Origin of the sequence: Pseudomonas putida, from assembly GCF_050989985.1 — a bacterium.
GTDB classification, from domain to species: Bacteria; Pseudomonadota; Gammaproteobacteria; order Pseudomonadales; family Pseudomonadaceae; genus Aquipseudomonas; species Aquipseudomonas putida_AI.
On the sequence record NZ_CP158815.1, the window covers coordinates 2,729,822 to 3,186,141 of the forward strand.

413 protein-coding genes, 4 tRNA genes, 6 pseudogenes and 2 riboswitches (2 of these 425 running past the window's edge) are annotated in these 456,320 nt (G+C 59.9%); of the genes and pseudogenes, 211 read left to right on the forward strand and 212 right to left on the reverse strand.

Features of this window, described 5'->3' with window-relative positions:
- A protein-coding gene (locus ABTV29_RS12675; RefSeq protein WP_433770682.1) for an NADP-dependent glyceraldehyde-3-phosphate dehydrogenase crosses the window boundary here: on the reverse strand, positions 1-364 show its beginning. Its footprint begins 1,262 nt before the window's first position; 364 of the gene's 1,626 nt are visible here — the first part of the coding sequence; the start codon lies at positions 362-364; its stop codon lies beyond the left edge, outside the window.
- Positions 365-660: 296 nt separating this feature from the next.
- Between ABTV29_RS12675 and ABTV29_RS12680 the strand changes: the two genes are divergently transcribed.
- The 10 genes from ABTV29_RS12680 (at position 661) to ABTV29_RS12725 (ending at position 10,149) form a co-directional block, all read left to right on the forward strand.
- Entirely contained in the window at positions 661-1,557 is an 897-nt protein-coding gene (locus tag ABTV29_RS12680; RefSeq protein ID WP_433770684.1) for a Dyp-type peroxidase, read from the forward strand.
- Positions 1,554-2,522, forward strand: coding sequence for a Gfo/Idh/MocA family protein (locus ABTV29_RS12685; RefSeq protein WP_433770686.1), 969 nt, complete (start codon positions 1,554-1,556; stop codon positions 2,520-2,522). Before ABTV29_RS12680 ends, ABTV29_RS12685 begins: the two co-directional genes overlap by 4 nt.
- A gap of 211 nt (positions 2,523-2,733) precedes the next feature.
- On the forward strand, positions 2,734-3,486 hold the full coding sequence (locus ABTV29_RS12690) for a GntR family transcriptional regulator (RefSeq protein WP_433770688.1): 753 nt from the start codon (positions 2,734-2,736) through the stop codon (positions 3,484-3,486).
- An 11-nt stretch (positions 3,487-3,497) separates the two neighbouring features.
- On the forward strand, positions 3,498-5,228 hold the full coding sequence (locus ABTV29_RS12695; protein WP_433771858.1) for a fumarate reductase/succinate dehydrogenase flavoprotein subunit: 1,731 nt from the start codon (positions 3,498-3,500) through the stop codon (positions 5,226-5,228).
- 25 nt (positions 5,229-5,253) lie between these two features.
- Positions 5,254-5,499: a 4Fe-4S dicluster domain-containing protein gene (locus tag ABTV29_RS12700; RefSeq protein ID WP_008060065.1), complete on the forward strand. Its 246-nt coding sequence runs from the start codon at positions 5,254-5,256 to the stop codon at positions 5,497-5,499.
- A 232-nt stretch (positions 5,500-5,731) separates the two neighbouring features.
- Positions 5,732-7,138, forward strand: coding sequence for an ABC transporter substrate-binding protein (locus tag ABTV29_RS12705; RefSeq protein ID WP_433770689.1), 1,407 nt, complete (start codon positions 5,732-5,734; stop codon positions 7,136-7,138).
- A gap of 149 nt (positions 7,139-7,287) precedes the next feature.
- Positions 7,288-8,070, forward strand: coding sequence for an ABC transporter permease (locus ABTV29_RS12710; RefSeq protein WP_433770691.1), 783 nt, complete (start codon positions 7,288-7,290; stop codon positions 8,068-8,070).
- Positions 8,070-8,918 carry an ABC transporter ATP-binding protein gene (locus tag ABTV29_RS12715; RefSeq protein ID WP_433770693.1) on the forward strand — a complete coding sequence of 283 codons (849 nt, stop codon included), beginning with the start codon at positions 8,070-8,072 and terminating at the stop codon, positions 8,916-8,918. The genes ABTV29_RS12710 and ABTV29_RS12715 overlap by 1 nt, the downstream gene beginning before the upstream one ends.
- Entirely contained in the window at positions 8,915-9,877 is a 963-nt protein-coding gene (locus ABTV29_RS12720) for a HEAT repeat domain-containing protein (protein WP_433770695.1), read from the forward strand. The genes ABTV29_RS12715 and ABTV29_RS12720 overlap by 4 nt, the downstream gene beginning before the upstream one ends.
- Positions 9,874-10,149 carry a DUF971 domain-containing protein gene (locus ABTV29_RS12725; RefSeq protein ID WP_433770697.1) on the forward strand — a complete coding sequence of 92 codons (276 nt, stop codon included), beginning with the start codon at positions 9,874-9,876 and terminating at the stop codon, positions 10,147-10,149. Before ABTV29_RS12720 ends, ABTV29_RS12725 begins: the two co-directional genes overlap by 4 nt.
- Positions 10,150-10,268: 119 nt before the next feature.
- Here the strand turns inward: ABTV29_RS12725 and ABTV29_RS12730 are convergent, their stop codons facing one another.
- Complete coding sequence (locus ABTV29_RS12730; protein WP_433770699.1) at positions 10,269-11,006, reverse strand: TorF family putative porin; 738 nt, start codon at positions 11,004-11,006, stop codon at positions 10,269-10,271.
- A gap of 82 nt (positions 11,007-11,088) precedes the next feature.
- Complete coding sequence (locus ABTV29_RS12735) at positions 11,089-12,831, reverse strand: amidohydrolase (RefSeq protein ID WP_433770701.1); 1,743 nt, start codon at positions 12,829-12,831, stop codon at positions 11,089-11,091.
- Positions 12,832-12,934: 103 nt separating this feature from the next.
- Here ABTV29_RS12735 and ABTV29_RS12740 point away from each other — a divergent pair, with 103 nt between their 5' ends.
- The 8 genes from ABTV29_RS12740 to ABTV29_RS12775 all read left to right on the forward strand — a co-directional run bounded on the left by ABTV29_RS12740 (position 12,935) and on the right by ABTV29_RS12775 (position 22,126).
- Positions 12,935-13,870, forward strand: coding sequence for a LysR substrate-binding domain-containing protein (locus tag ABTV29_RS12740; protein WP_433770704.1), 936 nt, complete (start codon positions 12,935-12,937; stop codon positions 13,868-13,870).
- A gap of 138 nt (positions 13,871-14,008) precedes the next feature.
- Positions 14,009-14,626: a transcriptional repressor LexA gene (lexA, locus tag ABTV29_RS12745; RefSeq protein ID WP_433770706.1), complete on the forward strand. Its 618-nt coding sequence runs from the start codon at positions 14,009-14,011 to the stop codon at positions 14,624-14,626.
- Positions 14,626-15,243, forward strand: a complete 618-nt coding sequence (imuA, locus tag ABTV29_RS12750) for a translesion DNA synthesis-associated protein ImuA (protein WP_433770707.1) — start codon at positions 14,626-14,628, stop codon at positions 15,241-15,243. Before lexA ends, imuA begins: the two co-directional genes overlap by 1 nt.
- Before the next feature lie 7 nt (positions 15,244-15,250).
- A complete protein-coding gene (locus tag ABTV29_RS12755; RefSeq protein WP_433770709.1) occupies positions 15,251-16,666 on the forward strand; it encodes a Y-family DNA polymerase in 1,416 nt (471 codons plus the stop codon).
- Complete coding sequence (locus tag ABTV29_RS12760) at positions 16,642-19,740, forward strand: error-prone DNA polymerase (RefSeq protein ID WP_433770711.1); 3,099 nt, start codon at positions 16,642-16,644, stop codon at positions 19,738-19,740. Before ABTV29_RS12755 ends, ABTV29_RS12760 begins: the two co-directional genes overlap by 25 nt.
- A 645-nt stretch (positions 19,741-20,385) precedes the next feature.
- A complete protein-coding gene (locus ABTV29_RS12765) occupies positions 20,386-21,060 on the forward strand; it encodes a CsgG/HfaB family protein (RefSeq protein ID WP_433771859.1) in 675 nt (224 codons plus the stop codon).
- A gap of 29 nt (positions 21,061-21,089) precedes the next feature.
- On the forward strand, positions 21,090-21,470 hold the full coding sequence (locus ABTV29_RS12770; protein WP_433770713.1) for a DUF4810 domain-containing protein: 381 nt from the start codon (positions 21,090-21,092) through the stop codon (positions 21,468-21,470).
- Positions 21,467-22,126 (forward strand): DUF799 domain-containing protein, encoded by a 660-nt coding sequence (locus ABTV29_RS12775; RefSeq protein WP_433770715.1) that lies wholly within the window; start codon positions 21,467-21,469, stop codon positions 22,124-22,126. The genes ABTV29_RS12770 and ABTV29_RS12775 overlap by 4 nt, the downstream gene beginning before the upstream one ends.
- A gap of 82 nt (positions 22,127-22,208) precedes the next feature.
- Here the strand turns inward: ABTV29_RS12775 and ABTV29_RS12780 are convergent, their stop codons facing one another.
- From ABTV29_RS12780 to ABTV29_RS12810, 7 genes are all read right to left on the reverse strand, one after another.
- Positions 22,209-22,898 (reverse strand): flavin reductase family protein, encoded by a 690-nt coding sequence (locus ABTV29_RS12780; RefSeq protein ID WP_433770717.1) that lies wholly within the window; start codon positions 22,896-22,898, stop codon positions 22,209-22,211.
- Positions 22,899-22,909: 11 nt separating this feature from the next.
- Complete coding sequence (locus ABTV29_RS12785) at positions 22,910-24,406, reverse strand: amidohydrolase family protein (protein ID WP_433770719.1); 1,497 nt, start codon at positions 24,404-24,406, stop codon at positions 22,910-22,912.
- On the reverse strand, positions 24,403-25,599 hold the full coding sequence (locus ABTV29_RS12790; protein ID WP_433770721.1) for an amidohydrolase family protein: 1,197 nt from the start codon (positions 25,597-25,599) through the stop codon (positions 24,403-24,405). The genes ABTV29_RS12785 and ABTV29_RS12790 overlap by 4 nt, the downstream gene beginning before the upstream one ends.
- A gap of 157 nt (positions 25,600-25,756) precedes the next feature.
- A complete protein-coding gene (locus ABTV29_RS12795; protein ID WP_433770723.1) occupies positions 25,757-26,815 on the reverse strand; it encodes an extracellular solute-binding protein in 1,059 nt (352 codons plus the stop codon).
- Between the two features lie 17 nt (positions 26,816-26,832).
- Positions 26,833-27,621, reverse strand: a complete 789-nt coding sequence (locus ABTV29_RS12800) for an ABC transporter permease (RefSeq protein WP_175378464.1) — start codon at positions 27,619-27,621, stop codon at positions 26,833-26,835.
- Positions 27,618-28,535 (reverse strand): ABC transporter permease, encoded by a 918-nt coding sequence (locus ABTV29_RS12805; protein ID WP_128605026.1) that lies wholly within the window; start codon positions 28,533-28,535, stop codon positions 27,618-27,620. The genes ABTV29_RS12800 and ABTV29_RS12805 overlap by 4 nt, the downstream gene beginning before the upstream one ends.
- 1 nt (position 28,536) lies before the next feature.
- Entirely contained in the window at positions 28,537-29,619 is a 1,083-nt protein-coding gene (locus ABTV29_RS12810; protein ID WP_433770725.1) for an ABC transporter ATP-binding protein, read from the reverse strand.
- Positions 29,620-29,759: 140 nt separating this feature from the next.
- On the opposite strand from ABTV29_RS12810, the gene ABTV29_RS12815 reads away from it, so the two are divergent.
- The 3 genes from ABTV29_RS12815 to ABTV29_RS12825 all read left to right on the forward strand — a co-directional run bounded on the left by ABTV29_RS12815 (position 29,760) and on the right by ABTV29_RS12825 (position 35,513).
- Positions 29,760-30,449 carry a GntR family transcriptional regulator gene (locus ABTV29_RS12815; protein WP_110963291.1) on the forward strand — a complete coding sequence of 230 codons (690 nt, stop codon included), beginning with the start codon at positions 29,760-29,762 and terminating at the stop codon, positions 30,447-30,449.
- A gap of 175 nt (positions 30,450-30,624) precedes the next feature.
- The gene (locus tag ABTV29_RS12820) at positions 30,625-32,736 is read left to right on the forward strand and encodes an ATP-binding protein (protein ID WP_433770727.1); all 2,112 of its coding nucleotides are present in this window, start codon (positions 30,625-30,627) and stop codon (positions 32,734-32,736) included.
- Positions 32,737-32,876: 140 nt separating this feature from the next.
- Positions 32,877-35,513 (forward strand): excinuclease ABC subunit A, encoded by a 2,637-nt coding sequence (locus tag ABTV29_RS12825; protein ID WP_433770729.1) that lies wholly within the window; start codon positions 32,877-32,879, stop codon positions 35,511-35,513.
- Between the two features lie 182 nt (positions 35,514-35,695).
- On the opposite strand, the gene ABTV29_RS12830 is transcribed toward ABTV29_RS12825, so the two are convergent.
- The 7 genes from ABTV29_RS12830 to ABTV29_RS12860 all read right to left on the reverse strand — a co-directional run bounded on the left by ABTV29_RS12830 (position 35,696) and on the right by ABTV29_RS12860 (position 41,857).
- On the reverse strand, positions 35,696-37,639 hold the full coding sequence (locus tag ABTV29_RS12830) for a response regulator (RefSeq protein WP_433770731.1): 1,944 nt from the start codon (positions 37,637-37,639) through the stop codon (positions 35,696-35,698).
- Positions 37,629-38,504: a sensor histidine kinase gene (locus tag ABTV29_RS12835; protein WP_433770733.1), complete on the reverse strand. Its 876-nt coding sequence runs from the start codon at positions 38,502-38,504 to the stop codon at positions 37,629-37,631. Before ABTV29_RS12835 ends, ABTV29_RS12830 begins: the two co-directional genes overlap by 11 nt.
- Positions 38,497-39,507 (reverse strand): ATP-binding protein, encoded by a 1,011-nt coding sequence (locus tag ABTV29_RS12840; protein ID WP_433771861.1) that lies wholly within the window; start codon positions 39,505-39,507, stop codon positions 38,497-38,499. Before ABTV29_RS12840 ends, ABTV29_RS12835 begins: the two co-directional genes overlap by 8 nt.
- Positions 39,504-39,908 carry an anti-sigma regulatory factor gene (locus tag ABTV29_RS12845; RefSeq protein WP_433770735.1) on the reverse strand — a complete coding sequence of 135 codons (405 nt, stop codon included), beginning with the start codon at positions 39,906-39,908 and terminating at the stop codon, positions 39,504-39,506. Before ABTV29_RS12845 ends, ABTV29_RS12840 begins: the two co-directional genes overlap by 4 nt.
- Positions 39,905-40,267, reverse strand: coding sequence for an STAS domain-containing protein (locus tag ABTV29_RS12850; RefSeq protein WP_433770737.1), 363 nt, complete (start codon positions 40,265-40,267; stop codon positions 39,905-39,907). The genes ABTV29_RS12845 and ABTV29_RS12850 overlap by 4 nt, the downstream gene beginning before the upstream one ends.
- 4 nt (positions 40,268-40,271) lie before the next feature.
- Positions 40,272-41,123 (reverse strand): STAS domain-containing protein, encoded by an 852-nt coding sequence (locus tag ABTV29_RS12855; protein ID WP_433770739.1) that lies wholly within the window; start codon positions 41,121-41,123, stop codon positions 40,272-40,274.
- Between the two features lie 212 nt (positions 41,124-41,335).
- Complete coding sequence (locus tag ABTV29_RS12860; RefSeq protein ID WP_433770741.1) at positions 41,336-41,857, reverse strand: DUF4142 domain-containing protein; 522 nt, start codon at positions 41,855-41,857, stop codon at positions 41,336-41,338.
- 208 nt (positions 41,858-42,065) lie between these two features.
- Here ABTV29_RS12860 and ABTV29_RS12865 point away from each other — a divergent pair, with 208 nt between their 5' ends.
- Positions 42,066-42,299 (forward strand): DUF465 domain-containing protein, encoded by a 234-nt coding sequence (locus tag ABTV29_RS12865; RefSeq protein ID WP_433770743.1) that lies wholly within the window; start codon positions 42,066-42,068, stop codon positions 42,297-42,299.
- Positions 42,300-42,492: 193 nt separating this feature from the next.
- On the opposite strand, the gene ABTV29_RS12870 is transcribed toward ABTV29_RS12865, so the two are convergent.
- From ABTV29_RS12870 to ABTV29_RS12890, 5 genes are all read right to left on the reverse strand, one after another.
- Positions 42,493-43,584, reverse strand: coding sequence for an SMP-30/gluconolactonase/LRE family protein (locus ABTV29_RS12870; protein WP_433770745.1), 1,092 nt, complete (start codon positions 43,582-43,584; stop codon positions 42,493-42,495).
- Positions 43,581-44,726, reverse strand: coding sequence for a sterol desaturase/SRPBCC family protein (locus ABTV29_RS12875; RefSeq protein WP_433770747.1), 1,146 nt, complete (start codon positions 44,724-44,726; stop codon positions 43,581-43,583). The genes ABTV29_RS12870 and ABTV29_RS12875 overlap by 4 nt, the downstream gene beginning before the upstream one ends.
- 106 nt (positions 44,727-44,832) lie before the next feature.
- Positions 44,833-45,696 carry a LysR family transcriptional regulator gene (locus tag ABTV29_RS12880; RefSeq protein ID WP_433770749.1) on the reverse strand — a complete coding sequence of 288 codons (864 nt, stop codon included), beginning with the start codon at positions 45,694-45,696 and terminating at the stop codon, positions 44,833-44,835.
- A gap of 294 nt (positions 45,697-45,990) precedes the next feature.
- Entirely contained in the window at positions 45,991-46,305 is a 315-nt protein-coding gene (locus tag ABTV29_RS12885) for an SCP2 sterol-binding domain-containing protein (protein ID WP_433770750.1), read from the reverse strand.
- A gap of 77 nt (positions 46,306-46,382) precedes the next feature.
- Complete coding sequence (locus tag ABTV29_RS12890; RefSeq protein WP_433770752.1) at positions 46,383-47,093, reverse strand: histidine phosphatase family protein; 711 nt, start codon at positions 47,091-47,093, stop codon at positions 46,383-46,385.
- Between the two features lie 200 nt (positions 47,094-47,293).
- Between ABTV29_RS12890 and sohB the strand changes: the two genes are divergently transcribed.
- Together sohB and ABTV29_RS12900 are read left to right on the forward strand one after the other, a co-directional pair.
- The gene (sohB, locus tag ABTV29_RS12895) at positions 47,294-48,316 is read left to right on the forward strand and encodes a protease SohB (protein WP_110963276.1); all 1,023 of its coding nucleotides are present in this window, start codon (positions 47,294-47,296) and stop codon (positions 48,314-48,316) included.
- A gap of 194 nt (positions 48,317-48,510) precedes the next feature.
- Positions 48,511-52,464, forward strand: coding sequence for a leucine-rich repeat domain-containing protein (locus ABTV29_RS12900; protein ID WP_433770754.1), 3,954 nt, complete (start codon positions 48,511-48,513; stop codon positions 52,462-52,464).
- 47 nt (positions 52,465-52,511) lie between these two features.
- Here ABTV29_RS12900 and ABTV29_RS12905 read toward each other — a convergent pair whose 3' ends face one another.
- Together ABTV29_RS12905 and ABTV29_RS12910 are read right to left on the reverse strand one after the other, a co-directional pair.
- Entirely contained in the window at positions 52,512-53,006 is a 495-nt protein-coding gene (locus ABTV29_RS12905) for a DUF934 domain-containing protein (RefSeq protein ID WP_433770756.1), read from the reverse strand.
- Positions 52,990-54,648 carry a nitrite/sulfite reductase gene (locus tag ABTV29_RS12910; RefSeq protein ID WP_433770759.1) on the reverse strand — a complete coding sequence of 553 codons (1,659 nt, stop codon included), beginning with the start codon at positions 54,646-54,648 and terminating at the stop codon, positions 52,990-52,992. Before ABTV29_RS12910 ends, ABTV29_RS12905 begins: the two co-directional genes overlap by 17 nt.
- 519 nt (positions 54,649-55,167) lie before the next feature.
- Here ABTV29_RS12910 and ABTV29_RS12915 point away from each other — a divergent pair.
- A complete protein-coding gene (locus ABTV29_RS12915; RefSeq protein ID WP_433770761.1) occupies positions 55,168-56,253 on the forward strand; it encodes an ABC transporter substrate-binding protein in 1,086 nt (361 codons plus the stop codon).
- On the opposite strand, the gene ABTV29_RS12920 is transcribed toward ABTV29_RS12915, so the two are convergent.
- Both ABTV29_RS12920 and metH read right to left on the reverse strand, forming a co-directional pair.
- On the reverse strand, positions 56,250-56,468 hold the full coding sequence (locus tag ABTV29_RS12920) for a DUF2970 domain-containing protein (RefSeq protein WP_110963271.1): 219 nt from the start codon (positions 56,466-56,468) through the stop codon (positions 56,250-56,252). The two genes, ABTV29_RS12915 and ABTV29_RS12920, sit on opposite strands and share 4 nt — an antisense overlap.
- 172 nt (positions 56,469-56,640) lie before the next feature.
- The gene (gene metH / locus ABTV29_RS12925) at positions 56,641-60,351 is read right to left on the reverse strand and encodes a methionine synthase (protein WP_433770763.1); all 3,711 of its coding nucleotides are present in this window, start codon (positions 60,349-60,351) and stop codon (positions 56,641-56,643) included.
- 153 nt (positions 60,352-60,504) lie between these two features.
- On the opposite strand from metH, the gene ABTV29_RS12930 reads away from it, so the two are divergent.
- Positions 60,505-62,826, forward strand: a complete 2,322-nt coding sequence (locus tag ABTV29_RS12930) for a fatty acid cis/trans isomerase (RefSeq protein ID WP_433770765.1) — start codon at positions 60,505-60,507, stop codon at positions 62,824-62,826.
- Between the two features lie 202 nt (positions 62,827-63,028).
- Positions 63,029-63,613, forward strand: coding sequence for a Fe-S biogenesis protein NfuA (gene nfuA / locus ABTV29_RS12935; RefSeq protein WP_110963268.1), 585 nt, complete (start codon positions 63,029-63,031; stop codon positions 63,611-63,613).
- A gap of 142 nt (positions 63,614-63,755) precedes the next feature.
- On the opposite strand, the gene cobM is transcribed toward nfuA, so the two are convergent.
- From cobM to ABTV29_RS12955, 4 genes are all read right to left on the reverse strand, one after another.
- Positions 63,756-64,502: a precorrin-4 C(11)-methyltransferase gene (gene cobM, locus ABTV29_RS12940; protein WP_433770768.1), complete on the reverse strand. Its 747-nt coding sequence runs from the start codon at positions 64,500-64,502 to the stop codon at positions 63,756-63,758.
- Positions 64,503-64,573: 71 nt separating this feature from the next.
- Positions 64,574-64,999 carry a cobalamin biosynthesis protein gene (locus tag ABTV29_RS12945; protein ID WP_433770771.1) on the reverse strand — a complete coding sequence of 142 codons (426 nt, stop codon included), beginning with the start codon at positions 64,997-64,999 and terminating at the stop codon, positions 64,574-64,576.
- Positions 64,996-65,700 (reverse strand): CbtA family protein, encoded by a 705-nt coding sequence (locus ABTV29_RS12950; protein WP_433770773.1) that lies wholly within the window; start codon positions 65,698-65,700, stop codon positions 64,996-64,998. The genes ABTV29_RS12945 and ABTV29_RS12950 overlap by 4 nt, the downstream gene beginning before the upstream one ends.
- 11 nt (positions 65,701-65,711) lie before the next feature.
- Positions 65,712-65,906, reverse strand: coding sequence for a CbtB domain-containing protein (locus ABTV29_RS12955; RefSeq protein ID WP_121105316.1), 195 nt, complete (start codon positions 65,904-65,906; stop codon positions 65,712-65,714).
- 119 nt (positions 65,907-66,025) lie between these two features.
- A riboswitch (cobalamin riboswitch) is annotated at positions 66,026-66,249 on the reverse strand.
- A gap of 188 nt (positions 66,250-66,437) precedes the next feature.
- Positions 66,438-66,649: riboswitch (cobalamin riboswitch) on the forward strand.
- Between the two features lie 99 nt (positions 66,650-66,748).
- Here ABTV29_RS12955 and cobW point away from each other — a divergent pair.
- The 4 genes from cobW (at position 66,749) to ABTV29_RS12975 (ending at position 73,472) form a co-directional block, all read left to right on the forward strand.
- Entirely contained in the window at positions 66,749-67,816 is a 1,068-nt protein-coding gene (cobW, locus tag ABTV29_RS12960; protein WP_433770775.1) for a cobalamin biosynthesis protein CobW, read from the forward strand.
- A 3-nt stretch (positions 67,817-67,819) separates the two neighbouring features.
- Entirely contained in the window at positions 67,820-71,662 is a 3,843-nt protein-coding gene (cobN, locus tag ABTV29_RS12965) for a cobaltochelatase subunit CobN (protein ID WP_433770777.1), read from the forward strand.
- A 146-nt stretch (positions 71,663-71,808) separates the two neighbouring features.
- Positions 71,809-72,807 carry an ATP-binding protein gene (locus tag ABTV29_RS12970; protein ID WP_433770779.1) on the forward strand — a complete coding sequence of 333 codons (999 nt, stop codon included), beginning with the start codon at positions 71,809-71,811 and terminating at the stop codon, positions 72,805-72,807.
- 119 nt (positions 72,808-72,926) lie between these two features.
- Positions 72,927-73,472 (forward strand): vWA domain-containing protein, encoded by a 546-nt coding sequence (locus ABTV29_RS12975; RefSeq protein WP_433770781.1) that lies wholly within the window; start codon positions 72,927-72,929, stop codon positions 73,470-73,472.
- A gap of 120 nt (positions 73,473-73,592) precedes the next feature.
- Here ABTV29_RS12975 and ABTV29_RS12980 read toward each other — a convergent pair whose 3' ends face one another.
- Complete coding sequence (locus ABTV29_RS12980; protein ID WP_433770782.1) at positions 73,593-74,816, reverse strand: NADH:flavin oxidoreductase/NADH oxidase family protein; 1,224 nt, start codon at positions 74,814-74,816, stop codon at positions 73,593-73,595.
- Positions 74,817-74,942: 126 nt separating this feature from the next.
- Positions 74,943-76,508: an MFS transporter gene (locus ABTV29_RS12985; protein WP_433770784.1), complete on the reverse strand. Its 1,566-nt coding sequence runs from the start codon at positions 76,506-76,508 to the stop codon at positions 74,943-74,945.
- A 104-nt stretch (positions 76,509-76,612) separates the two neighbouring features.
- Here ABTV29_RS12985 and ABTV29_RS12990 point away from each other — a divergent pair, with 104 nt between their 5' ends.
- Together ABTV29_RS12990 and ABTV29_RS12995 are read left to right on the forward strand one after the other, a co-directional pair.
- Positions 76,613-77,479, forward strand: coding sequence for a LysR family transcriptional regulator (locus ABTV29_RS12990; RefSeq protein WP_433770786.1), 867 nt, complete (start codon positions 76,613-76,615; stop codon positions 77,477-77,479).
- A 378-nt stretch (positions 77,480-77,857) separates the two neighbouring features.
- Entirely contained in the window at positions 77,858-79,417 is a 1,560-nt protein-coding gene (locus tag ABTV29_RS12995; protein WP_433770788.1) for a TerC family protein, read from the forward strand.
- Positions 79,418-79,585: 168 nt separating this feature from the next.
- Here the strand turns inward: ABTV29_RS12995 and ABTV29_RS13000 are convergent, their stop codons facing one another.
- Positions 79,586-80,677 carry a diguanylate cyclase domain-containing protein gene (locus ABTV29_RS13000; protein ID WP_433770790.1) on the reverse strand — a complete coding sequence of 364 codons (1,092 nt, stop codon included), beginning with the start codon at positions 80,675-80,677 and terminating at the stop codon, positions 79,586-79,588.
- Positions 80,678-81,135: 458 nt separating this feature from the next.
- Between ABTV29_RS13000 and ABTV29_RS13005 the strand changes: the two genes are divergently transcribed.
- The 8 genes from ABTV29_RS13005 to ABTV29_RS13040 all read left to right on the forward strand — a co-directional run bounded on the left by ABTV29_RS13005 (position 81,136) and on the right by ABTV29_RS13040 (position 87,794).
- Complete coding sequence (locus ABTV29_RS13005) at positions 81,136-81,984, forward strand: transporter substrate-binding domain-containing protein (protein ID WP_433770792.1); 849 nt, start codon at positions 81,136-81,138, stop codon at positions 81,982-81,984.
- A gap of 49 nt (positions 81,985-82,033) precedes the next feature.
- Entirely contained in the window at positions 82,034-82,696 is a 663-nt protein-coding gene (locus ABTV29_RS13010; RefSeq protein ID WP_008011044.1) for an amino acid ABC transporter permease, read from the forward strand.
- A gap of 9 nt (positions 82,697-82,705) precedes the next feature.
- Complete coding sequence (locus ABTV29_RS13015; RefSeq protein WP_110963248.1) at positions 82,706-83,368, forward strand: amino acid ABC transporter permease; 663 nt, start codon at positions 82,706-82,708, stop codon at positions 83,366-83,368.
- Positions 83,365-84,159 carry an amino acid ABC transporter ATP-binding protein gene (locus tag ABTV29_RS13020; RefSeq protein ID WP_433770795.1) on the forward strand — a complete coding sequence of 265 codons (795 nt, stop codon included), beginning with the start codon at positions 83,365-83,367 and terminating at the stop codon, positions 84,157-84,159. Before ABTV29_RS13015 ends, ABTV29_RS13020 begins: the two co-directional genes overlap by 4 nt.
- A gap of 30 nt (positions 84,160-84,189) precedes the next feature.
- Positions 84,190-84,579, forward strand: a complete 390-nt coding sequence (locus tag ABTV29_RS13025) for a RidA family protein (protein ID WP_207265681.1) — start codon at positions 84,190-84,192, stop codon at positions 84,577-84,579.
- A 130-nt stretch (positions 84,580-84,709) separates the two neighbouring features.
- The gene (locus ABTV29_RS13030; protein ID WP_110963245.1) at positions 84,710-85,474 is read left to right on the forward strand and encodes an IclR family transcriptional regulator; all 765 of its coding nucleotides are present in this window, start codon (positions 84,710-84,712) and stop codon (positions 85,472-85,474) included.
- Positions 85,475-85,513: 39 nt separating this feature from the next.
- Positions 85,514-86,731, forward strand: coding sequence for an amino acid deaminase (locus ABTV29_RS13035; protein WP_433770798.1), 1,218 nt, complete (start codon positions 85,514-85,516; stop codon positions 86,729-86,731).
- A 130-nt stretch (positions 86,732-86,861) separates the two neighbouring features.
- Complete coding sequence (locus tag ABTV29_RS13040) at positions 86,862-87,794, forward strand: sugar kinase (RefSeq protein ID WP_433770800.1); 933 nt, start codon at positions 86,862-86,864, stop codon at positions 87,792-87,794.
- Positions 87,795-87,908: 114 nt separating this feature from the next.
- Here the strand turns inward: ABTV29_RS13040 and ABTV29_RS13045 are convergent, their stop codons facing one another.
- The gene (locus tag ABTV29_RS13045) at positions 87,909-88,184 is read right to left on the reverse strand and encodes a peptidylprolyl isomerase (protein WP_433770801.1); all 276 of its coding nucleotides are present in this window, start codon (positions 88,182-88,184) and stop codon (positions 87,909-87,911) included.
- 56 nt (positions 88,185-88,240) lie between these two features.
- Positions 88,241-90,778: a PAS domain-containing protein gene (locus ABTV29_RS13050; RefSeq protein ID WP_433770803.1), complete on the reverse strand. Its 2,538-nt coding sequence runs from the start codon at positions 90,776-90,778 to the stop codon at positions 88,241-88,243.
- A 114-nt stretch (positions 90,779-90,892) separates the two neighbouring features.
- On the opposite strand from ABTV29_RS13050, the gene ABTV29_RS13055 reads away from it, so the two are divergent.
- The gene (locus ABTV29_RS13055; RefSeq protein ID WP_433771863.1) at positions 90,893-92,002 is read left to right on the forward strand and encodes a PilT/PilU family type 4a pilus ATPase; all 1,110 of its coding nucleotides are present in this window, start codon (positions 90,893-90,895) and stop codon (positions 92,000-92,002) included.
- Between the two features lie 99 nt (positions 92,003-92,101).
- On the opposite strand, the gene ABTV29_RS13060 is transcribed toward ABTV29_RS13055, so the two are convergent.
- The 11 genes from ABTV29_RS13060 to ABTV29_RS13110 all read right to left on the reverse strand — a co-directional run bounded on the left by ABTV29_RS13060 (position 92,102) and on the right by ABTV29_RS13110 (position 106,517).
- The gene (locus tag ABTV29_RS13060) at positions 92,102-94,063 is read right to left on the reverse strand and encodes an acetoacetate--CoA ligase (RefSeq protein ID WP_433770805.1); all 1,962 of its coding nucleotides are present in this window, start codon (positions 94,061-94,063) and stop codon (positions 92,102-92,104) included.
- A gap of 139 nt (positions 94,064-94,202) precedes the next feature.
- Complete coding sequence (hbdH, locus tag ABTV29_RS13065; protein WP_433770807.1) at positions 94,203-94,976, reverse strand: 3-hydroxybutyrate dehydrogenase; 774 nt, start codon at positions 94,974-94,976, stop codon at positions 94,203-94,205.
- A 7-nt stretch (positions 94,977-94,983) separates the two neighbouring features.
- On the reverse strand, positions 94,984-96,375 hold the full coding sequence (locus tag ABTV29_RS13070; protein WP_433770809.1) for a GntP family permease: 1,392 nt from the start codon (positions 96,373-96,375) through the stop codon (positions 94,984-94,986).
- Positions 96,376-96,662: 287 nt separating this feature from the next.
- Complete coding sequence (locus tag ABTV29_RS13075) at positions 96,663-98,078, reverse strand: sigma-54 interaction domain-containing protein (protein ID WP_433770811.1); 1,416 nt, start codon at positions 98,076-98,078, stop codon at positions 96,663-96,665.
- A gap of 133 nt (positions 98,079-98,211) precedes the next feature.
- Positions 98,212-99,792, reverse strand: a complete 1,581-nt coding sequence (locus ABTV29_RS13080) for an ABC transporter ATP-binding protein (RefSeq protein WP_433770813.1) — start codon at positions 99,790-99,792, stop codon at positions 98,212-98,214.
- 27 nt (positions 99,793-99,819) lie between these two features.
- Positions 99,820-100,842, reverse strand: a complete 1,023-nt coding sequence (locus ABTV29_RS13085) for an ABC transporter permease (RefSeq protein WP_433770815.1) — start codon at positions 100,840-100,842, stop codon at positions 99,820-99,822.
- Positions 100,842-101,903 (reverse strand): microcin C ABC transporter permease YejB, encoded by a 1,062-nt coding sequence (locus ABTV29_RS13090; protein ID WP_433770817.1) that lies wholly within the window; start codon positions 101,901-101,903, stop codon positions 100,842-100,844. The genes ABTV29_RS13085 and ABTV29_RS13090 overlap by 1 nt, the downstream gene beginning before the upstream one ends.
- Positions 101,903-103,771, reverse strand: coding sequence for an extracellular solute-binding protein (locus ABTV29_RS13095; protein ID WP_433770818.1), 1,869 nt, complete (start codon positions 103,769-103,771; stop codon positions 101,903-101,905). The genes ABTV29_RS13090 and ABTV29_RS13095 overlap by 1 nt, the downstream gene beginning before the upstream one ends.
- Before the next feature lie 134 nt (positions 103,772-103,905).
- Entirely contained in the window at positions 103,906-104,187 is a 282-nt protein-coding gene (locus ABTV29_RS13100; protein WP_007984657.1) for a peptidylprolyl isomerase, read from the reverse strand.
- 184 nt (positions 104,188-104,371) lie between these two features.
- Positions 104,372-105,253, reverse strand: a complete 882-nt coding sequence (locus ABTV29_RS13105; protein WP_433770820.1) for an esterase/lipase family protein — start codon at positions 105,251-105,253, stop codon at positions 104,372-104,374.
- Positions 105,254-105,443: 190 nt separating this feature from the next.
- Positions 105,444-106,517 (reverse strand): 3-deoxy-7-phosphoheptulonate synthase, encoded by a 1,074-nt coding sequence (locus ABTV29_RS13110; protein WP_433770822.1) that lies wholly within the window; start codon positions 106,515-106,517, stop codon positions 105,444-105,446.
- A gap of 618 nt (positions 106,518-107,135) precedes the next feature.
- Between ABTV29_RS13110 and ABTV29_RS13115 the strand changes: the two genes are divergently transcribed.
- The 8 genes from ABTV29_RS13115 to ABTV29_RS13150 all read left to right on the forward strand — a co-directional run bounded on the left by ABTV29_RS13115 (position 107,136) and on the right by ABTV29_RS13150 (position 111,968).
- Positions 107,136-107,579 (forward strand): GNAT family N-acetyltransferase, encoded by a 444-nt coding sequence (locus ABTV29_RS13115; protein ID WP_433770824.1) that lies wholly within the window; start codon positions 107,136-107,138, stop codon positions 107,577-107,579.
- Between the two features lie 127 nt (positions 107,580-107,706).
- A complete protein-coding gene (gene gacA, locus ABTV29_RS13120) occupies positions 107,707-108,348 on the forward strand; it encodes a response regulator transcription factor GacA (RefSeq protein WP_008015884.1) in 642 nt (213 codons plus the stop codon).
- A gap of 2 nt (positions 108,349-108,350) precedes the next feature.
- Positions 108,351-110,174 (forward strand): excinuclease ABC subunit UvrC, encoded by a 1,824-nt coding sequence (uvrC, locus tag ABTV29_RS13125; protein WP_433770827.1) that lies wholly within the window; start codon positions 108,351-108,353, stop codon positions 110,172-110,174.
- A 32-nt stretch (positions 110,175-110,206) separates the two neighbouring features.
- On the forward strand, positions 110,207-110,767 hold the full coding sequence (gene pgsA, locus ABTV29_RS13130) for a CDP-diacylglycerol--glycerol-3-phosphate 3-phosphatidyltransferase (RefSeq protein WP_433770829.1): 561 nt from the start codon (positions 110,207-110,209) through the stop codon (positions 110,765-110,767).
- Between the two features lie 63 nt (positions 110,768-110,830).
- Positions 110,831-110,906 (forward strand) — tRNA-Gly (locus ABTV29_RS13135).
- A gap of 46 nt (positions 110,907-110,952) precedes the next feature.
- Positions 110,953-111,026 (forward strand) — tRNA-Cys (locus ABTV29_RS13140).
- A gap of 329 nt (positions 111,027-111,355) precedes the next feature.
- Positions 111,356-111,628, forward strand: coding sequence for a hypothetical protein (locus ABTV29_RS13145; RefSeq protein WP_433770831.1), 273 nt, complete (start codon positions 111,356-111,358; stop codon positions 111,626-111,628).
- A 253-nt stretch (positions 111,629-111,881) separates the two neighbouring features.
- A tRNA-Leu gene (locus ABTV29_RS13150) sits at positions 111,882-111,968 on the forward strand.
- Positions 111,969-112,061: 93 nt separating this feature from the next.
- Here ABTV29_RS13150 and ABTV29_RS13155 read toward each other — a convergent pair.
- From ABTV29_RS13155 to ABTV29_RS13210, 12 genes are all read right to left on the reverse strand, one after another.
- Positions 112,062-113,093 (reverse strand): site-specific integrase, encoded by a 1,032-nt coding sequence (locus ABTV29_RS13155; RefSeq protein WP_433770833.1) that lies wholly within the window; start codon positions 113,091-113,093, stop codon positions 112,062-112,064.
- Positions 113,094-113,300: a DUF4224 domain-containing protein gene (locus ABTV29_RS13160; protein WP_433770835.1), complete on the reverse strand. Its 207-nt coding sequence runs from the start codon at positions 113,298-113,300 to the stop codon at positions 113,094-113,096. It lies immediately after the preceding gene.
- Positions 113,301-113,312: 12 nt separating this feature from the next.
- Positions 113,313-114,065, reverse strand: coding sequence for a DNA cytosine methyltransferase (locus tag ABTV29_RS13165; RefSeq protein WP_433770836.1), 753 nt, complete (start codon positions 114,063-114,065; stop codon positions 113,313-113,315).
- Positions 114,062-114,478: a hypothetical protein gene (locus ABTV29_RS13170; protein WP_433770838.1), complete on the reverse strand. Its 417-nt coding sequence runs from the start codon at positions 114,476-114,478 to the stop codon at positions 114,062-114,064. The genes ABTV29_RS13165 and ABTV29_RS13170 overlap by 4 nt, the downstream gene beginning before the upstream one ends.
- 79 nt (positions 114,479-114,557) lie before the next feature.
- The gene (locus ABTV29_RS13175) at positions 114,558-115,367 is read right to left on the reverse strand and encodes a DUF2303 family protein (protein WP_433770839.1); all 810 of its coding nucleotides are present in this window, start codon (positions 115,365-115,367) and stop codon (positions 114,558-114,560) included.
- Positions 115,368-115,418: 51 nt separating this feature from the next.
- Positions 115,419-115,760 (reverse strand): hypothetical protein, encoded by a 342-nt coding sequence (locus ABTV29_RS13180; RefSeq protein WP_433770841.1) that lies wholly within the window; start codon positions 115,758-115,760, stop codon positions 115,419-115,421.
- Between the two features lie 59 nt (positions 115,761-115,819).
- The gene (locus ABTV29_RS13185) at positions 115,820-116,062 is read right to left on the reverse strand and encodes a pyocin activator PrtN family protein (RefSeq protein WP_433770843.1); all 243 of its coding nucleotides are present in this window, start codon (positions 116,060-116,062) and stop codon (positions 115,820-115,822) included.
- Positions 116,059-116,442, reverse strand: a complete 384-nt coding sequence (locus ABTV29_RS13190) for a hypothetical protein (RefSeq protein ID WP_433770846.1) — start codon at positions 116,440-116,442, stop codon at positions 116,059-116,061. Before ABTV29_RS13190 ends, ABTV29_RS13185 begins: the two co-directional genes overlap by 4 nt.
- On the reverse strand, positions 116,439-116,714 hold the full coding sequence (locus ABTV29_RS13195) for a hypothetical protein (RefSeq protein ID WP_433770848.1): 276 nt from the start codon (positions 116,712-116,714) through the stop codon (positions 116,439-116,441). Before ABTV29_RS13195 ends, ABTV29_RS13190 begins: the two co-directional genes overlap by 4 nt.
- Positions 116,715-116,724: 10 nt before the next feature.
- Positions 116,725-117,099, reverse strand: coding sequence for a hypothetical protein (locus ABTV29_RS13200; RefSeq protein WP_433770849.1), 375 nt, complete (start codon positions 117,097-117,099; stop codon positions 116,725-116,727).
- On the reverse strand, positions 117,096-117,299 hold the full coding sequence (locus tag ABTV29_RS13205; RefSeq protein WP_433770851.1) for a hypothetical protein: 204 nt from the start codon (positions 117,297-117,299) through the stop codon (positions 117,096-117,098). Before ABTV29_RS13205 ends, ABTV29_RS13200 begins: the two co-directional genes overlap by 4 nt.
- A 134-nt stretch (positions 117,300-117,433) precedes the next feature.
- On the reverse strand, positions 117,434-118,195 hold the full coding sequence (locus tag ABTV29_RS13210; RefSeq protein WP_433770853.1) for a S24 family peptidase: 762 nt from the start codon (positions 118,193-118,195) through the stop codon (positions 117,434-117,436).
- Positions 118,196-118,300: 105 nt separating this feature from the next.
- Here ABTV29_RS13210 and ABTV29_RS13215 point away from each other — a divergent pair, with 105 nt between their 5' ends.
- The 11 genes from ABTV29_RS13215 (at position 118,301) to ABTV29_RS13265 (ending at position 127,814) form a co-directional block, all read left to right on the forward strand.
- Entirely contained in the window at positions 118,301-118,555 is a 255-nt protein-coding gene (locus tag ABTV29_RS13215; RefSeq protein ID WP_433770855.1) for a transcriptional regulator, read from the forward strand.
- 137 nt (positions 118,556-118,692) lie between these two features.
- Positions 118,693-119,181: a phage regulatory CII family protein gene (locus tag ABTV29_RS13220; protein WP_433770857.1), complete on the forward strand. Its 489-nt coding sequence runs from the start codon at positions 118,693-118,695 to the stop codon at positions 119,179-119,181.
- Positions 119,174-119,374, forward strand: coding sequence for a TraR/DksA C4-type zinc finger protein (locus ABTV29_RS13225; RefSeq protein WP_433770859.1), 201 nt, complete (start codon positions 119,174-119,176; stop codon positions 119,372-119,374). The genes ABTV29_RS13220 and ABTV29_RS13225 overlap by 8 nt, the downstream gene beginning before the upstream one ends.
- Positions 119,371-120,408 carry a PriCT-2 domain-containing protein gene (locus tag ABTV29_RS13230; RefSeq protein ID WP_433770861.1) on the forward strand — a complete coding sequence of 346 codons (1,038 nt, stop codon included), beginning with the start codon at positions 119,371-119,373 and terminating at the stop codon, positions 120,406-120,408. Before ABTV29_RS13225 ends, ABTV29_RS13230 begins: the two co-directional genes overlap by 4 nt.
- Entirely contained in the window at positions 120,409-121,902 is a 1,494-nt protein-coding gene (locus ABTV29_RS13235; RefSeq protein ID WP_433770862.1) for a primase-helicase family protein, read from the forward strand. It begins immediately after the preceding gene.
- A 248-nt stretch (positions 121,903-122,150) separates the two neighbouring features.
- Positions 122,151-122,531, forward strand: a complete 381-nt coding sequence (locus tag ABTV29_RS13240; RefSeq protein ID WP_433770864.1) for a hypothetical protein — start codon at positions 122,151-122,153, stop codon at positions 122,529-122,531.
- Positions 122,528-122,995, forward strand: a complete 468-nt coding sequence (locus ABTV29_RS13245; RefSeq protein WP_433770866.1) for a hypothetical protein — start codon at positions 122,528-122,530, stop codon at positions 122,993-122,995. Before ABTV29_RS13240 ends, ABTV29_RS13245 begins: the two co-directional genes overlap by 4 nt.
- A gap of 214 nt (positions 122,996-123,209) precedes the next feature.
- Positions 123,210-124,259, forward strand: coding sequence for a hypothetical protein (locus ABTV29_RS13250; RefSeq protein ID WP_433770867.1), 1,050 nt, complete (start codon positions 123,210-123,212; stop codon positions 124,257-124,259).
- 315 nt (positions 124,260-124,574) lie between these two features.
- A complete protein-coding gene (locus ABTV29_RS13255; protein WP_433770869.1) occupies positions 124,575-124,913 on the forward strand; it encodes a phage holin family protein in 339 nt (112 codons plus the stop codon).
- 278 nt (positions 124,914-125,191) lie between these two features.
- Positions 125,192-125,773 carry a terminase small subunit gene (locus ABTV29_RS13260; RefSeq protein ID WP_433770871.1) on the forward strand — a complete coding sequence of 194 codons (582 nt, stop codon included), beginning with the start codon at positions 125,192-125,194 and terminating at the stop codon, positions 125,771-125,773.
- A gap of 4 nt (positions 125,774-125,777) precedes the next feature.
- Positions 125,778-127,814, forward strand: a complete 2,037-nt coding sequence (locus ABTV29_RS13265; protein ID WP_433770873.1) for a phage terminase large subunit family protein — start codon at positions 125,778-125,780, stop codon at positions 127,812-127,814.
- Between the two features lies 1 nt (position 127,815).
- Here the strand turns inward: ABTV29_RS13265 and ABTV29_RS13270 are convergent, their stop codons facing one another.
- Positions 127,816-128,259 carry a hypothetical protein gene (locus tag ABTV29_RS13270; RefSeq protein WP_433770875.1) on the reverse strand — a complete coding sequence of 148 codons (444 nt, stop codon included), beginning with the start codon at positions 128,257-128,259 and terminating at the stop codon, positions 127,816-127,818.
- Here ABTV29_RS13270 and ABTV29_RS13275 point away from each other — a divergent pair.
- The 28 genes from ABTV29_RS13275 to ABTV29_RS13410 all read left to right on the forward strand — a co-directional run bounded on the left by ABTV29_RS13275 (position 128,258) and on the right by ABTV29_RS13410 (position 149,700).
- Entirely contained in the window at positions 128,258-128,500 is a 243-nt protein-coding gene (locus tag ABTV29_RS13275; RefSeq protein ID WP_433770877.1) for a hypothetical protein, read from the forward strand. The genes ABTV29_RS13270 and ABTV29_RS13275 overlap by 2 nt on opposite strands.
- Positions 128,501-128,540: 40 nt before the next feature.
- Positions 128,541-128,747 carry a phage head-tail joining protein gene (locus ABTV29_RS13280; RefSeq protein WP_433770879.1) on the forward strand — a complete coding sequence of 69 codons (207 nt, stop codon included), beginning with the start codon at positions 128,541-128,543 and terminating at the stop codon, positions 128,745-128,747.
- On the forward strand, positions 128,744-130,225 hold the full coding sequence (locus tag ABTV29_RS13285) for a phage portal protein (protein ID WP_433770881.1): 1,482 nt from the start codon (positions 128,744-128,746) through the stop codon (positions 130,223-130,225). The genes ABTV29_RS13280 and ABTV29_RS13285 overlap by 4 nt, the downstream gene beginning before the upstream one ends.
- On the forward strand, positions 130,222-131,370 hold the full coding sequence (locus tag ABTV29_RS13290) for a head maturation protease, ClpP-related (protein WP_433770883.1): 1,149 nt from the start codon (positions 130,222-130,224) through the stop codon (positions 131,368-131,370). Before ABTV29_RS13285 ends, ABTV29_RS13290 begins: the two co-directional genes overlap by 4 nt.
- A 2-nt stretch (positions 131,371-131,372) precedes the next feature.
- Positions 131,373-131,720 carry a head decoration protein gene (locus tag ABTV29_RS13295; protein WP_433770884.1) on the forward strand — a complete coding sequence of 116 codons (348 nt, stop codon included), beginning with the start codon at positions 131,373-131,375 and terminating at the stop codon, positions 131,718-131,720.
- A gap of 61 nt (positions 131,721-131,781) precedes the next feature.
- Positions 131,782-132,777 carry a major capsid protein gene (locus ABTV29_RS13300; protein ID WP_433770886.1) on the forward strand — a complete coding sequence of 332 codons (996 nt, stop codon included), beginning with the start codon at positions 131,782-131,784 and terminating at the stop codon, positions 132,775-132,777.
- Between the two features lie 2 nt (positions 132,778-132,779).
- Positions 132,780-133,094: a head-tail joining protein gene (locus ABTV29_RS13305; protein WP_433770888.1), complete on the forward strand. Its 315-nt coding sequence runs from the start codon at positions 132,780-132,782 to the stop codon at positions 133,092-133,094.
- Entirely contained in the window at positions 133,091-133,756 is a 666-nt protein-coding gene (locus ABTV29_RS13310; RefSeq protein ID WP_433770889.1) for a hypothetical protein, read from the forward strand. Before ABTV29_RS13305 ends, ABTV29_RS13310 begins: the two co-directional genes overlap by 4 nt.
- Positions 133,746-134,276, forward strand: a complete 531-nt coding sequence (locus ABTV29_RS13315; protein WP_433770891.1) for a hypothetical protein — start codon at positions 133,746-133,748, stop codon at positions 134,274-134,276. Before ABTV29_RS13310 ends, ABTV29_RS13315 begins: the two co-directional genes overlap by 11 nt.
- On the forward strand, positions 134,273-134,833 hold the full coding sequence (locus ABTV29_RS13320; protein ID WP_433770893.1) for a phage baseplate assembly protein V: 561 nt from the start codon (positions 134,273-134,275) through the stop codon (positions 134,831-134,833). The genes ABTV29_RS13315 and ABTV29_RS13320 overlap by 4 nt, the downstream gene beginning before the upstream one ends.
- 53 nt (positions 134,834-134,886) lie before the next feature.
- Positions 134,887-135,093 carry a hypothetical protein gene (locus ABTV29_RS13325; RefSeq protein WP_433770895.1) on the forward strand — a complete coding sequence of 69 codons (207 nt, stop codon included), beginning with the start codon at positions 134,887-134,889 and terminating at the stop codon, positions 135,091-135,093.
- A 6-nt stretch (positions 135,094-135,099) separates the two neighbouring features.
- Entirely contained in the window at positions 135,100-135,426 is a 327-nt protein-coding gene (locus tag ABTV29_RS13330) for a GPW/gp25 family protein (protein ID WP_433770898.1), read from the forward strand.
- Positions 135,423-136,304 carry a baseplate assembly protein gene (locus tag ABTV29_RS13335; protein WP_433770900.1) on the forward strand — a complete coding sequence of 294 codons (882 nt, stop codon included), beginning with the start codon at positions 135,423-135,425 and terminating at the stop codon, positions 136,302-136,304. Before ABTV29_RS13330 ends, ABTV29_RS13335 begins: the two co-directional genes overlap by 4 nt.
- 1 nt (position 136,305) lies before the next feature.
- On the forward strand, positions 136,306-136,911 hold the full coding sequence (locus ABTV29_RS13340) for a phage tail protein I (RefSeq protein WP_433770902.1): 606 nt from the start codon (positions 136,306-136,308) through the stop codon (positions 136,909-136,911).
- Positions 136,908-139,271 (forward strand): phage tail protein, encoded by a 2,364-nt coding sequence (locus tag ABTV29_RS13345; RefSeq protein WP_433770904.1) that lies wholly within the window; start codon positions 136,908-136,910, stop codon positions 139,269-139,271. Before ABTV29_RS13340 ends, ABTV29_RS13345 begins: the two co-directional genes overlap by 4 nt.
- Before the next feature lie 2 nt (positions 139,272-139,273).
- The gene (locus tag ABTV29_RS13350; RefSeq protein ID WP_433770906.1) at positions 139,274-139,702 is read left to right on the forward strand and encodes a phage tail assembly chaperone; all 429 of its coding nucleotides are present in this window, start codon (positions 139,274-139,276) and stop codon (positions 139,700-139,702) included.
- Between the two features lie 102 nt (positions 139,703-139,804).
- Positions 139,805-140,968, forward strand: a complete 1,164-nt coding sequence (locus ABTV29_RS13355) for a phage tail sheath subtilisin-like domain-containing protein (protein ID WP_433770908.1) — start codon at positions 139,805-139,807, stop codon at positions 140,966-140,968.
- A 12-nt stretch (positions 140,969-140,980) separates the two neighbouring features.
- Positions 140,981-141,490 (forward strand): phage major tail tube protein, encoded by a 510-nt coding sequence (locus tag ABTV29_RS13360; RefSeq protein ID WP_433770910.1) that lies wholly within the window; start codon positions 140,981-140,983, stop codon positions 141,488-141,490.
- Positions 141,491-141,502: 12 nt separating this feature from the next.
- On the forward strand, positions 141,503-141,805 hold the full coding sequence (locus ABTV29_RS13365; protein ID WP_433770912.1) for a phage tail assembly protein: 303 nt from the start codon (positions 141,503-141,505) through the stop codon (positions 141,803-141,805).
- Positions 141,792-141,917 carry a hypothetical protein gene (locus ABTV29_RS13370; protein ID WP_433770914.1) on the forward strand — a complete coding sequence of 42 codons (126 nt, stop codon included), beginning with the start codon at positions 141,792-141,794 and terminating at the stop codon, positions 141,915-141,917. The genes ABTV29_RS13365 and ABTV29_RS13370 overlap by 14 nt, the downstream gene beginning before the upstream one ends.
- Before the next feature lie 17 nt (positions 141,918-141,934).
- Positions 141,935-144,670, forward strand: a complete 2,736-nt coding sequence (locus ABTV29_RS13375) for a phage tail tape measure protein (protein ID WP_433770916.1) — start codon at positions 141,935-141,937, stop codon at positions 144,668-144,670.
- Positions 144,671-144,679: 9 nt separating this feature from the next.
- A complete protein-coding gene (locus tag ABTV29_RS13380; RefSeq protein ID WP_433770918.1) occupies positions 144,680-145,525 on the forward strand; it encodes a phage tail protein in 846 nt (281 codons plus the stop codon).
- On the forward strand, positions 145,500-145,706 hold the full coding sequence (locus ABTV29_RS13385; RefSeq protein WP_433770920.1) for a tail protein X: 207 nt from the start codon (positions 145,500-145,502) through the stop codon (positions 145,704-145,706). The genes ABTV29_RS13380 and ABTV29_RS13385 overlap by 26 nt, the downstream gene beginning before the upstream one ends.
- An 81-nt stretch (positions 145,707-145,787) precedes the next feature.
- The gene (locus ABTV29_RS13390; RefSeq protein ID WP_433770922.1) at positions 145,788-146,837 is read left to right on the forward strand and encodes a phage late control D family protein; all 1,050 of its coding nucleotides are present in this window, start codon (positions 145,788-145,790) and stop codon (positions 146,835-146,837) included.
- A gap of 32 nt (positions 146,838-146,869) precedes the next feature.
- A complete protein-coding gene (locus tag ABTV29_RS13395; RefSeq protein ID WP_433770924.1) occupies positions 146,870-147,403 on the forward strand; it encodes a glycoside hydrolase family 19 protein in 534 nt (177 codons plus the stop codon).
- A gap of 32 nt (positions 147,404-147,435) precedes the next feature.
- Positions 147,436-147,912 (forward strand): lysis protein, encoded by a 477-nt coding sequence (locus ABTV29_RS13400; RefSeq protein WP_433770926.1) that lies wholly within the window; start codon positions 147,436-147,438, stop codon positions 147,910-147,912.
- 151 nt (positions 147,913-148,063) lie between these two features.
- Entirely contained in the window at positions 148,064-148,858 is a 795-nt protein-coding gene (locus ABTV29_RS13405) for a DNA adenine methylase (RefSeq protein WP_433770928.1), read from the forward strand.
- Between the two features lie 242 nt (positions 148,859-149,100).
- Positions 149,101-149,700, forward strand: a complete 600-nt coding sequence (locus ABTV29_RS13410) for a recombinase family protein (RefSeq protein WP_433770930.1) — start codon at positions 149,101-149,103, stop codon at positions 149,698-149,700.
- A gap of 204 nt (positions 149,701-149,904) precedes the next feature.
- Here ABTV29_RS13410 and ABTV29_RS13415 read toward each other — a convergent pair whose 3' ends face one another.
- The 5 genes from ABTV29_RS13415 to ABTV29_RS13435 form a co-directional block, all read right to left on the reverse strand.
- A complete protein-coding gene (locus ABTV29_RS13415) occupies positions 149,905-150,153 on the reverse strand; it encodes a hypothetical protein (protein WP_433770933.1) in 249 nt (82 codons plus the stop codon).
- Positions 150,150-150,407 carry a hypothetical protein gene (locus ABTV29_RS13420; RefSeq protein WP_433770935.1) on the reverse strand — a complete coding sequence of 86 codons (258 nt, stop codon included), beginning with the start codon at positions 150,405-150,407 and terminating at the stop codon, positions 150,150-150,152. Before ABTV29_RS13420 ends, ABTV29_RS13415 begins: the two co-directional genes overlap by 4 nt.
- Entirely contained in the window at positions 150,407-150,685 is a 279-nt protein-coding gene (locus ABTV29_RS13425; protein ID WP_433770937.1) for a hypothetical protein, read from the reverse strand. Before ABTV29_RS13425 ends, ABTV29_RS13420 begins: the two co-directional genes overlap by 1 nt.
- A 167-nt stretch (positions 150,686-150,852) precedes the next feature.
- Positions 150,853-151,086 (reverse strand): hypothetical protein, encoded by a 234-nt coding sequence (locus ABTV29_RS13430; protein WP_433770940.1) that lies wholly within the window; start codon positions 151,084-151,086, stop codon positions 150,853-150,855.
- A 144-nt stretch (positions 151,087-151,230) separates the two neighbouring features.
- Positions 151,231-151,458 (reverse strand): hypothetical protein, encoded by a 228-nt coding sequence (locus ABTV29_RS13435; RefSeq protein ID WP_433770943.1) that lies wholly within the window; start codon positions 151,456-151,458, stop codon positions 151,231-151,233.
- 614 nt (positions 151,459-152,072) lie between these two features.
- On the opposite strand from ABTV29_RS13435, the gene ABTV29_RS13440 reads away from it, so the two are divergent.
- Together ABTV29_RS13440 and ABTV29_RS13445 are read left to right on the forward strand one after the other, a co-directional pair.
- Positions 152,073-154,583, forward strand: coding sequence for a hypothetical protein (locus ABTV29_RS13440; protein WP_433770945.1), 2,511 nt, complete (start codon positions 152,073-152,075; stop codon positions 154,581-154,583).
- Between the two features lies 1 nt (position 154,584).
- The gene (locus ABTV29_RS13445) at positions 154,585-155,511 is read left to right on the forward strand and encodes a hypothetical protein (protein ID WP_433770948.1); all 927 of its coding nucleotides are present in this window, start codon (positions 154,585-154,587) and stop codon (positions 155,509-155,511) included.
- 269 nt (positions 155,512-155,780) lie between these two features.
- Here the strand turns inward: ABTV29_RS13445 and ABTV29_RS13450 are convergent, their stop codons facing one another.
- From ABTV29_RS13450 to ABTV29_RS13465, 4 genes are all read right to left on the reverse strand, one after another.
- A complete protein-coding gene (locus ABTV29_RS13450) occupies positions 155,781-156,839 on the reverse strand; it encodes a DUF3800 domain-containing protein (RefSeq protein WP_433770950.1) in 1,059 nt (352 codons plus the stop codon).
- Between the two features lie 796 nt (positions 156,840-157,635).
- The gene (locus ABTV29_RS13455) at positions 157,636-158,079 is read right to left on the reverse strand and encodes a hypothetical protein (RefSeq protein WP_433770953.1); all 444 of its coding nucleotides are present in this window, start codon (positions 158,077-158,079) and stop codon (positions 157,636-157,638) included.
- Positions 158,080-158,238: 159 nt separating this feature from the next.
- Positions 158,239-158,439: a hypothetical protein gene (locus tag ABTV29_RS13460; RefSeq protein WP_433770956.1), complete on the reverse strand. Its 201-nt coding sequence runs from the start codon at positions 158,437-158,439 to the stop codon at positions 158,239-158,241.
- Positions 158,440-158,542: 103 nt separating this feature from the next.
- Complete coding sequence (locus tag ABTV29_RS13465; protein WP_433770959.1) at positions 158,543-159,379, reverse strand: NAD(P)H-binding protein; 837 nt, start codon at positions 159,377-159,379, stop codon at positions 158,543-158,545.
- A 180-nt stretch (positions 159,380-159,559) separates the two neighbouring features.
- Between ABTV29_RS13465 and ABTV29_RS13470 the strand changes: the two genes are divergently transcribed.
- Positions 159,560-160,204, forward strand: coding sequence for a TetR/AcrR family transcriptional regulator (locus tag ABTV29_RS13470; protein WP_433770961.1), 645 nt, complete (start codon positions 159,560-159,562; stop codon positions 160,202-160,204).
- A 68-nt stretch (positions 160,205-160,272) separates the two neighbouring features.
- Here ABTV29_RS13470 and ABTV29_RS13475 read toward each other — a convergent pair whose 3' ends face one another.
- The 9 genes from ABTV29_RS13475 to ABTV29_RS13515 form a co-directional block, all read right to left on the reverse strand.
- Positions 160,273-160,557 carry a hypothetical protein gene (locus ABTV29_RS13475; RefSeq protein ID WP_433770963.1) on the reverse strand — a complete coding sequence of 95 codons (285 nt, stop codon included), beginning with the start codon at positions 160,555-160,557 and terminating at the stop codon, positions 160,273-160,275.
- Positions 160,558-160,777: 220 nt separating this feature from the next.
- Complete coding sequence (locus ABTV29_RS13480; protein WP_034147138.1) at positions 160,778-161,008, reverse strand: hypothetical protein; 231 nt, start codon at positions 161,006-161,008, stop codon at positions 160,778-160,780.
- Between the two features lie 128 nt (positions 161,009-161,136).
- Entirely contained in the window at positions 161,137-161,358 is a 222-nt protein-coding gene (locus tag ABTV29_RS13485; RefSeq protein ID WP_433770966.1) for a hypothetical protein, read from the reverse strand.
- 72 nt (positions 161,359-161,430) lie between these two features.
- Positions 161,431-162,450 (reverse strand): DNA topoisomerase IB, encoded by a 1,020-nt coding sequence (locus ABTV29_RS13490; protein WP_433770969.1) that lies wholly within the window; start codon positions 162,448-162,450, stop codon positions 161,431-161,433.
- Between the two features lie 75 nt (positions 162,451-162,525).
- Positions 162,526-163,605, reverse strand: a complete 1,080-nt coding sequence (gene modC, locus ABTV29_RS13495) for a molybdenum ABC transporter ATP-binding protein (protein ID WP_433770972.1) — start codon at positions 163,603-163,605, stop codon at positions 162,526-162,528.
- 3 nt (positions 163,606-163,608) lie between these two features.
- The gene (gene modB, locus ABTV29_RS13500; RefSeq protein WP_433770975.1) at positions 163,609-164,289 is read right to left on the reverse strand and encodes a molybdate ABC transporter permease subunit; all 681 of its coding nucleotides are present in this window, start codon (positions 164,287-164,289) and stop codon (positions 163,609-163,611) included.
- Positions 164,290-165,057 carry a molybdate ABC transporter substrate-binding protein gene (gene modA, locus ABTV29_RS13505; RefSeq protein ID WP_433770978.1) on the reverse strand — a complete coding sequence of 256 codons (768 nt, stop codon included), beginning with the start codon at positions 165,055-165,057 and terminating at the stop codon, positions 164,290-164,292.
- 120 nt (positions 165,058-165,177) lie between these two features.
- Positions 165,178-166,242: an NAD(P)H-dependent flavin oxidoreductase gene (locus ABTV29_RS13510; protein ID WP_433770981.1), complete on the reverse strand. Its 1,065-nt coding sequence runs from the start codon at positions 166,240-166,242 to the stop codon at positions 165,178-165,180.
- 104 nt (positions 166,243-166,346) lie between these two features.
- On the reverse strand, positions 166,347-168,782 hold the full coding sequence (locus tag ABTV29_RS13515; RefSeq protein ID WP_433770983.1) for an autotransporter: 2,436 nt from the start codon (positions 168,780-168,782) through the stop codon (positions 166,347-166,349).
- 176 nt (positions 168,783-168,958) lie between these two features.
- On the opposite strand from ABTV29_RS13515, the gene acuI reads away from it, so the two are divergent.
- Positions 168,959-169,942 carry an acrylyl-CoA reductase (NADPH) gene (gene acuI, locus ABTV29_RS13520; protein ID WP_433770986.1) on the forward strand — a complete coding sequence of 328 codons (984 nt, stop codon included), beginning with the start codon at positions 168,959-168,961 and terminating at the stop codon, positions 169,940-169,942.
- A 114-nt stretch (positions 169,943-170,056) separates the two neighbouring features.
- Here the strand turns inward: acuI and ada are convergent, their stop codons facing one another.
- The 5 genes from ada to ABTV29_RS13545 all read right to left on the reverse strand — a co-directional run bounded on the left by ada (position 170,057) and on the right by ABTV29_RS13545 (position 173,178).
- Positions 170,057-171,124, reverse strand: coding sequence for a bifunctional DNA-binding transcriptional regulator/O6-methylguanine-DNA methyltransferase Ada (gene ada, locus ABTV29_RS13525; protein ID WP_433770988.1), 1,068 nt, complete (start codon positions 171,122-171,124; stop codon positions 170,057-170,059).
- A 72-nt stretch (positions 171,125-171,196) separates the two neighbouring features.
- Positions 171,197-171,865, reverse strand: a complete 669-nt coding sequence (gene alkB / locus ABTV29_RS13530) for a DNA oxidative demethylase AlkB (RefSeq protein WP_433771865.1) — start codon at positions 171,863-171,865, stop codon at positions 171,197-171,199.
- Positions 171,866-171,867: 2 nt separating this feature from the next.
- Positions 171,868-172,572, reverse strand: a complete 705-nt coding sequence (locus tag ABTV29_RS13535; RefSeq protein WP_433770990.1) for a 2OG-Fe(II) oxygenase — start codon at positions 172,570-172,572, stop codon at positions 171,868-171,870.
- Between the two features lie 84 nt (positions 172,573-172,656).
- Positions 172,657-172,827, reverse strand: a complete 171-nt coding sequence (locus tag ABTV29_RS13540) for a hypothetical protein (RefSeq protein ID WP_204354383.1) — start codon at positions 172,825-172,827, stop codon at positions 172,657-172,659.
- Positions 172,828-172,875: 48 nt separating this feature from the next.
- Positions 172,876-173,178 carry a DUF1883 domain-containing protein gene (locus ABTV29_RS13545; RefSeq protein WP_039768744.1) on the reverse strand — a complete coding sequence of 101 codons (303 nt, stop codon included), beginning with the start codon at positions 173,176-173,178 and terminating at the stop codon, positions 172,876-172,878.
- Between the two features lie 201 nt (positions 173,179-173,379).
- On the opposite strand from ABTV29_RS13545, the gene ABTV29_RS13550 reads away from it, so the two are divergent.
- Positions 173,380-173,736 carry a hypothetical protein gene (locus ABTV29_RS13550; RefSeq protein ID WP_433770992.1) on the forward strand — a complete coding sequence of 119 codons (357 nt, stop codon included), beginning with the start codon at positions 173,380-173,382 and terminating at the stop codon, positions 173,734-173,736.
- A gap of 74 nt (positions 173,737-173,810) precedes the next feature.
- On the forward strand, positions 173,811-174,041 hold the full coding sequence (locus ABTV29_RS13555) for a hypothetical protein (protein ID WP_433770993.1): 231 nt from the start codon (positions 173,811-173,813) through the stop codon (positions 174,039-174,041).
- Between the two features lie 10 nt (positions 174,042-174,051).
- Here ABTV29_RS13555 and ABTV29_RS13560 read toward each other — a convergent pair whose 3' ends face one another.
- Both ABTV29_RS13560 and ABTV29_RS13565 read right to left on the reverse strand, forming a co-directional pair.
- Positions 174,052-174,333, reverse strand: coding sequence for a hypothetical protein (locus tag ABTV29_RS13560; RefSeq protein ID WP_433770995.1), 282 nt, complete (start codon positions 174,331-174,333; stop codon positions 174,052-174,054).
- 134 nt (positions 174,334-174,467) lie between these two features.
- A complete protein-coding gene (locus ABTV29_RS13565; protein ID WP_433770996.1) occupies positions 174,468-174,656 on the reverse strand; it encodes a hypothetical protein in 189 nt (62 codons plus the stop codon).
- Between the two features lie 281 nt (positions 174,657-174,937).
- Between ABTV29_RS13565 and galU the strand changes: the two genes are divergently transcribed.
- Both galU and gorA (ABTV29_RS13575) read left to right on the forward strand, forming a co-directional pair.
- Positions 174,938-175,777, forward strand: coding sequence for a UTP--glucose-1-phosphate uridylyltransferase GalU (gene galU / locus ABTV29_RS13570; protein WP_011061681.1), 840 nt, complete (start codon positions 174,938-174,940; stop codon positions 175,775-175,777).
- Between the two features lie 132 nt (positions 175,778-175,909).
- Positions 175,910-177,268: a glutathione-disulfide reductase gene (gene gorA, locus ABTV29_RS13575; RefSeq protein WP_433770998.1), complete on the forward strand. Its 1,359-nt coding sequence runs from the start codon at positions 175,910-175,912 to the stop codon at positions 177,266-177,268.
- Here the strand turns inward: gorA (ABTV29_RS13575) and ABTV29_RS13580 are convergent.
- Complete coding sequence (locus ABTV29_RS13580; protein WP_433771000.1) at positions 177,265-178,281, reverse strand: DNA-binding protein; 1,017 nt, start codon at positions 178,279-178,281, stop codon at positions 177,265-177,267. The genes gorA (ABTV29_RS13575) and ABTV29_RS13580 overlap by 4 nt on opposite strands.
- Before the next feature lie 178 nt (positions 178,282-178,459).
- Here ABTV29_RS13580 and ABTV29_RS13585 point away from each other — a divergent pair, with 178 nt between their 5' ends.
- The 3 genes from ABTV29_RS13585 to ahpF all read left to right on the forward strand — a co-directional run bounded on the left by ABTV29_RS13585 (position 178,460) and on the right by ahpF (position 181,896).
- Positions 178,460-179,392, forward strand: coding sequence for a site-specific integrase (locus ABTV29_RS13585; RefSeq protein ID WP_433771002.1), 933 nt, complete (start codon positions 178,460-178,462; stop codon positions 179,390-179,392).
- A 243-nt stretch (positions 179,393-179,635) separates the two neighbouring features.
- Entirely contained in the window at positions 179,636-180,199 is a 564-nt protein-coding gene (ahpC, locus tag ABTV29_RS13590; protein ID WP_008155117.1) for an alkyl hydroperoxide reductase subunit C, read from the forward strand.
- A gap of 131 nt (positions 180,200-180,330) precedes the next feature.
- Complete coding sequence (ahpF, locus tag ABTV29_RS13595; RefSeq protein ID WP_433771005.1) at positions 180,331-181,896, forward strand: alkyl hydroperoxide reductase subunit F; 1,566 nt, start codon at positions 180,331-180,333, stop codon at positions 181,894-181,896.
- Positions 181,897-182,096: 200 nt separating this feature from the next.
- On the opposite strand, the gene gloA is transcribed toward ahpF, so the two are convergent.
- Positions 182,097-182,618: a lactoylglutathione lyase gene (gene gloA / locus ABTV29_RS13600; RefSeq protein WP_433771007.1), complete on the reverse strand. Its 522-nt coding sequence runs from the start codon at positions 182,616-182,618 to the stop codon at positions 182,097-182,099.
- A 145-nt stretch (positions 182,619-182,763) separates the two neighbouring features.
- Between gloA and ABTV29_RS13605 the strand changes: the two genes are divergently transcribed.
- Entirely contained in the window at positions 182,764-183,288 is a 525-nt protein-coding gene (locus ABTV29_RS13605) for a DUF4946 domain-containing protein (RefSeq protein ID WP_433771867.1), read from the forward strand.
- Between the two features lie 175 nt (positions 183,289-183,463).
- Here ABTV29_RS13605 and ABTV29_RS13610 read toward each other — a convergent pair whose 3' ends face one another.
- The 3 genes from ABTV29_RS13610 to ABTV29_RS13620 form a co-directional block, all read right to left on the reverse strand.
- Complete coding sequence (locus ABTV29_RS13610) at positions 183,464-183,829, reverse strand: histone-like nucleoid-structuring protein, MvaT/MvaU family (protein WP_008031084.1); 366 nt, start codon at positions 183,827-183,829, stop codon at positions 183,464-183,466.
- A gap of 236 nt (positions 183,830-184,065) precedes the next feature.
- Entirely contained in the window at positions 184,066-185,598 is a 1,533-nt protein-coding gene (locus ABTV29_RS13615) for an EAL domain-containing protein (RefSeq protein ID WP_433771009.1), read from the reverse strand.
- A gap of 112 nt (positions 185,599-185,710) precedes the next feature.
- Positions 185,711-186,583 carry a LysR family transcriptional regulator gene (locus ABTV29_RS13620; protein ID WP_433771011.1) on the reverse strand — a complete coding sequence of 291 codons (873 nt, stop codon included), beginning with the start codon at positions 186,581-186,583 and terminating at the stop codon, positions 185,711-185,713.
- 78 nt (positions 186,584-186,661) lie between these two features.
- On the opposite strand from ABTV29_RS13620, the gene ABTV29_RS13625 reads away from it, so the two are divergent.
- Together ABTV29_RS13625 and hppD are read left to right on the forward strand one after the other, a co-directional pair.
- Positions 186,662-187,627, forward strand: coding sequence for a DMT family transporter (locus ABTV29_RS13625; RefSeq protein ID WP_433771013.1), 966 nt, complete (start codon positions 186,662-186,664; stop codon positions 187,625-187,627).
- A 226-nt stretch (positions 187,628-187,853) separates the two neighbouring features.
- Entirely contained in the window at positions 187,854-188,930 is a 1,077-nt protein-coding gene (hppD, locus tag ABTV29_RS13630) for a 4-hydroxyphenylpyruvate dioxygenase (protein ID WP_433771015.1), read from the forward strand.
- 128 nt (positions 188,931-189,058) lie between these two features.
- Here hppD and rarD read toward each other — a convergent pair whose 3' ends face one another.
- The 8 genes from rarD to ABTV29_RS13670 form a co-directional block, all read right to left on the reverse strand.
- Complete coding sequence (gene rarD / locus ABTV29_RS13635) at positions 189,059-189,940, reverse strand: EamA family transporter RarD (RefSeq protein WP_433771017.1); 882 nt, start codon at positions 189,938-189,940, stop codon at positions 189,059-189,061.
- 246 nt (positions 189,941-190,186) lie between these two features.
- A complete protein-coding gene (locus tag ABTV29_RS13640) occupies positions 190,187-191,200 on the reverse strand; it encodes an aldo/keto reductase (protein ID WP_433771019.1) in 1,014 nt (337 codons plus the stop codon).
- 387 nt (positions 191,201-191,587) lie between these two features.
- Entirely contained in the window at positions 191,588-192,880 is a 1,293-nt protein-coding gene (locus ABTV29_RS13645) for an efflux RND transporter periplasmic adaptor subunit (RefSeq protein ID WP_433771021.1), read from the reverse strand.
- Positions 192,870-194,333: a TolC family protein gene (locus tag ABTV29_RS13650; RefSeq protein WP_433771023.1), complete on the reverse strand. Its 1,464-nt coding sequence runs from the start codon at positions 194,331-194,333 to the stop codon at positions 192,870-192,872. Before ABTV29_RS13650 ends, ABTV29_RS13645 begins: the two co-directional genes overlap by 11 nt.
- Positions 194,326-195,510: an ABC transporter permease gene (locus ABTV29_RS13655; RefSeq protein ID WP_433771869.1), complete on the reverse strand. Its 1,185-nt coding sequence runs from the start codon at positions 195,508-195,510 to the stop codon at positions 194,326-194,328. The genes ABTV29_RS13650 and ABTV29_RS13655 overlap by 8 nt, the downstream gene beginning before the upstream one ends.
- Positions 195,510-196,220, reverse strand: a complete 711-nt coding sequence (locus ABTV29_RS13660; protein ID WP_433771025.1) for an ABC transporter ATP-binding protein — start codon at positions 196,218-196,220, stop codon at positions 195,510-195,512. Before ABTV29_RS13660 ends, ABTV29_RS13655 begins: the two co-directional genes overlap by 1 nt.
- A 156-nt stretch (positions 196,221-196,376) precedes the next feature.
- Positions 196,377-196,832: a hypothetical protein gene (locus ABTV29_RS13665; RefSeq protein WP_433771026.1), complete on the reverse strand. Its 456-nt coding sequence runs from the start codon at positions 196,830-196,832 to the stop codon at positions 196,377-196,379.
- 176 nt (positions 196,833-197,008) lie between these two features.
- Positions 197,009-198,319, reverse strand: coding sequence for an MFS transporter (locus ABTV29_RS13670; protein WP_433771028.1), 1,311 nt, complete (start codon positions 198,317-198,319; stop codon positions 197,009-197,011).
- 167 nt (positions 198,320-198,486) lie between these two features.
- Between ABTV29_RS13670 and ABTV29_RS13675 the strand changes: the two genes are divergently transcribed.
- Together ABTV29_RS13675 and ABTV29_RS13680 are read left to right on the forward strand one after the other, a co-directional pair.
- Positions 198,487-199,608 (forward strand): sugar diacid recognition domain-containing protein, encoded by a 1,122-nt coding sequence (locus tag ABTV29_RS13675; protein ID WP_433771030.1) that lies wholly within the window; start codon positions 198,487-198,489, stop codon positions 199,606-199,608.
- Positions 199,609-199,853: 245 nt separating this feature from the next.
- Entirely contained in the window at positions 199,854-200,996 is a 1,143-nt protein-coding gene (locus ABTV29_RS13680) for a glycerate kinase (RefSeq protein WP_433771032.1), read from the forward strand.
- Between the two features lie 157 nt (positions 200,997-201,153).
- Here ABTV29_RS13680 and ABTV29_RS13685 read toward each other — a convergent pair whose 3' ends face one another.
- Positions 201,154-201,513, reverse strand: a complete 360-nt coding sequence (locus tag ABTV29_RS13685; protein WP_433771034.1) for a DUF6124 family protein — start codon at positions 201,511-201,513, stop codon at positions 201,154-201,156.
- 454 nt (positions 201,514-201,967) lie between these two features.
- Here ABTV29_RS13685 and ABTV29_RS13690 point away from each other — a divergent pair, with 454 nt between their 5' ends.
- From ABTV29_RS13690 to ABTV29_RS13700, 3 genes are all read left to right on the forward strand, one after another.
- A complete protein-coding gene (locus ABTV29_RS13690) occupies positions 201,968-203,122 on the forward strand; it encodes a hypothetical protein (RefSeq protein ID WP_433771035.1) in 1,155 nt (384 codons plus the stop codon).
- Positions 203,119-204,108 carry a hypothetical protein gene (locus tag ABTV29_RS13695; protein ID WP_433771037.1) on the forward strand — a complete coding sequence of 330 codons (990 nt, stop codon included), beginning with the start codon at positions 203,119-203,121 and terminating at the stop codon, positions 204,106-204,108. The genes ABTV29_RS13690 and ABTV29_RS13695 overlap by 4 nt, the downstream gene beginning before the upstream one ends.
- Before the next feature lie 220 nt (positions 204,109-204,328).
- A complete protein-coding gene (locus ABTV29_RS13700; RefSeq protein WP_433771039.1) occupies positions 204,329-206,533 on the forward strand; it encodes an autotransporter outer membrane beta-barrel domain-containing protein in 2,205 nt (734 codons plus the stop codon).
- A gap of 161 nt (positions 206,534-206,694) precedes the next feature.
- Here the strand turns inward: ABTV29_RS13700 and ABTV29_RS13705 are convergent, their stop codons facing one another.
- The gene (locus tag ABTV29_RS13705; RefSeq protein WP_433771041.1) at positions 206,695-206,979 is read right to left on the reverse strand and encodes a helix-turn-helix transcriptional regulator; all 285 of its coding nucleotides are present in this window, start codon (positions 206,977-206,979) and stop codon (positions 206,695-206,697) included.
- A gap of 472 nt (positions 206,980-207,451) precedes the next feature.
- Between ABTV29_RS13705 and ABTV29_RS13710 the strand changes: the two genes are divergently transcribed.
- Together ABTV29_RS13710 and ABTV29_RS13715 are read left to right on the forward strand one after the other, a co-directional pair.
- A complete protein-coding gene (locus ABTV29_RS13710; RefSeq protein WP_433771043.1) occupies positions 207,452-208,645 on the forward strand; it encodes a pyridoxal phosphate-dependent aminotransferase in 1,194 nt (397 codons plus the stop codon).
- 153 nt (positions 208,646-208,798) lie between these two features.
- Positions 208,799-210,727: a fibronectin type III domain-containing protein gene (locus tag ABTV29_RS13715; protein ID WP_433771045.1), complete on the forward strand. Its 1,929-nt coding sequence runs from the start codon at positions 208,799-208,801 to the stop codon at positions 210,725-210,727.
- Positions 210,728-210,753: 26 nt separating this feature from the next.
- Here the strand turns inward: ABTV29_RS13715 and ABTV29_RS13720 are convergent, their stop codons facing one another.
- The 10 genes from ABTV29_RS13720 to ABTV29_RS13765 form a co-directional block, all read right to left on the reverse strand.
- On the reverse strand, positions 210,754-211,731 hold the full coding sequence (locus ABTV29_RS13720) for an NAD(P)-dependent oxidoreductase (protein WP_433771046.1): 978 nt from the start codon (positions 211,729-211,731) through the stop codon (positions 210,754-210,756).
- Positions 211,732-211,751: 20 nt separating this feature from the next.
- Entirely contained in the window at positions 211,752-213,044 is a 1,293-nt protein-coding gene (locus ABTV29_RS13725) for an MFS transporter (protein WP_433771047.1), read from the reverse strand.
- Positions 213,045-213,152: 108 nt separating this feature from the next.
- On the reverse strand, positions 213,153-214,127 hold the full coding sequence (locus ABTV29_RS13730; protein ID WP_433771048.1) for a sugar kinase: 975 nt from the start codon (positions 214,125-214,127) through the stop codon (positions 213,153-213,155).
- Complete coding sequence (locus tag ABTV29_RS13735) at positions 214,120-214,902, reverse strand: sugar phosphate isomerase/epimerase family protein (RefSeq protein ID WP_433771050.1); 783 nt, start codon at positions 214,900-214,902, stop codon at positions 214,120-214,122. Before ABTV29_RS13735 ends, ABTV29_RS13730 begins: the two co-directional genes overlap by 8 nt.
- Before the next feature lie 162 nt (positions 214,903-215,064).
- A complete protein-coding gene (locus ABTV29_RS13740) occupies positions 215,065-216,090 on the reverse strand; it encodes a LacI family DNA-binding transcriptional regulator (protein WP_433771052.1) in 1,026 nt (341 codons plus the stop codon).
- Between the two features lie 131 nt (positions 216,091-216,221).
- Positions 216,222-216,830 carry a LysE family translocator gene (locus ABTV29_RS13745; RefSeq protein ID WP_433771053.1) on the reverse strand — a complete coding sequence of 203 codons (609 nt, stop codon included), beginning with the start codon at positions 216,828-216,830 and terminating at the stop codon, positions 216,222-216,224.
- Between the two features lie 52 nt (positions 216,831-216,882).
- Positions 216,883-217,722, reverse strand: a complete 840-nt coding sequence (locus tag ABTV29_RS13750) for an AraC family ligand binding domain-containing protein (protein WP_433771055.1) — start codon at positions 217,720-217,722, stop codon at positions 216,883-216,885.
- A 76-nt stretch (positions 217,723-217,798) separates the two neighbouring features.
- Positions 217,799-218,440: a DUF1345 domain-containing protein gene (locus ABTV29_RS13755; RefSeq protein WP_433771057.1), complete on the reverse strand. Its 642-nt coding sequence runs from the start codon at positions 218,438-218,440 to the stop codon at positions 217,799-217,801.
- 173 nt (positions 218,441-218,613) lie between these two features.
- On the reverse strand, positions 218,614-221,712 hold the full coding sequence (locus tag ABTV29_RS13760; protein ID WP_433771059.1) for a multidrug efflux RND transporter permease subunit: 3,099 nt from the start codon (positions 221,710-221,712) through the stop codon (positions 218,614-218,616).
- A gap of 15 nt (positions 221,713-221,727) precedes the next feature.
- Positions 221,728-222,885, reverse strand: coding sequence for an efflux RND transporter periplasmic adaptor subunit (locus ABTV29_RS13765; RefSeq protein WP_433771061.1), 1,158 nt, complete (start codon positions 222,883-222,885; stop codon positions 221,728-221,730).
- 295 nt (positions 222,886-223,180) lie between these two features.
- On the opposite strand from ABTV29_RS13765, the gene ABTV29_RS13770 reads away from it, so the two are divergent.
- The 3 genes from ABTV29_RS13770 to ABTV29_RS13780 all read left to right on the forward strand — a co-directional run bounded on the left by ABTV29_RS13770 (position 223,181) and on the right by ABTV29_RS13780 (position 225,616).
- Entirely contained in the window at positions 223,181-223,882 is a 702-nt protein-coding gene (locus tag ABTV29_RS13770; RefSeq protein WP_433771063.1) for a response regulator, read from the forward strand.
- Between the two features lie 4 nt (positions 223,883-223,886).
- Positions 223,887-225,185 carry an ATP-binding protein gene (locus ABTV29_RS13775; RefSeq protein ID WP_433771065.1) on the forward strand — a complete coding sequence of 433 codons (1,299 nt, stop codon included), beginning with the start codon at positions 223,887-223,889 and terminating at the stop codon, positions 225,183-225,185.
- 161 nt (positions 225,186-225,346) lie between these two features.
- On the forward strand, positions 225,347-225,616 hold the full coding sequence (locus ABTV29_RS13780; RefSeq protein ID WP_433771067.1) for a hypothetical protein: 270 nt from the start codon (positions 225,347-225,349) through the stop codon (positions 225,614-225,616).
- Positions 225,617-225,713: 97 nt separating this feature from the next.
- On the opposite strand, the gene ABTV29_RS13785 is transcribed toward ABTV29_RS13780, so the two are convergent.
- Entirely contained in the window at positions 225,714-226,247 is a 534-nt protein-coding gene (locus ABTV29_RS13785) for a tetratricopeptide repeat protein (RefSeq protein ID WP_433771069.1), read from the reverse strand.
- Between the two features lie 202 nt (positions 226,248-226,449).
- On the opposite strand from ABTV29_RS13785, the gene ABTV29_RS13790 reads away from it, so the two are divergent.
- From ABTV29_RS13790 to nudC, 3 genes are all read left to right on the forward strand, one after another.
- On the forward strand, positions 226,450-227,223 hold the full coding sequence (locus ABTV29_RS13790; protein WP_433771871.1) for a methyltransferase domain-containing protein: 774 nt from the start codon (positions 226,450-226,452) through the stop codon (positions 227,221-227,223).
- A gap of 187 nt (positions 227,224-227,410) precedes the next feature.
- Positions 227,411-228,223, forward strand: coding sequence for a crotonase/enoyl-CoA hydratase family protein (locus tag ABTV29_RS13795; protein ID WP_433771071.1), 813 nt, complete (start codon positions 227,411-227,413; stop codon positions 228,221-228,223).
- A gap of 7 nt (positions 228,224-228,230) precedes the next feature.
- Entirely contained in the window at positions 228,231-229,061 is an 831-nt protein-coding gene (nudC, locus tag ABTV29_RS13800) for an NAD(+) diphosphatase (protein ID WP_433771073.1), read from the forward strand.
- Here the strand turns inward: nudC and ABTV29_RS13805 are convergent.
- The 3 genes from ABTV29_RS13805 to ABTV29_RS13815 all read right to left on the reverse strand — a co-directional run bounded on the left by ABTV29_RS13805 (position 229,029) and on the right by ABTV29_RS13815 (position 231,153).
- Complete coding sequence (locus tag ABTV29_RS13805; RefSeq protein ID WP_433771075.1) at positions 229,029-229,808, reverse strand: TSUP family transporter; 780 nt, start codon at positions 229,806-229,808, stop codon at positions 229,029-229,031. The two genes, nudC and ABTV29_RS13805, sit on opposite strands and share 33 nt — an antisense overlap.
- Positions 229,809-230,059: 251 nt before the next feature.
- Positions 230,060-230,536 carry a DUF1348 family protein gene (locus ABTV29_RS13810; protein WP_008152708.1) on the reverse strand — a complete coding sequence of 159 codons (477 nt, stop codon included), beginning with the start codon at positions 230,534-230,536 and terminating at the stop codon, positions 230,060-230,062.
- Positions 230,537-230,586: 50 nt separating this feature from the next.
- Complete coding sequence (locus ABTV29_RS13815; RefSeq protein ID WP_433771078.1) at positions 230,587-231,153, reverse strand: TetR/AcrR family transcriptional regulator; 567 nt, start codon at positions 231,151-231,153, stop codon at positions 230,587-230,589.
- Between the two features lie 217 nt (positions 231,154-231,370).
- On the opposite strand from ABTV29_RS13815, the gene pssA reads away from it, so the two are divergent.
- From pssA to ABTV29_RS13830, 3 genes are all read left to right on the forward strand, one after another.
- A complete protein-coding gene (gene pssA / locus ABTV29_RS13820; RefSeq protein ID WP_433771080.1) occupies positions 231,371-232,714 on the forward strand; it encodes a CDP-diacylglycerol--serine O-phosphatidyltransferase in 1,344 nt (447 codons plus the stop codon).
- A 121-nt stretch (positions 232,715-232,835) separates the two neighbouring features.
- Entirely contained in the window at positions 232,836-237,962 is a 5,127-nt protein-coding gene (locus tag ABTV29_RS13825) for a hypothetical protein (RefSeq protein WP_433771082.1), read from the forward strand.
- A gap of 164 nt (positions 237,963-238,126) precedes the next feature.
- Positions 238,127-238,654, forward strand: coding sequence for a hypothetical protein (locus tag ABTV29_RS13830; protein WP_433771083.1), 528 nt, complete (start codon positions 238,127-238,129; stop codon positions 238,652-238,654).
- 113 nt (positions 238,655-238,767) lie between these two features.
- Here the strand turns inward: ABTV29_RS13830 and efeO (ABTV29_RS13835) are convergent, their stop codons facing one another.
- The 4 genes from efeO (ABTV29_RS13835) to efeU form a co-directional block, all read right to left on the reverse strand.
- On the reverse strand, positions 238,768-239,592 hold the full coding sequence (efeO, locus tag ABTV29_RS13835) for an iron uptake system protein EfeO (RefSeq protein ID WP_433771085.1): 825 nt from the start codon (positions 239,590-239,592) through the stop codon (positions 238,768-238,770).
- Between the two features lie 18 nt (positions 239,593-239,610).
- Positions 239,611-240,909 (reverse strand): iron uptake transporter deferrochelatase/peroxidase subunit, encoded by a 1,299-nt coding sequence (gene efeB / locus ABTV29_RS13840; protein ID WP_433771087.1) that lies wholly within the window; start codon positions 240,907-240,909, stop codon positions 239,611-239,613.
- Between the two features lie 18 nt (positions 240,910-240,927).
- A complete protein-coding gene (gene efeO / locus ABTV29_RS13845) occupies positions 240,928-242,127 on the reverse strand; it encodes an iron uptake system protein EfeO (RefSeq protein WP_433771089.1) in 1,200 nt (399 codons plus the stop codon).
- Positions 242,128-242,228: 101 nt separating this feature from the next.
- Complete coding sequence (gene efeU, locus ABTV29_RS13850; RefSeq protein ID WP_433771091.1) at positions 242,229-243,089, reverse strand: iron uptake transporter permease EfeU; 861 nt, start codon at positions 243,087-243,089, stop codon at positions 242,229-242,231.
- 300 nt (positions 243,090-243,389) lie between these two features.
- Between efeU and ABTV29_RS13855 the strand changes: the two genes are divergently transcribed.
- The 6 genes from ABTV29_RS13855 (at position 243,390) to ABTV29_RS13880 (ending at position 250,411) form a co-directional block, all read left to right on the forward strand.
- Positions 243,390-244,406: an AraC family transcriptional regulator gene (locus ABTV29_RS13855; RefSeq protein WP_433771093.1), complete on the forward strand. Its 1,017-nt coding sequence runs from the start codon at positions 243,390-243,392 to the stop codon at positions 244,404-244,406.
- A gap of 275 nt (positions 244,407-244,681) precedes the next feature.
- Positions 244,682-246,346, forward strand: coding sequence for an AMP-binding protein (locus ABTV29_RS13860; RefSeq protein WP_433771095.1), 1,665 nt, complete (start codon positions 244,682-244,684; stop codon positions 246,344-246,346).
- Between the two features lie 16 nt (positions 246,347-246,362).
- Positions 246,363-247,124 (forward strand): SDR family NAD(P)-dependent oxidoreductase, encoded by a 762-nt coding sequence (locus tag ABTV29_RS13865; protein WP_433771097.1) that lies wholly within the window; start codon positions 246,363-246,365, stop codon positions 247,122-247,124.
- 12 nt (positions 247,125-247,136) lie between these two features.
- A complete protein-coding gene (locus tag ABTV29_RS13870; protein WP_433771099.1) occupies positions 247,137-248,327 on the forward strand; it encodes an acetyl-CoA C-acyltransferase in 1,191 nt (396 codons plus the stop codon).
- A gap of 167 nt (positions 248,328-248,494) precedes the next feature.
- Complete coding sequence (locus tag ABTV29_RS13875; RefSeq protein WP_433771101.1) at positions 248,495-249,622, forward strand: acyl-CoA dehydrogenase; 1,128 nt, start codon at positions 248,495-248,497, stop codon at positions 249,620-249,622.
- Positions 249,623-249,637: 15 nt separating this feature from the next.
- Entirely contained in the window at positions 249,638-250,411 is a 774-nt protein-coding gene (locus ABTV29_RS13880; RefSeq protein ID WP_433771103.1) for an enoyl-CoA hydratase, read from the forward strand.
- A 150-nt stretch (positions 250,412-250,561) separates the two neighbouring features.
- On the opposite strand, the gene ABTV29_RS13885 is transcribed toward ABTV29_RS13880, so the two are convergent.
- The 15 genes from ABTV29_RS13885 to ABTV29_RS13955 form a co-directional block, all read right to left on the reverse strand.
- Positions 250,562-251,644: an autotransporter domain-containing protein gene (locus ABTV29_RS13885; protein ID WP_433771104.1), complete on the reverse strand. Its 1,083-nt coding sequence runs from the start codon at positions 251,642-251,644 to the stop codon at positions 250,562-250,564.
- A 313-nt stretch (positions 251,645-251,957) separates the two neighbouring features.
- Complete coding sequence (locus ABTV29_RS13890) at positions 251,958-254,522, reverse strand: autotransporter outer membrane beta-barrel domain-containing protein (protein WP_433771106.1); 2,565 nt, start codon at positions 254,520-254,522, stop codon at positions 251,958-251,960.
- A gap of 274 nt (positions 254,523-254,796) precedes the next feature.
- Positions 254,797-255,591 (reverse strand): endonuclease/exonuclease/phosphatase family protein, encoded by a 795-nt coding sequence (locus ABTV29_RS13895; protein WP_433771108.1) that lies wholly within the window; start codon positions 255,589-255,591, stop codon positions 254,797-254,799.
- Positions 255,592-255,809: 218 nt separating this feature from the next.
- Positions 255,810-256,568, reverse strand: a complete 759-nt coding sequence (locus ABTV29_RS13900) for a PIG-L deacetylase family protein (protein WP_433771110.1) — start codon at positions 256,566-256,568, stop codon at positions 255,810-255,812.
- A 291-nt stretch (positions 256,569-256,859) separates the two neighbouring features.
- Positions 256,860-259,016: a glycogen debranching protein GlgX gene (gene glgX / locus ABTV29_RS13905; RefSeq protein ID WP_433771112.1), complete on the reverse strand. Its 2,157-nt coding sequence runs from the start codon at positions 259,014-259,016 to the stop codon at positions 256,860-256,862.
- A gap of 199 nt (positions 259,017-259,215) precedes the next feature.
- Complete coding sequence (locus tag ABTV29_RS13910) at positions 259,216-259,545, reverse strand: DUF2934 domain-containing protein (RefSeq protein WP_433771114.1); 330 nt, start codon at positions 259,543-259,545, stop codon at positions 259,216-259,218.
- A 19-nt stretch (positions 259,546-259,564) separates the two neighbouring features.
- Complete coding sequence (locus ABTV29_RS13915) at positions 259,565-262,342, reverse strand: malto-oligosyltrehalose synthase (protein ID WP_433771116.1); 2,778 nt, start codon at positions 262,340-262,342, stop codon at positions 259,565-259,567.
- On the reverse strand, positions 262,339-264,417 hold the full coding sequence (gene malQ, locus ABTV29_RS13920) for a 4-alpha-glucanotransferase (protein WP_433771117.1): 2,079 nt from the start codon (positions 264,415-264,417) through the stop codon (positions 262,339-262,341). The genes ABTV29_RS13915 and malQ overlap by 4 nt, the downstream gene beginning before the upstream one ends.
- Entirely contained in the window at positions 264,414-266,210 is a 1,797-nt protein-coding gene (treZ, locus tag ABTV29_RS13925) for a malto-oligosyltrehalose trehalohydrolase (protein WP_433771119.1), read from the reverse strand. Before treZ ends, malQ begins: the two co-directional genes overlap by 4 nt.
- Positions 266,211-266,223: 13 nt before the next feature.
- Positions 266,224-267,810: a glycogen synthase GlgA gene (glgA, locus tag ABTV29_RS13930; protein ID WP_433771121.1), complete on the reverse strand. Its 1,587-nt coding sequence runs from the start codon at positions 267,808-267,810 to the stop codon at positions 266,224-266,226.
- 598 nt (positions 267,811-268,408) lie between these two features.
- Complete coding sequence (locus ABTV29_RS13935; protein ID WP_433771123.1) at positions 268,409-269,362, reverse strand: D-2-hydroxyacid dehydrogenase family protein; 954 nt, start codon at positions 269,360-269,362, stop codon at positions 268,409-268,411.
- A 13-nt stretch (positions 269,363-269,375) separates the two neighbouring features.
- Positions 269,376-270,401, reverse strand: coding sequence for an alpha/beta fold hydrolase (locus ABTV29_RS13940; protein WP_433771125.1), 1,026 nt, complete (start codon positions 270,399-270,401; stop codon positions 269,376-269,378).
- 83 nt (positions 270,402-270,484) lie between these two features.
- Complete coding sequence (locus ABTV29_RS13945; protein ID WP_433771873.1) at positions 270,485-270,919, reverse strand: YqaA family protein; 435 nt, start codon at positions 270,917-270,919, stop codon at positions 270,485-270,487.
- The gene (locus ABTV29_RS13950; RefSeq protein ID WP_433771127.1) at positions 270,919-271,365 is read right to left on the reverse strand and encodes a DUF411 domain-containing protein; all 447 of its coding nucleotides are present in this window, start codon (positions 271,363-271,365) and stop codon (positions 270,919-270,921) included. Before ABTV29_RS13950 ends, ABTV29_RS13945 begins: the two co-directional genes overlap by 1 nt.
- Positions 271,366-271,597: 232 nt before the next feature.
- Positions 271,598-271,738: a hypothetical protein gene (locus ABTV29_RS13955; protein ID WP_204354296.1), complete on the reverse strand. Its 141-nt coding sequence runs from the start codon at positions 271,736-271,738 to the stop codon at positions 271,598-271,600.
- Positions 271,739-271,895: 157 nt separating this feature from the next.
- Here ABTV29_RS13955 and ABTV29_RS13960 point away from each other — a divergent pair, with 157 nt between their 5' ends.
- Positions 271,896-272,084, forward strand: a complete 189-nt coding sequence (locus tag ABTV29_RS13960) for a hypothetical protein (RefSeq protein ID WP_433771129.1) — start codon at positions 271,896-271,898, stop codon at positions 272,082-272,084.
- A 132-nt stretch (positions 272,085-272,216) separates the two neighbouring features.
- On the opposite strand, the gene ABTV29_RS13965 is transcribed toward ABTV29_RS13960, so the two are convergent.
- Entirely contained in the window at positions 272,217-272,588 is a 372-nt protein-coding gene (locus ABTV29_RS13965) for a fe2+ zn2+ uptake regulation protein (protein ID WP_433771131.1), read from the reverse strand.
- Positions 272,589-272,835: 247 nt separating this feature from the next.
- Between ABTV29_RS13965 and pvdQ the strand changes: the two genes are divergently transcribed.
- Complete coding sequence (gene pvdQ / locus ABTV29_RS13970) at positions 272,836-275,181, forward strand: bifunctional acylase PvdQ (protein ID WP_433771133.1); 2,346 nt, start codon at positions 272,836-272,838, stop codon at positions 275,179-275,181.
- Between the two features lie 54 nt (positions 275,182-275,235).
- Here the strand turns inward: pvdQ and ABTV29_RS13975 are convergent, their stop codons facing one another.
- Positions 275,236-276,240 (reverse strand): FecR family protein, encoded by a 1,005-nt coding sequence (locus ABTV29_RS13975; protein ID WP_433771135.1) that lies wholly within the window; start codon positions 276,238-276,240, stop codon positions 275,236-275,238.
- 190 nt (positions 276,241-276,430) lie between these two features.
- Complete coding sequence (locus tag ABTV29_RS13980) at positions 276,431-281,251, reverse strand: dermonecrotic toxin domain-containing protein (RefSeq protein ID WP_433771137.1); 4,821 nt, start codon at positions 281,249-281,251, stop codon at positions 276,431-276,433.
- Between the two features lie 219 nt (positions 281,252-281,470).
- Here ABTV29_RS13980 and ABTV29_RS13985 point away from each other — a divergent pair, with 219 nt between their 5' ends.
- The gene (locus tag ABTV29_RS13985) at positions 281,471-282,514 is read left to right on the forward strand and encodes an Ldh family oxidoreductase (protein ID WP_433771139.1); all 1,044 of its coding nucleotides are present in this window, start codon (positions 281,471-281,473) and stop codon (positions 282,512-282,514) included.
- 128 nt (positions 282,515-282,642) lie between these two features.
- Here ABTV29_RS13985 and ABTV29_RS13990 read toward each other — a convergent pair whose 3' ends face one another.
- Positions 282,643-282,960 (reverse strand): DUF883 family protein, encoded by a 318-nt coding sequence (locus tag ABTV29_RS13990; protein ID WP_433771141.1) that lies wholly within the window; start codon positions 282,958-282,960, stop codon positions 282,643-282,645.
- Positions 282,961-283,123: 163 nt separating this feature from the next.
- Between ABTV29_RS13990 and ABTV29_RS13995 the strand changes: the two genes are divergently transcribed.
- Positions 283,124-283,378, forward strand: a complete 255-nt coding sequence (locus ABTV29_RS13995; RefSeq protein ID WP_433771143.1) for a hypothetical protein — start codon at positions 283,124-283,126, stop codon at positions 283,376-283,378.
- Positions 283,379-283,413: 35 nt separating this feature from the next.
- On the opposite strand, the gene ABTV29_RS14000 is transcribed toward ABTV29_RS13995, so the two are convergent.
- On the reverse strand, positions 283,414-284,331 hold the full coding sequence (locus tag ABTV29_RS14000) for a LysR family transcriptional regulator (protein WP_433771145.1): 918 nt from the start codon (positions 284,329-284,331) through the stop codon (positions 283,414-283,416).
- An 84-nt stretch (positions 284,332-284,415) separates the two neighbouring features.
- Between ABTV29_RS14000 and ABTV29_RS14005 the strand changes: the two genes are divergently transcribed.
- Positions 284,416-285,339: a carbon-nitrogen hydrolase family protein gene (locus tag ABTV29_RS14005; RefSeq protein ID WP_433771147.1), complete on the forward strand. Its 924-nt coding sequence runs from the start codon at positions 284,416-284,418 to the stop codon at positions 285,337-285,339.
- Positions 285,340-285,438: 99 nt separating this feature from the next.
- On the opposite strand, the gene ABTV29_RS14010 is transcribed toward ABTV29_RS14005, so the two are convergent.
- From ABTV29_RS14010 to ABTV29_RS14025, 4 genes are all read right to left on the reverse strand, one after another.
- Positions 285,439-285,993 carry a GNAT family N-acetyltransferase gene (locus tag ABTV29_RS14010; protein ID WP_433771149.1) on the reverse strand — a complete coding sequence of 185 codons (555 nt, stop codon included), beginning with the start codon at positions 285,991-285,993 and terminating at the stop codon, positions 285,439-285,441.
- A 25-nt stretch (positions 285,994-286,018) separates the two neighbouring features.
- Positions 286,019-286,492, reverse strand: a complete 474-nt coding sequence (locus tag ABTV29_RS14015) for an LEA type 2 family protein (protein WP_433771151.1) — start codon at positions 286,490-286,492, stop codon at positions 286,019-286,021.
- Positions 286,493-286,551: 59 nt separating this feature from the next.
- A complete protein-coding gene (locus ABTV29_RS14020) occupies positions 286,552-288,024 on the reverse strand; it encodes a nucleobase:cation symporter-2 family protein (RefSeq protein ID WP_433771153.1) in 1,473 nt (490 codons plus the stop codon).
- A 199-nt stretch (positions 288,025-288,223) separates the two neighbouring features.
- Positions 288,224-289,117, reverse strand: coding sequence for a LysR family transcriptional regulator (locus tag ABTV29_RS14025; protein ID WP_433771155.1), 894 nt, complete (start codon positions 289,115-289,117; stop codon positions 288,224-288,226).
- A gap of 100 nt (positions 289,118-289,217) precedes the next feature.
- On the opposite strand from ABTV29_RS14025, the gene ABTV29_RS14030 reads away from it, so the two are divergent.
- Both ABTV29_RS14030 and speB read left to right on the forward strand, forming a co-directional pair.
- The gene (locus ABTV29_RS14030) at positions 289,218-290,324 is read left to right on the forward strand and encodes a polyamine ABC transporter substrate-binding protein (protein ID WP_433771157.1); all 1,107 of its coding nucleotides are present in this window, start codon (positions 289,218-289,220) and stop codon (positions 290,322-290,324) included.
- Between the two features lie 52 nt (positions 290,325-290,376).
- Positions 290,377-291,336, forward strand: coding sequence for an agmatinase (gene speB / locus ABTV29_RS14035; protein WP_110963078.1), 960 nt, complete (start codon positions 290,377-290,379; stop codon positions 291,334-291,336).
- A gap of 113 nt (positions 291,337-291,449) precedes the next feature.
- Here speB and ABTV29_RS14040 read toward each other — a convergent pair whose 3' ends face one another.
- The gene (locus tag ABTV29_RS14040; protein ID WP_433771160.1) at positions 291,450-292,502 is read right to left on the reverse strand and encodes an aldo/keto reductase; all 1,053 of its coding nucleotides are present in this window, start codon (positions 292,500-292,502) and stop codon (positions 291,450-291,452) included.
- Between the two features lie 158 nt (positions 292,503-292,660).
- Here ABTV29_RS14040 and zapE point away from each other — a divergent pair, with 158 nt between their 5' ends.
- The 3 genes from zapE (at position 292,661) to ABTV29_RS14055 (ending at position 294,962) form a co-directional block, all read left to right on the forward strand.
- Positions 292,661-293,779: a cell division protein ZapE gene (zapE, locus tag ABTV29_RS14045; protein WP_433771162.1), complete on the forward strand. Its 1,119-nt coding sequence runs from the start codon at positions 292,661-292,663 to the stop codon at positions 293,777-293,779.
- A 33-nt stretch (positions 293,780-293,812) separates the two neighbouring features.
- On the forward strand, positions 293,813-294,394 hold the full coding sequence (locus tag ABTV29_RS14050; RefSeq protein ID WP_433771164.1) for a DinB family protein: 582 nt from the start codon (positions 293,813-293,815) through the stop codon (positions 294,392-294,394).
- A 76-nt stretch (positions 294,395-294,470) separates the two neighbouring features.
- Positions 294,471-294,962, forward strand: a complete 492-nt coding sequence (locus ABTV29_RS14055) for a GNAT family N-acetyltransferase (RefSeq protein WP_433771166.1) — start codon at positions 294,471-294,473, stop codon at positions 294,960-294,962.
- 103 nt (positions 294,963-295,065) lie between these two features.
- On the opposite strand, the gene ABTV29_RS14060 is transcribed toward ABTV29_RS14055, so the two are convergent.
- From ABTV29_RS14060 to ABTV29_RS14075, 4 genes and pseudogenes are all read right to left on the reverse strand, one after another.
- The gene (locus tag ABTV29_RS14060; protein WP_433771168.1) at positions 295,066-295,281 is read right to left on the reverse strand and encodes a hypothetical protein; all 216 of its coding nucleotides are present in this window, start codon (positions 295,279-295,281) and stop codon (positions 295,066-295,068) included.
- Positions 295,282-295,393: 112 nt separating this feature from the next.
- Positions 295,394-295,483: pseudogene (locus ABTV29_RS14065) on the reverse strand (metal ABC transporter ATP-binding protein); the annotation flags it as partial.
- Positions 295,484-295,504: 21 nt separating this feature from the next.
- Positions 295,505-297,250 carry a phosphoethanolamine transferase CptA gene (locus tag ABTV29_RS14070; protein ID WP_433771170.1) on the reverse strand — a complete coding sequence of 582 codons (1,746 nt, stop codon included), beginning with the start codon at positions 297,248-297,250 and terminating at the stop codon, positions 295,505-295,507.
- A gap of 198 nt (positions 297,251-297,448) precedes the next feature.
- Complete coding sequence (locus ABTV29_RS14075) at positions 297,449-297,625, reverse strand: DUF6026 family protein (RefSeq protein ID WP_433771172.1); 177 nt, start codon at positions 297,623-297,625, stop codon at positions 297,449-297,451.
- A 272-nt stretch (positions 297,626-297,897) separates the two neighbouring features.
- Here ABTV29_RS14075 and gnd point away from each other — a divergent pair, with 272 nt between their 5' ends.
- The gene (gene gnd / locus ABTV29_RS14080; RefSeq protein ID WP_433771174.1) at positions 297,898-298,878 is read left to right on the forward strand and encodes a phosphogluconate dehydrogenase (NAD(+)-dependent, decarboxylating); all 981 of its coding nucleotides are present in this window, start codon (positions 297,898-297,900) and stop codon (positions 298,876-298,878) included.
- On the forward strand, positions 298,875-300,398 hold the full coding sequence (gene zwf, locus ABTV29_RS14085; protein ID WP_433771176.1) for a glucose-6-phosphate dehydrogenase: 1,524 nt from the start codon (positions 298,875-298,877) through the stop codon (positions 300,396-300,398). The genes gnd and zwf overlap by 4 nt, the downstream gene beginning before the upstream one ends.
- A gap of 143 nt (positions 300,399-300,541) precedes the next feature.
- Here the strand turns inward: zwf and nhaB are convergent, their stop codons facing one another.
- From nhaB to ABTV29_RS14100, 3 genes are all read right to left on the reverse strand, one after another.
- On the reverse strand, positions 300,542-302,044 hold the full coding sequence (nhaB, locus tag ABTV29_RS14090) for a sodium/proton antiporter NhaB (protein ID WP_433771178.1): 1,503 nt from the start codon (positions 302,042-302,044) through the stop codon (positions 300,542-300,544).
- Between the two features lie 66 nt (positions 302,045-302,110).
- Positions 302,111-303,400, reverse strand: coding sequence for a hypothetical protein (locus ABTV29_RS14095; RefSeq protein ID WP_433771180.1), 1,290 nt, complete (start codon positions 303,398-303,400; stop codon positions 302,111-302,113).
- A gap of 287 nt (positions 303,401-303,687) precedes the next feature.
- A complete protein-coding gene (locus ABTV29_RS14100; protein WP_433771181.1) occupies positions 303,688-303,954 on the reverse strand; it encodes a hypothetical protein in 267 nt (88 codons plus the stop codon).
- Between the two features lie 345 nt (positions 303,955-304,299).
- On the opposite strand from ABTV29_RS14100, the gene ABTV29_RS14105 reads away from it, so the two are divergent.
- Positions 304,300-305,625: a sigma 54-interacting transcriptional regulator gene (locus ABTV29_RS14105; RefSeq protein WP_433771183.1), complete on the forward strand. Its 1,326-nt coding sequence runs from the start codon at positions 304,300-304,302 to the stop codon at positions 305,623-305,625.
- A 165-nt stretch (positions 305,626-305,790) separates the two neighbouring features.
- On the opposite strand, the gene ABTV29_RS14110 is transcribed toward ABTV29_RS14105, so the two are convergent.
- From ABTV29_RS14110 to ABTV29_RS14150, 9 genes are all read right to left on the reverse strand, one after another.
- Complete coding sequence (locus tag ABTV29_RS14110) at positions 305,791-307,098, reverse strand: hypothetical protein (protein ID WP_433771185.1); 1,308 nt, start codon at positions 307,096-307,098, stop codon at positions 305,791-305,793.
- Positions 307,099-307,144: 46 nt separating this feature from the next.
- Positions 307,145-307,930 carry a hypothetical protein gene (locus ABTV29_RS14115; protein WP_433771187.1) on the reverse strand — a complete coding sequence of 262 codons (786 nt, stop codon included), beginning with the start codon at positions 307,928-307,930 and terminating at the stop codon, positions 307,145-307,147.
- 26 nt (positions 307,931-307,956) lie between these two features.
- Positions 307,957-308,637: a C39 family peptidase gene (locus ABTV29_RS14120; protein ID WP_433771188.1), complete on the reverse strand. Its 681-nt coding sequence runs from the start codon at positions 308,635-308,637 to the stop codon at positions 307,957-307,959.
- Between the two features lie 63 nt (positions 308,638-308,700).
- Positions 308,701-309,729: a heme utilization protein gene (locus tag ABTV29_RS14125; protein WP_433771190.1), complete on the reverse strand. Its 1,029-nt coding sequence runs from the start codon at positions 309,727-309,729 to the stop codon at positions 308,701-308,703.
- 64 nt (positions 309,730-309,793) lie between these two features.
- On the reverse strand, positions 309,794-310,372 hold the full coding sequence (locus tag ABTV29_RS14130; RefSeq protein ID WP_433771192.1) for an adhesin: 579 nt from the start codon (positions 310,370-310,372) through the stop codon (positions 309,794-309,796).
- A gap of 1 nt (position 310,373) precedes the next feature.
- The gene (locus ABTV29_RS14135) at positions 310,374-310,808 is read right to left on the reverse strand and encodes a hypothetical protein (protein WP_433771194.1); all 435 of its coding nucleotides are present in this window, start codon (positions 310,806-310,808) and stop codon (positions 310,374-310,376) included.
- Positions 310,809-311,159: 351 nt separating this feature from the next.
- Positions 311,160-311,690, reverse strand: a complete 531-nt coding sequence (locus ABTV29_RS14140; protein ID WP_433771196.1) for an AAA family ATPase — start codon at positions 311,688-311,690, stop codon at positions 311,160-311,162.
- Positions 311,687-312,250, reverse strand: coding sequence for a nicotinamide riboside transporter PnuC (gene pnuC, locus ABTV29_RS14145; RefSeq protein ID WP_433771198.1), 564 nt, complete (start codon positions 312,248-312,250; stop codon positions 311,687-311,689). The genes ABTV29_RS14140 and pnuC overlap by 4 nt, the downstream gene beginning before the upstream one ends.
- Before the next feature lie 75 nt (positions 312,251-312,325).
- Positions 312,326-313,960 (reverse strand): methyl-accepting chemotaxis protein, encoded by a 1,635-nt coding sequence (locus ABTV29_RS14150; RefSeq protein WP_433771200.1) that lies wholly within the window; start codon positions 313,958-313,960, stop codon positions 312,326-312,328.
- 252 nt (positions 313,961-314,212) lie between these two features.
- Between ABTV29_RS14150 and ABTV29_RS14155 the strand changes: the two genes are divergently transcribed.
- Both ABTV29_RS14155 and ABTV29_RS14160 read left to right on the forward strand, forming a co-directional pair.
- On the forward strand, positions 314,213-315,043 hold the full coding sequence (locus ABTV29_RS14155; protein WP_433771202.1) for an undecaprenyl-diphosphate phosphatase: 831 nt from the start codon (positions 314,213-314,215) through the stop codon (positions 315,041-315,043).
- Positions 315,040-315,471, forward strand: a complete 432-nt coding sequence (locus ABTV29_RS14160) for a DUF1294 domain-containing protein (protein WP_433771204.1) — start codon at positions 315,040-315,042, stop codon at positions 315,469-315,471. The genes ABTV29_RS14155 and ABTV29_RS14160 overlap by 4 nt, the downstream gene beginning before the upstream one ends.
- 109 nt (positions 315,472-315,580) lie before the next feature.
- On the opposite strand, the gene ABTV29_RS14165 is transcribed toward ABTV29_RS14160, so the two are convergent.
- Positions 315,581-315,940, reverse strand: a complete 360-nt coding sequence (locus tag ABTV29_RS14165) for an MmcQ/YjbR family DNA-binding protein (RefSeq protein ID WP_433771206.1) — start codon at positions 315,938-315,940, stop codon at positions 315,581-315,583.
- Positions 315,937-316,845 (reverse strand): LysR substrate-binding domain-containing protein, encoded by a 909-nt coding sequence (locus ABTV29_RS14170; protein WP_433771208.1) that lies wholly within the window; start codon positions 316,843-316,845, stop codon positions 315,937-315,939. The genes ABTV29_RS14165 and ABTV29_RS14170 overlap by 4 nt, the downstream gene beginning before the upstream one ends.
- A gap of 130 nt (positions 316,846-316,975) precedes the next feature.
- On the opposite strand from ABTV29_RS14170, the gene ABTV29_RS14175 reads away from it, so the two are divergent.
- The gene (locus ABTV29_RS14175) at positions 316,976-317,587 is read left to right on the forward strand and encodes an FMN-dependent NADH-azoreductase (RefSeq protein ID WP_433771210.1); all 612 of its coding nucleotides are present in this window, start codon (positions 316,976-316,978) and stop codon (positions 317,585-317,587) included.
- A 178-nt stretch (positions 317,588-317,765) separates the two neighbouring features.
- A complete protein-coding gene (locus tag ABTV29_RS14180) occupies positions 317,766-318,803 on the forward strand; it encodes an alpha/beta hydrolase family protein (RefSeq protein WP_433771212.1) in 1,038 nt (345 codons plus the stop codon).
- A 27-nt stretch (positions 318,804-318,830) separates the two neighbouring features.
- Here the strand turns inward: ABTV29_RS14180 and ABTV29_RS14185 are convergent, their stop codons facing one another.
- Together ABTV29_RS14185 and ABTV29_RS14190 are read right to left on the reverse strand one after the other, a co-directional pair.
- Entirely contained in the window at positions 318,831-320,018 is a 1,188-nt protein-coding gene (locus ABTV29_RS14185) for an MFS transporter (protein ID WP_433771213.1), read from the reverse strand.
- Positions 320,019-320,232: 214 nt separating this feature from the next.
- Entirely contained in the window at positions 320,233-321,819 is a 1,587-nt protein-coding gene (locus tag ABTV29_RS14190) for an ABC-F family ATPase (RefSeq protein WP_433771215.1), read from the reverse strand.
- A 384-nt stretch (positions 321,820-322,203) separates the two neighbouring features.
- Here ABTV29_RS14190 and lpxO point away from each other — a divergent pair, with 384 nt between their 5' ends.
- The gene (lpxO, locus tag ABTV29_RS14195) at positions 322,204-323,103 is read left to right on the forward strand and encodes a lipid A hydroxylase LpxO (RefSeq protein ID WP_433771217.1); all 900 of its coding nucleotides are present in this window, start codon (positions 322,204-322,206) and stop codon (positions 323,101-323,103) included.
- 123 nt (positions 323,104-323,226) lie between these two features.
- Here the strand turns inward: lpxO and ABTV29_RS14200 are convergent, their stop codons facing one another.
- Positions 323,227-324,051, reverse strand: coding sequence for a Ku protein (locus ABTV29_RS14200; RefSeq protein WP_433771219.1), 825 nt, complete (start codon positions 324,049-324,051; stop codon positions 323,227-323,229).
- Positions 324,052-324,258: 207 nt separating this feature from the next.
- Between ABTV29_RS14200 and ABTV29_RS14205 the strand changes: the two genes are divergently transcribed.
- Complete coding sequence (locus ABTV29_RS14205) at positions 324,259-324,600, forward strand: hypothetical protein (protein WP_433771220.1); 342 nt, start codon at positions 324,259-324,261, stop codon at positions 324,598-324,600.
- A 50-nt stretch (positions 324,601-324,650) separates the two neighbouring features.
- Positions 324,651-325,805, forward strand: a complete 1,155-nt coding sequence (locus tag ABTV29_RS14210; RefSeq protein WP_433771222.1) for a PQQ-dependent sugar dehydrogenase — start codon at positions 324,651-324,653, stop codon at positions 325,803-325,805.
- A gap of 112 nt (positions 325,806-325,917) precedes the next feature.
- On the opposite strand, the pseudogene ABTV29_RS14215 reads toward ABTV29_RS14210, so the two are convergent.
- Positions 325,918-326,355, reverse strand: a pseudogene (locus ABTV29_RS14215) (GNAT family N-acetyltransferase); the annotation flags it as partial.
- 92 nt (positions 326,356-326,447) lie between these two features.
- On the opposite strand from ABTV29_RS14215, the gene ABTV29_RS14220 reads away from it, so the two are divergent.
- The gene (locus ABTV29_RS14220; protein ID WP_433771224.1) at positions 326,448-328,022 is read left to right on the forward strand and encodes a RimK family protein; all 1,575 of its coding nucleotides are present in this window, start codon (positions 326,448-326,450) and stop codon (positions 328,020-328,022) included.
- Between the two features lie 7 nt (positions 328,023-328,029).
- Positions 328,030-328,953, forward strand: coding sequence for a magnesium transporter CorA family protein (locus tag ABTV29_RS14225; RefSeq protein ID WP_433771226.1), 924 nt, complete (start codon positions 328,030-328,032; stop codon positions 328,951-328,953).
- A 111-nt stretch (positions 328,954-329,064) separates the two neighbouring features.
- Here the strand turns inward: ABTV29_RS14225 and eco are convergent, their stop codons facing one another.
- Positions 329,065-329,547 (reverse strand): serine protease inhibitor ecotin, encoded by a 483-nt coding sequence (eco, locus tag ABTV29_RS14230; RefSeq protein WP_433771228.1) that lies wholly within the window; start codon positions 329,545-329,547, stop codon positions 329,065-329,067.
- A 293-nt stretch (positions 329,548-329,840) separates the two neighbouring features.
- Here eco and ABTV29_RS14235 point away from each other — a divergent pair, with 293 nt between their 5' ends.
- Positions 329,841-330,113 (forward strand): DUF1652 domain-containing protein, encoded by a 273-nt coding sequence (locus ABTV29_RS14235; RefSeq protein WP_433771230.1) that lies wholly within the window; start codon positions 329,841-329,843, stop codon positions 330,111-330,113.
- Here the strand turns inward: ABTV29_RS14235 and ABTV29_RS14240 are convergent.
- Both ABTV29_RS14240 and ABTV29_RS14245 read right to left on the reverse strand, forming a co-directional pair.
- Positions 330,110-330,505, reverse strand: a complete 396-nt coding sequence (locus ABTV29_RS14240) for a hypothetical protein (RefSeq protein ID WP_433771232.1) — start codon at positions 330,503-330,505, stop codon at positions 330,110-330,112. The two genes, ABTV29_RS14235 and ABTV29_RS14240, sit on opposite strands and share 4 nt — an antisense overlap.
- Before the next feature lie 90 nt (positions 330,506-330,595).
- Entirely contained in the window at positions 330,596-330,868 is a 273-nt protein-coding gene (locus ABTV29_RS14245; protein ID WP_433771234.1) for a DUF2790 domain-containing protein, read from the reverse strand.
- Between the two features lie 341 nt (positions 330,869-331,209).
- Between ABTV29_RS14245 and ABTV29_RS14250 the strand changes: the two genes are divergently transcribed.
- Positions 331,210-332,511, forward strand: coding sequence for an OprD family porin (locus tag ABTV29_RS14250; RefSeq protein WP_433771235.1), 1,302 nt, complete (start codon positions 331,210-331,212; stop codon positions 332,509-332,511).
- A gap of 120 nt (positions 332,512-332,631) precedes the next feature.
- Here the strand turns inward: ABTV29_RS14250 and ABTV29_RS14255 are convergent, their stop codons facing one another.
- The 10 genes from ABTV29_RS14255 to ABTV29_RS14300 all read right to left on the reverse strand — a co-directional run bounded on the left by ABTV29_RS14255 (position 332,632) and on the right by ABTV29_RS14300 (position 344,325).
- Entirely contained in the window at positions 332,632-333,576 is a 945-nt protein-coding gene (locus ABTV29_RS14255) for a carbohydrate kinase family protein (RefSeq protein ID WP_433771237.1), read from the reverse strand.
- Positions 333,577-333,589: 13 nt separating this feature from the next.
- Positions 333,590-335,086 carry a xylulokinase gene (gene xylB, locus ABTV29_RS14260; RefSeq protein WP_433771238.1) on the reverse strand — a complete coding sequence of 499 codons (1,497 nt, stop codon included), beginning with the start codon at positions 335,084-335,086 and terminating at the stop codon, positions 333,590-333,592.
- Between the two features lie 141 nt (positions 335,087-335,227).
- Positions 335,228-336,700: a mannitol dehydrogenase family protein gene (locus ABTV29_RS14265; RefSeq protein ID WP_433771240.1), complete on the reverse strand. Its 1,473-nt coding sequence runs from the start codon at positions 336,698-336,700 to the stop codon at positions 335,228-335,230.
- A gap of 15 nt (positions 336,701-336,715) precedes the next feature.
- A complete protein-coding gene (locus ABTV29_RS14270; protein WP_433771242.1) occupies positions 336,716-337,819 on the reverse strand; it encodes an ABC transporter ATP-binding protein in 1,104 nt (367 codons plus the stop codon).
- A gap of 159 nt (positions 337,820-337,978) precedes the next feature.
- Positions 337,979-338,809, reverse strand: a complete 831-nt coding sequence (locus ABTV29_RS14275) for a carbohydrate ABC transporter permease (RefSeq protein WP_433771244.1) — start codon at positions 338,807-338,809, stop codon at positions 337,979-337,981.
- A 10-nt stretch (positions 338,810-338,819) separates the two neighbouring features.
- Entirely contained in the window at positions 338,820-339,719 is a 900-nt protein-coding gene (locus ABTV29_RS14280) for a carbohydrate ABC transporter permease (RefSeq protein ID WP_433771875.1), read from the reverse strand.
- 171 nt (positions 339,720-339,890) lie between these two features.
- Complete coding sequence (locus ABTV29_RS14285; protein ID WP_433771246.1) at positions 339,891-341,201, reverse strand: ABC transporter substrate-binding protein; 1,311 nt, start codon at positions 341,199-341,201, stop codon at positions 339,891-339,893.
- 353 nt (positions 341,202-341,554) lie between these two features.
- Complete coding sequence (locus ABTV29_RS14290; protein ID WP_433771248.1) at positions 341,555-342,460, reverse strand: AraC family transcriptional regulator; 906 nt, start codon at positions 342,458-342,460, stop codon at positions 341,555-341,557.
- A gap of 147 nt (positions 342,461-342,607) precedes the next feature.
- Positions 342,608-343,897, reverse strand: a complete 1,290-nt coding sequence (locus ABTV29_RS14295; RefSeq protein WP_433771250.1) for a glycosyltransferase — start codon at positions 343,895-343,897, stop codon at positions 342,608-342,610.
- 65 nt (positions 343,898-343,962) lie between these two features.
- A complete protein-coding gene (locus tag ABTV29_RS14300) occupies positions 343,963-344,325 on the reverse strand; it encodes a response regulator (RefSeq protein ID WP_433771252.1) in 363 nt (120 codons plus the stop codon).
- A 249-nt stretch (positions 344,326-344,574) separates the two neighbouring features.
- On the opposite strand from ABTV29_RS14300, the gene ABTV29_RS14305 reads away from it, so the two are divergent.
- The 5 genes from ABTV29_RS14305 to ABTV29_RS14325 all read left to right on the forward strand — a co-directional run bounded on the left by ABTV29_RS14305 (position 344,575) and on the right by ABTV29_RS14325 (position 351,120).
- On the forward strand, positions 344,575-348,066 hold the full coding sequence (locus ABTV29_RS14305; protein ID WP_433771254.1) for a response regulator: 3,492 nt from the start codon (positions 344,575-344,577) through the stop codon (positions 348,064-348,066).
- Positions 348,067-348,900 (forward strand): CheR family methyltransferase, encoded by an 834-nt coding sequence (locus ABTV29_RS14310; protein ID WP_433771256.1) that lies wholly within the window; start codon positions 348,067-348,069, stop codon positions 348,898-348,900.
- On the forward strand, positions 348,897-349,490 hold the full coding sequence (locus tag ABTV29_RS14315) for a chemotaxis protein CheB (RefSeq protein WP_433771258.1): 594 nt from the start codon (positions 348,897-348,899) through the stop codon (positions 349,488-349,490). The genes ABTV29_RS14310 and ABTV29_RS14315 overlap by 4 nt, the downstream gene beginning before the upstream one ends.
- Positions 349,484-350,665 carry a hybrid sensor histidine kinase/response regulator gene (locus tag ABTV29_RS14320; RefSeq protein WP_433771259.1) on the forward strand — a complete coding sequence of 394 codons (1,182 nt, stop codon included), beginning with the start codon at positions 349,484-349,486 and terminating at the stop codon, positions 350,663-350,665. Before ABTV29_RS14315 ends, ABTV29_RS14320 begins: the two co-directional genes overlap by 7 nt.
- A gap of 77 nt (positions 350,666-350,742) precedes the next feature.
- Positions 350,743-351,120: a response regulator gene (locus ABTV29_RS14325; RefSeq protein WP_433771261.1), complete on the forward strand. Its 378-nt coding sequence runs from the start codon at positions 350,743-350,745 to the stop codon at positions 351,118-351,120.
- A gap of 151 nt (positions 351,121-351,271) precedes the next feature.
- Here ABTV29_RS14325 and ABTV29_RS14330 read toward each other — a convergent pair whose 3' ends face one another.
- The 3 genes from ABTV29_RS14330 to ABTV29_RS14340 all read right to left on the reverse strand — a co-directional run bounded on the left by ABTV29_RS14330 (position 351,272) and on the right by ABTV29_RS14340 (position 355,734).
- Positions 351,272-352,939, reverse strand: coding sequence for a response regulator (locus ABTV29_RS14330; protein WP_433771877.1), 1,668 nt, complete (start codon positions 352,937-352,939; stop codon positions 351,272-351,274).
- Positions 352,939-354,441, reverse strand: coding sequence for an ATPase domain-containing protein (locus ABTV29_RS14335; RefSeq protein WP_433771263.1), 1,503 nt, complete (start codon positions 354,439-354,441; stop codon positions 352,939-352,941). Before ABTV29_RS14335 ends, ABTV29_RS14330 begins: the two co-directional genes overlap by 1 nt.
- 237 nt (positions 354,442-354,678) lie before the next feature.
- Positions 354,679-355,734 carry a tetratricopeptide repeat protein gene (locus tag ABTV29_RS14340; RefSeq protein ID WP_433771265.1) on the reverse strand — a complete coding sequence of 352 codons (1,056 nt, stop codon included), beginning with the start codon at positions 355,732-355,734 and terminating at the stop codon, positions 354,679-354,681.
- Between the two features lie 231 nt (positions 355,735-355,965).
- Between ABTV29_RS14340 and ABTV29_RS14345 the strand changes: the two genes are divergently transcribed.
- The 3 genes from ABTV29_RS14345 to ABTV29_RS14355 are packed head-to-tail and all read left to right on the forward strand — an operon-like array spanning position 355,966 to position 359,258.
- Positions 355,966-358,104 (forward strand): FUSC family protein, encoded by a 2,139-nt coding sequence (locus tag ABTV29_RS14345; protein WP_433771267.1) that lies wholly within the window; start codon positions 355,966-355,968, stop codon positions 358,102-358,104.
- The gene (locus ABTV29_RS14350) at positions 358,094-358,294 is read left to right on the forward strand and encodes a DUF1656 domain-containing protein (RefSeq protein WP_433771269.1); all 201 of its coding nucleotides are present in this window, start codon (positions 358,094-358,096) and stop codon (positions 358,292-358,294) included. Before ABTV29_RS14345 ends, ABTV29_RS14350 begins: the two co-directional genes overlap by 11 nt.
- Before the next feature lie 4 nt (positions 358,295-358,298).
- Complete coding sequence (locus ABTV29_RS14355) at positions 358,299-359,258, forward strand: efflux RND transporter periplasmic adaptor subunit (protein WP_433771271.1); 960 nt, start codon at positions 358,299-358,301, stop codon at positions 359,256-359,258.
- Positions 359,259-359,461: 203 nt separating this feature from the next.
- On the opposite strand, the gene ABTV29_RS14360 is transcribed toward ABTV29_RS14355, so the two are convergent.
- From ABTV29_RS14360 to ABTV29_RS14375, 4 genes are all read right to left on the reverse strand, one after another.
- Entirely contained in the window at positions 359,462-360,883 is a 1,422-nt protein-coding gene (locus tag ABTV29_RS14360) for an efflux transporter outer membrane subunit (protein WP_433771273.1), read from the reverse strand.
- Positions 360,883-364,071: an efflux RND transporter permease subunit gene (locus ABTV29_RS14365; protein ID WP_433771275.1), complete on the reverse strand. Its 3,189-nt coding sequence runs from the start codon at positions 364,069-364,071 to the stop codon at positions 360,883-360,885. Before ABTV29_RS14365 ends, ABTV29_RS14360 begins: the two co-directional genes overlap by 1 nt.
- 15 nt (positions 364,072-364,086) lie before the next feature.
- On the reverse strand, positions 364,087-365,340 hold the full coding sequence (mexE, locus tag ABTV29_RS14370; protein WP_433771277.1) for a multidrug efflux RND transporter periplasmic adaptor subunit MexE: 1,254 nt from the start codon (positions 365,338-365,340) through the stop codon (positions 364,087-364,089).
- Between the two features lie 302 nt (positions 365,341-365,642).
- On the reverse strand, positions 365,643-366,560 hold the full coding sequence (locus ABTV29_RS14375) for a LysR family transcriptional regulator (protein WP_433771279.1): 918 nt from the start codon (positions 366,558-366,560) through the stop codon (positions 365,643-365,645).
- A 281-nt stretch (positions 366,561-366,841) separates the two neighbouring features.
- Here ABTV29_RS14375 and ABTV29_RS14380 point away from each other — a divergent pair, with 281 nt between their 5' ends.
- From ABTV29_RS14380 to pgm, 4 genes are all read left to right on the forward strand, one after another.
- The gene (locus ABTV29_RS14380) at positions 366,842-367,864 is read left to right on the forward strand and encodes a zinc-dependent alcohol dehydrogenase family protein (RefSeq protein WP_433771281.1); all 1,023 of its coding nucleotides are present in this window, start codon (positions 366,842-366,844) and stop codon (positions 367,862-367,864) included.
- A gap of 562 nt (positions 367,865-368,426) precedes the next feature.
- The gene (locus ABTV29_RS14385; RefSeq protein ID WP_433771282.1) at positions 368,427-369,902 is read left to right on the forward strand and encodes a hypothetical protein; all 1,476 of its coding nucleotides are present in this window, start codon (positions 368,427-368,429) and stop codon (positions 369,900-369,902) included.
- A 67-nt stretch (positions 369,903-369,969) separates the two neighbouring features.
- Entirely contained in the window at positions 369,970-371,370 is a 1,401-nt protein-coding gene (locus tag ABTV29_RS14390; RefSeq protein WP_433771284.1) for a PLP-dependent aminotransferase family protein, read from the forward strand.
- Between the two features lie 125 nt (positions 371,371-371,495).
- On the forward strand, positions 371,496-373,142 hold the full coding sequence (gene pgm, locus ABTV29_RS14395; protein ID WP_433771286.1) for a phosphoglucomutase (alpha-D-glucose-1,6-bisphosphate-dependent): 1,647 nt from the start codon (positions 371,496-371,498) through the stop codon (positions 373,140-373,142).
- A gap of 163 nt (positions 373,143-373,305) precedes the next feature.
- On the opposite strand, the gene ABTV29_RS14400 is transcribed toward pgm, so the two are convergent.
- Positions 373,306-374,001, reverse strand: coding sequence for a pirin family protein (locus ABTV29_RS14400; protein WP_433771288.1), 696 nt, complete (start codon positions 373,999-374,001; stop codon positions 373,306-373,308).
- A gap of 340 nt (positions 374,002-374,341) precedes the next feature.
- Here ABTV29_RS14400 and ABTV29_RS14405 point away from each other — a divergent pair, with 340 nt between their 5' ends.
- On the forward strand, positions 374,342-376,762 hold the full coding sequence (locus ABTV29_RS14405; RefSeq protein ID WP_433771879.1) for a UvrD-helicase domain-containing protein: 2,421 nt from the start codon (positions 374,342-374,344) through the stop codon (positions 376,760-376,762).
- A 166-nt stretch (positions 376,763-376,928) separates the two neighbouring features.
- On the opposite strand, the gene ABTV29_RS14410 is transcribed toward ABTV29_RS14405, so the two are convergent.
- Positions 376,929-377,201, reverse strand: a complete 273-nt coding sequence (locus tag ABTV29_RS14410; RefSeq protein ID WP_110967842.1) for a DUF1652 domain-containing protein — start codon at positions 377,199-377,201, stop codon at positions 376,929-376,931.
- A 263-nt stretch (positions 377,202-377,464) separates the two neighbouring features.
- Here ABTV29_RS14410 and ABTV29_RS14415 point away from each other — a divergent pair, with 263 nt between their 5' ends.
- Genes ABTV29_RS14415 through ABTV29_RS14430 form a run of 4 tightly spaced genes read left to right on the forward strand, consistent with a single transcriptional unit; the run spans position 377,465 to position 381,257 of the window.
- Positions 377,465-378,280, forward strand: a complete 816-nt coding sequence (locus ABTV29_RS14415; protein WP_433771290.1) for a helix-turn-helix domain-containing protein — start codon at positions 377,465-377,467, stop codon at positions 378,278-378,280.
- A gap of 50 nt (positions 378,281-378,330) precedes the next feature.
- Complete coding sequence (locus ABTV29_RS14420; protein WP_433771291.1) at positions 378,331-379,737, forward strand: NAD(P)/FAD-dependent oxidoreductase; 1,407 nt, start codon at positions 378,331-378,333, stop codon at positions 379,735-379,737.
- Positions 379,738-379,763: 26 nt separating this feature from the next.
- A complete protein-coding gene (locus ABTV29_RS14425; RefSeq protein WP_433771293.1) occupies positions 379,764-380,105 on the forward strand; it encodes a cupin domain-containing protein in 342 nt (113 codons plus the stop codon).
- Between the two features lie 54 nt (positions 380,106-380,159).
- Entirely contained in the window at positions 380,160-381,257 is a 1,098-nt protein-coding gene (locus ABTV29_RS14430; RefSeq protein ID WP_433771295.1) for a polyamine ABC transporter substrate-binding protein, read from the forward strand.
- Between the two features lie 108 nt (positions 381,258-381,365).
- Here ABTV29_RS14430 and ABTV29_RS14435 read toward each other — a convergent pair whose 3' ends face one another.
- Positions 381,366-381,590 (reverse strand): YgdI/YgdR family lipoprotein, encoded by a 225-nt coding sequence (locus tag ABTV29_RS14435; protein WP_433771297.1) that lies wholly within the window; start codon positions 381,588-381,590, stop codon positions 381,366-381,368.
- Positions 381,591-381,781: 191 nt separating this feature from the next.
- Between ABTV29_RS14435 and ABTV29_RS14440 the strand changes: the two genes are divergently transcribed.
- The 3 genes from ABTV29_RS14440 (at position 381,782) to ABTV29_RS14450 (ending at position 387,710) form a co-directional block, all read left to right on the forward strand.
- Positions 381,782-383,449 (forward strand): VRR-NUC domain-containing protein, encoded by a 1,668-nt coding sequence (locus ABTV29_RS14440; protein ID WP_433771299.1) that lies wholly within the window; start codon positions 381,782-381,784, stop codon positions 383,447-383,449.
- Entirely contained in the window at positions 383,446-385,722 is a 2,277-nt protein-coding gene (locus tag ABTV29_RS14445) for an ATP-dependent DNA helicase (RefSeq protein ID WP_433771301.1), read from the forward strand. Before ABTV29_RS14440 ends, ABTV29_RS14445 begins: the two co-directional genes overlap by 4 nt.
- A 65-nt stretch (positions 385,723-385,787) precedes the next feature.
- A complete protein-coding gene (locus tag ABTV29_RS14450; protein ID WP_433771303.1) occupies positions 385,788-387,710 on the forward strand; it encodes a PAS domain S-box protein in 1,923 nt (640 codons plus the stop codon).
- On the opposite strand, the gene ABTV29_RS14455 is transcribed toward ABTV29_RS14450, so the two are convergent.
- Together ABTV29_RS14455 and ABTV29_RS14460 are read right to left on the reverse strand one after the other, a co-directional pair.
- Positions 387,688-389,052: a cation:proton antiporter gene (locus ABTV29_RS14455; RefSeq protein ID WP_433771305.1), complete on the reverse strand. Its 1,365-nt coding sequence runs from the start codon at positions 389,050-389,052 to the stop codon at positions 387,688-387,690. The two genes, ABTV29_RS14450 and ABTV29_RS14455, sit on opposite strands and share 23 nt — an antisense overlap.
- Before the next feature lie 230 nt (positions 389,053-389,282).
- A complete protein-coding gene (locus ABTV29_RS14460) occupies positions 389,283-390,437 on the reverse strand; it encodes a MalY/PatB family protein (protein WP_433771307.1) in 1,155 nt (384 codons plus the stop codon).
- A gap of 313 nt (positions 390,438-390,750) precedes the next feature.
- Here ABTV29_RS14460 and fdnG point away from each other — a divergent pair, with 313 nt between their 5' ends.
- From fdnG to ABTV29_RS14500, 8 genes are all read left to right on the forward strand, one after another.
- Complete coding sequence (fdnG, locus tag ABTV29_RS14465; protein WP_433771309.1) at positions 390,751-393,816, forward strand: formate dehydrogenase-N subunit alpha; 3,066 nt, start codon at positions 390,751-390,753, stop codon at positions 393,814-393,816.
- On the forward strand, positions 393,817-394,752 hold the full coding sequence (gene fdxH, locus ABTV29_RS14470; protein WP_433771311.1) for a formate dehydrogenase subunit beta: 936 nt from the start codon (positions 393,817-393,819) through the stop codon (positions 394,750-394,752).
- On the forward strand, positions 394,749-395,414 hold the full coding sequence (locus ABTV29_RS14475) for a formate dehydrogenase subunit gamma (protein WP_433771313.1): 666 nt from the start codon (positions 394,749-394,751) through the stop codon (positions 395,412-395,414). Before fdxH ends, ABTV29_RS14475 begins: the two co-directional genes overlap by 4 nt.
- A gap of 3 nt (positions 395,415-395,417) precedes the next feature.
- The gene (fdhE, locus tag ABTV29_RS14480) at positions 395,418-396,344 is read left to right on the forward strand and encodes a formate dehydrogenase accessory protein FdhE (protein ID WP_433771315.1); all 927 of its coding nucleotides are present in this window, start codon (positions 395,418-395,420) and stop codon (positions 396,342-396,344) included.
- Positions 396,345-396,480: 136 nt separating this feature from the next.
- Positions 396,481-397,911 carry an L-seryl-tRNA(Sec) selenium transferase gene (selA, locus tag ABTV29_RS14485; RefSeq protein ID WP_433771317.1) on the forward strand — a complete coding sequence of 477 codons (1,431 nt, stop codon included), beginning with the start codon at positions 396,481-396,483 and terminating at the stop codon, positions 397,909-397,911.
- Positions 397,908-399,824: a selenocysteine-specific translation elongation factor gene (gene selB / locus ABTV29_RS14490; RefSeq protein WP_433771319.1), complete on the forward strand. Its 1,917-nt coding sequence runs from the start codon at positions 397,908-397,910 to the stop codon at positions 399,822-399,824. Before selA ends, selB begins: the two co-directional genes overlap by 4 nt.
- Positions 399,825-399,830: 6 nt before the next feature.
- Positions 399,831-399,926: transfer RNA gene (locus tag ABTV29_RS14495), tRNA-Sec, on the forward strand.
- A 206-nt stretch (positions 399,927-400,132) separates the two neighbouring features.
- Positions 400,133-401,209: an AI-2E family transporter gene (locus ABTV29_RS14500; RefSeq protein WP_433771321.1), complete on the forward strand. Its 1,077-nt coding sequence runs from the start codon at positions 400,133-400,135 to the stop codon at positions 401,207-401,209.
- A gap of 59 nt (positions 401,210-401,268) precedes the next feature.
- Here the strand turns inward: ABTV29_RS14500 and ABTV29_RS14505 are convergent, their stop codons facing one another.
- Entirely contained in the window at positions 401,269-401,916 is a 648-nt protein-coding gene (locus ABTV29_RS14505) for an MliC family protein (RefSeq protein WP_433771323.1), read from the reverse strand.
- Positions 401,917-402,101: 185 nt separating this feature from the next.
- On the opposite strand from ABTV29_RS14505, the gene ABTV29_RS14510 reads away from it, so the two are divergent.
- A complete protein-coding gene (locus ABTV29_RS14510) occupies positions 402,102-402,563 on the forward strand; it encodes a GNAT family N-acetyltransferase (protein ID WP_433771325.1) in 462 nt (153 codons plus the stop codon).
- A 51-nt stretch (positions 402,564-402,614) separates the two neighbouring features.
- Here ABTV29_RS14510 and ABTV29_RS14515 read toward each other — a convergent pair whose 3' ends face one another.
- Positions 402,615-403,697, reverse strand: a complete 1,083-nt coding sequence (locus ABTV29_RS14515; protein WP_433771327.1) for an alkene reductase — start codon at positions 403,695-403,697, stop codon at positions 402,615-402,617.
- 264 nt (positions 403,698-403,961) lie between these two features.
- Between ABTV29_RS14515 and ABTV29_RS14520 the strand changes: the two genes are divergently transcribed.
- The 6 genes from ABTV29_RS14520 (at position 403,962) to ABTV29_RS14545 (ending at position 410,525) form a co-directional block, all read left to right on the forward strand.
- The gene (locus tag ABTV29_RS14520; protein WP_433771329.1) at positions 403,962-404,873 is read left to right on the forward strand and encodes a LysR substrate-binding domain-containing protein; all 912 of its coding nucleotides are present in this window, start codon (positions 403,962-403,964) and stop codon (positions 404,871-404,873) included.
- 104 nt (positions 404,874-404,977) lie between these two features.
- Positions 404,978-405,997 carry an LLM class oxidoreductase gene (locus ABTV29_RS14525; RefSeq protein ID WP_433771331.1) on the forward strand — a complete coding sequence of 340 codons (1,020 nt, stop codon included), beginning with the start codon at positions 404,978-404,980 and terminating at the stop codon, positions 405,995-405,997.
- A 31-nt stretch (positions 405,998-406,028) separates the two neighbouring features.
- Positions 406,029-407,120 (forward strand): alkene reductase, encoded by a 1,092-nt coding sequence (locus tag ABTV29_RS14530; protein WP_433771333.1) that lies wholly within the window; start codon positions 406,029-406,031, stop codon positions 407,118-407,120.
- Between the two features lie 141 nt (positions 407,121-407,261).
- Entirely contained in the window at positions 407,262-408,785 is a 1,524-nt protein-coding gene (locus tag ABTV29_RS14535; protein WP_433771335.1) for a CoA-acylating methylmalonate-semialdehyde dehydrogenase, read from the forward strand.
- A gap of 79 nt (positions 408,786-408,864) precedes the next feature.
- A complete protein-coding gene (gene acuR, locus ABTV29_RS14540; protein ID WP_433771337.1) occupies positions 408,865-409,500 on the forward strand; it encodes an acrylate utilization transcriptional regulator AcuR in 636 nt (211 codons plus the stop codon).
- 86 nt (positions 409,501-409,586) lie between these two features.
- Positions 409,587-410,525 carry a LysR substrate-binding domain-containing protein gene (locus ABTV29_RS14545; protein WP_433771339.1) on the forward strand — a complete coding sequence of 313 codons (939 nt, stop codon included), beginning with the start codon at positions 409,587-409,589 and terminating at the stop codon, positions 410,523-410,525.
- 14 nt (positions 410,526-410,539) lie between these two features.
- Here the strand turns inward: ABTV29_RS14545 and ABTV29_RS14550 are convergent, their stop codons facing one another.
- Positions 410,540-411,106, reverse strand: a complete 567-nt coding sequence (locus tag ABTV29_RS14550; protein ID WP_433771341.1) for a TetR/AcrR family transcriptional regulator — start codon at positions 411,104-411,106, stop codon at positions 410,540-410,542.
- 83 nt (positions 411,107-411,189) lie between these two features.
- Between ABTV29_RS14550 and ABTV29_RS14555 the strand changes: the two genes are divergently transcribed.
- Together ABTV29_RS14555 and ABTV29_RS14560 are read left to right on the forward strand one after the other, a co-directional pair.
- Entirely contained in the window at positions 411,190-411,780 is a 591-nt protein-coding gene (locus ABTV29_RS14555; RefSeq protein ID WP_433771343.1) for a 2-hydroxychromene-2-carboxylate isomerase, read from the forward strand.
- A gap of 63 nt (positions 411,781-411,843) precedes the next feature.
- On the forward strand, positions 411,844-412,584 hold the full coding sequence (locus tag ABTV29_RS14560) for an SDR family oxidoreductase (RefSeq protein WP_433771345.1): 741 nt from the start codon (positions 411,844-411,846) through the stop codon (positions 412,582-412,584).
- Here ABTV29_RS14560 and ABTV29_RS14565 read toward each other — a convergent pair.
- The gene (locus ABTV29_RS14565) at positions 412,524-413,018 is read right to left on the reverse strand and encodes a GFA family protein (RefSeq protein WP_433771347.1); all 495 of its coding nucleotides are present in this window, start codon (positions 413,016-413,018) and stop codon (positions 412,524-412,526) included. The two genes, ABTV29_RS14560 and ABTV29_RS14565, sit on opposite strands and share 61 nt — an antisense overlap.
- Before the next feature lie 104 nt (positions 413,019-413,122).
- Between ABTV29_RS14565 and ABTV29_RS14570 the strand changes: the two genes are divergently transcribed.
- On the forward strand, positions 413,123-414,007 hold the full coding sequence (locus tag ABTV29_RS14570) for a LysR family transcriptional regulator (RefSeq protein WP_433771349.1): 885 nt from the start codon (positions 413,123-413,125) through the stop codon (positions 414,005-414,007).
- 32 nt (positions 414,008-414,039) lie between these two features.
- On the opposite strand, the gene ABTV29_RS14575 is transcribed toward ABTV29_RS14570, so the two are convergent.
- A complete protein-coding gene (locus ABTV29_RS14575; protein ID WP_433771351.1) occupies positions 414,040-414,948 on the reverse strand; it encodes a LysR substrate-binding domain-containing protein in 909 nt (302 codons plus the stop codon).
- Positions 414,949-415,131: 183 nt separating this feature from the next.
- Between ABTV29_RS14575 and ABTV29_RS14580 the strand changes: the two genes are divergently transcribed.
- The 3 genes from ABTV29_RS14580 to ABTV29_RS14590 all read left to right on the forward strand — a co-directional run bounded on the left by ABTV29_RS14580 (position 415,132) and on the right by ABTV29_RS14590 (position 417,299).
- Positions 415,132-415,836, forward strand: coding sequence for an SDR family oxidoreductase (locus ABTV29_RS14580; RefSeq protein WP_433771353.1), 705 nt, complete (start codon positions 415,132-415,134; stop codon positions 415,834-415,836).
- A 13-nt stretch (positions 415,837-415,849) separates the two neighbouring features.
- Positions 415,850-416,233 (forward strand): Rid family detoxifying hydrolase, encoded by a 384-nt coding sequence (locus ABTV29_RS14585; RefSeq protein ID WP_433771355.1) that lies wholly within the window; start codon positions 415,850-415,852, stop codon positions 416,231-416,233.
- A gap of 259 nt (positions 416,234-416,492) precedes the next feature.
- Positions 416,493-417,299: an MBL fold metallo-hydrolase gene (locus ABTV29_RS14590; protein ID WP_433771357.1), complete on the forward strand. Its 807-nt coding sequence runs from the start codon at positions 416,493-416,495 to the stop codon at positions 417,297-417,299.
- 258 nt (positions 417,300-417,557) lie between these two features.
- Here ABTV29_RS14590 and ABTV29_RS14595 read toward each other — a convergent pair whose 3' ends face one another.
- The 4 genes from ABTV29_RS14595 to ABTV29_RS14610 all read right to left on the reverse strand — a co-directional run bounded on the left by ABTV29_RS14595 (position 417,558) and on the right by ABTV29_RS14610 (position 423,822).
- The gene (locus ABTV29_RS14595) at positions 417,558-418,334 is read right to left on the reverse strand and encodes an SDR family NAD(P)-dependent oxidoreductase (protein WP_433771359.1); all 777 of its coding nucleotides are present in this window, start codon (positions 418,332-418,334) and stop codon (positions 417,558-417,560) included.
- Positions 418,335-418,398: 64 nt separating this feature from the next.
- A complete protein-coding gene (locus ABTV29_RS14600; RefSeq protein ID WP_433771360.1) occupies positions 418,399-420,510 on the reverse strand; it encodes a 3-hydroxyacyl-CoA dehydrogenase NAD-binding domain-containing protein in 2,112 nt (703 codons plus the stop codon).
- A gap of 142 nt (positions 420,511-420,652) precedes the next feature.
- Positions 420,653-422,455, reverse strand: a complete 1,803-nt coding sequence (locus ABTV29_RS14605; RefSeq protein ID WP_433771362.1) for an acyl-CoA dehydrogenase — start codon at positions 422,453-422,455, stop codon at positions 420,653-420,655.
- A 452-nt stretch (positions 422,456-422,907) separates the two neighbouring features.
- Entirely contained in the window at positions 422,908-423,822 is a 915-nt protein-coding gene (locus ABTV29_RS14610) for an SDR family oxidoreductase (RefSeq protein WP_433771364.1), read from the reverse strand.
- 70 nt (positions 423,823-423,892) lie between these two features.
- On the opposite strand from ABTV29_RS14610, the gene ABTV29_RS14615 reads away from it, so the two are divergent.
- The 14 genes from ABTV29_RS14615 (at position 423,893) to ABTV29_RS14680 (ending at position 439,619) form a co-directional block, all read left to right on the forward strand.
- Positions 423,893-424,813: a LysR family transcriptional regulator gene (locus tag ABTV29_RS14615; RefSeq protein WP_433771881.1), complete on the forward strand. Its 921-nt coding sequence runs from the start codon at positions 423,893-423,895 to the stop codon at positions 424,811-424,813.
- A 146-nt stretch (positions 424,814-424,959) separates the two neighbouring features.
- Complete coding sequence (locus ABTV29_RS14620; RefSeq protein WP_433771366.1) at positions 424,960-425,193, forward strand: hypothetical protein; 234 nt, start codon at positions 424,960-424,962, stop codon at positions 425,191-425,193.
- A 41-nt stretch (positions 425,194-425,234) separates the two neighbouring features.
- The gene (gene gorA / locus ABTV29_RS14625) at positions 425,235-426,596 is read left to right on the forward strand and encodes a glutathione-disulfide reductase (protein WP_433771368.1); all 1,362 of its coding nucleotides are present in this window, start codon (positions 425,235-425,237) and stop codon (positions 426,594-426,596) included.
- A 278-nt stretch (positions 426,597-426,874) separates the two neighbouring features.
- The gene (locus ABTV29_RS14630) at positions 426,875-427,498 is read left to right on the forward strand and encodes a glutathione S-transferase family protein (RefSeq protein ID WP_433771370.1); all 624 of its coding nucleotides are present in this window, start codon (positions 426,875-426,877) and stop codon (positions 427,496-427,498) included.
- A 179-nt stretch (positions 427,499-427,677) separates the two neighbouring features.
- Entirely contained in the window at positions 427,678-428,307 is a 630-nt protein-coding gene (locus ABTV29_RS14635; RefSeq protein WP_433771372.1) for a glutathione S-transferase family protein, read from the forward strand.
- Between the two features lie 207 nt (positions 428,308-428,514).
- Entirely contained in the window at positions 428,515-429,435 is a 921-nt protein-coding gene (locus tag ABTV29_RS14640; RefSeq protein WP_433771374.1) for a LysR family transcriptional regulator, read from the forward strand.
- Entirely contained in the window at positions 429,435-430,346 is a 912-nt protein-coding gene (locus ABTV29_RS14645; protein WP_433771376.1) for a LysR family transcriptional regulator, read from the forward strand. Before ABTV29_RS14640 ends, ABTV29_RS14645 begins: the two co-directional genes overlap by 1 nt.
- Before the next feature lie 126 nt (positions 430,347-430,472).
- Entirely contained in the window at positions 430,473-431,096 is a 624-nt protein-coding gene (locus tag ABTV29_RS14650; RefSeq protein ID WP_433771378.1) for a DJ-1/PfpI family protein, read from the forward strand.
- 43 nt (positions 431,097-431,139) lie between these two features.
- Positions 431,140-431,685 (forward strand): cysteine hydrolase family protein, encoded by a 546-nt coding sequence (locus ABTV29_RS14655; RefSeq protein ID WP_433771380.1) that lies wholly within the window; start codon positions 431,140-431,142, stop codon positions 431,683-431,685.
- A 112-nt stretch (positions 431,686-431,797) separates the two neighbouring features.
- Positions 431,798-433,870 carry a pyridoxamine 5'-phosphate oxidase family protein gene (locus tag ABTV29_RS14660; protein WP_433771382.1) on the forward strand — a complete coding sequence of 691 codons (2,073 nt, stop codon included), beginning with the start codon at positions 431,798-431,800 and terminating at the stop codon, positions 433,868-433,870.
- A gap of 1,082 nt (positions 433,871-434,952) precedes the next feature.
- Positions 434,953-436,803 carry a Mu transposase C-terminal domain-containing protein gene (locus tag ABTV29_RS14665; protein WP_433771384.1) on the forward strand — a complete coding sequence of 617 codons (1,851 nt, stop codon included), beginning with the start codon at positions 434,953-434,955 and terminating at the stop codon, positions 436,801-436,803.
- On the forward strand, positions 436,796-437,668 hold the full coding sequence (locus ABTV29_RS14670) for a TniB family NTP-binding protein (RefSeq protein WP_433771386.1): 873 nt from the start codon (positions 436,796-436,798) through the stop codon (positions 437,666-437,668). The genes ABTV29_RS14665 and ABTV29_RS14670 overlap by 8 nt, the downstream gene beginning before the upstream one ends.
- Positions 437,640-438,719, forward strand: coding sequence for a TniQ family protein (locus ABTV29_RS14675; RefSeq protein WP_433771388.1), 1,080 nt, complete (start codon positions 437,640-437,642; stop codon positions 438,717-438,719). Before ABTV29_RS14670 ends, ABTV29_RS14675 begins: the two co-directional genes overlap by 29 nt.
- 15 nt (positions 438,720-438,734) lie before the next feature.
- Positions 438,735-439,619 carry a hypothetical protein gene (locus ABTV29_RS14680; RefSeq protein WP_433771389.1) on the forward strand — a complete coding sequence of 295 codons (885 nt, stop codon included), beginning with the start codon at positions 438,735-438,737 and terminating at the stop codon, positions 439,617-439,619.
- Between the two features lie 353 nt (positions 439,620-439,972).
- Here the strand turns inward: ABTV29_RS14680 and ABTV29_RS14685 are convergent, their stop codons facing one another.
- The gene (locus tag ABTV29_RS14685) at positions 439,973-441,076 is read right to left on the reverse strand and encodes a site-specific integrase (RefSeq protein ID WP_433771391.1); all 1,104 of its coding nucleotides are present in this window, start codon (positions 441,074-441,076) and stop codon (positions 439,973-439,975) included.
- 78 nt (positions 441,077-441,154) lie between these two features.
- Here ABTV29_RS14685 and ABTV29_RS14690 point away from each other — a divergent pair, with 78 nt between their 5' ends.
- Positions 441,155-442,027, forward strand: coding sequence for a DNA-binding protein (locus ABTV29_RS14690; RefSeq protein ID WP_433771393.1), 873 nt, complete (start codon positions 441,155-441,157; stop codon positions 442,025-442,027).
- A 262-nt stretch (positions 442,028-442,289) separates the two neighbouring features.
- Here the strand turns inward: ABTV29_RS14690 and ABTV29_RS14695 are convergent.
- Positions 442,290-442,430 (reverse strand): annotated as a pseudogene (locus ABTV29_RS14695) (IS5/IS1182 family transposase); the annotation flags it as partial.
- On the opposite strand from ABTV29_RS14695, the pseudogene ABTV29_RS14700 reads away from it, so the two are divergent.
- The 3 genes and pseudogenes from ABTV29_RS14700 to ABTV29_RS14710 form a co-directional block, all read left to right on the forward strand.
- A pseudogene (locus ABTV29_RS14700) lies at positions 442,409-442,528 on the forward strand (hypothetical protein); the annotation flags it as partial. The pseudogenes ABTV29_RS14695 and ABTV29_RS14700 sit on opposite strands and share 22 nt — an antisense overlap.
- Positions 442,529-442,572: 44 nt before the next feature.
- On the forward strand, positions 442,573-442,803 hold the full coding sequence (locus tag ABTV29_RS14705; protein WP_433771395.1) for a chalcone isomerase family protein: 231 nt from the start codon (positions 442,573-442,575) through the stop codon (positions 442,801-442,803).
- A 24-nt stretch (positions 442,804-442,827) separates the two neighbouring features.
- Positions 442,828-443,028: pseudogene (locus tag ABTV29_RS14710) on the forward strand (DUF3833 family protein); the annotation flags it as partial.
- A gap of 1 nt (position 443,029) precedes the next feature.
- Here ABTV29_RS14710 and ABTV29_RS14715 read toward each other — a convergent pair.
- From ABTV29_RS14715 to ABTV29_RS14740, 6 genes are read right to left on the reverse strand one after another with little or no spacing between them, the layout of a single operon-like run.
- Positions 443,030-443,533 (reverse strand): DUF2878 domain-containing protein, encoded by a 504-nt coding sequence (locus ABTV29_RS14715; RefSeq protein WP_433771397.1) that lies wholly within the window; start codon positions 443,531-443,533, stop codon positions 443,030-443,032.
- Entirely contained in the window at positions 443,530-444,798 is a 1,269-nt protein-coding gene (locus tag ABTV29_RS14720; RefSeq protein WP_433771398.1) for a class I SAM-dependent methyltransferase, read from the reverse strand. Before ABTV29_RS14720 ends, ABTV29_RS14715 begins: the two co-directional genes overlap by 4 nt.
- Positions 444,785-445,576: a DUF1365 domain-containing protein gene (locus tag ABTV29_RS14725; RefSeq protein ID WP_433771400.1), complete on the reverse strand. Its 792-nt coding sequence runs from the start codon at positions 445,574-445,576 to the stop codon at positions 444,785-444,787. Before ABTV29_RS14725 ends, ABTV29_RS14720 begins: the two co-directional genes overlap by 14 nt.
- Positions 445,573-446,820 (reverse strand): NAD(P)/FAD-dependent oxidoreductase, encoded by a 1,248-nt coding sequence (locus tag ABTV29_RS14730; RefSeq protein WP_433771402.1) that lies wholly within the window; start codon positions 446,818-446,820, stop codon positions 445,573-445,575. The genes ABTV29_RS14725 and ABTV29_RS14730 overlap by 4 nt, the downstream gene beginning before the upstream one ends.
- Positions 446,817-447,578, reverse strand: coding sequence for an SDR family NAD(P)-dependent oxidoreductase (locus ABTV29_RS14735; RefSeq protein ID WP_433771403.1), 762 nt, complete (start codon positions 447,576-447,578; stop codon positions 446,817-446,819). The genes ABTV29_RS14730 and ABTV29_RS14735 overlap by 4 nt, the downstream gene beginning before the upstream one ends.
- Entirely contained in the window at positions 447,575-447,997 is a 423-nt protein-coding gene (locus ABTV29_RS14740; protein ID WP_433771405.1) for a nuclear transport factor 2 family protein, read from the reverse strand. Before ABTV29_RS14740 ends, ABTV29_RS14735 begins: the two co-directional genes overlap by 4 nt.
- A 496-nt stretch (positions 447,998-448,493) precedes the next feature.
- Between ABTV29_RS14740 and ABTV29_RS14745 the strand changes: the two are divergent.
- Positions 448,494-448,666: pseudogene (locus ABTV29_RS14745) on the forward strand (cupin domain-containing protein); the annotation flags it as partial.
- Between the two features lie 208 nt (positions 448,667-448,874).
- Here ABTV29_RS14745 and ABTV29_RS14750 read toward each other — a convergent pair.
- From ABTV29_RS14750 to ABTV29_RS14760, 3 genes are all read right to left on the reverse strand, one after another.
- Positions 448,875-449,162: a hypothetical protein gene (locus ABTV29_RS14750; protein ID WP_433771406.1), complete on the reverse strand. Its 288-nt coding sequence runs from the start codon at positions 449,160-449,162 to the stop codon at positions 448,875-448,877.
- Positions 449,163-449,233: 71 nt separating this feature from the next.
- The gene (locus tag ABTV29_RS14755; protein WP_433771408.1) at positions 449,234-449,551 is read right to left on the reverse strand and encodes a DUF6966 domain-containing protein; all 318 of its coding nucleotides are present in this window, start codon (positions 449,549-449,551) and stop codon (positions 449,234-449,236) included.
- Between the two features lie 370 nt (positions 449,552-449,921).
- Positions 449,922-450,842 carry a LysR substrate-binding domain-containing protein gene (locus ABTV29_RS14760; RefSeq protein WP_433771410.1) on the reverse strand — a complete coding sequence of 307 codons (921 nt, stop codon included), beginning with the start codon at positions 450,840-450,842 and terminating at the stop codon, positions 449,922-449,924.
- Positions 450,843-451,101: 259 nt separating this feature from the next.
- Here ABTV29_RS14760 and ABTV29_RS14765 point away from each other — a divergent pair, with 259 nt between their 5' ends.
- Together ABTV29_RS14765 and ABTV29_RS14770 are read left to right on the forward strand one after the other, a co-directional pair.
- The gene (locus tag ABTV29_RS14765) at positions 451,102-452,013 is read left to right on the forward strand and encodes an SDR family NAD(P)-dependent oxidoreductase (protein ID WP_433771412.1); all 912 of its coding nucleotides are present in this window, start codon (positions 451,102-451,104) and stop codon (positions 452,011-452,013) included.
- A gap of 64 nt (positions 452,014-452,077) precedes the next feature.
- Entirely contained in the window at positions 452,078-452,857 is a 780-nt protein-coding gene (locus tag ABTV29_RS14770; RefSeq protein WP_433771414.1) for an NAD(P)-dependent oxidoreductase, read from the forward strand.
- 207 nt (positions 452,858-453,064) lie between these two features.
- Here ABTV29_RS14770 and ABTV29_RS14775 read toward each other — a convergent pair whose 3' ends face one another.
- The 3 genes from ABTV29_RS14775 to ABTV29_RS14785 all read right to left on the reverse strand — a co-directional run.
- Entirely contained in the window at positions 453,065-454,456 is a 1,392-nt protein-coding gene (locus ABTV29_RS14775; protein ID WP_433771416.1) for an MFS transporter, read from the reverse strand.
- A 440-nt stretch (positions 454,457-454,896) separates the two neighbouring features.
- Positions 454,897-455,436 (reverse strand): cytochrome P460 family protein, encoded by a 540-nt coding sequence (locus tag ABTV29_RS14780; protein ID WP_433771418.1) that lies wholly within the window; start codon positions 455,434-455,436, stop codon positions 454,897-454,899.
- Between the two features lie 134 nt (positions 455,437-455,570).
- Positions 455,571-456,320 carry the 3' portion of an alpha/beta fold hydrolase gene (locus ABTV29_RS14785; protein WP_433771420.1) on the reverse strand. Its footprint extends 27 nt past the window's final position, so the window shows 750 of its 777 coding nt (coding positions 28-777); its start codon lies beyond the right edge, outside the window; it ends in the stop codon at positions 455,571-455,573.

Genomic DNA, 456,320 nt, shown 5'->3' on the forward strand with positions numbered 1-456,320 from the left:
TCACCACCGCCTCGCGCTGTTCGCGCATGTGCTTGAGGAAGGTTTCGACATGCTGGATGCGCTCGGCCACGCGTAAGGTCGGCCACAGACCCTGGCCGCGATCATAGGCGCGCACGGCCGCGTCGAGCGCGGTGAGGGCGGTTTCGGCGTCCAGCAGCGGCGTGCTGCCGAGGATGACTTGCTCGTCACCGGCAGCACTGCTCAGGTACACCGGGCTGCGGACGGTGGCGAGGGCGCCGGGCCAGGTTTTCAACTCGCCGTCGACCAGGTATTCGCGCTGCTCGACCTGGCCGTCGAAGCGGTATTTTTCCGGGATGCTGCCGGCCTCGGGAAACAGGTTGCCAAGGAAGTCTGCTGTGCTCATGTCGCTACCCCGTATGAAATGTCACCCGCGAACCATGCCACCCCCAGCACCCTGTAGGAGCGACCCTGCTCGCGATGGTCGTGAACGATGACGCGGGCTATCAGGCACCCCGCGGCGCTTGAACGTTTTTCGCGAGCATGCTCGCTCCTTCAGTAGGATTTGCGGCGCTAACAGGCAGAGTAGAGGGGTTGAGGGTCTGGATATTGTGTCTCAAGCGTAGACCGCAATCTTTGACCTCGCCGCACACAAGCGTCGATGCCGGAGTTAAACTTCGCGCTCTTTCTGAAGGAGTTCACATGAGTCACTACCAGCCGGGCATTCTCGCCACCCCAGTTCCGCCTCAAGCCCGTCATATGTTCTTCGCCCTCGAATCCGTTGCCGAACTGCCGGCCACGCTCGACAGACTGACGCAGCTGGTGGACGGCACGTCGGCGGTGGCGGGTTTCGGTGAATCGCTGGTCAAGGCCCTGGGTGGCAATATCGAAGGACTGCGCACCTTCCCGGCGCTGACCGGCGTGGGCGTGAACAACCCCTCGACGCAACAGGCGCTGTGGTGCTGGTTGCACGGTACCGACCGTGGCGAGTTGCTCAATCGCAGCAACGCTTTTGCCGCCGCGCTGGCCCCGGCTTTTCGCCTGGTGCAAGTGACCGAAGGCTTCCGCCATCGCGACGGCCATGACCTGACCGGCTACGAAGACGGCACCGAGAACCCTCGCGATGAAGCCGCTGCCGCTGCGGCGCTGGTGGCCGAGGGCGGCGAAGGCAGGGTCGGCGGCAGCTTCGCCGCGATCCAGCAGTGGCAGCATGACCTCAAGCGCTTCCACGCCATGGCGTCCCACGAAACCGACGACATCATGGGCCGTCGCCTGAGCGACAACGAAGAACTCGATGACGCGCCGATCTCCGCTCACGTCAAGCGCACCGCCCAGGAAAGTTTCGCGCCTGAAGCCTTTATCGTCCGTCGTTCGATGCCGTGGATCGAAGACGACCGCGCCGGCCTGATGTTCCTCGCTTTCGGTTTCTCCCTCGATGCCTTCGAAGTCCAACTGCGGCGCATGAGCGGCCTGGAAGACGGCGTCACCGATGGCCTGTACCGCATCAGCCGGCCGATCACCGGCGGCTACTACTGGTGCCCGCCGCTGAAAGACGGCCGCCTGGACCTGCGCGCCCTGAGCATCGGGACCGCTGCATGAATGCAGTGCGCTGGGGGATGATCGGTTGCGGCAGCGTCGCCGAGCGCAAGAGCGGGCCGGCCTTCTACAAGGCGCCCGGCTCGGCGCTGGTGGCGGTGATGGGGCGGCGACCGGAGGCAGTCAGCGATTACGCCGCGCGTCACGGTATCGCCCGGATTTACACCGACGTCGATGGGTTGATCAATGATCCCGAAGTCGACGCGGTGTACATCGCCACTCCTCCAGACAGCCATCACGCGTACGCCCTGAAGGTGGCCGCCGCGGGCAAGCATTGCTGCGTGGAAAAACCCATGTCGCTGAATGCCGGGCAAAGCCGTGAGATGCACAAGGCCTTTGCCGATGCCGGGCTGCATCTGTTCGTTTCCTACTACCGACGTTCGTTGCCGCGCTTCCAGCAAGTGCGGCAGTGGCTGGCCGAAGGCCGGATCGGCGAGGTCCGGCACCTGAGCTGGACACTCACCAAGGCCCCGTCGCCGGGGGACCTCGACGGTAGCGACAACTGGCGAACCGACCCGGCGATTGCCGGGGGCGGCTACTTTGCGGACCTGGCCAGCCATGGCTTCGACCTGTTCCAGTACCTGCTGGGCGATATCGTCGAAGTCGCCGGGTTTACCGCGCGACAGGCCGGCCTGTACACCGCCGAAGATGCCGTCAGCGCCAGTTGGCGATTTGCTGGCGGGGCGCTGGGCATGGGCTGCTGGAACTTCGTCTCCGACCGCCGCGAAGATCGGGTAGAGGTGATTGGCAGCAAGGGGCGGATCAGCTTTTCGGTGTTCGACGAGCATCCGGTCGAGCTGCATGCAGATGAACACCAAAGCCTGACCATCGCCCATCATGAGCACATCCAGTGGCATCACGTATTGGGTATGAACGCGCATATTCGTGGTGAGGCGCGGCATCCGGCGGTGGCCGAAGAGGCGCTGAAGACTGATTGGGTGATGGACCAAATCCTCAAACGACACTGAACCTGTAGGAGCGAGCCTGCTCGCGATGGCGGCCTGACAGCTGACAGCTGACAGCTGACATTGATGTTGGATGTGCCGGCCTCATCGCGAGCAGGCTCGCTCCTACAGGGAACAGCACCACGCATCTAACCTTATTCTCAAACAGTATTTCTCAAGCCCATCCTTAGAACTCTAAGATCACGTCATAACTCGTTATAACAAGTGATCTCAGATGACCGATAACGTTCTCTCCCTCAGTAGCGTTCCGCTGCACACCCAGCTTCGCGACGTACTGCGCGCCCGCATCCTCGATGGTGAATACCCGCAAGACAGCCAGATGCCCTCCGAAAGCGAGCTTGGCACGCTGTTCAAGGTCAGTCGCATCACGGTGCGCCAGGCCCTGGGCGATCTGCAAAAGGAAGGGCTGATCTTCAAGATCCACGGCAAGGGCACCTTTGTCGCCAAGCCAAAGACCTTCCAGAACGTCAGCACCCTGCAAGGCCTGGCCGAGTCTATGACCGGTCGCGGCTACGAGGTGATTAACCGCCTGCGCAGTTTCAAGTTCATCGCCGCCGACAAGCTCGTCGCCGAGCGTTTGCAGGTGGCTGAAGGGGAAACCGTGGCGCAGATCAAACGGGTGCGCCTGATCAATCGCCAGCCGATCTCGCTGGAAATCACCTACCTGCCCAAGGCCGTTGGCGAGCGCCTGGAGAAGGCTGACCTGGTCACCCGCGACATTTTCCTGATCCTGGAAAACGACTGCGGCCTCGCGCTCGGGCACGCCGACCTGGCCATCGATGCGGTGCTGGCCGACAGCGACCTGACCCAGGCGCTGAATGTCGAGCCCGGCTCGCCGATCATGCGCATCGAGCGTCTGACCCACGACGCCGCTGGCCAGCCGCTGGACTTCGAACACCTCTACTACCGTGGCGATGCGTTCCAGTACCGCCTGCGGATCGACCGGCAAAAAGGGGATCAGGCATGACCCATAGCGCTATGAGCAGAAGCACCATCGAACAGGAATACGACATCGTCGTCATCGGCGGCGGCACCGCCGGACCCATGGCAGCGATCAAGGCCAAGGAACGCAACCGCGATCTGCGGGTGTTGTTGATCGACAAAGCCAACGTCAAGCGCAGCGGCGCGATCAGCATGGGCATGGACGGCCTGAACAACGCGATCATTCCGGGGCATTCCACGCCCGAGCAGTACACCAAGGAAATCACCATCGCCAACGACGGCATCGTCAATCAGGCCGCGGTGTACGCCTACGCCACCCACAGCTTCGAGACTATCGAGCAACTGGACCGCTGGGGGGTGAAGTTCGAGAAGGATGAAACCGGCGACTACGCGGTGAAAAAGGTCCACCACATGGGCGCCTATGTGCTGCCGATGCCCGAAGGCCACGACATCAAGAAGGTCCTGTACCGCCAACTGAAGCGGGCGCGAGTGAGCATCACCAATCGCCTGGTCTGCACTCGTTTGCTCAAGGACGAGGAGGGCGCGGTCAACGGCGTGATGGGCTTCGATTGCCGCACCGCCGATTTCCATGTGATCAAGGCCAAGGCGGTGATCCTCGCCTGCGGTGCTGCCGGGCGTCTGGGCCTGCCGTCCTCGGGTTACCTGATGGGCACCTACGAAAACCCGACCAACGCCGGCGACGGTTATGCCATGGCCTATCACGCAGGCGCCGAACTGGCGAACCTGGAGTGCTTCCAGATCAACCCGCTGATCAAGGACTACAACGGCCCGGCCTGCGCCTACGTCACCGGTCCCCTGGGCGGCTACACCGCCAACAACAAGGGTGAGCGCTTCATCGAGTGCGACTACTGGAGCGGCCAGATGATGTGGGAGTTCCACCAGGAACTGGAAAGTGGCAACGGCCCGGTGTTCCTCAAGCTCGATCACCTGGCCGAGGAAACCATCCAGAACATCGAGGAGATCCTGCACAGCAACGAACGCCCGAGTCGTGGCCAGTTCCACGCCAATCGCGGCACCGACTACCGCACGCAGATGGTCGAGATGCACATCTCCGAAATCGGTTTTTGCAGCGGGCATTCGGCGTCCGGGGTGTGGGTCAACGAGAAGGCCGAGACGTCGGTCAAGGGGTTGTACTCGGCTGGCGACATGGCTGCCGTGCCGCATAACTACATGCTCGGCGCGTTCACCTACGGCTGGTTTGCGGGCACCAACGCGGCGGACTTTGTCGCCGACCGCGAGTTTTCCAAGCTGGATGCCGAGCAGATCGAAATCGAAAAACAACGGGTCTACGCACCGCTGGATCGTGAGCACGGCCTGCCGCCGGCCCAGGTCGAGTACAAGCTGCGGCGTTTTGTGAACGACTACCTGCAACCGCCGAAAGTGACCAAGAAGATGCAGATCGGCCTGCAACGCTTCAGCGACATCCAGCGCGACCTCGATCAGATCAAGGCGCACAACGCCCACGAACTGATGCGTGCCATGGAAGTGAGCATGATCCGCGACTGCGCGGAAATGGCCGCCCGCGCCTCGTTGTTCCGCGCGGAAAGCCGTTGGGGGCTGTACCACTATCGCGTCGATCACCCGCAGCGCAACGACAGCGACTGGTTCTGCCATTGCCACCTGAAGAAGGACGAAAACGGTGCGATGACCAGCTTCAAGAAAGCCGTCGAGCCTTACATCATCCCGCTGGATGCCGAAGAAATGCAGGCCTACGACCGGCTGCGTGTCGGCGCCTTTGCGGCCTGAGCCTTACCCACGGAGAGACCGCGAAATGGCCTATCAACCCCAGGAAATCTTTTTCCGCTCCAACGCGCCGGTCACGGTCGACGAGGACCTTTGCATTGCCCACAAAGGCTGCACCGTGTGCGTCGACGTCTGCCCGATGGACCTGCTGGCGATCAACCCGGCCACACAAAAGGCCTACATGGCGTTTGATGAATGCTGGTACTGCATGCCCTGTGAAAAGGACTGCCCGACGGGGGCGGTGAAAGTCGACATCCCGTACCTGCTGCGCTGAAACGCGATCTCTGTAGGAGTGAGCCTGCTCGCGATTGCAGTGGGTCAGGCAATGAGATGTTGGATGTGCCATCGCCATCGCGAGCAGGCTCACTCCTACATTGCTTTTGTGACAGACCCAAAAAGCCATCCGGCCACCCCCGGACGCACGCTTCAAAACACCCCTCGTTTCCCACCACGCCCTGATCGTGGCGGAGACGAACATCCTATAAACGATTCGAGGGGAAACACCCATGTTCTTGCGTACAGCTGTCGCCGGTCTGGTACTGGCCTCATTCACCCTGTCGGCCTCGGCCGAAACCATCCGCATCGCCATCGGCACCCAGGACACCACCATCAACTGCGCCGCCGGCGGACTGTTGATCCGCGAGCTGGGCCTGCTGGACAAATACCTGCCCCACGACGGCCAGTACAAGGACGCCAAGTACGAGGTGGAGTGGAAGAACTTCACCAGCGGCGCGCCGCTGACCAACGAGATGGTCGCCGGCAAGCTCGACTTCGGCGCCATGGCCGACTTCCCCGGCTCGTTCAACGGCGTGGCGTTCGAAGCTTCGGGCAAGCACAGCCTGTTCATCAGCGTGTTGTCGGGCAGCACCAAGGGCAGCGGCAACGGCATCGTGGTGCCGAGCGCCTCGGGCGTGCAGTCGCTGGCGGAGTTGAAGGGCAAGACCATCTCCGTACCATTCGCGTCCACCGCCCATGGCATGTTGCTGCGGGCCGTGGCGGCCCAGGGTTGGGATCCGCAGAAGGACGTGAACATCATCGCCCAGCCGCCGGAAGTCGCCGGGTCGGCGCTGCAGGCCGGCAAGATCGACGCCCACGCCGACTTCGTGCCGTTCGCCGAGCTGTTCCCGAGCCGCGGTTTCGCCCGCAAGATCTACGACGGCTCCCAGGCCGGGGCACCGACCTTCCACGGGGCGCTGGTGGACCAGAGCTACGCGAAGAAATACCCGGAAATCGTCGTCGCCTACCTGCGCGCCAGCATCGAAGCCAACCAGTTGCTCGCCGCCGAGCCTGAGAAGTACAGCGAGCTGATCGCCAAGGTCACCGGGGTCGATGCCGAGGTCAACTACCTGTTCCACGGCCCGCTGGGCGTGCAGACCCGCGACCTGAGCTGGAAACCGGAATACCGCCAGGCCGTCGGCACCGCCATCGACACCCTGAAGTTGCTGAAGAAAGCCGATCGCGGTCTCGACCTGAACACCTTCATCGACGACCAGTACATCCGCGCCGCCTTCAAGGCCTCGAACCTGGACTACACGGCGCAGTTGGCCAACTACGCGCAAACCCCGCTGAAGGCGGTGGATGCCTCGACGGGCAAGGCCATCACCGACTTCAGCCACGTGGCGGAAATCTGGGTGCGCGGCGAGCCGAAGGTCCGTCAATACGCTTCGGCGGAAGCGGCATTCACGGCATTGGCCAGCCTCAAGCAGGAAGGCAAGAACATCCGTGCGGTGTATGCCCAGGCGAGCGACAGCGGGATCAAGTTGCTTGCCGATCAGGCGTGGTTTGCCAGTGATGCGAAAGGCCGGCTCAGCGCGTTCCTGCTCAAAGGCCAGGCCCAGCAGTTCGCCACGGCCCAGGGCGGCAAGGTGTTCGACTTTACCGATGCCACCACGCAGGCGGTGGCGGTTCGCTAACCCGCACAACACCACGGCCCACCCTGTAGGAGCGAGCATGCTCGCGAAGAACCTGAGGGCGACTCGGGGCATCAGGTAGCCAGCGTTATCGTTGACGACCATCGCGAACATGCTCGCTCCTACAGGGATTGCGGTTGAGAGGAAGAATTGTGTATCGATCATTTAATCGCTGGCTCCCCCGAGCCACTTCACTGCTGCTCTGCCTGCTGTTCTGGCAACTCGCCGCCAGCCAGCACTGGAACCTGGGCCTGGTGACCTTCGCCAACGTGCCAACCCCACTGGCCGTCATCGAAGCGGCGCTGGGCCTGGGGGATTCCGGCAAGCTTGTCCAGCACCTCGGCAGCAGCCTCGGCCGTGTCTTCGCCGGTTACTTCGCGGCACTGGTCATCGGTATCGCATTGGGGCTGGCCATCGGTCGCTCGAAATGGGCCGAAGACCTGTTGCTGCCACCTCTGGAAGTGCTGCGTCCGATTCCGGCCGTGGCGTGGATTCCGCTGGCGATCCTGATGTTTCCCTCCTCGGAATTGTCGATGGTGTTCATCACCTTCACCGGCGCCTTGTTTCCGATCCTGCTCAATACCGTGCACGGCGTCGAAGGTGTCGATCCACGGCTGATCGCCTCGGCGAAAAGCCTTGGGGCAGGGCGCCGGGCGATGTTGCTGGAAGTGATTCTGCCCGGTGCCGCGCCGAGCATCATCACCGGCCTGGCCATCGGTATGGGCACCTCCTGGTTCTGCCTGGTCACGGCGGAAATGATCTCCGGCCAGTTCGGCATCGGCTACTACACCTGGGAGTCCTACACCATCCAGAACTATCCCGACATCGTGGTCGGCATGCTGCTGATCGGCGTTCTGGGGATGGGCAGCAGCCTGCTGATCAAACGCCTGGGCGGGCTATTCACGCCCTGGCACCGACCGCGAGGAAAAGCCTGATGAGCGTATTTCAACAGCCTGAAGGGCGTATCGATATTCGCGACTTGTCGATTAGCCTGGGCGAGGGCAGCGCAGCGTTCGAAGCCGTGCAGGGCCTCGATTGCCAGATCGAACCGGGCCAGTTCGTGTGCATTCTCGGGCCGTCCGGATGCGGAAAATCCACCTTGCTCGGCGCGCTGGCCGGCCACCTGCAACCGCGCACCGGCAGCCTCAAGGTCGATGGCGCAGCGGTCGCAGGGCCGTCACCGCAACGGGGCATGGTGTTCCAGCAACACACGCTGTTTCCCTGGCGTACGGTGCGCGACAACGTCGCCTTCGGCCTGAAAATGCGCGGCATCGGCAAGGCCGAGCGGCATCGGGCCGCCGATGAAATCCTCGCCTTGGTCGGTCTTGCGGGCTTTGCCGATCGCTGGCCGAATCAACTGTCCGGCGGCATGCAGCAGCGGGTGGAAATCGCCCGGGTGCTGGTCAATCGACCGCGTCTGTTGCTGATGGACGAGCCGTTCGGCGCCCTCGATGCCTTGACCCGCCTGAACATGCAGGAACTGCTGCTCGACATCTGGACGCGGATTCGCACCACTGTGGTGTTCGTCACCCATGACATCGACGAAGCCTTGTTCCTCGCCGATCGCCTGCTGGTCATGAGCCCGCGCCCCGGGCGGATCATCGAAGACTTGCGCCTGGATTTCCCCCGGCCCCGCACCACCGAACTGGTGACGAGCCACGAATTTTCCCGCTTGAAGCGTCACTGCCTCGAGTTACTGCGTCACGAAGACGGTCGGCAGCTGCCACGCCTGAACCCTCTCGGACTTCCCACAGAAAACCAACTGCCGCGATTTGCCCTATGACCTCACTATTCGATGTAACCGATAACGACGACATTCTCGCCCTGCAACCGCGCCTGACCGATGACGATGCCGGGGTGCGCCGCATTGCCCTGATCGAACTGGCCGACCTGGAAGAGCCCGACGGCCTGCTGTGGCTGGTCAATCGACTGGCCGAAGACCCCAGTGAAGACGTCCGCGCGGAAGCGGCGCGGTTGCTGGAAGCCTGGGAAGACACGCCGGTGGTCAAGGCGTTGTGCCAGGCCCTGACTGATCCTGAAGAAACGGTGCGGGCCGCCGCTGCGCAAAGTCTCAGCCTGCTCAAGAGTGCAGCGGCGGGGAGGGTGATTTTGCCGTGGACCGGGCATGCCGATACCGGTGTGCGCATCGCCGCGTTCCGGGCCTTGCGCGAGCTGCGTTTTGCCGAGGCGGCGCCGGCGGCTTTGCAGGCATTGGGCGACAAGGATGCCAGCGTGCGGCGGGAAGCGGTCGGGGTGCTGGGCTGGCTCAAGCAACTCGATGCCTTGCCGGCCCTGGCCCGGTTGGCCAGCGCTGACCCGGACACCGAGGTCCGCCGCGCCGCTACCGGTGCCCTGGGTCTTGCCTCTGATGCCCAGGTGCTGCCGGCGTTGCGCCAGGCCTTGCAGGACCAGGCCTGGCAAGTGCGCGAGGAAGCCGCCACGACCCTGGGCAAGGTCGGCCACGCCGACGCCGGCCCTGCCTTGATCGACGCCCTGGGCGACGACTACTGGCAAGTGCGCCTGCGCGCCACCCGTAGCCTGGGTCGCCTGCGCTTCACGCCAGCCCTCGACCCGCTGATCGAAACCCTCGGCCACCGCATCAGCAACCTGCGCAAGGAAGCCGCGCTGGCCCTGGGCGAATTGAACGACAAGGGCGCCATCGCACCGTTGCTGGCTGCGCAGGACGACGGCGACCCGGAGGTGCGCAAGGCCGTGCGCATTGCCTTGAGCCAACTGCAATGAACCCGCTGGCGGTGGGCAATTCGCGCAGCCAGCAGCAACTGCGCCTGCAATGGCCGGATGGCCGCGAGCAGGTGCTGGGGCATGCCGAGTTGCGGCGGCAGTGCCCGTGTTCGCAGTGCCGGGCGTTTCGGCTGCGGGGGATGACGCCGTTGGTGGATGAGCGGGTTTGCGTGATCGAATTGAACGCCCAGGGCTATGGCGTGCAACTGGTGTTCAGTGACGGGCATGAGCGAGGGATCTACCCGTGGGCTTACCTCTCTGGCCTGACCTGATCCCTTGTAGGAGCGAGCATGCTCGCGATGGACGACAACGATAACGCGTGCTGCCTGAATGAACGCGTCTGCTGGACATCCATCGCGAGCATGCTCGCTCCTACAGGGGATTCGGGGTGTCAGAAGGATTTGCTGACACTGGCCACCACGGTGGCGCTGCACACATCATCAAACCCCCAGTTGCTGGCGCACTGGCTCTGCGACAGATCGGTGTCGATGTAGCTCAACCCCAGCATCACGCCGGCCAGTTCGTGGGTCAGCTTGACCTCCCATTCGCGGTACGAATCCTCGGCCTGGCCCGAACTCGAATACAGGTGCGGGTCCTTGAAGTCCATGTCGCCGTAGCGCAGTTTCAGGCCGACGCCATAGGGCAGTTCCGTCTCGTAACCGACGTAGCTGTAGAGGGAATTCTGTTTGCTGTCGATGCCCGGTGCATCGTCGGAGTAATAGGCCCCGAGCTTGACCCCATAGACGCTGAGAATGCCGTAGACCTCGCTCTGGTTGAACTGACTCTCTTTCGGGTAGGCGTATCTGAGGTAGCCGACATCCAGGCTGACCTCCTCTGTGGCCTGCCACAGCCAACCGGCGTAGTAATCGATTTCCTGACGGGTTTTCAAGCCACCGCCGAAGTCGACGTTGGAACTCCACGCGCCCAGGTACAGGCCGCTGCTGTGGGCCAGGGTTGCGCCGGCCTGCACGGCCGGATCGTTCTGGGTCTGCGAGATGCCGCGGGTGCGGTAGTCGCTGGCCAGGGTCACGTCCAGCAGCAGGGCGAAATCATCGTTCAAGGGCACGGCCTGGCTGCTCAAGGGCAGCAGGCTCAAGGAACCGAGGGCGAGCAGGGTCAAGGCTTTCATGTGAAGTCCCGTTATTGTGATTGTTTTGGGGCGCGAGGAAACCTGTGGGAGCTGGCTGGCTCCCACAGGGAAAACAGTGCGGCTAGAGGGTGGGTGCGTAGACTTCGCGACCGGCGAACCAGGTTTGCAGCACTTGGGTGTCGTGCAGGGCTTTGTCGTCGACGCTGAACACATCCCGATCGAGCACGATGAAATCCGCTTGCTTGCCGGCGCTCAACGAGCCGATCTGCTTGTCCAGGCCGATGGTCCGGGCCGCATTGAGGGTATAGGCGTAGAACATGGTTTCGCGGTCCAGGCGTTCATCGGCGTTGAGCACCCCCAGCGGGCCCTGGCGGGTGATGGCCTGGGCCATGGCGTTCCACGGGTTGGGCGAAGACACCGGCCAATCGCTGGCCCCGGCGATGGTCGCGCCCTGTTTGAGCAGCGAATGCGCCGGGTACTGGTAACGAAACGCCAGGGCGCTCACGTAGGGCTTGATCATGTCCGTGGTGTAGTCGTCGGCGCTGGCCCAGAGCAGTTGCATCGAGGCGATGACATCGAGCGGCTTGAAGCGGGCGAACTCCTTCGGGTTGACCATTTGCAGGTGAGTGATGGAGTGGGTCACGCCGCTCTGGCGATCCTTGCGTGCCCGTTCGATACCGTTCAGGGATTCGCGCACCGCCCGGTCACCGATGGCATGGATGTGCACCAGCCAGCCCCGCTGATCGATGGCGCTGACCAACTCACCGAAATGCTTGGGATCGATCAGCAGTTCGCCCTGTTTGTGCGAGTTGCTGTAAGGGTCGATCATCGCAGCGCTCTGCGCCGGGTATTCGATCACCCCGTCAGCGAAGATCTTCACCCCCGGCAGGGTCAGGTTGGGGACGTCCTGGAACTGCTGTCGGACTTTGTCGAGGGTATCGAGATCGGCCGGCACGCTTTTCGGATTGGCCACCAGCAGCGCGGCGACGTGGGCGCTCATGCCGCCGCTTTGCGACAGGGCCTTGTACGCCGGCAGCACGCCGACGGTTTTTTCCGTGGGCTTGAGGGCGAACACCGGCTCGCCGGGGGCCGCGTTGGCGGCGGGGTCCATCCACGCCGTGATGCCCAGGCTGTTGTTGTAACGAACCGCGGTTTGCGCGGCCTTGAGCATATCGGCGGCACTTGGCACCGGCATTTTCGAGGCGACCCGATCCCAACCGGCGTCCACCAGGAACCCGTTGGGGCTGCCATCGGCACGCTTGCCAATGGTGTCTTTCTCGGCGTCGGGCAGACGGCCGAGCAGTGCAGCATCGACACCGGCGCGCTTGAGCATGACGTCGTTGGCCCAGGCCGTGTGGTGGTCGCTGCCGGTAAAGACCACGGGCACGCTGGCCCACTCGCCGTTGTTGAATTTCTTGCCCAATGCCTCGGCCTGCGCCCAGTAGGCCGAGCTCATGCCGGCCACACTCAGCACATCGCCGTGTCGGGCCTTGCCATCGTCACGCCAGGCACGCAGGCGTTTTTCCAGTTCGTCGAGATCGACCACCTGGTCTTCCATGTTGGCTGAGACCATTTCCAGGCCACCGAAAATGGCGTGGGAGTGGCTGTCGATCAGGCCGGGCATGAGCGTCTTGCCGCCCAGGTCGATGACGCGGGTGTCCGCCTCGATCAAGGCCTTGATCTGCGCATCGCTACCGACTTGCAACACTTTGCCGTCCTTGACCGCCAATGCCTGGACCTTGGGCTGAGTACGGTCGGCGGTGAAAATCTTGCCGTTGAACAACACCAGGTCCGTGGCCGCCATGGCTTCCAATGAGGCAAAACTCACGGCGACCATCAATAGATTCGGGATGAATCTTTTCATTGAATGTTTCCTTGTTATTGCGTCTGATGGCCAGAGTAGTGGCTTGTCGCGACCCGCAGAACGCCTCGCTCGCGAAAAACGTTTTTGCCTGAATGGAAAAAATATGGACAAGTTGGGTGCACTGAAAATGTTCGTGGTCACGGCGCAGTTGGGCAGCTTCAGTCGCGCCGCCGAGCAATTGGGCAAGACCCCGTCGGCCCTGACCAAAGCGGTCAATCACCTGGAGGCAGAGCTTGGCGCGCGCCTGTTCGAGCGCAGCACCCGGCGGATTTTGCTGACGGAATCAGGAAGGCTCTATCTGGAAACCGCACGTCAGGTGTTGCAGCGGCTGGACGAGGCCGGCGAGGAAATCGAGCAATTGCAGCACGGCCTGCGCGGCGACCTGAAAATCACCGCGCCGCTGGCCTACGGGCAGGCTTTTCTCGATCAGGTGTGTGGCGGTTTTCTTGAGCAGTTCCCGCAGATCAACCTGCAAGTGGACCTGTGCGACGACTTCGTCAATCTGCTGGAAAGCGGCTACGACCTAGCCTTGCGTGAAGGCCATGACGATCTGCCGGGGCTGATCGCCCGTGTGGTCGGCAGCAATCGCCTGGCGCTGTGCGCAAGCCCTGGGTATCTGGCGCGCAAGGGGCTGCCGGTCACCCCACAGACCCTCGTCGAGCACGAATGGTTGCTGTATCGCCATCCGTTGCTCAGCCGTGAATTCTGGTGGGCCGAGCGCGAGGGTGAGCGCTTGAGCCTGCCGCAACCCCGGTCGCCACGCTTGCGCAGCGACAATTACGATCTGTTGCTGGCCAACGCCCTGGCCGGGCGCGGGCTGCTGCACACACCCTTGTGGAGTGCCGCGCCTTATCTGGCCGACGGACGACTGGTACGGGTGATGGCCGACTACGACATCGACCCGGACACCTTCGGCCCGCACATTCTGGCGGTGTACCCCAGCCATCGGCGGGCCACGGCGAAGGTGTTGGCGTTTATCGATTACATCGCAGGGTTCCTGGCTTCACGCGGATTAATTGATGATCGCTTATCCCTGTAGGAGCGAGCCTGCTCGCGATGGACGTCAACGATAACGCGGGCTGCCTGAAAAACGCGTCGTCTGGTAGCCCATCGCGAGCAGGCTCGCTCCTACAGGTCGTCCACAAGTTCTTGTAAGAAAAATCGCAAAAGAGTACAAATGTACTCCATGACGACTCTCACTCCCCGCCGTACCGCCATCCTGACCTTCATCCGCGAGCGAATCGCGGAGCACGGTCAGTCCCCGAGCCTCGCTGAAATCAGCGAGGCCTTCGGTTTTGCCTCCCGCAGCGTGGCGCGCAAGCATGTGCTGGCGCTGACCGAGGCCGGTTTCATCGAGGTCAACCCGCATCAGGCCCGGGGCATTCGGTTGCTTGGCCAGCCGGCGCGCCCCGAACTGCTGGATATTCCCGTCCTCGGCCGGGTAGCGGCGGGTGCGCCGATCGGGGCCGATGCCGAGGTCCACAGCCGCCTGCTGCTCGATCCGTCGATGTTCTCCAGAACGCCGGACTACATGCTGCGGGTTCGCGGCGACTCGATGATCGAGGACGGCATTCTCGATGGCGATCTGGTGGGCGTGCACCGCAGCCCCGAGGCCATCAATGGCCAGATCGTCGTGGCGCGTCTCGACGGTGAAGTGACCATCAAGCGTTTCGAACGCTCAGGCGACACCGTGCGCCTGCTGCCGCGCAACCCGGCGTACCAGCCAATCATCGTCGAAGCCGACCGGGACCTGGCCATCGAAGGGGTGTTCTGCGGTTTGGTGAGGCAAGGCTGATGGGTGCCGTCGTCGCGCTGGATACGCTGTTCAATGGCGGCCAGGTCTGGAAAGGCCGGCCTGCGTCGCCGTCCGCCAGCCCGCAACCTACCGGGCATGCCGCGCTGGACGCGGCGCTGCCGAGCGGGGGCTGGCCGGAAGCGGCGCTGAGCGAAATCCTCCTGGCCGGGCAGGGCGTGGGCGAGTTGCAACTGGTGTGGCCGACGCTGGCGCGGCTCTCGGCGGCGGGCGAGCGCATTGTGCTGGTGGCGCCGCCGTTCTTGCCGTACCCCCAGGCCTGGCAGAACGCCGGGGTCGATCTGCGCCAGTTGTCGATCATCCAGGCCAGCGAGCGCGATGCCCTGTGGGCGGCCGAGCAATGCCTGCGTTCGGGCAGTTGCGGCGCAGTGCTGTGCTGGCCGCACAAGGCCGATGACCGGGCGTTGCGGCGTTTGCAGGTGGCGGCGGAAACCGGCTCGACCCTGGCCTTCGCCTACCGCTCGATCCATGAAGCGCTCAATCCGTCACCCGCGGCCCTGCGCATCGCCATCGATGCCAGGCCTGCGCAATTGCGCGTGCTCAAGTGCCGCGGCGGGCTGGCCCGTTCGGCGCCGATTGCCTTCCCTGTGGGGCATTGAGGTTGCCATGCGCTGGGTGTGCATTGTGTTCCCGCAATTGGCGCTGGACGCGGTACTGCGTCAGCGCACCGACCCCGATGAGCCGCTGGCGCTGCTGACCGGCCCGGCGCAGCGCCGGGTCTTGCAGGCGGTCAACGCGGGGGCGCGGGCGCTGGGGCTGCGCCCGGGCCAGTCGATGACAGCCGCCCAGGCGTTGAGCAAAGGCTTCACCACGGCGGAGTATGACGCGGCCGAAATCGAACACTGGCAACAGTTCCTGGCGGCCTGGGCCTACCGCTTCAGCTCCCAGGTCAGCGTGCATTACCCCCGTGCGGTGGTGTTTGAAATCGAGTCCAGCCTGGGCCTGTTCGGCGACTGGGCGCAATTGGAAGCACGGCTGCGCAGCGAACTGGGCGAGCTGGGCTTTCGTCACCGCATTGTCGCCGCGCCCAACCCGGTGGCGGCACGGATCCTGGCCAACGCCTATGACGGCCTGGTGGTGCCCGACGATCAAGCCTTGCAGCACCACCTGGGGCAATTGCCCATCGACCGGATCGGGCTTGAGGCCAACGTCGCCACGGCCTTGTCGCGCATGGGGCTGCGCACCCTGAGCCAGGTGCAGGCGTTGCCGCGGCAGAGCCTGGCCCGGCGTTTCGAGGCCCAGGTGCTCAAGCATCTGGACACCTTGCTCGGCACTCGGCGGCTGGCGTTGGCGTTCTATCTGCCGCCGGATCGCTTCGATGTGCGCATCGAGCTCAATTTCGACGTGCAATCCCATCAGGCCCTGCTGTTTCCATTGCGCCGGTTGACCGGCGATCTGTCGGCGTTCCTGTGCGGCCGGGACAGCGGGGTGCAGCGCTTCGATCTGCATCTGGAACATGCGGGGCTGCCGGACACCCTGATCAAGGTCGGGTTGCTCAGCGCCGAGCGCGATCCGGCGATGCTCTTCGAGCTGGCCCGCGGGCGGCTGGAACACGTCCAGGTCGAGGCCCCGGTGCGCGGCTTTCGCCTGCGCGCCGAAGATCTGCCGGCCTTTGTGCCCCAGCGTCAGGAGCTGTTCGACGACCGTCCGCAGCAAACCTTGCCCTGGGAGCAACTGCGCGAACGCCTGCGCGCGCGGCTGGGGGATGATGCCGTGCATGGCTTGCGCTTTCAGGCCGATCACCGCCCCGAATGCGCATGGCAGGCCCGTGCCGACAACCAGTCCTGCGGGCCATTACCAAGCGTGAAGCGACCGGGCTGGCTGCTGACTGAACCGCTGGCGGTGCACGAGCACTCGACGCGCATCCTGATGGGGCCGGAGCGCATCGAGTCCGGCTGGTGGGACGGTGACGACGTGCGCCGCGATTACTACCTGATCGAAACCCGAACCGGCCAGCAGGGCTGGGCCTGGCGCGCGGTCGGCGAGGACGGCCCCTTGTGGTTGCAGGGCTGGTTCGCATGAGTGCGGGCTATGCCGAACTGCACTGCCTGTCGAATTTCAGTTTCCAGCGCGGTGCCTCCAGTGCCCTTGAGCTGTTCCAGCGGGCAAAAAAGCAGGGCTATCAGGCCCTGGCGATCACCGACGAATGCACCCTGGCCGGGATCGTGCGCGCCTGGCAGGCGGCGAAGTCCGTGGAGTTGCCGCTGATCATCGGCAGCGAGATCCGCATCGAAAACGGCCCGAAACTGGTGCTGCTGGTGGAGAACCTCGAGGGCTACCAGACCCTGTGCCGGCTGATCACCCGAGCCCGTCGCCGTACGCAGAAAGGCCAGTATCAGGTCCTGCGGGATGACTTGTGCGAGCCATTGCCGGGGTTGCTGGCGCTGTGGGTGCCGGACGCGGTCGATGAGGTCGAACAGGGCCGCTGGCTGAAGCCGATTTTCGCCGAGCGCCTGTGGCTGGCGGTGCAACTGCATTGCGGCCAGGACGACACCCGGCGCCTGCACGATCTGCTGGCCCTGGCCCGGGAAGTGGGCATCCCGGCCGTGGCCAGCGGCGATGTGCACATGCACGCCCGCGGTCGCCGCGCCCTGCAGGACACCATGACTGCGATCCGTCATCACCTGCCGGTGGCCGACGCCGGGTTGCGCCTGCACCCCAATGGCGAGCGGCACTTGCGCAGCCTCGACCTCTTGGGCGAGCGCTATCCGCCGGCGTTGCTCGACGAGACCCTGGTCATTGCCCGGCGCTGCACCTTCGACCTCGGCCAGTTGCGTTATCAGTATCCGCGGGAGCTGGTACCCGAGGGGCACACGGCGACCTCCTGGCTGCGCGAGTTGACTGAGCGTGGCATGCGCCAGCGATGGCCCGCCGGTGCCAGCGACAAGGTGCGTGGTCTGATCGACAAGGAACTGGGGCTGATTGCCGAGCTGGGGTATGAGAGCTATTTCCTGACCGTTCAAGACGTCGTCGCTTTCGCCCGGCGCGAGAAAATTCTCTGTCAGGGCCGAGGCTCGGCGGCCAACTCGGCGGTGTGTTTTGCCTTGGGCATCACCGAGATCGATCCGGACCGGATGAACATGCTGTTCGAGCGCTTTCTTTCCAGGGAGCGCGACGAGCCGCCGGATATTGATGTGGACTTCGAGCACGAGCGCCGCGAAGAAGTCTTGCAGTACGTGTTCCGGCGCTATGGCCGCACACGCGCGGCGCTGACCGCCGTGGTCAGCACTTATCACGCGGCCGGCGCCGTGCGCGATGTGGCCAAGGCACTGGGCCTGCCACCGGATCAGATCAACGCCCTGGCCGATTGCTGCGGTCACTGGAGCGATGAAGCTCCACCCGTGGAACGCTTGCTTGAGGGCGGTTTCGACCCCGAAAGCCCGGTGCTGCGCCGGGTATTGAGCCTCACCGCGCAACTGATCGGTTTCCCCCGGCACCTCTCCCAGCACCCCGGCGGCTTCGTGATTTCCGAGCACCCGCTGGACACCCTGGTGCCGGTGGAGAATGCGGCGATGGCCGACCGTACGATCATTCAGTGGGACAAGGACGATCTGGACGCAGTGGGCCTGCTCAAGGTCGATATCCTCGCGCTGGGCATGCTCAGCGCAATCCGCCGCTGTTTCGATCTGCTGCGCCGTCATCGCAATCGTGACTTGAGCCTGGCGACGATCCCCTCCGAGGATTCGCAGACCTACGACATGATCAGCCGCGCCGACACCATCGGCGTGTTCCAGATCGAATCACGGGCGCAGATGTCGATGCTGCCCCGGCTCAAGCCACGCAAGTTCTATGACCTGGTGATCGAGGTGGCCATCGTTCGTCCGGGGCCGATTCAGGGCGGGATGGTGCATCCGTACCTGCGGCGGCGAAACAAGGAAGAACTGGAAAGCTATCCCTCCGAAGAGTTGCGCGAGGTGTTGAAGCGCACGCTCGGTGTGCCGCTGTTCCAGGAACAGGTGATGCAGATCGCCATCGTCGCCGCCGACTACAGCCCCGGCGAAGCCGATCAGTTGCGTCGCTCCATGGCGGCCTGGAAACGTCACGGCGGCCTCGAACCGCACAAGGAACGCTTGGCCGCCGGCATGAAGAAGAACGGCTACAGCGCCGAGTTTGCCGCGCAGATCTTCGAACAGATCAAGGGCTTTGGCAGCTACGGTTTTCCCGAATCCCACGCCGCCAGTTTCGCCTTGCTGACCTACGCCAGTTGCTGGCTCAAGTGCCACGAGCCGGCGGCGTTCGCCTGTGCGCTGATCAACAGTTGGCCCATGGGTTTCTACAGCCCGGACCAGATTCTGCAGGACGCGCGCCGGCATCAATTGCAGATTCGTCCGGTGGACGTGCGCGCCAGTGACTGGGATTGCAGCCTGGAGCCGGTGGCCGGCGCGCAACCGGCGATTCGCATGGGGCTGCGCATGATCAAGGGCTTTCGCGAAGAGGATGCCCGGCGTATCGAGGCGGCGCGAGGCAAGGGCGCGTTCGCCGATATCGCGGACCTTGGTGAACGGGCGCAACTGGATGCCCGTGCCCAGGAACAACTGGCCGATGCCGGTGCGTTGCGCGGGCTGGCCGGTGACCGCCATCGGGCGCGCTGGGAAGTGGCGGGGGTGGAGAAACAACTCGGCCTGTTCGCCGGTTTGCCCCGGCAGGAGGAAGTCGCAATCGAGTTGCCAAGGCCCACGGTCGGCGAAGACCTGCGCGCCGATTACGCCAGTGTCGGCACCACCCTCGGCCCCCATCCGCTGACCCTGCTGCGCGCTGAATTGAAAGCCCGGCGTTGCCGCAGTTCAAAAGAATTGCTGGACGTCGAACACGGACGCCCTGTGAGCGTCGCCGGGCTGGTCACCGGGCGACAGCGGCCGGGCACCGCCAGTGGCGTGACCTTCGTCACCCTCGAAGACGAATTCGGCAACGTCAACGTGGTGGTCTGGCGCGACCTGGCCGAGCGCCAGCGCCGGGTACTGGTGGGCTCGCAATTGCTCAAGGTCGACGGGCGCTGGGAAAAGGAGGGCGAAGTGCGCCACCTGATCGCCGGGCGCCTGAGCGACCTCAGCCCACTGCTCGACGGCATCACCGTGCGCAGCCGGGATTTCCATTGAAAAGCACATGACCTGTAGGAGCGAGCCTGCTCGCGATGAGGCCGGCACATTCAACGTCGATGTCGCCTGATGCGCCGCCATCGCGAGCAAGCTCGCTCCTACAGGTTTTTATGTCGTTCTCAAATCATGCAATCAACACAAAACCCTGTGGGAGCGAGCCTGCTCGCGATGAGGCCGGCACATTCAACATCGATGTCGCCCGATGCGCCGCCATCGCGAGCAAACTCGCTCCCACAGGTTTTTGGTCGTTCTCAAATCATGCAATCGACACAGAACCCTGTGGGAGCGTGGCTTGCCCGCGAAGAGGCCGGCACAGCCAACCAAGATGTCGACTGACAAACCGCCATCGCGAGCAAGCTCGCTCCTACAGGTTTTTATGTCGTTCTCAAATCATGTAATCGACACAGAACCCTGTGGGAGCGAGCCTGCTCGCGATGAGGCCGGCACATTCAACATCGATGTCGCCCGATGCGCCGCCATCGCGAGCAAGCCCGCTCCCACAGAAGGCCAGATCATTGACGTCAAGAAACAAATTAGTCCTGTCATCAATGATGGCACTTTGGCATAATGCCGCCCGTTTCCGATCCCCACTGCGTTGCCGCGCCGGGATACATCGTTTTTTTCAAGAAGGAATGTTTAGTGAGAATGATCTCTCGGATGTTGGTCTCAGGCGTTGCGATTGCCGTGCTGGGCACGATCGCCGGTTGTGCGACGGAAAGCTCCCGTGCGCTGCCGGTGGCCAAGGTCGAAAGTGCCACCCAGGCCTGGGCCGGTACCCGCATCCCCATGGCCGTGGGCAAGTTCGATAACCGCTCCAGCTACATGCGCGGGATTTTCTCCGATGGCGTCGACCGTCTCGGCGGGCAGGCCAAGACCATCCTGATCACTCACCTGCAACAGACCAACCGCTTCTCCGTGCTCGATCGCGACAACATGGGCGAGATCCAGCAGGAAGCGGTAATCAAGGGCCAGGCCCAGCGCCTGAAAGGCGCCGACTACGTGGTCACCGGTGATGTCACCGAGTTCGGCCGCAAAGAGACCGGCGACCATCAGTTGTTCGGCATCCTTGGCCGTGGCAAGACCCAGGTCGCCTACGCCAAGGTCAACCTGAACATCGTCAACATCAGCACTTCCGAAGTGGTGTATTCGACACAGGGCGCAGGCGAGTACGCCTTGTCCAACCGCGAAATCATCGGCTTCGGTGGCACTGCCGCCTACGACTCGACCCTCAACGGCAAAGTCCTGGACCTGGCCATGCGCGAGGCGATCAATCGCCTGGTCGATGGCATGAACACCGGTGTATGGAAACCGGGTAACTGATCGATACCCATCGCAAGGAGCAACAACCCATGAATCTGTCCCTGTCGCGGTCGTTACTGACCCTGACCCAGATCCTGACCCTGACCGCCAGCGCCTTGCTGGCCGGTTGCAGCAGCCCGAAAACCCTGTACCAGTGGGAAGACTATCAACCCCAGGTCTACGAATACTTCAAGAGCGAAACGCCGAAAGAGGCCCAGGCCGAGGTGCTGGAACGTGATCTGCAAAAGATCCGCTCCACGGGCAAGAGCGTGCCGCCGGGGTATCACGCGCATCTGGGCCTGTTGTACCTGAGCATGGGCAAGGATGATCAGATGGTGCAGGAACTGCGCACCGAGAAAACCCTGTTTCCCGAGTCCGGCCCGTACATGGATTTCCTGCTTAAAAACGCCAGGACAGGAGACGTCAAATGATCCCGCGCACCCTCAAGCTGCTGGCCAGCGCCCTGGCATTGACCCTGCTGGGTGGCTGTGTCGCGCCCAAGACCGTGGATTATTCGGCGTACAAGCAAGCGCGTCCGAAATCCATCCTGGTATTGCCGCCGCTGAACACTTCGCCGGACGTCAAGGCCTCCTACAGCCTGTTGTCGCAAGTGACGATGCCGCTGGCCGAGGCTGGCTACTACGTGTTGCCGATCACGCTGGTCGATGAAACCTTCCGCCAGAACGGCCTGACCACGCCCAATGACATCCATCAGGCACCGACCAACAAGCTGCAGGAAATCTTCGGTGCCGACGCCGCGCTGTACATCACGGTGAGCGAGTACGGTACGCGCTACATGTTGATCAGCAGCGAAACCGCGGTGACGGCCAGCGCCAAGCTGGTCGACCTGAAAACCGGCACCACCCTGTGGACCGGCTCGGCGCGGGCTTCGAGCGAAGAGGGCGGCAACAACAGCGGGGGCGGTCTGGTCGGCATGCTGATCAGTGCCGCGGTGAAGCAGATCATCAACAGCGCCACCGATGCCGGTTACCCGATTGCCGGCGTGGCGAGCAATCGTCTGCTGTCGGCCGGACAACCGGCAGGCCTGCTGTACGGGCCACGGTCGCCGAAGTACGGTACCGATTGAAGTTGAATGCTCGCTCCCCTCTGTAGGAGCGAGCATGCTCGCGATGGAGGGCAGGGCGCCGCGGGGCGTCAGGCAGCCAGCGTCATCGTTGACGGCCATCGCGAGCAGAGCTCGCTCCTACAGGCCAAAACCGCTCCCCACCCCCCGGCGCTTCCGTCCACGCTTGCAATGAGCGGGTCGGCAGGTCGAAGTAATCCCGCGTGCGGGCATAGCCATGCCCGCCCATGCGCCCGATCGCATCCAGCCCCAGTTGATCGATGTACAGGGTTTTCGGGTCGATCAGTTCGTCCCGCACATGGGCCATCAGCACTTCACCGAAAATGATCTCCCGCGACTGGCCGATGTTCAGCGCCATCATCCTCCGGCACTCCAGCGCCACCGGGGCTTCGCCGATGCGCGGGCATTTGACCGTGGTGCCGGCGATGGCGGTGAGGCCGGCGGCGGTCAGTTCATCGAAGCCGGGGGCGAAGGGTACGGCGCAGACGTTCATGGCTTCCACCAGGGCATCGCTGACGATGTTGACGGTGAATTCCTGGTTGAGCTGGATATTGCGCGTGGTGTCCTTGGGGCTCTGGTCGCCGTAGTTCTCCACGCCCAGCGCGAGGATCGGCGGGTCGGCGGACAGCGCGTTGAAAAAGCTGAACGGCGCGGCGTTGACCCGGCCTTCGCCGTCGACGGTGGTCACCAGGGCAATAGGCCGTGGCACCACGCTGCCGATCAGGATCTTGTATTTTTCCCGTGGATTCAGTTGGCTGAAATCGAAGCTTTGCATGGCAGAAATCTCTAAAGAAGGGGATCGATGGCGCACAGCGGCGCCTGTGCGCTGTAGTCGTCGGCGAACGGGATGGCCGGCTGGAACAGGGTTTTCCAGTCCGGTTGGCCGAAGGCCCGGTCGCTGTGGCTGCGCATCAATTTTTCGAATTGCCGTTGGGCCTGGCGTTGCAGGGCGGGGTAGTCGACACCCCGGACCTGACCGTCCTGCATCACGCAGCGGCCGTCGATGTAGCTGGCGATGCAGTCGTCGCCGCGTCCGGCCAGCACCAGGTTTTTCAGAGGATCGAACAGCGGCCCCAGATGCAGGCCGCGCAGGTTGAACACAGTAATGTCGGCCTTGCACCCCGGCGCCAGGCGGCCAAGGTCGTCGCGCCCCAGCGCCTTGGCGCCGCCGAGGGTGGCGGCGTTGTACAGATCGAGGGCGCTGGTCAATCCGTTGCCGCCCTCCATCAGGCGGGCGATGTTCAAGCCCTGGCGCATGTTGTCCAGCAAATCCGCAGGCCAGGTGTCGGTGCCCAGGGCGAAGTTGACGCCTTTGGCCCGATAGCGGCCGAAGGAGTTCAGCGCCTCGCCGTCGCGGGCGAACACCACCGGGCAATGCACCAGGCTGGCGCCACCGTCCACGATGCGCTGCAAATCGTCATCGCCACGGGTGTAGATGCCGTGGGGCAATAGGCTGCGCGGGTTCAACAACCCGAGCTGTTGCAACCAGCCTAGCGGTGAAGCACCGCGCAGCTGCTCGACCATCGCCACTTCACCGAGGCCCTGGCAGCAATGCAGTCGCATCGGTGCATTGAGTTCCTGGCTCAGCGCGGCGGTGCGCTGCAACAGCGCCGGGGTGCAGGTCTGGATACGATCCGGCAGCAGCGCGCCCCGAATCAGGTCGCCGTTTGCGCCGTCGAAATCCTTGAAGAACCGTTGCGCGGCATCGAGCCCGGCCAGGCCCCGGGCTTCGTCCCAGTGATGGGCCAGCGTGCCGTCGGCTTGCCAGTAACTCATGCCGCTCATGTAGCAGGGGCCGAGGTAAGTACGCAGCCCCAGCTCGGTAGCGATGCCTGCCACCGCGGCAAATTCGTCGTACGTTTCCGCCCACTCGCGGTAATACATCGAGGTGATCGGCATGGCGGTGGTGATGCCGTTGCGGATCAACTGAGTGAAGGCGTAGCGGTATTTGAAATCCTCATCTTCAAAGCTGTAGCTTTCCCGAGGCCCGCGCGCCAGATACTCGGCCGACCACATCCGGCCCATGTCGCGCTCGTCGCCGTTGTCCAGGGTCAGCACCGTGGAGTCGAGATCGCCCAGCGCATCCAGATCAATGAAGCCGGGGCCGATCAGCGCATTGCCATAGTCGATCCACTGGTCCACCGGCCCCGGATAATCGCGTCCGACGAAGACAATGCGCGAGCCTTCGAAGACCACTTCGCCGTCGCGCCACAGCACATGACGCGTGCCGTCGTAGCCGACCACGCAGCTACTTTTAAGGCCGACTACAGGCGTGCGATTCACAAACGGCTTTCCAGCAGACGACCACCGGAGGCGATCAACTGCCCGCGGCGATAGACCTGGCGCGGCGGCCGCGAGACCACGGCTTCACCCAGGGTCTGTACGGGCATCAGCAAAAAGTCCGCAGGCTGTCCGATCTCCAGCGGGCGGCTTTCAATCCCGAGCGCCCGGGCGCCATTGACGGTGGCCGCCTCGAACGCCGCCGCCAGCTCTTCGTCCTTGTTCAAGTCGAAACGGAACGCCAGCAACATCGCCCGTTCCAGCATGTCGCCGTTGCCCATGGGCGACCAGGCATCGCGAATGCCGTCCGAACCCAGGCAGACGTTCACCCCGGCTTCGCGCAAGGCGAGGAACGGCGGCACGGCGGTATCGGCCGGCGCCGAACTCATCAGGGAAATCCTCAGGGCCGCCAGACGCTCGGCCACCGGTTTGACCTGGCTCCACGGCAGCATGCCGAGGCAGTAGGCGTGGCTGATCATTACGCGGTTGGCAAGCCCGAAGCGTTCGGTGTAGTCGGCGATCAACCTGATCTGCCACAGGCCCAGTTCACCCTTGTCGTGCAGGTGGATGTCCACGCCACGGTCGAATTCGCTGGCCAGTGCGAACACGAAATCGAGTTGCGCGACGGGATCGTTATCGATGCCGCAGGGGTCGAGGCCGCCGACGTTCTCCACGCCCAGGGCCATGGCTTCGCGCATCAGTTCGGCGGTGCCGGGGCGGCTGATCAGGCCGGTTTGCGGGAACACCACCAGTTGCAGGTCGATCAGGTCACGGTATTTATCACGCAGTTGTTGCATGGCCTGGACGTGGCGCAGGCCGAATTCCGGGTCGATGTCGACGTGGCAGCGCATGGTCAGCGAGCCACGGGCGATGCAGTTTTCCAGCAGGGCGCCGGCGCGCTGCGCAATCGGCGTGGTGACTTCACGCAGCACGCGGCGCTCGTTGGCGATGTAGTCCTTGAGGGTCGGGCCGGCACTGTTCGGCCGCCAGGGCTGGCCCCACAGGGTTTTGTCCAGGTGCACGTGGCTTTCCACCAGGGCGCCGGTGAGCAGCTGGTTCTGGCCGTCGATGTCGGTGGCCAGCAGCTCGGTGGTCGAGGCCGGGCGGCGCTGTGTGAAGCGGCCGTTTTCGATCAGCAGGTCTTCGGCGGGGGCGCCGTAGGGGCGCACGTTGCGTAGCCAGCGGGGGTGGGTCATTGCATACCTCAAATTCGGTGTTGTAAGGGAGGGCCTCATCGCGAGCAGGCTCGCTCCCACAGGTTTATGAGTTGTTCCCAATATTTGTGATCAATACAAAACCACTGTGGGAGCGAGCCTGCTCGCGATGGCCGCGCCTCGGTTTCAAGCCAGGCAATCAGCCCTTGAGCTTCGCCCAGATCCGGTCCTGCAGTTCCCGCGCCTTGTTGCTGCATTCCTTTTCAGGGCGCAGGCGCGAGGCGAATTCGTCGGGCATGTTGATGGCGTCCATGACCTGCCATTTGGCGTCGATCAGCTTGTCGCTCTGGATGCCGTTGGCGTAGGCGATGGCGTTGGACACGGCGGCGGCGTTTTCCGGTTTCATCATCCAGTCGATGAAGATCTTCGCGTTGCCGGGGTGCGGCGCGCTTTTCGGTACGGCGAAGTTGTCCTGGAACATCGCCAGGCCTTCCTTCGGATACACGTACTTGATGGTGTTCTTCTGCAAGGTGGCCCGCGCGGTGGAACCGTTCCAGTTCTGCATCATGATCACTTCGCCGGAGGCCATGCGGTCGACGGTGTTGTCCGAGCTGTACATCTTCAGGAAAGGTTTCTGTTTTTGCAGCAGTTCGAGAATGCGCTTGGCGTCCTGCGGGTTTTCCGTGCATTCGTCGACGTTCAGGTAATGGCTGGCGGCATTGATCACGCTGCTCGAGGTATCGAGCGCGGCCAATTGGCCTTGCAGTTCCTTGCGCGGTTCGAAGAACTCTTTCCACGAGTCATCCAGCTTGCCGCCCGGCACCCGGGCACTGTCATAGGAGAACCCGGTGGTGCCCCACAGGTACGGCGCCGAGAACTTGCGGCCAGGGTCGAAGGCCGGATCGCGGAACGCCGGTTTGACGTACTGGAAGTTGGGCAGGGTGGGGGTGTCGATTTCCAGTAGCAAGTTCTGGTTGATCAGGGTGCGCATGATCGACTGCGACGGCACGATCACGTCATAGGCCGCGCCACCGGCCTGCAACTTGGCCAGCAGGGTTTCATTGCTGTCGTAGCCGTCCATGGTGACCTTGATCCCGGTCTCCTTTTCGAACTTGGCCAACAGGTCGACCGGGTAGTAGTCGGTCCAGTTGTAGAAGAACAGTTCCTTGGGCTCGGCGGCCTGGGCGCTAAAGGCGGTGAAGCAACTCAAGGCCAGACTGGCAACGGCAAAACGCATGCTTTTCACTTTCTTGCTCATTCAGGAAGTCTCCGGGCTTATTGTTGTTTGCCGCGCTGTCCCAGCCAGAAGGCCAGCACCACCAGCACGATGGAAATCACCAGCATCAGGGTCGAGATCGCATTGATCTCCGGCGTCACGCCGGCCTTGATCGCCGAGAAGATGTACACCGGCAGGGTCGTGGAACCGGGGCCGGCAACGAAGAAGGTCATGATGAAATCGTCGAGGCTGACCACGAACGCCAGCACCGACCCGGACAGCACCGCCGGCCACAACAGCGGCAGCGTCACCCGGCGGAACACCTGCCAGGGGTTGGCGTACAGATCGTTCGCCGCTTCCAGCAGGCTCTTGTCGAGGTCGTTGAGCCGCGCGCGGATCGGCAGGTAGGCGAAGGGAATGCAAAAGCCGATGTGCGCGACGATCACTGTCAACAGGCCGAGCTTGATCCCCAGCGACATGAACAGCAGCAGGGTGGCCACGGCCGTGACGATTTCCGGCAGGATCAGCGGCAGGTTGATCCCGCCCTCGACCATCTTCTGCCCATAGAACGGCCGGTAGGTGGCCAGCGCCGCCAGCAGCGCAATGGCCGTGGCGCAGACCGTGGCGATGCCGGCGACGATGATCGAGTTCAGCGCCGCCGTCTGGATCGACGGGTTGGCCAGGATCCGTCCGTACCAGTCCAGGGAGAACTCGGTCCATACCGTCGCCGAGCGGTTGGCGTTGAAGCTATAGGCGATCAGCACAAAGATCGGCAGGTACAGGTAGGCCAGGATCAGCAGGCTGACTTCCCGGGTCATCGGCAGTTTTTTCAGGTGCAGGGCGATCATGCGGTGGCTCCCCGGCGAAGAGTTTTGGCGGCGCTGCGGCTATACAGGGCGTAGAGCACCAGGGACAGCAGCAGAATCCCCAGCAGCAGGAACGACAGCGAACTGCCCAGCGGCCAGTTGCGCGCGGTGCCGAACTGTTGCTGGATCAGGTTGCCGATCATCAGGGTCTTGCCACCGCCGAGAATCGCCGGGGTGATGAAGGCGCCGAGGCTCGGCACGAACACCAGCAGGGAACCGGCAATCACCCCCGGCATCGACAGCGGCAAAATGATCCGCCGCAAGGCATGCCAGCGATTGGCGCCCAGGTCGTAGGCCGCCTCCACCAGGCGCCAGTCGAGTTTTTCCAGGGTCGAGTAGATCGGCAGGATCATGAACGGCAGGAAGCTGTAGACCAGCCCGACGCTGACGGCGAAGTCGTTGTAGAGCAGGGTGATGCCACCGGCGGAAGGGAACAGCGCGTTGAGGCTCTGGGCGACCCAGCCCTGTTCGCGCAGGATGATCAGCCAGGCGTAGTTGCGGATCAGCAGGTTGGTCCAGAACGGAATGGTGATCAGCAACACCATCAGGTTGCGCCGGCGCGGTGTCAGGCTCGACATCCACAGCGCCACCGGAAAGCCGAACAAAAAGCACAGCACCGTGGTGCCGCCGGCCTGGAACACCGAGCGCAGCAGCGCCTGGGCATAGACCCAGTTGAGCTCCAGTTCACCGTCGAAACCTTCCTGGAAAAACAGCTGCACGTAACTTTGCAATTGCCAGTTGGCCTGCCAGTCGACGCCGCCATAGACGTTGCGCGGCAACAGGCTGATGTAGCCCATGATGCCCAGCGGAATGGCGATCAGGGCCAGCAGGGTCAGGACCACCGGGCTGAGCAACAGCGCCCGGTTGAGGGCGGGGGAAGTGCTGCTGACGCTCATCTCAGGCCTCCATCAGCAGGCAGGCGTGGGGCGGCAGGTTGACCGCCACGCGATCGCCGACCCCGCGGTTGCGGTTCAGGCCTTCGTTGTTTTCCCGCAGCATGACCTTGATGTCGTTGTTCAGGCGGCACTGGTAAAGCGTCGCGGTGCCGACGTACAGCACGGCTTCGATCACCCCGCGCAAATGGTGCGGTTGCGTTGGATCCACCAGTTGCGAACGCTCCGGGCGGAACGCCAGTTGCACCTTGCCGTCGATGCCCTGGGGCGGGCAGGGAATTTCCACCGGCATGCCGCTGGGCACGAACAGGTTCTCGTTGTGCTGACCACGCTTGAGGTGGCCCGGCAGGAAGTTGATATCGCCGATGAACTGCGCGACGAACTGATGCTGCGGCCGTTCGTAGATGTCGTTGGGTGTGCCGATCTGCAGGATCTTGCCGGCGGACATCACGGCAATGCGATCGGACAGGGTCAGGGCTTCTTCCTGATCGTGGGTGACGAAAATAAAGGTGATCCCGGCTTCCTTCTGCACGCGCTTGAGTTCGACCTGCATTTCCTTGCGCAGCTTGAGGTCCAGCGCCGACAGCGGTTCGTCGAGCAACAGCACTTTCGGTTTCGGCGCCAGGGCCCGGGCCAGGGCCACCCGTTGCTGCTGCCCGCCGGACAGCTCCGCCGGTTTGCGCCGTGCCAGATGTTGCATTTGCACCAGCGCCAGCATTTCGTCGACGCGCTGCGGGATCAGCTTGCGTTCAAGACCCTGCATCTCGAGGCCGAAGGCGATATTCTGCGCAACACTCATATGTGGAAACAGTGCGTAACTCTGAAACACCGTATTGACCCGGCGCTTGAACGGCGGCAGGTCGTTGACCGGCTCGCCGGCGAGGCGGATTTCACCGTCGCTGACGTGCTCGAAACCGGCAATGGTGCGCAGCAGGGTGGTCTTGCCGCAGCCGGAGGGGCCGAGCAGGGTGAAGAACTCGTTGTCGGCGATGGTGACCGAGACATTGTCCAGAGCGGGCGCCAGGCCTGGATCGTCTGAATACCGCTTTGAGACGTTACGCACTTCAATTGCAACTGGATGACCCATAATGGTGCATTCCTCTAATTATTGTATGCAAAATCTGGATGCAATTTAGAAATACCCGGATTAACCTGCTGGTGCAACCCCCTTTTTCAAGGCTGTGCATTCGCCTGGGGTAGGTTGACTGGCGCTGAAGGAGTCATCGAATGAGCGAAAAGAAACTGGAGACCACGGTCGACCGCGTCTACCAAGGGGTTTACGAGGCGATCAGCAAGCGCTCGTTGCGACCCGGGATGAAGCTCGGCGAGGCTTCGCTGGCCGAACTGTTCAATGTCAGCCGCACGTCGGTTCGTGCCGCGCTCAAGCAATTGGAAGCCGATGGCCTGGTCACCACCGAGCCCAATAAAGGTGCATCGGTGTCATTGCCCAGCGACGAAGAGATCCGTTCGCTGTTCGAAACCCGGCGCCTGGTGGAGATCGGCATCGTCAGCGAACTGTGCCGCCGGCGTGACACTGCGGTGACCCAGGACCTGCGCGATCATTTGTTGCTGGAGGACGAGGCGCACCAGAGCGGCGACCACGAGCGGCTGATCCATCTGCTCGGCGAGTTCCACATCAAACTCGCCCGCAGCCTGAACAACCCGGTGTTGCTGGACTGGTTCCAGAAACTGATCTCCCGCGCCTCGCTGTATGCCGCCGCGCTGGACGATGACAGCCACGAAGCCTGCCGCGACGACGAGCACCTGCGGCTGATCGAGTACATCGAAGCCGGCAACCAGAGCGCGGCGATCGAGTTGACGTGCATGCACCTCAATGGCATCGAAAAGGCGATCCTCGACGTGGCGGCCACCTTGAAAAGCGGCTACAACCCGCTCGCGCATCTGATTGAGGTGTAAGGGGCTACACTCCCCTGTAGGAGCGAGCATGCTCGCGATGGAGGACAGGGCACCGCGGGGTGTCAGGCTGCCAGCGTTATCGTTGACGACCATCGCGAGCATGCTCGCTCCTACATCGATGAACCATTGGCATCCGCGATGCTCGAAAAAGACGGGTGCACATCAGAGCCAGCCAATGCAGTTTCTAGACGATAGCCACGGGTGTGCCGGCTGGTGCGGCGAAATGGCCGAGCGTATTCGTGCGTTCGACTGGAGCCGCACCGAGCTGGGTGCCATCGACACCTGGCCAAGGAGCCTGGGCAGTACGGTGCAGCTGATGCTCGCCTCGCCATTGCCCATGGTGATGCTCTGGGGCCATGCCGGCTACATGATCTATAACGACGCCTATTCGCACTTTGCCGGCGGGCGCCATCCCTACCTGCTGGGTTCGCCTGTGGAACTGGGCTGGCCCGAAGTCGCCGATTTCAACCGAAACGTGGTCGATACCTGCCTGGCCGGCGGCACCTTGTCCTATCGCAATAAACTGTTGGTGCTGCTGCGCGACGGGGTGCCGGAGGATGTCTGGCTGGACCTCTACTACAGCCCGGTCGCCAACGACGAAGGCCGCCCGGTGGGGGTCATGGCGATGGTCGTGGAAACCACCGAGTTCGTCATCTCCGAGCGCCTGCGCCAGGCCGCCGAAAATGCCTACCGCGCCGATAACGAACGGGTTCGCCTGGCGCTCAACGCCGGGGCGCTGATTGGCTCGTTCGTCTGGGACATCAAGGCCAATGTGCTGAGCGGCGACGAACGCTTTGCCCGCACCTTTTCCTATCCCGCCGGGCAACCGCTGGACAGCCTGGCCCTGGACGCTGCCGAAGCACGCATTCATCCCGATGACCGCGCCTGGGTGCGCGAGCAAGTCAGCCGGTCCGTGCAGACCGGTGCGCCCTATAACGCCGAATACCGGATCCTGCGTGCCGATGGCAGCTATTTGTGGGTGCTCGCCAGCGGTTGTTGCGAGTTCAACGAGCAGGGTGAAGCGTTTCGTTTCCCCGGGGTGCTGATCGACATTCACGAACGCAAGAGCGCTGAAGAATCGTTGCTCAAGTTCACCCGCAATCTGGAGCAGCGCGTCGCCGATGAAGTGGAGGCTCGGCTGGCGGCGGAAGAGCAGTTGCGCCAGTCACAGAAGCTCGAAGCCATCGGCGGCCTGACGGGCGGCGTGGCCCACGACTTCAACAACCTGCTGCAGGTGATCGCCGGCAACCTGCACTTGCTGGCCCGTCATGAAGCGCAGAACGCCAATGTGCAACGCCGGGTCGCCGCCTCAATTGCCGCCGTCGAGCGCGGCGCCAAGCTGTCATCGCAATTGCTCGCCTTTGCCCGCCGCCAGCCGCTGTCCCCGGCCATATACACGCCCCAGCAGATTTTCGACGGCCTGGGCGAACTGTTGCAGCGCGCACTGGGGGAAACCATCCAGGTCCACATGACTGCTGCCCCTGATCCCTGGCCGGTGTTTGTCGATCGCAATCAACTGGAAAACACCGTCTTGAACCTGGCGATCAATGCCCGTGACGCGATGAAAGGCGAGGGGACTATCGAGCTGCGCGCGGACAACACCAGCCTCGATCAGTCGTTCTGCGCGGGCAAGGGCATTGCCGCCGGCGACTATGTGCGCGTCACGGTGGCCGACACCGGTTCGGGCATGTCGCCGCAAGTCCTGGCACAGGCGTTCGAACCGTTCTTCACCACCAAGCCCGACGGTCAGGGGACGGGGCTGGGCCTGAGCATGGTGTTCGGCTTCGTCAAGCAGAGTGGCGGGCATGTCGAGATGTCCAGCGTGGTCGGGGAGGGCACGCGGGTGCAGCTGTACTTCCCGCGCAGCCTGCGGCCGGTGAACACGGAAACCACGGTGCCCGATCTGCCGCAACGGGGCGGGCATGAACGGATACTGGTGGTCGAGGACAATGAAGCGGTGCGCACTTCGACCGTGGAGCTGTTGCGCGAAGAGGGCTACCAGGTGCTGACGGCGGCCAATGCCGACGTGGCCATGCAGATGCTGCTCGAAGGGGAGGTGGTGGACCTGATCTTCACCGACGTGGTGATGCCCGGCCTGATCAAGAGCTCGGACCTGGGTGCATGGGCGAAAGTGCAAAACCCGCCCGTGGCGGTGCTGTTCACCTCGGGTCACACCCGTGACATTATCTCGCGCAATCACCAACTCAGCCCCGATACGCATTTGCTGAGCAAACCCTATAGCCCGCAAGCGCTGACGCAGATGATCCGCACCGTTCTCAATGCTTGAGAAAAAACACTGTAGGAGCGAGCCTGCTCGCGAAAGCGATTTGTCATTCAACATGGATGTTGCCTGACACTCCGCTTCGCGAGCAGGCTCGCTCCTACAGTGGATTCGTGTATAGACAACTATCCAATCAAGGCGACCCGATGACTTCAATGCGCACCACCAACCCTCCCTCAGGCATGGTCAGGGTGCGCGGCGCCCGGGAACACAACCTCAAGAACATCGACGTCGACATTCCCCGCGATGCGCTGGTGGTGTTCACCGGGGTGTCCGGTTCGGGCAAGTCGTCGCTGGCGTTTTCCACGCTGTACGCCGAAGCCCAGCGTCGCTATTTCGAGTCCGTGGCGCCTTATGCGCGGCGCCTGATCGATCAGGTCGGGGTGCCGGACGTGGATTCCATCGAGGGCTTGCCGCCGGCGGTGGCCTTGCAGCAACAGCGGGGTACGCCCAGCACGCGTTCATCGGTGGGCAGTGTCACCACCCTGTCGAGCCTGATTCGCATGCTCTACTCCCGCGCCGGTAGTTACCCGGCGGGGCAGCCGATGCTGTATGCCGAAGACTTCTCCCCGAACACCCCCCAGGGCGCCTGCCCGGAGTGCCACGGCCTGGGCCGGGTGTATGAAGTCACCGAGGCGCTGATGGTGCCGGACCCGAGCCTGACCATCCGCCAGCGCGCCGTGGCCTCCTGGCCCCTGGCCTGGCAGGGGCAGAACCTGCGGGACATCCTCGTGACCATGGGCTACGACGTCGACATTCCCTGGCGTGACCTGCCAAAAAAACAGCGCGACTGGATTCTCTTCACCGAAGAGACTCCGACAGTGCCGGTGTATGCCGGACTCACCCCGGAAGAAACCCGCGTCGCCCTCAAGCGCAAGTTGGAACCCAGCTACCAGGGGACTTTCACCGGCGCGCGGCGCTATATCCTGCACACCTTCACCCATTCGCAAAGTGCGCTGATGAAGAAGCGGGTTTCGCAATTCATGCTCGGCAGCCCTTGTCCGTTGTGCGATGGCAAACGCCTCAAGCGCGAGGCGCTGTCGGTGACCTTCGCCGGCTACGACATCGGCGAGCTGGCGCAGATGCCGTTGCTGCAAGTGGCCGAAGTCCTCAGGCCCGTGGCAGCCGAGCAGTATCTGCAGGAGGGCGAAGAAGCCGGTGAAGTGTTGAGCCATACCCAGACCCGCGAGGCCCGTGAGCAGCGCGTCGCCCACGGCGCCAGCGGGCATGCCAATGCCCCGGATGTGCGGCACACACCGAACCTGTCCGTGGAAAAACGCCTGGCGGCGCAGCGCATTGCCCAGGACTTGCTGGAGCGGGTCAGCACCCTGACCGATCTGGGGCTGGGCTATTTGGCGCTGGAGCGCAGCACGCCGACCCTGTCTTCCGGTGAATTGCAGCGCCTGCGCCTGGCGACGCAGCTGGGTTCGCAATTGTTCGGGGTGATCTACGTGCTGGACGAACCTTCGGCGGGCCTGCATCCGGCGGATGGCGAGGCGCTGTTCGAAGCCTTGCAGCGCTTGAAGTCCGCCGGCAATACCTTGTTTGTGGTCGAGCACGACCTGGAGACCATGCGCCGTGCCGACTGGCTGATCGACGTCGGCCCGGCGGCGGGCGAGCATGGCGGACGGGTGCTGTACAGCGGCGCACCGGCCGGGCTGGCGGACGTCAGCGAATCGCAGACCCGCGCCTATTTGTTCGCCGAGCATGACAGGCCGGGTCGTGCCCCGCGCACGCCGGGTGACTGGCTGCGCCTGGAAGGCATCACCCGCAATAACCTGAACAGCCTCGATGTCGAGTTCCCGCTGGGCTGCTTTACCGCAGTGACCGGCGTCTCAGGCTCGGGCAAATCAAGCCTGGTCAGCCAGGCTTTGCTGGAGCTGGTCGGCGCCCACCTTGGGCGAGCGCCGGCCGACAATGAAGCCGAAGAACCCAGCCTGGAAGACGATGCGCCGCAAACCAGCGGCGGTCAGGTCACGGCGGGGCTGGCGTCGATCAAGCGTCTGGTGCAGGTCGACCAGAAACCCATCGGCCGCACCCCGCGTTCGAACCTGGCGACCTATACCGGGCTGTTCGACAACGTACGCAAGCTTTACGCCGCCACGCCAGAGGCCCAGGCCGCGGGTTACGACGCCGGGCAGTTTTCCTTCAACGTCGCCAAGGGCCGCTGCGCCACCTGCGAGGGCGAGGGCTTCGTCAGCGTCGAGTTGCTGTTCATGCCCAGCGTCTATGCGCCGTGCCCGACCTGCCATGGCGCGCGCTACAACCCCGAAACCCTGGCCATCACCTGGCAGGGCCGCAACATCGCCCAGGTGCTGCAATTGACCGTGGATCAGGCGGTGGAAGTGTTCGCCGAGCAGGCGAGCGTGCGCCGCTCGCTGGAGGTGTTGCGCGATATCGGCCTGGGTTATCTGCGTCTCGGCCAGCCGGCGACCGAGCTGTCGGGTGGCGAGGCCCAGCGCATCAAGCTGGCGACGGAGCTGCAGCGCAATCAGCGCGGGGCGACCTTGTATGTGCTGGACGAGCCGACCACCGGCCTGCATCCGCGGGATGTCGATCGGCTGCTGGAGCAGTTGAACAATCTGGTGACGGCGGGGCATACGGTGATCGTGGTCGAGCATGAGATGCGCGTGGTGGCGCAGAGTGACTGGGTGATCGATATCGGTCCGGGGGCGGGGAATCAGGGGGGCAAGATAGTGGTGGCCGGGACGCCGCAGAAAGTGGCTAAAAGCAAGAAGAGCCGGACGGGGCCGTTTTTGGCCAGGGTCTTGGACAGGGCTTGAGTCGGCGGTGAACCGGCTGGCCTCATCGCGAGCAGGCTCGCTCCCACAGGTTTTGTGATCGGCACAGATCCCCTGTAGGAGCGAGCTTGCTCGCGATGGTCGTCAACGATGACGCGGGAAGTCTGACTTAACGCAGTGTCCTCGGGTTTTTCGCGAGCGAGCTCGCTCCTACAGGTTTTGTTTCAGGCGCCATCGAGGGTGCGCCTTACCTTGTCCAGCAATTCGTTGATCTGAAACGGCTTGATCAGCATCTCCATGCCATCGCCAAGAAACACCTGCCGATTGATCGCGGTTTCGGCGTAGCCGGTCATGAACAGGATCGGCAGTTGCTTGCGCCAGCCCCGCGCCACGTCGGCCAGTTCGCGGCCGCTCATGCGCGGCAGGCCGACATCGGTCAGCAGCAGGTCAATGGTGGCGTCGTGCTGCAGGCGTTCGAGTGCGGTTTCAATGTCGGCGGCCTGAGTGCAGCGGTAGCCGGCGTCCACCAGTACCTCGGCGACGAACATCCGCACCGACGGCGTGTCCTCGACGATCAACACATGCTCGCCCGCACCTTGGGGATCGACAGTGGCGGGGATGGCTTCGATGGCCGTGGGATCGGTGGTGGCCGGCAGCATGATGGTCACTTCGGTGCCGCGCCGGGCCACGCTGCGGATGTGTGCGTCGCCCCCGGATTGCCGGGCGAAACCGTAGATGGTCGATAAGCCGAGCCCGGTGCCCTGGCCCAGGGGTTTGGTGGTGAAGAACGGATCGAACACCTTGTCGATCACGTTATGGTCGATGCCCGTGCCGTCATCGCGCACCGACAGCGCAACGTAGGCACCGTCAGCCAGGTTGGGGTCGCCATGGGAGTAGGCGGCGTAGGTGTTGACCCAGATGTTGCCGCCCTGGGGCAGGGCATCGCGGGCATTGATCACCAGGTTGAGCACGGCGCTTTCCAGCTGGATTGGGTCGACCAGGGCGATGGCAGCCTTGCTCGTCAGCTCAAGCTTCAGTGCAATGCGTTCGCCGATGGTGCGCACCAGCAATTCTTCGAGGGAACGGATGTGCTCGTTGATGTCCACCGGCCGGGTATCGAGGGGCTGTTGCCGGGCGAAGGCCAGCAGGCGATGGGTGAGGGAGGCGGCACTCATGGCCGAGTTCAGGGCCGCCTCGGCGTAGAACTGAACTTTGTCGGTGCGGGCATCGGCGGCGCGTTTCTGGATCAGTTCCAGACTGGTGATGATGCCGGTCAGCAGGTTGTTGAAGTCGTGGGCGATGCCGCCGGTCAGCTTGCCCAGGGCATCCATTTTCTGCACCTGCAACAGTTGGGCTTCGGTGCGCACGCGTTCGGCGACTTCCTTGGCCAATTGGCTGGTGGCGTCATCGAGCCGGGCCAGGTGCGAGCGCTCACGGTGACGGTGCTCGGTGACATCCTCGACAAACACCAGGCTCGATTGCGGGGTGCGATAGGGTGAAATCTGCCACGTGGTTTCGCGAATTTCCCCCTGCACGCGCATGCTCAAGGTGCCTTTCCAGCGTTCGCCATAGGCCAGGCGCAGGCGCAGTTCTTCGATGACTGAAAGTTGATCGTCGGCAAAGCACTCGCGCAAGGTCTCGGGGTCGAGGTTGTCCTGGATCAGTCGGGCGAAGGCGTGGTTGCACTCGTGAACCTTGAGGTTGGCATCGAGCACAGCGATAGGGGCAGACACGTTGACGAAAATCTCGCGAAAGCGGGCCTCGCTTTCACGCAGGGCATTTTCGGTTTCCCGCACCCGCAGCAAGGTGCGCAGGGTCGCCAGCAGCACATCGGGGTCGACCGGGTGGATCAGGTAGGCATCGGCCCCGGCGTCGAGGCCGGTAATGATGTCGCCGGTCTGGATCGAGGCCGCCGAGACGTGCACCACCGGCAAAAGCGCGGTGGCCGGGTCGGAGCGCAGTTTGCGCACGATGTCGAAGCCGCTCATGTCCGGCAAATTGACGTCGAGTATCAGCGCATCGAGCGCGACACTGTCGATCAGCTCCAGGCCTTCGCTGCCGGTGCCGGCTTCGAGCACTTCATAACCGTGGCCTTCCAGGCGCCGGCGCAGGGCATAGCGCGTGGCGATGTTGTCGTCGACGATCAGCAGGCGCAGGTCACGTTTCATCAGCGGGCTCCATGGCGATGGCCAGCGGGATGATCACGAAAAAGGTCGAGCCGCTGCCGGGCGCGCTCTGGACGCCGACGTCGCCACCCAACAGCTGCGCGAAGCGCTTGCACAGGGACAACCCCAGCCCGGTACCACGCAGGCGCTTTTGCAACGGTGAGTCGACCTGGGAAAAGTCTTCGAACAATGCGCCATGCAGCTCGGGAGCGATACCGATGCCGGTGTCGCTGACGGCAAAACGCACTTTGTCGCCGTCTTCCAGCCGTGCCGACACCCGGACTTCGCCACGGGTGGTGAACTTCAGCGAGTTGGAAATGAAGTTGCGCAGGATCTGCGCCAGCTTCTTGTCGTCGGTGTAGAGCTGCGGCAGGCCCATCGGTTCCTCGAATATCAGGTCCACCGCGCTGCCATCGACAATCGGGCGAAACATGCCGCGCAGGGCCGAGAACAGGTCGAGCATGTCGAACCAGGCCGGGGAGATGGTGATGCGCCCGGCCTCGATCTTCGCCAGGTCCAGCAAGTCGTCGACCATGTCGGAGAGCTCCCGGGCCGAACTGCTGACGAACGCCACCTGTTTGTGTTGCTCGGCACTCAATGGCCCGTCGAGTTCGTCCCTCAGCAGGCTGGCGATACTCAGGATCGAGCCCAGAGGCGTGCGGAATTCATGGCTCATGTACGACAGAAAGCGGCTTTTCAGGTCCGAGGCCTGACGCAGTTGTTCAGCCTGGGTGTCGAGTTCGGCATACAGCGCCAGAACCCCCTGATTGGTCTCATCCAGCTCGGCGCGCAGGGCGTCGGCTTCGCCTTTCAACTGCGCGATCAGCGCCGCTTGCTCGTCTATCCGGCTGATGGGTGTTTCAGACATGAGCGGCCTCCAGAGCAATGACCAGCACCGTGACATCGTCCCGTCCACGACAGAAATCACGGTGCAAAACGGCGGCGATCACGGCGGGATGGCAATGCACCAGACCGGGGTAGTCCGCAAGGTTCCAGCGCGATTGCAGGCCATCGCTGTACATAATCAAAAGCTGTCCATTGATTTGAGCATAGTCAAAGGCTTGCGCCTTCCGATACTGGCCGCCGACGATGCCCGGATGGGAGGCAATGCCCCGGGACTTGTCCGCCGCGACAAGGCTGGCGCCGACGTTGCCGATACCGATGAACTTCAAGGTGTCGAAGGCGGTGTCGATCTGCGCGATGGCCACCGCACCGCCACGGGTTCCGATCATCGCCTGATGAATGTCTTCCAGCGCCAGCACCGGCGCGGCGAAGGGGGCAAGGGCGAAGGCCTTCTCGCCGGCACGGGCAGCCCGTTCGGCTTCTTCGCCATGGCCCAGCCCGTCGATCACCAGAACGCTGGTGCGTGGTCCGTCGACGGCCAGGTGCCAGATATCGCCGCAGGCCGGATCGTTGTGCAGCGAATGCTGGCTGATGCCGATGCGCAGGTCCGCCGCCTTGTCCTGGCGCGGATACAGACGCGTGAGCAGTACGGCGCCCCGTGAGTCGGCGTAGGCATCAAACACCTCGGCCTGACGCGACACCGCGCCCAAGCCGATGCCCTGGGTACCGCCCGTGGAAAAACCATCGGTCAGGCAGGCCTGCAGATCAAAACCGTTGGCGCGGTCTACCGCGAGCATTTCGATGCCGGCACCATTTGCTCGGGGCAGCACTCGCAGGTGCAACTCGCCACGGTTGGCATGCTTGAGGATGTTGCTGGCCAGTTCGGTCGCCACCAGCGCCACACGCCCGGCATCGCCCGGGTCGAAGCCGTGCTTCTCTGCCAGTTGCTGCGCGGTGCGCCGTGCGTGACCGATCTGGCTGCTGTCTTCGATGGCCAGCACCAGGGTCATTGAGCTGCCGATGTTCATGTCCATCGGGTGATCGTGACGCGAGTGCCTTTGCCCGGAGTGGTTTCGAGTTCGAAATCATCCACCAGCCGCTTGGCTCCGGTCAGGCCCAAGCCCAGCCCGGAACCGGAGGTCCAGCCGTCGGTCATCGCCAGTTTGACGTCAGGAATGCCGGGGCCTTCGTCACGGAACGACAGGCGCAGGCCGGTGCGCGGATTTTCGTCGATGATCTGCCAGTCCATGTCGCCGCCACCGCCATACACCATGGTGTTGCGCGCCAGCTCACTCACGGCGGTCACCAGCTTGGTCAGGTCAATCAGGCGCATGCCGCATTCGGTCGCCAGCTTGCGCGCCAGCTGCCGCGCCAGGACCACGTCCTGTTCGATATGAATCGGATGAGTACCGCTGCTGCGCACGGTCATTGCCGCAGTACTCGTTCCTGCAGCAGTTTCATGCCGCGCTCGACGTTCAGCGCAGTACTGACGCCAGGCAGGGTCAGGCCAAGCTCGACCAGGGTTATAGCCACCGCCGGCTGCATGCCGACCAGCACGGTCTGGGCATCCATGATTTTCGACAGGCCGGAAATGGTTCCGATCATCCGGCCAATGAAGGAATCGACCATGTCCAGTGCGGAAATATCGATCAGCACGCCACGGGCGGAGGTTTTGCTGATGCGCTCGGACAGGTCGTCCTGCAACGTCAGCGCAAGCTGGTCATGCATGTCGACTTGGATGGTCACCAGCAAAAAAGGCCCCATTTGCAGTATCGGAATACGCTCCATGGGCTCAGTCCGCCTTGCTGACGGTCATTCCCAGCCGGGTCAGGGCCAGTTTCAGGGCATCGGCCAGGTTGGCCTTGGTCACTACGCCTTGCAGGTCCAGCCCCAGATGCACGATGGTCTGGGCAATCTGCGGACGCACGCCGCTGATGATGCAATCGGCGCCCATCAGGCGGATTGCGGTGACGGTCTTGAGCAGGTGCTGGGCCACCAGGGTGTCGACGGTCGGCACGCCGGTGATGTCGATGATGGCGATCTCGGAGCCAGTGTCGACGATCCGCTGCAACAGCGATTCCATCACTACTTGCGTGCGTTGTGAGTCGAGGGTGCCGATCATCGGCAGGGCCAGCACGCCGTCCCAGAGCTTGACCACCGGGGTCGACAGTTCCAGCAGCTCTTCCTGTTGCCGCTTGATCACTTCTTCACGGGATTTCTGGAAGGTGCGGATGGTGTGCATGCCCAGGGTGTCGAGCAGTTCGGAAATCTCCCAGACCTGCTCGGCCAACAGCGCCGGGCTGTCCTGGTAATGATTCTGCAGCAGGACGAACAGCGGGCCCTTGAGCGAGAAGATGAAGTTCGCGGTCTGGGAGGAGTCATGGCCCAGCAGCGCACGGCTGCGCGAGAGTTTTTCCAGGAACAGGCGGATATCGTCCCAGCCGGCTGCCGCGAGATTCAGGCCGTTGCCGTCGTTCAGGCCGCCGACCAGCAGCTGGAGAAACTCCGAGGTTTGTTGCTTGAGGTCCTGGTCTTTCAGATTGCGCGTGGCGCCGCTGGCCTCGAGGCTGCCGGTCCACTGGGTGAGCAGTTGCGCCTGATTTTTCTTTATCGCATCGATGGTGCCCGATTGCAGTGCCGCCATGTGACTTGACTCCTTGAATGCAGGGCGCCGATTCCCCGAAAAACCACCGGCGTAAAAGCAGTGACATTTGGCAAATGGAATAGTTGTTCCCTTTTGCCAGCATTTTTCATTCGCAGCACATTGACTGTAGGCGGCGCAGGCATTGAGGGTGGTTTTTTATCGAACACAAAAAAACCGCATTGTGGATGCGGTTTCCCTGTCGTGCAGCCCGGTTATTTGTCTGGATGGGCCGCTTGCAGTTTTTTCGCCATATCCAGGTGTTTTTGCAGCCCCGGCAACATTTGCTGGGCGAAACCCTTGAGCTCCGTGGCGCCTTTGGTTTTGTCGTCGGTGACGGTGTTGGCCTCTTTCTTGAACAGTTCGATGGCTTCTTCGTGGGCCTTGACCTGATTATTGGCATAGGCCGCGTCGAAGGACTCGTCGCGCATGTCGAGGATCTTTTCCTTGGCCTGTTTTACCAGGGTCGTGCTGTCGGGCACTTCGATGTCATTCTTTTTCGCGATGCTCGCCAGCTCATCATTGGCCTTGCCGTGATCGGTGATCATCATGTTGGCGAATGCCTTGATGTCGGCCGACTGGCTTTTTTCCAGCGCCAACCGGCTGGCTTCGATTTCGGCGATGCCGCCGGCGGCGGCCTTGTCGACGAAATCATTGGAAGTCGCCGCGAAGGCCGCGCCCATGCTGGTACTCAGGGCTACAGTCAGAGCGAGGTGGCGCAGGTTGAATCCGTCCATTGGTGCTTCTCCACGCAGTTTATCGAGGTGATCGTTACTCTGTGGAGGCTGCCGCGCCGGCAAAGGTTTGATCCCATTTGCGACAGGACGACGAACGGACACCGCCGGTCAGATGGATGGTCGACAGAACCGGCCAACCGAGGCCATTCTGATAGTTGGCGAACGCAATTAGTCGCGTTTGCTACCGATTAACAAACGGAGGTGTTCCATGCCGGTGCCACACGACCTTTTTCAGGACCTGAGTGTCACAAAGGAAGAAATCCAGCAGAAACGCACCAAGGATCCGTTATTGGATTCACTGATCAACAAGTATTCCCTGGCGGATGCCGAGGTGGTGAAGGCGGAAGAGGCCAAATCCAGTGATGATGCGGTGACAAAGCTCAAGGCCAAGCGCCTGGAGGTCAAGGACAAGATCGTCAGACAACTCCAGTCGTCGTCCTGACTCAAGATGAGGCGTCACCGACCACCGGTGACGACAGTTGGAACGGCGACAAGAACCGGCACCTCGAATGTTCAGAGTCCGACGATACGGCTCCATGCGAGGTGCCCCATGAGCAAACCGAAATTTCCTTTCTGAAGAGCAGGGAGGCTTCAGAGCAGGGTAGCTTCGATCCGGTTCCCACTCATCCAGAACCCTACGGCGCCAGTGCGGCACTCAGGGGCAAACGCACCATGTTCTTCGCCTTCAGCGACCCGAAATACAGCCACTCCCCATACTCGCGCACGGTGGTGATCGGCGAGTAGTTTCCGTCGCTGCCATCCTGCAGGTTGGCGATGACCTTGCCGTCGAGGCCCAGGCCGAGGGCAAAGGCGCGTTTTTCCACCGGTTTGGGCAGCACGGTCATGGCCCGCACGAGCATTTTGCGAATGAACGGATGCGGCGCCGTGGCGTCCAGCAAGGCGCTGCGCGGTGCGTATAGCGCTACCCAGAAGCGGTCGCGGCCATTGAACGACAGGTTGTCCGGCAAACCGGGCAAGTTGTCGATGAACACATCATGAGTGCCGGCCTGTGGCCCGCTCAGCCAGTAACGGCTGATGCGATAGGCGCCGGTTTCGTTGACCAGCACAAAAGCATCGTCCGGCCCCAGGGCGACGCCGTTGGCGAACTCCAGCTTGTCCAGCAACACCTCGGTCTTTCCGGTCTGGAAGTCATAGCGCAGCAGGCGCCCGTCGCCGCCATGCTCGATGATCGCCTCGCCATCCTTGCCGTAGCCGAAGCGGCTTGAGGCATCGGTGAAGTAGGCGAAGTGCCCGGGTTTGTCGATGACCACATCGTCGGTAAAACCGAAGGGCAGGCCACCGGCGGCCGTGCTCATCGCCACCAGGCGCCCCTGGGCGTCCAGCGACAGCAGGCCTTTGACCGCATCGGCGATGACCAGCAAACCGTTGGGATGACGGGCCAGCCCCAGGGGACGGCCGCCGGTATCGGCCAGCACTTTGCGGGTCTTGCCGTCCAGGCTGGTGCGCAGCACTCGACCGTCATGCAGCCCGGTGATCAGCGTATCGTCTTCCAGCAGCAGCGCCTCAGGGCCATCGATGTCCAAGGCGCCGACAGGTTCGACGCCTTTCAGGCGCTGGTTATTGGCATACACGCCGCTGGTAAGGGAGGGGGCGGGCGGCGGTGTCCAGGCCACCGGCCGCACTTTGGTCGGCATCAGCAGCAGGAACCCGCCGACTGCCACGATCAACAGCAACACCCAATGGTGAAACCTGATCGATCGCCTCACGCGTTGACTCCCGATTGGGCCAGGTGTTTTTGCGCCATTTCGCGCAAGGCTTGCATCGACGCGGCCGACTCGCGATCAATCCGGCGCCTGAGCAGCAACACGTTGGCCATGCGCATCCCCGGGCTGCTGAACCTGTACTCGAGGGTGCGGATAAACCGCGTTGCATCGCCTTGAGCCTCGCACTCGTAAGTGAGCACCAGCGACAGGCCATGATCGCCCTGGGCCTGGGCCACCCAGCGCCGTCCCGGCAGATATTCGTCGACTATCCAGCTCAAGTGTCCGTCACGTCCGCCTGCGCGAATGTCCTCATCGAAGCGGGCGCCGGCGTGCAATGGGCCTTTTTGCCCGTTGATCTTCAGCGACGATGGATGCCATTCGGGCCAACGGGTCACGGTGCTGGCGTAGGCGAGTACATCGATGGGGTTTCCGGTGATCTCGATCTGATGCTGCATGCGGGTCATGGGCGTTCTCGTGAGGTACGGGGTGGCCTGCTCCGGTTCCCAGTAGAAGGTGCCGAACAGGTAATCCATCAACGGAAAAACGATATTGAAATTGCGCTCCTGCATCATCTCGCGGCGGTGATGCAGCTCATGCAGGCGACGCATCTGGCGGATCCACGGCAGGCGCGTCAACGGGTTATGCGGGGGCAGATGCTCGCAGGCGTGAAACACCTCGTAGGTCAGGTAACCCAGGACCAGGCAACCGCCCGCCAGCCCGGCGATGTTGGCATCGAACTGCTTGAGCAGCCACCAGATCGGCATGGTGAACACCAGCGTGTGCAACACGATCAGCCACGCCGGGAACAGAATCACTCGCCAGTCGCGGGCGTTCTCGTAGGTCATGTTGCCGGGGGCGAAAAAACTGTGGTGATCGCCCGCATGCCGGGCATAGAACATCCGCGCGAAGGCCTTTTTGTGATGACCCAGGTGGCGGTGCACCATGTACACGCCGAGATTGAACAGCAACAAACTCAGCGGCACCGCCAGCCATTGCAGCGGTTGTACCTGGTGGACGGTGCTCCAGAACGCGGCGATGGCCAGAAGGCCGAACAGCAGCACGAAAGTGCCATGGAGCCACGGGTTGTAGAGGGGATGGATGCCTGCGCGGTAACGGCTGCGGAATGCTTCGGTGGTCTGCCTCACTGCAATCACCTGTCGTTATTGTTATTCCCAGCAGATTAGTCGATCCCGGCATGTTGGCTGGCCGAACCAGCAGGACACAACTGCCATCATCCGGTGTAAACCGGACTCAGGAGAGAGGATCCCAGCGTTGCGACCAGTCGTCATCGGTGCGGATGGCTTCGCGCAGCAGGTCGAAGGCCTGCTGCAGGATGGGCGAGTCACGGTCGCGGGAGTAGACCAGGTAGGTCGGATAGCTGAATTCCGGGGCCTTGGGCACTGTTTCCAGCGCGCCGCTTTCCAGGTAGCTCTTCACGACACGAGTGCGGAAGTAACCGCTACCGCCATTCTCCAGAATGTATTGCAAGCCCAATGGGCCGAGATTGAAGCTCAGTGGCGCCTTCGCTTTCTCTGGCAGAGCAGCGTCGTGTTGCCGGCGGAAGTCCTGGCCCCAGTCGATGTAAACGTAAGGGTCGGCACGCCCGGGCAGGCGCACGAGTACCAGCTTCTCTTCCAGCACCTGCTCGACCTGCAGGCGCGGCCAGTATTCGGGCTGGTAGACCAATGCCGCATCCAGCACCCCCAGTTCCAGTTGCCGCAGCAGGTTTTCGCCGTCGCGAATCTCCATGCGCAGGGCATGGCTGGGAATTTTTTCCCGCAGTTCGGCGGCCCAACTGAGCATCAAGGGGTTGCACAGGCTGACTTCGCCACCGATGTGCAGCACGTCGTGATATCCCTCGGGCAGCGGCAAGTCCCGGCGTGCGGCTTCCCAGGTTTCCACCAGTTGATTGGCATACACCACGAAGGCTTCACCGTTGGGCGTCAGGCGGGCACCGGCGCGATTGCGCACAAACAGCGTACTGCCCAGTTGGCTTTCGAGTTTCTGCACCCGCGCGGTGATCGCGGTCTGGGTGACATGGAGCTTCTCGGCAGCCGCGGCAAGGCTGCCGTGGCGCACGATTTCCAGGAAGGTGCGGGCGAGGTCGATGTCCATGGGATGGCCGGTTCGGGAAGTGTTGGCATTGTAAGAGCACCCTCGACCTGTGACGAGCGGGACAGAGGGCCTGCCCTGCATCCGTGGGAGATTCTACGGTTGAGGCCAAGCATCTGAACGACAGAGATTTAATGTGGGAGCGAGCCTGCTCGCGAAAGCGGTGGAACAGTCAACGTTGATGTTGACTGGCACTGCGCCTTCGCGAGCAGGCTCGCTCCCACAATGGATTAACTGGCCTGAAACGACGAAACCCGCCACAAGGGCGGGTTTCGCGTGTAGCCAAAGAGGTTTCTCTTAGGACGGGAACAGCTCGGACAGTTTCATCGCCAGCATCATGTCGCCTTCAGCGCGCAGTTTGCCGCCCATGAAGGCTTGCATGCCGTCGGTTTCGCCGCTAACGATGCCTTGCAGGGTTTCGCCGTCCATCACCAGGGTCACCTGGGCATCCGGGTTCTCGCCTTCTTTCAGCTCGCAGGTGCTGTCCTTGACGATCAGGGAGAAGTTCTTGGTGTCGTCGATGCGGAAACCGAAGACCAGGTCCAGACCGGCAGCAGCGGCTGGGTTGAACTTGGCTTTCATTGCTTGTACGGCATCTGCTACTGAGGTCATGGTTCGATCCTTTCTTGAGTAATAGGAGCTGGGTAATAAGAGCTGGGTGATTCCAGCCAGGGTCACAAAGTCCGGACTCAGCGGAAGGTGATGAGTTCCGGGGCTTTCAACAGTTGCAGGTGCGCATGACCGTTGAAAGAAGCCAGGGCCACCTCGCGGCCACGAAATTTCAGGTGGTTGAGCGAGGTGTTGACGATTTGCCAGTTCAGTTCAAAAGCCTGTTTTGCGGGCATCTGAGTAATGAGGTGGAGCAGGGCGGTGATGGTACCGCCGGAGGTGAACACCGCGATTTTCTGGGTGTTGTCGGCCTGTTCGAGAATCCTGTGCAGCCCACCGCGGACCCGTTCGACAAAGCCCAGCCAGCTTTCCAGCCCGGGCGTGTCGAAGGTGCCGGCCAGCCAGCGTTCGATGATCAGGGCAAAGATGCGCTGGAACTCGCCGCGGTTTTGCGCGGCGTTGCGCAGGATGTCCAGGGCTTGCGGTTCATCGGGCAGCATCGCCGGCAACAGCGCGCGAATCACTGCGTCGGCGTCGAATTCATTGAAGGCGGAGTCGGTTTCCAGGATCGGCACCGGCAGGCCCACGGCAGCGAATTGCTCCAGGGCACTGTTGGCGGTGTGTTGCTGGCGGCGCAAATCGCCCGCCAGGCAGCGATCGAAGCTGATGCCGAGTTCGGCCAAGTGCTGGCCAAGGATTTCTGCCTGGCGAATACCGATCGGCGAAAGGACGTCGTAGTCGTCTGCACCGAAGGAGGCCTGGCCATGTCGAATCAAATAGATGCTGCCCACGTCCGCGTCGTCCCGGTACGTTGAAGGTTTGGCGAGGTTATGAGGATGACAGTGAGCTGTCAATGAAAAAACATACGCTTGTTTGAAATGCCCGTTACAGGCCCATCGCCAGTGGTTTCACGACTGGTCGCAACGACGACGCATGGGTATGCTGGAGGTATCCCGCGCGCTTCACGCCGCGCATCGCTTGAGGAGTCCCTGTGGATTTTTTGTCCGAATACGCTGTTTTTCTGGCCAAGACCGTGACCCTGGTGATCGCCATTCTGGTGGTCCTGGCCAGCTTTGCGGCCTTGCGCAGCAAAGGTCGACGCAAGACCGCCGGCCAGTTGCAGGTCAGCAAGCTCAATGATTTCTACAAAGGGCTGCGTGAGCGCCTGGAGCAGACCTTGCTCGACAAGGACCAGCTCAAGGCCTTGCGCAAGTCTCAGGTCAAGACCGAGAAGAAGCAGAAGAAAAAGCCCGAGGCCAAGCCACGGGTGTTCGTGCTGGACTTCAACGGCGACATCAAGGCCTCGGCCACCGAAAGCCTGCGTCACGAAATCACCGCATTGCTGACGCTGGCCACGCCCAAGGACGAAGTGGTCCTGCGCCTGGAAAGCGGCGGCGGCATGGTGCACAGCTACGGTCTGGCCTCTTCGCAACTGGCGCGCATCCGTGAAGCCGGCGTGCCGCTGACCGTGTGTATCGACAAGGTCGCGGCCAGTGGCGGCTACATGATGGCGTGCATTGGCCAGAAGATCATCAGCGCGCCGTTCGCCATCCTCGGTTCGATTGGCGTGGTCGCGCAACTGCCCAACGTCAATCGCCTGCTGAAGAAGCACGACATCGACTTCGAAGTGCTGACCGCCGGCGAGTACAAGCGCACCCTGACGGTGTTTGGCGAAAACACCGAGAAGGGCCGCGAGAAGTTCCAGGAAGACCTGGACATCACTCACCAACTGTTCAAGAACTTCGTTTCTCGCTACCGCCCGCAACTGGCCATCGATGAAGTGGCCACCGGCGAAATCTGGCTGGGTGTTGCCGCGTTGGACAAGCAATTGGTGGACGAACTCAAGACCAGCGATGAGTACCTGGCCGAGCGCGCCAAACAATCGGAGCTGTATCACCTGCACTACGCCGAACGCAAAAGCCTGCCGGAGCGCATAGGCATGGCGGCCAGCGGCTCGGTTGATCGTGTGTTGCTGAGCTGGTGGAGCCGGTTGACGCAGCAACGGTTCTGGTGACGTTCGAAGCCACACCCTCATGACCCATTAAAAACCGTGGAGAGTTTCCACGGTTTTTTTTTGGTCTTCAGTACGGTTCCAATTCTGTCGGGCAGCGATGCACTTTCAATAGGTTGCTGTGGATCACTCCGACATCGAAAAGAGGGCAGATTGGGTAGGGTTGTGTTTTTGACGTGACTGCAAAGGAATGCACCATGAACAGGTTTCTTCACGAACAGGATTCTTCCCCGCACGCGGCACCCTCTCTACGAATGCGCGACGAATTGAGAGCGGCGATAGACACCGCGCTTCCAAAGACCCCTGCCCAGTATGGCGAGCAACTTATACGCGAGAAGTGGGGGCCGGGCATCGATCCGCAGACGGCGCAACTGGTGACGCTGCATTACGATTACTGGCTACGTCCCGAGTTGGATGGCAGTCATCAGGGGCGAGTGGCGACGTCGCAGTCCCTGGTTCAGGCACTGCTGTCCAATTATCAGACCATTGGCGACGGTCACTTTTATGAGACCGGTTTCGGCTTCTACGTCCCGCCCGATATCGGACCGTCCATACGCATCATGGAGCAGCCCGAGCCGACTGACGATCATCGGACCTATGAAGGTATTTATCGCCGCACGGAGCCGCAAGCCTACGGGCCGCAGACGCAGATCAGCGTAACCCCCGCCAGCTTCAAGAAATGGGTTTGGGAGCTGCAATTCAAAGAGTTGTATCAGGCCTATGTCGATAAGGCCTGGCCGTCCGACAAGATGATCGCGGCGCGCGAGCCATACGCCCTGAGAACATCGACCAAAGCCGCTTTTGTCATGACGGCGTGGCTGCAGCACCAGGAAAATTGCCTGTCTGGAAAAGGTCTGGAACTGGCCATGCAGGCGGCAGGACTGCCAGCCGGGCAAACATGGGAAGCGCTGAAGATCGAACAACTGCGTGCACACACGCGCATTCCCGCAAGCGTCCAGGCAAGCCGCTTGAAACTGTACCGATACACGGCAAGGGATATCTGGTGCTACAGCGATCGTTCCAGTGGCCGAGTGCTGATGTATATCCCCGGCAACTCTTCACCACTGCATGAGTTCGCCGACAGGGGCCAGTTGCGCCAATGGATAGTCCAGCAGGGCAAGGCCGGTGAAACGAAGCAGGCGCTGGCTTGTCACTTCGCCGAAGAGGACCGTGACGACGGTACGTTCCATGCCGGAGTGCTCACGGCGCTCGATGGCATGGCGATGTTCCCGCGAAAGCACATGCTGTCCAAAGACTCGGGCTTCTTCAACGACGAGGGGTACTGGGATCCTGCCGATTACATCGATTTCGAACTGCCTTCCCCGCACGCTGATCCTTTTGCGCAGCTGGTATTGACCATGAAACAGGCTGCCCAGGCCAGCGTCGCAACGATTCGCGATGATGCCCAGGTCAACCGCGACAACTTGAGTGCGGTCGTCGAACCGATAGCCCAATGGATCACCCGGTTCGGTCCGCTGGCTTTATTTGTGCCTGGAGGAGAGGGATTGATGGTCCTCGCCGGACTGATCGACGCCGGTTACGGGTTGGATCAGGCCGTTAACGGCCAGGACGCCAGCCAGCGCTCGCAGGGTGTGACGCGGACTGTGTTCGGTTTGCTCAACGCGTTGCCTTTGGCAGTGGGTGTTGCTTCGCTGGGCAAGGATGGGGCGGAGTTGGCTGTGGTGAGTAATCTGGAGCGCGAAAGTGGAGGGGCAGGCGAGTCGATCGAGGAGCAAGCCGTTGCACCGACGCCCCGGCAACCGCAATTGCCTTTGCCTTTGCCGACCCGTACGGAGCTTTTGCGAGGAGTAGGGGCACCGGCCGGCACCTTCACTGATGAAGTGCTGGCGCAGATCGGCAAGGTCAGCGCAGTCGATGATGACATGCTGCGGCTGATGCAGTCAGGGCGCGCGCCGACGCCTCTGCTGGCTGATACTGTCGATCGCTTCAGGATCGATCAGGAGGTGACGGCGCTGGGCGATCCGGGGAGCGCGCAGGCTGAGTTCAATCGTCGATATCAGGCGCTCCAGCAGTCGGAGCACCCATGGGTCCAGCTGTTCCAACGAACATACCCCGACCTGCCCAAGGTAGCCGTGGAGCAAATGCTGGGTCGCTATGGTGTCGATTTCACGGCGTCGCCTGAACCGGCCCTGGCCAGGGAGCTGTTCAAGCAACTGGACGGCAAGGCGCGCCAATACCAGCAGCATGTGCGCCTCAATCGAGCTTTTGAAGGTCTCTATCTTCGATCTGTAACCAATGTCGAATCGGACACCCTGATGTTGCACTCCCTCAGGAGTCTGCCTGGTTGGCCCAAGGGGCTGCGAATCGAAGTGCGCGACAGTTCGATCGGAGGCCGGATCCTGGATCGCATTGGCCCGCTTGATACGCCTGAACGCCGGATCTTGATCAAGTCGGGCAGGCACTATCTGCTCCATCACTCGTCAACCCGCGCCGCTGGCGAGACGAATTTTTCCGAGGCTGTCGTCGCTGTTCTGTCCAATGACGAGCGTTCGGCGCTGGGGTTGGTATCGAGTGACCCCGGCACCGAGCTGGAGCTGAAAATCAGCGACCGAACATTATCCCGCTCAGAGCTGATGCTTGGCCTGGGCAGGATGGACTCAAGGTTACCGTTCGAGGCCGAGGGATTGAGAGGGGGTGTTTATCCGAATACACCTCAAGAGGCGGCACTGACCCATCAAGCGATGAGGTTGCAACTCAAGGAGATCTATCCCGAATTATCCAATGCCGAAGCTGATGCGATCTTGCAGCCTTTGGGGAGCGGGGCTCAGGCTTTCATCGACGGTTCAATGCAGCAGTTGCAGCAACTGTGTTCGGATCTGGAGGCCTGGATTGATCAAGTCGCGGTCGACATCGACGACATGGACGTCGATCTGCTGCAAATGGGGGATCCCGGGACAGAGGGGCTGACGGCCGAGCAAGTCGACGAGCAAAACGCCGGGCGGATACAGGAAGTGATTGAGTATGAGGGCGAAACTCGCGGTGAGCTGGCAGATGAGCTCATTGCGATCTGGCAAAAAAGACCTCCGCAGAGCAATAGCCACTACACGGGAAATCACGTTGATGGCTTCAGAGTGGACATGAGTAACGAGGACTATCATCGGCTGCCGGTCCTGAGTGTCCGGTTCAATGACGTGGTGGAGCTGAATATGAGTAACTTCCACTTGTTCGAGCGGGAGACTCTGAATGGCTTTCTCGAGCGCTTCCCACATTTGCAAACCTTGAACCTGGAAGGCACAGACTTGCGGTTGCCCAACGCTGCCGGGGAACTGGAAAGTGTGTTGCCGCCGACAATCCCCCAGTTGCAGCACCTCACGTCGTTGAATCTACGTTCCACCTGGCTGACCTTCCAGAAGAACACGGTGGCGCAGCCAGTTTTGCTGGACGACGAGCAAGTATTGGCTATCCCGGAAAACACGGCGGGACAGTTAAGTCCATTGGTAAATTTGCAATCATTGGATCTGAGCGATAACCCGTTGGTGTTTCCCCCTGTAGTCATGGGGATGAGTCAATTGCGGTCATTGAAACTGAGTAATACGGACATCAAGACTTGTCCCGTCGGGATTATGGATCAGCCCTATCTCACCACCCTGGACTTACAGGATAACCAGATCCAACGAGTGCCACAGTCGGTGCTGAATCAGGCCATCGCCAGGGATCGAGTCCTGCTGTGGCACAACCCGATCAACGACGAAGAGACCCTGCAGCGATTGGTCACGCATCGGGAGCAAACGGGTATCAATTTGTGGCTGAGCACGGCAGGCGATGACTATGGGGACCCGGCAGCCTGGCTGCACGGCATTGAACCCGCGCAAGGGAATGCCCGATTACTGATATGGCAACGGCTGGCGCTCAGGCATCGCGGAGGACGGTTTTTAGGGACCATCAACTCACTGACGCTCACCGCGGATTTCCGGGTGAACTATCTGGATCTTCAGGCTCGGGTATGGCGGCTGTTGACTGAAGCGGATGCTTCGCAGGAAATGTGGGAGCGATTGTCCCAGGATATGCGGGTGCCAGGAGGGGCATTCGACAACCCGATTGCGGCGTTCACAACGTTGGAGGACCGGGCGCGACTTTACACCCATTGGGTGGCGCTGGGACGGCCATTTCCGCCCGTAGGGGAGGCTTAGCGAGAACCCATGAGCCTTGAGCCCGCAAGGGGCTCAAGGCATCACGATCAACGACGACGGAACAGCGGAAGCGGTTCGTCGGTGGCGGCCTGATAGGTCACCGAGAAGTCCTTGAGACCTTCCAGGGCTTCGTACGGGTCTTTATCGGCACGAATGGCAAAGGCATCGAAACCACAGCGGTGCATGTAGAACAACTGGTCGCGCAGCACATCGCCAATCGCTCGCAGCTCGCCTTTGAAACCGTAGCGGTCACGCAGCAGGCGAGCGTTGGAGTAGTTGCGACCGTCTGTGAACGCCGGGAAGTTCAAGGCGATGACCTGGAACTGATTGGCGTCTTCACCGATTTCTTCGGCTTCTTCATCAGCGTCCAGCCAAACGCCCAGGCCGCCGTCGCGGGCCTGGAGCATGCGGCTGTGTTCGCGCCACAGTTGCAGCGGGACGATCAGGTCGTCGCAGTTGCTGATCTCGTCGATGTTGAAGTCCTTGGGCAGCAGGTGCCAGGTTTCGTCGACGACTTCGTTGTTCTTAATGATTCGCTGCATAGACGCGTTCCTTGAAGAGGTCGATGCCGATACGCTGGTAAGTGTCGATGAAACGTTCGTCTTCGGTACGTTGTTCGATGTACACGTCGATCAGTTTCGAGATCACGTCAGGCATGTCGTCCTGGGCAAAGGACGGGCCGAGGATCTTGCCCAGGCTGGCGTCGCGACTGGCGCTGCCACCCAGGGACACCTGGTAGAACTCTTCGCCTTTCTTGTCCACCCCGAGGATGCCGATGTGGCCGACGTGGTGGTGGCCGCAAGCGTTCATGCAGCCGGAGATGTTCAGGTCCAGTTCACCGATGTCGAACAGATAGTCCAGGTCGTCGAAGCGACGCTGGATCGATTCGGCAATCGGGATCGACTTGGCGTTGGCCAGGGAGCAGAAATCGCCGCCAGGGCAGCAGATGATGTCGGTCAGCAGGCCGATGTTCGGCGTGGCGAAACCGTTCTCGCGCAATTCGCCCCACAGGGTGAACAGCTTTTCCTGCTCGACGTCGGCCAGGATGATGTTCTGCTCGTGGGAGGTGCGCAATTCACCAAAGCTGTAGCGCTCGGCCAGATCGGCCACGGCGTCGAGCTGCTTGTCGGTGATGTCGCCTGGCGCAACGCCGGTCGGCTTCAGGGACAGGGTCACGGCCACATAGCCGGGCTTCTTGTGCGCCACGGTGTTGCGGGTGCGCCAGCGGGCGAAACCTGGGTATTCCTTGTCGAGTTCGGCCAGGGCAGCGCTCTGGTTGTCCAGGGCCTTGTAGTCCGGGTCGACGAAATGTTTGGCGACGCGATGCACTTCGGCTTCGGTCAGAGTGGTCTGGCCGCCGCGCAGGTGTTCCATTTCCGCTTCGACTTTCTGTGCGAAGACTTCTGGCGTCAGCGCCTTGACCAGAATCTTGATCCGGGCCTTGTACTTGTTGTCGCGACGGCCGTAGCGGTTGTAGACCCGCAGGATGGCGTCGAGATAGCTCAACAAGTCTTGCCACGGCAGGAATTCATTGATGAACGCGCCCACCACCGGAGTACGGCCCAGGCCGCCACCCACCAGCACACGGAAGCCCAGTTCGCCAGCGGCGTTGTGCACCGGCTCAAGGCCGATGTCGTGGACTTCAATGGCAGCGCGGTCGGAGGTCGAACCGTTGACGGCGATCTTGAATTTACGCGGCAGGTAGGCGAATTCCGGGTGGAAAGTCGTCCATTGACGAACGATTTCGCACCATGGGCGCGGGTCGATCAGCTCGTCCGCGGCGACACCGGCGAACTGGTCGGTGGTGACGTTGCGCAGGCAGTTGCCGCTGGTCTGGATCGCGTGCATCTGCACGGTAGCCAGTTCAGCCAGGATGTCCGGGATGTCTTCCACCGCCGGCCAGTTGAACTGCACGTTCTGCCGGGTACTGATGTGGGCATAGCCCTTGTCGTAGTCACGGGCAATCCTGGCCATCATTCGCATCTGGCGCGAAGTCAGCTGGCCGTAAGGCACCGCCACCCGCAGCATCGGGGCGAAACGCTGGATATAAAGCCCGTTCTGCAGGCGCAGGGGGCGGAATTCTTCTTCGCTCAGCTCGCCTGCCAGATAGCGTCGGGTCTGATCACGGAACTGCTTGACGCGGTCCTCGATGATCCGCTGATCGTACTCGTCGTATACGTACATATAAGTCCTGTTCTCAGGCTGGGTCGCTCGGATACAGCTGCGTTAGTGTGCTTGCCGCAGTCCAAGAGCCTCTGCAATTCTGCGCGCACGGCCGCGCACTCCCCACGGAGCCGGGGCAAGATACCAGTTTGCAGTTATGCGCAAAAGTGATGTTTGAATATATGTAAAGAACCAAATCGCCTAACGAGAATAGTTGTCGCCTAACCCTCATTTGTCGTGCGGGCAATCATCGTCTTAACTCTGGTCGAGTCTTTATGCAATCACCGATAAAACCGACAAGAGGCGATGCAATGAGCAACCCAACCAAAGCAAGGAAAAGCGATAGCACGGTCGATGCCTGGGCGATTCTGTTCCTGATCATTCTGGTGGTCGGCACAGCGATTTTCTGGGTGAGTCATCAGTAAACGACCCGCCCGGGCCCCGTTCCGACGATTGTCGGACAAAAACTGTAATAAACGCCGTTTTGCGGGTGTTCGCTGGCTATAATGCGCGGCGAATTTCCGGGGGCTCGGGCGATAAATGTTGAAGTTTCTGTGTGGCGTATTGCTGGCGCTGGCTACGGTCGTGGGACCTTGCGCTCACGCAGCGTCGGTGCTGTTTCTCAATCCGGGAACCACCAAGGAAGCTTTTTGGGTCAGTTACTCGCAATTCATGCAGGCGGCCGCCAAGGACCTGGGCATGGACTTGCGTATCGAGTATTCGGACCGTAAATCCGACATCACCCTCAAGCAGGCGCGCGACGCCCTGCAAGGGGCAAAGCGCCCGGACTATCTGGTGTTCGTCAACGAGCAAAACATCGCCCCCGAAATCCTGCGCCTGGCCCTGGGTAGCGGGGTGAAGCTGTTTATTGTCAACAATGCCCTGAGCGCCGACCAAATGCGGATGCTGGGGGCTCGCTCGGACAAATACCCGGACTGGGTGGGCAGCCTGGTACCCAACGACGAGGAAGGCGGCTACCTGATGCTCAAGGAGCTGATCCGCCTGCACCCACCGGTTGCTCCCGGCCAGTACATTGACCTGCTGGCCTTTTCCGGGTTGAAACTCACGCCGTCCGCCCAGTTGCGGGAAAAGGGCATGCGACGCGCACTGGCCGAGCACCCCGAAGTGCGCCTGCGCCAGTTGGTGTCCGGCGGCTGGACACGGGAGCGTGCCTACGAGCAGGCCAAGATGTTATTCAAGCGCTATCCGCAGACGTCGTTGGTGTGGTCGGCCAATGACGAAATGATGTTTGGCGTGATGCAGGCCTTCGAAGAGACAGGCGGCAAACCTGGCAAGGATGCGTTGTTTGGCACCATCAATAACTCGCCCGCAGCGTTGCGCGCGTTGCTGGACAATCGTTTGAGCGTGCTGTTGGGCGGGCATTTCAGCCTGGGTGGCTGGGCCCTGGTGCAGTTGCACGACTACGACGACGGGGTCGACGTCAGCCAGTACGGCGGTCGCGACCGACAGATACCGCTGTTACAGCTGATCGACCGGGCGCAAGCCAAACGCTTGCTGGCCATGGGCGCCGCGGCAGATTTCGGTGTGGATTTTCACAAGCTTTCGGCCAAGGGGCGGCCGACGTCATACCGCTACCCGTTCAGCCTGCAAACCCTGATGCACTAGACCTTTGCCAGGTGCACCACCAGTTGCACGATGCCGTAGAGCGTCAACGCGAACACGGCCGTGAACAGGATCCCCAAAATCACGAAATGACTGGGCTTGCCGTGGGTGAAGTCCCGCGCGCGATTCTTCCCGCTCTGCACCCCGAATGCCGCGGCCATGACGCTGTGCAGCATTTGCCAGAAGGTTGGCGGCTTGTTGTCGACCGGATCGTCCATAAACCCCTCGTCACGCATGTGTGAAAAGTAAGCATAGACAATTGTAGGAGCGAGCCTGCTCGCGATAGCGGTCTTACAGTCAAAGTTGATTCGACTGAAAGGGCCGCATCGCGAGCAGGCTCGCTCCTACAGGGATTGCTGTCGGCCACAATAATTGTGGCCGGCAGCGGGATTACTCGTCGTAACCCAGGTTCGGTGCCAGCCAGCGCTCAGTGACGCTCAGCTCCTGGCCTTTGCGCGATGTGTAGCTCTGCACCTGGTCCTTGTCGATCTTGCCCACGGCAAAGTACTGCGCCTGCGGGTGAGCGAAGTACCAGCCGCTGACCGCTGCCGCCGGGAACATGGCGTAGTGTTCGGTGAGGAACACGCCGCTGCGGCCGGCGCGCATTTCGGCCGCCTCGGGGTCGAGCAGGGCGAACAGGGTGGCTTTCTCGGTGTGATCCGGGCAGGCCGGGTAGCCCGGGGCAGGGCGGATGCCGGTGTATTGCTCTTTGATCAGCGCCTCGTTGTCCAGCACTTCGTCCTTGGCGTAACCCCAGTGCTCTTTACGCACTTGCTGGTGCAGCCACTCGGCGCAAGCCTCGGCCAGGCGGTCGGCCAGGGCCTTGACCATGATCGAGTTGTAATCGTCGCCGGCGTCCTGGTAGGCCTTGGCCACTTCCTCGGCACCGATGCCGGCGGTGGTGATGAAGCCGCCCACGTAGTCGGTCAGCTCACTGTCCTTCGGCGCGACGAAGTCGGCCAGGGAGAAGTTCGGCTTGCCGTCGGTCTTGATGATCTGCTGGCGCAGGTGATGCAACTTGGCCAAAGGCTTGCCGTCATCGCCATAGAGCTCGATGTCATCGTCGCGTACCTGATTGGCTGGCCAGAAGCCGAACACGGCGCGGGCGCTGATCAGCTTCTCGTCGATCAGTTTGGCGAGCATGGCCTGGGCATCGGCGTACAGCGCGGTGGCGGCTTCGCCGACCACTTCATCCTGGAGGATGCGCGGGAACTTGCCGGCCAGGTCCCAGGAAATGAAGAACGGCGTCCAGTCGATGTATTCGGCCAGTACCTTCAAATCGATGTTATCCAGCACTTTGGTACCGGTGAACTTCGGCTTGACCGGGGTGTAGCTGGCCCAGTCGAACTGTGGCTTTTTCGCGATCGAGGCCGCGTAGCTCAGGCGTTCGGTACGGGCGCTGCGGTTGGCGGTGCGCTCGCGTACGTCGATGTATTCCTCGCGGGTCCTCTCGACGAAGCCGGCTTTCAGTTCCTTGGACAGCAGTTGCGTGGCTACACCCACCGCACGGGAGGCGTCGGTCACATACACCACTGCGTCGTTGCTGTACTTGGGCTCGATCTTCACCGCCGTGTGCGCCTTGGAGGTGGTCGCGCCACCGATCATCAGCGGCAGATGGAAATCCTGGCGCTGCATCTCGCGCGCCACGTGAACCATCTCGTCCAGCGACGGGGTGATCAGGCCGGACAGGCCGATGATGTCGCACTTCTCGTCTTTGGCGACCTGGAGGATCTTCTCCGCCGGCACCATCACGCCGAGGTCGACGATGTCGTAGCCGTTACAGCCCAGGACCACGCCGACGATGTTCTTGCCGATGTCGTGCACGTCGCCCTTGACCGTGGCCATCAGGATCTTGCCCTTGGCCTCCGGCTTGTCGCCTTTTTCCAGCTCGATGAACGGGATCAGGTGGGCCACGGCCTGCTTCATAACGCGGGCGGATTTCACCACTTGTGGCAGGAACATTTTGCCGGCGCCGAACAGGTCGCCGACGATGTTCATGCCGGCCATCAGCGGCCCTTCGATCACTTCGATCGGGCGGGCGAACGACAGGCGCGACTCTTCGGTGTCTTCGACGATGTGGGTGGTGATGCCCTTGACCAGCGCATGCTCCAGACGCTTGTTGACGTCCCAGCTGCGCCACTCTTCGGTCTCGGCTTCCTTGGTGCTGCCGTCGCCCTTGTACTTGTCGGCGATGGCGAGCAGGGCGTCGGTGCCTTCCGGGGTGCGGTTGAGGATCACGTCCTCCACGGCGTCGCGCAGTTCCACCGGGATCTGGTCGTAGATCTCCAGTTGGCCGGCGTTGACGATACCCATGGTCAAGCCATTGCGGATCGCATACAGCAGGAACACCGAGTGAATCGCCTCGCGCACCGGGTTGTTGCCACGGAACGAGAACGACACGTTGGACACGCCGCCGGAGCTGAGGGCGTAGGGCAGCTCGTCACGGATGTAGGCACAGGCGTTGATGAAGTCCACAGCGTAGTTGTTGTGTTCTTCGATACCGGTGGCCACGGCGAAGATGTTCGGGTCGAAGATGATGTCTTCCGGCGGGAAGCCGACTTCGTTGACCAGAATGTCGTAGGAGCGTTTGCAGATTTCCTTCTTGCGCGCTTCGGTGTCGGCCTGGCCGACTTCGTCGAACGCCATCACCACCACCGCGGCGCCATAGCGCTTGCACAGTTTGGCGTGATGAATGAACTGCTCGACGCCTTCCTTCATGCTGATCGAGTTGACGATGCCCTTGCCCTGGATGCACTTGAGGCCGGCTTCGATCACTTCCCATTTCGAGGAGTCGATCATGATCGGTACGCGGGAGATGTCCGGTTCGCCGGCAATCAGATTGAGGAAGGTCACCATGGCCTTCTTCGAATCGAGCATCCCTTCGTCCATGTTGATGTCGATCACCTGGGCGCCGGCTTCGACCTGCTGCAGGGCGACTTCCAGGGCTTCGGTGTAGTTGTCTTCACGAATCAGGCGGGCGAACTTGGCGGAACCGGTGATGTTGGTGCGCTCGCCAACGTTGACGAACAGCGAGTTGCGATCGATGGTGAACGGTTCCAGGCCCGAAAGACGGCAGGCCTTGGGGATGTCAGGGATTTGCCGCGGGGCATAACCGGCCACGGCCTTGGCGATGGCTTCGATGTGGCCCGGCGTGGTGCCGCAGCAACCGCCGACGATATTGAGGAAGCCGCTCTGGGCGAATTCTTCGATGACCTTGGCGGTTTCCGACGGCAGTTCGTCGTACTCGCCGAATTCGTTGGGCAAGCCAGCGTTCGGGTGAGCCGAGACGTGGGTGCTGGCCTTGTCCGACAGCTCTTCCAGGTACGGGCGCAGTTCGCGGGCGCCCAGGGCGCAGTTCAGACCGACCGAGATCGGCTTGGCGTGGGCCACGGAGTTCCAGAAGGCTTCGGTGGTCTGGCCGGACAGGGTACGGCCGGAGGCGTCGGTGATGGTGCCGGAGATCATGATCGGCAACTCGACGCCCAGCTCTTCGAACACGCCCTGTACGGCGAAGATCGCCGCCTTGGCGTTCAGGGTGTCGAAGATGGTTTCGATCAGGATCAGGTCGGCACCGCCTTCGATCAGGCCTTTGGTGGCCTCGGTGTAGTTCTCCACCAGTTCATCGAAGGTCACGTTGCGGTAGCCGGGGTTGTTCACGTCCGGGGACAGCGAGCAGGTGCGGCTGGTCGGGCCAAGCACGCCGGCGACGAAGCGTGGCTTGTCCGGGGTCTCGAGGGTTTTCGCATCGGCGACCTTGCGCGCCAGGCGGGCGCCTTCTACGTTCAGTTCGTAGACCAGCGCTTCCATGCCGTAATCGGCCATGGAGATCTGGGTGGCGTTGAAGGTGTTGGTTTCCAGAATGTCGGCGCCGGCATCCAGATAAGCTTTCTCGATGCCTGCGATGACGTCCGGACGGGTCAGGACCAGCAGGTCGTTGTTGCCTTTGACATCGCTTGGCCAGTCGGCGAAGCGTTTGCCACGGTAATCCTGTTCTTCGAGCTTGTAGCTCTGGATCATCGTGCCCATGCCGCCATCGAGGATCAGAATGCGCTCTTTGAGGGCGTGCTTGAGAGCTTGAAGGCGAACACTGCGATCGGACATTTGGACTACTCGGTAAGGCCATGACGAAGGGTCCGGATAATAGCAAACCTGTGCGCTTTTGGAGCATGTCCGGGTTTTGCATGAATATCGCTCATGTTGGCGCGGTCTTCGGGCCGGTAGAATCGCGGCGTTTTCAAGGATCGGGATCAGGGCATGTCGTATCGCGTGGTTATCAGCAGTTTATTGCTGTGTTTGAGCTGGGGTGCCGTGGCGCAGGGGGCGGCGATTCCGGCTGCCACTTCTCCCGCTGTTTCTCCTTCTATTTCCTACACCCGCGACATTCAACCGATCTTCACGGAAAAGTGCGTGGCCTGCCACGCTTGCTACGATTCCGCCTGTCAGCTCAACCTGGGCAGTGGCGAAGGCGCGGCGCGGGGGGCGAGCAAAACCCCAGTCTACGACGGTGATCGCGGCCAGGCCGCCGCACCAACCCGGCTGTTTTATGACGCTTTCGGCAAGCGGGCCTGGCAGCAGAAGGGCTTTTATTCGGTGCTCGACGCCCAGGGCAGCCAGGCCGCGTTGATGGCGCGGATGCTGGAGTTGGGCCACCGCACGCCGCTGCAACCCAATGCCAAATTGCCTGAAGATATTGTGCTGGGCCTCAACCGTGACAATGTCTGCGCCATGCCCGCGGAGTTCGACGGCTACGCCAGTTCCCATCCGCAACAGGGCATGCCCCTGGCCGTCACCGGTTTGACCGACCAGCAATACCAGACCTTGCAGCGCTGGCTGGCGTCCGGTGCGCCGATCGATGAGCAGGGCCTGGTGCCAAGCGCGAAGGAAGCCATGCAGGTGGTGCAGTGGGAGAACCTGCTCAATGCACCGGGCGCCCGGCAAAGCCTGGTGGCACGCTGGCTGTTCGAACACTGGTTCCTCGCGCACCTGTATTTCAAGGACGGCGAACCGGGGCATTTCTTTCAGTGGGTGCGTTCGCGTACGCCCACTGGCCAACCGATCGACCTGATCAACACCCGTCGTCCGAACGACGACCCTGGCACGCAGTTCTATTACCGCCTGTGGCCGGTGCAGGGGGTGATCGTGCACAAGACGCACATCACCTATCCGCTGAGCGCGGCGAAAATGGCCCGGGTCAAAAGCCTGTTCTACAACGGCAACTGGCAGGTGACCGCATTGCCGGGTTACGGACCGGAGCGCCGGGCCAACCCCTTTGCCACGTTCGAGGCCATTCCCGCCCAGGCGCGTTATCAGTTCATGCTGGATAACGCCGAATATTTCGTGCGGACCTTCATTCGCGGCCCGGTGTGCCGAGGGCAGATTGCCACCGACGTGATCCGCGACAACTTCTGGGCCTTGTTCCAGGCGCCGGAACACGACCTCTATATCACCGACCCGAATTACCGTGGCCAGGCCACGCCGTTGCTGGCGATGCCGGGGCAGAACGACGATGTCGGCAGCGTTCTGAGCCTGTGGCACAACTACCGCGACAAACGTAACGAGTACGAGGCGCTGCGCCGCGACAGCTATGCCGATCTGCCGGCGCCGAGCTGGTCGACCCTGTGGGCGGGCAATGACAATGCGTTGCTGAGCATCTTCCGGCATTTCGACAGCGCCGCCGTGACCAAGGGCCTGATCGGCGAGGTGCCGCAAACCATGTGGCTGTTCGATTTCCCGCTGCTGGAGCGCACCTATTACCAGCTGGCGGTGAATTTCGACGTGTTCGGCAATGTGTCCCATCAGGCGCAGACACGGCTGTATTTCGATCTGATCCGCAACGGTGCCGAGCAGAATTTCCTGCGCCTGATGCCGGCCGATTCGCGGCTCGGCTACCTCGACGACTGGTACCAGAGCAGCGGCAAAATCAAGATGTGGATGGACTATGAGTCCATCGATGACGACAAGCCGACCGCGTTGATACTCGATGCGAAGGACCCCAAGCGGGATTTCTCCATGCAGTTGCTGGCGCGCTACGGCGAACTCAACGCCAAGCCGGACCCGATCAACCGCTGCGACGGCGCCTACTGTTCGCGGCCGAACATTGACCCGGTCTTGCAAAGCGCCGAGCAGGCCTTGAGCCGCCTGACCTCGCGCCCGGCCGCCGGGCTCAAGGTCATCGATCAGTTGCCGGAGGCGACCATGCTGCGGGTCGAAACCGCCAGCGGCCAGCGGGTGGTCTACAGCCTGCTGCGCAACCGAGCCCACAGCAACGTCGCGTTCCTGCTGGGTGAGTCGCTGCGCTATCAGCCGGAGCTGGATACCATCACTATTTTCCCTGGCGTTCTCAGCAGTTACCCGAATTTCATGTTCAACATCCCGGCCGCAGAGGTTCCGGACTTTGTGGATGCCATGGAAAACGCCAGGGATGCCGAGCGCTTCGAGAAAATCGTCGAGCGCTGGGGCATTCGTCGCAGCCATCCGCAGTTCTGGCAATACTTCCATGACTTGAGCCGCTATATACACGAGACAGATCCGGTGGAAGAGGGCGTATTGGACATGAACCGCTACGAAAACCTCTGATCTCCCCCGATCCGTGTAGGAGCGAGCTTGCTCGCGATAGCTGCGTGACAGACGGCATCAATTTTGAATGTGCCACTGTCATCACGAGCAAGCTCGCTCCCACAAGAGGTGCAAACAACGGAATCTTTCCTGACAAAAATACTGGGACTTTGTCCGGCGCGATGATTGGCGTAAACTGCGCCCAAGCCTGCGAGGAGTTTCCATGACCGCTATTACCATCACCGACGCCGCCCACGATTATCTGGCTGATCTGCTTTCCAAGCAGAACACCCCGGGCATTGGCATCCGCATCTTCATCACCCAGCCTGGCACCCAATACGCCGAAACCTGCATTGCCTACTGCAAGCCGGGCGAAGAAAAGCCTGAAGACACGGCGCTGGGGCTCAAAAGCTTCACCGCTTACATCGACCACTTCAGCGAAGCCTTCCTGGACGACGCCGTTGTCGACTACGCCACCGACCGCATGGGCGGCCAGCTGACCATCAAGGCGCCCAACGCCAAGGTCCCGATGGTCAACGCCGACAGCCCGATCAACGAGCGTATCAACTATTACCTGCAGACCGAGATCAACCCCGGGCTGGCCAGCCATGGCGGCCAGGTGAGCCTGATCGATGTGGTCGAAGACGGCATCGCCGTTCTGCAGTTCGGTGGCGGTTGCCAGGGCTGCGGCCAGGCCGACGTAACCTTGAAGGAAGGCATCGAGCGCACCTTGCTCGAGCGAATTCCCGAGCTCAAGGGCGTTCGTGACGTCACTGACCACACGCAGAAAGAAAACGCCTACTACTAAGGCGTTCGCTGCAAACAAAAAAACGGCGCACCGTGAGCGCCGTTTTTTTATGGGTGAAATTCAATGGCCCCATCGCGAGCAGGCTCGCTCCTACAGTTGATCGCATTCCAATGTGGGAGCGAGCTCGCTCGCGATAGGGTCCTTATGGGCGATAGAGGTGCGCATGCCCTGCGCGATACAGCGATGACTCGCTGAAGTGATCACTCCCTAACACCCGACCCACCAAAATCAACGCCGTACGCCGAAACCCCTTCGCCGCAACCTTCCCGGCAATATCCTCAAGCGTCCCCACCACCCAATCCTGATCCGGCCACGTCGCCCGGTGAATCACCGCGATCGGGCAATCCGCGCCGTAGTGCGGCAGCAGTTCGGCAAGGATTTTCTCCAGATGATTGACCCCCAAATGGATCGCCATGGTCGCCCCGTGCTGCGCCAGGCTGCCCAATTCCTCTCCGGCCGGCATGGGGGTTTTGTCGGCGTAGCGGGTCAGGATCACGCTCTGTGACACGTCCGGCAGGGTCAGTTCCGCCCCCAGAAGCGCAGCGCAGGCTGCGGTGGCGGTCACGCCGGGAATGATCTCGAACGCAATGCCGAGTTCGCGCAGATGACGAATCTGCTCGCCGATGGCGCCATACAGGCTCGGGTCGCCGGAATGCACGCGGGCCACATCCTGGCCCTTGGCGTGGGCGGTCTTGATCAGTTCGATGATCTGTTCCAGGTGCAGCTCGGCGCTGTTGACCACCTGTTCGGCACTATGGCCCTCCAGCACGGCGGTGGGCACCAGCGAGCCGGCATAGATGATTACCGGGCAGCTGCGAATCAATCGCTGACCCTTGACGGTGATCAGTTCCGGATCGCCGGGACCGGCACCAATGAAGTAGACGGTCATCGTCGGCTCCTGTCAGAAAAAAGGGTCAGGCAAGGCTTCAGATGAAGATTGCTCATGATCGCGGGCGGGGATTATCGGGTATTTCGGTCTGCGCAGGCCAACGCCAAGGTGGCCTGGGCATATTTTTGTCGTGGGACCAGCAGTTTCGCCGGTGCATTGGCCAATTGCTCGGCCAGGGCCAGGGCCGCACTTTCCGCCACGCCATAGCAGCCGGTGCGTTCGAAGGCGATCTGCGAGTGGTGGCTGAGCAGCGCCTGATAGGGCGTCATTTGTTCGCTGCTGAAAAACGATATCGGCAGGTCAAGCTGCCCGGCCAGTTCAGTCAGCGCCGGTTCATCGCGTTTCAAGTCGATGCTGGCCAGGGCCTTGATCTGATGGAGCTCGATCCGGTGAGCCTGCAGGGCCTGATCGAGCAGCGCCCGCAGCGTGCTGACGGGGCAGCCCCGCTGGCAGCCCAGGCCGACCACCAGGGTCGGCGCTGTGCCAGCATCCATCATGCGTGGTATTGACCTTCGCTTTTGCGGCGAAACAGCCATGCGCTGATCAGGCCCAGGGCCAGCCAGAACGCGACGTTGGTGAGCTGCGAAGCGATTTTGAACTGGGCTTCCAGCGCTTCGGGCGCAAGCATCGAATGCACTTCCGGTTGCGGGGCGCCAATTACATGGGGCACGGCAAGGATCGCCACGCCCAGCACCTTCATCAGCCAGTGCCGGCCGAACACGATCAGCGCGATGCCGACAGCGGTGGAAGCGGCGGTGCCCACCCACCAGAGCTGGCGTTGCGCCAGGTCGGCAGCGGCAGTGCCCGGCAACTCAGGTGGCAGGCCGAGGGTCGGCGCCAGAACGAAGGTCGCATAACCGGCCAGACCCCAGAGCAGGCCCTGGGAGGTCCTGGTCGGAGCGCGCAGGGTGTAGAGGCCGGCGAGCATCAGGGCGAAACCGACGGCCACCACCAGGTTGCCACCGGTGGTCGACAGCACGCGCTGCCAGCCGTCTTCCGGTTCCCAGGCTTCGGCATCGTGGGTGTGGGCAGCGGTGCCAGCGGCGTGTTCATGGACTTCAACGGCTGCAGGCTCGGATTTTTCGTAGGTTTCGGCCTGCAGAATCAGCGGGGCGACCCAGAAGCTCTGCAGCAAGGTCAGCAGCAGGGCAGCCAGCAGCCCCGTGAAACCTGCGGTTTGCGCAATACGCTTGATCATGTCGGCAGGTCTCAATGGCACGGGAATGCTGAGCTGTGACGGGTATCGTGGGCGGCGTTGTGCACCGCTTCGATGTGCGAGAAACCGGCGAAATACACAAGGCACGCACCCAGGATCGACGCGCAGACAGCGGCGGTGATGCGTTGGGCAAGGGTGGAGGTGGTGCTGGAGGAGGCTGTGTGGCCGGTGCTGCTGATGATCGACATGGCGTTTCCCTCTGTTCTGTCAGCGGGGAATTAGAGCGCATGAAGAAACCCTGCACACCAACGCGCGCAGAGATTCGAACAGCGCCCGCCCACCGCGGGTTTGTCATTCAGTGAAGTTGGATCACTTCGTGTTGCGGGCCGGTCTCCGGGCTCACGAGGGGCGTTGGCTTAGCCATTACCTGCAAGCATCACCTTCCCATGCCCCATCGGCACAGTGGATCTGACGCTTCGCTCGCTTACCGTTGCGGGGGCAGCACCGGACTGACGTGGCTTTGAGTAAAGCACACGATTCACCGGTTTCCCGTTTCACCCTGTGAAGGGCACCCGTAACAAGTTGTGTAGGAGAGCATGGGTGAGGGTGGGGCGTCAATTGGCAGGGGTTCTCATCTTGAGATCGAGTCGCCCCGATCGCGAGCAAGCTTTGCTCCCACAAGGACACCGGCAACCTGTGGGAGCAATGCTTGCTCGCGATGGCGTCATCCGGGCCGCCACTGAACTCAGCGTGATCATTGACCCGCCCCAATACGATGCGTAGCCTTGCGCTTTCGAGGTTCTTCGGCATGTGTCGAAGCTAAGAAGGGAACGCGGTCGATGCCGCGGCTGCCCCCGCAACTGTGAGCGGTGATGTTCGCTGCCACGCCACTGCACGCTCAGGTCCTGAGCCCGCGGGAAGGCGCAACGAACGCCAGTCTGATGATCGGCACACCGTCAGCCAGGAGACCTGCCTCGCAACAGATTCTCACTATAACCGGGCGGGGTGATCCGGTGGCGAACACTTCCGACGCGCGCCTGCGCTGTCGGTCCTCGTCCCGTATGCCCGCCACCTTGCCAAAGGGCATCCGATGAAAACACTGGCCAAACTCCCCGTCACCATCGTTACCGGCTTCCTCGGCTCGGGCAAAACCACCCTGCTGCGGCACATGCTCGACAACGCCCAGGGCCGTCGCATCGCGGTGATCGTCAACGAGTTCGGCGAGCTGGGCATCGACGGCGAAATTCTCAAGCAATGTTCCATCGGTTGCACCGAAGAAGAAGCCAACGGCCGCGTCTACGAACTGGCCAATGGCTGCCTGTGCTGCACCGTCCAGGAAGAGTTCTTCCCGGTGATGCGCGAACTGGTCGCCCGTCGCGGTGATCTTGACCACATCCTTATCGAAACCTCGGGCCTGGCCCTGCCAAAGCCGCTGGTCCAGGCCTTCCAGTGGCCGGAGATCCGCAGCGCCTGCACCGTTGACGCGGTGATCACCGTGGTCGACAGCCCGGCCGTTGCCGCCGGCACCTTCGCCGCGTTCCCGGATCAAGTCGATGCCCAGCGCAAACTTGACCCGAACCTGGACCACGAGTCGCCGCTGCACGAGCTGTTCGCCGACCAACTGTCGAGCGCCGACCTGGTGATCCTCAACAAGGCCGACCTGATCAAGCCTGAAGACCTGGCCCGTGTGCGCCTGGAAGTCGCTGAAGAACTGCCGCCGGCGGTGAAAGTCATCGAAGCCAGCAACGGCCGCCTGCCGCTGGACGTGCTGATTGGCCTCGGTGCCGGTTCCGAAGAACACATCGACGGCCGTCACAGCCATCACGATCACCACCACGAAGGTGACGATCACGATGATCACGACCACGATGCTTTCGACTCCATTTCCATCGAGCTGCCGCAAGCCGACGAAAGCCTGCTGCTGGACGCCCTGACCCAACTGGTGGTCAAGCACGGCATCCTGCGCGTCAAGGGCTTCGCCGCCATCCCGAACAAACCGATGCGCCTGCTGATCCAGGGCGTGGGCACCCGTTTCGACAAGCACTTCGACCGCCAGTGGGGCGCCGAAGAAGCACGCACCACGCGTCTGGTGTTGATCGGCCAGGAGCTGGATGCCGCCGCCCTCGAAGCGCAATTGCGCGCCGCGCTCAGCGTGTAAGCCATGCACCTGCTCAGGACCCAGCCCGGCGGTTTCGTGTCGGATGACAACATTGCCGACCTTGGACAAACCCCCGCCGAGCTGGTGATCCTGTGCAGCGGTGACTCCAGCCTGGCGCTGCTCGCCGAGGCGGCGCAGCAGTTGCCCGAGGACTACCCGAGCGTGCGCCTGGCCAATCCGATGCAGGTGCAGAATCACGCCTCGGTCGACCTGTACGTCGATGAAGTGCTGCGTCACGCCAAGGTCATTCTGATTTCGCTGCACGGCGGCATTGCCTATTGGCGCTATGGCGTCGAGCGCCTGGTGGAATTGTCGCAGCGCGGGGTGCAATTGATTCTGGTGCCGGGTGATGATCGCCCGGACCCGGAACTCAGCGACCTGAGCACCGTGGTTGCCGAAGATCGCGACCGGCTCTGGCACTTCCTGCGTCAGGGCGGCATGGCCAACGCGTTGAACCTGTTTCGCTGCCTGGCCGATCGCTGGCTGGGGCGCGACTACCTGTGGGCAGAGCCGCAAACCCTGCCGCGCACTGCGATATACCACCCGCATAAAAGCTCCGCCGCGCTCGAGGATTGGCAAGCCCAGTGGCTGACCGGTCAACCGGTGGCGGCTGTGCTGTTTTACCGCTCGCATTTGCAGGCGGCGAACACCGCTTTCATCGATGTTTTCTGCCAGCGCTTGCAGGCCGCGGGGTTGAACCCGCTGCCGATAGCGCTGGCCAGTTTGAAAGAGCCCGGCTGCCTTTCGGTGGTCGAGGACTGGCTGGATGAAACCTGCGCCTCGGTGATTCTGAACACCACCGGCTTCGCCCAATCCAGCCCCGAAGCCCCACACTTGCGGCCGTTTCGCCGCAATATCCCGGTGATCCAGGCGATCTGTGCCCAGGACAACGAACCCGGCTGGCGGGCCAGCGAACAGGGCCTGGGGCCTCGGGACCTGGCGATGCACATCGCGTTGCCGGAACTGGACGGGCGCATCATCAGCCGGCCGATCAGCTTCAAGGACCTGGCCTGGCGCAGCGAGCGCAGTCAGTCCGACGTGGTCTGCTACCGGCCGCAACCGGAACGCATGGACTTCGTCGCCGAACTGGCGCGGCGCTGGGTCGATCTGGCGCGCCTGCCCAACGCAGAAAAACGCATTGCCCTGATCCTCGCCAATTACCCGACCCGTGATGGTCGAATCGGCAATGGCGTGGGCCTCGATACGCCGGCCGCAGCGCTGAACATCCTGCGTGCGCTGCATGCCGAGGGCTATCCGCTGCCGGCTGAATTGCCCGATAGCGGCACAGCGCTGATCCGGCAATTGCTCGGCGGTGTCAGCAACGATTTGGACAGTCTCGACCAGCGCCCCTGCCAGCAAAGCCTCGCCATGGACGACTACCTGACGATGTTCAACGCACTGCCTGAAGCCAATCGCGCGGCAGTGCTGGAGCGTTGGGGTGCGCCGGAAAACGACCCGATGTGCCGGGGCGGGCGGATGATGATCGCCGGGCTGCGCTTCGGCCTGACCTTCGTCGGCATCCAGCCGGCCCGGGGTTATCAGGTCGACCCGAGCGCGGTGTATCACGACCCGGACCTGGTGCCTCCCCACGGTTACCTGGCGTTTTACTTCTGGCTGCGCAACACCTACGGCGCTCACGGTGTGATCCACGTCGGCAAGCACGGCAACCTGGAGTGGTTGCCGGGCAAGGGTGTCGGCCTGTCCGAGAGCTGCTGGCCGGACGCGCTGCTCGGGCCGCTGCCGAACATCTATCCGTTCATCGTCAACGATCCGGGGGAGGGCGCCCAGGCAAAACGGCGCACCCAGGCGGTGATCATCGACCACTTGATGCCGCCACTGACCCGCGCTGAAACCTACGGCCCGCTGCGCAACCTGGAGCTGTTGGCCGACGAGTATTACGAAGCACAACTGCTGGATCCGCGCCGCGCCCGGGAATTGCAGCGCGACATCCTGCAACTGGTGCGCGACACCCACATCGACCGCGAACTGCAACTGGACGAGAAGCTGGACAGCGACGCCGATGCGGCAATCTGGCTGCCACGGCTGGACACGTATCTGTGCGACTTGAAAGAGTCGCAGATCCGCGACGGCCTGCATGTGTTCGGCGAGTCACCGGCAGGGAGGTTGCGCATCGATACCTTGCTCGCGTTGCTGCGCATTCCCCGAGGCGATGGACGCGGGGCGCAGTCGAGCCTGCTGCGGGCGTTGGCCAGGGCCTTTGAGTTGGGCTTCGATCCGCTCGATTGCGGGCTGGCCGAGCCTTGGAGCGGGCCGCGTCCCGAAGCGTTGTTGACGATCAGTGAAGAACCCTGGCGCACCACGGGCGATACCCGTGAACGTCTTGAGCTGTTCGCTGCACAGCTGATCGCCCAGACGATCGATACCCCCTGTAGGAGCGAGCCTGCTCGCGATGGAGTGTCAGTCGACATCGATGTGGCTGATACACCATCGCGAGCAGGCTCGCTCCCACAAGGGGCGAACTGGACTGAGGTGCAAGTCATCCTCGACAACCTGCGCGAAGTGGTCGCCCCCAGGCTGGACGCCTGTGGCCCGGCGGAAATGCGCGGCCTGCTCGATGCCCTGGACGGGCGTTTCGTCCCCGCCGGCCCCAGCGGCGCGCCTAGCCGTGGGCGGCTGGACGTGCTGCCCACCGGGCGCAATTTCTATTCGGTGGATGTGCGCAACCTGCCCACCACCACTGCATGGCGCATCGGCTTCCAGTCGGCCAACCTGATCCTTGAGCGCCACCTGCAGGATCACGGCGATCATTTGCGCCAGCTCGGTCTGTCGGTGTGGGGCACGGCGACCATGCGCACCGGCGGCGATGACATTGCCCAGGCCATGGCGTTGATGGGCGTGCGTCCGGTCTGGGCCACGGGCAGCCAGCGGGTCGATGATTTCGAGATTTTGCCGCTGAGCCTGCTCGACCGTCCCCGCGTGGACGTCACTTTGCGGGTGTCAGGCTTCTTCCGGGATGCCTTTGCCAACTTGATCCGCCTGTTCGATGCCGCCGTGCAGGCGGTCGCCGCGCTGGATGAGCCGGATGATCTCAACCCGCTGGCCGCCAAGGTGCGGGCCGAGTACGAAGCGCTGTTGCAATCGGGACTCGATGAAGAGGCGGCGCGGCGTCAGGCCGGCTGGCGCATTTTCGGCGCCAAGCCCGGCGCCTATGGCGCGGGCGTGCAGGGCGCCATCGACGGGCGCCTGTGGCAGAGCCGCGAGGATCTGGCCGAGGTTTACCTGAACTGGGGCGGTTACGCCTATGGCGGCTCCGACGAAGGCACCGCAGCCCGCGAGCAATTCACCCGGCGCCTGAGCCAGGTGCAGGCGGTGCTGCAAAACCAGGACAACCGCGAGCACGATCTGCTCGACTCCAATGATTACTACCAATTCCAGGGCGGCATGCTCGCTGCCGTGGAGAGCCTGAGCGGCGAGGCGGCGGCCAGTTATCACGGCGATCACAGCCAGCCGGACCTGCCGAAGATTCGCACGCTCAAGGAAGAACTCAACCGGGTGATCCGCTCCCGTGCGGCCAATCCGAAGTGGCTGGAGGGCGTCAAGCGCCACGGTTATAAAGGCGCGTTCGAAATGGCCGCCACCGTCGACAACTTGTTCGCCTTCGACGCCACCACGCAGTTGATCGACGATCACCAGTACGCGTTGCTGGCCGATGCCTATCTGCTGGACCCTGGCACCCGGGAGTTCGTCCGCGAACACAACCCCCACGCCTTGCGCGACATGACCGAGCGCATGCTCGAAGCGCAACAGCGGGGGATGTGGAAGGAGCCGGGTGAGTACCGCGAGGCGTTGGAAAATTTGCTGCTGGATATAGAAGAAGACACCTGATTCACCGCAATTCCCCTGTAGGAGCGAGCCTGCTCGCGATGGAGTGTCAGTCGCATTGATTTCAACTGATACACCATCGCGAGCAGGCTCGCTCCTACAGGTACTAAGGTGTTTGTGAGCCTACCGACCATGACCGAGATCCAACAATGACCGACACCCCCCATTTCCCTCTCTCCGCCGTGGTCGGCGCCGACGACTTGAAACTGGCGCTGTACCTCACCGCCATCGACCCGAAGATCGGCGGGGTGCTGATCGAAGGCCCGCGAGGCATGGCCAAGTCGACCCTGGCCCGGGGCCTGGCCGACCTGCTCGCCAGCGGCCAGTTTGTCACCTTGCCGCTGGGGGCCACCGAAGAGCGTCTGGTCGGCACCCTCGACCTGGACGCCGCCCTGAGCGAGGGTCGCGCACAGTTTTCCCCCGGCGTGCTGGCCAAGGCCGACGGTGGCGTGCTCTACGTCGATGAAGTCAACCTGCTACCGGATCACCTGGTCGACCTGCTGCTCGACGTGGCCGCCAGCGGCACCAATCTGGTGGAGCGCGACGGCATTTCCCATCGGCACTCGGCGAAGTTCGTCCTCATCGGCACCATGAACCCGGAAGAGGGCGAGCTGCGCCCGCAACTGCTCGATCGTTTTGGCTTGAACGTCGCGCTCGGCGGTCACACCGCCCCGGCCGAGCGTGGGCAGATCATCCGTCGACGCCTGGATTTCGACAGTGATCCCCAAGGCTTTTGCGGTGAATGGGAAAGCCAGCAGCAAGCCTTGCGCGAGCGCTGCCAGAAGGCGCGCAGTGCGTTGGCGAGCATCCCTCTGGATGATGCGGCGCTGGCGCAGATTACCGAGCGTTGCTTTGCCGCCGGCGTCGATGGTCTGCGCGCCGATCTGGTCTGGCTGCGCGCGGCACGGGCCCATGCCGCGTGGCGTGGGGCAATGTCTATCGCCGAGGAAGATATCGACGCAGTCGCCGAATTCGCCCTGCGTCATCGCCGTCGCGAGCACGCGTCACCGGCAGCCCAACCCCACCAGCCTCCATCCGGCCAGAACGCCAACCCGAGCGGAGGTCAGGGCCAATGGGGGGAAATGCCTGCGCAGGCACTGCCAACCGGCGCCCGTCGTGAAGTACCCATCTGGCCAAAAAAGCCCTAGGCATTCGCCCCCGATCCGACGCGGGGGCGAATGCCAGACCCCGTGCAGGACGCCTGGACCACGGCAAGCAAGGCAGGCGACATGACGCACGCGACGGCTCGGTCAACTGGCCCGGCACCTTGCTCAACGGCCGCCCACGCCGACGTGCAGAATTGTTGTTCCAGCTGCGGACCCGCTCGCCCCATGAGCTGTGGCTGGTGATCGTCGACGCCTCGGCATCGACCCGTCGCCATCAGGCGTTGAGCGATGCCAAGGGCCTACTGGCGCAATTGTTCGACGACGCTTACCGCCAACGCGCGCGCCTGGCGTTGCTGACTGCCAGCGGCACGTCGCCGAAGTGGCAGGTGCAAGGCTTGAAGGCTTCCAGCGGTTTGCGCCACTGGCTCGATGGGCTAGGGGCGGGTGGTGGTACGCCGTTGCTGGCTGCGCTGGGCGAGGCGGGGCATTGGCTGGCTTCGCGGCAGAAACGCTTTGCGGCGGAGCAGCAACGGTTGCTGGTGGTGACCGATGGTCGATTGAAGGAGTGGTCGGCGCTGCCTGCACTTGAGTGTCCGGGATTGGTCATCGACATTGAGCGTGGACCGATTCGCCTTGGGCGTAGCAAGGTTTTGGCTGCGCAGTTGCAGGCTGAGTATCGGCATATCGATGAGCTGTTGCCCGGCTAGGTGCTGTGTTGTCTGTGCAGGCCTCATCGCGAGCAGGCTCGCTCCCACACTTGGAATGCATTCCCCCTGTAGGAGCGAGCCTGCTCGCGATAGCGGACTACCAGTCACCGTCCATTTTGATCACTTGCCCATCGCCTGCCGGTACTGCCGGGTCCTCCTGGCGATATACAACTGGTCCAGCACCAGCGCCAGCAACGCCGACACCTGCGGCCGGGTCTTGCGCCCGCGACTCAAGCGATGCAGCTGGAACTTCACCACCGCCATGTTCGCCAGCGCCGCCAGGGGTTTGCGTTTCCAGCGAATCGGCGGCAGTTGCGGGTGGCTGTCCTGGCCTTCGCGCCAGCGTTTGACCAGCTGCGGTTCAACGGCCAGCGCCGTGCCAATGCCGGCCATGGCGATGCCGCTGTCGAGTACCTGTTCGACAATGGCCAGGCGGCGAATCCCGCCCGTCACCATCACCGGCATGCGCGCCACGCTGGCCAACTCCTTGGCCATTTCCAGAAAATACGCCTCACGGGCCAGGGTTCGGCCATCTCGGGCTTCGCCCTGCATCGCCGGCGCTTCGTAGCTGCCGCCGGACAGTTCCAGCAGATCGAGCGGTTTTTCGTTGAGCCACTGGATCACTTGCCGGGCGTCGTCGGCATCGAACCCGCCGCGCTGGAAGTCCGCCGAGTTGAGCTTGACCGCCACACAAAAGCCTGGCGACACGGCCTTGCGTACCGCGTCGACCACCGCCAACAGCAAGCGCGCTCGGTTTTCCAGCGAGCCGCCCCATTGGTCGGTGCGGTGATTGGTCAGCGGCGAGAGGAACTGGCTGAGCAGGTAGCCATGGGCGGCGTGAATCTGCACGCCGCTGAACCCGGCCTTTTCCGCCAGTGCGGCGCTGGTTGCGAAACGCTGGATCACCTCTTCGATGTCGGCCTCGCTCATGGGTTTTGGCTCGGCAAACAGCTTGGAAAACGATCCCATGTCCATTGCCACGGCAGAGGGGGCCAATGCCTGCTGGCCTAGGTTGGCCATGGTCTGGCGACCGGGATGATTGAGCTGCATCCAGAAGTGCGCGCCGCCGGCACGACCGATGCCGGCCCACTGGCGAAACCGTTCCAGGTGACGTTCGTCTTCCAGCACCACACCGCCGGGGCCGGTCATGGCGCGGCGGTCGATCATCACGTTGCCGGTCAACAGCAGTCCGGCTTCGCCTTCGGCCCAGGCTTGATACAGACGAAACAGCGCCCGGTCCGGCGCCTGTTCGCCATCGGCGAGGTTCTCTTCCATTGCGGCTTTGGCGATGCGATTGCCGAGGGTCTGGCCGTTGGGCAGATGCAAGGATTGAAAGGGCGACATGCTTGACTCCTCATCAGTGATGAACAGAGGCTAAGCTTGAAGTTAACTTTAATGTCAAGCAGGCAATTTCAAACCCGCCCCGAGGGCATGGCTTGCGAGGCCGATGCCGAGCGTGGCTGGCGTCTCTCAAGCACCAGGGCTTGTGACGGCTGCTGCGGGTCGATTCACGGACAGGGTAGGAATCGGATTGCGCATCAACGTGCCGACCACCAGCGCAGCCAGTAAACCTGCCAACCCCGCCACCCACAGCAACAGGCTGAAGCCGCCAACGAATGCCTGACGCGCCAAGGGCTCGACCACAGGTTGCGCCGCCTGTGGCAACAGGTTCATCGCTGCCGCCATGTCACCGGCCACCACCCGCGAGGCAATCCCGTGGGTCTGTTGCAGCCATTGCCCGCCCTGGGCCGCCAGGCTGTCATGCAGCAGCTGTTCGCTATGACCGGCCAGCAGCGCGCCATAGACCCCGATCCCCAGCATGATTGCGCTGAAGCGCATGGTGGTACTCATGCCCGAAGCCATGCCGGTCCGTTCGCGGGGTACGCAGGCCATGATGTTTTTCTGGGTGTCGCCGTTGAGCAGGCCCGCACCGGCACCCGTGACGGCAATCGCCAGGGCGAACGGCAGATACCCGCCTGCGCTTACCGCCCAGGCGCTGAGCAGGTTTCCGCTACCCACCAGCGCCAGGCCGGCCGCCATCATGTTCGCCGGGCTCACGCGACCGGCCAGGCGCGCACCGATACGCGGGAAGATCAACATGGTCACGGCAAATGGCAGCATGCCAAGCCCTGCGGATATGGCGCTCAAGTCCAGGCCGTTTTGCAGGTAGAACGGCAGCATCGTCATCATCACCTGGGCGCAGGCGGCGTAGAAGAACATGCCGAGCAGGGCGCCGATGAAGCGTGGGTGGCGGAACAGTTGCAGGTCGATCATCGGCCGCTGTTGCAGGCGTTCGATCACCACGAACAACCCCAGCAGCAGGGCGCCACCCAGCAGGCGCATCCAGGTCACGGAGTTGTTCCAGCCAATGCGGTTGGCTTCGATCAGTCCCCAGATCAGGCACAGCAGGCTGGCACTGAACGCCAGGCTGCCCCATGGGTCGAGACGCGCAGCCTGGGTGTCGCGCGATGGCGGCACCGCGCGCCAGACCATGTACATCAGGAACAGGCCCACCGGCAGGTTGAGGTAGAAAATCCAGCGCCAGCCCACGTATTCGGTGATCAAGCCGCCCAGGGTCGGCGACGCGGTGGTCGCCACGCCCATGCATCCGCCCCAGAACGCCCAGGCCTTGGCCCGTTCCACTTCATCGTGAAAGGTGTGGCCGATGGAGGCCAGCGCCGAGGTCAGCAACAGTGCGGCGCCCACTCCCTTGACGGCCCGAGCGATATCCAAAAACACGGCATTCGGCGCAGCACCGCAACCGACTGAGGCAAGGATGAAAATCCCCAGCCCCCACATCAGGGTGTTCTTGCGACCAAAACGATCGGCCAGGCTTCCGGCGGGCAGCAGCAACGCGGCGAAGGCGAGCATGTAGGCGCTGACCACCCACTCGATGTCCGCGAAATTCGCTCCCAGATCCCGGGCGATGCTCGGCAAGGTAACGGCGACAATGTTGGTGTCGAGCACGATCAGCGCACACACCGCGGAGGCGGTGAGCAAGGTCAGGCGCGGGCTCACACTGGGTTTGACGGACATGGCAGGTGTTCTCTACTGTGAGGTTGCGTGCAGCTTATCGCCGGTTGCCGATGCCTTCGTTAGGCACGCACCATCACTTCATTACCTTTGAGCTAATGCACCGAATGGACATCCGCCATTTCCGCTATTTCCTTGCCGTCGCCCGGCATCGCAATTTCACCCGTGCCGCCGAGCAATTGGGGATCGCGCCGCCGACCTTGACCCGGCAGATCCAGGACATGGAAGCGGAGCTGGGGGCGCGGCTGTTTGTGCGTCAGGCGCGGGATGTCAGCCTGACCGAAGCCGGGGCGGCGCTGATGATCGAAGCCGATGCCACGGTGCGCCAGTTCGAGTCGGCGCAGCGCAATGCACAACGCGCCGGTCGCGGCGAGATCGGGCATATCGAACTGGGTTATGTGGCCTCGGCGGTGTATTCCGGGCTGCTGCAAAAGCAGGTGCAAAGTTTTGCCGGCCAGTTCCCGGACGTCAGCCTCAATGTGCGAGAAAGCCCGATGGCGAGCCTGGCGAACATGATCCTCGAGGGGCGTTTCGATCTGGGCTACATCCGCTGCCCACTGGCCATGCCCGAAGGCATCGAGTCGGTGCGGCTGATGGGCGAGGGCTTTGTGCTGGCGCTGCCGGTGGACTCCTGGCTCAACCGCTTGCCGACGATCAACTCGATGCACCTGCAGAACGAAAACTTCATTCTTCCCGAACAGGTCATCGGCACCTTGCAGGTCGCCGCCAAGGGCAATTTCTCGCCGAAACTGGGGGCGCAGCCCGGTGGGTTGGTGGCGGTAATTGCCCTGGTATCACTGGGGCAGGGGGTGGCGGTGGTGCCGGAGTCGGTGGTGGGGCATGTCAGTTTGCCCAATGTGGTGTATCGGCAAATCCAGGATTGCGAGGCGTCTTCGTGGTTGGCGTTGGTTCATCGGCGGTTTGAGAAGTCACCGGCGGTAAACAGGTACATCGAGCTGGTGAAAAAAGGATAAGAGCATCGCGAGCAGGCTCGCTCCCACAAGGGATTTGTGGGCGATGCAGATCAACTGTGGGAGCGAGCCTGCTCGCGAAAGGGCCCTTGGGAACGCCGGGATTTCCAACTTGCTACAGATCTTGAAATGATTTCCAGCTGTAGGAATTGTCACCATCACCTGTACGATTCAAGTCCTTTTCTGTTTCAGGACTTGCATGAACACCCTCACGGAGCCCCCCAGTTACCCTTTCTCCTCGCGCCACCGCGCGGTCTTGACGCACGCCAGACACCCGGTCTTTCGGCCTTCGAACATTCCTGACACCGCAACCCCACGGCCTCTGCGCCGCGCCTTGCCGTGCCCGGCATTTTGATTCACTGACGAGATCGAGACCTTTATATGGAATGGTTAGCCGACCCCACCGCCTGGTTGGGCTTGTTGACGCTGATTGTGCTGGAGCTGGTACTGGGTATCGACAACCTGGTGTTTATCGCCATCCTCGCCGACAAGCTGCCGCCGGAGCAGCGCGACCGTGCACGGATCATCGGTTTGTCCCTGGCGTTGTTGATGCGCCTGGGCCTGCTGGCGAGTATTTCCTGGCTGGTGACCCTGACCCAGCCGCTGTTCGAGGTGTTCGACAAGAGCTTCTCCGGACGTGACCTGATCATGCTGTTCGGTGGTGTGTTCCTGTTGTTCAAGGCCACCATGGAATTGCACGAGCGACTGGAGGGGCATGTTGGCCAGCGCGCATCCAATACGGCTTACGCGCTGTTCTGGCCGATCGTGGCGCAGATCGTGGTGCTCGACGCGGTGTTCTCCCTCGACGCGGTGATTACCGCCGTGGGCATGGTCGATGAGCTGGCGGTGATGATGATCGCGGTGATCATTTCCATCGGCCTGATGATTGTGGCCAGCAAGCCGCTGACCCGCTTCGTCAACGCGCATCCGACGGTGATCATGCTGTGTCTGGGCTTCTTGATGATGATCGGCTTTGCACTGACCGCCGAAGGCCTGGGCTTCCACATACCGAAAGGCTATCTGTATGCGGCCATCGGGTTCTCGATCCTGATCGAAGTGTTCAACCAGATCGCCCGGGCACGTCGCAAGCGTTCGATGCAGGGCCTGCGACCGATGCGCGAACGGACGGCTCATGCGGTGATGCGTTTGCTGGGTGGGCGCAAACTGGCGGAACAGGAGGTCGATGAAGAGATTGCCGACCTGCTCGACAACGGCGAGGCGCCGAGTGGAGAACTGTTCGATCGTCGCGAGCGGGTCATGATCAGTGGTGTGCTGCAACTGGCCGAGCGGTCGATCCGCACCTTGATGACGGTGCGCGCCGATGTCGATCACATCGACCTGGCCGATGACGCCGAGACGATTCGTACGCGCCTGATGCACTCGTCCTACTCGCGCCTGCCGCTGATTCGCAACGGCGCGGTGGATGAGCCCCTGGGCTTCGTGCACAAGAAGGAGCTGCTCAAGGAGTTCCTGGCCGGCAACCAGCCTGATCTTGCGCATCTGGCGCGCCAGGCCATCAACCTGCTGGACAGCTATTCGATCCTCAATGCCCTTGAGCAGATGCGCAAGGCGTCCACCCACATTGCATTTGTGGTCAACGAATTCGGCGATTTCGTCGGGGTGTTGACCATGACCGACATCCTCGAGTCGATTGCCGGTGAGTTGCCGGACGCAAGCGAGATCGAAGGGCCGGATGTGGTCGAGGACAAGGGCGGGTTTGTGGTCAGCGGTGCCTTGAACCTGGCGCGGGTGCGCCAGCGTACCGGGTTTACTGCGCAGCCGACCGACGACTATCAGACCCTCGCCGGGCTGGTGGTGAGCCTGCTGGATCGGTTGCCGATGATTGGCGATAGCCATGAATGGGAAGGCTGGCGCCTGACCGTCATGTCGGTTGAAGAAAGGCGGGTGAAACGGGTTTATCTGGCGCGCATTGGCGGGTGATGTTGCGTTGCCGCTGATGGCCCCATCGCGGGCAAGCCCGCTCCCACAATGAAATGCGCTCCCCTGTAGGAGCTGCCGCAGGCTGCGATCTTTTGATGTTGCTTTTAAAAGCCAAAAGATCGCAGCCTCGTTTCACTCGACAGCTCCTACATGGCTCTTGTGCAGCCTTTAGGCCACCGACAGTTCCTGATGAAACGTATACCGATCCTTCCCCGTATGCTTTGACTCATACAAGGCCGCATCCGCCTTGATCAATGCCTGATTCAAGGTGTCATCATCCAGCACACGCGTCAGGCCGATGCTGACCGTTACGGGGTGTTGCCCGGTATATTCGCGCACCACCTGGCACAGCTCAGCGGCCAGTGCTTCGGCATCTTCCCGGCGCACGCCAGCCAGGTAAATCGCAAACTCCTCACCCCCCAGTCGCGCATATTCGTAGGGGCTCATCACGGCCTTGATGTTACTGGCGATGCGCTTGAGCACTTCATCGCCGATGTCGTGGCCGTAGACGTCGTTGACCTTCTTGAAATTGTCGATATCGATCATCGCCAGGTAGTGATCATGCTCGCGGGGGCGGGCGTGCAATTGCTTGTCGGCGCGGGTCATGAACGAGCGGCGATTGGAGATTTCGGTGAGGGTGTCGATGTAGGCCTGATCCAGCAGCAGCCTGGACATGATGAAGTTGTAGAGCTTGGCCTTGCGCAGGGTGAGGAAGCTGTAGATCGTCAGCGCACAGAGAAATCCTGTGTAACTGAGGGTCATCACGCCCTTGAGATCGAGCAGATCCAACACCGGGCTATAGAAAGGATTGAGCACCAGCCAGGTGATGATTTGCGCGGCAAAGAATGACCATCGGCTCAGCGGCAGCATCGAGGCGCTGTACAGCGTGGTGGATGCCGCCAGCAGCGACCACGCCGCCTGATGCTCGACGGCTACCCCCTCGATGAGCAAGCGCGTGCCAATGGTCACGGTCAGCACGAACAGCACATTCAGCCAGTGGAAATGCCGCGCCTTTCGAGTGAACAGCAAGATGATGACAATGATCGCGAACAGGCCGAGCCAGACTACAGAGCGCCAGGTGAAGGCCTGGCCGCCGATGAAACTGATGATCAGGTCATAGAGAAACCAGACGGCGATGCTCGCCAGATAGATCAGCAGGCAAAACCTGTGCAGGCGTTCGAACTCATGCTGGATGAACTCGGCCTTGAGTTCCCGGGGCGCCGATATTTTCAGTACTTCATCTTCAATGGTTTTGTACATCGCCGACCTTGTTGTGTGGGTTGTCGATGGGCCGCGGCGAAGGCGGCGATACAGCGGGTGGTCGTGGCGCCCCGGTCCAAATGAAGCGACAGATCGCAGCCTTCAAGGGGCTTTATCACTTGGAGATTGAATAAAGCAGTCACAGGCGAGGTTGCCCAACGCGGGTATTTGCGTCTGTTTTTCGCACCTTGCCCGGAAGGGGCGAGCATGCTCGTTTGAGAAACAACTCCGCACCATTTGTGAACCAGATACCCGCCTGCGTGGCCAACGGTAGCGCTACGCCATAGTCCCCTTCGGTAACACCCTTTCTTCGTTTCAACGCATCTATCTGATTCAAAACATTTTTCAATCTTCCCTACATTCGCCGTCCGAGCTGTGGCACACTTTCTGCTGTCTGTTCCGTTGTTACATACCAAGTTCCGGTATAGCGGAATAAACATCATCCTGGAGTGCTTGCCATGCATCACCGTCCTTCCTTGTTCAAAGCGTGTGTTCTTCTGTTCGCAGCGTCTGCCGCTGCCGTGGGCGTGGCCCAGGCGGCTGACAGCAAGCTCGATAGCGTTCTGGCCCGTGGCAAAGTGATTGTGGGCACCGGCAGCACCAATGCGCCGTGGCACTTCCAGGGCGCGGATGGCAAGTTGCAGGGTTTCGATATCGATATCGGCCACATCATTGCCAAGGGTCTGTTCAACGACCCGGACAAGGTCGAATACGTGGTGCAGTCCTCTGATGCGCGGATTCCCAACCTGCTGACCGACAAGGTCGATATCAGCTGCCAGTTCATCACCGTGACCGCCAGCCGTGCGCAGCAGGTGGCGTTTACCCTGCCGTACTACCGCGAAGGCGTCGGCCTGCTGTTGCCGGCCAACAGCAAGTACAAGGAAATCGATGACATGCAGGCTGCCGGCGACAAGGTAACGGTGGCCGTGCTGCAAAACGTGTATGCCGAAGAGCTGGTGCACCAGGCGCTGCCCAAGGCCAAGGTCGACCAGTACGACAGCGTGGACCTGATGTACCAGGCCGTGAACTCCGGTCGCGCCGACGCGGCAGCCACCGACCAGTCTTCGGTCAAATACCTGATGGTGCAGAACGCTGGTCGCTATCGCAGCCCGGCCTACGCCTGGAGCCCGCAAACCTACGCCTGCGCGGTCAAGCGCGGCGATCAGGACTGGCTGAACTTCGTCAACACCACGCTGCATGAAGCCATGACCGGCGTTGAGTTCCCGACTTACGCCGCGTCGTTCAAGAAGTGGTTCGGTGTCGAGTTGCCATCCCCAGCCATCGGTTTCCCAGTCGAATTCAAATGATCCCGTGAGAGCGGGGCGCTAAAACGCCCCGCTCAAGGTACTGCCGACCATGAACTATCAGTTGAACTTTGCCGCCGTGTGGCGCGATTTCGACACTCTGCTGGCGGGGCTCGGTCTGGGCCTGGAGCTGGCGCTGGTGTCGATCGCCATCGGCTGCGTGATCGGCCTGCTGATGGCGTTTGCCTTGCTGTCGAAGCATCGCCCGTTGCGGGTGCTGGCATCGGTGTATGTCACGGTGATCCGTAACACGCCGATCCTGGTGTTGATTCTGTTGATCTACTTTGCATTGCCGAGCCTGGGGATTCGCCTGGACAAGATTCCCTCGTTCATCATCACCCTGTCGTTGTATGCCGGGGCCTATCTGACCGAAGTGTTCCGCGGCGGACTGCTGAGCATCCCCAAGGGCCAGCGCGAAGCCGGCCTGGCGATTGGTCTGGGCGAGTGGCAGGTCAAGGCCTACGTCACTGTGCCGGTGATGTTGCGCAATGTGCTGCCGGCCTTGTCGAACAACTTCATTTCGCTGTTCAAGGACACCTCCCTGGCGGCCGCGATCGCGGTGCCGGAGCTGACCTATTACGCACGCAAGATCAATGTCGAGAGCTACCGGGTGATTGAAACCTGGCTGGTGACCACCGCGCTGTACGTGGCGGCCTGTTATCTCATTGCCATGATGCTGCGATACCTCGAACAGCGTCTGGCGATCCGCCGATAGGAGGCCCCGATGTACGAATCTCCCAGTTGGTTGCATGAGTTGTGGGTGGCCCGCGACGTGTTGTGGCAAGGGTTTTTGACCAGTGTGCAGTGTTCGGCCCTGGCGATTTTGCTGGGCACGCTGCTCGGGGTTTTCTCCGGCCTGGTGCTGACCTACGGCAAGTTCTGGATGCGCGCGCCGTTTCGTTTTTACGTGGACGTGATTCGTGGCACGCCGGTGTTCGTGCTGGTGCTGGCGTGCTTTTACATGGCCCCGGCGCTGGGCTGGCAGATCAGTGCGTTCCAGGCCGGCGCCCTGGGGCTGACGCTGTTTTGCGGCTCCCACGTCTCGGAAATTGTGCGCGGCGCCTTGCAGGCATTGCCGCGCGGGCAAATGGAAGCGAGCAAGGCGATTGGCCTGACCTTCTATCAGGCACTGGGCTACGTGCTGTTGCCCCAGGCGCTGCGGCAGATCCTGCCGACCTGGGTCAACTCGTCCACCGAGATCGTCAAGGCCTCGACCCTGCTGTCGGTGATCGGGGTGGCCGAGTTGCTGCTCAGCACACAGCAGATCATCGCCCGGACCTTCATGACCCTTGAGTTTTACCTGTTCGCCGGATTTCTGTTTTTCGTCATCAACTACGGCATCGAGTTACTCGGCCGGCACATTGAAAAGCGGGTGGCCTTGCCATGAACCAGACACAAACCAATGCACAAAACGGCCAACCCTTGCTGGACATTCGCGGCCTGCACAAACGTTACGACCAGCTCGAAGTGCTCAAGGGCGTCGACCTGACCATGCAGCGCGGCAACGTCGTGACGCTGATCGGTTCCAGTGGCTCGGGCAAGACCACGCTACTGCGTTGCGTCAACATGCTCGAAGAGTTCCAGGGCGGGCAGATCCTGCTCGACGGCGAGTCCATCGGTTATGACGAGGTCAACGGCAAGCGCATACGCCACGCGGAAAAAGTCATCGCCCGCCATCGCGCCATGACCGGCATGGCCTTCCAGCAGTTCAACCTGTTCCCGCACCTCACCGCGTTGCAGAACGTCACCCTGGGTTTGCTCAAGGTGAAAAAGCTGCACAAGGACGAGGCGGTGGCGCTGGCGGAAAAATGGCTGGAGCGCGTCGGCCTGCTGGAGCGCCGCGATCACTATCCGGGACAGTTGTCCGGCGGCCAGCAGCAGCGCGTGGCGATCGCCCGGGCCATTGCGATGAACCCGAGCCTGATGCTGTTCGACGAAGTGACTTCGGCGCTGGACCCGGAGCTGGTCAGCGAGGTGCTCAACGTGATCAAGGGCCTGGCGGACGACGGCATGACCATGCTGCTGGTGACCCACGAAATGCGCTTCGCCTTCGAGGTGTCGGACAAGATCGTTTTCATGAACAAGGGGCGCATCGAAGAGCAGGGGCCACCCAAGGAACTGTTCGAGCGCCCGCAGTCGCCGCGTCTGGCTGAATTTCTCAAAAGCACGCGGTTTTAAACACTCAATTTTCAATCAGGAGAAACACTCATGAGCATCACTCGTTACGGCACCGGCAGTTCCGCCGCTGGTGGTACGCCGCGCCCTTTCGCCCGTGCCGTTGAAGCCGATGGCTGGCTTCACGTCTCAGGCCAGGTGCCGGCGCTGGATGGCGAGATCATTGTGGGTGGCATCGTCGAGCAGACCCACCAGACCATGAAGAACCTGATCGCGATTCTCGAAGAGGCCGGCTATGGCCTGGAAGACGTGGTCCGTGCCGGCGTGTGGCTGGACGATCCGCGGGACTTCACCAGTTTCAACAAGGTCTTCGCCGAGTACTTCAAGCCCGAACACGCCCCGGCCCGGGCCTGTGTGCAGGCGAGCATGATGGTCGACTGCAAGGTTGAGATCGACTGCATCGCGTACAAGAAAAAGGCCTGATTCTCGCCGGCTCTTGTAGGAGCTGCCGAAGGCTGCGATCTTTTGCCGTTTTTTGGATGGGCCGCAAAGGCAAGATCAAAAGATCGCAGCCTGCGGCAGCTCCTACAGGTAACCAAGTGAGCACACTGACATGACCGAAGACACCATCAAGCGCCGGGCACGCGGTCTGGACCGGGCGTTCGATATCCTCGATTTCCTCAAGGAAGTCGGCCAGCCCCTGCGTCCGAACGACATCGCCAACGGTATCGGCAGCCCGAAATCCACCGTTTATGAACTGGTGGCCTCGCTGCTCGAACGTCGGATTCTGGAACCGGTGGGCAAGGACGGTCACGTTTACCTCGGCCGTCAGCTGTACTTCCTTGGCCAGGCGCATCTGCGCCATTTCGACCTGACCCGCGAGGCCGATCATGCCTTGCAGGAAATCGTCAGCCAGACCCGGGAAACGGCGCAGATGTGCCTGCTCAACGGGCGCAAATACACCGTTGCGCTGATGAAAGAGGGGGAGCGGCATTTCCGCATTTCCTCGGACATCGGCGAAAACGCACCGATCCCCTGGACCGCGTCCGGGCGCCTGCTGCTGGCGCACCTGAGCGATCAGGCAATCGTCGATCTGATCGACCACGACGACTTCATCCTGCCCAACGGCGAACGCTTGCCGCTCGAGCAGTTTTTGCAGGAAATCCGTCAGGCCGGCATCGACGGCTTTTTCTCGTTCGATAGCGTGGCCGACACCTTTACCCATTGCTTCGCCGCTCCGGTCAAAGACCCGAATGGCGTGGCGATTTGCACCTTGTGCATCGTCGCCCCGCGCGCCGATGCCAAGGCTCATTACAACGACTACCGCCGGGTGCTGATCGAGAGCGCGAACAGCCTGGCCCGTCGCATCAACGAATAACAGCGGCTGCCCGCAGCCGCGAATGTGAGGAGTTCGACCATGTCTTCTGCCCCCAATACTGCCGCCGTGGAAAAGGGCTTTGCCCAGACTGGCGCCAACCTGGTCCGCGACGTCAGCCTGCCGGCCCTGGTGCTGCACCGCGAAGCGCTGGAGCACAACATTCGCTGGATGCAGGCATTTGTCAGCAACAGCGGTGCGGAGCTTGCGCCCCACGGCAAGACCAGCATGACCCCGGCGCTGTTCCGCCGCCAACTGGATGCCGGCGCCTGGGGCATTACCCTGGCCAGCGCCACGCAAACCCGCGCGGCCTACGCCCATGGTGTACGTCGGGTGTTGATGGCCAACCAGCTGGTGGGCACGCCGAACATGGCGTTGATCGCCGATCTGCTGGCTGACCCGACGTTCGACTTCTATTGCATGGTCGATCACCCGGACAACGTGGCGGACCTGGGCGCGTACTTCGCCAGTCGCGGTGTGCGCCTGAACGTGATGATCGAATACGGCGTGGTCGGCGGTCGTTGCGGTTGCCGCAGCGAACAGGAAGTCCTCGACCTGGCCAAAGCCATCGCCGCACAACCGGCACTGGCCCTGACCGGCATCGAAGGTTACGAAGGGGTGATCCACGGCGATCACGCCATCAGCGGCATTCGCGCCTTCGCGCAGTCGCTGGTGCGCCTGGCGGTGCAGTTGCAGGACAGCGGCGCGTTCGCCATCGTCAAGCCGATCATCACGGCATCCGGTTCGGCCTGGTATGACCTGATCGCCGAAGAGTTCGAGGCACAGAACGCTGGCGGGCGTTTCCTCAGTGTGCTGCGTCCGGGCAGCTATGTGGCGCACGACCACGGTATCTACAAGGAAGCGCAATGCTGCGTGCTGGACCGTCGCAGCGATTTGCAGGAAGGCCTGCGTCCGGCGCTGGAAGTCTGGGCCCACGTGCAGTCGCTGCCGGAACCGGGCTTTGCGGTGATCGCCCTGGGCAAGCGCGATGTGGCCTACGACGCCGGTCTGCCGGTGCCGCTGCTGCGTTACAAGGCGGGCGTAGTGCCTGCCAAGGGCGACGATGTCGCCGGTTGCAAGGTGACGGCGGTGATGGACCAGCACGCGTTCATGACCGTGGCGCCGGGGGTGGATTTGCGGGTGGGCGACATCATTTCGTTCGGCACCTCGCACCCGTGCCTGACGTTCGACAAATGGCGCACGGGGTGTCTGGTGGATGAGCAGTTGAACGTCATCGAGAACATGGAAACCTGTTTCTAAGGCTCAAGACCGCGGCGCGGCCATCGCGAGCAGACTCGCTCCTACAATGGAATGCGTTTTCCTGTGGGAGCGAGCCTGCTCGCGATGGCGGTAGCCCAGACACCAAAGCTCCATCAGAGACTCCACACCCATGAACACCATCAACACCCTGGGTCCCAACACCCCACGCATCGCCCTGATCGGCGAATGCATGATCGAGTTGCAGCACCGCGCCGACGGCAGCCTGCAGCAGAGCTTCGGTGGCGATACCCTGAACACCGCCGTCTACCTGTCCCGTGAACTCGGCGCGGCCGGCAGCGTGGATTACGTCACCGCGCTGGGCGATGACAGTTTCAGCGATGCCATGTGCCAGAGCTGGGCCGAAGAGAACATCGGCCTGGAAATGGTCCAGCGCCTGCCCGGCCGATTGCCGGGCCTGTACTGCATCCAGACCGACGCCGCGGGCGAGCGGCGCTTTCTCTACTGGCGCAATGAAGCGGCGGTACGCGACTGCTTCACCACCCCGGCCGCAGAGCCGATCCTCGCAGCGCTGCCGGATTACGACGTGCTGTATTTCAGCGGCATCACCCTGGCGGTGCTGGGTGTGCAGGGTCGGAAAAAACTGCTGGAAACCTTGATCGAAGCCCGGCAGCGCGATGCGCGAATCGTTTTCGACAACAACTATCGACCACGGCTGTGGGCCTCGGTCGAAGAGGCGCGGGCGGCGTATCGCAGCGTGCTGCCCTATGTCGACCTGGCGCTGTTGACCGTCGATGACGAACAGGCACTGTTCCATTTTGCCGATTGCGCGGCGGTGTTCGAGGCCTACGAGCAGATTGGCACCCCGGAAGTGGTGCTCAAGCGCGGCGCCGAGGCGTGCCTGATTCGTTGTGAGGGTGAGTCGTTCGAAGTGCCGGCGCAGAAAGTCGAGCGGGTGGTGGACACCACGGCGGCGGGGGATTCGTTCAGCGCGGCGTATCTGGCCAGCCGGCTCAAGGGCGGTAGCCCGGTAGAGGCGGCTGAAGCGGGGCATCGGTTGGCGAGTCGGGTGATTCAGGTGCCGGGGGCACTGATTCCCAGGTAAGCGCTGGATGGCCGCTGGCTGCGCCATCGGATCGCGAGCAGGCTCGCTCCCACAATGGAATGAGGTCAACTGTGGGAGCGAGCCTGCTCGCGATAGCGTTCTACAGCCAACAAATCAATCCCGGAAAAACACCTGCACCAGGTGATACCCGAACTTGCTCTTGATCGGCCCATGCACCACCCGCAGCGGTTTCTTGAAGATCACTGCATCGATCGCCCCGACCATCTGCCCCGGCCGCACTTCACCCAGGTCGCCGCCGCGTTTGCCGGACGGGCAGGTGGAATACTTCTTGGCCAGCACGTCGAACGCTTCGCCCCTGGCGATGCGTTGTTTGAGTTGCTCGGCTTCTTCCGAGGTTTTCACCAGAATATGGCGGGCTTGAGCTTTCATGGGGCAGGTACCTGGTAACGGGGTCACAAAAAGTGCGGGCGCGATTATGCCCTAACTCACTCCGGTTGGCCGATCATCGTGCGAATCTTGTTCGCCAACAGATCAATGGAAAACGGCTTGGCCACCATGTCCATGCCTTCTTCGAGAAAACCCTGGCGTTCTGCGGCCATCTGCGCGTAACCGGTCATGAACAGCACTTTGATCCGTGGCCGGTGCTGACGGGCGATTTCCGCCAGTTGCCGGCCATTCATTCCGGGCAGGCCGACGTCGGTGACCAGCAGGTCGACCCGCATATCCGATTCGAGCAGGGGCAGGGCTGTCTTCGCGTCTTCGGCTTCGAAGGCGCGATAACCCAACTCCGTGAGCAGGCTCAGCACCAGCATGCGGACCGCCGGATCGTCTTCCACCAAAACCACGGTTTCCCCGGCAAGCGCCGACGGTGCCTCGCTGATGATCGGCGACAGCACATCTTCAGATTCCACCTCATCCAGGCGCGGCAGATACAGGCGCACGCTGGTGCCCTGGCCGGGCATGCTGAACAGGCTGACGTGCCCGCCCGACTGCTGGGCAAACCCGTAGATCATCGACAACCCCAGCCCGGTGCCCTGGCCGATGGGCTTGGTGGTGAAGAACGGATCGAAGGCCTTGGCCAGTACCTTGGGGGTCATGCCGGTACCGTTGTCACTCACGGCGATCATCAGATAGTCGCCGGCCTTGACCGGTTCCAGAATGTTCACGTCACTGCCGTCGAGGTACACGTTGGCGGTTTCGATGCACAGTTGGCCGCCATCGGGCATCGCGTCCCGGGCGTTGATCACCAGGTTGAGCAGGGCGTTTTCCAGTTGGCTGACATCGGTGCTGACTGACCAGAGGTTTTGCGCCAGTTGCAGTTTGAGCTCGATGTGGTCGCCCTTGGTGCGGCTGAACAGGTCTTCGAGTGAGTGGATCAGGTCGTTGGCATTGAGCGGTTTGCGGTCCAGCGACTGGCGCCGGGAGAACGCCAGCAAGCGATGGGTGAGGGCGGCGGCACGGTTGGCCGAGGACACCGCCGCTTCGGTGAAGCGGGCGATTTCCGTCGTGCGCCCGTCGGCAATGTAGCGTTGCATCAGGTCGAGGCTGCCGATGATCCCGGTGAGCATGTTGTTGAAGTCATGGGCAATGCCGCCGGTGAGCTGGCCCACGGCTTCCATTTTCTGCGCATGGCGCAAGGCCTCTTCGGCGCGTTCGCGCTCGAACATCTCGTTTTGCAGGCGCTGATTGGTTTCGGCCAATTGCCGGGTGCGCGCGGCGACCCGTTCTTCAAGGGTCTCGTTGAGATTGCGCAGGGCTTCCTCGGTCTGTTTGCGCTCGGTTTCGTCGATCACGAAGATATAAAAACCGTTCACCGCGCCATCCGCACCATGGCGCGGCAAGTAGTTCATCAGCGCGTGGCGGATGCTGCCGTCCCGGTGCGGCGTGCTGATGCTGAAACAGCAGGGCCTGCCGGACAGCGCCTGGGCAATGTACTCGGCGCGCAATGCGTAGGCTTCGTCGCCAAGTACCTCACGCACGGTTCGGCCATAGAGCTCCTGGGGCGTCAGGCCGTACCAGTCCAGGTACGCGGAATTGTTCAGGCGAAAGCGTTCCTCGCGGTCGACGTAACTGATCAGGATCGGCATGGCGTTGATGATCAGCTGCAGCTCGGTCTGGCTCTGGCGCAGCGCCTGCTCGGTGTTCTTGCGCTCGGTCAGGTCCAGGGCGGCGCCGAGGAAACGGATCGGCCGGCCATGGTGATCCTTGTAGCAACGACCGCGGGCAAATACCCAGCGCAATTGGCCATCGGCCTGCAAAAGGCGGTATTCCTCGGCGTATTCGGTGCCTTCATTGATGCAGTGCTTGATGCTGCGGGCGATCAGGGCACGGTCTTGCGGATGGACAGCATGCAGATATGCGCTGATCGGCAATTGCCCGGCCATGGCCGGATCGATGCCGTGCAATTGCGCGAAGCGGGCGTCGGCGATGAACTGGTCTTCGCTGATATCCCAGTCCCAGGTGCCCACCGCGTCGGTGGCGGCGAGGGCCAGTTGCAGGCGTTCCTCGGTGTCCTGTTGCGCCTTGAGGCTGGCGGCCGAGCGCTGTTCCAGCTCCAGGGCGATGCGTCGGCGCTCGTTGGTTTCGATGGCGGTGACCAGGATGCCGGCCACTTCGGCCTTCTCGTCGCGGATGGGGCTGTAGGTCAGGTCCAGCCAGAAGTCGGAATCCTTGCCGTCACGCTGCAGGGTGAAGCGTTGTTCGCTGTAGCTGCGTACCTGGCCCTGTAGGACGGCACTGTAAATCGGGTCGGTAAAGTCCTGAAGCTCAGGCCAGATCAGGTGTGTCGGCTGTCCGAAAGCGTGCGGGTGCTTGCTGCCGGCCAGCAGGGCGAAGCCGTCGTTGTAGATCTGTGTCAGTTGCGGTCCCCAGAGCAACAGCATCGGCATCGGCGAATGAATCACGATGTCCACGGCGGTGCGCAGGCTCTGCGGCCAGGTACTGGCGTCTCCCAGGGGGCTGTTTGCCCAGTCCAGCCGGGCGATCAGGGCCTGGGCATCGCTGCCGGTAGGTGATGCACTCATCGAGGTTTCCTGAACATGAGTCTTTATGACGACGTCTACTATGTTGTTGAGCGGTTTGCCGGGGCCCGGTTCGGGTCGTTCTTTCAATTGAATGCTTCGCAGGTGCTTTTTGCCATGGAAATCGATGCGTTGTTAAAACGACTGGCCAGCCAGGCTGGATCCGACCTCTACCTGTCGACCGGCGCGCCGCCCAGTGCGCGGTTCGAGGGTGTGCTCACGCCATTGGCAGAGCAAGCGTTCAAACCGGGGGAAGTCGCGGTCATGGCCGCCTCCATCATGGACGCCGAACAACGTCTTGAGTTCGATCGTGAACTGGAAATGAACCTGGCGATTTCCCGGCCAGGGGTCGGCCGCTTCCGGGTCAATATCTTCAAGCAGCGTAACGATGTATCGATGGTAGTGCGTAACGTCAAACTCGACATTCCGCGCTACGAAGACCTCAAGTTGCCGCCGGTGCTGCTCGAGACCATCATGCTCAAGCAAGGCCTGATGCTGTTCGTCGGTGCCACCGACTCGGGCAAGTCCACGTCGCTGGCGGCCTTGATCGATTACCGAAACCGGCACAGCCGCGGGCATATCGTCACCATCGAAGACCCCATCGAATTCATCCATCGGCATAAAAACTCGATCATCAACCAGCGCGAAGTGGGCGTGGACACTCGAAGCTTTCACATGGCCCTGAAAAACACCCTGCGCCAGGCGCCGGACGTGGTGCTGATCGGCGAAATCCGCGACCGCGAGACCATGGAACACGCGCTGGCCTTCGCTGACACCGGGCATCTGGTGATCTCCACCTTGCATGCCCACAACGCCAACCAGGCGCTGGATCGCGTGATCAATCTCTTCCCCGAGGAGCGCCGGGGGCAATTGCTCCACGATCTGGGCAACAACCTCAAGGCCTTCGTGTCCCAACGGCTGGTGCGCGCCCTCGACGGTGGGCGACGAGTGGCGGTGGAGGTGCTGCTCGGAACGCCGACCGTTGGCGATCTGATCCGCCTCAATCGTTTTGGCGAGCTCAAGGAGATCATGGAGAAATCCACGGCCCAGGGCATGCAAACCTTCGATGCGGCGCTGTATGAACTGGTCGTGGAGGGCGCGATCAGCGAGGAAGAAGCGTTGAAAAATGCCGATTCGGTGAACAACCTGCGCTTGCGGCTGAAACTGCATGCCGAAAGCACGCCGGGCGCGCATTCCCCGCCGGGCGACTGGGGCCTCATGGACTGACGCAATCCCTGTAGGAGCTGCCGCAGGCTGCGATCTTTTGATCTTGATCTTTAAAATCAAAAGATCGCAGCCTGCGGCAGCTCCTACACAGGTCGCATTTCAATTCTGGAGTTCAGGGCGGTCGCGAAATTGCTCCAGCGCTTCGGGATTGGCCAGGGCATCGGTGTTCTTCACCTTCTGCCCATGCACCACATTGCGCACCGCCAGTTCGACGATCTTGCCGCTGATGGTCCGGGGGATGTCGGTGACCACGACAATCTTCGCCGGCACATGGCGCGGCGTGGTGTTGGTGCGAATGACCTGACGGATCTGTTGTTGCAGCGCCTCATCCAGTTTCACGCCGTCTTGCAGGCGCACGAACAACACCACCCGCACGTCGTCCTGCCACTGCTGACCAATCGCCACGCTGTCGATCACCTGGGGGACTTTTTCCACCTGGCGGTAGATTTCCGCCGTGCCAATGCGCACGCCGCCGGGATTGAGTACCGCATCGGAGCGCCCGTGGATCATCATCCCGCCATCGGGCAGTTGCTCGGCGTAGTCACCCTGGGCCCAGACACCGGGGAACTGGCTGAAATACGAGGCGCGCAGCTTTTCGCCATCCGGGTCATGCCACAGGCCGATGGGCATGGCCGGGAAGTGCCGGGTGCACACCAGTTCTCCTTTTTCGCCGATTACCGGCCGACCGTCGTCGTTCCAGACTTCGACGGCCATGCCCAGGCTCTTGCCCTGCATTTCACCACGGCGCACCGGTTGCAGGGGATTGCCGTTGGCGAAACAGGAAATGATATCGGTGCCTCCCGACATCGATGCCAGGCACAGGTCGAGCTTGAGGTCGCGGTACACGTAGTCATAGCTCTGCGGCGATAGCGCGGAGCCGGTGCAGAGCAGGGTTTTCAGGCTGCCCAGATCGTGACTTTGCACGGGTTTGACGCCGCTGCTTTCCAGGGTGGCAAGGAACTTGGGGCTGGTGCCGAAGACGCTGATGCGTTCGTCGTCGATCAGGTCGATCAAGCGTTCCGGGACAGGCTCGAACGGCGAGCCGTCGTACAGCACCACGGAACTGCCGACTGCCAGGGCCGAGACCAGCCAGTTCCACATCATCCAGCCGCAGGTGGTGTAGTAAAACAGGCGTTCGCCGGGGCCGAGGTCGCAATGCAGGCCGTGTTCCTTGACGTGTTGCAGCAGCACGCCGCCGGTGCCATGGATGATGCATTTGGGCACACCGGTGGTGCCGCTGGAGTAGAGGATGTACAGCGGATGGTCGAAGGGCACGGCGACGAAGTCCGGTTCGCCGCCCGGAAAATAGAAGTCGTCCCAGAGCGTGATATTGGCACGGGTATGGAAATGGAAATCCTCGATGTGCGTGTCGGGCTGCGCGTAAGGCACGACGACCAGCTGCCGCAACGACGGCAGGCGCCCGAGAATTTCGTTGAGCTTGACCCGTTGGTCGATCTCCTTGCCGGCATAGCGGTAGCCGGCGCAGGTCACCAGTACCTTCGGCTCGATCTGGCCGAAACGGTCAATCACCCCTTGGGTGCCGAAGTCGGGCGAAGAACAGGACCAGATCGCCCCGAGGCTGGTGGTGGCGAGCATCGCCACCAGGGTTTGCCAGGTGTTGGGCATGCACGCGGCCACCCGGTCGCCGAGGCCGACGCCGGCGGCGATCAAGCCATTCTGGAAACCGGCGACATGCTCGGCCAGTTCAGCCCAGGTCAGGTGTTCGCGCTGCCCGTTCTCCGCCACGGCGATTACCGCGATGGCATCGTCGCGGCGGCGTAGCAGGTGTTCGGCGAAGTTCAGGGTAGCGCCAGGGAACCACTGGGCGTCGGGCATTTGCGGGCCTTCCACCAGCACCGCGTCGGGTTGCTGATGAAAGCGGATATCGAAGAAATCGACGATCGCCTGCCAGAAGTCCGGGCGCTGGTCGATGGACCATTGATGCAGGGCGGGGTAGTCATCGAGGTGCAGGTGATGGCGCTTGATGACAAAGCGCCGAAAGGCCTCCATGCGAGTCCTGGCGATACGCTCGGCGCTGGGTTGCCACAGTATTTCGGACATGATTTGCCTCTTCTTGTAATCGGATCGTTCCCACGCTCTGCGTGGGAATGCCTCAACGGACGCTCCGCGTTCGGCTCTTGGGACGCAGAGCGTCCCGGGCTGCATTCCCACGCAGAGCGTGGGAACGATCATTTGCAGGTTATTGTGCCAGCCACCCACCATCCATATTCCACGCCGCGCCCCGCACCTGGCTGCCAGCCTCGCTGCACAGGAACAGCACCAGCTCGCCCAGTTGCGGCGGGGTGACGAATTCCAGTGACGGCTGCTTCTCGGCCAGCAGGTCATGTTGCGCCTGTTGCGGGTCGATTCCGCTGGCGGCGCGATCGTCGATCTGTTTCTGCACCAGCGGCGTCAAAACCCAGCCCGGGCAAATCGCGTTGCAGGTGACGTTGCTGGTGGCGGTTTCCAGGGCGACGACTTTGGTCAGGCCGATCACACCATGCTTGGCCGCCACGTAAGCCGCCTTGCCCGTCGATCCCACCAGACCATGTACCGAAGCAATGTTGATCACCCGGCCCCAGCCCTTGGCGCGCATGCCCGGCAGGCTCAGGCGGGTGCTGTGGAATACCGATGACAGATTGATGGCGATGATCGAATCCCAGCGCTCCACCGGGAACTCGTCCACCGGCGCCACATGCTGGATGCCGGCGTTGTTCACCAGAATGTCGACGCCACCGAATTCACGCTCTGCGTAGGCGATCATGTCGGCGATCTGCGCCGGATCACTGACATCGGCGGGGTGATGGCCGACCTTGCCACCGTATTGCGCGACCTCGGCGATCACGGTCGACGCATCGCCGAAACCGTTGAGGATCAGATTGGCGCCAGCCTTGGCCAGGCTCAGGGCTATGCCCAAGCCGATGCCGCTGGTGGAGCCGGTGACCAGTGCGGTCTTGCCCGTAAGAGTCGTCATGAATACCTCACACAATGCCAGTGGCGTAGAAAGTGCCGATCACCACGAAAACCGCCAGGGTCTTGATCAGCGTAATACAGAAAATGTCTTTGTAGGCCTCGCGGTGGGTCAGGCCGGTGACCGCCAGCAGGGTAATCACTGCGCCGTTGTGCGGCAGGGTGTCCATGCCGCCACTGGCCATCGCGGCCACGCGGTGCAGTACTTCCAGCGGGATGTTGGCGGCGTGGGCGGCGCTGATGAATTGCTCGGACATTGCTGCCAGGGCGATGCTCATGCCACCCGAGGCGGAACCAGTGATACCGGCCAGCAAGGTCACGGTAATCGCTTCGTTGACCAGCGGATTGGGGATGCTCTTGAGCCAGTCGGCCAGCACCAGGAAGCCCGGCAGCGAGGCGATCACCGCACCGAAGCCGTATTCCGACGCAGTGTTCATCGCCGCCAGCAGCGCACCGCTGACCGCACTTTTGCTGCCTTCGGCCAGTTTGCTGCGGATCGCCTGGAAGCCGAACGCCAGCACCATGAGGATGCCCACCAGCAGCGCCGCCTGTACCGCCCAGATCGCGGTGAGCTTGGCGACATCGGTGGTGACCGGCGTTGCCATGCCGGCCAGCGCCAGGCTATGAGTCTTGCCATACCACTGCGGAATCCACTGGGTGAACAACAGGTTCATGATGCCCACCGCCAGCAATGGCGACAGGGCGATCCAGGGGTTCGGCAGCTTGAGGTCGGCGGCGGTTTCCGGCTCGTTGCGCAGGTCGGTGCCATAGCCTTCGCCGCTGCGCTGGGCCTTGTTGCGCTGGCGCTGGAGAAACAGCATGCCGGCGCAGAACACGAAGATCGTGCCGATCACGCCCAGCCACGGCGCTGCCCAGGCGGTGGTGTTGAAGAAGGTGCTGGGGATGATGTTCTGGATCTGCGGGGTGCCGGGCAGGGCGTCCATGGTGAACGAGAACGCGCCGAGAGCGATGGTCGCCGGGATCAAGCGCTTGGGAATATTGCTCTGGCGGAACATTTCGGCGGCAAACGGATAGACCGCGAACACCACCACGAACAGCGAAACACCGCCATAGGTGAGCAGGGCGCAGACCAGCACGATCACCAGCATCGCCTGGCGCGTACCCAGCAAGCGGATGGCCGCAGCGACAATGGAACGCGAGAAACCCGACAACTCGATCAGCTTGCCGAACACGGCACCGAGCAGGAACACCGGGAAATACAGCTTGATGAACCCGACCATTTTCTCCATGAACACACCGGTGAAGGCGGGCGCGACGGCGGAAGGGTCAGTCAAAAGGACAGCGCCGAGGGCGGCAATGGGGGCAAAGAGGATAACGCTATAGCCGCGGTAGGCAGCCAGCATCAGCAGCGCGAGGGCTGCCAAGGCAATGATCACACTCATGGTGTGTCTCCTGGGATTGTTATTTTTGTAGGGTGAAACTTTGTAGGAAAAGTCTTTAGCGACTTTCGTGCCAGAAGGTTAAGTTGTTGAAATATAAGGAAATATTTAAAATTTCAATATTGGCTTCAGGATTTCTGTCTCTGTTCAGAGACATTCAGAGGTTGCAATGGCCTCATCGCGAGCAGGCTCGCTCCCACTGGTTGTAAGTGTTCTGAGGAAAAATGCAGTCAAATATGGGAGCGAGCCTGCTCGCGACGATCTGTCTAACTATAGAGATTCATGTCTCTTTATTGAGACTCAGCAATCCCCAGCGCCACCATCTTCTTGTACAACGTCGACCGCCCAAGCCCCAACCGCGCCGCCGCTTCAATCACCTTGCCCCCGCATTGCGCCAGGGTGGTTTCGATCAATTGCCGGTCGAAGCGCTCCCGTGCGGCACTGAAGGTCTCGTGCCCCAGTGGTTCGATGGCCAACGGTGCCGTCCGTTGAACAGGGGTAAAGGTACCGATCGCCGCGCGAATGTCCGCCGCCGAAAGCCGCAAGTCATCACTGAGCAACGCTGCCCGCTCCAGCACATTGCGCAATTCGCGAATGTTCCCCGGCCAGGCATGCCGGCCCAGCAATTCCAGCGCTTCACTGTGCAACTCATGCTGGCTGCGCAGCTCTTCAAGGATCGCCTCACTGAGGGCAGGCAGATCGTCGAGACGGTCGCGCAACGGCGGCACGTGGATCGGCAGGACGTTGAGGCGGTAATACAGATCGGCGCGAAACTCGCCGCGCTTGATCGCGGCTTCCAGGTCGGTAGAGGTCGCGGCAATGACCCGGACATCGCTCTGGATCACCTCATTGGAACCGACCGGTTCGAATTCCTTTTCCTGCAATACCCGCAACAGTTTGCTTTGCAGCGGCAGCGGCATGTCGCCGATTTCATCGAGAAACAGCGTGCCGCCCTGGGCGATCTGCAACTTGCCGGCACGGCCCTTGCGGTCGGCACCGGTGAAGGCGCCCGGGGCGGTACCGAAGAATTCGGCTTCCAGCAGTGACTCGGGAATCGCCGCGCTGTTGATACTGACAAATGCCTTGTGCGCCCGGGGCGAGGCGTTGTGGATCGCCTGGGCCAGCAACTCCTTGCCGGTGCCGGTTTCGCCGAGCAGCAGCACCGGTGATTCGGTGCTGGCACTGCGCCGGGCGCGGCGTTTGACTTCGAGGCTGGCGGCGCTGGTGCCGATGAAGTGGGCGAAGTTGTACTTGGTCTGCCGCGCCCGCAGCAGCGAACGCGTGGACGCAAGCTCTTCCTGCATGCTCATGTAGCGCTTGAGCATCGGCGACAGGCTGCGCAACTCGTCGAACAGGGCAAAGCCGATGGCGCCGATCACCTCGCCGGCATCGTCGTGAATCGGCAGGCGCATGACCACCAGCGGTTCCTTGGGGGTGTCCTGCATGTCCAGCAGAATCGGCCGGCCGGTGCGCACCACTTCGCGCAGCAGGCTGCCGGGGATCACGCTTTCACAGGCCTTGCCGATGGCACCTTCGGCCGAGGACAGGCCGAAGCGGCGGGCGTAGCGTTCGTTCATCCAGACGATGTTGGCATCGCGGTCGACGATCACCGTGCCTTCACTCGATTGCTCGATGATTTCGAACAGCGAGCGGATCGCCAGCAGGCGGACGCGCTGGTAGTCCTTGAGGCTTTCGGTGGTGTTCATAGATTGATCCTGAAGTTGTGTTGCCTGTGCCGGCCTCATCGCGAGCCGGCTCGCTCCTACAGTTGGTAAGTGTTCCCTGTGGGAGCGAGCCGGCTCGCGATGGCCGCGACGCGGCCCAAGGCCAAGTGCCGAATTATGCCTGCCCCAAATGCGCCGCCGCCAACAGCTCCTTGGTGTACGGGTGCTGGGGTGAATCGAACACCTCATGGCTGGCGCCACTTTCCACTACCTTGCCGTCCTTGATCACGATCATGTCGTGGGCCAGGGCGCGTACCACCGACAGGTCATGGCTGATGAACAGATAGGTCAGGCCATGTTTTTCCTGGAGCTGGCGGAGCAGGGCGACCACTTGTTTTTGAACGGTGCGATCCAGCGCCGAGGTCGGTTCGTCCAGCAGGATCAGTGCCGGCTTGAGGACCAACGCCCGGGCGATGGCGATGCGTTGGCGCTGACCGCCGGAGAATTCGTGGGGATAGCGATGGCGGCTTTGCGGATCGAGACCGACTTCCTGCAGCGCCCGAATCACCTCGGCGTTGCATTCCTCGGTGCTCAACTCGCTGTGGACTTCCAGGCCTTCGCAGATGATCTGCTCCACGGACATCCGGGGGCTGAGGCTGCCAAAGGGATCCTGGAACACCACCTGCATCTGCTTGCGCCAGGGTCGCAGCTGATTCTGCGTCAGGCCGTCCAGCGCCTGGCCCTGAAAACGAATGCTGCCCTCGGAGTCGAGCAGGCGCAGGATCGCCTGGCCCAGGGTGGACTTGCCGGAACCGGACTCGCCGACGATGCCCAGGGTCTTGCCGCGTTGCACATTCAGGCTGATGCCATCCACGGCCTTGAGGTAGGTCTTGCGCTGGAACACCCCACCACTGACAGGGAACTGCACCCGCAGATTGTCCACTTCCAGCACGTTTTCACGCTCGTCACGGGGCAGCGCTTCACCCTCCGGTTCGGCGTTGAGCAGCACGCAGCTGTAGGGATGTTTCGGTTCGGTGAACAGGGTTTCGCAGGGCGCTTGCTCGACGATTTCACCGGCTTTCATTACACAGACGCGCTGGGCAATGCTGCGCACCAGGTTGAGGTCATGGCTGATCAGCAGCAGCGACATGTTGAGCCGCTGTTGCAGGGATTTGAGCAGCAGCAGGATCTTGCGCTGCACGGTGACGTCCAGCGCGGTGGTAGGCTCGTCGGCGATCAGCAGTTCCGGCTCGCAGGCCAGGGCCATGGCGATCATCACCCGCTGGCGCTGGCCGCCGGATAATTGATGGGGGTAAGCCTTGAGCCGCTCCTTGGGGTTCTTGATGCCCACCAGATGCAGCAATTCGAGGATGCGCGCCTGCGCCGCCTTGCCGGCCATGCCTTTGTGCACCAGCAGCGTTTCGCCAATCTGCTTTTCGATGCTGTGCAAGGGATTGAGGGAGGTCATCGGCTCCTGGAAGATCATGGCGATGCGGTTACCGCGCAACTGCCGCAGCCGCTTGGCATCGGCGCCCACCAGTTCCTGGCTGCGATAACGGATGCTGCCGGTGGTTTCGGTGCCGCATTCGGGCAGCAATTGCAGGATCGAGTGGGCGGTCACCGACTTGCCCGACCCCGACTCGCCGACCAGCGCCAGGCATTCGCCGGGACGGATGTCCAGGCACAGGTTGCGCACCACGGTCTGGCCACTGAAGGCCACGCTGAGGTCACGGATTTCGATCAGGTTAATGCTCATGTCTACAGCCCGAGTCAGGATCGCGGATCAAGATCGCGGATCAAAAGCGTCACGCAACGCTTCGCCGATGAATACCAGTAAGGAAAGAATCAACGCCAGGGTAAAAAACGCGGTTAGCCCAAGCCATGGCGCTTGCAGGTTCTGCTTGCCCTGGCCGATCAGTTCGCCCAGTGAAGCGCTACCGGCGGGCATGCCGAAGCCGAGGAAATCCAGAGCAGTGAGGGTCGAAATGGCACCGGTCAGGATGAACGGCAGATAACTCAAGGTCGCGTTCATGGCGTTGGGCAGGATGTGCCGCACGATGACTTTGCGATCGGTCAGACCCAGCGCCCTGGCGGCCTTGACGTATTCCAGGTTGCGCCCGCGCAGGAACTCGGCACGCACCACGTCCACCAGCGCCAGCCAGGAAAACAGCGCCATGATCCCCAGCAACCACCAGAAGTTGGGTTCGACGAAACCCGACAGGATGATCAGCAGGTACAGCACCGGCAACCCCGACCAGACCTCCTGCAGGCGCTGTCCGAGCAAGTCGACCCAGCCGCCGTAATAGCCTTGCAACGCGCCTGCGGCAATGCCGATCAGTGCGCTGACGAAGGTCAGCATCAAGGCAAACAGGATGGAGACGCGGGCACCGAAAATCACCCGGGCCAGCACGTCCCGCGCCTGATCATCGGTACCCAGCCAGTTCACGTTCGACGGCGGGCTGGGGGCCGGTTTGTTCAGGTCGTAATTGGGTGTGTCGTCGCTGAACGGAATCGGCGGAAACAACAGCCAGCCGCCATCCTTCTTGATCAGCTGCTGCACGTAGTCGCTGCGGTAATCGGCCTGGAACGGCAGTTGTCCGCCGAATTCCTGCTCGGTGTAACGCTTGAAGGTCGGGAAGTACCACTGGCCCTGATAGCTGACCACCAGTGGCTTGTCGTTGGCGATCAGTTCGCCACCCAGGGTCAGCAGGAACAGGCCGACAAACAGCCACAGCGACCACCAGCCGCGACGGTTTTTCTTGAAGCGCTCGAAACGACGACGGCCGAGCGGCGAAAGCTTGAACATCAGGCATTCCTCGCGGCGAAGTCGATACGCGGGTCGACCAGGGTGTAGCACAGGTCGCCCACCAGTTTTATCAGCAGGCCGAACAAGGTGAAGATGAACAGCGAACCGAACACCACCGGGTAGTCGCGCGATACCGCGGCCTCATAGCTCATGCGGCCCAGGCCATCGAGGGAGAAGATCACTTCGATCAGCAGGGAACCGGCAAAAAATACGCTGATGAACGCCTGGGGAATCCCCGACACCACCAGCAACATCGCATTGCGGAACACGTGGCCGTACAGCACTCGCCGTTCACTCAGGCCCTTGGCACGGGCGGTGACCACGTACTGGCGGGTGATTTCATTGAGGAACGAGTTTTTGGTCAGGATGGTCAGGGTCGCGAAACCGCCGATCACCAACGCCGTGACCGGCAGCACCAGATGCCAGAAATAGTCGGTGACTTTGCCCAGCGTCGACAGTGAGTCAAAGTTGTCCGACACCAGCCCGCGTACCGGAAACCAGTTCAGCGAAGTGCCGCCAGCAAAGACCACAATCAGGAACATCGCGAACAGGAACGCCGGCATTGCATAGCCGATGATGATGGCGGTGCTGCTCCAGATATCGAAATGACTGCCGTGATGCACGGCCTTGCGGATGCCCAGCGGAATCGATACCAGGTAGGTGATCAGCGTGGCCCAGAGCCCGAGGGAAATGGTCACCGGCATTTTCTGCAGGATCAGGTCGGTGACGGTGGCGCCCCTGAAGAAGCTTTTACCGAAGTCCAGTCGCGCATAGCTGGTGAGCATCAGCCACAGCCGCTCATGGGCGGGCTTGTCGAAACCGTATTGTTTTTCGATGTCCTTGATCAGTTGCGGGTCGAGGCCGCGACTGGCTCGGGACGTACCGCTGGAGGTTTCGCCGGAACCACCGCCGGCGTTGACGCCACCAATGCCCTGCAGGTGGGCGATGGCCTGTTCCACCGGGCCACCCGGAGCGGCCTGGACGATGACGAAGTTGACCAGAAGAATGATGAACAGCGTCGGGATGATCAGCAGCAGACGCCGTAGTATGTAAGCCCACATTAATGCGGTCCTCCAGGGCTGCCACGGCGAATGCGTTCGGCGGTCATTTGCTGATTGGTCAGCGGCGTGGTGCTCACTTCCCACCAGCTCTCGATGGCTTCGTCATTGCTGGCCTGTACATTCGGGATGCCGAATCGATTCCACCACACGGTGGAGGTTCCCGGCGGGTAATAGTTGGGAATCCAGTAGTAATTCCATTGCAGCACGCGGTCCAGCGCATGGGCGTAGCGCAGCATGTTGGCCTTTGTGTCGGCGCGCACCAGGCCGTTGATCAGGGTGTCCACCGCCGGGTTCTTCAGCACCATGTAGTTGTTGGAGCCAGGATCATTGGCCGCGGCGGAACCGAAATAGTTGAACAGCTCGCCACCCGGAGACGTGGTGACCGGATAGCCGGTGACGATCATGTCGTAGTCGCGGCTCATCAGGCGGTTGACGTATTGCGAGGCGTCGATGCGGCGGATGTTCAGGTCGATGCCGATCTGCTTCAGGGTACGCTTGTACGGCAGCAGCAAGCGATCCATGCCGTTCTGGCTGACCAGGAAAGTGAAGCTCAGCGGTTCACCGTCGGCGTTGACCAGTTGATCGCCGTCGGGTTTCCAGCCGGCCTGTTCGAGCAATGCCAGTGCTTGCAGCTGTTTGTCACGGATCACGCCGCTGCCATCGGTTTTCGGCGCTTGGAACACCTTAGTGAAGACTTCGTCGGGAATCTGCCCGCGCAAGGGTTCGAGAATCGCCAGCTCGCCGGCATCCGGCAATTGCCGGGCGGCGAGTTCGGTGTTGGAAAAGAAGCTCTGCTGGCGGATGTACAGATTGCGCATCATCTGCCGGTTGCTCCATTCGAAATCCCAGAGCATGACCAGCGCCTGGCGCACCCGGCGATCCTGGAACATCGGCTTTTGCAGGTTGAACACAAAACCCTGGCTCGGTTGCGGAGCTTCAACGGCCAGATGGGCCTTTTGCAGGCGACCGTCGCTCAACGCGGGGCTGTCATAACCGATTGAGTAGCCGGTGGCGGAAAACTCGCGGTTGTAGTCGTAGGCGCCACCACGCAGGACCTGGCGGGCAACGTCGGTATCGCCGAAGTATTCGATGCTGAAGTGATCGAAGTTGTAGAGGCCGCGGCTGACCGGCAAGTCCTTGCCCCACCAGTCGGGGTTGCGTTCGAAGGTAATGCTGCGCCCGGAATCGACTTTGCCTACCTTGTACGGTCCGCTGCCCAGCGGCGCTTCATAGCCACCGCCACCGGCGAAATCGCGGGTTTTCCACCAGTGCTCGGGAAACACCGGAAGGGTGGCGATGTCCAGGGGCAGCGTGCGATTTTCGTTGTTTTTGAAGTCGAAGCGCACGGTCGATGGCGATTCCACCTCGACGCCTTTGACGTCGGCGAACTGCGTGCGATAACGCAGGCTGCCCTGGGTCATCAGCAAGTCGAAGGTGTAGCGAACGTCTTCGGCGGTAATGGGTTTGCCATCGGCAAAACGTGCCTTGGGGTTGAGATAGAAACGCAGAGAGAGACCGTCATCGGAGCGCTCCATCTGCTGGGCCACCAGGCCATACACGGTATAGGGTTCGTCCAGCGAGCGCTGGGCCAGGGGCGAGTAGAGCAGGCCATCGATCTGGGTAACGCCGATGCCCTTGTCGATGTAAGGCAAGACGTGGTCGAAAAGACCAATTTCGATCGCCGAGCGCCGCATCGTGCCGCCCTTGGGCGCCTGGGGATTGGCGTAGGCGAAGTGACTGAAGCCGGCAGGGTACTTGGCCGGTTCGCCGTATACGGTCAGCGCATGTTGCGGTGCAGCGTTCACACCGACGGCGCCCAACAACAGGGCCACGGCAGTGAAAAATACAGTTGGGAAAGCCAGTCGCATTGTCAGCCTTAGAGCCGGGTGGTCGATAACGACAATTTGTACGCTAGCGGCGCGTCCCTCGCCAGCCGAATTCGTAGCCGAAACACGACGGCCCACCAAAAGGCGGGCCGTTGTGAGCAAAAACCGGGCGTCGATCAGTCCTGACGGCTGGTGACTTCCAGCAGGTGGTAGCCAAACTGGGTCTTGACGGGGCCTTGCACGACGTTGATCGGTGCGCTGAAGACCACGGTGTCGAATTCCTTGACCATCTGGCCTGGACCGAACGAGCCCAGGTCACCGCCCTGGCGGCTGGAAGGGCAGGTGGAGTTGGCTTTGGCGACTTCGGCGAAGTCTGCGCCAGCCTCGATCTGAGCCTTGAGTTCGTTGCACTTGGCTTCGCTGGCAACGAGGATGTGGCGGGCAGTGGCTTTGGCCATGGGGAAATACTCCTTTCAATGTTCGGTAAAGTTGGGAGCCTACCGGATTCAGTGAGCTATTTCTCCTGTAGGAGCGAGCTTGCTCGCGAAATATGTCTGATCAACGCGGGCTTTCATGCAAGAAGCATTATCGTTGCTGTCCATCGCGAGCGAGCCCGGCGCCTGTAAATGACGGGTATCACGATCAAAGACCGGCTTTTTTCAAGCGTTCAGCGTGTTGCACATAGAGGTCAACCGGGTCGAAGGAGTGTTTTGCCGCAAGGCCAGTCTGGCGCAGGGTTTCCAGATGATCGAGGGGGTAGTCCGAACGGATGACTGTACCCAGGTGGGAGCTGTAGCGGCCGACCATGCCATCGTTTTGCTCGGCCTCATTAACGAAATACCGGGAAAATGCGCGCAAGCAGTTGTGCAGCGGATGGATCGTTTTAAGTCCTCCTTCGAGGAGGCTGCCCTGCAAGGTGCCGCTCCAGGAGTAGTAGCGGACACCATTCTCCAGCTCACTACCCTGGCCGCCCCTGGTTTTCGGGAGCCCCTGGGGGTATTTGCCATTGAATGCGTCCACACTCTCGCTGGTCAGGGCATTTAGCGCGGCAAGGGCATCCTGCGGCAACTGACGGTGGCCGCCGAGTAATGCCAGAAAATCGGCGAACAACGTCGCGACCGTCTCGGCGATGTGTTCTGGCAGATGTCCGGGGATGAGCGCCTTGCGCAGGAAATCTGCCAGTTCCGAGCCATGATTCGGGCCGCTGACGGACGTCACCGAGGCCACCGACTCCGGTGCCACCGCCCCCGCGTAACGAGCGGCCAGCGCGCCTTGACTGTGACCGATCAGATTGACCTTGGTCGCGCCCGTCCCTTGCAAGACACGCTTGATCTGCGCCAGCAATTGTTCGCCACGTGTCTCGTTGCTGTGGGCGGCCGAGAGGTAAGGTACGAAGACCCGTGCGCCTGCATTTCTAAGGGCCTGTTTGATGTCATGGAAGAGTTCGAAGTTGCTGATTCGGTCAAAGCCGAAAAGCCCGTGGACCAGCAGAATCGGGTGGTATGTGGCTGCATTCCGTTGCATGTTCAATGTCCTTTTTCTGGCATTCAGGGTGGTGCCTTGCGGCTCACTCTAAAACACGCGGACCTGCTCGCGATGTATGAATAGGACTCGGTAGGCGGTCGAAAACGGATTAGGTAGACGACGAAAAGGCGGGTGCAATGACGATCCCGATCGGGGCGGTCCGCTGCCTTTTCGTCAGGTTTCTGCGCGATCAATCACGCTGCGCGCGCAGCCGCTCCGCTGCCTGGCGCAATAGCTGTTCCGTCCCGTTCCAACCCAGGCAACCGTCGGTGACCGACACTCCATATTTCAGCGATGGGCTCAACGGCTGGCAGCCCTCGAACAAATGACTTTCGATCATCATGCCGATCAGCGAGCGATCGCCTTGCAGGCGTTGCTCCAGTACGTCGTTGAACACAGCTGGTTGGCGGAGCGGGTCCTTGCCGCTGTTGGCGTGGCTGCAGTCCACCATGATCCGGGCCGGGATCTTCAATTTCGTCAGGTCGCTGTTCACCTTGGCCACGCTGGCGCGGTCGTAGTTCGGGCCGTTGTGGCCGCCGCGCAGTACCAGGTGGGTGTCTGCATTGCCCGGGGTCTGAATGATCGCGGGGTGTCCCTGGCTATCCACGCCGAAATGGCGATGGGGATGGGCGGCCGATCGCATGGCGTCGCTGGCCACCGTGACACCGCCGTCGGTGCCGTTTTTGAAACCCACCGGCATGTTCAGGCCGCTGGCCATCTCGCGATGGATTTGCGATTCGGTGGTGCGGGCGCCAATGGCGACCCAACTGAGCAGGTCGTCAAAGTACCCGGCAGCCATGGGTTGCAGCAGTTCGGTGGCCACCGGCAAGCCCAGCATGAGCATTTCGCGCATCAGCTCGCGGGAGAGGGTCAGGCCGCCAGCCATGTCGTCGCTGCCGTCCAGGTGTGGATCATAGGCCAGGCCTTTCCAGCCAACGGTCGTGCGGGGCTTTTCGACATAGGCGCGCATGACCAGCAACATCTCATCGCTGACTTCGGCGGACAGGCGTGCCAGGTGGGTGGCGTATTCGAGCGCGGACTTCGGGTCGTGAATGGAGCAGGGGCCGACGATAACCAGCAGACGGGAATCTTCACCGTTGAGGATCGCGCGGACGGCCTGGCGGTGGGCGGCGACTTGTTGGCTCAGGGCGTTGGTGAGCGGCAGTTGCTGTTTGAGTTGCAATGAGCTGGGCAGACGCTGGGTCAGCGCTTCATTGGCAGGGTTCAGGATGGACAGCGGCAAAGCAGAGACGGACGAGTTCATGTTCAGGCTTCCTGGCAGGCGGCGGGTTCGTTCCCGCGCGCTCGGCCCTATTGGGGTGTTCGACAATTGGCCAAATTGGCTGCGTGTGTTTGCTTGCCACCTGTGGGTGACCGATCGGAGGCGGCAGGCTGTCCCGAGCGGAGGGTGGTAAATCGCCAGGCGGTAAAACTGTCGTAACGGTAATAAGTGGCGTAGTTCATGGTGTCGATCCTCTAAATGTCTGGTGTGTCAAAACAAAATGTCAGGGGCTGAAAAAACAAAACCCCCGGTCGGGAGGCCGACCGGGGGTTGAGAATTCTCTGGTGGCGACCCGTTTAAAGTGGGCGCCGTGTGGGTATCAGGCGCGCCAGTGGCTAAACCAATACCCAAAATAAAAGCTGACCGGGGCACAAACGTGATTCACCCGGGCAGCCGCAACCGAGCGCAGGGCGCTTGCGGTACGTAGCTGTAAGCGGGTGTTTAACATGATGCGTCTCCGATGGATGCACCGAGCTTACTAGAGCCCGGCACGAGGATTCAATCAGAAAATGCTATCGATTACAGGCAGCGCTTTCTATTGCTTGAGCGCCTTGTCGGTTGTGACACACTTTGACTTCTGCAAACCGGAAACGAGGCGTAATGGAATTTGAATGGCGTGAGGCCACTGATCGCGATCTCGATTTTGCTCGCGAACTGACCTGCAGCAATATGCTGCGTTATTACATTCAGCACGATTTGCTGTGGCAGGACGAAGCATTCGACGTCGCCTGGGCCGGACGTGAAAGTCGCGTCATCGTGCATGGCGAGGATCGACTGGGGTATGTGAGTCTGAGTCGGGATGCCAGGGCCCTGTACATTCGTGAGCTACAGATCGCCGAGGCGTTTCGCGGGAAGGGCGCAGGTTCCTGGGCGATCGATCAGGTATTTGCCATCGCCTGCCAGGAGCGACGCCCGGCATTGCGCTTGACGGTCTTTGAAAACAATCCGGCGCGGGCGTTGTATGAAAGAAAGGGATTACAGGTGGTCGGAACTGATGCGTGTTTCCTGAAAATGCAGCGCGACACCACCCGCCCGATTGTCTGAAACACGCTTGGCACAGGGCTTTGCAAGATAACTGGAAACTTTTTATGTGACGCTTTCCGCTAGGTCTGCCAGTTCCTTTTTGCTAAGGTGTCGACAACCCACTAAGACCATATCGCGAGGTGTCTGCTTGATTAGGGTGCTAGTAGTCGATGACCATGATCTCGTTCGTACGGGTATTACACGAATGCTGGCTGACATCGATGGCCTGCAAGTAGTCGGCCAGGCTGAATCGGGTGAGGAATCCTTGCTCAAGGCTCGTGAGCTCAAGCCCGATGTGGTGTTGATGGACGTCAAGATGCCCGGCATCGGTGGTCTCGAAGCCACTCGCAAGCTGTTGCGCAGCCATCCGGACATCAAGGTTGTCGCGGTAACGGTATGTGAGGAAGACCCGTTTCCTACACGTTTGTTGCAGGCCGGCGCTGCGGGATACCTGACCAAGGGCGCGGGTTTGCCGGAAATGGTCCAGGCCATTCGCCTGGTATTTGCCGGTCAGCGCTACATCAGTCCGCAGATTGCCCAGCAGTTGGCAATCAAATCCTTCCAGCCCACCAATGATTCTCCCTTCGATGCCCTGTCCGAACGCGAGATCCAGATCGCGTTGATGATCGTCGGTTGTCAGAAGGTCCAGATCATTTCCGACAAGCTGTGCCTGTCCCCAAAAACCGTGAATACATACCGTTACCGCATTTTCGAAAAGCTTTCGATCAGCAGTGATGTCGAGTTGACGCTGTTGGCGGTTCGTCACGGCATGGTAGATGCCAGCCTCTGAAAATGACTGAAAACTTTGATCCAAGCGCCTTTCTGTCAACCGTCAGTGGGCGTCCAGGTGTGTATCGCATGTTCGACAGCGATGCGCGCCTGCTGTATGTCGGCAAGGCCAAGAATCTCAAGAATCGCCTGTCGAGCTATTTCCGCAAAACCGGCCTGGCACCCAAGACCGCCGCGTTGGTTGCGCGTATCGCCCAGGTCGAGACGACCATTACCGCCAACGAAACCGAGGCGCTACTGCTTGAGCAGACGCTGATCAAGGAGTGGCGGCCGCCGTACAACATCCTTCTGCGCGACGACAAATCCTACCCCTACGTCTTTCTGTCCGATGGCCAGTTCCCTCGATTGAGCATTCATCGGGGTGCAAAAAAGGCCAAGGGCAAGTATTTCGGTCCTTACCCCAGTGCCGGCGCGATTCGTGAAAGCCTGAGCCTGCTGCAAAAGACATTTTTCGTTCGCCAGTGCGAAGACAGCTATTACAAGAACCGCACGCGTCCTTGCCTGCAGTATCAGATCAAGCGCTGCAAAGCGCCTTGTGTCGGCTTGGTCGAACCTGAAGTCTACGCCGAGGACGTACGTCACTCGGTGATGTTCCTTGAAGGTCGCAGTAATGCGCTCAGCGATGAGCTGTCGGCCGCCATGGAGGAGGCCGCGATCAATCTCGAGTTCGAGCGTGCCGCCGAGTTGCGCGACCAGATCGCGCTGCTGCGACGGGTTCAGGACCAGCAGAGCATGGAAGGCGGGAGCGGCGATGTCGATGTGATCGCGGCGTTCGTCAACCCGGGTGGCGCCTGCGTCCATTTGATCAGTGTGCGCGGCGGACGGGTGCTCGGCAGCAAGAACTTTTTCCCGCAAGTCGGTATTGAAGAAGACGTTTCCGAGGTCATGGCTGCATTTCTTGGTCAATACTTCGTCAGTAGTCCAGAGCGCGACTTGCCGAGTGAACTGATTGTCAACGTGGTTCACGATGATTTTCCGACGCTGATCGCGGCTATTGAAGAGTTGCGGGGGCGTGAGTTGACCATCAGTCATCGGGTGCGTGGTACGCGCGCACGGTGGCAGCAACTGGCGGTCACCAATGCCGAGCAGGCCCTGAGCGCACGCCTGGCAAATCGTCAGCACATCACGGCGCGTTTCGATGCGCTCGCGCAAGTGCTGAATCTCGACGAGCAACCACAGCGTCTCGAGTGTTACGACATCAGTCACTCCAGTGGTGAAGCGACCGTGGCGTCGTGTGTGGTGTTCGGCCCTGAAGGGCCGATCAAGTCCGACTATCGTCGCTACAACATCGAAGGCGTGACGGCCGGCGATGACTACGCCGCGATGCATCAGGCGCTGACCCGACGCTTCAGCAAGCTGAAGGACGGGGAGGGCAAGCTGCCGGACATTCTGCTGGTGGACGGCGGCAAGGGTCAGCTATCCATGGCCCGCGATGTGCTCAATGAGCTGGCGGTGCCGGATCTGATCCTGCTCGGCGTGGCCAAGGGGGCGACGCGCAAGGCCGGTTTCGAAACCCTCTATCTCAATGATGCCGCTCATGAGTTCACGCTTCGGGGTGATTCTCCCGCGCTGCATTTGATCCAGCAGATTCGCGACGAAGCTCACCGCTTTGCCATCACCGGGCACCGCGCTCGCCGCGGAAAAACCCGCCGAACGTCTACACTCGAGGGCGTTGCCGGAGTAGGGCCGACACGTCGCCGCGATTTGTTGAAACATTTTGGTGGATTGCAGGAGCTGTCTCGTGCCAGCATCGAAGAGATCGCCAAAGCACCCGGGATCAGTAAAAAGCTCGCAGAGTTGATTTATGCAAATCTGCACAGCGAGTAGAATGCCACCTCACCTCGTAGCCAGTTGTGCCGATGAATATCCCTAATCTGATTACCGTTCTACGCGTTCTGCTCATACCGATCTTCATTTTGCTGTTCTACCTGCCTTATCAGTGGAGTTACCTGGCATCAGCCTCGGTCTTCGCGTTTGCCGCTGCCACCGATTGGCTTGACGGGTACCTGGCCCGCCGTCTGGAGCAAAGTACGCCATTCGGGGCGTTTCTCGATCCCGTAGCCGACAAGTTGATGGTTGCCGTTGCACTGGTGCTGCTGGTGCAGGAACACGGCAATTTTTGGCTTACGTTGCCGGCTGCAGTGATCATCGGTCGTGAGATCGTGGTCTCCGCCCTGCGCGAATGGATGGCCGAACTGGGCGCCCGTGCTCATGTCGCCGTGTCCAACCTGGGCAAATGGAAAACCGCCGCGCAGATGCTGGCGTTGGTGATCCTGCTGGCTAATCCGTCGGACTTCAGCTTCTGGGTGTTGTTGGGTTACGCCTTGTTGATGGTGTCTGCCGGCCTGACGTTGTGGTCCATGGTCCAATACTTGCGGGCTGCCTGGCCGCATCTGAAGACCGACGTTGAAAAGAAATAAAACTTTTTTGAATCAAAGGGTTGACGGGGCTTCTGGATTCTATAGAATGCGCCACACCAAGACGCGGGAATAGCTCAGTTGGTAGAGCACGACCTTGCCAAGGTCGGGGTCGCGAGTTCGAGTCTCGTTTCCCGCTCCAAGTTTTACACATTTGATGTTGTTGCTACTGACAGCAAATGTTCTGAGGCCGAGTAGCAAAATGGTTATGCAGCGGATTGCAAATCCGCCTACGCCGGTTCGATTCCGACCTCGGCCTCCACTATAAACAACCCCGTAGATCGATGATCTACGGGGTTTTTTGTTGCCCTCAAGAAAGTCTCTTCCTGTAGCGACTCGCCGGGCCTTCCGACGCGAAATCGAAGCCTCCCATTCCGAGTTATCGAGCATCCGGTACAACCCGCCAATCAACGACAAGCAAGGCAGGAGTCCTGTTCCTGCAATTTTCCCGGTATTTTCAGGGATACCTGATTTCTGTGAGGTGACCTTGTCGATAGTGTTACTTACCAGTGGTGTCCTCCGGAGCAAATATGAATCAGGGAACACTGACGTCAAGTTTGAAGTAAGTCGCCTTCTACCCAAGGATTCACTATGAACGATGACAATCCACTAATAAAAACTATTGCTCTTGAGCGGCCAGCTCCGAAAGTTGTACAGGGAATAATCGATGGCCTCCACAAGCTGGAACGCAGTGCGCTGTCTACGCGATTCAATTATCTCGTCAACGGTCAGTCCGGAAACTCTTGCGAATTCGATCTTGGCGTCTGTACCGGCTACGCCGATATGCTGTTCTTTGCCGGTCGAATCGACGCCAGGCAACAACATGCTTTGACATCCTATGCACTGGATCTGAGTCTGGGTTGAGAGGAAAACGCACTCAATGTTGTGCCCTGGTTTCGGCGCGCAGGGAGAGTGTTCGACCAATTTGATATCCGCGCAGAAGTGGCGTGTGATTGCCGAGTTCTGGAAGAATCCTGAAAAAAGCTTCGTAGGTTGATGATTTAAGAAGTTTTTTATTTTTGGTATCAGCAAGAATTAGTCTTGAAAATCACACATGCAACCTTGCTTCACCGGAGCGGGATGTATATATTTCCCCCCTCTGATTCACCGCGCTACCGCCCGAATGGCGAAACTGGTAGACGCATGGGACTTAAAATCCCCCGCTCGTAAGGGCGTGCCGGTTCGATTCCGGCTTCGGGCACCATAGATATCAAGGGCTTGCATGAGATTCTTCATGCAGGCCCTTATCTTTTTTTCCGCAATAAAAAAAATCCTTTCCGCAATTCTGTGCCAGCTGTCACTTCGTCGGGGTTACTTTCTTACCCTTGCGCATACGGATGTACTGCTCCGTCATGCCGACTGTAGTGTGTCCCAATTGATCACGAGCCTCCCTGATGTTGCCTGTCGATTCCTCCTTGTCCGTTGCGGCTTTGGCCCGCAAATCCCTCATTTGAAATTCAGATTTCGGGATGCCCGCTGCTTCTCGCGCATCATCAAATCTCTTTCTGAGCATGCTTGGTGTCATTGGCTGTCCTGACTCCATGACTACCAGGCGAGTCGATCTGATCTTATGCCCCGACTTGCGGGCCATGATGCGATCGACCACCATCTTTAATTCGCCAATTATTTCGATACGACGTTTCGCGCCGGTCTTTCCCTGACGAACGGCAAGCTTTCCATCCCGGATATCCCGCTCGTCCATTTTCAGCGTGTCGGCGATCCGTTGTCCGGTCAGGTAAAACAGATCCAATGCGTCTCGCAACGGCTGGTCGGCTTGTTCGTAAGCCTTAGCAAATACGTCATCCTCGACATAGACATCTCGTCCGGTCTCCTTATTGCCTTTCACTCCGGAGCAGGGGTTGGCTAAAGAGGTGTAGCCACTTTCCCTGGCAAAGTTCCAGATGGCGCTGAGCAAGGCCTTTTCTCGGTTTGCTCGAACTGGGGCGGTTTTGCCTCGATGCCGAAGATACTGGGCGACGTGTTGAGGTTCTATTGCTTCCAGCGGTGCAGGTGGGTCGTTGAAGAAAAGCAGTAAGTTTTTGAGTTCCCGGGCGTTGTCTCGCTGGGTGGCTATTCCTTTGGTCGGAACTACCTCGTCCATGTAAATCTGGGCGACATAGGCGAAGGTCAGCACTTTCTGAGTCAGAGCCTGGGACACGCGAGTTTGTTCGAGCTTGGCGTATTCGATGATGGCTTTGCCATAGTCTGTTCCCAGCGAAATCTCCTTGCGAGGTTTGCCGCCGGTGTCATACAGATAATAAATGGTGCTGCCGCGTTTTCTCTCGCGCAGCCGGGGGATGCTCCCCGGTTTTGTTGGACGCCTTCCCATTTAACCGATCACCCGCGGTTTCCAAACCAGCTTTTCCGGTGGGGTAACAGGGTCACCGCTGAGCGACGAGGCGATTACACACGGCCAGCCATTTCGCTTGATGGTGTGACGAATTCCATTGCGCTTTAGCACGGTGATCTGGCCAGCCTTGGTTTTGGCTCCGGTCAATTCGCAAACCTGCTCGTGGTTGAGAAACAGGATGTTCATGCTGCCTCCTTGCTAATCAATAGTGAGCGCTTTGAATGCGCTCGCAGCCACGACTGGAACCTGTCCGTTGCCAATGGCCTTAAGTCGGTCCATCCGATGGGCCACCCCATCAGCCACTCGACCCATTCCGGGTTCAGATGACCACCATCCAGCGCCATCACAGCGTGATCCAATCGGTCGTTCGAGCGATCGGCTCCGGATCGGCGAGTCAATGCTGCAGGAGAGGACCCCTTTGCCATGCTGGCCACCGGCGTCGGCCATCGTCGGAGTGGTGTCTTCTGCGATGAGCCAGATTCGATCCCGCTGATGCGGGGCACCAAGGTCAGCCGCGCCGATAACACCCCATCGCGCGTCGTACCCCATTTCGGCAAGGTCACCGAGCACGACGGCAAGACCTCTTCCCACAAGCAATGGTGAGTTCTCCAGCTCGACGTAGCGCGGTCGTACCTCATCGGTAATTCGTGCCATCTGTCGCCATAGTCCGGAGCGGGCACCTTCGATGCCCAGCCCATTTCCTGCGGCCGAGATGTCTTGGCAAGGAAATCCCCCTGAAACCACGTCAACAAAGCCTCGCCATGGCCGTCCGTCAAAACTGCACACGTCAGACCAAATCGGGAAAGGCGGGAGCAGTCCATCGGTTTGTCGTTGCGCCAGAACCTGTGCGGCGTAGGCATCACGCTCAACGGCGCAGACCGTGCGCCATCCGAGCAGGTGGCCGCCGAGTATTCCGCCACCAGCGCCTGCGAAAAGAGCCAGCTCATTCACGCGGCCTCCTGCTCTATGGGCTCCAGCACCGCGGCCATAGCAAGTGCTTGTGTGCGGAGTGCAACGGATTCACGTTCGAGTTTTTTTCCTGTGCGAAATGCGGCGAATGTTTCGGCCGCGATTCTTAGTTGTTCTGCAATGGCCAACAGGGTCTGGTGCTCTGCCTCTCCAAACTTTGAAGCGGCGAGTGCCTGCTCGTAATGGGAGTACAGTTGCGTGTGATGAGTTTGAGCCTGGTCAAGCGATAGCTGCAGGTTGCGGATCGATTCCGAATCATCCGATTGCTGAATGACTTTGCCTTCGTCAATGCCTTTATTGCGGCCATCGATTAAGCCGCCGCGATATCCGACCCAATAGAGGAGGGCGAATAACAGGAATAGAGCGATCAGGGCGCTAATTTGAATTGCTGTCATGTGCTGTGCCTCGGTAGGCCCGACGCCGGGATTTTTGATGAGAGGCCGGCGACGGGATGTTGTTACTTGGATTGAGTGATTACGCGCTGAACGTGCCCAGGATCAGGGTTGCGGCGCCGCCGACTTCTTTGGCGAGGGTCGTTTTGAACTCTTGGGCGATTTCTTCGACTTGCTGCTCTTCACCGGCCCAGCGCAGTTTTAGAGTTGGCTTGTCGTCGCCGGTCAGGATGCTGAGCTTCAGGGTGAAAACGCGGGTGCCCAGGCCGTCGTAGGGGATCAGTGAGAAGTGCAGGGCTTCCACGCGAGATTCGGCGTTCGCCGCCTCGATGCTGTCCATGGCGCTGCGAGCGGCGCCGAAGTTGTGTTCGCTGGTTGTGGCAGTGCTGCGGGCTTCGATGGTGATGTTGCGCACGCTGGCGACCGCTGCACTGATTGTCATGGACCCGCCGCCTTCTTTCGTTGCAGTTAGGTTCAAGTGCCAGTCCTCGATCCATTCCGCCAGTTCACGCTGGCTGAGTTTCTTGCTGGCGATTTGTTGAAGCGCCTTGTAGGCAGCGGTTGGCTTGAGTTTGAGAGTTGCAATGTCATCCGCATGGCCCGGCGCGTCGTCCGTGCCGAGGTTGAAGTACACCTGGCAGCTCATGCTGTCCTGATCAATGAAGCCTTTCGCGGCAGGTCCGCTGCGAGAGATCGCGTATTGGGCGAAGTCGCGTAGGCTGTTGGTGTGCAGCGCGCCGCGAAAGCGGGAGCGAAGAGCTTGGAACTGTTCCAGGTTGTGAATCTTCACGCCGGCGGGTAGGGCGGTCACCGGGACCAGTGTGGCGGGCAACTCGCTGGCTGAGTGGGCTTGGTCGATGATCAGTTCGAGCGTGTCTTTGCTGAGTGGCATTGGTATTTCCCTTTTGGTGAGAGGACTTGGGGTTGCCTACAGGTGTCTGCCTTATCGGGCGGGCACCGGGGTGTCTGCTTTGTCGAAGAGCTGCGACGTCGGGTCGTTCTGGAACAGGGTCAGCCCTTGCGGGGTGAGGTAGAGCGGCGTGTCGAGGGTCGAGTCTTCACGCAACTTTCCGCGTTTGGTGGGTTGGGAGAAGTCCAAGGTGTGGCTGACCGCAACCTGGTTGCTCTGGCCGATCTGCTTCATCTTCAGCTTGATGGTCACTTCGCCGGCCTTGCCGTGATCAATGACGCCGGCGGCGACGTTCGACAGGGCTTGGCCGACCTGTTGGGCGAAGACGCCGGCATTGAGTGAGTTGAAGAAATCGTTCGTGTCTGTGGCTTTCATGTGCTGTGCCTCATTGGGTTTGTGTTGTTTTCCCCTGAACGGCAGGGGCCACCGGTGAATCAGGCCGCTTGCTTCGCTGCTTGGGCGTCGAGGAAGTCGGCCAGGTCGTGCAGGTAAACCACGCGCTTTGCTCGCGCCGAGTCGTGCAGGCGCTTCACGACCAACTGGATGCGGCCTGCTTTGATTTCTTCCAGCAGGTAGCGATCGGTGCGGATGTGGGTGAAGTACTGTTCACGTACTGCGGTCAGGGACGGGCAGGGCGTGGCGAACTGTTTGCGTAGCTGATCGAGGGTGTTGCTCATGCGGTAACCTCCCCGAACCCCTCCGAAGGGGGTGACAACTTCATGCGGATCAGTTCGGCCAGGCCTTCTTTGCTTTTGCCCATGGCGGCGGCGCAGATCTGGCCTTTTCCGTCCGTGACCACGGCGCCGAATGGGTATTTCGGTGAGTTGGTTGGGGTGACATAGGCCACCTGGCCGTCTTGGATCACGTTGTTGACGCTGCGGAATACTTCGGCCAGTTCGGTGCTCAAGGCCGGCATGCTTTCCAGCAACTGGACGGCTTCGGTCGAGTCGCCGATGAGCGTGGCTCGGCTGATGACGCCCGGGCAAGTGAGGAAGATCGGAATCAACTTCAATGCGCCGAGGGCGAGTGTGTACGCGTTGGCGTGGTTGGTCTTCATGCGGCGGCGTCCTTGTTCGTGATGGTGATTCCCAGTTTTTTTGCCAGCCAGTCCACTCCGCTCTCTTTCACCATCACCACGGAGTAGTGACGGCATGTGTTGAGCGATTCGATCCGGGTGCTGCGCGGGTCCGAATACAGATGGCCTTGGTCGCGGTATTTGCTGGCCAGATCGCCGCTGCTGTTCAATATGCCCAGTTCCCGCAACCTAGTGCGGAAGGCGCGGGGCTTGAGTCCGAGTACGGCGGCCGTTTCGTCCAGGGTGCGGTTCATGGCGCTGTCCTCAGGCAGCAAGGAGTTTGCGAGCGGCGTCCAGCAGTGCTTGCGACTCTTCCAGCATTTGCTGAATTTGCCTCGGGCGACTGGGTTGCTCTTGCACGGGAGCCGGTGCTGCCGATTCGATGCGGCCGTTGGCAATGTCTTGAATGAAGTCCCGCAGCTTCAGGTGGTTGGCCGGGTCCGAGCGCTTGAGGGTCAACTGGCCGGTATGGTCGCCGAAATCAACGCCAATGACGGCGCTGCGCTCGGTGAGCTCGACCTTGAATTTGGCCTGGATGGTTTGCTCTGGTCGGTGAAGAGGGCACACGGCGTCGCCGCCAACCTGCAGCATGCGGTGCAGCAGGTCTTGTTTTGCGAGTGGAATGAGATAGCTGTTCATGCTGCATCGCCTCCGAATGGCCAGGTGCTTTCGGTGGCGGAGGTGTCGCTGGGCGCGATAGCCGCGGTGCGACCTTTTGGGGTGGTGATGACCAGCAGGCCGGTACGGCGCTGGATGGCTTCGATGGCTGCCCGGTTACTGCACACTGATGGGTGCAGGTAAACCGGGCAGCGGGTGTTGCTGTGCTGTGTGGTTTGCATGGCTCGTACTCTTTGGTGAGAGGGGTACGAGATTTAGATTACAAGAAAACACGTTATTAACAACATGATTTTTTGTATTGTTTTTTTGTAGGCACAAAAAAGCCCGCTTCTGCGGGCTCTTTTGTTAGCTGATATCAGCGGAGAACGGAGTACCAAAAGACTCTTCCGATAATGGAGAGGTTCTGCTCTGCCAACTGCTCTGGTCCGTACTCTTCGTCTTCGTGTTCGTCGCGGTTGAAACTGCGCAATCGCATTCCACCAGATGGCAACCGGTAAAGAATCTTTACTCGCAACTGCCCATTGTGGTCAAGCGCATAGATGTCGCCATCTTTAACTGTGGTCTTTCCGCGATCAACGCCTACCGTACTTCCATGTGGCAACACAGGTTCCATGCTGTTGCCGTAGACGGAAACGCAAACCGCATTCTCTGGTTGCACGCCTTGTTTCCTCAGCGTGATTTTTCCGAATCTGAGTTTTGCCTTTGAGTGGGCTTGAATTGCGACGCGGCCAGATCCTGCTGACAGCTCTACTTCCTTGAGCAATGGAACCTCAACTTCGTCGTCATCTAGGGGCGTGTCATCGTCCCACGCTTCAATTGGTCCAAGCATGGCCGCGTTAGGTTCCACGGCTTGCTTCGGAGCTTCGTAACTCAAGCCTAGATCCAGTTCTAGTAGTTTATCGAGGATTCCCAGTGCCTTGGCGATGTGGCCTCGGTGCTTTGATGATTGGGATTTACCGCTTTCAAAAGCAGCATAGGTTTGCTGAGAGAGCTGTTCACCAGGCGGAAGAATCTTAGAAACCATCTCAGCTAGCTGGGCTTGAGTAAGGTTCAGCTGCTGACGACGGGCTTTAAAAAGCCTGGCGGTTTCGCTAGGGGAAGTCTTGGTCGTATTCATTGCGTGAGGCTACAAAAAGATTTGTTGCCTTTCAAACGTAAAAAGACGTTGAGGGTTGACAAAAAAAGCCGTAAATTGGGTCTGTAGATGACGCGTGAGGTTGACATGACTACTTCAGATTCCATGCGGAGGGCCTTTACCGAAGCAATAGATAAGGCGGGAGGCCAATCCGATTTCGCTCGATTGATCTCGACCTCTGCCAAGCCGGTTTCACAGCAACTTGTTTCTTACTGGCTCAAGAAGGGCAAGTTGCCTGCTGAGCTTGTACTGAGGGTTGAGCGATTGACCGGAGCATCCCGTTACGAATTGAGGCCTGACGTTTTTAGTGATCCTGAAGATCTCAAACTCAACGTGGCTTGAAGGTGCCGAGCTGGGGCCTCTCACCAAAGATCCCCCAGCCCAGCTACGACGACACACAGCACATGTACATCGGTCGTAGTTGTAGGATAGGGACTACCTCATCTTATGGCTACACCGTAAACAGGGGATTTACGGTTATGAGTCGAACAGATCTGTTGCCGGACGCTGGTCCGGTCCTTCCACTGCGCCAGGCGATCTATCGCGCTGGTCGTGACTACAAGGGCGGAATCACCGCCCTTGCCTTTGACATGGTGTTGGACAACGACACCCTCCAGAAGAAACTCAAGCTCGATGAAGAGCGGCGCTGGCTGAATCCTGATGAGCTGGAAGAGCTGATCAGGCTGACCGGCGATTCGCGTTTGCTCGATGCGTTGATGCGGCCGGCGGGTGCGGTCTGGTACCGCCCGGTACCGGTGCCCGCTACGCGTGATGCGCTCATCGCTGTGGGCAAGTTGCTCGGCGAAACCGGTGAGTTTGTGGCGTCGATGCACGATGGGGCTGCCGATAACGTTTGGGAGCTTCACGAAGTCCTGGATCTTGAAAAGAAAGGCATGGACGTGATTCGCGAAGTCCTCGGCATCATGGCGGGTGCCCGCAAGTCGATGGAGGACCGTGTCAATGGATGACATCGATCGCGCCAATGATCAGGCGCAGTACTTGCTCGACGTTGCGCTACAGCGCCGTCGTGCGCCATCAAGCCGCGTCAGCGCAGAGTTTTGCGAGGATTGCGACGATCCTATCCCGTTGCTTCGACAGCAGACGATTGCAGGGTGTCAGACCTGCGTTGACTGTCAGGGGTTGCGGGAGGCTCGGCGATGAGTGAGGACAAAATCCCGCTCCAGCTTTCCGACCTGCCATACCTTCTTCAGTACATCTCACCGGATCAACGTGACACCTGGGTCGAGGTTGGCATGGGGCTGAAGGCTGAGTTTGGTCAGGATGGTTACGGGCCTTGGAATATCTGGAGTCAGAGCAGCAAGAGCTACGACGGTAAGGCAGCATTGTCCGTGTGGAAGTCGTTCAAAAAAGGCGGTACCGGCATGGGGACGGTGATCAAGCTTGCCCTTGATGCTGGCTGGCGACCGGACAAAACGGAGATGACCGCCGAGGAGAAGAAGCGGTTCGCGGCTGAGGCGGAGGTCCGGCGTAAACAGCGACAGGCTGAGGTCGAGGCTGATGAAGCATTACTCGAGGAGATGCGAGCGTTGGTCGCGGACAGCTGCCTGCGGATCTGGACCGATCACTGCCAGCCTGCCGGACGAAGCGCGTACCTGGAACGCAAACAGGTCGGTGCTTTTGGTATCGGTTTTTTCAGTACGACGGTGATTTTGTCCATTGATGACCACAACAAGCGCTGCCAGGTGTGGTCGGGCAGCGAGGCGATGCAGTTCTTCAGTAATCTGCCCAAGCCACGTCCGGCGTCCCTCAGCTTTTTGATGTTCAAGCCCGGCACCATTGCCATTCCGCTGCGAGATGTGACGGGCAAGCTCTGGAGTCTTCAGTCGATCAACGGGCAGGGCACCAAGCTGTTTCCGAAGTACGGGCGCAAGTCGGGTTGTTTTCATGTTCTTGGAGATGCGAATGACGCGCCCGATATGGCCGTGGCGGAGGGGTATGCCACAGCCGCCAGCGTACACATGGCGTTGGGTTGGCCCGTAGCCATGTCCGTTGACTCTGGGAATCTACCCACTGTTGCGCGTGCGTTGAAAAAGCGACATCCCCTCATTCGATTCATGGTCGCAGGCGATGATGACCCGGAAGCGCAGGGCAACCCTGGTAGAACCAAAGCTGAAGCCGCCGCACGAGCGGTGGACGGCTACACCGTATTTCCGAACTCCATGGAGCAGGTATAGATGGCAATCGATTGGAATGATCTTCACTGCCGTTCGGGACTGGACGTTGTACGCGAGCAGTTGTTGAGCGGCATGCAAGCTTTGGATGAGGGCATGCACGTTGACGACGCGGACGATATGTATGCCACACCGCTGGACCTTCTTCCCCGCGCCCCTTCATCGGAGTGCGAGTTGCCAGAGGGAGAATATCTCGCTCACACACCCGGGGCCGACGGGGGCTTCAGGATCACCGAGCAGGAGCTGCTAAAAGACTTCGTGGTGATTTACGGCATGGATGTGGCTTGGGATTGCGCCCGGGCTCGGATGATCAAGCTGTCAGCGATTCGTGAGGCGGTTGGGCGTACACGCTACAAGTGGTGGCAGGAAAGCGAACATCGGCGGATGGCTCAGGATGTGGTGTTTGATCCGACAGAGCGTTGCGGTCCGCTGATGTTGAATCTCTACGACGGCTTTCATATGGAGAAGGATGCTCGCGGCGCAGCTGGCTGTTTGCGCATCCGGAAGCACCTGGGGCTGCTGTGCAATGAGCGCGAAGACGAGTACCTGTTTGCCCTGAGGTGGATTGCTTACCCGCTGCAGAACCCCGGTGCCAAGATGGCAACGGCGGTGGTGATGTTCGGTGCTGAGGGCCCTGGCAAAAGCTTGCTCTGGGAAAAGGTCGTCCGGCGAATCTACGGCGAGTACGGTACGACAATTGGTCAAGCCCAGTTGGAAAGCCAGTTCACGGGTTGGCAGAGTCGCAAGCTGTTCGCACTGGCCGAGGAGGTTGTCAGCCGCGAGGAAATGCGTCACTACAAGGGCGTGCTCAAGCACCTGGTCACCGGTGAGACGTTGCAGATCAATGAAAAGAACATGCCGGTGCGGGAGGAAAACAATCACCTGAATTTTGTATTTCTGTCCAACTCGACGGTGCCGTTGGCACTGGATGATGGGGATCGGCGCTACCTGGTGCTCTACGTCGATCGTGTGCCGCCCCCAAAGTACTTTGAAGATTTGATGGAGGAGATTGATAACGGCGGCATTGAGGCGTTCTACCACTACTTGATGAGCCTCGATCTGCGGGGGTTTGGGCCGCATACCAAACCGCCATTGAACGAAGAGAAACAGGGTTTGATCGACGGTAGCTTGCCTGCTCCTCGGTATTTCGTGCGGCGGTGGCTGGCCGGTGAGACTGAATTCCCTGTTACAGGCGCTGTGACGCAGGAGGATCTGTGGCGAGCCTTCTGTAGGTGGTGTGAAGGGGCCAACGAGTTCAAGCGACGACAACGAGACTTCACCCAGGAAGTAGTTCGCGACCTCAAGCAGGTTCGGCCAGATATTCGCTACCCGACTCAAAGTGATGACTTCAAGACCACGCGAATCTACGTGACACCGGCGTTCCTGGCTGAGAAACAGACGCTGGGGCGTGACTGGGCGAGTAAGGCTGGGCTTGAGTGTCGCAAGTTCACTACGGCTTTTGATAAGCGTTCATTGCCTATGCCGGGGGACTTTTGATTCCGACAATCCGACAGACTTCCGACAGCAGTAAAACGGCTGTTTCGACCAATGAACATGGGCTTTCCGACATTCCGACGGACTTTTGAAGATTGCTCATGTGCGCGTGTATACGGGCGAGAATTTCTATAAATACCTGTCGGATTGTCGGAATTGACACTTAAGTAACTGTTTTTAATGAACAAAAGTCTTCCGACAGTATTCCGACAACAAATCCGACAGAAAAAATAACGAAGGAATCGAAAAAAATGGCGATTTACACATTCAAGCAGGGTGTTTTTTCAAAGCTGGCTGAGAGCATCGATGAGCTGCTGAAGTCGCGGATTGTGAAGTGGAACTCCTTCGGTGAGCTGTTGAGTCAGTTCCGTTTTTTTCTGCACGACGAAGTAGCTGCTTACGATGTTTATCGTCGCCCGCCATTGAAGACGCCACAGCAAAAGCTTGAGGCTTGGTTGCCGGCGATCAGTTGGGTGTTCGTGGTATCCGTGTCCGATGACAGTGCTGATTTGATCCTGGTGGAAGACAGCCTTCCCGATTATCTGGGCGTGCTTCATCAGCTCTACCCGCTTGTTGAGCGGCATCAGCAACGGTCGGCTGAAGTCCAGGCGGAGTTGGGGGAGCGGCGATGATCGAAGAGATTGAAGAATTGATGCAGCACTGGGGCAACCAGTTCAACCTGGTAGGTGAGGGCGGTGGGCTGGCTAGTCCGATGGCAACGATCATTGAGTGGGGTGGTTCTGCTCCACGTAGCACACCGGGGTCTCGTGATTTGATGATGGCGGCAGGTGGTGGGATGGATCATGTTGCGATGGAGGTTGCAGCGGCTCTGGCGGAACTTGAGCGTCAATCTGAGAAGGGCGCGCAACTGGTGATCTTGGCCCGTAACCGGTACTTGCCTCGGCCTGCGTTGTCGGTCAGATCACAGCTGCCATATCTGGGCCTTGGAGATGATGCCGATCGCACGTACAGGAATTGGGTTCATCGTCTACATAAGCAGGTGCTTTTGATTTTGACCGTCCGGACGGCGAAATCCCGAGGACATAATTGTCGCAGTGGTTCGCTGAAAAAAACACATACGATCGACAATGAGTAAATGTGTGCCTCATTGCTAAGTCGTCCATCTAGTTATCATGAACACCTTTGAGGAAAGTGAGGTTTATAGTGGGGCGCCTTGACGGGCAAGTAAAAAATAGAGTGATGTAAACTGATTTTACTGCATGGGCTAATTTTTTTTCAGAAAATCCTGTATCTTTGATCCGGGCGGGACGTTTTTATGCAGGTAGCCGTGAGTAAAATAAGGGTGATTGATGAGTCAGTATAAAATAATGCAGGCCACTATTAGTTTTAAGCGGTTTTTGATTGTTGTGGGGGCCTTCTCAGGAGTTATCTCGCTTATATCGTTTTTCTCTGATCCGTTTAATATGTATATGGAGAAAATGTATAATATTGACTTGACGGCCACAGCGATACCGATTGCTTCTTTGTTAGTAACGGTGCTTTCTTTTTCTTTTGTATACTTGCAGTCAGGTCGAGGCGGAGGTGAGTCGGGTAAAAATGATGAGCTTTTGAGCACGCTACTCTCGGAGCTCGAGAGTCAAAAATATCGATCTAAAATGCAGATCGATGAGTTATATCAGACTATCGAGTCACTTAAGGTAGGGGCTAACTTAACCCCCGATGAAAGAAGTTTTGTATTAAATAGCGTGATTGAGGGCGCTAGCCAAGACACGATAGAAGAAATTTTTGAAGGCAAGACAAAAAATCTAAAGGACGAGATAGCGGCAAGCATAAGCATTGATCGTTTGAAATCTTCTTCGAATGATATTGTTCATAGGTTGCGGAGGGAAATTTCAGACTTAAGACTTCGCTCTAATATTAATTTGTTAATTGGCATGGCCATCACAGGTGGCGGCCTTTATTTGCTATGGTCTACTGTTGCAATGGTAGATGCCTCTGAATTATTAAAGCAATTGGCATCCGAGGGGCAAGATTCTAATGTGAAGTTTTTTAAGAATCTTGTGCTGCCAATTATTCCACGCATATCCCTTGTGGTCTTCGTTGAGATATTTGCGTACTTTTTTTTGCGCTTATATAAAGCTGGTCTTTCTGAGATAAAGTACTTTCAGAATGAGTTGACAAATATTGAGTCGAAGCTGACGGCTGTGGAATTTTCCTATATGACAAAAAACCAGGACGGTTTAAAGTCTGCTATTGAAGCGCTGTCAAAAACCGAAAGGAATTTTGTACTCGAAAAGGGGCAGACAACTGTAGAGCTTGAAAGGGCTAAGTCAGATTCTGAGTTGACTAAGAATATTATTGATTCTATTCCGAAGTTGTTTGCGAGGAGTAATAAATAATAATGTTAGATTTATCGGTTTTCTATGGGGATGTTTGGGTTCGATGATTCTATAAACGGAGCAGGGTCGACCGTTGGTCGGCACGGTTTGCCTCAAACCTGCGTCAAAGTCGCTTCAAAGTTGCGTTGAGTTGAACAACCTAAAATGCCCTCTTTTCGATCTTTCCGAAGAGAGGTAAAAAGGCGTCACGATATGAAATTTGCGCCTTGGCGCTCACCTCGCACGTGCTGTGCAGCTTCACCCGGCCTCCCCTGAGCCGGTTACCTAACCCCGCTTCGGCGGGGTTTTCTATTTCCGGCTTGGTAAGGACAGAACATGACAAATGAGCAGCAAGCGCTGGCGGAGATGCCGATCTGGTTAGTGATAGTCCTCTCTCTGGTGGGCGGCGTGTCGGGTGAAATGTGGCGAGCCGATAAGGATGGGGCGCGAGGCTGGACATTGCTTCGGCGACTTGCGCTTCGGTCCGGTGCCTGCATCGTCTGCGGTGTGTCGGCAATGATGCTGATGATTGGCGCGGGCATGACGATCTGGACGGCGGGCGCATTGGGTTGCCTGACGGCGATGGCGGGCGCCGATGTTGCGATTGGCTTGTACGAGCGCTGGGTTGCCAAGCGCCTGGGGGTTTCGGAGTCGGCATCGCCCGACAACACGTAGCTGGCGGTTCGATGGCGGGGCCAATTTTTCTGGGTCCTCCCCGAAGGCCGCCCCCTATACCGGTCACCGAACTCGCAATATCTCTGCAGCTGCAAATCGCGCAGCCATGTCCGTCTTTTTAAGTCGGGGCCGCCAATAAACGACGGGGACCCTGGGGTTATTCGGAGGGTACGGGACCGGGAACCCGCGGGACTTTGTTAGCGGCAGGTTCACCAGCTTAGTGAACTGCGGTGAACTGGTTAACTCCTTGAGTTCACTGGGTAAACTGGATATTCCATATGACCTACCTAAGCAAATCGGAGTTCGCCGCCCGACGCGGCTGGTCGAAGTCCTACATATCCAAGTTGGTCCGGCAGGATCGCCTGGTGCTCACTGTCGACGGCAGGGTCGACGTCGAGGCCACCGAGGCGCTGCTGGCTGAATCGGCGGATCCCAGCAAGGCCGCGGTTGCCGCCCGACATGAAGAATATCGAGTCGAGCGCGATGTGCGCAGCCAACTCCAGTCAGCCAGCGATACAGCTGCAGTTCCTTCTACGGTGATTGTCCCCGGCAAGCCCCGCGACTTCCAAGCAGCGCGGGCGCATCGGGAGTATTACCTGGCCCAGTTGGCTGAAGCCGAATTCCACAAGGTCCAGGGCAGTCTGGTTGAACGCGAAGCCGTGGAAAACGCCGCCTTCACCGCCGGCCGGATGCTCCGCGACCAGGTGTTTGGCCTCGCCCCACAACTCGCTGCAGAGGTTGCTGGCATGAGCGATACCTGGGAGATCGAGAAATACCTTTCTGGTGCTTTCCGCCGCGTATTCACTGATGTCGAACGAATGAACGGCGCCGACCTTGAACAAGCCATAACCCAGAGCTAAGCCTATGCCCACCGGATACACAGACGGTGCGAAGGTGTACCGCGAAGCGTATTACCGTGGGCTGCAGCCCGACCCAGAGTTGTGGGTCGATGAATGGGCTGACGAGTACATGCGGATTCCGCGTGATACCGGTGCAGCTGAACCCGGCAAGTACCGCACCGAGCGTACGCCGTATGCCCGTGAACCCATGCGCTGCCTGTCACCGGCCCACCCGTGCAAGCGGGTTGTGACCATGGTGGCTTCGCAGCTGATGAAAACGCAGATTGCCCTGAATTGGATCGGGGCGCTGATCCACATGTCACCGTCCAACATCTTGACCCTGTTGCCCAGCCTGGGCCTGGCCAAGCGTGTGTCATCCCGGATCGGCAAAACCATCGCGGCGACCCCTGAGCTGAAAGCGCGTGTCGCGACTTCACGCTCCAGGGACTCACGCAACACCATGGACACCAAGGAATTCGAGGGTGGCACGCTCTACGCCACCACGGCTGGCTCGGCCTCCAACTTGGCGGAGTTGTCCGCCCGGTTTGTCTATGGCGACGAAGTCGACCGTTGGGTCGTCGATGTCGACGAGGAAGGGGATCCGATTGAGCTGGCAGAGACGCGGGGGAGTACCTTCGGGCGCAACGCGAAGTTCTATTTCTCCAGCTCGCCGACCATCAAGGGCGCCTCGCGAATCGACGATCTGTTCCAGCAGAGTGATCAGCGGCATTTCTATGTGCCGTGTCCGACCTGTGGCCACATGCAGGTTCTGGAATGGGAACGCCTGCTGTACTCCGCCGACTTCAGCACCACGCACTATCAGTGCGCGGGTCCTGAATGCGATGTGCTAATCGAAGAGCACCACAAGGGCACGATGTTGGCCCACGGCGAATGGCGTGCACACGCCGTGGGTGACGGCGAGACCGTGGGTTTTCACCTCAACGGTCTGTACGCACCGCTCGGTTGGGTGTCTTGGGCCGCTCTGGCCAAACAGTTCGAGAAGGCCAAGCGCGCGCAGGACCGAGGTGACCTTGAGCCCATGCAGGTGTTCTACAACACTCGCTTGGCCAAGGTCTGGGACAGTGCCGTCGAACAGACGAAACACGAAGTGCTGCAGGCCCGTGCGCTGCAAGAGGACTACGTTCTCGGGACGCTGACCGTGAGCGTTCTCGCTCTGACCGCGTCCGTCGACGTCCAGGCCAACCGCCTGGAGTTGATGGTCATCGGTTGGGGGGCGGGCATGGAACGCTGGGTGATCGACCACCAGGTTATCCCGGGTGATCCGGCGGACGAGCGTACCTGGGCGGTGTTGGACGAGCGACTCAAGGCCCGGTATCGGCACCCCTGTGGTGTGAGCCTGGCGATTCTCGCCACCGGCATCGACTCGGGCGGACACCACACCCACGAGGTCTACCAATTCACCCGCGTTCGGCGTTGGCGCAACATCTTTGCGCTAAAGGGCGCGAGCAAGCCGGGTCGACCGGTGATCGCGCAGCGACCGTCGCAGGTGGACGTCACCTGGAAGGGCCAGACCGAGCGTAACGGTGCCGAGCTGTGGATGGTCGGTACCGACACGGCCAAGGACTGGATCTACAACCGCTACAGTTTCGAAACTGGCCCCGGTGCGCTGCACTTCGCCAAGGATCTGCCGGAAGAGTTCTTTCAGCAGTGCGTGGCCGAGCGCAAGGTCGCCCGGTATGTGAAGGGCTACAAGCGGATCGAGTGGGTCAAGGGCAAGGCTGACCGCAACGAGGCTCTCGACCTCATGGTGTACAACCTGGCCATGGCGTACTTCCTTGGCTTGCACCGCTACGGCGAGCAGGACTGGGACAGGTTGAGGCAGGCGCTCGCGCAGGCCAGCCTGTTCGATCAGAGCGAGCCAGAGCCAGCTCGGTCTGCTGCTAACGAACCCGACGACGATGTCGAAGATGAGCAACGCGCACCGATATCGATGCCCGCGCTCATCAGTCCGCGACCTCCTGCACCGACACCGGCTCCGCGCGCCGCACCCCAACCAATGCAACGCCGCAGCTCCAGCAGCGGCTACTTGAAGAGACGTTGAATCAGGAACTCAGACCGCGGAGCGCGGGAGTTATGAAACTTACGCCAATACTAAGGGCTTGACCGACTAGACCCCTGAACGCTTCACGGCCTTCCTCCTTTGCTGTGTTCGCGAGTTGCTCGCCGATGGAAGCCTTGGAGCTGACACTGTCAGGGATCGCCTTGAGCACTTCGAGACCCTTGGCGGTTAGGACAGCTTTTTCAACGTACAAATCCGGGTATGTGGTCCCGGTCAGGTATCCCGCATCAATCAGCCATTCCGCAGTGGCAATGAAGAACGCCGCTTCTGGAGTCGAAATTTCCATTCCATGCTTTTCGCTGAACTTCGTTGCCGAATCCACGAAATCATCTACGGACAAGTAAGAGGGCATTGGAAAGCTTTGATACAGAGCGGCAAAAATTTTGCCAGTGATGTCGTCGAACATCTCAATATTGGAGACAGTCATGTCACAAAACTCCGAGTCGAAAATTGAAAAAGTCAAAGCATCGGCCGAGCTCCAGGGTGAGCTGCGGCGGGTGATAGCGGACCAGCTTACCGGAAGGATGGACTGGGTAAGAGCACGGACTTACTGGACGTTGCGGCTGCCGAGCATCCCTCCTGACGAACTGGCCGACGCTTTGGCCCATGTTTTAGCTGGGGGACAATTCCGTCAGGAGATCAACTCCCGGCTTCAGAACTTCCTCTGAACTCGAATCGTACGCAGTCCAGTACTGCAAGAGACTTCGTATGGCATACACACAAGCACACCTCGACGCGGTCGAGCGGGCGATTGCGCGCGGTGAGAAAGTCGTGCGCTACTCGGACCGCACTGTCGAATATCGCTCCGTCGATGAGCTCATCCAGGCCCGCGACCTGATCCGCACTGAGCTGACCAGGGCGGCCGGTCCACGTTCTCGCGTGACTCGCATTTTCCACCGGGGTAAAGGACTGTGAGTGGGCGCTATCTGTCCCTCACTCGTTCTGGCGTGTTGGTCCCCGAGCGAATCAAGGCCAGTTACGAAGGCGCCGCCGAGGGCCGGCGCTCATCGGGCTGGGACGCACCGGACACCGGCGTCAATAGCCTGATCATGCCGGCCTTGCGCAACTTGCGCTCACGCTCGCGTAGTGCCGTGCGAAACGATCCCTACGCGGCAAACATTATCGATAAGCGGGTCAGCAACCTGATCGGCACCGGCATCTCGCCGCACCCGAGGTTGCTCGACAAGGCGATACGCAAGGCGATGCAGGAACTGTGGGAAGACTGGGTGGATGAGGCGGATGCTGATCAGCTCACCGACTTCTACGGCTTACAGGCGCTGGTGGCGCGCACCGTCGAGCAGTCAGGCGAGTGCTTTGTCCGCTTGCGTCCCCGACGGCAGGAGGATGGCTACGCGGTGCCGCTGCAACTTCAGTGTCTGGCACCGGAGTTCGTGCCGCACGACAAGTTCGAAGTCACCCGCTTCGGTAACGTGATCCGCGCTGGGATCGAGTTCAATGGTATGGGCAAGCGCGTGGCCTACTGGTGCTACCGCAGCCATCCTAGCGACAAGGCCTCGCTCAATGCGGGTTATAACCCGCTGGTGAGGATCCCCGCCGAGCAAATGCTGCACATCTTCGAGCCCTTGGAGCCCGGGCAGTTGCGCGGGGTTCCACGCTTGGCCCCGGTACTCAAGCGCTTGCGCAGCCTGGACAACTACGACGACGCCGTATTGTTCCGCCAGGAAGTGGCAAACCTGTTCGCCGGTTTCATCCGCAAGCCTGCGCCGGATGGTCCTCCACGGATCGACCCGATTACGGGTCAGGTGGTTACCACCGACAGCGATGGGTTTACCCCCATGGTCGGGCTTGAGCCCGGAACGATGCAGGAGCTGTTGCCGGGTGAGCAGGTCGAGTTTTCCGACCCGCCGGACGGCGGCAACAACTACCCCGACTTCATGCGGCAGCAACTGATGGCCGCTGCCGCGGGTGCGGGGCTGCCCTACGAGTTGATGACCGGCGACATGCGCGACGTGAACGACCGTGCGATCCGCGTGGTGCTCACCGAGTTTCGCCGTCGGCTGGAGCAACTGCAGTTTCAAGTTTACGTCCATCAGCTTTGCCGGCCAGTGCGCACTGCCTGGATGGACATGGCGGTGCTGGCCGGAACGTTGGACTTGCAGGACTACGCCCAACGGCGCCGCGAATACCTGCGCACGCGCTGGGTGCCACAGGGATGGGCCTACATCCATCCGGTTCAAGACGTTCAGTCGCGCACGATGGAGATCGCCGCGGGCTTTGCTTCGCGCAGCGAGGTGTGTCTGCGCTCTGGTACCGACGCGGAGGTCGTGGACGAAGAGAACGCCGCCGATCTCGCCCGAGCGAGGGAACTCGGCCTCAACTACAGCACCTTGTCGGCACTCGATGAGGATCCCGACGAGAAGGAGAAATCATGAAGCCTCTGATGCCATTTCGCATCTTCAACAAGGCGTCGACCGTGCAGAAGGTCGAGGATCAGCACTGGTACAAAATCAACGCGGCGGCGCAGGCCGAGAACGCGCCCATAGAAATTTACGTCTACGGCGAAATCGGTGCCTGGGGAATCACCGCCAACGATTTCATTCAGGATCTGAAAGCGATTGACGATGGTGTCTCCCCGGTGGTGGTGGGGTTCAACACCATCGGCGGCGACCTGTTCGAGGGGTTGGCCATCCACAATGCTCTGAATCGTTTGGGCGAGCGTTGCACGGCGCGAATCGATGCCCTCGCGGCCAGTGCCGGGAGCGTCGCGGCTTGTGGGGCTCATCGCTTGGTGATGGCCTCGAATGCCATGCTGATGATCCACAACCCCTGGACGTGGACCAGCGGTGATGCCGAGGACTTGCGCCGTGTGGCGGATGCCCTCGATCAGGCGCTTGAGGCAATCATCGCGGCCTACAAGGCCAAAGCGCCCGACATCGATGACGCCGAACTGCGGCGCATGGTCAACGACGAAACCTGGTTGACGGCACAAGAAGCCCTCACTCTGGGGCTGGCCGATGAAGTCGGCAACGGCGTCGAGGTCAAGGCGTGCCTGGCGCAGGGCGCAGCGATGAAACGTTACCGGCAGACCCCCAAGGCGCTGCTGGATCAGCTGCAGGCCAGCCAAGCCGAGCTGCCGGAAAACGATCCCACCAATCCGCCCGAATCGACAGTGCCGCCGGCCGGCGACTCGGCGGCGCTGGCCCTCATGATTACTCAGGCCTGCGCTAAAGCGGGCATCAGCAACCTGATCGAGCCACTGATCGCGTCCACCAAGCTAGCCGACGAAGCCACGGTGCAGGCCGCGCTGACGCGGGCAAAGGGCGTACGGGATCTGTGTGTGGCAGCCCGGTTGCCTGAGTTGACCACCGAGTTCGTGAACGCCGGCCTGGAGCCTGATGCCGTGCGGGCCAGGTTATTCGAGAAGCTCGTCAGTTCCGGTAAGGGCTTCGAGATTGATAACAGCCTGCCGCCTGCCGAGGACGAACCTGAGAAGGTCCAGGCCAAGATCCCCACCCCCACCAGTACCTACGCCGCTCGGCGACAGGCGACTCAACAACACTCTGGCAAAGGAGCCTGAGCATGAGCAAAACCTACGTTGAACCGGTGCACGCCGGTGAATTCCTCCTGTCCGAGGGTGCCGGCAAGATCTCCCGCGAAGCCATTGATCTGGTCGCGGGTGAGGCACTTCCTGCGGGGCAGGTCCTGGGACAGATCACGGCCAGTGGGCTGTTCGCGCCGTACAAGCCTGATGCCGAGGACGGCAGCGAGTCTGCCAAGTGCATCCTGTTTGCCGGGGTGCCGGCGTCTGAAGAAGAGCGGCGCGGGCGTGCAGTTGTCCGTCTGGCCGAGGTGACCGAATCGCTGCTCACCGGCCTGGACCTGGATGCCGAAAAGGCCCTCGCAACCCACTTCATCATTATTCGCTGACGCGAGCAGAACCTGATCACACCCCGCCTTGAGCGGGGTTTTGCATTTCTGGAGGGCCTTCATGGCTGACATCGAGATTTTTGAAGACAACGCTTTCACCGTGCCCGCACTGACTGCCGCGATCAACGAACAGCCGTTCGTGCCAGGCCGATTGGCCGAGCTCGGCCTGTTCGAAGAAGAGGGTGTAAACACGGTGACCGTCCAGGTGGAAAAGGACGGTGAGACCCTGGCGCTGGTACCAGCGGGCGAGCGTGGTACCACCGGCCATATCGTCACCGGCAGCAAGCGGATCCTGCTGCCGTTCAATACCGTGCATCTGCCGGAAACATTCACCATCCGTGCTGACGAGATTCAGGGCATTCGCGCCTTTGGTACGCAGACGGAGCTGCAGGCCGTGCAGGACGTGGTCAACAAGCGTCTGGCCAAGGCCCGTCGCCAGCTCGACGCGACCCACGAATTCCACCGCATGGGAGCACTGAGTGGTTATGTGCTCGACGCGGACGGTACGACCGTGTTGCTGAACATCTTTGATCGCTTTGGCTTGGAGCCAGTGGTGGTGCAGATGGAGCTGGCCAATGCTGCAACCCAGGTTCGAGTGAAGTGTGTCGATGCGCTGGATGCGCAGGAGGACGCGCTGGGTGCGACGACCAGTAGTGGCGCACGAGCCTTCTGTGGCAAGAACTTCTGGCGCGCCCTGATCGGTCACAAAAGTGTGACTGAGACCTATGAAGCCAGTCAGTACGCTTCGGCATTGCGAGCTGATGGTCGCGAGGCGTTCGAGTTCGGCGGTATCACGTGGGAGCGTTACCGCGGTAAGGTCAATGGCATCTCGTTTGTTCCGGACGACGAGGCGCGTTTGGTGCCGGAAGGTGTGCCCGGCCTGTGCATCTCTCGGTTCGCCCCAGCGGATTACATGGACACGGTCAATACCGAAGGACTTCCTTACTACAGCCAGGTCGAGGTGATGCCGTTCAAGAAAGGCGTTGCCGGCGAGGCCCAGTCCAATCCACTGCACCTGGTCACCCGGCCGCGCGCAATCATCCATCTGAAGCGCTGATCATGAGCTTTCGGGATCTGATCAGCGACGTGGATGACACGGTGTTCGATGTCCTGGGGGATCCTGCCTTGATCGAAGGTCGTGAGGTGCTGGGAATGTTCTCAGCGCCTTGGCTGCAGCCCAAGCTCGGGCGCATCACCACCGCTTTACGTGAGCCGCATCTGGTCATCCGGGTGGCCGATAACGCGGGGGTGGAGACTCGCCAGAAGGTGGTTATCGATCTGCCGGAAGAGGACGGCGGAGGCAATTACACCATTGCGAGCATCGAGCCGGGCGGTGATGGGTTGGTTGCCCTGGTATTGAGGAAAGCGCCATGAGTGTCGGCAGTTATCACAAACAGTCGTCGAATACGGGTCTGATCACACTCCAGGCCAACCCGCAGCAAGTTGCCCAGTTCGAAGAGTTTGCGGCATTGACCCCCAAGGCCATTGCCGCCGCGCAACGCCGTGCAATCAACAAGACGTTGCGCTGGCTTCGCACTCACGTTGCCCGGTCAGTGGCCCAGCAGGAGCGTATTGCTGTCGCCGCGGTGCGACAGCGTCTGCGGGCCTATCCGGTAGGGAGTAACGGGCAGGGCAGGCTGTGGTTCGGTCTTGACCCAATCTCGGCCAGCCGCGCCGGTCGTCCGAGGCAGACTCGCGCAGGCGTCTCGGTTGCGGGTCGTCGATATGCGGGCGCGTTCTACAAGGCTGTCTATGGCAGCCAGCCCGACATCTGGATTCGGACGGCCAGCAAGCACTTCAAGGAGAGCGATTACCCGACCAGTGATGTGTCTGGAGGCGGCGGGGCCAGTTCGGGCTGGATCGCCGAAAACGGCAGTCGCTTCCCGCTGGCCAAGGCCATGATCTCGTTGGAGGACGTCAAACCGCACTTTGAGTCCTGGACCAATCGAGCCCACCAGCGCTTGCTGGAGATCATGCGGCAAGAGCTCAATTTTGAGTTACAGAAACTACTGGGGAAAATTGGCAATGGACGATGAACCAATTCCTCTCGATCAGGTGTATGCCGCCATTGAGCAGTCTATCGCGCGGACGATACCGGCACTTGCGTTCGTCGGCACGATGCCGGACCGGCTCGACCGTGTGGCGTTACCTGCCGTGGTGATCGAGTTGGTTGAATGGGAGCCAGGTCCCGACCCGGGTACCGGGGAGACGGGCGTCGAGGCTCGTTTCGAGGCTCGGGTGATTGTTGCCGGGGAAGAAGAAAACAGCCTGCGCATCGCTGCGTTCACCGCAGCCCAACTGACGGTATTGCTGCGCATGCAGACCTGGGGGCTGGCTGTCGAACAGGCTCAGTTCGTCCGTGCTGCTCAGGACTGGACTCGGCCTGAACTGGATGGGTACGCGGTCTGGGTGGTGGAGTGGACTCAGGTGATCTACCTCGGAGAGCAAGAGTGGCCGTGGCCCAACCAACCTCCCGGCACCTTGGTGTTCGGTTTTGCTCCCGACACAGGCCCAGGCAGCGAAGACCAATACCTGCCGCCGGAGTCCATGGAATGAGTCAGGCAACTGCACAGCATGACCGCATGCTGGCCGGGTTGATCATTCCCTGTCGGGTGGTCGGGGTTGATTTGGCGGCCGCCATGGTGCGGGTATCCGACGGCAGCGATTGGACCAGCACCTGGGTCCGTTGGCACAGCCAAGCCGCGGGTAAAGCGCGGCATTGGCGGGCGCCGAGTCTGGGCGAGCAAGGGGCCTTGATCAGTCCGAGCGGGGAGCCAGCGCAGGGCACCTTTGTATCTGGGCTGTACGGCAATGCCGGCGCCCAACCGGATAACCGTGATCACGTCGAGGTCTGGCGTTTCGACGATGGCGGCTCGCTGGTCTACGACTGGCAGGCCAACACCTACATGATCACGCTGCCGACGGGGCAGGTGCTGGTGAAGGTAGGCAGCTCGACGTTCTCGGTGACGGATAACGCGATCTCGGGTGAGTCGGCGACCATCAACTTCAAAGGTGCGGTGAGCATCGACGGTCCATTGCATGTCACGCAGAACATCACCGGTGACGGCTCGATCATCGATTCCGGCGGTAACAGCAACCATCACACGCATTAACTTCAACCCTGACAGCCCGCCCTGTGCGGGCTTTTTTACGCCTGGAGCACGCCATGGCCAATCCTAAGAAACCCCTCGATGTACCTGATTCAGCGGGGCAGGTGACCTACCGCGACCAGCTGTACACCTCCCGCGTGTTGATCCTGCCACGGGACCGCCAATTGCCGGTCACCGGCGGCCGGGTCTCAGTATCTGCCGATGACGCCGAAGCCCTTCAGTACCTGGATGCCCATCCGGACTTTAAGCCCTTGCTGGAGTAACCCGCCATGATCGGACTGGATCGCCGCACTGGTCAGCCATTGGCCGGCCAGGCGCACCTGCGTCAGTCCATCGAGGACATCCTGAGCACGCCCTTGGGCAGCCGTCGCATGCGCCCGGAGTACGGCAGCCAGTTGCGCCGCTTTGTCGACCTGCCGGTGAACGAAGGCTGGAAAAGTGCGGTACAGGCCGAGGTGGCCAGGGCGCTGCAGCGCTGGGAGCCGCGCCTGAAGCTGGAGCGGGTGCGGGTGACCGCTGTGGTCGGAGGCCAGGTCACCCTGCAGCTGAGCGGCCAGTACCTAGGCGACAGTGCAACATTTGAGGTAACTGCATGAGCACCATCGAGCTGACGGCGCTGCCCGCGCCGCAAGTGCTGGAAGACCTCGACTTTGAGGAAACCTATCAGGGTGAGCTGGCGACCTTTCGCCAGTTCATGGGCGACAACTGGACTGCCTTTCTGGAAAGCGATCCAGTGACCAAGCTGCTGCAGGTCGGGGCCTATCGGCGCCTGCAGAATCGGGCGCGGGTCAACGACGCCGCCAAGGCGTTGTTGCTGGCCTACGCCAAGGGCAGCGATCTCGATCAACTGGGCGGCAATGTGCGGCTCAAGCGCCTTGTGATTCAGGCCGAGGATCTCTCCGTGGTACCGCCCGTCCCGGCAGTGCTCGAAGAAGACGATGCCCTGCGTGAACGTATTCAGCTGGTCTACGAGGGGCTGACCACCGCGGGACCGCGCAACAGCTACATCCTGCATGCGCGTAATGCCTCGGGCCTGGTCGCCGACGCCACAGCCGAAAGCCCGGCGCCCGCAGTGGCGGTGGTGACAGTGCTGGGGCTGGAAGGCAACGGCACGGCTTCCCCGGAATTACTGGAAACGGTACGGCTTTGGCTCAGCGACGACGATGTTCGGCCAGTGGGTGATCGCCTGACCGTGCAAGGGGCGGAGATATTGCCTTTCACCATCGATGCGGTGGTGCATATGGCGAGCAATGGCCCGGAAACCGAAGCCACTTTGGCTGAGTGCACACGCCGCCTGCAAGCCTGGGTGAATCCCCGGCGCCGTTTGGGCGTTGAGGTGGCGCGGTCCGCAGTCGATGCTCAGTTGCATATCGGGGGCGTCAGTCGCGTTGATCTGAATGGCTGGGTCGACATTCGGCCAAGCAAGTCTCAAGCGGCTTGGTGTGAAGGCATCACCGTGAGACGAGGGAGCTGACATGAAGAGTCTACTCCCGCTTAACAGCACTCAGCTCGAACGGGCGATAGAAGCAGCTGACGCCGAGATTCTCGATGTGCCGTTGCGCTCTCTGTACAACCCGGACACCTGTCCGGCACATCTGTTGTATCACCTGGCGTGGGCCTGGTCGGTGGATCGCTGGGATGACACCTGGTCGGAATCGGTCAAGCGTTCGGTGATTCGTTCGGCGTTCTTTGTACATGCCCACAAGGGCACCATCGGTGCGCTGCGTCGTGTGGTCGAGCCGTTGGGATATCTCATCGAGGTGCTTGAGTGGTGGCAGATGGTGCCGGAGGGCACGCCCGGCACCTTTGCCCTGAAAGTCGGTGTGCTCGACACCGGTATCACCGAGGAAATGTATCAGGAGCTGGAGCGCCTGATCGATGACGCCAAGCCCGTGTCCCGGCACCTGATCGGTTTGGCGGTGAGCCTCGAAAGTCGAGGCCCGCTAATGCTTCATGCCGCGCTCTACGAGGGCGACGTGATCGACGTGTATCCGCCTACCCAACGTGACATCGAAGTCAGCGGCGTTATCGGCCGTGGCGGTCGCGACCATACCATCGACACCCTGGAAGTATTTTCATGATCGACCAGAATTCTCAATTTTTAGCCATCCTGACCAACATCGGTATCGCCAAGCAGGCGAAAGCCGACGCGCTGGGCACGCCGTGGAAAATCACCCACATGGGCGTCGGTGATGCCAATGGCACCGAGCCACAGCCCTCTGCAGCACAGACAGCGTTGATCAATGAGCGCCGCCGTGCGCCGCTGAATCAACTCAAGGTCGATCCGGTGAACGCGGGGATCATCGTCGCTGAGCAGGTTATTCCTGAAGATGTCGGCGGCTGGTGGATTCGCGAAATCGGCCTGTACGACAGCGACAACGATCTGGTCGCTGTGGCCAATTGCGCGCCATCGTTCAAGCCTTTGCTGACCCAGGGTTCCGGTCGCACGCAAGTGGTACGGATGAACCTGATTGTCAGCAACGCCAGTAACGTCGAATTGAAAATTGACCCCAGCGTGGTGCTGGCCACTCGGGCCTACGTCGACTCCAAGGTGCTGGAGGAAATCTACAAGCTCGACAGCAAACAATCGGTGCGGGTGGCCACCACGGCCAACATCGTGCTGGCCGGCCTTCAGACCCTCGACGGCATTCCCCTGGTTGTCGGTGATCGCGTGTTGGTAAAGAACCAAACGGTGGCCAAGGATAACGGCGTGTATGTCGCGGCAGTTGGGACCTGGGCCCGTGCAGCCGATGCCGATAGCAGTCCTGAAGTTACGTCGGCGCTGTTGGTGTCGGTCGAGCAGGGCGCCACCCTGGCCGACACCCGTTGGCAGTTGGTCACGGATGGGGTGATTGTCCTCGGCACCACGGCGCTGACGTTTCAGAATGTGACCCAGGGCTTTGCCCCAATCAATTCACCGGTACTGATCAACCCGACGTCGAACACAGTCGCCCAATTCGACAACACTAAAGCGCTGGCCACCACCGAGTTTGTGCAGCGTGCGCTGGGTAGCCTATCGGGCGGCCGTTCGATCAACGTCAGCGGCGCAATCACTTTGGCGCCTGCAGACGTTGGGCAGTTTATTTCGGTGGCCTATGGGGCAGCTCAGGCCGTGACGTTGCCGGCACTGGCGGACGTTCCGGTGGGGGCAACCATTGCTCTACATAACCCTTCCGGAGTGGACAAGACGGTTTTTGGTGCCGGCAACGATAAGATCAGCCCAGATGGTGCGCAATATGGCTTTGTCACGCTGCGTTATGGTGAAACGGCTTTTTTCACCAAAGAGACTGGTGTGTGGCGGCTGCATGGCAGCTCAGCGCTGAGGTATTCCAAGGCGCTGGCCGGGGCTGACTGGACCACACAGCCGCTGTTCGATAACACGAAATCGCTGGCGACGACTGAATACGTCATGCGTGCGGCCGGTAACTATCGTGGGTTCACCAGTTTGACGTCGGCCACCACGCTCACGGCAGCGGCGGTCGGCACGGTGGTGACGGTGATCGGAGCCTTTAACGTGAACCTGCCAGCGACCAGCGCGGTGCCGTCGGGTAGCGCGATCAGCTTTCGCAACATCGGCACCGGTGTGGTTAACGTGGTATGTGCCGGGACTGACACGATCAATGGCGGTACCACCAACCAGCTCGCGAGCATCGCTTTGCAACCGGGTGCCACGTTGGAGCTGGTCGGTAACGGCGCGACGGCCTGGTGGGCTGATGGCTCTGCGCAACTGCAATACGGCAAGGTGTTTGGCTTCACCCCGGATCAGTTCGACAACAGCAAGTTGCTGACGACGGCTGAGTTTGTGCAGCGGGCGTTGGGTAGCTACTCGGCGTTTGTGCCATTGGGCATTAGCACGGCCCTGACAGCCGCGCATGTGGGCAACTTTATTGCGCCGACTGTTGCCGGTCTAACGTTCACCCTGCCGGCCACGGCCGGGCTTCGCGCGGGGTCCAAGATCAAGCTTTATGGCAACAGTGTTGGTGCGACGATCCTGCCGCCCAGTGGCGTGATCACGCAAAACGGCGTGGCCCGCGCCTCGCTGACGTTGGGGGTGACGGATACGGCGGAGTTCACCTTGACCCTCGGGTCGGGCTGGTATTGTACCGGCGGTTCGCTGTCGCTGGTAGGGGCGTCGGTGTTTGAGGCGGTGTTAGCCCCTAACGGTTATCAGCGGAACCCTTCGGGCCTAATCGAGCAATGGGGAACGGTATCTGTTCTTGATAACTCCGAGCAGACTCTTACCTTGCCCATCGCTTTTCCTAACGCGATTTTAGGAGCTAATGCATCTGTGGCCATCGCCGGAGCGGCAGGCCCCGGCGAGTTCGCCACCGCTGGTGCGCGGAAGAACGGTAGTAGCCTCAGCACCATCCTAGTAAACGCGAACACGGGCCCGACCACGGCGGTAACTCAAACCGTAACCTGGCGTGCTTGGGGGAATTGATCATGATCTTTTTTAGTGCCACTGAGCTTGGCTTCTACGACAACGCCATTCATGAGTCTATGCCAGAAGATTGCGTTGAAATCTCTGCAGATTATCGCGTTGAGCTGTTACTAGGGCAATCGGCGGGTAAAGTCATTACTTATGGTGATGATGGCTACCCGGTACTGATTGATCCGCCGCCTTTGACGCCTGAAGAGGCCGCCAAGATCGAGCGCGCCTGGCGTGACGCTTTGCTGGCTGCAACGGATGGCGTTGTAAGCCGGCACCGTGATGAGTTCGAGGAGGGTGGCGAAACAACGCTGGCTGCTGAGCAATATGCAGCGCTTCAGGCTTTCCGGCGAGCCCTTCGCAACTGGCCGGAGTCTGGTGAGTTTCCTCTCGCGGAGCATCGCCCGCCGGCGCCGGATTGGCTGGTTGATCAGCTCACATAACGCCCCGTACTGATGGGGCGTTTTCTTTTCCGATACACGCAACACGAACACCCTCATAGCCTCGCACCTGCGAGGCTTTTTCGTTTCTGGAGATCGAGCCTTATGAGTTTCTTTCACGGCGTGACCGTCACCAACGTCGACACCGGAGCCCGGCCCATTGCCTTGCCGGCGTCCTCGATCATCGGTCTGGTCGATACCTTTACCCCCGGTCCCACGGCCAGTGCCAAAGTCAATGACTTGTTGCTGATCACCAATGAGCGCGAGGCGATTGCCGCGTGGGGGCCGGAGGCGGCCATCACCAAAGCCTGCCAGGCCATTTACACCCGAGCCAAGGCGGTGATCGTCGCTTGCGGTGTAGCCAAGCTGACGGATCCCGCGGAACAGACCTCGGCGATCATCGGCGGTGTTCTGGCGGACGGTAAGCGTACCGGCCTGCAAGCGCTGCGCGATGGTAAAAGCCGGTTCAACGCGCAGCCGCGGTTGCTGATCACTCCCAAACACAGCGCGACCCAGGCAGTGGGCACCGCCCTGGTGGCCCTGGCTGACAAGCTGCGCGGCCTGGCCATCCTCGATGGTCCGAACACCACCGACGAGGCGGTTATCGAATACGCCGAAAACTTCGGGGCGAAGCGCGCCTTTCTGGTCGATCCCGGCGTGCAGTATTGGGACACCACCGTCGATGCAACCGTCGACGCACCGGGCTCGGCCTGGGTGGCCGGTTTGTTCGCCTGGACTGACAGTGAGTACGGCTTCTGGGCCTCGCCATCGAACAAGGAGTTTGTTGGCATCACCGGTACCGGCCGCCCGATTGAATACCTCGACGGCGACGAAACCTGCCGGGCCAACCTGCTCAACAATGCCAATATCGCGACGATCATCCGTGACGACGGTTATCGCCTGTGGGGCAACCGCACCCTGGCCAGCGACCCGAAATGGGCGTTCGTCACCCGTGTGCGGACCATGGACATCGTCATGGACGCGATCCTGTACGGCCACAAATGGGCGGTCGACCGCTCGATCACCGCGACTTACGTCAAGGACGTGACCGAAGGCTTGCAGGCGTTCATGCGCGACCTGAAAGCCCAAGGCGCGATCATCAACTTTGAAGTGTTCGCGGATCCGGACCTGAACACCGCCAGCCAGCTGGAGCAAGGCAAGGTGTTCTGGAACATCCGCTTTACCGATGTGCCGCCGGCCGAAAACCCCAACTTCCGCGTCGAAGTCACCAACCAGTGGCTGACCGAAGTCCTCGACACTGCCGCTTAAGGAGCCGCACCCATGGCAATGATTCCCGAAACTCTGGCGAACATGAACCTGTTCGCCGATGGCGTCAGCTTTCAGGGCGATGTGCCCAGCCTGACCCTGCCGAAACTCACGCTGAAGACCGAAGAGCACCGCGGCGGCGGGATGGATGCACCGGTCGAGCTGGACATGGGCATGGAAAAACAGGAGGCCGGTTTTACCACCACTGGCGTGCGCCGCGAGTCGCTGAAGTTCTTCGGCCTGGCCGATGGGACTGCGTTTAACGGCACGTTCCGTGGTGCCTTCAAGGGCTTGAAAGGCAGGATCACGCCGGTGATCGTCACCCTGCGCGGCACGCTCAAAGAGGTCGACATGGGCGACTGGAAGGCGGGTGACAAGGCCGAGATCAAGCACAACGTGGCCGTCACCTACTACAAGCTGGAAGTCGACGGTCGCCTGATCTACGAGATTGACCCGCTCGGCATGAAACGCGTGATCAATGGTGTCGACCAGCTCGCCGCGCAACGTTCGGCCCTGGGCCTGTAAGGAGTTTTTCCGATGAGCAATACAAACAAAATCCCGGCCTGGCTGGACCTGCGTGCCGATGCTGTGACCGTGACCCTGAGCAAGGTGATCGAGGCCAATAGCGTGCAGGTCGACAAGCTCACCCTGCGCGCACCGACCGTGCGCGACATTCGGGCGGCCACCCAGGCCAGCAATGGTGATGACGAGCAGCGCGAGCTGATCCTGTTCGCCTCGCTGGCCGAGGTCAGCCCCAACGATCTGGAAACCCTCGCGCTCAAGGATTACACCCGCCTGCAGGCCGGCTATTTTCGCCTGGTGCAGGATGACGAGCTTTGACCCGACGGTGCAGAAGCGGCTGGCCAAGCGATTGGCCGCCGAACTGAATTTTTCCGCCACCGAAATCGAGACCATGCGTTTTGATCGCGTGGTTTGGTGGTTGTCGGATTGAAGCTAGGGGGGTAGCGCATGGCAGGCAAATTAGCGCTCGCGCTGGAAATTGGCGGCGCCGTCAACTCTTCGCTGGGCGCCGCCTTCAGCTCGGTCGAAGGCCGGATCAAGAAGCTGGAGGACAAGGGCAACCGGGCCAAGGTGTTGAAGAACACCATTGGCGAAACCATGCGCCTACGCGATGAGTGGAAAAAGGCGCATGACAGTGGGGCGGCTTCGGCGGCCGGTCTGCTGCGCAAGCTCGAAGGCAACCTCGACAGTTTGCGCAAGCAGGGCGTGCAGGTCGGAAACCTGCGCAAGGAATACCAGCAGCTGCAGCGGGTGGCCAAGGGCACCGATCTGCAGCTCAAGGGGCAGCAGCAAATCGAGCAGGGCAAGGCCGGGCTCAAGTCGAACGTTGGTCAGGCCGTGGTCGGTGTCGGCGCCTTGGGCGTGGCGGGCAAGGTCAGTGCGGATTATCAGGCGATCATCCGTGACATCGCGATCAAGTCCAACGTGGCCAATCAGCCAGAAGAAGCCGCAATGTCGCGCACGGTGATTCAGACCGCGCAGGACACCGGTATGGCCCGCAACGACGTGGCGGACCTGGTCAATCAATTGGTCGGTGCCGGCATGGAACTGGACAAGGCACTGGCCTATGCCCCGGTGGCAGCCAAGTTCGCCATCGGTCAGGGTTCCAGCGGCGTCGACACGGCGAGCATGATCCAGGCGCTGCAACAGAACGCCAAGATCACCGATCCCAAGGAGATGCAAAAGGCCCTGGAAGCCATTGCGCTGCAAGGCCAGGCGGGCAGTTTTGAAGCCGCCGACATGGCCAAGTGGTTTCCGCAACTGTTGGCCGGCATGGAGAAGAACGGCAGCACCGGCTTGGATGCCGTAGCCTCGCTGGGGGCCATGCTGCAGGTGCAGATGAAAACCGCCGGTGGTTCGGACGAGGCGGCCAACAACCTGAAAAACTGGATGGAGAAAATCGGCTCCGGGGACGTGGTCAAAGCCTACAAGGATGCCGGTATCGACTATCAGGCTTCGCTCAACACCGGCATCCAGAACGGCATGTCGACCCTGGAATCCAGTTTCGCCCTGGCAATGAAATACGTGCAGGCCACCGACCCGGCCAAGGCCGCGAAAATGGCCGAGGCACAAGCGAAGATCAGCAAGGAAACCGATCCCGAGAAAGCCAAGGCGATGCTCGAGGCGCTGGAGAAATCCCTGCGCACCGGTGACATTTTTGCCGACATGCAGGTTAAGGCGGCATTGACTGCCTATTCGGCAAACCGCGGGCTGTATGAGGAACTGAAAACCAAGGTCAAGGGCAAGGACGCCGAGGGCATCCTCGACAAGAACCTGGCCGAGCGCCGGGAGACATCGGCGCAGACCTGGGCCGAGACCGCCCAGGCGGTGAACGATGCCATGCGCAGTGTTGGTGATGCGATCCGTCCGGCGACCGACCGGGTGGCCAAGGGCATTACCCTGGTGGCGCACAAGCTGACCAGCCTGTCGGATGGCTCGCAATCCGTGGTGTTCGGCATCACTGCCATTGTGGCGGGGTTCGTCGCGCTGAAAACCGCGCTGAACGGCCTCAAGGTGATCCGGGGGCTGGCCAATATGGGGCGCGGTGCCGTGCTCAGCCGCGGCGGCAACAGCGGTACCGGCGAGGTCAACACCGGCAACAAGGCGGTCGATGCCGGTCTTGGCGTGCTGGGCAAACTGATGGGGGCCAGCAATGATCCCTCCCGCGGGACGGGGAGCGAGCCGCAGCGTGTATTTGTGGTCAACGCCAGTGCCTTCGGTGGCGTAGGCGCGAGTGCTTCACCGGCGGGACCTGGGCAAGCTTCACGGCGCAGTCGACGCTCGAGACGGCGGCCGGCCAGCGCCGAACCGACTCCGCGTCGAGCCGCGCCGTCGGTACCGAGCGCGCCGGGCAAGGGGGTTGTGGCTTCGCTGGCAGGTGGTGGACAGCCGAGCACATCGGCGGCGGGACCGGAGCGAGCCTCGCGGCCGAGTTGGTTCTCAAGGCAACGACCGACCGTCTTCGAGCCGACGTCGCGACCTGTCGTACCGTCGGCACCGAGCGGGCCGGGCAATGGCTTCGCGTCTTCGCTGACGTCGCTGGCCACCGCCGAGGCCGGTAGTTTGGGCAAAGCGGTCGGCACGTTAAGCAAGGTCACTCAGTACACCAAGCGGTTGCCCGGGGGAGCCGCACTGGATGCCGGCGCCATGGCGCTCGACACGGCGATGAACGCCACCACGACGGACGAAAAGGCCGAGGGTTACGGCGCTGCAGCCGGCAGCTTCGGTGGAACCCTGGCCGGTGGTGCGGCCGGTGCGGCGCTCGGAACTTTGATTCTGCCGGTCATTGGCACGGCGATTGGTGGGGCCATCGGTGCGGCTCTCGGCGGCATGGGCGGCGAATCCCTCGGTGGCTTTCTCGGCAAAAGCCTGTTTGGCAGTGACGATTCCGACAAGGGCAGCAAGGCTGCAGCACCGGGTGATGTCACTCGTTCGCTGGCCGACGCCACACCGGTGCCTGCGAGTGCGCCGGTCCTGGCCAAGGCCGTGGAGGCGCCCAAGGCCACAGCACCGCAGATCGACCAGAAATTCACCTTTTCGCCAACCATCGGCGTCACGGTGCAGGGTGATGTGAAAGACCCGGCACAATTGGCCCGCGAGCTCGCCCCGTACCTGCAGCGGCAATTTGACGACTTTGCGCGTCAGGCCGCAGCCCGACAGCTGTCCGACGAGCCACACGTTTAAGGAGGGAAGATGCCCTACATGGAGCAATTGCAATCCGGATTAAAGAACCTGGTGGACGCCGGTGAGGCGGGGCGAACCAGCCTCGATGGCATGCTGGGGCCACTCACCGGCGCGATCAGCGACATGACTGGCGCCGCGAGTGAACTGGAGGGGCTGCCGATTATCGGTCCCGCCATCGGCGCCAAGTTGCAGCGGACGATGAGCGTGATCAACGCGGCGCAGTCCCGGGTCGGGGAGGTCGCTGCTAAATACGGTCAGGTGGTGAGCGCCGCCGGGCAAGTGCAGGAGCGCCTCGGCACCCTCAAGGAGCAGGCGGCCAAGGCCAATGCGGCGGCCAATCGCATTGCCGGTCAGATCAGCCCGTCCCTGGGCAACATCTTGCCGACGGGGACATTGGTGCAGCCGACCACTCCCGGGGCGGAGGCAGTGAAGCCATTTCCGCATCTGCTGATCCTGCAGCCGCTGCAACCGAATGCCCAGCCGTACTACTTCAATCTGGATACCGCGGCCTTCGATGAGCTGCGCCGGCAGACGTCGTTTCGCTGGGCCGGTCAGGAGCGCCTGACGCGCAGCATCGCCCAGCAGGCGGTTGGGCAGGGCGAGGACAAGTTGAGCCTCAAGGGTGCGATTTTTCCCGGGCACAAAGGCGGGCTCAAACAACTGGACACCCTGCGCAGCATCGGTCGCACCCTGCAGCCGCTGACCCTGACCACCGGTTACGGCGAAGTGTTGGGCACCTGGTGCTTGCTCAGTGTCGATGAGGAACAGTCGCACCTGCTCGCCGGTGGCATTCCCCGGAAACAGACCTTCAGCCTGGAGTTTGTCAGCTATGGCAATGACCTGCAGAACGTCTGACGGGGATCTGCTCGATGTCCTCTGTCAGCATTACTACGGCCATCTCAATGGCAGCGTTGAGGCGGTGTTGGGCGCCAATCAAGGCCTGGCCGATGAGCCGCAACCTTACCGGGCCGGGGTACTGATTGTCTTGCCGGATCTGCCGGTGACGACCGAGGCACTGATTCAATTGTGGGATTAAGGGTCTACACTCGCTTGGCTTGATTTATCAAGCTCCTTACTTTCTAACCCGCCTTATGCGGGTTTTTTTTTGGAAAAATCCATGACTCCCATGTTTCGCATCGTAGCCGATGGCGCGGATATAACAGCGCTGATCAACGACCGGCTGTTGATGTTGCGCACCTCGGACAAACCCGGCATGGAGTCGGACGAGTTCGAGTTGCGCATCGATGATCGCGATCAGGCCGTCGCCTTACCCAGCCGCGGCGCGCACATTGAGGTGTACCTGGGTTATACCGGCCAGGCCCTGACTCGAATGGGGCGGTACACGGTCGATGAAGTCGAGTTGTCGGGTCCACCGGATACCTTGGTGATTCGCGGCAAAGCCAGCGATATGCGCGGCAGTGGCAAGACCACGCGCAGTGGTAGCTGGGAGAACGTACCGCTGCAGCAGATTGTCAGCAACATAGCGGCGCGCAATGGCTGGGAGCCGGTGTGCCCGGTGACCACCAAGGTACCGCGTGTCGATCAGTTCAATGAATCGGACTTCCATTTCATCACCCGGCTGGCCAAGCAATACGACTGCACGGCCAAGGTCGGCGAGGGCAAGTTACTGGTGCTGCCGCGCCAGGCCGGGCAGAGCGCGAGCGGTAAAAACCTGCCTACGGTCGCAATCGGCCGAGCGGATGTCAGCCGTTACCAGTTCCGTCTCGGTGACAAGTCCACGCACAAGGCCGTGCGGACTAAATCCCAGGACAAGAAAACCGGCGCGCTGCAGGTGGTGGAGTTGGACAACGACGACGCACCGACTGGCCTGCCACCGGTGCACACCGATCGGCACATCTACCCGAACAAATCTGCCGCCGAGCAGGCGGCCAAGGCCCGTCTGGCCGCCTTCAATCGCAGCACTGCCGGTGTGCGCTTGGAAATGCGCGGGCGTACCGATCTGTTCGCGGAAATCAGCATCAGTGCGCAGGGCTTCAAGGTCGGCCTCGATGGCGAGTACCTGGTGGATTCCGTCGAGCAGTCATTCACCCCGTCGGGCTGGACCACCGCGGTCGAGTGCAACGGCGGCAAGAAAGGCAAGGCCACGGCCAAAGGCAAGAAGAAAAAGGGCCAGCAACAGCTCAAGGTTGTGAATCTCAAATCCTGACGGCCGACGTGGCCACACCTGGAGAATCCTCTATGTCGATCACTGTGCAGCAACTGCTGCAGATCCTCCCTAACGCCGGCGCCAAAGCCGGCGTTTTTGTTCCTGTCCTCAACACCGCGCTGCAGCGCTATCAGATTGTCGGCCGCCAGCGGGTCGCCGCGTTCGTCGCGCAGATCGGTCATGAGTCTGGCCAGCTGTGTTACGTACGTGAAGTCTGGGGACCGACTCCGACCCAAGCCAAGTACGAAGGTCGGGCGGACCTCGGTAATACCGTGCCCGGCGATGGCTTCAAATACCGCGGCCGTGGCTTGATTCAGATCACCGGCCGAGCCAACTACCGAGGCTGCGGCGAAGCCTTGAATGTGGATCTGATCAGTCAGCCGGAACTGCTCGAGCAACCGCAGTACGCCTGCCTGTCGGCGGCGTGGTTTTGGGCGAGCCGGGGGCTAAACACCCTGGCCGACGCCGGTGACTTCGACAAAATCACCCGCAGGATCAACGGTGGGCAGAATGGTGCGGCTGAGCGCCAGGCGCTGTATGCGCAGGCGTTGAAGGTGTTGGTGTGAACAGTCCAGCGTGGAGGTCGGCGGGTCTATTGATGTTGGTGCTGGTGTCCGCCGCCGGTGCCTGGCAGGTACAGGATTGGCGCTACGGCCAGCAACTGGCTGAACTGGTCCGCCTGCACCAAGCCGATCTGAACGCCATCAGCAATGCCGCCAGCACTCAGGCCCGAGCCGATCAGGAAAAACGACTAGCCCTGGAACAGCGTCTCTCGGTCAGCGACCAAAACCACTACAAGGAGTTGAGCGATGTTCAAACCAACCAGGCGCGTCTGCGTGATCGCCTTGCCACTGTTGATCTGCGGCTGTCAGTCCTCCTCGCCGAGGATTCAACCGCTGGCTGCTCAGTGCCAGCCGGTACCGGCGCCGGCGGCGTGGTTCATGGAGGAACGCGCGCCCAACTTGACTCAGCGCATGCTCAACGAATTATCGGCATCACCGATGCCGGCGACCAAGGATTGATTGCCCTGGCGGCCTGTCAGGCCTACGCCAAAGCCGTCTCAATACCGAAGTGAAAAAGAGCGGCCGGAAGTGGATGCGTCAACATCCAAACCGGCCGCCGTCCCTGCAGACTGTCCCTGCAAGTCCAGCCAAGGCTCTTACTCCGTGCACGAAGCGCGGCGAGCCTAGCACCTGTTTATATATACAGTAAAGGTCTTGCTCCCTATGTCTACTCCCATCATTCCTTGGATGGGTGGCAAACGCCGCCTGGCCGACCGTCTCATCCCGCTTTTTCCGCCTCACGAATGCTACGTCGAAGTCTTTGCCGGCGGCGCCGCGCTCTACTTCATGCGTCCCCAGCCGTCGCCGGTCGAAGTCCTCAACGACATCAACGGCGACCTGGTGACGCTCTATCGCGTCGTGCAGAACCACCTCGAAGAGTTCGTGCGCCAATTCAAATGGGCGCTCAGCTCACGCCAGGTGTTCGAGTGGCAGAAAATGACCCGCCCCGAAACCCTCACCGACATCCAACGTGCTGCCCGCTTTTTCTATCTGCAACACCATGCTTTCGCCGGCAAGGTCACCGGGCAGACGTTTGGCACCGCTACCACCGGCCCGGCCATCAACCTGTTGCGGATCGAGGAAAACCTCTCGGCCACCTGGCAGCGCTTGTCCGGCACCTACGTCGAAAACCTCCCTTGGTTGGAATGCGCGGAACGCTACGACCGCGCGCATACCTTTCACTATATGGACCCGCCTTACTGGCAGACCGCCGGCTATGGCGTGGACTTCCCGTTTGAAAACTACGAGCGGATGGCCGACTTCATGCGCCGCTGCAAAGGCAAGGTTATGGTCAGCATCAACGACCACCCGGATATCCGTCGGGTGTTCGAAGGCTTTCATTTCGAAACACTCGACATACGTTACTGCAACACCAACCAGCGGCAGGGAAAGTCTGATTTGAGCGGTGAGCTAATAATCATGAACTGGGAACCAATGGCGCTGGGTGGTTTGTTTTAAACCACGACCTTTCGTGGGCTGCATTCGACCCAAAGCAGCCCTTCTTGACGGGCGGAGGTCAACCCAACGCATGACATCATGGAGCGCAACTCAGCTTTTTTCTGCCTTGAGCGATAGGACCTCACGCCCTGGTTGATCAAAAAGCGAAAACGGCCGCAATGAGAGTTAAGATGACGCTCGCCGTGAGGATGGCAACGGAGTGCCGGCTAGTAGCCAAAACGCGTCGTTCAACGGGGAATTTAATGTCTCGCACTTTCATGTATGTACGCGTCAGTACCCCGGATCAATCCCCCGCGAATCAGGTTCGGGAAGTCGAAACTGCTGGATTTACCGTGAGCGAACGCCGACTTGTTGTCGAGTGCATCAGTGGCAGCGTAGCAGTGCATGAACGATCGGGGTTCTCAAAACTCATGGATCGTCTGGAGTCGGGCAGCTCTTTGATCGTTACTCAACTGGACGATCTGGGCCGGAACCTCACGGATTTTCTATCCACGATTGAACGGTTAGCCAGCAAAGATATTCGTGTGCATTGCCTAGCGTTAGGCGTAATGGACTTAACCAGTCCAGTAGGAAAAATGGCGATGGGGATTTTGGCGGCAGTCGCCAAGTTCGAAAAAGACATGCTGGCCGAGCGTACCCTAGCGGCGCAATCCCGAGCCCGGGAAAAAGGTTTGAGGATAGGACGACCAGAAGCGTTGTCAGCGAAAAAACAGGAGGCGGTGTTGGCTCAACTCTCTGCTGGCACATCTGTTCCAACGCTTGCAAAGACGTTCAACACCTCTCGACAGACCATAATGCGGATACGCGATAGGGCGAGGGCCGCGGGTACACTAAAAACGTAGACTGCCGTTTACTGAAATGAAAAAGCCCGCATGGGCGGGCTCGGGATCACAACAAACGGCGCTGGTCCATCAGCTGCTTACGAGTCTAGATGAATTCCGCTAAGCCACAAGTCGACCCATTAAAGACCTTCGCGAAAGGCTGCTACTGGCCGAAAGCAGGCGCTCGCCAACGGCTAACTTGGCCGATAGCGGAAGTAGAAGCTGTCACAGTTCTACACTGAATCCGCTTAGGCCCACGTTGTCGGCAAAGCGGCCGACGGCGGTCAGGCTGGCCCAGGTGCGCACCTTCTCCCGGCGTGAGCGCACCGGCACCCAGCGCGCGCCGCTGCCACCGAGACGGATCGACAGTCCCCAGTCCGGCCCGCCGGCGACCTTGGCCACCAGGCACTCGCGCACCGCGTGTTGTTCGACCAGAGCGCGCAATACCTCTTCCTGAATGCCTTCGCCGATCACAGGGGTTCCTCCTGCCGACGCGCCGTGGCGGCAGCGTCGAAGACGCCATACAACGCCTGAATGCTTCCCGCGTCCAGTGTCTCGATCGTCTCCAGACGCAGGACAAACCCGAAGGCGCGATCACTGGCACACCACAATTCATCAGCGCTGGCCGCCTGACGGATACGTGCGAGGAGCTTCAGCGTTTGTACCTTCACCGCCGGCGGCAGGTTCAGCCGGTGCAGCGGGTCGCTGATAACGTTACTGCTGCTCATCAGAGCCACCCGGCGTGACGGCCCGCGTCCAGGCGCTGGCTTAAATCCCGACCTTGGCCCCGCGACAGCACACCGGCCACCACCAACCCCCAGAGGAAGCCACGTAACCGATTTAGCGTGCTAAGCAGGCCAGGGTGGTTCAGGGCCTCATAACGAAAGGCTTCAACTTGCGGACGCAACAAGGGCAGCACCGCTTCCGGGTCCGCCAGCGCGATGAGGTCATCAAAGTACTGATTAACGGTCTCGATGGCGACTGAGTCAGTGACGGATGCAGGCATGGTCAGCGTCTCTTCGAGTGAGTGGCGAGTTGTATGTAAAACCACACTGCCGGGTAATGGTAGACCAGCCAGGGCAGGGCTGGTTTCCATGGCCAAAGAAAAAGGCCCCCATGCCTGGCGCAGGCGTGGGGGCCTTTTTCACATAAACGGTGTTACTCGTAGTGCCGCTAGCCCTTCGCCCAGTCATACACGCGCTGGTTGATTTCACCCAGGCCACCGTCGCGGGTGATCCATTCTTCCCCGCTGCGTCTGCACTGCGCTTTTAATTCCTCGACACTGATGCCGTGAAAGGTCGCGACGGTCGGGGCCAGTTGCTCCGGGGCATCGCCGCCGTCACGCAGGGCCACAAACATCAGGTGATGCACCGGCCAATTGGCGTACAGGTTACTCGGCTCGGTCATGGTGATAGCGCCTTCTGGGGGATATCCCATTGTAGGCTTTACCAGGTCCAGCATCGGATTATGGATAGATCGAGCTGTTTACAGATGAGTCGGTCGGTGCGGAAAAATTTTTCTGATTGGGGGTAAAGATTTTCCGGCTCTACATCAACTATGACCCAGCGGATCCTCAGGCGTCATCAGCACCGCCAAAGTCATCTTGCTGAACTCCTCGTTTCGATCGATGGCGGTCAATGCACCGCGCACGTTGGCGCCGACTTCGCCTGCCCCGCACCGCTCTACCCAGAGGGTGAGTTCCAGGATGGCCGCCTCGAGGGCTAGTTGGTTTTCACTGAGCTTGAACAGCAGGGAAGGGAGCAGGTCTAATGTTGGCATCGCGAATCCTCCGTGGACAGTTCAGCCTAGCAGTCAATAATTGACGTGGGAAAGCTGAGTGATAAGTCTTTACTGGACTAAAAGTCTGCAATCGTTAAAAGCGGACGTTCGAGATTGTTTTCGGTCAGAATGGCATCTCCAAATTAGGTGAAAAAAGGGCTGAATCCCCAAGGCTTGCACTTCTAGTACTAACATTTTGCACTTGCAAAGGCGCGCTGACGTGAGAAGGTGCAGCAAGGTAATTGAAAGAAAGGATTTCAATGCTTGGTCTCACTTATCCCCCTGAGCCTCCCGGTGACTGATAACTGTTGAAAGAGCAAGGCTTTTTCAAAGAATGAGCCGCGAACACTGACTTCCAATTTCGTCAACCAAAGAGACGATGCCCCCAACGCGACCGGAGACGGCACAGAAAATGCCCTGAGAGTGAATGACTGAATTTCGCTTTTCGACTTTTTAGCCCTCAATGACCAGCTTTCAAGACCATCGAAATACTTTAATATGACCAAATTCGCCAACAGGTGGTTGATAGTTTTTTTCTATTGCTTGAATGTGTGCCGATAAATTGGAACGCACGCAGCCAATAGCCAAAGAAGTGGTTACGGAAAGGAATCGACATGGGAAAACTTTTTGGCCAGCGCACTATTGATTCAAAGAAATACTGGAAAATTAGAAAAGTACTCTATCAATATCTTTTTAAATATCGTAGTGCCAAGCATGTTCTGAAAGATGGCGTGAAAGCCGATTTTGTCAATGCGATTTCTCTTTTTCGGACTTTCAAGACAACGCTGAGATCATTAGTCGTCGCGATTGTAATTTCAGGAGCGCTGTTTTTTGTTAATCGATGGATCTCTCCGATACTGGTAACTTCTGGTTGGCGGGTACCCGATGATGGCGATTACGTAACTTTCCTTTCTGCTGTAGCTGGAATTGGTGGTGTATTTATCGGTCTGTATTACGCAGCTCTGACATCCGTCGGAAGTGCCATTTATGCAAAGGTACCAAATAGTATTAGGGATCTATTGGCTAAAGAAAGATCCGGAAGTGTTTATATGACGTATCTTTCGACGTTAACTCTATTATGCGTTACGTTGATTGCATGTCGAGTGGTAGGTCTTCCAAGAATGATCGTGGCAGTTCCTTTTGTGGCAATACTGGCGGGAGTCGGTATAGTTGCATTTGTAAAGTTAGGAAAAACAGCGTTTAACCTTTTCGACCCAACTGCGTTGTCTCATCATATATTTGAGGATTTCAACAAGGCAATTTCAATTACCATGGCAAACGGTCCCCATTGGACCGACCCGTCCTTCCAGCATCATGCCCACAAAGTTGCCAGTAGGTGCATCGAAACATTAAGGCTGCTTCTAGAGATAACTATCAAGGAAACACATCAGAATGGACGGCCTCTAACTCAGTTGTCTTGCCAAGTATTGATTTTTTTATCAGCTTATGAAAAATTCAAACTGAAAATCCCATCTGATAGCCACTGGTATCCGCAGCAACATAAACATCGAGACTGGTACTCCACAGCTGCCCATAGTGTCATGGTCGCACATCGGACTGGCACAACCCTACAGCCCGAAATGACTAGGTCGCAGTCCTGGATTGAACGGCCGCTTCAAACAGATATTCTACGGATACTCTCAATAACTATTGCGCAGGGCAGGCACCTTGATGTATTGAACCTAATCAATCATCTTGATCATTACATTCACACTCTAGCCATTAATGGTGGTTTAGAAAAAGCATTTGACTTTAGTTTTGAAGTTTCTGATGTCGTCATCCAATCGATAAAATTGCAAGCATCAACTGAGTCTGCTTTAAAAGATCTTGAAAAATTATCAATCATTGAAGGGATTGCAACTCTTCCTATCACTATCGCCTTGGCAGTGAGTCAGCATGTTGAGCATACTAATATCGAAACTATCACGGACTCGCTAACCAAAGTTAACTGGAGAGCAAAAGAAACACTCTACTCAATAGGTTTGCCACCATATCTCTTGCCACAGGGGGAGTGGCTGCTGACTCGACTGACGATGGAGTTATTTTCTGAGGGTCAAGTGATATCTCCTAAGTGGTACCAGAAGGACATCTTAAATCTTGCGCTTGCCAAAACGTTAGCTGATCAGATTTCATTATTTTCGCGTAAATCTATTGATTTTTATGCAAATATATCGGGAAGATTTGTCGAATATGAAGAGAGATGGCTAAGAGCTTGTATTCAAAGTCGCGAGTATGAGTTTTGGCATAAGGCTGAGTACACTCAAAGAGCTTTGGGCGAGAGCTGGGATACTTCTACGAATTCACGAGCTTTAGCTGGGTTGCCGTGGCCTATCGTGAAAAAAAACGATATTGAAAATGCCATTGTGGATAGAAAAAACGAACTTATTCTTTTGATGGCGCACCAGGCAAAATTGTTAATCATCGATCCGGTGGAAAGTCTTCCGGACTATTCAGGGCAGTTTTTCTTTATTATTGGAGAGTCATTTCTTGAGGCTCTATGCAATAACGACGAAACGCTTTCAAGCTCTATATTTCAAACGTATATGATTGGGTGTATTGCTCGCTTCGAAAAACTTAAACCTGCAGCTGGGGTTACGGCAGGATTGGAAGAGTCATTTCGGACTGCTGCTGCATGTTTGTTGGATCTGATGGAATTAAGCGGCTATGCAATGTTGCTGTCAGAGCTTCATGAAAATAAAGCACTATGGGAGCAGGTGCAATCTTCTTGGTCGAATTTAGTAGCAGGGAAAGCTGGCGAAACTATAAAGGCATATTTGGCATTAGTAGTGCAATTAAATGGCAGCGGCTTTGGTTTGCCATTGAGAGCAGAGCTAAGATTTGAATGGGAGCGTCGGATTTGGAAGCAATTCAAAAAGCTCGCAGTTGAAGAGTCAGGTGAGCGCTATGGTATGGGCACGAGATATCGTTTTGTACATGAAAGTCCATTAATACGTTCTATAAATATCAAGCAGCTCGACAGGCTGCCCAGTGGCTACGATTTGTTTATTGTTGCTTGGTATATAAACCTTATAAGCCCGCAAGAGCTTCAGCTGGATTGGAAGCAAGAAGCACTTCTAAAAGCAATCAAAAATGGTAGGGGTAATGGAGAGGGGCTTGGAGATTAATATGAGTACTAGCCTTCGTGTAGCGCCCAAGCTAGCCCCTTTTTTTCGATCCCTTAATTCGGAACCCCGAGAACATCATCCGTATGCACAAATGTTTAGAGAAGACATTGTCACCGGAATTATTCCAATAGGTGGGCGAAGCCGAAATCGCCCTGATTTCGCTATCGAAATCGAAGGGGCGGAGGACAACATCAAGATAGCTAAAATGCTTATTGGTTCTTTTTCAGATAGAGGTTCTCACAATTTAAAGGAAAGTTTTTGTTGTGCGATTGAAGAAATAGCCAGATCAATTTCGTGGGAAGTAACCTCGAAATTTGAGGTTGTGATAGATGGGCACGCTGCAGTATCTCACCATGTATCATCTCGACGCACATATCGACTGCCATTCTACACAGTGCAATTTGTACCGATTGAAGAGCGCGAAGTCTGGAAGCGTCGAATACTTTACTGCAATAACAAATATATATGGTCCATAACAATTCCCAAGTCTCTGGGCGGAGCAGGGGGGTTCAAGAAAACCATCAAGCGTTTGGAAAAAATTCCGCCTGGATCAATGCCGGATTTTGTCGTTCAAGACCTAAATCGAAGTATTAACTCATCTGGTTTTGACTTTGGTGTCTATTCTGCTCAACAGATTATATATATAAATAAGGCTACTTTGAAATGGGGCTGGCATCGCCGTGACTGGTCGGATGATAAGCAATGCGAATATTACCGGGCGTACAAGAGGGCGATGTTTAAGTATTCTCAAAGCCTATTGCGGGAGCACATTACAGCTGAACTCAACAAGCTTCTTTCACGACTCCGTATAAACTGCTCTATTACGGTAAAGGGCTTAACATCATCGTCTGATATTATATCCGCCGTTGGAAAGCTCACCACTGGAGAAATTAAGTTTACTGAGATTTATGATCTGATTTTCGACTAAAAAGGTGGGTGCCATAGGCCTTCAATGGCATCAACTACTGTGCCAGTTTTAGTCAATATATTTGAATTGGATTAGTGAATAGCGGGGCGCGAATAGATTATGCTCTCCTGACTCGGATTGCCACGCTAAGGTACGAGATACCGTTAGCCCCTAGCCCCTAGCCCCTAGCCCCTAGCCCCTAGCCCCTAGCGCAGATGCTCATCTGTTCAATTGATTAGAGTGACGGTAAGGCAGCGTCACCTATGCTAACCGCCTCTAGGTTGAGGTAGTTACGTGGCAGGGGTAGCGGGTGTGGACGACGAGGCGTTCGCTACTTGGGCTGCTTTGGCTGCTTTGGCTGCCAAGGCAGTTTGCATCGCTTGAGCCATGGCCCCCGAGGGCGCTATGTGCCTTTTCGCTCGAATACGAGATTTAGGGGCGGGCACGCCAGAAACCGGAGCCTGGGGAGTGGCGATAGCTGCGGTTGAGGCTGTAGCTACGGGTGCATATGCTGTAGGGAATATGCTCGTAATTGAATTATGCGGATCACGAACTGTAATGCCCCACAGCCGTCGTCCGTCGTTCGAACAGTGATACTGCAACTTTCTGATGCGCTTGGTATAACGCTGGACGATTAGGTCGAAATTTTTGTGAGTGTGAACGTTATTGAATGGGCCATTGCAAACAGTACGGCCTGCAATTGGGTATAGGATAGTTGAGCAAATTAGATCCGCAATTTGCAAACAGGCATGATTGTTACTGACGCCGAACACTGCCGTTTCCTCGATAGACGGGTAAGCATCTCCACCATTACCGAGCTTGTGTTTTTGCGTGAAAATTGAATGCGATACATATTGATTTCTTGCTGGATCGCGAAAATCAGCAATCATCATTCCTCGCGATTCTTTGTCAATGAGGTAGTGTTGGAATCTTTTTGCAATATGCTGCGCCGTCATTGAGTATATCGTGCGATCATCCAATGGTGTTTGATATGCTTTCACCCAAACACGTGATACGACCTTTACATCATGGCTATTGCATAGCGCCAGAACCCCATCTAAAAAGCGTAGATGGTGTTGAACCTTCGGGGTGGAGGCGTCTAATTTGCGAATATCCGCTCTGATGTCAGATCCTTTGATCTCTGTTAGAAGCACATCCAGCGAGTGAGCAACAGTTTTAAAGCGATTAGGATAGAAGTTGCGCTTTAATCGAATAAAGTCATCAGTAAGTCTGCTGATTCGTGCGGCGTCAACAAACAGTCCCGCAACGATAAGCATTGGCTGCTCTTCGTGAGTTGGGTGGTTTACTGCTTGCGAATCGCCGGACTCATCTATATAGCAGATGTACATATATGTCCCTATAAAATAAACAGCCACCTATTGGTGGCTGTGGTCTGCTTTCGCAGTAGGTTGCGTCGGACTTAACCGGCGCTGGGATACAACCCCGAGGGGCTGCGCCGCAAATATTGTGATCTAGCCTTTTTTTTGTCAAGAGCAATTTATGGCGTGCTGCCATCTTTTTTGCCGGCTCGTTCGTGCGTCCTCCCTTGATCTGTAGAGGTGGAACGCTCAGAAAGTCCAATCTCTTGTGGTCTGTGTGAAATTTGCTACACGGCGAAGAAAAAAATGAGAATAGGCCAAGTGGAACGTGGCTTTGGGGGATTGTTAGATCCAATCCATCATTGGGGATAGAGCAAGTGCCTAGCCAGGCAGGCAAGCTCTTTCGGTTAGGGCTGGGGCTGTGGGTATAAAAAATTAGCAGAAGTATTCAAGCCGTAGCGCAAAACAGCAATGCCCAGCTGAACTGTGGCGAGACTTTTGTTCAGTCGAGGGACGCTGATGAACAGCAAAATTTTGTTCCGCAACGCTGAGTAAGGTAGTCGAATTACGCGACCTCCAGCGCTATGGAAATCAGTGATTTGAGGAAATAAACTCAAGCTAAGATATTGAAATATAGAGGTTTATTCGTGGACTTAAAATCCCCCGCTCGTAAGGGCGTGCCGGTTCGATTCCGGCTTCGGGCACCATCTAAAATCAAGGGTTTGCGAGCGAAAGCTGATGCAAACCCTTGTTTGTTTCTGGTCCGCAATTTTTATGTTGCTCCGCAAAAAACCAGGGCATCGCAATGCCGGGCGCCCGGCATACATCACTCGCACGCCGTGCTGACAGCCTTCTCGGCGCGCTGGATTTCCTGTTTGACGTCGGTGGTGATGCGCTGCTCTTTGAGTTGTTGACCGAGGAAGGGTTGTTCGCCCCGAGATCTCACTTCTGCATCCGTTGCCGCAACCTTGGCTTCGACGGTTGCAGAGTGTTCCGAAATGACGGCCTCCACCTCTTCTTTGGTGTTGGCGGTATCCAGGGCGTGGATGAGTTTGCCCACTTCGGCCTTTTCTGCCTCGGCGTATCCTTCGACAGACAATCCAGCGGCCATGGCCCGTGCCTGGATCTCTACACCCTTGAGATGCTCCTGGGCTACATGACACAGCTCATCCTGTCGCCGATTCTTGATGTCCTGCCACGTGCTCAAACCGTAAGCCAGGGCACCCGCACAAGCCACCACCACAGCAGCGCCAATCAATCTGCCTTTCACGTTCACGTACTCTTGAAAGAGGAAAGAGGAGATCGTTCGATTCTGTTTTAGAGTTGAAATACTAGCTCAGGACGAGGGGGGAGGGTTACCGGATATGTTTCAGGCAAGCGGAAAAAAAATGCAGGAGCGAGCAAGCCCGCTCCTGCACGCAGAGTTGGTTCAGTTGTGTTTGTCCAGCCCAGCCTTGCGCCGGTCATTGCCGTCAGGATTGCCGCTATTGATCAGACGTCTTTCCAGCAGAATGTTTTGCAATGCTTGGCGATCCAGCGGGTCGAGTTGATGCTCTCGCTCCTTGAGTTCCAGCAGGATCGGGCTGGACCATTGGCGATAGGTTTGTTCGGCACTACGAATGGATGACATCGCTTCCTCCTTATCAGGCTCCTGCCAATAAAGGCGCCGCAGTTCAATACGAAAGAGACCCTAGTTGAGGAAGCCGGTAGTTGCCAATGCAGCCCGTCGGCACTCAGTCCTGCTTGTTCCAGACCCCTGTCTTGGCGGTACGTTGGACATAATCTGTAAAGGTTCGCGCTGGGCGACCCAGCGCCCGTTGCACGCCATCGGCAATCGGTGTGTTGCGACCATCGAGCACCGTAGTGAACAGGTACAACACCAGATCAATCACCTCGGGTGGCATTTGCTCCTGTTCCAGTGCATGCCGATAGGCGTCTGCCGGCACGGTGGTGAAAGCAATATCGCGCTGCGTCGCGCGGGCAATTTCGGTGACGGCCTCTGCAAAGGTCAGCGCCTGAGGGCCGGTCAATTCGTAGAGTTGGCCGTTGTGGCGGGATTGGGTCAGCGCGGCGACGGCGATTTCGGCAATGTCTTCCACATCAACGAAAGGCTCGGCGATATCGCCAACAGGCAACACCAGCTCCCCTTGCAGGATCGGTTCAAGGAAGTGCGCTTCACTGAAATTCTGACAAAACCAACTGGCCCGCAGGATGGTCCAGTCGACTCCGCTGTTTTGCACGACGCGTTCGGCCTGCTCCGCCTCCGCTTCCCCGCGACCCGATAGCAGCACCAGCTTGCCGACTCCGCTTTCGACTGCCTGCCGGGTGAAGGCCTGGATTGTCTCAAGGGCGCCGGGTACGGCGATGTCCGGTTGAAAGGAGATGTACGCGGCATGGACGCCATCAAGGGCTGCGGCCCATGTTGAGCGATCCTCCCAGTCAAAGGGTGGGGTAGCCCCGCGGGAGCCCAGTCGCACGGATTGGCCGCCTGCTTCGAGTTGCTGAGCGATACGCCGTCCGGTTTTACCCGTGGCGCCAAGAACCAGGATCGTTTGTTGATTGCTGTTCATCGCGTCCATCTCCCTCGTTAATGTGAGTAGTACTCACGTTTAAAAAAGATGATAGATCCTCATGTTTAGTCGTCAATCGACGACGAGAGAAACCCGACGGATGGACATGGGCTATTGGGCGCAGCGAAGCTGGGTGCTAAGGTGAGCCAATGTCATGTTTTCAGATCGGGGAGCACAGCCGTGCCCAGGAAAACCAGCGAAGTGCTCGACCAACCAGTTGAGCCGACTCGACGCAATCCCACACAGCAACGCAGCCGCGAACGTCAGGAGCGCATCCTCGGCGTGGCGACCGAGTTAATCGCGACCAAGGGCAGCGATCAGCTGAAAATGAGTGAAATCGCCGAACGTTCGGGGATTTCCATCGGCTCGCTGTACCAGTACTTCCCCGATAAAAGCTCGGTGATTCAAACCCTTGCCGAGCGCTACAACGCCGAATGCCGTTGCTGTATCGAACAGGCTCTGGGAGCGGTGGTAGATGTGGCGGGGCTGCAGGCGGCCTTTTCCGACTTGCTCGATCAGTATTACGAGATTGTGCTGGCGACGCCTGCGATGCGGGACATCTGGTGCGGTATGCAGGCCGACAAGCAGCTGTTGGCGCTGGAGCTGGAGGAGAGTCGCGATGCTGGCGGTTTATTGGCCGATGCAATGTTGAGGGTGTACCCACATTGCGATGCGCAGAAGGTCCGCGAATCGGCGTTCCTGATCTGGCATCTGGGTGAGGCGACCGTGCGCCTGGCGATCTCCTGTGCGCCGCAGGAGGGGCGGGGATTGGTCGAGACGTTCAAGCGCATGTCATTGCGCGAGATCATGCATCCACCCGTTTGAAACCGTCCATGGCGCCTGCATCCGGCGACCAGGCCAATCGAGGGCACTGAGCCGCCGGACACTATCGGTTAAACGAACGGTTGACCGGCAAAACCACGGGGAAGTCTTTGCAAGCCGGGCATGGCCACCATTCGCTCGATCCAGGCCTGGCGCCAGTCGGTCGCCGTCCGGGTAGCTTTGGCTTTGCGCGCGGCACGTCGTGCGGCGTTGCGCTGGGTCTTGCGCGCCTCTTTGTAGGCATCGGTGTTTCGACAGCTCCTGCATTTGACCCGGTTCAGTTCATGGGTTGAAACGAGGTTGTTGCCTTTGTGACCGCAGGCCAGATGCCCGCTGACTTTGAAGTGGGTAACCATTGGGACGTCTCCTTGTGACGTGTGATCGTTGGACCCCACGGGTTTGGCGACGTTCGTTGTCGGTTTTGAGGCAAAAAAATCCCAGCACGGGGCTGGGCTGGTTTACGTCGGGCTGGAGATAACGGTGAAATGATCAGGCGGACACGGACCCGCTGACGAAAATGTCGTCAGTCATGCCTGCGGTGTCGGAGCCTTTCTTCGCATCGAATGCCTGAGCGGCTCATCTGAACCGTGGCAGCGGCCGGTCGACGGGTTTCAGTGCCGACAGCGTATTGCGGATCAGGGGCGTATCTTTTTCGATGTCGTTCAGGCGATCGCGAATTCGCAGCGCGGTAGGATGCCCGCCTTGATGATCGACCCAATCGGCAATTTCCTTGCACGCTGCGGCCAGGCGAACCTGACGGGAATCGAGCAAGGTAAGCAGGGTGGTGATGGACTCTTTTTCGGACATGGGAAATACCTCCGTTGAAGACACCTGACAGGGCAGTAAAAAGCCCGCCTTGGGCGAGCTTGCTACCGGTAAGTGCTGAACCTCCAGCTCCCCTCAGTATAGACCCGTAGCAGGCCCGTCAAGGCTCCTCAGCCTTGGCGGGCCGTGACTTGTGACCTGGCATTCAGCTGGTGGCAGACGCGCTGCGCGTCGACTTCAAGTTCAAAGCCGTCCCCGAAAAAGCCGTTGGTGCGGGTATCGTAGATGCGGTACCAGACAGCGGCATCAGGAGGTGGGTGGCCGGTTTCGCCAGCCCGGCGGCCATGAATGATGATCTTGTTGCAGCGCTTGACGACGAATATGTCTTCCATGGCTTCACCGCAGCTGATTCATGTACAGATCAACTATAGAAGTCATTTGTAATCGTGCAAAAAATAGACAAGTCAATTCGTCGGTTCAGACGCCAGTTTCTCCAGCAACATGGCCAGTGCGACTTCCTCGGCGCGCAGGCCCTTGCGCACCCTTGGCCTCGGTAATTCGGCCAATCTCCCCAGCGGAAAACCCTCGAGCACGGCCGGATGGATATAGCATTTTCGGCAAACCGCCGGAGTATTGCCCAGTTGCCTGGCGACGCTCTTGACCATCTCCACGACGTGCCGTTTCGCTTCCGATTCCGGTTGCCACTCCAGTTCGCGCAGGACCGAAAGGGCCAGGGCGCTGCCGGCCCAGGTGCGATAGTCCTTGGCGGTGAAATCGGCGCCGGTCAGGGTTTTCAGGTAGGCGTTGACGTCGGCGGAGGTCACGGTGTGCCGCAGACCGTCTTCATCAAGGTATTGAAAGAGGTCTTGCCCGGGGATCTCCTGGCAGCGCTTGACGATCCGCGCCAGTCGCCGGTCCCGCACGGTGATTTGATGTTCGATGCCACTTTTGCCGCGAAACTGGAACAGGATCGCACTGCCGTTGATCTCGACATGACGGTCGCGCAAGGTGGTCAGGCCGTAGGAGCGGTTGTCCCGCGCGTATTGAGTGTTGCCGACGCGAATCAGCGTGGCATCCAGCAGGGTGATGACGGTGGCCATGACTTTGTCACGACTGAAACCCGGCGCCGCCAACAAGGCCTCCAGTTGCTTGCGCAGTTTGGGCAGGGCCAGGCCGAAATCCCGCAAGCGCGAGTATTTGTCGCCGTCGCGCACTTCGCGCCAGCGCGGGTGATAGCGATATTGCTTGCGACCTCGAGCGTCTCGACCTGTGGCTTGCAGGTGGCCCCGCGGGTCGGCGCAAATCCATACATCGGTGTAGGCCGGCGGCACCGCCAGTGCATTGATGCGCTGGACCTCCTCTTGATTGGTGATGCGCTCGCCGGACGGATCGAAGTAATGGAACTTGTCTCGCCGTTTCTTGCGAGTGATTCCGGGAAGTGTGTCATCGACGTAGCGCAAATCGCGTGGCAGTTCATCGGGCATGGCGATTGTCCTTGGCCAGGAGTCAGGGGCCGTTAAAGCCATTGACCGCAGCCCCTGGAAGTCGTGCCGACGTATTTACGCCAAAACCGCCACGGCCTTGATCTGTGCCCAGAGAGGCTGGCCGGGATGCACGTTCAATTGGTCACGGGAGAACCGGGTGATACGCGCCAGCAACGGTGTGCCCGCGGCGTCCAGGCGCAACAGCACATGGGCGGCGTTATCGGCGGCCATTTCGCTGACTACGGTGACTGGCAGGCGATTGAGGATGCTGCTGTGTTCGGCGTTGTGCAGGCTCAGGCTCACATCCCGCGCCTGTACCTTGCAGCGCAACGTCTGGCCCGGCGCCATCGGTGTATGTGCCACACGGATGTGCAGGGTGGTGTCGGGCAGTTGCACCGTGAGCAACTGGTAGTCGGCGTCGTAGTGGCTGACGCGGGCTTCGATCACCACGCCGGCTTCGTCGCCCATGGCCAGCGGCAGGTCGAGACGGGCCAGGGTCTGGCCGATGGGCCCGCTGGCCAGCGCCTTGCCTTCGTTGAGCAGCACGATATGGTCGGCCAGTCGCGCCACTTCATCCTGGGAGTGGCTGACATACAGCACCGGAATGTCCAGCTCGTCATGCAGCCGTTGCAGGTAAGGCAGGATTTCGCTTTTGCGCCGGGAATCCAGTGCCGCCAACGGCTCATCCATCAGCAGCAATTTCGGACTTGTGAGCAGGGCACGGGCGATGCCGATGCGCTGCCGTTCGCCGCCTGACAGGTGCTGCGGATGGCGGTCGAGCAGATGGCCGATGCCGAGCAACTCGGTGGCGTGGGCCATGTCGACGTGGCGCTCGTGTTTGGGAATCCGCCTGAGGCCGAATTCCAGGTTGGCCAGCACCGAAAGATGCGGGAACAGACTGGCCTCCTGAAATACGTAACCCAGGGCGCGCTTGTGCGGCGCGACGAAAATCTGCCGCTCGCTGTCCTGCCAGACTTCGTCATTGACCTGGATGAATCCCTGCTCGGCCCGCTCCAGCCCGGCGATGCAGCGCAGAATCGTGGTCTTGCCGGAGCCTGAGTGACCGAACAGCGCGGTGACGCCACGACCGGGCAACTGCAGGTCGACATCCAGGGCGAAACCCGAATAGCTCAATTTCAAACGTGTGTGAATCATCGATCAGCTCCAGCCCGCTTTGGTTTTGCGGCTGGAGTACAGCGCCAGCAACACTGCGAAGGAGAACACCAGCATCGCCCCGGCCAGCCAATGGGCCTGGGCGTATTCCATGGCCTCGACGTGATCGTAGATCTGCACCGAGACCACGCGGGTCTTGTCGGGAATGTTGCCACCGATCATCAGCACCACGCCGAATTCGCCAACGGTGTGGGCAAAGCCCAGGATGGCGGCGGTGATGAATCCCGGACGGGCCAGCGGCAGGGTGACGCTGAAAAAAGTGTCCCAGGGATTGGCACGCAAGGTCGCGGCCACTTCCAGCGGGCGGGTGCCGATAGCGGAAAAGGCGTTTTGCAATGGCTGGACCACGAAAGGCATCGAGTACAGCACCGATCCGATCACCAGACCTGCAAAACTGAATGTCAGGGTGCCGAGCCCCAATGATTGGGTGAACTGGCCGACGAACCCGTGGGGGCCGAGGGCCAGCAGCAGATAAAACCCGATCACTGTGGGAGGCAGGACAAGGGGTAGGGCAACGATTGCCCCGACCGGGCCGCGCAGCCAGGATCGGGTGCGCGAAAGCCACAGCGCCAGCGGAGTGCCGATGACCAAAAGGATGACGGTCGTCAGGGACGCCAGTTTCAGGGTCAGCCAGATGGCGGAAAAATCGGCACTCGTCAGCGTCATTTAGAGTTGGTAACCGTAGGATTTGATGACAGCTGCGGCTTTCGGGCCCTTGAGGTAGTCAACCAGCGCCTTGGCCGCCGGGTTGTCCTTGCCCTTGTTGAGGATCACCGCATCCTGTTTGATCGGGTCGTGCATATCGGCTGGAACGATCCACGCCGAACCGCCAGTGACTTTGCCGTCTTTATAGATCTGCGACAAGGCGACGAAGCCTAGTTCGGCATTGCCGGTGGACACGAATTGATAGGCCTGGGTGATGTTCTGGCCTTCGACGATCTTGTCCTTGACCTTGTCGGTCAGGCCCAGTTTCGCCAGCACCTGGGTCGCCGCAAGGCCATAAGGCGCGGCTTTCGGGTTGGCGATGGACAGATGCTGATACTGATTGTCGCTCAGGACTTTGCCCTTGGCGTCGACGTAACCGTCCTTGGCCGACCACAGCGCCAGGGTGCCGATGGCGTAGGTGAAGCGCGAGCCCTTGACGGTGTCGCCTTCTTTTTCCAGTTTTTCCGGCGTGGTGTCGTCTGCCGAGAGGAACACTTCAAATGGCGCGCCGTTCTTGATCTGGGTGTAGAACTGACCGGTCGCACCGAACGAAGTCACCAACTTGTGGCCAGTGTCTTTTTCGAAATCGGCGGCTATCGCCTGGATGGGGGCGGTGAAGTTGGCGGCGACAGCCACCTGGACTTCATCGGCCTGGGCAGAGCCGTAGGCCAATACAGAGAGAAGGGTCGCCAGGCAAGTAGGGGCAAAACGTGAGGCACGAATGGTCATGAAACGGCTCCGTTATAAGCAGGTGTTACGAGGGGGTGATTCGCTATATACCAGAATATATAGCCAAATGCCTGCAAACGGAAATGCCTGAAAGAGCGAGCACGCTCGCTCTTTCATGTTTCAGCGTCGAGCCAGCCTTGCCAAGCCTTCCTCAGCCAGCCGCCGGGTCAATTGCGCACTGGTCATGTCGGTTCCCAATGTAAACGCCTGCCCGGCCCACAGATTGCTGAAATCCGCTTCACCCTTGGCACGCAACGGCATCAGTGCACCGCCCGCCAAGGGAAAGGCCGGCGCCTTGTTGTTGATCGGCCCGAGCTCGCGCATGACTCGATTGAGAATCCCCCGCGCCGGGCGACCGGTGAAGAGGTTGGTCACGGCGGTCTCGCTGGCCTGAGCGGTTCGCAGTGCCTTGTGGTGCGAGGCGCTGACCTTGGCTTCCTGGGTGAACAGATAAGCCGTTCCCACCTGCACCGCCGAAGCCCCCAGCATGAACGCCGCCGCAACGCCACGCCCGTCGGCAATGCCGCCAGCGGCAATCACCGGCACTTTCACCGCATCGACGACCTGCGGCACCAGCGCGAACGTCCCGATCTGGCTGCTCAGGTCATCGCTGAGAAACATCCCGCGGTGTCCGCCCGCTTCGTACCCCATGGCGATGATCGCATCGCAGCCATGTTGTTCGAGCCAGACGGCTTCTTCGACGGTGGTAGCCGAGGACAGAATCTTCGCTCCGGTGGCTTTCACCCGGTCCAGCAGCGATTTTTCCGGCAGGCCAAAGTGAAAGCTCACGACTTCGGGGCGAAATGCCTCGATCACCTCGCAGCCCGCGGCATCGAACGGCGCGCGATTGGACACTGGTGTCGGCGCCTCGAAATCGACGCCCAGTTCCCGGTAATAGGGCTCCAATAGATTCTTCCACTCTTGCGCGCGCTGCTCGTCGACCGGCGGTGGCTGGTGGCAGAAAAAATTGACGTTGATAGGGCGCTGGCTGTGTTGGCGGATGGTCGTCAGTTCTTCGCGCAGTTGCTCAATGCTCAGCATGGCTGCCGGCATCGAGCCCAGGCCGCCGGCGTTGCTCGCGGCGATGACCATCGATGATTGGGTGGCGCCGGCCATGGGGCCCTGGATGATGGGCAATTCGATGCCGAGCAGGTCAAGAATGCGGGTATCTGGCCATTGGCTCATGTTGAGTGTTCTCCGACTGGGAAACCGGGCAGGGGCGGTAGGCCCGGATTTGTAACAGCATGGCCGGGCCGGAGCCAGATTTATTCAAGCGCCGGGCCTGCCTGTCAGCGTCGATGAAATCCACCACCACCACCTCCGCCGAACGAGTGATTCATGAACTGGGAAGAGTTCTGGAAGTTGTTCATCCGGTCGTTGCCGAACGAGCGCGCCTCGAAGTCGCGGTTGAGATTCTGCACTTGAGTAGTATTCGTCGAATTGATTCGGTTAGAGCCACCGACCATCGATTGCCAGCCGTCATCCGTCTTCTTGTAGACATTGCCATCGTGGCCTGCGTAAACGTTGTTGCCAATTTGCGCGGCGCCACTGTTGGGACCACGAACGCTCCTGTAGTCGGTGGTGTTGCCAGTGTTGGGGTTGTAGACGGCACCCCGGTTGGCATTGACCTGGTTGCCGGTGTAGACGTTGCCGGCGGTCACGTGCTGGCCGGCAATGGCACCGCCATTGGGGCCTGTGGCAACACCTTCGCGCCCGGCCGCGTAGTTGCCGGTGTACACGTTTTGCACGGCGCCCCGTTGACCGGCCGCAGCGACGCCGGTTCGCGAGTTGTAGGACGCGCCGACCTGGCCGGCCCAGCGATTGCCGGTCCAGGCGTTGTATCCGCCACTGTAGCGACTGACCGAGGCGCTATCCCCCCACTGGCGGTAGATATTGCCCGTTGTGCCGGCCCAGCCACCGGGGCCCCAGGCCACCGCACCGCCGTGATAGCCGTAGGCGACGCCGCCCCAGGGTATGGGCGCCGGATACAGATGCGGACCCCAGGCGTAGCCCCAGCCGTAGTTGCCCCACCAGGGGTAAGCGCCCCAGCCCCAACCCACGGCAACCGTGCTGCCGCCCCAACTCCAGCCGAAACCGTAGCCGAACGCCCAGCCGGTCCATGGCGTGTAGCGAATCGCCACGCCGAAACCGTAGGTCACCGGCGGGCCGTACCAGACGCTGCCGACCCACGGGGTATAGGGGTAGCCGGTGCCATACACCACGACGCCGGTGTCGGGATCCAGGGTGGAACCCTGATAGCCCGGTGTGTAACCCACCACCACGGTGTCGCCGCTGGATGAATAGACTTTGACGTAGGTGAGGTAGTGCAGGGGAGAGCTGGGGGGAATCGAGTAGATCACTGCCGGCACCGAGCTGGCGACCGACCATGGGCCTTGCACCGAGGTGGCCACGAACCAGACGCCGTTTTCTACCGCGTACCAGCTCTGGGCGTCGACCATGATGATGGGCGTCGGGCTGTTCACCACGTACTGCAACGGCGTGCCCTTGATGCCATTGAGCTGTGGCTGGCCGTCGAATTGCGGCGCCGTCATTTTCAACTGGCTTTTCTTGACGGCCGAGGTTTGCGGAATGCTGGCAGCAATCGCCGCCTCTTTCGCTTGAGGCGTACCCGCCACCGAGGCCTTGACGTTTTCCTTGGCGCTGTCATCGGGAATGTTGGCAAAGTCCGCCGGCAATTTGTCCGCCGGCACGAAGGTCCACGGGCCCTGCATGTCACTGGCGCGGAACCAGCGACCGGAGATCAGCAGGTAACTGTTCTGGTCGCCGATCTCCTTGAAAATGTGTCCGGTGGTGTTTGTCACATAAAGCAGTTGCGTGCCCTGGATCGGCAGCCATTGCGCGGCGCCGTCGGTGACGATCAATTCCGTCGGTGTTGTGGCGATATGAATCTGTGGCACCGGCGGTTTGGCCAGGCTTGGAATCTTGTCTTTCGGATCGCTCTGGCCCGTCAACAGGTCAACCTGCCGGCCCTGGATCGCTGCGCGCTTGGCTTTTTCCAGGTCAGCCGAAGGTGAGGACAACGGGGTATACGGGCCGCTCACAGTATCGGCCGCCATCCAGCCGTCAAACACGTGCAGGTAATGCCGACCCTGAGCATCCTCGAGTAACAGCGGCCGAGTGTTGATCACCCGTTGCAGCACCGTGCCTTCGACGGGGCGATACGCCGGCTCGCCGTCGATGTACACAAGAATGGCCGGGACCTCGGAGCTGACGATGGTCGGTGGGGTGTTGTCCAGGGGCTCGCTGCTGGCTTTCTGCTGGGCGGCGACCGTGCCCAGCGCGGCTTCGAGCTGATCGAGGGAAATGGTTTTCTTGCGGTTCAGCGCATCATTTTTCAGTAACTCTTTCCAGCTGTCGAGGTTGTCCGCGCCGGAGGGGAAATCGACTTTGGTGATGGTGTACTGGTCCAGTTCGACCCAACGGGTGGCCTTGTCCACCAGGGTATGGGCACTGAATTGCACGATGCCAAAGGTGGATTTGCCATCCTTGTCCGTGATTTCGACAGCGGCCCGTGCCTGCAAGGTGTAGCCATCCCAGCTGTCGAGTTGCGGCTGGTAGATCGTCAGTCTGGCGTCGCCATTGGTCTGCACCTGCGGCCAGCTCGGGCCATCCGGTGGCGGGGTTTGCGCGGGCGCGGCCTGGATGTTGGCAAGGCTCATCAAGCAAAACATCAGTACCGCGGTAAACGAGCGTAGGCAAGACATGGTCAACTCCATCGACAGGGCCGTTCTCGCGGTTTTCTGCCACCGCGAAAAAAGCATAGCCGTCGGTAATGGAAACACCCGGCGCCTGGAGCAAATGGCATACAGTCATGCAGGACGAAATGTTGTGTCGTGATATTCCATTGGCCGCACACCGGCGAACCCATCAGGAGGACGTCATGTTCCAGGGCATTTTGATCGACAAAGACGACAGCGGTTATCGAGCCACACTGCAACAGATCAATGAGGATCAACTGCCCGAAGGCGATGTGACGGTGCGGGTGGCGTACAGCACGTTGAATTTCAAGGATGGCCTGGCAATCACTGGCAGCAGCCCGGTGGTGCGAAAATTCCCGATGGTGCCGGGCATCGATCTGGCGGGTACCGTCGAAGCCAGCGAGCATCCGGATTACAGGGTCGGTGACCATGTCCTGCTCAATGGCTGGGGGGTAGGTGAAGGACATTGGGGTGGGTTGGCACAGAAAGCGCGTCTGAATGGCGATTGGCTGATTCCGCTGCCGCCAGCCTTTACCGCTGCTCAGTCGATGGCCATCGGCACCGCCGGTTACACCGCGATGCTGTGCATCCTGGCGCTGGAGCATAACGGCGTGTCACCCGAGCAAGGTGAAGTGCTGGTCACGGGCGCCAACGGCGGTGTAGGCAGTTGCGCCATCGCATTGCTGAGCCGGTTGGGTTACCGCGTGGTCGCGTCCACCGGGCGCACTTCGGAGCACGACTACCTCAAGCAATTGGGCGCCAGTGACATTATCGACCGCGCCACCTTGTCCGAACCGGGCAAACCCCTGGCCAAGGAGCGCTGGGCGGCGGTGGTCGATTCGGTCGGCAGCCACACCCTGGCCAACGCGTGTGCGAGCACCAGGGCCAATGGCACGGTTGCCGCGTGCGGCCTGGCTCAGGGCATGGACTTTCCGGCCTCGGTCGCGCCGTTCATTTTGCGCGGCGTAACCCTGGCCGGCATCAACAGCGTCACGCAACCCAAAGCCAAGCGTGTCGAGGCGTGGCGTCGACTGGCGCAGGATCTGGATTTCAAGCTGCTGTCGCTGATCAGCCACGAAATCGGCCTGAGCGAAGTCCTCGACGTGGCACCGCGGTTGCTCGCCGGGCAATTGCGCGGGCGGGTGGTGGTGGATGTGAATCGCTGATCAGCTCACCTGCAGGAGCGAGCCTGCTCGCGATGGACGACAACGATAACGCTGGGTGGCTGACACCCCGCAGTGTTCTTGAGTCCATCGCGAGCAGGCTCGCTCCTACAGGTGTCAGGTGGTGCTTTCCCGGTCGAGCAACTGTCGTTTGCGCTCCACCCCCCAACGATACCCCGACAGATTGCCATCGCTGCGCACCACGCGATGGCAGGGGATCGCTACCGCCAGGCTGTTCGCGCCGCAGGCCTGTGCCACAGCACGAACGGCTTTCGGGGCGCCGATTCGCTGGGCGATATCGGCGTAGCTTGCGGTGCTGCCCACGGGGATCTCGCGCAAGGCCTGCCATACCCGCTCCTGAAACGCCGTGCCGCGCACATCCAATGGTAGATCCAGGCCCAGGGCCGGCGCTTCGATAAAACCCACGACCCTGGCAATCAGCTGTTCGAAGGCCTGGTCGGCACCGATCAGATTGGCCCGACGGAACTTGTCCTGCAGGTCACAGACCAGTTGCTGCGGATCATCGCCCAGCAGGATCGCGCAAACTCCGCGCTCGCTCTGCGCCACAAGAATCGCCCCGAGGGAGCATTGGCCCACGGCAAATCGAATGTCATTGTTCTGCCCGGCAGCGCGGTAATCGGTGGGTTTCATGCCCAGCACCTGATCCGCCGCCTCATAAAAGCGGCTGTTGGAGTTGAAGCCGGCGTCGTACAGGGCGTCGGTGATCGAAGTGCCATCCGTCAGCCGTTCCCGTACCCGGCGCGAACGATGGGCGGCGGCATAGCCCCGGGGCGTCAGGCCGGTCACGGCCTTGAACACGCGATGGAAATGAAAGCTGCTCAATCCTGCGACCCGGGCCAGTTCGTCCAGCGGCGGGAGCTCCTCGGCCGTCTCGATCTGGCGGCACGCGGCAGCCACCGTCGCGGCATGTCGGGCCGCCAGGCCACTCTGATCCTTCGCCGCACGCTTGCTCGGGCGATAACCCGCCGCCTGAGCCTGCTCCGCGGTTTCGAAGAACTCGACATTCTGCGGCTTCGGCAAACGCGCCAGGCTACTGGGATTGCAGTAGATCCCGGTGGTTTTCACCGCATAAACAAACTGCCCGTCCGCCTGTGGATCGCGGGCGACTACGGCGGCCCAGCGTGGATCGTTTTCAGTGCTGACTTTTGTTGTTTGGCTTGTCATGGCTTTGTATCCGTTGACCCGTTTCCCGCAGATTAATCACCTGCCAGTACCCTGGCACTCCGGTGCTTGCGGTCAAATTCCAGCGCGTCGAAACGTGAAGTTAATCCGCTGCTCGCCCAGGATCGAGTGCTGGCCGTCCTTGATCGGCAGGACGCCGTGATAGCGCAGGCGATCCACGCCGCCCCAAACCACGATGTCGCCATGCAACAGGGGCACCCGTTGGGATTTGTCACTGCGCACGAACCCTCCGAACAGGAACATGGCCGGCAATCCCAGCGATACCGAAACGATCGGTGCGTCGTAGGATTTTTCGTCCTTGTCCTGGTGCAATGACATTTTTGCCCCAGGGACATAGCGGTTGATCAGGCAGGAATCCGGCACGAATCCGTCAAATCCGGCGTCCCGTGCGGCCGCCTGCGCCAACTCGAAAAAGACCTCGGGCATTGAAGGCCAGGGCTGACCCGTTTGCGGATCTTCGCGGGTGTAACGATAGCCACTGCGATCGGTGGTCCAGCCCCAGGTCCCGCAGCTGCTCAAGGCAACTGACATGGTGAATCCTCCCGGGGTGATCATTTGCCGAAAGGGCGCAGCTGCCAGCACCGCTTCCAGTGCGGGCAGTAAGCGGTCCAGCCAGGGCAGGGCAAAGCCTCTCAAGACGAAGGATTGTTCGCCAATCTGCTCGCGCCGCGGCTGTTGCTCCAGCTCGGTATCGGCAAACAGGTCAAGGGTCGTCGGGTTCATGGTCATGACGCATCGTGAAAGATAATGCCCAGGGTATGCCGTTTTCCGCTGTGCAGGCGACTGACGCCATGGCGCAGGGTAACCCGGTAATAGCCGCGCGAGCCTTTGACCGGGCGCTGGTTGACCGCAAAGATCAGTCCGTCACCTTTCTTCAGGCCGATGACCTGCGGGCGTGACTGCATGCGCGGTCGCTGTTCAATCAGGACGAACTCGCCGCCGGTAAAATCTTCGCCCGGTTCTGACAGCAGGATCGCCACTTGCAGTGGGAAAACGTGCTCGCCGTACAGGTCCTGATGCAGGCAGTTGTAGTCCTGCGGCCCATATTGCAGCAATAACGGTGTAGGACGTTGCTGACCGGCGGCATGGCAGCGTTCGAGGAAGGCGTCGTGGCTTTCGGGAAAGCGCTGCGGCAAGCCCATCTGTTCATGCCAGCGGTTGGCAATCGGCATCAGTCGCGGATAGAGCGCGCTACGCAGGTGAGCCACCAGATCGGGCAAGGGGTAGCGAAAGTACTTGTACTCGCCACGGCCGAAACCGTGGCGGGCCATGATCACTTGCGTGCGAAAGGGCTCGGATTGGCCATACAAGGCACTGATGTCATCACAGGCCTTGTGGCTCAACAGCGACGTTATGACCGCACAGCCGTCCTGATCGAGCTGCTGTTCCAGCAAGGGCCAATTCAGCCTGTTCAGGTATTGCTCACTCATTACCGGGCCTCACATGATTTGAGGTGGCCAGTCTGGGATGCGTCGACGGTGCGGACACTCCGGCGCTTGCGGTCGAATCCCGAATTACAGCGCCTTGCTGACGCTGATGTCGCTGATAACGTCCTCGCCCTGGCCGTGCAAGGCATCCAGCGCAGCCCTGGCTTCTTCTTCAGTGCCGTTCTCCAGCTGGGCGAATTCGAAGCGGCGCTCGCCGTTGAGCTTGTATTTGATTACGTACTTGGTTGTCTGGGCCACGGTCATACCTGTCTGTCTGGCGCTCTGTTCAGGAGCGGAAAGCGTTACTCAGCTGAGCTTGGAGCTGGAGCGGCGGATGATCTTGATGGAGTGGGTCAGGGTCGGTTTGCGGGTCACGCTGATCGCCCGGCGGCTGACAGTATCGATGGTGATGTTCCAGAAGCCGGTGCTCGGTGCTGTGATGCGGGCAGGGAAAGTGTCGAATGCGCCACCGTGATAGGTGTGGCGGCCACCATTCTTGAAGCTGCGGAAGTTGGCGTCGTTCATCAAGCGGATGTTGCAGGTTTGCGAGCATTGGATGACGACGATGTCGTCTTCGTTGAGGTGCTCGCGCTGGTGAATAAATTTCATGTGGGCGCCTCCGGAAGGGCTTTTTCTACAAAATCAAAACGATGGGCGCAGTTTATCAGCCTGCAGAGCTAAATATCCTGCTGTCTTGGGGCGCTTTGACAATTTAAGGACGTTCTCGGGCGTAGGCTGAGTAATAAATGCGGTTGGCCTCGGAGAAAAACCGTGTCTGTGCGGTCCGAGGGTCTTTAACGGAGGTTTGGTATGAAGTGCTGTGTGTGGGTCTTGCCATTGGCGTTGGCATTGGGTGGTTGCGCAAGTGTTTCGGAGATCAACCAGACGCTGCCCACCATGAACGTGATTTCCGGCAAGAAACCCCATGAGTACGCGCAATGCCTGAGCGAAAAACTCGCCAGCAGCCGCGGAGCCTTGCAAATCGAGCCACATAAAGACGGCGTGCGGGTGATCGTGCCGCAAAAACTGTCATCGGGACCGACGGCGGTATTCGATATCGAAGAGCGCTCCGGTGGCAGCAGCATCAAGCTCCACGAGAGCATGTCCAATGTGCCGGTACGTCCCAAGGATGTGCAAAATGCCGCGAACGCGTGCATTTCTGGCTGATAGACTACGTAAAATTCAATACCGATGCCGTCAAAGCCAGGCTTTGACGGCATTGTCATTTTATGGAGTCAGGCATGAAGCGCGAGCAGGTACGGGAGCGGCATGCAGAGGGTCTTATCTGCGCCACTCACGTCATTCAAAATCCGGCGAACCTTGGAGAGTGGATCGTATTCTTCAAAAAAAGCGCCGGACGCAGTTTTTTCCTGGTAGATGACAGCGATGAAGTCGAATCCTTCACTCGTCTCGATGACCTGATCGAGACGCTGCGCGGTCTGGGGATCAAATTCGCCGAGATCCATCTATAGGGCAGTTGGCTTACTTGCAGACCACCACCACGCTGCGGTTCTTGTAGTTGCCGACATCAACGCCCAAAGTCTTGTCGCTTTCAGCGGGTGCCGGGCTGCCGTCGGTGCCGACGATGCGATAGCCGGTGCCGGCACAGGAGGCGTCCGCCTTTTCATAGCAGCTGGCCCACGAGTTGGCTTCCCCGGAACAGTCGATGGCCAGGCCCTGTTCTCCATTGTTCAGATAAGTGGTTTCGGACGTTGCGCAGCCACTCAGGGCCAGTACCGCGATCAGTGGCAAGAATTTGGTCATGTCGTTGTCGTCGTCAAAGTGGTGGGCATAGCCTGTGACAGCGCCGGACGCAAAAGGTTATAGCCAAAGGCCACTTCCTTTGAGCGTTCACAAAAAAGCCCTGCAATGGCAGGGCTTGACGCGGTAGCTGTCGATCAGTTCTTTTCCTTACCGCGTCGCTTGGGTTCGGGGTGCTCAAGCTCCAGCACTGTCGCCACTTCAATGGCCATGGCTTCGGTTGGAAAGGGGCCGGCGATCTTCTCGCCAGCGGCACTATCGATCGACCACTGGCCGTCGTTCGTCTTGTTGATCAGGTACCCGTTGACGATCTTTGCTACCGACATCTACTTGCCTCGTTGGCTGGTTCAATCGCGCCATGATAGCGCCAAATGCTGACGACGGGAGCAGGGTGGTTTCAGTTGACAAGCGTGCAATTACGCCGGTCTCTGCTATCACTAACAGGTTGCCTGCGGTCGAATAGTCCCTTGCGGAGCTACTTGCGGAACTATCGGCAAGAAAATTTCTCCTATGATGGCATCGGTTAGCCAGCGCGGGGCATTGTAAGGTGCACGCCGCCTGATTAGACTGCGCCGAACTCGTACACACAGCCCTTTCAAGGACTTATATGATCAAGAAATGCTTGTTCCCAGCAGCCGGTTACGGTACTCGCTTCCTGCCAGCGACTAAGGCCATGCCCAAGGAAATGCTGCCGGTGGTAAACAAGCCACTGATCCAGTACGGCGTCGAAGAAGCACTGGATGCCGGGTTGAATGAAATCTCCATCGTCACCGGTCGTGGTAAACGCGCCCTGGAAGACCACTTCGACATCAGCTACGAGCTGGAAAACCAGATCAAGGGCACCGACAAGGAAAAATACCTGGTCGGCATCCGCAAACTGCTGGATGAGTGCTCGTTCTCCTACACTCGCCAGACCGAAATGAAAGGCTTGGGTCACGCCATCCTGACCGGCCGTCCACTGATCGGCGACGAGCCGTTCGCCGTGGTGCTGGCGGACGACCTGTGCGTCAACCTCGAAGGCGACGGCGTACTGACCCAGATGGTCAAGCTGTACAAGCAGTTCCGCTGCTCGATCGTGGCCATCCAGGAAGTCGATCCACAAGAGACCAACAAGTACGGCGTGATCGCCGGCGAGATGATCCGCGACGACATCTACCGTGTTCACAGCATGGTCGAAAAGCCAAAACCTGAAGATGCGCCGTCGAACCTGGCCATCATCGGTCGCTACATCCTGACCCCGGACATCTTCGACCTGATCGAACAGACCGAGCCAGGCAAGGGCGGTGAAATCCAGATCACCGACGCCCTGATGAAACAGGCCCAGAACGGCTGCGTAATGGCCTACAAGTTCAAGGGCAAGCGTTTCGACTGCGGCGGCGCCGAAGGCTACATCGACGCGACCAACTTCTGCTTCGAGAACTTCTACAAGACTGGCAAGGCGTACTGATAGCGCGCCCACCTGCTTGTACTGAGAAAGCCACCTTCGGGTGGCTTTTTCTTTTTCCGCGCCCATATTGTTGGCAGCCCTTGCCCTGCCGATGGCTGCGGGTATGCTGATCACCTGCCGAGGAGATAGAAAATGGCCCACGATTTTGACCTATATGTGATTGGCGCCGGTTCCGGCGGTGTGCGGGCGGCTCGATTTGCCGCAGGGTTCGGCGCGAAAGTCGCCGTGGCCGAGAGTCGCTATTTGGGCGGCACCTGCGTGAACGTCGGCTGTGTGCCGAAGAAACTGTTGGTGTATGGCGCGCACTTCGCCGAGGACTTCGAGCAGGCATCGGGTTTCGGCTGGAGCCTGGATGAAGCGCAGTTCGATTGGGCGACGCTGATCGCCAACAAGGACCGCGAGATCAATCGCCTGAATGGCATTTATCGCAACCTGCTGGTCAACAGCGGTGTGACCCTGCATGAAGGCCACGCCAAGATCGTCGACCCACATACCGTCGAGATCAACGGCGAGCGCTTTACCGCAAAAAACATTCTTATCGCCACCGGGGGCTGGCCGCAGATTCCGGAAATTCCGGGTCATGAGCACGCGATCAGCTCCAACCAGGCGTTCTTCCTCAAAGAGCTGCCCAAGCGGGTGTTGGTAGTGGGCGGTGGCTACATCGCCGTCGAGTTCGCCGGGATTTTCCACGGCCTCGGTGCGCAGACTACGTTGCTCTATCGCGGTGAGTTGTTCCTGAGGGGCTTCGACGGTTCGGTGCGCAAGCATTTGCAGGAGGAGCTGACCAAGCGCGGCATGGACCTGCAATTCAATGCCGATATCGAGCGGATCGACAAGCAGGCCGATGGCAGCCTGAAAGTGACCCTCAAGGACGGTCGCCAGCTGGAGGCCGATTGCGTGTTCTACGCCACGGGGCGGCGTCCGATGCTGGACAATCTCGGGTTGGAAAACACCGGGGTGACGCTCGACAAGAAAGGGTTCATCGAGGTCGACGAGCAGTATCAAACCGCTGAGCCGTCGATCCTGGCCCTGGGTGATGTGATCGGGCGCGTTCAACTGACGCCGGTGGCGCTGGCCGAAGGCATGGCGGTGGCGCGGCGTCTGTTCAAGCCTGAGCAGTACCGTCCGGTGGATTACAAGATGATTCCGACGGCAGTGTTCAGTTTGCCGAACATCGGCACCGTCGGCCTGACCGAAGAAGAGGCGCGCGATGCCGGGCATGAGGTGGTGATCTACGAAAGCCGCTTCCGGCCGATGAAGCTGACCCTGACCGAATGCCAAGAGCGCACGCTGATGAAGCTGGTGGTGGACGCCAAGACTGACAAGGTGCTGGGTTGCCATATGGTCGGACCGGATGCCGGTGAAATCGTCCAGGGCCTGGCCATCGCCTTGAAGGCCGGCGCCACCAAGCGCCACTTCGACGAGACCATCGGTGTGCACCCGACGGCCGCCGAAGAGTTTGTCACCATGCGTACGCCGGTCGCCGGTTAAGCGTCCTTCGTTGCGTCTGGCGCTGTCGCAAGGGCAGCCGCCAGGCGCACGCTCTCTTCTTCAAGGTCCGACCGGGCCTTGGCCAGCTTGCTTTCCAATGACTTGTTGATCTGCGACTGCTCATCGACGTTCTGTTTCAGTGACTGACTTTCCAGCAGGGCGACGCGCAGGCGTTCCTGGAGGAGGGTGCGTTCGCCATCGACTCGCGTGACCTGTTCAAGCAGCTGGTCCTGACGGGTGTTGTTCTGCTTGAGCTGTTCCTGCATCAGGCCCAATTCGCGAAGCGTGCCACGGTTTTCAGTCAGCAGGCGTTCGTTGTCGCGGTGTAGCTGGGTGATTTCGTCTTGCCGTACCAGCGCGCTTTGCTGTGTCTGGCGCAACTCCATCTGCAGCTGCTGCACCTGGCTTTCATGACGACTGTGTTCCTGTTCGCGCTGCTCTTTGACAGCGTTGCGGTAATGCTCCAGGGCGTCGCGGGCGTGCAGGTGTTTCTCCTCCAGCGAGCGGATTTGCTCGTCCTTGTCCTGCAGGCGCAAATCGAAATCGGCCAGCGCCTGAGTCAGTCCGGCGTTGCGCGTTTGCTCGGCCTGGAGGAGGGCGCGGGTTTCGTGCAGCGCCTCGGACTCCTGGGTCAGCGCCAGGCTCTGGATCTCATACTGCTGGTGCAGTTCGGTGTTGGCTTCCCGCGCTTCTTCAAGCTGCGTTTCCAGGGCCTTGCGCTGCAGCTCGAATTGTTCGCGGGCCTGATCGATAGGCTCTTGCGCTTGCTCTTTCAAGCGTTGCGCCAGGCGTGAAACCAGTGCCAGCAACTCGGCATCGATGGGTTCGGCCGGCTCTGTCTCCGCCGGTTTGAAGTCTTCGCCCAGTTCCTTCAGATATCGATGAATCGTGGTTTTCGATCCGGTATTGCCCATTTCGATGCGTACGGCATCGATGCTGGGATTTTCACCGCGGGCGAGGATCGCCAAACGCGCAGCCTGAACGACTGCCTTATTTACACCGCCACGGGCCATGATTTCTCCTACTGCTTTTGCGTGTGGTACGTACTACGTAAATACACATTGTACCATTCAACGTTGAAAGATAAATACAGCCATTAATTGACACGGGATATACTGGTATTACCCCGTGTGAGACAGCGGAAACCGGTTTTGTCTCCGTTTAAGCGGTACATATTCAAGAGTTGACCCCATGACCGAGCTGGATCGTTATCTGCAAGCCGCAACGCGCGACAACACCCGTCGCAGCTACCGGGCGGCCATCGAACATTTCGAAGTGACCTGGGGTGGTTTCCTGCCGGCCACTGGCGACAGCGTGGCGCGCTATCTGGTTGCCCATGCCGGCGTGCTGTCGATCAATACCTTGAAGTTGCGATTGTCGGCGCTGGCGCAGTGGCACAACAGCCAGGGCTTCGCCGACCCGACGAAAGCACCGGTGGTGCGCAAGGTATTCAAGGGCATTCGTGCACTGCATCCGGCCCAGGAGAAACAGGCCGAGCCGCTACAGCTTCAGCATCTGGAGCAAGTGATAGGTTCGCTGGAACAAGAGGTACAGACCGCCATTGAGCAAGGTGATCGCCCGGGGCTGCTGCGAGCGAAGCGAGATACGGCGCTGATCCTGCTGGGCTTCTGGCGTGGTTTCCGAAGCGACGAACTGTGCCGTTTGCAGGTCGAGCATGTGCAGGCTACTGCCGGTTCTGGCATCACCTTGTACCTGCCACGCAGCAAGAGTGATCGTGAAAACCTCGGCAAGACGTACCAGACACCTGCCTTGCAGCGGCTATGCCCGGTGCAGGCCTACATCGCCTGGATCAGCGAAGCGGCCTTGGTGCGAGGGTCGGTTTTTCGCGGCATCGATCGATGGGGTCATGTGGGCGAGGAGGGCTTGCACGCCAACAGTGTGATCCCGTTGTTGCGCCAGGCGCTCGAGCGCGCAGGGATTGCCGCCGAGCACTACACCAGCCATTCCCTGCGCCGTGGTTTCGCCTCGTGGGCGCACCAGAGTGGCTGGGACTTGAAATCGTTGATGAGCTACGTGGGCTGGAAGGATATGAAGTCGGCCATGCGCTACATCGAGGCCAGTCCGTTCCTGGGCATGACCCAAATCCCGGAAAAACCTCTGTAGGAGCGAGCCTGCTCGCGATGGTCGTCAATGATGACGCGTGCGTCCTGAAAGTACGCGGCACCCTCAAGACCATCGCGAGCAGGCTCGCTCCTGCAAAGTACGTAGAGATCGTTTTCTTCTATTAATACTGTTGGCTAATAGCGAAACCCAATCAGCAGCATCAGGTTTGCCAATGAGCCATCCGTCCGTCGAGTGGGTAGAGTTCACTCCATCAACTTCACAACCCCTGACGGAGAGTCAACGATGCCTATCATCAACAGCCAAGTTAAACCGTTCAAAGCTACCGCCTACAAAAACGGCGACTTCGTACAAGTGTCGGACGCTGACCTGAAAGGCAAGTGGTCTGTGGTTTTCTTCTACCCAGCTGACTTCACCTTCGTCTGCCCGACCGAACTGGAAGACCTGGCTGACAACTACGACGCATTCCAGAAGCTGGGCGTCGAGATTTACAGCGTTTCCACCGACACCCATTTTGCCCACGCTGCCTGGCACAACACTTCGCCAGCCATCGGCAAAATCCAGTACACCATGATCGGCGACCCGACCCACGCCATTTCCCGCAACTTCGACGTGCTGATCGAAGAAGCTGGCCTGGCTGACCGTGGCACCTTCGTGATCAACCCTGAAGGCCAGATCAAAATCGTTGAGCTGAACGACGGCGGTGTAGGCCGTGACGCTTCCGAGCTGCTGCGCAAAATCAAGGCTGCCCAGTACGTCGCTGCCCACCCAGGCCAGGTTTGCCCAGCCAAGTGGAAAGAAGGCGAGGCCACTCTGGCTCCGTCCCTGGACCTGGTCGGCAAGATCTAAGTCCGTGACACGCTCCACTGGGCGCAAGTCCGCACCTACTTAAGTAAGCTGCACCGCCCAATAAAAACGCCCGGGCGAGATTCGCTCGGGCGTTTTTTTATGCAAGAAATTCAATAAAGGAAATCGCCCGTATGTTGGACGCCAATCTTAAAGCCCAGTTGAAATCGTACCTGGAACGGGTCACCCAACCGATCGAGATCGTTGCTTCTCTCGACGACGGTGCGAAATCCCGGGAAATGCTCGAACTGTTGAAAGACGTTGCCAGTCTTTCCAACCAGATTACTTTGCTCGACAACGGTGAAGACGCACGCAAGCCATCGTTCTCGATCAACCGACCCGGTCAGGACATCAGCCTGCGTTTCGCCGGCATTCCGATGGGTCACGAATTCACCTCGTTGGTGTTGGCCCTGCTGCAAGTCGGCGGCCACCCTTCGAAAGCCAGTGCGGAAGTGATCGAACAGATCCGCTCGCTCAAAGGCCAGTTCAGCTTCGAGACCTACTTCTCGCTGTCCTGCCAGAACTGCCCGGACGTGGTCCAGGCGCTGAACCTGATGGCGGTGCTCAACCCGAACATTCGCCACGTCGCCATCGACGGTGCGGTGTTCCAGGCCGAAGTCGATGAACGCAAGATCATGGCCGTGCCCAGCATCTACCTCAACGGCGAAGTGTTCGGCCAGGGCCGCATGGGCCTGGAAGAAATCCTCGCCAAGATCGACACCAGTGGCGCTGAGCGCCAGGCCGAGAAAATCAGCGCCAAGGAAGCTTTCGACGTGCTGGTGGTCGGCGGTGGCCCGGCCGGTGCTTCGGCGGCGATTTACGCTGCACGCAAAGGCATTCGCACCGGTGTGGCGGCTGAACGTTTTGGTGGGCAGGTGCTCGACACCATGGCCATCGAAAACTTCATCTCCGTGCAGGAAACCGAAGGACCGAAACTGGCCAGCGCTTTGGAAGAACACGTCAAGCAGTACGACGTCGACATCATGAATCTGCAGCGGGCCACCTCGCTGATCCCGGCGAAGAATCCCGGCGAGTTGCACGAAGTTCGTTTCGAAAGCGGCGCCAGCCTGAAAACCAAGGCGCTGATCCTCGCCACCGGCGCCCGCTGGCGTGAAATGGGCGTGCCGGGCGAGCAGGAATACAAGGCCAAGGGCGTATGTTTCTGCCCGCACTGCGACGGCCCACTGTTCAAGGGCAAGCGCGTAGCGGTCATCGGCGGCGGCAACTCCGGTGTTGAAGCGGCGATCGACCTGGCGGGCATTGTCAGCCATGTCACGTTGCTGGAGTTCGACAGCAAGCTGCGCGCCGATGCGGTGCTGCAACGCAAACTGTTCAGCCTGCCCAACGTCGATGTCATCACCAGCGCGCTGACCAGCGAAGTGAAGGGTGATGGCGAGAAGGTGAATGGTCTGGTCTACAAGGATCGCGATTCAGGCGAGTTCAAAACGATCAACCTCGAAGGTATCTTCGTGCAGATCGGTTTGCTGCCCAACACTGATTGGCTCAAAGGCACTGTCGAGTTGTCGCCCCGTGGCGAGATCATTGTCGATGCCCGTGGCGAGACTTCGCTGCCGGGCGTATTCGCTGCCGGTGACGTGACCACCGTGCCTTACAAGCAGATCGTGATCGCGGTGGGTGAGGGCGCCAAGGCTTCCCTGAGCGCGTTCGATCACCTGATCCGGACCTCGGCCCCGGCATAAATACCAGGCCTGAAAACACAAAACCCCATGAGCGATCATGGGGTTTTTTGTGTCTTGCACAATCCAGATCATGGATTGCCCCTTGTAGGAGCGAGCCTGCTCGCGATGGTCGTCAACGATAACGCTGGGCACCTGGCACTCAGTGGCGCTCTCCGGTCCATCGCGAGCAGGCTCGCTCCTACAGGGATTTGCAGTGAGGCTTATAGCGGCGCTGGCTGAATGATCTCGACCCAGTAGGCATCCGGGTCCTTGATGAAGGCCAGGCTCTTCATGCGGCCGTCGCTCAGGCGTTTCTGGAAGTCGCAGCCCAGCGCTTCAAAGCGTTCGCAGGCAGCCACGACATCCGGCACCGAGATGCAGATATGACCGAAGCCGCGCGGGTCGGTGTTGCCGTTGTGGTAGGCGAAGTCCGGGTCGTTCTCGGTGCCGTGGTTGTGGGTCAGCTCGAGAATGCCCGGGATCGATTTCATCCACTCGGTACGGGCGGCAGCGTCGGCCGGGATCTGGGCCTTGTCGACCAGTGCCAGGAAGTACAGGCTGAATTCGGCTTCCGGGAAGTCGCGTTTTTCCACCAGGGTAAAACCGAGGATGCGCGTGTAGAAATCCAGGGATTTGGTGATGTCCTTGACCCGCAGCATGGTGTGGTTGAAGACAAATTTCTGGGTTGCGGTATCAGGTTGTGCGGTGACGCCGGGGAAGGTGTTCAGTTCGTGCAGGCTCATGGGCCCTCCGGAAAACAAGCGGGACGATTGAATGGCGACAATGATACGCAAGGGTTCGGACATCACCAAACCCAAACCGTCGGCTATTGCCTGACAGTCGGTCGGGGCTCAGACTTCAGGGTTCAATAGTTGAGTGTTCATTGCAATGATTCGATTCGCTCCATCGGTGCTCATCCTCATGGGCGCGCTGTTCGCAGCGGCCAGCGCTTGCGCCGAGACTCCGGTCATGACCTGGCCTGCCGGCTGGCAGGTGGAAGAGATTGCGCAAGACAATGCCACCTCCGGCGTTTCTCGCCAGCGCGCGGTGAAGAACGATCAAAGTGGCACGCCGGTGATGGTCATGGAGTTGACCATGACCCAGGTGCAAAGCGGTCACCAGGTGAATCTTGAAGGCGTGCTGCTGGAAATGCGCAAGTCAGTGCAAAAGGACTTTTTCCAGGGTGGCTATCAAAGCGTGTGCAATCGTATCCACTCAGCAACCTTGAGCCGTTTATCGGCACTGGAAACCACTTGCACCATCACGCAAAACGGTCGTCATGTGCTTTCGCAAACTTTGGTGGCTGCGGTGGATGCCGATAAAGCCTACGTTCTTTCCTACGCGGGGCAGGCTGAGGCTTATAAGGCGAGTCAGGATGAAATTGAAACAGCTCGTAACGCTTTGAAACTTTAATTGAAGACTTAAGTAGCTGCAGGCTTTGCCCGGAGCTGGAAGTGTTTAGATAGCCCAAATGGATTAAGCACAAAGTTAATCGGCAAGTAGCGAGTTGATCGACCAATATCGTTGCATTTGTATGGTATTCATGAAAAAGCCCTGCATTCGCAGGGCTTTTTTATAACGCGAGGGTTTAGCCGCGCAGCCAGGAATCGACGGTGCTGGCACCGTATTGTTCCTTCCATGCTTTCAGGCCGCGATGGTTGCCACCCTTGGTTTCAATCAGCTCCCCAGTGTGCGGGTTCTGATAAACCTTGACCACGCGAGCGCGACGGGTTTTAGGCGCTGCGGCCTGTTGCAGACCGGATTTTGCCGGGTTCGGATCGAGAATGGCGATGATGTCGCGCAGGCTCTTGCCGTAGGTTTTCATCAGCCCCTGGAGCTTTTCTTCGAATTCGATTTCTTTCTTGAGCCCGGCATCATTCTTCAAGGATTCAAGCTGCTTGAGCTGCTCTTGAAGGGCCTTTTCAGCTGCACGAAATTCAGCGAGTCTGGACAATATCTTTACTCCAATAGTGTGTTTGGCTGAAACCAACCGCAAACAAAGCTATAAGCCAAGAGCCTTGAAGCGACTCGGTGATAAGTGGCTCACCTGCCAAATTTCCGCAGGCATGGAAAAATTGTAGTAGTTAATTGCCCAAGAGTAAATCATGTCTTTTTTTTCATGTAACAAGGGGCAGTATTTCGATTCAGTTTGGTGCGCTTTATGGTGGTCTCGTCGGTTCAAACCATCGCTTAATGGACACTTAATGCACTAATGAACTCAGCACCAGACATCGGTCGACCGAACAGATAGCCTTGCAGGAAGTTAACGTTATGCGCGGTCAGGTAATCACTTTGTTCCTGGGTCTCAACACCCTCGGCAACCATGTCCAGATCCAGCTTCACCGCGAGTTCGATGATGGTGTCCAGAATATGGCTGGACAAGGTGTCGACGCCGATCATCGCAACGAAACTCTGGTCGATTTTCAGAAAGTCCACATTGAACTGGCGCAAGTAGCCAAGGCTGGAATGGCCGGTGCCAAAGTCGTCGATGGCGATTTTTACCCCAAGCTCGTGCAACTGCTCGAACAGTTGATGGGTGAGGGCAGTGGGTTCGATCAATTCGCGTTCGGTCAACTCAAGCACCAGATGTATGGAGCCGGGTGCGAAAGCCGCAAGGAATTCCCGGCAATCCTCGACCAATTCCAGATCCCGGCAATGGCTTGCCGTGATGTTGATACCGATATGGAAGGGTTCTTCGAAAGACGCAGAAAGCGGCGCGAGCAAGACGGCGGTCTGCTGCATCAACGAACGGGTCATTGGCACGATCAGCCCGGAGTGTTCAGCAAAGGGTATGAACAGGTCGGGGCGTACCAGGCCTTCTTTCGGATGATTCCAGCGCATCAGCACTTCGACGCCCGAGATTTTTTTACTGTCGCCATGCACTACTGCCTGGAAATAGGGAACGAACTCCATGGCCTCCATCGCGCGTTTCATTTCATGGGTCGGGGAAGTTGAGCGCATTTGCAGAAGGTGCCCGATCAGGGCCGATACAGCACCGAAGAAAATCAACAGGCTGAACAGCGCCGGATACTCGCTGCTCATGTAGCGCCAGGTTTCCCCTTGGGGAAAACCGGCCTTTACGCCAAAGGCATATCGTGAAGAGTCGAGTTTGCTTTGCGCCACCGGATAGTCAGGCAGGGCGCCTTGGTGAAACTGGTTGTCGGCGGATAACCAATTGGGACCGACTTGCAGCACCAGCAATGTATGGCTGCCAATCATGCGCAGCACGTTACTCAGGTGAAAACCGTCCAGAGTACTCATTGCGCCGCGTTTGCCTTCGCTCAACCGATAGACCAGCAATGCAGTATCCGGCGTAACCGGGTTGCCCTTCATGAGTACCAGTCGACCACCGTCGTAGTCCCCGGAGACGGTCTTTTCGTGAACATCGCCAAACAGCGAACTGCAATAAATGGTGTCGTCCCAGATCAAATTGGTAGATCGAACGAAAGGCCGCCGTGTGACTTGTTCACGCAAGGCCAGATTAACGTCAATACAAGGCTGCCCCGCCAGAGGGAGTAACTCGCGAGCGGCCTGGGCGGTGTTATCCAGCATCAGTTCAAACTGTTGAATCGCTTCTTCGGCCGTTTGTTCAGCGCTTTGTTTGAGTGCCCGTTCAGCCTGCACATACAGAATGACGACACCGAGCACTATCGGGAGCAATCCACTTGCGAGGGTCACCGCCATCCTGATGCTGCGTTTGCGGGTTTTTACTTTCAGTGGCATCGGTGAAACCTGTTGCGTTGGAGTAGGGCTCTCAAATGCTGGCGGCGGAAAACGCCCTCCATAAAGAGATCAGATGCGAGCCATGATAGTTGGCTGCGGGTATTTATGCCGTTCATCGGTAGTCAAGTCGTTGCGCGAGTTTGATGAAGGCCAATGCCGCTGGCGATGCCTGGCGCTGGTCGAGCATCGCCAGGCCGACTTGTCGGGTGACTACGGGCGATAGAGGTTTTTTCACATAGCGGTTGTCGTCGTGCTCCGGCAACGAGCTTTCGGCAACCACGGTCAAGGCGTCGCCGCGGCTCACGGTATCCAGGGTGCTCAGCAGCTGTGAGCATCGAAAGCGGATGTTGGGAGTCAGCCGGGCGTTATAGAACATCCGTGACACCAGCTCCGATGAACCCGCCTCGGTCAGTACAAACGGGTCGTGGCACAAGTCGCCCAGACTCAGGCTGTCGCGGGTCGTCAGGGGATGGTTGACGGGCAGCAGCGCGACCATCTGATCTTCGAGCAACGCAACCGTGTCGAAGCGCTCGTCAGGCAGTACGACAAAACCGATATCGATGCGTCGCTCCTGCAGCCACTGGACCACCTGACGGTCCGGACCTTCATCAATATGCACCTCGATGTACGGATGAGCGGCGCGGTAATGCTTGAGGATCAATGGCAACAATTTGATCGATGAAGTCGGGCCGAACGAGCCGATGCGCAAGGTCCCGCGCTTCATGCCCCGGGCATCCGCCGCTTCCTGGCGCAAGGTGTTGGCCAGGCCGAGCATGGCCCGGGCGCGCAGTAAAAGTTGCTGGCCAATGTCGCTCAGTTCAACCTGCGTCTGATGGCGCCGCAGCAGTTCGACGCCCAATTCCCGCTCCAGTGATTTCAACGCATGGGACACCGCAGACTGGCTGACACCCAGGCGATGGGCTGCGGCCGTAAAACCATTCAGTTCGGCGACAGTGGAGAAAATCTCCAGTTGCGTAAGGGTCATGAGCGTTTACTCATTTTACGATGATTAGGTATTAGTCAAATCATACGTCATCCAACGCAATTTCTAAGTCGGGGACATATGACTACATGTGAACGGGGCTTGGCCCAAACCTCTGATGTGCCGGTTTATCTGAAGCTGGCGGCGGTCACCATGATCTGGGGCGGCACTTTCGTGGCAGGGCGGCTGCTGGCGGACAGCCTCAGCCCCCTGTTTGCCGCCAGCCTGAGATTCTTGCTGGCCAGTGTCGCGTTGCTGGTGTTTTTGTTGCTGACCCGCGTGCCGCTGACCCGACCCAGCCCGAGGCAATGGCTGCAACTGGCGCTCCTGGGATTTTTCGGGATCTTCTTCTACAACCTCTGTTTCTTTTATGGACTGCACTACATCAACGCTTCGCGGGCATCGTTGATTGTGGCGCTGAACCCGGCCGTCATCGGGCTCGCCTCGTGGCTGCTGTTCAAGGAGCGTTTGAGCCGGGCGAAAGTGGTTGGCATCGCGGTCTGCATTGCCGGCGCCAGCCTGGTGATCGTCAGTCGCAACCCGCAGCTACTGGCCGACAATGCTGATGCCTGGATCGGTGATCTGCTGATTTTTGGCTGCGTGCTCGGCTGGGGCGTTTATTCACTGTTTTCCAAAGAGCTGAACCAGAGCCTGGGACCGGTGCAAACGGTGACCTGGTCGATTTTGTTGGGCACCTTGATGCTCTGGGTCGCCAGTGCAGTTCGCGGTGAGCCGAGTCTTTCCGCACTCGCCAGTCTCGGTCTGCAACAGTGGCTGAGCCTGTTGTACCTGGGGGTGCTGGGATCTGCGCTGGCCTATATCGCCTGGTACGACGGCATCCGCAAAATCGGCGCGACCCGCTCCGGGGTGTTTATCGCCCTGAACCCGCTGACCGCGGTGATCCTTGGCGCGTTGCTGCTGGACGAACAGCTGACACTGGCGATGTATCTGGGGGGAGGGCTGGTTCTGGTGGGGATTTTCCTGTGCAACAAACCCCTTGCGTCCGTGGGGAAAAAGGGGATTTTATACAGAAGGCGGACAAACTGATTTACGCTGTGTAGAATCAGGTTACGCATACAAGAATACGTCTTCTGGCAACAGAAGCTTCGCCCGCAAGAGCCTTGGGTCGACCATGAAGTTATTAGGGTTTCAATTGATCTACGGTGATTTCCTCGCCCGCAGCGTGCGGGGCATTTCCTGCGCGCCACCCACCGGCCTCAGCATTTCCAGCAACTAACCTTTGTTAATTGAGCAGAATGATGAGGCGCCAACCATGGCAGATTTATACGAAAACCCAATGGGCCTGATGGGCTTCGAGTTCATCGAATTCGCATCGCCAACCCCCAACACACTGGAGCCGATCTTCCAGATTATGGGCTTCACCAAGGTCGCGACCCACCGCTCCAAGGACGTGCACCTGTATCGCCAGGGCGCGATCAACCTGATCCTCAACAACGAACCTCACAGCGTCGCTTCGTACTTCGCCGCCGAGCACGGCCCGTCGGTTTGCGGCATGGCGTTCCGGGTCAAGGATTCGCAAAAGGCCTACAAGCGCGCGCTGGAACTCGGCGCCCAGCCGATTCACATCGAAACCGGCCCGATGGAACTGCACCTGCCAGCCATCAAGGGCATCGGCGGAGCGCCGCTGTACCTGATCGACCGTTTCGGTGAAGGCAGCTCGATCTATGACATCGACTTCGTTTACCTCGAAGGCGTGGACCGCCATCCGGTCGGCGCCGGTCTGAAAATCATCGATCACCTGACCCACAACGTGTATCGCGGCCGCATGGCCTACTGGGCGAATTTCTACGAGAAACTGTTCAACTTCCGCGAGATCCGCTACTTCGACATCAAGGGCGAATACACCGGCCTGACCTCCAAGGCCATGACCGCACCGGACGGCATGATCCGCATCCCGCTGAACGAAGAGTCGTCCAAGGGCGCGGGGCAGATCGAAGAGTTCCTGATGCAGTTCAACGGCGAAGGCATCCAGCACGTTGCGTTCCTGTCTGATGACCTGGTCAAGACCTGGGATCACCTGAAAAGCATCGGCATGCGCTTCATGACCGCGCCGCCGGACACCTACTACGAAATGCTCGAAGGCCGTTTGCCGAACCACGGCGAGCCGGTAGGCGAACTGCAGGCGCGCGGCATTCTGCTGGACGGTTCGTCCGAGGCGGGCGACAAGCGTTTGCTGCTGCAGATCTTCTCGGAAACCCTGATGGGGCCGGTGTTCTTCGAGTTCATTCAGCGCAAGGGTGATGACGGCTTCGGCGAAGGCAACTTCAAGGCGCTGTTCGAATCGATCGAGCGTGATCAGGTTCGTCGGGGTGTGTTGTCTACCGAGTAAGCTGATTCACCGCTAAAAAACTGTGGGAGCGGGCTTGCTCGCGATAGCGCCAGATCAGTCAACCGAGATGTTGAATGTCAGGCCCTCATCGCGAGCAGGCTCGCTCCCACATTTGTTTTGGGGGGATCTTAAGGCCTGCGCTGCCGCATCAGATGCTTGAACCCTTCAAACACCAGCACCACTACAGCCAGCCAGATCGGGATGTAGGTCAGCCATTCACCGGGCTTGATGCTTTCCCCCAGCAGCAGCGCCACGCCGAGCAGCAGCACCGGCTCTACATAGCTCAACAAGCCAAACAGGCTGAACGGCAGCAAGCGGCTGGCGATGATGTAGACCACCAGCGCCGAGGCGCTGATCAGGCCCAGCAAGGGGATCAGCCACGCCAGGGCAGGGTGCTGATCGAACACACCGAAGCCTTGTTCACCACCGTGCACGAACCAGTAGGCGACCGGCAGCATCAGGGTCATGTCCACCCAGAGCCCGCCGAGGTTGTCGGTCTTCAGCCATTTGCGCAGCACGAAGTACAGCGGATAGCCGATGACCACCAGCAGCGTGGCCCAGGAAAAACCGCCGACCTGATACAGCTCATTGATCACGCCCAGGCAGGCGAAGAACACCGCAATCTTTTGCAGGTACGACAGGCTTTCGCCATAGGCGATGCGCCCGGTCAGCACCATGGCCAGCGGCAACAGGAAATAGCCCAGCGACACATCGAGGCTGTAGCCGTTGAGCGGCGCCCACATGAACAGCCAGAGTTGAACGCCGAGCAACGCCGCAGAAAGGATCAGGCCACCGATCAATTTCAACTGACCGGCCACCCGGCGCAGCAGGTCAACCACGCGCCGCCATTCACCGGACACCACCATGAACACGGTCATGCAGGGCACGGTCAGCAGCATGCGCCAGCCAAAAATCTCCACACCGCTCAAGGGGGCGAGCAGTGAGGTGTAGTAGTACATGACGGCAAACAGCGTCGAGGCTGAAACCGATAGAGCGATACCTTTAGACAAGCTTTCCTCGCGAGGTTGAACGTAAAACGGGGTGCGGAGGATACGCGGTTTTTGTGCTGAATATTGGCCGGATGATCAGAATTTTCAACATTCCGGGGCATCCGAAACCTTGTATCTGATCGTTCCCACGCTCCGCGTGGGAATGCCTCGAGGGACGCTCCGCGTTCCGGCTCTCGAAAGGGACGCAGAGCGTCCCGGGCTGCGTTCCCACGCAGAGCGTGGGAACGATCAGTGCAGGGGGCTCCTTCAGTTATTACGAGGCTTACGGCCCGACACGAAATGGCTCACATCATTGAACCCGGGCGTCGATGCATGCCCCGGCGTCACCAGCGAATCAATGAACGCCTCATCCTCAGCCGTTATCTGCACCGCTTGCGCCTTAGTGTAGGCATCCCACTGCGCTTCGGTACGCGGGCCTACGATGGCCGAGCTGACGGCGCTGTTGTTCAGCACCCAGGCGATGGCGAACTCGACGATGCCAACACCACGTTCCTGCGTGTATTGCTGGATTTGCTGGGCAATGCGCAGGGACTCGACGCGCCATTCGGTTTCCAGGATGCGTTTGTCCGCACGCCCGGCGCGGCTGTTGGCGTCCGGTTTCACGTCCGGTGCGTATTTGCCGCTGAGCACGCCGCGCGCCAGCGGGCTGTAAGGCACCACACCCAGGCCATAGTTTTGCGCGGCGGTGATCTGTTCGGACTCGGCCTGGCGATTGACGATGTTGTACAGCGGCTGGCTGATGACGGGGCGATCGACACCCAATGCATCGGCTACACGGATGACCTCGGCGATGCGCCAGCCACGGTAATTGGACAGGCCCCAATAGCGAATTTTGCCTTGGCGAATCAGATCGCCAATCGCCGACACCGTGACCTCCAGCGGCGTGTTGTGGTCTTCGCGGTGAAGGTAGTAGATGTCGAGATAGTCGGTGCCCAGGCGCGCCAGGCTGGCTTCGATGCCGTTGAAAATGTGCTTGCGGCTCAGGCCGCTGCGGTTTGGCACGCCATCCACCGGGCCGAACCCGACCTTGGTCGCCAGTACCCATTCATGACGGCGGCTGGCAATCGCTTCGCCGACGATTTCTTCGGAACGACCGCTGGTGTAGACGTCGGCGGTGTCGATGAAATTGATGCCCTGGTCCCAGGCCTTGTCGATGATCCGCAGGGAATCTTCGGTGCTGGTCTGTTCGCCGAACATCATGGTGCCCAGGGTCAGAGTGGAAACCTGCAAACCTGAATGACCCAGCGTGCGATAGCTCATGTTGAAGTCCTTTTGCCGGAGGGGAGGGCTCAATCAAATACCAGAAACGTCGGTCGTATCAAAATGAAATATCGGCGTGGTGGCCCGCCAGTCTGGCGGCACCGGGTGCGCAGCGTAAAACTCGCGCATTTTGCTCATGTCTCGGGCAGACCAGTTGTTTAACCACGCTCGATACTGATGTTGAAACGCGGTTTGGTGGATTGGATGAGCCCGGCCTTTAACGACGACGTGAGCCGCCATCATCCCCGACATGATGGCTTTCAGGACGCCATTTCTCCGGCTGTCGGCAATAGCTTGAACGCCTTGCCGTCGGGGGCCGTCAGCACATTGGGTGAGGCGAGGGCACGGAACAAAAGACTGCGAGCCGGTTTGCCGGCTTCGATACGGCTACAACAGTTCGTCGTGGTTGGACATGCGAACAAATCCAGGCGAAAGACCAAACACCTCAACGCCATTGAGGGTTGATCGACCGGTGATGACGGTAGTTTGCTGGATTGGCCGGTCCATGGTTTCCCGATAATCCACCACCTTTGCCGCCCCTTCCTGACGGATGGCTTGGGGCGAGATCACGATCGCCTGTTCATTGCGGTAAGTGATGATGGACAGACGTGAACTCATGCCAAGCCGGACCCGGCGCAACTGTTCAGGTGTCAATTTGGGTATGGACAGGGTGACCGAGAATATCGCCCTGGCGTTCTCCTCATCACTGGCCTGCGCCAGGTTGCTGACAACCTGCACCGTGCCGGTCAGGCGCTCGCCTTCGAAACCATCACCCTCGATCTCGACATCTTGCCCCGGATGCAACTGGTTGATGTCGAGTTCCGAGACCAGGGCAACGATTTTCAGTTGTTCAATGTCGGCGATTGCGAACAGCGCTTGCCCTTGATTGAGCCGGGTCCCTGCTTGTAAAGGACCGGCAGTGGCCGCACCCGGAGGAAGCGAATCACTGGCAGGTACGATCACTCCGGTAAACGGTGCAACGATGGTCTGGCGGTCAAGCAAGGCTTTGAGTGCGTCGTACTTGACCGTGGCGTTTTTCAGTTCCATTTCGGCAATGTGCCGGTGCTCTGCGGCACCTTGATCCAGGGCTTGCTGCAACTCGTTTTGAGCGGCGACCCGCTCAAGCGACTGCATCTGCAACTGCCGTTGCAGGTCGTCCAATTCGTTGCGGGCAATAATGCCGCGTTCCAACAGGTGCTGGCTGTCACGAATCTGACGCTGCAAATTGTTGATGAGCAGGTCAGCTGCCCGCACCGCACGGCGCGCTCGGGTCACTTGAACACCGCTTTCCCAGTCTCTTAATTCCTGCAAAAGTCGCTGGGCCTTGAGTTGTACGGCCAGCGCGTCACGCAGTTGCATCTCGATGGCCGCCGGGTCCAGGGTCAACAGCGTCTGTCCTTGTTGAACCCGCTGCCCAGGTTCGACGAGTAAGGTTTGAATGTTGCCGTCGAAGGGCGCGGTGACGATGACGGTCTTGTGGGGCGCAATCTTTCCCGCCAAGCCGATTTTGTGGACGAGCATTTCATTATTCACCCTCACCCAGTGTTCGGTTACGGGCTGGCTGGGAATCAGTGCCTGCACCGTGAGTGTCAAGCCAGTCAGAACCAACGTCGTCAACAGGGCGAAGGTACGCAATCGTCGCGATCGCCAGAGGGGAAGGGTCAAGTTATCAATAGTCATTGAGTACGATCTCCCAGGTGTCCAGTGTCATGCCGAGGATCAAATCCAGATGGGTCTGGGCGTTCAGATACGCGATCAAGGCACTGAGCCGGGCATTTTCCGCCCCGCGCATATCACCCTCAAAACTGATGATCTGAAAGTTGCTGGAGCGCCCGGCATTGAGTTTTTCCCGCTCGATATCCAGTTTGCGTCTGGACAGTTCGGTGGCTCGCTGTGCAATTTCATATTGGCGCCAGCGCGTGTCGAGTTCTCGCACCGCGTTGTTGACGCTACGCTCCAATTCCTGGCGAGCGTCGGCCAGATAGATTTCCTGAGTCTCTACATTGATCCGCGCGTGTGTCTCGGCCTGACGACCACTCAGGTCGCCGATGGGGATTTGCAGTTGCACACCGGCGTAGCTATCCCATGCTCGTGCCGAGCCAATGGCATTGTCATAACGGCCGTACAGCTGATTGGCGCCGGCGACCAGCGAGACGTCCCAGCGCTTCTGATCCTTGGCCAGAAGCAGGTTCAGATCCGCCTGCTGGCTGCCGAGCAGCGTCGATAAATACTGCGGTTGTTGGGCCTGTGCCAGGCGCAGTGCTTGCTGCATGTCGATGGTGACGCGAAATGCCTCGGGAATTTCACTGGCGTGGACGGGGGTAGAAAGGTCCAGGGCGAGCAGATGCAACAGCGCCAGACGATTGAGATGGACCTGATTGTGGGCGTCCTCGACACTCAGTTCCTGGGCAGCGATTTCGGCTTGCGCCTGGATGATTTCAAACTCGGCCATACGCCCGGCGCTGATCAGCGCCTTGTTCACCTCCAGCAGTGACTGGGTTCGTTTGAGTGCTTCCTGCGCAATGGCAAGTTGCTCTTGTGATCTGAGCAACTCCCGGTAGGCGGTAATAATGTCGAAGATCGCTTGGGATACGCTGGCCTTGAGGTTCAGGCGATTGGCCTGTTCCGACACCTGCGCCAGTCGCAAAGGAGCCGTGGTGACGTCCCGTCCGGCGCCGCGCAGCAGTGGCTGGATCACCGATAAATTCAAACCGTCGTTGCGAATCCGACCGGCACGCTCGGCGTCATCCAGTTGTCGGGTCCAGCCAACGCTCAGGCGGGTACCGTATTGGCCGAGCAAGTCCACGGTGGGCGACAGCGTTATGTTCCGACTGCGGTCTTCGTTGCTCCAGGCATCCTGTAATTTCGCGCTGAGCAGCAGTTTTGGATTGAACGCATCTTGGGACACGCGCAGGTCAAACTTTTGCGCTATACGCTGCAGGTAAGCGCTTCGAATCCCGCGATGATTGCGCAAGCCAAGATACACCGCGTCTTCAAGTGTCAGGCGGGTCGACTGCTGGCTCAACAGCACGCTGCGAAAACTGCCACTTTGCAAGCTGGGCGCCGCCGACGCGTGGCCAACGTGTGCCACCAGGCAGAGCAGGGTGAACCCCCAGGTGCTTGGGCTACTCATCGCGCAAGGCCTCTACCGGCTGCAGTCGGGAAGCCAGAACCGCGGGGTACAGGCCAAAAAACACGCCCACCAACAGTGTGCTGAGCAGCCCAAGCGGTAATGAAAGGGGGGCCAGGAAGAACGTCCAGCCAGATAAGCGGGCGTACGTCAGTGCGCAAACAACGCCTAGAACGCCACCACACATGGCTCCCACGGAGGACAGTGTGATGGCTTCCAGCATGAACAGATTGCGGATGTCGCGCCTGCGTGCACCCAGTGCCATACGAACGCCAATTTCTCTTCGTCGTTGCGAAACGTTCATCAGCATCACATTCATCACGCCTGTACCTCCTCCGATCAGCGAAATTGCTCCCAATGCCATGAGCAAGTAAGCGAAGGTGCGGGATTGGCGAGTCATGCCATCCATGAGTTGTTGCGGCACGAGCATGGCGACATCCTTGACGCCCGACAGTCGTTTCAGAGGTTCGATCAGTGCGCTCGCCACCAGGTCCATGTCTCGTGCGCAAGCCACGCGAATGATCACGTCACGTATGCGCGCCGAACCGTTGATTCGTTGCATGCCGGCCAGGGGAAGGAACAGGGAGTCGTTGACCCTGACCGGGATCAACAGGCTTTCGGGCTGGCTTTGCAGAATGCCAATCACCTGAAACAGATAATGCCCGATTCGTATCCGGTCACCGATGCGCAATGGCTGGGTTGGCGTCCCTAACGCTTGCGCGAGCGTGTTGCCCACGACAGCGTAGGTTTCACCTTGGTCGTACTCCGACAAAAAACGTCCCTCGCGGAGCGTCAGATCCAGGGCTCCCGCCAGTTCGGCGGTGCTGCCAATCAAATCGGTGTACAGCGTGCGACCTTTGAACACCACCGCATTTCCTACAGGCGCGATGGGCGCAATGCTCAGCAGGTTCGCCACCTCGTGACGAAGCTGGACGGCATCAAGGGCTGTGCGGGCCGCCATTCCATCCTCGGTGGATTCGGACAGTTGAGCGACCAATGTGGAGACGCCCATGCCTTTGAAAATCGTCGAGGCTTCCTCGGCGGCGTTACTGCCGATGTTGATCATCGCGACGACCGATGAACTGCCGATGGCAATCCCTATCAGTGCCAGAATCGAACGTTTGCCCAACGTACGCAGGCTGGCGCCAAGGTCTTGTAGCAATAGAAGAGTGCGGGGCATCAGGCTGAGCAAGGGAAGATTTCCTGCACCACGCCATTGGTAACCCGAACCTGGCGGTCCAGGCGACCGGCGATGGCGGGATCATGGGTCACCACGATCAACGTTACGTTGTGCGCCCGATTGAGGGAGAGCAGCAGCTCCATGATGTCATCCGCGGTGCTACGGTCGAGATTGCCGGTGGGTTCGTCAGCCAGGATCAAGGACGGCTCTCCGACCAGCGCCCGGGCAATCGCCACCCGTTGTCGCTGACCGCCCGACAAGTCGGCGGGGCGATGATGGGCGCGCTGTTTCAAACCGACTTTGGCGAGCATGTGCAGGGCGCGTTGTTGCGCTTCACTTCGCGGTACATCCCGATACCTCAGTGGCAGCGCCACATTGTCGAGCGCACTCAGGCGCGGCATCAGGTTGAAGCTCTGGAAAATGAAGCCTATGTACCGATTGCGCAGGGACGCCAGTTCATCGGAGACGGCATCAGCTATATCATGACCTGCAAAGCGATACTTACCGGAATCGGCTGAATCCAGTAAACCCAGAATATTAAGCAATGTGCTTTTTCCTGAACCGGAAGTGCCCAGCAGGGCACAGCGTTCGCCAGTGTTTATTGTCAGGGAGACGTTAATCAGAATGGGCAATGTTTGGTTGCCGTGATGATAGATTTTCTGGACGTTTGAAAGGTGGATGAGGGGCTCACTAATAATGGTGTTAGTCATTGTTGCGCCAAAACCAAGTGGTTTGAAGTGTTGCCGGTACTGGAAAAATGCTCGCAGTTTGAATAACTGCGAGCATGATTCATCGTGGCGGGTGTGCAGCTTAGTGATTAAAACTAAGTAGTCACGGTGCCTAAGCAGGAGAAGGAGTTTTGTTATTTAAAGATTTGCGCGGGCATCACAGCGAGGATCTGAGCCGGATTTATCAAAAATGAACTCAACCAGGACCTGGGTGGAAGCCCAAGGTGCATGATACGAAACATTCAGGTCGTGCCAATTTCCGTCCTGTTTCATGCTGTCGGGGGATTTGAAGGTTTTGCTACCGCTTCCCATGTAATTGGCGATTGTCGTATTTACATTTGCTTTGTTACCACCTGACTGACCATTGCGCTTGGTGATTTTATATTGTTTTACATAGACGCTTTTGCTGCTGCCATAGTCGAAATAATGACCCTTGTATTCGCCGGTAAAGTTTCCCGAGCTGCATGAGGCGCTAAAAGGTTTTGAGGGCATTCTGAGGGTGCCAGACTTGGCAGAAGTGTCAGCATGGCTGACCAGCGGCAGGCAAGCCAGCGAGAGGGACAATAAAAGGCTGTTGATGGACAGTTTACGCATTCGGTAGATCCTCTTTGATTTTTATACCTCGCTCAAATGTGATGTTGAAGTTTGAGTAAAACGAGGCGGTCGCAGACTATCGCCTCTTCGGGTTTATTAATGTAGGAGCCAACATCGTGGCAAGTAGGAAATCGCCTACTTGCCTTGACGAAAATCGTTTGCGGATTGATGAAGTGTTAAACCCGCAACGTGCGCGTCATGCGCAACGCCAGCAGACTCCCGCAGACAATCACCCCCGCCAGCAGGTACAGCGCGGCATCGGTCGAGCCCGTGCTGTCCTTGACCCAGCCCACCAGGTACGGGCTGAGGAAGCCCGCCATCTGGCCCATGGAGTTGATCAGCGCCAGGCCACCGGCCGCAGCGCCTGCACTGAGCATTGCGGTCGGCACCGGCCAGAACATCGGCAGGCCGGTGAGGGCGCCCATGGTGGCGATCGTCAGGCCGAGGATGGCGATGGCCGGGTTGGCGGCGAAGTTCACCGCGATCAACAGACCGACAGCGCCCATCAGCATCGGTACCACCAAATGCCAGCGACGTTCTTTGCGCAGGTCCGCCGAGCGACCGACCATCAGCATGAACAGCGCTGCCAGCAGATAGGGAATCGCACTTAGCCAGCCGATCACCAGGTTATCGCTGAAGCCCAGATTCTTGATGATCGACGGCAGCCAGAAGTTGATCGCGTAGACGCCACTCTGGATGCAGAAATAGATCAGGCCGAAAGCCCAGATCGCCGGGTTCTTGAACACTGCCAACAGCGAATCGGAGGTGGTCTTCGGCTTGTTCGCCAGATCAAAGGCGTGGTCGGCTTCCAGCACCGAACGCTCGAACGGCGTGAGCCACTTGGCGTTGGCGTAGCTATCGCTGAGCAGGAAGTAGGCGAGGGCGCCGAGGATCACGGTCGGGATGCCTTGCAGCAAAAACATCCACTGCCAGCCCGCCAGGCCACCTTGGCCGGCGGCGAAGTGGTTGAGGATCCAGCCGGAAAACGGACTGCCGAGCAAACCGGAAACCGGGATCGCCGACATGAACAGCGCCATGATGCGGCCGCGGCGGAAGGTCGGGAACCACTGCGAAAGATAGAGCACCACGCCCGGGAAGAACCCGGCTTCGGCAGCGCCGGTGAACAGGCGCAAGGTGTAGAACTCGGTCGGTGTGGTGACAAATAGCAGGCAAGTCGACAGCGTGCCCCAGGTGATCATCATCAGTGCGATCCAGCGTCGCGGGCCGAATCGGGTCAGGGCCAGGTTGCTCGGCACGCCACACAACACGTAGCCGATGAAGAAAATCCCGGCCCCGAGGCCGTACACGGTTTCGCTGAATTTCAGCGCGTCGAGCATCTGCAACTTGGCGAAGCCAACGTTCACCCGGTCGAGGTAGTTGAACAGGTAGCAGATGAAAATGAAGGGGATCAAACGCAGGGTAATGCGTTTGTAGACGGCATTTTTTTCGTCAGCGATGGCCTGGGTTGCAGCGGCGCTCTGTGACATGGCGGGTTCTCTCTTTTTATGATTTTTTGCGATGCAAAGGGTAACGTTGATCGCCCTGAGAGTCTCGGACACCGCCCGGGTTGTTGTCTTTGTGCCGGCGCACAGGGATTGCCACCCGGCCCTGTGCGGGCGAACAATCAGCCCCTCTGCATTCAAGGAACACCGTCATGTTCGAACTCGATCACGACCTGGCCCAGGACATCGTCGACCGCGCCATGGCGATCCTGCCGTACAACGTCAACGTCATGGACAGCCAGGGATTGATCCTCGGCAGCGGCGAGCCGGAGCGAATCAATACCCGCCATGAAGGTGCGCAACTGGTGTTGGCCAACGGTCGCGTGGTGGAGATCGATGCGCAGACGGCGATTCATCTCAAGGGCGTGCAACCCGGCATCAACCTGCCGCTGATGCTCGACCAGCGCCTGATCGGTGTACTGGGGATCACCGGTGAGCCCGATCAGCTGCGCACCTATGCCGCCCTTGTACGCATGACCGCTGAAATGCTGGTGGGCCAGCGCAATCAGCAAGCTGAACAGCAATGGCGGCGCCAGCGTTGCGATGACTTGCTGGCGTTGTTGCTCAGCGAGGCGGGGGACTCGCCACGCCTGGTCGACGAAGCACAGCAACTGGGTCTCAAGCCACAGATGACCCGTGTGCCGTACCTGTTCGAACTGGGCATGGAACACGGGCCGGGGCAGACCGTCGACGCACTCAGCGCCTGGCTGACGTCGCGTTATCCGGACAGTTGGTGCGTGAGTTCAGCCAAGTCGTCGTTGCTGTGGTGCCGCCCGGCCAATCAAAACGTTGAGAACGACCGACTGCTGGAGAAACTCGACGGCCAGGGATGGAACATCCTGCGCATCGCCGTGGGCGGCCAGGCTGATGGGCTGGCGGGGTTGCGTCGCTGCTATCGCCGGGTTGGCGACCTGCTGGCCTACGGGCGTGAGGTGCTGCCCCAATCGCGCTTGCTGACCCTCAATCGCTATCGCTTGCCGGTGATGCTCTGGCGCCATCGCAACGACGATGCGCTGGATGAGTTGCTCAATCCGCTGCGCAAAGTCATCGCCAAGGACAGTAACGGCCAGTTGCTGGCGACCCTGCGCAGCTGGTGCGACCACGACGGCCAGAGCCAGGCCTGTGCCGACGCACTGGGCATTCATCGCAACAGTTTGCGCTACCGGATGGAACGAATCGCCGAACTCAGCGGCGTCGATCCCTTGCGCCTCGACGGCATGCTCGCCCTCTACCTCGGCGTGCAACTGCTCCCACAGACCGACACCCAACCATAAGCGCACACCCGTGACCTGTGGGAGCGGGCTTGCCCGCGATAAGGCCATCACATCCAACATCCATGTTGGCTGACCCACCGCTTTCGCGGGCAAGCCCGCTCCCACAGGTTTTTTGGCGTGCTTGAAATCGCGATCTCCGGATTTTGTGGAAATGAACAATAATCCTCATGCTCCCTTGTGCAGCAGACCGGCGTCATCGTGTTTGGCGACTGGCAGGATGAGGGTATTGGAACTGGAGAATTCCCATGAAGATCGTGATTGCCCCTGACTCGTTCAAAGACAGCATCAGTGCTCAACGCGCGGCCGACGCCATCGGCCTGGGCTTGCGGGAAGTCTGGCCCGACGTGCAACTGATCAAATGCCCGATGGCCGATGGCGGGGAGGGCACCGTCGCGGCAGTGCTGGCGGCGTGTGGCGGGGAGAAGCACAGTGCCGAAGTGCGCGGCCCTCTGGGCGATACAGCCTATGCCAAGATGGGCTGGTTGCCTGACAGCCGTACCGCAATCATCGAAATGGCCGAAGCCAGCGGTCTGCAATTGGTGCCGGTCGAGCAACGCGATGCCTGCAACAGCAGCACCTTTGGCACCGGCCAATTGATCCGCTTCGCCCTCGATGAAGGTGCGCAGCGCATCATCCTGGCCATCGGCGGCAGCGCCACCAACGACGGTGGCGCCGGCGCGATGCAGGCCCTGGGCATGAAGCTGTTCGATGCCCAGGGGCAACCGCTCGCACCGGGCGGCCTGGCCCTGGCGCAGCTGTTTCGCATCGACCTGAGCGAGCTCGACCCGCGGCTGGCCAATGTGCGCTTTGACATCGCCGCCGATGTCGACAACCCGCTGTGCGGTCCCCACGGTGCATCGGCGGTTTTCGGACCGCAAAAAGGCGCCACGCCGGAACAGGTTCAATTGCTCGATCATGCCCTTGGGCACTTCGCCGATCACTGCGCGAAAGCTCTGAACAAAGATGTGCGCGATGAACCGGGCTGCGGCGCGGCGGGCGGGCTGGGTTTTGCCGCCAAGGCGTTTCTAGGTGCGCAGTTCATGCCAGGGGTCGAAGTGGTCGCCGAATTGGTGGGCCTGGCCGAAGCGGTCGAAGGCGCCGATCTGGTGATCACCGGTGAAGGGCGTTTCGATGCGCAGACCCTGCGCGGCAAGACCCCTTTTGGCGTTGCGCAAATCGCTCGCGAACGGGGCGTGCCGGTCGTCGTGATCGCGGGTTCCCTGGGCGAGGATTATCAGGCGCTGTACGACCACGGCATCGATGCCGCGTTCTCCCTGGTGAGCGGGCCGATGTCGCTGGAGGAAGCGTGCATGAATGCGCCGCGGTTGCTGCGCGAGCGGGCGAGTGACATTGCGCGGGTCTGGCGGATGGCAGCGCGCAAAGGCTGATTCAACTGATGGGCATCACACACTTATGTGGCGAGGGAGCTTGCTCCCGATGGGTTGCGAAGCGGCGCCAAAAATGGGCCTGCTGCGCAGTCCAGCGGGAGCAAGCTCCCTCGCCACAAAAGTTTCGCATAACCAATCAGGTTTCGCGTAACGGCGACTACTGCGGTGGATCAATCTGATCCAGCACCCGGTTCGCCGTGATCTCCGCCAGCATCACGCTGTTGGAAATCCCCAGCAGCGCATTGCGGTCGCTGCCTTCCAGATGATCCACCAACTGATGGACCATCACATCCACCGAGGCCAGCGTCTCCACCAGATACACCATCAAGGTTTCGGTCTTGGCTTCGGGGTCGACGGTAAACAGCGTGCTGACGGTACGCGGCGTGGCTTTGATGTCGGCGGTCGAAGGGAAGTGGAAGTCGAGGGCACGCTCGGCGGCATCGTTAAGTTTGTTTGAATCGGGTTCATACGGGGAGGTCGGATCGGTGTCCGGGGGATTCGGTGTGACTTTGAACATAAGCTAGTTTTCCTGTTGGAGTGCCAACCCTCCTGCGACTAAACGAGAGGGAGGCAACTGTGCGCAGGTTAGTCGACCGGGGAATCTAGCAAAGCCGGCGCGCCCGAAGGCGCCCTGCGCACAGCCACCATCGAGTGCAGGCATGGATCTGCCTGACTGATGAGCTTGTGCAACTCTCTAAATATCCAACCGGGCGACTAAACCCGATCACTGACCATCAGTGACGCGAATCAAGTTACCGAGCGGCCCCAAGGCGCACAAGCCGGCGGATTCTGGCGCAAGCGTAGGCAACGACACAAGGGTTTGTGGCTTTCAAGAAACTGTCTTAAACGCGTTTAAACAAGTGAGTCGCGGCAGCGTTGAGCAGCGAGTTTTCGCTGTTTCCACGTGACGATTTGATGATTTAAACCGCGCCTGTATAAGTAGCCACCTGTCAACTCTGACAGTATCGCGATTGAAAAAACTGCTGCTTAATTCGCCCAAGGCCCACGCGGCCTCGCAGAGCGAAGGGGTGTTTATTGCCGTGCCCGACTGTATCGATCTGCCGGACAGAGAGGGGCCATTGCGCTCGCGGTGGCTTGAACGATACGAATGGGAGAGCGATATCATGGCAAGTGACGGCAGAAAACGACCACTACCGGCCTGGAGCCACCGAGTGCCAGGGCGTGCCAAAGCCGATCCGTTTCCAGCCCCCGACGTGAGTAGGGTCACGTTGCCGGGTAATCCGTCAGGACTATTTCCCAGGCCATCACTCGATGCAGATATCGAATTGAAAGTTCCTGCCTGGAGCAATACTCCAACCGATCCACTGGACAAGGAATACATCACCGCCCAGGCCGCGCGTCCTGGTACTTCGAACTATGAAGATGTGAGTGACGAGGTTGAATTCATTCCAGGTACAACCCCGATTCCTGTGACAGTGAAACTCCTGTCCACCTGGTTGTTGAAAGACGAAAATGAGGGGCCATTCAATTTACGGTATCGCCACGTAAACTATCTTGGTACGCCCAGCAATTCCACGCATACGCCTGTTTTCGTCGACAAGGTTCCCCCTAACGGAACTGCCGCGCCTCGCAAGTTGACGCTTGGATTCACTCCCCCGATTGTCGATGCCACGCTGGAAGGTATCACTGACCTGGAGGCCACCGTTCCAGAGTGGACCGGTGCAGCCGAAGGCGACAAGGTTGCCTTCACCGTGGAGAGAGACAAACTGCCTGAAGATCCCAATGACATCGTGCCCATCGATGTAGTGACGTTGGGACCTGATCGCAAGATCAAATTTCCGGTGTCACTGCTTAAATCCTTGCCTGACGGCAGCTACTGCTTTGGCTACAGGGTTTACGACAAGGCTCTCAATCCCAGCCGAATCTGTTTGTACGACCTGATTCAACTGGCACTCGGTGCGTTTCCAATCCCACCCTTTCCCGTGGTTAGCGTGGCGGAGGCGGAAGATGATGGCGTAGTAAACCGGGCAGACGCCTTGCGAGGTGTCCATGTCGAGTTTGCGAAAATCCTGAACGCAAAATCCACCGATATGATCGCGATTATCTGGGGGGCAAAGAGTTGCCTTACCGGACACCCGTGGGTGCCCATCCTGCAGACAAGATGAGCATCAATGTCATTTGGGAACACATGAGGGACCGGTACGGCGCAGCGACGGGGCCTGTTGAAACGGACGTGGAATACAAGCTGTACCGTGGCGATCTGGAACTCGGAGGAGCGGCCACCAGGGTCATGGTCGGATTCGCCGTGCCCATCGTTGACCCCGAGAACCCCGATCCGGGTACACCGAACCTGCATCCGTTGGCTGTGTACGGTGAGAGTGGAGAGGCAAACAAGCTCATAGCAAGTGATGAAAACAAACCTGTCGTTGCCCAGATTGAGCTTCCTGATCCACTTCCCGACGGACTTCAACTCCAGGTGCAATGGAACGGGGAGGATATTGGTGCTCCCTATGAGGTCGACACCGACAATGTCAGCGCTGGTGAGGTAATCGACGTACCTATTACGGATTGGGACATTATCAAGAAGCACGGCAACGATCAGAAAATGCCCGTGAAGTACATCGCTACCCATCCTGATTTCAACAATCCTCAAGAACCGGAAGAGCCTACCGAGGTTGATATCAGGTTCTTCGTCATCACCTTGCGATTGGCCGAACCACAACAACTTATCAACCGTCGGCTGACTTGCTGCTCGTTGATTCGCGACGAAGCGGACAGCACAAAAATTGGCTTCAAGTACTTCATTCCTCCTAGTGATTACTTGAAAGAAGGGATGACAGTAAAACTTGAATGGAGGGCTTCAACTACCTATGCATCGCCTGTGGAGGTTGAAGATGCCGCAAAAAGCGTGACATACGGGCCGATTTCCGCAGAGGAAGCTACAGACGGTTTCTACTGGCTTGTCGAACCTTATGACAAACACCTCCTGCCAACCTGGGGCGGTCCCAGCAATCAGCTCGGCAAGGGCGAAGTTCGTTATGGCCTGAACATTGGGGGCACTGATGTTTTCTCCTTGTACTCGGATACACAGGTGGGGCTTTCAGCCGGAGCTGGTACCTGTGATCCGGATAACCCCTGCCCCATAGATTAAAAGGGATAGCGGCAGGTGCTGCCTGATGGCGTCTGCCGCAGTTGTACGACTCGCGAATGAGTCCTTGGAAGTTGCAGGATTAGTCCTACAAAGCATTAAGGAAACTCCTGCATCTGAATAGGAGGCCTCTGGATATTCTGCGCCGCCTTTGTAGGTGGGTTCATCACTGATTGTCAGGATGAGCCTGACTTTTCGCAGTCCAGATCCATCGGAGTTAGTCATGTCTGCCAGCCATTTCTTTTTGTTGAGTCCTCTGTCGCGTGCTTTGCGACTGTTGTCTGTCGTACCGTTTTTAATCATTGCCGAACAGGCGTATGCCACCCGTTTTATCGATGGCAGTCTGGAGCCCGTGGCGTCAATTGATGGCACAACGGCGCTGGATCAATACAGAGTTTTCAACGGTGCCACCTTGAATGCCAATGGCGCACGGACGCAGGACATTACGGTGACGGGCTCGACCTTGAACCTGACCGGTACCCAGGTTCAAGGCACTTCCGCCAACGGCGTACATCTGGACAGCAGTAACGCAACAATTGTTGGCAGCAATATCAACAGTGACAGGATCGGCCTGGCGCTGAGCCACGATGCAGCGAACACCACAGGTTCCACCGCACAGGTTCGCAGCAGCACCATCACCGGTGCGCGAAATGGCGCAACCGTCAACGGCCTGAGCACACTGACGCTGTTCGACAGTGCCGTGACCGGTGGCAGCCTGGCAGGCATCCGTATGTTTAACGGCACCGTCAATGCCGTGGGCAGCAACATCACAGGGGCTACCAACGGTATCCAGATCAATACCGACCCCGGTGTGGCCGCCCCTAATACTGTCGAACTCAGGGGCAGTCAGGTCGAGGGCTTGAACGGCGCGGCTGTCCTGGTCGATACACAGAACGTGGGTGTGACACAGGCCAACATCGCCGTCCTCAATAACTCAACACTGGTCGGCAGCAACGGCGTGTTAATGGAGGTGCGCAATGGCGCCGAAGGAAACCTGCGCGTCGGCAGCAGCACGCTGGTTGGCGATATCGTCGCCGACGGCACCAGCACCGCCAACGTACTGCTGGAAGACTCCGCCACACTGACGGGGCGCCTGCAGAACGTGCAGAACCTGGGCGTCAACAGCAATGCCCGCTGGATCATGGTCGGTGACGGTGCAGTGCAAAATCTGGACATGAACGGCGGTGCCATCCAGTTCGGCAACCCCGGTGAATTCTTCAAGTTGAGCGTGGGTACGCTGTCGGGTACTGGCGGCACGTTCTTCATGCACACCGACTTCCAGACCGGTCAGGTCGATACCCTCACCGTGACTGGCACGGCCACCGGCAATCACACCGTAGCAATTGACGCCAGCGGCTCGGAGCCTACGGGGGCTGGCGCCATCCCAGTCGTCCACATCGGTGGCGGTGATGCGACGTTCACCCTGGCCGGCGGCGCCGTGGATCTGGGGGCATTTTCCTACGACCTGATCCAGAAGGGCAGCAACGACTGGTACCTCAATACCGCGTCCCGCGTTGTCAGCCCGGGTACCCAGTCGGTCATCGCATTGTTCAACGCAGCGCCGACTGCCTGGTATGGCGAACTCAGCACGCTGCGCACGCGCATGGGCGAAGTGCGCATGGACCACGGCAAGGCCGGTGGCTGGATTCGTGCTTACGGTAACAAGTTCGACGTCGATGCCCGCTCGGGCGTCGCTTACCAGCAAGTGCAACAAGGCCTGTCGTTCGGTGCCGATGCACCGTTGCCGGTGGGGGACGGGCAGTGGCTGGTCGGTGTGCTCGGCGGTTACAGCAAGTCCGACCTGGACTTGAGCCGTGGCACCAGCGGCACCATCGACAGTTACTACCTGGGTGCCTATACCACCTGGTTGGATGCGTCGCGCGGCTACTACTTCGATGGCGTGCTCAAGTTCAACCGTTTCCAGAACGAGTCCGATGTACACCTGAGCGATGGCAAGAAAACCCGGGGCGACTACGACAGTAATGGTGTCGGCGCCTCCCTGGAGTTCGGTCGTCATATCAAATTGGCTGACGACTATTTCGTTGAACCCTACACCCAGCTGTCGGGCGTGATCATTCAGGGCAAAGACTACGACCTGGATAATGGCTTGTCCGCCGAAGGTAGTCGTACACGTTCGCTGCTTGCCAAGGCAGGGGCCACTGCCGGCCGCGACTTCAAATGGGATGACAAGGTCGTACAGCCTTATGTGCGCGCCGCTTATGTGCACGAGTTTGTCGACAAGAACGAAGTCAAGGTCAACGACAATACGTTTAACAATGACCTATCGGGTTCCCGTGGGGAGCTTGGAGCGGGTGTTGCCATGACGGTGACTGACAAAATTTCGATTCATGCCGATTTCGAGTACAGCAACGGCGACAAAATCGAACAACCATGGGGCGCCAATGTAGGGGTGCGTTACATCTGGTAATCCCGATTACACGGTGACGCCCTGAAAGCGCCTGCGTTAAGGCCGGTCACTGTCCCGGAGGACAGTTGCCGGTCAGGGTATCGGATGCAGACGTCTGTTCCAGTTTCATGAATTCTCTCTACAGGGATCAATGTAGCGCTGATCGCTGAAAAGAGACGGGTTCAAGAAGGATGAATCAGGCCCTGTTCCAGCGCCTTGGCCATGGCGGCCCAGCGCGTTCTCACGCCGAACTTGCGGCGGATGTTGCAATAGTGGTAATTCACACCGGCCTCGGAGCACCCGCAGATCTGGGCGGTTTCCCAGGACGATTTACCGGCCAGACCCCACTGCAAGACCTCCTTTTCCCTGGCCGTGAGCGTAATCACCTGGGGTGGCTGACACGCCTGTGGCTGGAATCCGGCCTGGGCTGGCGATGACTGAACTGAAGCGGTTGTGGAGCGGTACATAAGCGAATCTCCCATTCATCATCATTGACGGCGTGGGCGCGGCGGAATCTTCCTACTTCGTGATGGCGTGGTTCGCGCGACCGTCCTGCAATCACCTTGAAAGGGCTGTAGGCACGGTCTCCTTATAGCGCGATAAATTCTCCGTGTGACCTGTCAGAAATTACAGGTTGCGGACTTTAATCACTTTCGAAAAGAAAGGGCTGTCAGTCCAATGCCGGCTGTGGTGTAGGAGCATTCTTTTCATCGTCGGTTTGCGCTTTCGAAAATTAGTGATTGATTTCAAGATACATTTCACGCGCCCAGGATGGCCGGGGGATCGCGCGCGTGCTTGCAACTGTCAGGGTCGCGGGCTCGACTGAATTCAGTCACCCGATGTACGGAACGTCAGGTGATGGATTGGAACGCCGTGGGTGGCGGGTTGCGAGAATTGAGATAGGGTTTTGGCTTGGAACCCGCGCGAATGGAGAACTGTATGCGCTACTCAGCCTTGACCCAACGGATCGCCGGTGACGGAGCGGCGGCCTGGCAGATTCATGATCGAGCACTGGAATTGCGCGAACAGGGTGTTGATGTGTTGCTGCTGTCGATCGGTGATCCGGACTTCGACACGCCACAGCCAATCGTGACGGCCGCAATCGACAGTTTGCTCGCCGGAGACACGCACTATCCGGCGGTGCGCGGCAGTCAGGGGTTGCGCGACAGCATTGCCCGCCGTCATCGCCTTCGTACCGGTCAAGGGGTTGATGCCGGGCATGTGATCGTTTTTCCGGGAGCACAGTGCGCAGTGTATTCGGTGGCGCAATGCCTGCTCGACCCCGGCGATGAGGTGATCGTCGCTGAACCGATGTACGTGACGTATGAAGCCGTGTTCGGCGCTTGCGGCGCGAAAGTGGTACCGGTGGCCGTGCGGCCGGAAAACGGGTTTCGGGTTGACCCGGCGGATGTTGCCGCGTTGATCACTGTGAAAACCCGCGCCTTATTGCTCAACAGCCCGAACAATCCCTCCGGCGCCAGTTTGTCGCTGACGATCTGGCAAGGCCTGGCGGCGTTGTGTATCCGTCATGACCTGTGGCTGATCAGCGACGAAGTCTACAGCGACTTGTTGTACGACACAGAACACATCAGCCCGGCCAGTCTGCCTGGCATGGCCGAGCGCACCGCGACAATTAACAGCCTGTCGAAATCCCATGCCATGAGTGGCTGGCGGGTGGGGTGGGTGATCGGCCCGAAACCCTTGGCCGATCACCTGGAGCACCTGTCGCTGTGCATGTTGTTCGGCATACCGGACTTTATTCAAAACGCCGCGCAATTGGCCCTGGATCATGACCTCCCGGAAGTGGCGCTAATGCGCGAGGAGTATCGCCAGCGGCGCGATCTGGTATGCGCGAGCCTGGACAATTGCCCGGGCCTGCGGCCGATCCGTCCCGATGGCGGGATGTTCGTGATGGTGGATGTGCGCCAGACCGGACTGTGTGCCCAGCGTTTTGCCGAGCGGCTGTTAGAAGGTTATGGCGTGTCGGTTCTTGCTGGCGAAGCGTTCGGGCCAAGTGCGGCTGGGCACATTCGCATGGGCTTGGTGGTCGACCGCAAGAAGTTGGCAGACGCGTGCAGGCGTATTGCCTTGTGTGCTGCTGACTTGCTGGAATCGCGGGTGGGTTGTGGCTAGGCCTGTGCTCCCCCAAAGCTGCGACGCGTTCAAACCCTCTGCGGCTGACAGCACACAATAGTGTCGGTTGCCACTAACAGTTCTGTCAGTTGCTCAATGGCACCGATGGCATTCCAATGGAAACCTTGACGAACATAGCCAAGGAGCTTCCGTATGAATGGACATGACGACGAAAGTGGCTTGACCAATGTGCTGGCGGTCAGCGCTCCGGATCAAAGTGTCGCGACTTCGATATCGCAAAATTCCCTCAAACTCATATGGGGATACGGAGGCAGTGCAGGTCAACAAAACTCTACTCGTATCAAGTGGTATATCGGGCCGGAGTTTATCGATGAACTCGATGTCCCGCACCCCGCACGCAGGCACACGATTACCGGCCTCATTCCCAATACGAGCTACTTTTTTTATTTGTACGGGCTGTTGGCTGGAGAAGAGTCTTCTTTATACAGTCTCGTCAGGGCAGCGACGCTGCCCGCGTCCAATCTGCCGGAGAGCCCGACGAATCTTGTCGCCACGCCGACCACCCAAGAGATGTTCCTGACGTGGTCGGGTGTTTCCAGTGCCATCAGTTACAAGGTCAGCCATGGACTTGCTCCCAACGGGTCCGTCATCACTACCCAAGTAGTGAAGACGACCGAATACGTCATCTCCGGGCTGAACAGCGGCGTCGACTATTGGATTGAAGTTCGAGCGACCAACAATGTCGGCGACTCACCACCCGCCCGGGTCGTCAAACAGACGTTGAAGGCTCCGCCCATACCCACCAATGTGCGCGCAACACCGACGGCTTCAACGATGACCGTTGAATGGTCCGCCTCTGCGGGGGCTCAAGATTATGTCATTCGATATGGTGTTGAACCGCCCGATGGCAAGTACGTTGAGATTGCTACAACGTCGTTAAAAGAAACCATCTCCGCCTTGACCAAAAACACGCTGTATTTTTTTGAAGTCAGTAGCCGCAATGCCAACGGAGAGTCGCTGCCAGCGCGTTTGACGCAAAGGACACTGGATGGACCGCCCATACCCGGTAAGCCAAGCGACATATACTTGATTCCTTCGTTTGATCAGTTGCGCGTGTCGTGGCCAACGACTTTCGCCAAAGGATATGAAGTGGCCTATGGTTTGCGCGATCGATACCCGGATGTTATCAGCCGGCATGAAACTTCATTTCTGACCTATGAATTGAAATACCTGATGCCTGATACCGAGTATTTCATTCATGTTCGCGCCTTCAATGAAAGCGGTTTTTCCCCTCCTGCAGAAAGATTCATCCGAATGGGCCCGGACAGAACGCAACCGCGCAATCTGAGCGCTCCCGGAAGTACATACAATGAGGTCTGGTTGAAATGGGTGAAACCGGAGAATGACAACTACGTGATCGGTTATGACATCAGCTGCCCAGGACGACCGACTGTACAGACGACAGACACTGAACATATTGCCCAGGGATTGACGCCTGAACAGGCTTACGAGTTCACCATTCAGCCGCGCCGTGCTGAAGGCCTGCCCCCGGCACTTACGGCGTCCATCAGCGTGACGACTCATGACCGTGTTCCGCCTACTCGCCCGCAAAGTATCAAGCTCACGTCTTTGTCATCCGACACGGCCCGGTTGAGCTGGGCTGCATCGCAAGACAACGTGAAGGTAGCCGGATACGAGGTTCGCCGTAATGGCGGGGCCTGGATAGCGGTCACCGAGACTTCTTATCTCGACACGGGTCTGGTCGATGGCGAGACGTTCGAAGTGCGCGCGAAAGATGCGGCCGGGAATGCCTCCTTGATCGGTCACTTCAATCGTAAAATCAGCCAGCCAACGCTACCCAGTGCACCCACTAATTTTCGGGTCAAACCGGGGTTTGTTCCCGAGCTACGGTGGGATAGGCCAGAATTTCCAGCCAATCTGAAGGGGTACCACGTCACGATAACGGGCCCGCAAGGTACCGAGTTGAACTATGAAACAACCCGGGAAATCTTGAAGCCGTTATTGCTACCACTCATTCCTTACGATGTAGAGATCAGAGCGTTCAATGATGACGGCTCATCACCACCTTTGAATGGAGTGATTCCCGGCGCTGGCGCGTAAAACCCGTATCCCGTTGGACGATTCGTTCAATCGGTCCACGCACGGGCGTTCACCAGGTTGATCGGCCGCTCACCCGCCAGCGCCGCCAGCAGGTTATCCACCGCACATTTGGCCATGGCTTCCCGTGTCTCATGGGTCGCCGAGCCAATGTGCGGGGTCGCCACCACGTTGTCCAACCTCAACAGCGGCGACTCCGGGTCGAGCGGTTCACGCTCGAACACATCCAGCCCGGCAGCGCGAATCTGGCCCGCCTGCAACGCCTCGATCAGCGCTGCTTCGTCCACCACCTTGCCCCGAGAAATATTGATGAAGATTGTCTCGGGACGCATCTGCGCGAATTGTTCGGTGCCGATCAACCCTTCGGTTTCAGCGGTCAATGGCAAGGTCAGGCAAACGAAATCCGCCTCCTGCAACAGCTCGGGCAAGCTCCGATAGTGCGCGTTGAATCGCTGCTCCACCGCCGGCTTCGGCGAGTGGCTGTGGTAGATCACCGGCATGCCGAAACCAAAATGCCCGCGCTGGGCCAGGGCCTCGCCAATGCGGCCCATGCCGATGATGCCCAGGGTCTTGCCGTGCACATCGGTGCCAAAGTGTGCGGGGCCGATGTTGCGATCCCATTGACCGGCCCGAACCCTGTTCGCCAGTTCCACCACGCGCCGGGCGCTGGCCAGGATCAGGGCGAAACCGGTGTCGGCAGTGGTTTCGGTGAGTACGTCCGGGGTGTTGCTGAGCAGGATGCGGCGTTCGCTGAGGTAGTCGATGTCGTAGTTGTCGACGCCCACCGAGACGCTGGCGATGGCCTCCAGATCCGGTGCCAGGTCCAGTAATTCGGCGTCCAGTTTCAGGCTGGCGCCGAGCAAGCCGTGGGCACGGGGCAGGGCGGCGCGCAGCTTGGCCAGGCCTTGGGCATCGAGACTGTCGATCAGCGTCACCTCGGCCTGTTCCTGAAGGCGGGCCATCAGCGTCGGCGAGAGTTTCTTGTACAGCACAACCTGCTTTTTCATCGTGAGTTCTCTACTGCAATTCAGGAATGGGCGGGACGGGTCACGGCAACCGGGGGCCGCTCCCGGTCACTGGCGCCGGGCTTGAGCAAAATCGTCAGCACCACCGAGACCATCAACGCGCCGCTCATCAACAGATAGGACGCACCGGGGGAACCGGTGGAGCTGTTCAGGTAGCCGACCAGATAGGAGCCGCCAAACGAGCCGAGGGCACCCATGCTGTTGATCAGCGCCATGGCGCCACCCGCCACGTTGGCCGGGAGGATTTCCGGGATGATCGCGAAGAACGGCCCGTATGGCGCGTACATGCAGGCGCCGGCAATCACCAGCAGGGTGTAGGACCACCAGAAGTGTTCGGCGCCCAATGCGTAGGAACCGTAGAACGCAATCGATGCGATCAGCAGCGGTGGCCAGACGAAGCGTTTGCGCTTCTGCAATTTGTCCGAGCCCCAGGACACCGCCAGCATGCCGATCACCGCCGCCAGGTATGGCAGTGCCGAGAGCCAGCCGGCTTCGACCATGTCCATCTGCGCACCGGCCTTGAGGATCGACGGCAGCCACAGCACGAAACCGTAGACGCCGATGCTCCAGCAGAAAAACTGCAAGGCCAGCAGGATCACTTTCGGCGAGCGGAAGGCTTCGGCGTAGTTCTTCACCGCCTTGATGCCGACCTGTTCGGCGGCGAGGGCGCTTTCCAGGTCCTGCTTTTCCTGGTCGTTGAGCCACTTGGCTTGCGAAGGACGATCATCGGCCAGCCTCCACCAGATGAAGGCCCAAAGCACCGCCGGCAAGCCTTCGATGATGAACATCCAGCGCCAGCTGAAATGCTGCACCAGATAGCCCGAGACCACCGACATCCACAGCATGGTCACCGGGTTGCCGAGGATCAGGAAGGTGTTGGCCCGCGAGCGTTCGGCACGGGTGAACCAGTGGCACAGGTAGATCAGCATCGCCGGCATGACGGCGGCCTCGACCACGCCGAGCATGAAGCGGATGACGATCAGCCAGTAGGCGTTGGAGACGATCCCGGTCAGGGTCGCGAGGCTGCCCCAGAGGATCAGGCTGACGAAAATCAGCTTCTTGACGCTGTGCTTTTGCGCGTAGATCGCCCCGGGTACCTGGAAGAAAAAGTAGCCGAGGAAGAACAGTGCGCCGAGCAGCGACGACAGGCCCGGGGTGATCATCAGGTCGGCGGCCATGCCGGAGGCGGCGGCGAAGCCGTAGTTGGCGCGATCGAGGTACGCCAGGCTGTAGGTGATGAACACGATGGGCATGATGTACCACCAGCGGCGGGTGGCGAGGGTTGCGGTTTTCATCAGTGGTGCTCCTGAGCTTGTTGTTTTTGTCGCAGCAGGTAACGGTTCTGGATCTTCAGTGACTGTATTGGCCTCATCGCGAGCAGGCTCGCTCCTACAGGTTTTGCGCTAGGCCTGTAGGAGCAAAGCTTGCTCGCGATTGACGGCCTCGAATTCGACCGACATCTCAAGCCGGGTCGGCAACCCCTCCATGTCCCCACGGCTCTGCACCGCCCGGCTGCCAATCCAGTTGGCGCGCTTCACGGCGTCGGCAAAGCTGTGGTTCTCCAGCAGGGCGCTGATCATGCCGACCGCAAAACCATCGCCGGCACCCACGGTGTCGACCACGGTTTGCACCGGCACGCCGGCGACAAAACCCTGATCCAGATGCGTGCGGTAATAGGCGCCATGGGGACCCAGCTTGATCGCCACGGCTTCGGCGCCCTGGTCGAGGTAGAACGCGGCGATGTCGGCGGGGTCTTCGAAACCGGTGAGCAGGCGTCCTTCGCTCAAGCCCGGCAGCACCCAGTGGGCGAGGGCGGCGAGGCGGTTGATCTCGCTGCTCATCTGTTGCTGGCTGGCCCACAGGCTCGGGCGCAGGTTTGGGTCGAACGACACGCTGCGTCCGGCTTCGCGCATGCGGGTCATCAATTCAAAAGACATCTGCCGCGCCGATTCAGATAGCGCCGGGGGAATGCCGGTGGCGTGCAGATGGCGAGCGCTGAGCAGTTCGGGGGCGATCGAATGCGGCGACAAATGACTGGCCGCCGAGCCGCGCCGGAAGTACTCGACCACAGGATCGTCTCCGTCGTCAGTGCGCGACTTGAGCTGGAAACCGGTGGGATGAGCGCTGTCGACGGTGACGTTGCTGCAATCCAGGCCTTCCTTTTTCAGCGTGTCGACCACGAATCGGCCGAGGGAGTCATCACCGACCCGACTCAGCCACGCCACCTTGAACCCCAGGCGTGACAGGCCGATGGCGACGTTGCTGTCGGCTCCGGCGATGCGCTTGTGGAAGTGATCGACCTTGGCCAAGTCGCCATTGTGATCGGCGACGAGCATCGCCATGGTTTCGCCGAACGAGAGGATATCGATCTCAGACATGAGCGCTCTCCAACCGGGATTGTCCGAGGCGCGCGAGGACTGCGACATGCTCGGTGGTGAGCTGTACCAGGTCATCGCCTTGCAGCGGATATTCCGCGGCGCGCATCACGCCATGGGCCATGTGTCGCAGCAGTTGTTCCCACAGATGCAGATCGGCAGCAGCCGGCGGTATGGCGACCAGTTTGCCGTCCGCCCGGCGTGACACGGCCTTGCAGTGTACGTAGCCGACATGGCGCCCGAGCAACCGCGCGGCGCTGGCGGCGGACTGGTCCTGCCAGTGCCAGTTGCCGATATCGAAGGTCATCTTGACCGGCAGCTTGTGCTGCTCGATTTCGGTGAAAAAACGCTGGAAGGGTTCGATACGACCGCCGTGCAGGGTCTGATCGTTCTCCACCAGCAGTTGCACAGGGCTGTGGGCCAGCACCTGGGCCAACGCCTGAAGATCGTTATTGTCGGTGAAATAACCCAGGGAAACCTTCAACCACTTGGCGCCAAAGGCCTGGGCTCGTTGCAGGGCGCTCATCAACTCGGGGTTGGGTTTCGACTGGCCGGCCAGCCACAGTTCCATGGGCGAGGAGTACACACTTTCAAGCCCCTTGGCCTGCGTTGCATTGGCCAGTTGCTCGGGCGCTTCACCGCTGAGCAATTCTTCGCGCCATTCGATACGCGTGGCGCCGGCGGCGGCCAGCACATCGATGAAACTGCCCTGGCCGCGTTGGCGCACCAGATCGGCGCCGTAGCTGGAGAGGCTGATGGAAACGGCGGGTTTGTTCATTGTTTTTCTACCTCTGAAACCGGTTTCATTTTTGTTCAAAAAAAGGATTGGGTGTTTGTGGTGTTCTTTCGGGCCCCTTCGCGAGCAGGCTCGCTCCCACAGTGGATGTGTGAACACAGGACCCATGTGGGAGCGAGCCTGCTCGCGAAGGGGCCGGAACCATCACCGCAAAACTCCACGGGTAGACCCCCGCACAATCAACCGCGCCGCAAAATCCAGGGTCCGCATCGGCCCATCTTCCCCGCGCAAACGCTTGAGCAAGCACTCAAACGCCCTCGCGCCGATTTCCTCCGTCGGCTGGGCGAGAGCAGTGATGCCGCTACCCACCAACGGGTACCAATCCAGATCATCGAGGGCGATCAGGCCCACGTCGTCAAAGAGATTGCACTGGAGTTCACGCAGCGCATGGGTGCTGGCCAGCGCCGCAATCCCGTTGGCGCAGAACAGCGCCTTCGGGCCTGGGCCAGGCGTTTCCAGGAACGTTTTCAGATTCGCCGTCAGTTCGCTGCCGGTTTCGATCAGCGTTCCGCGCAGTGCCGCACGCCCGGCGATCTGCGCCTTGAAGCTGGCGACCCGCTCGATCCGCGAGCTGGTGCCGTCAAAGGGTTCGGTTACCAGCAATACATCGCGATAGCCACGTTCTTCGAGGTGGGCGAGGGCCATTTCGACGGCTGCCGGGTTATCCAGCCCGACCATATCGCTCTCAAGGTGCTCGACCTTGCGATCCACCAGCACCATCGGCATTTCCCGATGCAGTTCGTGCAGTTCATCACGGTGGTGGCCGAGGGTGTTCACGATCAGGCCTTCGATGTTGTAGGAGCGCAGCAGGGCCAGGTGCTGGCGTTCCTGCTCGTCATCGCGGTCGGTGTTGCACACCACCAGGCTGTAGCCGTGCTGACGGCAGGCGGTTTCCACGCCATGCATCACGGCAATCGAATAAGGGTTACGGATGTCGGCGACCAGCATGCCGATCAGGCGGGTTCTTCCGCGTTTCAGCCCGCGGGCCATCTGGTTCGGGCGGTAGCCCAGTTCGGCAATCGCCTGCTCGATGCGCTGGGCAATGGCATCGGAGAGCAGGGCGCGGTCTTCACCGATGAACCGCGAGACGCTGGCCTTGGACACCTTGGCGTGTTCGGCGACATCGAGCATGGTCACGCGGCTGCGCTGGGCGGCGGAGAAATCGTTCACGGGCTAAAACCTTGTTATTGGATTTATAAGGTCTGTGCGTTGCACTGAAACCGGTTTCAGAAGACACCAAAAGCTGATTCGCCGTCAAGCCCTGCGTTAGCGATTGTCCGACAATGCCCGATGGGTGGTGCTCAAACGACAACGCTCAACCACGCCGAACCCAGCAGCAACAGGGCCATGCAGCGGTTGAAGCGCTGCATCGAACGGGGCGAACGCAACCAGCGCGCCGAGCCGGCGCCGAGCAGGGCCCAGACGCCAAGGCACGGCAGCGAAATCAGGAAAAAGGCCAGCGACAAATACAGCACATGGGTCAGTCGCTGCTCGCCGCCTCCGGCGAACACGCTGACAACCGCCAACGCCATCATCCAGGTTTTCGGGTTGATCAATTGCAGGCTCGCGGCGCCCAGAAGCCCGAGGCGGGCTTGGCCGTCCGTGCCTTCGACACCCTGCGCCGGGGCGCTGAAAATCTGCCAGGCCAGATAGCTCAGCCAAGCCACGCCAATCCACTGCATCGCGGTTTGTACTGCCGGCATGGAGGCCAGCGATGCGCCCGCGCCGCTGCCTACCAGCAACACAATCAGCGCGGCGCTGGCACAGCCGCCGAAGATGATCGGTACCGCGGCCGTCAATCCGTAACGGGCACTGTTGCTCAACACCAGAATATTGGTCGGACCGGGGGTGATCGCTGCCACGAAGGCAAATAGCAGGAAGGGCAGAAACGTCGGGAAAGAGGTGAGCATCGCGGGCAAACTCCAGTGAAGATCGTTGAAGTCGATCTTCACAACCCACGGCTCAGCTGTCTGGAAGATTTGAGCAGCGTTTGCGATACAACGCGGGCGTCAAGCCATATGCCCGCACGAACCAGCGGCCCAAATGGCTCTGGTCGGCAAACCCCAACGCCATGGCCACCGCCGCCGGTTGTTCGCCACGGGCCAGCATGCGCCGGGCCGTGGCCAGGCGCAGTTGCACCAGATAGGCGTGGGGCGCCATCCCATAGGCGGCCTTGAAAGCCCGGGTCAGGCGAAAGCGGTCGACCCCGGTGGCAGCGGCCAATTGGTCAAGGCCGATGTCTTCGTGAGCGTGGGCGTGCAGGTATTCCCGAGCTTTCTGCGCCACCAGCGGCAGGCGTGGGTCTTGCGCATATCGAGCGCGCCACTGCAGGTGGCTGGTGAGGCGTTCGAGCAAGCCGTCGAGGGCGCTCTGGCGGACGATTTTCAGTTCGCCATGATGCAAGGCTTCAAACGCCAGACTGGTGGCATGGGCCAGGTGCATGTCAGCGGCGAGGGTGTTGGCGAAACTCAACTCACTGTTGTCCGGGGCATTGTCGAACACCGCGCCGAGTTCGCGCTGCAACCACTGCGGATCGATGTAGAGCATGCGGTAGGTGAAGCCGTCGTCCGTCGGTGCTTCGCCGTCATGGATATCACCCGGCTCAAGCAAGAACACCTTGCCCGGCGTGCTCTGATGCTTCGCGCGGCGACAGTTGAATTGCTGCACCCCTTGCTCGGTGACGCCCACCAGATAGCTGTCATGCCAGTGCGGGTCGTAAGCGTGGCCTTCGAAATGCGCGCGCAGGGTCTCGATGCCGGTGTCGGCGTCCTGGGCCAGGTCGATCCAGTTGTGAGAAGTCATGCTGCACCTGCGGGGCGGATTGCCCACTGATTTAACGCCCGGGGCAGGGGCGACGGCTAGAACATTTGTGCACGGCTCAGTTGAACAGCCCGGCGGCGATATTGATCGAAAACCCCAGGATCGCCGTGTTGAACAGAAAACCGATCAGCGACTGCGCCAGCACAATCTTGCGCAAATCACGGGTTGCCACGCCTACATCCGACGTTTGCACCGCTACACCGATGGTGAACGAGAAGTACAGAAAGTCCCAATAGTTCGGCGTGGTCAAACCTTCGGCAAAGCGCAACGCCGGCTCCTTGCCTTCCCAGGTGTAAAACAACCGCGCGTAATGCACGCTGAAAATCACCCCGATCAACAGCCACGAGCCGATCACCGTCAGCGCTGTGAAACCGTAGTGCAACAGCTTGCGGGTGGTTTCCAGGTCCTTGCTGCCGGCCAGTTCGAAGGTGATGGTCGCCAGACTGGCAATCGCCGCAATACACACCACGAACAGCACCAGGCCTGCGTTTTCGTCCTCGATCTCGGCGATGCGTTTGACGTCGGTGGCCTTGGAGCGCGCGGTGAGCCAGAGCATCAGGATCAGGTAGGTCCAGACCCCGACGTTCCAGCCGATGAGGATTTTGCTGATGATTGAATCGGCAGGAATCAGGATGCCGGCGGCGATACCCAGCGTCGTGGCGGCGGACAGGCGGGGGTGGGTGTGGGTGAGGTAGGGCATGGGGGCTCGCAGGGACGGGGCAATGCAAACACCTTAGCCCAGCGTTGTCGGGGTGACCATTGTCCCTTGTGGGAGCGAGCCTGCTCGCGAAGAGGGCGTCATGTTCAGCATCTTTGTTGACTGTTGCGCCGCCTTCGCGAGCAGGCTCGCTCCCACAGTAGATTTGCGTCTGGTCAGTTTCCCTTTTGCCGCTGGCGCACCAGCTTCATCACCACCACAAAAAACACCGGCACAAACACCACCGCCAAAGTCGCAGTGATCATCCCGCCAATCACCCCGGTACCGATGGCCTGCTGGCTCGCCGAGCTGGCGCCGGTGGCGATGGCCAGCGGTACCACGCCGAGGATGAATGCCAGGGAGGTCATGACGATGGGCCGTAATCGCAGGCGCGCCGCTTGCAGGGTGGCGTCGATCAGGTCGTGGCCTTCGTCGACCAGACTCTTGGCGAACTCGATGATCAGGATCGCGTTCTTCGCCGACAGACCGATGATGGTGATCAGCCCGACCTTGAAGAACACATCGTTGGGCATGCCGCGCAAGGTCACCGCCAGCACGGCACCGAGCACACCGAGCGGTACCACCAGCAATACCGAGGTCGGAATCGACCAGCTCTCATACAGCGCCGCCAGACACAGGAACACGATCAACATCGACAACCCCAGCAGGATCGGCGCCTGACTGCCGGACAAACGCTCCTGCAACGACAGGCCGGTCCATTCCTGACCCAGACCCGCCGGCCCCAGTGCCACCAAACGTTCGATTTCCGCCATGGCCTCGCCGGTGCTGTGCCCGGGTTTCGGCTCGCCGGAAATACTGATCGCCGGGTAGCCGTTGTAGCGGGTCAACTGCGCCGGGCCCAGGGTCCATTTGGCCTGGACGAAGGCGGACAGCGGGACCATTTTTCCATCGCTGTTACGCACATGCATTTTCAGCAGATCGTCCACCTGGCTGCGCTGATCGCCCTCGGCCTGGACCACCACCCGCTGCATGCGCCCCTGATTGGGAAAATCGTTGATGTAGCTCGAGCCTACAGCCGTCGACAACAGGCTGCCGATGTCGGCAAACGAGACGCCCTGGGCGTTCGCCTGTTTGCGGTCGACGATCAGCTGCACCTGCGGCGCTTCGGCCAGCGCGCTTTCGCGCACGTTCATCAGGATCGGGCTTTTCTCGGCAGCCTCCAGCAACTCGGTGCGCGCCTGCATCAGCGTGGCATGGCCGAGGCCGCCACGGTCCTGCAGGCGGAACTCGAAGCCACTGGACGTACCAAGACCGTCCACCGGCGGCGGCAGCACGGCGAAGGTCACGGCATCCTTGATCTGGCTCAGGGCAATGTTGGCGCGGTCGGCGATGGAGCTGGCCGAATCGTCGCTGCCGCGCTGCGACCAGTCTTTCAAGGTGGTAAAGGCCAAGGCCGCATTCTGTCCGTTGCCGGAGAAGCTGAAGCCGAGAATCACCGTGCTGTCACCCACGCCGGGTTCCGTGGCGTTGTGCGCTTCGATCTGCTCGACCACCTGCACCGTGCGGCTCTTGCTCGCGCCCGGTGGCAGCTGAATGTCGGTGATGGTGTAGCCCTGATCCTCCACCGGCAGGAACGAGGAGGGCAGACGGCTGAAACACAACCCAAGGCCCACCAGCAGCACACCGTAGATCAGCAAGTAGCGTCCGCTGCGTTTCAGCGCATGGGCCACCCAGCCCTGATAACGCTCGGTCAGTTGCTCGAAACGGCGGTTGAACCAGCCGAAGAACCCGGTTTTTTCGTGGTGCTCGCCTTTGGCAATGGGTTTGAGCAACGTCGCGCAGAGGGCCGGGGTCAGGGTCAGGGCGAGGAAGGCGGAGAACAGGATCGAGGTCGCCATCGACAACGAAAACTGCCGGTAGATCACACCCACCGAACCCGGCATGAACGCCATCGGAATGAACACCGCCACCAGCACCAGGGTGATGCCGATGATCGCCCCGGTGATCTGCTTCATGGCCTTGCGCGTCGCTTCCTTGGGTGTCAGGCCTTCGGTGGCCATGATCCGCTCGACGTTCTCCACCACCACGACCGCGTCGTCCACCAGGATGCCGATGGCCAGCACCATGCCGAACATGGTCAGCACGTTGATCGAGAAACCCAGGGCCAGCATGGTCGCGAACGTGCCCATCAGCGCCACCGGCACCACCAGGGTCGGGATCAGCGTGTAGCGGATGTTCTGCAGGAACAGGAACATCACCGCGAACACCAGCACCATCGCTTCAAGCAGGGTGTAGACCACTTTGGTGATCGAGACCTTGACGAAGGGCGAGGTGTCGTAGGGGATCTTGTATTCGACGTTGGCGGGGAAGTAGCGCGACAGCTCATCCATCTTCGCCCGCACCAGGGTCGCGGTGCTCAGGGCGTTGGCGCCGGGCGAGAGTTGCACGCCGACCGCGGTGGACGGTTTGCCGTTCAGGCGCGTGCCGAACTGATACTCCTGGCTGCCGATCTCCACGCGTGCCACATCGCCGATGCGTACGGTGGAGCCATCGGGATTGGCCTTGAGCACAATGTCGGCGAACTCTTCCGGCGTCGACAGCTGGCCTTTGACCAGAATGGTCGCGGTAATCTCCTGGGTGCCGCGAATCGGCAGATCGCCGATGCTGCCCGCCGAGATCTGGGAGTTCTGCGCGACGATGGCGGCGTTGATATCAGCGGGCGTGAGGTTGAATCCAATCAGCTTCCGGGGGTCGATCCAGATGCGCATCGCCCGTTCGGCGCCATACAACTGCGCCTTGCCGACGCCATCCAGGCGCTTGATTTCGTTCATTACGTTGCGCGCCAGATAATCGCTGAGCGCCACGTCGTCGAGCTTGCCGTCGCTGGAGGTCAGGGTGATCAGCAGCAGGAAACCGGCGGAGACTTTCTCCACCTGCAAGCCTTGCTGGTTCACCGCTTGGGGCAGGCGCGACTCCACGACTTTCAGGCGGTTCTGCACATCGACCTGAGCCATTTCCGGATCGGTGCCGGGCTGAAACGTGGCCTTGATCGTCGCGCTGCCGAGGCTGCTTTGTGACTCGAAGTACAACAGATGATCAGCGCCATTGAGTTCTTCCTCGATCAGGCTGACCACGCTCTCGTCCACGGTCTGCGCCGAGGCGCCGGGGTACACGGCATAGATTTCGATTTGCGGCGGCGCGACGTCGGGGTATTGCGCCACCGGCAGTTGCGGGATGGCCAGCGCGCCGGCGAGCAGGATGAACAGGGCGACCACCCAGGCGAACACCGGGCGGTCGATAAAGAACTGCGGCATAAACAAGCGTCCTGCTTATTGACCAGAAACCTGGGCAAGTGGAAGAGGTGAGTCGTCGATCTGCACTTTTTCGCCGGGCCTGGCGTGTTGCAGGCCTTCGATGACGATGCGATCGCCAGGCTTCAAGCCACCGGTGACGACCCAGCGGTCGTTCTGCACCGCACCCAGTTCGACCGGTTGCTGGCCGACCCGCTGTTCGTCGTCGAGCAACAGCACTTGCGCAATGCCGGCGCTGTCACGCTGGACCGCCCGTTGCGGCACGCTGATGCCTTGCTGGTTGACCGCTTGTTCCAGACGCACCCGCACGAAGCTGCCCGGCAGCAGGTCGAGGTCCGGGTTGGGGAATTCGCTGCGCAGGATGATCTGGCCGGTGCCCGGATCGACCGTGATGTCGCTGAACAAAAGCTTGCCCGGCAGCGGGTAGAGGCTGCCGTCATCCTGGATCAGGGTGGCCTTGGCCTGGCCCTGGCCCACTGCTTTCAACTGGCCGGTGCGGAAGGCGCGGCGCAGGTCGTTGAGTTCGCGGGTCGATTGGGTGAGGTCGGCGTGGATCGGGTTCAGTTGCTGAATCAGCGCCAGGGGTGTGCTTTCGTTCTGCCCGACCAGGGCACCCTCGGTGACCAGCGCACGACCGATGCGCCCGGAAATCGGTGCGGTGACCGTTGCGTAGCCGAGGTTGAGCCTGGCCCGCTCGACGGCGGCCTTGCTGGCGGCGACGTCGGCGGCGGTCTGGCGTGAGGTCGCCCGCGCGTTGTCGTAGTCCTGGGCGCTGATGGCTTTGTCGTCGATCAGCTGTGCGTAGCGCTGCTCCTGCAGTTTTGCCTGGAACGCATTGGCCTCGGCCTTGCGCAACGCGGCTTCGGCGCTGTCGAGGTCGGCCTTGAACGGTGCCGGGTCGATGCGAAACAGCACGTCGCCCTGTTTCACGTCGCTGCCTTCGCGGAAGCTGCGCTGCAAGACCACGCCGGCAACTCGCGCACGCACTTCGGCAATGCGCGGCGCGACGATGCGCCCGCTCAGCTCGCTGCTGATCGACAGCGGCCGGGCTTCGATGGTTTCGATGCGCACGGTGGCCAGTGGCGCCGGTTCTTCGGCGGTCGAGGCCTTGTCGCAGGCGCTCAGCGTCAATGCCAGCGCCAGGAGACTGAGCTTGGCAAGCAGATGATTTGACATGAATTACCCCAATATTGACCGACGCCATGCTACTGGCCGGCCGGGAGGGGAGCGGTGAAGCTTTGTTGGAGCTGTGTGAAATTGTGTAAGGGTTTTGCTCAGGTTTGGGTGAGGGCGTATATCCTTGGAGGCCTGTATTTTTATGCGCCTGTCAGGCCGCCATCGCGAGCAGGCTCGCTCCCACAGGGGTTCCGTGGTGCTCACAAATGGTGTGCCCACTTGAGATCCCTTGTGGGAGCGAGCCTGCTCGCGATGACGGTTTACCGGACGCCACTGCACTTTCTGGAAACACCCCATGCCCAACATCCTCCTGGTCGAAGACGACACCGCCCTCGCCGAATTGATCGCCAGTTACCTTGAACGCAACGGCTACAGCGTCAGCGTCCTTGGCCGTGGCGATCTGGTGCGCGAGCGGGCACGGGTCAGTCCGCCGGACCTGGTGATCCTCGACCTGATGCTGCCCGGCCTCGACGGCCTGCAAGTCTGTCGCTTGCTGCGGGCCGATTCGGCAACCCTGCCGATCCTCATGCTCACCGCTCGCGACGACAGTCACGACCAGGTGCTGGGCCTGGAAATGGGCGCCGACGATTACGTCACCAAGCCTTGCGAGCCCCGGGTGCTGCTGGCCCGGGTGCGGACCTTGCTGCGCCGCAGCAGCCTGAGCGAGCCGCAGACCGGTAATGACCGGATCATCATGGGCAATCTGTGCATCGACCTGTCGGAGCGCACCGTGACCTGGCGCGAGCAAGCGGTGGAGCTGTCCAGTGGTGAATACAACCTGCTGGTGGTGCTGGCCCGGCATGCCGGTGAAGTGCTGAGCCGCGACCAGATCCTGCAACGCCTGCGCGGCATTGAATTCAACGGCACCGATCGTTCGGTGGACGTGGCGATTTCCAAGCTGCGGCGCAAGTTCGACGACAGCGCCGGCGAGGCGCGCAAGATCAAGACGGTGTGGGGCAAGGGTTACCTGTTCAGCCGTTCCGAGTGGGAATACTGAGCCGATGTTCAGAATCCTCTTTCGCCTGTACCTGGTCACCATCGTTTCGTTCAGCGCCGCCATTTATCTGGTGCCGGACCTGGTGATCAAGGTCTTCCACGAGCGCTTCCTGACCTACAACCTCGATTACTCCCGTGGCCTGCAAACCCTCATGGTCAAGCAGTTCAAGGCGGTGCCGACCGAGCAGTGGCCAGCCCTGGCGGCGGAGATGGACAAGGAGTTTCATCCGCTGCACATCGTGCTCAGCGCCAACGACGATGCTGTTTTTTCCCTCGATGAGCAGCAGCGTTTGCAGCGTGGCGAGAACGTCGTGCGCATCGGCGACTGGGGCTGGCGCACCCTGGCGGTGGCACCGCTGAACGAGCGCACCGTGGTGCAAATGGTGGTGCCTCCGGACCCGACGGACGTCAGCTTGTTGTACTGGAGCATCAACGTGCTGATCGGCGCGACCATGCTCGCCTGCCTGCTGCTGTGGCTGCGCCCGCACTGGCGCGACCTAGAGCGCCTGAAAAGCGCGGCGGAACGTTTTGGCAAGGGACACCTGAGTGAGCGCACACAAATCGCTCCCAGCTCCAACATCGGCAGCCTGGCCAATGTTTTCGACACCATGGCCGGCGATATCGAGAACCTGCTCAACCAGCAGCGCGATCTGCTCAACGCGGTTTCCCACGAGCTGCGCACGCCACTGACCCGCCTGGATTTCGGCCTGGCCCTGGCGCTGTCCGATGACCTGCCGGCCACCAGTCGTGAGCGCCTCCAAGGCCTGGTGGACCACATTCGCGAACTGGATGAACTGGTGCTGGAGCTGCTGTCCTACAGTCGCCTGCAAAACCCGGCGCGGGTGCCGGAACAGGTCGAGGTGTCGCTGGATGAATTCATCGACAGCATCCTGGGCAGCGTCGACGAGGAGCAATCACCCGACATCGTCATTGACGTGCTGCTACACGGCCAGTTGGAGCGCTTCACCCTCGACCCGCGCCTGACTGCCCGTGCCCTGCAGAACCTGTTGCGCAACGCCATGCGCTACTGCGAAAAGCGCATTCAGATCGGTGTGCAGGTTTGTCCCAAGGGGTGTGAGATCTGGGTGGACGATGACGGCATCGGCATTCCCGACGACGAGCGCGAGCGGATCTTCGAACCTTTCTATCGGCTCGACCGCAGCCGCGATCGCGCCACGGGCGGGTTTGGTCTGGGGTTGGCGATCAGTCGCCGGGCGCTGGAGGCCCAGGGCGGGACGCTCACGGTTGAGGCCTCGCCGTTGGGTGGAGCGCGGTTTCGGTTGTGGCTGCCGACGCCGGTTTGAACATCTTGCCCGGCACAGGAATATGACAAACGGTAGCGCTTGCCGGAGCCCGAAGCTCAAAACCTGTCAAACCTGACAGTGGTCAGGTTCGTTGCTTGAGCGTTTCATTGTCCCCACGCAGTCAGGCTGTCGCGCCACGCACTGATGAATGGAGGATGGAGATGGGAGCGCCAACAATAACAAGAACGGGTAAAGGCACGATCAACGCGATCAGGATGGTCTGGGTCGATGCCGCGTGGACGAAGTTCGCCATGGTCACGCCCGATGATGGCTGTTCCAGGCTGGCGGTCAGGGTCGGCCCCAATCTCACGGCGGGAGGGCAGGATTTGTTCTGCGTAGGCGACAAGGTGAAATACACCCTGGTCCTGGATTACCTGGGAGAATTTCCGAAGGCGCAGGAACTTGTGAAGGTTGGCAGCACGCTGTCCTGAGGAGACCGCCTGTAAGAGCTGCCGAAGGCTGCGATCTTTTGATCTTGCTTTGGTAAATCAAAAGATCGCAGCCTGCGGCAGCTCCTACAGAACTCGGTCAGGTTTTCGATGAGCCGTTGATGGCCTCGGCCAAGTCCTGGTATTCCTCGCAGCTGGTATTGCCGCAAATCGACTTGATCTGCTGCAACTGTTCTTGAGCGAGATCCAGCTGCCCCTTGATCACATAGGCTTCGCCCAAATACTCGCGAACTTTCGCGTAGTGCGGATCGAGCTTGACCGATTGCAGGTAATACCCGATGCCTTCATCGGTACGCCCCAGCTTGCGGGTGGCGTAGCCGCGATAATTCAGGGCCTTGGCGGTGTTGGGCTCCTGCAGGGTGTCGAGCAGCGCCAGGGCCTCTTCGTAACGCCCGTCCTTGGCCAACTGATAGGCGTAGTCCGTACGGTCGGCATCCGGCACCAGCTTGCTGGTTTGCAACACGCATTTCCTGGCTTTCTTGTCGAACACCTGGCCTTTGGGGCATTGGGGTCTGGCGGGGGTGTCTTCCTCGCCATTGGCCCAGGCCTGGGAACTGGACAGGGCAACGGCAAGCAGCAGCGGGGCGGTGAACATCGAATAACGGCTATTCATGGGCAATGCTCCATGGTTGTCTGGATTGGGACATCGAACAGGCCGAAAGGTTGAGCTGCGTTGGGCAGAAAAATCTCAATAGCGCAAGGTGAACAATCATTCATTTTGTTTCTGGCGTCCAGTGTAAGGAAAGCTCAATTGGAGGGGGTATGCTCGTTTGCATCCAACGCCACGCTGGAGCTTTGCCATGAAAAGTTCTGCCATGACAGATCAGATTCACCACAGCGCCGCCGCTGGCTACAGGACCGGCGCTGATACCTACGTGCGAGGTCGCCCGGATTATCCGCCGCAGGTGGCCGCCTGGTTGACCGACACCCTGGGATTGAACGCCGACACCGCCGTCATTGACCTGGGGGCCGGCACGGGCAAGTTCACAGGCAGGCTGCTGGCCACCGGGGCGCAGGTGATCGCCGTGGAGCCGGTAGCGCAGATGCTGGAAAAACTCTCCGCAGCCTACCCTGATGTCCTGGCCGTGAACGGCACGGCGACCGACCTGCCGTTGCCCGATGAATCGGTGGACGCGGTGGTCTGCGCCCAGGCGTTTCATTGGTTCGCCAGCACGGACGCGCTTGACGAGATAGCACGGGTCCTCAAGCCCGGCGGCAGGCTGGGGCTGGTGTGGAACCTGCGGGACACCCGGGTCAGCTGGGTGCCGAAGCTGGACGCGATCGTCAATGCGCTGGAGGGCGATACGCCGCGCTATTACACCGGTGCCTGGCGCCGGGTGTTTCCGCATCCGGCGTTCGGCCCGTTGCTGGCGCAGCATTTCAGCCATGGTCATAGCGGCACGCCGGAGGATGTGATCTTCAATCGGGTGCGCTCCACCAGCTTCATCGCGGCGTTGCCGGAGGCCGAGCGGGCGAGGGTCGATGAGCGGATCAGGGCGCTGATCGAGAGCGAGCCTGAATTGCGGGGGAGGGATGAGGTGACCGTGCCTTATGAGACGGCAGTATTTGTGGCGGTGAAGGGCGACTAGATCGGTGGTTTGGCCATCGCGAGCACAATGGACCGGTATTCACAAATCCAATGTGGGAGCGAGCCTGCTCGCGATGAGGCCGGAACAGCACCGCAATACCCCAACCGGTCCCGCTTTTGGCCGAACCGCCACCACCTTGCCTTGATATAGTCGGGCCTCTTTTTTGCCCGCTAAAAGGATCACCGGCATGTCTCAATACAGCGCATTCACCGTCGAACTGGCCGATAACATCGCCCATGTACAGATCAATCGTCCGGAAAAGATCAACTCGATGAACGCCGCGTTCTGGAGCGAGATCGTCGAGATTTTCCAGTGGATAGACGACACCGACGAAGTGCGGGTGGTGGTGCTCAGCGGTGCCGGCAAACATTTTTCCTCCGGCATTGATCTGATGATGCTGGCGAACGTGGCCAATGAACTGGGCAAGGACGTCGGCCGCAATGCGCGGCTGCTGCGTCGCAAGATTCTCAACCTGCAAGCCTCCTTCAATGCCGTCGACAATTGCCGCAAGCCGGTGCTCGCGGCGATCCAGGGTTATTGCCTGGGCGGCGCCATCGACCTGATCGCCGCCTGCGACATGCGCTACGCCGCCGAAGACGCGCAATTCTCGATCAAGGAAATCGACATCGGCATGGCTGCCGACGTCGGCACGCTGCAACGCTTGCCGCGAATCATTGGTGACGGCATGCTGCGTGAACTGGCTTACACTGGTCGCACTTTCGGTGCCGAGGAAGCCCGTGGCATGGGCCTGGTCAACCGCGTCTACAGCGACACCACCAGCCTGCTCGACGGCGTCATGGGCATTGCCCGCGAGATCGCGAGCAAGTCGCCGATCGCCATCACCGGCACCAAGGAGATGATCAGCTACATGCGCGACCATCGCATCGATGACGGCCTGGAATACGTCGCCACCTGGAACGCCGCCATGTTGCAATCCAACGATTTGCGCGTGGCCATGGCCGCCCATATGAGCAAACAGAAACCCGAATTTCTGGATTGATTGAAAAATGACTTCACGCTGGACCACTGCAGTACTGGACACCGAACAACCGGGCGGCTGGGCCGTGGCGCGCAGCCCCGAAGGCTTCCTGTTCGACGACAATGGCGCGCTGTTCCCCCGGGAATGGCTCAAGCGCCAGGACCTGTCGATTCTTGCCGAACATGGCATCGGTCATCTGGATGGAGAACCGGTGTACCTGCTGGAATTGCGCAGTCCCGGCGAGGTACCAGGCTGCAACTGGAAAGGCTTGCGGGCGTTCATGCTCGAAGGCGACCACACGCTCTACAAGGTCCTTGGCTACGCCGCGCAAATCGGTACCTGGGCCCGGGAACACCGCTTTTGCGGCAACTGCGGCCAGGCCATGACCCAGGTGCCGCGCGAGCGGGCGATGTATTGCCAGCCCTGTGATCTGCGCAGCTACCCGCGCATTTCTCCGAGCATGATCGTGCTGGTGACTCGTGGCGATGAAGTGCTGCTGGCACGCTCGCCACGTTTTGTCAGCGGGGTCTACAGCACTTTGGCGGGGTTTGCCGAACCTGGCGAATCGGCCGAGGATTGCCTGATCCGCGAGGTGCGTGAAGAAGTGCGGATCGAGGTCAAGAACATTCAGTACATGGGCAGCCAGTGCTGGCCGTTTCCCCATTCGATGATGCTCGGTTTCCATGCCGAGTACGCCGGTGGCGAGATCGTCTGCCAGGAAGACGAGATCGAAGACGCCCAGTGGTTCAACGTCAATGCGCTGCCGCCGTTGCCGGCGTCGCGCTCGATTGCCCGTTACCTGATCGACGTCTACGTGGCGCGGCGCTTAGGCCACGCTGAACCAGTGTTGCCAGGCTAGCCGCACGGTCAGCCCCAGCACCACGGTGATGAACACCGGACGAATGAACTTCGCGCCGCCACTGATGGCGGTGCGAGCGCCGAAGAAAGCCCCGACCATCACCGACAGGCCCATGCACAGGCCGATGATCCAGTCCACCTGCCCGGAAAACACGAACACCGACAGCGCCGCAATGTTGCTGACGAAGTTCATGCTGCGCGCCACGCCACTGGCCTTGACCAGATCGATCGGGTACATCAGCAGGCTGCTGACGGTCCAGAACGCCCCGGTACCGGGACCGGCCACGCCATCGTAGAAACCGAGGGTGAAACCCTGGGTCGATTGCCACTTCTTCCTGATCGGTGCGTTGCTGTCCAGCGGCGCTTTCGGTGTGCCGCCGAACAACAGGTAAATGCCACAGGCGAAGACGATCACCGGCAGCATCTTGTTCAGCCACTCTGCAGGCAGGTAATGCGCGACCCCGGCGCCGGTCAGTGCGCCGACCAGGGTGCCGATGATGGCGTGCATCCACTGCTTGGGGTGGAACAGCTTGCGGCGGTAGAAGGTGAAGCTGGCGGTGGCCGAGCCGAAGGTCGAACTGAGTTTGTTGGTGCCCAGCACCAGGTGCGGTGGCAGGCCCGCGGTCAACAATGCGGGAGTGGTCAACAGCCCGCCACCACCGGCAATGGCATCGATGAAACCGGCAATGAAGGCGACAAGGGCCAGAATGGCCAGGGTGAAGAGGTCAACGCTGAGTTCGAAAGGCATGGAATCGGGCTTATTTCGGCAGAGTGCAGCAAGGGGCTGCGGGGGAGGGGCGGTATCTTACCGTTATCCAGGTTCTGCGGCGACTGCTCTGGCCTCATCGCGAGCAGGCTCGCTCCCACAGGGGGGCGTGGTCACTGCAGATCAAATCTGTAGGAGCGAGCCTGCTCGCGATGGCGGTGAGCCAGGCAGCGGAGATGTTGAGGCTGGCGCCTTCATCGCGAGCAGGCTCGCTCCTACAGTGAGTCCGATGTTTACAGGCCGAGGTCCGAAAGGCCTGGATGATCGTCAGGGCGACGACCCAGCGGCCAGTGGAACTTGCGATCGCTTTCCTTGATTGGCATGTCGTTGATGCAGGCAAAGCGGTTGGCCATCAGGCCGTTTTCGTCGAACTCCCAGTTCTCGTTGCCGTAGGAGCGGAACCAGTTGCCCGAATCGTCGTGCCATTCATAGGCATAACGTACCGCGATGCGGTTGCCGGTGAAGGCCCAGAGTTCCTTGATCAGGCGGTAATCCAGTTCCTTGGCCCATTTACGGGTCAGGAAGCCCTTGGCTTCTTCGCGGTTGTAGGCGAACTCGGCACGGTTGCGCCATTTGGTGTCCAGGGTATAGGCCAGCGACACGCGCTCCGGGTCGCGGGAGTTCCAGCCATCTTCGGCCAGACGGACTTTTTCGATGGCCGATTCACGGGTAAAGGGCGGCAATGGCGGACGAACTTCGGCGTTAGACATTTCAAGTCTCCGTAAAATTAAAGTTCAAGCAAGTTTCGGGCTTGGTTAAGTTATGACAGGTCCAATAACTTTCGCGCCATGCATTGCGCATTATCGGCGGCACTGTGATCACCCATTACAAGCGCCACGGTTATGGCACCTTCGATCAGGATCAGCAGCTGTTTTGCCAGCGTCTGCGGATCGTCGGCACCATGTTCGGTACACAGCTCGTGCAAGTAGTCGAGCAGTTTCTGTTTGTGGTCCTTGGCCACCAGGCGGACAGGGTCCTGCGGGTCGCCGGTTTCGCCGCTGGTGTTGATGAATGCGCAACCGCGAAAGCCTTCGGATTCGAACCATGACTTGAGCACGGTAAACAGATTGAGCAGGCGCTCGGCCGGGGTTTCGGCCTGATTGACTGCGCTTGTATACCAGTGCATCCAGCGTTGGTCGCGGCGGATCAGGGCCGCAACCACCAGTTCGTCCTTGTTGGCGAAGTAGCGGTAGATACTTTTTCTGGAGACGCCGGCGGTTTTCACCAGAAGATCCATGCCAGTGGCGGCAATGCCGCCTTTGTAGATCAATTTTTCGGTGACATCCAGAATAATATCGCGTGTGTCGTTGCTGGTTATCTCGTTCATGTGGCCAACAGTAGAACGATCGTTCTCCTTGGTCAAATTGTTTTTTTCCGTGCCTGATAAATGGCCATCGCGAGCAGGCGCGCTCCCATAACTGAAATGCGTTGCCCTGTAGGAGCGAGCCTGCTCGCGATAAATCCACTACAGACACCGGGAAGACCCGAACCAATCCATGGTGTAAGCTCTCAAACTCTCTGGATTCGACCCGATTGCGAGCCCTATGCCGTTGCTTTTCAAACGCTCCCTGCTGCCCAAACTGCGCAGTTTTCCGTTGACTGCCGATGCCGTCACCATCCTCTCTGGCGCTGCCGAGTTCCGCCGTTGCCTGCTGGAAAAAATCGCCAGCGCCACTCAGCGCATCTACATCGTCGCGCTGTACCTGCAGCAGGATGAGGCCGGCCAGGAAATCCTCGATGCCTTGCACGCGGCCAAGCTGGCGCGTCCACATCTGGACGTGGTGGTGGTCGTCGACTGGTTGCGCGCCCAGCGCGGCTTGATCGGTGCGGGTAAACAGCCGGGCAACTCGGCCTGGTATCAGGAGATGACCCGTACCCACGAAAGCGAAGTGCCGGTGTATGGCGTGCCGGTGCAGACCCGCGAGCTGTTCGGCGTGTTGCACCTCAAGGGGTTCATCATCGATGACTGCGTGATCTACAGCGGTGCGAGCCTGAACAACGTGTATCTGCACAAGTTCGACAAGTACCGCTACGACCGCTATCACCTGTTGCGTGACCGCACCCTGGCCGATTCGATGCATCATCTGGTGCAGCACGGTCTGGTGGCGTCCCGGGCGGTGCATCGCCTCGATCTGCCGAACCTGCCGACTACCCGCAGCCTGCGCAATGACATCGGCGATCTGCGCAGCCGGCTCAAGCACGCCACCTACGACACCACCCAGGGCACCACGGACAAGAGCGGTCTGTCGGTCAGCCCGTTGCTGGGCGTGGGCAAGAACAACCCGCTGAACCGGGCGATCTGCGAACTGATCGCCAGCGCCCAGCAGCAACTGACCATCTGCACGCCGTACTTCAATCTGCCGCTGGCGATTATCCGCGAGGTCAACCGGGCACTGGCCCGCGGCGTGAAGATCGACATCGTGGTCGGCGACAAGACCGCCAACGACTTCTACATCCCGCCGAGCGAGCCGTTCAAGGTCATTTCGGCGCTGCCGTATCTCTACGAAATCAGCCTGCGCCGCTTCGCCAAGCGCCATCAGCGCAACATCGACAGTGGCCAGTTGAACCTGCACCTGTGGAAGGACGGCGACAACACCTACCATCTCAAGGGCATGTGGATCGACAAGCGCTACACCTTGCTCACCGGCAACAACCTCAACCCACGGGCGTTTCGCCTGGATCTGGAAAACGCCCTGCTGATCGATGACCCGAAAGGCGAGTTGCTGGAGCCGCGTGGCAAGGAGTTGAAAGAGATCTTCCAGCACACGACGCGCATCGAGCGCTATCAGGATCTGGAAACATTGCCTGAGTACCCGGCAGGGGTGGCGAAGTTTCTCAAGCGCGTGAGCCGGGTGCGGATCGAGCGGTTGTTATATAGGATTTTGTAAGACGAGGCAGGAACGTCGATTCAGATTGCTGGGAGAACGCTTGAAATGCGTCTTTTTTGATAGTGTTCTTTCAGCAATGATTTTAGGTTGAAGCCTTGATCTCCGTGAACAAGGGTTGTCTATGCCTGCTTCATCCGTTTCTCTCAATTCGCGTTCTGCAATATCCTCTTATTCAGCCAGCGAAGTTCCCAATCTGAGTCGGGTCGGCAGGCAAGTGCTGAATGTTAAAAACAGCACGATTTGCTTGAACATGGGTTTGAAGCAGCTTCATTCGAAAACAAATAAAGACCTTATCGATCCTCCGGTGTATAGCGTCAAACGCAGTCGAGAGACCGACCTTATCTACAACCAGATCTCTTTGGATAAGTACTGGGATTTTGTACAAAATTACCTGATAAACGAACGGCTCTCGCAGCCAGAGATGGAAGCCATACTGAGCAGCGGTATTTTGTACACAAGAACAGGTAGCAGTCTGGCGAGACTATTTGTTGATGCGGCAATACGCTCGATTGGACCCGAGGGTGATTCAGCGACAGATAATCTACGCGTACTCTTGGAGGCAATTTGCTGTTTCCCCCCTGACCAATGGGGGAGTGATCTACTTGAGCGTTTGCAGATCCCTCAGGCAGCACACAGGGAAGACCTCGCCCAATTGTTGCCAGATACGCAATGGCAATCCCTTAAGAAGCTGATCGAGGGTTGCAAGCCATTCATCGGGCCATGGCTTGAGGGGACACTCGATAGCGATTCAGATAACGTGAATCAGCTCGATAGCACACTGTCTAAACTCGAAGAGTTTCTTGATGACTGTCCAACCGCCAAGGATGCAAAAAGTCTGCTGGGTGAGTTTCTGGATGACCTGGGATATCTCAAGGGACGCGAAAATTTCCCGGATCAGCAAAAGCGCGCGCTCTATGAACTCTGGCAAAGTATCGATCTGCCATTAACGCCGTCATCCCCTTCGCTGATATTGAATGGCGTGCAACTCTTCATTAACAGCATCAACTCGGCGCTTGATGCATTGCGTGCCTTGTCTGCCAAGGATGTTGGACAAAGTCTGCTGGGTAAGTTTCTGGATGACCTGGGATATCACAAGGGACGCGAAAATTTCCCGGATCAGCAAAAGCGCGCGCTCTATGAGCTCTGGCAAATAACGCCGTCATCCCCTTCGCTGATGCTGGATGGCGTGCAACTCTTCATTAACAGCATCAACTCGGCGCTGGATGCATTACGTGCCTTGTCTGCCAAGGATGTTGGACATGGGCTTTATAGCAATACGAAATCCACCACCAACTTCATTGCAAAAACGTTGGCGAGTTTCGCTTCTCGAACCTCACTTGAGTCATCTGAAATCGCACCTGTGGGAATCAAAAACGAAGGCGGCTTTACGTTGTTATCGGCGCTTATGGAAATCGAGCGCAAGGGTGATTTCTTCGACGATGTCGACCCCAATGGGCTTCGAGACGTCAACACGTTCGCGGCCAAAATCATATGTGTGATGAACGTCTTGAAATCTTTCATGGATATGAACCCCAGGGATAGGGTTGGTCCTCCTCCACCAAAACGACTTCAAATAACCCATGTACCCAAATCTCAAAAGCCGCACGTCAAGCGTGCGTCAGAGAACACGGTTTCCTCCGTTGTGGCTCTGTCCGAGCGTGTCGAACAGTTCGCCCAACAGTTCGATCACTTGCTTAGCCAGGCCACGGGCCTATTAACCTGCTGGCATCCGGCTGCTGGTGCCGTAAAGAATGCGGATACAGCGGTGTGGATCGAAATGATGGGGGGAAACCCCAGCCAGGCTAACGTACACACTCCGTTTCTCCCGGATCAGTCGACTTCGTCATACGATCAAGACGGTAACCCTTATCGTAATGCCGGCGAGCAACTTTCGCAGGCTGAGCAAGATACTCTGGCGACGTTACGCACCGGACTCGAAAATCTCATAAGTCAAATCCACGGTTACACGGCTGCTGCGGGTGTGGCGATTCTGGACACCGTAATCCGGCACCCGCGTAAAACCGTTGGGATGGTACTGCTCATATTAGCTGGCGCCGCCACAGAGCTTTACACGAGCCTGTTTGGCGACTCCACCCCGAACGCAGACAAGCACTTCGCGCAGGAAGACGATCCGGTACTACGCAAGTACATCAGTGATGACGTGGGGGCGATCCTGAGCGAAATGCCGGAGGTTGTGGAGTCCATCAAAGCACGACTTGAGGCCTCCAGCTTTGTCGACCCTCGTATGGATCCCCAATTGATACCCGACATCAAGTTGTTGTTGTCTGAGCGAACGCTATCGCAGCCGGATCAGACGATTGCAGAGCTGGTTGACGAGCGCGTTTTCGAATCCCGAACCCGCTATGCGCATCTGCAGATTTCGAGAATGGTGGTTGACGAAGATGGGCGCGAACATATCGAGACGGAGGACATCCCCGCCAACTCTGAGCGCCAGGCGCCTGCTGATGACAGTGCGCAGTGGGTGCTCGAGGCGCTGAGTGATGCAGAGATCACGTTGCGGGCCGATCAGGACCTGAAAGCGCGCCTGCTGGAGCGATTGGAGACGAATCATAGTTTCCCGCTGTCCGTCCCCAAGGACAGTTCGATGGGCAAGCCTCTGGCGATTTACCAACAGACGTTGAACGAACCCAACGTACTGGCATGGTTCGAGTCCAAGGGTTTGGTGCTCGATACTTTATGCATTCATGAGCACTCTGTTTCGGGAACTGTCATCCGTGACGGAGTGAGCAGTACTCAAACATTCAGCCTTTGGGATACCTCGGGTTGGTGGCAGGCATCAGGGAATGTATTGGCTGCGAGGCAAGTCGTGGACCCTGGTGATTTCGGCATGCCTTTTATGGATGACGATCAAAATCTTGTACCGTGCGCCGTGATCCTCGACTTTTTTATGCTGGTGCCGCCGAGTAGCGATGAGCAATCGCGCGCGTTGGCCGAGCGTCTTGGAAGGGAGGGATGGCCTGAGATCACGTCAGAGGAAAAAGCAGCAATCAATGAAGAGTGTGAGGCAGTCACGGAGTTGATCGCCGAAACTAAATCCCGTGCCCAACTGCTCCATGAGTTGAAAACGGTTGCGGAAAACCTGTCTGACCAAGACCCTGTTTCGTTATCGGGACGGTTTACCAGATCGGCCAACCATTTACCGCTGGCGGATAAATGCTCGGAAATTGTTGAGGACTTGAATGCCTTTCTAACGCTGCCGAAGATGATGGAAGTGTGTAAAGGCACCGGCAACGACTGTACTGACCGGCCTGTAAGGATCAGTGATAACAAAATCCAGGTGTTGAACGGCTCGCAGCAATGGTGCGACTTGACGAGTCTGGTCACGGCTCAAAGTACATTGAAAGGGCCATTTGACGAGTTGCTGCGAAGGGTCAGGGAAACAGGAAATGTGCTGTACTCGACGTTATCCACGGATTTGCAACAAGTGGTCGACTACAGGGGGTTTGGTTCACCCAAAACAGCGGGTGAGGTCCGAAATGTCATGCAATGGCTAAATACTACGTTACCGATTGCGCCCCCCTTGGGCGACTACGGCGTCGACCTACTTGCAGACACTCAATCATTAATTAAGCTAACGCCGGCCGATAGAGCCCTCATCATTAGCCAGGCGAAAGGTTTTTTTACCACCTCCAACTCCATCATTGATGTATTGGGCGCTGACTTGCTGTCCGGTAAATCTGTTGAGTACAGGCGTTCCCACGTCGATGAGTTACTGGGCAAGATGTTGGCAGAAGACCAGTCCGACGCTTGGGGGAAACAATTACTCAGGGCATTGAACTGGTACGAAGCGGAGCAAGCGCCTATACCCGAGCACGGCAGGAAACTGTTACTGGCAGCCATCAAGCTGTCAGTCGACCCGGATGCCTCCGGCAAGCCCGGAACTGTCGCAGGATATGATGTTTACCAGGCAAAAAACCTGGGACGTAACCTCACCACAGTGCGCGCAGAGATTGAACAGTACCTGGTCGATCACAAGGGGGTCAGTGCCTTGGCAGCCCCCCTTGTTGCGCACTTGTTTCTCGCAGACGCAGCGCCGGAATTTCTGGTCCAGGATCCCGGCAAGGGGGTCGAGATCGGCACTGCGAACTGGATGACGTTGCGCTTGGGAGTGGCCATTGCCGAGATACTGAACCCGGGATGCTCGAGAGCCATGACCACCGAGCAGTTGATGGCATTGGCGCTGCTTGTCCCCACCACGCCTGAACAACGGTTGCTTTTCAAGAGCGCTGCCGTTGATATTTTGATGACCTGGGGAGTGATGAACGGTGTTGTTCAACCACGCGGGGAATCTTCCTATTCACCCGCGGACTATACGCTCGTAGCGAACAGGTTTGCGACGCAGCGAGCGGAGCTCTCTGAAGCGATTGAAGGTTCTAAACGCTCATTGGTGACGCGCAAGGAGATCGCGGTCAGAGAGCTTAAGAAAATTTTCTCTTTCCTTACTACGGAGCCCATAGAAGAAATAAAAATCAAGGCTGATGTATGGGAGCCGCTGGACAAGTTCAAACCGATCAGGACCGTTGAGAAGAGCCTGGTCGAGGCTTACATGGATGGGGACCTGTTCACATTGAAATGGAAGGTGACTGGGGTACCGATAGAGGACGCCGTGTTTAAACGGGGCGTTGACGTGTTGCCTGACTTGAATAAATTGTTGACGGCATCGGTAGACAGTTATTTCAACTCGCGAAAGAACGCTTTGGTGACCTCAACCAAATACGTGATAGCCGGATTGCCGCTCGAGGATCGCCAATGCCTTGAACAGGGTGAAGTGAAATTCTTTACGTTGCGTGAAGAAACCGGTAAGCCCAAAGAAGATGAAACAGCTCAAATTCGAGCAACATTCCGTGGGCGGCAAGGAACATTACTGCGATGTAAATATCAACAGAAGATCAGCTATTTCGAGATTTTTCCGGGGCACCTGTCAATCATCAAGCGCACGGACTTGCCCGATGATTTACCACTCAATGGCGTGATCAAAATAGAAAAGGTAAAAGTCAGTAAGGGGCCCGCAGTCAATGTAGACGTGCAGCGGGGTACTGAACTGCCATTTGATTTTGCGGCGTATTCTGAAGGTTCAGAACCGATACCTGGCGCCAAATCCAAAAAGCTGATTATCGAACCGTTGGGAAGCACGCTGCTGGCCAGGGCAGTGCAAAGGGGGGGCAAACGACTCCAGTCCCCGACAGCTATAGCTCGAGCAGGACAGCGACTATTGTCGACAGAGTAATCAACGACAATTACCTGCAAGGCGAGCGGAATTTCCTGTTCAAGAAAGCGAAAGGGCAAACGACTGGAGAAGAAAATCGTGGGTACTGGGAAAGGGTAAAAAATTTCCTGCTGCAACTCATCCCCTTCGTGGGCTGTACGGATGACTTGCAATCCGGAGATCGAATGCGCTTCATAAACGGCGCCTTCGGTTGCTTCACGGACCTTATTTCAGGCTTGAACAATCTGATTGGCGGAGCGGCCAGGATAAAAGAGGTGTTGAACTCCGTCGTACCTGTCACTGTCAAGGCATTTGAAGCCATTAAAATCACGGGATCGACCGTCCTTTCGTTGGTTAACCCGCTGGATGGGATTCCGGACCTGGTCGCCGGAGGGGCGAGAGCCGTAGGCACTTTACGCACGATTTTGACCAGTGGCGTATTGGCCTTGACTGAATCCGGGGTCGGTCATTTGCAAGTATGCGTGGATCGACTCAGGGGATTCTTTGGAGGCATGGCGAGTGGGGCAGCGAGCAGGCTCCATCGTCCGGTCGCTAACACTATTGGCAGAATAAACGGTACCAATGCCATGGTTGCTCGGATAAAGGATAAATTGTACGTCCTTGATGACAGCGGCAATCCCATTGGGCGGGCGCTGGATCAATCAATGGTTGATCGATTGATCGTGAGCGAAGAAACAACTACAGGGTATTGAGACGCTCCAGGCGCGAGATTGCTCGCGATAGACTTTAACGTAATCCGTGATTCCGAATGGTCGCGGCGTTCTGTTACCTATCGCGAGCGAACTCCTTCCTGCAAGGCGTTGCGTCAGTTCAAACCCAGCTTCCCACGCAAGGTCGACAAGTCCTCAGCCAGTGTATTGACCGGCCCGACCAGCGCCTTGCGGTCGTTTTCCTTCACTTTGTCGTAGGTCTCGAAACCGCCGTCGCGGGTTTTGTACTTGGCCAGGATCTTGTTCACCGTGGCGAAGTTCTTGTCGACCTTGGCGACAAAGGCGGCGTCCTGCTTCTCGATCTGCGGGCGGAACAGGTCGACGATTTTCTTCGCGCCGTCGATGTTGCCCTGGAAGTCATAGAGGTCGGTGTGGCTGTAGCGATCTTCTTCGCCCGAGACCTTGGTGGCCGCCACTTCTTCGAGCAGCGCGGCGGCGCCGCCGACGACTTTTTCCGGTGGGAAGGTCAGGCCGGCGACGCGGGTTTGCAGGTCTTTGACGTCCTTGTTCAGACCGTCCGCCAGTTCGCCCAGACCTTTAGTGCTGTTTTCCGAGAACAGCGAATATTCAATGCGGTGGAAACCGGTGAAGTCTTCAGCCTTCACGCCTTTTTCGTGGTCGTCGACCCGGGAGTCGATGGACGCATCCAGGTCACTGAACAGCTCGGCGATCGGCTCGATCGACTCGTAGTAAACCCGGGTCGGCGCATAGAGTTTTTTCGCGGTGGCCAGGTCGCCTTTTTTCACCGCGTCGGTGAACTGCTGCGTGTGGCTGGCCAGTTCGTCCAGTTGCTCGGTGACGTAAATCTTGTAGTCGGAAATCGGCTGCACCAACTCCAGCGGCGCGGTTGCCGCGAAAGCCGAAAGCGGGGAGTTGAGCAAGCCTAGGGTCAGCATTAAGGCCAGTGGCGAATTTTTCATGTTTGGGCTCCGTAGGGGTCAGGTTGTTGTTTTTGGTTGGGTAGCATCAAGCAGGGTGCGACCAATGAAATCCCGGTCGCCGGTCACACCGGGCAGGGTGAAGAAGTACCCGCCGCCGACCGGCTTGAGGTATTCCTCCAGCGGCTCGCCGTTGAGCCTCGTTTGCACGGTGATGAAGCCTTTTTCCAGGTCTGCCTGGTAACAGATGAACAGCAGGCCCATGTCCAGCTGGCCGTTCTTGTTCACCCCGTTGGAGTAGTTGAACGGCCGGCGCAGGATCAGGTTGGCCTGGGTTGCGGCGGTGCGCGGGTTGGCCAGGCGGATGTGGGCGTCGAGCCTGGTCAGCTTGCCTTGCGGGTCTTTGGCGTAGTCCGGAACCTCGGTTTCGTGACTGCCGCCGATGGGCGCGCCGCTGCTTTTGACCCGGCCGAGAATGCTCTCCTGTTCCTGCAAGGGCGTGCGGTCCCAGCGCTCGACGAAGTTGCGGATGATCCGCACCGCCTGATAGCTGCCGCCCTCGGTCCATGCCGGCTCGTCGCTGCCGGGCTGGACCCAGACGATGCGGTCCATGGCGCTGGCATCGTTGGAGTCGGGGTTGGCCGAGCCGTCGCGAAAGCCCAGGAAGTTGCGCGCGCTCTGCGCAGGTTTTCCGGGTTTCGCCGGGGCCTGGGGCGGTACGCTGCCTTCCTGTTTCCAGCGCACCAGCAGCAAGTCCGGCAGGTTTTTCACGATGTCGCGCAGGGCGTGGATGTTGGTGTCCGCGGTGTTGGCGCAGAACTGCAGGCTCAGGTCGCCGTGGCAGCAATCGGCTTCCAGCGCATCGTTGGGGAAGCCGACCATGCGCATCAGGCGCCTGGGCTTGACGTGCGCAAGGCCGAAACGCTCGTCGAACAGCGACTCGCCCACCGACACGGTGATGGTCAGGTTGTCCGGGGTGACCACGGGGCCGAGAATCCCCGAATCCACCGGCGGCAGTTTCGGATCGACCTGGGCCACCGGGCCTCCCTTCATCAGGAACGCGATGCGCTCGTTGAGCGTGCGGAACAGCCGCTCCAGGTCGTCGCGATCACTGGCCAGTACATCGAACGCCACCAGCATGCCCGACGCCGGGCGCGGGGTGACGATGCCGCTCTGGTGTTTGCCGTAGAAGTCGTGGCGGTCTTCGGTGCGGTCGCTGCTGGGGGCTTCGGTGACTTGTGCGGGGGCTGCGGCCATGGCCGGGCAACTCAATGCCGACCCGGCGAGGGCCACACCGGCGGCGCCCATGCCCATCAATACCCGGCGACGCTGGAGGTTGAGTGGATCTGAATCGTTCATCTGCAAGAGTTCTTCTGCTTAAAGACTGGAGAGGCCGAGGGCGGGATCGATGGCGTCGAGTGTGTTGGCCAGTGCCATGGCCTTGTCGGCAATCTGCTTGCGCTGTTCGGCGCTGATGCTGTCGTAGCTGGCGTAGCCGTCCTTGACCTTGAAAGCGTTGAGATCGGCATCGAAGGCGGCGACGGCACTGTCGATTTTCGGCAACAGATCGGCGGCGGATTTGGCCAGCATTGGGCGCAGCAGTTCGACCACCTTGCGTGCGGCGTCTAGATTGCTGGCAAAGCCGATCAGGTCGCTGTGGCTGTAGCGTTCTTCCTCGCCGCTGCTGGCACGCACATCGCCCAGGGTGTTGAGGTTGCGCACCACGATGCTCACCAGTTGCTCCGGTGGCAGCGTCTGGACCAGCAGTTGCTGCTTGAGGGCGGTGACATCGGCCAGCAGGCGCTGGGCGATTGGCGTCAGGCCGTCGAGGTTGCGTTGCTGGAACAGCGCGTATTCGAGGCGGTGGAAGCCGATGAAGGCCGGGTCCTGTTCGCGTTTCTCGAAGTAGTCGGCGCGAGCGTTGATGTCGTTGTCCAGTTCGGCCACGCGCTGCGCCGCCGGGGCGATGCGTTGATAGGCGGCACGGGCTGGCGCGTACAAGGCTTGGGCCTGGCTCAGGTCGCCGGTTTCGATGGCTTGCTGCAGGGCGCCGACGGCCTTGATCAGCGCAGTGCCCTGGCTGCTCAAGTACACGCGAAATTCCGACAATGGCCCGACAAACGCCACCATCGATGGCCTGGCCTTGGCCGCCGCATCGGACGCTGCCGTCGGGGTCACCTGCAGGGTTCCGCGCGGGTTGCTCAGCAGGCCACAGGTGATCGTGTAGTTGCCGGGCGCCAGGTTGGCGTTGATCACCTGGCTCAGGCCGGGGGCGATGTTTTCCCGCTCTTCGAGCACCAATACGCCGTCGAGGATTTCCCATTCCACGGCCCGGTCCGAGCGGTTGACGATGCGGAAACTGGAGCGCCCGGCCGGAACGCTCAGGGCGTTGGGTTCGCAGCTATGGGCCGCAATGGTCACGACCACTTCATCGTGGTTGGCCTGGCGTTTGGCCGCGGCCATTTTCGAGGCGTAATAGAACAGGCCGCCGGCAGCGATCATCACGATAACCGAGCCGGCCACAGCCCAGCGCAAGGCGCGGGGAGGGGAAGCCTGGGGATGGACTTGATTTGGCATGGGTGCCCTTACTGACTGGAAACTGGAATGTGCTGGCCCCTGACCCTGTAGGAGCGAGCTTGCTCGCGATGAACCCACAGACGCCGCGGGGTATCTACGCGTTATCGTTCACGACCATCGCGAGCAGGCTCGCTCCTACAGGGAGGGGCGGTGTTTGGGGCAGGAGCCGGGAGAAAGAACATCACCAGCGCCACCAGCAGATAGATCAGGTACGCGCCGAGGGTGCTGACGGTCGGGGCATCCTGGTAACCAAACATCCCGGCCAGCACCGAACCCAGCGGGCCATCCATCGGCAGGATTGCACTGATGTCGAAGAGCACGGTTTGCAGGTGATTCCAGACCCCGGCTTCATGCAGCGCCTGTACGGAGTTGGCGAGGATCCCGGCGGCCACCACCAGGATGAACAGGCCGGTCCAGCGAAAGAACGCGCCAAGGTTCAGGCGCATGCTGCCGGTATAGATCAGGAAGCCGATGACGATCGCCAGGATCAGGCCGAGCAGGGCGCCAATCGGTGCCGCCGGGCCTTCGCTTTGCTGGAACACAGCGAGCAGGAAGAACACCGTTTCCAGGCCTTCCCGGGCCACGGCGAAAAACACCATGGCGATCAGCGCGGTCACCTGATGCCTGGAACCGCTCAACGCCTGATCGAGGGACGCCTGCAACGAATGCTTGATCGAGCGCGACACCTTGCGCATCCAGAACACCATGGAGCTGAGGATGCCGACGGCCACCAGGCCGACCACGCCTTCAAACAGTTCCTGCTGTTTCTGCGGAAACTCGGCACTGACCAGTTCCAGGCCGCCACCGACCAGCAGGGCGAGGGCGGCGGCAAGGAACACGCCGATCCACACCGCCGGCATCCACTGACCGCGCCCGGTCTGTTTGAGGTAGCTGGCGATGATGCCGACGATCAACGCGGCCTCGATGCCTTCGCGCAGCATGATCAGAAAGGGGACGAGCATTCAGCACCATGTCACGAATAGATAGGGAGCTAATTTGTAACATAATGACACTCATTCCCAAATGGCAATCATTGACATTTACCTGAACCTAAGCTGAACAACCGCGAGATCACCTGTGGGAGCGAGCCTGCTCGCGAAAAACGCCCAGACTGCGCGGTCATGCAGACAGCACTCGCTATCGTTGAAGCTCATCGCGAGCAGGCTCGCTCCCACAGGATTGGGCTGCCCACCAGGATCTGCGGTGAGCTGGCGGTTTCAGCTAATATGCCCACCACTCAACAACACGGCCCATCTCGCTCAATGTCGGAAAAAGACACCATTTCCATTCAACTGGTGCGTGAAGCGCTGTTGCAGAGTTGTGCCCCGGGCGCGGCCACCGATGAAGTGTTGAGCAAGGTCGATATCGATCCGGCGCTGTTGCACAGCAGTGTTGCCCGGGTGCCGGCCAGCGCCTATGCCCGGTTATGGCGGCTGTTGGCGCGGCGGGGGGATGACGAGTTTTTTGGCATGGACCCGCGCAAGCTCAAATCCGGCAGCCTGGCGTTTCTTTGTCGCTGCGCCATGCTCCAGCCGAGCCTGGCGGCGGGGCTGACCAGTGGGCTGGAGTTTCTGTCGTTGATGCTCGAACGCATGCCCGCCGAACTGGTTCGCCAGCAAAGCCTGGCGGAAATCGTGCTGTCGGAGGATGACCACGAGCCGCGTCGCGCCTTTACCTATTTCACCTACTGGATGATCGTGCACGGCGTCGCGTGCTGGCTGGCCGGGCGACGGATACCGATTCTGGCCATCGAATTGCGGTGCCCAAGGCCGGATTTCTGCGATGACTACCAGGTGATGTTTTCCGAGAACCTGCGTTTCGACCGGCCGCGCACGCGGATGATCTTCTCCGCCGATTGCCTGGACCTGCCGATCAAGCGCACCACCGAGGAACTCAAGCGTTTCCTGGCCCTGGCGCCCGCGAACATTCTGGTGAAGTACCGCGATCCGGAAAGCCTGGCCAGCCGGATCAAGCACTCGCTGCGCTTGCTGCCCGCCGAGCAATGGCCGGAAACCGAGGCCTTGGCTCAGCAGCTATGCATGTCGGCGTCGACCTTGCGGCGCAGGCTGGCGGAAGAAGGCCAGACTTACCAGGGACTCAAGGACAGCGTGCGCAAGGAACTGGCGATTGCCTGGCTGGCCGAGCCGAGCATCAGCTTTGCCGAGATCGCCACCCGGCTGGGGTTTGCCGATGTCAGTTCGTTCTACAAGGCGTTTCGCAAGTGGTCGGGGTCCAATCCCGGGCATTACCGCAGCTTGATTCTCAACGAAGCGACCTGACCAGGCGCACCGATCGTTCCTACGCTCCGCGTGGGAATGCAGCCCGGGACGCTCCGCGTCCCAAATCAAAAGCCGAACGCGGAGCGTCCGTTGAGACATTCCCACGCAGAGCGTGGGAACGATCAGATCAAGAGCGCCAAAAACCTTGAACCTTGGCCAAACCAGTCAAGCAACTTGAAGGCTTTGACCATTGCCCGCCACCCCGCGCGGAGCGAGTATTTCTCTGTTGGATAAGGTTCCCCCAACCTAATAAAAAACATAGAGGGATTCTGGCAATGCGCGATTACTTGTCTGCCGTTTCACAGTTCAACTATCAGCACACCGTCGACGCCGCACTCGCAGGCGATCTGACGGCCCTCAATGCCTGTGTCGAGTGCTGCGACCGGCATGCCTTGCCGGGGCGCATCGCGCTGTTCTGGGAAGGGCGCGATGGCAGCAGCGCCACCTATACCTTCAGCGATCTGCAGGACAAGGCCGCGCGCTTTGCCAATTTCCTCTTGAGCCAGGGCGTGCAGAAGGGTGACAAGGTCGCAGGCCTCTTGCCACGCAACATCGAATTATTGATCACTGTGTTCGCCGCCTGGCGCATCGGCGCGGTCTACCAGCCGCTGTTCACCGCCTTCGGCCCCAAGGCCATCGAGCATCGCCTCGGCTGCTCAGGCGCAAAAGTTGTGGTGACCGACGCGGTCAATCGCTCCAAACTCGCCGAAGTAGCCGATTGCCCGACCATCGTCACCGTTGGCGGGCCTAAGGGCCAGGGCATTGTCCGTGGCGATTTCAGCTTCTGGGCCGAACTGGCCAACTATCCGGCCGAGTGCGAACCGGTGATGCTGACCGGCGAAGATCCGTTCCTGCTGATGTTCACCTCGGGCACCACGGGGCCTTCGAAAGCACTGTCGGTCCCGCTCAAGGCCATCGTCGCCTTCCAGAGCTACACCCGCGACGCGGTGGATCTACGCCCCGAAGACGCGTTCTGGAACGTCGCCGATCCGGGTTGGGCCTATGGCATCTATTTCGGCGTGACAGGTCCCATGGCCATGGGGCACCCGATCACCTTCTACGATGGCCCGTTCACCCTCGAAAGCACCTGCCGGGTGATCAACAAATACGGTATTACCAACCTCACTGGCTCGCCGACTGCCTACCGTCTGCTGATTGCCGGTGGCGATGAGTTCGCCAAATCGATCAAGGGCAAGTTGCGCATCGTCAGCAGCGCCGGCGAGCCGCTGAACCCGGAAGTGATCCGCTGGTTCGCCGACAACCTCGGCGTGGTCATTCACGACCACTATGGCCAGACCGAACTGGGCATGGTGCTGTGCAACCACCATGGCCTTGAGCATTCCATTCACATGGGCGCCGCCGGTTTTGCTTCGCCCGGTCATCGCATCGTGGTGCTGGACGATGAATACAAGGAATTGGGCGTCGGCCAGCCGGGCATCCTGGCCATTGACCGTACCCAGTCGCCGATGTGCTGGTTCGCCGGCTACGAAGGCGCGCCGACCAAGGCCTTCGTTGGCAATTACTACCTGAGCGGTGACACCGTCGAGTGGAACCCGGACGGCAGCATCAGCTTCGTCGGCCGCAGCGACGATGTGATTACCACGTCCGGCTATCGCGTCGGCCCCTTTGATGTGGAAAGCGCGCTGATCGAACACCCGGCGGTGGTGGAAGCGGCAGTGGTCGGCAAGCCCGATCCGGAGCGCACCGAGCTGGTCAAGGCGTTCGTGGTGCTCAGCCCGCAATACCGCGCAGAGCCTGCGCTGGCCGAAGAGTTGCGCCAGCACGTGCGCAAGCGTCTGGCGGCGCATTCCTATCCCCGTGAAATCGAATTTGTCAGCGAGTTGCCGAAAACCCCAAGCGGCAAATTGCAGCGCTTTATCTTGCGCAACCAGGAAATCGCCAAGGCTCAAGAGGCTGCGGCGAAGAACGTTTCAGCTTGAATCCAAGGAAACAAACATGCAGATCGCAAACAAGGTTTTTCTCGTCACCGGCGGTGCTTCGGGCCTGGGCGCGGCCACCGCTGAAATGCTGGTAGCCGCTGGCGCCAAAGTGATGCTGGTGGACATGAACGCCGAAGCCGTCGCGGCCCAGGCCGAGCGTCTTGGCGCGCAAAGCGTTGTCGCCGATATCAGCAACGAAGCCGCGGCAGAAGCGGCGGTGCAGGCCACGGTCAAGGCCTTTGGCGGTCTCAATGGCCTGGTCAACTGCGCCGGCATCGTGCGCGGCGAGAAGATCCTCGGCAAGAACGGTCCGCACGCGCTGGGAAGCTTCAGCCAGGTGATCAACGTCAACCTGATTGGCAGCTTCAACATGCTGCGCCTGGCGTCGGCGGCGATTGCCGAGAGCGAGGCGGACACCGGTGGCGAGCGTGGGGTGATCATCAACACCGCGTCGGCGGCGGCCTACGACGGCCAGATCGGCCAGGCGGCCTACGCGGCTTCCAAAGGCGCGATCGTCAGCCTGACCCTGCCGGCCGCCCGCGAGCTGGCGCGTTTCGGCATCCGCGTGATGACCATCGCCCCGGGCATTTTCGAAACCCCGATGATGGCCGGCATGACCCCGGAAGTCCGCGATTCCCTGGCCGCCGGCGTGCCGTTCCCGCCGCGCCTGGGCAAACCTGCCGAGTACGCCTCGTTGGTGCGGCATATCATTGAAAACAGCATGCTCAATGGCGAGGTGATTCGTCTCGACGGTGCCTTGCGCATGGCGGCCAAATAAGGAGGATTTGTCATGACTATTGCCAACGATCCAATCGTTATCGTCAGCGCCGTTCGCACCCCCATGGGCGGTTTCCAGGGCGATCTGAAAAGCCTGACAGCACCGCAACTGGGTGCTGCCGCGATCAAGGCCGCTGTCGAGCGCGCCGGTGTTGCGCCGGATGCGGTCGATGAAGTGCTGTTCGGCTGCGTACTGCCCGCAGGCCTTGGCCAGGCGCCGGCTCGTCAGGCGGCGCTGGGCGCCGGGCTGGACAAGTCGACCCGCTGCACCACGGTGAACAAGATGTGCGGCTCCGGCATGGAAACCACCATTCTGGCCCACGACATGCTGCTGGCCGGCAGCGCCGATGTGGTCATTGCCGGGGGCATGGAAAGCATGTCCAACGCGCCTTATCTGCTGGACCGCGCCCGCAGCGGTTACCGCATGGGCCACGGCCGGGTTCTCGATTCGATGTTCCTTGACGGTCTGGAAGACGCCTACGACAAGGGCCGCCTGATGGGTACCTTCGCCGAAGACTGCGCCGAAACCAACGGTTTCAGCCGCGAAGCCCAGGATGCATTCGCCATCGCCTCGACCACCCGCGCCCAGCAGGCGATCAAGGACGGCAGCTTCAAGGACGAGATCGTGCCGCTGACCGTTACCGTCGGTAAAGAGCAGGTGACGATCAGCAACGACGAGCAGCCGCCGAAAGCCAAGCTGGACAAGATTGCCTCCCTGAAACCGGCGTTCCGCGATGGTGGTACCGTGACGGCGGCCAACTCCAGCTCGATTTCCGACGGTGCCGCGGCTCTGGTGCTGATGCGTCGCTCCGAAGCCGACAAGCGCGGTCTCAAGCCGCTGGCGGTGATTCACGGTCACGCAGCGTTCGCCGATACCCCGGGCCTGTTCCCGGTGGCACCGATCGGCGCGATCAAGAAACTGATGAAGAAAACCGGCTGGTCCCTCAATGAAGTGGACCTGGTGGAAGTCAACGAAGCCTTCGCCGTGGTCGGCATGGCGGCGATGACCCAACTGGAAATCCCCCACGAGAAACTCAATGTGCATGGCGGCGCCTGCGCCCTGGGCCACCCGATCGGCGCGTCTGGCGCGCGGATCCTTGTGACCCTGATCTCGGCCCTGCGCCAGAAGGGCCTGAAGCGTGGGGTGGCGGCGATCTGCATTGGTGGTGGTGAAGCGACGGCGATGGCCGTGGAGTGCCTCTGACGTCTAATGCCAATCCCCTCTGTGGGAGCGAGCCTGCTCGCGATGGACGTCAACGATGACGATGGCTGCCTGAATCACCGCGGCGCTCTTGAGTTCATCGCGAGCAGGCTCGCTCCCACAAGGTGCATCTCCACAAGGTTGCATTTGAATCAAATTAAGGACTGGTCATGATCCCCAATGACGAACAACTGCAAATCAGCGACGCGGCGCGGCAATTCGCCCAGGAGCGGCTGAAACCGTTCGCCGCCGAATGGGACCGTGAGCATCGCTTCCCCAAGGAAGCCATCGGCGAGATGGCCGAGCTTGGGTTTTTCGGCATGCTGGTGCCGGAGCAGTGGGGCGGTTGCGATACTGGTTACCTGGCCTACGCCATGGCCCTGGAGGAAATCGCCGCCGGCGATGGCGCCTGCTCGACCATCATGAGCGTGCACAACTCGGTGGGTTGTGTGCCGATTCTCAACTACGGTAACGACGATCAGAAAGAGCGCTTCCTCAAGCCGCTGGCCAGCGGTGCGATGCTCGGTGCTTTCGCCCTGACCGAACCGCAGGCCGGGTCCGACGCCAGCGGCCTGAAGACCCGCGCGCGGCTGGAGGGCGACCACTACGTGCTCAACGGCTGCAAACAGTTCATCACCTCCGGGCAGAACGCCGGGGTGGTGATTGTGTTCGCGGTGACTGATCCGAGCGCCGGCAAGCGCGGCATCACGGCGCTGATCGTGCCCACCGATTCGCCGGGCTACACCGTCGCGCGGGTCGAGGACAAGCTCGGCCAACATGCGTCCGACACCTGCCAGATCCTCTTCGAAAACGTGAAAGTGCCGGTGGCCAACCGCTTGGGCGAAGAGGGCGAAGGCTACAAGATCGCCCTGGCCAACCTCGAAGGCGGCCGTGTCGGTATTGCCTCGCAATCGGTAGGCATGGCACGCGCTGCGTTCGAAGCGGCCCGCGACTATGCCCGCGAGCGCGAGAGCTTCGGCAAGCCGATCATCGAACATCAGGCGGTGGCGTTCCGTCTGGCGGACATGGCGACCCAGATCGCCGTGGCCCGGCAGATGGTGCACTACGCGGCGGCACTGCGTGACAGCGGCAAGCCGGCCCTGGTCGAAGCGTCGATGGCCAAGCTGTTCGCCTCGGAAATGGCCGAGAAGGTCTGCTCTTCGGCGTTGCAAACCCTCGGCGGTTACGGTTACCTGAACGACTTCCCGGTGGAGCGGATCTACCGCGACGTGCGGGTCTGCCAGATCTATGAAGGCACCAGCGACATTCAGCGCATGGTCATTTCGCGCAATCTTTAAGAAGGAAACCTCTACGTGAACTACGAAACGATTTTGCTGGAAATCCACGGCCGTGTTGGCCTGATCACCCTGAACCGTCCGCAGGCGCTGAACGCGTTGAACGCGCAGATCGTCAGCGAGGTGAACCACGCCCTCGATGGCCTGGAGAAGGACGCCAACATCGGCTGCATCGTGCTGACCGGCTCGAAAAAAGCCTTCGCCGCCGGCGCCGACATCAAGGAAATGGCCGAGCTGACCTATCCGCAGATCTACATCGATGACCTGTTCAGCGACAGCGATCGCGTGGCCAACCGCCGCAAGCCGATCATTGCCGCGGTCAACGGTTTCGCCCTCGGTGGCGGTTGCGAACTGGCACTGATGTGCGACTTCATCCTGGCCGGCGACAACGCCAAATTCGGCCAACCGGAGATCAACCTCGGCGTGCTGCCGGGCATGGGCGGCACCCAGCGCCTGACCCGTGCCGTGGGCAAGGCCAAGGCCATGGAAATGTGCCTGAGCGGACGCCTGATCGGTGCCGAGGAAGCGGAGCGTTGCGGGATCGTCGCACGCATCGTGCCGAGCGATGAGCTGCTGGACGAAGCGCTGAAAGTCGCGGCGCTGATTGCCAGCAAATCGCTGCCGATTGCGATGATGGTCAAGGAAAGCGTCAACCGTGCCTTTGAAGTGAGCCTGTCCGAAGGCGTGCGCTTCGAGCGCCGGGTGTTCCATGCGGCGTTCGCGACCCAGGATCAGAAGGAAGGCATGGCGGCGTTCATTGCCAAGCGTGAGGCTGAGTTCCAGGGTAAATAATCCAGCGAATGCTCGGACGCTATCGCGGGCAAGCCCGCTCCCACAGTGGTCTCGGTCGTCCACAAATGCTGTGTACACCAGAAAACCTGTGGGAGCGGGCTTGCCCGCGAAAGGGCCGGTACAGGCGCTACAGCTATTGAGGTCTGTACCTCACCACCGCATCCGCACACCCAGGCTGCCAATCAACCCGTTCAAGTCATTGTCGTCCACATCGCTGCTGTAGTCGGCGCTGACATACAGGCTCACGGCCGGTGTCACCCGAGCCACCAGGCCCAGCCCCAGTTCCACTGTCGATGAGTTGCGACTGCTGCTGATCTTGTCGACCTGGTCCAGCGTCACCGTGTTGCCGGTGTAGACCGTGTGCCACAAGTTGGTCCGCACATAGGGCTCCACGGGCAGGCCGCTGATGTCGTAACTCCCCTTCAATTTGGCGCCGACCCGGCCGCTCCACGACGTCAGGTCCGTGGAAGAGGCATTGCCGGAACCCGCGTAGGGCGTATCCAGCGTGATGCGCTGATTGATCAACTGCGCCTGGGGTTCAACCACCCAGTTTTCGCTGATGCCAATCGGAAAACCCCCTTCGACCGACAGCGTCACCGCGCTGCCTTCGGTGGCTTGCCGCGCACCCTGTTCATTGCGGCTGAAACCGTTGACACGGCCACCGCTGGCCGTCAGGTCGACGTGCCAGCCTTGCGGGCCGGTCAGGCTGTAGTAGGCGCCGAGGCTCTGGCCTTGCAGGTTGAGGGTGTCGGAGTTGGGATCGGACATCCCGCGGTTGATCAGCGGGCCATTGCTGTTGCCCTGATACTGGCTGGTGCCGCCGATCAGGCCGACGCGCTGGGTATGCCCGCTGCTGCTTTGCAGGGTCAGGATCGCAGGGCTTTTGAGTTCGCCTGAACCGAAGCTGGAAAAGCCCTGGGCCAGCGCATCGGTTTGCGCCTGGCGCGAGGCCTGTCCGTAGACCTGGTCCCAGGCGACGGGTGTCGCGTCTTCAGTGGTGAAGTAGCTACTTCGTAAATCCGGGGTTCGCATATCGGAGGCAGGACTGAAACGGCTGGGGTACGTGGTCGCGAGAGCAGGCAGGTTGAGCACCGAGACGTCCTGGCTGTACCAGGGCGTTGTTTCTTCTTCGGCCGGTTGGGCCTGTACTTCCATGGAAGAGCACAGCAGGAGTGAGCTCGAGACAGTGCAAAAAGTGATTTTAATCTCTTGTTGGGTGAATGAAGTTTTCATGGTGGGGCTACCTTGCAGCGCGTGCCGTACTTGCCTTGGCGTCTCTCCTACCCCGAGTGAGGGGCGACCGAATGGATTGAGGCAAGCCGGGGGCCGCCCGCTTGCGCGGGTGTCCGGGGGCTTGCCCCTGATAGTTACTTCCGGGGGTAGTAACCTTGAGTCAAGAGGACCGTCCCCCAAGCGTCAAGAAAATGGCCGATAAGCGGTATTGCTATTTTAGGATTTGTAAGTGACTGATTTATGGCGTCTCCGTAAGTTCTTGTTTGTTGGAAAAATAGTCAAAAAAGTCGCGAACTAGAGCCATTGCTCGGTATCACCAGCTGATCCGCACGCCGAGGTTTGCGGCCGTTGCGCGTTGCTGATTGCTGTCGATATTGCGGCTGTAGTCGACATTGGCGTACAAGCTGACATTGCGCGCGACGGTCAGGTCGAGGCCGACGCCGAGATCGGCCCACGAAGCGCGCTGCTCGGTGTCGATATCGGTGCTGCTGGCGAAAGTGACCGTGTCGGTGCCGGAAAGGGTGTGCCATAGATTGGCCCGGAGATACGGCTCCGCCGGCAAACCGGCGAGGGTGTAGCGGCCCTTGAGACGTGCACCGAGGCGACCGGTCCAGGTCGGGTCGGAATCGAACGACACCCGTGAAATGCCGTCGTCCTGACTGTCGAGCTTCACTTGCTGCCGGATGATTTGCGCCTGGGGTTCAATCACCCAGTCGCCCGTCAGCGGGAACGGATAACCACCTTCGGCCGAGAGGGTGACCACGTGGCCCTCGTTATCGATTTTCAGGCCGCGATCGGAATGGCTGTCGCCGTCCAGCCAGGTGTACATGGCCACCGTATCGAAGTACCAACCCTTTGGATCGGTCAGGGTCCAGTAGGCGCCCAGGCTGCTGCCGCGAAGTTCGACCTTGCCCGCGCGCTTGTCTTCGAAACCCTCGTTGAAGCCATCGACATCGCCTTTCAAGCGACTCTGGCCGACGAAGACGCCCATGCGCTGGATGTGTCCGCCTGACGTCTCTTGGCCGTAGAGGTCGTTGCCCACCTGGAAGCCTTTGATCGAGCCGTCGAGCTTCGGCTTGACGGTGCCGGCCCAGGTCTGCTCGAAGTTCGTGCCGTAGACACGACCCCAGCCGGCGCCAAAGGCCCCTTTTTCGGTCAGCAGGCGTTGATCGCCCTGGCGTTCATGGAAGGTACCGAGCGCTCTTAGGGCCAATTGCCCGGCGGCGGGTGGCAGCACTGCCCAGTTGGGGACTTCCTGGCGGTACAAGGGAATCGGCGCGGCGCCCGGCTGCGGCGTCGGCAACGGCGGGCTGCCGGCAGCGGCGACAGGTATCGCCACCAGAGGCACCAGCACGACTTGGGGTGGCACGGCCGGATCGGGGTTGGCCACGGTCACCGGCACCAGCGGTGGCGCCACCACGGACGAGCGCAGGTACCAGCTGTTTTCGCTGCCAGGGGTGACGCCGCCCTTGTACAGCACGTATTTGAAGGCGCCGGCCGACAACGGGGTTGCGAGGGTGAAGGCGCTGGCATCGCTGGTGGCCGTGCCTTGGGTCTGGACCACCTGAATGCCGTTTTGCGGGGTCGCCGCGCCAGTGCCATTGAGATTGGTGACCTCGATAGTGGTGGTGCCGGTCAATGTGCCGTTGTTGACCACCAGCTTGTCGCTGGGCGAGCTGTCATCCCCGAGCACGCTTTGCACCCGCAGTCGGCCGCCGCTGCCAGCGTAATTGCCCTGTACGGTCAGGGTGTCGCTGGTGCGGGTATTGCCCGTGGTCAGGTCGATGATCCCGGCGTTGTTCAGCGTGGCGGACTGGCCAGCGGTGAAGGAGGTGATGCTGCCTTGTTGCGAGGCCAGGGTGCTGCTGCCGTCGATGTTGAACACGCCGGTGCCGCTGGCACTGTCGCCCAGCACCATATTTCCGGTGCCCAGATCCAGTTGCGAGGCGTTGTTGAGGTTGATCGTTTCGAAATTGACGTAACGGCCGGGTACCGAAGTGGTGGTGTGGTCGAAGGTCAGCACGTCGGCACCGGTCCCGCCATCGACTAACGGGTTCTGGGCGAGGCTGGTTTCGCTAAGGTTGCGCAGGGTTGCGCTGTCGTTGTCGCCCTCCAGCCGGACGGGCGAATGGAGGATGCCACCGCCATCCCAGACAAAGGTGTCGTTGCCGGCGCTGGTGCGGATTTCGCCGAACACCTCGCCGCCGGTCACGGTAATGCTGTCGTTGCCGCCGCTGACACTGATGAATCCGCCGATGGTACCGCCGGACAGGATAATGGTGTCGCGGCCGAAGCCTGTTACCAGGTTGCCGTCAATGGTGCCGCCGGACATGTCGAACAGGTTGTTATCGAGCTTCATGTCGACCCGACCGATCCGGCCGCCGCTCATGGTGGCGGTGTCGCCGTCCTCGAAGGCGCCGATGATCCTGCCACCGGTCATGCGAAAGAAATCGCGACTGTCACCCTGAGCCAGGGACTGGATAGTGCCGCCGGTCATGGTGAAGTTGTCGATGCCGTTGCCTTGATCGACTGCGCCTGTGATCTGGCCGGCGCTGATGGTCAGCCGGTCGGCGCCGTCTCCCTGGATCAGCGCGCCGACGATTTGCCCTGAATCCATGGTGACAATGTCGTTGCCGATTCCGAACCTGACCGTACCATTGACCACCCCTGTGCCATTGGCGGGAAAGCTGAGCGTGTTGTTGCCCGCCAGATCGGTCAGCGGGCCATTGGTGCCGCTGTCGCAGACGAAGTTGTCGTTACCGGCGGTGGGCGTGAGCGCGCAGGCGGCATGGGCGGGGTGGGACCAGCCCACCAATAACAGGAGTAACACCAAAAAAATGCTTTGGCCGTACTGGGGCCAATCACTGGAAAACTTCATGCTCGTCTCCGCTTTCGTTTGGGTGTCTGAGTGGCCACATGTCAAAAGCGACAAGGCATCAGGCACTCTCGGCAGCGCGAGTTGCGAGACAGCATCGGGTGGGCATCCACCCGTTATCGAAATTCTTCAGCAACGACGGCCACTATGAGTCGCACGTCCATACATTCAAAAACATGGACGAGAGCAACGTAGCAGCAGTTTTTTTACGTATCTACTGTCAAAAGTAACAGGTTAAACGATTAATCAAGCGTATTTGATTTGCCCGCCAATAGGCTCAGAGGTGGACTTCGACGGCCAGCGGCAGATGGTCCGAAAGGTGGGTCCAGGGTTTGGTCCCGAGAATTTGCGGTTCATGGCTGGTGGCATTGCGCAGGTAGACGCGATCCAGGCGCAACAGTGGAAACCGCGCGGGGTAGGTTTTGGCGGGGCGGCCGTGATGGCGCTCGAAGGCTTCGTGCAGATAATCGCGGCGGGCGAGGGCGGCGTTGCCTTGCAACTGCCAGTCGTTGAAGTCGCCGGCGATGATTACCGGCGCCTCGTCCGGCAGGGATTCGAGCAACTGGCAGAGCAACTGCAACTGAAGCTGGCGATGGCTTTCCAGCAGGCTCAGGTGGACGCAGATCGCATGCACTTCGCGATGGCCGGGCACGTCCAGCACGCAGTGCAACAGCCCGCGGCGTTCGGGGCCGGTGATGGACACGTCGAGGTTGCGGTATTCGCGAATCGGGTACTTGGACAGCAGCGCGTTGCCATGGTGGCCGTCGGGGTAGACGGCGTTGCGCCCATAGGCAAAGTCGCTCCACATGCTGTCGGCGAGAAATTCGTATTGCGAGATCGCAGGCCAGTTGTTCAGGCGCGAGGAATGGCCTTCGTGCTCGCCGACCACCTCCTGCAAAAACACCAGGTCGGCCGAGGTGCTGCGCACCGCTTCGCGCAGTTCCGGCAGGATGAAACGTCGGTTGAAGGCGGTGAACCCCTTGTGGGTGTTGACCGTCAGTACACGCAGGCGATGAATGGTCGATGGGCTGTTCAGGGATTCAATCGACTGCGATTCGGAATGACTGGTCACGTTCGCTCCTCTTCGATCGGGGGATGTCTATGTATGCGACTCATGGCTTGGCAGGCAGTTCAGTTTCGAAATTCAATCACCGGTCCCCTGTAGGAGCGAGCTTGCTCGCGATGGTGGTCAACGATAACGCTGGATACCTGACACCCAGCGGTGTACCTGAGTCCATCGCGAGCAGGCTCGCTCCTACAGAGGATAGTGTCGGTAACGGATGAGGCGGTTCAGACAAAGACAATTTCATACGGCAGGCGCATCCGGTCCAGCAGCACCCGGGGGATCGGCGGGGCGATGCCGATGGCGGGGTCGCCGTCGAGTTGGCTGGCGTAGGCGTGGGTCGCGTGGCTTTTGCGGGCGACGGTCCAGGTGTCCAGGCGGACCTTGCGGGCGCGGTGCCAGGGAATCAAGCCGCTATCGCGCGTCGGCCAATGCCAGGCCCACACCGGTACTTCGTTGAAGTCGGCGCCGGCAATGGTCGCAGCGTTGGCACTGGCGCGGCCCACGGCGTCGTGGTCGCTGTTGCCGTCCTGCGACCAGGTGCTGAACACCACATCGCCGGGGCGCAGATAACGGGCGATGAAGCGGGTCAATTCCACTTCATGTTCGGCCAGGGCATTGTCGGCGAAGCCGCCGCGAATCCACTTCAGGCTGTGCATCGGCAAGCCGAGCCGACGCAAGGCCTCAACACTTTCCTGAACGCGAAACACACTGAGGCGTTTCTCCGACCACTGCCGGGAGCCTGGGTGGCTGGCGCTGCCGTCGGTCACCGAGATCAATTGCAAGGGGTGGCCCATGGTGCTGAGCAACTGCAGCAGGCCGCCGCAGGTGACCACTTCATCGCCAGGATGCGGGGCGATCACCACGGCGCGGGCGCCAGGCGGGACCAGCGTCTGGGGGTTGATGACCGGAACGTTTTCCAGTTGCGGGGCGCTGTTCCAGATTTGCGCCGTCGCACTGTGATCGAGCTGAGAGACCGGTTTCATGGCTACGTCCTTGTTCTCGTTGATAGCATTGTGCCGCGTTCCGAACCCTGGAACTGCCGCGTGCAGAGTATTGCTCATGTAACGGATTTCGTCGCGCCGATGTTCCCGGCGGCAGGTTTCTTTCCGACCAGGTCAACGTTTACAAAAAATCCCCTGTGGCGAGCGAGCTTGCTCGCGTTGGGCTGCGCAGCAGCCCCAGCATCTGAACGCCATCGCGATTTTGTGAGTGCTACGCACTCATGCGGGAGCAAGCTCCCTCGCCACAGGGGAGGGTTATCCCGAAAACACAGTTCATTCCTCTTCCTCGTGCTGCAATTCGAAGAGCAGTAGCGAACGGCCGGTGACCGAGTATTCATGGCCGAACTCGAAGCGTTCCTGGCCGCGAATCGACGGTTGATTGGTGTCGATCATGCAGGTCCAGAAGCCGCCGTCGGGCACTTCCGGCAGTGCGAAGTTGACGATGTCGTGGTGCGCGTTGACCACCAGCAACAGGGTGGCGTCCGCACCTTTGCGGCGGATGCCGGTTTCCTGGGCGCGACCGTCGAGCAGCATGCCCATGCAGCGATTGTGCGCATCGTGCCAGTGCTCGGTGGTCATCTCGCTGCCGTCCGCTGCCAGCCAGGTCACGTCCTTGACCCCGATGTCTTCGTTGTAACTGCCCACCAGAAAACGGCCCCGGCGCAGGATCGGGTAGGCCAGGCGCAACTTGATCAGGCGTTTGACGAACTTGAGCAGCGCCTTGCCGTCTTCGCTCAGATCCCAGTTGACCCAGCCGATCTCGCTGTCCTGGCAATAGGCGTTGTTGTTGCCGTCCTGGGTGCGGGCGAATTCATCGCCGGCCACCAGCATCGGCGTGCCCTGGGCCAGCAGCAGAGTGGCGAAGAAATTGCGCATCTGCCGGTGGCGCAGGGCGTTGATTTGCGGATCGTCGGTGGGGCCTTCGACGCCGTGGTTCCAGGACAGGTTGTTATTGCTGCCGTCCTGGTTGTTCTCGTCATTGGCCTCGTTGTGCTTGTCGTTGTAGGACACCAGATCATTAAGGGTGAAGCCGTCATGGGCGGTGACGAAGTTCACCGACGAGTAGGGGCGCCGGCCCCGTTGATTGAACATTTCGCCCGAGGCGGTCATGCGGCTGGCGAAGTCCGCCAGCTGGCCGTCGTCGCCTTTCCAGAAGGCGCGCACGGTGTCGCGGAACTTGTCGTTCCATTCCACCCAGCCCGGCGGAAACCTGCCGACCTGATAGCCGCCGGGGCCGCAGTCCCAGGGTTCGGCAATCAGCTTGACCTGACGCAGCACCGGGTCCTGGCGACAGGCGACGAGGAAGCTGTGACGCTCGTCGAACCCGTCGTGATAACGCCCCAGGATGGTCGCCAGGTCGAAACGGAAGCCATCCACGTGCATTTCCGAGGCCCAGTAGCGCAGGGAGTCGGTGACCATTTGCAGCACGCACGGGTGGCTCAGGTCCAGGGTGTTGCCGGTGCCGGAATCGTTGATATAGAAGCGCTTCTCGTCCGGCATCAGGCGGTAGTACGAGGCATTGTCGATGCCGCGCATGGACAGGGTCGGCCCTTGCTCATTGCCCTCGGCGGTGTGGTTGTAGACCACGTCGAGGATCACTTCCAGGTTGGCTTCATGCAGATGCGCGACCATCTCCTTGAACTCGGCGATCTTGCCGCTGGCCAGATAGCGCGGGTCGGGAGCGAAAAAGGCGATGCTGTTGTAGCCCCAGTAATTGGTCATGCCTTTGTGCAGCAGGTGCTGGTCATTGACGAAGGCATGGATCGGCAGCAGCTCGACGGTGGACACGCCGAGCTTGCGGATGTGTTCCAGCACATCGTCGACCATCAACCCGGCGAAGGTGCCGCGCACATTGTCGGGAACCGCCGGGTGACGCATGGTGAAGCCACGCACATGGGTTTCATAAATGATGGTTTTGTCCCAGGGCACGCTGACCCGATGATCGTGGCCCCAGGTGTGCGCCGGGTCGATCACCTTGCACTTGGGCACGAATGGCGCGCTGTCGCGTTCATCGAAACTGAGGTCGGCATCCGGATGCCCGATGGTGTAGCCGAACAGCGCTTCGGACCACTTCAGCTTGCCCACCAGTTGCTTGGCGTAAGGGTCGATCAGCAATTTGTTGGGGTTGAAGCGATGACCGTTGGCCGGGTCGTAGGGGCCGTACACCCGGTAGCCATAGATCAGCCCCGGATGAGCGTCCGGCAGGTAGCCGTGGTAGATCTCGTCGGTGTATTCCGGCAACTCGATGCGCTCGACTTCGACTTCGCCGGTATCGTCGAAAATGCACAGTTCGACCCGGGTGGCGTTGGCGGAAAACAGGGCGAAGTTGACCCCCAGACCATCCCAGGTCGCGCCCAGCGGAAAGGGCAGGCCTTCACGAATGCGCGAGGGCTCATGAGGTGCCGGGGTGTCTTTCTTTGGGCGGGTCATAAGTGCTCCTGCAAATGTGGGCTACTGCCTGGTAAATGTGGGAGCGAGCCTGCTCGCGATGGTTCCAAAATCAACACATTTGCTGCCTGAGACACCGTTATCGCGAGCAGGCTCGCTCCCACAGGGCTTTGTTAGGGGCGAGCGAGTCCGGTGGCGAGAAAGCTCGCCACGCAAGTCATTCGGGTCATGGTGTAAAGCGTCAGGCCGCCGGTGGCTTGCGCGGTGCTCGGGTTTTTTTCTCGGCCGCCTTTTCCCCCGCCGCAATCACCGCGCCAGCAGCGGCAGGCTTGGCCTTGGCCTTGGTTTTCGTCTCGGCGGCCTTGCCATTGAGTGTCTTGCCGGTCGCGGCGGTTTTGCTGGCGGCTGTCTTGCTGCCGGCTGCCTTGGGTGCCTTTTTCGGCGCCAGTGCTTCGGACTCGGCCAGTTTGATCGCCATCTCCCAATGCCGCGCTTCCTGGCCTTCGGGTTTACCTTCGGACTCCCAGATCTGATAGGCAAACTCGCGGATACGTTTATCGTCGGTACTCATCGCCTTGCTCCTGAACAACTCAAGTGTCGGTAGTTTGAATAAACAGATTGACCGGGAAATCCCCCAGCGCGGCGCTGATCATCAGCTCCCTGTGTTTTGTGACTGTGACGCTCGAAAAAAGTCCCTTGAGATTTTCCTCGGCGTTCATGAACGGCAAATGAACCCGTGTATCGCCCCACTGCGAAGCATCGATCAGCGGCCCGGCACTGTTTTCCAGCAGCGAAGCACTGCGAATCGGCACAATCACAATGGCCCTTTTGCCGTCATGTTCCCGAACAAATCCCACGACCCGATGCGCCTGGCTGCCGAGCACTTCGAGGGCTTGGTAAGTCCCCCGTCGAAACAGCTGCGGGTGCTCGGCGCGCAGGTTCAACGTGCGGGCGATCAAGGCCTGCTTGATGCGCCCGTCACGCCAGTTCGCCAGCAGATCGGGCAGGTGTAGCGTTTGCTGCAAGGCCTGTTGCCGGCTGGCGTAATCCACTGGCCGGCGGTTGTCCGGGTCGACCAGGGAAAAGTCCCAGTAGTCATTGCCCTGATACAGATCCGGTACCCCTGGCACTGTCATGCGCAGCAAGGTTTGCGCCAATCCATTGAGTGCGCCGGGTACGGCAATGGCCTGCACCGCCTTGCCCAGGGCCGAACGCAGCAACTCGCCTTCTGGGGTCAGCAGCAGGCGCTTGAGGAAGCTCTCGCAGGCGTGTTCATAGGTGTCGTTCGGCGCACTCCAGCTGCTTTGCAGCTTGGCTTCGCGCAGGGCCTTGCGCTGCCACTGCCAGACGCGTTCGGCGTAATCCTGCAGGGCCACTGGATCATCGGGACGCAGGTCGAGGGGCCAACTGCCGAGCAGCGCCTGATACACGATCAGCTCGTCGCCGGCGGACGGTGCCTGGTCATCGTCGCGCAACGGCCGGGCGAGGGTGCGCCACAGACCAAGATGCTCGGCGTACCAGCGGCTGCGTTCGCTCAGCACCGCCAGGCGCGCGCGGCTGTCCTCGCCACGCTTGTGGTCGTGGGTCGCGGTGGCCAGCAGATTGTCCGGGAATTCGCCCAGGCGTTGGCCGCAGGCGGCATGAAACGCCGCCACCGGCGCGCTGAATTGCTCGGTGCTGAAGCCGACGTCGTTGCGCGACAGCAGCACCGCCGAGCGATAGAACGCGGTGTCTTCCACGGCCTTGGCCGCTGCCGGTGACGTCAGTTGCTGAAAACGCACACAGGCATGCTTGAGCCGCTTGCGCACCCGTCCCGCCGGGCGCTTGCGCCACGGCTCGCCACCCAGCCAGCCGGCCAGGCAATCGAGCACCGGCCAGTCGGCTTCGCCAAGGGTTTGCCGGGCACCGTCCATGGCCTGGCGGAACATCACGTCATCCTCGGCGGAGCGCCCGAGGGCGCTGATGTAGGTGCGATACACCGGGAAGTGCACGATCAGTTCCAGCAAGGCACGACGGATCGCGCCGAGGGTCAGGTCGCGGGTCATCAGGTCATCCCGGGCCACTTGCAGCAGGGCCTGGGCGACGCTTTCGAAATCCCCGGCCAGGGAACCGTTGAGGATCTGCTGGCGGGCCAGTTGCGCTTCCTGGCGAAAGTCCGCCGGGCGCTCGCTGTAGCGCTGCCAGAGTTCACCGAGGGACCGTTCGCCCTGGGGATCATGCTGCAGCAGCGACACCTGATTCATGAATTCGTAGCCAGTGGTGCCGTCCACCGACCAGTCGCGACGCAGGGTTTCGCCCTCGCCGAGGATCTTCTCGACATAGATCGGCAGGTGTCGGCCGGGTGCCAGGCGATCCACCCGCCGCCGCAGTTTGCGGCAATAGCCCCGAGGGTCGGCGAGGCCGTCGATGTGGTCGATGCGCAGGCCGTCGATCAAACCGTCCGCCACCAGCTCGAAGATTTTCGCGTGGGTGGCCTCGAACACCGCCGGGCGCTCGACCCGCAGCCCGCCGAGTTCGTTGATATCGAAAAAACGCCGCCAGTTGATGTCGTCCGCCGCCGTGCGCCAACTGGCCAGGCGATAGCTCTGGCGCTCCAGCAGGTCGTGCAGCTTCTGGAAGCCTTCGGGCGTGGTCGAGTCGTAACTTCGCAGGTGCTGCTCGATGGCCTGCACGATGGCCGGGTCACGGGCCAGTTCGTGCAGTTCGGTCTTCAGGGGGATGGCCAGGCCATGGGCGTCGGACTGATAACTCAGGGTGCTGAAGCGATCGGCCAGCCCATTGAGCGGCTCGGCATCGGCCTTGAGCAGTTCACCGTAATGGCTGGGGCAGATCGGGAAGTGATGCTCGTAATGTTCGACGTAAAAGGCGCCGCGCCGTGGATCGAAGCGCAGGGGCAGGGTGCCGTCCTGCAAGGCAATGCCGTAGTCGCTGCCCAGGAAAGGCAGCAGCAGTTGACCTTCCATCAACGGATCAGGGGAATGCCACTGGATATCGAAGAACTCGCCATAGGGGCTCAGCCGGCCCCATTCGAGCAGGTCGAGCCACCAGGGATTGTCGCTGCCGCCGACGGCCATGTGGTTGGAGACGATATCGAGGATCAGCCCCATCCGCTGGCTGCGCAAGGCGCTGACCAGGCGGCGCAAGGCGGTTTCACCGCCCAGTTCCGGGTTGACCGTGGTCGGGTCGACCACGTCATAGCCATGCATCGATCCGGCGCGGGCGCTCAGCAGCGGCGAGGCATACACATGGCTGATGCCAAGCCGGGCGAAGTACGGCACCAGTGCCGCCGCGTCGTCGAGGGTAAAGCCTTTGTGAAATTGCAGGCGCAGGGTCGCCCGCAGCGGATGTCCGGGGACCTGCATCGTCATGAATCACGCTCGCCCGCCTGGAGTCGCGCGACGGCCAGCAGTTCCAGGCGCCGCGCGGCGTCCGGGTTGTCCAGCAGGACTTCACTGTAGCCGGGCAGGCGTCGCGACCAGTTGGGGTGGGTATCGATGGTGCCGGGCAGATTGGCCTGCTGTTCGACGCCCAGGGCATCTTCCAGCGGCAGCAGCACCAGCGGCGCGCGGGTATGGCCGAGGAAGCGCACGCTGGCATCGAGCACCTGATCGGTTTCGTGGGATTCCTCGCGGAAGTTCTGCGGGTCCTGGCTCAGGGCCCGGCGCAGGCCTTCGCGTTCCCGTTCACGATGCTGGCGCCACTCGATTTCAGCGTTGGCGTCGATGAGGCTCAAGCGCGCGTTCCAGTCGATGTCCCGACCATGCCACCAGCCATTGAGGGTCGGCAGGTCGTGGGTGCTGGTGGTGGCCAGGGCGTTGTCCGGCCAGTCGAGGATGGGCTTGAAGTGGGTGTTGTCCTGCTCGAACAGCAACACGCGCATGCCGAGCATCGAGCGGGTGATCAATTTTTCCCGCAGGCCGTCCGGGACGGTGCCGAGGTCTTCGCCCAGGACAATGGCCTGATGGCGATGGGATTCGAGGGTCAGCAGGCGCAGCAGGTCGTCCACCGGGTAATACAGGTACGCGCCGTCGGTGGGCGGTGCGCCGTTGGGGATCACCCACAGCCGTTGCAAGCCCATGACATGGTCGATGCGCAGGCCACCGGCGTGGGCAAAGTTGGCGCGCAGCATTTCGATATAGGCACGAAAGCCGTTGCGCACCAGGCCTTCCGGGGAAAACGCGGAGATCCCCCAGCCCTGGCCGCTGCGATTGAGAATGTCCGGTGGCGCGCCGACGGTGAGGGATGCGAGCAATTCATCCTGCCGGCTCCAGGCCTGGCTGCCACCGCCATCGGCGCCGACGGCCAGGTCTGCAATCAGGCCGATGCTCATGCCGCTGCTGCGGGCAGCGGTCTGGGCGCGGGCAAGGCTTCGGTCGATCAGCCACTGGCAGAAGGCGTAGTAACCGATGCGCCCGGCGTTCTCTTCGGCGAAGTCGGCCAGGGCGGCGCTGCGCGGGTCGCGCCATTGCTCGGGCCACTGCCGCCAGTCGAGGCTTTCACCCTTGGCTGCACGGGACTCCTGGATGGCTTCGAAGCGGCAATGGTTTTCCAGGGCTTCGCCGCCGGCGTGGCGAAAGCTGCTGAAATCGGCGTGCAACGGGTGCTCGCCCTGCACGAAGCCTTCGTACAGGGCCTGCAGCAGACGCTGCTTGGCAGCGGCGGCGGCCGGCCAGTCGATCAAGGCGTTTTCTTCAAGCTGCTGCAGTTGTTCCCCCAGGCCCGTGGCGTCGATGGCCGTGCGCATCGCTCGCTCGCCAAGGATCGCCGCGGGCGCACAGTACAAGCTGTTGAGGAACAGACGGCTGGAGGGCGAGTAGGGGCTGTAGCGCCCGGTGTCGCTGGCGAACATGGCGTGCAGCGGGCTGATCGCCAGTGCCTCGGCACCGCGCTCACCGGCGGCCCGGGCCAGTTCTTCCAGCGCCAGGGTATCTCCGAACCCGCCATCGCCGGCACGACGCAGGGAGTACAGCTGCGCACTCAGACCCCAGACCCTGGGTATCGGAGCTTGCACGGCATCGCCCACGCTGTAGCAGCGCTCAGGGGCCACGGCGAGGGTGAAGCTCTGTCCGTCGATGCTGACATGCTGGTAACCCACCGGGATCAGCCCCGGCAACGTTGCCTCGGCGTCCAGATTGAGGCTCAGGCGCGAACCGTCTTCGAGGTGAATCTCGCAGGGGGTCAGCGGCTCGAAATAGTGCGCCAGGTTCAGGCCGATCCCGACGTCGGCGGTGATCAGCGGCGGCAGATGGCGGGTTTGTTGAACTTGCTGCAATTCCACCAGGCTGGCGTCGATTTCCTGGGCGCTCCCGGCCGGATGGCCAAGCCCGGTCAGGACATTGCGCAAGACTGAGGGCGCGACCCTTTGCGGGCGACCGTTGGCGTCGATCCAGTCGACCGCCAGGCCAGCCCGGCTGGCCAGAATTTCGAGTTGCGCATCGCTCATTGACGCTCTCCGTCCGGGGGTAGCAAAGGGGGTGCTGCCTTGAGGGTGACGAGCGCGCTATAGGGCGCAAGCATGCCTTGTTGCATGTGGCCTGCGGCGCGTGGCGGTTGCTCGAACAATAGCTGCGCATCGGTGTGTGGGCTGCGGACCACCGGCGCATCACTGAGGTTCAGGTCGATGCGCAGCTGGCTGCCATCGCCCAGCCGCCAGCGCGCCGATACCGCAGCATCGGCCAGCACCTCGGCATCCAGCGCCTGGGCGCCCGGCAGGCGCGGGATGATGTGCCGATGGCGGATCTGCAGCAGCTGTCGATACAGCGCATCGGTGGCCGAAGCGTCAGCTCCGGTCAGCCTGGGTCTGGACGCTTCAAAGGTCTCAGGTTGATTCGGGTCTGGGATGCGGTCCCGCTGGTGAGGGTCGGCAAAGGCACTGAAGGCGGCAAATTCATTGCGCCGACCTTCGCGCACCAGGCGCGCCAGTTCACCGTGGTGGCTGGTGAAAAACAGGAACGGCTGCTCGGCCGCGTACTCTTCGCCCATGAACAGCAGTGGAATCATCGGCGACAGCAGCAACAGCGCGGTGGCAGCTTTCAAGGCTTGCGGTCGGGCCAACCGATGCAGGCGCTCGCCAAAGGCGCGGTTGCCGACCTGATCGTGATTCTGCAAAAACAGAATGAAGGCGCTGGGAGGCAAGTGCCCGCTGGGCTCGCCACGGGGGCGGCCATGGCGATTGATATGGCCCTGAAACACGAAGCCCTGGCTGAGGCAGCGTGCCAGTTGTTCGGTGGGGTTTTGCGCGTAGTCGGCGTAGTAGGCGTCGGTTTCCCCGGTCAACAGCACATGCAAGGCGTTGTGGCCGTCGTCGTTCCATTGCGCGTCGTAGCCTTGCTCCAGCAGGCTGGCCTGGTTGTGCTCGTTTTCCACCATCAGCCAGACGTGACGCAGTGGATCGATTTGCTGGCGCACCCGGCGCGCCAGTTCCTGGAGAAAATCCGGGTCTTCGATGGCGTGCACCGCGTCCAGGCGCAGGCCGTCGAATCGGTACTCCAGCAACCACATCAGGGCGTTATCGATGAAGAAATCCCGCACCTCGCGGCGGCTGAAGTCGATGGCCGCGCCCCAGGGTGTGTGTTTGTCTTCATTGAAAAAGCCCTTGGCGTAGCGATGCAGGTAGTTGCCGTCCGGGCCAAAGTGGTTGTAGACCACGTCGAGAATCACCGCCAGGCCGTGGCCATGGGCGGTATCGATCAGGTGCTTGAGCTGTTCGGGCGAACCATAGGAGGCCTGGGGCGCGTAGGGCAGCACCCCGTCGTAGCCCCAGTTGCGCTCGCCGGGGAACTGCGCCACGGGCATCAGTTCGATCGCGGTGATGCCCAGTTCGACCAGGCGCGCCAGATGCTGCTCGACGGCGGAAAAACCGCCGAGCGCTCCGACATGCAATTCGTAAATCACCGCTTCGTTCCACGGGCGGCCCAGCCAGGTGCTGTGACGCCAGCGGTAAGCGTGGGGATCGACCACCACGCTGTGCCGGTGGACATCGCCGTCCTGGGCGCGGGAGGCCGGGTCGGGCACCTCCAGCTCACCGTCGATGTTGTAGCGGTAGCGCGTACCCGCGGGGCAGCGGGTGTTGATCACGAACCAGCCGTCGGCCTGGGGCAACAACGGCATGGACTGTCCATTTTCCAGTTCGACACTGACGTAGAACGCATCTGGCGCCCACAACGCAAATTGCGTGTGTTCCGCGTCCAGCATGATTGCGCCGTGGGGCCAGGTCTCAAGGGTCCGTAACGGCATCTTGAAAGCCTCTTTACTGTTTGTGCGATTTCCCCAGTGCTCGGGCGACGAGCTGTTCATAGAGTTCGGCGTAGGGTTCGACGGCCTGGCACCAGTTGAAAGGTTGAGTCATGGCCCGGCAGCGCATGGCGTTGAGCAGCTCGGGGAAGGCGAACACCTTGAAGGCGCGGCTCAGGGCTTCTTCATAACTCTCGACCGTGGATTCGTCGAACAGGAAACCGGTCACCCCGTTATCGATAGTGTCGGCCAGGCCGCCGGTATTGCGCGCCACCGGCAGGGAACCGAAGCGCTGGGCGTACATCTGGCTCAGGCCGCAGGGTTCATAGCGCGACGGCATCAGCAGGAAATCGCTGCCGGCGAACATGCGACGGGCATCGGTTTCATTGAAGCCGATGCGCACCCCGATCTGCCCGGGGAAGCGCAGGGCCAGTTCCCGCATGGCCTGTTCTTCTTCCGGCTCGCCGCGACCGATGATCGCGATCTGTCCGCCGTTCTTGACGATGAAGCCGGAGACCGCTTCAGTCAGGTCCAGGCCTTTCTGATAGACCAGTCGCGAGACCACGGCAAACAGCGGGCCTTTGGAATCCTCAAGGCCGAACAGCTTGCGCACATGGGCGGCATTGACGGCCTTGCCTTCCCAATCGCCGATGGCGAAGGGGCGGAACAGGTGCGTGTCGGTGGCGGAGTCCCAGCTTTCATCAATGCCGTTGGGAATGCCGCTGAGCTGGCCTTGCTGGGTCTTGGAGGCGAGGAAGCCGTCCAGGCCGCAACCGAAGGCCGGGGTGGTGATTTCCTGGGCGTAGGTGGCACTCACCGTGGTGATGTGGCTCGAATAGGCCATGCCGGCCTTGAGGAACGACATCTTGCCGTAGAACTCCATGCCTTCCTGTTGCAGGGCGTGCTGGGGAATGCCCAGTTCAGGGCACGAACCCAGGCTGGTCACGCCCTGATACGCCAGGTTATGGATGGTGAACAGGGTCGGCGTGCGTTGCCCTCGCCAGTGCATGTAGGCGGGCGCAAGGCCAGCGGGCCAGTCATGGGCGTGCACCAGGTCCGGGCACCAGTGGATTTGCGCCAGGTTCGCGGCAATGTCGGCGGCCGCCAGACCCAGGCGGGCGAAACGAATATGGTTGTCCGGCCAGTCGCGGCCATTGTTGGCGCCGTAGGGCGAACCTTCACGCTCGTAGAGTTCAGGGCAGATCAACACGTAAATCACCAGGCCATCGGGCATGTCCATGCGCCCGATCTTGCAGGGTGGCAGCGCCGCATGGCCGCCCAGTTCGCCGATGATATGAATCGGGTTTTCGCTGTGCATCACCTGCGGGTAACCGGGGATCAACACGCGCACGTCGTGCAGATGGGTCATGGCCCGGGGCAGGGCCGCAGACACGTCACCCAGGCCGCCGGTCTTGACCAGGTCGGCAATCTCCGAGGTGACGAACAACACTTTCTTCCGGTTCGGATTCTGGTTGACCGAAGGTGTCAGCGTCCTGGTGCCGGGAACGCTGATCGACTGTGCAGTGGGAGCAATCAGAACGCTCGATTCGCCGACATGCTGGTGAGCACGTTCTCCCTGTACATCCAATGCCGCACTGATCATATGAATCTCCCGTGTTGTTGATCTAATTCTTAGCTCTGGCAAACGGTATTCCTGAAAACCACGTCCTGTGGTCGGGCACAAATGCGCCCCGCATCGGTGAGCAAACACTGCCCATGCGCGCAAGCAGAATGGGTGGATTAGCCATTGCAAGGATTGCACCAGTCGCAACGCACCTTCCTTACAGTCGACCGACCACTAACGGCAAAAGTTTCGAATTTTTCTCCGCTTTGTGACCGACCGGTTTCGCCTCGCGAACCTGAGCCTAGACCAGAACTTAGAGCGGTAAAGCTCGAATGGCAAAATTGTTCGACAATCGGTTTGTAGCGGTACGGACGTGCCGGAAAGAGGTGCAAACGCACCGACGAAGTGCAGTTTTTTTTGGGAAATTGGCAGGAAATGAAGCAGAACTGTCACATCAGTGTGCGTGGGTGAACAGTTTGGATGCACCATTGCGGTGCATGATTTTGGATGTGTGGTGCCTGTTCTGGTCTCATCGCGGGCAAGCCCGCTTCCACAGGTTTAACGGTTGGACGTAAATTTACGTCTTATCGAAATCCCTGTGGGAGCGAGCCTGCTCGCGATGAACGATGACTGGGTATCAGTTCAACAACCGAATCGGCTCGCCCGAGGACCACGCCTGAATGTCTTCAATCATCTGCGAGAAAAACAGCTGGTAATTCTGTTGGCTCACATACCCCACATGCGGTGTCGCCAGCACATTCTCCAGGGTCCTGAACGGATGATTGGCGGGTAGCGGCTCAATCTCGAACACATCCAGCGCCGCGCCGCCCAGGCGTCGTTTCTGCAACGCCTTGACCAGGGCCGACTCGTCGACAATCGGCCCGCGTGCAGTGTTGACCAGCAGCGCGGTGGGTTTCATCCAGCTCAGTGACTCGGCATCGACCAGCCCGCGGGAGCGGTCGCTGAGGACCAGATGCACCGACAACACGTCTGCCTGCTCGAACAGTTCCTGCTTGCTGACATAAGTGACGCCCGCTTGCGCGGCCCGTTCCGGGGTGAGGTTTTCACTCCAGGCGATCACGCGCATGCCGAACACCTGGCCGAACTGCGCGACGCGTTGGCCGATGCTGCCAAGGCCGAGGATCGCCAGGGTCTTGCCGTGCAAGTCGCCACCCAGGCTCTGCTGCCAAAGGCCTGCGCGCAACGCGTTGGCTTCGTTCACCAGATTGCGGGTCGCCGCCATGATCAGCGCCCAGGTCAGTTCCGGCGCGGCGTGCTTGTAGCTGTCGCTGCCACAGACCTGGATCCCCAGGGCCTTGGCGGCATTCAGGTCGAGGGCGAAGTTGCGCATGCCGCCGGTCACCAGCAGCTTGAGCTTCGGCAAGCGCGCCAGCAGTTCCGCGTCGAAGCGGGTGCGCTCGCGCATCACGCAAATCACCTCGAAATCACCCAGACGCTTTGCCAGTGTTTCGTTATCGGCAGGGTAGTCGTGGATGAAGCTCACCTCACCGATCGGGTCCAGCACGGACCAATCAACCACATCACGGGCGACGTTCTGCCAATCGTCGATCACTGCAATTTGCACCGCCATCAGCCTTACCTCTTCAACGCACGGGATTGGTTTTGTTCAGCCAGCCAAGCAACGCCTTGTGGAACTGCGCCGGTTCTTCCATCTGCGGCGCGTGCCCCATGCCGGGAAATTCCACGAGGGTCGATTGGGGAATCAGTTTTGCCACCTGCTTACCCAACTGGTCGTAGTGACCGAGTCTTGCCTTGACCTCGGGCGGGGCGATATCACTGCCAATGGCCGTGGTATCGGACGTCCCGATCAACAACAGGGTCGGCATCTTCAGGTTCTGGAATTCGTAGTACACCGGTTGGGTGAAGATCATGTCGTAGATCAGGGCCGAATTCCACGCGACTTGCGTATGCCCCGGACCTTTGTTGAGCCCGGCGAGCATGTCGACCCAGCGCTCGAATTCAGGTTTCCAGCGCCCGCCGTAGTAGGTGTTGCGTTCATAGGTCCGGATGCCGTCGGCGCTGAGCTTGAGTTCGCGCTCGTACCATTGATCGACCGTGCGATACGGCACGCCGAGGGCTTTCCAGTCTTCAAGGCCGATGGGGTTGACCAGTGCCAGTTGTTCGACCTGCTCGGGATATTGCAGGGCATAACGAGTGGCGAGCATGCCGCCGGTGGAATGGCCGAGCAGGGTGGCCTTTTGAATGCCGAGGGCCTTGAGCAATTGCTGGGTATTGCTGGCCAATTGCTGGAAGCTGTATTGGTAATGGTCCGGTTTGCTGGAGGTGCAGAAGCCGATCTGATCCGGGGCGATGACCCTGTAACCTGCGTCGCTCAAGGCCTTGATCGAGGTTTCCCAGGTGGCGCCGCAGAAGTTCTTGCCGTGCATCAGCACCACGCTGCGGCCATTGGCCTTGCCATGGGCGGCGACGTCCATGTAGCCCATTTGCAGGGATTTGCCCTGGGACTCGAAGGCGAAATGCTTGACGGTGTAGGGATACTGGAAACCTTGCAGCTCGGGCCCGTAGGCAGGGCCTTCGGCGTGAGCGATGACGGGCAGGGTGGCGGTCAGCAGCAGGCCGGGCAGCCAGCGAGTGAGGGGCAAGGGCATGGATCAACTCCGATGGAAATCCGCCGATGCTGGATCGGCATGATTAGGGCGACATTAAACAGGCAACCGCCACACCGGTTGGTTCAACCCATCCAGCCCAGGGTGACCAGGGCCAATACGCCATAACGGGCGCCCTTGGCCAAAGTCACGATCAGCAGGAAACGCCCCAGCGGCTCGCGCATGACCCCGGCGACCAGGGTCAGCGGATCGCCGATCACCGGCATCCAGCTGAGCAGCAGTGACCAGTGCCCGTAGCGTTGATAGTGAATCCGGGCTTTCTCCAGATGTGCTGCGCTGACCGGAAACCAGCGCCGGTCGCGAAAGCGTTCGATGGCCCGTCCCAGCCACCAGTTCACCAGCGAGCCGAGGACATTCCCCAGGGTCGCCACTGCCAAGAGCGACCACAGCCAGTATTTGTCGCTGAGCAACAGCCCCACCAGCAACGCTTCCGATTGCAGGGGCAACAGCGTCGCGGCACCGAATGCCGCGAGGAACAAGCCGAAATAGGCGCCGAAGATCAATGGGCGGGGTAGTCCGCCACGACCACATCCGTGCCGTCTTTCTTCAGGCCGATTACCTGGTAGGCATCGCTCATGCCGTCCATTTCCATGCCCGGCGAGCCCATGGGCATGCCGGGGGCGGCCACGCCCAGCAGGTCGTCGCGCTTGCTCAGGGCCAGCACCTGATCAGCTGGCACATGGCCTTCGACGAATTTGCCGTTGATCAGGCCGGTGTGGCACGACGCCAGACGCGGCGGCACGCCGTGTTGCTGCTTGAATTCACTCATGTTGGCTTCGACATGGTCTTCGACCTTGAAACCGTTTGCCTCAAGGTGGCTGATCCACTTTTTGCAGCAACCGCAGTTGGCGTCGCGGTGCACTTCGATCGGAATCAGGTCGGCGGCCTGGGCCAGGGAGGAAAAAAGGAGGGCGCTCAAGGCAGCCAGACGCAGAGAGGTTCGCATGTCGGCATGTTTCTCGGATGGCGGGCGAAAAAAACGCATTCTGAACGGTTTTCCCGGACAGGCATTCAAGGTTTGTTTCAATTTACTACAAGCTGGGCAGCCCTATGATCCTAGACCAGGGCTGTCAGGCAGATGAGGCGGGCATTACAACTTTGTCAGCTTGGCCGCTGAGCGCCGGGTCAGGCGCTCAGGGAGTCAGGTGTGCGAGAGATTTGAATGAGAGTAAGAGGTATCAACGATGGTAGTAGTAACCCGGTCCGCCCCGGTCATCGTAGTGGTGGTCATGGTGCCAGCCGCCGTGGGGGAAAACGATGCAGCCACTCAGGGAAAGCAGGGCCAGCAGGGGAATCAGCAATGTGATTCGACGCAACATGTGTAAATCCTCATGGTTATCGCCGTGATAAAGCCAAAAATCTTCATCGGCTGTAACATGAGACCCCGCCTCCGGCGCCGCATCCCCGCAAAACGGTAGGGACTTGGCATGGCTTCGGATACAAAGCGGATACATTTATCAGTTTCAGGAAAGGCTAATGACCCAGTCGCAACGTTTGAAATACTCCCTTCTGATCGCCCTGGTCGTGCTGGGGATCATGTTTGGTCTGTCGTATCTGCAGAACATCGGGGTAATCAGCGAAAAAGTGTTCCAGTACATCGCCATCGGCGTGGCGGTGGTCGTGGTGGTCATCAATGGTGTGATGCGCCGCAAGGTAAAACCCTGAGCAATCTATTGTAGGAGCGGGCCTGCTCGCGATGAACCAGAGGGCGCCACGGGGTATCAGGCTTCCAGCGTCATCGTTGACAACCATCGCGAGCAATCGAGCGTCGACCGGCTGCTCCTACAGAAGATTGGGTCAGTGCTGCATCAAGACGGCCGCGGCCCTTGGGTCAAGGCTGTAGCTCTTGTCGGCATTGAGCACGACCACGCCTTCGCTGTTCAGGCGTTTCAACACTTCGCGCACGCTCAGGAACGACAGGGGAATGTCCAGTTCCAGCAGATGCGTGTGCACCCCGCGCACACCCAGGCTGCGATTGCTTTCAGCGGCTGTCAGCAGCGCATCGATGACTTTCAGGCGAATCAGACTGGTGCGCAGGCCAAAACTCTTGAGCAGAAAGCGGATCCGATCGTTGCCTTGGCGCTCGGTACGCTGCTCGAAAACACCAGCCTCGATGGGGGTCTTCGTTGGTGCGTTTCCACCATCCGCTGGCAGTTGCGAGTTGTACATGGCAAAACTCCTTTTCAGAGCCTGATCAGGAAAAATGGGTGCTCTTACATGACAAGACGTATGAGCGACCTTAATCATGAAGACCTGAATGTAGAAATTTCGTCATCAGGGTTTTACCAATTCATTAAGCGTCGCCGAATGGCGGTCCGGTCGCTTAAATTTTTCCCGTTTGCTTCGTCCTTGAAAGGATGCGCCGTGCGTATCGATACGCAGAACGGTGAACATCGTTTTTCGATCAGGAGCGAGTGTGATTATTTCCAGCCAGTTAACCAGGTTGAGCCTGGCAGGCATGTTTCTGGGCTTTGGTCTTGCGGCGAATGCCGGCAATCAGCCGGAGCAGGCGAGTGCCGAGATCCGTCGGACCAGTTTTGGCGTGCCGCATATTCGGGCCGAGAACGAGCGGGGGCTCGGTTATGGAATCGGCTATGCCTACGCTCAGGATAACCTCTGTTTGCTGGCCAACGAGATCGTCACGGTGAACGGTCAGCGTTCGCGGTTTTTCGGCCCGGATCAGCTCACGGTCGAAGAACGCGAGAACCGGGTCAGCGATCTGTTTTTCACTTGGTTGAATACTCCCCAGGCGGTTGAAGGGTTCTGGCAGGTGCAATCGCCGCCAGTGCGCGAACTGATCGAAGGCTACGTGGCCGGTTTCAACCGCTCACTGGCAGAGCGTCGCAGCCAGGGCCTGCCACAGCAATGCCAGGGCGACTGGGTGCGGGACATCACGGCGATGGACCTGGTGAAACTGACCCGTCGCCTGCTGGTGGAAGGTGGCGTCGGGCAATTCGCCGAAGCCCTGGCGGGCGCCACGCCACCGGCCGCCGTCGCCGGCAATGCGGGCAAACAGACTGCGTTCCAGGTGGCCGACACGCGCATGCAGCGCTTTGCCCTCGACCGTGGCAGCAATGCCGTGGCGGTCGGCAGCGAGCGCTCGTTCAACGGTCGTGGCATGTTGCTGGCCAATCCACATTTCCCGTGGGTCGGCGGCATGCGCTTTTATCAGATGCACCTGACCATTCCCGGCAAGCTGGACGTGATGGGCGCCGCGTTGCCCGGGCTGCCGATGATCAATATCGGGTTCAACCGGCACCTGGCCTGGACCCACACCGTGGACTCGTCCAAACATTTCACCCTGTACCGCCTGCAACTGGACCCCAAGGACTCGACCCGCTACCTGCTCGACGGCAAGTCGCTGCCTATGCAGAAGCAGACGCTGAGCATTGACGTGAAGCAGGCGGATGGCTCGGTGAAAGCGGTTTCCCATGTGCTCTACAGCTCACAATTCGGCCCGATCGTGCAGTGGCCCGGTAAGCTGGACTGGGACAACCGGTTCGCCTACAGCCTGCGCGACGCCAATCTGGACAACGACCGCGTGCTGACGCAGTGGTACGCCATGAACCAGGCCGATAGCCTCCAGGCGTTTCAGGATGCGGTGCACCGGATTCAGGGCATACCCTGGGTCAACACCCTGGCGGCGGACGATCAGGGGCAGACGCTGTACATGAACCTGTCGGTGGTGCCCAACGTCAGTGCCAAGAAACTGGCCCAATGCAGCGACCCGCGTATCGGCTTGCAGATGATCGTACTCGACGGCTCCAACAGCGCCTGCGCCTGGGACATCGACCCGCAGGCGGCGCAAAAGGGCATCTATGCCTCGGACAAGTTGCCGCAACTGCTGCGCAGGGATTTCGTGCAGCACTCCAACGATTCGGCGTGGATGGCCAACCCGGCACAACCGCTGACCGGGTTCTCGCCGCTGATCAGCCAGGATAACCAGCCATTGGGCCTGCGCTCGCGTTTTGCGCTGGATCGACTGGATACGCTTGCCAAGTCGGGCCCGCTCAAGGCCGCTGACCTGCAGCACATGGTGCTGGATGATCAGGTGTATCAGGCAGCGCAAGTGATGCCGGACCTGCTGCAATTCTGCGCAGGCGACTTGGGTAATGATGCGAAAACCCTGGCGCTGCTGTGTGCCAGCCTCAAGGCCTGGGATCGCAAAGCGAATCTCGACAGTGGCCTGGGCTTCGTGCATTTCCAGAACGTCATGGAGCCGCTGGAGCAGGCCGCGGATATTTGGCGCGTGGCGTTCAACCCACAAGATCCGCAGCACACCCCGCGTCGCCTGGCGGTCGACCGGCCCGAAGTGGCGCATGCACTGCGTCAGGCGATGCTGGCCTCGGTCGAGCAGGTCAATGCGTCAGGCCTCAAGCCCGACAGCCGTTGGGGTGATATCCAGGTGGTGAGCAGCGGCGGCGAGCAAACACCGATCCACGGCGGGCCGGGAACATTGGGGGTGTACAACGCTATCCAGAGCGTGCCCAGGACTGACGGCAAGCGCGAAGTTGTCAGCGGCACCAGCTATTTGCAGATCGTGACTTTCGATGAAAAGGGGCCGCAGGCCAAGGGGCTGTTGGCGTTCTCGCTGTCCAGTGATCCGGCCTCCAAATACGCCAACGACCAGACCCGGGCGTTTTCGAAGAAGCAGTTGAGTGTGTTGCCGTTCACCGAGCAGCAGATCACGTCAGACCCGCACTATCAGGCCTGGACCATCCGCGAACAGGATGAAAAAGCCGGGAAGGTGGCTGCGAAATAAAGGGAGGGTTGTTTAAGCGATACATGAAGGCCGCACCCGAGAGGGTAGCGGCCTTCAGCTTTTCGGGGTGCGTTGCGGAATGGAGTTGAGGACCGGATTGCCGTCCTTGTTGCGGGTCAGGTAAACCGGCAGCACCTTGGGCAGGGTCGTCACCAGGGTGTTGAGTTCCTTGATGTTGTAGATGCCGCCGATACGGATCGCGCCAGTGCTGTTGTCGGCCACCATCAGCGGGGTTTCCAGGTAGCGATTGATCAGCGGCAACGCCTCGTTCAGCGCCAGGTTGTCCAGCACGAGTTTGCCGCTGCGCCAGGCCAGTGAGTTGTCGCCATCGTAGGTCTGGCTGATCCGCGGGATGAAATCACCATGGCCATAGCTCGCCTGCATCGCAGGGCCCAGCCTCAAGCCGTCCCCCGGCAGGTCATCATTGCTGCTGACCAGCACCGAGCCTTCGATCAGGTTCACTTTCACCTGGTCCTGATACATCCAGACGTTGAATTTGGTCCCCGTGACCCGGATCTTGCCTTCGGCGGCCTTGACGACAAAAGGGTGGGTGGTGTCGTGGCTGACGCTGAAGAAGGCCTCGCCTTTTTTCAGGGTGACCTGACGACGATCCTTGTAGTTGCGGTAGGTCAGCTCGCTGCCCAGGTTCAATTCGACCTGGCTGCCATCCTTCAAGGTGACCTGGCGCACATTGTCGCTGGCCTCGAAGTGCTGGAACGAATCCGGCAGCCAGCCCAGGTTCCAGCCGCTATAAGCGGCCAACGGCAGCGCCAGCGCACACACGGCGGCGGCCATGCCGAATGCGCGCCAGGATGCCTGGGGTTTTGCTTGCACCATCGGCACGACGGCCGGTTCCGGTCGAGGCAAATCCCCCGCGATCTCCCAGATTTCCAGCATTGCGTCGTATTCGACGGCGTGCAGTGGGTGAGCGTGCAGCCACTGCTCGAACGCCCGACGTTCCTGCGCGGTGCAGTCGTCGGCATGCAAGCGCATGCACCAGTGCGCTGCGGCATCGGTGATGGCGTCGTATTCGGCTTGTGAGAGAGGGCTGTCGGTCATTGACTCATCCTGATTTGCGCCATTCTAACCTTGAGTGCCGTTTGCGAGAACATCGATCATGGCAATTAAACATCAAAGTTTATTTTCTTGACGCTGGCGTGCCGTAACAGCACGCCGGCGGGCAGCAGTATCCATAGGTGAGGTGAAAATCAGATCAAAAGGATCTTTATATGCGCCGTTTTTTCGGTTTTTAGGGGGTAACTACCGGCAAGGGGTCCAGCTGCCGACCCATTTCGCAGATCAGACGTGAGATAGAGTCGGCATTGCGCAGAATGATGTTGATTCGATGCTCGGCATTTTGCGTACTCAGGAAAGCATCCCGGGCCTGGTCAATGGTCGGGCTGTTGGTGATGTCGAGGATTGCCTCGGCCTCTTCAACAGCGCTTGTCAGCGAACCGAGACTGATCCATGTGCTCAGTTCGCTGTTCCAGCGGGCAAACAACTCCTCCCTCGGGGTGTGTAGCGACAGCGCACTACGCTGGAATTCGACCTGCTCCTGTTTTACCGCCTGGCCAAAGCCCGTGATCGTCTCCACGAGATCGCTGAACGGGCGCCTCGCTTCCACGTACACGATATCGACTGCATCGCAACACTGATGACCCAGCTCGTGGATGATGACCGCAGCCCGAGCATGGGTGTCGACATCGAAGGGGGCTGTCAAAGAGAACTTGTACCAACCGAGTTGTTGGTCGAAAAACTTCTCTGTGATGTGCATCCGCTTGTCCGGATCGTTGGGGTTCACGAAAGCGGCGACGTTGGATGACGGGTTTTTATTTGAGCCAACGACCAATCGATTGCCGCTGAGCAAATCCTGGTCGGGGTCCACCAACGCGTTGCAGATCGGCAGGATGGTTTCTTTGATTTTTCTGATCAGATAGGCGTCGACGGTGTTCACATCAAAGTGTTCGCCAAGCAGCGTATTCATTCGCGTCCCGTCGGCGAGGTTCCCGGGCAACGCGAGATTATGCATGCTGTTGAACGCGTAAAAACGCGCCAGATCGACGGCCCCCACCAGCATGTCGGCCCTTTCGGGAAATTTGGCGCGAATCTCTGTCATGCCTCGCGCTTCTATGTTCAAGACACTTCGCGCTTCGTGGCTGGTGATAAACCTGTTGTGCATTTTCGACAGGTTTTTTCCGTGGTGCACCGTATGAGTGTCCGGGTCAGTGACCAGTTGCTTGCTTGAGGTGGGCTGCAGGACAGGGCCTTCCTGCTTGCCTTTGATCATCCGCCATACCGCTCCGCTTTTCCTTACGGCATACACCTTGCCAGCTATGGGGGCGTATCGATGTTGGGTGACCGTGTCCAGGTACGTCCCATCAGCGAGGTTTCTGGTCAGATCCTTCAATTGCACGGCCGTGGTTTCAAACTGCTGCAACCGGGTGCGACGCGGTGAAGTGGTGTCGATCTGCGACCAATCCAGCGCGACCACGGGGGTTGCGACCGGCTCGGTGGTGGGCGGCGCAGCGACTGCCACGCTTTGGGCTTCCAGCGACAATTTACCCAGCGATACCATTTGCGCCGCACCGTTGATGAAGTTGCGCAATGCAGCTTTCCAGTGATGATCCTGCAGTCCTTCGGCTGATTCCTTGAAGTCGTCGTAGGCTTGCCACAGAAATTTTCCGTAAGCGAGTTTCCCGGGTAACAGGCCTGAAGCCAGTTTGATGCCGCTGCTGAACAGATGCTTGACCGTTTCCCAGTCTGAAAATCCGTCGGGATCAGATCGCGCGGCGAGCATTCGTGGCAGCAAGGCGGCGTTGTCGTTGAACAAATGGGTCAACAGATGGCCACGGATCACATTGGCCCCGAGGGTAATTTCACTCACTTGTCCGACCGTGGACTTGAACAGGTTGCGAAACCCCGAGCGCTCAATGTCAGGCAGGCGACGCAGCAGCAATTCCTGCAGTGGGCCGGGTGTATTAAGCGCCGCGACCACACCGACTTCATTGTCGAATTCGGTGAAAATCGAGCCCGTGTGATAGGGCGCATACAAGACTTGAGAGCCTTTTTGCCCGGCCCCCGGGCCGATCAGATACAGGCCAGAAGCCGCGACGGGGCTGGCGCCGGTGGCCTTGATCAGTTGCAGTGGTCGAACGATGGCATGGGCTCCCTTGACGGCTGCCCGGGCCACGGCGTCCGGCATATCCAGCACCTGTCGAATCAAGTCGAAGGCACCGTCGGACAAGCGTTGTTGCAGCTTCAATTCGTGAGCGTGATGCAGGAGTTGCCACGGCACCTGTTGTACAAAACGCTGCCAGCGGTGCACCGCCTGGGTGCTGTCGGTCACCAGGCTGTCGGTCACTTGCCTGGCGTAGGTCTTCGTAATATCAAGCGATGACAGCAGTTGCTGGATCGCAGCCTGGTCCAGGTTTGCAAGTAAGGGTCTGGTGGTTGTCGAGGCAATCCTGAAGCCTGTGTTCTGCGCCACATTGACATGCTTGAAGGCAAACTCGGTCAAGGATTGAGGCGGGCCGGCCAGAGACAGGTTGGGGGTGATTTCGATCTCATCGGGATTCAGCCCTGTCCCGGCAAAGCGGCTGGCGAGCAGCGTTCTCAAGGTTTCATGCACATAGGTCCGCAGCGGCTTTATGCCGTGCAGGTAGTCTTTGTCATCGGGGACGCTGTCATGAAGTTGTTCGAGCAGCTCGGCGTGCAGTTGTTGTTCCTCGACGGGGGCCATCCCGAGCCAGGCTGGAGAGGTCTGCTGGAGCACCATTGCCCTGGCGATGGCCGTGGCTCTGCACAAGTTGGTCTCGATGACGGTTTGCGTCAGTGCTGCAAGTGCTTTTGTCTGTTGGTCGGCGCTCAACTTCCAGGCATGCACGTATTCACAGCGCGCCAGGAAGTGGTCAATCGCGGATTGCGCGAGATGCTGCAAAACATTGCCCTCGATCAGACGCAACGAGTTGAGCGAGTAGCGTCGGTGGAACTTGCGCTGGGCAGGGGAAAGATTTCCCAGCAATCCCAGGCGCTTTTCCGAATCGAGCAGGCGCAGGTTCAGCTGCTGCCGGGCACTGCCGACCGACTCGAATACCTCCAGTCCGTTGGCGGGCGTCCAAAGAATGGCGCGGCCGGAATGCTGAACATCTAGACCGCCCCGGGTGGTCAGCAATACGCAATTGGCCAAAGGCAGAACGTCTTCCTCGCCAGCGCATTCCAGCACCAGTGAGAAGGCATCCGGGTGAAAACCCCTGACGGCGAGGCGGCTTTTTCGGTCCGCCCGCTCCTGGTTGAAGACGGTTTCGACGATGTGCCAATCGGCGTTGCGCAAGGTACCGCCCAGTTCCCGCACGGCAGCCTCGCCACGCAGGCCAACGGAAAAGGCGTCGGCAAAATCCGCTTTCATGTTCTCCAGATACGTTCGTTGAAGCACCAGACTGCTGATGGGTTGCTGCAAAAACTTCTCGCGTAGCGCCGATTCAACGGAAAGATAGGTCTTGGCCAGGCTTTCAGCCGTGTCTCCCAGCACCAGGGAGGGTTGCTTGCCCGACATCAGCGGTCGCGTGCTCCAGCGCCCCTGGGCATCCAGCGACAGTAGTTGCGCATTGATCATGGCGCGAATGTCCAGCGCCTTGTCGAAATAGGCCTGGATATTCACCGCGCCGTCGCTGTGTCGGAACACCTGAAGGGCGTATTCCAGGTTTTGTAGTTGTTTGGTGATGATTGCTTCGAAAAGTGCCTCAAACACCGAGCCGCTGGTGACGGCGCCCGACACCCGGGGCTCATGAAAACCGATGAAACGCTGCCGTTCCTCCAGGCTCATGAGGTCATATAGCTCGTCGTCGTGACCGGCGACCGTGGACTTTTTTCGTAGAGTGGCTTTCAGGTCTTCGTAGTCCTTCAGCACCTCAAATCCTTGGACGGGTGTGTAAAGAAAGGCATGGGAACCGCTTTGGCTGATCATCAGGGAGCCGGAGAGCTCTATGTAGTTGGGCAGGTTTTCCCAGAGACGCACCGTTTCGAGGGTCAGCGTCGAGGACGTTCCCGTCGTCGGCTCGATCAGCGCGTGTAAAGCACGACTTTGTTCCGGGGAGACCCTGCCGTCCTCGCGCTTGAACAGCAGATCTGCGCGCGCCTTTTCGCCGATGGCACGGCAGAAGAACACCCGCCGCGTGGCGCCGTCGACACTTGCCTGGTTCCAGAAGCGTTGCAGTTGCGCAGACAACTGACCGACCAGGCCCTCGGCCGCGCGCTTGACCGCTGCTTGCCAGTGCTTCTGGTCAGTGGCCAGCGGTGACAATCGCGGGTGAGAGAATTCGGCATGCTGTCCGGTCGGCCAGCGCTGATGTCGATAAAACGAAAGCACTGCTTCACGCAAGGGCATGGAGACGGCCCAGTGGCGGGATTTCGAAGTGTTCGGATCGCCAGTGGAAGGTGCTGCTTCGGTATAAAAATTGACCAGGGTCTGACGCTGGTCCAGTGCGGGAAAGTCCGCTTTGAGCAACCCCTCGAGTAGGGTATCGAGCAGCGCATCGAGTGTTGGCAGCTTTTGAAGTTCGCTGACCATCGCCAGATCGTTGCTGCGCAGGTTGTCTTCGATGACGGCGCGCTGATCCAGGAATATGTCGCCGTCGATGGTCTCGAAGCTCACTTTGATGTCGCTGGCTTCGGCCAGTGCTTTACGCGCGGACAATGACATGAACGCCAGCAGTTCTTCGCCTTCGTCCGCGCTGTCCAATCGGCTTTTGATGTGCGCGCTCAGGGACGCGCGGCTGGCGAATTTCCTGATACCGGCGTACGGCGTGTAGAGAATTTCGCCGTTGTCATCGGGCATGGAGCGCAACACGAAGCAACCCGCCAGGGGCGAAGACAGCGGCCCGGCGCTGACCAGGATTTTCTCCGCATGCATTGGCGGGGATTGTTGAAGGCGCGAAGCATGGGTGGCCCATTGCACATGGCGCAGCCACTCCAGGTCCTTTCGCGTCAATCCGTGGGTTTTGCCAAACTCGCTCCAGTGATCGGTGGAACGCCGGATTTCCGGGAAAAAAAGGGGGGTAGGGGATGTGGGCATCGTTCAGTCTCGTGTCAGGCGCGATGCAGTGCGCCAGTGGATGGAACGTCGAGCCTAAAAAACGCTGCCCGGTGGCGGGTGGCGGATAGCTAACGCACGGGCGGTCCACACTCGTGTCACGAGTCGTTATCGAAGGGTTGACAGGTCACTGGCCGCGCGTGGTTAATCGGCGGTCTATCCACGCTGTTGTTCCCTCCAATAATTAGTCTGGAGCTTCAGATGTCTGCACCACTCGATGATGTGTCTGCTGTTGTCTCGCAAAATCTGTCCCTCGCTGAGTTGACGGCGTTGCTTGAGAAGATATTCCTGCGTCATGGCACCTCTGCCGATGTCGCCCGGGTGCTGGCTGAAAACTGCGCGGGCGCCGAACGCGATGGCGCGCACAGTCACGGGGTGTTCCGCATCCCCGGTTATGTTTCAACGTTGCAGAGCGGCTGGGTGAACGGCAAGGCTGTTCCGGTGGTCGAGGATGTGGCTTCGGGTTTCGTGCGGGTCGATGCCGGTAACGGTTTTGCACAACCGGCGCTCGCGGCGGCGCGGGCCCTGTTGGTGGAAAAGGCGCGTAGTGCCGGAATCGCGGTACTCGCCATCCGCAACTCTCACCATTTCGCTGCGTTGTGGCCGGATGTCGAGCCCTTTGCCTATGAAGGGCTGGTGGCCTTGAGTGTGGTCAACAGCATGACCTGCGTAGTGCCCCATGGCGCCGATCGACCGCTTTTCGGTACCAATCCCATCGCTTTCGCCGCGCCCCGTGCCGACGGTGACCCCATTGTGTTCGACCTGGCTACCAGCGCCATTGCCCACGGCGATGTGCAGATTGCCGCGCGCAAGGGCGAGCGTTTGCCACCGGGCATGGGCGTGGACGCGCTCGGTCAGCCGACCCAGGACCCCAAGGCGATTCTTGAAGGCGGCGCGCTGTTGCCGTTCGGCGGGCACAAGGGCTCGGCGCTGTCGATGATGGTGGAGTTGCTGGCGGCGGCGCTAACCGGCGGCAACTTCTCTTTCGAGTTCGACTGGAAAAATCACCCCGGCGCCAAGACGCCATGGACCGGCCAGTTAATCATCGTCATCGACCCGAGCAAGGCCACGGGGCAGAGCTTTGCCGAGCGCAGCCAGGAGCTGGTGCGGCAGATGCATGGCGTGGGGCTCAAGCGGTTGCCGGGGGATCGTCGGCACCATCAGCGGGCCAAATCGCAAGCCAGTGGCATTGAGCTGGATGCGCAGACGCTGGCGAATCTGCGGGAGTTGGCTGGCCTGAGTTAAACCCGATCAATGTGGGAGCGAGCCTGCTCGCGAAGCGGTGGATCAGTCACCTTGGATGCTGAAAGTGATTGCGCTTTCGCGAGCAGGCTCGCTCCCACAGGAGTCGTATTTCCGATTGCTGGCAGCGTTTAACGCCGACCCAGCAACAATCCGACCACCAGCCCAAAGCCGGCAGAAATGGCCACGGTTTGCCATGGATGCCCGCCAATGTAGGTTTCGGTGGCTTCAACCGCCGGCAGTGTGCGGTCGCGCACGCTGGTCACCGAGTCCCGGGCCTGCTGGAGTTTCAGGGCGATCTGCCCGCGCAGGGTCTCCGCTTCCTCTCCTACCAGTGAAGCGCTGCTCTTGAGCAGTTTTTCCGACTCTTCGATCAGAGACTGAAGCTCGCTGAAGGCTTGATCCTTGATTTGATCTTCGGCGGCTTGCGTGGCGGTTTTGCGGGCCATTGAAGTACTCCTTGCAGGTAAGTGACAGTGAACAATGGAGTGCGCGGCAATTGAAAAAGTTGCAGCGATTTTGCGTGCAGGCAGCCCTGCTGAAGAAAATCCTCAGTAGGACGATTCGTCCTACAGTGTAAGATGTCGGCTATTTACGCAGCAGGAAATTCCCATGAGCTTCAATCTGGCCGAAAAAACCCTCGCCGAGCGCGCAGAAATCGAGGACGAAAAATCCCGTCTGTTCGAACTCTGGCAAACCAACCTGGGCAAAGCCAAGGGTGAGGCCGCGCGGTTGTTCGGCGAGCGTGCCAAGCGCAAGGGCAAGTGGGCCGAGTGGGTCCGAGCCGAACTGGACGGCATGTCGCCGCCTGAGTTCTCGAACATGGTGCGCAGTGAAGTCAATCGCCTGATGGCCGCCGCCAAGTAGGAGATGCCGCAGACTGCGATCTTTTGATCTAGCGTTCAAAAGGCAACATCAAAGCTCGCCACAATCGCGTCACGCACCTTCGACACCACCGGATCGAGTTGGGCGCTGGTGCGCCAGCCCAGTTCGATCGGGTAGCGCGGCAAGGCCAGAGGGCAGGGCAGCAGCACCAGATTGCAGAGTGCGGCGATACTTTGAGCCGCATGGGCGGGAATGGTCGCCACCGCCTGGCTGCCCTTGAGCAGGTGCGGCAGCGCCGCAAAATGCGTGGTCGAGGCGCAGACCCGGCGGCTCAAGCCCACTGCCGCTAATCCCTCATCGGTAATGCCGATAAAGCCGCCCGACGACACCAGTATGTGTTCGCGGGCGACAAATTCCTCCAGATCGATGCCGGTCTGCCCCTCGGTCAGGCTCAGCGGGTCCACCAGGCACGCATACCCCCCTTCACCCAGTACCTGGCGGCTGAGCAAACGCTCGGTAAACCCGCCGGCGGCGATTGCCAGGTCGATGCTGCGCTCCATCAGGGCATCGCCGACGATCTGGCTGTGGGTCTGACGAAAGATCAGGCGCAGCTTCGGTGCCACCCGGGCGACTTCCTCGATCAAGCGCCGGCCATAGGCAATCTCGAAGTCATCCGACAGTCCCACGGTCACCGAGCGGCCGTCGTAATGGCTGGCATCGGGGTCGACCATGGCCAGGCTCTGCCGGCATTTGTTCAGGGCATCACTGACCACGGGCTTGAGTTGATTGGCCTTGAGGGTGGGCGCCAGGCCACGGCCGGTGCGGACGAACAGCTGATCGCCATATACCTCGCGCAACCGACGCAATGCTGCGCTGACCGCCGACTGCGTCACGCCCAGGCGCAGCGCGGCACGGCTGGCACTGGACTCCTCGTGCAGTGCTTCGAAGACTTTGAGCAGGTTGAGATCGATGTCGGCGATATTCATGTGATTCATATCATTCAGCAGTGAACTGGGCTTTATTCATGATCGGGTGGCGATCGAAAATGAGCAACACCTGATGCCAACGGAGTTACCACGATGCCCAAATCAATCGTTGCCGCACTGCAAATTGGCGCCTTGCCCGGCGGCAAGGCCGAGACCCTGGAACAGATCCTGTCCTATGAAAACGCAATCATTGAATCTGGCGCCGCATTGGTGGTGATGCCCGAGGCACTGTTGGGCGGGTATCCGAAGGGCGAGGGGTTTGGCACGCAACTGGGCTATCGCCTGCCGGAAGGGCGTGAGGCGTTTGCCCGTTATTTCGCCAATGCCATCGATGTGCCCGGCGCGGAAACCGAAGCGCTGGCGGGGCTGTCGGCGAGTACCGGGGCCAATCTGGTGATCGGTGTCATCGAGCGGGCGGGAAGTACCTTGCACTGCACCGCCTTGTATTTCGATCCAAAGGCGGGCCTGGTGGGCAAGCACCGCAAACTGATGCCCACCGGCACTGAGCGGTTGATCTGGGGCAAGGGCGATGGCTCGACCTTGCCGGTGATCGACAGCCAGGTCGGGCGTATCGGTGCGGTGATTTGCTGGGAAAACATGATGCCGCTGCTACGCACCGCGATGTACGCCAAAGGCGTGGAGGTGTGGTGTGCGCCGACGGTGGACGAGCGGGAAATGTGGCAGGTCAGCATGCGCCATATCGCCCATGAGGGCCGCTGTTTTGTGGTCAGCGCCTGTCAGGTCCAGGATTCGCCTCGGGCGCTGGGTGTGGAGGTCGCCAACTGGCCGGTGGATCGTCCGTTGATTGCCGGCGGCAGTGTGATCGTCGGCCCCATGGGCGACGTCCTGGCCGGGCCGTTGCGGGGCGAGGCCGGGTTGATCTCGGCTGGAATCGATACCGACGATCTGGTGCGCGCCCGCTACGACTACGACGTGGTCGGACACTATGCGCGGCCAGATATCTTCGAGCTCACGGTGGACGAGCGGGCCAAGCCCGGCGTGAAATTCAGCGCATGACCCTTGCAGGAGCGAGCATGCTCGCGATGGAGGTAAACGATAACTCGGGATGCCTGATACCCCACGTGGATCTCAGGTTTTTCGCGAGCGTGCTCGCTCCTACAAGGGGTGTTGTTGCAACAACCATTCTTCGCGGGTGATTTCCCAAATCTCCCTGGCAAATCGCCCGCCGACGAAATCACCCTCGTCAACGCCGATCAAACGCATGCCGGTGCGTTCTGACAGTTTGCGCGATCCGATGTTGTTGGTGGCTTTCGGTACGCGCAGCACATCACGTCCAAGGGTTGTGAACCAGTATCGGGTAACCGCCTCACTGGCTTCGGTCATCAGGCCCTGGCCTTGCCATTGCGGTCCGAGCCAGAAACCGCGGTTGTTGTCCTTCTCGTTCATCAGGCTGATGTTGCCGATCAGCTGGTCGGGCGCGGATTGCAGGCGGATCGTCCAATGCCATTCCTCGCCGCGGGCAATCGCCGGCAGGGCATTGTCGCGCAGGTACGTCAGCGCACCGTCGGCGGGATAGGGCCAGGGCACCAGCGCATTGAGGTAACGCACCACCTCCCAGTGCGGGAATTGTTGCTGGATGGCCTCGGCATCGGCCAGCTCCAACGGGCGCAGGATCAAGCGCTCGGTGTAGAGAATGGGTATCGCATCCATGTGCTTCGTAGCTCCTTGCGATGTTTTAGCGGCTCCCGGTCATGGGCCCCGGCAGGCTGACCTGGCCGCTGTCGACGAAACGTCGGGTGGCGAACAAGCCTGATCCCAGTTTGCCGCGCAGCACATAGGGCATGTTGTGCAGGTTTTGCATCTGCGTGAAGCCATAGGTCTGGCGCAGTGCCGAAAACGCCGACACGCTCACGGGCACGGTCAGCACCGCTTCGGAGTATCGGCCCACGCTTCCGGATTCGTTGCTGACACCGGAGGCGAAAGGCTGGCCATTGATATCCAGGTCCAGCGCCACACCGTTGTAGTTGATGTTGGTGCCATTGGGGTTCTGCACGCGAATTTTCACGGCAAACCGTACTTCCATGTCTTGGCTGGGCAGCGGCTGGACGCCGACCACATTGACGTTGAGCGGGTCGTCGTAGGGGTAGGTGGCGCAGGCGCTCAGGACGAGCAACAGCGAAGAAAGGAAAACCGCGTGGAAGCTGCGCATGGACGTGCTCTCGTGAGTAATAGGGCTGAACCGCCAGCGGCTCAGCCCTTGAGCACGGTCTAGCGGTTCACTGCTGCGACACCGGGCGGTGTGGCGGGTTCACCCTTGGCTTGGACATCCGGATTTTCCATGACCTTGAGAATCGAGGCTTCCGGATCGAAATCGTCTTCTTCCAGCTCGATGAACTCCTCGGGCAGGAAGATATTAAGAACGATAGCGCACAGCGCGCCGACGGTGATCGGCGATTCGAAAATGTTGTGCAGCGCCTTGGGCAGTTCACGCAGGACTTCCGGTACCGCCGCCACACCCAGGCCCATGCCGAGGGAAATCGCTACGATCAGCATATTGCGTCGATGCAGGCCGGCTTCGGCGAGGATCTTGATGCCGGCTACGGCCACGGTGCCGAACATCACCAGTTCCGCACCGCCGAGCACCGGCTTGGGCATCAGTTGCAGCACGGCGCCGATCATCGGGAACAGCCCGAGCAGCACCAGCAGCCCGGCAATGAAGAACGCCACGTAACGGCTGGCGACGCCGGTCAATTGAATCACCCCGTTGTTCTGGGCGAAGGTCACCATCGGCATGCTGTTGAACACCGCCGCCATGGCCGAGTTGAGGCCGTCGGCCAGCAACCCGGACTTGATCCGGCGAATGTACAGCGGGCCCTTGACCGGTTGCCGGGAAATCATCGAGTTGGCAGTCAGGTCACCGGCCGCTTCCAGTGGCGACACCAGGAAAATCACTGCCACCGGCACGAACGCTACCCAGTCGAAGGAGAAGCCGTACTTGAACGGCACCGGCACGCTCATCAGCGGAACGGCCGGCAGGCTGGCGAAATCGACGTGCCCCAGCATCCAGGCGACGACGTAGCCCAGGGTCAGGCCGATGACAATCGCCCCCAGGCGCAGGAATGGCACGTCCACCCGGTTCAATATAACTATGGCGCCAAGCACCAGCGCGGCCAGGCCCAGGTGGCTGGCGGCACCAAGGTCGGTGGCGCCGAAACCGCCGGCGATGTCGGTCATGGCGACCTTGATCAGAGACAGGCCCATGAGCGTGATGATGGTGCCGGTCACCACGGGAGTGATCAGCATGCGCAATTTGCCGATGAACTGGCTCAACACCACTTCGATAAACGCGGCGAAGAAGCACACGCCGAAGATGGTCGAGAGGATTTCATCGGTACCGCCGCCCCGGGCCTTGACCATGAAACCGGCGCTGAGGATCACGCTGATGAACGAGAAACTGGTGCCCTGCAGGCACAGCAGGCCCGAACCGACCGGCCCGAAACGCCGCGCCTGAACGAAGGTGCCCAGGCCCGAGACGAACAGGGCCATGCTGATCAGGTAGGGTATTTCGCTTTGCAGGCCCAGGGCGCTGCCCATAATCAAGGTGGGCGTAATGATCCCGACGAAACTGGCCAGGACGTGCTGCAGGGCAGCGAACACGGTGGCGGTCAGGTGCGGGCGGTCTTCGAGACCGTAGATCAGGTCGTTGTGGCGCGGGGCAGGGGGTTTTTCAGAGGCGGTCATGGTTGTGTGCGAGCCAGAAGGCGGGCCGGGTCAGAAAATGGAGGCGCAGGATGCCAGAAAGACCATTTTGTGGCGAGCAATGGTCCCTATGCCTGGCATATTCCCTGTGGGAGCGAGCCTGCTCGCGATGGCGGCGTCACATTCAACATCTGTGTCGACTGCTGAACCGCAATCGCGAGCAGGCTCGCTCCCACAAAGTTCAGGCAAACGCTGCCAGCAAATCCTCCTCGAAAGCCTTCTGCGCATCCCCCGGTACCTGCGCCCGATGGCGAGCCAGGTGGAACGCCACTTCGAAACTCATGCCCTCACGCTGTACTACCCGCAGCAACTCCTTGTCCACCCAGCCACGGGCAAAATGCTCTGGCAGGTAGCCGATATGCTTGCCGGACAATATGAAGGCGAGGGTGCCTTCGACCTGTTCCGCCCGCGCCGAACACAGCTTTCCCTGAAAGGGCTCGTCGCTGCGCAGGAAGCGGTAGGGGTGGTCGACCCGGTCGCAGGCTTGCAGGGCCTGGTCGTCCGGCGCGTCGTTATCGAACAGCGGATGGCCGACCGCGCAATACAGGTGCTGGGTTTCCGTGAACAGTTCGCGGTAATCGAACGCGCTCTGCGCCTGGGAGAAATAACCGATGGCCAGGTCCAGCCGCTGTTGCAGCAGCAGGCGCTCCATTTCGCCGGGCATGGCGCTCATCAGTTCGATACGCACCGATTCGTCGCGCTGGCGAAAGCGCCCGATGGCATCGGCCACCCGTTGCAATACCGATTGATCCAGCGCTTCGGACAGCCCCAGGCGCACTTCGCCGATCAAACGCCCGGCCACGCCGTTGGATTGATGCCGGAACGCTTCGATGGACTCGAACAACCCACGGGTGGCGGCCAGCAATTGCTCACCCTTGGGGGTGATCTTGAACCCGCCCTTGCCACGGCTGCACAGCCGATAGCCGAGGCGGGTTTCCAGTTTGGCCATTTGCTGGCTGATGCTCGACTGGCTCAAGCCGAGTTCACCCTGCGCCGCGCTGAAGCCGCCGCACTCCACCACGCTGACGAACAGGCGCAGCAGGTGCAGGTCCAGATCGTGGAATTGGCCGAGCATTCACATTACTCCGGGATAATGTCAGGTTAATTAACTTGATATTTCACCAATGTATCGGACAACGCATGCTGCAACCACATTCTCTGGTCAGGTGGTTGTCATGGCTCCCGTGCGCAAGTTGTGTGTCTCTGTATTAGTCCTCGCCATGTCCGCCGCGACGCTAGCTGAAGAGCGGGCCGAAGAACAGGTGGTCAATCTCTATAGCTGGGCTGATTACGTCGCCCCCGAAACCCTGCAACGCTTCGAGCAGGAAACCGGCATTCATGTGCGCTACGACACCTTCGATGCACCGGAGGTGCTGGAAACCAAACTGTTGACCGGCGGCAGTGGCTACGACGTGGTGGTGCCATCCTCCAGCGTTCTGGCCCGTGGCCTGGCGGCCGGCGCATTGAAAGCCATTCCCCACGAAGGCCTGAAGGGCTACGCCAACCTCGACCCGGACCTGCTGGAAAAGCTCGCGGCCGTCGACCCGGGCAATCAATATGGCGTGCCTTATACTTGGGGCACCCTGGGGCTGGGCATGAACGTCGAAGCGGTGCGCAAGCGCCTGCCGGATGCGCCGCTCAACAGCCTGGACCTGCTGTTCAAGCCCGAGTACGCCAGCAAGCTCAAGGATTGCGGGATCGCGATCATCGACTCGCCCCAGGAAGTGATCGGCCTGGCGCTGCATTACCTGGGCAAGGATCCCTACAGCACCGACAAGGCCGATCTCGATGCTGCCCAAGCCTTGCTCCATCAATTGCAGTCGTCGGTGCTGTACGTGGCCAGCGGGCGGCAGATCAATGACCTGGCCAATGGCAGCGTCTGTCTGGCGCTGGCCTACAACGGCGACGCAAGCATGGCCGCCGACCAGGCGCGCAAGGCCAACAAGCCTTATGAAATCGCCTACCGGATTCCCCGGGAAGGCACCCTGGTGTGGCAGGACAACCTGGCGATCCCCAAGGACGCGCCGCACCCCGAAGCCGCGCGCCGCTTCATCGAGTTCATGTTGCGCCCCGAATCCGTGGCCGCGCTGACCAACACGCTGTTCTTTGCCACCGCCAACCAGGCCGCGACGCCGCTGGTGGATGAGGCCGTGCGCAGCGACCCGGACATTTACCCGTCCGCCGACGTGCGTGAGCGGCTGTATGCCGACCGCACCATGAGCCTCAAGGACATGCGCCAGCGCACCCGTATGTGGACCGCTTTCCGTTCCCGCCAGCAATAACGGCCAACACAAGTCGTCAAGAACAGTCACCCAGAACAAGAAGGAATCCGAGATGGACGTCCCCATGCAAAACGATCAGGCCATGACCCGCGACAGTCTGTACGGCACCGCCGCCGAAAGTACCTACGCCGGCATCACCAGTTTCATGCGTCGGCGCTACAGCCGTGACCTGCGCGGCGTCGACGTGGCGGTCAGTGGCGTGCCGTTCGACACCGCCACCAGCAACCGCCCCGGCGCACGCTTCGGACCAAGGGGCATTCGTGCCGCTTCCACCGGGATTGCCTGGGAGCGCCACTGGCCCTGGACGTTCGATCCGTTCGATCACCTGGCCGTGGTGGACTTTGGCGACTGCGATTTCGATTACGGCTCGCCGCAGTCGACCCCGGAATGCATCGAGGCCCACGCCGAGCACATTCTGAACGCGGGCAGCGCGATGCTGACCTTCGGCGGCGACCACTTCATCACCTATCCGCTGCTCAAGGCCCACGCCCGCAAGCACGGCCCGCTGTCGCTGATCCACTTCGACGCGCACAGCGACACCTGGCCGGACGAAGAGGGCAAGCGCATCGACCACGGGACCATGTTCTGGCATGCGGCAAAGGAGGGGCTGGTCGATCCGTCGCGCTCAGTGCAGATCGGCTTGCGCACCACCAACGACGATCATCAGGGCTTTGAAGTGCTGGACGCACGCCAGGTGCATCGGCGCGGGGTGGATGCGATCGTCGAGGCGATCCGCGCGCGGGTCGGCGATCACCCGGTGTACCTGACCTTCGACATCGACTGCCTGGATCCGGCATTCGCGCCGGGCACCGGAACGCCGGTGTGTGGCGGCTTGAGTACGGTGCAGGCGCTGGAGATCCTCGGCGGTTTGCGCGGGATCAATCTGGTGGGCATGGACGTGGTGGAAGTGGCGCCGGCGTATGACAACGCGGACATTACGTCACTGGCGGCGGCGACGTTGGCGATGGAAATGCTGTGTCTGTATGCGGCGAAGCATAAGGTTGATCGATAGACGCAGTTAAACCTGTAGGAGCGAGCTTGCTCGCGATGGCGTCGTGTCAGTCGATTGTTGAGTCAACTGACACACCGCATCGCGAGCAGGCTCGCTCCTACAGGGGACTTGTGTCAGGCGACCGGGATTTTTGGAAGGTCCAGGGTCACACCGCCGCTGAACCGCGCAAACGAACCGGAAATCGATTCATGCGGTACGCCCTTGGCCACGTCGCTGACGCCATCGAGGCGCGCCAGTTGCTGGTCGTTCAACTGCACGTTCAGAGCGCCCAGGGTCGCATCCAGCTGTTCACGGGTCCGCGAGCCGAGAATCGGAATCAGCGCGGTGCCCGAGCGTTTGGCTTGCTCGCGCAACCAGGCGATCGCCACGTGGGTCGGGCTGGCTGCCAGTTCCTCGGCGACGGCCAGCAGGGTGTCGAGCAGGGCGGTTTCTCGGGCGCTTTTCTCGGCGTGAACCAGCACCCCGAGTTTCGTGGCGCGGTTGTCGCCCTGGCTGCTGCGGTACTTGCCGGTGAGGAAGCCGCCGCCCAGTGGCGACCACAGGGTCGCGGCCAGGCCCAGGGCTTCGGCCATCGGCAGTTGCTCACGCTCGGCAGTGCGCTCGGCCAGGCTGTACTCCACTTGGATCGCGGCAATCGGCGCGAACCCGCGTACTTCCGCCAGCAGATCGGCGCGGGCAATGCGCCAGGCCGGGAAGTTCGACAGTCCCCCGTAATGGATCTTGCCGGCCCGGACCAGGTCGTCAAAACCGCGCAGGATTTCTTCCATGGGCGTCACGCCATCGCTCATGTGCGCATAGAACAGATCGATGTGATCGGTGTTCAGGCGTTTGAGGCTTTCTTCAACGGCACGCACCATGTTCTTGCGGTTATTGCCGGTATGGGAAATGCCCGCTGCGGGAGTGGTGCCCAATGTGTATTTGGTGGCGATCACCAGACGATCGCGTTCGGCGGCGATGAATTCGCTGAGCATGGCTTCGGACTGGCCGCCCTGATAGCCGTTGGCTGTGTCGATGAAGTTGCCGCCGGCTTCCAGATAGCCATCGAAAATACGCTTGGCTTCGTCACGTTCCGCGCCATGGCCCCAACCGGTGCCGAAGTTACCGGCGCCCAGTGCCAGTTCAGAAACTCGCAGGCCGGTTTTACGGCCGAACACTTTGTAATGCATGGGATGACTCCGGAGGGATCGATTTATAAATGTTTAGCGACATATAAAAATATGATGCTAATAATTTATTTGGTCAACCTTCTTTTTCGCAAATCAGCCCACCGGTCATTTCACTGGCGTTCCAGAGTGAAGGCCGCGACAGGGCTATACTGCCGCCCATGAATGTCGACTCCCCCCTCAGCGCCTGGCAGAACGCCATTGAACAGAAGGGCTTCGTCCAGGACGAAGCCCAGGAACATGCCGTCTGGGCCTTGCAGAAGTGCCACGAAGCGCTGCATGAACAGCGCACGCCGATTACCGGCGTGTATCTCTGGGGCCCCGTAGGGCGCGGCAAAACCTGGCTCATGGACCAGTTCTACCAACACTTGCGAGTGCCGGCGCGGCGTCAGCACTTTCACCACTTCATGGGCTGGGTGCATCAGCGCTCGTTCCAGCTCACCGGTACCGCCGACCCGCTCAAGGCCCTGGCTCGCGAGCTGAGCGCTGAGGTGCGGGTACTGTGCTTCGACGAATTGTTCGTCAATGACATAGGGGATGCGATCATTCTCGGGCGCCTGTTCCAGGTGATGTTCGAACAGGGCGTCGTGGTGGTCTGCACGTCCAACCTGCCTCCCGACCAGTTGTATGCCGATGGTTTCAATCGTGAGCGCTTCCTGCCGGCCATCACCGCCATCAAGCAGCACATGCAGGTGATCGCGGTGGATGGTGGCGAAGACCATCGCCTGCATCCGGGGCAGGGCTTGCAGCGCTACTGGGTGGCCGAGCCGGGACAGGCCAGCGCCCTGGAAGAAGTATTCAAGTTGCTGACAGTAGGGCAAACGGTTTCCAGCGAGCCCGTGAAGGTCGGCTATCGCTCGCTTGATGTGGTGCACACAAGCCAATCCGTGCTCTGGTGCCGTTACGCCGATCTGTGTGAACAGCCGTTTGCCGCCATGGATTTCATCGCCCTGTGCGATACCTTCAGCGCTATTTTGCTCAGTGACGTCCCCAACCTCAGTGCGCAAAAACGTGAAGGGCGCATCGCACGTGGCACCGAAGATGGTGCCGAGCGGATAGCGGCGGGGGATCGCGAGTTGCCGCAGCTCTCGGTGCACGACGACGGTGTGCGGCGCTTCATCGCCCTGGTGGACGAGTGCTACGACCGCAAGGTGCCGCTGTACCTCGAAGCCCGGGTGCCAATGGCATCGCTCTACACCGAAGGCTATCTGGAGTTCCCGTTCCGCCGCACCCTCAGTCGCCTGCAAGAGATGCAGCTGGAGCGCTTCGCGCAAGCATGAGTGTCAGTGCGTATCCGTCGAGGAGGCCTGAGCATGAATCAACCGCTGTCCCACCATTTACTGATCATGGCTTACCAGAATGCCTGGGCCAATCATCGACTGGCCAAGGCCTGGTGTCTGTTGAGCCCGGCTGAGCTGCTCGCCCCACGCGTGAGCTTCTTTCCCAGCATTCGCGCGACCCTCAATCACATCCTGACCTGCGACTGGTTCTACGTGGACGCCCTTGAGCGCGAGTTGCGCGGCGACGATCCGCATCCCGACTGTTACGTGTTTTTCAAGGACGATGAACCATGCATCGAGGCTGCTTCTCTGAAGCGCGAACAGGCCCAGGTGGACCGGCGACTGATCGCCTATTGCGAGCAGATGCGCGATGCCGATCTGGTCAAGGTGGTGACCATCGCCCGGGACACGCCGCAATACGACAGTCGCCTGCGCCTGCTGTCGCACCTGTTCGAGCATCAGATTCATCATCGCGGCCAGGTGCATGCAATGCTCAGCGGTACGTCGGTGAAACCGCCGCAGCTCGACGAGTTTTTCTGTCAGGGCGAGTCGCACCTGCGCAGTGAGGATTTCGCCGAGCTGGGGTGGACTGAAGCGCTGATTTGGGGGCATTAGGACTGCGATCTTTTGCTTTTCCGTTGCTCAGGATATCGTCCTACACCCTGGGACTACTTTTTGATTGAGGATGGAAATGGATTTCGCGGAAATACTTGTGCTGCAAGCCAGTTACACCAACCCGGTGCACGCCGAGGCCCTTGGCCTGGTACTGAACAGCTACGCCCAGGACCCGATGGGAGGCGGCCATGCCTTGCCCGCCGACGTGCTGGAGCACTTGCCCGGGGAGCTGGCCAAGCGTCCGCATGCCTTCAGCGTGCTGGCCTTTGTCGGTGGCGAGCCGGCCGGGCTGGTCAATTGCTTCGAAGGTTTCTCGACTTTTGCCTGCCGGCCACTGGTCAACGTGCACGACGTGGCTGTAGTGCCGAAGTTTCGCGGCTTGGGCTTGAGCCAGCGGATGCTGCAAAAGGTCGAGGAGATCGCCCGGCAGCGTGGCTGCTGCAAGATCACGCTGGAAGTACTGGAAGGCAACGCAGTGGCGCAGGCGTCCTACGCCAAATTCGGCTTTGCCCCGGGCGAGTTCGACCCGGCGCATGGGCGGATGATGTTCTGGATCAAGCCGCTTTGATTGAGATGGGGATTCAGGTGGGGATTGAGGCAAAAAAAGGGCGTCCATCAGGACGCCCAACGATCTTCTCTGACTGAAGAGCAGACAGTCAGAGGTGTAACAATCATTTCGGTCTGTAGGATTCGGTCATCTGCGCGGTTTGATCGTCCGGAACCCGCAACTCCTTCGCCTGGCTTTGGGTCGTGTTGCCCAATGCCAGTTGCTGGTTGTAATGCAGGGTTTCGAAGTAGTACCGCATGCGTTCAGCGCCGCCTTCGGCAAGGGCGCTTGCGGAACCAAACAGCGTGAGAAGGGCGAGGATCGGCGTGATGCGTTTCATGGTGTGCCTCCCACTTAAAGGTGTCGGATGCCATTCGTCCATGAATCAATGAATCAAAGTCGAAGGCTCATTATCCGCCGATTCCATCAAATTGGAATTAACCCATAAAACACTGTGGGAGCGAGCCTGCTCGCGAAGACGGAGTGTCAGTCGATTTCAATGTTGACTGATACACCGCTTTCGCGAGCAGGCTCGCTCCCACCGGTTTTACCGTGCGTTGTGATTATTGCTGTACGACACCCGCCGTGTCGGGTTTCGTCTTCGGCTTGATCAGACTGAAGTCGATCAGCGGCCGTTGCTGACGTTCGTAGGGGTTGCCGATCATCAGGGGGCGTGGCTTGAAGCTGTCGCTGACCACGCTCTTGCTGCGATCCAGTTCATCGAAACTCAGGCCCGCCAGGTCCGCCCAGGTATGGATCAGGTGCGAACTGCTGTAAGGCCGCTCCAGGTCACTGGCAAAGCTCCAGTCGTGGGTTTCGCGCCATTTTGGCGAAGCCCAGGCCATGAAGGGGATGGTGTACATCGGCGCAGTGGGTTTGTTTTCGTTACGGCCGAGGGTGTCATGGCCCGCGGAGTCGAAAACGTCTTCACCGTGGTCCGACAGGTACAGCAGGAAGCCGTTTGGATCGGTCTTGGCGTAGTCCTTGATCAGGCTCGACACCACGAAGTCGTTGTACAGCACCGCATTGTCGTAGCTGTTGTAGGTCGGCAATTGGTCGTCACGCACACCGGCCGGCACGCCATTGCGATCCTGGAACTTGTCGTAGGTCGAAGGGTAGCGGTACTGGTAGCTCATGTGGGTGCCCAGCAAATGCACCACGATCAGCTTGCGCGGCGCCGTGTCGGCCAGGGCCTTGTTGAAGGGCTCGATCACGTCGCCATCGTACTGGGCGGCGTTCTGGTTGCGGTTGTTGTTCAGGTACACCTGCTCGTCGGCCTGCTGGGAGAAGGTCGTGAGCATGGTGTTGCGCTTGGTCATGGTTTGCTGGTTGGTGATCCAGAAGGTCTTGTAACCGGCCTGTTTCATCATGCTGACCAACGAAGGCGTGGTCAGGTACAGCTCCGGATTCTCTTCGTCGGCGAAGGTCAGCACCTGTTGCAACGCCTCAATGGTGTAAGGGCGCGGGGTGATGACGTTGTTGAAGACCGTCAGTTGATCCTTGAGCTTGTCCAGCTCCGGGGTGGTTTCCCGTGGGTAGCCGTAGAGGCTCATGCGCTGACGGTTGGTCGATTCGCCGATCACCAGCACCAGGGTCGCCGGCTGGTTGGCCATGGCGTCTTTGAGATTGTGCAACGGTGGAATCTTGCTGGCGCTGTCGAGCATGTCCTGCATGCCGGCCAGGGTGTCCAGGTAGCGGTGATAGGCCACGGCCATCTGCCATGGCACCGCAGGCTCGATGCGGGTTTCGAATTTCTCGAAGCCGTCGGCGAAACTGTCGGTGCGCAAGGTTTGCTTGATCAGCGGATAGCCCACCACGGCCAGCACGATGGCGGTGGCTGCAACCAAAGCCTGGCCGCGGGGCAGGTACACCGGGCGCAGGCGGGTCCAGAGGAACCAGGCAAACACGGTGTGGGCCAGAAACGCGGGCACCATCCACCAGGCAAAGTACTGGGTCATGTATTCGCCGGCTTCAGACACGTTCGACTCGAACATGATGAAGATGACGCTTTGTGAAAATTCCTGCTGATAAATGAAGAAGTAACCCAGGCTGGCCATGGAGCAGGCCCAGAGCACCACGCCGAGCAGTGCGGCCAACAGGCGCGTCTGTTTGGGAAACAGCAGCATCGGCGCGAGCCAGATGGCGCTCATCACGAACGCCTGACGGAAACCGGAGAAGCCGGAAGTGCCCGTCAACTGGATCAGAAGTTGGGTGATACCGGAGAAATACCAGAAGAACAGAAACAGCCAGAGCAGACCTGCCCAATCGAAACCTTTCGCAGACGTATCGCTGCGCTTAAACCAAGACATCCCGTGCTCCAGCCAATGATCTTTACCACCGTCAGTTCACCGAAGTGACAGACGAACGGGGGGCGCCCGAATACCGAGCGGCCACACTGAACCGGAGTATCAAGAAGCAAATGTGAAAAAGTTGTGAATTACTGTGTCTGGCGGGGGAGGCTTGGCTACGGAAGCAGGGCTGTGCTGCTTCCGTTTCAATCGAGGGTATCAGGCGTGGGGGGCGCTTTGGGTCACGGGCAAGGGCTGTTGGCCCTGAATCATCAGGCGCAGCTGCGCAAGCTCTTGCTTCAACTGGTCGCGCTCGTCTTTGAGCTGGCGCAATTCGTCGCGGCGGATAGTGACATAAAGGGTTTGTGCTGGCAGTGCGGTGTGTACTGTGCCCATTGCTCACCTCGCAAATGGCGTGTCTCAACTGTAAATCCGGCCCGACATCGGTGCCTGATCTACTATCGGCGCCAATTTTGATTTCTTTTGCCCCTGAAGGGAACTTTTTTATTTTTCACTGTCGTTGTGTCTTCGGCAGGATTGCCGACGTTATCTGTGTGGATCGGGCACAATGCCCGGAAACTTCACGCCAGCGCTCTGGACTAACCTCAATAGTCGCGTTGGGCTATAACCATTGACACACTTTTATTTGTAGTAGGGAGCATCAGCACATGCAACTCGGGATTATTGGACTGGGCCGCATGGGCGGCAATATCGCGCGGCGCCTGATGCTCAACGGCCATTCCACCGTTGTGTACGACCGCAATACCGACTTTGTCGACGCCTTGACCAAGGAAGGCGCCACCGGCGTCGCCGATTTGCCAGCCCTCGTCGCTGGCCTGGCCAAACCACGAGCGGTGTGGGTCATGCTGCCGGCAGGCGCACCGACCGAAGACACCATCGACACCCTGAGCACCTTGCTCGAAGCCGGCGATACCATCATCGACGGCGGCAACACTCACTATAAGGACGACATCCGCCGGGCCAAGACCCTCTCGGAAAAGGGCCTGCACTACATCGACGTCGGCACCTCCGGTGGCGTATGGGGCCTGGAGCGCGGCTACTGCATGATGATCGGCGGCGACGCCCAGACCGTTACACGTCTTGATCCGCTGTTCGCAAGCCTTGCCCCGGGCATGGGCGATATCCCGCGGACCAAGGATCGCAAGTCCGATGACGATCGCGCCGAGCGCGGTTACATCCACGCAGGTCCCGCCGGTGCCGGGCATTTTGTGAAGATGATCCACAACGGTATCGAATACGGAATGATGCAGGCCTTCGCCGAGGGCTTCGACATTCTCAAGACCAAGTCCAGCTCCCGTCTGCCAGAGGACCAGCGCTTCGACTTGAACGTCGCAGACATCGCCGAGGTCTGGCGTCGTGGCAGCGTGGTTTCCTCGTGGCTGCTCGACCTGACTGCCGACGCTTTGGCCAGTGATTCGAATCTCGACGGCTTTTCCGGCTCGGTAGCCGACAGCGGTGAAGGTCAATGGACCATCGAGGCGGCCATGGAGCAAGCAGTGCCGGTGCCAGTGCTGTCGAACTCGTTGTTCTCCCGCTATCGTTCCCGTGGACAGGGCACGTTTGGCGACAAGATTCTTTCGGCCCAGCGCTTCGGCTTCGGCGGCCACGTGGAGACACCCAAGAAATGACCCATGCGATCCGCAGGAAATCCAAGGCTGAACCCGCGCCACCTACCACGCTGTTTCTGTTCGGTGCCCATGGTGATCTGGTCAAGCGCCTGCTGATGCCGGCGCTGTACAACCTCAAGCGCGACGGTTTACTCGGGGATGGACTGCGGATCGTCGGCGTTGACCACAACGCCATCAGCGATCAAGGCTTCGCGAAAAAACTCGAAGACTTCATTCGCAACGAGGTGGCCAGCAAAGTCGGCAAGGGCGACAAGTCCCTTGACCCGGAGTTGTGGGCCCAGCTCGCCAAAGGCATCAGCTACGTTCAGGGCGATTTCCTGGACGACAGCACCTATCAAGCGCTGGCGGCGAAAATCGCCGACAGCGGCACCGGCAATGCGGTGTTCTACCTGGCCACCGCGCCACGTTTTTTCAGTGAAGTGGTGCGCCGCCTCGGCGCATCCGGACTGCTCGAAGAAAGCCCCGAGGCCTTCAGAAGGGTGGTCATCGAAAAGCCATTCGGCTCCGACCTGCCAACGGCCGAAGCCTTGAATGCCTGCCTGCTCAAGGTCATGACCGAGAAGCAGATCTATCGCATCGATCACTACCTGGGCAAGGAGACGGTACAGAACATCCTGGTCAGTCGCTTCTCCAACAGCCTGTTCGAGGCGTTCTGGAACAACCATTACATCGACCATGTGCAGATCACCGCGGCCGAAACCGTCGGTGTGGAGACCCGTGGCAGTTTTTATGAAGTTACCGGCGCCCTGCGGGACATGGTGCCCAATCACCTGTTCCAGCTTTTGGCGATGGTGGCCATGGAGCCGCCGGCGGCGTTTGGCGCCGATGCGGTGCGTGGCGAGAAGGCCAAGGTGGTCGGCGCGATTCGGCCCTGGACGGTAGAGGAGGCCCGGGCCAATTCTGTGCGCGGGCAATACACCGAGGGCGCAGTCGCTGGCAAAACCGTACCGGGGTATCGCCAGGAAGACAGGGTCGCGCCGGACAGCAATACCGAAACCTATGTCGCCCTCAAGGTCATGATCGACAACTGGCGCTGGGTCGGCGTGCCGTTCTACCTGCGCACCGGCAAGCGCATGAGTGTGCGCGACACCGAGATCGTCATCTGCTTCAAGCCGGCGCCGTATGCACAGTTTCGCGATACCGAAGTCGATGAACTGGCGCCCACTTACCTGCGGATCCAGATCCAGCCCAATGAAGGCATGTGGTTCGATCTGTTGGCAAAGCGGCCGGGCCAGACCTTGAAAATGGACAACATCGAGCTGGGTTTTGCCTACAAGGACTTTTTCGAAATGCAGCCGTCCACCGGCTACGAAACCCTGATCTACGACTGCCTGACCGGCGATCAGACCCTGTTCCAGCGTGCCGACAATATTGAAAACGGCTGGCGCGCGGTGCAACCGTTCCTCGATGCCTGGCAGCAGGATGCCACGGTACAGGGCTACGCAGCCGGTGAAGACGGGCCAGAGGCCGCTGAAGAGTTGCTGACTCGCGATGGGCGCGTCTGGCATGGCCTGGGGTGAATGACGCCTTGCCGGATGGCAGGTGTTCCTTGTCCTGATGCAGGAGCTGTCGAGTGCAACGAGGCTGCGATCTTTTGATTTTTAAGAGCAAGATCAAAAGATCGCAGTCTCCGGCAGCTCCTACAGAATGAGCATGTGCGTTCCTACAGCCAGAAACTCACCGCATACCACCCCAACACTCCCATCACCACCGTATACGGCAACGCCATCCACACCATCCGCCCGTAGGACAACCGAATCAGCGGGGCAATGGCCGAGGTCAGCAGGAACAGGAACGCAGCCTGGCCATTGGGCGTGGCCACGCTTGGCAGGTTGGTGCCGGTGTTGATCGCGATGGCCAATGTCTCGAAATGCTCGCGAGTCATTGCGCCTGCGATGAAGGCGCGTTTGACTTCAGTGATGTAAATGGTTGCCACGAACACGTTGTCGCTGATGGCCGAGAGAAGGCCGTTGGCGATGTACAGCATGCCCGGTTGCCGATGGGCCGGCAGCGCCAGTACCCACTGGATCAGCGGCGTGAACAATTGCTGATCGTGAATCACCGCGACCACCGCAAAAAACACCACCAACAGTGCGGTGAACGGCATCGCGTCCTTGAACGCCGTGCCCAGGCGATGTTCGTCGGTGATGCCGGTGAAGGCAGTGATGAGCACAATCACCATCAGGCCGATCAGGCCCACCTCCGCGACATGGAACGCCAGCGCGGCAATCAGGATCAGCGCCGCCAGCCCTTGCACCAAAAGCGCTGCACGCTGGCGTGTGGTGCGTTCGGCATTGTCTTGCGCCGCGTAATCGGCCAGCACGGCCCGGACGCTGTCCGGTAGCAGAGTGCCGTAACCGAACCAGCGCAGCTTTTCCAGCAGCACGCAGGTCACCAGGCCCGCTACCAGTACGGGGAGCGAAACCGGGGCGATCTTCAGCAAGAACTCGGAAAACTTCCAACCCATCTCATGCCCGATCAACAGGTTCTGCGGTTCACCCACCAGAGTGCACACGCCACCCAGCGCGGTGCCCACGGCACCGTGCATCAGCAAACTGCGCAGAAAGGCGCGGAACTGATCGAGGTCCTCGTGATGCAGCTGGGGCAGGTGCTGATCGTCGCTGTACTCGCTGTCCTGTCGCGGGTCGTTGCCCGAAGCCACGCGGTGGTACACCGAGTAAAAGCCCACGGCAGCACTGATGATCACCGCGGTGACAGTCAAGGCATCAAGAAACGCCGACAGAAACGCCGACAAGAAGCAGAACATCAACGCCAGCATGGCTTTGGAACGCACGCCCAGCAACAGGCGGGAGAAAAGAAACAACAGCAGGTCTTTCATGAAGTAGATGCCGGCCACCATGAACATCAGCAGCAGGATCACCGGGAAGTTGTGCAACAGTTCGTCATACAGCGCCTGGGGCGTGGTCATTTTCAGCAGCAAGGCTTCGACCAGCAACAAGCCACCAGGCAGCAACGGGTAGCACTTGAGTGCCATGGCCAGGGTGAAGATGAACTCGAGCACCAGCAGCCAACCCGCTGCCACCGGCCCCGCAACCCATAGCACCAGAGCATTGAGAGTCAGAAAACCGACAATACAGAGTTTGTACCAACGCGGAGAGTTGCCGAGAAAGTTATGCGCGAACGCCTGGGCCATGGAGCCGGACATCGGCTACTCCTTGTATTAAGAAGCGCGCAAGTTGCCGTAAGCGAAACAGAAGATCAAGACAAGCAGTCAGCCCAGATAACGGGCGACAATCGCATGATAGTTACCGTCCAGTGAGTAACCCCCTACAACGATATTACCGTCCGTCTGAACGGCCAGAGAAGTGGCGGTATCGAGACTGCGCCCGAGTCGGGTGCGAATCCATCCGGTGCCGTCACCAAAGTTGCAATCGAGTTGTCCGTCAGGCAAGTAGCGACCCAGCATGAAGTCCGCTTCGATGCCGCCAATGGTTGCGCCCGCCGTAACCACGGTGCCATCCGGCTGAGCCTCTGCGGCGGTCCACTGGCAGCCATTGCGGCCGACTTCCAGCAAATGCGGCAGGCCATCGTTGCAGTGCATGTCGGGTCGGCCATTGATATGAATTTTCAGGGAGAGGCCGCGCATGGGATCACGACTGCTGCCAAAGCACTGCAGATCACCATTGCCGTGCTGGATGATCTGGCTGACTTGGGCACCGTGCCCATCGGCCTTGAACGTCATGAAACCATCCAGGGCAAAACGTTCATCGAGGCTGCCATCGGCGTTATAACGCGCCAGCAGGCCCTCTTCGGGGAAGTTGATCGAGCCTCCCACCACAATCCGGCCGTCCTGTTGTACCCGCAGGCTGTTGAGCCAGGTGTTCATCAACAGATGCCTGACCACCACGAATCCGCGGCCATTGAACGAGCTGTCCAGGGTGCCGTCGGTGTTTAGCCGAATGAGCATGCCGGCATGATCGGCCAGCTCGAAATGATGATTGGCCACCAGCACGATGCGGCCGTCCTCCTGGACCCCGGCATCGCAGGCTTCGGCACCGGGTACGCTGGGTGGCAGCCAGGTGTCGCGTACACCATGGGACAAATTGCCCGGCAGGCGCACGACGCAGCGCCCATTGTCGCCAAATCCCCGCACCGGCCGCCCTTGCGCGTCGAACAACGCCACGGCGGGGAGGGTGCGGTGGGCATTTTCGTAGTGCAGGCCAATCAGCAGGATGTTGCCGTCAGGCAAGGCGTGAACCTTGCCGGCCATGGCTTCGAAGCCAGGTTCGAATTGTCCGATAACGCTGCCTTGAACGCCGAAGGCCAGATCCGCCGAACCATCCTCCAGCAGGCGCGCCAGGCCGAAGCGGCTGCCATCAGGCATCCCGACCTTGGCCGCTACCAGCAAACGCCCGTGTGCATCGATGGCGACGCCGTTGGCCATGCTGGAAATGCTGCCGGCGAAGTACACCTGGGTTTTACCGTGGTTGGCGAAAGAGGTGTCGAGATGGCCGGCGTTATCGAGTGTCGGCTGGAGGGCTTGAACGGACTGGATTGCCATGCACGCATCTCCTTGCGAGTCGTCTCTATCCAAGAATTTGGGGGGCGACCTTATAAGGAGAATATTCAAGCTCTGAAAGCTTAAATGCACAACTGACAGAACTAACAGGTGGAGGGTCGTTGTGTGCCACAACAGTGTCTTTTCGAACCAATGGCAAGCCTGCAAAGGATTCAGGTGCGCGAAAGTTCAAATAACGATACATCGCAAGTTCAATTGTCCAAGAAAAACAAAACAACTAACGACAGGAGGGTGGGCGCGGATTACCCCGGGGTAATCCGCAAAAACGATCAATGTGGCATCGACCACGATTGCAGTTTGTAGCCTTCCTGGCTCAGTTCTTCGCGGGCCTGTTGAAGCAGGCGTTCGAGTTGTTCCGGGTCGGTGTAGGCACTGCTCGGGATCTGCTTGCGACCTATACTGTTGTTAGTACGGTCGATGACGGTCAGGCTGAGTTCGCCGTTGCCGTCCTGTGGCGCCCAGGCCACGCACTGGAAAGGTTTAAATGCACGGTCGGCAATCAAAAGAGCTTCGTTGATACGGAGCGGGGCGTTCATAGGATGTTCTCTCAATAGGCCCAATCAAGTGATGTGCCGACAGTTGGGCTTACCGTTCGGCTGGTTACTTGTACTGATGCCCGCAACCGAGGTCCGGGTCACACATAAAGAAAAGAAATTTCAACTTTCTTTCATGGGCATATCAAAAGTGGACGTATTGAAAGCTGAATGAAAGGTTTCGGGATCGGTAGGTAACTAATAAAACAGGCTCTTATAACTATTTGCTCTTCAGCTCTATAGTCAAACGTTACAAGGGGCTGTCAAATTCTTGCTAACGTTACAGTCGGGTCCGCCAAATGACTGTTTTTAATAATATTTCCTAGAATTTGGCGCCAAGGAACAGTCATGAACGAAGCGCCTGCCTTGAGACGTCTATTAGTGGTTGACCCCTGCGACGACTGCCATCGTCTGTTGCCGGGATTACGCTCCGTGGGTTGGGATGTCGACAGCTGCTCGCTGGAAAACGCCGCCGATCGCACCTGTGACGTGGGCCTGTTGCGTTTGCAACCCTTTCATCTGGAGCGTCCGGATGCAGTCAAGGAATTGATCAGTCGCAGCGGTACCGAGTGGATCGCCGTTCTCAATCAGGAAGTCCTGCGATTGCAGAATGTCGGCGATTTTGTCTGTGAGTGGTTTTTCGACTTCCATACCCTGCCGTTCGATGTTTCCCGGGTTCAGGTCACACTGGGCCGGGCGTTCGGCATGGCACGCCTGCGCGGGCAGGGCACGGTCCATATTGATCAGCCCGAGCACGAGTTGCTCGGCGACAGCAAGCCGATACGTGAGCTGCGCAAGCTGCTGAGCAAGCTGGCGCCCACCGAATCACCCGTGCTGATTCGCGGTGAAAGCGGCACCGGCAAGGAGCTGGTCGCACGCACGCTGCACCGACAGTCCCAGCGGCACAGTAAACCCTTTGTCGCGATCAACTGCGGGGCGATTCCCGAGCATTTGATCCAGTCCGAACTGTTCGGTCACGAGAAGGGAGCCTTCACCGGCGCCCACCAACGCAAGGTTGGGCGCATCGAAGCAGCCAATGGCGGCACGTTGTTCCTCGACGAAATCGGTGACCTGCCGTTGGAGTTGCAGGCCAATCTGTTGCGATTCCTCCAGGAAAAACACATCGAGCGGGTGGGGGGCAGTCAGCCGATTCCGGTGGATGTGCGCGTGCTGGCGGCTACTCACGTCGATCTCGAGGCCGCGATCGAGAAGAAGCGCTTTCGCGAAGATTTGTATTACCGCCTCAACGTGCTGCAAGTGGTGACAGCGCCGCTGCGTGAGCGCCATGGCGATCTGTCGATGCTGGCCAATCACTTCTCCCACTTCTACAGCCACGAAACCGGCCGTCGTCCACGCAGCTTCAGCGAGGACGCGTTGATTGCCATGGGTAAACATGACTGGCCTGGCAATGTGCGCGAACTGGCCAACCGCGTGCGCCGGGGCCTGGTGCTCGCCGAAGGTCGACAGATCGAAGCACGGGACCTGGGGCTGATCAGCCAGCAAACCATCGCCACCCCCATGGGCACGCTTGAAGACTACAAGACCCGGGCCGAGCGTCAGGCGCTGTGCGATGTATTGAATCGCCACAGCGACAACCTGAGTGTTGCCGCCAAGGTCCTGGGCGTATCCCGGCCGACCTTCTACCGGTTGCTGCACAAACATCAGATTCGCTGACGCACATTTTCTGTAAGAGCGAGCTTGCTCGCGATGAAGACCCAGGCGCCGCGGGGTGTCAGGCACCCAGCGTTATCGTTGACCTCCATCGCGAGCAAGCTCGCTCCTACAGGGGCAAAAAAAGCCCCGCCACGATCAATTCGCAGCGGGGCTTTTTGCTCCAGGTCAGAAGTAGTACGGGAATTTCAGGCTGAACTGGAAGTCCGGTGCATCATCGGTCATGCCGATGGACAGGTTGGGAACAATGGTCAGGTTATCGGTGGCCGCAATGGTCATGCCGATGTTGAAGTAACCGGCGTTGGCGTCGCTGGACACCACCGATTCCCAATCCCCGCCATCCTGTTTGATTTTGCTCTTGCGTTGCACAACATCAGACACCGAGAACGACATGCTCATCTTTTCGTTCAGGGCGAACGCGATACCGGCACCGAGCTGGAAGCTGTCGCCAATGCGCACCTTGCCCGGGGTGTTTACATTGACTGTGGAGCTGATGTCGTCGAAGGATTCCTCGAAGTTGTGGGTGTAAGAGAAGCTACCGAACAGCACCGCCGGGTCAAACGTCTTGACCAGCGAGATACCTGGCGTGACCGACCATACGCCGTTGCCGGTCGGCAGAGTGTCGGGCACGAAGAGGTTGGAGTTCGCATCCGTCTGGCGCAGCTTGATACCGAACGGGTCCTTGCCGGTAGGTGCCTTGACGCGCAATGTCACGACGGCATCGGGGGTGTTGACCGATTCGTCCAGGAATTTGTAGGCGATACCGAAGTTGACGTCGCCGATAGTCGGATCGCGGGTGACCGTGTCTTCGGTCGTGACGTTTGAGGCGCCACCGTTGCCGCCACCGGACTGGTAGGTGGATTCCCGGTAAATCACCGGCACGTTCAGGTCGAACTGCCAGCGATTGTCGAAGTTGTAGCGGCCGGTCAGGTCAAGCGTCCAGGTGTCGGCCTTGATCCGGTCCAGATTGATGTTGCCCAGGAAGATCGAGTCCAGCGCGAGGAAACCGTTGAGGATCAGCTGGCGCGTATCGTAACGCGAGTAGGTTATCCCGGTTTCGAAGCTGAACTTGCCGCCCCCGAAGAACCCGCTGGCCTCGTCATACAAATTGGAGACGCTTTGCGCCGGTTGCGAGTCGTCCGCCAGTGATTGACCGTAGGAACTGCCACTGCCCCCGGCGGCGCCTCCTGATGCGGCTGCGGCCCCGGTTCCTGTTGCGACTTGCGAATTGCCTTTCATGTCTGCTGGCGACTTGGCCAGGCGTTTGGGGGGAGGAGATGCGGGTTGGTCTTCTACCTGGCGGACCCGTTGTTCGAGGACCGCCAGGGCTTTTTGCTGTGCTTCGTATCGTTGTTTCAACTCCTGAAGTTCCTGTTTCAGTAGCTCCACCTCCGCATCCGGTGCTGCCTGCACCATCATCGCCGGGAGCAGAGCGCTCAAACATACAACTGCGCGCAGTGGTACTGATCGATACATGAATCAAGCCGTCCCTAAATGCCCAATGGTCGAGACTCAGCGTAGTTCAATATCCTAGGGTGCGAAGTGCGTTGAGTTGATTGAGGTTGCAGTCCAATGCGCCAGCACTCGGGCCATTATTATTGAGTACAACGTTGAGCTGAGTGAGGTTGCTGACCATATTGCTGTTACCCAGTAACCGGGTGTTTTGCAGCAATCCGCCCTGGGCGACTTGTTGTATGGCAGAACCCTGATTGTTGTTGGCCGTAATGGCCATTTGTACACCGCCGCCCGTTGCGGAAACTGCGACGTTGCCTGCAGCATTGCTGCCGGTAATGGTCTGCCCGGCCATCAGTGCCTGGCCCTGGCTTGGCACCAGCGCCGGAGCCGTATTGGCTTCCTTGACGTCGATGCTGATGTTGTTGTTCGAGGTGTTGCCGTCGCCTGCGGCACGGGTGACCTGAGTGATGCCCTGGGTCACGGTGAGGCCGGCGCCGCCTGTCACGCTTCCGGTTCCGGTTCCTGAATCGTGTGAACTGCCGCTGTCGCCGCTACCGCTGTGACCGCTTTGCGAATAGGTGGAGACATAGAATTGGGGTTTTACCGTCGCGGCCTGAAGTTGCATCGAAGTCGATGCACCGATCATGTCGCCACTGGCGTTGCGCCAGGTACTGCTCATCACTACACCGAAGCTGATAATCCGCCCCGGCATCACATAACGACCACGCAGCTCGGCCAGCTCCTGGTCCTTGATTTCGATGGGTTTAAATCCGTTGGCAAAACCTGTGGTGCTCGCCACCAGACAGGCAGCGGCCAGCCAATAAGAGGTTTTCATCTGCTGCTCCCGGAGCATCCTGCCCCCTATCATCTTGTAGGCGATTAAAAGAAGTCGCTCTGTATGAAACCAAAATCCATCAATTCTGCGTCTTTGACCGGGTTGAAATTATCCAGCTTGTTCTTGGCCGTCAGAGGTTCCGGGGGACTGCGTAGTGCATTGGTCTTGTCATAACCGGGACCTACGATAGCGAAGACGATGCCATTCCAGCCTTTGACAAAGTCATCGTGGGAGTAGCGCTTGTGGCCGAGTACCGGGTCGCCGATGTAGACCCAGTTCTTGTCGGCACGCTGCATCACGACGAAGTGCTTGTAGCCGCGAATATCCACCAGTACCACCACCGGAATCGTTACTGCGTCGAGCTTTTCGGGCGGGATCTTGTAGCCCCGGGCACGCATGCCGATGCTTTCTACGTAGCGCTTCATGTCCAGCATGGAGAAACCTTGAGTACGAACAAGGTCCTGGTCAGCGTTGACCAGCATGCCTTTGATGATGTGCTCCTCATCGACGTCGAGCCAATAGGCTTGGCGCAGTACCGTTGCCAGTGCGGCGGCGCCGCAGCTGAAATCGGTTTTTTGTTCGACGATGTCGGCAAACTTGCGCTCACGCAAACTCTGCACCTGCTTGTAGACCAGCACGCCGCCTGGCAGGGCGGCAACCGGCATCTGTGCGGCCTGAGTCAGGCCAGACAGGCAGAGCAGGGCAACGAGAGCAGTCTTACGCATGGTCGATACGCCTTGGGACTGTGGAAAAAAGCCCCGTTGCCGGGGCTTTCCCTACTATCGCGATTACTGGCAGGCTTTGCAGCCAGCAGCGATGGACAGCGAGTTGCTTTGTTGATTGCCTACACCAGCAGAGTTGTTGAAGCCAGCGTTGCCGTTGAAGTTGTTGCCAACGTTGCTCATTGTAGCAGTGTTGGTTACAGGGTTTTTCCAGCCGTCTGGAGTCAGCACTTGTTGAGTGTATTGGCCAGCCAGATCGAAGGTACCCATGGCTTGGAACTTGAATTTGTCATCCTTGTTGTGGCCGCCGTTACCGCCATGGCCCCGATCGTCATCGCCATAGCCGCCACCGTAGCCGCCGTGACCGTGATCTTTATCTTCGACGGTGCCGGTGCCTTTGGCGTAGAACTTGCCATCAGCCTTGAAGGTCCCTTTCAGCTCGTCTTTTTTCATGACTTCCGTGCCATAGTTGCTCACAGACAGGCCGGAAGAGGTTTGGTTAGCCGAAGCTGCAGCGCCTGCTACACGGCCACCCGACACGGCAATTGCCAGGTTGTTTTTCTGTTGGTTGAAGTCGCCGGCAGTGTTGTTCACACCAATGTTGCCGGAACCGCCATTACCGACGTTGCTCATGCTTGCATTGGCGGTGCTGGAGTAGTTGTAAACGGTGTTGCCGGTGTTGTTTTGAGTAGCGCTGGATACAGCGACTGCGGAACCGAAGATGAAGCTTTCGTCAGCAGTGGCCAGAGCGGCGGCGTTGTCTTGTTGGTTGCCATCGCCAGCGGCGTTGTTCATGCCAAGGTTGCCGTTGCCGCCATTGGCCGAGTTTTCGACTTTGGCTTCGTTTTTGGTGCCTTGGTTCAGTACGTCGTTTTCGGTGCTGTTCTGTTCATCCAGCACGGCGGCCCCAGCGCCTGCGGTAATGGACAGAATTTCTTCAAAGGTTGGGTGCTTAGGCTGGTGGTTGTTGCCATGCCCGTTGCCGTGACCGTTTCCATGACCGTGATCATCATCACGACCGCCTGCTTGTGCTGCGATTGCCATCACTGCTGCGAGAGCGAAAACCAGTGGTTTTAAGGCCATTGAAGGTTTCATGGTGTTTCTCCGTGCTTATTAGTTGGTTAAGTGTTGGTACTTTCTAATCGCACTGCGTTTTGGGTCAGTCAGCGACCCGGATGCTCAGGGTGTTAGCCATTCGGTTCCCCACCCCTGCACTCTGGTTCACCTGGATTACCCCTCGGCTGCCGGTGAAGGCCTGGTCGCTTGTCACGACCTGGCGACTGCCGGTTGGGGTGCCAGTTGCTCCTGAGCTTGGTAGCAACGCCACGTTCTGTTGAGAAAGGGCGCTATCGTCAACGGCCTGCGGTCCAGCACTGATGCTGATACGCATGGCGTTGGCCATCTGGTTGTTGGCCCCGGCGCCCTGGTTGACGCCCAGTACACCGTTGCCATTACTGAAAGAGGTGCCGCCGATGGTGGCCGTCGCGTTCATCGACGGATTGGCGGGCGTGGTGATTTTCTGGGTGATGCTGGTGGTCGCCCCGGCTTCGGTGCCAATGGCGATTGCGCGGACGTTGGTCTGTTGTTGCTGATCGCCGGCGGCCTCGTTGACGTTGAAGTTGCCTTTGTACTGAACGCCGGAATCCTGGATGTCTGCTTTGTTGATCGTTCTTACGTTCGAATCGGCCATGACGCTGGTGCAGGCGAGCAGGGCGAGAAAAAGAATGGAACGATTCATGTCATTGACCTCCAGCCATTCTGGTCAGCGGAGAAAGGCCGGTGCTCATGGCACGGTTGATGGTTCCGGAAATTGCGCCGCCGCTACCGCCGCCGTGACCGGCACTCATGCCTGGCATGCCGTTGGGGTTGGTGACGACGTTGAGGCCTTGCATGCCGTTCAGGCTCTGGCCGTTGACGCCACGAAGCGATGTGCCGCTGGTGACGCCGGCAATGTCGGCATCGCTCAATTCGCCGGTAACGCGAGCTGAAGGGTTGGCGTTGACAGTGGTCGGGTAGGGATCCTTGCCCCCGGTACGGCCAATCGGAATCGGTTGAACGTCACGTTGCAGCACGATGACGCCATTACCTTCGGCTTGAACATTCAAACTGAGCACCGAGGTAGTGGCACTTCCTATCAGCAGGAGGCAGGTCAAGCCTTTATTGAATATCCCCACGGCAGCAATTCCTTCTTTTTGTGGGCTGGCCCTAGTCAGCGTTGTGAAGGAGAGAGCGAAAGCTGTGCCGGTTTTAGAAATTACAGGTATTTCAATGGCTTGCAGATTTTGTCCGGGAGCATGGGATTCGATCTGTTTCAACGTTGAGACAACGCAGGGTGCCGCAAGCCCTCTAAATCGCTCGCGATGCTCTGGAACGGGGGTTTGCGCGGAGGTGTATCAGAGGCTTAACAATGCAGGCGGCAACGGGGCGCAAGTGCTCAAGCACGCCCTTTGCGCTGGGGGAGGTGTTACAGGAGCGGACACTTTGCCCCCAAAAAAGGGGAAAACGGCGGGTAAATTGCCCCAGTATCAGGATTGGGCGGCGAGCAGCCTCGACACCGTCCCGAAGGCTTGGGCCTGGCGATCCGCCCAGTCGCCTCGCAGAATTTCCACCCGCTGCTGGTGAAGTTCGAGCCAGGCGAAAGTGTTGTCGAAAAAATGCTGGCGCTCGCCCAGCTCCGGTTGGCAACGCTGGCCATCATCCGTCCAGTCGACATTTTCCGGTGACAGCAGCAGGTGCAGGTCGTAGCGCCGAGCCAGCAATTGCTGCTCGATCCAGGCCGGACAGTCGCCAAACAGCGTCCGGCTCCAGAGCATGTTGCTCAACAGGTGGGTATCGAGGATCAGCAAGGCTGGTTGCCGGGCCCGGGCCTCGTCCTCCCAGCGCAACTGGCCCAGGGCGATGTCCGGGATATCGGCCAGGCAAGTGTCGCGCCGGTGGTGCTCGATGAACCAGCGCACGTATTCGCCGACCACGACCCCACCGAAATGCTTTTGCAACTCGGCCGACAACCAGCTCTTGCCGCTGGACTCAGGTCCCGTGAGCACCAGTACTTTCATGTGCGCAGCGCCGGTACCGCGCGCCATTCACGCCAGCCTTGCACCGCCAGCATCAGGAACAAGCCGTAGAGCGCGGCTGTCAGGTACAGCTCTTTATAGATGAACAGCCCGACGAAAATCACATCTACGACGATCCACAATGGCCAGCACTGAACACGCTTTTGCGCCATCCACACCTGCGCCACCAGGCTGAAACCGGTGAGTGCCGCATCCAGCCAGGGTTGGGCCGCATCGGTCCAATGGGCCATGGCGGCGCCGAGCAACAGGCTGCCAAGCGCCCCGATCACCAGCCCGTAGAGCACGGTTGCGCCTTCAAGCCGGCTGACTTCGCGTCCATGCCTTGCGTCGCCCGCGCGCGTCCATTGCCACCAGCCATAGATTTGCAGCGCGGCATAAACCACTTGCAGGAGCATGTCTGAATACAGCTTCACCTCGAAGAAGATCCAGCTGTAGATCAGCACCATGACCAGGCCGATCGGCCAGCACCAGGGGTTCTGTTTGACCGTCAACCAGACGGCAATGACGCCGAGGGTGGCGGCGAACAGTTCAAGCCCGGACATGAGGTTCCTTGGGGGAAAAGAAGAGGGCGCGGATTGTACCGCGCCCTGTTCTTCAAGTGACGGGATGGCGTCGAATCAAGTGCGGAACTGGCGAAGCAACCCGTTCAGTTGCTCGCTCAAATCCTTGAGGCGCACACTGGCCACGCTCGATTGTTCTGCCGCCAGCGCAGTGTTATGGGACAGTCCGGCCGCCTGCGTGACGTTCTGGTTGATGTCCTCGACCACATGCGCCTGCTGCAGCGTCGCGCTGGCAATCGATGCATTGAGCCCGGTGAGGTTGCGCAATGCCTGGCTGATGGCATTCAGGCTGCTGCCCGCCAGGCCAGCCTGTTCAATCGTGAGCTGCGAAGCCCGGCTGCTTTCGCCGATCACTTTGACCGCCGCTTCGGAATGATTTTGCAGGCGTTCGATCATCGACTGGATTTCCGCCGTGGACTTCTGGGTACGCTGGGCCAGCAGGCGCACCTCGTCAGCCACCACCGCAAAACCGCGACCTTGCTCACCGGCCCGGGCCGCCTCAATGGCGGCATTGAGCGCCAGCAGGTTGGTTTGTTCGGCGATGGAGCGAATCACTTCCAGCACGCTGCCGATCTGGGTGCTTTCGGCAGCCAGCGTACGAATCACTTCCACAGCCTGATCGATGGTGGAGGACAGCGTATCGATCTGTTGCAGGCTGCCATCGATATTGACCTGGCCTTGTTGCGCCTGCGCTTCGGCATCGCGCATTTCGCTGGCGGCCTGTTCGGCGTTTTTCGCCACATCCTGTACGCCATAGGTCACTTCATTCATCGCGGTAGCCACCAGTTCCATCTGTTGCGACTGCTGCTGGCTGCGTTGCTGGGCCTGGGTAGCATCGTTGCCCAGTTCGCTGGAAGACTGGCCCAGTGCGGTCGCGGACGCTTGCAACTGACCGATGACCCCGCGCAGCTTGGCGGTGAACGCATTGAAGTGGTGTGCCAGTTGGGTGATTTCGTCCTTGCCGGAGGTATCGAGGCTTCGGGTCAGGTCGCTTTCGCCACTGGCGATGCTGGCCATGGCGTTCACGGTTTCGCGCAGGGGTTGTGCGATACTGCGGGCAATCATGAACACCAGCAGCACCATGACCACGGCAATCCCCAGGCCAATGGATGAAGCCTTCCAGACTTGGCCATAGAACTCGGCTTGCATGTCATCGATGTACACGCCCGAACCGATCACCCAGCCCCAGGGCTCGAACAACTTGACGTAAGAGGTCTTTTCCACCGGCTCGCTGGCACCCGGTTTCGGCCAGCGATAATTGACCAGGCCGGCACCCTTGGCCTTGGCGATGGCAACCATTTCGTTGAACACCGCAAAACCATCCGGATCGCGAATCGCCGACAGGTTCTGGCCATCGAGTTTCGGGTTGGCCGGGTGCATGAGCATCACCGGTGTCAGATCATTGATCCAGAAGTAATCGTTCTGGTCATATCGCAAGCCGCGAACGGCGCTCAACGCCTGTTTCTGTGCGGCCTCGCGGGTGAGGGTGCCGGCGCTTTCCAGCTCATGGTAGTAGGTGAGGATGCCACTGGCGGTTTGCACCACATGCTGGGTTTTCTGCGCCTTTGCCTGATACAGATCCTCATGAATCTGCTTGAGCATGATGACTCCCAGGGCCAGGAGCATCGTGACGGCCACGATCAGGATGAGCGACAAACGCCGGCTGATCGACATATTGCGCAAGCTATTCATAACGCGGTGCTCCGGTTTCTTGTTTTTGTAGTATTTGATCGCCAGCATCCTGCCAGGCCCGAAACGCGTCAGCGCTTTTCAGGCTCGTCTGATAGCATTTCGGCCCCGCGCGGAAAAACCTGAGTTCAAACGGATATTTCACGGAGTTTTCGCAGCGCTGCGGGTATCTTGTGCGCGCGGGTTTTGTACTGCGCCGAACGATTTGAAAAATATTGACGGGGCATGCGCCAATGCATGGCCTTTGGGGGATTGATGGATCTTTGGACTGCCTTTCAGGCGTTGATTCTTGGGGTTGTAGAGGGACTGACAGAGTTTTTGCCCATTTCCAGTACCGGGCACCAGATTATCGTGGCCGACCTGCTTGATTTCGGTGGTGAGCGCGCCATGGCGTTCAACATCATCATCCAGCTCGGGGCGATCCTGGCGGTGGTCTGGGAGTTTCGCCGCAAGATTTTCGACGTGGTCATCGGCCTGCCGACTCAGCCGAGCGCAAGACGCTTCACCGCCAACCTGCTGATCGCCTTCCTGCCTGCGGTGGTGCTGGGGGTGGTTTTCGCCGACCTGATCCACCATTACCTGTTCAACCCGATCACGGTGGCCGCTGCCCTGGTCGTGGGAGGCATCATCATGTTGTGGGCCGAAAAGCGTCAGCACGAAGTGCATGCCGAAACCGTCGATGAGATCAGCTGGAAAGATGCGCTCAAGGTGGGCTTCGCCCAGTGCCTGGCGATGATTCCGGGTACCTCGCGCTCCGGTGCGACCATCATCGGCGGCCTGTTGTTCGGCCTGTCGCGCAAGACCGCCACCGAGTTCTCGTTCTTCCTCGCCATGCCGACCATGGTGGGCGCGGCGGTCTACTCGGGCTACAAGTACCGTGGCCTGTTCGTGCCGTCTGACTTCCCGGTGTTTGCCCTCGGCTTCGTCGTTGCATTCATCTTCGCGATGATTGCCGTCAAGGGCCTGCTCAAGTTCATCGCCAGCCACAGCTATGCGGTGTTCGCCTGGTACCGTATCGCCTTCGGCCTGCTCATCCTGGCGACCTGGGCATTTGGCTGGGTTGACTGGACCGCGGCCAAGCCATGAGTGACACCGGCACGCGCAGCAGACCGGGACACAAGTCCGGGGGCGGCATCCAGAATCTTCGGCTGAAATGGCTGATATTCGCGATCCTGTGCGCGCTGCCGCTGTTCGGCTCGGCGTCGTTCTGGCTGCGAGGGGTTTCGGTGATTCCCCTGGCGGCCTACGGCATCATCAGCCTGCTCGCGTTCTTCCTTTATTGGAGCGACAAGCGCAAGGCCCGGACGGACAGCTGGCGTACGCCGGAAAACGTACTGCACGCGGTGGAGCTGGCCGGTGGCTGGCCCGGTGCGTTGCTGGCCCAGCAGATGTTCCGGCACAAGACACGCAAGGTGTCGTTTCAGCTGTTGTTCTGGATGATCGTGTTGCTGCATCAGGTTTTCTGGATCGACATGCTGTTTTTGGGCGCGAACCTGTTGGCATTGCCTTTGTAGGAGCGAGCTCACTCGCGATGGACATCAACGCTAACGCGGGAAGCCTGATACCCCGCAGTGTTCTCGAATGCATCGCGAGCAAGCTCGCTCCTACAGAGCACCGCGTTTATCAAAGCAGCAAACCGACCTGGGTACGCTTGGGCAACTTGCTCACCACCAGTTGATGGGAACGTTGCAACAGCCCTTGCAGCTCCTCGGCACCCAGCGGGTAGGGCGTCTGCATGATGATCCACTGGGCCCGCGCCAGGTACGGTGCGGGATGAATGCCGGGGCGATCGCAATGCCCCAGGAACAGGTCCTTGTCGACCTTGAACGCCAGGGAATCGCCCCGCAGGTTCTGCAGGGCGAACATCTTGTTTCCGGCAATCGAAAACACCCGCACGCCACCCCACTTGTAGTCTTCCCGTGCGCCCGGCAGGGCGAGGCAGAATTGCGCGACATCCGCTTCGCTCATGCGTCCAGACTTCATATCAGTCGATCCCCACAGGCATTGAATGTTTCGATCAAATGGTCCAGCCAGGCCCTGACGGCAGGCATCACGCCGCGTCGATGAGGGTAAACCGCCTGCAGCCAGCCACCCGGCAGCGACCACTCGGGCAGCAATTGCACCAACGAGCCGTTCGCCAGTTCCTCTTCGCAATACATCATCGGCAGGGTGGTGAAACCCTGGCCGGCGAGGGCGCAGGTCTTGCGGACGATGAAATCGTCAATGCCCAGGCGCGCTTCGAGGGCCAGGTCGTAGTGCTTGCGCTGGTGGTCCACCAGGCGAATGTGCACCAGGCGATCCGGCTCCAGCGCCCCCAGTACCGGCAGGCTTTTCAGGTCGTCCGGATGGTTGATGACTTGCCCGTGAAGGAACGCGGGGCTGGCCACCACGAGCATCTGCGCCTGACGCAGGCGGCGGGTCACCAGCAAGGGGTCTTCATCCCCCGGCTCGCGCACGCGCAAGGCGACGTCGACGCCCTCGGTGACCAGATCGACACGGCGATTGACCAGCATCACCTCCAGTTGCACTTGCGGGAATTTCTCCAGGAAGCGGCTGATCACGTCGGGCAGCATTTCGTGAGCCAGGCCGACGGGGGAGGATACCCGCAGTCGTCCACGGGGCTCGCTCGACATACTGGCCACGGCTTCATCGGCCATTTCCGCTTCCAGCAGCATCGCCTGGCAGTGGCGCAGATAACGCTCGCCCACGGCGGTCAACTTGAGTTGGCGGGTGGTGCGCTGCAGCAAACGCGCGCCCAGGCGTTCTTCCAGCTCGGCAATCCGCCGCGACAATCGCGACTTGGGAATCCCCAACAAACGCCCGGCCGCCGCGAAGCCGCCGGCTTCGACCACCTTGGCAAAGTAATAGAGGTCGTTAAGATCCTGCATCGTAAACACTCGATTGTTCTATCAGTGAGACAAACTATCGCATTGTTGCAGTCTAATCAGCTATTGGTTTGCTCTGTAGGATTGTTTCCATCAGGTCGCCCTGGCGGCGATCCTCACCTGGAGATCCCACATGAAACTGCTGCATATCGATTCGAGCATTCTTGGTGACAACTCGGCTTCCCGTCAGCTGAGCGGCGAAGTCGTAAAAGCCTGGCAAGCCGCCGAGCCTAGCGCCGTGGTGACTTACCGCGACCTGGCCGCCGACGCCATCAGCCACTTTTCCTCGACCACCCTGGTCGCCGCCGGCACCACCGCTGAACTGCGCAACGCCGCACAACAGCACGAAGCCGAGCTGAGCGCGCAGACCCTGGCCGAATTCCTGGCTGCCGATGCCGTCGTCATTGCAGCACCGATGTACAACTTCACCATCCCGACCCAGCTGAAAGCCTGGATCGACCGCATCGCCGTTGCCGGTCAAACCTTCCGCTACACCGAAGCCGGCCCTGAAGGCCTGTGCGGCGGCAAGAAAGTGGTGATCGTATCGACTTCCGGCGGCATCCATGCAGGTCAAGCGACCGGTGTAGCACACGAGGATTACCTGAAAGTGCTGTTCGGGTTCATCGGTATCACCGACATCGAGTTCGTCCGTGCCCACGGCCTGGCTTACGGTGACGAAGTGCGCAACAAAGCCATGAGCGATGCTCACACGCAAATCAGCGAGCAGTTGTTCGCCGCCGCGTAAGGCTTGCGTAAAGCCGTTGAACGGCACAGGCAAACCTCGATAAAACTCTGTATTCTGATCACGCAAGTGTCAGATGCAGAGTTTTTTGTTTCTAGTCATTACACATTTGCTGACATAGTGGCCCGGGTTATGCAGTCGAGGGGAAACGTCTTCGATCCGGTAACAGATGGGGCATCCCATGATGCGTCTTTGTGCAACCTTGTTGATTTGCCTGTTCAGCAGCCTGAATTCAGTGCATGCCGCCCCTGCGCCGCATCCTCACTGGAGCGTCGGTTATCACGAGTTGAGTTTTCTCGATCCGCTCGACCTGCAGCCGATGCGCGCCATCGCTTTCTATCCTTCCAGCGAAAAAGAGCACACCAGCAAGCTCGAGGGCTATAACGTCGAGGCCGGTGAAGACACCAAAGTTGCCTTGGGCCGCTTCCCCATGCTGATGCTGTCCCACGGCAACACCGGAACCCCGCTGGCCCTGCATGACCTGGCAACGTCCCTGGCGCGCAAGGGGTTTGTCGTGGTGGCCGTGATTCATCCGGGGGACAACTCCAGGGACCATAGCCGCCTCGGTACCTTGAGCAATCTTTACGGCCGGCCCATCCAGATTTCCGAAGCCATCACCGCGACCCTGGGCGACCGCATGCTCGCGCCATTCGTCAATGCCGAGCAGGTCGGGGTCATCGGTTATTCGGCCGGTGGCGAGACCGCGCTGATACTGTCGGGTGCCACGCCGGACCTGGACCGCCTGCGCCGTTACTGCCAGGAACGCCCCGACGACCGCGATGCCTGTAACACCCAGGGCGAACTGATTGTCGATCGTGATGATTTGCAGCCGGTGGCCGACCCGCGCGTTCATGCCCTGATGCTGATGGCGCCGTTGAGCCTGAAGTTCGGTCGCCACACCCTGGCCGACGTGCACGTGCCGGTGCTGCTTTACAGCGGTGACGGCGACAAACTGGTGGCGCTGGACAAGAACGCCGCCGCACTGGCGCGCAAACTGCCAGTGGCGCCGGACTTCAAGCTGCTGGCCGGGGCAGGGCACTTCGTGTTCATGGCGCCGTGCAACGACGAACAGATCGTCATCATGCCGGCACTTTGCACCGATGCCGATGGCGTTGACCGCGAGGACATTCACCGCAGCCTGATTACCGAAGCCGGACGTTTCTTCTCGCGCACCCTTGGCAAGGCGTCGCGGGCCGGCATGCAGACCGCGGATCAGTAGGCGCCATCCCTTACAAAAAGCTTAACCTCAAGCCATCGCCCGGTGTCTGAGCAGCAAGGTCAGCCCCAGCCCGCTGATCGACAACAACGCCGCAATAAAGAAGATCCACGAGTACCCCAGGTTCAGCGCCACCGCTCCCATCAATGGCCCGGCAATCGCCAGCGCCAGATCGAAAAACACCGCATAAGCGCTCAGCCCCGCGCCACGGCTGGAGTTGGGCACCTGCTTGATCGCCTCGACACCGAGGGCCGGATACACCAGCGACAGGCCGAACCCGGTCAGGCCGGCACCGATCAGGGCGTAGCCCGTCGAGGGTGCGAGCCAGAGCAGCGCCAGGCCCGCGGTTTCGATGGTCATGCAGGCAATGGCCGAGGTGAACCCGCCAAAGCGGCTGATGCTTGAAATGAACAACAGCCGCGCCAGGATGAAGCACACGCCGAAGACGGTCAGGCAGTACGCCGCGCCGGTCCAGCCTCGATTGAGGTAATACAGCGTAATGAAAGTGGTCAGGGTGCCGTAACCGATGGACGCCAGGCTCAGGCTCGCCCCAAATGGTGCGATACGTCCGAACACCGCCCAGAACGGCAGGCGTTCACCGCGTACTACCGGCACCGAGGGTTTGTTGCGGATCAATAGCAATGCCAGTGCCGAGAGCACCGACAGGGCGATCCCGAGGCTGGCGAACCCCAGCTGCGCGACCATCACCACCCCCAGCGGTGCACCGATGGCAATTGCGCCGTAGGAGGCAATCCCGTTCCAGGAAATCGAACGCGCCGTGTGCTCGGCGCCCACCTGGCCCATGCACCAACTGATGGTGCCGACTCCGATCAGGCCCTGGGCGATACCGAGCAACAGGCGTCCAGCGATCAGGATCACCAGGCTCAGCACCGGCAGGTCCTGCAAAAGAGTAGACAGCAACGTCAGCAGGCCGCTCAGGACAATGCCCGACAAGCCATAAACGATCGCGCGCTTGGTGCCCACGCTGTCGGACATTCGCCCGGCCATGGGTCGGCTGAGCAGAGTCGCCAGGTATTGCGAGCCGATGGTGAACCCGGCGATGACCGCGCTGAACCCCAATTGCTCGTGAACGTATCCAGGCAGTACCGCTATCGGCAAGCCGATGCAGAGGAAGGCGATGAAGGTGTAGAAGACGATGGAGACGATCTGCAGGGTGATCGCCATGGAGCTTTGCGGTGGCTGTTGCTGCGCAGACATGAGGACTCGTTCGCGGGCGGCGGTGGGAGAGCTGCATGATGGCGTGGCGGCGGGATAAAAGAAAGCAGGCTAACTATCTTTCGATTGCCACCCTACTAATGTAGGAGCGAGCTTGATCGCGAAAAACGTCCGGACAACGCGTTCATTCAGGTTGCACGCGTTATCGTTGACGCCCATCGCGAGCAAGCTCGCTCCTACGGGCTTGTAGCGGCCCTTAGAACACCACACCCTGACTGCGCAGGTAGTCGTCGTAGGTGCCGCTGAAGTCGGTCACGCCATTGGGGCTCAGCTCGATGATGCGGGTGGCCAGGGACGATACGAACTCACGGTCGTGGCTGACAAAAATCAGCGTGCCCGGGTAGTTCTCCAGCGCCAGGTTCAGCGCTTCGATGGATTCCATGTCCAGGTGGTTGGTCGGTTCGTCCATCACCAGTACGTTCGGCTTTTGCAGGATCAGCTTGCCGAACAGCATGCGGCCTTGCTCACCACCGGAAATCACCTTCACCGACTTGAGGATCTCGTCGTTGGAGAACAGCATCCGGCCCAGGGTGCCGCGAATGATCTGTTCGCCCTGGGTCCACTGGCCCATCCAGTCGAACAGGCTGACGTCGTCTTCGAAGTCGTGGGCGTGGTCCTGGGCGTAGTAGCCCAGCTCCGCGCTTTCGGTCCACTTCACGGTACCGGCGTCCGGGGTCAGCTCACCCATGAGAGTGCGCAGCAGGGTGGTCTTGCCGATACCGTTCGGGCCGATGATCGCCACGCGCTCGCCGGCTTCGACGGTAAAGCTGAAGTTCTTGAACAGCGTCTTGCCGTCGAAGCCCTTGGACATCTTGTCGAGAGTCACGGCCTGGCGGTGCAGCTTCTTGGTTTGTTCAAAGCGGATGAACGGGCTGACACGGCTCGATGGCTTGACTTCGGCCAGCTGGATCTTGTCGATCTGCTTGGCGCGGGAAGTGGCCTGCTTGGCTTTCGAGGCGTTGGCCGAGAAGCGGCTGACGAAGGTCTGCAGTTCGGCGATCTGGGCCTTTTTCTTGGCGTTGTCCGACAGCAGTTGCTCGCGGGACTGGGTCGCCGCGGTCATGTACTCGTCGTAGTTGCCCGGGAACAGACGCAGCTCGCCGTAGTCCAGGTCGGCCATGTGGGTGCAGACGCTGTTGAGGAAGTGACGGTCGTGGGAAATGATAATCATGGTGCTGTTACGCGCCGTGAGAATGGTTTCCAGCCAGCGAATGGTGTTGATGTCCAGGTGGTTGGTCGGTTCGTCGAGCAACAGCACTTCCGGATCGGAGAACAGCGCCTGAGCCAGCAAGACCCGCAGTTTCCAGCCCGGCGCGACTTCGGTCATCGGGCCGAAGTGCTGTTCCAGCGGGATACCCAGGCCCAGCAGCAGCTCACCGGCACGGGATTCGGCGGTGTAGCCGTCCATTTCGGCGAATTCGGTTTCCAGCTCGGCCACGGCCATGCCGTCTTCTTCGCTCATTTCCGGCAGCGAGTAGATGCGATCGCGCTCGGCCTTGACCTTCCACAGCTCTTCGTGACCCATGATCACGGTGTCGATCACGGTGAATTCTTCGTAGGCGAACTGGTCCTGGCGCAATTTACCCAGGCGAATGTTCGGTTCGAGCATGACCTGGCCGCCGGACGGCTCGAGGTCACCGCCGAGAATTTTCATGAAGGTCGATTTGCCGCAACCGTTGGCGCCGATCAGACCATAACGGTTGCCACCGTTGAACTTGACCGAAACGTTCTCGAAAAGCGGCTTGGCGCCGAACTGCATGGTGATGTTAGCTGTAGAAATCAAAGGTTTTTCCTGCGAAGCATTCAGAGTAGCCAGGGTGCGGCGGTACCGCGCTTGGCCCGAGTCGAAGTGCGCTGAAGACAGGATTTCCCGTCATCAACCAAGGGGGGCGCAAAGTTTGGCGGCGATTGTACTGGTCTGGCTGTTCAAGCGATAGGGCAATGAGGCCGCAGAGGCGCTTTGGCAGCATCAGCGCACAGATTTTCACTGTTGTGGGTTAACTATTGGTTACAAACTGTGGCTAAAATGCCATCCATCACCTGATGCCGATGTTCGGCACGGATCAAGGATGGGCGCCCAGACCCGATTGCAGACGCTGCACAAGACTCCTGGCCACTAATCTGGCAGGGGGCGCAGTTTGTTCACTTCTGACGTGTGACGAATTCCGTGAAACTCATCATTGCTGCTATCTACGTTGTATCCATCGCGTATGTGCATCTGCGTGGCCGCGTGCGCCACAAACTGGGCCGCCAATTGAGCGATCACTCGACGTTTCTGGCGCCGATCAATTGCTTCCTTTATATGTTCTCGAAAATCCCCAACAGGCCTTACCTCAATCCGGCGGATTTTCCCGACCTGAGCCCGTTGCAGACCCACTGGGAAGAAATCCGCGCCGAAGGCCAGAACCTGCTGCACGCCGGCGAGATCAAGCGTTCGAACCAGTACGACGATGTCGGCTTCAATTCGTTCTTCAAGACCGGCTGGAAGCGTTTCTACCTCAAGTGGTACGGCGACAGCCATCCCTCGGCCATGAAGCTCTGCCCGCGTACCACAGAACTAGTGCAGAGCATTGGCTCGATCAAGGCGGCCATGTTCGCCGAGTTGCCACCGGGCTCCAAACTGGTGCGCCACCGTGATCCGTATGCCGGCTCCTACCGCTATCACCTGGGCCTGGAAACGCCCAACAATACCGGTTGCTACATCAACGTCGATGGCGAGAACTACCACTGGCGCGACGGTGAAGCGGTGATGTTCGACGAGACCTTCATTCATTACGCGGAAAACACCACCGGGCAGAACCGCATCATTCTGTTCTGCGATGTCGAGCGTCCGATGAAATATCGCTGGGCCGCGGCGTTCAATGGCTGGTTCAGTCGCAATGTGATGTCGGCGGCCGGCGCGCCGAACGAGGCGGGCGACAGGACCGGCGGGCTCAATCGGCTGTTCGGCAAGATCTACAGGATTCGCCTGCGGGGCAAAGAGCTCAAGAAGCGCAACCGCAAGCGCTACTACCTGGAAAAGTGGGCGATCTTCGGTGGTTTGCTGGCGATCTTTTTCCTGATCTGAAGACTGTAATGTCCGTACCTGTAGGAGCGAGCCTGCTCGCGATGGACTCGAAAACACCGCGGGGTGTCAGACCCCCAGCGTCATCGCTTACCACCATCGCGAGCAGGCTCGCTCCTACAAGGGTCATTTGCTGGCCTTTTTCTTTGCAGCAGGCTTGGCCTTGCCCCCCAGGCTGCGCTTGAGCAACTCGGTCAGGTCGATAACATCCGCAGTCTTGCGGGCTTCTTCCCCGGTATCCGTCTCAACATCCTCGATCTTGCCTTCATGGGCTTTCTTGTCCACCAGCGCCATGATCTTGTCTTCGAACTCATCCCGGTAATCGTCCGGTGACCACTCGGCGCTCATGTCCTGCACCAGCCGCTTGGCCATGTCCAGTTCGCCCTTGGCCAATGTGGCCTTGGTCACGTCCGGGCCAAGGGCCAGTTCATCCAGGCTACGCACCTCCGCCGGCCAGCGCAGTTTGACCAGGACCAGGGCCGACTCCAGCGGCATCAGGGCCGCGAGGTACTGACGGGTGTGCAACACCACCCGGGCCAGGGCAACTTTATTGGTTTTGGTGAGGGTTTCGCGCAGCAATGCGTAGACCTTGCCACCGCGTTTGTCCGGCGCCAGGTAATAAGGCGTGTCGATGTTCTGCAGCGGTATCTGCTCGCTGTCGACGAAGGAAAAGATCTCGATGGTCTGGGTCGACATGGGATGCGCCGAGCGGATTTCCTCTTCGCTGAGCACCACGTAGCGGCCTTTTTCGTAGGCGACGCCTTTGACGATGTGCTCCTTGGTGACTTCCTTGCCGGTGACCTTGTTCACCCGTTTGTAGCCGACCGGCTCCATGCTGCGGCTGTCGAGCCAGTCGAAATCCACCCTGTGTGAAGAGGTCGCCGACACCAGCGCGACGGGGATATGCACCAGCCCGAAACTGATCGCGCCTTTCCAGATTGCCCGCGCCATGGCCGCTTACTCGAAAGTGATGTTCTGGTGACCTTGCGCCTGCGACAAAAGTTTCAGCGAGCTGCCGCGCGTTCCGGACCCTCGATCAACCTTGTATTGCATCCGATCGCGGAGGTTTTGGTTAACAAATCCGAACCCTGGGCGTAGCGTGATATCGAAGACTCTATCCACGCTTTCGTCGAGCGGCTCCCCATGAAGAGGCTCCCCATGAACCGATGCGTAACCGGTGTCATCGTACTGGCGTTGAGCGGCGTGCTCGGCCAGCAGATCCAGGCGCAGGACCTTTCGCAGCGCACAGCGTTGCAGATCGCCCAGAGCCTGCCCAACAGCGGCAACAACAATCCCTACAACAGCCCGATTCGCCGGGCCAACCCCAACAGCATGCAGGGTACGCAGCCCAGCGCCCCAGCCATTCGCGGGCCCAACACCGTGCCGGTGCCGCGGCCGCCGACTCTGGACAACGGTGGCATCGGCAACCGCTATCCGCAAAGTTCGCCAGCGCCTGCCGGTGCGCCAAAGTTCATTCCCAATCCACCGCCCCGCAATTGAGCGGCAGGGCAACGGGACTACCTGCCAATCCATGACAAAAGGAATCGTGCATGTTGCGTAAAACCCTTCTGGCCAGCCTCTGTGCCAGCGCATTGATGGGCGCTGCGCTGCCCGTGTTGGCAGCCTCCTCCCAAGAGATGAACAGCGAACAGGGCACCCTTGAAGTCACGCCAATCGTCCAGGGCCTGGAACATCCCTGGGCGCTGGCGTTTCTGCCAGATCGCAAAGGCATGCTGGTGACCGAGCGGCCGGGTAGCCTGCGAGTCGTCAGCGCTGACGGCAACCTGTCCGCTCCCATCAATGGCGTACCCAAGGTATGGGCCAGGGGGCAGGGTGGTTTGCTGGATGTGGCACTGTCACCGGACTTCAATCAGGACCGCACCCTTTATTTGTCCTATGCCGAAGGGGGTGGAGAAGGTGGCACGGCCGGCACTGCCGTCGGCCGTGGGCAGTTGTCCGAAGACCTGACGACCCTGAAGAACTTCAAGGTGATTTTCCGCCAGGAGCCGAAACTGTCGGTCGGCAACCATTTCGGCTCGCGCCTGGTGTTCGACCGCAATGGCTATCTGTTCATCACCCTGGGAGAAAACAACGACCGTCCGACTGCCCAGGACCTCGACAAGCTGCAAGGCAAGATCGTGCGCATTTATCCGGACGGCAAAGTCCCGGACGACAACCCCTTTGTTGGCCAGCCGGGCGTGCGACCGGAGATCTGGGCCTACGGCGTGCGCAACCCGCAAGGCGCGGCGCTGAACCCGTGGAAAGGAATCCTTTGGGAAAACGAGCACGGGCCCCGGGGTGGCGATGAGGTCAACATCATCGAACGCGGCAAGAATTATGGCTGGCCGCTGGCCACCCACGGCATCAACTATTCCGGCCAGCCGATCCCGGAAGCCAAGGGCAAAACCGCCGTGGGCACCGTCGGCCCGCATCATGTCTGGGAGAAATCCCCGGGTGTGAGTGGCATGGCGTTCTACGACGGTGATCGCTTCAAGGCCTGGCAACACAACGCCTTTGTCGGGGCCCTGGTGTCACAGGAACTGATTCGCCTGCAATTCGATGGCGACAAAGTGGTTCACGAAGAGCGTTTGCTTGGAGAACTCGGCAAGCGCATCCGCGATGTGCGCCAGGGGCCGGATGGCTATTTGTACGTGTTGACCGATGAAGACAATGGGGGGCTGTACAGGATCGGCCTGAAACCATAGGCGCCATGTAGGAGCTGCCGAAGGCTGCGATCTTTTGATCTTGCTTTGAAAAGACAACATCAAAAGATCGCAGCCTTCGGCAGCTCCTACAGATTCACCGAGGAAACAGGCATTTCTCCATCCGCAATGCATCGACATGGTCCTGGTAATACCCGGGAATCAGTGCGAATGGCCGGTAACCGTTGCGCTCATACAGGGCAATGGCCACCGGATTGTCGACACGCACCTCCAGCCGCAGACAAGTGCATTCGCGCTCCACAGAACTGGCTTCGACGCGATCGAGCAAATGCCTGCCCAAGCCATTGCCCCGTGCCTGTGTAGCGATGGCAATCGAGTAAATCCGCGCCAGTGACGAACCCCGATGGAAAAGCACCACGGCATAACCCAACAAAGCCTCACCGCACCGGCCCACCCACAGCTGCCCGTGGGCACCTGCGATCATCCATCGAAAGCTGCGCCGGCTGAGCCGATCCGAGCTGAAAGCCTGCTCTTCCAGTTGCATGAGATCAGGCAAATCTTCCATTACCGCCAAACGAAAAAGCGTATTCATATGACCGCCGTAAAAGTTGCGTAACGAAACGGGACTTTCAAAAAAGTTCGTGCTTAATAGGAAAGGTCTTGTTCTCCAACGGATCAATCACTATGTCAGCGGTACAGGGTCATTGGCGCGAAGTATCCGGGCAAATTTTGCCGGCAGCAACTTATTTGAATGACACGAACAGAACTTCCAGCCAGTTGATTATCATCGTCGAACGCAAGGAAGACTGGGCGTCTTACTTTCCCAGTGAAGACATCGTTACGGCTCAGGAATACCTGGAGCAAACCCGCGACAATGAGCAGGGCAAGCGCGTTCAGGTGATCAACCTGTGCCGCAGCTACAAGTACCTGGGCCACGGCTATTACTGCTCGCTGCTGGCAGAGGCGCGCGGGCACAAAGTCATTCCGTCGGTGCGTACCATCAGTGAACTGACCCGCAAATCGCTGTACGGACTGGCCCTGGATGATCTGGATAAAACCCTGGAAAAAGCCCTCAGTCATCATGCTTACAGCGATACCGAAGGTTTTACCCTGACGCTGTACTTCGGCAAGACCAACATTGAGCCCTTGCAGGATTTGGCGCGGCAGTTATTTGAAGTGTTTGCCTGTCCGATTTTATTAGTTGAGTTTCGACGAACTAACGGCTGGCACATTGAAGGCATCAAATCGGGTGCACTTCATAAGTTGCGCGAAGATCAGGAAGATCAGTTTGCCCATTCCCTCGACAGTTTCAGTCGCAAGATCTGGCGCCTGCCCCGTTCAAGGCGGCTGGCCCGTTATGACCTGGCCATTCTGCACGATCCCCAGGAAACCTTGCCGCCGTCAAATGCCAAGGCACTGGACAACTTTGTCAGGGTCGGCAGGACGCTGGGCATTGACGTCGAACTGATCGAGCGCAAGGACTATGCGCGGATTGCCGAATACGACGGCTTGCTGATCCGCGAGACCACCAGCGTCGACAACCACACCTACCGTTTCGCCAAGAAGGCCGAGAGCGAAGGGCTGGTGGTGATAGACGACCCGGCGTCGATTCTGCGCTGCACCAACAAGGTCTACCTGACCGACCTGCTCAAGAGCCACCAACTGGGCATGCCCGCCACCGAAATCCTCTACAAGGAACGACCGGAAGACTTCGAGCGGGTAGGCGAGCGCCTGGGTTTTCCGTTGGTGCTGAAAATCCCCGACGGCTGTTTCTCTCGCGGCGTGATCAAGGTCGAAAGCCAACAAGCCCTGCTTGAAGCCACCGCTGAATTGTTCGAACACTCGGTGCTGTTGCTGGCACAGGAGTTCTTCTACACCGAGTACGACTGGCGCATCGGTGTCCTGAACCGCAAACCGATCTTTGCCTGCCAATACTTCATGTCCAAGGGGCACTGGCAAATCTACAACCACAAGGCCAAGGGCCAGGACATCAATGGCGAATGCCGCACCCTCGCGGTTCACGAAGCGCCGCGGGCGGTGGTGGAGCTGGCGGTGAAAACGGCCAACCTGATCGGTGACGGGCTCTACGGCGTCGACCTCAAGCAGTCGGGCGATAAAGTGGTGGTGATCGAGGTGAACGACAACCCGAATCTGGACGCCGGCATCGAAGACGCCTACCTGCAGGACGACCTGTATTCGCTGGTGCTGGAAGAGTTTGTCCGCCGCCTGGAACTCAAGCGTCGCGGCCAGGCATGGTGAACGGCCGATGATCAAGAGTTTTGAATTGGAAAACGGTGCGTTGCACGCCGTTGAACGGCTGGACGCTCAAGTCATGTTGTTCAGCAACCCCGATGTTGCCGAACGCGACCTGCTGCACAGTCATTTCAAACTCGATGAGCATGCGCTGGCCTCAGCGCTGGACCCGGATGAGGTCTCGCGTATCGAATTCCACCCCGATAACCTGTTCCTGATCTGGAAACGCCCGGAAAACTACTCGGGCGCCGGCAGCCTGTCTTTTGAAGTGTCGTCCTGCGGCCTGCTGTTTTGCCCGGATCGCCTGCTGGTGATTGCCACCGACGACGCACCACTCAGCGGGCTTGGCAGAGGAAAGCCCCTGAACTCGCCACTGGATGTATTGCTCGATCTGCTGTTCAACAACATCCACCACTACTTGGGCCACCTGAAAGTCATCAAGCTGGTCGCACGGGAGTTGCAGCAGAAATTCAACGCATCGATGCAGAACCAGCACTTGATCCAGATGTTCAACCTCAGCGAAAGCCTCATCTATTACATCAACGCGATCCACAGCAACGGCGCGGTGCTGACCCGACTGCGCAATCATGCGCAAAAGGAGCATTTCGATGCCCAAGCAATCAGCCTGATCGACGACCTGATCATTGAAAACAACCAGTGCTACAAGCAGGCTGAAATCTACTCGACAGTGTTCTCCGGGCTCATCGAGGCGCGGGGCAACCTGATGAACAACAGCATGAACAATCTGCTGCGCAAACTGACGTTGATCAACGTGGTGTTCCTGCCGCTGAACCTGGTGGCGAGTATTGGCGGGATGTCCGAATTCAGCATGATGACGGCGGGCACGCCGTGGTGGATTTCGTATCCGCTGTTCTTGATGGCGATGATGATGGGGGCGGGGGTGATGGTGCTTGGGCTTAAGCGTCTGGCGAGATGAATTCGGTGACTGGCAGGCCGCCATCGCGAGCAAGCTCGCTCCTACAGGGAGCGAGCTTGCTCGCGATGGCATTTTCAGCTGTGCTGCAAATTCTGGATCAAACCCTCTGCGTTACTCACTGACAGCCTTTTCGACCTTGCTCGATGCCGACCAGATCCGGTAGCGCACTTCAACGTCCTTGGGCACGTAGAGCACGATCGGCAACTTGCTGTTGTAGCGCAGCATGAAGCCGTCACCGACTACCGGTACGAAATCCTGTTTGCTCGTGCCGCCGGGGCAGGCCTTCATGGTGCTCATCGGGCCCATGACTTTTTCGAGGCGGTAGTACGAATAACCCCAGCCTTCGAGGTTTTTCTCTACGAGAGCGCCGCCCAGGCGCGGGTGGTTGCAGTCGACAGTGAGGGTTTTGCCAGCGAGGATCTCGACCTTGAAGTCATCCTCTCGGGATTGCGGGGCCAGGTGGATGACCTGGCGGGTGAAGCCGCTTTCGGCTACCGGGTAAGGTGCGACTTTTTCCAGAGTTGCCGCGTGAACGACACTCGATAGTGTCGCGACGATAAAGCTTACAGATGTACGAGTAATCAAAGATCTCATGGTGCCTCCTTGCGTATAAGACGGACGGCGAACGCTCGCCGGATGCGCATTTTTACTGTCGAAGGCAGCGGATGCAAACTCACTGTGTGAGCAAATTGCACGGTGATCGGCGGCGTTTCATGCAGATTGCACGACAGGTGTTAATGAAAGGTTACATAAAACGCTGAATTGCCGATGAACAACCGGGCGTATTTCAAGGCATGTTTTATGCTGAATGTGTCCTTGAGCTGGCCGGGATTTCAAACGAGTCAGTGTCGATAAATGTTTGGCAGTCGTAAAAGGAGAGGGTCGCCATGTTTCTTTCTGCCTTGGAACTTCGCAGCATCATTGAAAGCAGTTTTTTACCGAAACGCTGCGAATGCTCGCTGTCGCCTGACTTGTCCATGACCGTAAAAGTGTACGCCGATGGGGAGACTGATCAGCTGGATCTCCTGAGGACGGGTATCAATGCCCAGCGACTCAATGGCTGCCGGGAAATCAACGACCTGATCGCTGAACTGCGTACCGATCTTCAACAGCACTACATTCAATCGGTACAGAGCCCAGCGATGCGTAAAGCGCTTTAGCCCGCGGTTTCGAGTTCCACCGACACGCGCCGGGTCTGGAAGAAAGCCAGGCCCAGCGCCAGTTCCACGCCCACCGCAAGCAGAATGCCGGGACCTGCATGGCCATTGAGCCATTCGCCGAAGCCCAGTATCGCCAGCCCCCAGCACCCGACCATGAACCCGTTGCTCAGCGCATTGCGGGTCAGGGATGGTGCTTCATTACGCAGCATGAAAAACATCAGGCTCAGTACCATGAACAGCACGGCCATGCGTCGCGAGATCAGGCCGGCCGCCAGGGAATATTCGATATCCCAGCTGGCCAGTATCCGGTCGGGCGCGAACCCCCAGACAAGCGCGAGTAACAAACACAAAAGGGCGGTAAAACTCGACAACGTCCTGAACGAAAACTGCATAGCTAATCCTTGCGGCAGTGAGGGTGGCGCTAGAGCATAGCGTCAGAACCCTCACTCGAATACTGCAAGGTGTTAATTCAGACGATTCAGTCAGTTTTGGTATACGCAGGCGTAGGAAAGTTTTCTATAGGCAAGCTCTGCCGGTTTGCCCGTCTGATCATCGATGTACTGCATTTTTGCCGTGACCACTTCGCAATCCAGGGTGTCGGGCTCGGTCAGGGCGATGACCTTGCCCACGTGCAGCGGCATGCCGTAGTGGTAGGTGGGTATGGCCGAGGAGGAGTCAGTGTCGCCGGCCTGGGCCATGGCGGCGAACGGAGTACAGACGAGGGCGGCGGAAAGGAGCAGGGCGTGCGAGTTCATGAGACATTCTCCAGTGCAGGCATAAGTGGGTTCGACATGGGGGTCGAACCTGCCGCACTGGTCAACAGAGCGATGGCATCAGAAAGCACTGAGGGCGTGCGGTCCATCCATCATTTAAGGTCACGATTAAACATTCGTTAAGCCAGCAGCGTGCCACCTGTCGCATTTGCCACTACCGTCCGGCGGAGAAAACCCTACTAAAGTCGTCTCCAGTGCAAACGCATGCTCTGCGATCATTGCCGCTCACCCCGCGTTTTTACTTCCCCGGCCCCTCACAGGTTCGGTGGAAGGCTATTTCTGGCTGCGTTTGCGCAGGCCTATGCAGCATTGTTGGAGTTCTCATGCGTCCCCCTTTTAGCTTGATCACCGCGCGCCAGTCATTGGGCTTCGGCGCTGTAGTCCTGTGCGCCGGTTTTGCCGGATCGATCCAGGCCAGCGGTTTTATCGATGACAGCAAGGCGAACCTCGAATCGCGCACCATCTACTTCAATCGCGATTTTCGTGACGGGCACACCTCCAACGAACAAGGCGCCTCCAAGCGCGAGGAATCTGCTCAGGGTTTCATTCTCAACCTGCAATCGGGCTACACCGAAGGCACAGTGGGTTTCGGTGTCGATGCACTGGGTATGCTCGGCATCAAGCTCGACTCCAGCCCCGACAGCAGCAACAGCGGCCTGTTGCCTTCCAGCGGCAGCAACCCCCGTGGCTCGGTGGACGAGTACAGCAAACTGGGGCTGACGGCCAAGGTCCGGGTTTCGCAAAGCGTGTTGAAGTACGGCGCGCTGCTGCCGGATGTGCCGTTGCTCAAATACAACGACGGACGTTTGCTGCCGACCATGTTCAACGGCGCGATGCTCACTTCCAAAGAGGTCAAGGACCTGACCTTCATGGCCGCGCGCCTGGACAAGTACACCGCCCGGGACTCCACCGATGCCCAGGACATCCGCGTGCACTGCAAGAACAAGCGCTACGCCTGCAACATCACCGCCGATCATTTCGACATGTACGGCTTTGACTACAAGATCAATGACCGCCTGACCGCGCAGTATCACTACGCGGAACTGGAGGACATTTACCGTCAGCATTTCGTGGGCCTGCTGGGCAACCAGCCGCTGGGTGGCGGAGTACTCAAGGCGGACCTGCGCTTGCTCAAGAGTGCCGACAGCGGCGCGGCCAATGCCGGTTCCATCAACAACCGTGCCTTGAGCGGCATGCTTGCCTACGCCATCAGCGGCCATACCTTCAGTGCCGGCTGGCAGCGCATGAACGGCGACAACTCGATGCCGTACCTGGATGGCACCAATCCGTATCTGGTCAATTACGTCCAGGTCAACGACTTCGCCGCCGCCCAGGAACGCTCCTGGCAGTTGCGCTACGACTACGACTTCAAGACCATCGGCCTTAACGGCCTGACCTTCCTGACCCGTTATGTGAATGGCGATCACATCAAGGTGCCGGGTAGCGACCAGGAAGGTAAAGAGTGGGAACGCGACAGCGAACTCAAGTACGTGGTGCAAAGCGGCACGTTCAAGGATGTCAGCCTGCGGCTGCGCAATGCGACGTACCGCACCAACTATGAGCAGTTTGCCCGGGATGTGGATGAGACGCGGTTGATCGTCAGCTACAACTTTTCGATTCTGTAGCGCCTGAAAAATTGCCATCGCGAGCAGGCTCGCTCCTACAGGATTTCCCGTCGCTCACAAACCTTGTGTTCAACCAGATCTTCTGTGGGAGCGAGCCTGCTCGCGATAGGGCCGTTACATTCAGCGAAGATCCAACTGCTGCCGATACGGCAAGTCCGGCCCGGTCTTGCCGCAGGTCAGCGCAGCGGCACGCACCGCAAACCGAACCATGTCGTCGATCTGCCCGCGACCGAGCTGTCGAACACCCTCCACCGAATCCAGATGCTGCTCGGTCAACCAGGCAATCAATGCCGCCTGGAAGGTATCGCCCGCGCCCACGGTGTCGGCTATCTGCACGGGCTGCGCCGGTACCGACCAGGTGCCATGGCTGCGGCTGAACACCGTGGCGCCGTCGCCGCCCCGGGTCAGGAAGACCACCTGGCAGCGGTGCTGCAGCCAGCCTTCGATGACCTGCGCAGGGTCCTGCTCGGGATACAGCAGGTTCAAATCCTCATCGCTGACCTTGATCAGATCGGCATGTGTTACCAGCTCGCCAATACGCGAGCGCCACAGTTCGATATCCGGTTGCGGATTGAGCCGCACGTTCGGGTCGAGGCTGATCAGGCGCTTGCCGCTTTCTCGCCGGGCCAACGCCAGCAAGGTATCGGCGATCGGTTGCACCACCAGCGAAAACGAGCCGATATGCACGCCACGTACCTCAGGCCCCAACTCCGGCAGGTGCTGCGGTAGCAGTTGTCGATCCGCGCAACCTTCGCCACGGAAGCTGTAATGCGGCGAGCCATTGGCACCGAGTGCAACCATCGCCAGGGTGGTCGGTGCCGCGAAGTCCAGCAGGTAGTCGGTGCGCACGCCTTCCTCCTGCAACACTTGCAGCAGACGCCGGCCCAGATAGTCGGTAGACAAGCCGGCGAACAGCGCAACGTCCACGCCCAGCCGGCGCAGGCCCACAGCGACGTTGAACGGCGAGCCGCCAGCAATGGCCTTGAAATTCACTTTTGAAGCCAGGCCGCTGGCGTCGTTTTCACTGAAAAAATCGAACAGCGCTTCGCCACACACCAGATACATATTGATTCACTCTCTAAAGGGTTGCGACATGCTGTCGGTAGCGTTCATAGGCCTGCTGCGCGGCCGCCACGTTCTCGGCGATCGGCAGGGTTTCGCAGGTTTCGTCGAGTTTGACGCAGCGCTCGCACAGCACCTGCAGGCTTTGTTCATGCCCGTTCGCCCGGGACGTGCACCACGCCGCCTGAATGGCCGCGCCCAGTGCCGCGGCTTCACTCTGTTCGGTGCAGATGACAGGGGTGTCCATGATGTCGGCGACGATCTGCCGCCACACCGGGCTCTTGGAGCCGCCACCGATCAGGCAGATGCGCAGGCTTTGTAAGCCATTGTGACGTAGCAGGTCCAGTCCGTAGCGCAAACCGAAGGTCGTGCCTTCGACCACGGCACGACACAGGTTGGCCCGGGTCAGGTTGCCCATGGTCAGGCCGTGGAGGCTGCCGGTGGCGTGGGGCAGGGCGGGGACGCGCTCGCCGTTGAAGAACGGCAACAGGCTGACGCCGTCGCAGCCGATGGGCGCCCGGGCGACCAGCTCGTTGAAACAGTCGAGGTCCAGGTCGAGCAGTTCGCGAATCACCCCGGTGGCGTTGGTCAGGTTCATGGTGCAGATCAGCGGTAGCCAGCCGCCAGTGGATGAGCAGAAGGTTGCGACGGCCGCATCCGCGCTGACCTTCGGCGAGTCGGAGTAGGCGTATACCGTACCGGACGAACCCAGGCTCATGGTGATCGCGCCGGGCTGAATGTTGCCGGTGCCGATGGCGCCCATCATGTTGTCGCCACCGCCACAGGACACCAGCGCCCGGGGGTTGATGCCCAGCTGCGCGGCGATATCCGGCAGTACCGTGCCGACCGCCTCGTGGGCGTCGATCAGTTGCGGCAATGCCGCTTGCAGTCGCCCGCTGGGGTCGATGTCGCGCAGCAACTGCAGATCCCATTGACGGCTGCGTACATTGAAGTAGCCGGTGCCCGAGGCGTCGCCGTACTCGCTGCAACTGCGACCGGTGAGCCAGAAGTTCAGGTAATCGTGGGGCAGCAGGACGTGGGCGATGCGGGCGAAAATGTCCGGGTGCTGTTCCTTGGTCCACAGCAATTTGGACAGGGTGTAGCCCGGTGCGATCACCACGCCCAGGCGTTCAAGCGAGCCCTTCTCGCCGCCCAGATGGTGCAGCAGCCGATCGTTCTGCCCGGTGGTTTCGGTATCGCACCAGAGCTTGGCCGGGCGCAGGACCTGGCCCTGATCGTCGAGCAGCACCAGGCCGTGCTGCTGGCCGGAGACGCCGACGCCGAGGACGTCCTGGCCGTCGACACCGGCCGCCAGCAAGGCGCGGCGGGCGGCGAGAGTAAACGCATCCAGCCATTGCGCGGTGTCCTGCTCGCGCCGGCCGTTGGCGCCGCTGATCAGCTTGTGCGCGGCAGCACCCTGGCCCAGGACCTGACCGCTTTGCGCATCAAGAATCAGGGCCTTTGTGCCTTGGGTGCCGCAGTCGATGCCCAGGAATAATTGTTGGGTTGCCATGGTGGATCCTTGGTGTGTCAGGTCGATCTCGGTGAGGCCTATCGCGAGCAGGCTCGCTCCCACATTGGTTTAGCGTCGTACGTAAAATCCCCTGTGGGAGCGAGCCTGCTCGCGAAGACGGTAGTCCATTCACCGCCGTACTTATGCCAGTATCCGTTCCAGAGTCCGCGTCACACCCACCTTGCGCAAGCTGTCGCAACACCACTCAAACGCCGCGACAAACTCCGCCGAGCGCGGTATCGCCGTGCCAAATATCTCCTCGACCGCCAGCAAGCGCTGGGTGATCAAGGCATCATCGGCCACCAGTGCCTGGCAGAACGTCGCCCGTGGATCGGGGATCGTGTAGGTTTCGCCATTCTCATCCACGCCCTTCAGATACAGCGCCCACGCCGCCACCACCAACGCTGCGCGCCGGGTTTCGCGGCCATCGGCGATCAGGCGATTGATGGTCGGAATGGTGAACTTGGGAAACTTCGACGAACCATCCGAACAGACGCGCTCCAGCTGGTCGGCAATCGCCTGGTTGGAAAAGCGTTCGACCAGGGTGTTTTTGTAGTCGGTCAGGTCGATGCCGGGAACCGCCGCCAGCTGCGGGGTGACGTCCAGGTCCATGTAGGCGCGCATGTAGCGCACGAACAGCGGGTCATTCATGGTTTCGTGGACGAAACGGTAGCCCTTGAGAAACCCCAGGTAAGTCAGGGCCAGGTGGCTGCCGTTGAGCAACTTGATTTTCATCTCTTCGTAGGGCGTGACGTCGTCGGTGAACTGCACGCCGACCTTTTCCCAGGCCGGACGGCCATTGACGAATTTGTCTTCCAGCACCCATTGCACGAAAGGCTCGCAAACCACCGGCCAGGCATCGTCGACGCCGTGCTGGTCGGCCAGTTGCAGGCGGTGTTCGGTGCTGGTCATCGGCGTGATGCGGTCGACCATGGCATTGGGGAAACTGACGTTGGCCTCGATCCAGTCGCGCAAATCGCCGTCGCGCAACGCGGCGAAGGCGAGCAAGGCCTTGCGGGTGACGGCGCCGTTGTGCGGCAGGTTATCGCAGGACATCAGGGTGAAGGCCGGCGTGCCCGCGGCCCGGCGCTTGACCAGCGCGGCGCAGAGGAAGCCGAACACGGTCTTCGGTGCGGCCGGGTTGGCCAGGTCATGCTGAATCTGTGGCAGGTGGGCCATGAACTCGCCGTTGCTGTCGTCGATGCAGTAGCCGCCTTCGGTAATGGTCAGCGAAACGATGCGGATCTGCGGATCGGCGAGTTTGTCGATCAGCGCCTGCGCATCGTCCTCGGCCAGCAGCATGTCGCGAATCGAGCCGATGACCCGCACTTCGGTGTCGTCGTTGTCCCCCAGTTCGAACAGGGTGAACAGGCAGTCCTGTCCTTGCAGGTCATCCCGGGCACGACGGTCCTCGGCGCGCAGGCCGACGCCGCAGATGGCCCAGTCCAGGCCTTCGCCCAGGTTCATCAGCGCGTCGGTGTAATACGCCTGGTGGGCGCGATGGAAGCCGCCGACGCCGATATGCGCGATGCCCTGGCGGGTGTCGCTCAAGCTGTAGGAGGGCAGGACCACCTCGGGAGCGAGGCGGTTGAGGTTTTGTTTGTTGAGTTTCATACAGGCTCTCTGAAGTCAGGCGGCAACGCGCAGTGGGCGGGCCATAGCCAGGCCGTTGGCATCGAACAAATGGCAGTGCGCGGCATCCAGGTGCAGGCTCAGGGTTTCGCCGTAGCGGCTGGCCAGATCACCCCGCACGCGCAGGGTCAGGGCCTCGCCGGACGCCGTGCGCACGTGGCAGAAGGTGTCGCTGCCCAGGCGTTCGCTGACGTCGGCGGTGACCTGCAAGGTGCAGTCGCCGGGCTTGGCCAGTTCCAGATGTTCCGGGCGAATCCCCAGGGTCACTGCGCTGCCGACGCTCAGGCTGGCGCCGCTCAAAGGCAAGGTGATGCGGGTGCCGGCACCCAGCACCACCTCGCAGCCCTGACTGTCGACGCGACTGACGCTGCCTTTGAGAAAGCCCATTTTCGGTGTGCCGAGAAAGCCGGCGACGAACAGGTTGGCGGGGTGGTGGTACAGATCCAGTGGTGAGCCGACCTGTTCGATTTTGCCGCCATTGAGCACCACCACCTTGTCGGCCATGGTCATGGCCTCGACCTGATCGTGGGTCACGTAGATCATCGTTGCTTGCAGCTCTTTGTGCAGGCGCAACAACTCCAGGCGCATCTGCACCCGCAGCGCGGCGTCGAGGTTGGAGAGCGGCTCGTCGAACAGGAAGATTTTCGGGTTGCGCACGATGGCCCGGCCGATGGCCACGCGCTGGCGCTGGCCGCCTGACAGTTGCTTGGGCTTGCGTTCCAGCATCGGCCCCAGCTCCAGAATGCGCGCCGCCTCAGAGACTTTCTTCTCCACTTCGGCCTTGGGCACACCCGCCAGGTCAAGGGCGAACGACATGTTCTTGCGCACGCTCATGTGCGGGTACAGGGCGTAGGTCTGGAACACCATCGCCAAGTCGCGCTTGGCCGGGCTGACTTCGGTGATGTCGCGGCCATCGAGTTCGATGGTGCCGCCGCTGACTTCTTCCAGGCCCGCGATCAGGCGCAGCAGGGTGGATTTGCCACAGCCCGACGGACCGACGAACACCACGAACTCGCGGTCGTTCACGTCCAGGTCGATGCCCTTGATGATGGAAAAGCCTTCGAAGCCTTTTTGCAGATTCTTGATTTTCAGGTTGGCCATGGTGATGGGCCTCCACATTTATTTATTCAGTTGAGCCTGACTGGCTTCTTTGTGGGAGCGAGCCTGCTCGCGATTGCGGTGTGTCAGGCGCATCAACATTGGCTGACACGCCCTCATCGCGAGCAGGCTCGCTCCCACAGGGGATTGCAGATAGGCAGGTCATTTCACGGCGCCAAACGACAAACCGCGCACCAGCTGCTTCTGGCTGATCCAGCCGAAGATCAGGATCGGCGCGCAGGCCAGGGTCGAGACCGCCGACAACTTGGCCCAGAACAACCCTTCGGGGCTCGAGTACGAGGCGATCAGCGCGGTCAGCGGCGCGGCTTTGGACGAGGTGAGGTTCAGCGACCAGAACGCTTCGTTCCAGCACAGGATCAGTGACAGCAGAACGGTGGAAGCCAGGCCGCCCTTGGCGATCGGCAGCAGCACCCGGAGCATTTCCTGGGCCAGGGTGGCGCCGTCCAGGCGCGCGGCTTCGAGGATGTCCCTGGGGATGTCCTTGAAGTAGGTGTAAACCATCCAGACCACGATCGGCAGGTTGATCAGGGTGTAGATCACGATCAGAGCGATGCGCGTATCCAGCAGGCCGAAACTCTTGGCCAAGAGGTAGATCGGCATCAGCACGCCCACCGGCGGCAGCATCTTGGTGGACAGCATCCACAGCAGCGTGCCCTTGGTGCGTTGGGTTTCGTAGAAGGCCATGGAGTACGCCGCCGGCACGGCGATCAGCAGGCACAGGGCCGTGGCGCTGAAGGAAATCACCACCGAGTTCCAGGCGAAACTTGCGTAATCGCTGCGCTCGTTAATGTGCAGGTAGTTCTCCAGGGTCGGGGTGAAGATGAACTGCGGCGGTGTGGCGAAGGCGTCGATCTCGGTCTTGAAGCTGGTCAGCACCATCCAGAAAATCGGGAAGAAGATCAGGATGGCGATGGCCCAGGCCAGGGTGCCCAGCAGCAGGCTTTGCAGGCGACGGGATTGTTGTAGGGTCATGACGCGGGCCTCAGGCTTTGTCTGTCAGGTTTTTGCCGATCATCCGCACCAGGATGATGGCCGCGATGTTGGCAATCACTACCGCAATCAAACCGCCCGCCGAGGCCATGCCGACGTCGAACTGCACCAGCGCCTGGTTGTAGATCAGGTAGGCGAGGTTGGTCGAGGCGTAGCCGGGGCCGCCGTTGGTGGTGGTGAAGATTTCGGCGAACACCGAGAGCAGGAAGATGGTTTCGATCATCACCACCACCGCAATCGGCCGCGCCAGATGCGGCAGGGTCAGGTGCCAGAAAATCGCGATGGGCCCGGCACCGTCCAGGCGCGCGGCTTCCTTCTGTTCCTGGTCGAGGGACTGCATGGCGGTCATCAGGATCAGGATCGCGAAGGGCAGCCATTGCCAAGAGACAATGATGATGATCGACAGCAGCGGGTAGTGCGCCAGCCAATCCACCGGTTGAGCGCCGAACAGCTTCCAGACCCAGGCGAGAATCCCCGACACCGGGTGGAAAATCAGGTTCTTCCAGATCAGCGCGCCGACGGTGGGCATGATGAAGAACGGCGAGATCAGCATGACCCGCACGATGCCGCGACCGAGAAAGTCAGTGGCCTCCAGCAGCGCGCTGATCAACACCCCCAGCACCACACTGATCAGCAGCACGCTGCCCACCAGCAACAGGGTGTTGGTAGCGCCGGACAGGAAGCCTGCGTCGGTGAGGAAGTAGGTGAAGTTCTCCAGCCCCACGAATTCGTTTTCGCCGGGGTAGAGCAGGTTGTAGCGGATCATCGAAAAATAGACGGTCATGCCCAGCGGCACGATCATCCACAGCAGCAGCAACGCCACCGAAGGGCTGACCAGAAACCAGCCAGGGTTGGCCACCCGGTTTTTGCGCAGCGGCTGGGGGATTTCCATGTGGGCTTTGGCGGTTGAAGTATTCATGGCGTTTAAACCTGGTCGTACAGACCTGAAGAGATCAACTGTAGGAGCGAGCCTGCTCGCGATGGCGGTGTGTCAGATACATCAGTGTTGGCTGACACTCCGCCATCGCGAGCAGGCTCGCTCCCACAGGGGAGGAAGTGGTGGTTACTTGGGATAACCCGCGCGCTTCATCTCGCGTTCAGTGGTTTGCTGGGCCGCGGCCAGGGCCTGGTCGACCGTGGTCTGGCCGATCAAGGCCGCCGAGAACAGCTTGCCGACCTGGGTGCCCACCGCCTGGAACTCGGGGATGGTCACCAGCTGGATGCCGATGTACGGCACAGGCCTCGCGCCGGGTTTGCTCGGGTCTGCGGCCTTGAGCGACTCCAGTGTGACCTTGGCAAACGGCGCGGCGCTCATATACGCCTCGCTGTAGGTCGAGGCCCGGGTGCCTGGCGGTACATTGGCGATGCCGTCGGTCTTGGCGACCAGAGCGCCGTATTCCTTCGAGGTAGCCCAGGCGCTGAAGGTTTTCGCGGCGTCCTTGGCCTTGGAACTGGTCGGGATGGCCAGGGCCCAGGAATACAACCAGGCCGAGCCTTTGTCGGTGGTCTCATGGGGCGCGAAGGTGAAGCCGACGTGGTCGCTGACCTTGCTCTGGGTCTTGTCGGTGACGAACGACCCGGCCACGCTGGCGTCGACCCAGATCGCGCACTTGCCGCTGTTGAACAGGGCGAGGTTTTCGTTGAAGCCGTTACTCGATGCGCCCGGCGGGCCGGATTTTTTCATGGTGTCGACGTAGAAGTTCAGCGCGTTTTTCCACTCGGGGCCGTTGAATTCCGGCTGCCATTTTTCATCGAACCAGCGTGCGCCAAAGGCATTGGCGACGGTGGTGATCAGCGCCATGTTCTCGCCCCAGCCGGCCTTGCCGCGCAGGCAGATGCCGTACTGTTCCTTTTCCTTGTTGGTGAGTTTTTCAGCGAACTCGCCGATCTGGGTCCAGGTCGGACGCTCAGGCATGGTCAGGCCGGCGTCCTTGAACAGGTCGGTGCGGTAATAGGTGATGGAGCTTTCGGCATAGAACGGCAGGGCATACAGCGAACCCTTGACTGACAGGCCTTCGCGAACCGAGGGGAATACATCGTCGAGATCATAACTGGCGGGCAGATCCTTCATCGGCTCCAGCCAACCCTTGGCCCCCCAGAGTGCCGCTTCGTACATGCCGATGGTCAGCACATCGAACTGTCCGCCCTGGGTCGCGATATCCGTGGTCAGGCGCTGACGCAACACGTTTTCTTCCAGCACCACCCAATTGAGCTTGATGTCCGGGTGCTCGGCCTCGAAGGTTTTCGAGAGCTTTTGCATGCGAATCATGTCGCTGTTGTTGACGGTGGCGATGGTCAGGGTCTGGGCGCCGAGGCTGACGCTGCTGAGGGTCATGCAGGTGAGGGCTAGCAGAGCTTTTACAGAAGGTTGCATCGAGCACTCCTTTTCTGCACCCGAGGGGCTGCAGAAGGACAGTTATTGTTTTTGTGTCTTCCGGTCCAGGAAGAATCTGTGCTGATTACAACGTTCAATCGAGGGCGAAACAAATCATCCGTCGCACTTCAATCGATACTTTTTTGCACTGGGGTTTTTGATGGGAAACGCAGGGAAGGGGTTTTCAGCGAAAAGGCGGTATCTGATCCGTACAGGTTTTTTGGCAACACAGCCCCACTGTGGGAGCGAGCCTGCTCGCGATGAGGGAGTGCCAGCCAACACTGATGTATCTGATACACCGCAATCGCGAGCAGGCTCGCTCCCACATTGGATCTCCTACAGGCGGGCGGGTGTTAGGCCAGGTTCTGTTCGGTCAACCGCTGCACCACCAACCGCCGATAGTGGGTCGGCGTCATGCCCTTGAGCTGCTGGAAGCGCCGATTGAAATTGGAAATGTTGTTGAACCCCGACTCAAAGCACACATCGGTCACCGGCTTGTCGCCGTCGGCCAGCAACTCGCAGGACTTGCTGATACGCAGGCGATTGACGAACTCGATGAAGTTACGCCCCGTGGCCTGCTTGAAGACCCGGCTGAAGTAGGTCGGCTTCATGCCCAGGTGCTCGGCGACTTCCTCCAGCGTCAGGTCCCGGGCGTAGTGGGCGAAGATGTAATCCACTGCCCGGTTGGTGCGGTCGATGTTGTGCTCGTCCGCCAGCTGCGGCGTGGTCGCACCGGACAGCAATTGGTAGTCCTCAGAGGCCGCCAGCAACTCCAGCAGTATGAAAAAGTGCCCCAGGCGAGTCACACCCGTGGTATCGGCTATGAGCTGCATCAGGTCCACGGCCTTGCGGATGGTGTGCTTGCAGCGAAATTCGATGCCGTACTGCGCACGTTCGAGTAGAGGCGCCAGGGTCTTGAGTTCGGCAAACACCTGATAGCCGCTGTCGAACAACTCGTCGGTGAAGTTGACCAGCATGTCGCGCTTTTCCACCACCTCGTCCTCGGCCACCTGGCTGATCCAGTTGTGAGGCAGGTTGGGACCGGTGAGGAACAGGGTTTCGGGGTAGAAGTTGCCGATGTAGTCGCCGATGAACACCTTGCCTGAGCTGGCGACGATCAGGTGCAGTTCGTATTCCTTGTGGAAATGCCAGCGCACCAGCGGGCAGGGGAAGCCATGCTGGCGATAGATGATGGACAACCCGTTGTGGTCGTCCATCAGCTCGTAGGAAGGGTCGGTGACGCGGGCGGTACGGTTCATATCGGCACGCTTTTCTTGTTATCGCAGCCGATCATGCCATAGGCCGCATCCCTGTAGGAGCGAGCTTGCTCGCGATGGACGTCAATGAAGACGCTGGAAACCTGACACCCCTCGGCGCTCTCAGGTTCATCGCGAGCAAGCTCGCTCCTACAGGCGGTTCTTCGCCTCGATCCATTGCGCCATGTATTGCGTGCTCTTGTGCTGGTGATGGCGCAGCATGCTGCCGGTGAAGTTATCGCGCCTGATCGCCGGCAAGTTTTGCAGGCACTGCTCGATCCGAGCGACCAGCGCCGGGCCGTGAACATCCTGCCGGTACCGCTTGGCCAGCAACTGCAGGCCCTGGGCCTGGGCTTCAAGCCAGCGGCTTTTGTCCTGATGCAGCTGCACGGCCTGCTCGGCGAATTCCCGAGCCGTGCGGGTAATCGCCCCCGGCCAGGGCTCATCGCCATGCATCGCTTCGGCACCCACGGGCGTGGTGACATTCGGCGTGCCGCAGAGCATCGCATCGACAATCTTGCCCTTGACCCCCGCACCAAATCGTAGCGGCGCCATGCACACCCGTGCCGCAGACATGACTTGCAGCGCGTCTTCGGCCCAGTTCATCACATGAAAGCCTTGCGCCGGATTGTGCAGCGCCGTGGCCTTGGGCGGTGTGTAAGCGCCATAGATGTGCAATTGAGCGCCGGGCAGGCGTTCGCGGATCAGCGGCCAGATCGTGGTTTTCAACCACAGCACCGCATCCCAGTTGGGGGCGTGGCGGAAGTTGCCGATATGCAGAAAGTGCGCACGGTCTTCGAAGGCTGCCGGCGGGGCATCCGGAAGATCAACCATCAATGGGCACCAGTGCAGCAGCTGCCGGGGCAGCTTGAACTGCTCGACCAGCAACTCGATTTCCACTTCGGAAATCATCAGGTTCAGGTCGCAACGATAAATCGCCGCGATTTCCCTTTGAGCCAGATCGGTGTCGGCCATGAACTCGAACTCTTCGCGCAACGCCGGGGCGAACAGTTCGCTGAAATCATTGGCGTCATCACTGGCCTTCAAGCGCTGCTTGAGTCGCTGGTGTCGGGCGTCGCGCAGGCTTTGCAGGTCGGAGGTCTCAAGCACACGCAGCGCATTGGGGCAGTGTTTTTCCACGCGCCAGCCGAATTGTTCTTCCATCATGAAGCGATCGAACAACACCACATCCGGCGCCAGTTCGCTGATGAAGGTATCGAAACTGCTGTTGTTCAACTCGATCGGCACTTCGTCAATGCCCAGTGCACCCAGATCCGCGCGGTGTTCGCCGGAACGTGCGGGGCTGCTGAAAGTGACGGTCCAGTCCCGGGCCAGGAATGATTCGAGGATTTGCATCATGTGCCCGCCAGCAGCGGAGGAGCGGGGCTCGGGCCAGACGTAACCAATGACCAGGACGCTGGTTTTGCGGGGGTGACTCATGAACGGTAATTCCTTGACGCAGACAAAGGCAGGGCGGACGGGACTGGACAGAAACAGTGCAGGGGTCAGTTGCCAAGAATACCCTTGACCTTGTCCCGCAACTGATCGATGGAGAACGGTTTGCCGATCAGGTACATGCCTTGCGGCACCTCGATGCTTTCGGCGTAGCCGCTGGCGAACAGGATCGGCAGCGTCGGGCGCAGGGTACGTGCCTCGTTGGCCAGTTCCCGGCCATCCATGATCGGCAGGCCGACATCGGTCATCATCAGGTCGATGTGCTGGTTGAGGTCCTTGATAATGTGCAGGGCCTGCTCACTGCCATCGGCTTCCAGCACATTGAACTCCAGTTCATCGAGCACATCGACAATCAGCATGCGCACGATGGAATCGTCTTCGACGACCAGGATAGTGGGGGCGGTGGCGGACATAGTGAGCTTTCTCGAAATGGATGGGCAGTCGTCGGTCAATCGAAATCACCGACCCTATTGCATGAGTAAGTGGCGGCTCCCGACAAGTTCCCTGCACGCTATAAAAAGAATAGTGGAAAGGATAACCGCTCCTTCGCCACGAGAGCAGACGAATGTAGGACTTTGCCCATAGCTACGTGAGAAAAATGGATCCATTTGCCCGTTTTGGGGCAAACTCCTTGTTTTTCACCCGTTCAACAAGGCCTGAATATGACCACTGTGTCTTCGGTTGACGAGCAGCGATTCCGTAAAATCCTGAGCCGCAACATCAGCCTGCCCTTGGGCGTCGGCGTCATCAGCGCGGTTTTTTTCGTGTCGCTGATTACCTACCTGCTATCGACGATCCAGTGGGTCGAGCACACGGACCGGGTGATCAATAACGCCAATGAGGCGGTCAAGTTGACGGTCGACCTGGAAACCGGGATGCGCGGTTATCTGCTCAGTGGCGACGAAAAGTTTCTCGAACCCTATGAAACGGCCAAACCGAGAATAGCGGTGGTGCTCAAGACCCTGCTCGAACTGACCGCCGACAACCCCGCCCAGACCGATCGCCTGCACCGCTTGCAGTCACTGCAGCAGGAGTGGGCCGAATATGCGCAAACGATGATCAATTTGCAGCGCAGCAGCGGTGACTACCGCAGTGCGGTGCGGGCGGGGAAGGGCAAGCGCCTGACCGACGAGATCCGCAAGCAGTTCGAAGACGTCATCGACATGGAGCAACAGCTGCGCGCCTCGCGTAACGAGGATGTGCGCCGCACCACGGTCTGGAGCATTGGCCTGTATCTGGTGTTCATCGCCGCCATCAGCGGCTTGCTGGCTTACATTGGCCGTCGCGATTTGCTCAATCTGTCGCAGCAGTACGGGGCCAACCTGGCCAGGCAGCAGGCCAGCGCCGATCGACTGGAGCGCCAGGCATGGCTGCGCAGTGGGCAGACTGAGCTGGCCGAGCAAATGCTGGGGCAACTGTCCCTGAACCTGCTTGGGCGCAATATCCTGCAGTTTTGTGCGAAGTACCTGGGTAGCGCAGTGGCGGCCATTTATGTGCGTGAGGAGCACGGTGGTCTCAAGCGCGTGGCGGCGTATGGCATGTCCCGCGAGCAGGAAGAACGTGAACAACAGATTTACAGCGACGAAGGCATTGTCGGCCAGGTGGCGCAGCAGGCGCGGATGATTCGCCTGGATGACGTGCCGGGCGACTACTTCAAGGTCAGCTCAGGCCTCGGCGAAGGTCTTCCGCGCAGCGTGCTGGTGGTGCCGACCAGCGACGACGACCGGGTCAACGGGGTCATCGAACTGGGTTTCCTGCGCCCGCTGGACGACCGCGACATCGAGTTGCTGGAACTGATTGCCGGCAGCATTGGCACCTCCATCGAAGCGGCGCGCTATCGCCAGCGCTTGCAGGAAGTGCTGGCCGAAACCCAGCAACTCAACGAAGAGTTGCAGGTCCAGCAGGAAGAGCTGAAGACCGCCAACGAAGAGCTCGAAGAACAGTCGCGGATTCTCAAGGAGTCCCAGGCGCATCTGGAAACCCAGCAAGTCGAGCTGGAACAGAGCAACGAGCAACTGGCCGAACAGGCCGAGATCCTGGCCGAGCAGCGCGACGCCATGGACCTGAAAAACACCGAACTCAACCAGGCCCAGGCCCAGCTCGAAGAGCGCGCCGAAGAGTTGCAGCGCTCGAGCAAATACAAGTCCGAGTTCCTGGCCAACATGTCCCACGAGCTGCGCACGCCGTTGAACAGTTCGCTGATCCTGGCCAAGTTGCTCGCGGAAAACCCTCAGGGCAACCTCAGCGACGAACAGGTCACGTTTGCCGAGTCGATCTACTCCGCCGGCAATGACCTGCTCAACCTGATCAACGACATTCTCGATATTTCCAAGGTCGAGGCCGGCAAGCTGGAAATCCGCCCGGAGAACACCAACGTGGAGCGTCTGGTGGACGGCTTGCGCGGTTTGTTCCAGCCCCTGGCGACGGACAAGCAGTTGCAATTCAACGTCGAGTTGCAGGAAGGCTCGCCGGCCATGATCTTCACCGATCGCCAGCGCCTGGAGCAGGTGATCAAGAACCTGCTGTCCAACGCGGTGAAATTCACCGAGAAGGGCAGTGTCAGCCTGAGCGTGGCCAGCGCGCCGAACCAGGGCATTGCCTTCATCGTCCGCGATTCCGGCATAGGCATCGCCGACGAGCAGCAGGAAAGCATTTTCGAGGCGTTCCGCCAGGCCGACGGCACCACCAATCGCCGATATGGCGGCACAGGGCTGGGCCTGTCGATTTCCCGCGATCTGGCGGCCTTGCTCGGCGGTACCATCAGTGTCTCCAGCGCGCCGGGGCAGGGCAGCGTGTTCACCCTGGTGTTGCCGCAACAGTACGTTGAACCCGGCGATGCCTCATTTGAACCGATGCAGGCGCCATTGAAGGCGCCGGCTCCGAGCGTCACTGCTGCGCCCTTGCAGCCCTTGGTCGCCGATGCCGACATTCCGCGATTCAACGATGACCGCGCCAAGGCGCCTTTCAGCACTCGTTGCATTCTGGTGGTGGAAGACGAGCCGAACTTCGCCCACATCCTTTATGACCTGGCCCACGAACTGGGTTACCAGTGCCTGGTGGCCCACGGCGCCGATGAAGGCTACGACCTGGCCCGGCAATTCGTTCCCGATGCCATCCTGCTGGACATGCGCCTGCCGGACCATTCCGGCCTGACCGTGTTGCAGCGCCTGAAGGAACACGCTGAAACCCGGCACATTCCGGTACACGTGATTTCCGTCGAGGACCGGGTGGAAGCGGCGATGCACATGGGTGCCATCGGTTATGCCCTCAAGCCGACCACCCGCGAAGAACTCAAGGACGTGTTCGTGCGCCTGGAAGCGAAACTGACCCAGAAGGTCAAGCGCGTGCTACTGGTTGAGGACGATGATTTGCAGCGCGACAGTATTTCCCGGCTGATCGGCGACGATGACATCGAAATCACCGCTGTCGGTTTCGCCCAGGAGGCGCTGGACCTGCTGCGCGCGACGAGTTTCGACTGCATGATCATCGACCTCAAGCTGCCGGACATGCTCGGCGGCGATCTGCTCAAGCGTATGTCGACCGAGGACATCTGCTCGTTCCCGCCGGTCATCGTTTATACCGGACGCAACCTGACCCGGGATGAAGAGGCTGAACTGCGCAAATATTCCCGCTCGATCATCATCAAGGGCGCGCGCTCGCCGGAGCGCCTGCTCGATGAAGTGACACTCTTTCTGCACAAAGTCGAATCCCGGCTGTCCCATGAAAGGCAGACGATGCTCAAGACCGCCCGCAGCCGCGACAAGGTGTTCGAGGGGCGCAAGGTGCTGCTGGTGGACGACGATGTGCGCAACATCTTTGCCCTGACCAGTGCGCTGGAGCAAAAGGGCGCGGTGGTGGTGATTGGCCGTAACGGTCGCGAGGCGATCGACCGCTTGAAGGAAGTCGAGGATATCGACCTGGTGCTGATGGACGTGATGATGCCGGAGATGGACGGCTATGAGGCCACCATGGAAATCCGCAAGGACCCGCGCTGGCGCAAGCTGCCGATCATTGCGGTGACGGCCAAGGCCATGAAGGACGATCAGGAGCGCTGCCTGCAGGCGGGCGCCAACGATTACCTGGCCAAGCCCATCGACCTGGATCGGCTGTTTTCCCTGATTCGTGTGTGGTTACCGAAAATGGAACGTATTTAAGTGGAACGCCATCATTACGGGGAGCGAAACAGCGAAATCGAATTGCGCTTGCTGATCGAGGCGATCTACCTCAAGTACAGCTACGACTTTCGCGATTATTCCGGCGCGTCGATCAAGCGCCGGGTGACCCACGCGTTGAGCCAGTTCGAGTGCGGCACGATTTCGGCGCTTCAGGAAAAGGTCCTGCATGATCCGGCCGCGTTCATGCAGTTGCTGCAGTTGCTGACGATTCCGGTCAGCGAGATGTTCCGCGATCCGTCGCACTTCCTGGCGATCCGCAAGGAAGTGGTGCCGCTGCTCAAGACCTATCCGTCGATCAAGGTCTGGATTGCCGGTTGCAGCACCGGCGAAGAGGTCTATTCGATGGCGATTCTGCTGCGTGAGGAAGGCCTGCTCGACCGCACCATCATCTACGCCACGGACATCAATCCGCGCTCGCTGGAGAAGGCCAAGCAAGGGATTTTCTCGATGGAGAATGTCCGCGCCTACACTGCTAATTACCAGCAGGCAGGTGGCCAGCGTTCGTTCGCCGACTACTACACGGCGGCCTACGGCTACGCGATTTTCGACAAGTCGCTGTGTGAGAACGTGACCTTTGCCGACCACAGCCTGGCGACCGATAGCGTATTCTCAGAAACACAATTAATTTCATGCCGCAATGTATTGATTTACTTCAATAAAAGTCTTCAGGATCGTGCGTTTGGCTTGTTTCACGAATCCCTGTGTCATCGTGGTTTCCTGGTATTGGGTAGCAAGGAAACCCCGGATTTTTCGGCCTTCGGCAACCAGTTCGAGCCGTTGGTCAAACAAGAACGGATCTACCGCAAATCATGAACGGTGTAACGGGTTTACCGGCAATAGAAGCCATTGTGATCGGCGCCTCGGCCGGGGGCGTGGAAGCGCTGCTGAGCATTCTCGGCGAGCTGCGTGAAGGCTTTGCGTTGCCGATCATCGTGGTCCTGCACCTGCCCAACGAGCGGCGCAGCCAGTTGACCGAAGTGTTCGCCCGGCGGGTGGCCCTGCCGGTGCGCGAAGCCTGTGACAAAACCACGATTGAAGCCGGGACCCTGTATTTCGCCTCACCCGGTTATCACCTGTCGGTGGAACTGGACCGCAGCTTTTCCCTGAGCCTGGAGGAGCGCGTGCACTATTCGCGGCCCGCTATCGACTACCTGTTCGAATCGGCCGCCGACGCCTACGGCCCGAGCCTGGCCGCTGTGTTGCTGACCGGCGCCAATCGCGATGGTGCCCAGGGCCTGGCGCAGGTCAAGCGCCATGGCGGGCTGACCATCGTGCAGGACCCGGACGAAGCCCAGGTCGCGACCATGCCCCAGGCGGCGCTGGATATTCATCAGCCCGACCACATTCTCCCTATCCGCGGCATCGGCCGTCTGCTTGTCGAGCTGGAACGAATCGCATGCTAAGTAATATCCAGGCCAAACTGCTGATCGTCGACGATCTGCCGGAGAATCTGTTGGCACTTGAAGCGCTGATCAAGCGCGAAGATCGCATCGTCTATAAGGCGCAGTCGGCCGACGAGGCGCTGTCACTGTTGCTGCAACACGAATTCGCCATGGCCATCCTCGACGTGCAGATGCCCGGCATGAACGGCTTCGAGCTGGCCGAGCTGATGCGCGGCACGGAAAAGACCCGCAGCATTCCGATCGTGTTTGTCAGTGCCGCGGGGCGCGAGCTCAACTACGCATTCAAGGGCTATGAAAGCGGCGCCGTGGACTTCCTGCACAAGCCGCTGGACATCCACGCGGTCAAGAGCAAGGTCAATGTGTTCGTCGAGCTGTACCGCCAGAGCAAGGCCATGAAGCAACAGGTCGAAGCGCTGGAGCAAAGCCGCCGCGAGCAGGAAGCGCTGCTGGTGCAGTTGCAGAGCACGCAGCTTGAGCTGCAGCAGGCCGTGCGCATGCGCGATGACTTCATGTCCATCGTTGCCCACGAAGTGCGCACGCCGCTCAACGGCCTGATCCTGGAAACCCAGTTGCGCAAGATGCATCTGGCCCGGGATAACGCCGCCGCGTTCACCCTGGACAAAATGCGCACCATGGTCGACCGCGACGAGCGGCAGATCAAAAGCCTGATTCGTCTGATCGAAGACATGCTCGATGTGTCGCGCATTCGCACCGGCAAGTTGTCGATCCGCCCCAGTTGTTTCGACCTGACGGTGCTGGTGCGCACGTTGCTTCAGAGTTTCGCCCAGCAGATCGAGGCCGCCGAAGCCTCGGTTTCCCTGGAGGCCGAGCAACCGGTAGTCGGCAACTGGGATGAATTTCGCATTGAACAGGTGATTTCCAACCTGCTGACCAACGCCTTGCGCTACGGTGCCAAGAGCCCGATCCAGGTGAAGGTGTACAGTGAGGACGGCGAGGCCCGGGTGGAAGTGCGGGATTTCGGGATCGGCATCAGTGAAGAAAACCAGCAACGGATTTTCCAGCAGTTCGAGCGGGTGTCGGTCAAACACGCCGTCGCCGGACTGGGCCTGGGATTGTTTATTTCCGAACAGATTGTGACCGCCCATGGCGGCACAATTACCGTCGAAAGCCGGATTGGCGAAGGCGCCCTGTTTCGCGTTTGTCTGCCGCTGTAGGAAAACAGCCGGATCAACGCAACCTCTGAGCGACCCCGGGGTCGTATCAGCAGCTATTGAATGAACAAAGGCTTCCCATGAGTGAAGATGCACAAGATGTAGTACTCGTCGTCGAGGACGAGCCGGTAATCCTGATGGTGCTGACTGATTATCTATCGGGGCAGGGGTATCGCGTGCTACAGGCAGAAAACGGCGAGCAGGCCTTCGAGATCCTCGCCAGCAAACCCCATCTGGATATGTTGATCACCGACTACCGCCTGCCGGGCGGCATCTCCGGCGTGCAGATCGCCGAACCCGCGGTCAAGCTGCGACCGGACCTCAAGGTGATTTTCATCAGCGGGTACACAAAGGAAATCCGCGAAACCGGCAGCCCGATCACCCTCAAGGCACCGATCCTGGAAAAACCCTTCGATCTGGATGTGCTGCAGGACATCATGCAGGACTTGCTGTCGTAACGATTGCGAGCCAGGCAAAGAACCTTGTGGGAGCGAGCCTGCTCGCGAAGATCTTGTGTGCACCGCGTTTTTCCAGGCAGTGCGCGTCATCGTTGGCGTCCATCGCGAGCAGGCTCGCTCCCACAAATGACCGCATTACCCTGTAGAAGCATCAGGCCCTGACCATCTCCCGCACCTTCGCCGTCAACAAATCGAAGGTGAACGGCTTGGTGATCATCTGCATCCCCGAGTCCAGGAAACCGGCCCGCACGGCCGCATGCTCGGCGTAGCCGGTGATGAACAACACTTTCAGTTCCGGTCGGTATTGCCGGCCGATTTCCGCCAGTTGCCGGCCGTTCATGCCCGGCAGGCCGACGTCGCTGATCATCAGGTCGATCCGTTGCTGCGAGTCGAGGATCGGCATCGCACTGTCGGCATCACCGGCTTCGTAAAAGGCATAACCCAGTTCGCTCAGCACTGTGCAGACCAATACCCGCACGGCGGGATCGTCCTCGACGATCAGCACCGTTTCTCCGCGCTGGGCGAACAGCGGGTGCGGATTTTCCACCGGTTGGGCCTCCGGCAGTTCACCGCCGAAACGCGGCAGGTACAGGCTGACCGTGGTGCCTCGGCCCACTTCACTCTCAATGGCGACATGCCCGCGCGATTGTTTGGTGAAGCCATAGATCATCGACAGGCCAAGGCCGGTGCCCTGGCCGATGGGCTTGGTGGTGAAGAACGGATCGAACACGCGGTTGATCGTGGCTTGCGGTATGCCGCAACCAGTGTCGGTGACGCTGAGTACCACGTAATCGCCGGGTTCGAGATTTTTCTGGAATTGGGTGAAGTCGGCATCCAGGTATTGGTTCGAGGTCTTGACCACCAGATTGCCGCCATCGGGCATGGCGTCGCGGGCGTTGATCACCAGGTTGAGCAGGGCGCTTTCCAGTTGATTGGGGTCGGCCTCGGCCACCCACAGGCGCTCGCTCAGTTGCATGTCCAGGTGAATGCTTTCGTCGATGCTGCGCTGCAGCAGTTCCCCCATGGACACCACCAGGGTATTCATTTCCACGGGTTGTGAATCCAGGGATTGGCGGCGGGAAAACGCCAGCAGGCGGTGGGTCAGGCCTGCTGCGCGGTTGGCGGAAGTCACGCCAAGGTCGATCAGGCTTTCCAGATCCTCCAGACGCCCCCGGGCCAGACGCCGACGCAACAACTCCAGGCTGCCGATGATCCCGGTGAGCATATTGTTGAAGTCGTGGGCGATACCGCCGGTGAGTTGGCCGACCGCTTCCATCTTCTGCGACTGGCGCAGCGCCTCTTCGTTGTGGCGCAACTGCGCGGTGCGCTCTTCAACCTGCTGCTCCAGGGTTTCCAGGGTGATTTGCAGGCGCTGCTCGCTTTGGCTCAAGTCGATGAGCCGATCCCTGGCTTCGTACTGTCGTCGACGTCCGCGCAGGGCGGTGGTCACCAGGCTGATCAGGGTCACCGGATGAAAAGGGCGTTCAAGGAAAGTGACGTTGCCCAGTTGCGACCCGAAACGCGATGTCGGGTCTTGCTCGGGACCGCCATGGTGGGTCAGCAATACGATGGGCAGGTCGGACCACGCAGGTTGCTGTTCGATGTGTTTAAACAGGGGGTCGAGGTCCTGGCCCAACAGCGCTTCGGAGGACACCAGCAACAAACCGGCGCCGTGCTCAAGTTCAGCGCACACTGCGCGAATATCGCCGCTGATGACCCCGTCGAAGCCCGCTTCATTGAGCAGCATCAGCGCAATCTGGCTGTCGCGGCCCAGCGGCGCGAGGATGATCGCGCGCTCGGACGTCCCCTTTTGGATCATCACAAGCGGTCATCCGCCAGCAAGGGCAGGCTGGCCCCCAAATAGGTCGGCACCCCGCGCAGTACGCCTTGGAATGCTTCCAGCGGTTCACCGATGGTCATGCCCTGGGAGCTGATGCGGTATTCGCGGATGGTGGACTCATGGGTGCCGGTTCGTTTCTTGATGATCGAAATGGCCCGCCGAACTTTGCCCAGCGCTTCGAAGTAACGCAGCAGGATGACCGTATCGGCCAGATAGGTGATGTCCACCGGTGCCTGCATGTCGCCGACCAGACCATGTTGCGCGACGGTCATGAAGGTTGCGGCACCTTTACGGTTCAGGTACAGCAGCAACTCGTGCATGTGTAGCACCAAGGCGTTTTCTTCGGGCATGGCGGCCTGGTAGCCGTTGATGCTGTCAATCACCACGGTCTTGATATCGCCGCCATCCACGCAGCGACGCACCCGATGGGAAAACTCGCCGGGGGACAGTTCGGCGGCATCCACTTGCTCGATCAGCAGGTTTCCGGTGTCTTGCAGCGCCTGCAGGTCGATGCCCAGGTGCTTCATGCGCTCGAACAACAGGCCCAGTTCTTCGTCAAAAACGAACAGCGCGGCTTTTTCACCCCTGGCCACGGCGGCGGTGGCGAAAATCATCGAGATCAGGGATTTGCCGGTACCGGCCGGACCGAGAATCAGGGTGCTGGACCCCGTCTCGATGCCACCGCCCAGCAGGGCGTCCATTTCCGAGATGCCACTGGTCAACTGCTGCCTCAAATAGCTGCCGCGATGCTCTGCCGCCACCAGGCGCGGGAAGACATGCACGCCATCGCCCATGATGGTGAAGTCATGAAAGCCGCCCCGGTACTTCTGGCCGCGGTATTTCACCACCCGGATACGCCGCCGCTCGGCGCCGTAGTTGGGCGTCAGTTCCTCCAGGCGAATCACCCCGTGGGCCACGCTGTGCACGGTTTTATCGAGGGATTCGGTGGTCAGGTCGTCCAGCAGCAGGACCGTGGCGTCGTAGCGCACGAAGTAGTGCTTGATCGCGAGGATCTGTCGGCGATAGCGCAGGGAGCTTTGCGCCAGCAAACGGATCTCGGACAGGCTGTCGAGGACCACGCGGGTCGGCTTGACCCTCTCGACCACTTCGAAGATCTGCCGGGTGGCCTCGCCCAACTCGAGATCCGACGAATACAGCAGCGTCTGCTGATGCTCTGCATTGAGCAGGTTTTCCGGCGGTGTCAGTTCGAAGATATGGACGTTGTCTGAAAGCTCCCAGCCGTGGGAACTGGCGCCCTGGCGCAATTCACGCTCGGTTTCGGACAGGGTGATGTACAGACAGCGTTCGCCGGCTTGGGCGCCAGCCAAAAGGAAGTGAAGGGCGACCGTGGTCTTGCCGGTTCCCGGTTCGCCTTCGAGCAGGAACACATGACCACGGGACAGCCCGCCATCGAGGATGTCATCCAGGCCTTCAATCCCGGTGGCGGCTTTTGCGCTGATGAACTCGTTGGATGTAGACAAAAAATGCCCTCTCTTGATCAGGGGAACGAGGCAGCGGGGGCCTTGGGCCGAAATGGGCCGCCTGTTCACTTGACCTTTGGTCGAGATGAGCGTTCAAATTTTTGTGCCGGGAAGTGCTTACGAACCTGTAGGAGCGAGCTTGCTCGCGATGGACGCATAGACGCCGAGGGGTGTCAGACTTCCCGCGTAAACGTTCACGACCATCGCGAGCAGGCTCGCTCCTACAGTTTTTTGGTGTCAAAGACCCTGCTGAAGCGCCGGGTCGTCAGGGTTTTGCTGTTCAAGCTGCGCCAGCAGGATCTGCACGTTCTGCAGCTGCCCGCTTTCCTTCCAATAGTTGATCAACAGCACTCGAGCCTTGCGGTCATTGGGATGGCGCTGGACGATTTCCTGCAACTGCTTTTGCGCGGCCTCCAGTTCCTGCTCGCCGTGCAGGGTGGTGGCCAGGTCGTAGCGATAATCCTTGTTGTCCGGCTCAAGCTCCACGGCCTTGGACAGGCCGAGCAGGGCGAATTCGTTTTGACCGTGATGCAGCAACCAGAGCCCCAGGGCATGTTGCAAGTAAGCGGAATCGGGCTGCGCCTTCAGCTGTTTGGCCAACAAGTCCCGGGCGGCTTCGCTTTGACCCTGGCGGTCCAGCACCTCGATCTGCATCACCAGCGCCGGCAGGTTGTCCGGCGCCAGTTGCAAGGTTTTGTCCAGTTCCTGCTGTGCCTCTTTCAGTTCGGCGTTATGTAAATGCAGGCGCGCCAGTTGATAGTGATTGTCGGCACTCTCCGGAGCGCTCTTGAGCACTAGCTGCCAGGCGTCGATGGCCTGTTCCAGCGGGCCGAAATACAACCCCAGGTCATCCGGCGACAACCCCAGCAGGGCATTGACCGCCGCCAGCCGGACGCTCTGATCGCTGTCATCGAGCAGCGGCCCCAGCAGCAGGCTGCGCTGGCCGCTGGGCACCAGGCCGCTGATGCTCTTGATCGCCGCAATGCGCACTTCGGGCTCTTCGTGCTGCAAATCCGCGTCTGCCAGTTTCAGGGCCACGGAGCTTGGGTAGTTGGGCAGTTCTGCATGCAGCCAGACGCGCCGCTTTGGCGAAATATCCGGGCGAGCCAACTGCTGATACAGCACCCGCGCGGCCCCCGGTTGCCCGTTGCGTGCCGCCGTCAGCGCTTCGCTGAAACCACGCTTGATCGCCTCGGGCACCACGGGGGCGGAGCTACGCATGAAAAACCATGCAAGGCCGACGATAAACAGGGCGCAGAGGCTGATGAGCAGGTAGCGGCGGGACTTGGGCATGCAGAATCCGGGAGCTGGTAACTTTTTGCAAAGTGAGCAGCTTCGGTCAGGCAGGGCCGGGAGTCAAACGTTCAATCGGCAAATGCAACCCTGGTATCTGCAGAGCCCTTGTAAATTGTTGCCTTAGAGGAACGAAGAATGGAACTCACTGGCAGGTTTCGTGGCCGTCGATACCTGCCTCGTCTCCCAACAATGGCTACGCTTTGTGGACAGCCCGCCACGAGCATGCCCATGCAAGCGCTGTTGCAGTATTTCAAGGCAATCATCCACCCCGGCCCCGGGGTGTTGCTGTTTGCCTTGAGAACCATCACCGCCGGCTTGCTGACCCTGTACCTGGCGTTCCTGTTCGACCTCGACCAGCCCAAGTGGTCGATCATGGCGGTGGTCATTGTCAGTCAGCCGCTGGCCGGCATGGCCCTGGCCCGCAGTTTCGGCCAGGTGATCGGTACGACACTGGGCGCGGCGGTGGCGGTGGTGATCATGGCGATATTTCCCCAGGCGCCGGTGCCTTTCCTTATTACGTTGTCGCTGTGGCTGGCGTTGTGTACCGCCGGTGGCACGCTGTTGCGCTACACCAGCTCCCAGGCATTCGTGCTCAGCGGCTATACGGCGGTGGTGGTGGGGTTGCTGGCGGTGCCGGATCAGGACGGCACCTTCCTGCTGGCGGTGACCCGCGTCACAGAGACGCTGCTGGCGGTCGCCTGCGTCTGTGTGGTGAGCCTGCTGACTGCGCGGCCGGAAGCGGTGGCCAAGGATTATTTCGCCAGGATCGATCAGGTCATCAAGTTGCTCGCGACCCACGCCTGCGCAGTCATTCGTACCGAAGAAAGCGAGGAAGATTTCAACCGTCGGCAGATGCAATTGCTCGGGCAGATCAGTGCGCTGGAAGGCGTGCGTCGGCATTTGTATTACGACGCGCCGCGTTTGCGCAGTGCCGACGACCTGGTGCAATTGCTCGGCAATCAACTGCTGTTGCTGACCGCGCGGCTGACTGCCTTGCGCCACCAGCGGGAACTGTTACTGGCGCGCTGGCAGGGCAGTCTTCCCGAGGAAATCCAGCACCTGCTCAGCGAAGAGCTGGTGTTTCTCGACGCGCTGGCGCAACAGGGCCGAGCGCTGTCCAGCGAGCAGCGACATCAATTTGTCACCTTGCAGCAGCGTTTCGATGCGCTGGCTTACCGGGCCGAACAACTGACTGAACCCTTGAAACCCACCTTGCGTTCGTTGTCCTGGTCACTGCGCTGGGAGCAGGCGCGCATGTTGCAGCAGCTGGAAACCATCCTGGAACTGGCCGATGCGATCCAGAGCGGACGCAAGGCCAGCAGCATGTATCGCGGCCAGGCCAACCCGTTGCATCTGGATTTCACTCTGGCGGCGATGAACGCCATTCGTGCCTATTGCGCGCTGATGGTGGCGGGCCTGATCTGGATCGAGACCGGCTGGGACGGTGCCCGGGGCGGGATGATCGTGACCGGAATCCTGTGCTCGCTGATGGCGACTTTCCCTCGACCGTTGCTGGCCGCACAAAGCTTCGCCAGGGGGCTGGGAATAGCCTTGGTGGCGTCGGCGCTGCTGCAATTCGCCCTGGTGCCGATGATCAGCAATTTCGAACTGCTGGCCTTGCTGTTGGCGCCGTTGCTGTATGCCGTCGCCGTGGGATTGTCGACCCCGCCCACCACCGGTACCGGGATCGGCCTGGGGCTGATCACGCTGTTGATGCTGGGGCCGCAGAACACCGGGTTAGGGCAGAACACGGCGATCCAGTGGTTCGAATTTGCCGGCGCCTACGTGTGCGCCGCCACCCTGGCGCTGAGTGTGTACGCCTTGATTTTCCCCTTCAGGCCTGTGCTGCGCATGCGCCGCTTGCACCAGGAAAATTGCGAGCAGGTCTACGCCTTGCTCAAGATCCCGCCCACCGATCAAAACCAGTTTGCCTTCGAAAGCCGCATGGTCGACCGCCTGACCATGATGCTGGGCCTGTTGCCGGCGATTACCAACCAGTCGGCGCGGGATCTGTTTCAAGTCAGTCTCGGCTGCCTGGCGCTGGGTATCGCCTTGAACCAGCTCAGGCAGCAGTCACAGAACAACGTCCTGTTGAGCCCGCAAATGCAAACCCGGCTATCGGCTACCGTTCGCGAGACCGGGCGCCTCGTGGCCGGTCGACCGGACATTGCCGTCGATGCCGTGCTCGGCGACCTGCATGCGCTCGGCGATGAGCTCGATACGCTGCACTCCAGCGTCCATGAGCACTTGTGGTCGGTATTTCGCATGCGCGTGGCGCTGCTGATCGTGGTGTCGTTCCTGGAACGCCACCGTCGCCACTTCGAACCCGTCAATACGCAACAGGGAGTGCCGAGCCTTGCCCATTGATCTGGAACTGGGCGGTGTCTACCTGCCGCCGATTGCCCAGGCGCTGCTGCTGGGCCTGCCGATTTTCCTGGTGCTGGACTGGGTCCTGCGGCGCCTGGGCGTGTTGCAGTTCGTCTGGCATGAAGCCTTGTTCGAAGGCGCCTTGTATGCCTGTGTGTGCGCGACGCTGATTCTGGTGATGGGAGCCTGATGCCTTGAAGAAGATTCTTGCCCAACTCACGACACTGGCGGTGGTGGTACTGGCATTCGTGCTTGGCTGGTTTGCCTGGGAGCATTACACCCGTGCGCCCTGGACCCGGGACGCGCGGGTGCGGGCCGATGTGGTGACCTTGTCCGCCGATGTCGCGGGGCGCATCGTCAATCTCGGCGTGCAGGACAATCAGCACGTGGAGAAGGGCCAGTTGCTGCTGGAAATCGACCCCTCGCGGTATGCCCTGGCAGTGGATCACGCCAAGCGTTCGGTGGAGGTGGCGAAGGCCGCGCTGGGACAATCGGAAGCCACCATCGTCGCCAGCCAGGCGCTGCTGCGCCAGCGCCAGAGCGAGGAACGCCGGCGCCGGACCCTCAAGGAACGCTCGGCGATCTCCGGCGAAGAGTGGGAAAAATCCAGTACCGACGTGTCCGTGGCCCAGGCCGATCTGCTACGCAACCAAGCCAATCTGGGATTCGCCCAGGCCAACGTGCAACTGGCGGTAGCCGCCCTGGCCGAGGCCGAGCACGACCTTGAACGCACCCGGGTCGAGTCACCGGTCAGCGGTTATGTCACCAATCTGCTGACCCGCCAGGGCGACTACGCCACTGCGGGTGGGCCGTTGGTGGCGCTGGTGGACAGCGATTCGTTTTACGTCAGCGGTTACTTCGAGGAAACCAAGCTGCCGCGCATAGGCGAGGGCGATCGGGTGGACATCGAATTGATGAGCGGCGAACGCTTCGGCGGCACCGTGGAAAGCATCGCCTTTGCCATCGCCGACCGCGAAAACCTCCCCGGCGGCCGATTGCTGGCCAACATCAATCCCAGCTACACCTGGGTCAAACTGGCGCAGCGGGTGCCGGTGCGGATCAAGATCGATGCCGACTATGCCGGCAAAGAGAAACTGCGGGCCGGGACGACGGCCACCGTGACCGTCCGGGAAAACCACAATTCCCAGGATTAGCGCTAACCCCTGTGTAGGAGCTGCCGAAGGCTGCGATCTTTTGATTTTGTTTTTTAAGATCAAGATCAAAAGATCGCAGCCTTCGGCAGCTCCTACAGAGGTTGTTGGCGCTGGTGGAGCAAAAAAAGCCCCGCGACCAAAAAGTACGCGGGGCAAAGAAATTGGTTGGTTGCGGCCAACCAAAGGAGCTCTGTTCAGGCCGCTTATTTGCTGGCGAACGTCTCCGGTTGCCAGCCGCCACCCAGGGCCTTGTAGATGGCGACGATGCCGCGATACAGGTCGATTTCTGCCAGGGCCTGGGTGTCTTCCGCCGCCAGGCGTTCACGCTGGGCGTCGAGCAACACGAGGAAATCGGCGGTGCCTTCGCGGTAGCGGATCTCGGCCAGGTCGGCGGCCGAGCGGCTGGATTCGCTCTGGCGAATCAGCGAAATCAAACGCTGTTGGCGCTTGTTGTAGTCGCTGAACGCGTTTTCCGATTCCTCCAGGGCCAGCAGCACTTGCTGCTCGTAGGTCGCCAGGGCGCCTTCGGCATCGGCATCGGCGCCGCGGATGCGGGCTTTTACGCTGCCCAGGTCAAACGCCGCCCAGGTGATGCTCGGGCCCAGCGCCCAGGCATTAGCTGCCGAAGAGCCGATCTGCGAACCACGCCCGGCGGTCCAGCCGAGGAAGCCGCTGAGGCTGACGCGAGGGAACAGGTCAGCCTTGGCCACACCGATACGCGCCGTGGCCGAGGCCAATTGGCGTTCGGCACTGAGGATGTCCGGACGACGCTGCAGCAGTTCGCCCGGATCACCAATCGGCAAGGCCTTGGCAATCGCCGGCAAGTCTTTGGGGCTCAGGTCCACGGTCAACTTGTCCGGACGCTCACCCAGCAAGGTGGCGATACGGTTTTTCTGCCGAACCTGCTCGGCCTGCAGTTGCGGCACGCTGGCTTCGACCGAGGCTAAACGGGCATCGGCGCGCTCCACGTCGAGCTGATCGCCCACACCGGCATCACGCAGGCTGATGGTGATCTTGCGCGACTCCTGCTGGTTCTGCAGGTTGGCCAGGGCGATTTTTTCCCGCAGTTGCGCACCGCGCAACTGACCGTAGCTGTCTACCAGTTCGGCAATCATGGTCACTTGCAGCTGATACAGATCAGCTTCAAAGGCCTGCTGCTCGGCATTCGCCGACTCCAGGTTGCGCTGGATACGGCCAAACAGATCGATCTCCCACGCCATGTCCAGGCCCAGGTCGTAGCGTTCGCTATTGACCCGGTTGGTGGTCTGCCCCGGAATCTGCCCCTTGCCCAGATCGCTGCTGACGCGGCTGGTCACAGTCGGCATGGCGTCATTGCTGACGTCATCGCGAATGGCCCGGGCCGCTTTCCAGCGGGCGAAGGCGACGCGCAGGTCACGGTTGCCCTTGAGCGATTCGGTCACCAACTGGTTGAGGGTCGGGTCCTCGAACTGCTGCCACCAGATGCGTTCGAAGCGCGAGCGGTCGAAGTTCTTCTGGCCGGCCGCACCTTCGGTGGCCGTGGTGATGTTTGCTGGTGCAGTTGCTGGGGTCTTGTAGTCCGGGCCCACGGCACAGGCGCTCAGCGCCAGTACCAGCAGGCTCGGCAGAAAGGCTTTCAGACTCATTAATGCGACTCCAGTTGCGATTGCACTTTCAAGGCTTTGGCCGCTTTGCGTGCTTCACCACGCTCGACGAAGTTGCGAATCAGTACGTAGAACACCGGCGTCAGCAACAGACCGAAGAAGGTCACCCCGAGCATCCCGGAGAACACCGCCACACCCATGGCGTGACGCATTTCGGCACCGGCACCGCTGGAGAACACCAGGGGCACCACACCCATGATGAACGCGAAGGAGGTCATCAGGATCGGCCGCAGACGCAGGCGGCAGGCTTCCAGTACCGCAGCCAGCGGGTTCATGCCTTCGAGCTGTTTATCCTTGGCGAACTCGACGATCAGGATCGCGTTCTTACAGGCAAGCCCCACCAGTACGATCAAGCCGATCTGGGTAAAGATGTTGTTGTCGCCACCGGACACGATCACCCCGGTAATGGCCGACAGCAGGGTCATCGGTACGATCAGGATCACCGCCAGAGGCAGGCTCCAGCTTTCGTATTGCGCGGCGAGCACCAGGAACGCCAGCAGTACGCAGAGCGGGAACACGAACAGCGCGGTGTTGCCGGACAGAATCTGCTGGTAGGTCAGGTCGGTCCACTCGTAGGTCATGCCGTTTGGAAGTTCTTCCTTGAGCAGTTTCTCGATGGCTTTTTCGGCCTGGCCGGAGCTGTAGCCGGGGGCTGCCGCACCGTTGATTTCAGCGGTGATGAAGCCGTTGTAGTGCATCACGCGGTCCGGGCCCGAGGTATCGCTGACCTTGATGAAGGTCGCCAGGGGGATCATCTCGCCTTTGTTGTTGCGTACTTTCAGTTGGCCGATCTGGTCGGATTCGAGGCGGAACTGCTGCTCGGCCTGAACGTTGACCTGATAGGTACGACCAAAACGGTTGAAGTCGTTGGCATACAGCGAGCCCAGGTAAATCTGCAGGGTGTCGAAGATGTCGCTGACGGCCACGCCGTGGGTCTTGGCTTTCTCGCGGTCGATGGCGGCATCGACCTGTGGCACGTTCACGGTGTAGCTGGTGAACAGGTTGGCCAGTTCCGGCACGTTATGGCTCTTGGCAATGATGTTCATGGTCTGCTTGTACAGCTCGTCGTAGCCCAGGTTGCCCCGGTCTTCGATTTGCAGGCGGAAACCACCAATGGTGCCCAAACCTTGTACCGGCGGCGGCGGGAAGATCGCCATGTAGGCTTCCTGGATCCCGGCGTACTGGCCGTTCAAGGCACCGGCAATGGCGCCGGCGGACATGCTCGGGTCTTTACGCTCATCGAACGGCTTGAGGGTCACGAACACGATGCCGGCGTTCGGGCTGTTGGTGAAACCGTTGATCGACAGGCCCGGGAAGGCTACGGCGCTTTCCACGCCCGGCTGCTTGAGTGCCAGGTCGGACATGCGCTTGATCACGTCTTCGGTGCGATCCAGGCTCGCGGCGTCCGGCAGTTGCGCGAAGGCCACCAGGTATTGCTTGTCCTGGCCCGGTACGAAACCGGTCGGCGTGCTGGAGAAACCGAAGAAGGTCAGCACCATCAGGCCTGCGTACAGCAGAAGGGCGATGCCGCTGCTGCGGATGACCCGGCGCACGGTGCCGACATAGCCATGGCTGGCCTTTTCAAAGAAACGGTTGAACGGACGGAACAGCCAGCCACCGAAGATCTTGTCCAGAATTTTGGAGAAGCGGTCTTTCGGCGCATCGTGGCCCTTGAGCAACACGGCGGCGAGCGCCGGCGACAGGGTCAGCGAGTTGAAGGCCGAAATCACGGTCGAGATCGCGATGGTCAGGGCGAACTGCTTGTAGAACTGACCGGTGAGGCCGGAGATGAACGCCGCAGGTACGAACACGGCACACAACACCAGCGCCGTGGCGATGATCGGGCCGGTCACTTCGCCCATGGCCTTTTTGGTCGCATCGAAGGGATTGAGCCCCAGTTCGATGTTCCGTTCGACGTTCTCCACCACCACGATGGCGTCGTCCACCACGATACCGATCGCCAGTACCAGGCCGAACAGCGACAGGGCATTGAGCGAGAAGCCGAACAGGTGCATGACGGCAAAGGTACCGATCAGGGATACCGGTACCGCGACCAGTGGAATGATCGAGGCACGCCAGGTCTGCAGGAACAGGATCACCACCAGCACCACGAGGATCAGCGCTTCGAAGAGGGTGTGAACCACCGCCTCGATGGAACCGCGCACGAAGATCGTCGGGTCATAGACGATGCTGTAGTCCATGCCTTGCGGGAAGCCTTTTTTCAGCTCTTCCATCTTCGCCCGAACCTCGTTGGAGATTTCGATGGCGTTGGAGCCAGGGCGCTGGAAGATCGGGATGGCCACGGCCGGCTGGTTGTTCAGCAACGAACGCAGGGCGTATTGGCTGGAGCCCAGTTCGACGCGGGCGATGTCCTTCAGGCGAGTGATTTCACCGTTGTCGCCGGCACGAATGATGATGTTCTCGAACTCTTCCTCGGACACCAGACGGCCCTGGGTGTTGATCGACAACTGGAAGCTCTGGGCATTCGGCGCCGGTGGCGCGCCCAGTTGGCCGGCGGCCACCTGGCGGTTCTGTTCGCGAATGGCGGTCACGACATCGGTCGCGGTCAGGTTGCGCGAAGCGGTCTTGTTCGGATCGAGCCAGACCCGCAGCGAGTAATCGCCCATGCCGAACAGCTGCACATCACCGACACCACCGAGCCGCGCCAGCTCATCCTTGATATTCAGGATGGCGTAGTTGGACAGGTAGAGCATGTCGTAGCGCTTGTCCGGCGAGGTCAAGTGCACAACCATGGTCAGGTCGGGAGACGCCTTGTCCACGGTGATACCGATGCGCGTCACTTCCTCGGGAAGCTTCGGCTCGGTGCGGGTCACGCGGTTCTGTACCTGCACCTGAGCGTTGTCCAGGTCGGTGCCCAGGGCAAAGGTGATGGTCAGGGTGATTTTGCCGTCGGCGGTCGACTGCGAGGACATGTACAGCATGTTCTCGACGCCGGTGATGGCTTGCTCCAGGGGAGCGGCCACGGTTTCACCGATGACTTTTGGGTTGGCGCCTGGGAAGTTGGCACGTACTACCACGGTCGGCGGTACTACTTCGGGGTATTCACTGATCGGTAGCTGGAACAGCGAGATGGCGCCGGCGATCAGGATCAGCAGCGATAGCACCGCTGCGAAGATCGGCCGTGAAATGAAGAATTTGGAAAAATTCATCGGAGTCGTTATCCCTTAACCGCGTGGAGTCACGGCAGCCACTTTTACAGCCGTACCCGGCGCGACCTTGGCAGGTGCGACTTGGGGCAGGTTGCTGGCTTCCAGTGCTTGTCGTTGTTGTGCCAGGGCCGCGAGGGTTTGCTCGCTGGCCATCGGGATGACTTCAGGGGTCACTGGCGAGCCAGGACGTACCCGCTGCAGGCCCTTGACTATGATGGTGTCGTCCTTGTTCAGGCCGTTGCGCACGATGCGCAGGCCTTCGATTTTCGGACCCAGCTCAACCGCGCGGTAAGCGGTCTTGTTGTCGGCATCCATCACGATCACGAATTTCTTGCCAAGGTCGGTTCCGACCGCTTCATCGTTGATCAGCATGGCGTTGTAGGTGCCGCTGCCCACCAGTTTCAGGCGTGCATAAAGGCCCGGGGTGTAGCTGCCGTCGCTGTTGTCGAACACCGCGCGGCCACGAATGGTGCCGGTTTTCGGGTTGACCTGGTTGTCGACGAAGTTCATCTGACCCAGGTGCGGGTTGCCGTCTTCGTTGGACAGTCCCATGTAAACCGGGGTGGTCGCACCGCGTTTACCCTGGCGAGCGAGCTGGGTGTACTTGAGGAACACACGCTCGTCGGCGTCGAAGTAGGCGTAGACCTTGTCGGTGGAAACCACGCTGGTCAGCGCGGTGGTATCGGCGGTCACCAGGTTGCCGGCGGTGATTTCAGCACGGCTGACGTGGCCGCTGATAGGCGCGGTGACGCGGGTAAAGCTCAGGTTCAGTTTCGCCAGATCCAGCTGGGCCTGAAGGGCGCCTACTGCGGCGCGGGCTTCCTGGGCAGCACTGGTGCGCGAATCGGCCAGCTCGGCGGAAATCGCATTGCTGGTGCGCAGGCGCTCACCGCGCTGGGCTTCGTTTTCGCTGCGGGTCGCATTGGCGCGGGCCTGGGCAACCAGGGCTTCGAGGCGGCGGACTTCGGCCTGGAACGGACGCGGGTCGATCTGGAACAGCAGGTCGCCTTTCTTGACCAGCGCACCTTCGGTGAAGGCCACTTCATCGATCTGGCCGGACACCCGTGGACGAATTTCTACGGTTTCCGGGGCTTCAAGACGTCCGGTGAACTCGTCCCACTCGTTGACCGGTTGCTCCAGCACCTTGGCCACGCTGACCTTGGCTGCCGGCGGGGCTCCAGCGGTTTCGGGAGCCTTGCCGCACGCGCTCATCACCACCACGGCCAACAAAGCCAACGGGAAGCGCAAATGTTTGAGTGACTGTTCCATGGATGCATCCGCCAATGTATTGAGATTGGCGAATGATGCTCGGCGGGTGGGTATCGCACGAATCGAATGGGGCGAAGGTAACTATCATTCGGAATGATAGGAGGGCGGGGGCAGCTCTCTAGCCTGCGCCTTTTAACGGGGTGCGATCAATGGGTTTGCGGCAATTCTGTGTTGCCTGGAACGCATTAATCCATTGTGGGAGCGAGCCTGCTCGCGATGGAGGACCAGGCGCCGCGGGCATTCAGGCGGCCAGCGTTTTCGTTGACGACCATCGCGAGCAGGCTCGCTCCTACAGTCCCCGACTATCCCAGGCTATCCGGATCCCCGAAGAACATCTGAATCCGCGAGCGCAACCAACGCTCGCCCGGATCGTTGTCCTGCGACCCGCGCCATGCCATGTGCAGCTCGAAACTGCGCACCGGCAACGGCGGATCTTCAGCCCGCACACCGCCAGCTGCCGTCAGCGCATCGGCCGTGTAGTCCGGCACGGTGGCGACGATGTCGGTGCCGGAAAGGAGGGTGCTCAGGCCGTTGAATTGCGGTACGGCGAGGACCACGTGGCGTTTGCGCCCGAGTTTTTCCAGCTCTTCATCAATAAAGCCGCTGAGGTCGCCGGCGAAGGACACCAGCGCATGGGGCCGCGCGCAGAAGTCGTCGAGGCTCAGGGGACCGGGTACGGAGTCGGCGCGCAGCAGTTTTGGCGAACTGCGGCGCAGCACTTTGCGCTTGGCGTTCGCCGGCAGGTCGGTGGTGTAGCTGACGCCGATGGAGATCTCGCCGGAGGCCAGCAATCCTGGCATCAGGATGTAGTTGACCCGCCGCACCACCAGCACGATCCCCGGCGATTCGGCGCGCAGGCGCTTGAGCAGCATCGGCAGCAGGGCGAATTCGACGTCGTCCGACAGCCCGATGCGGAATACCGCGTTACTGGTGGCGGGATCGAAATCGGCTGCACGGCTGACGGCGGTGGAGATTGAATCCAGCGCCGGAGAGAGCAGGGCGAAGATTTCCACGGCTCGCGCGGAAGGCTCCATGCTGCGGCCGGTACGGACAAACAACGGATCATCGAACAGCCCGCGCAGGCGCGAAAGCGCCGCACTGATGGCCGGTTGACCGAGGAACAGCTTCTCTGCAGCACGGGTCACGCTGCGTTCGTGCATCAGGGTTTCGAATACGATTAACAGGTTCAGGTCGACACGACGCAGGTCATTACGATTCATCTGGAGTCCTGGCAGAGTCAGCAAACTTGACGTGAGCGGCCATATGAGAACAATGGCCAGCAGGAATATTACGGGGAAAGACTGGTACTCTGCACCGATAAATTGAGTTTTTCCTGCATAGGCCGGTCAAATTTCCTACAAGAAAGAGCGGCATTGGACGACGTTCCCCGCAGCTGCGGAATCAATGACAGGCATGTCGACTATTAATAGCCACTGATAGTGTTGGGTCGAAAGCCCAGCTAGAGTTCAGGGCATTAGAGGTTTATTTGGCGAGGTTCGCGATGTCCCGCACGATCCGTTTTCACAAGTTTGGTTCAGCCGAGGTGCTCAAATGCGAAGAGCATGCGGCGGCTCTGCCTGCACCCGGCGAAGTGCAGGTGCGAGTCGAAGCCATCGGCATCAGCTGGTACGACATTCTCTGGCGTCAGAACCTGGCGTCGTCCCACGCTCGTCTGCCTTCCGGCCTTGGCCAGGAAATGGCCGGCATCGTCACCGCAGTCGGTGAAGGTGTCGATGACCTCGCGGTGGGCGACAAGGTTGCCAGTTTCCCGGCCGAAAGCCCGAACGACTATCCGGTCTACGGCGAGCAGATCGTTCTGCCACGCTCGTCCCTGACCCGTTATCCGGACGTGCTCACCCCGATCCAGGCAGCCGTCCATTACACGCCGCTGCTGGTTGCCTATTTCGCCTACGTCGATCTGGCGCGGGTCAAGCCAGGCGACTTTGCCCTGGTCACCGATGCCAGCCACTGTTCCGGCCCGTCGTTCGTCCAGTTGGGCAAGGCGCTGGGTGTGCGGGTGATTGCCGCTACCAAGTCGGCGCAGGAGCGTGAATACCTGCTGGCGCTGGGTGCCGAGAAAGTCATCGTCACCGAGGAAGAAGACCTGCTGATGCGGGTCAACAAGATCACCGAAAACCGTGGCGTGAATGTGGTGTTCGATGGCCTGGGTGGCCCGCAGATGTCGCTGCTTGGCGATGTGCTGGCTCCCCGTGGCAGCCTGGTTCTGTACGGCCTGCAAGGCGGCAACCAGACACCGTTCCCGGCCTGTGCAGCGTTCCAGAAGAACATTCAGTTTTTCGTGCACTGCATCGGTAACTTCACCGGCAAGCCGGAACTGGGCATCATCCAGGACCAGGTCGCGCTGCAACGCGCCTTGCGTGACATCAACCAGCTGACCGCCGATCGCGTTCTGCTGCCGCTCGAGACACGGGTCTTCCCGTTCAACGAGTTTGTCGAAGCGCATCGCTACATGGGCGAATGCCCTTGTCGCGAAAGGGTTGCCCTGCAGGTCGAACCGGCCTGATCCCTCGAAGAGTCCGTGCCCCCACGGACTCTTTTGCTTTCTGCGCCTTGTAAAACCAGACACCCTTGACTGGCTCAATGGGACGGTTCAGCAACTGAACTGGTTTTTGCTCTGGATCTGTAGCTTCTAATCAGCAACTAAGCCCTGATAATTGAATGATTACTTTCATCTCAAGGAATGAGTCATGGGTGGGTATCAAGGCGATACTTTTCAATGCGCTATAGGGCTGGCTGTTCAGAAAGCAACGCTCGTTTTCGCTGTTGTAGAACAATCGGCTGCAACTTCTTTCTTTATTTCCTGTATCCAGCATCTGTGGGACTTTGTAAGAAGTTTCCTAGGACGTTGCGCGCAACCACAAATTTCCTTTAAGCCCGCGGCTTTGAGGCGCCCGGCGTCTGCGCAGGGTGCTCAAAGGTGCGTCGCCTCGCCAATGTTGGCCTGGAAACTTAAGTGTTAGCATTTGGTAATAAAGCCACTCTTCAATTCATTCTCCGGCCATTCCCTGCGCCGTGCGTTTAGTTGACTGCGCAATAGCGAACTTACGAGTATCAGGTAAATAACGATGACCAATATCCATGACCAGGCCATGAGCTATGTCTATCAACAAGTGCTGCAACGACTGTTGAGTTTTTTTTCTCGCGCCGAGCGCACTGCACTGCAATTGCTGATTCAGCGCCTGGGGGTTGCCGCCGGTGGCATGGAGCGGATCGGTGAGTTCAAGGTATTGGCGATCCAGTCCGGGTCCCGTGACAGCTGCTACACCCTGGCCTTGCTGCGGGCCGCGCAACTGACGATTGCCAGCCGGGCGCCGGCAACGTTCAGGTTGCGGGTGGCAACCCTGCGCCTCAACGGTTGCAATCCGATTGCCCTGGAAAACATCCATCGCAGCTGCAACGCCCTGTTTCTTTATGACGATCCTCGGGTTGAAGTACTGATGGTCGATAATCGGGAAGTGCTGGCGTTCGACCCGCAAGCGCCGGTTTCCCCGGCCGGGCGCGCCATCAATCGCACCCATCTGTTGATGCTGGGACATCGTCGGACCTGGGACGGGCCGCTTGATCTGTGGGACGACACCTATCTGGCCAGCGGTGAGTTCTATGCGCAAATCTCCCGCTGGAACCATGGCGTCGATGCCTTGATCAGCAGCGACTCATCGCGCCAGCGAAAACAGTTCATCGAGGGTTTGCGGCGCGCAGCAACCAAGGCCGAGCTGCACGTCTCGAATCACCATGAACCCGACAGCGCGGGATTGTTCCCCATGCGTGACGAGCTGGGTAACCAGGGCTTCCAGCGCTTCTACAGCGAAGAAGACCAACAGCCGTGGCGACCGGTCGATCAATTTGAAACCTGCCGTCGCACGACACTCATCGACATCCACGACATGTTGGTGAGTAACAGGGAAGAGCGTTGGCCGTTGCTCACCGAGTTCCTCGGCTTCCAGGCCGAAGAGTTGTCGGCCCAACTCAGCGACAACGAATACGTGGGCCTGGCGGTGTCGGCGCACCTGCGAGGGTTGCAAGCCTGTTTCGTGCAAGACGCCACCTACGAATCGGGCGTTGCGCAATACCTGCAACGGGCCTTGATCATGATGCGTCGCAAGCAATTGCCGGAACGCCTGTGCGAACAGGCGGTGGAGGCATTTGGCGATCCATCGACCCTGCCGGAATTGCGAGCCCGAGCGACTGCCGAGGCGCAACGCAGCCTTGGCCTGAGCGAAGCGCAATTGGTGTGCCTGCTGTTTGCACCCTTCGGCAACAAGGCCGCGCAGCTTGAGCATTTCCTGCGCCAGTGCCACCCGGGCATGCTGGTGGCCTTGCCGGAATTGCACCGGGCCATGCAGGGATACCCGGTCGTCGATCAGATCATGCAATGGCTGATGGATGTCAGCGGGCTGTCGGTCAGTCTCATCGGCAAGCTCTATGACATGGCGCCACTGCCCGAATATGAGAACGGGGCGGACGACCCGGCGAGCGGTGAGCACGACGAGGAAACCGGCGATGACGCGTCCATGGCGGGCGAACGGTCAGCAGGACGTTGAACGTGCGTGGATTGACAGCAACCCTGACGTCGCGTGACACGCGACGTCGCGCCCATGGCCCGATCCCATGAAAGGCGCCCGAGAGTCCGATTTCGCCTACCAGGCGGTTTACCGTTACCTGACCAGTATCATCGGTGAAAGCGCCAGCGACACGCACGTACGCCTGCCGTCATTGCGCCACTTGTCCGAACGCTTGAACGTCTCCATCTCGACCATTCAGTACGCCTATTCGCTGCTGGAGAAAGAAGGGCGGGTGTACTCGGTGGCCAAGTCTGGCTATTACGCGCTGCCGGCACCTGCGATCAACATGCTCTACCAGGGCAATGATTTGCTGGAAAGCGTCTACGTCAATGCTCGTCGCCCGGGCATGCTGGTCCTGAGCAGCGATGAACCGGCGCTGGTGCAGTCGATCGACAGCCCGCTGCTGCTTCAGGAAAGGGAATTGCTGCGCCAGTACCCACGCCAGCCACAACCGAATTCGCAACCCTGCGGCGAACTGGAGCTGCGCATGGCATTGGCGGCGCGCTATACCACGTCGCCCATACGTTGCTGGCACGCCGATGATGTCTATATAGGCGCTGATCTTCGTGGCGTGCTGGAGATTCTGATTGCCGTGCTGTGCCTCAAGGACGCCGCGGTGGTGGTCGAATCCCCTTGCGACTGGACGATTCTGCGGCTCTTGCAGGGCGCGGGCGTGCGGGTGATCGAATGGCCCCTGCAAGCCAATGGCCGGCTGCATCACGATCGACTCAAGCACCTGCTGGAAACCGAGCCGGTGCGCCTGGTCATGGTGTCCTCGGGCTTGAATATGCCCCGTGGCAGCCAGGCGCCGGATGATGACCGCCAGGCCGTCGCGCAATTGCTGGACCGACATGAGTGCTGGGTGCTGGAAAACGACTGTTACGGAGAGCTCGGGTTCGAGGCGCCGGGCCTGCGATTTCGCGACTTGCTGGCCCCGCAAAGGCTGATGATTTTTTCCACGTTCGAAAAAATCATCGGGCCGGAAGCGCCCTATGGATATTTGCTTTCCCGCCATCTGGGCAGCGAATGGCAGCGGCATTTCCTGCTGCGGGCATTTCGCCTGTCTTCGATTCGCCAGAAAGCCATCGCCCGTCTGTATAGCAATGGCCGTATCGATCAGCACTTGCAATTGCTGCGGCGCAGGCTCAAGGAAAGCAAGGTCCGCATGACCCATATGTTGCATGAGCGAATGGGCGAGGCCTTGCAGTTCGTCGAGCCGCAAGGGGGCGCAACAATCTGGCTGCATTCGTTGCGGCGGGTCGATGTGCGCCAGGTGTTTCAGCGTCTGCTCAACGAGCAGGTGGTGATCGCGCCGGGTGAGCTGTTCAGTCTCCAGGGCCTGCATACCCAGCATTTGCGCCTGAGCCATAATTTCGGCACCGACCATGACCTTGCGACCGCGCTGGGCCTGTTGGGCGACGCTTTGCGCAGGGAATCGATCGACTGAACGGGTTTACTGCAGATTTATAACAGTGCGCCGGCGCAATGCCGGGATCTATAACGTCGCGCGATGGTCAAACTGCCAGTAAACTGCGTTCCAACTCCTGAACCACTCTATTCCAGAGGTTTTGCATGACACTCAGTCCTTTTGCGGGTAAACCGGCACCGGCAGAATTGTTGGTCGACATCCCGCGACTGGTTACGGCGTATTACACCGGCCAGCCTGATGCCGCCATCTCGACCCAACGCGTGGCGTTCGGTACGTCCGGGCACCGAGGCAGCTCCTTCGACCTGAGTTTCAACGAGTGGCACGTGCTGGCGATCAGTCAGGCGATCTGCCTGTATCGCGAGGCCCAGGGCATCGATGGACCGCTGTTTGTCGGCATCGACACCCACGCACTGTCCACCCCGGCCGGCGCGAGTGCACTGGAAGTGCTGGCTGCCAATGGCGTGACGGTGATGATTGCCGAAGGCGACGAATACACCCCGACCCCGGCGGTTTCCCACGCGATCCTCTGCTACAACCGCGGCCGCACCACTGGCCTGGCGGACGGCATTGTCATCACGCCGTCGCACAACCCGCCGCAAAGCGGTGGCTACAAATACAACCCTACCAACGGTGGTCCGGCCGATACCCACATCACCAAATGGATCGAAGCCAAGGCCAACGAGCTGCTGGGCAACAAGCTGGCCGGCGTCAAGCGCATCAGCTACGAACAGGCCCTGAAGGCCAGCACCACCCATCGTCACGACTATGTGAACACCTACGTTGCCGACCTGATCAACGTCATCGATTTCGACGCCATCCGTGACGCCAAGCTGCGTCTGGGTGTCGATCCGCTGGGCGGAGCAGGGGTGCGCTACTGGTCGGCGATTGCCGAGCATTACCGCCTGGACCTGGACGTGGTGAACAAAGAGGTGGATTCGACTTTCCGCTTCATGACCGTCGACTGGGACGGCCAGATCCGCATGGACCCATCGTCCACCCACGCCATGCAGGGCCTGATCGGCCTGAAAGAGCGCTTCGACGTGGCGTTCGCCTGCGACCCGGACCACGACCGCCACGGTATCGTCACCCCGTCCGGTGGACTGCTGGCGCCGAACAACTACCTGGCGGTGTCCATCGATTACCTGTTCCAGAACCGTCCGCACTGGCGCGCCGATGCCGCCGTGGGCAAGACCGTGGTCAGCAGCGGTTTGATCGACCGCGTGGCCAAGCGCCTTGGCCGTCGCCTGTACGAGGTGCCGGTCGGCTTCAAATGGTTCGCCGATGGCCTGTTTGACGGCTCCTTGGGCTTTGGCGGCGAAGAAAGCGCCGGTGCTTCGTTCCTGCGCAAGGATGGCGGCGTCTGGTGCACCGACAAGGACGGCTTGATCCCGGCACTGCTGGCCGCCGAGATGACCGCCCGTACCGGTCGCGACCCAAGCCAGGCGTATCGTGCCTTGACCGACGAACTGGGCGAGCCGTTCTCGGTGCGGGTCGATGCCAAGGCCAATCCGCAGCAGAAGGCCCTGTTGAGCAAATTGTCGCCGGACCAGGTCACTTCGACCGAACTGGCGGGCGAACCGATCCAGAGCATCCTCAGCCACGCCCCGGGCAACGAGCAGGCCATTGGCGGTCTGAAAGTCATGACCGAAAACGGCTGGTTCGCGGCGCGTCCGTCCGGCACCGAGGATATCTACAAGATCTACGCGGAAAGCTTTGTCAGCGACGAGCACTTGAAGCAGCTGGTGGCTGAGGCGCAGACGCTGGTGGATGGCGCGATTTCGGCGAAATAAGTGATGGCCCCATCGCGGGCAAGCCTTGCTCCCACAGTGGAACGCATTCCCCTGTGGGAGCAAGGCTTGCCCGCGATGACGGTCTTATGAGCGACGCAAATCTCGAATCAAAAAAAGGGGCGACCATTCACGGTCGCCCCTTTTTTGTCCGGCATTTACTGAATCAAGCCAGATCCACCAACACGATCTCGCTGTCCTCAATCGCCGTCACCCGCAACACCTGCTCCTCGGCAACCGCAACACCGTCTCGAGCTTGCGCGCGCAAGCCATTGACTTCTATGACGCCGGTCGCCGGAACCAGATAGGCACGACGGCCGCTGTCCAGGCGATACTCGGCGCTTTCGCCGGCCTTGAGGTTCGCCGCCACCAACCGTGCATCGGCACGGATGCGCAGGCTCTGGTCGTCGCCGGCCTTGCCGCTGGCCAGGGTCACGAAACCTTCGCGCCCGTCTTTCGGGAAGGGCTTGGCGCCCCAGGACGGTGCCAGGCCGGATTCGTTGGGGATGATCCAGATCTGGAAGATCTTGGTCGGCGTCGCTTCCAGGTTGTACTCGCTGTGGGCGATACCGGTACCGGCGCTCATGACCTGAACGTCACCGGCTTCGGTGCGACCCTTGTTGCCCAGGTTGTCCTGGTGGCTGATAGCGCCTTCACGGACATAGGTGATGATTTCCATGTCCCGGTGCGGGTGCTGCGGGAAACCGGTGCCCGGGGCGATCACGTCATCGTTCCAGACCCGCAGGTTGCCCCAGTTCATGCGCTTGGGGTCGTAGTACTCGGCGAACGAAAAGTGATGATGGGCATTCAGCCAGCCGTGGTCTGCACCACCGAGCGAGTTGAAAGGTCTGAGTTCCAGCATGATCGTCTCCTGAAAAGGTTCGTCATGGGGCAGAGCGCCAGAGCCACGAAGAGACCGTTGGTTGATGACGGGCATCATCCTTCAGGCAAGGATCGATAAAAAGCGTAAAAAATGCCTCATAACAATCAAATTGATTGATATAAAACAAGCTCGAAATATTCTCATCCGGCTTTCAGTTCATCGCATAACCCAATGAGTCATAAGCATTTCACTAGAACTCAACGGCAAATGCAGACACCATAGCCCGCAACAGCCTCTCACCCTGGAGTCCGTCCGCGTGTCGCAACGAACCACCGGTTTGCCCCCCGAACTTCCCCCTGAACTTCGTCCCCTGGCCGAGATGCCGCTGCTCAAGCGCCTGGCCGCCCGATTCTTTGGCCACGGCCTGACCCGCCTGCGCGCGCAACACCGCGCGTCCTGGCTGCATGGTCAGGCGGACGGCTTTCGCAGCGGACACACCGCCGGGGTGGAATATGGCTATAAGGAAGGCAAGGCCGAGGGGCTGGAGGAAGGCCGGCAGGTGCTTCTGATTCGCGACTCGCGCTGCACCGAACATCGGCCGCCCAATATCGATGATCACCTGTTCGATGACTGGCGCCTGCCGCTGACCGCCGAACTGAAAAAACGCATGAAGGCCGATGTCGCCCGTCTATTACCGGCGTACGCGCAACCCAGCGCCGCGCAGTGGAAAATGATCTTCAGCGACACCCCCTCGACCTCGGTGATCGCCGGTGCGGGTGCGGGTAAATCGACGACGCTGGCCTTGCGCATTGTGTTGCTGAGTCATTATCTGGGGTTCGAATTGAGCTCGATGACCGTGGTGACCTTCACCCGCGAATCGCGCAAGGACTTCATCAATAAGCTGATCGAGCTGTTTGCCCTGTGGGGACGGGCATTGAGCTTCAACGAAGCGCGGGATCTTGTGCGGACCTTCCATTCGCGGATTCTGCCGATGGTCCGCAGCCTGCCGGGCTTCGAGCGCCTGCAGGCCTTTGAAAACCTGAGCCTGCAATCGCAAGGCGGCGAGGAAGTCGACAGCAACCCGTTCGACCTGCGCATCAACGATGCCCAGCGCCAGCAGCTCAACGCCTGTTATCACACCTTGTATACCCGCGACGAACGGTTCCGCGAACTGATCAAGCCGTTGTCGCGCCACGCCCTGCAACTCAAGGAGCTGGAGCGCGATCACCCGGATGTGCAGAAGCGTGTGGCTGTCACCGAGCTGGCGGCCAAGCGCGATGAAGAGCTCTGCGACTTTGTCGAGGACTTGTGGTTGCGCGCGGGCGCCTGGCCAATCAAAGGCATCGAGCCCAATCGTCAGGTCTTTGATATCAATGGTTCGAAATTCCATAGCCATGGCTACATTCCATCCTTGGACGCCTGGGTGGTGCTGGGCTTCGATCCCCGGGAAAACCCGCAAGCTTCCCGCCCGAACGCCAAGTTGAGCGTGCGTGCAGAGTGGGCGGTAAAGCGCACCCTGTTTCAAGCTTTCTGTCGTAAGCCATTGATTTGGTTAGATAGTTACGAATCGTCCCGACGTGTTTTGTCATCGCTTGCCGGTGATGCGAGTGCCGGGCCGGGCTTCGATTACAAGGTCAAGGGCGAGCTGGCTTCGGCACCTATGCTGGACTGTTTTGTCGCGGCCGCCGGGTTTATCGAGAACCTGGGGCTGGATGTGCCGAACGCCGTCAGCCAGATGAGTTTTGCCAAGGACGATCCGGACCGGTTTTTCTTCGAGGCCCTGAGCCTGTACTGGCGTGCCCTGGAAGATCATCTGCTGGACCAGAAGCCGCCGATCATGACCTACAACCGGATGTTCGCCCTGTTCAGCGAGCATTCCCCGGAGAACCTCAAGCTGCTCGGCGATGAGCTGCTTCGACCGCTATCGCACCTGATGATCGACGAATTTCAGGACGTATCGCCGCAGATCGTCTCGTGGATTCGCGCCAGCCTGGCGGAAATCCGCAGTCGCGGGCCGGCCATGCACGTAGGGCGCGGGGCCCAGCGTTCGTCGCTGCTTTGTGTCGGGGACGACTGGCAGTCGATCTACGGCTGGCGCGGCAGTTCGCCGAGTTACTTCATGGAATTCAACAAGACGTTTTCCTCGCCGAGCACCACCAAGGTCATGCTCAGCGACAACTACCGCAGCCATCAGTACATCATCGACGCCGCCGAACACATCGTTCGCGCGGCACCGGCGATTGCCGGCAAGAAGGCCAAGGCCAGCGGCGAGCCAAAGGAGCTGCTGCCGGTCAAGGTGCTTGATCGCGATGACCAGGGCATGGCCAGGCAGTTGATCGAGCACTACCGAAAGGGTGATTCGATCTTGATGCTTTATCGAAAAAGCAGCGATAAGTCATTGATTGAAGAGCATATTCAGTCTGTAGTTAATGTTGATTCGAGCTTGCCGCACGAGGCGCGGCGCTTGAAGCAACTGACCTATCACAGCGCCAAGGGCCTTCAGGCTGACGCGGTGTTCCTGCTGGGCGATTGTCAGCACCTGACCAGTTCGCCCTACAAGAATCAGGTGTATCGCATGGCGGGCCTGGGCAAGGCCGGTGACACCGAGGCGTACGACAACGCGCAGAAAGATGAAATCCTGCGCCTGGCGTATGTGGGGATCACCCGTGCGGTGAGTCATTGCTACTGGTATGTCGACGGGCAGGATACCCAGGCTGCGAACATGCCCAAGGCGTCGGACCGGATTGGCAAGGGCAAGGCGTTCTTTGTCGATCATCGACAAGGTAAGACAACCGCGTGATACACCTTGATTGAACCTGTGGGAGCGAGCTTGCTCGCGATAGCGGACTTACATTCAACATCTTCGTTGAATGTTCATGCCTCATCGCGAGCAAGCTCGCTCCCACAGGTTTTTGTGTCGCACAACAAAAAGCCCACATGATGTGGGCTTTTGATTAGTGCGACCTTCAGGCATAGCTCCTTAAGGCCACCGGTGGAACGAACGCTTCAAGTTCATCCTCCACCGCTTCGATTATTCGTTCGACATCCGCGGCATTCATGACCGTCGCGCAAGGGATACCGGCAATGGCGATCATGGTCTCGCCACTGGCACGATCAAACAGGCGGGCAATCATGCTGCCCGGCGCATCCATGCTCGCCTCGAAACCCATGGGATGAAAATGCCAGCGCATCAGCTGGCAGGCATTTGGAAAAGTAACCTTGCTGAACCCTTTATTCATATGTTGCCCGCCTTCTTCATCGAGCGCTTCCATTAGCTCAGGTTAGGAGGGAAGAGCCTTCATTGGCTCAACCAGTGACAGACTTTAAAAGTAGCATCGGCACGTGAAAATAATGTGTTTTTTTCAGGCCGTTTGGCGATTGCTTCGCATTTTTTAATCGGACCGCTCCGCGCAAACGGTTTCTAAAAACAGCGGGCCTCGGTCTGGCGATTGAAGCAGGCGCGGAAGTTGGGCAAGCTCGGCTTTTTTTCGTCGAGACCTTTATGTACGCCGAGGATGATGGCCCGCTGCAAACCCAGGCCACGGGCGAAACGGTCATGCGCTATCACTTGCGCTGGAAGCACCGGGATCTGGATGGGGTCATGGCGTTGTATCACCCCGACATTCAGTACAACGACTTTTTCCAGAACCGTGTGATGGGCCTGGACGAATTGCGCGAATACGTGCGCAGCAGCATGCCCCGGGATCCCGATGAAGCGCTGGAACACTCGGACCGCATCCGCCTGGATGGCAACACCGCCTTCATCCAGTACCGCATCACCTTGCGCGGCGGGGAAGGCCTGGTGTCGTTTCGCGCCAGCGAAGCGATTACGGTGCGCGACGGGTTGATCTGGCGGGTCAACGAATACGCGTCCCTGGTCCACGAACAACCGTCGCGCAAGAACGCTTCGACCCAGCGCCCGGCGGTGAGCCGCCTGGGGCTGTCGCCCCGGCAGTTGAGTTTCATGGCGGATGACCTGCAACAGTACTTCCAGCGCCAGCAACCCTATCTCGACCCCGAGCTCGACTTGCAGCGGGTGGCGAAGGAGTGCGGGTACAGCCGCAACCAGATTTCCTACCTGCTCAACCAGGTGCTCGGCCAGAGCTTCTATCGCTACGTCAACCAGGCCCGTCTGCAACACTTGCTCGCGGCGCTGGACCAGGCCGCGCCACCGCTGCGCATCGATGAGCTGGCGTTTGCCGCCGGCTTCAACTCGCTGTCGGCCTTCTATAGCTGCTTCCGCCAGCACACCGGCCAGTCGCCCAAGGCTTACGTGAAGCAAATTTCCCTGCGTGCACGCGCGCAAGACAATCCCTGAGATCACGCACTAGGATCGACGCCATCGAAGTTTGAGTGGCGGAGTCCTGCATGAAAGCGTGGCGCACGATCAGTTTATGGATGGACCAGCTCGACGAGCCGCTATTGGCGCGTCCGGCGCTGGAGCAGGACCTGGATGTCGACGTCGCGATCATCGGCGCCGGGTACACCGGGTTGTGGACTGCGTACTACCTCAAGCGCCATGCCCCTGAATTGAACATCGCCATCATCGAGGCGCAAACCGCCGGTTTTGGCGCCTCGGGGCGCAATGGCGGCTGGCTGATGGGCAATCTGCTGGGCGAAGACCGGCTGCTCGCGGCGCTGTCTCCCGTGCAGCGCCGCGCCTCCTTCGATCTGCTGCACGGTATCCCTGATGAAGTGGCGATTGTCCTCGAACGTGAAGGGATCGACTGTGATTACCGCAAGGGTGGTGCGCTCTACTGTGCCGCCCGCTACCCGGAACAGGAAGCCAGCCTGCGTGAGTATCTGGCCAAGCTGTATCGACAGGGCCTCAATGAAAGCGATTACCACTGGCTCAGCCCCGAGCAGTTGGCGCAGCAGATTCGCGTCGCCAAGCCCTATGGCGGCATCTACACCCCCCACATAGCGACCCTGCATCCGGCGAAACTGGTGCGCGGCCTGGCACGTGCGGTCGAGCGCATGGGCGTGAAAATCTATGAAAACAGTGCGGTAACCCATTGGCAGCCCGGCAATTTGCGTACCGCACATGCCTCAGTGCGCAGCCGTTGGGTGGTGCCGGCGGTGGAGGGCTATTCGGTGACCTTGCCGCCGCTGGGGCGGTATCAGTTGCCGGTGCAAAGCCTGATTGTCGCCACCGAGCCGCTGTCCGCCGCCACCTGGGACGAGATCGGCCTGAGCCAGGGGCAGGCCTTCAGCGAAAGCAGTCGCCAGGTCACCTACGGCCAGCGTACCGCCGATAACCGCCTGATCTTCGGCGCCCGGGGTGGCTATCAGTTCGCCGGTCGGCTGCGTCATGACTTTGACCTGACCACCAGCGAAATCGAGTTGCGCCGCTATCTGTTCGGCGAACTGTTCCCGCAACTCAAGAACGTACAGATCACCCATGGCTGGGGCGGCAACCTGGGCATGTCCCGGCGTTTTCAGCCGCACATGCTGTGCGACCGGGCGAGCGGCATTGCCTTGTCCGGTGGCTACGGCGGGGAGGGCGTCGGCGCCAGCAGCCTGGGCGGGCGAACCCTTGCCGACCTGATCCTTGAGCGCGATACCGAACTGGTGCGCCAGCCCTGGGTCCTGCCGCAGGGCGGGCTTGGCGTGCTCAAGGCGTGGGAACCCGAGCCCTGCCGCTGGCTCGGCTACAACGCGATCATTCGCAGCTTCGTCCACGAAGACCAGACCCTGGCCAACCCGGCTACCGCTCCCTGGCGACGCAAACTCGCCAGCGGGGTGGCTGGGTTCATGGAAGGTTTCATGCACTAAACGTTTTTTCACAGACAGGTATTGCCATGAGCATCACGCAATTCAAGAACACCGCAACCCTGAAGCTGGACGAGTCCAATCCGGTCGCCGTCCCTCTGGGCTTGCCCGTGGCGGTGGCTTCGACCACCAGCGTCGAGCGCGACGACGGCGTCGAAACCGGCGTATGGGAATGCACCCCCGGCCGCTGGCGGCGGCAGATCGTCGCCCAGGAGTTCTGTCACTTCATCCAGGGGCGCTGCACGTTCACCCCGGACGGCGGCGAAACCCTGCATATCGAAGCCGGCGACGCCCTGATGTTGCCTGCCAACAGCCTCGGCATCTGGGACATCCAGGAAACCGTGCGCAAGACCTACGTGTTGATTCTGTAAAAGCTGACCCCTTGATTGCCTGCCAACAAAAACAACCCATACAGGAATCGATTCATGCTGCGAAAGACGCTCACACTTACACTGACGTTGGCCCCGCTGATGCTCGCCGCTTCCATCAGCCAGGCGGCCGAAACCGTCAAGATCTATAACTGGTCGGATTACATCGCCCCGGACACCACCAAAGACTTCCAGAAGGAAACCGGCATCGGCTTCACCTACGACGTCTACGACAGCAATGAAACCCTCGATGGCAAGTTGATGACCGGCAAATCCGGTTACGACGTGGTGTTCCCGTCCAACCACTTCATGGCCCGGCAAATCGAAGGCAAGGCGTTGAAGACACTGGACAAGAGCCAGCTGCCGAACTGGAAGAACCTCAACCCGGTACTGCTCAAGGCCTTGCAGGGCAACGATCCGGGCAACGAACACGGTTTTCCTTATCTGTGGGGCAGTACCGGCATCGGCTACAACGTTGCCAAGGTCAAGGCGGTGCTGGGCGACAACGCGCCGGTGGACTCCTGGGACCTGATCTTCAAGCCGGAAAACATGGAAAAGCTGCAGAAGTGCGGCGTGGCGATTCTCGACAACGGCCCGGAACTGCTGCCGGCTGCCCTGAACTACCTTGGCTTGCCCCATCACAGCAAGAATCCGGAGGACTACAAGAAGGCCGAAGCCTTGCTGCTGAAAGTCCGGCCTTACGTAAGCTATTTCCACTCATCCAAGTACACCAGCGACCTGGCCAACGGCGATATCTGCGTGGCCGTCGGTTTCTCCGGTGACATCCTGCAAGCGGAAAACCGCGCCAAAGAGGCGAAGAATGGGGTCGATATCGGGTATTCAATTCCCCGGGAAGGCGCCGCGATCTGGTTCGACATGGTCGCCATGCCCGTCGACGCTCCGGACGAAAAGGCCGGGTACGCCTTCATGAACTACCTGCTGCGTCCGGACGTCATGGCGGGCATCAGTAACTACGTGCACTACGCCAACGGCAATGAACAGGCCGACGGCCTGATCGACCCGGCCATCAAGAATGACACCAAGGTCTACCCGAGCCCGGAAATGATGGGGAAATTGTTCGCACTGGAAGCGATGCCGCTGAATATCGACCGGATTCGCACGCGGGTGTGGAACAAGATTCGCACCGGTAGTTGAAATCTACGGTGCCTGTAAGGGCCTCTTCGCGAGCAGGCTCGCTCCCACAGGAATTGCACTAAACCCTGTAGGAGCGAGCCTGCTCGCGATGAACGATAACGCGGAGTTTCAGTCTTCCCGCCGAATCGTGCTCACTTCATCGGCCCTGACTTTGACCTTCGCCCCGGAAATATCCTCGAATTCGAAGAACCCGTCCTTGGTCTTGGTTTTCGGCATGTCCTTGGTCAAGTACTGAGTGCCGTTCTGCAAGGTCACCACCGTTGGCGTCGAGCAGCCGGTCAGCATCATGAACGCTGCTGCTGCCAAGGGGAAACCAAGCTTCTTGATGTTCATAACCACCTCTTACATCCTTCAAATACGCTGCGACTGTTGCATTCGACAGCACCAGACGCCGTTGGTGTCATGAAGCTGCGATGAATTCGTCGGGCCGAGTCAATGGCCGGCAACGCCTCCACCCATCCTTTTCCGATTGCGCAAAACAGGGCGTTGCTGGTATCTGTACGCATAACCAGTATCACTTCGCCATGGCCCCATTTCCCGTGACTGCAAACCCCCTCGACGATCCGTTCTATTACCTCAACAACTTCATGCAAGTGCTTGATTGGCTTGAGCAACGCTATGGCGATGTGCTGGACGTCGAAGAACAACGCTTCATCACTGACTTCAAGGGCCTGAGCCGTGAATCCCGGGCACTGCTGGTCAGGATGGTGATGCGCAAGGGCATTCACTTCCGGGCCAGCAAGCTGCACTACGTTGAAATCGGCGACACCCTCGATGCCGTGGAACCGCTGTTGGCACTGGGCTGGGTCGACGAGCAGCTGCCATTGCCGGTCGAGGTGCTGTGCGAGGTCCTGCTCAAGGCTGAAATCGTTCAATGCCTGGGCCACGCCATCGATCAGCCAAAGGGCAAAAAGTCCGATTGGCTGCCAGCGCTGAGCGAGCGCTTTCCCGAGGCACGCAGTTTCGGGCAATGGTGCCCGGGGCTGGATGAGCGTTTGTTCAGCCTGACCATCATGGGATTGTGCGACCGCTTGCGCTTCATGTTTTTCGGCAACCTCTATCAGGATTGGTCCGAATTCGTGCTGGCCGACCTTGGCATCTTCACCTACGAAAAAGTCGAGTTCTGTGCCGATTCCCGAGGCTTTCGCAGCCGGGATGACGTGGATGCCGGCATGTTTCTTCATCTGTGCCAGCAACAATTCATTGAAGGGGAGGCGATCGTCGACATTGTCGAGCGCCTGGGCGGCCTGGCGCTGAGCAACCCCTGGCTGCAACGGCGCCGTGACAAGCTGCTGTTCCAGATGGCCCAGCACTGCGAGCGGGTGGCGGATTTCGCGACCGCCCTGACGCTGTATCGCCAGTGCGCCTATCCCGGCGCGCGGGTGCGTTTGATCCGCGTGCTGGAGCGCTGCGGGGAATATGAACTGGCCCTGGATCTGGCCACCGAAGTGCAACAGTCAGCCCCCAGTGCCGCCGAGCAGCAACAACTGCTGCGCATGTTGCCAAGATTGCGCCGCAAACTGGGCGGGCCGGCGGTGAAACGCCCGGCCCCGCGAGAAATGCAGCGCCTGGACCTGCAACTGCCCAGGACCGATCCGCAAATGTCGGTGGAGTTTTACGTCCAGGCACACCTGACGGAAGATTCGGCGCCGGTGCACTACGTCGAAAACAGCCTGATCAATTCGCTGTTCGGCCTGCTGTGCTGGCCGGCGATTTTCGCACCGCTGCCGGGGGCGTTTTTTCACCCGTTCCAGCGTGGGCCGGTGGATCTGCTCAACGAAGATTTCCATGAGCGACGGGCGCAGCTGTTCCAGGCCTGCCTCGCCCAGCTCGACGACGGTCGATACCAGGACACCATCCGCCAGTGCTATGCCGAAAAATGGGGTGTGCAGTCGCCCTTCGTGTTCTGGGGCGCGCTCGACGAGGCCTTGCTGGAACAGGCTCTGGACTGCCTGCCGGCCGAACACCTCAAGCACTGGTTCAACCGCCTGTTGCTGGACATCAAGGCCAATCGCGCCGGGATGCCCGACCTGATCCAGTTCTGGCCGCAGCAAAAGACCTACCGCATGATCGAAGTCAAAGGCCCGGGGGATCGCCTGCAGGACAACCAGCTGCGCTGGCTGGAGTTCTGCCATGAGCACGGCATGCCGATTGCCGTGTGCTATGTGCAATGGGCGGAGCAGGGCGCTTGAGTTACAGCATCGCGGTGCGGGCGCTGTGCGAGTTCACCGCCAAGGTCGGCGACCTCGACCTGCGCTTTACTCCGTCGCCGACGGCGCTTGAGGGGATCGTTGGTCACCGCACGGTGGCCTCCCGGCGTAGCGAGGGCTATCAGAGTGAAGTCGCGCTTGAAGGCCACTACCAAAGCCTGACCGTCAAAGGCCGCGCGGATGGCTACGATCCGGCGCAAAACTGCCTCGAAGAAGTCAAAACCTACCGTGGCGACCTGAGCAAACAACCGGCCAACCACCGGCAACTGCACTGGGCCCAGGCGAAAATCTACGGCTGGTTGATGTGCAGCAAGTTGCAGCTGGAGCAGATCAATCTGGCGCTGGTGTACTTCGACATCGTCAGCGAAAAGGAAACCTGCCTGGTGGAAAGCTACAGCGCCACGCAGTTGCAGCAGTTCTTCGAAGAACATTGCGCGCGGTTCCTGCACTGGGCGGAACAGGAAATGGCCCATCGCCAGGCCCGCAACCTCGGGGCGCAACAGCTGGCTTTCCCCCACAGCGATTTTCGGCCGGGGCAGCGGCATCTGGCCGAGTCGGTGTTCAAGGCGGTCAGTACCGGCCGCTGCCTGATGGCCCAGGCGCCAACGGGGATCGGCAAGACCCTTGGCACGCTGTTTCCGATGCTCAAGGCCCTGGTGCCCCAGCAACTGGACAAGGTGTTCTTCCTCACGGCAAAAAACCCCGGGCGCAAACTGGCGCTGGATGCGGCGCAGGTCATCTTCGACAGCGCCAATGCACCACCTTTGCGGGTGCTGGAGATGATTGCCCGGGACAAGGCCTGCGAGCACCCCGACAAAGCCTGCCACGGCGAATCCTGCCCGTTGGCCCAGGGCTTTTACGATCGCTTGCCGGCGGCGCGTCAGGCCGCCAGCCAACTGAACCTGTTGGACCAGAGTGCATTGCGCCAGGTCGCCCTGGACCATGCCGTGTGTCCGTATTACCTGAGCCAGGAAATGGCGCGATGGGCCGATGTCGTGGTTGCCGATTACAACTACTACTTCGACTTCAGCGCCTTGCTGTTCGGCTTGGCCCAGGCCAATAACTGGAAAGTCGCGGTGCTGGTGGACGAGGCCCACAACCTGGTGGAGCGCGGCCGCCAGATGTACAGCGCCGACCTCGATCAGGCGACCCTTGGCGCCGTACGAAAAGCCGCTCCCGAGCCTTTGAAAAAGCCCTTGCAGCGGGTCAATCGCGAATGGAACGCCCTGCATGAGCCGCAACCGGGTGCCTATCAGGCCTATGACAAGGCCCCGGAGAAACTGCTGCAAGCGCTGTCATCCTGTTGCGCCAGCATCGGCGACTACCTGAACGATCACCCGCAAGGGCTGGACAGTGCCCTGCAGAGTTTCTACTTCGACATGCTGCAGTTCTGCCGGGTGGCCGAACTGTTCGATGAGCAGTTTCTGTTCGACATTTCCAAGCGCGACCTGGACCGCAAGCGACCGCTTTCGCACCTGTGCCTGCGCAACGTGGTGCCGGCGGGGTTCATCGGGCCGCGCCTGACAGCGGCACGCAGTACCGTGCTGTTCTCCGCCACCCTGAGCCCGCGTCGTTACTACGCCGACCTGCTGGGCACGCCGGCGAATACGGTGTGCATCGACGTCGAGTCGCCGTTTCACGCCGACCAGCTTCAGGTTCACATCGCCAGCCAGATCTCTACCCGGTTCACCCATCGCCAGGCATCGCTTGCCCCCATCGTCGAGCTGATCGCCAACCAGTACAGGCAACGCCCGGGAAACTATCTGGCGTTTTTCAGCAGCTTTGACTATTTGCAGCAGGTCTTGCAGTTGCTGGCCGAGCGGCACCCGCAGATCAACCTGTGGTCACAATCCCGTGGGATGGGTGAAACGCAACGCCAGCAGTTTCTCGATCAGTTCACGGAGGGCGGCGAGGGCATCGGTTTTGCGGTACTGGGTGGGGCGTTCGGCGAAGGCATCGACTTGCCCGGCGCCCGGCTGATCGGCGCGTTCATCGCCACCCTGGGGCTGGCGCAGTTGAACCCGGTCAACGAGCAGATGAAGCAACGCATGGCGGCGATTTTCGGTGACGGCTACGACTACACCTACCTCTATCCGGGCCTGCAGAAGGTGGTCCAGGCCGCCGGCCGGGTGATCCGCACGCAGGAGGATCGAGGTGTGGTGATGCTGATTGACGACCGTTTTGCCGAGCCCAAGGTCAGGCAGTTGCTGCCACGTTGGTGGGCAATCGGCCAAGCGCCGCCGCAGAGCGCCTGAGTTCGGGCTTTCCAAATCGGCGGTTTGTCGCATACTCCAGAAAACCATTCTGACGCGAGCATTCAATGAGCGAGGATCGAAGCAAAGGGGTCGCAGGCGAGGACATGCGCTTTCGCCTGTTGGTCGATGCGGTGGTCGACTATGCGATCTACATGATCGATCCCGACGGCATCATTACCAGCTGGAACGCCGGCGCCAGGCGTTTCAAGGGTTATGAAGAAGCCGAGATCCTTGGCCAGCATTTCTCGCGTTTCTACACCGAAGAAGACCGCAAGGCCGGTTTGCCGCAACGGGCGCTGGATACGGCGCTGCGTGAAGGGCGTTTCGAAGGCGAAGGCTGGCGGGTGCGCAAGGACGGCACGCGTTTCTGGTCGAGCGTGGTGATCGATCCCATCCGCGCCGCCTCGGGTGAGTTGCTGGGCTTCGCCAAGATCACCCGCGACCTCACCGATCGCAAAATGGCCGAGGAAACCCTCAAGCAAAGCGAGCAGCAATTTCGCCTGTTGGTGCAAAGCGTCACCGATTACGCGATCTACATGCTTGCGCCCGATGGACGGGTGTCCAACTGGAACCCCGGGGCGCAGCGCATCAAGGGCTATTTGCCCGAAGAGGTCATCGGCCAGCATTTCTCCATGTTCTATACCCCCGAGGACCGGGCTGCCCACGAGCCGCAACGGACCCTGGACGTTGCCGTGCGCGAAGGGCGCTTTGAAAACAAGGGCTGGCGCCTGCGCAAGGATGGCACGCGGTTTCTCGCCCATGTGGTGGTAGACCCGATCTGGGGCGAAACCGGCACCTTGCTGGGCTTTGCGAAGATCACCCGGGATATCACCGAGACGGCCCAAGCCCAGCAGACCCTTGAGAAAACCCGCGAAGCGCTGTTCCAGGCGCAGAAAATGCAGGCCATTGGCCAACTCAGCGGCGGGATTGCCCATGACTTCAACAACCTGCTGACGGTGATCCTCGGCAACCTGGAAATTGTCCGCAAACGCGTGGGAGACGAGCCGCGCCTGACCCGCCTGCTGGACAACGCTACCCAGGGCGCCCTGCGCGGTGTTTCCCTGACCCAGCGCATGCTGGCCTTTGCCCGGCGCCAGGAACTCAAGGCCGAACCTGTTCAGGTCCCGGCACTGGTGGAGGGCATCATGGGCCTGCTGCGCAGTTCCCTGGGGCCCTCGGTGAAAATCGAAACGCACTTTTCGCCAGAGCCCGAGCCGGTCATGGCCGACGTCAATCAGCTGGAACTGGCGGTGCTCAACCTCGCGACCAACGCCCGGGATGCCATGCCCAATGGCGGGCATCTGGTGCTGCGCACCCGTCTGGAGGTGGTGCTCGAGCAGCCCCAGGCGAGCCTGCGGCCAGGGCGCTATGTGTGTCTGTCCGTCAGCGACACCGGGGTCGGCATGGATGAAGCGACGCTCGCGTCGGCGATGGACCCGTTCTTCACTACCAAAGGCGTCGGCAAGGGCACGGGCCTGGGGCTTTCGATGGTGCACGGCTTCATCGAACAGATGGGTGGGCGCTTTGTGCTCAAAAGCGAAAAAGGCGAGGGCACCACCGCTGAACTCTGGTTGCCCGTCGCCCAGGCAGGTTCGGTGGCCGAGGTTGCGGATACCGCGCCCCCTGCACCTGAGGTTCCGCGCTTGAATGTGCTGGTGGTCGATGACGACAGCCTGGTGCTCACCAGTACCTGTCTGATGCTCGAAGACCTGGGACACCGGGTCAGCGTCGCCGATTCCGGTGCACAGGCGTTGCGCATCATTGAAAGCGAGCAGCACTTCGATCTGGTCATCACCGATATGGCCATGCCGCAAATGAATGGTGCCCAGTTGGCCCAGGCAATCCGGATCCTGATGCCGACCTTGCCGATCATCCTCGCCACGGGTTTTGCAGAAAGCCTCGATGGTTTCGCGGCCGGGCTTCCGCGTTTGTCCAAACCCTTCAACCAGAACAGTCTGGTGGACATCATCGCTTCGGCGATGAAGTGAGCTGGCGATTGCGTTGCTCATAGCGCGCGAGCATCGGCTGGGTGCTGATGCCGTGCAGCAGAATGCTCAACGCCACCACCGACAGGGTGAGATCGGTGCAAAGGCTGGCCACCGCCGGCGAAAGGTCGTGATTCAAGGCGTAGAACAGATAGTAAAAACTGCCGATGCCGCGAATCCCGAACCAGCCGATCAACAATCGTTGCCGGCCATTGAGCAAGCTGCCCCAGGGCACGAGTCCGACGCTCAGGGGGCGAATCACGCAGAACAGCAGCAGGGCAACCGGAAGCGCGCGCCAGTCCCAGTGCCCGACCAGCACCACGCCGAGCAAGGTCACCAGGAACACCTCCATGGCCCGCTCAACCAGCCCGCCAAATGCCAGCATGTCGCCGATCATGATGCCGGCGGCCACCTGTGCGTCTTCCAGGTTCGATACATCGCCATGCACGGCATCGCCGGGCTCGACATGCTGATGACCCACCACCGCTTGAACCAGGTGTTCGGCTGGTGGCTGCGAGTGCCCGGCTGATTTGACTTCGGCCCTGCGCAAGCCAAGGCCGGCGGCAAACACCGAGAGAAAGCCGTAGCCGTGTACTGCCTCCGCAGCGACATAGGCCAGGGCAATCAGGGCGAAGGTCAGGTAATCGTTGGGCGACAGCGTGCTGTCTTCATTGCGGATACGCATCGACAGGGTCAGGCGGCCGATTCCACGGCCCAGGCAGTAGCCGATCAGCAAACCGGCGGGCACCGCCCACAACACGCGCTTGAGCGCCCAGTCATCGAGCCACGCCATGGACGAGCTTTCGCCTTGTTGCAGAACCAGCAAACCAAGGATGACAAACGGAAACGCGATGCCGTCGTTGAGGCCGGCCTCGCCAGAAAGCCCGAAGCGTACCGGGTCGTCATCTTTCGCATCGTTGACCTGCACCAGAGACGCCAATACCGGATCGGTGGGCGCCAGAATCGCGCCGATCAGCAGGGCCAGTCCCCAGCCGAGGTCGAAGGCGTAATGCAGGAAGAGGCAGACGCCGGTGATGCTCAGCAGCATCACCGGGCCCGCCAACCCGAAGGCCACTCGCCATTTGCGGTTCTTCAGCGGCAGTCGCAACTTCAGTCCGCAGACGAAGAGTGAAAACAGCACCGCGACTTCCGTCAGGTGCTCCATCCAGAAGGCGGCTTGATCCAGATTCAGATTGAGCCAGCCCAGGCCCGCTGGCCCGATGGCCACGCCCAGCACCAGGCACACGGCCGAGGTGGTCACGGGCATCCAGCGCAGATACGAGGAGGTGAGCGCCAGCGCGAGCAGCACGGCACCCAGCACCGCGACCCAGGCAACGAAACTCATGGTTGCAATGGTGCGGGCATGTTGACCTCCGGAAACGAAGAGCCGCTGTGGCTGAGCCCATAGGTTCTGGAGTTCGGGACTGGGTTACTAGTTCCAAATTTCAACGGTGCCCCTGTGGGAGCGGGCTTGCTCGCGAAGGCGTCCGTACAGTCAACATTGATGGAGATTGACAGTCTGCATTCGCGAGCAGGCTCGCTCCCACAGGGAATTTGCGTTGTGGTCGAGAGGGATCAGGCCTTCAGGTTACGCAAGCTGCGCTCCATCCGGGCAATGCCTTCTTCCAGCAATGACCGTGGGCAGCCGAAGTTCAGGCGCACGAACTGTTTGCAGTCGTCGCCGAAATCCAGGCCCGGGCTCAGGCCGACCTTGGCCTGTTCCAGGAAGAACTGCTGCGGGTTGTCCAGCCCCAGGGCTGAGCAGTCGAGCCAGGCCAGGTAGGTGCTTTGCGGCACATTCATGGTGATGCCCGGCAGGCGGGTGCGCACGGCGTCGACCAGGCAATCGCGGTTGCCTTGCAGGTAAGTGTTCAGTTCGGCCAGCCAGGGGCCGGCTTCGCTGTAGGCCACCCGGGTTGCTTCCAGACCCAGCGGATTGACGCTGTCGACCATGCCGCAACGGGCGTGGTTGACCTTTTCGCGCAGATGACGGTCCTGAATGATCATGAACGAGGTCTTCAGGCCGGCGATGTTATAGGCCTTGCTCGCGGACATCAGGGTGATGGTGCGCTGGGCGACTTGCGGGCTCAGGGTGGCCATCGGAATGTGCTTGCGGCCGTCGAAGCACAGTTCGGCATGGATCTCGTCGGAGATGATCCAGGCGTCGTGTTCCAGGCAGATGTCGGCGATGGCTTGCAGTTCGGCCCGAGGGAAGGACTTGCCCAGCGGGTTGTGCGGATTGCTCAGCAGCAGCGCGCCGCCCCCTCGCAGCGACTGGCTCAGGGTGGCGAGCGGCGTGGCGTAGGTGCCGTCCGCTTGCGCGTCGAAACCCAGCTCGACCTTGTTCAGGCCCCAATGGCCCGGTGCATGACGCAGCGGCGGATAGTTGGGTACCTGCACCACGACATTCTGCTGCGGCTGGACCAGCGCCTTGAGGGCCATGTTGAAGCCCGATTCGACGCCCGGCAGGAAGATCAGCTCCTGGGGCTCGATGCGCCAGGCGTACTTGTTCCACAGGTCGGCGACAATGGCTTCGCGCAGGTTGTCCGGGGCCACGCTGTAACCGACCATCGGGTGCTCCAGGCGCTTTTGCAGGGCCTGGATGATCATCGGTGGCGCGGCGAAATCCATGTCGGCGACCCACATCGGCAACACATCGGCCGGGTAGCGGCTCCATTTGGTGCTACCGGTGTTGTGGCGGTCGAACACCTGATCGAAATCGAAAGTCATGCGGGGTCTCGTGAAGGCGGGGTTAATCATGCCCGCCATGATAAGCGCCAATCGGTTCAAACAACACAATCACTGTGGGAGCTGGCTTGCCAGCGATGACGGCGGCACGGTCAAAATTGATCTTGGCTGACCCACCGCCATCGCGGGCAAGCCCGCTCCCACAGGTTTCGACAAACGGCCGACGGTCGGTTTTCACACAGATTGTCGGTGTGTTGACTAAAGTTTGAGATGTCGGCAGCCCGTCTGCCGCGCCCGTGACTGTCCAGAAAAAATCCGGCAAAGCACCGGATCTCCACCTGATCAGGAGTGCACGATGGACCTCAGCCGTCGTCAGTTCTTCAAGGTCGCCGGTATCGGCCTTGCAGGCTCAAGCCTGGGCGCGTTGGGCATGGCCCCGACGCCTGCCTTTGCCGAACAGGTGCGTCATTTCAAGCTCGCCCACACCCATGAAACCCGCAACACCTGCCCGTATTGCTCGGTCGGTTGCGGGTTGATCATGTACAGCCAGGGCGATGCGGCGAAGAATGTCGCGCAAAGCATCATTCACATCGAAGGTGACGCCGACCATCCGGTCAACCGCGGCACCCTTTGCCCCAAAGGGGCAGGCCTGCTGGACTTCATCCACAGCCCCGGCCGCCTGCAATACCCGCAGGTGCGAAAGCCCGGCAGCAGCGAGTGGACGCGCATCGGCTGGGATGAAGCCCTCGATCGTATCGCCGACCTGATGAAGGCCGACCGCGATGCCAACTTCATCGAGAAGAACGCCCAGGGCCAGACGGTCAACCGCTGGCTGACCACGGGTTTTCTCGCGGCATCGGCGGCGTCCAACGAAGCGGGTTACATCACCCACAAGGTGGTTCGCAGTCTCGGCATGCTGGGGTTCGATAACCAGGCGCGTGTCTGACACGGCCCGACGGTGGCAAGTCTTGCCCCGACGTACGGCCGTGGTGCCATGACCAATACCTGGACCGATATCGCCAACGCGAATCTGGTTCTGGTGATGGGCGGCAACGCAGCAGAAGCGCACCCTTGCGGCTTCAAGTGGGTGACCGAAGCCAAGGCGCACAACAAGGCGCGGCTGATCGTGGTCGATCCGCGTTTTACCCGGACCGCCTCGGTGGCTGACTATTACGCGCCGATTCGCACCGGCACCGACATCGCCTTCATGGGCGGGCTGATCAATTACCTGCTGACCGAGGACAAGATCCAGCACGAATACGTGCGCAACTACACCGACGTTTCGTTCATCGTCAAAGCCGGCTATGGCTTCGAGGACGGCATTTTCAGCGGTTACGACGTGGCCAAGCGTGCCTACACCGACAGGTCCGGCTGGGGTTACGAGCTGGGCGAGGACGGTTTCGCCAAGGTCGACCCGACCCTGCAGGATCCGCAGTGCGTCTTCCAGCTGATGAAGCGGCATTACAGCCGCTACACCATGGAACTGGCGAGCCAGATCTGCGGCATGCCGGTCGATGCGATGAAAAAAATCTGGGAAGAAATCGCCACCTGCTCGCAACCGGGCAAGACCATGACGATTCTCTATGCCCTGGGATGGACTCAGCATTCGATCGGTTCGCAGATCATCCGCAGTGCGGCCATGGTGCAATTGCTGCTGGGTAACGTCGGCATGCCCGGCGGCGGCGTGAACGCCTTGCGCGGTCACTCCAATATCCAGGGCCTGACGGACCTGGGCCTGTTGTCCAACTCACTGCCCGGCTACCTGACCTTGCCCCTGGACGCCGAGCAGGATTACAACGCCTATATCGTCAAGCGCACTCAGAAACCGCTGCGTCCGGGGCAGTTGTCCTATTGGCAGAACTACAGCAAGTTCCACGTCAGCCTGATGAAAGCCTGGTACGGCGCCAATGCCACGGCCGAGAACAATTGGGCCTACGACTACCTGCCCAAACTCGACATCCCCAACTACGACATCCTCAAGGTCTTCGACCTGATGGGCCAGGGCAAGATCAACGGCTACATGTGCCAGGGCTTCAACCCCATCGCCGCGTTGCCCGACAAGAACCGGGTGATGGCAGCGCTGGCCAAGTTGAAATGGCTGGTGGTGATGGACCCGCTGGCCACGGAAACCTCGGAGTTCTGGCAGAAAGTCGGGCCGTATAACGACGTGAACACCGCCAATATCCAGACCGAAGTGATTCGCCTGCCCACCACCTGTTTTGCCGAGGAGGACGGCTCGCTGGTCAACAGCAGTCGCTGGCTGCAATGGCACTGGAAAGGTGCCGATGGCCCGGGCGAAGCGCGCACCGACGTGCGGATCATGACCGAGCTGTTCCTGCGCCTGCGTCAGCGTTACCAGGCCAACGGCGGTAAATATCCCGATCCGCTGCTCAAGCTGTCGTGGCCGTACAAAATCCCCGAAGAACCTTCACCCGAAGAGATCGCCAAGGAGGTCAACGGCTACGCCACCACAGACTTCACCGATGCCACGGGCGCGGCGATCAAGACCAACGCGCAGCTGGCCGCCTTCAGCCAGCTCAAGGACGACGGCAGTACGGCGTCCGGCTGCTGGATTTTCTGCGGCAGCTGGACTGAAACCGGCAACCAGATGGCGCGCAGGGACAACAACGACCCTTACGGCATGCATCAGCACCAGGGCTGGGCCTGGGCCTGGCCGGCGAACCGGCGGATTCTCTACAACCGCGCCTCGGCCGATCCGCAAGGCAAGCCATGGGATCCGAAAAAACGCCTGGTGTGGTGGAACGGCAAGGCCTGGGGCGGCACCGATGTGCCGGACTACAAGGCCGACGTGGCGCCGGAAGCGGGGATGAATCCATTCATCATGAACCCCGAAGGCGTGGCGCGATTCTTCGCCGTCGACAAGATGAACGAGGGCCCATTCCCCGAACACTATGAGCCGTTCGAGACGCCCATCGGCATCAACCCGCTGCATCCGCAGAACAAGAAAGCCACCAGCAACCCGGCGGCGCGGATCTTCGATTCGGTGTGGGACTCCCTCGGCGTGGCCAAGGATTACCCGTACGCGGCCACCAGTTACCGCCTGACCGAGCATTTCCACTTCTGGAGCAAGCACTGCCGGCTCAACGCGATTGCCCAACCCGAGCAATTCGTCGAGATCGGCGAGGTGTTGGCCAAGGAGAAAGGCATCGCAGCCGGCGACCGGGTACGGGTCAGCAGCAAGCGCGGCTTCATCGAAGCGGTGGCGGTGGTGACCAAGCGCATCCGGCCGCTGCAGGTCAACAACCAGGTGGTGCACCAGATCGGTATCCCGCTGCACTGGGGCTTCACCGGCCTGACGCGCCACGGTTACCTGACCAACACCCTGGTGCCGTTCCTCGGCGATGGCAACACCCAGACCCCGGAATCCAAGTCATTCCTGGTCAACGTGGAGAAAATCTAAATGGCCAGCCAAGACATCATTGCCCGCTCGGCCACCACCACCGTGCCGTCGTCGGTGCGCAACCTGGAGGAAGTCGCCAAGCTGATCGACACCACCAAATGCATTGGCTGCAAGGCCTGCCAGGTCGCCTGTTCGGAATGGAACGAACTGCGCGACGAAGTGGGGCATAACCACGGCACCTACGACAACCCGCAAGACTTGAGCGCGGAAACCTGGACCCTGATGCGCTTCACCGAGCACGAAACCGACGCCGGCAACCTGGAATGGCTGATCCGCAAGGACGGTTGCATGCATTGCGCAGAACCCGGCTGCCTGGCCGCATGCCCCAGTCCCGGGGCGATCATCAAGCACGCCAACGGCATCGTCGATTTCAACCAGGACCATTGCATCGGCTGCGGCTACTGCATCACCGGTTGCCCGTTCAACATTCCGCGCATTTCGCAAAAGGACCACAAGGCCTACAAATGCACGCTGTGTTCGGACCGGGTGGCGGTGGGACTGGAGCCGGCCTGCGTGAAAACCTGTCCGACCGGCGCCATCGTGTTCGGCACCAAGGAAGACATGAAGGTGCACGCCGCCGAGCGCATCGTCGACCTCAAGAGCCGCGGTTTCGATAATGCCGGCCTGTACGACCCGGCCGGCGTGGGCGGCACCCATGTGATGTACGTGCTGCACCATGCCGACACGCCGAAGCTCTACGCCGGGTTGCCTGCCGACCCGGCGATCAGCCCGCTGGTGAGCCTGTGGAAAGGCGTGAGCAAACCGCTGGCGCTGCTGGCCATGGGCGCGGCAGTGGTGGCCGGCTTCTTCCACTACGTGCGCGTGGGGCCGCAGATTGTCGAGGAAGATGAAATGCCCCATGGCCCGGATCCGGCCGTGCATGAAGTCGATCCTTCGGTGCACACCTACGATCCAAAACGGGAGAACAGGCCATGATCCGCAAAGAGATCCTGCGCTACACCGCCAACCAGCGCACCAATCACTGGCTGGTGGCCATTCTGTTTTTCATGGCCGGGCTGTCAGGGCTGGCGCTGTTTCATCCGGCGCTGTTCTGGCTGAGCAACCTGTTTGGCGGCGGCCCCTGGACGCGCATTCTGCATCCGTTCATGGGCGTGCTGATGTTCCTGCTGTTTCTCGGCCTGGTGTTTCGTTTCTGGCGGGCCAACTACTTCATTGCCAATGATCGCTTGTGGCTGCGGCGTATCGATCGGGTGATGAAGAACGAAGAGGAGGGCGTGCCCGCCATCGGCAAGTACAACCCGGGGCAGAAACTGCTGTTCTGGACTTTACTGCTGTGCATGCTGGTGTTGCTGTTCAGCGGGCTGGTGATCTGGCGTGCGTATTTCAGTGCGTACTTCGGCATCACCGCGATTCGCTGGGCGATGCTGCTGCATGCGCTGGCGGGTTTCGTGCTGATCCTGAGCATCATCGTGCACATCTACGCCGGCATCTGGATCAAGGGTTCGGTCAGCGCAATGTTGCACGGCTGGGTCAGCCGCGCCTGGGCGAAGAAACACCATGAGCTCTGGTATCGCGAGATTGTTCGCGATGGCACGCGCGACAAGGCTCCCGAGCGACCGATCACGAAAAAGGGCTGACACTTGCCAACCATTCTCGAACCCGGACAAATCGAAGCGGCGGCCGGTTCGCCGCCGTTTCTGCATCTGCCACCGCATAACCTGTTCACCCTGCGCGCCGAGCGCCTCGACCATCTGGCCGAAGGGCATCCGCTGGCCGATTACCTGCGCCTGCTGGCCGGGTTGTGCCGGGCGCAACAGCAGGTACTGGATGATCCGCCGTCCAGCGAACCCCTTGATCGACAACGCATCGAGTTGTGCCTGGAGCACGGGTTGCCGCCATTCGCCGCCGACAGTTTGAGTCGTGAAGACGATTGGCAGGGGTTTCTCGATGCCCTGTTGCAGCGCTATCTCGCCCCTGAGCAACCCGCCGTGGTTGAAGCCCTGGACACACTGCGCCAGGCCAGCCCCGGGCAGCGCCGGGTGTGGGCGGTGGCGTTGCTCAGCGGGCAATATTCAATGGTGCCGGCGGCATTGGTGCCGTTCCTCGGCGCGGCTCTGCAAACAGCCTGGAGTCATTGGCTGCTGAGCACGCCAAACCTGTCGCTGACCCAGGGCCCGGGCCTCAGCCAATGTCCGGCCTGCGGCTCGCCCGCCATGGCCGGGGTGATTCGCAATCGCGGCAAGCACAACGGCCTGCGCTATCTGGTCTGCTCGTTGTGCGCCTGCGAATGGCATGTGGTGCGGGTCAAATGCGTGTATTGCGAGCAGAGCAAGGGCCTGGAATACCTCAGCCTCGAAGACGATCGCCACGCCGCCAATCAGGCGCCGCTGCGGGCCGAGGTCTGTCCGGGCTGCAATGCCTATTTCAAGCTGGTGTATCTGGAGAACGACGCCCAGGCCGAGGCCCTGTCGGCGGACCTGAGCAGCCTGATGCTGGACATGCGCCTGGCCCAGGACGGTTACCAGCGTCTGGCGCCGAATCTGTTGCTGGCGCCGGGAGACGAGTGAGCACAGGGTCTACACTCTGGCGCGACGGCCACTGTTTCACGGACGCATTCGTTCCCGCTGGGAAACGCATTCAAATGTGGGAGCGAGCCTGCTCGCGATGGGGCCGGGTCAGACACTGCCAATTCCGGAGCGCCCAATGCCCGCAAGCCTTGCCAGCCAACCCCTGCGTTTACCCTCCATCGACAGCCTGCTTCGCCATCCGGCGTGCCAGCCCCTGGCCGAACGCTATGGGCGCGAAGCCTTGTTGGCTGCCTTGCGGCAACTGCTTGATGAGTTGCGTGAGAGTGTGCAGCGGGGTGAGATACAAACCGTTGAAACCAGCCCCGAAGTACTCGCAGGCCGCGTCGGGGAACGCCTGGCCAGCCAGCATCGCAGCCATGTGCGCCGGGTGTTCAACCTCACCGGCACCGTGCTGCACACCAATCTGGGGCGCGCGCTGTTGCCGGAAGAAGCCATCGAGGCCGTGCAAATGGCCGCGCGCTATCCGCTCAATCTGGAATTCGACCTGCACAGCGGCAAGCGCGGCGACCGCGACGATCTGATCGAAGGGCTGATCCGCGAGTTGACCGGCGCCGAAGCGGTGACCGTGGTCAATAACAATGCCGCCGCAGTCCTGCTGACCCTCAACAGCCTGGGGGCGCGCAAGGAAGGCATCATCTCCCGGGGCGAACTGATCGAAATCGGCGGCGCGTTTCGCATTCCCGACATCATGGCCCGCGCCGGGGTGAAGCTGCATGAAGTCGGCACCACCAACCGCACCCACGCCCGGGATTACGAGGCGGCTATCGGCCCGCGCAGCGGCCTGGTGATGCGTGTGCACGCCAGCAACTACAACATTCAGGGTTTCACCACCAGCGTGCCGACCGCGGAGCTGGCGCAACTGGCCCACCGACATGGCTTGCCGTTGCTCGAAGACCTGGGCAGCGGCAGCCTGCTGGATCTCACGCGCTGGGGCTTGCCCGCCGAACCTACGGTGCGCCAGGCGTTGCTCGATGGCGCGGACATCGTCACCTTCAGCGGTGACAAGTTGCTCGGTGGACCCCAGGCCGGGTTGATTGTCGGGCGCAAAGAGCTGATTTCAAAGATCAAGAAAAACCCGCTCAAACGCTCGCTGCGGGTCGACAAACTGACCCTGGCTGCGCTCGAAGCCGTGCTGGGGCTGTACCGCAACCCGGATCGATTGGCCGAGCGCCTGCCGAGCCTGCGCCTGCTGACGCGGCCCCAGGTCGAGATTCTGGCGCAGGCGGAACGTCTGCAACCTTCATTGGCGCGGGTGCTGGGCGCGGCCTGGAGCGTCAGCGCAGTGCCGGCACTGGGCATGATCGGCAGCGGCAGCCAGCCGGTGGCGCGGCTGCCGAGTGCGGCGCTGTGCCTGCGCCCGCACAGTTCGAAACGTCTGCGCGGGCGCTCTCTGCACGGGCTGGAAGAGGCGCTGCGCGGCTTGCCGATTCCGGTGCTCGGGCGCATCGACGATGACGCCTTGTGGCTCGATTTGCGGCAACTGGACGACGAGGCGGCATGGCTGGCGCAACTCGATCAGTTGCAAGGCGAGGAGCGGGCAGGGTGATCGTCGGCACCGCGGGGCACATCGACCACGGCAAGACCGCGTTGCTCCAGGCCTTGACCGGACAGGCCGGGGACCGGCGCCGGGAAGAGCGCGAACGGGGCATGACCATCGACCTCGGCTACCTCTACGCCGCGCTGGAACCGGGCGCGGCGCTCACCGGTTTTATCGACGTCCCCGGGCATGAGCGCTTCACCCACAACATGCTCGCCGGGGCGCAGGGCATCGACCTGGTGCTGCTGGTGGTCGCCGCCGATGACGGGGTGATGCCGCAGACCCGTGAACACCTGGCCATTGTCGAGTTGCTGGGCATCCCGCGGGCGCTGGTGGCGATCAGTAAATGTGATCGGGTTGATCCACCCAGAGTGCTGGCGGTGCGTGAGCAAATCGGCGCCCTGCTGGCGCCGGGTCCTTATGCCGATACGCCTTTGATCGCCCTGTCGAGCGTCACCGGGGAGGGCGTCGAGACGTTGCGTCAGGCTTTGCTCGAGGCCCAGCGTGAAGTACGACAGCGTAGCCTCGACGGCGGGTTTCGCCTGTGGATCGACCGGGCATTCAGCGTGGCGGGCGCCGGGATTGTGGTCACCGGAACGGCGCTGTCGGGGCAGGTGGCGGTGGGCGATACGCTGCTGCTGGGGCCCCAGGGCAAGGCGGTGCGGGTGAGGGGCCTGCATGCGCAGAATCAGGCCGCCGATACCGCCATGGCCGGGCAGCGTGTGGCGTTGAACCTCAGCGCGGATCGCCTGGCGCTGGAGCAGATTCATCGCGGACAGTGGCTGGCCGCCGAGTGGCTGTACGCGCCGACCCAGCGCCTGGATATCGACTTGCAGTTGCTGGCCAGCGAGTCCCGCGCCTTCGAACATTTTCAGCCGGTGCACGTGCATGTTGGTACTCAGGACGTGACCGGTCGCGTTGCGTTGCTCGAAGGGGCCAGCCTGGCGCCGGGGGCGCGCATGTTCGCGCAGCTGCTGCTCAATACACCGGTGCAGGTGGTGAAGGGCGACCCGTTGATCCTGCGGGACCAGAGCGCGCAACGCACCCTGGGCGGCGGCCGGGTGCTCGACCCGTTCGCGCCGGCCCGGCAACGTCGCAGTCCAGAGCGACTCGCGCAGTTACGCGCACTCAATGACAGCTTCAGACACGCCCTGGGCATCGAAGCCATTTTGCCGGCGTTGCTGGCCAGCAGTGACACCGGGCTCGATCCGCAGCGCCTGGAGCGTCAGTTCAATCATCCGCGCGTCAGCTGGGTAATACCAAATGACGTGCGCCTGATCGACACGCGTAAAGGCCCAGTGTTATTCAACACGGCCGGATGGCAGGCGTTGAAGGCCGAACTGCTGCAGCATCTGGCGCGTTTTCACGAGCAGGAACCGGATCAGATGGGCCCGGATCGCGATCGCCTGCGCCGCTTTGCCGGCACGGCCCTGGACCGTGCGACCTTCATCAGCCTGATCGACGAATTGCTCGCTGAGGGTGCTGTTTGCGCCAGCGGTCCCTGGTTGCATTTGCCAGCGCATCAAGTTCGCCTGAGTGAAGCGGAGGAAGCGCTCTGGCAACAGTTGCAGCCGCAGTTCGATGCGGCCGGTTTCGACCCGCCATGGGTGCGTGATCTGGGGTACGACGAAGCATTGGTGCGCGCGTTGCTGCGCAAAATGGCGCGCTTGGGGCTGCTGCATCAGGTGGTGCGTGACCTGTTCTACACCGATACGGTGATTCGTCGCCTGGCGGCTATGCTGTTGCAACTGGCCGACGACAACCCGGTGATTCAGGTGGCGGCTTTTCGCGATGCGCTGGGAGTGGGGCGCAAGCGCAGCATCCAGATTCTCGAATACTTCGACCGGCTGGGGCTGACACGGCGCATGGGCGACCGCCGCCAGATACGCATGGACAACGCGCTGGCACGGCGAACGGATTGATTTCAAGGAAGGTAATCGCGCCCGGTGGCGCGGCCGGGCTTCAAACCCGGTTGGGGACGGCATCCGTTCCCGGGCAGGTTCGACTCCTGCTACCTTCCGCCATTTCTGTAGGAGCGAGCCTGCTCGCGATGGACGTCAACGATAACGCTGGCAGCCTGACACCCCGCGGTGTTTTGTAGTCCATCGCGAGCAGGCTCGCTCCTACAGGTGTGATGTGTTTCTCGCAAGTTTTTCGCGGGTCTGCAACCGCCCGTCTATGCTGGGCAGACCGACTCCCTATCTGCGCAGTGACCTGCCAGGAGACTCCGATGTTGCCCACTGAGCTCACAGAGAAAACCTGGTCCCGCGGTCTGCTCGATGTGTTGATCCGCGCCGGACTGATCGTGGTGCTGGTGTTGTTCTGCTTTCAAATCTTCAGCCCCTTCCGCGACTTGATGTTGTGGTCGGTGATCCTGGCGATCACCCTGTATCCGTTGCAGACGCGGCTCATGGGACCGCTGGGGCAAAAGGAAGGGCGCATTGCGACGCTGATCATTCTGGTGTCGATCATTCTCCTGATGGTGCCGATCTACCTGCTGGGCACTTCGATCGCCGATTCGGTCGATGGCGTCATGAGCTCGGTGCGCAACGAAGGTATCCATATTCCCGCGCCGCCTGAATCCGTTGCCCAATGGCCAATAATCGGCAAGCCGATCTCGGCGATCTGGTTGCAGGCGGCCACCGATCTGCCTGGGCTGACCACGAAGTACATCCCGCAAATAAAGGGCGTCAGCATGACTCTGCTGGGCAAGCTGGCGGGCGTCGGCATGGGGTTCCTGACCTTTATCTTTGCGCTGATTATCGCCGGGATCTTCATGGCCTACGGTAAAGCCGGCAGTCGCGCGGCGGTGCAGATTGCCTCGCGGATCAGCGGCCCGGACAGGGGACCGGATATCGCCGCCTTGTGTACCGCTACCATCCGCGCCGTGGCGCTCGGTGTGGTGGGTATCGCTTTCATCCAGATGCTGCTGGTCGGCCTGGGGTTTGTGTTCAAGGGCATTCCCGGTGCGGGGTTGCTGGCGCTGGCGGTGTTGCTGCTGGGCATCATGCAACTGCCGGTGACGCTGATCACGATTCCGGTGATTGCCTATGTGTTCAGCACCGAGGGCGCCACCACCGCGACAATCGTCTTTTCCGTCTACGTGTTCGTGGCCGGGCTGGTGGACAACGTGCTCAAGCCCCTGATGCTGGGACGCGGTGTCGATGTGCCGATGCCGGTGGTGCTCATCGGCGCCCTGGGCGGCATGGTCACCAGCGGCATCATCGGCCTGTTCATCGGTCCGGTGATACTTGCCCTCGGCTATCAACTGTTCTGGCAGTGGGTCCAGGACCGGCCGGCGCAGTAGGGTGCGCACTGACCGATCGGCACAAGGGGCGTCACGGCCAGCAACGTTCGACGTGAACCTCAGCCGATCGGCTCGGCGGTACAGCTGGTTTCTTTTGCGCCAGGCTTCTGGAACACAATCACACCGTCGGCCTGCCAGAAGCTGTAAGGCCCCAGACTGTCCTTGCCGGTGTAGCGCTTGCCCATATCACTGGGCACCTGGTTCAGCGTGATCGAGTTCTTGGCCCATGTCAGGTACACGACGCCGGGCTGGGTGGTGAAGAAGGTCGCGGCCAGCGGTGCATTCAACCCGGGGCAACGAAACGCCAGGGGGCCTTCGGTGAGCCGGTCCGGGTCCTTGGTCCTGACGATGGCCGAACCTTGGCGCAACTGGTACGCGCGCTCGGCATAAGCGCGAATTACACAGGCCCTGGGCTCGGCTTCAGAGGCGCACTGATTACGCTCCTGGACCCAGAACTGCTGGTCGACCATGACTTTGTCGGGCAGTGGTACTGAATGCTCATCGGTGATTGCCAGGCGATAAAGGCGGTTCAGTTCGATATCCATCTGCGCCAGCTGGGAATCGCGGCAGATGAGTTTTTCGATGGAGGCCGTTGCACTGGCGCAATCAAAACTGGTCTTGAAGCTTGCCGCGTCGACGCGGGTGCTCGTCGCCATGCAGGCGCTGGCACCCAGCACGCAGGTGAGAATGGCCGTGACCGATTTCATGTTGGCTTCACCCCCGGATCATGACGTGATGCCCGATTGACGTGGGAGTTATCGATCCGTGAACAGACATTGATTGGCATAGGTGTACGGAGTGTAAGTCAGCCCCGGAAACTTGCCACATGGCCTGACGGCTGGGTACGGTGGCGGCCTTGCGGATCGACCGCACCAGCGTCAACGGGAGTGCCATGAACGAACGACTCAGGATCCGCCCGGCCGTTGCCGAGGACGAAAGCGCCGTGCGCGCTTGTGCCGAGCAAGCCTATGCGCCGTATGTGAGCGTGATAGGACGAAAACCGGCGCCCATGTCGGCGGATTACCGGGCGCAGATTGCAGCCGGTCAGGTGTATGTATGCACGGGAGAGCGAGGTGAGCTGCAGGGTTTCATCGTGTTCTTTGCGGTGGACCGGCACATGTTGCTCGAAAACGTGGCCGTTGCCCAAAGCGCACGCGGGCAAGGAATCGGCAAAGTGCTGATCAGTTTCTGCGAGGATCAGGCCCTGCGTTCGGGCCTGGGCAGTGTGCAGCTCTACACCAATGCCAGGATGACCGAGAATCTGGCGATCTATCCGAGGCTCGGCTACCTCGAAGTCGAACGTCGCTCGGAAGATGGATTTGATCGCGTCTACTTCGAAAAAACCCTGAATTGACGACGGCGAAAGCCCCGTGGCGAGGGGTTGCCTCGCCACGGTTTGCTGGTGTTACGACAGGGAAAACTGGGTATAGCCTTCGGCACCGCCGCCGTAGTAGCCCGCAAGCGGTGCTTCGAACAACGGTGTTTGTGATTGCAGGCGCTCGACCAGATCGGGGTTGCCGATGAAGGGTTTGCCGAACGAGACCATGTCCGCATGGTTCGAGTCGGTGGCCTGCACGGCACGCTGGCGGTCATAGCCGTTGTTGGCGATGTAGGCACCGCCGAATGCCGTGCGCAGCGCCTGTACGTCAAACAGCTCGGCGCCATTGCCGCCGTGCAACTGACCTTCGACGATATGCAGGTAGGCCAGGCCAAGGTCACCCAGGCGACGCACCAGATAGCCGTAGGTCTCCATCAAGTCACTGTCCAGCGGGATATCGCCAATGGCGGTGGACAGTGGTGACAGCCGCAAGCCCACGCGGTCCGCGCCCCAGATCTCGGCAACGGCTTCCACGACTTCCAGCGGGAAGCGAGCACGGTTCTCGATGGAACCGCCATAGCGGTCGTCGCGGTGGTTGGTGCTGTCGCGCAAGAACTGCTCCAGCAGGTAGCCGTTGGCAGCGTGTACTTCCACACCATCAAAGCCTGCCTCCTTCGCCAGTCGCGCCGCGTGACGATAGTCCTCCAGGATGCCGGCGATTTCCTCGGTGGCCAGCGCACGGGGCATCGACGGCGGCAGGTTGCCGGCTTCCGTGAAGACATTGCCACCGGCTTGGATCGCCGACGGCGCCACGGGCGCTGCGCCATTCTTTTGCAGGCTGACGTGGGACATACGGCCGACGTGCCAGAGCTGCATCACAATGCGCCCACCGGCCTCGTGGACCGCCTTGGTCACAGGCGCCCAGGCCTCCACATGCGCCTGGGTGTAGATCCCCGGGGTATAGGCATATCCGCGACCCTGACGGGAGATGTTGGTGGCTTCGGTGATCAGCAAACCTGCCGAAGCACGCTGTGCATAGTATTCGACCGCCAGCGGCGTCTGCACGCCATCCATCCCGGCGCGGGAGCGGGTCAGTGGCGCCATGGCGATCCGGTTGCGGACTTCGATAGCACCCAGGCGAGTAGGGGAGAACAGAATTTCGTCAGACATGGCAGCTCCAAATACAGTGCAGAGGGGTAGGAAACACCCTGCCAGCCCGTGTGGGCCGGCAGCTCATCAAGTGAGGCTCAGCATGCGCGCTGCGCTGTCATTCATATAATTTACTTGTTGAATTTAAGATATTCAGGTGGCGATATAACTGGCGATCAGCCCCCGGCGGACCGACGTTGTATTCTTCATCGGTGATCTTTTCCACCCAGACCACATATAGCAACGCCGTCATGCTCCGCGTGGATACCCGGGAGAACGCTTTCGATGGAAGTCAACCGATTCGGTGACATTGCCGCGTTTGTCGCGGCGGTGAAGGCTGGAAGTTTCACCGCTGCTGCCGATTCCCTGGGCCTGACCCGTTCGGCGGTGGGCAAAAGCATCGTGCGCCTGGAAAGCCGCATGGGCGCGCGCCTGCTCAATCGCACCACGCGCAAGTTGAGCCTGACCGATGAGGGGCAGGTCGCCTATGAGCGCTGGCGGCAGATTCTCGAGGATCTGGACGAAGTCGAGGCGACCATGGCCCTGCGGCGTGGTCGGCCCACCGGCACGTTCAAACTCACCGCGCCGCTTTCGTTTGGCCAGCGGCATATACTGCCGATCCTCGATGCTTACCTGAAGCAGTGGCCCGACCTGCGCGCGGACGTGTGGTTTACCGATCGCTTTGTCGATCTGGTCGAGGAGGGCGTCGACATCGCCATCCGCATTGGTGCGCCGAAAGATGACTCGCAATTGCTGACCCGCACCGTGGGCTGGCAGCAGTACGCGACCTGCGCCTCACCGTCGTATCTGGCCCGTTGTGGCGTGCCGCAAACGCCGGCCGAACTGGTCGGCCATGACACCATCGCCTTCGGCAGTGGCGAGCGAACCGTGGCTTGGCGGTACCAGACACCGACCGGCCTGCACCTGCATGAACTGCCGGGAAGGCTGAACATCGACAGTTCCGAGGCCATGCGCGAAGCGGCGCTGACGGGCATCGGCCTGATTCATCTGCCGACCTACATCACCGGTAACGACCTGCGCGACGGCACGCTGGTCGAAGTGCTGCGGCCTTACCGCGCGCCGCCGGACCCCATCCGGGTCGTGTACCCGAACAAGCGTCACCTGTCGCCGCGGGTGCGCAGCTTTATCGATCTGATGGTTGGCCTTTGGGAAGCGGGCGTGCCTTGGGAAAGGTAAGCCGATTGGGGAATTCAGGGACCGGGTAATGGTCGCCGGCTGCAGTTTATCCGGGCTGGGGATTCAATAAAGATGCAGTCATCGTCACTTACGAGGCTGCCATCATGACCCACGCTACCGAGCTTTTTGCGCAATCATCGGCCACCCTGCCAACCCCGCACCCGATGCTCGGGCGTCATCCCGGCTTTCAACGCCTGTTCAAGCCAGAGGCCCTGACCATCGGCCTGATCCTGCCCCTGGAAACTCATCCGGGTCGCCCCGCGCCGACCATGCGCGGTCACATCGAGATGGCGCAACGCGCCGAAGCCCTGGGCTTTGGTGCGTTGTGGATGCGCGACATTCCGTTCTATGACCCCAACTATGGCGACGTCGCGCAAATCTTCGAGCCCCTGGTGTACATCGGCTACCTGGCTGCCGCTACCCGCAGCATTGTGCTGGGCACCACCGGCATCGTGCTGCCGACGCGCGAGCCGATGTACCTGGCCAAGCAGGCGGCTTCTCTGGATCAACTCAGCGAAGGGCGCCTGGTGTTGGGCCTGTCCTCGGGCGATCGCTTCAGCGACTACCCGATGCTGGGGATCGACTTCGAATCCCGTGGCGATCGCTACCGGGATGCCTACTCGGTGTTTCGCACCTTGCTGGAGCAGCGTTTCCCGCAGTTCCGTTCCGAGCGCTTCGGTGGTTCGTCCGGCGCCCTGGACCTAGTGCCGAAAGCGCCGTACGGCCGCGTGCCGTCGATTGCGGTGGGCCAGGCACAGCAGAGCATCGAATGGCTGGCCCAGCATCTGGATGGCTACCTGGCCGGGGTGCAGAGCCCGGAACGCCTGGCAGCGCTGGGCGAAAGCTGGCACAGCCTGGTGAAGGAAGCCGAGGGTCGCAATGCCTTCAAACCCCTTGGGCTGGGCGGTTATCTGGATCTGAGCGCGAACCCGGATCAACCGTTCCAGCGCATCCAGGGTGGTTTCCGCGCCGGGCGCAACGGCCTGCGCGATTACCTGGAGCAGGCGCAATCGGCCGGGGTTTCGCACATCGCGCTCAATCCCAAGGTCAGCCGCCAGCCTTATGGCGAAATTCTCGATGAACTGGGCGAGTACGTCTTGCCGCACTTCCCGTCACATGTGTGAGCTGGCCCACCGTCCTTGGGAGGAAACCTTCATGTCATCGCTATTCGAGTCTTATGATCTGGCGGGTACGCCGTTGACCAACCGTATCGTCATGGCGCCGATGACCCGCGCACGTGCCCACGACACCGTGCCTTCCGCCGACATGGCAACCTATTACGCGCAACGTGCGGGCGCCGGACTGATCATCACTGAAAGTGCCCAGGTGTCCCCACAGGGGCGGGGTTATCTCTATACGCCGGGTATCCACACCGACCGGCAGATCGAGGGCTGGAAACGCGTGACCGATGCGGTTCATCGAGCCGGTGGCCGCATGTTCATCCAGCTCTGGCATGTGGGGCGTGTTTCCCATGTGTCCTTGCTGGAGGGCCGGGCACCTGTCTCGCCAGTGGCCGTGGCCGCCGCGCAAACCCTGGTGCATGCCTACGACAACGACGGCCTGCCTGCACAGGTCGCCGCCAGCGTGCCCGTGGCACTGGATTCCAACGGCATTCGCCAGGTGATTGCCGACTTTCGCCAGGCCGCGATCAATGCCATGGCGGCGGGTTTTGACGGCGTGGAAATTCATGCCGGCAACGGCTTTCTGTTCGAGCAGTTCATCAACGGCGGCCTGAACACCCGGGAAGACCGATACGGCGGTACATCAATCAGCAATCGCTTGCGCTTGTTGCTGGAGACCGTCGATGCCGTGAGCGCACAGATCGGCCATCAACGGGTCGGCGTTCGCGTTTCACCCTTTGCCCGACTGGCGGACCTGCATCCGTTCGAGGAAGAGGAGGCGACCTGGCTGGCATTGGCCGGCGCGCTGTCGCAACGGCGGATTGCCTACCTGCACGCCAGTCACCTGGGGACCCCGGCGTTTCACAAGGCCTTTCGCGCAGCGTTCGACGGCAGCTTTGTATTGTCAGGAGGCTTCACCTCTGAAACGGCCCGACAGGCCATCGATGAAGGCCTGACCGATCTTGCGGTGTTTGGCCGGCCGTTCATTGCCAACCCCGACCTGGTCGACCGCATGCGTCATGGCTGGCCGCTGGCCGAAGCGGGGCGCGAGGCTTTCTATGGTGGGGGAGCCCGCGGCTATATCGATTATCCCGCGTACTCGGTGGAAGAAGCCCTGCCGGCGTAGGGCCTTGGGAAGGCCAATTCCTGGCAGGCGCGATTGTTCGCCATAGTGAACAATCAATTCAATTTTCTGCCGTAGTCAGGCCCATAACCGGTGCTTACTCTGGAGGTGAAATTCAAATTCACCACCGCAGCGAGACCTGTCATGACCAATGCCAGCGACAACAATGAAATTGCTCAGTACATCCACGGGGTCCATGTCACCGGTAGCGGAACCCGCACACAGCCGGTTTTCAACCCTGCCACCGGTGCCGTCAGCAAGCAGGTGCGCCTGGGCAACACCCAGGATGTAGACGCCGCCGTGGCGTCCGCCGAAGCGGCCTTTCCCGCGTGGTCGGACACACCGCCGATTCGCCGGGCCCGGGTATTGTTCAAGTTTCTGGAATTGTTGAACCAGCATAAAGACGAGCTGGCACACATCATCACTGCCGAGCATGGCAAGGTCTTCACCGATGCCCAGGGCGAAGTGGCCCGTGGTATCGATATCGTCGAGTTCTCCTGTGGCATTCCGCAATTGCTCAAGGGCGACTTCTCCGACCAGGTGTCCACCAACATGGACAACTGGACACTGCGCCAGCCTCTGGGCGTGGTGGCCGGCATCACACCGTTCAACTTCCCGGTGATGGTGCCGATGTGGATGTTCCCGGTGGCCATCGCGGCGGGCAACACCTTCGTGCTCAAGCCAAGCCCGACCGATCCGAGCGCCAGCCTGTTCATGGCTGACTTGCTCAAGCAGGCCGGCCTGCCCGACGGCGTGTTCAACGTGGTGCAGGGCGACAAGGAAGCGGTTGACGCGCTGCTGGTCCACCCGGACGTGAAAGCTGTGTCCTTCGTAGGCTCCACGCCGATCGCCAACTACATCTACGAGACCGGCGCCCGTCACGGCAAGCGCGTACAAGCCCTGGGCGGCGCGAAGAACCACATGGTGGTCATGCCTGACGCTGATATCGATCAAGTGGTCGATGCCTTGATCGGCGCGGGCTATGGCTCGGCGGGCGAGCGTTGCATGGCGATTTCGGTGGCGGTGCTGGTCGGCGATGTGGCGGACAAGGTCATTCCGAAACTGGTGGAACGTACCAGGGCGCTCAAGGTGCTGAACGGCAGCAACCTGGCCGCCGAAATGGGCCCGATCGTCACGCCGGCTGCGCATTCGCGCATCACCGGCTACATCGAAAAGGGCATCCAGGAAGGCGCGAAACTGTTGGTGGACGGCCGCAATTTCAACAGCGCGGACGCCGGTGAAGGTTGCGAGGAAGGCTTCTGGATGGGCGGCACGCTGTTCGACCACGTGACCCCGGAGATGACCATCTACAAAGAGGAAATCTTCGGCCCGGTGCTGGCCTGCATGCGCGTGGCCGATTTCGCCACCGCCGTGCAACTGGTCAACGATCACGAATTCGGCAACGGCGTGGCCTGTTTCACCCGCGATGGCAACGTCGCCCGTGAGTTCAGCCGTCGCATCCAGGTCGGCATGGTCGGCATCAACGTGCCGATTCCGGTGCCGATGGCCTGGCAGGGTTTTGGCGGCTGGAAAAAGAGCCTGTTCGGCGACATGCATGCCTACGGCGAAGAGGGTGTGCGCTTCTACACCAAGCAGAAATCCATCATGCAACGCTGGCCGGAAAGCATCGGCAAAGGGGCTGAGTTCGCGATGCCGACGGCGAAGTAAGTCTGCTGTTTCAGGTGCGAGGGTGGCTGGCGTGAGAAATCAGTTGATTAACTAAGACGGTCAGTCTATTAATTCACCCATGACGAACATGACTGCTACTCCTCGCAAGCGTGGTCGCCCGGCAAAAGCCGCCGGCGACCACCGGGAAACACGTGAGACCCTGTGCCGTGCCGGCGTTGCTGCCTTGACGGAGAAGGGGTTTTCGGCCACTGGCATCGACGAAATACTCAAGTCGGTCGGTGTGCCAAAAGGCTCCTTCTACCATTTCTTCGCCAGCAAGGAAGCCTTTGGCAGCGAACTGATCACGCTCTACGCCCGCTATTTCGTGGGCAAGATCGATCGCTTCCTGCTCGACGCAAGCCTGACGCCGCTCAAGCGCATCGAAGCCTTCTGCGAAGATGCGGAGCGCGGCATGCAGCGATTCGATTTCCGCCGGGGTTGCCTCGTCGGCAACTTGGGACAGGAGATGGGTGCGCTGCCGGAATCCTTCCGTGAGCAACTGACCAATGTCCTGCTCGATTGGCAGGCCCGATTCGAACGTTGCCTGGAACATGCCAAGGCAGCCGGGGAAATCTCTGAAGCTTCGGATTGCGCACGCCTGGCGGCGTTTTTCTGGATCGGCTGGGAAGGCGCGGTGCTGCGCGCCAAGCTGGAGCGTAACGGTGAGGCGCTAAGGGTATTCGCGGACATGTTTTTGATGAGCCTGAGGTCTTAGGCTCTTTTTTCATCATCCATGTACGATCGGTCTGACCGAGGTGCAAAAACCGAATGAATTGTTTGCACATGGGAACATGTTGAATCATGGCCAAACTGGAAGTCGAGCAACTCTGGACCCATGTGCACTGGCTGGCGATCCTGGAAGAGCAGGGCACCTATACGGCAGCGGCGATCCGCTTGGGGGTCAGCAAGTCAGCGGTGAGCCAGCGCATTGCCGAGCTGGAAAAAGCCACCGGGCTGAGCCTGGTGCAGCGCACGACCCGCAGTGTGCGCTTGACCGATGCGGGACACGCACTGGTCAGTGACGTACGCAGTGCCTACGAGCAAATCGCCCGCAGCTTTTCCGATGTTCGCGATTCGGCTGGGGTTGCCCGAGGACTCCTGCGCCTGACCGCTCCGGTGGCCTTTGCCCGCCAGCAACTGGTTCCGGTATTGGCCGGTTTCTTTCGGGAATACCCGGAAGTCCGGGTGCAACTCGACGTTTCCGACCAGATTTCCTCCATTGCTTCCGAGGGCTTTGACCTGGCCATTCGGCACAGCAATCAGATCCCGGACACCCATGTCGCCTGGAAACTGAGCCCGACCCGTTCGGTACTGGTCGCGACCCGCAGCTATCTGGAGACATTCGGCGAGCCGGCGCATCCGGATGACCTGACAAAGCACAGCTGCCTGTTTTACCCACGGGGCAGTGACACGCCGGCCTGGGCTTTCGAAGCCCAGGGCGATGCGCAGATGGCGGGGAAGCGGCTGACGGTTCCGGTCAAGGGCATCTTCGCCACCAACAACAGCGAAGCCTTGCGGGATGCGGCCTTGACGGATCTGGGCATCGCGCTGTTGCCTGACTTTACCGCCCAGGCCGGGCTCAAGAGCGGGGCGCTGGTGCAGGTGCTGCCGTCCTGGCGATCAGTCGGTGCCTTCCCCGAGGACATCTATCTGGTGCGCCCTTACTCCACCCATGTACCAAGGGCCGTCAGCGTGTTTGTCGAGTATCTGCGGGGGCAGTTTGCGGGCGGGTTCATGTAGCGCTGGGTCGGCGCTTACTCTTGCTCGGTGAAGTAGCTCTTCTCAATGGCCTTGCGGGTCGAGGAGATGATCTCCTTGCGGGTCTTTTCGGTCTCGACCGTTCGGGACAGGACGAGCGCACCCACGCATTGGGCAATCACCGCCCATGCCGCTTCGGGACTGCCGAGGCGCTCGGCCCAGGCTTTCTGAATGTCCTTCAAGCCTTTCTCCACGGCCCCGCGCACCTCGGGTTCGGCCCGTGCAATCTCGGCTCCCAGGGCTGGCAGCACACAACCTTCTTCTGGATGTAGTACGTGAAAGGTACTGAGGTAGCTGCGCAGGCATTGCTCCAGCTGTTTGGCTGAGGCTTCTTGCCCGCCGGTCAGCATTTGCGTGCTGTTGCGCACTTCATCCTCGATCACCGCCTGGAACAACGCCTGCTTCGAGGGAAAGTGGCTATAGAAGGCGCCTCCGGTCATGCCGATGCTGGCCATGAGTGCATCGACGCCCGTCGAGCTGAAGCCACCTTTCTTGGTGACCGCCCTGGCCGCTTCGATCAGCTTTGCACGCGTCTCATCCTTGTGAGTTTTCGAGTAGCGCATTCACCGTCCCCGGATTGATTGACATCGGCTGGAGCGTAGCATAGGGTTCGTTTAGTAAGCGATCGTTTTCTTAAGAGGCGAATATGGCAAAGACCGTAGAGTTTTACTTCGATGTGGGCAGTCCGGCGTCCTATCTGGCGTGGACCCAGTTGCCGGGAATCTGTGCGCAGCAGGGTGCAAGCCTGGTGTTCAAGCCGATGCTGTTGGGCGGGATTTTCCAGGCGACCGGCAATGCGTCTCCCGCGGCTGTACCGGCAAAGGGGCGCTACACCTCGATTGATTTCCAGCGTTATGCAGGGCGCTACGATGTACCGTTCCACTCCAATCCACACTTTCCCATCAATACCCTCAACCTGATGCGCGCCGTCATCGGCGTGCAAATCAGGCATCCCGAGCGATTCGAAACGCTGCTGGCAGCGCTGTTCAAGGCGCTGTGGGTAGACGCGGTGAACCTGAACCAGCCCGAGCTGATTGCCGCTACCGTTATGGGAGCAGGATTTGGCCTCGAAGAGATTCAGGCGCTGATCGGCGATCCGCAAATCAAGTCGGCCTTGAAAGACAACACTGATGAAGCCCTGGGTCGCGGTGTATTTGGCGCTCCGACGATGTTTGTTGGCGACGACATGTTCTTCGGCCAGGACCGTCTGGATTTCGTCAGGGAAGCCATTGGCTGAACGACGGGCCATTCACACAGCTGTTGATCCATAACAATCGCTCAACAAAAAGGATCCCTGTTCATGTCAGCTAACCAATCCACAGCAAAAGTAGCCCTCATCATTGGTGCCGGTGACGCCACCGGCGGCGCCATCGCCAAGCGTTTTGCCGCTGAAGGATTCACCACCTGCGTGACCCGGCGCGATGCCGAAAAACTCCAGCCACTGGTCGACAGCATTCGCGACAGTGGCGGCATCGCCCATGGCTTTGCGTCCGATGCACGCAAGGAAGAGGAGGTCGTCGACCTGATCGAGCGCATCGAGACAGAACTGGGACCCATCGAAGTGTTCGTCTTCAACATCGGCGCGAACGTGCCGTGCAGCCTGCTCGATGAAACCGCCCGCAAGTACTTCAAAATCTGGGAAATGGCCTGTTTTTCCGCCTTTCTCAACGCACGGGAAGTGGCCAAGCGCATGGTGACGCGACAAAAGGGCACCATGCTCTTCACCGGCGCCACCGCCGGTTTACGCGGTTCGGCGAACTTTGCCGCGTTTGCCGGGGCCAAGCACGCACTGCGCGCACTCGCACAAAGCGCAGCCCGCGAACTGGGCCCGAAAAACATTCACGTGGCGCATGTGGTGGTGGACGGGGCAATCGATACCGACTTCATCCGCACCAGCTTTCCCGAGCGTTACGCACTGAAGGATGAAGACGGGATCCTTAACCCCGAGCACATCGCGGACAGCTACTGGTACCTGCACAGTCAGCCGCGGGATGCCTGGACCTTTGAGCTGGATTTGCGTCCGTGGATCGAGAAGTGGTGATGTTCCTCCAGGGCGCTTGCAAAGGCCTCAGGCGTCGGGCTTTCTGGCCATTGCGCAACGCCCTCCGGCAGTGAAACCCAAGGCTGCTTGCGCTTGACCCAGATATGCGCCATGGGCGTCAACTGCTCGGCGCCATCGAGCACCCCCGCACGCACCACACGCATGCCGGGGGCTGCCGTCGTTTCATTGAACAGCCGGGTGAAACAGGTGCCGCAGGCATGCTGGGTCGAGATCTGCCCTTCATGGGTATGGCTGTAGGTGAGGGTGTCTCCGGACACGTCCACCGCCTGCGCGCTACACAGCATATGCAATGCGAATGCGCTGCCGCTCCAGCGTTGGCAGTCCAGGCAGTGGCATGCATACAACGGCGCAAGGGACTCAGTGCGCAAGCGAAGATGAACGCGTCCGCATCGGCATTGACCGGTGAAACCCATGGTGCTGCTCCTTATACTGCTGCCTGACAAATGAGAGGCGCATGATCGCTGTTCCTCGCGTCCGGCAGAAGACAACAAATGGAGCAACCGTTGGTAAGGAATGTATGAGCAGCCTGGAATGGGAAAGGCAGCGGGTATTTCTGGCCGTGTTGCGCAGTGGCAGCCTGTCCGGCGCGGCGCGGATGCTGGGTATTGCCCAGGCCACTGCGCGTCGTCGCCTGGAAAACCTCGAATCAGGGCTGGGTGTGAACCTGTTCACCCGTACGTCCACGGGCCTTGTGCCCACTGCGTCAGCGCGGGGGTTGATCCATCATGTCGAGTCCATGGCCATCGCCGCCGAGGCGTTCAGTCGCATGGCAAGCGATGCCGCGCAGGCGTCCCGTGGCACCGTCAGGCTGACCAGTAGTGACTTTCTCGGGGTCGAGGTGTTGCCCGGATTGATGCGCGAGTTTCACTACAAACACCCGGATTTGAAGTTTGAGATGAGCATCAGCGACTCGCTGGAGGACATCTCCCGCCAGGAGTCGGACATTGCCGTACGCCTGCTGCGCCCCAGCGAAGCCGGAGTCGTCGCGCGTCGCACCGGTGCCTTGCGTGTCGGGATTTACGCCAGTGTCGAGTGCCTTGAACGCTACGGCGAACCCGCGAGTATCGAGGCGCTGCGCAGCGTTCCGTTGATTGGTCCCGACCGACGTTCTGCCGATCGGCGCCGATTGGTCGACGCGGGGCTGTGTGAAGCAGACCATTCATTCACCGTGGCCACCGACAATCACCTTGCCCAGCTCGCCGCGCTCAAGGCCGGCCTGGGTTTTGGCCTGTGCCCGACCACGGTGGCGGCGACCCATGGCCTGATCCAGGTCCTGCCGGGCAGCTTCGGCTTTGACGTCGACGTGTGGATCGCCATGCACAACGACTTACGCAAAGTCGGGCGCATCGCCAGAACGTTCGAAGCCCTTGGGGAGGCATTGACCCGATACCTCGATCATTGAAGCAACCGGGCCGGTGGATGGAGCGTCAAGCTTCAGACCGCAGCTTGGAGCAACCAATTGACGACCTTGCCCAGTTCGGACTCCGGGTCAGGCTCAGTGGCGGTGAGCAGGTAAAAGCCGGCTTCTGTTTCCAGGCAATAGCGGGGGCTGAGCGCCCTCACCAGTCCTCCTGTCGCCAGCGCGCCAGCAACCAGTATCTCCGGGACCAGGGCCACGCCAAGGCCCCGTTCAGCCGCTTCGATCGCCAGGCTGGTCTGGGAGAATTTCTGAAAGGTCGAGGTCGGTTGCATCTTGCAGGCGGCGAACCATCGACGCCAGTTGTCGTGCGAGTCTGAAATCAGCGGAGCGCCCTGAGCCAGGTCACTCAGGGTCTTCCAGCGATGGGCTTTCTTCACGGTGGGCGAGCAGACCGCAATGGCGGTGCCTGCATGCAGGAGGTGCGCGTGGCAACCGGTAAAGGGTGGGGTACCCCAGCGGATCGCCATATTGACGCCGTCACTGCCATGCAAGGGACGCACGGCGTCTGAGGCATCGATCATCACCGACAATCCCGGCTCTGCTTCGCTCAGGCGGGCCAGCTTGGGAATGAGCCAGCGACTGGCGAATGCCCCGGTGGTGCTCAACGTCAGCGTTCGCGCTCCGGGAGGCGAGCGCAACGCCGTGAGCTCGCGGGCCGCCTCGTTGACGAGGTCCAGCGCGAGCTGAACCTTGGTCAGAAAACCTTCAGCCTCGGGGTGCAGGCGAGTGCCGCGAGGCAGGCGTTTGAACACCTCCATGCCCAGTTTCTGCTCCATCACCCTGATTTGTTGAGCCACGGCACCCGTGGTGATGTGCAACTCGTCAGCCGCTGCCCGAAAACTGCCGAGCCTGGCCGTCGCCTCGAAAGCAACCAGTTGGCCGAGCAGGGCATGGCCCGAGCGCGCCGGGTTTGATTTTTCCATCGTGGATCAGCCTCGATTCATGACGCACAGCGCGCTGTTCAGACCAGGACGCGATTGCGCGAGTATGTAGTTTTTCTACAGTCTCAGGCAAAAAAAGATCATTAGTGCGATGAGCGCCAGTGGCCTAGATTTAGCGCGTAACCCTTGCGTTCCCAAGCTCCCGTTCCCCAGAGGATTCATCGCATGACTGAGCAAAAAGTAGCCCTCGTAATCGCCGGCGGCAGCGGCATGGGCGCCGCCGCCGCGCGTCGGCTTGCCGCTGATGGTTTCAAGGTCGGCATCCTGTCTTCCTCCGGCAAGGGCGAAGCACTCGCCCAGGAGCTGGGAGGCATTGGTGTAACAGGTTCGAATCAATCGAATGAGGACATCGTTCGCGTGGTCAATGCTGTGACCGAGCAATGGGGACGCATCGATGTACTGGTCAACAGCGCCGGACACGGACCCCGCGCGCCGATCCTCGAGATCACCGATGAAGACTGGCATCGCGGGATGGAGGTTTACCTGCTCAACGTAATTCGTGCGACTCGCCTGGTGACACCCTTCATGCAAAAACAGAAGGGCGGGGCGATCATCAACATTTCGTCGGCCTGGACTTTCGAGCCCACCGACATGTTCCCCACATCGGCAGTCTTTCGCGCTGGCCTGGCATCGTTCACCAAGATCTTCACGCAGACCTATGCCGGCGACAACATTCGCATGAACAACGTACTGCCGGGCTGGATCGACAGCCTACCGAGCACGGATGAGCGCCGCGACAGCGTTCCGCTCAAACGCTACGGCACCAGTGAAGAAGTGGCCGCGACCATCGCGTTCCTGGCGTCGGAAGGTGCTGCCTACATTACGGGGCAGAACCTGCGGGTCGATGGTGGTGTGACCCGGTCGGTCTAGTCGGAGCGTTCTCATGAACCGCATGCAAATCGCAACGGACCAGGCCCCTCAGGCCATCGGCACCTATTCTCAGGGCGTGCGCATGGGCAACCTTGTGTTCCTGACGGCGCAGATAGGTCTGTCGGCCGAGTCCGGTGAACTTGCCATTGGCGTACCGGCGCAGGTTGAGCAGGTCCTGGAAAATCTTCAGGCGGTGGCGTCGGCGGCGGATGCCACGTTCGAGCAGGTCGCAAAGCTGACGATTTATCTGACTGACTTGACGTGTTTTGGCGAAGTGAACAGCGCACTGGAGAGGTATTTCAAACCGCCATTCCCGGCGCGCGCTTCAGTTGGCGTGAGCCAGTTGGCACTTGGCGCCAAAGTGGCAATCGACGCAACGCTGGTGCTGGACGTCTAGAGGCGGTGGATCCGGTGGGTGTTCGGTGTTGGAGAAGCACCATCGACACACCCATCCGGTGACCCCGCGCCAGTCGGAATGCGCCTGACCCACTCTACTCGGGTGGGGCGCGAGAAAGTACCGGAGGATTAACCTGCAGACCTCATAAAACGCATCCGCCATACGTCTGCCGCGGGCGCGGGAATTCAAAGAGGTATCTGTCGTGAACCGTTGTATATCCACTTTGACCGGTAGAAGTCGCAAGCTTGATGGTGGCGTGATGTTTGGCAATACGCCGCGCCAGTTATGGGCGGACTGGATCAAGCCTGACCAGGACAATCTGGTGGACCTGGCTTCGCGAGGGTTGCTGGTGCAGCAAGGGGGTCGCAACATCCTTGTGCTGGCGGGCGCCGGTGCCTTGCTAGCACCTCTGCGGCGCACCTGCAGTTGCCAGCAGCACCCCTCGGGGTTGCTGGAGAGCCTGGCGCAACACGGCCTGGCTGAGCGTGACATCAGTGCGGTGGTGCTGACACACCTGCACGCGCAACTTTCCCCTGAACTCTGCGCGGCGGTTGAAGACGGCAATACACCGCGTTTGCTGTTTCCCACCGCGCGTTACATCACCGGCGCGCGCCACTGGTCCCGTGCCCGTCACAACCATCCCCATGATCGTGCCTTGTTCGTCCGGCAGATCGTGCACCGGCTGGAAAACAGCGAACGACTGGTGCTGGTCGAGGGCGACCGTTGCAATGAGCTTGGCGACGGTTGGCAGTTCCATTTCAGCGATGGTTACACCCCAGGACAATTGATTCCGGAGATCAGCATGCCGGGCGGCCCGGTGGTGTTCGCCGGCGATCTGATTCCCGGCACGCACTGGCTGCGCCTGGATGTCACCACGGCCAACGACCGCAACCCGGAAGGTCTGGTGGGTGAGAAAGAGCGACTGCTGGATCACCTGGTGGCCAGTGGCGGGCGGTTGGTGTTCTCCAGTGACCCCGAGATCGCGATGATCAAGGTCATGCGTGATCGGCAATCGCGTTACCTGCCGTTTGATACGCATAGCGCGTTGAGCCGGTTCGAGTTTTGACGGTTTCTCACCCTGTGGGAGCGAGCCTGCTCGCGATAGCGATGTATCAGTCGCCATAAATGTTGAATGTGGCGGCCCCATCGCGAGCAGGCTCGCTCCCACAGTTTTTGATCTTCGGCGAACGCCAAACCAGCGGTCCTCGCCAATCCTTTGTAGGAGCGAGCCTGCTCGCGATAGCGGGGTATCCGTCGCCATGAATTTTGAATGTGGCGGCCCCATCGCGAGCAGGCTCGCTCCCACAGTTTTGATTTTCAGCGCCTACAAACTGCCCACCAGGTGCCCGCCATCTACCGCCAGCACGGCGCCGGTCATGAAGGCTCCGGCCTCGCTCGCCAGCAGCAGGAAAGGGCCTTCCAGTTCCGTAAGGCTGCCCAGCCGACGCATCGGCACGATGTCGCGTATGTAGGCCTGGCCCTTGTCGCTGTCGAACCAGGCGTCGTTCATTTCGGTCTTGAAGTAACCCGGTGCGATCGCATTGACCCGGATCTGGTGGCGCGCCAGTTCCAGGGCCAGTGATTTGCTCAGTTGCACCACGCCGGCCTTCGCCGCGCAGTAATGGCTGTAGCCGGTTCCCACTCGCAGGCCGAGTATCGAGGCGATGTTGACGATGCTGCCAGGGCGCTGCGCCTTGACCAGCCGTTGGGCCGCGCATTGGGCAACCCGCCATACGCCGTCGAGGTTGGTCGACAGCATGGCCTGCCAATCGCCCTCGCTGATGTCCAGCGCGCGCTTGCCATTGCCGATACCGGCATTGTTGAGTACCACGTCAATCACCCCGAAAGCGGCTTCACCGGCATCGAAGGCGCGTTCGACGCTGTCCCGGTCAGTCACGTCCAGGGCCACGGCCAGCGCTTCTCCGCCAGCTTCTTGAATATCTTGTGCGAGTTGCTGCAAACGCTCGATACGCCGTGCGCCGAGGACCACGCGAGCACCGGCAGCGCCTGCTACCCGGGCCAGATGGGCGCCGATACCGCTGGAGGCGCCGGTGACCAGTACGGTTTTGCCGGCCAATGAAAATCGATTCAACAGGTCCATCACTACTCCTCGCGATTGTGCTGCCAACAGGAAACCGGCCCCTCTGTGGGGGCCGGTTTTTACCTCAGATGCGTTCGATACGGGTCTTGCCGGCGGCGACCAGGCGCTCCAGCAAGGGGGCAGGGTGGAACCACATCTCGCCGTATTCGCCCAGCGCCTGGCGGTAATGGCGGATGCCGGCCAATACCTTTTCCAGGCCGAGCTGCTCGGCATAATGCATCGGGCCGCCGAGCCAGGCCGGGAAGCCGTAGCCGTTGATCCACACCAGGTCGATGTCGCCGCTGCGTTCGGCGATGCCTTCTTCGAGCAGCTGGATGCCTTCGTTGATCAGCATGAACAGGCAGCGATCATGAATTTCCTGGTTGGTGATCGGGCGACGGGAAATGTGCAGTTCCCCCGCAATGCGTTCGGCCAGTGCAACGACTTCGAAGTCTTCCTTGCGCTCGCGGCCTTCATAAATGTACGCACCACGCTTGGTCTTCTGGCCGAAGCGCCCCAGGGCATTCAGCTCGTCGGCGAGCCGGCAGTAGCTCGGATCATGGGCAATGGCTTCGCGACGGGATTCGCGCACTAGGAAGCTCACGTCGATCCCGGCCAGGTCGTGCATCGCCATGACCCCCATGGCCAGGCCCAGGTCGGTCAACACCTGATCGATCTGCGCCGGCGTAGCACCTTCGAGCACCATGCGATGGGCTTCGCGGGAGTAGGGCTCCAGCATGCGATTGCCGATGAAGCCGAAGCACACGCCGGAAACCACCGGGATCTTGCCAATGGTCTTGCCCAGTTTCAGCGTGGTGGCCAGCACCTCGGGCGCGGTGAGTCGGCCCCTGACCACTTCCAGCAAACGCATGACGTTGGCCGGGCTGAAGAAGTGCAGGCCGATCACATCCTGCGGGCGACGGGTAACGGCGGCGATGGCGTCGACATCAAGGGTGGAGGTGTTGCTGGCGAGGATGGCGCCCGGTTTGCACACTTCATCCAGGGTGCGGAATACCTGTTGCTTGATCGGCAGGCTTTCAAACACCGCCTCGATCACCAGGTCGCAGTCGGCGATGTCGGCGTAATCGAGCGTGCCGGTCAGCAAGGCCATACGCTGGTCTAGCTCGGCCTGGGTCAGCTTGCCGCGTTGCAGGCTGATCTCATAACTGTTGCGGATTTGCCCGAGCCCGCGCTCCAGGGCGTCGGGTTTGAGCTCCAGCAACGTGACCGGGATGCCGACGTTGGCGAAGTTCATGGCGATGCCGCCGCCCATGGTGCCCGCGCCGATCACCGCGACTTTGGCGACCGGACGCAAGACCGTGGCGGCACTGACACCGGCCACTTTGCCCGCTTCGCGTTCGGCAAAGAACACATGGCGCAAGGCCGCGGATTGCATTGATGCTTCGGCTTCCTTGAACAGGGCGACTTCGCGATCCAGCCCGGCGCTCAACGGCAGCACACTTGCCGATTCGACCGCAGCCAGCACCAATCGGGGTGCCAGGCGATTTTTCCAGCGCGGCTCGTGGGTGGCGCGATAGCCAGCGAAAAAGCCATCGGGCAGGGCCGTGGCCGGGTTGGCGTGAGGTTCTGCGGGGCGCGCCGGAGCACCTTCAAGGACCAGCTCCCGGGCGAAACGGCGTGCGCCATCGAGCAAACTTTCGCCTTCGTTAATCAATCGGTCGATCAGCCCCAGTTCAAGGGCGCCGCCAGCGCTGACCGGCTGCCCGGACATCATCATTTCCAGCGCCGGTTCGGCACCGATCAGTCGCGGCAAACGTTGAGTGCCGCCGGCACCGGGCAACAGGCCCAGATTGATTTCCGGCAGGCCGAGACGGCTGTTGGCCGCGCCGATGCGGTAACCGCAAGCCAGGGCCAGCTCCAGCCCGCCACCGAGGGCGAAGCGGTCGATGCAGGCAAGCAGCGGTTTGTCGATCCGGGTCAGGCGCACCAGCAGGTCGGGCAGGGAAGGGCTGGCGGAGGAAGCCGGAAGGCCAAACTCGGTGATATCGGCGCCCGCACAAAACAAACCGTTCGCGCCGTGGACAATGATCGCCGACACCGCAGGGTCGCTGGCGGCGCGGTCACAGGCCTGGAGAATGGCCGCGCGCAAGGGTTGTCCGAGTGCGTTGACGGGTGGTGAGGCCAGGCCGATCAGCGCGAGATTGTCTTCGACGTGGTAGGTGACCAGATTGCTCATATTGCTTTCCTGATTATTGTTGTTTGGGCTGTCGCAGTACCTGAGCGAGCTTGCTCGCGAAAGGGCCCTGTCAGTCAACAAAGATAAAGCTGTTGAATATGACGGCCCCATCGCAAGCAAACTTGCTCCCACATCGGGTTCACTAGAACCAGCTGTCCTGCATGTAGTAGGCGACGTGGTTGGCCTCTGTGAGCAGCCGGGCCTGGGAGGGCACCGAGGCCAGTTCCCAGGACATGAAGTAGTGCGCCGCCTGCAACTTGCCCTGGTAGAAGTCCGCATCGCTGCCGCTTGCACCGGCGCCCAGCGCCCGGCTGGCCAGCTGAGCCTGGCGCAGCCAGAGCCAGCCGACCACTACGCGGCCGAACACATCCAGGTAAGGCGTGGCATTGGCCATGCCGAGGTTGGCGTCGGCCGCCACTTGCGCCTGCAGGCTGGCGGTGACTTGTTCCAACACGCTCAATGCATCGGCCAACAGCGCCGCCAGCGGCGCGCAATGGCTGTCATGGTTGGCCGCGAGCAGGGTGGCCAGCACTTCGGCGGTGAACAGGCGATAACCGTCGCCACCGCGCGGCCCCAATTTGCGCCCAAGCAGGTCAATCGCCTGGATGCCTTCGGTGCCTTCATGGATCGGGTTCAGGCGATTGTCCCGGTAGTACTGCTCCAACGGGTATTCGCGGGTGTAACCGGCGCCGCCAAGCACCTGGACGCCAATCTCGGAAGCCAGCAGGCCGTAGCGTGAAGGCCAGGACTTGACCACCGGGGTCAGTACGTCGAGCAGCTCGGCGGCGTTGTTGCGCTCCAGGGCTGTCGCGGCGGTGTGGGCATCCTCCACCAGGCTGCTGGCGTACAGGCACAGCGCCAGGCTGCCCTCGGCATAGACCTTCTGTTGCAGCAACATGCGCCGCACATCGGCATGCTCGACGATGCGCACCTGGGGCGCTGCCGGGTTCTTGTTGCCGGGCAAGCGCCCTTGCGGCCGCTCGCGGGCGTAGTCCAGGGCATGGATGTAGCTTTGATAAGCCAGGCTCGCGGCGCCCAGGCCGACACCGATACGCGCCTCGTTCATCATCTGGAACATGTAGCTAAGGCCCTGATGCGCCTCGCCGACCAGATAGCCCACCGCGCCGTCGTTCTCGCCGAAGCTCAGCACGGTGGAGGTGGTGTTGCGATAGCCCATCTTGTGCAGCAGGCCGGCCAGCGCCACGTCGTTGCGCGTGCCGACACTGCCGTCGGCGTTCACCAGGAACTTGGGCACCAGGAACAGCGAAATGCCCTTGGTGCCGGCCGGCGCGCCTTCGATGCGGGCCAACACCAGGTGCACGATGTTTTCAGTCAGTTCGTGATCGCCCCCGGAGATGAACATCTTCTGGCCGAAGACCCGGTAAGTGCCGTTTTCCGCCGGCCGCGCGGTGGTGCGCAAGTCGCCCAGCGCCGAACCCTGGCCCGGCTCGGTGAGGGCCATGGTGCCGCTGAACCGGCCATCGAGCATGGGCGCCAGGAAGCGCTCGCGCAGCTGTGGCCCGGCAAAGGCCTTGACCAGATTGGTCGCGCCGATGCTCAGGAACGAATAGGCGACGGTGGAGATGTTGGCTGCATTGAAATACGCCATGCAGGCGCGCAGCACGACCTCCGGCAGTTGCAGGCCGCCATCTTCGAAGTCGTGGTGAGCGGCCAGGAAACCGGCCTGGGCGAAAGCATCCCAGGCGGCCTTGGTCTCGGGAATCAGGTGGACCCGTTCGCCATCGAAGGTCGGTTCGTTGCTGTCGCCCTTGTGGTTATGCGGGGCGAACAGCTCGGCGGCGATCTGGCGGGCAGTGGTGAGAGAGGCATCGAACACGCCGCGGTCGTGGTCGGCATAGCGCGGGCGTTGCAACAACGCCTCGGTATCGAGCAGCTCGTAAAGCTGGAAGCGCAACTCGCGCTCGTTGAGCAGCAGATCAGTCATGGCATCTCTCGTCAGACAGTGTCGAGTGAGGGCCATGGGATTCATGGCCCGGTACAGACATCCACGATAGAGAGATGCGCCGGGCATTTACCCCCTCCTTTGGAGTAGGCCCGGATGTTGTCAGTTAATGGGGTGTTCTGCAGGAAACGTCATCAGTAGTGCTTTTGACGAACCTCACCCAGATCTGCTTGCAGGATGCTATTGAGGTCCTTCCAGGGAAATTGGGCTTCCTGACCCGACGCATTGCAGGTTGGACGGTGCCTGAACGGTGTTTCGTCCATCATTGGCTGCTGCCCCTCACCACAGGATCTGCATACAACACGATGACCACAAATCAACCAAGCCTTGTTCCAGCAATTCAACGTCGAAGGTGAGCGGCGGTTTGGCATGGGAACCCCTCCAGTTTTGAGCTGTAAAGATAGCTGGAAACTGGAAAACGGAAACCCGATGACTTACAGAGAGAAAGCCACCCGCAAAATGCCCTCAAGGTCCTTCGGTTTGCGCGCGAGCAGTTTTTCCAGCGCAGGGCTGCTCTGGTCGAAAGCGCCTTTGTCGATGGCATTACCCCAGCCGCTCAGGAATTTCGCGACCGAGTTTGGCCAGCCGTCTGCCTCCCGGGCGGCGATGAACGCTTGAACGGAAATGGGTTGGTATTCGATCGGCTTGTCCGTCAGTCGAGCCAACGCATCAGCGATGTCCTGGAATGACCAGGTCTGTCCCGCATTCAGCAGGCAGGTGCGGTTTTCATACCCGGTTTGGGTCAACAGCGTGGCACCGGCCTCGGCCAGCTCGGCAAACGTGGCGAAACTGGCTCGACCTTGGCCTGCCGGGGCGCTGAAGCTCTCTTTGGCCGCATTGGCACCGATGAGGAAGGGCAGATCGTCGGCGTATAGGGGATGTTGAACAATCGTGTAGGTGAGGCCCGACTGCTCAAGCATTCGCTCGGTCGCCATGTCGCTGTCCGTCACGCCTTCGATGGGTGCCAGCTCATCGTTGATCCGTTGAATGCTGGTGTAAACAACATGACGCACACCCGCCCGGCCGGCAGCGGCGATCACGTTTTTATGCTGGGCAAGACGATCGCTGAAGGCTACGGCTGACACCAGGTAGATTTTTTCCACGCCTTCGAAGGCCGCCACCAGCGAATCGTAATCGGTGTAATCCCCTTGGCGCACTTCCATACCCAATTCAGCCAGGGACCTGGCCTTTTCAATATCACGTGCCATTGCCACGACGTCCGATGCCGGGATTTTCTGGACCAGTGAACGCAAGACCGCATTGCCCAATCTGCCTGTGGCGCCTGTAACGAGAATTTTTGCCATGGTGCTTTGCTTTCCAATCTTGATAAGCGGGTGGGCAGCCATCATGACCAATGCATCACGGATAAATTAGTCCTCAATGGGTAGAATCAACTTCAACCTGAAGTTGGAGATGATCATGGAAACCCTGGGTAATCTTGAATCCTTTATCCGCGCCGCAGAGGCCAGCAGTTTTTCCGAAGCCGCGCGGCGGATGGGGGTTTCCTCTGCTGCCGTGAGTAAAAACGTGGCGCGGCTTGAAGCCAATCTGGGGACTCGCCTGTTCCAGCGCAGCACCCGAAGCCTCACCCTGACTGAAGCGGGAGAGTTGTTCTATCAGCAGGTCTCCCAGGGGCTTGAGACTATCCAGGACGCCATCGCACAAATAGCTGATGCCCGGGAAGTCCCGGCAGGGCGATTGCGGGTCAATTTGTCGCCATCTTTCGCTTACGACTATGTTTTGCCATTGCTCAAGACCTTCAAGCAGCGTTACCCCGCTGTGGTGCCGGATTGGCACCTGGAAATCCGGCGCGTGGATTTGATCGGCGAAGGGTTTGATGTCGCTATCGGTGGCGGCATGGAATTGTCGCCCGGGGTCGTGGCACGAGAACTGGCCAAACTTCATCTCGTGGCGGTCGCCGCGCCCTCATGGCTGGAAGGCAAGCCGTTACCCAGTACACCCAGCGATTTGCAGGGGGTGGATGGCATCGTGATGCGTTCGACCCACTCAGGGCGTTTGCTGAGCTGGACGCTTCGTGATTCCGGGGAAGGGCGGTTCGACCTCAACCTGAAACCCACGGCCATCATGAATGACCCCGAAGCGTTGTGCAGTTGTGCCCTGATGGGGCTGGGTGTCGCGCTGCTACCTCTGGATCGCGCGTGGCCCTGGTTGCAACGCGGTGAGCTGATTCGATTATTGCCCGATTGGTATGCAGATCTGGGCGTGGTCTCGGTTTATTACTCTTCGAAAAAATCCCTGCCGGCCAAGACACGGGTGTTCGTCGATTTTCTGCTGGAGCATTTTCAGCAAAACCTCTGCCAACACTTCCGAGCCGATTGACGCCTGCCTCTGCGGATTGTTTCACCCAGCACAATTAAGCCATGACATCCGTGCCTGTTCTCTAGTTGCCCATGGATGGCGAGACTGACTCCCACCAGCATTGGCTCATTTCGGGTTGATGCGTTGTCCATCCCGGGAGTCCCCACATGATTGATGTCACTCATTCCTGCGACGGCAGCCTCTGGCTGGACACTCCAGCCATGACGACCACCGAATACGAAGGCGGCTTCTTGCTGCCCCAACTGATGGGGGCGCTGGCCGGCGAATCCACAGCGGTTTCTGCACCGCAAAGATCCGGCTCGCATCAGGACAAGGTTTCGCTCTTGAAACTGTGCGGGCCACTTTTGCGTGCATTGAAACTTCGTTTTTCTCCCCTTTAACGACATTCGACAGCACCTGTGCTGCCTTGCAGAGAATCGAGATGACCTACGACTTTGACTTGTTTGTGATTGGTGCCGGCTCCGGCGGCGTGCGTGCAGCGCGTTTTGCCGCGGGTTTCGGTGCGAAAGTGGCGGTGGCCGAAAGTCGCTACCTTGGTGGTACGTGCGTCAACGTCGGTTGCGTACCGAAAAAGCTGCTGGTCTACGGGTCGCATTTTGCAGACGACTTTGAACAGGCCGAGGGTTTTGGCTGGACTGCCGGCAAGGCCCAATTCGATTGGGAAAAACTGATATCCAACAAAAACCGCGAGATCGAACGACTCAACGGTATTTACCGCAAACTGCTGGTCAACAGTGGCGTTACGCTGCTCGAAGGTCATGCACGACTGGCCGATGCGCACCATGTGGACATCAACGGGCAGCGTTTCAGCGCCGAACGCATTTTGATTGCCACTGGCGGCTGGCCACAAATTCCGCAGATCCCGGGCCGCGAGCACGCCATCACCTCGAATGAGGCGTTCTTTCTCAAGCAACTGCCCAAACGCGTTCTGGTAGTCGGTGGCGGTTATATCGCCGTCGAGTTCGCCGGAATCTTCAACGGCCTGGGCGCCGACACAAGCCTTTTGTATCGCGGCGATCTGTTTCTGCGTGGATTTGATCGATCGGTTCGCACGCATTTGGTTGAAGAACTGACCAAGCGCGGACTGCAACTGCAATTCAACACCGATATCGTGCGAATCGACAAACAGGCCGACGGCAGCCTGCTGGCGACGCTCAACGACGGTCGTCAGCTGGAAACCGACAGCATTTTCTACGCCACGGGTCGGCGGCCGATGCTTGACAACCTGGGCCTGGAAAATACCCGCGTCGAACTCAACGAGCGGGGCTACATCGACGTCAATGACAACTTCGAAACTCGCGAGCCCTCGATTCTGGCGCTGGGTGACGTGATTGGCCGAGTGCAACTGACGCCGGTCGCGACAGCGGAAGGCATGGCGGTTGCCCGCCGACTGTTCAAGCCGGAGCAATATCGTCCAGTCGACTACCGCCACATCCCTACGGCGGTCTTCAGCCAGCCCAACATCGGCACCGTTGGCCTGACGGAGGAGCAAGCGCTCGAAAGCGGCCACAAAGTCGTGGTGTTCGAAAGCCGGTTCAAACCGATGAAGCTGACCCTCACACAGTCGTCCGAGCAGACGCTGATGAAGCTGGTGGTGGATGCCGTGACTGATCGGGTCCTGGGCGCGCACATGGTGGGACCCGATGCCGGAGACATCATCCAGGGCCTGGCCATCGCGCTGAAAGCGGGCGCCACCAAGCGCCTGTTCGATGAAACCATCGGCGTGCACCCGACCTCGGCAGAAGAGTTCGTGACCTTGCGTACACCGGTCTCGGGCGGGTGAGGGCGGACGGCGCAAACACCATCACCCACATCACGGCTGCGCTCATTCATCAATGGATGGTCTACATTGAATGGGCTTGCCCGGGTGTACGCCACCTCCAACATCGGTTACAGCAGCGTCAAACTGACGCTGACCTCCCTTGCGGCCGTCATGCCGCCGTTGCTTCCGTACGCCGACAAGTTCGTTTTTGATGTGCTGCAGACTCGATTCTCCTGGCATCGCAACAGTGAGTGCAGGCCAGGGGCTCGATAATGTCCATCCTGGTTGGAGCAATTGTCATGAGCCTCACTCTCTACGGTTTTGATGGCAGCCCATACGTACGCACGGTGAAGATGCTGCTCAAGGAGAAAGGTGCGCAGTTCAATCAGCTTCAGGTCAACGTCATGAAAGGTGAGCCGCATCAGCCGGAACACCTGGCGCGCAACGCGTTCGGCAAGGTACCGGTGATCGAGCACGACGGGTTCAGGGTGATCGAAACGGCCGCGATCATGAGTTACCTGGACGAGGTCCTGCCCGGGACCTCGCTGACACCCGATAACCCGCGCGATCGCGCCAGGAGCCACATGGCCCAGTCGATCTACGACTCTTATGGCTATGGCTCGATGGTCTCAGTCTTCGGTTATTACCTGTTCCCGGATTTCATTGGCGGGCAGAACGACACTTCTCGCCTGCAAGGCATCGAGAAATCGAAACTGGTGCTCAGTGAAGTGATGAAAATCAAGGGCAGTGACCCGTTTATTGCCGGAAAGGCCCTGAGTATTGGCGACTTATACCTGGCGCCGGCATGCGCCTACCTGTCGATGACTCCGGACGCAGAGCAGGTGTTTGCCATCGGTGGCTTCGCGGACTGGTGGAACAGGATTCAGGCACTGCCCAGCTTCCAGACCACACCACCGCAGTAGACGGGTGAGTGCGTCGGCGAGCCAACAGGGCAAACCGTTCAGCACACAGGTGTTGATCATTACACCCAATGAAATGCTGGATTGTAATTGCTGGTCATTCCGCTGTTTATTTGAGGAGGGGAAGATAACTCCATCGACGCGATCACCGCTTCGACCCCAAATCACAATCGGAGTACACCATGTCCCAGCAAGCCATCAAACTGTATCGCCACCCTTTGTCCGGTCACAGCCATCGGGTCGAATTGATGCTGTCTCTGCTTGGTCTGCCGACCGAACTGGTTTTCGTGGATCTGATGAAGGGCGCACACAAGGCGCCTGAATTTCTGGCTCTCAACCGTTTTGGCCAGGTGCCGGTGATCGATGACAACGGCACTGTCCTGGCAGACTCCAACGCGATTCTGGTTTATCTGGCAGCGAAATATGGCAACGGCCAATGGTTGCCGAGCGATCCGACAGAGCAAGCCAACGTCCAGCGCTGGCTGTCCGTGGCCGCAGGCCAAATCAATTCGGGTCCGGCCACCGCGCGCTTGATTACCGTATTTGGTGCCGGTTATGACGCTGAGGACGCGATCAAGCGTTCCCATGCCTTGCTCAAGGTGATGGAAGACGAGTTGGGGAATAGTAAATTCCTGGCAGGTAGCAAACCTACCATCGCTGACGTCGCTGCTTATACTTATGTGTCCCACGCTCCGGAGGGTAATGTCGCATTGACTGACTACCCGAATGTGCGTGCCTGGCTGGGCAGCATCGAGGCGTTGCCTCACTTTGTTGGCATGCAACGTACTGCCAAGGGATTGCAACAGGCTTGACTCGATCCTCTGGAGCCTGCCGAGAGACAACTCTCGGCAAGCTCCATTTCATTTTTGCTCCCCGGTTTTTCTTTTTATCGCTTCCCGTAAAAGCAGCCAGCCCGGCGGCGCATGCGAAAGTCTCTGTAGCCGACGATACTGGCAAAGTGGTCTGCACGCGCAAGCGGTCAGATACCTCACTGTCCTCTCATCCAGACAGGGTCGCCTATGGATCGCTTTCAGGAAATGCAGATTTTCATGGCTGTGGCTGAAGAGGAGGGGTTTGCCGCCGCCGCGCGCCGCCTGAATATCTCGCCCCCCAGTGTGACCCGCGCCATCGCCGCGATGGAAGATCGCATCGGCACGCAACTGCTGTCTAGAACGACTCGAAGCCTGCATCTCACTGAAGCAGGGCAACGTTATCTGGAGGATTGTCGGCGGATACTCAGTGAGGTCGAAGAGGCGGAGGAGGCTGCTGCCGGCAGTTATTCAATACCGTGCGGGCATTTGACGGTGACTGCGTCGGTGCTGTTTGGCGAGCTGTTCATCGCACCGCTTTTGGCCGAGTACGTGGACCAGTTTCCTTCAGTGCACCTCAACGCGTTGCTGGTGGATCGTGTCGTCAGCATGACTGACGAAAGTATTGATGTAGCGATACGCATCGGCCATTTGCACGAGACTAATCAGCACGCCATCAAAGTGGGTGAAGTACGGCAGGTCATCTGCGGCACTCCCGATTACTTTGAGCGTAACGGCAGGCCGCGTCATCCCGGTGAGTTGAGCGGCGCCAATATTGTCATGTCTTCGGCCAGTCACTTGTTGAGCGATTGGCAATTTGTCCGTGACGGCAACGAACTGAGTTTTCGCTTCGAGCCGCGTCTTGTCGTTACCGCGAATCAGGCGGCAATCAATATCGCCAGCCTGGGCTGGGGTATCACGCGAGTGTTGTCCTATCAGGTGGCCAGCCGGGTCGCCGCTGGCGAGCTGGAGTTGGTGCTGGAAGATTTTGAACCGGCCGCATTGCCGATCCAGGTGGTGTACCTCAAGAGCGCCAGAGTGCCTGCAAAAGTGCGCACCTTTGTGGATTTCCTCATTGATCGGCTGGGCAATGATGCGGCGCTCAAGGCTGTGACCAAAGGCACGGCCTGATGGATCGCTATCATGAAATGCTCATGTTCGAGGCGCTGTCGGAGCGACCGAGCCTCGCCTCGGCGGCGCGTCGTCTTGATGTGTCCGGCCCTACGGTGGTGCGTGCCATTGCGCGACTGGAGGAGCGTCTGGGCGTGGCACTGTTGGAGCGAAGCACCCGCGGGGTTGTGCTGACCGAGGCAGGCGCTGCGTTCATGGCCGATTGCTCGCGCATCCTCAAACAGGTCGATGAGGCCGAGGCTTCGGCCAAAGGCTCGCACGTACAGGCGCAAGGCAGTCTCACGGTTCTGTTGCCGCTGCTGTTCAGTCGATATGTCATGACGCCTTTGCTGGCGAGCTACATGAGCCTGTATCCCGAAGTCAAAGTCTTCGCTCAGTACCACGATCGCTTTCCGAACATGAACGAGGAGGGCATCGACGTGGCAGTGCTGGTCGGTCATCTGCCGAGTTCTTCATTGATCGCACGACAAGTTGGCCATGTCCGCTCGATGGTATGCAGCAGTCCCGCTTATCTGGCCCGTCACGGTGAGCCCAAAGTACCGCAAGACTTGAGGAACCATTGTCTGGTTGCCACCCACGCTTATCGAGACAAGGTTCAGTGGGACTTTCAGCAGGACGGCGAGCTGAGTCAACTCAAAGCCCGAACCCGAATAAGTTGCGCGACGATCCAGGCGGCCATCGATGCTGCCGCCCATGGCGCAGGGATTACCCGCTGTCCGAGCTATCCATTGCATGAGTATTTGAGCAGTGGGCGATTGCGTCGCGTGTTGCAGCGCTATGAATTGCCGGCGTTGCCGGTAAACGTTGTGTACCGCGAAGGGCGCAAGGCCTCGATGCGGGTACGCAGTTTCGTCGACCACATTGTCGAGGGCCTGCGAGAGCACCCGGCCATGCAGCTGGACGCGCTTTGAACGAATTGCACGGGCATTTCAGTGAGCGAAATAGTGGATTGCATTTTGTGGTCGTTCTCTGCTTTGCCGTAATGACGGAGCATGGCCACACACTCTTCCATGCTGTACAGCGGAGAAACATACCGGATGAAACACGTGCTCATGTTACTGGCCAACGGTGTCGAACCACTGGAAATGGCTGCTTTCACCGACGTACTTGGCTGGGCCAATTTGCTCGGTGACCGTCCGATTGAATTGGTGAATGCCGGCCTTCGCACAAAGATCGTAACCACCTTCGGTCTCTCGCTTAATCCGAGTTTTTTATTGAGCGATCTGGACCTGAGCAGCTTCGATGCCTTGGCATTGCCCGGTGGTTTTGAACCTGCGGGTTTTTATGAAGAAGCGTTGAGCGAACCCTTCCTGGCAACCATCCGCCATTTCGTCGAAACCGGTAAACCCGTGGCCAGTGTCTGTGTGTCCTCGGTGTGTCTTGGCGTGGCCGGCGTGCTGCGCGACAGGAACGCAACGACCTATCACCAGGAGGGCGGGAAACGGAAAAACCAATTACTGGAAACCGGTGCCCGCTTCGTCGACAGGCCTGTCGTCGTCGATGGCCACATCATCACTTCAAGCGGGCCGGGCACAGCCACCGAAGTTGCGTTCCTGCTGCTCGAGAAAATTACCAGCGTCGAAAACGCCGCTCATATCCGTCAGAAAATGCGCTTCGCCACACCTGACCGTGCCTGGTACGAGACGCCGCAAGTTCCGTGAACCGATCCCCCGATTTGAATCAACTCTCTAGCAAGGTAACCACATGACTCATACCGCACTCATCGTCGTTGACATCCAGAATGACTATTTTTCCGGTGGCAAATGGGAACTCAACGCTACTGACGCGGCCGCTGACAATGCTGCTCGTGTGATTGGCGCGGCACGTGAACGGGGAGACCTGGTGGTCCATATCCGCCACGAAACGTTAGCCCCCGATGCACCGTTTTTTGTTCCTGGCTCCGACGGCGCGCAATTGCACGAAAAGGTGCGAAATCTCGCGGACGAGTTGGTCATCGTCAAACATTTCATGAACCCATATCGTGAAACCGAACTGTTGGATGTGCTCGAACACAACGGGATTGAACGGGTCACTGTGGTGGGGAACATGAGCCACATGTGTATTGATGCGGTCACCCGCGCGTCTGACGACTTCGGGTTCGAGACGACGGTGATTCACGATGCCTGTACGACCCACGACCTGGAGTTCAATCAGATCAAGGTACCTGCGCCTCTGGTGCACGCGGCTTTCATGGCGGCTCTTCAATTTGGTTACGCCAAGGTGCTGAGCACCGATGAGTATGTGGCCTAGTTGTTTGCCGTCTCTGCGAATGTCGCAATAGACCCCGCTGCCGGGGATACAACCCTTCACTCGCCGGTCGGCGGGGGAAGGGCACCTGTTTACCAATGCGTAGAGGTGATCCATGAATCAGTCGGACGCGCCAGGAACTTCTCCCTGGCATGCGGGTGAGCGGCAATTGCAGGAAAGCGTCGGCGTCGCCGATCAGATGGAGATATTCGGGCGCCAGGTCGTACGCGATTACATGCCTGATCAGCATCGATTGTTCTACAACCAACTGCCTTACCTGGTGTTGGGCGCAGTAGATGAACAAGGCAGGCCCTGGGCCACGTTGATCGAAGGCCCCCCAGGCTTCATCCATTCACCTGATCCGCGAGTGCTGCAAATCGAGCGCTTGCCAGCCGATGGTGATCCGGTCAAGGCGGCGCTGGAGCAGGGGGCTGCGGTGGGGTTACTGGGCATCGACCTGAAAACCCGACGACGCAATCGAATGAACGGCAACATCAGCACCGCCTCGTCAGGCGGTTTTGCCGTCACTGTGGTGCACGCTTTCGGTAACTGTCCGCAGTACATCCAATTGCGAGGCGTTGAACCGGTCAGCCTTGGCCACTCATCCGCAGATGTCACCGCCGAGCATCTCAACGAACTGGATGAGGCGGCGAGGGCGACGATCAGCAAGGCCGATACCTTTTTCCTCGCAAGTTACGTTGACCTGGACGGTGATTCATCCAGGCGCTCGGTGGACGTATCACACCGGGGTGGCAATCCGGGTTTCGTCCGGGTTGAAGGCAACGTGCTGACGATTCCCGATTTCGCCGGCAACCTGCACTTCAATACCTTGGGCAATTTCGTGCTCAATCCTCGCGCGGGGCTGGTGTTCATCGATTTTGAATCGGGTGATGTGCTGCAAGTTTCCGGCCGTACCGAGCTCATTCTCGAGGGGCCGGAGATTGCGGCATTTCAAGGGGCGGAGCGACTCTGGACGCTGACCGTGGAACGGGTTGTTCGACGTCAGGCCGTCTTGGATCTGCGTTGGCGGTTCGAAGGTTTCTCTCCCAACAGTTTGATGACGGGCAGTTGGGAGCAAGCAGAAGGCCGATTGCAGGCCGATGCCTTGCGCGATCAATGGCGACAGTTGCGGGTGACGCGGATCGTTGATGAAAGCAGCACGATTCGCTCTTTTTACTTTGAGCCCGCAGATGGTGCAGGCACACCTCGCTTCGAGGCGGGCCAGCATCTGCCGGTGCGTTTTTGCCTGGCTGAAGGACAAACCCCTCTGGTCAGGACCTACAGCCTGTCGAGCGCACCCTCCGACAGTTTTTTCCGTATCAGCGTCAAGCGTGACGGACTCATCTCCACGCATTTACACGACCAGGTTCAGGTCGGGGACCTGGTTGAAGCGCGTGCGCCTCAAGGACGATTTACTGTGCAAGCCGACGAGCATCGGCCGTTGGTTTTGCTGGCCGCAGGCGTGGGCGTGACGCCGTTGCTCTCGATGCTTCGCGAAGTGATTTATGAAGGGGAACGGATCCGCCGCACTCGACCCACCTGGTTTATTCAAAGTGCGCGCAGTCTGGCTGATCTTGGGTTTCGCGATGAGCTGTACGAATTGGCGACCCGTGCCAAAGATAAAATTCGCGCGTTACGTCTGCTCAGTCAGCCGGAAGAACATGCTCGTGAAGGTGAGGATTTTGAGCTGGCAGGGCGGGTCGACATCTCGCTGCTCAAAGCCCTGTTGCCCTTCGACGATTACGACTTTTACCTGTGTGGCCCAGGCGCGTTTACCCAGGCTTTGTACGACGGATTGCGTGAGTTGCGCGTTGGCGATGATCGTATTCACGCAGAGACTTTCGGCCCCTCGACGCTGGTTCGCCAACGGGATCAACTCACTCCGGCAGTCGAGCAGGTACCGGCGGCAAGCAGTCCAGTCAAAGTGCTGTTTCTGACGTCGTCCAAGGAAGCACGCTGGGAGCCAGGTGGCGGGAGTTTATTGGAACTGGCAGAAAGCCGGGGTTTGAATCCCGACTTCAGTTGCCGCGGAGGATCTTGCGGTACATGCCGTACCAAATTGGTCAGTGGGCAAGTGCACTATCTGAACTTGCCGGCCGAGATGCCAGCTGACGGTGAAGTACTGATCTGTTGTGCGGTACCTGCAAAAGGCAAGGCGGGCGATCCGCCCCTTGTGCTGGATTTGTGAATGGTGCCATTTCAGGAGCGCTCATCCCGCTAGACGGGGGTTGAGCGCTTCGTCTTTTGGTTCATGGGATGACTGAAGCGGGAGGGCAGCTGAATGAGGCAGTCGATCAATCAATAATTAACTAAACTAAATAGACGTTTAGTTGAGTTGTAGTTTCAGCGTGGGAAATGATCGTTAGGGCGAGGCTTGCATTCAAGCCAGGTACTGAAGTTGATATAAATAATGGCGTGAAATCTAGCAAATATTTGGCCTGATTGGATATAGAAAGAAAGTGCCGATCTTCCTGTAAGGCTGATTGCCGGGCTGTTCGGCGCTGTGTTCAACAAGCGAGAGACTGTAATTAGAGCGGTGGCACAGGCAGCTTGCTGGTCTGTTGAGGGCTATAGAACGATTGCAATAACGCCACGCCTTATCTGGATGCAAATCCGCCGGCGCTGGTTGTTTGCGCGAACGCGCTGTATTTGAAATCTGTGTGCCAACACCAAGCGCAATGCTGCAGATTTCACATAGCATCGCGCTTTAAGCGTGACCTGCGAGAAAAATTGGCAAGCCATCCCTGAAGCCATAGTTGATATCAAACGAATCGGCTAAGCCTTGTATGGTGTAAGACCAAGATCTGGATCAATCCGTGATGACGTCGACGGATTTTCAATTGATGGAGAACAATCCAGAACGACGCAAGCCGCAAGAAGCGTGACAGAGATTCGAGCGTTGAGATGAATGCTCGAAGTGAGAACGACAAATCCAGCTGTGAACGAAAGACAGACGACTTGATTCAGCCGATTGCCTCGAAGGGATTGATTGAGCAGATCGAGGCTTTCAAAGCAGTGTGCAACTGCGCGCAACCAGTAAAATTGGCGAGAGATATCGATCTGATTTTGTAGGGTTTTTATCCAGTCGAGTCAGAAATCCTCATGAAATGGCTTGTTTTGTCACTTTTAAAAGAATGATGCGTCTTTTGTCAAATTTAATAGCCGAGGTTTTTTTAATAGCTAAACGATGTTAAAAAATACCGGATATTTCTTTTTTTGCATACTGCTGTACTAGTATTAGATGTGGGTGTTTTACAAGGGCCATGCATCATGGCGGAATTAACAAAAATATCAGTTGGGAAAATTTTTCAATTCGAAGATTCGCAGGTGGAAATATTAGGTTTCCTCGGTGATGGACTTTTTCAGGTTAAAAATCTTAGTAACGGCCAGTTGTTGATTCTAGAAGTGGGGCAGCTTGTTCCTATACTTAATGAAGCTGGGAGAAAAATATCCGCGCAGATTGCTGAGTGGACAGATCAGAATGGTCGAGACGACAATAAACGGCGCACTGAGGCAACTAAAAGATATAACGCAATAAGAGATGTTATGGCGTCTGTCATCACTAAAGCCGAAGCTGTTACTGAGCTTCAGGGCCGTTTGGATCTTTCCCAGAGAACTATTTATCGATTACTTGAACGCTATGACGAAAAGCGTGGGCCCATAAGTGTTATCCAAGACAAGCGCGGTCGTATTGTTGGTAAAAAGATGTTAGACGATCGCGTCGAATCGATTATAGGTTACTGCATAGCTGAAGCGCTAAAAAAGAAGGAGCGTTTCACTTATACAAATGTGCACAATAAGATAGTGGAAATGTGCAGGCACGCGGGTCTTCGCTGTCCTGGCGTCAAAGCAGTTGTTCGAAGGGTGGCGGATTTACCTACACCCAAGACTGCAAAAATCAGAATTGGTATCAAACGTGCTGCAGATGAATCAAGGGCAAAGCCCGGCGTATTCGTGACGAGTCACCCGTTCGAACGAGTGCAAATAGATCATTCGCCAGTGGATTTATTACTTGTCGATGAGATATACCGCTTACCAATAGGAAGGCCTTGGGTGACTTTTGCAATTGATTGCTATACACGAATAATCGTAGGGATGTACTTGTCGTGGTCAGCTCCATCCAGATATTCCGTTGCATGTTGCATTGCGAATATGTGTATTCCGAAAGACCGATGGCTTCAGCAAATTGGGTGCGCTGATATCAATTATCCCTACTATGGCATTCCAGAGCTTTTATGCTCGGATCACGCAGCTGAATTCAAAAGTCCCGCGCTAATCGACGCGTGCGACGCCCACGGTATGAAAATGGAATGGCGTAGGGAGAAACATTATGGCGGCCATATTGAAAGTTATATAGGTACGATAATGGGGCAGGTTCACTTCGTTCCAGGAAAAACCGACTCAAATACAGTGGCCAATAAAGATTACGATAGTGAGAAAATGGCATGTATGACATTCGCCGAGTTCCGACACTGGCTGCTTCGTGAAGTGGAGCGTTATCACCTCCGTCGCCATTCAGGGCTGGGGAAAGTAACACCAAAAAAACGGTGGAATGAACACTTCATTCAACCTGATGGTAGTATCGACATGCCCCCGATTATAAGCGATGCGAAATCGTTTAAATTGGATTTTATGCCAAGGAAATTAGTTATGGTTCGTAGTCGTGGGGTAACGCTAAATAATTTTCGTTATTGGGATAGTTCATTACGATGGGAAATCGGTAATTCATACACGTGTGTTTACAATCCTGAAACCCTGCGTTCGGTGTGGTTGAAAATAAAAGGTGTTTACCGGGACATTTCGCTTGCTGATGCAATGGCACCTGACGTGTCTTTGGAGCAAGCCAAATACACGGCTAAAATAATGAGAGCGCGAGGGCAAAGCCCTGAGGATGAAAGCCGATATTATGAACTCTTAGAGGCGAATGAGGCGCTAGTGTATGACGCTGTAAGCAAAACTAAAGAAGCGAGGCGTAAAAAATCTAAACAAACGCACCGTAGTGAGCATCATTTCGATGTCGTTGAGTCAGGGTTAAATTCTACCGCTGCGAGCGATGTTGATGTTGATGTTGATGTTGAAGAATGTATTATTACACCGAAAAAGGTGTACTTCAATGACTGACGCGCCAGAACCGACGCACTTATCCGAACGTGCGCGGATAATCGCAAAATCTGCCAGCATCGATAGAATTTCCTATATCTTTAATTGGATGTGGGTGAGCAATAATACGGCGGAAGAGGTTGAGGCGATTAGTCGTCGAATGCTTGCAACTGAGAATACAAGTCAAGCACCTTGTTTGTTGGTAGTGGGGCCGACAGGTATTGGTAAAACTGCCCTATTAAATCACCTGAAAAAACATGTTTTTTCTAAAAATCGGGCCATAAAATATTTCGATCCGCGACACTGTCCGACTTATAAGGCTTTTTTAACCCAACTCGCCAAGCTACTAGGAATAAGTATAGCTTCAAGGAACCTACCTGCCAACTCGGTGTTGGAGGATGAAATCGGGAGGGTGTTTTTGTTGCAAGGAGTCAAAGCTATAGTTATTGATAATTTACACGATTTGATGAGGGGGACTGCTAGGGATCAGAGGAATATATTGACATATCTGCGTGAGCTCAGTTGTGCAGAAAAGCCCATTCTGTTGCTTTGTTTCGGAATAGAAAGGGTCACGAGCGCAATTAGAAGTGATGAACAACTAGAAAGAAGATTCGTTTTTTTTGATATGCCAGTATGGCGAGTAGGTTCAGAGTTTACCTCATTTTTATCCGCGATTGAGTCTGAGCTCCCACTTCTAAATCCTTCCGGTCTCACTGGTCGCAGCAAGGTTAACTTCTTGATCAGCCACAGTCATGGTGTTACTAGTAAAATTATTGAGGCTGTTAAACATGCCGCGATCTACGCAATAACCACACAGCAGGAACGAATCACTCTTGAGCTACTCAAGAAAGGCGCCAATGCACCTTTTCAACAAGAGGGATGGTGAAATGCTTCAGGCGCAAAAAAATAAGCCTTGTCAGGATGAGACGCTATCATCTTACCTCTATCGTTGCCAGTTGAAAAATGATCAAAGATACAGCGAAATTAAATCAATTCTTAATGACTTCGATCATAACTGGGATCAAGGATTTGATCCTGATTACAATTATTCTCAAACCGGCATTAAATTTATGAGCGCTATTCTTGAGTGCAGTGTCCACGATGTTATAAGAATGACGAGCTTTAATCATTATTTATTGATCCAGCCACGTCGGTCCAGGAGGTTTTTCTGTCCTTATTGTGTTTTGAATGATATTACCCTTGGCCGTCATCCTTTTTGGCGGAAAACATGGGATGATTTTCTTTGCGTGACCTGCCTCGAACACGTTTCTCCGATGAGTCAATTGGATGAATCAATTGTTTATTCTGAAAAAGCAAGAGTAGCATTTTCAAAAGCGTGTGTGGATTTCACTAGTTTCGGGCCATTTTGCCATCAGCCACGAGTATTATCGCTGCCGTCTCTTGAGACCTCCGCGGGGGCATGGGCCTGCTTATGGTTGTTTGGGAGGCATGTACAGTATGTATTGACAACATCAAAAAACAAAAATGTTTTGATGAGAGGTTTTTTAAAAGGATTGCCATGGGCTGATTGTTGTTCGGCAATAGAAACTACCTTGGGTTTATCGCTTCGAGGGCATACAAAATATTTTGAACGAAGGTGTTTGATTTATCGAGCGTTAAAAAGCCCGACTATATATGAAAGGGCAGTAGAAACGAAAGACGGTATGCAAAAGATTATGCATGGATTGACAATCACAAATCTAACATGCCGTCTTTTTGCGTTGTTAGTTGTAGGCATTTTCTGGGGTATGTTTACCTCGGCGGAAAGTGATGTGCTGTTCAGGGTTCTGCAGCGACTTGATTATTCTTTGCCGAATAATCCGCGTGATCTGAAGCGGGAGTTGCTGTCTTCTGAGTTAACTGACTATGAGCGGGTTGTAGAACAGTTGCAGGCTACGTGGCCTAAGCATCTACGCAACTATTGGCTGTCATGTTAATTAGGTGTGTTGCTCATGGAAATGAAATTCGATGCATTCAATTTTTGTGTTTATAGCGCAATCAAAATGCAAAAAGATATGCATGACCTAAGGGGGGTGCTGCTTAACGATTCGGAACTTGAAGTCATGGCGTTGTGGAAGGTGTCACCTCAGAGTTTGGGTAGTGACGTTGCCGTCAAACAGTTGATCGGCTCGGAAGCCACGCTTGCTTTGTTGGAGGCATTATCCAATACATCGGGCAAAGGGGCTATCGGAAGAAAAAGACCCATTCGTTTTCCTGGTGTAGTCCGCGTTTCCGATTCGATGTTTCAACTGGTAAATTCTCTTTGTAGTAATAAGCAGCAACTGCGAGAGACCCTTAAGGGTTTGTCTAAAACACAGAAAAAGGCATTTTGGTCGCAATTTCCGACGTGGACTGGAATCGAAGTGTTGCGCGAGCCCATGTTGCTTGAATGGCCCAGCACGCTTACTTTTTATTGGCAAGTTGGATCAGCCATTATTAAAAAAACAGCAGCTGATTGGCGAGTCCTAACAAAGGCGGTGCTGGATCATTCGGTAAGGATTCCGCCGAAGTATAGAGAGCGCATAGTTGAATTAAGGGTGCGCGAACTGGCCTGGCTCGAAGCCGCAGATCAGGAACTTCCCATTGGTAACTATCGTCGATTACAACCCAGTATAAAAAGTCGGGTTGTATATAGCAATGGCGCTTCAGCTATTTACAATGCCTCCTTGCCTTTTATCTATTGTGCCTCCGAAGCTCCTCTTATCATCAGGCCATTGAGGAGATTGTATGACTATCTCCCTCCGGGGCATGAAAAACATACTAACGATAAGAGAGCAAAGCTCGCAACCAACCCGATAGTTGAAGGTTCAAATCTTTATTGTTACAGAACCAAGTAAGTGTTTTTATGGTTTACAATGGTGGCCTCAATAGCCCTCATGCGCTGTATGCTGGGGATGTTTCCGCTTCCTAGGTTAGCTATATGGTGTCGCTTAAACTTCCCGTGCCTTTGATCTCGACTCGCGCTAATCTGAAATACTTATCATTTAACCTGAACGGCATTGTTTGGTCATTACCATCATTCGGAGCAAGAGTATTTTATAAAGGATGCGGACTAGGGATGGGAGGTAGGCAAATAGATGATTAAGTGCGCCAACTATACGACGCTCTCAACGGCTATTCGCGCCCAATTCACTAGAGTGGTGCGCGCCAGGCTCAACGATAGAGACGTTGTTCTTTAGAGATCGATAATTTACTCCTTGTCTGAAATGCCTGTGCCAGACAGCAATTCAGTGGCGCGACTGTTGAGCAGCGAACCCGCCTGGAAGTAACCCATCACCGTGGTCACGCTGCGGTGTTCGGTCATGGCCATCACTTCACCCAACGGCACCCCCTGGCGTCCGGCCTCGGTGACAAACCCAGAGCGAAGGCTGTGCGCCCCCCAGTCGCCCTCGAGGCCGGCGATTTTGGCGCGGCGCTGGACGATGCGCGCCACCTGGTCGCTCGACAGCCCATCAGCGCTGACCTTGCCGCCTTTATACAGGCGGCGAAATAGCGGTCCTGAAGGAGCCGGTGCCGCCTCCAACCATGCCGACAACGCCTGCGCGGCCGGCCCGCGCAGGGGCTTTTCCCGGCGCACGCCGCTGGTGTCGGTCTTGGTCGCGCCCAAGGCATAGACCCAGGTGTCGGCATCCAGCTGGCGCACATCGTTGACCGTCAATCCGATTACCTCTGAGCGGCGGCGGCCGCCACCACTCCAGGCCAGCAACAGCAGGGCGCGATCGCGAACACCCCGTACACCGTCGGTACAGGTGCCTAATAGTGCCTGCAGCGGCTCCAGCACGACTGCGGTTTTTTTTCGTACCTGAAGCCCCTGACGGCTTTGAGCCTTGCGCGCTTCGCGCAGCAGTGTCTTGACCGGAGCCGTTTCGGTCGGGCTGCTCCAGTCCTTGAGCTGGTGCCATTTGCTCAGCACGGCCAGGCGATGACTCACGGTGTTGTAGGCCAAGGCCCCGGGTTTGGCTTTGACACCCGCGCTGACCAGTGCTGCGTCGATCGTCGGTGGCAGCAGATGCGTCCAGGTCCCGTCTTCCAGCGGCCGGGCCAAATGATCGAGGATGAATTGTAGGGCGACGGTCGCCGGCAGTGGCGCGTTACCGAGCGCCTGGCCGTAGCGTAGTTGCAGCCAAGCCGACCAGTAGACGAGGGCGCTGCGGTAACTGCGCACGGTATTGGCAGCCGTGCCGGCGGCAATAAAGGCCGTCGCAGCTTGCTGCGCGTTAATGGCGAGAAAATGCAGGTCCAACGGGGGTTCGTCGACCAAGTTTAGCTGATCTGTAAATTCTATTACGTTCAACGTATGATAATTCCAGTCTAAAAAATATAGAGTCGGATAAACTCTCTTTATCAGACCTAATATACGCGGAGATGAGCCATGGCAGTAGGAGTGCCGGAAAATGAGGTGTTTGCCGCCGCGGATGCGGTCCTGGCGCGCGGCGAACGGCCGACCGTGGAGCGCGTGCGCCTGGAACTGGGTCGCGGTAGCCCGGCGCGGGTTGGCAGCTTGCTCGATCAGTGGTGGGCGCGGCTGGCTGAGCGCATGAGCGGCGAGACCCGCCTGCCGGCGTTGCCAGCGGAAGTGTCGCAGGCCTTCGTCGCGGTGTGGCAGCAGGCGATTCACCTGGCGCAGGGTGTGGCTGAACAAGCGATGGCGGAACAGAGCAAGGTGTTGATCGCAGAACGCGAGCGAGTCGCCGAGGTCGAGGATCAGGCGCGTCAGGACTCGGCACAGTTCCGCCAGCAGGCAGCAGAGGCCCTGGCCGGGCGTCAGGCGGCCGAGTTGCGCCTGGCCGATCTGGACTTGCTGTTGGCGCAGCGCCAGACGCAGGTCGAGGATTTGCAGCAGCAGCGCGAAGGTTTGCTGCACGAGCGCCGTGAAGCTCAGCAGCACACCCAGATGTTACAGCAGGACCTGCAGGCGTTACGGCTCAAGGCCGAGCAGGAGCGCGTGGCACAGGAGGGCTACGTACGTGGCGTCGAAGATCGTGCGCATCGTGAGGTTGACCGCGCGCGGGAGGAGGGCAAGGCCATCACGGCCCAATTCCAGATATTAGGGCGGCAAGTCGAGCAACAGCAACGTCGGTTGGAGTCGATCCAATCCGAGCTCAGCCAAACCCAGCAACGTGCCGCAGCGCAGCAGGCCCGCGCTGAAACACTGGAGCAACAACTGATGCAGCTACGTCAGGCGCCGGCGGCCAAGCGCAAGCCAAGATCCCGAAAACCCGCGGCGAGAGTGTCCGATTCCTGAGGGTTAACTCAGCATTCTCGGGCCGATAAGGAGCAAGTTGATGTAGTTAGTTGTAGGCGCCAGATCAAGGACCAAAATCCGCCGATCCTGTTGAAAAAGTCGTATTTTCCGCTCGCCTTAACTCACTACGTTCATTTTCGGAGAATCTACGCAACATATTGAGTGGTTTTTCGGCCCGTCGTCGGCCTTTTCTACTCGGTTAGTGGGTTGGTTTGAGGTTTTTGGCTTGGTGCAGGTGCACCTATCCCTTAGCAGGCGGCCCTTAAGGGGTAAATTTGGTCAGCCAACGCAGGTTCTGCACCGCATCGGCGAGCGTGAATTCATCGGTCGTGCCACTCATGCCATGCAGTCGCAAGCGATCCATTTTCAAGATGCGCTTGAGGTGGGAAAACAACATTCCAATCGCACCAGGAAAACCACGAGAAGAGCAAAGGCGATCTGGCCTGGACCTTGGCCTCTGGCAAAGGCAATACCGACGAAACGCTGCGGAGGCCAGTATTAAGGAAATCCGTCGCCTGTCACCCAACTCCCTGAATACAGAGCTGATGGCCCGCTGGGAGCGGGAGATGCAGCAGGCGTTTGTCGATGTGCGTGCCGGTGATTGCATCACCGGAGTCTACATGCCCGGAGAGGGCGCACGTTTTTACGTCGGCGAGAACCTCCAGCATGTGGTGAGGGATGAGGCGTTTGCCAATGCGTTTTTTGCCATCTGGCTTGACCCCCGAACACGTAACCCGGAGCTGCGCGCCCAATTGCTGGGTGCAGCTAAACCCTGAGACTGTCGAGGAAATGCACATGTGGAAGCGCTTGGTGAGATGGCAGGCAATACACTGCGCTGGAGATATGTGCTGAACCTGCCGGTAGATGGCAAGGAGTATCAGGTTGAGTTAGACGACTGGATGTACCTTATGGACAAGAGCACCATGATCAATCGCTCGTTCATGACCAATTTCGGGGTGGAGGTAGGCCAGATCACCTTGTTCTTCCGCAAACAGTCTTGACTCAACGTGCATGCTTGCCGGCGAACCAGTGCAACGCCGGCATCAACATCGCCCACATCAATGCAAGTAGCAGAATGCTGGGCCAGACACCAAGCGGCAGACCCACGCCAGCCAACCTGGCGCCGACCCAATAGGACAAAGGCCCTACAAAGGCCCCTAGCAGGCTGCCGATCCACCAGGGGCGTCTCGTCCAACTCAGGCTGTGTTGCAAAGTGCTGGCGAAAAGCAGCCAAAGCACCGCCAGCCATAGCGGCAAAACAAATCTGGTATTGGGAAAGTTGAATAGCCCGAGGTGCAAAAGAGTAGTGTCCAGAACCCAACCGCAGGCTGCTACCCGTAACAGACTGCACCACTCATTAACGGCGTTGGCAATCCAAAGCAGGTGTATAGCCAGGCAGGTAATTGCAATCAGCAACAGCCACGGCCGTTGGGCGCCCAACACACAGGCGAACCAGCCTAACTGGAAAAGCCCTGAGTTCAGCAACAACCGGACCCGTCTGCTCACGCTTTTAGCTCGAAGGGCTGCGGCCGTGCCCCGGGTTTGGCGAGTAATAGATGCGCGGTGCCGATGCTTCGCTCAAGGAAGCCACCTTCGCAGTAGCATAGGTAGAACTCCCAGAGGCGATAGAATGTCTGGTCATAGCCTAGTGCTTCAAGGTTGCGCCGGCTGCGCCTCAGGTTATCGTGCCACAGGCGAAGCGTACGTGCGTAGTGAAGGCCGAAGTCCTCCATATGGTGAAGGTTGAGGTCGGTATCGCGACTGATGGTGTGCAGCATGGCGCTCACCGAAGGCAAGGCACCGCCCGGGAAAATGTGGCGCTGGATGAAGTCGACCGTTTTTTTCGCCTGCTCATAGCGCTGGTCCCGAATGGTGATGGCCTGCAATAGCATAAGACCGTGTTCTTTGAGCAGATGGGCGCACTGTTTGAAGTAGGTGGGCAGGAAGCGGTGTCCGACGGCTTCTATCATCTCGATCGATACTAGCTTGTCGTATTTGCCCGTCAGGTCGCGATAGTCCTGTAACAGCAGGGTAATGCGGTCTTGCAGACACTGCTCCTCAATTCGGCTCTGGGTGTACGCAAATTGCTCACGGGACAGGGTGGTGGTGGTTACCTTGCAGCCGTAGTGGGTGGCTGCATACAGCGCCATACTGCCCCAGCCAGTGCCGATCTCCAGCAGGTGGTCACTGGGTTTGAGATCGAGCTTTTGGCAGATGCACTCCAGCTTGTGCAGTTGGGCTTGTTCGAGGCTGTCGCTGGCGGAGTGGAACATCGCCGCGGAATACATCATGGTGGGGTCCAGCAGTTGTTCGAACAGCGCGTTGCCCAAGTCGTAGTGCGCTGAAATGTTGCGTTGCGAGCCCTGGCGCGTGTTGCGGTTGATCCAATGTAGGGCTTTTACCAGTGGACGGCGTAAACGTGCCAGGCCACGTTCCATTCCATCCAGCACGTCTAGGTTGGCAACGAAAATGCGGATCACCGCAGTCAGATCGGGACTGCTCCAGTAACCGTGTATGTAGGCCTCGCCAGCGCCAATTGAGCCGTTCACCGCCACCATCGACCACAGGGCCGCAGAGTGCACTTCGATTTCGCCATGCGGAACAGTGCCTGGCTCACCGAAGCTCAGGCACTCACCGTCGACGATGATCTCCAAGTGTCCATGGCGCAGTTGTGCCAGCTGACGCAGGACCCCTTTTTTCAGCATACGGGAGCCTATTCCGTTGGCAGCAAATCCACAGGTGCTGGTGGAGTTCAGGCTAGGATTTGTCATGGCGAGACTCCAGATTTGCGATGCAGTATTCACCGTTGGCCGCGTCATGGGAAAACAGCGGCAGACGCTTAAGCAGCAGACGCAGGGCCTGCCAGTAAATGCCGAGCAGGGTCTTGCCGGTTATCCAGGGAAAATCCAGCAGGTGGCGGTGCAGGCTTTGGCGCGTCAGTTCGATGCGCTCCAGGCCCAGGCCCGCTTCAAACATTTTTTGCTCGCCCTGCCAGTCCTGCATTTTCACGTTCAGTCGCTGGCCGGGCGCAGAAAAGCGCATGCGGTACTCCAGATCGCGAGGTAGGAAGGGCGAGACGTGAAAGCTCTTGGCTACCCGATGGCGTGACTCACCCCTCCTGTGGGTTGGCAGTACGTAGTGGTAACGCTCTCGCCATGGGGTATTACTAACTTCGCAGAGAATGGCGGCCAGACTGCCGTCGGATTCGAAGCAGTAAAACAGGCTGAGCGGATTGAATGACAGCCCCCAACTGCGCGGCTGTGTGAGCAGACAGATTCGTCCCTGCGGAGCGTGACCGAGGGCCTGCTCCACGCGATACCGTACGGCATCGCTCAGTGTCATACCCTGGCGGGTGAAAAGCGGCAGGTAGTCGGTTTCGCGGAAGGCGAAGGCGGCCCAGCGCGAACGTCCGGCGAGCCAAGATAAGCCCAGCACCTGGGATTGTTCCGCCAGATCCAGGTAGAGCATACCCATGCGGTAGCGAAACCCATGGACGCGCGGCAGCAGCCGGCGGTGGCTGACCCAACCGCGGTACAGCGCGCTGTTCACAGCTGTTCTCCGAAAGCAGCCGCCACGCGCAAGGCGCTGACTACACCATCCTCATGGAAACCGTTGCCCCAGTAGGCGCCGCAGTAGTAGCTGTTTTGAGCGCCCTGTAGTTCTGGCCAACGTGCTTGTGCGACCAGTCCTGCCTGGCTGTATTGCGGATGGTCGTAGCGGAAGCGTTCGAGGATTTTGCTCGGGTCAATGTCCGCGGTCTGATTCAGGCTAACGCAGAAGGTAGTGTCGCTCTGGAGTCCCTGAAGGATATTCATATTGTAGGTGACAGCGGCCGGTTGCCGGGCTGAGCCGCCGAGGCGGTAATTCCAGCTTGCCCAAGCCAAGCGACGGCTCGGTAGCAGCCGGATGTCGTAGTGCAGTACCACGTCATTCTCGGCGAAGCGCAGTGCGCTGAGTATCTGCCGCTCGGCTTGACTGGGAGTCGCCAGCAGGCGCAATGCCTGGTCGCTGTGACAGGCGAAAACCACAGAGTCAAAGCATTCAATGCCGGCGGAGCTGTGAAGGTTCACTCCAGCGATGTCACGGACCACACGGTGCACCGGGCAATTGAGGCGGATACGTTCGGCAAAGCCGTCGCTCAACGCTGCTACATAACTGCGCGAGCCACCGCGGACCACACGCCACTGCGGCCGATGGGTGACCGACAGGAGCCCGTGATTTTTACAGAAGCGCACGAAGAACTGAAGCGGAAAGCCCTGCATATCACCCAGTGACATCGTCCAGATCGCCGACCCCATTGGAACTATGTAATGTTCGATAAAACGCTGACCGTAGCCGTTTTGCCGCAGGTAGGTTCCGAGGGTGGTATCGGCGTCTATGCGTTGTTCTTGCAGGTCACGCAATACTTCGCGGTTGAAGCGCAAGATGTCGCGCAACATGCCCCAGAACCAGGGTGAGAGCAGGTTGCGCCGCTGGGCAAACAAGGAATTGAGGTTGTTGCCGTTGTATTCAGTGCCGGTGCCTGGATCCTGTACCGAGAAGCTCATCTCGGTAGGTTGCGAGGCCACACCGAGTTGATCCAGCAGACGGATAAAATTGGGATAGGTCCAGTCGTTGAAAACGATGAAGCCCGTATCGATGGCGAAACGTTCACCCTCTACTTCAACGTCAACCGTATGGCTATGGCCACCGATCCAGTCGCTCGCCTCGAAGACAGTGACTTCGTGCTGACGGTTGAGCAGGTGAGCGCAAGTCAGGCCGGAGATGCCGCTACCGATAATGGCTATTTTCATGAGGACTCTCCTGTGACGGAGCGCGTCATGACTTTGCCTAGCGCCAGTTGCAGGCGTTGAGGCAATATCGCCAATAGACGTAGGGCGGCGATGAATGGCCCGGGAAAGGCGATTTCCAGTGGTCGTTTTTCGAGCCGATTGATGATGTAGGTGGCAGCCTTGTTGACTGGCCAGCGCATCGGCATCGGAAAATCGTTCTGTTGTGTGAGTGGGGTATCGACGAAGCCGGGGCTGACAAGGGTGATGTCAACACCCTCGTGTGCCAGGTCGATGCGTAGCGAATCAAACAAGTAACGCATAGCCGCTTTAGAGGCGCCATAAGCCTCGGCGCGCGGTAACGGTAGGTAGGTCACCGAGCTGCACACTGCCACCAGATGCGGTCGCTGCGCCTTGCGCAGCAGTGGTAGGGCTGCCTCCACGCAGTAGGCCGCGGAAAACAAATTGGCCCGCATCACCCGTTCGATCATATGGGCTTCGAAGCGGCCGACGTCCAGGTACTCGCAAGTGCCCGCGTTCAGGATGGCCTGATCCAAGTGACCCCAGACTCGTTCGATTCGCTCACCCATCGCTCGAACCTCGTGTGGCTCGGTCAAGTCTCCGGGCAGCAGAAGCACCTGTTGCGGATGTTCCGAATGTAGTTTTTCCAGGGCCTGAACATTGCGCGCGCTGACGGCCAAAAAATGACCCTGAGCCAACAGCATCTGCGCCAGGGCGGCGCCGATGCCACTGCTGGCGCCGGTGAGCCAGATGCGCTTCATACCAGCCTCGCTTTCAACCAGCCAATGGCGGTACCCATTAACGGCAAGTGCTCATAGAGCAGGGCGCCGGCATCGAAGTAGTCGCGATGCTGGTACACCTTCTCGTGCCAAAGCAGGTGCGAACAACCATCGACCTCTATCAGTTGGCCATGGCGCAGGCGAGGATGGTGGTATTGCAGGGTCCAGCGTAGGTAACCGACACCGTCTTGCACCTGGTCGTAACCGTGAAACCTGAAACCTAGCTCGCTGACGTTGGCGTATAGCTCTGTGAAATAGGCTTGCAGCGCTGTCAGGCCCTGGATCTCATGGAGAGGATCACTGAAGCGCACATCGTGACTGTACAGCTCCTCAAGCTTGTGCAAATTGCTGGCGTCCAGAGCGGCAAAGTTGTGAGCGAAGCAACGCAGGAAGTCAGGCACGTTGGGTCTCCGTTGCCGGCAGGTTCATGAGCGAATTCAGCGCTCGCAGGTGTCGTCTGGAAAAGTTAAAAGCGTGTCTTGGGAGTTCGCTGTGCCGGATAGATCACATCGTTTGGACGAGGTGCTGATCGTGATTTTGCTGGTCCTTTTTGTGTCGACCATGGGCCTCGCTCCGCTTTTTCTTGTACAGAAAAATGTCTGTTGTACAGTTTTTTAAAGAATAGAAGGTATGCTGTACAAGTCAATTTTTTTGTACAACTATTTCCCGAATTGGCCGGTTCAGTAGTACTTAGTCGAGGCTGGATCCTCTGCGCATGAGACAAATCCTGTCTCTTTCGGATAGCTTGGCGGGTTTTAGTGGGAATATGCGGTTTTTGGCGCATGAGCTGCATTGTCTGAAAAGAAGCTGTTAGCACGCGTTTTTTGACAATCTTGAGAAGTCGTCTCAGGAATGTGTTTACCAACGTGTAGTCAGGTCATCGGATTAGCAGGTGAGTTGCTGCGATACCTAGCCGTCAGCACCCAGTGATCGCCGGACATTCGCGAGTACCCGGATTCTGGAAAATACTAGTGATGGACGATTTCGAGTTGGATTTCGAAGGCAAATCTTCAGGGTTTGTCTCGATTGCTCGGAGTGTCAACGGCGTAGATTATTGGGACGGCGAATAGCCGCGGCGGCTTACGCTGTAGCGTTTCTCAGCGTTAGTCGTGGTGGGGCAAAGCTGGAGAAGGGCGTATCTGCAACGTGCAGAGGCGAGAGCGAGTGGGGAAATCAACTGTCCGCTTTTGGCTGTGGATTCAACCGGCCCATTGCAGCCATTTCCGAATGCCCTGGCACGCCTTTCCAGTCAGCGAAGCGAATGACTTGATTCGCCTGTCAGGAGCGGAGCTGTTCAAATAGCTTTTGCAAAAAAACATCGCCCGCCACCGAGTCTGAAAGCAAGTAGTACCCAGACCAATTGTCCCAGCCGGCTGCGAGGCTGAACTCGGCACATTGGAAATTCTGGTGAATTTTTTCATCAACGCCTATGACTGATGAACCCAATCGTTTGAACCCTCGGAGTTTGATCAGGTTCTCAGCTAGCGATAACCAACAAGCGTCTGACATGTCGTTGAAACTAAGTGTCAGATGTCCATTAGCTGCCTTGTCGAGGGTTGGGTTCATCTATTGCCGTCTAAGGTTGGACGTGAAGGGAATGCACAGACGCGGCTGCGGGGCTTTGTTAAGGTGCTCAATCAAGCTTGAGATCGTTTTATTGCGTTGGCGAGCCGCTCGGCGTTGTCGTGCAATTCAATGAATTTTTCGTTTAGCTCGACATGGCCTGGCTTCCAGGAAAAAACGCCGCTGATGTAGTTTTGACCAAGAATGAGATCATTTAATGAGCCCATTCCGCCGAAGGCTGACAGCAGATACTCAATCCCGGAGTAATCAGAATCCAGCAAAAGTGCTCTGGTCCTACGCATCCAAAAGCTCCAGTGGGTGTCTCCATCGCTTTCAAGCAAGATTGCAAGCTGATCAAGAATGTAGATCAGCTCTTCAGTTTTCGGTCCCATTTCTTGACTTCGTCCAAGGTGAATCACGGTATGGAAAGGAGTCTCACCGCCGAGTAGTTTTCGTCAGTCTCGCTAGATAAGCTACTGTTTCGCCATCAGGTTGTCCAAGGGCCGCTTCTGGCCGTTTTCTGTCTGCCGCAATCAGCAGAAACCGACCGAGGCTTTGTGAAAACGTCAGTATCGATTGGAACGGGGCATCTCGGCGACCGTAGAGTCTTGGGTAAACAAATGAATCAGTATCGACGATTAGGGCCTACGACGCTTTTTTTGACGGTGGATCAAGGTCTGCTCGACATAAAGCCTAGGCCAAATGACCTTCGCTAAACTCCTGGCACGGTAATGCGATGGCACCTAGCCTAAGCCTAGAAGCTCAGCCTTTCTTTTTACTGATCGCATTCTCCAACACAGTCTCACGGACGACGTTGACGAAAGCCCGAAGTCCCGCTGGCATATGGCGATTAGCAGGATAGTAGAGGCGCAGCCCCGGGTATGAAGGAGTCCAGTCCTCCAATACGCGGATGAGACTTCCGGACGCAATATGGACAGAAGCAGCGAAATCATTAGTCCAGGCTATGCCGGCGCCCTGCAAAGCCGCCTCTAACATCAAGTGGTGGCTGTCGAGCGTCAACGATCCGCTGACATCTACTGATTGCTCTTCACCGCGCTTCTCGAACTCCCATTTGTAGATCGAGCCACTGGGGAAGCGCACGCGTATGCAGTTGTGTGCGAGCAGGTCTGGCGGAACCTTTGGTTTTTTGCGTTTCGCGAAGTACTGAGGGGAACCGACCACCGCAAAACGGAGCGGGGGAGTGATCGCAATGGCGATCATGTCCTGCGGAACGCTTTCCGCCAACCGTATGCCAGCGTCGAATCCACCAGCAACGATGTCAACCAGACTTCTATCGGTAACGATGTCTACACGCATGTCTGGATAACGCCTTAGGTACTCCAGTACCACTGGAGTCAGCACCATTTGCGCAGCACCTTCGGAGGTGTTCAAGCGTAGGGTGCCTGCCGGTGTATCGCGAAATTCGCCAACCGCCTCCATGGCCGCGGATATATCACGCAGAGCGGGCTGCACACGAACCAGAAATTGCTCCCCGGCTTCTGACAGAGAAACGCTTCGCGTGGTTCTGTGGAACAACCTCACGCCAAGGCGTTTCTCCAGTGCAGCAATCGCGTGACTGAGTGCTGATGGCGACATTCCCAATTCCACGGCCGCACGGCGAAAGCTGCGATGAGTAGAAACTGCGACCACGGCGTTAAGTTCGAGGAGCCCGGATTTCTGCATTGTGCCAATTCCTGCATCAGTTCATCCGATATTAGCCTGATTGTTTGCGACAGTGTCGAGGCTTATCTTGGGTCACAACAACTCTACGCGGATCGGGGCTTCATAGCGGGAATAGTGGCGTTCCAAGCATTCCGGGATTCGGGTTTAGCACGATCCGTTCGGTACTCGGGGCAGTTGCCGCTTTGCTTCATCCACCGGTCTTAGGGTGAATCCGCCAGTCAGTTCGACTCAGCGGGCCTAAAAATGCGAGGAATAATTCATGACGCGTATCACTACACCATTCGGCTTTCATTCAACCGCACAAGCGGTCATTGAAGGGATTGATCTCACTGGTAAACGGGCGATCGTAACGGGCGGGGCCTCCGGTATTGGTATTGAGACAGCGCGCGCATTGGTAATTGCCGGCGCAAGCGTGACGCTTGCAGTACGGCGTCCGGAAGCGGCGGAATCGGTAGCGGCCGAACTGCGCACAGAAGGCAGGGGTACCGTTGATATACGTTCAATCGATCTGGCGGATCTGTCTTCTGTGAAATCGTTTGCTGAGTCTTGGTCAGAGCCGCTTGATATCCTTGTCAATAACGCAGGGATCATGGCCGTTCCTGAACGGGAGTTGACTTCGCAAGGTTGGGAAATGCAGTTTGCGACCAACTTTCTCGGCCATTTTGCGCTCGTACTCGGGTTGCAAAACGCCTTGATCAAAGCCGAAGGCGCCCGAATTGTGTCGCTGAGTTCAAACGCTAATCTGTTAGGGCCAGTGGTTTTCGATGACATCAATTTCGACTTCCGCACATACGATGCTTTCGCGTCATATGCCCAGGCCAAATCGGCATGCGCACTCATTGCCGTAGAGATCACCAGCCGTTGGGCGGAGCGAGGCATTTTCGCCAACGCTTTGAACCCTGGGGCAATCGCAACAAACCTTCAGAAGCACACCGGTGGGCTCAAGACGCCAATTGAACGTCAGAAGAACGTGCAACAAGGTGCAGCTACATCGGTGTTGCTTGCGGCGTCTCCGCTGTTGGAAGGCATTGGCGGTCGTTATTTCGAGGATTGTAATGAGGCGCTGGTAGTCACCAAACGGCCTGCCGATTACACGGGAGTGGCACCTTACGCCGTTGACCCTGAAAACGCGCAGCGGTTGTGGGAAGTTGCCACGCGGATGATAGGGTGAGATCGTGTCCAGAATGACAACCTTGAAGGTAGGCTTCATCGGGCTCGGTGACCAAGGTGGTCCCATGGCTCAAGCAATCGCGGAGTCAGGATTTGAGCTGCACATTTGGGCTCGCCGTCCCCAATCATTGGAAGCCATAGCAGGGGCGCCTCACATTGTTGAAAAAACGGTACAGACGCTTGCCGAGAGTTGCGATGTTGTCTGTCTCTGCCTCACTGACGACAAGGATATCGTAAGCCTTCTCGATAGCGGGCTACGGGATGGGCTTAAGGCCGGCGCCGTTCTTGTAAACCATGGCACCGGCGATCCGAGAGAAAGTCGCCGTCTAGCTGCTGAGCTTCAACAGCAGGGAATCACGTACCTTGATGCTCCTGTAAGCGGAGGAAGACCAGGCGCGCAGGCCCGTACGTTGACCACTATGGTAGGTGGCGAGTCGCAGGCCTTCTCCCAAATGCGTGCAGTCTTCGAGACTTTCTCCCGGAAAGTCTCTCTGCTAGGCCCTTCAGGCGCCGGCCAGATGGCGAAGCTTCTGAATAACGCCTTGACCATGTCCAATCTGAAAAACGCAGTAGACGTCTTCAGCTTGGGTGAATCCGTATGTATGGACTTGGTACAGCTGCATGAGGTCATTGCTGTGAGCAGCGGTTCGAGCACAGTTTTGCGAGCGATCAATAACGAGATCACCGCAGATATTGCACCGCATCTTCAGGGACTTATGCGCAAAGACATAGAGCATTTTGCCGACGCTATTCTTGACGCTGGTTTGAATCCCCAAGACATGCGTGACCGCTGCCTTGCAGGTGCTGATGGATTAGTGGAGCTGGTAGGACAGCTCGCCGTCTGAAGCCTGCTAATCAGAAACTCATATCGATTTCAGCTGGCGTAAACAAGGAGGGGCTGCCCGGCTGCTCGGGTGCCCTGAACCTAGCGTGCTGGGCACCCGGGCATCGCAAGTGTGCAGGTTGTTGGCGAATGCCCGCTTCTGGCCGATTAGTGCCTATGAGGGAGCAATCTGCTGAGCGGTCATTAAAGTATGCTGGCCTTCGCGATTTCAAGTTCGCACAGCAACGACTCGGGCATAACTTGCAATGCTTGCTGTCGCTGCGAATCCAGCGGCTCCCCATAACGCGAACGTTGCTCCATGCTCGCTCGATAACATGAAGCAATAAGCAACCAGCGCCGCACCAATTGCCTGTCCAACCAATCTTGACGTAGCAACCATTCCGCTTGCACTGCCGGCACGTGTCGGTGGCGCGCTACCCATAAAACCTTTGAGGTTAGGAGCTTGGAAAAAACCAAACCCAATGCCTGACATAGCCATGCGCCAGCTAATATCCAAAGTCGACGGGTCATCAGGCATAAGTACTAGAGCTACCAATCCAACCGCCAGTATTGAAAGGCCGATTCCGCCTAATGCGCCGGGAGAATAGTGATCACTCAAGCGGCCGGCAATTGGGGCCATTATCGCTACCATGACAGCCCATGGCGTCATTAGAAAACCAGCCTCTACCGGGGATTTTCCAAGCGTAGTGAAGAAATAAAACGGCAGGGCTACGAACGCCAGTCCTTGTGCTGCGAAGGTGCATACGGACGTCATGACAGAAAGCGCAAACATGGGCCGACGCAGCAGATCAACCGGCAGCATCGGCGCCTTATGGTCCGCCTGCCGATTCAAGAGCAGTGCGAAGAACAAGACTGTTGCGGACAATTCCAATGCGAGGGTAGTGAATTTTTCTTGGTGGGCAGCATCACCGAATAACAAAATCAAAAAGCTGAACGCGACTATGTTGTATAGGGCTGTCAGACCATCCAACTTGTGGCTCGCCCTGCGGGTATCAGGCAATACCTTGCGCCCCAGGAAAAGTGCGACCAACCCAAGCGGAACGTTGATTGCGAATAACCATGGCCAACTGGCGACTGACAAAATAAGGGATGACATGGTCGGCCCGACTGCAAAAGCGACCGCAACCACCAAAGCGTTGGTCCCATAACCACGTCCTAGCATGCGCGTCGGGTAGATGGCTTTCAGCATGGCTGTATTCACACCCATAACGGCGCTAGCCCCAATTCCTTGTAGCAGTCGAGCTATAACCAGTGAAGGTAGCGACCAGGCCAGAGCACAGGCAAGTGATGCCAATGTGAATAAAAACAGTCCGAAAAGTAGAACCCGCCGGTAGGAGATGATTTCACCCAATGCAGCGAATGGAAGCAGCGTTGCGACCATCGCTAACTGATAGACGTTGATGATCCAAACCGATGACGCAGGTGTTGTCTGTAATTGAGTGGCTATTGCAGGTAAAGCGACATTGGCTATTGCTGTGTCGAGTGACGCCATGGCGACACCGATCGCTAGAGAAAATATAGCGAGGCGGCGGGCGTTTTCAGGCAAACCATCTAGCTGAGAAATGTTGGTCTTCGAATCCATTATTGTTTGTCTGGACATGCTGGCTCCTAGATGTAGAGGAGGTGGTTCTATCAAGTTTGCTTGGCGGGCATTGCTCGGGGTGCTTAGGTGTGAAGCAATCTTCTGCCGCTTGCTTGATAGCGTCCAAGACCGATATGTAATCCTTCGTATAAGCCGTTCCTATAGATAAAAAGCGCGTGATCATGTTCACTGCGAGGCACCTGATAGCGGATAGGTAGGACCATCATGCAATGTGACTGATCCACCCTTGTCCTCCTTCGATGAGGAGGACAATTCATCAGCACAATCATTAGAAGAACTCCTCTGTCCTGGAGCAATGCAGAGCTTGGCGGCAGAAAGCCCTCGCGCGAGTCGAAGACATCAGGCCCCTTGGGTAAGTCTTCAGCTTGCTGAAGGTAGGAGTTTTGCCGATCTTCTATTTGGCCATCCATACGAGGCCGAGTACCTGAGACGGTCAGTTACTCGGAGTATTTTGTGAAGATCAGGTCCGTCGCTGGGGGCAATTTCTTATGGCAAGCGAAGCAGCCATTGATGATCTGTTCACTGGGATTGGGCTTGCCTTTTTCAAACTGCCCGTAGCCCCATCCGCCCGTACTGGCGTAACGCTTAGAGTCTTTGACTTCAATCTGGACGTTTGTGGGCTCCCCAGCGATGAACGACTGTTCCCGTCCAAAGGCGGCATTGTTTTGAGCGGAAGACTCATACTTGTAAGCGAGTCGAGCGATGATCGTGCCATCTGGAAACGGAAGAGTCCCATCCCGGAACGCTTTCATGGCGACATCATTTCCCAGAATTACTCGGATGTCAGGCTTGTCACCTTCTTCATGAGCAATGCTGACAAACTGCCAATTTCGGTAGCCCGGCGGGAGTGTTACGCCAAACACTGGAGATCCTTCTGCGACTGGGCCGGGGGTTGAATCAGCGGATGCAGCAACTGAAAAAATTAGCCCACAAAGAAAACTGACCGTTGCGGTTAGAACAAGCAATTTTGAAGTCATCACGAATTCTCCAACGATGAATGTACGCGGTTTTGTCGACTACATTGTCGAGGGTCCGCAAGAGCATCCGGCCTTGCGGCCAGATGCGGTAGATCGAATGCCGCGACCGCTCCACTGACGGTTGCGAGCAGTCGTCATTTGGCGGTGGCAGCCGTTTCAATAAGGCTGGCGACGACCTTCGGATTTGACACCATCACGACATGGGACGCGCCTTTGACCACAACGGTCTTTTTGGCGTGCGCACGTTCAGCCATGAACACTTGGGCTTGCGCCGGGATGTTTTTGTCCTTGTCGCCGTAAACGAACCACGAAGGGATGGTTTTCCACGCGGGCTCGCTCGACTTTTCATTGAGCGCGGCTACGGTCACAGGGCGTTGGGTCGCAGCCATCACTTTGGCGTCGGTTTTCGACACGTCCGCAGCGAACTGGTCGTGAAACTTGTCCTGTTGGATGTAGAGGTCCTTGCCGCCGTCGGCCAATTCAACCGGCGGTGCTAGAGTTGGACCCAGGGTGTTGCCTGGGAAGCGGCCAGCCAGGTCGGCAGTGGATTCACCTGCATCTGGTGCAATACCGGCGACGTACACCAGGGCTTTGACGTTGGCATTTCCGTAGGCAGCTTCGCTAATGACTGGACCGCCATAAGAGTGACCAACCAAGACGATGGGGGTCTTGATGCTTGCCAGCACATCAGCGACTGACTGTGCGTCACCCTTGAGCGAGCGAAGCGGGTTGGAGGCTGAGATCACCGGATAGCCGTCCTTTTCCAGAATCTTGACCACACCCTTCCAACTGCTGGAATCGGCAAAGGCACCGTGCACCAACACCACGGTCGGTTTGACCGGAGCAGCGAACGCTACGGTCGCACTGACCATCGCCGTCGCCAG

What these genes read in the sequence shown, in the direction of transcription:
- ABTV29_RS13580 (WP_433771000.1), bottom strand. Translation starts at nt 178,281, where the DNA reads ATGGCCCGTGGCGGTGTAAATAAGGCAGTCGTTCAGGCTGCGCGTTTG.
- ABTV29_RS13370 (WP_433770914.1), top strand. Translation starts at nt 141,792, where the DNA reads ATGACGAGCTTTGACCCGACGGTGCAGAAGCGGCTGGCCAAGCGATTG.
- ABTV29_RS12780 (WP_433770717.1), bottom strand. Translation starts at nt 22,898, where the DNA reads ATGCAAAGCTTCGATTTCAGCCAACTGAATCCACGGGAAAAATACAAG.
- ABTV29_RS13805 (WP_433771075.1), bottom strand. Translation starts at nt 229,808, where the DNA reads ATGCCTTTCGAACTCAGCGTTGACCTCTTCACCCTGGCCATTCTGGCC.
- metH (WP_433770763.1), bottom strand. Translation starts at nt 60,351, where the DNA reads ATGTCCGATCGCAGTGTTCGCCTTCAAGCTCTCAAGCACGCCCTCAAA.
- ABTV29_RS13005 (WP_433770792.1), top strand. Translation starts at nt 81,136, where the DNA reads ATGCATCACCGTCCTTCCTTGTTCAAAGCGTGTGTTCTTCTGTTCGCA.
- ABTV29_RS13300 (WP_433770886.1), top strand. Translation starts at nt 131,782, where the DNA reads ATGGCTGACATCGAGATTTTTGAAGACAACGCTTTCACCGTGCCCGCA.
- ABTV29_RS14250 (WP_433771235.1), top strand. Translation starts at nt 331,210, where the DNA reads ATGCGTCCCCCTTTTAGCTTGATCACCGCGCGCCAGTCATTGGGCTTC.
- ABTV29_RS13325 (WP_433770895.1), top strand. Translation starts at nt 134,887, where the DNA reads ATGGCCAATCCTAAGAAACCCCTCGATGTACCTGATTCAGCGGGGCAG.
- ABTV29_RS14765 (WP_433771412.1), top strand. Translation starts at nt 451,102, where the DNA reads ATGACGCGTATCACTACACCATTCGGCTTTCATTCAACCGCACAAGCG.
- ABTV29_RS12765 (WP_433771859.1), top strand. Translation starts at nt 20,386, where the DNA reads ATGATCTCTCGGATGTTGGTCTCAGGCGTTGCGATTGCCGTGCTGGGC.
- ABTV29_RS13050 (WP_433770803.1), bottom strand. Translation starts at nt 90,778, where the DNA reads ATGAGTGCATCACCTACCGGCAGCGATGCCCAGGCCCTGATCGCCCGG.
- ABTV29_RS13885 (WP_433771104.1), bottom strand. Translation starts at nt 251,644, where the DNA reads ATGAAAACTTCATTCACCCAACAAGAGATTAAAATCACTTTTTGCACT.
- ABTV29_RS12930 (WP_433770765.1), top strand. Translation starts at nt 60,505, where the DNA reads ATGTCGTATCGCGTGGTTATCAGCAGTTTATTGCTGTGTTTGAGCTGG.
- hppD (WP_433771015.1), top strand. Translation starts at nt 187,854, where the DNA reads ATGGCAGATTTATACGAAAACCCAATGGGCCTGATGGGCTTCGAGTTC.
- ABTV29_RS13145 (WP_433770831.1), top strand. Translation starts at nt 111,356, where the DNA reads ATGAACGATGACAATCCACTAATAAAAACTATTGCTCTTGAGCGGCCA.
- ABTV29_RS13745 (WP_433771053.1), bottom strand. Translation starts at nt 216,830, where the DNA reads ATGCTCACCTCTTTCCCGACGTTTCTGCCCTTCCTGCTATTTGCCTTC.
- ABTV29_RS13910 (WP_433771114.1), bottom strand. Translation starts at nt 259,545, where the DNA reads ATGAGTACCGACGATAAACGTATCCGCGAGTTTGCCTATCAGATCTGG.
- ABTV29_RS13900 (WP_433771110.1), bottom strand. Translation starts at nt 256,568, where the DNA reads ATGAAACCGGTCTCTCAGCTCGATCACAGTGCGACGGCGCAAATCTGG.
- ABTV29_RS13550 (WP_433770992.1), top strand. Translation starts at nt 173,380, where the DNA reads ATGAAGTGCTGTGTGTGGGTCTTGCCATTGGCGTTGGCATTGGGTGGT.
- ABTV29_RS14560 (WP_433771345.1), top strand. Translation starts at nt 411,844, where the DNA reads ATGTCAGCTAACCAATCCACAGCAAAAGTAGCCCTCATCATTGGTGCC.
- ABTV29_RS13195 (WP_433770848.1), bottom strand. Translation starts at nt 116,714, where the DNA reads ATGAACCGCACCCTGGACGAAACGGCCGCCGTACTCGGACTCAAGCCC.
- ABTV29_RS13250 (WP_433770867.1), top strand. Translation starts at nt 123,210, where the DNA reads ATGAGTCAGTATAAAATAATGCAGGCCACTATTAGTTTTAAGCGGTTT.
- ABTV29_RS14200 (WP_433771219.1), bottom strand. Translation starts at nt 324,051, where the DNA reads ATGGCGCGGGCAATCTGGAAAGGCGCGATCAGTTTCGGGCTGGTGCAT.
- ABTV29_RS14325 (WP_433771261.1), top strand. Translation starts at nt 350,743, where the DNA reads ATGAGTGAAGATGCACAAGATGTAGTACTCGTCGTCGAGGACGAGCCG.
- ABTV29_RS13960 (WP_433771129.1), top strand. Translation starts at nt 271,896, where the DNA reads ATGACCCAGTCGCAACGTTTGAAATACTCCCTTCTGATCGCCCTGGTC.
- ABTV29_RS14000 (WP_433771145.1), bottom strand. Translation starts at nt 284,331, where the DNA reads ATGAATCACATGAATATCGCCGACATCGATCTCAACCTGCTCAAAGTC.
- ABTV29_RS14750 (WP_433771406.1), bottom strand. Translation starts at nt 449,162, where the DNA reads ATGAACCCAACCCTCGACAAGGCAGCTAATGGACATCTGACACTTAGT.
- nfuA (WP_110963268.1), top strand. Translation starts at nt 63,029, where the DNA reads ATGACCGCTATTACCATCACCGACGCCGCCCACGATTATCTGGCTGAT.
- ABTV29_RS13395 (WP_433770924.1), top strand. Translation starts at nt 146,870, where the DNA reads ATGTCGATCACTGTGCAGCAACTGCTGCAGATCCTCCCTAACGCCGGC.
- ABTV29_RS13705 (WP_433771041.1), bottom strand. Translation starts at nt 206,979, where the DNA reads ATGTACCGCTCCACAACCGCTTCAGTTCAGTCATCGCCAGCCCAGGCC.
- gloA (WP_433771007.1), bottom strand. Translation starts at nt 182,618, where the DNA reads ATGAGCCTGCACGAACTGAACACCTTCCCCGGCGTCACCGCACAACCT.
- ABTV29_RS13750 (WP_433771055.1), bottom strand. Translation starts at nt 217,722, where the DNA reads ATGACTTCTCACAACTGGATCGACCTGGCCCAGGACGCCGACACCGGC.
- ABTV29_RS12795 (WP_433770723.1), bottom strand. Translation starts at nt 26,815, where the DNA reads ATGAGCAAGAAAGTGAAAAGCATGCGTTTTGCCGTTGCCAGTCTGGCC.
- selA (WP_433771317.1), top strand. Translation starts at nt 396,481, where the DNA reads ATGCCCGCAAGCCTTGCCAGCCAACCCCTGCGTTTACCCTCCATCGAC.
- ABTV29_RS14360 (WP_433771273.1), bottom strand. Translation starts at nt 360,883, where the DNA reads ATGAGTCTGAAAGCCTTTCTGCCGAGCCTGCTGGTACTGGCGCTGAGC.
- ABTV29_RS13950 (WP_433771127.1), bottom strand. Translation starts at nt 271,365, where the DNA reads ATGCGAACCTCTCTGCGTCTGGCTGCCTTGAGCGCCCTCCTTTTTTCC.
- ABTV29_RS13825 (WP_433771082.1), top strand. Translation starts at nt 232,836, where the DNA reads ATGCCTGCTTCATCCGTTTCTCTCAATTCGCGTTCTGCAATATCCTCT.
- ABTV29_RS13545 (WP_039768744.1), bottom strand. Translation starts at nt 173,178, where the DNA reads ATGAAATTTATTCACCAGCGCGAGCACCTCAACGAAGACGACATCGTC.
- ABTV29_RS14295 (WP_433771250.1), bottom strand. Translation starts at nt 343,897, where the DNA reads ATGAGTCACCCCCGCAAAACCAGCGTCCTGGTCATTGGTTACGTCTGG.
- ABTV29_RS13955 (WP_204354296.1), bottom strand. Translation starts at nt 271,738, where the DNA reads ATGTTGCGTCGAATCACATTGCTGATTCCCCTGCTGGCCCTGCTTTCC.
- ABTV29_RS13875 (WP_433771101.1), top strand. Translation starts at nt 248,495, where the DNA reads ATGATCCCCAATGACGAACAACTGCAAATCAGCGACGCGGCGCGGCAA.
- ABTV29_RS12720 (WP_433770695.1), top strand. Translation starts at nt 8,915, where the DNA reads ATGACCTCACTATTCGATGTAACCGATAACGACGACATTCTCGCCCTG.
- modB (WP_433770975.1), bottom strand. Translation starts at nt 164,289, where the DNA reads ATGACGCTGACGAGTGCCGATTTTTCCGCCATCTGGCTGACCCTGAAA.
- ABTV29_RS13385 (WP_433770920.1), top strand. Translation starts at nt 145,500, where the DNA reads ATGGCAATGACCTGCAGAACGTCTGACGGGGATCTGCTCGATGTCCTC.
- ABTV29_RS13465 (WP_433770959.1), bottom strand. Translation starts at nt 159,379, where the DNA reads ATGAACAGCAATCAACAAACGATCCTGGTTCTTGGCGCCACGGGTAAA.
- ABTV29_RS12830 (WP_433770731.1), bottom strand. Translation starts at nt 37,639, where the DNA reads ATGAAACGTGACCTGCGCCTGCTGATCGTCGACGACAACATCGCCACG.
- ABTV29_RS12970 (WP_433770779.1), top strand. Translation starts at nt 71,809, where the DNA reads ATGACCGACACCCCCCATTTCCCTCTCTCCGCCGTGGTCGGCGCCGAC.
- ABTV29_RS14060 (WP_433771168.1), bottom strand. Translation starts at nt 295,281, where the DNA reads ATGAAACGCATCACGCCGATCCTCGCCCTTCTCACGCTGTTTGGTTCC.
- ABTV29_RS13460 (WP_433770956.1), bottom strand. Translation starts at nt 158,439, where the DNA reads ATGTCATCCATTCGTAGTGCCGAACAAACCTATCGCCAATGGTCCAGC.
- ABTV29_RS12820 (WP_433770727.1), top strand. Translation starts at nt 30,625, where the DNA reads ATGCAGTTTCTAGACGATAGCCACGGGTGTGCCGGCTGGTGCGGCGAA.
- ahpC (WP_008155117.1), top strand. Translation starts at nt 179,636, where the DNA reads ATGCCTATCATCAACAGCCAAGTTAAACCGTTCAAAGCTACCGCCTAC.
- ABTV29_RS13870 (WP_433771099.1), top strand. Translation starts at nt 247,137, where the DNA reads ATGACTATTGCCAACGATCCAATCGTTATCGTCAGCGCCGTTCGCACC.
- ABTV29_RS14775 (WP_433771416.1), bottom strand. Translation starts at nt 454,456, where the DNA reads ATGTCCAGACAAACAATAATGGATTCGAAGACCAACATTTCTCAGCTA.
- ABTV29_RS12685 (WP_433770686.1), top strand. Translation starts at nt 1,554, where the DNA reads ATGAATGCAGTGCGCTGGGGGATGATCGGTTGCGGCAGCGTCGCCGAG.
- acuR (WP_433771337.1), top strand. Translation starts at nt 408,865, where the DNA reads ATGACGAACATGACTGCTACTCCTCGCAAGCGTGGTCGCCCGGCAAAA.
- ABTV29_RS14305 (WP_433771254.1), top strand. Translation starts at nt 344,575, where the DNA reads ATGACCACTGTGTCTTCGGTTGACGAGCAGCGATTCCGTAAAATCCTG.
- ABTV29_RS14675 (WP_433771388.1), top strand. Translation starts at nt 437,640, where the DNA reads ATGCACCTTTTCAACAAGAGGGATGGTGAAATGCTTCAGGCGCAAAAA.
- ABTV29_RS14290 (WP_433771248.1), bottom strand. Translation starts at nt 342,460, where the DNA reads ATGAACCGTACCGCCCGCGTCACCGACCCTTCCTACGAGCTGATGGAC.
- ABTV29_RS14460 (WP_433771307.1), bottom strand. Translation starts at nt 390,437, where the DNA reads ATGACTTTCGATTTCGATCAGGTGTTCGACCGCCACAACACCGGTAGC.
- ABTV29_RS13980 (WP_433771137.1), bottom strand. Translation starts at nt 281,251, where the DNA reads ATGCCCACATCCCCTACCCCCCTTTTTTTCCCGGAAATCCGGCGTTCC.
- ABTV29_RS14140 (WP_433771196.1), bottom strand. Translation starts at nt 311,690, where the DNA reads ATGAAAGTACTGGTGCTCACGGGACCTGAGTCCAGCGGCAAGAGCTGG.
- ABTV29_RS13440 (WP_433770945.1), top strand. Translation starts at nt 152,073, where the DNA reads ATGGGAAAACTTTTTGGCCAGCGCACTATTGATTCAAAGAAATACTGG.
- ABTV29_RS13720 (WP_433771046.1), bottom strand. Translation starts at nt 211,731, where the DNA reads ATGAAAAAGCAGGTTGTGCTGTACAAGAAACTCTCGCCGACGCTGATG.
- ABTV29_RS13180 (WP_433770841.1), bottom strand. Translation starts at nt 115,760, where the DNA reads ATGAAAGCCACAGACACGAACGATTTCTTCAACTCACTCAATGCCGGC.
- ABTV29_RS12790 (WP_433770721.1), bottom strand. Translation starts at nt 25,599, where the DNA reads ATGACCCACCCCCGCTGGCTACGCAACGTGCGCCCCTACGGCGCCCCC.
- ABTV29_RS14055 (WP_433771166.1), top strand. Translation starts at nt 294,471, where the DNA reads ATGGATTTCGCGGAAATACTTGTGCTGCAAGCCAGTTACACCAACCCG.
- ABTV29_RS14070 (WP_433771170.1), bottom strand. Translation starts at nt 297,250, where the DNA reads ATGTCTTGGTTTAAGCGCAGCGATACGTCTGCGAAAGGTTTCGATTGG.
- ABTV29_RS14680 (WP_433771389.1), top strand. Translation starts at nt 438,735, where the DNA reads ATGGAAATGAAATTCGATGCATTCAATTTTTGTGTTTATAGCGCAATC.
- ABTV29_RS13890 (WP_433771106.1), bottom strand. Translation starts at nt 254,522, where the DNA reads ATGAAGTTTTCCAGTGATTGGCCCCAGTACGGCCAAAGCATTTTTTTG.
- fdxH (WP_433771311.1), top strand. Translation starts at nt 393,817, where the DNA reads ATGGCCAGCCAAGACATCATTGCCCGCTCGGCCACCACCACCGTGCCG.
- ABTV29_RS13605 (WP_433771867.1), top strand. Translation starts at nt 182,764, where the DNA reads ATGATTCGATTCGCTCCATCGGTGCTCATCCTCATGGGCGCGCTGTTC.
- ABTV29_RS13670 (WP_433771028.1), bottom strand. Translation starts at nt 198,319, where the DNA reads ATGTCACAGAGCGCCGCTGCAACCCAGGCCATCGCTGACGAAAAAAAT.
- ABTV29_RS13655 (WP_433771869.1), bottom strand. Translation starts at nt 195,510, where the DNA reads ATGCCCCGCACTCTTCTATTGCTACAAGACCTTGGCGCCAGCCTGCGT.
- ABTV29_RS14010 (WP_433771149.1), bottom strand. Translation starts at nt 285,993, where the DNA reads ATGGATGCGATACCCATTCTCTACACCGAGCGCTTGATCCTGCGCCCG.
- ABTV29_RS14155 (WP_433771202.1), top strand. Translation starts at nt 314,213, where the DNA reads ATGGATCTTTGGACTGCCTTTCAGGCGTTGATTCTTGGGGTTGTAGAG.
- ABTV29_RS14225 (WP_433771226.1), top strand. Translation starts at nt 328,030, where the DNA reads ATGATCAAGAGTTTTGAATTGGAAAACGGTGCGTTGCACGCCGTTGAA.
- efeO (WP_433771089.1), bottom strand. Translation starts at nt 242,127, where the DNA reads ATGCCAAATCAAGTCCATCCCCAGGCTTCCCCTCCCCGCGCCTTGCGC.
- ABTV29_RS13650 (WP_433771023.1), bottom strand. Translation starts at nt 194,333, where the DNA reads ATGAGTAGCCCAAGCACCTGGGGGTTCACCCTGCTCTGCCTGGTGGCA.
- ABTV29_RS13405 (WP_433770928.1), top strand. Translation starts at nt 148,064, where the DNA reads ATGTCTACTCCCATCATTCCTTGGATGGGTGGCAAACGCCGCCTGGCC.
- ABTV29_RS14040 (WP_433771160.1), bottom strand. Translation starts at nt 292,502, where the DNA reads ATGCATTACAAAGTGTTCGGCCGTAAAACCGGCCTGCGAGTTTCTGAA.
- ABTV29_RS13755 (WP_433771057.1), bottom strand. Translation starts at nt 218,440, where the DNA reads ATGCCCTACCTCACCCACACCCACCCCCGCCTGTCCGCCGCCACGACG.
- ABTV29_RS14425 (WP_433771293.1), top strand. Translation starts at nt 379,764, where the DNA reads ATGAGCATCACGCAATTCAAGAACACCGCAACCCTGAAGCTGGACGAG.
- ABTV29_RS14670 (WP_433771386.1), top strand. Translation starts at nt 436,796, where the DNA reads ATGACTGACGCGCCAGAACCGACGCACTTATCCGAACGTGCGCGGATA.
- ABTV29_RS13160 (WP_433770835.1), bottom strand. Translation starts at nt 113,300, where the DNA reads ATGAACATCCTGTTTCTCAACCACGAGCAGGTTTGCGAATTGACCGGA.
- ABTV29_RS14180 (WP_433771212.1), top strand. Translation starts at nt 317,766, where the DNA reads ATGATGCGTCTTTGTGCAACCTTGTTGATTTGCCTGTTCAGCAGCCTG.
- ABTV29_RS12905 (WP_433770756.1), bottom strand. Translation starts at nt 53,006, where the DNA reads ATGCAGCGAATCATTAAGAACAACGAAGTCGTCGACGAAACCTGGCAC.
- gnd (WP_433771174.1), top strand. Translation starts at nt 297,898, where the DNA reads ATGCAACTCGGGATTATTGGACTGGGCCGCATGGGCGGCAATATCGCG.
- ABTV29_RS13190 (WP_433770846.1), bottom strand. Translation starts at nt 116,442, where the DNA reads ATGAAGACCAACCACGCCAACGCGTACACACTCGCCCTCGGCGCATTG.
- ABTV29_RS13115 (WP_433770824.1), top strand. Translation starts at nt 107,136, where the DNA reads ATGGAATTTGAATGGCGTGAGGCCACTGATCGCGATCTCGATTTTGCT.
- ABTV29_RS13450 (WP_433770950.1), bottom strand. Translation starts at nt 156,839, where the DNA reads ATGTACATCTGCTATATAGATGAGTCCGGCGATTCGCAAGCAGTAAAC.
- ABTV29_RS14760 (WP_433771410.1), bottom strand. Translation starts at nt 450,842, where the DNA reads ATGCAGAAATCCGGGCTCCTCGAACTTAACGCCGTGGTCGCAGTTTCT.
- efeU (WP_433771091.1), bottom strand. Translation starts at nt 243,089, where the DNA reads ATGCTCGTCCCCTTTCTGATCATGCTGCGCGAAGGCATCGAGGCCGCG.
- ABTV29_RS12855 (WP_433770739.1), bottom strand. Translation starts at nt 41,123, where the DNA reads ATGGCGGCACTGCAATCGGGCACCATCGATGCGATAAAGAAAAATCAG.
- ABTV29_RS14705 (WP_433771395.1), top strand. Translation starts at nt 442,573, where the DNA reads ATGGCCCGCTGGGAGCGGGAGATGCAGCAGGCGTTTGTCGATGTGCGT.
- pssA (WP_433771080.1), top strand. Translation starts at nt 231,371, where the DNA reads ATGCCGTTGCTTTTCAAACGCTCCCTGCTGCCCAAACTGCGCAGTTTT.
- zwf (WP_433771176.1), top strand. Translation starts at nt 298,875, where the DNA reads ATGACCCATGCGATCCGCAGGAAATCCAAGGCTGAACCCGCGCCACCT.
- ABTV29_RS13350 (WP_433770906.1), top strand. Translation starts at nt 139,274, where the DNA reads ATGATCTTTTTTAGTGCCACTGAGCTTGGCTTCTACGACAACGCCATT.
- ABTV29_RS12730 (WP_433770699.1), bottom strand. Translation starts at nt 11,006, where the DNA reads ATGAAAGCCTTGACCCTGCTCGCCCTCGGTTCCTTGAGCCTGCTGCCC.
- ABTV29_RS13340 (WP_433770902.1), top strand. Translation starts at nt 136,306, where the DNA reads ATGAAGAGTCTACTCCCGCTTAACAGCACTCAGCTCGAACGGGCGATA.
- ABTV29_RS12690 (WP_433770688.1), top strand. Translation starts at nt 2,734, where the DNA reads ATGACCGATAACGTTCTCTCCCTCAGTAGCGTTCCGCTGCACACCCAG.
- ABTV29_RS14590 (WP_433771357.1), top strand. Translation starts at nt 416,493, where the DNA reads ATGTTTGGCAATACGCCGCGCCAGTTATGGGCGGACTGGATCAAGCCT.
- ABTV29_RS13675 (WP_433771030.1), top strand. Translation starts at nt 198,487, where the DNA reads ATGTTCGAACTCGATCACGACCTGGCCCAGGACATCGTCGACCGCGCC.
- ABTV29_RS13625 (WP_433771013.1), top strand. Translation starts at nt 186,662, where the DNA reads ATGACTACATGTGAACGGGGCTTGGCCCAAACCTCTGATGTGCCGGTT.
- ABTV29_RS13865 (WP_433771097.1), top strand. Translation starts at nt 246,363, where the DNA reads ATGCAGATCGCAAACAAGGTTTTTCTCGTCACCGGCGGTGCTTCGGGC.
- ABTV29_RS14650 (WP_433771378.1), top strand. Translation starts at nt 430,473, where the DNA reads ATGAAACACGTGCTCATGTTACTGGCCAACGGTGTCGAACCACTGGAA.
- ABTV29_RS14535 (WP_433771335.1), top strand. Translation starts at nt 407,262, where the DNA reads ATGACCAATGCCAGCGACAACAATGAAATTGCTCAGTACATCCACGGG.
- ABTV29_RS14210 (WP_433771222.1), top strand. Translation starts at nt 324,651, where the DNA reads ATGTTGCGTAAAACCCTTCTGGCCAGCCTCTGTGCCAGCGCATTGATG.
- ABTV29_RS13100 (WP_007984657.1), bottom strand. Translation starts at nt 104,187, where the DNA reads ATGGCCAAAGCCACTGCCCGCCACATCCTCGTTGCCAGCGAAGCCAAG.
- ABTV29_RS12775 (WP_433770715.1), top strand. Translation starts at nt 21,467, where the DNA reads ATGATCCCGCGCACCCTCAAGCTGCTGGCCAGCGCCCTGGCATTGACC.
- ABTV29_RS14125 (WP_433771190.1), bottom strand. Translation starts at nt 309,729, where the DNA reads ATGAAACCTTCAATGGCCTTAAAACCACTGGTTTTCGCTCTCGCAGCA.
- ABTV29_RS14235 (WP_433771230.1), top strand. Translation starts at nt 329,841, where the DNA reads ATGTTTCTTTCTGCCTTGGAACTTCGCAGCATCATTGAAAGCAGTTTT.
- ABTV29_RS12840 (WP_433771861.1), bottom strand. Translation starts at nt 39,507, where the DNA reads ATGAACATCGGCAGCTCAATGACCCTGGTGCTGGCCATCGAAGACAGC.
- ABTV29_RS13260 (WP_433770871.1), top strand. Translation starts at nt 125,192, where the DNA reads ATGACCTACCTAAGCAAATCGGAGTTCGCCGCCCGACGCGGCTGGTCG.
- ABTV29_RS12955 (WP_121105316.1), bottom strand. Translation starts at nt 65,906, where the DNA reads ATGTCGATCATCAGCAGCACCGGCCACACAGCCTCCTCCAGCACCACC.
- ABTV29_RS14415 (WP_433771290.1), top strand. Translation starts at nt 377,465, where the DNA reads ATGTACGCCGAGGATGATGGCCCGCTGCAAACCCAGGCCACGGGCGAA.
- ABTV29_RS14095 (WP_433771180.1), bottom strand. Translation starts at nt 303,400, where the DNA reads ATGGCAATCCAGTCCGTTCAAGCCCTCCAGCCGACACTCGATAACGCC.
- ABTV29_RS12865 (WP_433770743.1), top strand. Translation starts at nt 42,066, where the DNA reads ATGCCGGTGCCACACGACCTTTTTCAGGACCTGAGTGTCACAAAGGAA.
- ABTV29_RS14270 (WP_433771242.1), bottom strand. Translation starts at nt 337,819, where the DNA reads ATGGCCAACCTGAAAATCAAGAATCTGCAAAAAGGCTTCGAAGGCTTT.
- ABTV29_RS13510 (WP_433770981.1), bottom strand. Translation starts at nt 166,242, where the DNA reads ATGAGCCAATGGCCAGATACCCGCATTCTTGACCTGCTCGGCATCGAA.
- ABTV29_RS14530 (WP_433771333.1), top strand. Translation starts at nt 406,029, where the DNA reads ATGTCATCGCTATTCGAGTCTTATGATCTGGCGGGTACGCCGTTGACC.
- ABTV29_RS14410 (WP_110967842.1), bottom strand. Translation starts at nt 377,201, where the DNA reads ATGAATAAAGGGTTCAGCAAGGTTACTTTTCCAAATGCCTGCCAGCTG.
- ABTV29_RS12695 (WP_433771858.1), top strand. Translation starts at nt 3,498, where the DNA reads ATGAGCAGAAGCACCATCGAACAGGAATACGACATCGTCGTCATCGGC.
- ABTV29_RS14610 (WP_433771364.1), bottom strand. Translation starts at nt 423,822, where the DNA reads ATGATGGCTGCCCACCCGCTTATCAAGATTGGAAAGCAAAGCACCATG.
- ABTV29_RS13725 (WP_433771047.1), bottom strand. Translation starts at nt 213,044, where the DNA reads ATGAAAACCGCAACCCTCGCCACCCGCCGCTGGTGGTACATCATGCCC.
- ABTV29_RS14430 (WP_433771295.1), top strand. Translation starts at nt 380,160, where the DNA reads ATGCTGCGAAAGACGCTCACACTTACACTGACGTTGGCCCCGCTGATG.
- ABTV29_RS13220 (WP_433770857.1), top strand. Translation starts at nt 118,693, where the DNA reads ATGAGTCGAACAGATCTGTTGCCGGACGCTGGTCCGGTCCTTCCACTG.
- ABTV29_RS13765 (WP_433771061.1), bottom strand. Translation starts at nt 222,885, where the DNA reads ATGTCAAATCATCTGCTTGCCAAGCTCAGTCTCCTGGCGCTGGCATTG.
- ABTV29_RS13695 (WP_433771037.1), top strand. Translation starts at nt 203,119, where the DNA reads ATGAGCATCAATGTCATTTGGGAACACATGAGGGACCGGTACGGCGCA.
- nudC (WP_433771073.1), top strand. Translation starts at nt 228,231, where the DNA reads ATGACTTCACGCTGGACCACTGCAGTACTGGACACCGAACAACCGGGC.
- ABTV29_RS13095 (WP_433770818.1), bottom strand. Translation starts at nt 103,771, where the DNA reads ATGCGACTGGCTTTCCCAACTGTATTTTTCACTGCCGTGGCCCTGTTG.
- ABTV29_RS13535 (WP_433770990.1), bottom strand. Translation starts at nt 172,572, where the DNA reads ATGAGTGAGCAATACCTGAACAGGCTGAATTGGCCCTTGCTGGAACAG.
- ABTV29_RS13315 (WP_433770891.1), top strand. Translation starts at nt 133,746, where the DNA reads ATGGACGATGAACCAATTCCTCTCGATCAGGTGTATGCCGCCATTGAG.
- ABTV29_RS13185 (WP_433770843.1), bottom strand. Translation starts at nt 116,062, where the DNA reads ATGAGCAACACCCTCGATCAGCTACGCAAACAGTTCGCCACGCCCTGC.
- ABTV29_RS12715 (WP_433770693.1), top strand. Translation starts at nt 8,070, where the DNA reads ATGAGCGTATTTCAACAGCCTGAAGGGCGTATCGATATTCGCGACTTG.
- ABTV29_RS14720 (WP_433771398.1), bottom strand. Translation starts at nt 444,798, where the DNA reads ATGACAAATCCTAGCCTGAACTCCACCAGCACCTGTGGATTTGCTGCC.
- ABTV29_RS13060 (WP_433770805.1), bottom strand. Translation starts at nt 94,063, where the DNA reads ATGTCCGAAATACTGTGGCAACCCAGCGCCGAGCGTATCGCCAGGACT.
- cobW (WP_433770775.1), top strand. Translation starts at nt 66,749, where the DNA reads ATGAAAACACTGGCCAAACTCCCCGTCACCATCGTTACCGGCTTCCTC.
- ABTV29_RS12845 (WP_433770735.1), bottom strand. Translation starts at nt 39,908, where the DNA reads ATGACCGTGCGCAGCAGCGGTACTCATCCGATTCATATCGAACAGGAC.
- ABTV29_RS14500 (WP_433771321.1), top strand. Translation starts at nt 400,133, where the DNA reads ATGTTGCCCACTGAGCTCACAGAGAAAACCTGGTCCCGCGGTCTGCTC.
- ABTV29_RS14205 (WP_433771220.1), top strand. Translation starts at nt 324,259, where the DNA reads ATGAACCGATGCGTAACCGGTGTCATCGTACTGGCGTTGAGCGGCGTG.
- ABTV29_RS14475 (WP_433771313.1), top strand. Translation starts at nt 394,749, where the DNA reads ATGATCCGCAAAGAGATCCTGCGCTACACCGCCAACCAGCGCACCAAT.
- ABTV29_RS12805 (WP_128605026.1), bottom strand. Translation starts at nt 28,535, where the DNA reads ATGAGCGTCAGCAGCACTTCCCCCGCCCTCAACCGGGCGCTGTTGCTC.
- ABTV29_RS14050 (WP_433771164.1), top strand. Translation starts at nt 293,813, where the DNA reads ATGAATCAACCGCTGTCCCACCATTTACTGATCATGGCTTACCAGAAT.
- ABTV29_RS14330 (WP_433771877.1), bottom strand. Translation starts at nt 352,939, where the DNA reads ATGATCCAAAAGGGGACGTCCGAGCGCGCGATCATCCTCGCGCCGCTG.
- ABTV29_RS13990 (WP_433771141.1), bottom strand. Translation starts at nt 282,960, where the DNA reads ATGGCCCGCAAAACCGCCACGCAAGCCGCCGAAGATCAAATCAAGGAT.
- ABTV29_RS14515 (WP_433771327.1), bottom strand. Translation starts at nt 403,697, where the DNA reads ATGTCTGACGAAATTCTGTTCTCCCCTACTCGCCTGGGTGCTATCGAA.
- ABTV29_RS13375 (WP_433770916.1), top strand. Translation starts at nt 141,935, where the DNA reads ATGGCAGGCAAATTAGCGCTCGCGCTGGAAATTGGCGGCGCCGTCAAC.
- ABTV29_RS12980 (WP_433770782.1), bottom strand. Translation starts at nt 74,816, where the DNA reads ATGTCGCCCTTTCAATCCTTGCATCTGCCCAACGGCCAGACCCTCGGC.
- ABTV29_RS13110 (WP_433770822.1), bottom strand. Translation starts at nt 106,517, where the DNA reads ATGAACTCGTCCGTCTCTGCTTTGCCGCTGTCCATCCTGAACCCTGCC.
- ABTV29_RS13770 (WP_433771063.1), top strand. Translation starts at nt 223,181, where the DNA reads ATGCCCAACATCCTCCTGGTCGAAGACGACACCGCCCTCGCCGAATTG.
- ABTV29_RS13860 (WP_433771095.1), top strand. Translation starts at nt 244,682, where the DNA reads ATGCGCGATTACTTGTCTGCCGTTTCACAGTTCAACTATCAGCACACC.
- ABTV29_RS13020 (WP_433770795.1), top strand. Translation starts at nt 83,365, where the DNA reads ATGAACCAGACACAAACCAATGCACAAAACGGCCAACCCTTGCTGGAC.
- ABTV29_RS13410 (WP_433770930.1), top strand. Translation starts at nt 149,101, where the DNA reads ATGTCTCGCACTTTCATGTATGTACGCGTCAGTACCCCGGATCAATCC.
- ABTV29_RS14780 (WP_433771418.1), bottom strand. Translation starts at nt 455,436, where the DNA reads ATGACTTCAAAATTGCTTGTTCTAACCGCAACGGTCAGTTTTCTTTGT.
- ABTV29_RS14120 (WP_433771188.1), bottom strand. Translation starts at nt 308,637, where the DNA reads ATGCGTAAGACTGCTCTCGTTGCCCTGCTCTGCCTGTCTGGCCTGACT.
- ABTV29_RS13200 (WP_433770849.1), bottom strand. Translation starts at nt 117,099, where the DNA reads ATGAACAGCTATCTCATTCCACTCGCAAAACAAGACCTGCTGCACCGC.
- ABTV29_RS14025 (WP_433771155.1), bottom strand. Translation starts at nt 289,117, where the DNA reads ATGCTCGGCCAATTCCACGATCTGGACCTGCACCTGCTGCGCCTGTTC.
- ABTV29_RS12680 (WP_433770684.1), top strand. Translation starts at nt 661, where the DNA reads ATGAGTCACTACCAGCCGGGCATTCTCGCCACCCCAGTTCCGCCTCAA.
- ABTV29_RS14380 (WP_433771281.1), top strand. Translation starts at nt 366,842, where the DNA reads ATGTCCCGCACGATCCGTTTTCACAAGTTTGGTTCAGCCGAGGTGCTC.
- ABTV29_RS13480 (WP_034147138.1), bottom strand. Translation starts at nt 161,008, where the DNA reads ATGTCCGAAAAAGAGTCCATCACCACCCTGCTTACCTTGCTCGATTCC.
- ABTV29_RS13170 (WP_433770838.1), bottom strand. Translation starts at nt 114,478, where the DNA reads ATGACAGCAATTCAAATTAGCGCCCTGATCGCTCTATTCCTGTTATTC.
- ABTV29_RS14105 (WP_433771183.1), top strand. Translation starts at nt 304,300, where the DNA reads ATGAACGAAGCGCCTGCCTTGAGACGTCTATTAGTGGTTGACCCCTGC.
- ABTV29_RS14340 (WP_433771265.1), bottom strand. Translation starts at nt 355,734, where the DNA reads ATGCCCAAGTCCCGCCGCTACCTGCTCATCAGCCTCTGCGCCCTGTTT.
- ABTV29_RS13240 (WP_433770864.1), top strand. Translation starts at nt 122,151, where the DNA reads ATGGCGATTTACACATTCAAGCAGGGTGTTTTTTCAAAGCTGGCTGAG.
- ABTV29_RS14175 (WP_433771210.1), top strand. Translation starts at nt 316,976, where the DNA reads ATGAAACTGCTGCATATCGATTCGAGCATTCTTGGTGACAACTCGGCT.
- ABTV29_RS12945 (WP_433770771.1), bottom strand. Translation starts at nt 64,999, where the DNA reads ATGATGGATGCTGGCACAGCGCCGACCCTGGTGGTCGGCCTGGGCTGC.
- ABTV29_RS13255 (WP_433770869.1), top strand. Translation starts at nt 124,575, where the DNA reads ATGACAAATGAGCAGCAAGCGCTGGCGGAGATGCCGATCTGGTTAGTG.
- speB (WP_110963078.1), top strand. Translation starts at nt 290,377, where the DNA reads ATGGACGTCCCCATGCAAAACGATCAGGCCATGACCCGCGACAGTCTG.
- ABTV29_RS14660 (WP_433771382.1), top strand. Translation starts at nt 431,798, where the DNA reads ATGAATCAGTCGGACGCGCCAGGAACTTCTCCCTGGCATGCGGGTGAG.
- ABTV29_RS13935 (WP_433771123.1), bottom strand. Translation starts at nt 269,362, where the DNA reads ATGGCGGTGCAAATTGCAGTGATCGACGATTGGCAGAACGTCGCCCGT.
- glgA (WP_433771121.1), bottom strand. Translation starts at nt 267,810, where the DNA reads ATGATCAGTGCGGCATTGGATGTACAGGGAGAACGTGCTCACCAGCAT.
- ABTV29_RS14285 (WP_433771246.1), bottom strand. Translation starts at nt 341,201, where the DNA reads ATGCAACCTTCTGTAAAAGCTCTGCTAGCCCTCACCTGCATGACCCTC.
- ABTV29_RS13335 (WP_433770900.1), top strand. Translation starts at nt 135,423, where the DNA reads ATGAGCACCATCGAGCTGACGGCGCTGCCCGCGCCGCAAGTGCTGGAA.
- ABTV29_RS14455 (WP_433771305.1), bottom strand. Translation starts at nt 389,052, where the DNA reads ATGAGTTTCGTTGCCTGGGTCGCGGTGCTGGGTGCCGTGCTGCTCGCG.
- ABTV29_RS13310 (WP_433770889.1), top strand. Translation starts at nt 133,091, where the DNA reads ATGAGTGTCGGCAGTTATCACAAACAGTCGTCGAATACGGGTCTGATC.
- ABTV29_RS12885 (WP_433770750.1), bottom strand. Translation starts at nt 46,305, where the DNA reads ATGACCTCAGTAGCAGATGCCGTACAAGCAATGAAAGCCAAGTTCAAC.
- ABTV29_RS14030 (WP_433771157.1), top strand. Translation starts at nt 289,218, where the DNA reads ATGGCTCCCGTGCGCAAGTTGTGTGTCTCTGTATTAGTCCTCGCCATG.
- ABTV29_RS13245 (WP_433770866.1), top strand. Translation starts at nt 122,528, where the DNA reads ATGATCGAAGAGATTGAAGAATTGATGCAGCACTGGGGCAACCAGTTC.
- ABTV29_RS12815 (WP_110963291.1), top strand. Translation starts at nt 29,760, where the DNA reads ATGAGCGAAAAGAAACTGGAGACCACGGTCGACCGCGTCTACCAAGGG.
- ABTV29_RS12835 (WP_433770733.1), bottom strand. Translation starts at nt 38,504, where the DNA reads ATGTCTGAAACACCCATCAGCCGGATAGACGAGCAAGCGGCGCTGATC.
- eco (WP_433771228.1), bottom strand. Translation starts at nt 329,547, where the DNA reads ATGAGATCTTTGATTACTCGTACATCTGTAAGCTTTATCGTCGCGACA.
- ABTV29_RS14265 (WP_433771240.1), bottom strand. Translation starts at nt 336,700, where the DNA reads ATGAAACTCAACAAACAAAACCTCAACCGCCTCGCTCCCGAGGTGGTC.
- ABTV29_RS12850 (WP_433770737.1), bottom strand. Translation starts at nt 40,267, where the DNA reads ATGGAGCGTATTCCGATACTGCAAATGGGGCCTTTTTTGCTGGTGACC.
- ABTV29_RS13030 (WP_110963245.1), top strand. Translation starts at nt 84,710, where the DNA reads ATGACCGAAGACACCATCAAGCGCCGGGCACGCGGTCTGGACCGGGCG.
- ABTV29_RS13435 (WP_433770943.1), bottom strand. Translation starts at nt 151,458, where the DNA reads ATGCCAACATTAGACCTGCTCCCTTCCCTGCTGTTCAAGCTCAGTGAA.
- ABTV29_RS13075 (WP_433770811.1), bottom strand. Translation starts at nt 98,078, where the DNA reads ATGAACACCACCGAAAGCCTCAAGGACTACCAGCGCGTCCGCCTGCTG.
- ABTV29_RS14245 (WP_433771234.1), bottom strand. Translation starts at nt 330,868, where the DNA reads ATGAACTCGCACGCCCTGCTCCTTTCCGCCGCCCTCGTCTGTACTCCG.
- ABTV29_RS14315 (WP_433771258.1), top strand. Translation starts at nt 348,897, where the DNA reads ATGAACGGTGTAACGGGTTTACCGGCAATAGAAGCCATTGTGATCGGC.
- ABTV29_RS13940 (WP_433771125.1), bottom strand. Translation starts at nt 270,401, where the DNA reads ATGCCCTTGCCCCTCACTCGCTGGCTGCCCGGCCTGCTGCTGACCGCC.
- ABTV29_RS13645 (WP_433771021.1), bottom strand. Translation starts at nt 192,880, where the DNA reads ATGACTATTGATAACTTGACCCTTCCCCTCTGGCGATCGCGACGATTG.
- uvrC (WP_433770827.1), top strand. Translation starts at nt 108,351, where the DNA reads ATGACTGAAAACTTTGATCCAAGCGCCTTTCTGTCAACCGTCAGTGGG.
- ABTV29_RS13585 (WP_433771002.1), top strand. Translation starts at nt 178,460, where the DNA reads ATGACCGAGCTGGATCGTTATCTGCAAGCCGCAACGCGCGACAACACC.
- ABTV29_RS14375 (WP_433771279.1), bottom strand. Translation starts at nt 366,560, where the DNA reads ATGAATCGTAATGACCTGCGTCGTGTCGACCTGAACCTGTTAATCGTA.
- ABTV29_RS12800 (WP_175378464.1), bottom strand. Translation starts at nt 27,621, where the DNA reads ATGATCGCCCTGCACCTGAAAAAACTGCCGATGACCCGGGAAGTCAGC.
- treZ (WP_433771119.1), bottom strand. Translation starts at nt 266,210, where the DNA reads ATGCCGTTACGGACCCTTGAGACCTGGCCCCACGGCGCAATCATGCTG.
- xylB (WP_433771238.1), bottom strand. Translation starts at nt 335,086, where the DNA reads ATGGCAACCCAACAATTATTCCTGGGCATCGACTGCGGCACCCAAGGC.
- ABTV29_RS14450 (WP_433771303.1), top strand. Translation starts at nt 385,788, where the DNA reads ATGAGCGAGGATCGAAGCAAAGGGGTCGCAGGCGAGGACATGCGCTTT.
- ABTV29_RS13010 (WP_008011044.1), top strand. Translation starts at nt 82,034, where the DNA reads ATGAACTATCAGTTGAACTTTGCCGCCGTGTGGCGCGATTTCGACACT.
- cobN (WP_433770777.1), top strand. Translation starts at nt 67,820, where the DNA reads ATGCACCTGCTCAGGACCCAGCCCGGCGGTTTCGTGTCGGATGACAAC.
- ABTV29_RS14165 (WP_433771206.1), bottom strand. Translation starts at nt 315,940, where the DNA reads ATGAAGTCTGGACGCATGAGCGAAGCGGATGTCGCGCAATTCTGCCTC.
- ABTV29_RS13515 (WP_433770983.1), bottom strand. Translation starts at nt 168,782, where the DNA reads ATGTCTTGCCTACGCTCGTTTACCGCGGTACTGATGTTTTGCTTGATG.
- ABTV29_RS12860 (WP_433770741.1), bottom strand. Translation starts at nt 41,857, where the DNA reads ATGGACGGATTCAACCTGCGCCACCTCGCTCTGACTGTAGCCCTGAGT.
- galU (WP_011061681.1), top strand. Translation starts at nt 174,938, where the DNA reads ATGATCAAGAAATGCTTGTTCCCAGCAGCCGGTTACGGTACTCGCTTC.
- ABTV29_RS13345 (WP_433770904.1), top strand. Translation starts at nt 136,908, where the DNA reads ATGATCGACCAGAATTCTCAATTTTTAGCCATCCTGACCAACATCGGT.
- ABTV29_RS14575 (WP_433771351.1), bottom strand. Translation starts at nt 414,948, where the DNA reads ATGGAAAAATCAAACCCGGCGCGCTCGGGCCATGCCCTGCTCGGCCAA.
- ABTV29_RS14160 (WP_433771204.1), top strand. Translation starts at nt 315,040, where the DNA reads ATGAGTGACACCGGCACGCGCAGCAGACCGGGACACAAGTCCGGGGGC.
- acuI (WP_433770986.1), top strand. Translation starts at nt 168,959, where the DNA reads ATGTTCCAGGGCATTTTGATCGACAAAGACGACAGCGGTTATCGAGCC.
- ABTV29_RS12950 (WP_433770773.1), bottom strand. Translation starts at nt 65,700, where the DNA reads ATGATCAAGCGTATTGCGCAAACCGCAGGTTTCACGGGGCTGCTGGCT.
- pnuC (WP_433771198.1), bottom strand. Translation starts at nt 312,250, where the DNA reads ATGTCCGGGCTTGAACTGTTCGCCGCCACCCTCGGCGTCATTGCCGTC.
- ABTV29_RS12880 (WP_433770749.1), bottom strand. Translation starts at nt 45,696, where the DNA reads ATGGACATCGACCTCGCCCGCACCTTCCTGGAAATCGTGCGCCACGGC.
- ABTV29_RS13265 (WP_433770873.1), top strand. Translation starts at nt 125,778, where the DNA reads ATGCCCACCGGATACACAGACGGTGCGAAGGTGTACCGCGAAGCGTAT.
- ABTV29_RS13225 (WP_433770859.1), top strand. Translation starts at nt 119,174, where the DNA reads ATGGATGACATCGATCGCGCCAATGATCAGGCGCAGTACTTGCTCGAC.
- ABTV29_RS13105 (WP_433770820.1), bottom strand. Translation starts at nt 105,253, where the DNA reads ATGCAACGGAATGCAGCCACATACCACCCGATTCTGCTGGTCCACGGG.
- ABTV29_RS13070 (WP_433770809.1), bottom strand. Translation starts at nt 96,375, where the DNA reads ATGAGTGTGATCATTGCCTTGGCAGCCCTCGCGCTGCTGATGCTGGCT.
- ABTV29_RS14755 (WP_433771408.1), bottom strand. Translation starts at nt 449,551, where the DNA reads ATGGGACCGAAAACTGAAGAGCTGATCTACATTCTTGATCAGCTTGCA.
- ABTV29_RS13035 (WP_433770798.1), top strand. Translation starts at nt 85,514, where the DNA reads ATGTCTTCTGCCCCCAATACTGCCGCCGTGGAAAAGGGCTTTGCCCAG.
- ABTV29_RS12755 (WP_433770709.1), top strand. Translation starts at nt 15,251, where the DNA reads ATGCGCTGGGTGTGCATTGTGTTCCCGCAATTGGCGCTGGACGCGGTA.
- ABTV29_RS12825 (WP_433770729.1), top strand. Translation starts at nt 32,877, where the DNA reads ATGACTTCAATGCGCACCACCAACCCTCCCTCAGGCATGGTCAGGGTG.
- ABTV29_RS13760 (WP_433771059.1), bottom strand. Translation starts at nt 221,712, where the DNA reads ATGCCGCAGTTCTTTATCGACCGCCCGGTGTTCGCCTGGGTGGTCGCC.
- ABTV29_RS14595 (WP_433771359.1), bottom strand. Translation starts at nt 418,334, where the DNA reads ATGGACCTGTTGAATCGATTTTCATTGGCCGGCAAAACCGTACTGGTC.
- ABTV29_RS13215 (WP_433770855.1), top strand. Translation starts at nt 118,301, where the DNA reads ATGACTACTTCAGATTCCATGCGGAGGGCCTTTACCGAAGCAATAGAT.
- ABTV29_RS14640 (WP_433771374.1), top strand. Translation starts at nt 428,515, where the DNA reads ATGGATCGCTTTCAGGAAATGCAGATTTTCATGGCTGTGGCTGAAGAG.
- efeB (WP_433771087.1), bottom strand. Translation starts at nt 240,909, where the DNA reads ATGAACGATTCAGATCCACTCAACCTCCAGCGTCGCCGGGTATTGATG.
- ABTV29_RS13400 (WP_433770926.1), top strand. Translation starts at nt 147,436, where the DNA reads ATGTTGGTGCTGGTGTCCGCCGCCGGTGCCTGGCAGGTACAGGATTGG.
- ABTV29_RS13155 (WP_433770833.1), bottom strand. Translation starts at nt 113,093, where the DNA reads ATGGGAAGGCGTCCAACAAAACCGGGGAGCATCCCCCGGCTGCGCGAG.
- ABTV29_RS14405 (WP_433771879.1), top strand. Translation starts at nt 374,342, where the DNA reads ATGCCGCTGCTCAAGCGCCTGGCCGCCCGATTCTTTGGCCACGGCCTG.
- ABTV29_RS13420 (WP_433770935.1), bottom strand. Translation starts at nt 150,407, where the DNA reads ATGAGCAGCAGTAACGTTATCAGCGACCCGCTGCACCGGCTGAACCTG.
- ABTV29_RS14150 (WP_433771200.1), bottom strand. Translation starts at nt 313,960, where the DNA reads ATGAATAGCTTGCGCAATATGTCGATCAGCCGGCGTTTGTCGCTCATC.
- ABTV29_RS13640 (WP_433771019.1), bottom strand. Translation starts at nt 191,200, where the DNA reads ATGAGCTATCGCACGCTGGGTCATTCAGGTTTGCAGGTTTCCACTCTG.
- ABTV29_RS13565 (WP_433770996.1), bottom strand. Translation starts at nt 174,656, where the DNA reads ATGTCGGTAGCAAAGATCGTCAACGGGTACCTGATCAACAAGACGAAC.
- ABTV29_RS14645 (WP_433771376.1), top strand. Translation starts at nt 429,435, where the DNA reads ATGGATCGCTATCATGAAATGCTCATGTTCGAGGCGCTGTCGGAGCGA.
- ABTV29_RS12985 (WP_433770784.1), bottom strand. Translation starts at nt 76,508, where the DNA reads ATGTCCGTCAAACCCAGTGTGAGCCCGCGCCTGACCTTGCTCACCGCC.
- ABTV29_RS14255 (WP_433771237.1), bottom strand. Translation starts at nt 333,576, where the DNA reads ATGTATCTGGTGTGTGGCGAAGCGCTGTTCGATTTTTTCAGTGAAAAC.
- malQ (WP_433771117.1), bottom strand. Translation starts at nt 264,417, where the DNA reads ATGAGCGATGCGCAACTCGAAATTCTGGCCAGCCGGGCTGGCCTGGCG.
- ABTV29_RS13790 (WP_433771871.1), top strand. Translation starts at nt 226,450, where the DNA reads ATGACAGATCAGATTCACCACAGCGCCGCCGCTGGCTACAGGACCGGC.
- ABTV29_RS13715 (WP_433771045.1), top strand. Translation starts at nt 208,799, where the DNA reads ATGAATGGACATGACGACGAAAGTGGCTTGACCAATGTGCTGGCGGTC.
- ABTV29_RS14005 (WP_433771147.1), top strand. Translation starts at nt 284,416, where the DNA reads ATGCCCAAATCAATCGTTGCCGCACTGCAAATTGGCGCCTTGCCCGGC.
- ABTV29_RS14300 (WP_433771252.1), bottom strand. Translation starts at nt 344,325, where the DNA reads ATGTCCGCCACCGCCCCCACTATCCTGGTCGTCGAAGACGATTCCATC.
- modA (WP_433770978.1), bottom strand. Translation starts at nt 165,057, where the DNA reads ATGACCATTCGTGCCTCACGTTTTGCCCCTACTTGCCTGGCGACCCTT.
- ABTV29_RS13040 (WP_433770800.1), top strand. Translation starts at nt 86,862, where the DNA reads ATGAACACCATCAACACCCTGGGTCCCAACACCCCACGCATCGCCCTG.
- ABTV29_RS12705 (WP_433770689.1), top strand. Translation starts at nt 5,732, where the DNA reads ATGTTCTTGCGTACAGCTGTCGCCGGTCTGGTACTGGCCTCATTCACC.
- ABTV29_RS13995 (WP_433771143.1), top strand. Translation starts at nt 283,124, where the DNA reads ATGAGCTTCAATCTGGCCGAAAAAACCCTCGCCGAGCGCGCAGAAATC.
- ABTV29_RS13235 (WP_433770862.1), top strand. Translation starts at nt 120,409, where the DNA reads ATGGCAATCGATTGGAATGATCTTCACTGCCGTTCGGGACTGGACGTT.
- ABTV29_RS14505 (WP_433771323.1), bottom strand. Translation starts at nt 401,916, where the DNA reads ATGAAATCGGTCACGGCCATTCTCACCTGCGTGCTGGGTGCCAGCGCC.
- ABTV29_RS14220 (WP_433771224.1), top strand. Translation starts at nt 326,448, where the DNA reads ATGTCAGCGGTACAGGGTCATTGGCGCGAAGTATCCGGGCAAATTTTG.
- ABTV29_RS14420 (WP_433771291.1), top strand. Translation starts at nt 378,331, where the DNA reads ATGAAAGCGTGGCGCACGATCAGTTTATGGATGGACCAGCTCGACGAG.
- ABTV29_RS13780 (WP_433771067.1), top strand. Translation starts at nt 225,347, where the DNA reads ATGGGAGCGCCAACAATAACAAGAACGGGTAAAGGCACGATCAACGCG.
- ABTV29_RS14730 (WP_433771402.1), bottom strand. Translation starts at nt 446,820, where the DNA reads ATGAAAATAGCCATTATCGGTAGCGGCATCTCCGGCCTGACTTGCGCT.
- ABTV29_RS14555 (WP_433771343.1), top strand. Translation starts at nt 411,190, where the DNA reads ATGGCAAAGACCGTAGAGTTTTACTTCGATGTGGGCAGTCCGGCGTCC.
- ABTV29_RS14280 (WP_433771875.1), bottom strand. Translation starts at nt 339,719, where the DNA reads ATGGAAATCCCCCAGCCGCTGCGCAAAAACCGGGTGGCCAACCCTGGC.
- hbdH (WP_433770807.1), bottom strand. Translation starts at nt 94,976, where the DNA reads ATGACGACTCTTACGGGCAAGACCGCACTGGTCACCGGCTCCACCAGC.
- ABTV29_RS13320 (WP_433770893.1), top strand. Translation starts at nt 134,273, where the DNA reads ATGAGTCAGGCAACTGCACAGCATGACCGCATGCTGGCCGGGTTGATC.
- ABTV29_RS14115 (WP_433771187.1), bottom strand. Translation starts at nt 307,930, where the DNA reads ATGCTCCGGGAGCAGCAGATGAAAACCTCTTATTGGCTGGCCGCTGCC.
- ABTV29_RS14570 (WP_433771349.1), top strand. Translation starts at nt 413,123, where the DNA reads ATGAGCAGCCTGGAATGGGAAAGGCAGCGGGTATTTCTGGCCGTGTTG.
- ABTV29_RS13445 (WP_433770948.1), top strand. Translation starts at nt 154,585, where the DNA reads ATGAGTACTAGCCTTCGTGTAGCGCCCAAGCTAGCCCCTTTTTTTCGA.
- ABTV29_RS12900 (WP_433770754.1), top strand. Translation starts at nt 48,511, where the DNA reads ATGAACAGGTTTCTTCACGAACAGGATTCTTCCCCGCACGCGGCACCC.
- ABTV29_RS13355 (WP_433770908.1), top strand. Translation starts at nt 139,805, where the DNA reads ATGAGTTTCTTTCACGGCGTGACCGTCACCAACGTCGACACCGGAGCC.
- ABTV29_RS12910 (WP_433770759.1), bottom strand. Translation starts at nt 54,648, where the DNA reads ATGTACGTATACGACGAGTACGATCAGCGGATCATCGAGGACCGCGTC.
- ABTV29_RS13915 (WP_433771116.1), bottom strand. Translation starts at nt 262,342, where the DNA reads ATGACGATGCAGGTCCCCGGACATCCGCTGCGGGCGACCCTGCGCCTG.
- ABTV29_RS13365 (WP_433770912.1), top strand. Translation starts at nt 141,503, where the DNA reads ATGAGCAATACAAACAAAATCCCGGCCTGGCTGGACCTGCGTGCCGAT.
- ABTV29_RS13430 (WP_433770940.1), bottom strand. Translation starts at nt 151,086, where the DNA reads ATGACCGAGCCGAGTAACCTGTACGCCAATTGGCCGGTGCATCACCTG.
- ABTV29_RS13830 (WP_433771083.1), top strand. Translation starts at nt 238,127, where the DNA reads ATGCGCTTCATAAACGGCGCCTTCGGTTGCTTCACGGACCTTATTTCA.
- ABTV29_RS14240 (WP_433771232.1), bottom strand. Translation starts at nt 330,505, where the DNA reads ATGCAGTTTTCGTTCAGGACGTTGTCGAGTTTTACCGCCCTTTTGTGT.
- ABTV29_RS13380 (WP_433770918.1), top strand. Translation starts at nt 144,680, where the DNA reads ATGCCCTACATGGAGCAATTGCAATCCGGATTAAAGAACCTGGTGGAC.
- efeO (WP_433771085.1), bottom strand. Translation starts at nt 239,592, where the DNA reads ATGAAAAATTCGCCACTGGCCTTAATGCTGACCCTAGGCTTGCTCAAC.
- ABTV29_RS13295 (WP_433770884.1), top strand. Translation starts at nt 131,373, where the DNA reads ATGAGCAAAACCTACGTTGAACCGGTGCACGCCGGTGAATTCCTCCTG.
- ABTV29_RS13685 (WP_433771034.1), bottom strand. Translation starts at nt 201,513, where the DNA reads ATGTTCAAAGTCACACCGAATCCCCCGGACACCGATCCGACCTCCCCG.
- ABTV29_RS14565 (WP_433771347.1), bottom strand. Translation starts at nt 413,018, where the DNA reads ATGGGTTTCACCGGTCAATGCCGATGCGGACGCGTTCATCTTCGCTTG.
- ABTV29_RS14320 (WP_433771259.1), top strand. Translation starts at nt 349,484, where the DNA reads ATGCTAAGTAATATCCAGGCCAAACTGCTGATCGTCGACGATCTGCCG.
- nhaB (WP_433771178.1), bottom strand. Translation starts at nt 302,044, where the DNA reads ATGTCCGGCTCCATGGCCCAGGCGTTCGCGCATAACTTTCTCGGCAAC.
- ABTV29_RS13700 (WP_433771039.1), top strand. Translation starts at nt 204,329, where the DNA reads ATGTCTGCCAGCCATTTCTTTTTGTTGAGTCCTCTGTCGCGTGCTTTG.
- ABTV29_RS12995 (WP_433770788.1), top strand. Translation starts at nt 77,858, where the DNA reads ATGGAATGGTTAGCCGACCCCACCGCCTGGTTGGGCTTGTTGACGCTG.
- ABTV29_RS14390 (WP_433771284.1), top strand. Translation starts at nt 369,970, where the DNA reads ATGAAAGGCGCCCGAGAGTCCGATTTCGCCTACCAGGCGGTTTACCGT.
- ABTV29_RS14525 (WP_433771331.1), top strand. Translation starts at nt 404,978, where the DNA reads ATGACCCACGCTACCGAGCTTTTTGCGCAATCATCGGCCACCCTGCCA.
- gorA (WP_433770998.1), top strand. Translation starts at nt 175,910, where the DNA reads ATGGCCCACGATTTTGACCTATATGTGATTGGCGCCGGTTCCGGCGGT.
- ABTV29_RS13000 (WP_433770790.1), bottom strand. Translation starts at nt 80,677, where the DNA reads ATGTACAAAACCATTGAAGATGAAGTACTGAAAATATCGGCGCCCCGG.
- ABTV29_RS13210 (WP_433770853.1), bottom strand. Translation starts at nt 118,195, where the DNA reads ATGAATACGACCAAGACTTCCCCTAGCGAAACCGCCAGGCTTTTTAAA.
- ABTV29_RS13985 (WP_433771139.1), top strand. Translation starts at nt 281,471, where the DNA reads ATGTCTGCACCACTCGATGATGTGTCTGCTGTTGTCTCGCAAAATCTG.
- ABTV29_RS14770 (WP_433771414.1), top strand. Translation starts at nt 452,078, where the DNA reads ATGGCTCAAGCAATCGCGGAGTCAGGATTTGAGCTGCACATTTGGGCT.
- ABTV29_RS13815 (WP_433771078.1), bottom strand. Translation starts at nt 231,153, where the DNA reads ATGAACGAGATAACCAGCAACGACACACGCGATATTATTCTGGATGTC.
- gorA (WP_433771368.1), top strand. Translation starts at nt 425,235, where the DNA reads ATGACCTACGACTTTGACTTGTTTGTGATTGGTGCCGGCTCCGGCGGC.
- ABTV29_RS13290 (WP_433770883.1), top strand. Translation starts at nt 130,222, where the DNA reads ATGAAGCCTCTGATGCCATTTCGCATCTTCAACAAGGCGTCGACCGTG.
- ABTV29_RS14100 (WP_433771181.1), bottom strand. Translation starts at nt 303,954, where the DNA reads ATGAACGCCCCGCTCCGTATCAACGAAGCTCTTTTGATTGCCGACCGT.
- ABTV29_RS13735 (WP_433771050.1), bottom strand. Translation starts at nt 214,902, where the DNA reads ATGAACAAACCCGCCGTTTCCATCAGCCTCTCCAGCTACGGCGCCGAT.
- ABTV29_RS14545 (WP_433771339.1), top strand. Translation starts at nt 409,587, where the DNA reads ATGGCCAAACTGGAAGTCGAGCAACTCTGGACCCATGTGCACTGGCTG.
- ABTV29_RS13025 (WP_207265681.1), top strand. Translation starts at nt 84,190, where the DNA reads ATGAGCATCACTCGTTACGGCACCGGCAGTTCCGCCGCTGGTGGTACG.
- ABTV29_RS13090 (WP_433770817.1), bottom strand. Translation starts at nt 101,903, where the DNA reads ATGTGGGCTTACATACTACGGCGTCTGCTGCTGATCATCCCGACGCTG.
- ABTV29_RS14365 (WP_433771275.1), bottom strand. Translation starts at nt 364,071, where the DNA reads ATGAATTTTTCCAAATTCTTCATTTCACGGCCGATCTTCGCAGCGGTG.
- ABTV29_RS13795 (WP_433771071.1), top strand. Translation starts at nt 227,411, where the DNA reads ATGTCTCAATACAGCGCATTCACCGTCGAACTGGCCGATAACATCGCC.
- ABTV29_RS14690 (WP_433771393.1), top strand. Translation starts at nt 441,155, where the DNA reads ATGGCAGTAGGAGTGCCGGAAAATGAGGTGTTTGCCGCCGCGGATGCG.
- ABTV29_RS13490 (WP_433770969.1), bottom strand. Translation starts at nt 162,450, where the DNA reads ATGCCCGATGAACTGCCACGCGATTTGCGCTACGTCGATGACACACTT.
- glgX (WP_433771112.1), bottom strand. Translation starts at nt 259,016, where the DNA reads ATGACCCGCCCAAAGAAAGACACCCCGGCACCTCATGAGCCCTCGCGC.
- ABTV29_RS12770 (WP_433770713.1), top strand. Translation starts at nt 21,090, where the DNA reads ATGAATCTGTCCCTGTCGCGGTCGTTACTGACCCTGACCCAGATCCTG.
- ahpF (WP_433771005.1), top strand. Translation starts at nt 180,331, where the DNA reads ATGTTGGACGCCAATCTTAAAGCCCAGTTGAAATCGTACCTGGAACGG.
- lexA (WP_433770706.1), top strand. Translation starts at nt 14,009, where the DNA reads ATGTACTCCATGACGACTCTCACTCCCCGCCGTACCGCCATCCTGACC.
- ABTV29_RS12915 (WP_433770761.1), top strand. Translation starts at nt 55,168, where the DNA reads ATGTTGAAGTTTCTGTGTGGCGTATTGCTGGCGCTGGCTACGGTCGTG.
- ABTV29_RS13680 (WP_433771032.1), top strand. Translation starts at nt 199,854, where the DNA reads ATGAAGATCGTGATTGCCCCTGACTCGTTCAAAGACAGCATCAGTGCT.
- zapE (WP_433771162.1), top strand. Translation starts at nt 292,661, where the DNA reads ATGAATGTCGACTCCCCCCTCAGCGCCTGGCAGAACGCCATTGAACAG.
- ABTV29_RS13085 (WP_433770815.1), bottom strand. Translation starts at nt 100,842, where the DNA reads ATGTTCAAGCTTTCGCCGCTCGGCCGTCGTCGTTTCGAGCGCTTCAAG.
- ABTV29_RS14735 (WP_433771403.1), bottom strand. Translation starts at nt 447,578, where the DNA reads ATGAAGCGCATCTGGCTCACCGGCGCCAGCAGTGGCATCGGCGCCGCC.
- ABTV29_RS13810 (WP_008152708.1), bottom strand. Translation starts at nt 230,536, where the DNA reads ATGTCTAACGCCGAAGTTCGTCCGCCATTGCCGCCCTTTACCCGTGAA.
- modC (WP_433770972.1), bottom strand. Translation starts at nt 163,605, where the DNA reads ATGATTCACACACGTTTGAAATTGAGCTATTCGGGTTTCGCCCTGGAT.
- ABTV29_RS14520 (WP_433771329.1), top strand. Translation starts at nt 403,962, where the DNA reads ATGGAAGTCAACCGATTCGGTGACATTGCCGCGTTTGTCGCGGCGGTG.
- ABTV29_RS13665 (WP_433771026.1), bottom strand. Translation starts at nt 196,832, where the DNA reads ATGCGTAAACTGTCCATCAACAGCCTTTTATTGTCCCTCTCGCTGGCT.
- ABTV29_RS12725 (WP_433770697.1), top strand. Translation starts at nt 9,874, where the DNA reads ATGAACCCGCTGGCGGTGGGCAATTCGCGCAGCCAGCAGCAACTGCGC.
- ABTV29_RS14615 (WP_433771881.1), top strand. Translation starts at nt 423,893, where the DNA reads ATGGAAACCCTGGGTAATCTTGAATCCTTTATCCGCGCCGCAGAGGCC.
- ABTV29_RS14020 (WP_433771153.1), bottom strand. Translation starts at nt 288,024, where the DNA reads ATGACCGCCTCTGAAAAACCCCCTGCCCCGCGCCACAACGACCTGATC.
- ABTV29_RS13360 (WP_433770910.1), top strand. Translation starts at nt 140,981, where the DNA reads ATGGCAATGATTCCCGAAACTCTGGCGAACATGAACCTGTTCGCCGAT.
- ABTV29_RS12810 (WP_433770725.1), bottom strand. Translation starts at nt 29,619, where the DNA reads ATGGGTCATCCAGTTGCAATTGAAGTGCGTAACGTCTCAAAGCGGTAT.
- ABTV29_RS14630 (WP_433771370.1), top strand. Translation starts at nt 426,875, where the DNA reads ATGAGCCTCACTCTCTACGGTTTTGATGGCAGCCCATACGTACGCACG.
- ABTV29_RS13730 (WP_433771048.1), bottom strand. Translation starts at nt 214,127, where the DNA reads ATGTCTGAGATCGATATCCTCTCGTTCGGCGAAACCATGGCGATGCTC.
- ABTV29_RS14585 (WP_433771355.1), top strand. Translation starts at nt 415,850, where the DNA reads ATGAACCGCATGCAAATCGCAACGGACCAGGCCCCTCAGGCCATCGGC.
- ABTV29_RS13175 (WP_433770839.1), bottom strand. Translation starts at nt 115,367, where the DNA reads ATGCCACTCAGCAAAGACACGCTCGAACTGATCATCGACCAAGCCCAC.
- ABTV29_RS14170 (WP_433771208.1), bottom strand. Translation starts at nt 316,845, where the DNA reads ATGCAGGATCTTAACGACCTCTATTACTTTGCCAAGGTGGTCGAAGCC.
- ABTV29_RS13560 (WP_433770995.1), bottom strand. Translation starts at nt 174,333, where the DNA reads ATGACCAAATTCTTGCCACTGATCGCGGTACTGGCCCTGAGTGGCTGC.
- ABTV29_RS13555 (WP_433770993.1), top strand. Translation starts at nt 173,811, where the DNA reads ATGAAGCGCGAGCAGGTACGGGAGCGGCATGCAGAGGGTCTTATCTGC.
- ABTV29_RS13305 (WP_433770888.1), top strand. Translation starts at nt 132,780, where the DNA reads ATGAGCTTTCGGGATCTGATCAGCGACGTGGATGACACGGTGTTCGAT.
- ABTV29_RS13965 (WP_433771131.1), bottom strand. Translation starts at nt 272,588, where the DNA reads ATGTACAACTCGCAACTGCCAGCGGATGGTGGAAACGCACCAACGAAG.
- ABTV29_RS14075 (WP_433771172.1), bottom strand. Translation starts at nt 297,625, where the DNA reads ATGGGCACAGTACACACCGCACTGCCAGCACAAACCCTTTATGTCACT.
- ABTV29_RS13045 (WP_433770801.1), bottom strand. Translation starts at nt 88,184, where the DNA reads ATGAAAGCTCAAGCCCGCCATATTCTGGTGAAAACCTCGGAAGAAGCC.
- ABTV29_RS12920 (WP_110963271.1), bottom strand. Translation starts at nt 56,468, where the DNA reads ATGGACGATCCGGTCGACAACAAGCCGCCAACCTTCTGGCAAATGCTG.
- ABTV29_RS14605 (WP_433771362.1), bottom strand. Translation starts at nt 422,455, where the DNA reads ATGACTGATCTGCTGCTCAACGAGCGCGAGTTGCGCTTCCAGCTTTAC.
- mexE (WP_433771277.1), bottom strand. Translation starts at nt 365,340, where the DNA reads ATGGAACAGTCACTCAAACATTTGCGCTTCCCGTTGGCTTTGTTGGCC.
- ABTV29_RS13280 (WP_433770879.1), top strand. Translation starts at nt 128,541, where the DNA reads ATGGCATACACACAAGCACACCTCGACGCGGTCGAGCGGGCGATTGCG.
- ABTV29_RS13015 (WP_110963248.1), top strand. Translation starts at nt 82,706, where the DNA reads ATGTACGAATCTCCCAGTTGGTTGCATGAGTTGTGGGTGGCCCGCGAC.
- ABTV29_RS14655 (WP_433771380.1), top strand. Translation starts at nt 431,140, where the DNA reads ATGACTCATACCGCACTCATCGTCGTTGACATCCAGAATGACTATTTT.
- ABTV29_RS14345 (WP_433771267.1), top strand. Translation starts at nt 355,966, where the DNA reads ATGCAAGCGCTGTTGCAGTATTTCAAGGCAATCATCCACCCCGGCCCC.
- ABTV29_RS14015 (WP_433771151.1), bottom strand. Translation starts at nt 286,492, where the DNA reads ATGCGCAGCTTCCACGCGGTTTTCCTTTCTTCGCTGTTGCTCGTCCTG.
- alkB (WP_433771865.1), bottom strand. Translation starts at nt 171,865, where the DNA reads ATGAACCCGACGACCCTTGACCTGTTTGCCGATACCGAGCTGGAGCAA.
- ABTV29_RS12735 (WP_433770701.1), bottom strand. Translation starts at nt 12,831, where the DNA reads ATGAAAAGATTCATCCCGAATCTATTGATGGTCGCCGTGAGTTTTGCC.
- ABTV29_RS14385 (WP_433771282.1), top strand. Translation starts at nt 368,427, where the DNA reads ATGACCAATATCCATGACCAGGCCATGAGCTATGTCTATCAACAAGTG.
- ABTV29_RS14580 (WP_433771353.1), top strand. Translation starts at nt 415,132, where the DNA reads ATGACTGAGCAAAAAGTAGCCCTCGTAATCGCCGGCGGCAGCGGCATG.
- ABTV29_RS14110 (WP_433771185.1), bottom strand. Translation starts at nt 307,098, where the DNA reads ATGTATCGATCAGTACCACTGCGCGCAGTTGTATGTTTGAGCGCTCTG.
- ABTV29_RS14600 (WP_433771360.1), bottom strand. Translation starts at nt 420,510, where the DNA reads ATGAGCAATCTGGTCACCTACCACGTCGAAGACAATCTCGCGCTGATC.
- ABTV29_RS14400 (WP_433771288.1), bottom strand. Translation starts at nt 374,001, where the DNA reads ATGCTGGAACTCAGACCTTTCAACTCGCTCGGTGGTGCAGACCACGGC.
- ABTV29_RS13615 (WP_433771009.1), bottom strand. Translation starts at nt 185,598, where the DNA reads ATGCCACTGAAAGTAAAAACCCGCAAACGCAGCATCAGGATGGCGGTG.
- ABTV29_RS14185 (WP_433771213.1), bottom strand. Translation starts at nt 320,018, where the DNA reads ATGTCTGCGCAGCAACAGCCACCGCAAAGCTCCATGGCGATCACCCTG.
- ABTV29_RS13660 (WP_433771025.1), bottom strand. Translation starts at nt 196,220, where the DNA reads ATGACTAACACCATTATTAGTGAGCCCCTCATCCACCTTTCAAACGTC.
- ABTV29_RS13270 (WP_433770875.1), bottom strand. Translation starts at nt 128,259, where the DNA reads ATGACTGTCTCCAATATTGAGATGTTCGACGACATCACTGGCAAAATT.
- ABTV29_RS13205 (WP_433770851.1), bottom strand. Translation starts at nt 117,299, where the DNA reads ATGCAAACCACACAGCACAGCAACACCCGCTGCCCGGTTTACCTGCAC.
- ABTV29_RS14130 (WP_433771192.1), bottom strand. Translation starts at nt 310,372, where the DNA reads ATGAATCGTTCCATTCTTTTTCTCGCCCTGCTCGCCTGCACCAGCGTC.
- ABTV29_RS14275 (WP_433771244.1), bottom strand. Translation starts at nt 338,809, where the DNA reads ATGACCCTACAACAATCCCGTCGCCTGCAAAGCCTGCTGCTGGGCACC.
- cobM (WP_433770768.1), bottom strand. Translation starts at nt 64,502, where the DNA reads ATGACCGTCTACTTCATTGGTGCCGGTCCCGGCGATCCGGAACTGATC.
- ABTV29_RS13390 (WP_433770922.1), top strand. Translation starts at nt 145,788, where the DNA reads ATGACTCCCATGTTTCGCATCGTAGCCGATGGCGCGGATATAACAGCG.
- ABTV29_RS12700 (WP_008060065.1), top strand. Translation starts at nt 5,254, where the DNA reads ATGGCCTATCAACCCCAGGAAATCTTTTTCCGCTCCAACGCGCCGGTC.
- ABTV29_RS13425 (WP_433770937.1), bottom strand. Translation starts at nt 150,685, where the DNA reads ATGCCTGCATCCGTCACTGACTCAGTCGCCATCGAGACCGTTAATCAG.
- pgsA (WP_433770829.1), top strand. Translation starts at nt 110,207, where the DNA reads ATGAATATCCCTAATCTGATTACCGTTCTACGCGTTCTGCTCATACCG.
- ABTV29_RS13330 (WP_433770898.1), top strand. Translation starts at nt 135,100, where the DNA reads ATGATCGGACTGGATCGCCGCACTGGTCAGCCATTGGCCGGCCAGGCG.
- ABTV29_RS14635 (WP_433771372.1), top strand. Translation starts at nt 427,678, where the DNA reads ATGTCCCAGCAAGCCATCAAACTGTATCGCCACCCTTTGTCCGGTCAC.
- ABTV29_RS14665 (WP_433771384.1), top strand. Translation starts at nt 434,953, where the DNA reads ATGGCGGAATTAACAAAAATATCAGTTGGGAAAATTTTTCAATTCGAA.
- ABTV29_RS13230 (WP_433770861.1), top strand. Translation starts at nt 119,371, where the DNA reads ATGAGTGAGGACAAAATCCCGCTCCAGCTTTCCGACCTGCCATACCTT.
- ABTV29_RS13275 (WP_433770877.1), top strand. Translation starts at nt 128,258, where the DNA reads ATGTCACAAAACTCCGAGTCGAAAATTGAAAAAGTCAAAGCATCGGCC.
- ABTV29_RS12990 (WP_433770786.1), top strand. Translation starts at nt 76,613, where the DNA reads ATGGACATCCGCCATTTCCGCTATTTCCTTGCCGTCGCCCGGCATCGC.
- ABTV29_RS13975 (WP_433771135.1), bottom strand. Translation starts at nt 276,240, where the DNA reads ATGACCGACAGCCCTCTCTCACAAGCCGAATACGACGCCATCACCGAT.
- ABTV29_RS14510 (WP_433771325.1), top strand. Translation starts at nt 402,102, where the DNA reads ATGAACGAACGACTCAGGATCCGCCCGGCCGTTGCCGAGGACGAAAGC.
- ada (WP_433770988.1), bottom strand. Translation starts at nt 171,124, where the DNA reads ATGACAAGCCAAACAACAAAAGTCAGCACTGAAAACGATCCACGCTGG.
- ABTV29_RS13485 (WP_433770966.1), bottom strand. Translation starts at nt 161,358, where the DNA reads ATGGAAGACATATTCGTCGTCAAGCGCTGCAACAAGATCATCATTCAT.
- imuA (WP_433770707.1), top strand. Translation starts at nt 14,626, where the DNA reads ATGGGTGCCGTCGTCGCGCTGGATACGCTGTTCAATGGCGGCCAGGTC.
- ABTV29_RS12740 (WP_433770704.1), top strand. Translation starts at nt 12,935, where the DNA reads ATGGACAAGTTGGGTGCACTGAAAATGTTCGTGGTCACGGCGCAGTTG.
- ABTV29_RS13775 (WP_433771065.1), top strand. Translation starts at nt 223,887, where the DNA reads ATGTTCAGAATCCTCTTTCGCCTGTACCTGGTCACCATCGTTTCGTTC.
- ABTV29_RS14620 (WP_433771366.1), top strand. Translation starts at nt 424,960, where the DNA reads ATGATTGATGTCACTCATTCCTGCGACGGCAGCCTCTGGCTGGACACT.
- ABTV29_RS14550 (WP_433771341.1), bottom strand. Translation starts at nt 411,106, where the DNA reads ATGCGCTACTCGAAAACTCACAAGGATGAGACGCGTGCAAAGCTGATC.
- ABTV29_RS13055 (WP_433771863.1), top strand. Translation starts at nt 90,893, where the DNA reads ATGGAAATCGATGCGTTGTTAAAACGACTGGCCAGCCAGGCTGGATCC.
- ABTV29_RS13785 (WP_433771069.1), bottom strand. Translation starts at nt 226,247, where the DNA reads ATGAATAGCCGTTATTCGATGTTCACCGCCCCGCTGCTGCTTGCCGTT.
- ABTV29_RS13710 (WP_433771043.1), top strand. Translation starts at nt 207,452, where the DNA reads ATGCGCTACTCAGCCTTGACCCAACGGATCGCCGGTGACGGAGCGGCG.
- ABTV29_RS14435 (WP_433771297.1), bottom strand. Translation starts at nt 381,590, where the DNA reads ATGAACATCAAGAAGCTTGGTTTCCCCTTGGCAGCAGCAGCGTTCATG.
- ABTV29_RS13080 (WP_433770813.1), bottom strand. Translation starts at nt 99,792, where the DNA reads ATGAGCATTAACCTGATCGAAATCCGTGACCTCAGCGTGGCCTTCAGT.
- ABTV29_RS13620 (WP_433771011.1), bottom strand. Translation starts at nt 186,583, where the DNA reads ATGACCCTTACGCAACTGGAGATTTTCTCCACTGTCGCCGAACTGAAT.
- pgm (WP_433771286.1), top strand. Translation starts at nt 371,496, where the DNA reads ATGACACTCAGTCCTTTTGCGGGTAAACCGGCACCGGCAGAATTGTTG.
- ABTV29_RS13475 (WP_433770963.1), bottom strand. Translation starts at nt 160,557, where the DNA reads ATGGTTACCCACTTCAAAGTCAGCGGGCATCTGGCCTGCGGTCACAAA.
- ABTV29_RS13855 (WP_433771093.1), top strand. Translation starts at nt 243,390, where the DNA reads ATGTCGGAAAAAGACACCATTTCCATTCAACTGGTGCGTGAAGCGCTG.
- ABTV29_RS14440 (WP_433771299.1), top strand. Translation starts at nt 381,782, where the DNA reads ATGGCCCCATTTCCCGTGACTGCAAACCCCCTCGACGATCCGTTCTAT.